The organism is Halomonas sp. YLGW01, from assembly GCF_014840935.1.
In the GTDB taxonomy this organism is placed as follows: Bacteria; Pseudomonadota; Gammaproteobacteria; order Pseudomonadales; family Halomonadaceae; genus Onishia.
Window position 1 is genome coordinate 2,944,140 of record NZ_CP062005.1, and the last position, 454,625, is coordinate 3,398,764.

Consider the following 454,625-nt stretch of genomic DNA (forward strand, 5'->3'; position numbering starts at 1 on the left):
AGTCGCATGGCCGAGCTCGCCTGCTCGTGAGGGAAGCCGCTCATCTCGACGAAGGCGCGATTGGCGATCAGCACCCGCTGCTGCTCGTCGAGCACGATGGCCGCATCAGGGGTCGCCGCGAGCACTTCCCTGGCCAGCTCCAGCTCTTCCTCCGCCTGCTCCATGTCGGTGACATCGGTGGCGATACCACCGATCAGGTAGGGCACGCCGTCATCGTCGATGATCGGGAACTTGCTGAACAGGAAGCGCCGCTTTCCCGAGAGGGTGTCGAGCGCCAGCTTGTACCTGACCGGCTTACCGGTGCGTAGCACCTCACGGTCCATCGCCAGCGCCTTCTCCATGACGTCCTGATCGAGCACGTCCCACATGGGGCGCCCATCCAGCTGCTCCGCTGTCGTGTTCAGGACCTCGGCATAACGCCGATTGACCAAACGGTAGCTGTGATCCAGATCCTTGAGAAAGATCAGGTCCGGCGAGTGGTCGATGATGCCGGCCAGGTACTTGTCCCGCTCGTGAATGCGATGCAGCACCTGCTCGAAGGCCCGCCCGACCCGGGTGAACTCCTCGAACTGGCTGCCCTGAAAGGGCCTGGGCATGCCGCCATCCGGCGCCTGCTCCGCATAGCGGGTCAGGTTCCCCAGTGCACTGGCGGTGATGCGATTGATCACCAGCATCAACAGTGCGGCGACCATCGCCACCATCAGGGTGGCAAACCCCAGGTTGGCGATATAGGTATCGCGCAGGGCAAAGTGGCTGTCGCTGGGCAGCGCCGTATAGACCCGATAGGGCGCGCTGTCTCCCACCTTGAGGACATGCGAGCGCAGCACCCCCTGGGGCCCGACGCGCACCGGCGCCTCCGAGGCCTTCAACGCCTCGAGGCCTTCCCAGGGATGGGCGCCGCTTTGCAGCGAATCGAGGACGCTACCTTCGTGGCTCAGCGCGATCGCCCGCGCCCCGAACAGTGACTGCAACTCGTTCAGGATCCAGAAGTTGTCGTTGAGCAGCACGAAGGTGTGCAGCCGGCCGACCACTTCGCCGAGACCGGGCTCGACCACCGGCAGCGTCAGGCGCAGCAGGCTGTAGCGCTTGCCCCGCACCTCGGTATCGACCGTGACCCAGTCGCCCAGCCGCGACCGCGAGCCGCTGAGGGCTTCGAGGGGCAGCTCCAGGTTCAGCAGGCTGACATTGGGCGCCACATGAAACCGGCCATCGTGTTCGATCACCATGGCATCGATGTACTGGGAATAGCTGTCCCGCATCACCCCCTGCATGGCGTCATCGAGCCGGGCGCCGTCCCCGCGGCTAAGGGCCCGTTGCACGGGCAGGGACTGGCTGATTTCCTCGCTGTACTGACGAATATTGCGAAAGTGGCTGTCGACGATGCTGTCGAGCATGCGCTGGTCGCGCTCATGGGCCAGCTCGATTTCCTGCTGCAGCGCCTTTTCCGCCCCCAGGTAGGCGGTGGTGAGCAGGGTCAGCGACACCCCCGCCAGCATCACCAGCACCAGCAACAGAAGGAGCCGCGAGAAGCGCCAGGTCGTCATTCGGTGTCTCCTGGAGCGGCATCGCCACCGGGGTCGCTAAGCCGGAACGCTCGATGCTGGAGGCGTGCCAAGGCATCGGGCGAGACCCGATCATCGACCAGCACGATCTGGCCGGCGAAGATCTGCGGCACACGATTGGCTTTCTGCATCAGATCCAGCTTGATCGCCTCGGCCATGGCGATGCCGTTGTCGTCGTTCATGCGCATGACGGTCAGGTCGAGCTCTCCCTGTCGATACGCCGCCAGTTCGGCCTTGCCGCCGCCCCAGCCATTGATGAGCACATCCAGGCGCCCCGCCTCGCGCAGCGCGCGCAGGGCCCCTAGGGCGATATCGGTGGAACTGGCGAAGATCATCTCGAGATCGGGGTGATCCGCGAGGGTGTGGCGCGTGGCCCGGTAGGCCTTGAGGGCATCGCCATCGGTGAAGAAGGCGCCGACCTGCTCGATCCCCGGATACTGGGCGGCGGCCGCTTCGAAGGTACCGCCACGCATCTCGCTGACGTAGCCCCGCGCGAAGTAGAGCATCAGATACTTGCCATGATAGTCGATCATTTCGAACATGCGTTCGGCGAGCAGTCGAGTCCCCTGGACGTGATCGAAGCCGACATACAGGAAGGGCGGCGCGTTCTGCCAGTGCTTGAGCGGGGTGGTGATGTTCTGCAGGATCAGGCGCGTTCGATGCTGCGCCAGGATACGCTCGATCATCCGGCCATGAGGCGCCACGTCCAGGGTGAAGGCCAGGTAGTCCGGCGCCCAGGCCAGGGCCTCGGCGAGCTGCTGCCCCTGCAGGCCGACCTCCACGCCGGGACGCGAGAAGAACGTCTTGAGCTCGAAGGGAATCTCGAGCTGTTCCAGGCGACGCGCCAGGGCCAGGCCGCTGCGCCGCCAGTAGCCCGAGGCCTGATGCCCGGGGTAGACCGTGGCGATGCGCACCGCTCGCTCGGGCGGATTCGGGATCGGCACCGGCGCGGCCTGCACCCGCTCGGCGAGCTGCGCCATCAGCTCACGCTGCCCGGGGTGATGGCGCAGGTAGTCATCGACCTGCAGGTAGTAGGAGGAGGCCTCGCCATGAGCGGGGCCATCGTGGGACGCTTCATGAGCCTCGACCATGAAAGGCTGCAGCCCCGTCAGCACCAGCAGGGCCGGCACTCTCCCCCGCCAGCGGCGCTTCCTCGCCATGTCATGCCTCCTTGAGCCCTGACGCCCATCTGTCTCGCCGCCGACAACTCGACTACTAATATGAACAATTAGCATAAAAACCCACAAGATAGCGTCAAGATGCCGGGCAATTGCGTAAAGAAGCATATTACACGATGACCGACGGCGACGGCAGAGGGCAGCACTCCCCACCCATCGCCCCGGAAGCGGAAAAGAGCCGAAATGGCGGCACATGAGCGGCCTTACTCGACGACTCCCGCCCGGACGGCTCCGCTATCATGGCCGCCCCGAGGGGCCGACACCGCATGCCGCGCCCCGGCGCCTCCTTCGAGGCACACCGTTTCATCCATCACGCAGGGAACTATCGTGAGCCAACTTGCCCGAGCCGGCCTCCTGGGGGCCACACTGGTCGCCACCACCGTCACCGCCATCACCGCCCAGGCCGACGTACTGGGCCTGACCGCCCGCGTCAACGCCTCACAGCAGAGCTGGGAGGACAACCACCAGGGCAGTTCCAGCGGTTTCCAGGGCGACCTGGCCCTGCGTCTGGAGCATCCGGTGCCGCTGATTCCCAACATCGCCGTGGGCGCCGAGCGCAAGAACCAGGACTTCCCGGGAGACGGCGAGAGCGTCAATGCCGAGCTCTACTACGAGCTCGTCGACTTGCTCGACGTTCAGTTCGATGCCGGCCTCGGCGCCGAGCGCTGGACACTCGATAACGACGGCATCGACGAGTCCGATAACGTCTACGCCATCGGTCGCGCCAGCATCGGCCTGCCGATCAGCTCGCTGGGCATCGAGGCGGAACTCAAGCGGGGCCTGGATAACGACAGCGTCGAGCACGACCGTCGCCGCGCCGGCCTGACATACGATCTGGTCGACCTGATCGCGGTATCCGCGACCGTGGCCATCGGCTACCAGAGCGAAGAAATGGAGCTCAATGGCACCGACTGGGAAAGCGACGGCGCCTACCTGGGGCTCGAAATCGACCTCTGAGCCCGCCCCGAGCCGCCGTGCTCGAGCCAGGCATGACGAGGGCCCGCGCGGCAGCGCCGCGCGGGCCCTTTGCGCCTTGATGCCCAGTGCCAGCCGCATGGTCTCGGAGCGTGACTGCGGAGGCGTTGACGGCGTCGACGCCGCAGGCTGTTAGGCTGAGGACATGACACCCTTCCTGGCGGCGTGGCCTGGCGGCCTCGCGCCTGTGGTCAAGGAGCTGCGCCCCATGCCTTGCAAGACGCCCCGCCAGATGTGCCGCACCCGACGTCGACGCGCACTCGTCCCGTCTCTCGCCACCCCATCTCGCGCCGTCCTGTCCCTCGCCGCCTTGTCCATCGTGGCCTCAATCGTGCTCGCGGGCTGTGGCGAGCCCTCGGCCCCACCGCCCGCGGAGACCGGCACCCTCAAGGTGGCCACCCGCAACGGTGCCACCACCTACTATTACGACCGCCACGAGACCCCCGCCGGCCCCGAGCATGACCTGGTCCGCCGCTTCGCCGATGCGCAGAACTGGACGGTCGAGTGGTCGCTCTTCGATTCCACCGCCGAGGTCATCAAAGCGCTCGAGGCCGGCGAGGTACACCTGGCCGCGGCCGGGCTGACCCACCTGACCGCTCGGGATCAACGTTTCACTCAAGGGCCCGCGCATACCGAGATCGTCGAGCAACTGGTCTGCCACCGGGAGCTACGCCCCCTGCCCCGCCGGATCGAGGACCTGACCGAGGTGGAGATCCGGGTCACCGCGGCCTCCAGCTACTCGCAGCAGCTCACTTCGCTGGTCAACGAGCACACCGGCATTCGCTTCGAAGAGGACCCGCGAAGCACCGAGGTGCTGCTGGAGGCGGTGGCCAACCGGAGCCTGGACTGCACCGTGGCCGATTCCAACATCGTCAAGGTGGTGCGGCGCCATTTCCCTCACCTGGAGATCGCCATGAACCTGACCGCCGGCAGCCGCCTGGGCTGGTATCTGCCGGAGGGTCAGGAGGCGCTGGCCACCAAGGCCCGGGAGTGGATGGCAAGCGAGGCGGGGCAGGCCTCCATCGAGGCGATGGAGGCGCGCTATTATTCCTATATCGGGGAGTTCGACTTCGTCGACCTGCGCGCCCTAAACCGACGCATCGACAACCGCCTGCCCAACTTCCTCGACTATTTCCTCGAGGCCGAACGGGACACCGGCATGCCGGCCGACCTCTTGGCTGCCCTGTCCTATCAGGAGTCCCACTGGGACCCCGGCGCCGTCTCGCCCACCGGGGTACGCGGCATCATGATGCTGACCCGCAACACCGCCGCGTCGCTTGGCGTGAGCAACCGCCTCGACCCGGCGCAGGCCATCGACGGCGGCGCCCGCTATCTGGCCGACCGCCATGCCCGGTTGCCCGAAGAGATTCCCGAACCGGACCGCACCTACCTGGCGCTGGCCAGCTACAACATCGGCCGCGGCCACCTGCTGGACGCCCGCCAACTGGCTCGCCGGCTAGGCAAGGACCCGGACTCCTGGGAGGACATGAAGGAAGTGCTGCCGCTCAAGGCCGACAAACGCTATTACCCGCAGACACGCTACGGTTATGCCCGAGGCTATGAGCCGGTGCATTATGTGCGCCACATCCGCAACTACATGGACGTGATCTCCCCCACCATCGCGCCGCTCGAGGGCACCGAAGCCGCCGACCCACCGCCCGCCCGGAACGACTAGCTCAGAACGCCTAGCCCAGACAGAATGACTTACGAAGTTACGGCAGCAGGTGTGCCACCACGCTTCGCTCGTCGAGCAGCTCCTGCTCGGTGGCCTTGAGACGCTTGAGGGAGGCCTCGTTGATCTCGAGCCCCTGCACGATCTCATGGCGCCCCGCCGTGCAGCGACAGGGGAAGGAGTAGTAGATACCCTCGGCGATGCCATAACTGCCATCGGAAAGCACCGACATGCTCGCCCAGTCCTCGGGCGGTGTTCCCAGCACCCAATCATGCATATGGGAGACGATCGCCCGCGCCGCCGACCCGGCACTGGACTTGCCCCGGGCCTTGATCACCGCGCCGCCGCGCTGCTGCACCGCGGGCTCGAAGGTGGCCCGGCGCCAGTCCGCCGTCACCAGCTCGGTTGCCGCCCGGTCACCCACTTGAGCATGGTCGAGATCGGCATACAGGGTCGCGGAGTGGTTGCCCCAGATGGTCAGGCGGCGAATCCTCGCCACCCCCTCGCCGGTCTGGCGCGCCAGCTGCGCCAGCGCACGGTTGTGATCGAGCCGCGTCATCGCCGAGAACTGGTGGGCCGCCAGGTGTGGCGCATTGCGTTGGGCGATCAGGGCATTGGTGTTGGCCGGGTTGCCGACCACCAGCACCCGCACGTCGCGGTCGGCGACCGCGTCGAGGGCCTGTCCCTGAGCAACGAAGATCGCCGCGTTGTCTTCCAGCAGATCCCCACGCTCCATGCCGGGGCCTCGGGGCTTGGCGCCGACCAGCAGCGCGTAGTGAACGCTGTCGAAGGCCGCCTCGGCGCTGTCATGGAGGGTGACGCCGGCGAGCAGCGGAAAGGCCGCGTCCTCGAGCTCCATGGCCACGCCCTCGAGCACCGGCAGGGCATCGGGGATATCGAGCAACTGCAGGATGACGGGCTGATCGCCCCCCAGCATGTCCCCGGCGGCAATGGAAAACACCAGGCTGTAACCGACCTGTCCCGCCGCCCCCGTGACCGCCACACGAACCGGAGCCTTCATGAAGCACCTCCTGATCTCTCTGATCTGATGAATCTGGCCTGCAAGCCCTGCTCTGCTTTCCCTGACCAGACCTTGGGCACATTCGGCGACCGGCGCCTTTCTCCTGCCCTGTCCGCAACATAGCAGACCTGCCGGGAGCCGCCCGCGGCACGACGCGCCCCAGGCGCCGAAACCCGTGATCCATTCAACGCTCGGCGCCACTCGTCACGATAGAGGCCTCGCCGAACGCCTGGGAAGCGGAGCACAAGAGAGAGCACTCACTTACCGCCGAGCGCTTGCCATTCGGCACCCTTTTCCATCGGCACACGCTATCCCCCTGTATCGCCCACCAAAACCCTGTATGCTGATGGCGCAACATCGTCCTAGAAAGCGGAGTAAGCATCACGATCGATCATTCTTACCAAGCCAGCACGGAGGTTCGCATGAAGGTATATCGACCTGAATGGCAGTGCACGTTTAGCGTAAACGAAGGCGCGGAAGATACAGCCAGCCTGAAGGAGCGCATCGCCTGGAGCATCAGGGCGCTTGCCGACCGGTTGGATGGCGGTGGAAGAACGATCCAGATTGACTACGACGTGACCCCTCGGGTCAGCCAGGAAGAGGTTGATGTCTGCCTCGGCAAGGGCTTCGAAGTGACGCAGAGCCTGCTCACCCAGCTGGCGCATCAGGCCGCCTGCGAAGATGTTATGCGTGACGCCAAGGCGGAGCTCTTCGAAGAAAACACCCCCCACTGAGGGAAAGAGGTGGCGAGAGCAAACGCTGCCCCTTGGCTCCGTCGCCAAGGCAAGAACGCAGTAAGAGAGCAGAGATTGCAACGCTTCAAGATATATCGCCACGACACCCCATCCGGCCTCGCTGGATGGGGTGTTTTCATTTCGTGGCCAGGTCGCGTGCCAGCGCATATGGTTACGTCAGTGAAAGGCCGTGTACCAGATGGGTATCGAGAGTGCTTCTGCGAGGTGAGACCATGTCGTCCCCCGGGCCGCGCCGGCTGAGCCGGCTGTTGAACAGCACCCAGACGCTACTGATCCTTGCCGGCCTGGCGCTGGTGCTGGCGCTGCCCGGCTATCTGCTGGCCGGCAGCGGCGGCATCCTGGTCAGCCTGGCGATGGCGGCGTTGACCGCCTACCTGAGCCGCTGGATGCCGGCACGACTGATCCTCGCCAATGCCGGGGCCGGGCTCTTGCATCGCCATCAGGCGCCCAGGCTCTATCGGGTGCTGGACGAGCTCTATCGGCGCGCCGGCCTGCAGATGGCCCCGCAGCTCTACTATGCCCACTCGCCGGCTCTCAACGCCTTCGCCGTGGGCGACCGCCACGATGGGGCCATCGCCGTCACCGATGGACTGCTGAACGCCCTCAGCCTGCGCCAATTGGCCGGAGTGCTGGCCCATGAAGTCACTCACCTGCAGCACGGCGACACCCGTGTGATGTCGATGGCCGCCGCCATGACCCGGCTCACCGTGTGGCTGGCCACCATCGCACAACTCACCCTGCTGCTGATGCTGCCGCTGATTCTGTCCGGCGAGGTCAGGCTGCCCTGGCTCCTGCTGCTGGGCGTCGCCATCTCTCCCTCTGCCAGCACCCTGCTGCAGCTGGCCCTGTCACGTAACAGGGAATATCAGGCGGACCTCGAGGCCGTCACCATCACCGGCGATCCCGAGGCGCTGGCCTCGGCCCTGACGGTGATCGAGCGTCAACAGGGCGCCTGGCTCAGCAGCCTGTTTGGCCGCCAACCGCCGACCTGGATGGGCTGGCTGAGCAGCCATCCGTCGCCCGAGGAACGCATCCGCCGCGTGATGGCCGCCGAATGCCCGCGACGAGTCCCGAGCGTGCCACATCAAGCGACCGAGCACTCGCTGCTGCTGGAACGGCCACACCCGCGGCGCAAGCACCACTGGCTACTGCCCCGTCGTCGCGGCCGGTGAGCGGTCTCCCATGGGCTGGCGAATACGACCGTCGACCCGCAGAGACCGCTCGCCATCTTCCAGGCGATAGATCACCGTCGAACGCTCATCCACGCGGCCATAGGGCGTACCGTTCAGGGTCAGTCGCCCGTCCGCGAGCTCGACATGGTCACCGTTGACCTCGATCACCGCGTTGCGCCCCGACACCGCCGCCTCCACCACGCTGCCCGCGCCCGACCGCAGGCTCGACACCACCGCGCTGCTGCCCTGGGACTGCACACTGGTAGCCGCGGGAACCGACTCGCTGCCCCCGGCCAGCAACAGTTGCAGCACCATCAGTGCCGCCATGCTCCTGGGATTCATCGCACCCCTCCTCGCTCGATCCTTCTCGCCCGTGCCCGCTATCGCGCCCCGACCGGAATCATCAGGTGCTGATAGTCGGTGCCCTTCCACATCAGGTAAGGCCCGCCGTTATCGGGGTCGGTGGGGAAACTCTCGAGCAGCGCCGGCGGCCCGATCAGCATCAGGTGCGGTCCCTCCTTGATCCACTCATTGTCCTCGCTGGGCCCCTCGGCATAGGGGTCGATGTTGCTGGCCCCTTCGTCTCCCGCCAGCATGTAGGCGATGCCCAGCGTCTCGGCGTTGTAGGGTTCCTTGGCCTGCCAGGCCTTGGCCCAGTCAAGCCAGGTCTCGTCCAGGCACATCGGCGCGTTGCCCGTCAGCATCGGTGGCGTCGGCATGCAGGTGAAGCCGTTGCTGCCCTCCTTGAGGACCTTGCCTTCCCAATCCACCACCGTGGCGCCCTCGACCATGCCCGGCCAGGTCGCGCTCAAGGCGTCCTCCAACGGGGCCGACTCCGCCTGGACCGGGCCCGCGGCGGCCAACGCCAGAAGCAGCAGGCCCCCGCCCGGCATCCACTGGCCGCCATCGCGCTCCCGCTTGTTCCACTGGCTGACGACGCACCGCTCCTTGGCAAGGCGTCCGATTCTCGATGCTCTCATCGCGCTGCCCTCTCTGATTGTGCTCACATCCGGCATGGCTTGCCGGGAGAGACGACTCACGAGGGCCAAGCCAACGCCACCTGACATGCCGTGGCGAGCCGTGCCCTACCCTTCCAGTCAAGCCGAGCACGTGATCGGGCTCCACCGCCAGACACCGATACAGGACCGGAGGCTGAGCAAAATCAGTCACGGGTAGGACGTCCAGCCAGCCAGATGGTCAACCCGCGCCTCGGCGCCATCACCATAGGCGACAGATCCCGCTCCTCCAGAAGGTTCGGTGAAGGTGCGGTAAATGCGCGCATGCAGGGCCCTGGCAGTTGATTCAGCGCAACCCGAGACGCAACATTCCCGCCTCAAGGCCTCTTCTCGACATCACAGAGAGACAACGCACAAGGAGCCCAATGACGTGCTTAGCATCCTGGTCTATTTCCTGATCTATGCCGGCGTTTCCATGGCGGTCTATCAGCTGTATGACATCTACCATCATCAGAACTTCGGCGACGAGGAACGGCGCAGCCGCGCCGGGAAAGACGCGATCGAGGACCTGGCACACCAGGCGAGGGCCTATGAGGCCACCGGCGACGCGACGGATTTCCTGCGGGGCGTGAAGGCCTTCTTCGGCGATGCCTTCGATCCTCGGGTGGCCCTGGCGGCCTTCTCCCGGAGCAGCGACTCCCTAAGCGATAACTCCCGAACCGACACTGCCAAGGATCAGGCCCTGCCCAACGTCGAGCCGCTGCTGCGCCGTAAGCACCGCATTCACTGCAACGCCGGGATCCGCATCCGTCACCCGTTGGGGGTGACCACCGCCCCGCCCACCAGGGATATTCGAGGCGCCCTGCTGTCGCTCATCATCATCAACTGCCTGCTGGCCCTCTTCCTGGGCGGCCTGAGCGTCTACTCCATCGGCTACGACGTTCCCGCCGTCTGGATGCAGGATGAATCGATCCTGATGCTCGCGATCTACGGCCTGATCCTGATCACGCACCTGATCGCGAAACTCGATCTCTACCTGCACGACCTCCACCAGATCGGCCGCCTGACCCCGCACCTGCCCGCCGCATCGCTGGCCCCCGCGGCGGGGGCCAGCGAACAGCCAGCATGAGGCCGCGCCCGGCCGAGGAGCCCCCGATGCATGCCATCAATCCCGAGAAGCTTCATCACAGCAAGTGGACCGCCGTGGCGCCCAAGCACAAGGAGAAGCATTTCCTGGCGATCAAGCTTGTGCGCGACGAGGAAGAGAAGGTCGTGCAGGTGGTGCTGGAGGCCGTGCTCACCCGCCGACAGTTCACCCTGCCCTGGCAGGCACTCAGGGATGACACCAGCTGGCGGATGGGCTGGCAGTAGCCCTGCCGTACAACGCCCCCATACCGGGCTTCTCAGCGACGGCGTGAGCCGCCGAGGATGCCCCCCAGCAGCCCGCGCAGGATCTGCCGCCCCAGCTGACTGCCCACCGAGCGCGCCGCCGACTTGACCATGGCCTCGGCCATGCCCTGGCGACGGCCGCTTCCCCACAACAGCTCGCCGAGCCGTCCCTTGCTGGCGGGGGCGTCCGCTGCCCGGGTCGAGGCCTCGGTCGGGGTCGGCGCCTCGTCTGGAGGGGCCGCGGCCAGCTTCTCGGCGGCCCGCCGGGCGAGTATCTCGTGGGCCGACTCCCGGTTGATGGGGGTATCGTAACGCTCACCGATCGGGCTCCTGGCCCGCACCCTGGCGCGTTCCTCATCGCTGAGCGTCCCCATGCGACAGCGCGGTGGGCAGACGAGGGTGCGTTCCACCGGCATGGGCACGCCCCTGTCCTGCAGCGTGGAGACCAGCGCCTCCCCTACGCCCAGCGTCGAGATCGCCTGTTCCACATCGAGTCTCGGGTTGATCGCGAAGGTCTCCGCCGCAGCCTTCACCGCCTTCTGGTCGCGGGGGGTAAAGGCCCGTAGCGCATGCTGCACCCGGTTGGCAAGCTGGCCCAGTATTTCGCCGGGCACGTCATCGGGGAACTGCGAGCAGAAGTACACGCCCACACCCTTGGAGCGGATCAGTCGCACCACCTGCTCCACCCGCTGACGTAGCGCCGGCGGCGCATCGTCGAACAGCAGATGAGCCTCGTCGAAGAAGAACACCAGCCGCGGCGTATCGGCGTCGCCCACCTCGGGCAGGGTCTCGAATAGCTCGGACAACAGCCACAGCAGAAAGCCCGAATAGAGCCGCGGGGCGAGGATCAACCGGTCGGCGGCCAGGATATTGATGATGCCCCGACCGGTCATGTCGGTACGCATGAAATCAGCAAGCTCCAGCGCCGGCTCGCCGAATAGCTGCGCCCCGCCCTCGCGCTCGAAGCGCAGCAGGGCGCGCTGGATGGCGGCGATCGACGCCGTGCTCACCAGCCCGTAGCGTGCCGAGATCTCCGTGCGGTTCTCGGCCACGAACCCCAGCACCGCACGCAGGTCATCCAGATCGAGCAGCAACAGCCCCTCATCATCGGCCAGGGTGAAGGCGATCTCCAGCACCCCGGCCTGGGTGTCGTTGAGCTCCAGCACATGCACCAGCAGACTCGGCCCCATCTCGCTCACCGTGGTGCGCACCGGGTGACCCAGCTTGCCGAAGAGATCCCAGAACACCACCGGGTTGGCCTCATTGTCATAGCCCTCGAGGCCGATCTCGGCGGCCCGCTCACGGAGCCGGTCACTCGCCACGCCGGCCTCGGCGAGCCCCGCCACATCGCCCTTCACATCGGCCATGACGACCGGCACGCCCATGCGCGAGAAGCCCTCGGCCAGCACCAGCAACGAGACGGTCTTGCCGGTGCCGGTCGCGCCGGCAATCATGCCGTGCCGGTTGCCGTATCGCCCCAGCAGGCGCACGGGACGCTCTCCCTTGCCGATCAGAATGTCATTCACCCGCACGCTCCTCTCTTCTCTTTCCATCACCCCAGCACCTCAGCGCTCCATCGCCTCGGCGATGCACGACCGGCCGATTCTCTCCCTGCCGTGCGCCTGCCCCTGCCGCCAGGGTCCCTTCACAGCGTAGTGGAAGCCGCCCGTTCCTCACCGCAAAAAAAACGGCCCCGCCAGGGCGGGGCCGTGCATCGACGACAGGATCGCGCAAGAGGCGCCTCCGGCGCGTCGACGGTACGCGTGACCGTCCGCCCGCGCTGGGCAGGAATCGTTCAGGCCGCCGGGGCGGTGACCGTCTCGGGCCGGGCGGCCTCCTTTCCTTCCGTGCGGGAGATGATCGAGGTGCCGACCAGGTCGCCGGTGACGTTGAGCGCGGTACAGCCCATGCCGACCAGCGCGTCGATGGAGGCCAGCAGCGCCACCGTCTCGATCGGCAGCCCCACCTGAGCGAAGACCGTCGCGATCATCACGATGCCAGCGCCGGGCCCCCCGGCTGTGCCGATCGAGATCAGGGTGCCGATCAGCACGATCTCGATCATGCTGGCCAGGTCCAGCGGCGCCCCGATCACGTTGGCCGCGAAGACCGCGGAGATGGCGATGCGGATCGCCGCGCCATCCATGTTGATGGTCGCCCCCAGCGGCAGGCTGAAGCCGTACAGGCTGCGCGAGAGCCCCAGGCGGCGCGCCGCATTCAGCGTCAGCGGCAGCGTGCCCGAGCTGCTCTGGGTCGCGAAGGCCGTCGCCATCGGGGTCCGCGCCTCGCGGAAGAAGGCCCCCAACCGCACGCCGAACAGTTTCATCAGCAGCGCATAGACGATCACCTGGGCGGCCAGCGCGATATAGAGCACCGCGACCATGTCCCCCAGCGACAGCAGGGTCGCCATTCCCTGCTCGCCCACCGTCTTGGCGACGATCGCGAACACGCCGATCGGCACATAGTGCAGCACACCGGCCATGACCTTGAGCGTCACCTCGTTAAGCGCCTCGATCACGCCGTATAACCGCTCGCCGAGCTCGCCATGGCTGTCGGAGCCCCTGAGCTTCAGCAGCGCGATCCCGAACACCACCGCCGTGAAGATGATCCCCAGCAGGTTACCCTCGACGAACGCCGCGACGATATTGTCCGGCACGATATTCAGGAGCACGCTGGCGATGCCCGGGTTGTCGGGCACACTGATCTCGGCGTTGTTATCCAGCGTCATGCCGCTGCCCGGCGCGAAGACGGTCGCCACCGCGAGGCCGACCACGATCGCCAGCGCCGAGGTCAGCGCATAGTAGCCCAGCAGCTTGCCCCCCATGCGCCCGGTGCGGCCCAGCGGTGCCTGATTGATGCCGACCATCAGGGTAAATAGCACGATCGGCACGATCAGGAACTTCAGCAGCCGCAGCAGTAGCTCACCAATGGGGGCCAGCCAGTTCGCGGCCTGCTGTCCGCCCAGCAGGCCCACGACCACGCCCAGCACCAGCGCGATGCTGACGCGCAGAATCAGCGGCGCTTCCAGGTAGCGGCGCAGTAGCGATTTCATGGTGTTGCTCCCTTCATGATGTTTCTCCCTTGATGGTGTTCTTCTTCATGGCGCGACGTGCATGATGCGCATGGCCGCCGGGCGGCCATGCCACCCGATCACGGGTGGTGATTGACAGAGATGGTCGCGGTGGTCGGCTCCCCTGCCCAGACGACGGAGAGCTACGAAAGCGCGACGGGAAGCCAGGCCCCCCACACGACAGCGCCCACGAGAGAGTCCTCATGGGCGCTGGGTAGTGACAACACGATCGTGACGCCGGCGTGCTCATCGCCGCCGACGACAACGGGATCGTCAGCCCTGGGGTTCGAGCTTGTCCTGCGTCTTCAGCTCGAAGTCGCTGGCGTCGTGGCGCTCGAGCAGCTGCATCTCGGGCTCACCGAAGGTGCGGTTGACCATCCGCCCGCGAGTGACCGCCGGGCGCGCGTCGATCTGCTTCGCCCAGCGCAGCACATGGGTGTACTCCTGCACCTGCAGGAAGTCGGCGGCGTCATACAGCCGGCCCAGCACCAGCTGGCCGTACCAGGCCCAGTTGGCGATATCGGCGATGGTGTAGGTATCTCCCGCCAGATACTCGGACTCCGCCAGACGACGGTCCAGCACGTCGAGCTGGCGCTTGGTTTCCATGGCGTAGCGGTCGATCGGGTACTCGAGCTTCTCCGGCGCATAGGCATAGAAGTGACCGAAGCCGCCGCCCAGGAAGGGCGCGCTGCCCATCTGCCAGAACAGCCAGTTCAGGGTCTCGGTGCGACCAGCCAGGCTGCCCGGCAGGAATTCGCCGAAGCGCTCGGCGAGATACAAAAGAATGGCGCCGGACTCGAAGACCCGGGTCGCGGGGGTGGTGCTGTGATCCAGCAGCGCCGGGATCTTGGAGTTCGGGTTCGCCTCCACGAAGCCGCTGCCGAACTGATCGCCCTCGCCGATACGGATCAGCCAGGCATCGTACTCGGCATCCTTGTAGCCAAGCTCAAGCAGCTCCTCGAACATCACCGTGACCTTCACGCCGTTGGGTGTGCCCATCGAATAGAGCTGGAAGGGGTGCTTGCCGACCGGCAGCGCCTTGTCATGGGTCGGCCCGGCAATCGGGCGGTTGACGCTGGCGAACTTGCCGCCGCTGGCCTTTTCCCAGGTCCAGACCTTCGGGGGGACGTACGCGTTGCCTTGGCTCATCACGCTCTCCTGATCGCGGGTGACAGATTATGCTGCCACCCTATGTGGGGGCACTTAGCCTGCTATCAAGCTGTGACACAGGATCGCGTGCAAAAGTTGCATGTCGGGGGTTACCTCAGCTCTCGCCAACGCCCTCGCCCATGCCCTCGCCAATGCGCACCAGCCGTGTCAGCCGCACGTCCACGGTGAGGGCGAGCGAGGTCAGCGCCGCCCCCGCGACCTCACATCCCGCCATGGCGTAGAGGGGCCCCAGGGGCGCCCTGCCCCCGCCGGGGCACGGCGGTCTCAAGCTCAAAGCGCAGCGGAAGCCGGTCAGGCCGCTAGCCCCTTCGATAAGCGCGCCAGCGTTGCCTTGACTGACGCTCATTCCCTCGCGTCTTGGTCAGTGCGTCGAAACCTGGCGAGCCAGTCCGACAGGATCCTTCTCTTGAAGATCCAGCCCATGGTGGTTTCCGAATGCCCCTGCGCCAGGAGATCCCCATTCGACTCGACCCACAGCAGGATCCACTCGCGTTGCTCGGATAGCGTGTTCTCCCCTCCGCCCGACGCGACGCGCTCCCTGACCCATTCGGCGCCGTTGCAGATCATCGGCAGGCTCACGGGCAGTAAAGGCCCAGAGATCTCTCCGCGCGGTCGCACCGCATCACCGATGACATCGAGCTCCACGTCACCGGTTGCGAGGTCGTGCCGCAACACGGCAATACGAGGATTCACGACATCCCGTGCAAAAATGGCGAACGCAGACCTGTCCAGCCGCGGCTCAGGATGGGCGGCGATATAGGCGGCTATGGATTCGGACTGGCCTCCCTCGAAGCTCTGCTGTTCCCAGGTACCGAAGAAGCCATAGTCTCCCGAAAGATCGGGGCAGCCATTCTCGGCGCCAGACGCGGGGCTCAGGGTCATCACCAGCATCGATACCGCCACACAGGGTCGTATCATGGGAGGTTCTCATGTCGAGCAGCGGGGCGCCGCGATCGCAGGGGCCAGCAGCCACAGGCCCCGACGCACCTTGCCAACCGGCGCCAGTCACTCGGCCGGCCTTGTTCACCGAGGACGTTGCTGAAGCTTAGTCAGGTCGGCATGAACCTGCCCATGGCCTGGCGAGCCATGACCTGGAGACCATTGCGTGTGAGGCTTCCTGCCACGTGCGGGTCTCACCAGTTGGAGGAAGGCCTCGCCGTTCAAGCGGGAGCGGTCTTCCCGCTCATCGCTTCTAGCCACCCCGCCCCATCGCATGCAAGGCGCGTCAGCCGCACGTCCACGGTAACGGTCAGCGATTCCAGCGCCGCCGCCTTCTCCCGGCCCTCGGCGCTGGCGCGGTACAAGTGTGGAGTCATGGCCAGGAGGTCGGCGATGGGCTCGGCGCCCTCAAGCTCCAGCGAGTAGCGAAGGGTGTCGGTGCTCAGGGGCTTGAACCCCTCGGGCGCTTGGGGCTCCGCCGTGCGCTCGGGCTTGAGGCTGGGATAGATGATCTCGCGCAGTTCCCGCAGATGATCCTGCCCCGCCTCGACCATCAGCAGCACGCCGCCGGGCTTCAGCACCCTGGCGAACTCGGGGTAGACGGGAAAACCGAACATACACAGCACTAAGTCCAGCGTGCTCGGCTGCACGGGCAGGTTGGCGTTGCTGCCCACCACCCAGCTGGCCGGCTGCCCTGCCTGCTTGCCCTGCCTGGCGGCGGCGAGCACCGCCCACTTGGAGATATCCACACCCAGTAGCGAAAGCGCTTGCTCCTCGCCTGCCGTCTCACCCCAGGCCTTGGCCAGCTCGCGCAGGTAGTAGCCTTCCCCGCAGCCGGCATCCAGGCAGCTGAGTGTGGTGTCGGCACGCGCATCGCCTGGCACATCTCTTGCCACGTGACTCAGCGCGGCCTGGCTCACGGCCTCGGCGATCGGCCGGTAGTGGCCAGCATTCAGGAAGCGCTGGCGCGCCGCCACCATCTCCTTGCTGTCGCCCGGATCCTGGGAGCGCTTGTTCTGCACCGGCAGCAGGTGCACATAGCCCTGGCGTGCGATGTCGAAGCTGTGGCCGGCGCCGCAGCGCCAGGTGTTGCCGCTCCTGTGCAGCACGTCGCCGTCCAGCGGGCAGGCCAGTGCCTGAAAGGGGGTGTTGCTCATGTGTCGTCGCCTGATGATGAATGCCGTGTCCAAACAAGCCGCCGCGCGAGCGGCGTCTCGTTGGCCAGTGGCGAATGATGGCACATGAGCGTCATTCGATAGCAGAGAAACATAAAAAAGCCTGTGTCGTGATTCACCGGATGGCCGGCGATCGTCAACGAATGGCAGCGGGTCTCGGTAGCGTCCGAGAGGGTGCAGTCCACGATACTGGCGTCGACAACGGCGCCATCCATGAACAATGACGGATCCAGCCCCGCCAGATGATCGACCCCATGATCCTGGTCATGGGCCACGGCAAGGGTAGGCGCTAGTGTCAGGGCGAGCGTGCCCGCCAGCAGCAGCAAGGGCCCCTGATAGTAACCTCGTCGGCACTGGAATGGCGCACGCCACTGGAAGTCTACGCCGAGGTGCCCAAGAAGTTCGTCGCCGGCCCGAGTACCCTTCAATAGCGTTGCGCTTGGAACTTGAGACCGCCGTCCCAGTACCACGGCGAATATATGAGCACCTGCCCTCGGGCACCGGCCTGCTCGCCGGACTCGAACAGGATCGTCTCGAACCCCGCTGCCAGCAGAGTGGCCGCATCACTCAGCTCTATCATGCCTAGCCCGACACGAATACCTCTCTCGGTTACACTAGCGCGACCGCCTAGAGGGTGAGGTTTTCTCACCTCTTTTTCACCCAGCCCCTTCCCGACCTGCGATGCATTCCATGTCCATTTCCGAACGCCCTTCGAAGCTGAGCCTGCCTCAGGTCAACCCCGGTGTGTCGACGGTGCTGGAGTACCTGCTGCTCAAGTTTCCGGCCATCGGTGAGGCGACATGGCGCGAGCGCATGGCCACCGGCAAGGTGCATCGCGATGACGGCTCATGGATTACGCCACAGTCGCCCTTCAAGCCACATCTACGCGTGTTCTATTACCGCGAAGTGGCAAGCGAGCCGAGCATTCCCTTCGCAGAGCAGACTGTCTATCGAGATGAGCACATTCTGGTGGCCTACAAACCGCACTTTCTGCCCGTCACGCCCGGCGGGCGCTACGTGAACGAGTGTCTGCAGCAGCGCCTGCGCAAAAGCACGGGCATCGAGGAGCTGCAGGCGGTGCATCGCCTGGATAGAGTCACGGCGGGACTGGTGCTGTGCTCCCTCAACCCCGAGACCCGCGCGCTGTATCATCAGCTGTTCAAGTCGCGACATATCCACAAGACCTATCAGGCCATCGCCGAGATAGACGGCGATAAGTCATTAGTGGGTCAGCAGTGGGACGTAAAGAATCGCATCGAGCCAAGCGAACAGCGCTTTCGCATGCGGGTCAGCGAGGGCGACGCCAACAGCCATTCGGTGATTCGCTGCGTGCAGCAAACCGACACGCAGGCGCTGTTCAAATTACACCCCGTCAGCGGGCGCCGCCACCAGCTGCGCGTGCACATGCAGTCACTCGGCTGGCAGATCCTGAATGACCGCTACTACCCGGTGCTGCAGCCGCTCTCGCCAGACGACTATTCCCGGCCCCTGCAACTGCTCTCCAAGGGCTTCGAATTCATCGACCCGATGACGGGCGAACCGAGGCGCTTCGAATATGGTGGCGACCTGGAGCTTCACTAGCGCAGCGCCCTCACTCCCTTTTCCTTTGCTCTCCGCAGCGCGTCTCGAGCCGGACCACCATGTTCATCTCGGCTATTGCATGCTGGCCGTCACCAATGGGAGCTGGCGACCCGCTTGCCGCCGGTGGCCCGCAGCCAGCCGAGGTTTCGCAAGCGACTCTCCAACATCTATGTCGACGGTGAAGTGCATTAATTGGGATCTGTCCCGATTAATTTCCTGCCACCATGTCTTTCGGTGTAGCCGCTGCGCTGGAAGCGCAGCGACATGGTCAGGTCGCCGGAGAAGCTTGTCGTTTTTTAGCATTACGGCTAAGGAATAAGAGTCTGCCCCTCATTGCAGATACCAAAAACTTGGCTATTAAAACAACCTCCTTACCAATTATTATTCTCCACCAAATTATTCCTAGCCTCTTCAACCTGAACCAAAAGATCCTCGAAAGCTTTAGCTAGCCCACTATGATCTGCATCCACTTTATCATAAGCCAATGTCTTCAAGTTCCTATTTCTTCTCAAAGACTTCTTCAAGTCCTCAGAAATTTCTGAAGAAGTAAGAAAGTAGTGGGGACTAATGGCTCCCGAAGTAGCGCTAAAAGCCTGATTCTCTAAGAGCAGATTAACATCTGGATCACCATAGCCACAGCCAATAAAAAGAAAACTATGAGTCATCAGAGAAGCATCAAAGGCTGTGTAGAACAAGCTATTCCTAACTCTAGCCTCAGAATAATCCTTTTGCGTGAATATAAGGGTCGCTGGTGACGAAAGGTTGCCATGAACCTTGACGATATATCTTGCATCTCCTCGTAAGAACTCACAAACATCAGGATCGTAATAGTTCTTCACAAACTGTGACGTCTCATTTATTTCCCTGGATTTGTTTTCATATATCTCATCGAAATTCAAAGAAAAGACTATGCGAGTATCCAACCTTGCTATAAGATCATGGAGCCTTCCTGGCTTATATCTAGGATCAATAAACTTTGACCTAAGATAAGGAGTCCATTCATCATCAAACCTATCTTTTAGCCACTCACAAGCATGCAGCAAGTCCCCAGCATCAATAGCTTTGTAAATATGATCAACATCACCTCTGTAAGGGAGGTCTTTTACTGCATTGCGAAGAAATGTCGACCATACAGGCGGCTTGGTTGCTCCGTCTGCAGAAACGGCATGTCGTGAAACACCAGAACCAATTACAAATATGGCCCTTCTTCTTGCAATATCTTTAATTAAGTTTGGCGGCCACTCCTCTAAAAGCATGGTATCAAGAAACCCTTTCCAGTATGCTTGAAGAAACCTCAGAAAATATCTCTTTAGCCTCTCTCACTTTTGCAAAATGAGCACCGACAACTCCATCTCTGCCGGTCAGAGAAAATATTGGCTTCCTCCTAGATTGCGACATTGGGGCAAGACTATGCAAGTTTGGAATCTTGCCAATTTCAAATGGCTCTGGTGGCCTTAACCCCCCTGTAAAATGCTCTTCAATCTGCTGATCAATTTGTCTTATTATCTCATCATAAGACTTAACAGGCCTTCTTTCTCCACTTGAGTCTCTTTTAGCTATATACTGTTGGGAAACATACCCTACAAAACCAGCACCTTTAATGGTTCTCGCCCTAGAAACAGAGACGCTACTCGATTTCAGCTGTGGACTATTGACAGCGTATTCCCAATCGTTTCTCCAACTAGACATCCATCGACTAATGTTCTCAAATGCTTTGAGGGAAAATATATCAATCGACATTGGGCTTATAAAAAAGTCTGAAGACAAAATCACAGCTCTATTAATAGCGCCTAAAGAAGGACTAACATCGAAAAAAACAAAATCATAATCTGACAACTTCTTTAAAGCGTTATCAAAAACCAGCGTACTTGACAAACCACGAGGAGTATTTAGGCTAGCCCATTCTTTAGCAAGAAAATCCTCAGCCATCGATAGAGCAGGACTTCCACATATTACATCCACGCCAAACGCTGCGGACCTTGTTATAGGCATTCTCTGCGCATGCCCTTCTCCCTCCATAAGGTCGAAAAACAAACCATCAATATTTTTATTTTGGTCCTCCAAAGCACCTTCTAAAAATTCATCGCTAAATATATACTGAGAAGCATTGCATTGCGGATCACAGTCAATGATGCATACTTTTTTCCCCATCTCCTGAGAAAAATATGCAGCAACGTTACATAAAAGCGTTGTTTTTCCAACACCACCTTTATTATTAAAAAACACCAACGATTTCATTTATCACCAGAATAAAAAATTAAAAAATATTGCCATCAATATCAAAAAAAACAAAGCAAATCAAGCACCCTATCACCATGATAGTTAAAGCAACTACTGAAAACCTCAAGAAATCTTTAAAAACCACTACAAAAAAACCCGCCTGCCGGCGGGTTTTTGAATGCAGCTAAATGCTGAACCTCACTCCCATTCGATGGTCGCAGGCGGCTTGCTGCTCACGTCGTAGGTGACGCGGGAGACGCCTTCCAGCTCGTTGATGATGCGGTTGGAGACCTTCTCCAGAAGCTCGTAGGGCAGGTGGGCCCAGCGGGCAGTCATGAAGTCGATGGTCTCCACGGCGCGCAGTGCGATCACCCACTCGTAGCGGCGACCGTCGCCGACCACGCCGACGGACTTGACCGGCAGGAAGACGGCGAAGGCCTGGCTGGTCTTGTGGTACCAGCCGGCGTTGTGCAGCTCTTCGATGAAGATGGCATCCGCCTCGCGCAGGATGTCGGCGTACTCCTTCTTCACTTCGCCGAGGATGCGCACCCCGAGGCCCGGCCCCGGGAAGGGGTGACGGTAGACCATGTCGTAGGGCAGGCCGAGCTCGACGCCGAGCTTGCGCACTTCGTCCTTGAACAGCTCGCGCAGCGGCTCCACGAGCTTGAGCTTCATGGTCTCGGGCAGGCCACCGACGTTGTGGTGCGACTTGATGACGTGCGCCTTGCCGGTCTTGCTAGCGGCGGACTCGATCACATCCGGGTAGATGGTGCCCTGGGCCAGGAAGTCGACGCCCTCGATCTTGGCGGCCTCGGCATCGAAGACATCGATGAAGGTGTTGCCGATGATCTTGCGCTTGGCTTCCGGGTCGTTGACGCCTTCGAGCTTGCCGAGGAACAGGTCTTCGGCATCGACGCGGATCACCTTGACGCCCATGTGCTGGCCGAAGGTTTCCATCACCTGATCGCCTTCCGCCTTGCGCAGCAGGCCGTTGTCGACGAACACGCAGGTCAGCTGGTCGCCGATAGCCTTGTGCAGCAGGGCCGCGACCACGGAGGAATCGACGCCACCGGACAGGCCAAGCAGCACGTGACGGTCGCCGACCTGCTCACGCACGCGCTCGACCTGGTCTTCGATGATCTGGGCCGGGGTCCACAGCCGCTCGGACTGGCAGATATCCAGCACGAAGTGCTCGAGGATGCGCTGGCCCTGCAGGGTGTGGGTCACCTCGGGGTGGAACTGCACGCCGAAGAAGCGCTTCTCTTCCCAGCTCATGGCGGCGATCGGGCAGCTCGGGGTGGAGGCGGTCACGGTGAAGGTGTCCGGCACCTCGGCGACCTTGTCACCGTGGCTCATCCACACGTCGAGCAGCGGCTTGCCGCTATCGTGGTCGATGTGATCCGAGATGTTCTTGAACAGCGCGGTCTCGGCGTCCAGGCGAATCTGGGCGTAGCCGAACTCGCGCTTGTTGGAGCCGGCCACCTTGCCGCCGAGCTGCTCGGCCATGGTCTGCATGCCGTAGCAAATGCCGAGCACCGGCAGGCCCATCTCGAACACGCACTGGGGCGCGCGGGGCGAGTCGAGCTCGGTGACGGACTCCGGCCCGCCGGCAAGGATGATGCCGTTGGGGTTGTACTCGCGAATCTCGTCTTCGCTGATGTCGAAGGCGCGTACCTCGGAGTACACGCCGATCTCGCGCACGCGGCGGGCGATCAGCTGGGTGTACTGGGAGCCGAAGTCGAGGATCAGGATCTTGTGGGCGTGAATATCGGTCATGAAGAAAACATCTCTGTGAGGCCGCAAGCCAGTCCAAAAGCAAGCGGCGGGGATGAGCCCCGCCGCCGTCTAGCGCATGCTGTGATCAGCTGGCCCGATAGTTCGGGGCTTCCTTGGTGATCTGCACGTCGTGGACGTGCGACTCGTTGAAGCCAGCGCCAGTGATCTGCACGAATTCCGGCTTGGTGCGCATCTCGAGCACGGTGCGGCAGCCGGTGTAGCCCATGGAGGCGCGCAGGCCGCCCATCAGCTGGTGAACGATGGCGCTCATCATGCCCTTGTAGGGCACGCGGCCTTCGATGCCTTCCGGCACCAGCTTCTCGACGCCCTCGGACTTGTCCTGGAAGTAGCGGTCAGACGAGCCCTGAGTCTGGGACATGGCGCCCATGGAACCCATGCCGCGATAGGCCTTGTAGGTCCGACCCTGGTAGAGCTCGACCTCGCCCGGCGCTTCCTCGGTGCCGGCCAGGAGGCCACCGATCATCACGCAGCTGGCGCCGGCGGCGATGGCCTTGGCCAGGTCGCCGGAGTAGCGCACGCCGCCATCGGCGATCAGCGGGATGTCGTAGGGCTTGAGCGCCTCGGCGACGTTGGCGACCGCGCTGATCTGCGGCACGCCGACACCGGCGACGATGCGGGTGGTGCAGATCGAGCCGGGGCCGATGCCGACCTTGACCGCGTCCGCGCCGGCCTCGGCCAGCGCCTTGGCCGCCTCGGCGGTGGCGATGTTGCCGCCGATCACCTGCACCTCGGGGAAGTGCTCCTTGACCCAGGCGACGCGATCGATCACGCCCTTGGAGTGGCCGTGGGCGGTATCGACGACGATGGCATCCACGCCGGCCTCGGCCAGGGCGGCGATGCGGTCCGGAGTCTCCGGGCCGGTGCCGACGGCGGCGCCGACCAGCAGGCGGCCATCGGCGTCCTTGGCGGCGTTCGGGTAGGTGCGTGCCTTCTCGATGTCACGCACGGTGACCAGGCCGCGCAGGTGGAACTCATCATCGACGACCAGAATCTTCTCGATGCGGTTTTCCTGCAGCTTGGTCTTGATCTGCTCGAGCGGGGTGCCGACCGGCACGGTGACCAGCTTCTCGCGAGGCGTCATGATCGCCTCGACGCTGTCGCTGTGATCCGGCTGGAAGCGCATGTCGCGACCGGTGACGATGCCGACCAGTGTCTCACCCTCGACCACCGGGAAGCCGGAGTAGCCGTACTCGTCGGCCATCGCCAGCAGGTCGGTGAGCTTGGCCTTGGGGCCGACGGTCACCGGGTCCTTGACGATCACGCTCTCGTGCTTCTTGACCTTGCGCACTTCCGCGGCCTGGCCGGCGATGGTCATGCTCTTGTGGATGATGCCGATGCCGCCTTCCTGAGCCATGGCGATCGCCAGACGGGCCTCGGTCACGGTATCCATGGCGGACGAGCAGAGCGGGATGTTCAGTTCGAGGTTGCGGGTCAGGCGGGACTTGAGGCTGACGTCCTTGGGGAGGACATCCGAGTAGCCGGGAACGAGTAATACGTCATCGAACGTAAGAGCTTCTTGCGCCATACGTAACATATCGGCAACACCCAATGTTGAGGCAGATGGAGGATGTGGTGAGGGGAAGTTAATCGACCATTATAACGCCGAGCCCGACCTCCCTTCAATGCAACCGGTGGATGAAAACCAGTCACTCGGGTTGGTAGCAGGTGTCCCGCGCGGCCGCGCTCATCGACAGTCAAGCGCCGGTCACGGGCGCTCGAACTCGCGGCGCCAGCGCGCCAGGAAGGCATCACGACGTTGTGATGCCAAGGGCAGTCACGCGACAATGACGGGCAGGACTCGTCACCGCAACGGGCCTCGTGGATCACCGCGAGGCCCGATTGACAGGAGGTCATAGCCACTTGAACGACACCCTCACCACCCGCCTGACGGCCCTCGGCCGCTTCCTGCCGACCCTCGCGCTGGGACTGGCCGGCGGCGCCCTCGCCTTCTGGCTCCAGCTGCCGCTGCCCTGGCTGCTGGGAGCGATGATCGCCACCACTTTGGCAAGCCTAGGCGGGGTGCGGCTGCGCTCGCCGGGGCGCGGCCGCAAGGGGGTACTGGTGGTAATCGGGGTGATGCTCGGCTCGGCCTTCCACCCGGGCCTCAAGATCGATGTCGTCGCCTGGGGGGCAAGCATCGCCATCATGCTGCTGGCCACGGCGGTAATGATGGCCTTCTCGGTGTGGTTCTCGCGGCGAGTGGCCGGCCACTCGCTTGAGACCGCGCTCTATGCTGGGGTGCCCGGCGGGGTGTCGACGGTGACCGTGATGGCGCTGAAGTCCGGCGCCGACCTGCGAGTGGTCGGCATGACGCATGCCGTGCGCATCCTGATCCTACTGCTGGCCATCCCGCTGGCGCTGCCGCTGCTGGGCCATGTCGACCTGCCCCCCAGCAGCACCGACCTTAGCCACTGGCTGTGGCTGCCAGCCCCCGTGGATGCCGCATGGCTGGCCGCCGCGGGACTCGCGGGCGCCTGGCTAGGCAAGCGGCTGCGACTGCCCAATGCGCTGCTGTTCGGCCCGGCGCTGGCCTCCACGGCCCTGCACCTGACGGGACTGACCGAGGCCGCGCTGCCACCGAGCCTGATCGCCTTGGCTCAGGTCATCATCGGCGTCTCGGTGGGGGTACGCTTCAGCGGCACCTCGCTTGCCCGGGTCGGTCACCTGCTGGTGATGGGCACGCTGCAGGCGCTGGCCCTGCTGCTGATCGCCGGGCTGGCGGCCTGGGTCGCCTTTCGACTGACCGACACCTCGATGGCCGCGGCACTGCTGGCCTACATGCCGGGCGGCGCCCCCGAGCTGAGCCTGGTGGCGCTGTCGCTGGGCATCGATCCGGCCTTCGTCACCGCCCATCATCTGCTGCGCATCACCCTGCTGATCCTGTGCCTGCCGCTGCTGCTGCGCGTTGGGCGCCGGCTCGGCGCCTGAGACAGCGAGCCCCAAGCCAGCCAAGCCCCAGTCCAGCGAAGCCCCAAGCCAGCCGCCTCCAAGGCCAACGGAGTCCAGGCCCAGCGGCATGTTAGGCTGGGCGGCGTCTCGATCAAGGATGCCGCCGTCATGTCTCAGGCCGATGCCCCGACCTTCTCCGTCAGCGAACTCAACCGCCGCGCCCGACTGACCCTCGAGCGCGACTTCGGCGACTGCTGGGTCGAGGGCGAGCTCTCCAATGTGGCGCGACCGGCCTCGGGGCACCTCTACTTCACCCTGAAAGACGAGCGCGCCCAGCTGAAGTGCGCGCTGTTTCGTAACCGCGGGCGCTTCGTGGCGACCCCGCTCAACGATGGCGACCGGGTGCGGCTGCGTGGCAAGGTGTCGATCTTCGAGCCCCGCGGCGACTATCAGATGATCGTGGAAGCGGTGCAGCCGGCGGGCCAGGGCGAGCTGCTGGCGGCCTTCGAGCGTCTGAAGCACCGGCTCGGCGCCGAGGGCGTGTTCGCCAACGCCCGTCCGCTGCCCTGCCCGCCCCGCCACCTGCTGGTGCTGACCTCGCCCTCCGGCGCGGCGATCCGCGACGTGCTGGCGGTGCTTGCCGCGCGCTGGCCGTTGTCCCGCGTCAGCGTGCTGCCGGTGCCGGTGCAGGGCCAGGAGGCCGCGCCGGCCATGATCCGGGCCCTGGCGCTGGCCAACCGGGATATCCGCTTCGCCCCGGACCGGGACGCCATCCTGGTGACCCGCGGCGGCGGCAGCCTCGAAGACCTGTGGGCCTTCAACGACGAGCACCTGGCCCGGGCGATCTTCCACTCCCGGCTGCCGGTGCTCTCGGCGGTGGGCCACGAGACCGATGTGACCCTTGCCGACTTCGCCGCCGATGGCCGGGCACCGACGCCCTCGGCGGCGGCGGAGCGGCTGGTCCCGGACCAGGCGGCCCTGCGCCAGCGACTCGACAGCGCCCTTTCCCGCCTCGCCCGCGCCCAGCGCGGTCGGCTGAACGCCGAGGCCCAGCGCCTGGATCACCTGCGTGCCCGGCTGCGTCATCCCGGCGAGCGGCTCGCGCAACAGCGCCAGCATCTTGGTCAGCTCAGGGGGCGCCTCCATCGCGCCATGCAGGCGAGGCTTGCCGAGGCTCGCACCCGGGAGCGCCACGCCGGCGCCCGACTCAACGCCTTCGACCCGCGCCAGCAGCTTGACGGCGCCCGAGCCCGGCTCGCGCAGGCCGACCAGCGACTCAAGGCTACCCTGCCCCGCCGGCTCGCGGAACAGCGTCAACGGCTGTCGTCACTGGCCCGAGAGCTGCAGGCGGTCAGCCCGCTTGCGGTGCTGGGGCGCGGCTATGCCATTCTCGCGGATGAGGAAGGCCGGGTGATCCGGCGCAGTCAGGATACACAGCCGGGTCAGCAGCTGACCGCGCGACTCGGTGAAGGCAGGCTCAAGGTGGAGGTGAAGCGGCGCTTCAAGGCGGCGCCCCCGGCGACCGGACGCGAGGGCGACTAGCCGGTTGGCCTGCCCGCCGACTCAGTCGTCCTTCTTGGCCACGGCCTTGAAGCTGCTCGGCTCGAGGTCGTGACGCCCCAGCAGCTTGTAGAAGTCGGTGCGGTTGCGCCCGGCGATGCGGGCGGCCTGGGTGACGTTGCCCTCGGTGATCTTCAGCACCTTGATCAGATACCCCCGCTCGAAGCTCGCCCGGGCGTCGTTGAACGACGGCAGGGCGTTCTCCTCCGCCGCCAGCGCCTGAGCGACCAGGGCCTCGGGGATGATCGGTGCACTGGTCAGGGCCACGCACTGCTCGACCACGTTGACCAGCTGGCGCACGTTGCCGGGCCAGGCGCTTGCGGCCAGCAGGTTCAAGGCCTCGGTGGAGAACCCCTTGACGAAGGGCTTGTGGCGCGCCGCCGCCTTGGCGACCAGATGCTTGGCCAGAAGCGGCACGTCCTCGGCGCGCTCCTTGAGGGGCGGCAGGCGCAGGTTGACCACGTTGAGGCGATAGTAGAGATCTTCTCGAAAGTCGCCCTCGCGCATGGCCCGATCCAGGTCGCGATGGGTAGCCGAGATGATGCGCACGTCGATGGGGATCGAGGCGGTCGAGCCCAGCGGGCGGACCTGGCGCTCCTGCAGCACCCGCAGCAGCTTGACCTGCAGCGAGAGCGGCATGTCGCCGATCTCGTCGAGGAAAAGGCTGCCGCCGTCGGCGGCCTGGAACAGGCCCTCGTGCTGGCTGAAGGCGCCGGTGAAGGCGCCCTTGGCGTGGCCGAACAGCTCGCTCTCCAGCAACTGCTCGGGCAGGGCGCCGCAGTTGATGGCCACGAAGGGCTTGTCGGCGCGGGGGCTGGCATCGTGCAGGGCGCGAGCCAGCAGCTCCTTGCCCGAGCCCGAGGGGCCGCTGACCAGCACGCTGACATCGGCGCCGGCGACCATCCGCGCCTGATCGAGGATCCGCTCCATCTGCGGGCTGCGGGTAATGATCGCCGAGCGCCAGGCATCGTCGCCGTCGGTCACCGTCGGCGCCTGGGCCAGCGCCTCGTCGATCGCGGTGAACAGCTCCTCCCGGTCGATGGGCTTGGTCAGGAAGCTGAACACCCCCTGACGGGTGGCGCTCACCGCATCGGGGATCGAGCCATGGGCGGTGAGAATGATCACCGGCAGCCCCGGGGCCTGGCGCTGGATCTCCTGGAACAGCGCCAGGCCGTCCATCTCGTCCATGCGCAGGTCCGAGAGCACCAGGTCGGGGCGCTCGATGGCCAGGCGATCCAGTGCCATGCGGCCGCTGTCGGCGGTGGTGACGCGAAAGCCGCGGCTCTCCAGGCGCATGCCCAGCAGCCGCAACAGGCTGGCGTCGTCGTCGACCAGCAGGATATGCACGCCCGGCTTGCTCCCCTTCCGGGCACCGGTCAGTTGCACGGCGTCTTTCACGGTGATTTCCCCACTTGTCGTTCGGACGGGTCAGGCCCCGGCGCGGCGCGCTCAGGGCACCTGCTGTCGCAGGTTGATGCTTTGCTCGATGTCGCTCAGGGCCTCGAGCTTGTCGGTCAACTCCTCGAGCTTTTCGGCCTGGGCGGCGTTCTCGTCGGCCAGCGCCTGACGCGCCCGGCTCTGCTCCGCCAGCCGTCCGGCCTGGGCCCGGCGCCCCTCGAGCTCGTTGAGCCAGTAGCGCAGCAGGGGCTGCAGCTCGGCAGGGGCCTTGGCCAGGTCGGCCTTGTAGAGCTCCGAGGCCTGGTGCCATTCGCTCTCGGCACCCCAGGAGAGCACCACGGCGCGGGCCAGCCGGTCGCGGGTGTCGGTGGTCGCGAGGCGGGCCAGCTGGCGGTCGCGCCAGGCGCGGTCGCCGCGCTGGGAGGCGAGCCCCAGAGCCAGCCAGGCCTCGGTCTGGCAAGCGCTCACGGTGAGACTAGGCCCCTCGCCCTGGCAGTCGGCGGGCAGCTCGCTGAGCGTCGGCGGCGGTGAGGACGACTGAGCCGGCAGCCACTGGCAGCCCGCCAGCAGCGAGGCCGCCACCAGCCCCGTCAGGGTGCGGTACAACATGAGTCATGAGTTCCTTGCGTCTGCGCCCACCGCCCGGCGCTGCGGTGACGGCGTCGTTATCGTATTCGTGTCCTGTTGATTCAGGCCATGCCAGGGCAGGGTCAGGCGGAAGCACACCGCCAGGCGCGCATCGTCGACCAGCTCCAGGTGGCCCTGCTGGGCCTTGGCACAGTCGGCAGCCACCGACAGGCCGATCCCGGAGCCCTTGAGCGGCCCCTTGCGTCGGGCGCGCCCCTGATAGAAGGGATCGAAGAGCCGTTCCCGGTCCTCGGCGCCGATCGCCTCGCCGCTGTTGGCGACCTCCAGGCGCAATACATCGCCCCGCTGCTGGGCACGCAGCTCCAGCCGGCCACCATCCTCGCCGTAGGCGATGGCATTGGACAACAGGTTGTCGAGAATGCGCCCGGTGGCGGTGCGATCGGCCTGCCAATCGAGGGGCCGGTCGCGCCATCTAAGCTGCATGCCCTTGGCATCGAGGGCCAGCCGATGCTTGGCCAGCAGCTCCTTGATCAGCGTCGTCACATCGAAACGACTGACGCTGACTTCGGCATGATGCTGGAGCAGGTTGTAGTCGAGCAGCTGTTCGATGAGGCGCTGAAGCTCCTCGCCGCTGGCCTCGATCAGCTCGAGAATCTCATGCTGACGGGGCGTCAGCTCGCCGGCCACGCCGTCGGACAGCAGAGCCGTGCCCTCGCGCACGCTTGCCAGCGGCGTCTTCAGTTCGTGGGACATGTGGCGCAGGAACTGGCGTTTCTGCGCCTCCAGCTCATCGAGCCGCGCCGACAGCCAGTCGAGCCGCTCATCGAGCTGCACCAGCTCGGCCGGTCCCTGCAGGGTCTGAGCCGGGGCCGGCGCGCCGCTGCTGCCCAGGCTGAGGATACGCCGCTCGAGCTGGCGAATCGGGCGGATGATCAGCCAGGTGAACAACAGCATCAGCAAAAGGCTCGCCGAGACCAGCGCCGTGGTCTGCACCCAGAGGCGGGTCTGCACGCCGCCGGCCTGATCGCGGATGCGCTCGATGCGCTCGTCGATGTGCCGGTTGGTGGCCTGGCGAACGGCCTCGGTGCGCTCGGCAAAGGGCACGAAGTCATCGAGCCGCGCCTGGATCTGAGGCACGGGAGCCTCGAGCAGGGTCTTGAGGCCCTCGATGCGCTCGGCCAGCGCCCGGGCGTCGGGGTTGTCGGGTAACAGCAGGCGCTGCTGGGCCAGCAGCGCCTGGAATTCGCTGGCCCGCTGGGTGTAGATCTCGCGCAGGCCGGGTTCCTCGAGCACCGCATACTGGCGGGCGCTGCGCTCCATCTCCACGGCCAGCGACGACAGCGCCCGCGCCCGGCGGGTCTCCTCGACCGCCTGACGCGCACTGACATCGGCCAGGCGGGTGAGCTCGGACAGCGCCTGGCCGGCCTGGTACATCAGGACGCCCAGCGGCAGCATCACGACCAGGAAGGCCAGCAGCACGAGCTGCAGCAGGGAGCGGGGACGCCAGCGGCGCGAGACCTGAGTGGTCATGACAAGGGTTCTTTGCAGAAGAAATTGGGACGTTGTCATTGGCTTACCACTGCAGGATACCAGAGATGCCTGCGACGGCCGCGACCTTTCGTGGCCCGAGCCATAGCGAAGGACCGCGAGGGAGAAGCCCCTGGGCGGTGCCACACGATAGGCAAAAAAAGAGGGCCGGCAGAGCCGGCCCAATACGCAGGGAACTTAAGGGTGAAACAATGTCGGGGGCAGTCGCGTCTGGCCGCACTGATCGACATTCTTTCCGGGCCGAAGCCCCGAAGTCACACGACGGTGTCGTCACTCGCCAGAAGCTGGCCATCGTGCCGGGGACGCATCCCCACTTCGTTCAGGTGGCGGCGCCGCTTGCGCGTCGCTGCCGGATTCAGCCCCCGAGGGGGCGAGGCATCCTTGCCGGGAGCATCCTTGCCCGTAGCGGTACCCTTCCTTGCCTGTCGGCGGTACCCGTCTCATCGCTACATCAGTCACACATCGCGTGGAGCAGACGCGGACCGACCCGATCGGGTGACATGCACAGGGTAGTAGATGCGCCCTGCCGGATCGGCCAGGAAGCGGTTCGAGCCGTGAAGAACCGCCTCCCTTGCTTGCTCGCCAAACATATAGCGAGACGCGTGCCAATAAATACCAAAATTCTTGTTTTTCAGTAGCTTAAAAAACACTCTGCCATGCCAACCGAGCCTGTTCGTGTCACAACCGGGACAACGGCGAACAGATAACGCGGATTTCGTCTCCACTAAGAGACACTCTGACGGGGATAACCAAAAATTCCTTAAATATCATGATCTTGCAATGTATCGATTTGGCGACAGAAGAACCGCCCAGTGTCGCCAACGGCGACACAGGCGACCGGGGCGGCGCCACAGGGGCGCACCGGCCGGGCGATGACCCAGCCGGCCGGCCTTAGCTCAGGGTCTTGAGCAGGATCTTCGACTTGCGGGCGTGATTGTAGGCGTCCCGCTTGAGCGGTGGCAGGGCGTCGATCTCGGCGAGCCCGAAGCCATGCTCGATGAACCAGTGGGCGGTGTGGGTGGTGAGCGCGAACATGGCGACGAGTCCCCGGCGCCGGGCCCGGCGCTCCACCTCGGCCAGCAGCCGCTCGCCGCGATGGCCGCCCCGGTAGTCGCCATGCACCGCCACGCAGGCCAGCTCCCCCATGCGGGCGTCCGGGAACTCGTGCAGGGCGGCGCAGCCGATGATCATGCCGTCGCGCTCGGTGACCAGATAGTCCTCGATCTCGTGCTCGAGGCGCTCCCGGGAACGCGGCACCAGCATGCCGCGCCGCTCCAGGGGCTCGAGCAGCTCGAGCAGGCCGCCGACGTCGCCGAGCTCGGCGTCGCGCAGCTGTTCGTAGCGATGCTCGGTGATCATGGTGCCGACCCCGTCGCGGGTGAACAGCTCACCGAGCAGGGCGTCGTCGTCATGCCAAGACAGCAGGTGGGTACGGGCCACGCCGTGGCGCGCCGCGGCGCAGGCCGCCGCCAGGTGGCGGGAAAGTTCGCTACCCGGGCTCGCCGCCTGCAGCAGCGGCTCGGCCTCGGCCGGCGTCAGCTGGCGCTGCAGGGCGCCGCTCGCATCATGCAGGCCCTCGGCCTCGCCGAGCAGCACCAGCTTGTCGGCCCCGAGCGCCACCGCGGCCTGCTGGGCGACCTCGGCGGCGTCCAGATCGAACACCTCACCGGTACTCGAGAACCCGAGCGGCGGCAGCACCACCAGAGAGCCCTGGTCGAGCAGGGCATCGATCGCCTCGGCGCGCACCCGGCGCACCTCGCCGCTGCGCGCGAAGTCCAGCCCGTTGCGCACCCCCAGCGGCTTGGCCATCACCAGGTTGCCGGAGACCGCCGTCAGCTCGATGCCGTGCAGTGGCGTATTGGGCAGCCCCAGCGACAAGCGCGCCTCGAACCACAGCCGCTGCTCGGCGGCGACACGCTCGACCCGGGCCATGATGGCGTCATCCGCCACCCAGCGACCCGCCTCGCGGCGCGGCGTGATGCCCTCCTCGGCCAGCGCCGCGTTGACCTGGGGACGTATGCCGAACACCAGCACCAGCCGCACCCCCAGGGTATGCAGCAGTGCCAGGTCCTGAATCAGCGACTCGCGGTGCCCCGCCGCCATCGCCTCGCCCTCGATCAGCACCACGAAGGTTCGCCCGCGGTGGGCGTTGATGTAGGGCGATGACTGACGAAACCACTCGACGAAGGGAAAACGCGTGTTCAAGGGCCGCACTCCGGCAGCTGGAGGGTGAAAAGGGCCGTGGCCCACCTGGATTGACTATATCAGAGGGCGAAAAAAGGCGGCACCGCCTGCGCGGTGCCGCCTCTTCGGGATGCGCCTCGGCCACCTTCGGCCGCGAGGCGGATCAGTCAGCCCGGACTAGCCGCCGAACATGCCCTTGAACATGAAGAAGAACATGATCGCCAGGAAGGCGCCGGCCGGCAGGGTGATCAGCCAGGACATGACGATGGTGCCGATCACGCGCAGGTTGAGCGCCGCCATGCCGCGGGCCAGACCCACGCCGAGCACGGCGCCGACCAGGGTATGGGTGGTGGAGATCGGCAGACCGGTGCCCGAGGCCAGCACCACGGTGGTGGCGGCGGCCAGGGTCGCAGCGAAGCCACGGCTCGGCGTCAGCTCGGTGATGCCGGTGCCGACGGTGGCGATGACCTTGTGACCATAGGTGACCAGGCCGACCACGATGCCGCCGCCGCCCAGCACCAGCACCCACCAGGGCACCAGGGAGGCACCGTCGATGTCGCCGTGGCTGTAGACCACGCTGATCACCGCGGCCAGCGGGCCGACGGCGTTGGCGACGTCGTTGGAGCCGTGGGCGAAGGCCATGGCGCAGGCGGTGAACAGCATCAGCACCGCGAACACCCGCTCGACGCCGCCGAAGCCGAAGGCGTCATCGGCGCTGCGATTGCGGCTGACGCGACGCTCCAGGAAGCCCCCCAGCGCCATCACGGCCACGCCGATCAGCACCGCGTAGAACAGGCTGGTGCCGAAGCCAAGGTCGAGGCCGACATGCTTGAGGCCCTTGGTCAGGGTCACCATGGCGACGATGAAGCCGACCAGGAACACATACATCGGCACGTAGCGCTTGGCGGCGGCGAAGGGGTCGCGATTCTCGAAGATCAAATGCTGCACAGACTTGAACAGCATGAAGGCGATGGAGCCCGACATCAGCGGTGAGACCACCCAGCTGGCGGCGATCTGGCCGACCTTGGCCCAGCCGACGGCCTCGAGGCCGAGACCGGCCATCGCGAAGCCGACGATGGCGCCGACGATGGAATGGGTGGTCGACACCGGCCAGCCGCGCATCGAGGCGATCAGCAACCAGGTGCCGGCGGCCAGCAGGGAGGCCAGCATGCCGTAGACCAGCAGCTGCGGGTCACTCTCGAGCAGCGCCGGATCGATGATGCCCTTGCGGATGGTCTCGGTGACCTGCCCCCCGGCCAGCCAGGCGCCCAGAAACTCGAAGATCACGGCGATGAAGATCGCCTGCTTGATGGTGATGGCTCGGGAGCCCACCGAGGTGCCCATGGCGTTGGCCACGTCGTTGGCACCGACGCCCCAGGCCATGAAGAAGCCGAAGAGACAGGCCAGAATGATGAAGATGTCGCCGTATTGCGCAATGATCGACATAAGAGATACATCCTTATGGATGGCTTGAGGTCCGCCGAGACACGCCTCGATGCGCCTATCCCTGGCGAGTGCGTCACGGCGCACTCACCGTGGGCGTGGGGCGGAGGGTTCGAGGAAACGACTCAGCGGGCGGTCAGCACCTGCAGACGACTGCCCACACGCTCGGCACGATCGGACAGCTCGCCGACCCAGTCGATGATCTTGTAGAGGAAGATCACGTCGACCGGCGGCAACTCGCTCTCGAGCTGGAACAGCTGGCGACGGATGGCCACCTGCTGATCATCGGCCTGGTGTTCGAGGGCGTGGAGCTCACGGATCAGGTTCTGCATGACATCGGCGACGTTGCTGCCGAACCCTGATTCGAGCAGGTCCTTGAGTTCCTCGAGCGCCTTGCGGGCCTGCGCCACGGCGGCCACCGAGGTGCGCAGGTAGTCGCGCATCATCGGCGCCAGCGTCTCGGGCACTCGCATCTGGCGGCCGAGCATGATGCCGGTGATGTCCCGGGCCTTGTTGGCGATCTTGTCCTGCACGCTGATCAGGTCCAGCAGGTCGGAGCGGGAGACCGGCAGGAACATGGTATTGGGCAGGTTCAGGCGCAGCTCGGTCTTGAGCTCATCGGCTTCATGCTCGAGGCGCGTAATGGCCTCCCGATGGCGCTCTGCTGACTCCCAGTCACCACCCAGGGTGGCCTCGAAGAAGGGCAGCAGCTCGTCAGCACACTCGCTGACCTTGACGATATGCGCCAGCAGCGGCTGAAAGGGCGAGCGACCGAAGATCGCCGAAAACGGATTGGATGTCACCATGATAGGTAAGCGATTCGCGTTGGAAATGGCGCCGACATTATAGTGGTGGTACCGCCCGACGTCATAAAGAATTCACCGATTCGCCATAAAGGAAGCATCGGCCATGAGCCAGGAAATCGAACTCAAGCTCGCGCTGCCACCGGAGGGCCCCGAGCGGCTGCGCCGCCATCCCCGCCTGATGGCGCTCCCGGCCGAAGACCGCACGCTTGCCAACACCTACTATGACACCCCGGACGGCGCCCTGGAGGCCGCCCGGGTAGCGCTGCGTATCCGCGATACCGGCAATGGCCGGGTACAGACCCTGAAGACCACCGGCAGCGGCCAGGGGGGGCTCTCGGTGCGCGGCGAGTGGGAGTGGCCGATCGACGCCGATCGGCTGGATCTGGACGGCCTCCGGCCGCTGCCGCCCATGCAGGCGCTCGGCGACGAGGTGCTCGCCGCCCTGGTCCCGCGCTTCGCCACCGACTTCGCCCGCCGCACCTGGCTCGTCGACGGCGAGCAGGGCCGCATCGAGGTGGCGCTGGATGATGGCGAGGTGCGCGCCGGCGGACGCCGGGCGACGATCCGCGAACTGGAGCTGGAGCTCAAGGACGGCGACCCCACGGCCCTCTGGGCACTGGCCGAGGAGCTCGCCACCACGGTGCCGCTGCGCCCCGCCTCGGCCAGCAAGGCCGCCCGTGGCGCGTCACTGGGTGAGGGTCACTGGCCACTCCCCGCGGCCGGCAATGATCCGGCTGCGCTGTACGAGCGCGCCATCCTCTCGCTGGACGCCCTGGCCGACAGCCAGGACGGCCGTTTCAAGGACGAAGCCCGTCAGTCGCTGGACCGACTGATCGCCCTGGGCGATGATCGCCTGACGAGGCCGGCCCGGACCCTGCGCGAGGCACTGGACCGCCCGGCACCGGATGGCGAGACCTGGCTCGATGTGGCCTTCGGCCAGGCGGCCCTGGCGCTGGCCCACGCCCTCTACGCCTGAGCCTGATACGCCTGAGCCTGATACGTATGAGCCTAATGCGCACAGGCCTCATACGTTCAGGTTCATACGTTCAGGTATAAGCCGCGCCCGGACACGGGAGGCCCGTTTGACACCCCAGGATCGGGAGGTCCCTTGTTACCTACTCTGAAACCGGCCGGCGAAGGCCTGCGAACCTGGATCTTCCAGGTCATCTTCGAATCGGACACCCGCCTGGCCAAGGGCTTCGACATCGTCCTGATCGGCCTGATACTCGCCAGCGTCACGGTGGTGCTGCTCGACAGCGTGCCGGCCTATGATGCCGCCTATGGCGGGGTCTTCAACATACTGGAGTGGAGCTTCACCGGGCTCTTCACCCTGGAACTCGCGGTGCGCCTCTACTGCCTGGAGCGACCGGCCCGCTACCTGAGAAGCTTCTACGGCATCATCGACCTTGTCTCGATCCTTCCCACCTGGCTGGTGCTGGTGGTGCCCGGCGCCCAGTCGTTGGTGGTGATCCGTTTGCTGAGGGTGCTGCGCATCTTCCGGGTGCTCAGGCTGATGCAATTCGTCGGCGAAGGCCGGCTGCTGGTCGAGGCTCTGAGGCGCAGCGGCCACCAGATCCTCCTGTTCCTGTTCACGGTGTTCATGCTGGTGACTATCTTCGGCTCGCTGATCTACATGATCGAGCCGCCGGAGGCCGGCTTCACCAGCATTCCCGTATCCATCTACTGGGGCATCGTCACCCTGACCACGGTCGGCTATGGCGATATCACCCCCACCACCCCGCTGGGTCAGTTCATCTCGATGACGGTGATGCTGATGGGCTACTCGATCATCGCCATTCCCACCGGGGTCTTCTCCGCCGAGGTGATCCGCTCGATCCGGGCCGACCGCTACTCCGACGAGGCCTGCCCGGGCTGTGGCCACGACCGCCACGAAGAGAAGGCACAATACTGTCTGAAGTGCGGCACCTGGCTCGACGAGAACACGGAAGACCCGCGCGAGGCTGAGCGTCGGGAAGAGGCAGAGCGGGCGGCAGCCGAAGAACAAGCGTCCGCGGCCCCGAACGGAGAAGAACAGAACGGAGAGGAACAGGAAAAAGGGAAGGAAAAGAAAAACAAAGATGCTGACGACGACCGGGACGACGCCTGAGCCTCTAGGGCCCGGGCACCGCCCCGGCGGGATGGCTCAGACCTGGAACGGTGCCACGTCGCCGCGGCCCTCGCGCAGGATCACTGGCGGCAGGTCGCGCAGATCGATGACGCTGGTCGGCTCCAGGTGGCAGGCGCCGCCGTCGATGACCAGGTCCAGATGGGCCCCGAAGCGCTCGCGAATCTCCTCGGCATCGGTCATCGGCAGCTCTTCGCCGACCGGGATCAGGGTCACGCTCATCATCGGCTCGCCCAGCGCCTCGAGCAGCGCATGGGTGATGCGATGGTCCGGCACCCGCACGCCGATCGAGCGGCGCTTGGGATGCAGCAGCAGGCGCGGCACCTCGGTGGTGGCATCCAGAATGAAGGTATAGGCCCCCGGCGTGTGAGTCTTGAGCAGCCGGAACACCGCATTGTTCACCTTGGCGAAGGTGCCGATCTCGGACAGGTCCGAACACACCAGGGTGAAGTTGTGCTTGTCATCCAGCGAGCGCAGCCACTTGATCTTCTCGATGGCCTTCTTGTCGCCCAGGTGGCAGCCCAGGGCATAGCCGGAATCGGTGGGATAGGCCACCACGCCGCCCTTGCGGATGATCTCGGTGGCCTGATCGATCAGGCGCTTCTGGGGATTCTCGGGGTGCAGCTGGAAGAACTGAGTCATGCTCGCTCCTGCGTTGCGTGATCCATCATACGAATAACCGCCATACGAATAACCGCGGGTCAGGCCGCCTCATCGAGGAGCGCGGCCAGGCGGGGATGCTGCCAGACGGGCCTGAGTGCGGTGCGCGGCACCGGGCTCATGCTGCCCGGCGCCACCGGCCCGCCGGGGAAGTGGAAGTCGCTGCCCAGCGAGCCATACAGGTCCCGCTCGTCGAGCTGGCGGGCCAGGTCGCGGGTCACGTCGGCGTTCTGGAAGCCGCTGACCAGCTCGGCGGCCTCGCCCCCGGCGGCGGTGAAGGCGTCCAGCAGCAGGCCCCGCTTGCGCCGGGTCAGGCCATAGCGCAGCGGATGCGCCAGCACCGCCACGCCACCGGCATCAGTGATCCACTCGACCACCTCGGACAGATACGGCCAGCCGGCCTTGACGTCGCCCCGCTTGCCGCTGCCCAGGTATTTCTTGAAGGCGGTGCCCATGTCCTTGACCAGGCCATCGGCGACCATCGCCCGGGCGAAGTCCGGGCGCCCCAGCGGGCGCTCGCTGCCGGCCTGAGCCCGGGCCTTGGTCAGGGCATCGGTGAGCCCGAGCTTCTCGAGGCGCCGGGCGATCTCCTCGCCGCGAGTTTCCCGCGCCCGTGCCTGGGCCTCGAGGCCGGCCACCAGAGAGCCCTGCGCCCCCTGGGGCAGCAGACCCACCACATGGATGTTCATGCCCTGCCATTGGGACGACAGCTCCAGGGCCGGCAGCAGCGTCATGCCCAGCGTCTCGGCGGCCTCCCGCGCCTCGGCCACTCCGTCCAGGGTGTCATGGTCGGTGAGCGCCACCCGGGTCAGGCCGCGCTCGCGGCACAGCGCCATCAGCGCGGCGGGCGAGAGCGCGCCATCCGAGGCGGTGGAGTGCATGTGCAGATCGATGCCCTGGGCATCGGCGAAGGCGGTCTCCCCCAGAGAAGCGAGAGGCGCGGGTGACGCGGGCGTAGCGGAGGAAATATGAGTCTCGTTCATCGGCATGACGCCGGCAGGCGACTTTGTCAGAATAGGACCACCATGGTGCGCGCCGCGCCGGTTGCGGTCAATTTCAGGTGCGACGGCGCCTTCCTGCCTCACTCATCGAAGGAAACTGCGATGCTCTACGCCATCATCAGTGAAGATGTGAAGAACAGCCTCGAATGGCGCATGGCCGCCCGCCCCGACCACCTGGCCCGCCTCGAGAAGCTGCGCGACGAAGGCCGCCTGGTGCTGGCCGGCCCGCACCCCGCCGTGGACGCCGAAACCCCGGGCGACGCCGGCTTCAGCGGTAGCCTGGTAGTCGCCGAATTCGAGGACCTGGCCGCCGCCCAGGCCTGGGCCGATGCCGACCCCTACGTGATCGCCGGCGTCTACGCCAAGGTGACCGTCAAGCCGTTCAAGAAGGTGCTGCCCTGAGCTGCACATAAGCTGCGCCTGCGACGCGCCGGATTTGAGTCTAAGCACCGCCTGACCCTGCCCGCCGCCGGCTTTTCCCCGTCAGGTTTTCCACAGCCCGGTTTTGCACAGTGGCTGTGGAAAAGCTTGTTGAAAGCCCGCGGACGCCTTGCCATGAGCCAGCCAAGCCGCCACCTCGGCCATACTGGTCAATTTCTGATCAACCCCACCGTCCTCCGGAGCTCCTGACTTGCGTGCCGCCGACGACCGCCCCGTGCCCCTGCCGCCCCTGACCGCCCTCGAGACGGCGCACCTCGATTGGCCAAAGGACGACACCGACAGCGAGGCGCCCCACTCCAGCGCCTTCGATGATGTCTACTTCTCCCGCCAGGACGGCCGCGCCGAGACCGAGCACGTCTTCATCGATGCCAATCACCTGCCCGAGCGCTTCCAGGCCTGGCAGGGGCCGCGGCCCTTCGTGATCGGCGAGACCGGCTTCGGCACCGGCCTCAACATGCTGTGCGCCTGGGCCGCCTTCGAGCGCCATGCGTCGGCCCCGGCGCGGCTGCACCTGGTCTCCACCGAGCGCTTCCCGATGCGGCGCGAGGATCTCGCCCGGGCGCTGGCCGCCTGGCCGGAGTTTCAGGACAAGGCCGCCTGTCTCGTCGCCCAGTGGCCGGCGCCGGTGGCCGGGGTGCATCGACTGCACCTGGGCGCGCGGGTGATCCTGGACCTGCACTTCGGCGACAGCGCCGAGCGATTCGGCCAGCTCGATGGCCGGGTCGATGCCTGGTTCCTGGATGGCTTCGCGCCGTCCAAGAACCCCGAGATGTGGCAGCCCGCACTCTTCACCGCCATGGCCCGCGCCAGCCGCCCCGGTGCCACCTTCGCCACCTTCACCTGCGCAGGCGTGGTCAAGCGCGGCCTCAAGGCGGCGGGCTTCGCCTGGCGCAAGGTGCCCGGGCACGGGCGCAAGCGCGAGATGCTCGCCGGCGAGATGGAAACGCCGCCCGTCCATGACCCGCGCCCCACCACGCCCTGGTTCGCCCCGCCCGCGGCAGGGCCCGCTCGCCATGTCGCGGTGATCGGCGCAGGGCTCGCCGGCACCACGGTGGCGGCGGCGCTGGCGCGGCGCGGCGTGGCGGTGACCCTGATCGAGCGCGAGGCTCCCGGCGCCGGCGGCTCGGGCAACCGCCAGGGCGCGCTCTACGTGAAGCTCGCCGCCGAGACCAACCCGCAGAGCCGCGTGTATCTCGGCGGGCTCCTGTACAGCCGGCGCTGGCTGTCGATGCTGGACCCCGAGCGCACCCTGTGGGATGACTGCGGCGTGCTGCAGCTGGCGACCACCGAGCGGGAAGCCAAACGCCAGGCACGATTCCTGGCCAACCATGCGCTGCCGAAGGAAGTGGTAACGGGCGTGGATGCCGCGGCGGCCTCCGCGCGTGCAGGCGTGGCCATCGAATCACCGGGGCTCGACTATTCAGGCGCCGGCTGGGTGCGGCCGGACCTCTTGTGCGCACGCCTCGCCGCGACGCCGGGCATCACCCTGCGCCACGGCGAGGTCACCGATCTCGCCTCAAATGAAGACGGCTGGACGCTGACGCTTGCAGGCGGCGAGCCCCTCGCCGCCGATCAGGTGGTGGTAGCCACGGCGGCGCTGGCCAACCGCTTCAGCCAGACCGAGGCACTGCCGCTGCAGCCAATTCGAGGCCAGGTCAGCGCCGTCAGGCTCCCTCAGGGCGTTGACCTGCCGGCGCTGTCCCGGGTGGTCTGCGCCGGCGGCTATGTGCCCCCGGCGGCGGACGGGGTGCTGAGCTTCGGTGCCACCTTCGTGCCTCATGACACCGACACGGCGCTGCGCGACGCCGAACATGCGGCGAACCTCGCCGAACTGGAGGCGAGCCTGCCGAGTCTGGTCGAGGCCCTGCGCGAGGCCGGGGTCGATCTGGATCCCGCCCACCTCGAAGGCCGGGTGGCGATTCGCGCGGCGAGTCCCGACAAGACGCCCTACGCAGGCCCGGTGCCGGACGCCGCCCAATGGCGCGAGGCCTACGCGACGCTTGCCAAGGATGCCCGGCGCATCCCTTCGACGCCTGGCGCCCATCACGACGGCCTGTGGATCAGTGCCGCTCATGGCTCCCGCGGGCTCGCCAGCGCGCCGCTCTGCGCCGAGGTGATCGCCTCACGGATCTGCGACGAGCCGCTGCCGGTGGAACGGGCACTGGCCGATCACCTGCATCCGGGGCGTCGACTGATCAGCGAGCTGATCAAGGGCCAGAGGGCCTGACTCACCCCCTCACGGGTCTGAGGCGGGCTTGTGGATTAAGTGGGCTCGCGGCTTATGCGGGCTCGCGGCGCTCGATCTCCGCGGTCACCCAGCGGATGATCTCGCCGATCAGGGCGCTGTGGGCATAGCGGGTGCGCAGAATATAGCCATGGCTCTCGCGGCGGATCGGCGGCGCCAGGGGGATCAGGCTGCCGTCCTTGAGCGCCTCCTCGACCAGCAGGTCCCAGCCCAGGGCGATACCCTTGCCGGCCTGAGCCGCATTGATCAGCAGCGGATAGTTGTTGTAGCGGAACACGGCCCCCTGCTCCTCGAAGGGTACGCCCGCCAGGGCACACCATTCCCGCCAGTCGATCCAGCGCGAGTTGCGCTCGTCCATGTGCAAAAGCGAAAGCTCCATCCAGCGGGCCGGGGCGTCCCCCGCCTCGAGCCCATGCTCGGCGGCGAAGGCGGGGCTACAGACCGGAAACACCTCCTCGGGCGTGAAGAGATCGCCCGGTTCGCTCTCGCGGTCGCAGTGGATGGCAATATCGGCGCGATGGTCCTGATCGTCCCGGTCCACCGCCAGCACCTCGATATCCACCTGGGGGAAGGCCGCCTCGAGCCGGGAGAGCCTCGGCAGCAGCCAGAGATGGGCGAAACCGAAGTTGGCGGCGATCAGCACCCGAGGCCGGGTCGAGCGCGCCCGGGCCCTGAGCGCCCGGGTGGCGCTGTCGATGCGATTAAGCGCAGGCGCGATCTCATCGTAGAAGCGCAACGCCTCCCGGGTGGGTTCAAGGCCCCCGCCGCTGCGTTCGAAGAGCACCAGCCCCACCTGGCCCTCGAGGCCGCGGATGCGCTGGGAGATCGCCGGCTGGGTGGCCCCCAGCGCCTTGGCCGCGGCGGTCAGCGAGCCGAGGCGCAGAGTGGTTTCAAACGCGCTAAGCGCCTTGAGGCTAGGCAGTACGTCGTCGGTGTCGGCCATAAGGCAACTCTATGGGATGCATAAGATGGGCGCGCCTTCCTGGCGCCTGGCCGATGCGTAGAATGCCGGCCCACACGTTTCGTCAGGGCCAAGATGATGTCAGACCCCATGTTTCACGTCCAAGAATCCCCCGCCAAGGTCTTCGCCACAGATGCCTCTGGTACCCGCACCGAGCTGCCGGCCCTGTGGCTTCGCGAGCGCTGCCAGGAGCCGGAGAGCCTCGACGGCCCCACCCAGCAGCGCCTGTTCAACCCGCACCAGCTCGACGCGGACCTGGCCCTGGTGGCGGCCGAACACCTCGGTGGCCATTGGGCCCGGCTGACCTTCAGCGACGGCCACACCGGGCGCTATGACCTGCGCCACTTCGCCGATGACTTCGACCATGACGATGGCCTGCCCGCCCCGCGTCCCTGGACCAGCGACATCGATTTCGCCTGCATCACCCGGGACTGGGAGACGCTCTCGGATCACGACGCCTTCCGCGAAGCTCTCGAGACCTACCTGCGCCACGGGGTGATCATCCTCAGGAACGTGCCCACCGACGGCGCGCGCCTGGTCGAGGTAGGCGAGACCTTCGGCCACGTGCGCTCGACCAACTTCGGCAAGTACTTCGAGGTCTGCTCGCGCCCCGAGTCCAACGACCTGGCCTATCGCAGCGTGCCCCTGGCGCCGCACACCGACAACCCCTATCGCGACCCGGTGCCCGGCATCCAGCTGCTGCACTGCCTGACCAATGAGACCACCGGCGGCCTGTCGACGCTGGTCGACAGCCTGGCCGCCGCCGAGCAGCTGCGCGCCGAGGACCCGGAGGGCTATCGCCTGCTGGCCACCGTACCGGTGCGCTTCCGCTTCATCGACGACGGAGTCGAGCTGATCGAACGTCGGCCGATGATCCACCTCGACGCCATGGGCCAGATGGACGGCGTGCACTACAGCCCGCGTCTGGACTATCTGCCGCTGATGGACGAGGAAAGCACCAAGGCGTTTCATCGCGCCCGCCGCCGCCTCGGTGAGCTGTTCTCCCACCCGGACTACGAAATCCAGTTCGCCCTGGGCGATGGTGAGCTGATGATGTTCGACAACAACCGGGTGCTGCATGGCCGCACCTCCTACGACCAGAACGAGGGCTTCCGCCACCTGCAGGGCTGCTACATCGACCGTGACGGCCCCACCGGCCATTACCGGGCGATCGTCAAGCAAGAGCGCGCCTATCAAGCCACCGCCACCACCGAGAGCGTGACTGCCGCATGAATACCGTATCGTTCACCCAGATGAAGGATGGCACCAAGGACGAGTACATGATGCTCGGCGAACTCGAGGAGCGCTTCGTCGAGGCGCTTCCCGAGCGCATCCTCGAGGCCCTCAAGGCGCTGGAGAACACCCTCTCCGGCTACCAGGTCTCGCGGCTCGAGCATGTGCTGCAGTCCGCCACCCGCGCCGAGGATGACGGCGAGGACGAGGAGATGATCGTGGCGGCGCTGATCCACGACCTCGGCGACGACCTGGCGCCCCACAATCACTCCCAGTACGCCGCGTCCATCATCCGCCCCTATGTGCGGGCCGAGGTGACCTGGATCATCGAGCACCATGGGCTGTTCCAGAACTACTACTACATCCACCACTTCGGCGGCGATCCGCTGGCACGGGACCGCTACCAGGATCACCCCTGGTATCAGCGCTGCGTCGACTTCTGCGAGCGCTGGGATCAGGCCTCCTTCGACCCGGACTACCCGACCCGGTCGCTCGAGCACTTCGCGCCCATGGTGCGGCGCATCTTCAGCCGCCCGGCCTTCGACCCGGCCTACGTCGGCGACGAGAGCGCCCGTCACCACCTCTGAGGCACCGACCGGGCGCCCTGGCGCCTGACGGCGGGTCCTAAACGACGCGGCCCCTGCTTGTGCAGGGGCCGCGTTCGCATGTGTGGCGTCATCCGACAGGTCGGCGCGCCGCCGTGTTTCAGGAGTCGCCCGGGTTCAGGCCGACAGCCGCCGCAGCAGGAACACCAGCGGCACGCTCAAAAGATAGATCAGCCCCATCCAGGTGAAGATGTCGTTGAAGGCCAGCACCTGGGCCTGCTGGGAGACCCGCTGCACCAGCATGCCGACGGCGGCGTGATAGGCATCCGGCACCGAGCCTGCGAGCATCGCCTGGTACTTGGCGATCTCCGCCACCACCACCTCGCGGCCGGTATCGATGGCCGGGACCAGCTGATTCCAGTGAAAGTCCTCGCGGATGTCGCGCACCGTGTCGAGCAGCGCCAGCCCCATGGCGCCACCGAGGTTGCGCATCACGTTGAAGAGCCCGCTGGCGTTGCCCACCTCGTCCGGCGGCAGGGTGCCCAGCGCGATCCGCGAGGCCGGGATGATGCACATGATCAGCCCCATGCCGCGCACGATCTGCGGCACGCAGAACTGCCAGAACCCGGACTCCACGGTGAGGTTGGCGTTCATCATGGTGCCCACCCCGACCAGCGCAAGGCCCAGGAACAGCAAGATCCGCAGGTCGAGGCGATTGGAGACCTGCCCCACCACCGGCGCACACAGGAACATCGTAAGCCCGGTGACGAACATCACCTGGCCGATCTGCAGGCTCGAATAGCCGCGCACATAGCCGAAGAACAGCGGCATGATGTAGACCAGCCCGTAGAGCGCGATGCCGATGATGAAGCCCATCCCGGCGCCGATCGCGAAGTTGCGGTTGGCGAAGGCGCGCAGATCGACGATCGGATGATCGCTTCGCAGGGTGCGGGTGAAGAACCACACCCCGGCCACCAGGCAGGCCAGGCTGAAGAGGATGATGCGGTCGCTTTCAAACCAGTCATCGCCGGGCCCCTCCTCGAGCACGAACTCCAGCGAGCCGAGGAACACCGCGATCAGCACCAGGCCGATCAGGTCGAGATGGCGCGCCAGCGCATGGTTGGGCTTGTCGATATCGAGGAAGGTCCAGGCGGCCCAGCATACCAGCACGCCGGGGATCAAGTTGGCCAGGAACAGCCAGTGCCAGCTCAGCGCCTCGGTGACATAGCCGCCCACCGTGGGGCCGATCGAGGGCGCCATGGTCACCACCATACCGATCACCGCCTGCACGCTGCCCATCACCCGCCGGGGAAAGATCGAGAAGCTCACCGCCTGAGTAATCGGGATCATCGCCCCACCCATGAAGCCCTGGATGGCGCGCAGCACGATGAGCTGCTCGATCGAGGTGGCAAGTGCGCAGCCCAGGCTCGCCAGGGTGAAACCGGCACAGGACAGGGTGAAGGCCACCCGGGTCGAGAGGATGCGCATCAGCATGCCCGACAGCGGGATCATCACGATCTCGGCGATCAGGTAGGACGTCTGCACCCAGGAGATCTCGTCCTCGCTGGCCGACAGCCCCGACTGGATCTCGTTGAGCGAGCTGGCGACGATCTGGATGTCCAGGATCGCCATGAACATGCCGAACACCGCGGCGATGAAGCCGACCCGCTGCCGCCAGGGCGGCATGTCGCTGACCGGTGCTGCAGAGGCTGAGACGGCCGGGGCGCCGGACCGCTCGCTCACGAATCGGCCTGAGCGTCGGAGGAGGCGCCTGACGTCTCGACCCGCGCCTGAGCCACGCCGTCAGCGGGACCACCGGCCTCAGGGGAGCCTTGGTCGGGGGCCAGCTCGCGCGTGTCCACTTCAGGCACCGCCGACAGCCCGGCGCGCAACTGACTCAACGCCTCGATAGGGCCGGTGACGCGGATCTTGACCGGCACCCGCTGCACGATCTTGTTGAAGTTGCCGGTGGCGTTGTCCTGAGGCAGCAGACTGAACTCGGTGCCGGTGGCCGGCGACAGGCTGTCGACCACGCCATCAAAGGTGATGTCCGGGTAGGCATCCAGATGCACCTCGACCGGCTGGCCGACGCGAATCCGCGCAAGCTGGGTCTCCTTGAAGTTGGCCGCCACATAGGCCGACTCGATGGGCACCAGCTGCAAGAGCGTCAGCGACGGCTGGGCCAGGGTGCCGGCCTCGACGCTGAGGTTGCCGACGACGCCGTTGCGGGGGGCGACGATGCGGGTCTTGTCGAGCTGATGGCGGGCATAGTCGAGATCGGCGCTGGCGGCCTCCAGGGTGGCCTCGGCGCGGGTCACGTCGCTCTCGGCCACCGCCAGCTGGCGCTCGGCCGAGACCACCGCGGCACGGCTCTTGGCCAGGTTGGCCTCGGCGACCCGCAGCGCGGCCTGGTCGTCCTCGCGCTGCTGGCGCGAGCCATAGTTGTTGACGGCAAGCGAGGAGGAGCGCTCGAGGTGCTGGCGGGCCTGATCGACCTCCGCCTGAGCCGCCTGCTGCTGAGCCCTGGCCTGATCGATGGCCGCCTCCTGCAGGTCCACCTGGCGACGGGACTGGGCGATCGAGGCTGCCGCCACCGCCTGCTGGGCCTCGGCCTGGGTAACCCGGTCGCGATAGCTCTCGGCATCCAGGCGCACCAGCAGGTCGCCCCGCTTGACCGCCTGGTTGTCGTCCACCGCCACCTCGGCGACCCGCGCCGACAGCTCGGCGCGCACGGCCACGCTGTCGGTACGCACATAGGCGTTGTCGGTCTCCTCGATGAAGCGCCCGGTCTGCCACCAGCCCAGGCCCCACCAGACAAACGCCGCCAGGGCGATGAGCCCCGCCAGCGCGACCAGCATCCTGCCGCTCGATTTCCCGCGGGACCGGGAGGCACGGTGCGCGGACGAACCCTCGCTTTGGTTCGCGACCGCCCCCTCGCGCTGGCGCTCGTCCGGGGTCCCGCCCCGCTTGGCATCCGATGTCATGGCCACTCCTCAACGCATGTCGTCCCGATGGGCTTCTCTGGAAAGTGAGCCCCCCGGGAGTGAAGCCCCGTAGTGTAATGAATGCTACACTACATGACTACCATGAACCGATCGTCGCCCTTGGCGCGCCCTATCTTATGCTTGAGGAGCCACTCGCATGGCCCCGACAGGAGTGTGAATGCCCCGCTCGACCCCAACCGATGCCCGCGACTTCCCTGACAAGACCGATGCCTCCCTTACCCCACGCGGCATGGCACGTCGCGAACGGCTGCTGGACGCCGCTCGCGACGTCTTCCTCGAGCAGGGCTATGCCGGCGCCAGCGTCAACGAGGTAGTGGCTCGCGCCGGCGGCTCACTGGCGACGCTGTACAAGCAGTTCGGCAACAAGGAGGGGCTGTTCACGGCGGCCATGGAGCGCCATATCGGCACCGCCTGGGCGGTACTGGAAGAGGGGCGCCGGGACCGTCAGGCCCCCGAACAGGTGCTTTATGAGCTCGGCCGCCGCATGCTGGCGCTGGTGTTCGATCCGGGCGTGATCCGCCTGGTGCGCGGCCTGGCCTTCGAGGCCGAACGGGCGCCCGAGCTGGGCGAGCTGTTCCTCACCCGCGGCCCCGATCAGACCCGCCAGGCGCTCGCCACCTACCTGGGCGATCAGGTCGACAGCGGCCGCCTCGATCTCGACGATCCGCGTGAAGCGGCCGGCATGTTCATGGGCATGCTGCTCGGTGAATGGCACATCGATGCCCTGCTCGGCCGTGACCTGCGCCTGGACGAGGCGCAGCGCGACGCCCGAGCCAGGCGCTGCGTGGCGATCTTCCTATCGGGCGTCACCCAGCCGTCGGCCTGAGGCTTTCTCTGGGGCCGTATCCAGGACTCATCCAGGTGCTGCCAAGGCATGCAGCGCCTGATGATCGAGGCAGCGATAGCTGAACGACAACGGCCCCGCCAAGCGGGGCCGTTGTCGTGTGCAGGGTCTCAGTGCGCTTGAGAAGCCTCTTTTAAAGCCCTCTTGATCGCCCCTTGTGATCGACCCTTGTGATCGACCCTTGTGATCAATCCTCTTCGTCGTCGGCGATATCCCGCCCGAAGGCGCGCCACTGAGCAAGCGTCATCACCTCGGTGAGCTCGGTCTGCAGATCATGGGCGATCAGCAGCTCGCCACGCTCGAGCTGACCCTTGAGCTGTGCGGTCCAGCCGCGCATGCCCTCGCCGGTATCGGTGGTGTCATAGCCCTGACGGGTGACGAAGGCCTCGAGCAGGGCATCCAGGGTCTCGCCGGGCAGCATGCGATAGGGCACTTCCACGAAACGGCTCATTGCGCCTCCTCTCCATTGTCAGCGTCACTTTCAGCGCCGAGGGATTCGCCGCGCTCCCAGGCCGTCAGACGCGACAGGAACTCGGCCTCGTCGATCACCGGCACGCCGAGATCATTGGCCTTGGCGAGCTTGCTGCCGGCGGCCTCGCCAGCCACCAGGCAGGCGGTCTTCTTCGAGACGCTGCCGGCGACCTTGGCGCCGAGTGCCGTGAGGCGGGCCTTGCCCTCGTCGCGGGTCAGGTGTTCGAGGGTACCGGTCAGCACCCAGGTCTCGCCGGTCAGCGGCTGCGGGCGTTCGCTCACCGTTTCTTCCTGCCAGGTGAGGCCCCGTGCGATCAGCGCCTCTATCGTCTCGCGGTTGTGGGGCTGGCGGAAGAAGGTGTGCAGGTGGGCGGCGACGATCGGCCCCACGTCGTCCACGGCCTCCAGGTCGGCCAGCTCGGCAACCATCAGCGCCTCGAGGGTGCCGAAGTGGCGCGCCAGGTTGTTGGCAGTGGCCTCGCCCACCTCGCGAATGCCCAGTGCATAGATGAAGCGCGCAAGGGTGGTCTCCTTGGCCTTCTCAAGCGCCGCGACCAGGTTGGCCGCCGACTTCTCGCCCATGCGCGGCAGACCGGCCAGGTCCTCGGCGGCCAGGGTGAAGAGATCCGCCGGCGTCTTCACCCAGTCACGCTCGACCAAGGCATCGATCAACTTCACACCCAGGCCCTCGATATCCAGGGCGCGGCGGCTGGCGAAGTGCTTCAGGGCCTCCTTGCGCTGGGCCGGGCAGTAGAGCCCGCCGGAACAGCGTGCCACGGCCTCGCCCTCCAGCCGCTCGATCTGCGACTCACAGACCGGGCAGCGGCTGGGGAAGACGATCTCGCGGGCATCCGCGGGCCTTTCTTCCTCGATCACCCTCACCACCTGGGGAATGACGTCGCCGGCGCGGCGGATGCTGACCCGGTCGCCGATCATGACGCCCAGCCGCGCGATCTCGTCCCGGTTGTGCAGGGTGGCATTGGAGACGACGACGCCGGCCACCGAGACCGGCGCCAGCCGCGCCACCGGGGTGATGGCGCCGGTGCGCCCGACCTGGAACTCGACGTCCTCGAGGGTGGTGACCTGTTCCTGAGCCGGAAACTTGAAGGCGATCGCCCAGCGCGGCGCCCGGGCCACGAACCCCAGCTCCCGCTGCAGGCGCAGGTCATCGACCTTGATCACCGCGCCGTCGATGTCATAGCCCAACCTATCGCGTTTCTCGCCGAGGCGGCGGCAGTAGTCGACCAGCCCCGGCGCGCCTTCGACGATCTCCAGCTCCCGGCTGATCTGGAAGCCCCAGTCACGTACGCGCTGCATCTGCGCGCTGTGAGTGGTCGGCGCGTCCTCGAGGCCCTCGATGCGCGCCACCTGATAGGCGCTGAACTCCAGCGGCCGGGTGGCGGTGATACGCGGGTCGAGCTGGCGCAGGCTGCCGGCGGCGGCGTTGCGGGGGTTGGCGAAGACCTTGGTGTCCTCTTCCCGAGCTTTGGCGTTCAAGGCCTCGAAGTTGTCATGGGCGATGATCACCTCGCCGCGCACCTCGAGCAGCGAGGGGATATCCTCGCCACGCAACCTGAGCGGAACCGAGCGCAGGGTACGCAGATTGGTGGTGATGTCCTCGCCGGTGCGGCCATCGCCCCGGGTCGCCCCGCTGACCAGTTCGCCATGCTCGTAGACCAGCGACACAGCGGCACCGTCGAGCTTGGGTTCGCAGCAGAAACGCACGGCGCCTCCATCGCGCTCGAGGCGCTCGCCTGCGCGGCGCACGAAGGCCGCCAGCTCCTCCTCGTCGAAGGCGTTACCCAGCGACAGCATGGGCACCGCATGAGCCAGTTCGGCGAAGCCTTGGGCGGGGGCGGCGCCGACCCGCTGGGTCGGCGAGTCCGGCGTCACCAGGTCGGGGTGCTCGGCCTCGATCTCCTGCAGGCGACGCAGCTTGAGATCGTAGTCCGCATCGGTCAGGCGCGGCTCGTCGAGCACATAGTAGCGGTAGTTGGCGTCATCGAGGGCGGCGCGCAGCTGGGCCACCTCATCGAGGGTCTTGGTGTCTGGCTGGCTCATGAAGGGGCGGCATCCCACCTGAAGGAAAACGGGCATTATAGCGGATTGAGGGCGGGGCCCACACGACACAAGGGCTCCCGAGGGAGCCCATGTGAGCGGGTCGTGCTGTCAGATCGTGAGCGTCAGTTGACCTGGGTGCGGTGCAGCCGGTGGCGACGCTCGAACTCCTGCACCCGTTCGCGGGCAAAGCCCACGGTCTGGGCGGTCATCACGCTCTGGTTCTCGTCCTTCAGCTCGCCACCCAGGTGGCGCACCACCACCATCGCGGTCTCGACCATGGCCTCGAAGGCCGCGGAGCTGTCGTGCGCCCCCGGCAGCGGCATCAGCAGGCTGATGCCCGGGGTGGCGAAGTCCTCTCCCGCGGCAAGCGGGAAGGTGCCCGGCTTGACGATATTGACCATCGAGAACTGCAACGCGCTTTCCGGGTCCTCGGTCTCGAAGCGGTGGAAAATCTGCATGTCGCGGCAGTAGCGCAGGCCGCAGGCCAGCATCAGCTCCAGCAGCGCCGCGCCGGAGAAGCCGTCCTCGTCCCGGGACATCACGCTGATGACGATGATCTCCTCGGCGTGGGACAGCGTCTCGCGGGGGTGCTCGACCCGGACACCATTACGCAGGGCGCGCTGAATCGTGGGGTGCGGTGCCGCCCCGTCGCCCCACGGGTCGCCCATCTCGTCGGCCTGCCGCTCGTGGCCGGGCGCTTCACTCAAGTCCCACGCCTCCCTCTGGGACTCATTCAAGCGGGGCTCATTCGGGCCAGGCTCTGGCCCGCGCGTTGTGGCCTCGGCCGACGCGCGCGGTGCAAACAGCGGGTCGTCGCTGTCGCCTTGGGCGCCCTGGGCGGCGACATCCGCCGCACGGCGAGCCTCGGCCTCCCGCTCCGCCTGCGCCTGCTGGCGTCGGCTGGCCTCGCGAGCCTGGCGTTCGGCCTTCTGGCGCTCCCGCTCCAGCTTGTCCTTTTTGCGCTGTTCCTTGCGACTGGCCATCTTCTGCTGGATCGAGGAGCCGAAGCGATGCATGGAATCGCCGACCCTGGCCGAGCGCGTGCGCAGCGAATCGGACATCTCGTCGAAGTCGACGAGCCGATAGCGCTCATCATCCTGATAACCTTCATGATCCGCCGGATCGGCGGCGAGGCCGGAGAAGACCTCGTCCTCCCGATCGCCTCGTGCCTCGGCGTCCTCACGGGTGTTGTCCTGGTGCACGGGAGCGGCCTGCCGGGCCGCTGTCGGCGCTTCACCGGCAGCATCGGCAACGGCACGCAGCGCGTCATCATGAGGCTTGTCATGACGCGGCTCGGCCGACGGCGCCGAGACGTCGGCCCCAGACGCGGAGGGTTCCCGGGCCTGGCGGGGCGCCGCCTCTTGCTGGCGTGAGGCCACAGGCTCGCCATCACGCGGGTGTTCCTGGCGCCAGCTCGAGAGCACCCGGGACGGGCCAGGGTGTTCCTGACGCTCGAGCTTGGGCTTGGGTCGCGGCTCGCCGTAGGCGGCGGGCCTGACGACTCGCGCGCCGCCGTTCGGCAGCTCGCTGCGCACTTCGGCATCCCGAGCTTCCTGCTCAGGGTCGGTATCTGTACCCGACATGGCGTCGGGCGACGAGGCATCGACCCGATCCAGTCGAGGGACGCGACGCTGACGCTGCAGGCGACGCACACCATCGATCACGATGATGGTCACCAGCGCCAACCCCAGAATGATCAGCCACTCTCTAAGTTCCATGAGTCGTCTTGCCTGTCTGCTAGGGGCACCATGCCGGATCGAATAATAGCCATCAGCATAGCGCGATTATCAAAAAAAGGGCCATGTCTTTTTTGATTGTCAAGTGGTATTCCTTGCCGGACAGGACGCCGAATGGCCCGCGTAAACACCCTACGTGTACGCTCAACGACATCGTTCTTATCCCCCGACTTGTTACCCGCTTTCGTGAGCGGGTGCAAGCGTCGCCATTCGCCGACCCCATCGCCCCCGCCCCGGTCTCAAGCCTCGGCGAGCACGGCCGCTTCCTCGACGCCCACCGAGACCAGGCGCGAGACCCCGGGCTCCTGCATGGTCACCCCCATCAGGCGTTCGCCGGCTTCCATGGCGATCTTGTTGTGGGTGATATAGATGAACTGCACGGTCTCGGACATTTCCTTCACCAGCTTGGCATAGCGCCCCACGTTGGCATCATCCAGCGGCGCATCGACCTCATCCAGCATGCAGAAAGGCGCCGGATTGAGCTGGAAGATGGCGAACACCAGCGACAGCGCCGTCAGGGCCTTTTCGCCCCCCGAGAGCAGATGAATGGTGCTGTTCTTCTTGCCCGGCGGCCTGGCCATGATGGCCACCCCGGTCTCGAGCAAATCCTCGCCCGTGAGCGTCAACCATGCGGTTCCCCCACCGAAGACTTTGGGGAAAAGGGTCTGCAGACCGGCATCGACCTGATCGAAGGTCTCCTTGAAGCGCGTGCGGGTCTCCTGATCGATCTTGCGGATCGCCCGGTCGAGTGTCTCCAGGGCCTCGGTCAGCTCGGCATGCTGGGCCTCGAGGTAGTCGCGCCGTTCGGCCTGCTGGTCGTATTCCTCGATGGCGGCGAGGTTGATGGCACCGAGCCGTCGGATCTTGTCACCGAGGCCGTCGAGACGCTCGCGCCAGGCGGATTCGGTGGCGTTGGGGTCGAGGTGCTCGGCCAGGGCGTCGGCGTCGTGGTTGAGCTCGGCGAGCTGCTCGTCCTGGGCGTCGGCCTTCAGCGCCAGGGCCTGGACCTGCATGCGCGCTTCCTGCAACCGCTCACGGATCCCTTCCAGGTTGCGCTCGTGCTGCTGGCGAGCCAGTTCGTCCTCGCGCAGCTGCTCGGTGAATTCGGCGGTCTTGTCACGACAGGCGGTCAGGGCCCGCTCGTCGCGATCGCGCTGGTGCAGCAGCTCCTCGAGGCGCTCGCGATTCTCCTCATCGGGCTCGCGCAGCATCTCGAGGCTCTCCTCGAGCTCGGCGCACTTCTCCTCGAGCCGGGCGCGGGACTCCTCGGCCCGCCCCTGCTGCTGGCCGAGGCCGGCGCGCTCGGTGGTCAGCCGCTGATGATCCAGCGCCAGCTGCTGAGCCCGCTGGGCCAGCGGCCGCTGCCGGGTGCGCAATGAAGCGAGTCGCTCCTGCGCCTCGCGGCGGGCGCGCTCGAGGCGCTCGCGCTCGGTGCTGTCGTCTTCCAGCCGCGCCATCGCCGCCTGCCACTGCTCGCGGGCTTCCTCCAGCGCCAGGGCGCGCTCCTCGCGCTGCTCCTCGAGACGCTCGAGCTCCTCGTCGATCTCCCGAGCCCGCGCCTCCAGGTGCTCGAGGCGGGTGGCGAGGTTGGCCTCGGCGAGGGTCCATTGCTGGTGACGCCCCTGCTGTTCGGTCTCGTCGCGCCGACACTGCTCGAGGGTCGTCTCGATCTCCTGATCGCGAGCCTCGAGGGTCGCCAGCTGCTCGTCCAGCGTCGCCAGGGCAGCGCCGACCGCCTCCAGTTCCGCGACCACCTCGTCCCGGCGTCGGCGGCTGGCCAGCAGGCTGTCGCTGCCCTGAGCCTCGCCGCGCCGGCGCACGAAGCCTGGGCCAAGCCACAGCCCGGCCGGTGTGACCAGACTCTCGCCCGGCTTGAGGCTCGCGACCCGCGCCCAGGCCTCTTCCTCGTCGGCGGCACAGTGGATACCGGCGAGCAGCAGCGCCGCGGCTCCGGCCCCTTCTACCTTGGCGGCCAGGCCATCGGTGGCCAGGCGCTCTGCGGCGCCCGAGGCCTCGAGGCCCCCATCCAGCAGCGCCAGGTCGCCGAACGCGGCAGTATCCGCGCCGGCGCCCAGGGCCTGACGGGCGCTCGCCAGATCGACCAGCCGGGTGTTGAGCCAGGGCGCGAGGATCCAGCCCACCACCTCTTCCCACTCGGCCGCGACCGACAGCCGTTCCCCGAGGCGCGGGGCATCACCGAGCCCATGCTCGGCCAGGTGCGCCTCCAGGGCCTCGTCGTGATCGGCAAGCGCCGCCTCGATCAGTGCATCCAGGGAGGCGAGCTCGCCCTGCAGGCCGTTGCGCCGCTGGCGTTCGGCCTCACGGCTCGCCTCGGCGTCGCGGCGCTCGTCGCGGGTCTGCTGGCGGCGCTCCAGGGCCTGCTGGCGGCGATCCTCCAAGGCCTCGCGCTCCAGCTCGGCCTCGGCCAGGCGCTCGGCAAACTCGGCGCGCTGCTCGCGCAGCTCAGCCGCATCCGGCAGCTCCGCGTGCTGCTGGCGGCGACGCTGCACCTCGGCGGCCAGCGTCTCCACGCCCTGCTCGAGGTTGCGCACCCGATCCTGGGCGCGCTCGGCTTCATGGCTCGCCTGCTGGTGACGCTCGTTGAAGGCGTCCCAGCGCTCGGCGTGTTCGGTGTTGGCGGCCTCGGCCTCCTCGAGGGCCTCCTCGAGCTGCTCAAGCTCCTCGGCGACCTCTTCCTGCTCGGGGCCCAGGGTCTCGAGGCGCTCATCCAGTGCGGCGAGGCGCTCGCCGTCGCTCTCGTTCAGGCGGTCGAGCTCGGCGAGCTCGGCGCGGGCGCTTTCCAGGTCGCGGGCCAGCTGCTGCTCGCGGCTGCGGGCATGCTCGAGGCTCTGTTCGAGGCGAGCGATGGCGGTAGTGGTCTCGTAGAAGCGGGCCTGGTGGCCCTCGAGCTCCTCGGCGAGGCGATCATGCTCACTTCTCGCCTGCTCGAGGCGAGTCTCGCACTGGCGGGCACCCAGCACCTCGCGCTCGACGCCGGTCTCGAGCTCGCGGACGCGGGCCTCCTGCTCGGTCTGCTCGGCGCGCAGGGCGCGGCCGCGCAGCAGCGCCAGCTCGCCCTTGAGCCGGTACTCCTCCTGCTTGAGGGTCTGGTAGCGCTTGGCGGCATCGGCCTGGCGCTTCAGCCGCTCGAGCTGCTTGTCGAGCTCCTCGCGAATATCGTCGAGGCGCTCCAGGTTCTCCTGGGTGCGCCGCATGCGATTCTCGGTCTCGCGGCGGCGCTCCTTGTACTTGGAGATGCCGGCGGCCTCCTCGAGGGTCGAGCGCAGCTCCTCGGGGCGCGCCTCGACCAGCCGCGAGATCATGCCCTGGCCGATGATGGCGTAGGAGCGCGGCCCCAGGCCGGTGCCCATAAACAGATCGGCGATGTCGCGGCGCCGGCACTTCTGGCCGTTGAAGAAGTAGCTGGACTGGCTGTCGCGGGTGACCACGCGCTTGACGGCGATCTCTGCGTACTGGGCATAGACCCCGCCCATGCTGCCGTCGCGGTTGTCGAATAGCAGCTCGATGGAAGCCTGACCCACCGGCTTGCGGCCGGTGGAGCCGTTGAAGATGACGTCGGTCATCGACTCGCCGCGCAGGGTCTTGGCCGAGGACTCCCCCATCACCCAGCGCACGGCATCGATGACGTTGGACTTGCCGCAGCCATTGGGCCCGACGATGGCGGTCATATTGCTGTCGAAGGGCACGGTGACCGGGTCGACGAAGGACTTGAAGCCGACCAGCTTGATGGACTTGAGCTGCATGGTTATTCGTCGATCTCGTTGCGGATTTCGATCACCCGGTCGATGATCACCTCGACCGGCTCGCTCTCGGCGGCGACCGGCACGGCCGGGTGCTCGCCGACCAGGTCGCCGGGGCGGGGCTCGGCCTGTCCGCTCGGTGAGACCCGCACCACCAGGCGGGCCTCCTCTACCTGGGAGAGCCTGGCCATGGGGCTCATGGCATCGCCGTCATCGAGGCGCACCGTCAGCGGCAGCTCGCCGACGGTGGCGCGCACGATAGCCAGCGGCGGGCGCTCGCCGGCGACATCCCGCGCCACCACGAAGACGCTGGCCTCGCGACCGACCCGCTCGGCGAAGCGCTCGTCCAGGCGCACCCGCACACTGATGCCCGGCTCGTCGACGGCGGGGTCGCGCTCGGCCTCCCGCCCCAGCCGCGCCTGGGCCACGGCGATGCCCTGACGCAGGGACTCGGCAGCGGCAGGATTGTTGAAGCCCGCCACGGCGCGGCGCCAGTAGTCGATGGCGGTCTCATAGCGGCCATGGTCGAAGGCCTCGATGCCCAGCATGCCGAGAATGGTCGGTTCACGCGGGTCCTTGCCGAGGGTCTCGTCGACCAGCGCCTGCACCTCGCCGGTCAGGGTGCGGTTGGCAGCAAAGAACTGGATCTGCGCCAGCTGGGCGAGCAACGCCGGCTCTCGGCCCTCCAGGGCGATCAGTCGCTCCAGGGCGTCGATGGCCTCGGCGGCCTGGCCATTATCGCGATAAAGCGGGAAGAGCGAGGCCCAGAGGTTGGGGTTATCGGGCTGGCGGAAAGCCTCATCTTCGAGGCGCTCGATCATCATCGCCGGCGAGCCCTGCGGGTCCTGTCGCACCTCCTGCTGCAGGGCATAGAGGGCCAGATCACCGGAAGCGCCCTGCTGGCCGTACCAGACGAAGGCCGCCACGGCGACCGCCACCATGGTAATCGGCACCATCAGCCGTCCTGCACCGGCCGCCTTGAGCGGGCGCTTGGCAAGGGTTTCGGTGTCCTCGAGCAGGCTGCGCTCGAGTTCCAGCCGATCCTCGGCGAAGCGGGTCTCATCGATCTCGCCGCGTGCCCGGGCCGCCTCCAGGGAGGCCAGGCGACGACGATAGATGGCCAGGTTCTGCTCGACGCTGCGATCGGCCTCTTCATAGCCGCGCTGGGCCTTGGCAAGGGCACTGGCACGGCGCAGGGGCAGGACCAGTAGCCACAGCGCCGGCAGCAGCAGCACGGCCAGGGCGAGCCAGAGTAGGGGCATTCAGTGATCTCCTGATGGATCAGGGGGTCGATGGATCAGGGCGTCCAGGCGCGCACGTTCCTCGGCCGAGAGCTCGCGGGCCGACGCGCGGCGACGGCGCCTCACGATCAGCGCCACCAGCACGCCACCGAGCAGCACCAGGGCGGCGGGCAGGCCCCACAGCAGCAGGGTGCGATTCTCGAGGCGCGGATTGTAGAGCACATAGTCGCCGAAGCGAGCGACCATGAAGTCCTGGATCTCGCGATCGCTGCGGCCCTCGCGCAGCAGGATGGCAACCCGCTCGCGCATGTCCTTGGCCACCGGCGAATCGGAGTCGCCGATCGCCTGGTTCTCGCATTTGGGGCAGCGCAGGGCGTCGGTCAGGGAGCGGAAGCGCTCTTCGGTCACCGGGGAATCGAAGTCGCGCACCTCGACCGCCGCCCGCGCGGGGCTCAGCGCCATGTAAAGCGAAAGCGTCAGCACTGCCAGCAGGGCCACGGCGAGGCCGCGCCCCGGGAGAGCAATACCCGCACGAGACGACGACTGGAGCGTCATTGCCATTTGCGCACCTCCGGCAAAATGATCTCGGTGACGTCTTCGGGGGTGATATAGCCGGTGTGGTGATAGCGGATCACCCCGTCGGCATCGACCAGGAAGGTCTCCGGTGCGCCATAGACCCCGAGCTCGAAGCCCAGCGTGCCTTCGGGGTCGAAGAGGTTGACCTCGAAGGGGTTGCCGAACTCCGCGAGGAAGGCGCGCCCCTTCTCGCGGGTATCCTTGTAGTCGACGCCGACCAGCCGCACGCCGCGCTCCGCGAGATCAAGAAGCTGCGGCATCTCCTGCTTGCAGGTCGGGCACCACTCGCCCCAGACGTTGACCAGGGTCACCTCACCGGTGAGTAGCGAGGCATCGTAGTGCGCCTCGGGATCCTCGAGGCTTGAAAGGGTGAAGGCCGGGAAGTCCCGGGCCAGCAGCGCCGAGTCCCGGGAGGCGGGATCCAGCGCCAGGCCGCGATACAGAAGCCCGGCCAGGGCGATGAAGAGCAGCAGCGGAATCAGCAGCAGCAGGCGTCGGGTCATGCGGCGGCCTCCTGTGCGTTCGCTTCCTGTGCCGCCCTGGCCTGCACCCGACGGCGATAGCGGCGGTCGATCACCGCCACCAGGCCGCCGCCGGCCATCAGCAGGGCACCGAGCCACAGCCAGCGCACGAAGGGCTTGTACTGGATGCGCAGCGCCCAGGAACCGTCGTCCAGTTCCTCGCCCATCGCCACGTAGAGGTCGCGCAGGAGCCCCGGCCGCAGGGCGACCTGAGTCATCGGCATGCCGCGGGCGATATAGAGCCGCTTCTCCGGGTGCATGGTGAAGCCGCGCGCCTCGCCGCCGCGGCTGACGGCGATGGTCGCCGTATCGGCGACGTAGTTGGGGCCGCGCTGCTGGCCGAGTTCGGCCAGGGTGAAGGTGTAGCCTGCCACCGAGACGTCCTCCCCCACGGCGAGGCGCACGTTACGCTCCACCGCGTAGTTCGAGACCACGGTGACGCCGACGATGGTCACGGCGAGCCCCAGGTGGCCAAGCACCATGCCCCAGTAAGCCGGCGACAGGCGCCTCAAGGCGGCGAGCGGCGTGCCCCGTCGGCCCAGCTTGTCGGCGAGGTCACGCACCAGGGGCAGCACCACCCACAGCGCCGCCACCAGCCCGAGCGACACCTTGAGGTTCCACTCGCCGCCGTAGACCAGCGGGGCGGCGAGGCCGATCGTGAGCGCCGTGGTAGCGGCGAGCGCCAGACGCCGGGCCAGCTCGCGGCCCGGCATGGCCTTCCAGCGCGCAAGCGGACCCAGGCCCATGAACACGCAGAGGATCGCGGTCAGCGGTACGAAGAGCGCATTGAAGTACGGCGGGCCGACGCTGATCTTGCCAAGGCCCAGTGCATCCAGCACCAGCGGGTAGAGGGTGCCGAGCAGCACGGTGACGGTCATGATCACCAGCAGGATGTTGTTGACCAACAGCAGCGCATCCCGCGACAGCCAGCCGAAGCTCACCGCATGGCTGACGCGCGGCGCCCGCAGGGCAAACACCGCAAGTGACGCCCCCACGGTGATGCCCAGCAGCACCAGGATGAAGAGCCCCCGGGAGGGGTCGTTGGCGAAGGCATGCACCGAGGTCAGCACCCCCGAGCGCACCAGGAAGGTGCCGAGCAGCGACAGCGAGAAGGTGGTTATGGCCAGGAGCACCGTCCAGCTCTTGAAGGAGCCACGCTTCTCGGTGACGGCCAGCGAATGGATCAGTGCGGTGCCGGCGAGCCAGGGCAGCAGGGAGGCGTTCTCGACCGGATCCCAGAACCACCAGCCGCCCCAGCCCAGCTCGTAGTAGGCCCACCAGCTGCCGAGTGCGATGCCGACGGTCAGGAAGGCCCAGGCGATATTGGTCCAGGGTCGCGCCCAGCGGGTCCAGGCGGCATCCAGCCGGCCGCCCAGCAGGGCGGCGATGGCGAAGGCGAAGACCACCGAGAAGCCCACGTAGCCCATGTAGAGCATCGGCGGGTGGATGATCAGGCCGATGTCCTGCAGCAGCGGGTTGAGGTCGGCGCCATCCTGAGGCGGCATCGGCAGCAATCGCGTGAAGGGATTGGAGGTGACCAGCACGAAGGTCAGAAAGCCCACGCTCACGAGCCCCATCACCCCCAGCACCCGCGCCAGCATGTCCCTTGGCAGCTCACGGGAGAAGCAGCTGGCGGCGAAGCCCCAACCGGCCAGCATCAGGCTCCACAGCAACACCGAGCCCTCGTGGTTGCCCCAGACGGCGCTCGCCTTGTAGTACCAGGGCAGCAGCGAGTTGGAGTTATTGGCCACGTTGGCGACGCTGAAGTCGTCCAGCAGGTAACTGGCGGTCAGGCAGGCATAGGCGATGAGCAGGAAGCACAGCTGGCCTGCGGCCATCGGCCGGGCATAGGCCATCCACAGCGGGCGGCGGGTCGCCGCCCCGGCCAGCGGCACCAGCGCCTGTACCCCGGCCATCAGCAGCGCCAACACCAGCGCGAAGTGGCCGAGTTCGGGGATCATCTCAATCAGCATGGCAACTCCGGGTCAGTAGGCCTCGCCCTGGGCCGCCGCGGGGGCATCCTCGCCGACGGCGGAATAGTCGGCGGGCGAGTAGCCGGCGGCTTCCAGGGCCTCGGCGACCTCGCTTGGCATGTAGTTCTCGTCGTGCTTTGCGAGCACCTCGCTTGCCATCAGGTGACCCTCGCCATCGAGCCGGCCGACCACTACCACGCCCTGCCCCTCGCGAAACAGGTCGGGCAGGATGCCGCTGTAGCGCACCTCGAGGTCCTCGACGTAATCGGTAATCACGAAGACGACATCCAGGCTCTCGGCATCCCGGGCCACGCTGCCCTCCTTGACCATGCCCCCGGCCCGCAGGGTGCGATCCAGCGGCGCCTCGCCGGCGGCGACCTGCACCGGGCTGAAGAACAGGTTGATGTTGCTGCGCAGGGCATAGAGGGTCAGGCCGATCGCCACCGCGGCCAGCGACACCAGCCCCAGGATGATGAAGAGTTTCTGCTTGCGCTTAGGATGCATGGCGGTCGGTCCTCCCGGTGGCGGTATCGCGGCGCACGCGGCGCCTGAGGTCACGCAGCAGCCGGCGGCGCTCGGCGCGGGCATGCATGACGCTGCCCGCCATCGCCAGGGCCGTGACCGCCCAGGCGGCCCAGACATAGGCGCCATGGCCGCCCATGGCGAAGAAGGCATCGAGGGAGTCGAAGGCCATCAGGGGTCTCCCGCGGCGAGTTCACGCACCCAGTGCTTGCCCGCCTCGCGACGCAGGATCTCGTTGCGGGTGCGCATCAGGGTCATGGCGATGAAGAAGGCATAGAAGCCCAGCACCATCAGCAGCAACGGCCACCACATCTCGACCGGCATCGCCGGGCGCGAGGTGAGCGAGAAGGAGGCCGGCTGGTGCAGGGTGTACCACCAGTCGACGGAGTACTTGATCACCGGAATGTTGATCACCCCGACCATGGCAAGCACCGAAGCGGCCCGGGCGCCGCTGTCATGGCTGGCGAAGGCGCCCCGCAGGGCGATCACGCCCAGGTACAGGAACAAGAGGATCAGCATCGAGGTCAGGCGGGCATCCCAGATCCACCAGGTGCCCCAGGTGGGCATGCCCCACACCGACCCGGTGAAGAGCACCACGGCGGTCATCGCCGCGCCGAGTGGCGCCATCACCGCGGCCGCCATGTCGGCGACCTTGATCTTCCAGACCATGAACACCAGCGCCGCCGCCGCCATCGAGACGAAGATCGACTGCGCGAGGAAGGCCGCGGGCACATGGACGTAGATGATGCGGAAGCTGTCGCCCTGCTGATAGTCGGCCGGTGCGAACCCAAGCCCCCAGACGCTGCCCACCAGGAGCAGCCCTGCCGCCAGCGCCCAGCACCAGGGCAACAGCCGGGCGCTGAGGCCGTAGCACCACCTGGGGGAGCCAAACTTGTGAATGAACGCCCACATACGCCGAGATTCCTTAACCGTTGATACTGATCCGCAGCGAGGCGGCGATGGCGAAGGGCGCCAGCATCAGCGCCGCACAGCACAGCGCGCCGAGGATCGCCAGGTGCGGGCCCACCGGATCGCCGAGGAGCGCCGCCTGCACGGCGCCGGTACCGAAGATCAGCACCGGAATGTTCAGCGGCAGCACCAGCAGCGAAAGCAGCACCCCGCCCCGAGACAACCCCACCGTCAGGGCGGCACCGATCGCACCGATCAGGCTAAGGCTGACACTGCCCAACGCCAGCGACAACGACAATACCAGATAGCTCTCGGCCGGCAGCGCCAGCAGGAGCCCCAGCAGCGGCGCCATCAGCGACAGCGGCAACCCGGTCATCAGCCAGTGCACGCCCACCTTGCCGAGCACCAGCACCGACAGCGGCTGAGGCGCGAGCAGCAGCTGCTCGAGGCTGCCATCCTCGAAATCGGCCCGGAACAGCGCATCCAGCGACAGCAGCGTCGCCAGCAGCGCCGCCACCCACAGGAGCCCCGGGGCAATGGTCGCCAGCAGCGCCGACTCCGGCGAGATGCCCAGCGGAAACAGGGTGATCGCCAGGGCGAAGAAGGCCAGCGGATTCAGGATATCGCTGCGTCGCCGCGCGGCGAGCATCATGTCGCGCCTGAGGGTCGCTACCACTGCGACGCCCAGGCCGCCGCGGGGTTCCCCGGCCGAAGGCGCCTGGCCGTCACTCGATGACATGGGCGCCTCCTTCCCCGAGTCGGACGCGCCTCACTCGCCCGCGAGCCGCCAGCTCGTGGTGGGTCGTCAGCACCACGCTGCCGCCGTCGGCGACATGGGCGTGCAGGCGCTGCTCCAGGGCCGCCACCCCCGCCTTGTCGATGGCGGTGAAGGGCTCGTCGAGGATCCACAGCGGCCGCGGCGTGAGTTCCAGACGCGCCAACGCCACCCGGCGCTGCTGCCCCGCCGAGAGTTGCGCCACCGGCAGGTCCTCGAAGCCGATAAGGCCCACCGAGCGAAGCGCCGCGAGGCGCGCCGCCTCGCTACCCGTCTCGCCTCCCAGCGCCTGATACCAGGCGAGGTTCTCGAGCGCCGTCAGCGCGCCCTTGATCCCCGGCGCATGGCCCAGGTAGAGCAATTGCGACAGGAAGGCCTCCCGAACCCGGGACAGCGGCGCCCCGTTCCAGCAGAGCTCGCCCTCGAAGTCGCCAAGCTGTCCCGAGAGAATCTTCAGAAGCGTGGTCTTGCCGCTGCCGTTGGGCCCCTCGACGCGCACCAGCTCGCCCGGCCCGATGGCCAGCGCGAGGTCACGAAACAGCAGGCGGCCGTCGCGTTCACAGCTAAGGTTTCGCGCGTCCAGGCGAAGGCTCACGAGGGGGGCTCCCGGGGTCAATAATCCGCTCGGCACTGTACAGGGTACGGCCATCTCTCGCCAGCGCAAGGCCTTGCGTCGGCGGGTCGCACCGGCCCTGCCAGGCAAGGGATCGCGCCGCGTTGACGGGGATTCCCTTGCCAGCCTCGCAGCCCTTGCTATGATGCAGGAGCACCGCCAAGGATACTGTAAATATCAACAGTTATTGAGTTCAGCACTCGCCTCGACGCCGCGCCAAGGGAGAAGGATCATGCCGCACACCGCTCCGCATTATCTGCACCGCCTGCCCAATCTGCCCCTCGGCGATGCCTGGGAGGAGATCACGGCCAGCGACATGGTCGAGGTGGCGCTGCTCGGCAAGGTCGCCGCCGGCCTGCCCATCGAGGCCTGCCCCGACCAGGCCAGCGTGCTGATCCCGTCCCGCATGGTGCGTCGCAATACCTATGCGCTCAAGGTCTGTGGCGACTCGATGATCGACTGCAATATCTTCGACGGCGATGTGATCATCATCGAGCGCCAGGAAAGCGCCGAGAACGGCGAGACCGCGGTGGTACTGATCAACGACCAGGAGGTCACCCTGAAGAAGCTCTACATCGAGAAGTCCGGCGTCCGCCTGCAGCCCGCCAATGAGACCATGGCGCCGATCTATCTCAAGAACGACGACATCCAGGTGCTGGGCCTGGTGATGGGCGTGGTGCGCCAGCCGGTCCAGGCGGCCTGATGCGCTACCCGATTCCCGACCTGCCCCCGGGCGAGTGGCGTGAAACCGAGTTCGAGGTGGAGAAAAGCCGCTTTCTGACCTGGACCTGTCATGTGCCTGACACGGCGCGCTTCGAGGACCTGCTAGCCAAAGCCCGCGCCCGCCACCCCAACGCCAGCCACCATTGCAGCGCCTTCATCGCCGGCCCGCCCGGCGAGCAGCAGGCCATCGGCTTCTCGGACGACGGCGAGCCAGGCGGCACCGCCGGGCGCCCCATGTTCCAGGTGCTCGAGGGGGCCGGCATGGGCCAGGTCGGCTGCGTGGTGATCCGCTACTTCGGCGGCACCAAGCTGGGCACCGGCGGGCTGGCCCGTGCCTATGCCAAGGCCGTGGCGCAGGCGCTCGAGTCGCTGCCGACCCGGGATTTCACGCCGCGTACCCCGCTGCGCCTGAAGGTCGGCTTCGCCGGCGAGGCCGAGGCCCGAGCCTGGCTCGCCGGGGAGGATATCCCCGTCGAGCAGGCCGACTACGGCGCCGACGGCGTGATCCTGACCGTGGGCTGGCCCTCGGGCCGCGAGGCGGATCTCGGCGCCCTGGACAGCCGCCTCAAGGGCCGGCTCGAGCACCTGACGGACTGACGCCCCTCATGCGACGACCATCGCCGTGATCATGCGCCCCCGCCGCTGTCAGGGGGAGGATAGCCACAAAAAAAACGGCGCCCCGAGGGGCGCCGTTCTTGTTCACACCGATGGCGTGGGCATGGCGGGCTCAGCCCAGGTACTTGATCATCACGCCGGCGGCCACCGCCGAGCCGATCACCCCGGCCACGTTCGGGCCCATGGCATGCATGAGCAGGAAGTTGTGGGGGTTGTACTCCAGGCCCATCTTGTTCGACACCCGCGCCGCCATCGGTACCGCCGAGACGCCGGCCGAGCCGATCAACGGGTTGATCTCCATCTTGCTGACGCCATTGAGCAGCTTGGCCATCAGCACGCCACAGGCGGTGCCGATCGCGAAGGCGACGATGCCGAGGCTCAGGATGCCCAGGGTCTCGACCGCCAGGAAGCGATCGGCCACCAGCTTCGAACCCACCGACAGGCCGAGGAAGATGGTCACGATGTTGATCAGGGCGTTCTGGGCCGTGTCCGAGAGGCGCTCGACCACACCGCACTCGCGCATCAGGTTGCCGAAGCAGAACATGCCCAGCAGGGGGGCGGCGTCCGGCAGGAACAGCACCACCAGGATCAGCAGCACCAGCGGGAAGCAGATCTTCTCGAGCTTCGACACCGGCCGCAGCTGGGTCATCACGATCTGGCGTTCCTTCTCGCTGGTCAGCGCCCGCATGATCGGCGGCTGGATCAGCGGCACCAGCGCCATGTAGGAATACGACGCCACGGCGATGGCCCCCAGCAACTCTGGGGCCAGCAGGCTCGACACATAGATCGAGGTGGGGCCGTCGGCGCCGCCGATGATGCCGATGGCGGCGGCCTGCTTGAGGGAGAAGTCCATCCAGCCCAGCGAGGTCAGCCCCACCGCCCCGATCAGGGTGGCGAAGATGCCGAACTGGGCTGCGGCGCCCAGGAACAGGGTGCGCGGATTGGCCAGCAGGGGGCCGAAGTCGGTCATCGCGCCCACGCCCATGAAGATCACCAGCGGCGCGATGCCCGAGGCGATGGCCACGCTGTAGAAGTTATACAGCATACCGTTGGTGAAGCCGGCGTCACCGGCCACGTCCTCGGCGGCGCGGATCAGGTTCGGCGCCAGGTCGCCATGCACCGCCTCGGCGATGGCATGGCGGGTGGCCTCGACCGTGGCCGCGGGTTCCTGGCTCAGGCCCAGCGCCTCCACCATGCGCCCAAGCACCTCGGGGCTGGCCAGGTGCGCCGCCTGTTCGGCGGCGGACAGGGCGAGCCCGGCCTCGGGGATATTGGCCAGGATCCCGCCGAAGCCGATCGGCACCAGCAACAGCGGCTCGAACTTCTTGTGAATCGCCAGGTAGAGCAGCAGCAGGCCGATGACGATCATCACCGCCTGCCCGAGGCTCAGGTTATAGAGGCCCGAGCCGTACCAGAGTGTCAGTAGCTTATCCATGAATCGGCGCCCTTACAGGACGACCAGCGCATCACCCACGGATACGCTGTCGCCTTCTTTGACATTGACCGCGGAGACGGTACCGGCGCTGGCCGCGCGGACCTCGGTCTCCATCTTCATGGCCTCGAGAATGATCACCACGTCGCCCTCGGCGACCTGATCGCCCGGCTTGACGTTGACCTTGAAGATGTTGCCGGCCAGCGGCGCACTGACGGTCTCGCCGCTGGAGGGGGCCGGCGCAGACGCCGGTGCCGCGACCTGGCCGCCCTCGCCCTTGACCTGCACCTGCTCGATCTCGCCACCCTCGGCGACCTCGACCACGTACTGCTTGCCGTTGACGGTGATGGTATAGGTCTCGGGCCCCGCCGCGGCGCCCGCCTTGGCCGGCACGCCGGCCTCGGGCACCGGCTCGAAGGCCTCCGGGTTGTCGCGGTTCTTGAGGAACTTGAGCCCGATCTGCGGGAAAAGCGCATAGGTCAGCACGTCGTCGATGCGCCGTTCGCCCTCTTCCAGGCGAATGCCCTCTTCCTTGGCCTTGGCCTCGAGCTCCTGGGTCAGGCGCTCGACCTCCGGCTCCAACCGGTCGGCCGGCCGGCAGGTGATCGGTTCGCCGCCCTCCAGCACCCGCGCCTGCAGCTCCGCGTTATAGGCCGAGGGCGCGGCGCCATACTCGCCCTTGAGCAGCGCCTGGACCTCCTTGGAGATCGACTTGTAGCGCTCGCCCATCATCACGTTCATCACCGCCTGGGTGCCGACGATCTGCGAGGTCGGGGTCACCAGCGGTATGAAGCCCAGGTCCTCGCGGACCTTGGGGATCTCGCTGAGTACGTCGTCGAGCTTGTCACCGGCGCCCTGCTCCTTGAGCTGGCTTTCCATGTTGGTCAACATGCCACCGGGTACCTGGGCGACCAGGATGCGCGAGTCGATGCCCTTCAGCGAGCCCTCGAAGGCGGCGTACTTCTTGCGCACCTCGCGGAAGTAGGCGGCGATGTCCTCGAGCAACTCGAGATCCAGGCCGGTGTCCCGGTCGGTGTCCTTGAGCATCGCCACCACGGATTCGGTGGGGCTGTGCCCGTAGGTCATCGACATCGAGGAGATGGCGGTATCGACGTTGTCGATACCGGCCTCGATGGCCTTCAGAGCCGTGGCCGTGGATAGGCCGGTGGTGGCATGGCACTGCATGTGGATGGGAATCGACAGCTCCTGCTTGAGCTTCGAGACCAGTTCATAGGCGGTATAGGGCGCCAGCAGGCCGGCCATGTCCTTGATCGCCAGGGAGTCGGCCCCCATGTCGGCGATCTGCTTGGCGAGTTCGACCCAGCCATCGATGGTGTGCACCGGGCTGACGGTGTAGGAGATGGTGCCCTGGGCGTGACCTTCGTTGGCGCGCACCGCCTGGATCGCCCGCTCGAGGTTGCGCGGGTCGTTCATGGCATCGAAGACACGGAAGACATCGACGCCATTGGTGCGGGCGCGCTCGACGAACTTGTCGACCACATCATCGGCATAGTGGCGATAGCCCAGCAGGTTCTGGGCGCGCAGCAGCATCTGCTGCGGGGTGTTGGGCATCGCCTCCTTGAGGGCACGGATGCGCGCCCAGGGGTCTTCGCCCAGGTAGCGGATGCAGGCATCGAAGGTGGCCCCACCCCAGGATTCCAGCGACCAGAAACCGACCCGGTCCAGCTTCTCGGCGATCGGCAGCATGTCGTCCAGGCGCATGCGGGTGGCGAACAGGGACTGGTGCGCGTCGCGCAGCACCACGTCGGTGATGCCCAATGGGCGTCGAGTCTCACTCATAACCGTGTTGTCCTTATCTTTATGATGATTCTGTCTGTCGGGCGACGAGATCGCCCGCGAGCGGCGTGACGTGACGACCGCCCGCCTAGCGGCGGTGGCGCTGGCGATAGCGGTGCACGGCCGTGCTGATCACCACCATCAGATCCTCATCCTGACCGGCGGGCGCCGGGGCGCGCGACGCGGCCTCCGGCTGGGCCGGCGCCGGCGTGAAGCGGGCGGCCAGCTTCGACATGCCGGTGGTGGCGAAGACCAGCACCGTCAGGAAGACAAAGACGAAGCCCATCCCGAACGCCATCAGCATCAGGCCTTCCTGCATCAGCGAGTCTTGCATAATGAATTCCCCTTGCTTGGTCGCGCCCAACCACGGCTGTCCTGGGCATGCGGTTCGACTGGTACACTAACCTGCCTGAACCTCCCGATAATGCAATGACACCATGGTTGAGCAGAACGTAGTTAATTTACTACATCAAGGCCGCATCGGACTAGCGCCCATGGAGGGCGTGATCGATGCCCATACCCGCGCCCTGCTCACCGAGCAGCCCGGCTTCGACTGGACGGTGACGGAGTTCGTGCGCGTGGTCGACGTGCGCCTGCCGCCGCGGGTCTTCTACAAGCACTGCCCGGAGCTGGCTCCACCAGAGGGTCAGGCGCGGGTCATGACCCCCCACGGCATCCCGGTGCACCTGCAGCTCTTGGGCTCGGACCCGGCGGCCCTGGCCGCCAATGCGCGCCAGGCGGTGAGCCTCGGGGCGATGAGCCTGGATCTGAACTTCGGCTGCCCGGCCAAGACGGTCAATCGCCACGACGGCGGCGCCTCGCTGCTGCGTGACCCGCGCCGCCTGGAGCAGGCCGTGGCCGCGGTACACGAGGCGGTGGACGGCGCGATCCCGGTCACCGCCAAGGTGCGCCTGGGCTTCTCGGACCGGTTGCGAGCCTTGGACTGCGCACTGGCCGCCGAGCGAGGCGGCGCCGCCTCGCTGGTGGTGCATGCTCGCACCCGTGACGAGGGCTATCGCCCGCCGGCCCACTGGGAGTGGATCGGGCGCATCCGCCATGCCCTGCGCATCCCGGTGATCGCCAACGGCGATATCTGGACGCTGGAGGACTACTGGAAGGCGCGCACCCTGTCCGGCTGCCCGGATGTCATGCTGGGACGCGGCGCCCTCGCCGACCCCTTCCTTGCCCCGCGCATCCGCCACTGGCAGCGCACCAACGAGCGGCTGCCCGCCACAGATTGGCCGGTACGTGCCGAGATCCTCACCACCTATGCTGCATTGCAGCGTAGCACACTTCCCGAGCGGGTCGTGGTCTCGTTGCTCAAGCAGTGGCTGAACCAGATGCGCGCCCGGGACCCGGAAGCCGCCCGCCGCTTTCAGGTGCTGCGCCGCGAGACCCGCCTGAATCCCTTCCTGGCCGGCCTGGCCGCAGAGGACGCGTCAACGACCGCCTCCTCGCCAGACCGGCGACCGGCGGCGGCCATGGAGACCTGATCGCCGACCAGGCGCGCATCAGGCCCGCACCAACCGTCAGACTCGCGCATCAGCCCTCGAAGGCTGCGAGGAAGCGGCGATAGGCGTCCTGCGCCTCACTCAGCGCCACCGGCGCCAGGCGCACCGTCTGCCCCGGCTGGCACTGGGCGAGTCGCGCGCAGGCCAGCGGCGTCAGAGTGCCGAGCCTGGGGTAGCCACCGACGGTCTGGCGATCATTGAGCAGGGCGATGGGCTGGCCATCCGGCGGCACCTGCACGGCCCCCAGAGCGATGCCCTCGGAGATCATGCTGCCGAGCCGGCACTCGAGCCGGGGACCGGTGAGCCTGACCCCCATCCGATCCGCCCGGGCATCGACCCGCCAATCGGCGTGAAAGGCCTGAAACAGACTAGGCCCGGTGAAATCGGCGATCTGCGCCCCGGGAATCAGGCCGAGCACCGCCGGTGCCGAGTAGTCCAGGCGCTCCTGCGCCGGCACCGCCCGCTCCGCGGACGAGGACGCGGCCGCTACGGCATCCCCCTCCACCATCAGACATTCGCCCTCGGCCAGCGGCGTGCCCGCCCCGGTGTGCCCGCCGAGCCCCTCGCGTGTCACGCAGGCGAGGCTGCCCAGCGTAGGCTCGCCCCTAAAGCCACCGGGTGCGGCCAGATAGGCGCGCACGCCGGCCACGGGAGCACCGAAGGCTAGCCGCTGCCCCTTGCGCAGGGTGAACGCCTGCCAGGGCTCGAGGGGCTCGCCGTCACGGGCGGCGCTCAGGTCGGCGCCGCAGAGCGCCAGGCGCAAGTCTCGTTCGGCGACCAGGGTCAGCCCGCCAAGCGTGATCTCGAGCACGCCGGCGCCAACGGCATTACCCAGCAGGTGATTGGCCCAGGCGAAGGCATGCAGGTCGGCGGGACCGCCCTGGGTCACCCCCAGGCGGCGAACTCCGAAGCGCCCGGCGTCCTGCAGGGTGGCCAGGGGACCGGCCTTCTCCACGCGCAGGGCGCTGACGGGGGTCATCGACGATGTCTCGCTCATGAGCGTGCCTCCTGGCCTTCAGTCACCGGACGGGTATCGCCGCCCAGGCGCTCGAACTCCACCCGGTCGACGGGCCTGAAACGCACCCGATCGCCGACCTGCAGGTAGCTCTGCTCGTCTCGGTGACGATCGAAGAGGGTGATCGGCGTGCGGCCGATCAGGTTCCAGCCACCGGGGGACTGGCGCGGGTAGGCGGAGGTCTGGCGTCCGGCCACCGCCACGCTGCCGGCCGGCACCCGCTGGCGCGGCGTGTCGAGCCTGGGCATCTCGAGGCGAGGATCCAGGCTGCCCATGAAGGCGAACCCAGGCGCGAAGCCCAGCGCGAAGACCCTGTAGTCGTGCCCGGCGTGCAGCTCGATCAGAGCCTCCCGGTCGAGGCCGGTGGCGGCCATCAGGCGCGCAAGCTCCGGCCCGACGCTGTCGTCGTACCAGACCGGCACCTCCTTGATGGCGCCGGCTGCCGCCTCATCGTCCGGGCGCAGGTCGGCAAGGATGCTCGCCAGTCGCGCACGCGCCTCCCTCGCCGAGAGACGCAGGGGGTCGTAGTGCACCAGCAGGGTGGTGTAGGACGGCACCAGATCGACCAGCGCCTCGCCGAAGGCGTCTTCGCAGCGACGGCATAGCGCCATCAACCAAGGCATGTTGGCCTCGTCGATGGTGTCGAAGAGGCGCACCAGCCAGGCCTCGACGCCGGCATTCTCGAGACGCGGCAGGCTCATGAGGCGGCCTCGAGGTCATCGAGCGCCTGGCGTATCGCCTTCACGGCAGCGACCGACTCCGGGTTGTCGCCGTGGACGCAGAGGGTATCGGCCTCCAGCACCAACTCGCTGCCGTCGATGGCGGTGAGCGGCGTGCCACGGGCGATACGCCTGGCCTGATCGACGATCACCGCAGCGTCGTGATGGACCGCCCCGGGCACGCGACGACTGACCAGCCGCCCCTCGGCATCGTAGGCCCGATCGGCGAAGGCCTCGAGCCACAGGGTGACCTCGTGTTCGGCGGCCAGGGCGCGGGCCATGGCGGGATCGCGGGTCGCCATCACCATCAGCGGCAGCTCGGCATCGAAGGCCTTGAGGGCGCGCATCACGGCGGCGAGCTTGTCCGGGTCATTCATCATGTCGTGATAGAGCGCGCCATGGGGCTTCACGTAGCCCAGTCGCGCGCCCTCGGCGCGACACAGGGCGGCCAGGGCGCCGATCTGGTAGAGCACCAGGTTCTCGATCTCATCGCTTGAGCAGGCCAGGGAGCGGCGCCCGAAGCCGACCAGATCGGGATAGGCCGGGTGTGCCCCAACCGTGACATCATGGGCGGCCGCCAGGCGGACCGTGGCGCGGATGGTATCCGGGTCCGAGGCATGAAAGCCGCAGGCCACGTTGGCCAGATCGACCACCGGCATGACCTCGTGATCGAGCCCCATCTGCCAGGGGCCAAAGCTTTCTCCCATATCGGCGTTGAGCAGCAGGCGAGTCATCGGAATCCTCTCTTGTTAACTTGTTGTGGAAATAATTTATAGACACTTTATCGGCAAATTGCCAGCAAACGAACAAAAAGACCCTAGGACGCGTCCCAGGTGGTCGGTCGAGGGCAGGTAGCGAGGGCGGGGAGATCGCCAGCAGAAGGGTAGACGAGGGGCGCGCCAGCCGACACCGGGCCAGCAGGCAAAAAAATGGCACCGATCGCGAGTGCGACGGCGCCATAAACGACCAAAACCGGAATCACCAGCAAAGGGGCTGGCACTCCGGAATCGCTAGCACTGAAACGGGGGCAGGACGCGCGAACGGCGGGATGGGATCGCGACGCCAGAAACACGAAACCCGCCCTCGTGAGGACGGGTTAAAATATGGCGCGCCCGGGAGGATTCGAACCTCCGACCCTCTGATTCGTAGTCAGATACTCTATCCAGCTGAGCTACGGGCGCGTATCGGGTAGTGCTCGTGTTGGCCAGGCAAGAATATGCTATGCCTTTGCCAAGAACCGGCGGAAACATAATTCTCGCTGGTCAGGAAGATGGCGCGCCCTGGAGGATTCGAACCTCCGACCCTCTGATTCGTAGTCAGATACTCTATCCAGCTGAGCTAAGGGCGCGTGCTTACATCTTCGTTGTGCTGATGACATCACGATGACTCGCAATGTGAATGGCGGAGAGAGAGGGATTCGAACCCTCGATGAGGCTATAAACCCCATACTCCCTTAGCAGGGGAGCGCCTTCAGCCACTCGGCCACCTCTCCCTCATCAACACGGCGCGTATGTTACCGTTTCTGAAGGTGTTTGTCCAACCCTTCTGGCAACTTTTTTCGCACCTCTCGTGATCCGAATGCACAAAGCCCGCGAGGGCGGCCTCCAAATCACGATTGCTGGGCCTTGGGCATGTCGATGACTCGACTCCTGCAACCCAGCGGCAATAGCCTACCACACTCTGTCGGCGATCGCTTCCCATGCAAGCACCCTCTTTCATGCCCGCATGAGCCCTGCCCCGAAGTGCTACAGCGACGTTTCCTGCTCGCCGTCTTCCTCGGTCTTCTCGCGCTGGATGCGCTGGTAGATCTCCTCGCGATGCACCGCGACGTCCTTGGGAGCATTCACGCCAATGCGCACCTGATTCCCTTTCACGCCCAGCACAGTCACGGTGATTTCATCACCAATCATCAAGGTTTCGCCGACTCGGCGGGTCAGGATGAGCATGACCGATCTCCTTCTCAGACTTCTTGCAACGGGATACGCACGCTTGAAGCCATGCGAAGCCAGATTATGCGCGACACGCGGCCTCAAGCCAAACGCCCCTTCCTGTGCGATGCCGCTCCGTCCCGGAACGAGTCGCCGCCGAGGCGGCGACTTCCTCTACAGGGTAGCGAAAAGGATCGGCGACACCACCCGGAGATCACTCCTGCTCGATGTCGTCCTTGTCCAGGCCGAAGGCCTTGTGCAGGGCGCGCACCGCCAGCTCCATGTGCTTCTCGTCGATGACCACCGAGATCTTGATCTCGGAGGTGGAAACCATGCGGATGTTGATGTTCTCCTCGGCCAGCACGCGGAACATCTTGGAGGCGATGCCCGCATGGGAGCGCATGCCGACGCCGACCAGAGAAACCTTGGCGATGTTGTCGTCGCCGCGCAGCTCACCGCCGCCCAGATCCGGAATCACCTGATCCTTGAGGATCTTCATGGTCTGCTTGTAGTCGCCCTTGCCGACCGTGAAGGTGAAGTCGGTGTAGTCGCCGGCCGGCGCCACGTTCTGCACGATCATGTCGATCTCGATATTGGCATCGGCGATCGGCCCGAGGATCCGCGAGGCCACGCCCGGCACGTCCGGGGTATTCAGCAGGGTCAGCTTGGCTTCGTTGGCGGTGAAAGCGATACCGGAAATCAGCGGTTCTTCCATGGAATCCTCTTCGTCATCTGTGTCAGCAATGATCAGGGTGCCGTTGCCGCCGTCCTCGAAGCTCGAGAGCACACGCAGCGGCACGTTGTACTTGCCGGCAAATTCGACGGCGCGAATCTGCAGGACCTTGGAGCCCAGGCTCGCAAGCTCAAGCATCTCCTCGACGGTGATGGTCTCGAGCCGGCGCGCCTTGGAGCAGACCCGCGGGTCGGTGGTGTAGACACCATCCACGTCGGTGTAGATCTGGCACTCGTCGGCCTTCAGCGCCGCGGCCAGGGCCACGCCGGTAGTGTCGGAACCGCCTCGGCCGAGGGTGGTGATGTTGCCTTCCTCGTCGACGCCCTGGAAACCGGCCACCACGATCACCTTGCCGTCATCCAGGTCGGACTGGATATCGTCGGTCTCGATGCGCTGGATGCGCGCCTTGGTATGGGCGCTATCGGTCTGGATGCCGACCTGACCACCGGTATAGGAGGTCGCCGGCACGCCCAGCTTCTGCAGGGCCATGGCCAGCAGCGAGATGGTGACCTGCTCGCCGGTAGAGACCAGCATGTCCAGTTCGCGCGGCGTCGGCTCGTCGTTGATCTGACTGGCCAGGTCGACCAGACGGTTGGTCTCGCCACTCATCGCCGAGACCACCACCACGATCTGATGACCGTTGTCGCGGAAGCGTTTGACCTTCTCGGCCACAGCCTTGATGCGCTCGACCGAGCCCACCGAGGTGCCACCGAATTTCTGTACGTATAGCGCCATATGCGATTGCCTTGAAGTGAAAGGATGAAGGGAAAGAACGCGATTGTCGGGCGAGAAACAAGAAGGGGGTCGGGGCAACACTGCCCACGACCCCCTTGATAGTAGCTTAGCCCAGCTGCTCCTCTACCCAGACCGGCACACTGGCCAGAGCCTCGGGGAGGGCCGCGGGATCACTACCCCCGGCCTGCGCCATGTCGGCGCGACCGCCGCCCTTGCCGCCCACCTGGGCGGCGACGTGCTTGACCAGGTCGCCCGCCTTGAGGCGCCCGGTCAGATCATTGGTGACACCGGCGATCAGGCTGACCTTGCCGCTGTCGGCATCGGCCACGCCGAGCACGACCACGCCGGAGCCCAACTTCTGCTTAAGCTGATCCATCACGGTACGCAGCTCCTTGCCGGACACGCCCTCTAGCTGCTTGGCGAGCAGGCGGACACCGGCGATGTCCTGCGCCTCGCTCAGCATGTCATTGCCGGCGCTGGCGGCGAGCTTGGCCTTGAGTCGCTCGAGCTCCTTCTCGAGGCCACGATTGCGCTCGAGCAGCGACTCGACGCGGCTTTCGACCTGGTCGGGCTTGGCCTTGAGGCGCTCGCCGACCCGGGCCAGCTGCGCTTCCTGGCCCTGGAAGTAGGCCAGTGCCGCCTCGCCGGTGATGGCCTCGATCCGGCGCACGCCGGAGGCGATGCCGGTCTCGGCGACGATGTGGAAGCAGCCGATGTCGCCGCTGCGCGCTACGTGGGTGCCACCGCACAGCTCCACCGAGAAGCCATCGGCGCCGATGGTCAGCACCCGCACGTCGTCGGCGTACTTGGCCTCGAACAGGGCAGCGGCGCCCTTGGCCTTGGCCTCGTCGAGGGTCATGTTCTCGATCTGCGTGGGCGCATTGGCCAGCACCTGGGCGTTGACGATGGCTTCGACCTCGGCAAGCTCCTCGGGCGTCACCGCCTCGAGGTGGCTGAAGTCGAAGCGCAGCCGCTCGGCGCTGACCAGCGAGCCCTTCTGCTGGACGTGCTCGCCGAGCACCATCCGCAGCGCCTTGTGCAGCAGGTGAGTCGCCGAGTGGTTGCGCACCGTGGCGGCGCGCAGGCTGGCATCGACGGTCGGCGCCACATCGGCACCTACCTCGAGACTGCCCTCGACCATCACGCCCTGGTGCAGGTGATGACCGGCCTGCTTCTGGGTGTCGGTGACCTGGAAGCGGCTGCCATCTACCACGAGGTAGCCGGTATCGCCGACCTGGCCACCGGACTCGGCATAGAAGGGCGTGCGGTCGAGCACCACCACGCCCTTCTGGCCTTCCTTCAGGACCGACAGCTCGTTGCCCTCTGCATCGACCAACGCGGTGATCCTGGCCTCGTCCTCGAGGCGCTCGTAGCCGGTGAAGGCGGTCTCGCCTTCGAGCTCCAGGGTGACGCCGTAATCGGCGCCGAACTGGCTGGCCGCCCGGGCCCGCTCACGCTGCGCCTCCAGCGCCGCCTGGAAGCCGGCCTCGTCCAGCGACACGCCACGCTCACGGCAGACATCGGCGGTCAGGTCATAGGGAAAGCCATAGGTGTCATAGAGCTTGAACACCGTCTCGCCGGGCAGTACGTCACCCTCGAGCACGTCCAGCGCTTCCGTCAGCAGGCCCATGCCGTGATCCAGGGTACGCGCGAACTGCGCCTCTTCCTTGGCCAGCACGGTCTCGATCTGGGCACGGGCACGGCGCAGCTCCGGGTAGGCCTCGCCCATCTCGGCGTCCAGCGCCGCCACCAGGGTATGGAAGAAGCTGCCCTCGGCGCCGAGCTTGTGACCGTGGCGCACCGCACGACGGATGATCCGGCGCAGCACGTAACCGCGGCCCTCGTTGGAGGGCAGCACGCCGTCGACGATCAGGAAGGCGCAGGAGCGGATATGGTCGGCGATCACCCTAAGCGACGGGGTGCTGGTATCTTCGTGCCCGGTGGCCTCGGCGGCGGCCTTGAGCAGGCGCTGGAATAGATCGATCTCGTAGTTAGAGTGCACGCCCTGCAGCACGGCGGCGATGCGCTCGAGGCCCATGCCGGTATCGATGGACGGCTTGGGCAGCGGGTTCATGGTGCCCTGGGCATCGCGATCGCACTGCATGAACACCAGGTTCCAGATCTCGATGTAGCGATCGCCGTCCTCTTCCGGGCTGCCGGGAGGGCCACCCCAGACCTCGGGGCCGTGATCGAAGAAGATCTCCGAGGACGGCCCGCAGGGGCCGGTATCGCCCATCTGCCAGAAGTTGTCCTCGTCGAGCTTGGAGAAGCGCTCGGGATCGATGCCGATCTCGTCCTTCCAGATGCGCTCGGCCTCGTCATCGCTTACGTGGACGGTGACCCACAGCTTGTCCTTGGGCAGCCCCAGGCGCTCGGTCAGGAAGGTCCAGGCGAACTGGATGGCCTCGCGCTTGAAGTAGTCGCCGAAGCTGAAGTTGCCGAGCATCTCGAAGAAGGTGTGGTGCCGCGCGGTGTAGCCGACGTTGTCCAGGTCGTTGTGCTTGCCACCGGCACGCACGCAGCGCTGGGCCGAGGTGGCGCGCACGTAGGGACGCGGGTCGCGGCCCAGGAAGACGTCCTTGAAGGGCACCATGCCGGCGTTGGTGAACAGCAGGGTCGGGTCGTTGTCCGGCACCAGCGAGCTGGACGGCACGATGGAATGCCCCTGCTCCTCGAAGAAGGTCAGAAAGGCCTGTCTGATCTCTGCGCTTTTCATATCAAGTCCGTGGCGATAAGCGTGGTGACGCTGCGGGCGAGCGGCCGCCTAAGCGGACCGACACGGCGCGCCGGTGTCGTCGCAAACCTTGGAGTATAACGAGTCGGCGGGAAACTTTCAGGGGGGGAACAGGGGCTAGTCGTACTCGGGGACGTCCCAGGCATGCGCCTGGGCGTGGCGTAGCTGGTCGAAATCGAAGCCGCGGCCGGCGAGAAACCGCTCGCGCTTGGCACGCTCTCGGGAGCCTTCACCGGGACCGCTGAAGCGCCGGGCGAGGGTCTCGGCGGCGAGCGCGAACCAGTCGACCTCGGCGTCGTTGAGGGCCTCATCGACCGTCTCGCGCCCCACGCCGCGCTGATCGAGCTCGGCGCGCACCTTGCGAGGCCCCTGGCCGCGCTGGATGCGCGAGCGCACGAAGTGCTCGGCGAAGCGCGCATCCGACTGCAGACCCTGCTCGACCAGGGCGTCGAGACAGGCCGCCACCTCGGCCGGGGTGTGACCCTTGGCCGTTAGGCGACTCTCGAGTTCGTGGCGCGAGTACTCGCGCCGCGCCAGCAGGCGAATGGCATCGCCCCGGGGCGAGGACGGCTCGCCGCCCTCCCCCCGCGCGGCATGACCGGGCTTAAATGCCATGGATCAGGCCTTGTCGTCGAGCTCGTCGCTTGCCACCGCTTCGCCTTCGGCCTTGTCATCCTTGGGTTCGGCCTGAGTCAGCAGCTGGGCGCGGATCTGGCTCTCGATCTCTTCCATGATCGCCGGATTATCCTCGAGGTACTGGGCGGCATTGGCCTTGCCCTGACCGATCTTGCTGCCCTTGTAGCTGTACCAGGCGCCGGCCTTGTCGACCAGGTTGCACTGCACACCGAGATCGACCACCTCGCCGGCATGATAGATGCCCTTGCCATAGAGGATCTGGAACTCGGCCTGACGGAACGGCGGCGCCACCTTGTTCTTGACCACCTTGACGCGGGTCTCGTTGCCGGTCACCTCGTCGCCCTGCTTCACCGAACCGGTGCGGCGGATGTCCAGGCGCACGCTGGAGTAGAACTTCAGGGCGTTGCCGCCGGTGGTAGTCTCGGGGCTGCCGAACATCACGCCGATCTTCATGCGGATCTGGTTGATGAACACCACCATGCAGTTGGCGTTCTTGATGTTGCCGGTGATCTTGCGCAGCGCCTGGGACATCAGGCGCGCCTGCAGGCCCACGTGGGAGTCGCCCATCTCGCCCTCGATCTCGGCCCGCGGCGTCAACGCCGCAACCGAGTCGACGATGATCACGTCGACGCCGCCGGAGCGCACCAGCATGTCGCAGATCTCCAACGCCTGCTCGCCGTTATCCGGCTGGGAGACCAGCAGGTCATCGAGATTGACGCCCAGCTTCTCGGCGTAGCTCGGGTCGAGCGCGTGCTCGGCGTCGACGAAGGCGCAGGTCTTGCCCTGCTTCTGCGCCTGGGCGATCACCGACAGGGTCAGGGTGGTCTTGCCCGAGGACTCCGGCCCGTAGATCTCGACGACCCGGCCCAGCGGCAAGCCGCCGATGCCGAGCGCGATATCCAGGCCCAGCGAGCCGGTGGAGACCGATGGCATCACCACGCGCGGCGCGTCGCCCAGGCGCATCACGGTGCCCTTGCCGAACTGGCGATCGATCTGGGTGAGCGCCGCGTTCAATGCCTTGGAGCGATTGTCGTCCTGTGCCATGGATGGCCTCCTGGAGTCATCAAAGGGAAAACGATGGGATCTTAATACTGGATCTGGATACTGTATGACTGCACAGTATTATGGAGAAAAAAAACCGCCGCGCCTACCGCTCAGGAGACTTTTCCTGTGAAGCGTCGCTACTCTCGAGCCGCTCGATCAGCCCGGCCAGCGCCGCCCGCACCGCCTGCTCGCGCACCGCATGGCGATCGCCGTGAAAGTGCCGGCATACGGCCTCCTGAGCGGCGCCATCACCCCAGGCCAACCACACCATGCCCACCGGCTTGGCCTCGCTGCCGCCGCCGGGGCCGGCCACGCCGCTGATGGCAACGGCCAGGCTCGCACCGCTGTCGCGGCAGGCCCCGGCCACCATCGCCTCGACTACCGCGCGGCTGACCGCACCGTGCTCATCGAGGGTCGCCTCGGGGACGCCCAGCAGGCGGGTCTTGGCGGCGTTCGAGTAGGTCACGTAGCCGGCCTCGAAGTAGGCGGAGCTGCCACTGATCTCGGTGATGGCATGGGCGACCCCGCCCCCGGTGCAGGACTCGGCGGCGGTCACGGCCGCCCCGCGGGCAAGGCAGGCCTCACCGAGACGAGTGGCGAGCGCGGGCGTGTCGCAGGCCTCGAGGGCCGTGGTGATCTCCATCATCTTGCCTCCCTGGCGGCGGGCGGAGCCATGCTCCTGGAATGCCGGGACAGCGCCTGACGAGGCGCACCTGAGCGGGTAGAATATCGCCTTTTGCCGGCCCCTGACGAGTCACCCGTCGCGGCGCCACCATGTCCTCGCTACGACGTGCCGAATGACGCTCCAAGTAGCGCCCCAGTCGCGCCCCGCAACGCCAGCCAGAACCATCAAGGAAGCCCATGACCCAGGCCAGCGCCCAGCACACCCCGATGATGAGCCAGTTCCTGAAGATCAAGCGCGAGCACCCCGAGGTGCTGCTTTTTTATCGCATGGGGGACTTCTATGAGCTGTTCTTCGACGACGCCAAGCGCGCCGCCGCGCTGCTCGACATCACCCTGACCCAGCGCGGCCAATCGGCGGGCAAGCCGATCCCCATGGCCGGCGTGCCCTACCACAGCGCCGAGGGCTACCTGGCGCGCCTGGTCAAGGCCGGCGAATCGGTGGCGATCTGCGAGCAGATCGGCGACCCGGCCACCAGCAAGGGCCCGGTGGAGCGCAAGGTGGTGCGCATCGTCACCCCCGGCACCCTGTATGACGAGGCGCTGCTCGATGCCAACCGCGATAACCTGGTGCTGGCCGCGCACCCGCGAGGGGAGACCTGGGGCATGGCTTGGCTGGAGCTCTCCAGCGGGCGCTTCAGCGTGCTGGAGGTCGAGGGCGAGGCCGAACTGCTCGCCGAGGTGCAGCGCCTCGACCCGGCCGAGCTGTTGATCGCCGACGGCCAGGAGCTTCCCCCGTCGCTTGCTGAGCGCCGCGGCCTGCGTCGCCAGAGCGACTGGCTGTTCGACCTCGAGTCGGCGACGCGCACCCTGTGCGACCAGTTCGCCGTGCAGGACCTGCGCGGCTTCGGCTGCGCCCATCTCGAGGCCGCCATGACCGCCGCCGGCGTGCTGATCGACTATGCCCGGGATACCCAGCGCTCTCACCTGCCTCACGTCACCGCCATCGGCGTCGAGAACCGGGACGACGCCGTGGTCATCGATGCCGCCAGTCGGCGCAACCTGGAGATCGACACCAACCTTGGCGGCAGCGGCGACAACACCCTGGCCAGCGTGCTGGACACCACCGCTACCGCCATGGGCTCGCGACTCATGAAGCGCTGGCTGAACCGCCCGCTGCACGACCGCCCGCGGGTACTGGCCCGCCAGGCCGCGGTGGCACTGCTCGCCGACGACGAGGCCTTCCTGCCCCTGCGCGAGGATCTGAAGGCGATCGGCGATGTCGAGCGCATCCTGGCTCGCGTGGCGCTGCGCAGCGCCCGTCCCCGCGACCTTGCTCGCCTGCGCGACGCCCTCAATGCCCTACCCGGCCTCGAGGCGAGTCTGGCAGGCTTCGACGAGGGCACCGCCCTCGATGAACTCAAACGCCATATCCGCCCTTATCCCGCGCTTGCCGAGACCCTGACCCGGGCACTGGTCGAGAACCCGCCGGTGGTGATCCGCGATGGCGGCGTGATCGCCGAGGGCTTCGATGAGGAACTCGATGAGCAGCGGGGTCTGGCCGAGAACGCCGGCGACTACCTGATCCAGCTGGAGACCCGCGAGCGCGAGCGCACCGGCCTTGCCGGCCTCAAGGTCGGCTACAACCGGGTGCATGGCTACTACATCGAGATCCCCCGTGCCCAGGCCCGCGAGGCGCCGGCGGACTACATCCGCCGCCAGACCCTGAAGAACGCCGAGCGCTTCATCATCCCCGAGCTCAAGGAGTTCGAGGACAAGGCGCTGTCCGCCAAGTCCCGGGCACTGGGTCGCGAGAAGCTCCTCTATGAGTCGCTGCTCGACACCCTGGGCGCCGAGCTCGATGCCCTGCAGCAGTCCGGCCGGGCGCTGGCCAGCCTCGACGTGCTGGCGAGCTTCGCCGAGCGCGCCCTGGCCCTGGACTTCGTGCGCCCGACCCTCGCCGAGGCGCCGGGCATCAACATCCAGGGCGGACGCCACCCGGTCGTCGAGCACGTCAGCGAGGCACCCTTCGTGCCCAACGACCTGGCGCTCGACGATACCCGGCGCATGCTGGTGATCACCGGCCCCAACATGGGCGGCAAGTCGACCTACATGCGTCAGGCGGCACTGATCACCCTGCTGGCCCACACCGGCAGCTTCGTGCCCGCCGACAGCGCCGAGATCGGTCCGGTGGATCGCATCTTCACCCGTATTGGCTCCTCGGATGACCTGGCCGGCGGCCGCTCGACCTTCATGGTCGAGATGACCGAGACCGCCAACATCCTGCATAACGCCAGTGACAAAAGCCTGGTGCTGATGGACGAGATCGGCCGCGGCACCTCGACATTCGACGGCCTGTCGCTGGCCTGGGCCAGCGCCGAACACCTGACCCGCTCGCGGGCCTTCACGCTGTTCGCCACCCACTACTTCGAGATGACCGCCCTGCCCGATCAGGCGCCGGGGGTGGCCAACGTGCACCTGACCGCGGCCGAGCACAAGGACGGCATCGTCTTCATGCACCGAGTGGAAGACGGTCCGGCAAGCCAGAGTTATGGCCTTCAGGTCGCTCAGCTGGCCGGTGTGCCACAGCATGTGATCGCCCGTGCCCGCGAGAAGCTCGCCGTGCTCGAGCAGCAGGAAATCGACCAGGGCCAGCGCCAGACACCCCTGGCCGCCCCCGCGGCGGACGCCGGCGAAGCCCCGGCCGCAGCGGCGCCCGCGCCGCGTCAGGATGACCTGTTTGCCAGCACACCGCACCCGCTACTCGACGAACTGGCCGGCCTGGACATCGACGGCCTCAGCCCCCGCCAGGCCCTGGAGCTGCTCTACACTTGGCGAGAGAAAGTGTAGAGCCTTACAAGCGAAGGCCCAGGCGCCCAGGCTGGCGAGGCAGCAGACGATCAACCGTCAGCGGTGCAACTCGCCGCGACGATCGGCAGGAAAATGGCCAGAACGTGGCACAACGGGCATGAATTCATGCCGAAACGTTCTGCCTGACGGCCACCGCGATGACTTGCTGGCCTCGCAAGCCACGACTAGAATATTCGGCCATTAGAATGGCGGCTTCTAATAATCAAGCCGCTTATAACTAGACTAGGCAAACGACTCACTCAGGGACTCGGCGGGTCGCCGAGCACCTGACCGCTAACGATCGAGGAAGCCCCATGACATTCGTCGTCACCGAGAACTGCATCAAGTGCAAGTACACCGACTGCGTGGAGGTCTGCCCGGTAGACTGCTTCTACGAAGGCCCCAACTTCCTGGTCATCCACCCCGACGAGTGCATCGACTGCGCCCTGTGTGAGCCGGAATGCCCCGCCGAGGCCATCTTCTCCGAGGACGAACTGCCCGACGGCCAGCAACAGTTCATCGAGCTCAACGCCGAGCTCGCCGATGTCTGGCCAAACATCGCCGAGAAGAAGGACCCGCTGCCAGACGCCGAGGAGTGGGATGGCAAGAGCGGCAAGGCAGAGCTGCTCGAGCGCTGAACCACGTTCGAGCGTGCTAAGGCGCAGGACGCAGCAAGGATACGAAAAGGGCCGGCGAAAAATCGCCGGCCCTTTTCGATGCCCCAATGCCATGTCCGATCACTCACGCTGACAACCAGACATAAAAAAGGCGACCCGAAGGTCGCCCGCTCCTAGCCAGTCCTTGAGCATGTCCCTATGCCCGACTCCTTGGGTGACATCCCTGCCCGGAAACGACGTCCTGTCGTACCTGGCGCACCCGACTACCATCCCGTTGCATCCTGCCGGGAAAGCGTCCTGCTTTCCCACATCCCAGGCACAGTGTGGCAGTTGTAGCGGACTTCTCAAGTCGCCCTCTCCCGGACATAGGCGACTGACGTCGGGGCGGAAGAAAATAAAAACCCTTTATTTTCATAACCATAATGGCAGCCCTCATGCCTGCCCGGATGATTTATTGATCAAGATCAAGGATTTCTGGGCCAAGATGTCAGTGATCTCTTACACACAATGAGGACATGTGGCGCAGGCACGGCTCCGCCCAGGGCACCAGACACGAAAAAGGCGCCCGCAGGCGCCTTTCATTTTTGCTCTCATGCCCTTCTGGGCCGCTGGCAAACTCAGCCCTGGCCCTTGATGGCCGCAAGCCCCGGGTAGCGCACCGCCTCGCCCAGCTGCTGCTCGATCACCAGCAGGCGGTTGTACTTGGCGACCCGGTCGGAGCGGCACAGCGAGCCGGTCTTGATCTGGCCAGCCGAGGTAGCCACCGCCAGGTCGGCGATGGTGGTGTCCTCAGTCTCGCCGGAACGGTGCGAGATCACCGCGGTGAAGCCGGCATCCTGCGCCATCTTGATCGCATCCAGGGTCTCGGACAGCGAGCCGATCTGGTTGAACTTGATCAGGATGGAGTTGCCGATCTGCTCGTCGATGCCGCGCTTGAGAATCTTGGTGTTGGTGACGAACAGGTCGTCGCCGACCAGCTGCACCTTGTCGCCCAGCTTGTCGGTGAGCGCCTTCCAGCCGGCCCAGTCGGATTCGTCCATGCCATCCTCGATGGAGACGATCGGGTACTGGTCGGCAAGATCCGCCAGGTAGTCGACGAAGCCCGCCGCGTCGAAGGACTTGCCTTCGCCGGACAGGTTGTACTGACCGTCCTCGAAGAACTCGCTGGACGCGCAGTCGAGCGCCAGAGTGATGTCGCTGCCCAGCGTGTAGCCGGCGTCGGAGACGGCCTGCTTGATCACCGCCAGGGCCTCGGCGTTGGAGGCGAGGTTCGGCGCGAAGCCGCCCTCGTCACCCACCGCGGTGGACAGGCCGCGCGCGGAGAGCACCTTCTTCAGGGCGTGGAAGATCTCGGCGCCCATGCGCAGACCTTCGCGGAAGGAAGGTGCACCTACCGGCTGGATCATGAACTCCTGGATGTCGACGTTGTTGTCGGCATGCTCGCCCCCGTTGATGATGTTCATCATCGGCACCGGCATCAAGAACTTGCCCGGGGCGCCGTAGAGCTCGGCGATGTGGGCGTAGAGCTCGACACCCTTGGCGCTGGCGGCGGCCTTGGCGGCGGCCAGGGAGACGGCGAGGATGGCGTTGGCGCCGAGGCTTTCCTTGTTCTCGGTGCCGTCGAGCTCGAGCATGGCGTTGTCCAGGCCGCGCTGATCCAGGGCGTCGAGACCGGTCAGCCGCTCACGGATCGGGCCGTTGACGGCCTCCACGGCCTTCAGCACGCCCTTGCCCAGATAGCGCCCCTTGTCGCCGTCGCGCAGCTCCAGCGCCTCACGTGAACCGGTAGAGGCACCGCTCGGCGCGCAGGCCACGCCCTTGGCGCCGCTGTCCAGCACCACCTCGGCCTGCACCGTGGGATTTCCGCGGGAGTCCAGCACCTCGAGGGCGCGAATATCGACAATCTTGGTCATGATTTCGTCCTTATTATCGCTAAGCGTTGATCCAGTCGGCGTGCCTGGAGGGAGTCACGGCTCCGCTCGAAAACTGTCTATCGACCACCGTCTTGTCAAAAACCGTCGTCTATCGGGAACTGCATGCAAGAACTAATGGACGGCCCGCCAGGCCGCCCCGACCACCCTCAGGTGGCTCAGGAAATCGTCAGCGCCGGGAAGCCCTTGACCAGATCGTCCAGGGACTTGAGCTGGCCAAGGAAGGGCTCCAGCTGGTCAAGCGGCAGGGCGCAGGGGCCATCGCACTTGGCGTTATCCGGGTCCGGGTGCGCCTCGAGGAAGAGCCCGGCGAGCCCTACCGCGACCCCGGCCCGGGCCAGCTCGGCGACCTGGGCGCGACGGCCGTCGGCGCTGTCGGCGCGCCCGCCAGGACGCTGCAGGGCATGGGTGACGTCGAAGAACAGCGGATAGCCGGTCGCCTTCATGTCACCGAAGCCAAGCATGTCGACTACCAGGTTGTTGTAACCGAAACTCGAACCGCGCTCGCAGAGGATCAGGCGATCGTTGCCGGCCTCCTCGCACTTGCGCACGATGTGGCGCATCTCGTGGGGCGCCAGGAACTGCGGCTTCTTGATGTTGATCACCGCCCCGGTCTCGGCCATGGCCACCACCAGGTCGGTCTGGCGCGCCAGGAAGGCCGGCAGCTGGATGATGTCGGCGACCTCGGCGACCGGCGCGGCCTGCCAGGGCTCGTGGACGTCGGTGATCACCGGCACGCCGAAACGTTCCTTGACCTCGGCGAGGATCTCGAGCCCCTTCTCCAGACCGGGACCGCGATAGGAGTGGATCGAGCTGCGGTTGGCCTTGTCGAAGCTGGCCTTGAAGACGTAGGGCATGCCGAGCCTGCCGGTCACTTCGACATAGCGCTCGGCGACCTCCAGCGCCATCTCGCGGGACTCGAGCACGTTCATACCGCCGAACAGCGTAAGCGGCAGGGCGTTGCCGGCCTTCAGGCCGGCAACCTCGATGATCTTCTGGGGTGCGCTCATCTGTTCTCCTTAGCCCTGGGGCTGCGCCTGAGCCTGTTGCCGGGCGCGCACCTGCTTCTGCTCGAGGGCCGCCTGGACGAAGCCCGAGAACAGCGGGTGGCCGTCACGAGGCGTGGAGGTGAACTCCGGGTGGAACTGGCAGGCCACGAACCAGGGATGGTCCGGCAGCTCGACCATCTCGACCAGCGACTCGTCGACGCTCTTGCCGGAGATCACCAGGCCGGCCTTCTCGAGATCGCCGATGAACTGGTTGTTGACCTCGAAGCGGTGGCGGTGACGCTCGACGATCTCGTCGCTGCCGTAGGCCTCGCGGGCCTTGGAGCCCGGCTTGAGGTGGCAGACCTGGCCGCCGAGACGCATGGTGCCGCCGAGATCGGAGGCCTCGTCGCGCAGCTCGATCTTACCCTCGGCGTTCAGCCACTCGGTGATCAGGCCGACCACCGGGTGCTTGGTGTCGTGGGTGAACTCGGTGGAGTTGGCGTCCGCCCAGCCGGCCACATGGCGAGCGAATTCGATCACCGCGACCTGCATGCCGAGGCAGATGCCCAGATAGGGAATCTTCTGCTCACGGGCGAAGCGGGCGGTGGCGATCTTGCCTTCCACACCGCGCTCACCGAAGCCGCCGGGCACCAGAATGGCGTCCTTGCCGGCCAGCCGTTCGGGGCCGTGACGCTCGATGTCCTCGGAGTCGATGTAGTCGATGTTGACCTTGATGCGGTTCTGAATGCCGGCGTGGATCAGCGCCTCGTTCAGCGACTTGTAGGCGTCCAGCAGCTCCATGTACTTGCCGACCATGGCGATGTTGACCGACTTCAGCGGGTTGAGCTTGGCGTCCAGCACCCGCACCCACTCGTCCAGCTCGGCCTCGCCGGCCTCCAGGCGCAGCTTGTCGCAGACGATCTCGTCGAGGCCATGCTCGTGCAGCATCAGCGGGATGCGATAGATGGTATCGGCATCCTGCAGCGGCACCACCGCCCGCTCTTCGACGTTGGTGAACAGCGCGATCTTGCGACGCTCGGTCTCCTCGAGCTCGACTTCGCTGCGACAGATCAGGATGTCCGGCTGGATACCGATCGAGCGCAGCTCCTTGACGCTGTGCTGGGTCGGCTTGGTCTTGGTCTCGCCGGCCGTCTGGATGTAAGGCACCAAGGTCAGGTGCATGAAGATGGCACGGTTGGCACCGAGCTCGCTTCTGATCTGACGGATCGACTCGAGGAACGGCAGCGACTCGATGTCGCCGACGGTGCCGCCGATCTCGACCAGCGCCACGTCGAAGCCTTCACCACCCTCGTAGACGCGACGCTTGATCTCGTCGGTGATGTGCGGAATCACCTGCACGGTGCCGCCCAGGTAGTCACCGCGGCGCTCCTTGCGCAGCACGTGCTCGTAGACACGGCCGGTGGTGAAGTTGTTGCTCTGGGTCATCTTGGTACGAATGAAGCGCTCGTAGTGGCCCAGGTCCAGGTCGGTCTCGGCGCCATCCTCGGTGACGAATACTTCGCCATGCTGGAAGGGGCTCATGGTGCCCGGATCGACGTTGATGTACGGATCCAGCTTGAGCATGGTGACCTTGAGGCCACGCGCCTCGAGAATCGCCGCCAGCGAAGCGGACGCGATGCCCTTGCCGAGAGAGGACACAACGCCGCCGGTCACGAAGATATATCGTGTCATGGAGAACCTGTCGAAACGTGATCAGAAGGCGCGGCAGGAAACCGCACCAGGATGGGACGACAGAATAGCAGAGTCGCCTAGGCGGCTCAATTTCGCCCCTTGCCTAGAGATGATTGCATCAGGATCGGCAGTCGCAACTGTTCCGTCGACAGGCCGTCGCGGAGGCGCTGCCCCCCTCCCTGGGCGCTACCTCTGCCATCCATGGCGGAGGAGCCTCGCTACGCCCTGCCCCCGGTGCCGCTCGCTCCAGGTTACGCCCGCGGCATCACACTTCCAGATAGTCGAGGATGCCTTCGCCAGCCTGGCGGCCCTCATAGACCGCGGTGACCACCAGGTCGGAGCCGCGCACCATGTCGCCACCGGCAAAGACCTTGGCGTTGCTGGTCTGGAACGGATAACGGCCGTGCTCCGGCGCGGTGACCCGGCCCCGCTCGTCGGTACCGATGTTATTCGGCTCGAGCCAGTCGATGTCGGTGGGCTGGAAGCCGAAGGCGATCACCACGGCATCCGCCGGCAGCACTTCCTCGGAGCCCGGCACCACCTCGGGACGCCGGCGCCCGTTCTCGTCGGGCTCGCCCATGCGAGTGCGCACCACCTTGACGCCTTCGACCTTGTCCTCGCCGACCACCGCCACCGGCTGACGGTTGAACAGGAAGTCGACGCCCTCCTCCCGGGCATTGGCCACCTCGCGCTTGGAGCCGGGCATGTTCTCCTCGTCGCGGCGGTAGGCACAGGTCACGCTGGCCGCGCCCTGACGGATCGAGGTGCGGTTGCAGTCCATGGCGGTATCGCCACCGCCCAGCACCACCACCCGCTGCCCCTCGAAGGAGACATAGTCGACGGCCTCGGTCTCGAAGCCCAGGCAGTGATTGACGTTGCCGATCAGGAAGTCCAGCGCCTTGTGCACCCCCGGCAGGTCCTCGCCCGGGAAGCCGCCCTGCATGTACTTGTAGGTACCCATGCCGAGGAAGACGGCGTCATAGTCTTCCATCAGGTCGTCGATGGTGACATCGCGGCCGATCTCGGTATTGAGGCGGAACTCCACCCCCATCTCCTCGAAGACCGCGCGACGACGCTCCATCACGCTCTTCTCGAGCTTGAACTCCGGGATGCCGAAGGTCAGCAGGCCGCCGATCTCGGGATACTTGTCGAACACCACCGGGGTGACGCCGTTGCGCACCAGGATGTCGGCGCAGCCGAGCCCCGCCGGGCCGGCGCCGACGATCGCTACCCGCTTGTCGGTCATCGTGACCTTGGACATGTCCGGTCGCCAGCCCATGGCGAAGGCGGTATCGGTGATGTACTTCTCCACCGAGCCGATGGTCACCGCCCCGAAGCCGTCGTTGAGGGTGCAGTCACCCTCGCAGAGCCGGTCCTGCGGGCATACCCGGCCGCACACCTCGGGCAGCGAGTTGGTCTGATGCGACAGCTCGGCGGCCTTGAGGATGTTGCCCTCGGCCACCAGCTTCAGCCAGTTGGGAATATAGTTGTGGACCGGACATTTCCACTCGCAATAGGGGTTGCCGCAGCCCAGGCAGCGATCCGCCTGACTGGCGGCATCGCTTGGCTGGAAGGGCTCGTAGATCTCGGCGAACTCTCGCGCACGGGTGCGCGCCGCCTTCTTCTGCGGGTCCTGGCGACCCACGTCGATGAACTGGAAATCGTTGTGCTGAAGACGCTCTGCCATGGTCGTCTCTCCTCGAAAACTGGAAGGTCAGGACGGGGTCGGAGAACCGACCCCGCCGGGACGCGGCCCTTAAGGAAGGCCATCGGGACTCGGCTTATTCTGGTCGCCGCCGGGACTCGGCGAGCAGACTGCCCAGGCTCGCGGCCTTGGGCTTCACCAGCCAGAAGTGGCGGATGAAGTGGCCGAAGTCCTCGAGAATCGCCGCACCGCGCGCCGAGCCGGTGGTGGCGACATAGTCCTCGATGACCTCCCGCAGGTGGCGCCGGTGCGCCTCCATGGCTTCGGTGTTAATCCGGTGGATCTCCACCAGCTCGTGGTTGTACTTGTCGACGAAGGTACGGTCCTCGTCGATGACGTAGGCGAAACCGCCGGTCATGCCGGCGCCGAAGTTGACACCGGTCTCGCCAAGCACCGTGACCAGGCCGCCGGTCATGTACTCGCAGCAGTGATCACCGGCGCCCTCGATGACCGCGGTGGCGCCGGAATTGCGCACCGCGAATCGCTCGCCGGCGGTGCCAGCGGCATACAGGGTGCCGCCGGTGGCGCCATACAGGCAGGTGTTGCCGATGATCGCCGTCTGGTGACTCTCGAAGCGGCTCCCGGCCGGCGGCACGATGGTGATCGAGCCCCCGTTCATGCCCTTGCCCACGTAGTCGTTGGCATCGCCCTCGAGATGCAGATTGAGGCCGCGGGCGTTCCATACCCCGAAGCTCTGACCGGCCACGCCGGTGAAGCGCGCGGTGATCGGCGCGTCCTCGAGGCCGGCCTCGCCGTAGCGCTTGGCGATGGCTCCGGAGGTCATGGCCGCCACGCTGCGATCGCAGTTAGTGATGGTGAAGTCGAACTCGCCACCGGACTTCTCGTCGATCGCTGTGCGCAGCGCCTTAAGCACCTCCTGGTTCTTGGCGCCCGGATCATGGGGCACGTTGCGGCTGACCCGGCAGAACTGCGGGGCCTCGGCCGGCACGTGGTCGTTCTCGAGCAGCGGCAACAGGTCGAGCTTGCGCTGGGCGCTGGTCTGGCCCTCGAGCACCTCAAGCAGGTCGGTGCGCCCGATCAGGTCGGTGAGCTTGCGCACCCCGAGCAGCGCCATCAGCTCACGCACTTCCTCGGCGATGAAGCGGAAGTAGTGCTTGACCATGTCCACGGTGCCGCGGAAGTGCTCGTCGCGCAGGAAGTCGTCCTGGGTGGCCACGCCGGTGGCGCAGTTGTTGAGATGGCAGATGCGCAGGTACTTGCAGCCCAGCGCGACCATCGGCGCGGTGCCGAAGCCGAAGCTCTCGGCGCCGAGAATCGCCGCCTTGACCACATCCAGCCCGGTCTTCAGGCCGCCATCGGTTTGGAGGCGGATCTTGTCGCGCAGGCCGTTGATGCGCAGTGCCTGATGGACCTCGGGCAGGCCGAGCTCCCAAGGGCTGCCGGCATGCTTGATCGAGGTCAGGGGGCTGGCCGCGGTGCCGCCGTCATAGCCGGATACGGTGATCAGGTCGGCATAGGCCTTGGCCACGCCGGTGGCGATGGTGCCGATGCCGGGCTCGGAGACCAGCTTCACCGAGACCTGGGCGTCCGGATTGACCTGCTTGAGATCGAAGATCAGCTGGGCCAGATCCTCGATGGAGTAGATGTCGTGGTGCGGCGGCGGCGAGATCAGAGTCACGCCGGGCACCGCATAGCGCAGCCGGGCGATCAGCTCGTTGACCTTGCCGCCGGGCAGCTGGCCGCCCTCGCCGGGCTTGGCGCCCTGGGCGACCTTGATCTGCAGCACCTCGGCGTTGACCAGGTAGGCCGGCGTGACGCCGAAGCGCCCCGAGGCGATCTGCTTGATCTTGGAGGAGCGGATGGTGCCGTAGCGCGCCGGGTCCTCGCCGCCCTCGCCGGAGTTGGAGCGTCCGCCGGCCTCGTTCATGGCCTGGGCCAGCGCCTCGTGAGCCTCCGGCGACAGGGCGCCGAGCGACATGCCGGCGCTGTCGAAGCGCGGAATCAGGTCCTCGATGGCCTCGACCTCCTCGAGCGGCACCGGCTCGGCGGCGGGCTTCAGGGTCAGCAGGTCGCGAATGGTGGCCACCGGACGCTCGTTGACCAGCGCCGCGAATTTCTTCCACTTTTGGTAATCGCCCTGCTGCACCGCCTCCTGCAGGGTGGTGATCACGTCGGGGTTGTAGGCGTGGTACTCCTTGCCGTGGACATACTTGACCAGGCCGCCCTGGCCGATGCCCTTGCGCGGGGTCCAGGCCCTGCGTGCCAGCAGCTCCTGCTGCAGCTGCAGCTCGCTGAAGCCGGCGCCCTCGATGCGCGAGGCCATGTGGGTGAAGCACAGGTCCATGACCTCGCTGCCAAGGCCCACCGCCTCGAACAGCTGGGCGCCACGGTAGGAGGCCAGAGTCGAGATCCCCATCTTGGAGAGAATCTTGTAGAGACCCTTCTGCAGGCCCTTGCGATAGTTCTCGCGGGCATCCGCCGGGTTGCCGGTCAGCTCGCCGGTGCGGTGCATGTCGGCCATCACCTGATAGGCGAGATACGGATAGACCGCGGTGGCACCGACGCCGAACAGCACCGCCATCTGGTGGGCGTCACGGGCATAGCCGGTCTCGACGACCAGGTTGACTCGCGGGCGCAGTGCCGCGCGCCCCAGGTGGTGATGGACGGCGCCCACGGCCAGCGCCGCCTGAATCGGCAGCTGACCCTTCTCGAGGCCGGCATCCGAGAGCACCAGGATCACCTTGCCGCTGCGGGCGGCGTCCTCGGCCTGGCGGCAGAGCGCCTGAATGGCCTGCTTGAGGCCGGTAGCCTCGGGGTCGTAGGCAAGCGACAGACGCTGGCTCGCGAAGGCCGGATCCTCCTGGCTGATCAGCGCGGTGAACTTGCGCGGCGACAACACCGGGGTGGTCAGGATCAGGCGATGGGCGTGTTCGGGCGTCGCCTCGAAGACGTTGAGCTCGGCACCGCAGATCGTCTCCAGCGACATCACGATGGCTTCGCGCAGCGGATCGATCGGCGGGTTGGTGACCTGAGCGAACTTCTGGCGGAAGTGATCGGTAAGCAGGCGCTCATGGCGTGACAGCACCGCCATGGGGGTGTCATCGCCCATGGAGCCCACCGCCTCCTGGCCGCTCTCGGCCAGCGGACGCAGCAGCTGGTCGCGCTCCTCGAAGGTGACCTGGAAGAGCTTCTGGTGCACGTTGAGCTCGTCGGCCTCCATGGGCTGGAAGCGGGCCAGCTCGGTCAGCGCCGACTCCAGGTAGCTGGCCTCGTCCTTGAGCCAGCGCCGATAGGGGTAGGCCGACTTCAGGCGGTTGTCGATGTCCTCGGTGTGCAGGATCTCCCCGGTCTGGGTATCGATGCCGAGCACCTGGCCCGGCCCGACGCGACCCTTGGCCACCACGTCCTCGGGGGCATAGTCGTAGGTACCGATCTCGGAGGCCAGAGTGATGTAGCCGTTCTTGGTGATCACCCAGCGGGCCGGACGCAGGCCGTTGCGGTCGAGCATGCAGACGGCGTGACGGCCGTCGGTCATCACCATGCCGGCGGGCCCGTCCCAGGGCTCCATGTGCATGGAGTTGTACTCATAGAAGGCGCGCAGGTCGCCGTCCATGGTCTCCACGTTCTGCCAGGCGGGCGGCACCATCATGCGGACGGCGTTGTAGATATCCATGCCCCCGGCCATCAACACCTCGAGCATGTTGTCCATGCTCGAGGAGTCGGAGCCCGAGGTGTTGACGATCTCGTCGAGTTCGGCGATCTCGGTCAGCCGCTCGTTGACGAAGTTTTCCTTGCGCGAGTTGGCCCAGCCGCGATTGGCCTCGATGGTATTGATCTCGCCGTTGTGCGCCAGCAGGCGGAACGGCTGAGCCAGCGGCCAACGCGGCGCGGTATTGGTCGAGAAGCGCTGGTGGAAGACGCAGATCGCGGTCTCGAGACGCTCATCGCCCAGATCCTGATAGAAGGTGGGCAAATCCACCGGCATCATCAGGCCCTTGTAGGACACCACCTGAGAAGACAGCGAGCAGACATAGAAGTCTGGCTCGCCGGCGAGCTTCTCCTCGGCACGGCGCCGGGCCATGAACAGGTCGACGGCCAGCTGGGCCTCGAGGCGATCGTCGCCGGCGGCGATGAAGACCTGACGGATACGCGGCAGGCAGTCCAGCGCCATGGGGCCGCACACGCTTGCGTCGATGGGAACATCGCGCCAGCCGTGCACGGTCAGGCCGCGGGCCTCGAGTTCGCCGGTCAGCACCTCGCGGGCAGCCTGCTCGCGGGTATCGTCATCGGGCAGGAAGAGGCTGCCGACGGCGAAGCGCTCACCGAGCTCGACGCCCAGTGACTCCCGGGCCACGGCCCGCATGAAGTCGGCAGGCATCTTCAGCAGCAGGCCGCAGCCGTCGCCGGTCTTGCCATCGGCGGCGATGCCGCCGCGGTGAGTCATGCAGGTCAGCGACTCGATGGCGGTCTTCAGCAGGTCATGGCTGGCCTGCCCTTCCATATGCGCAATCAGGCCGAAGCCGCAGTTGTCGCGAAATTCACCGGGCTGGTGGAGACCTTGTCTCATGGGCGCGCCTCGTCAATATCAGTGGTCTTGTGTCCAGATGGCATCCGCGATATCGTTATTGGTTTTTCTTTATTCATGATTCGCCAATAAGTGCCAATTTCTGGCGCCAAAAAAGGCTAACCAGCATAGCCACCCCCCTCTCCCGGCGCAATTCCCTGCCCGCCACGCCATAGAAAAATCGCCGAAAATCGGCATCTTAGCGAACCATTCAATAAAAAAAACCTGACAGGTCAACCACTTGGACAGGCGCGACGCGGCCGTGTCGCAAAATTAGACTTTAGTCGCAAAAGACCGCCTCAGGCCATGCCAATCCTGCATAAGGCATGCTAATCCCTTTCCCTTTGTCGACATTGCAGGCCGCCATCGGACTCACCCTATCCCGCACCTGCTGGCCTCGTCGCAACGCCCGACCACAAAAAAGGCGCCCGTAAAACACGGACGCCTGATCAGCAACGTGGCCTCAGCCCTTTTCCTTAGCGACGAGGAAAGCCCGCCAGCAGCCCCTCGAGCATCTCGGGCGGGGTCGTATCATGCAGGCAAGCCTCGCCAAGCCCACGCAGCAACACCAGGCGAAGCCGGGCGTCGATGTTCTTCTTGTCCAGGCGCATCACCGCAAGGAAATCCTCCACGCCCATGTCGGCCGGGGCCGCCGGCGGCAGGCCGGCGTGGGAAATCACCGCCGCCACCCGGGCCACCTCGGCCTCGGAAAGCCAGCCCAGTCGCTGCGAGAGCTCGGCCGCCATCAGCATGCCGGTCCCCACCGCCTCCCCGTGCAGCCAGGCACCATAGCCCTGATGCGCCTCGATGGCATGACCGAAGGTGTGCCCCAGGTTCAGGAGTGCGCGTGCGCCCTGCTCGGTCTCGTCGGCGGCCACCACCTCGGCCTTGATGGCACAGCTGCGATAGATCGCCTCGCGCAGTGTCTCTCCGTCCAGGCCTCGCAGCGCCTCCATCTGCGCCTCGAGCCAGGCAAGGAAGTCGAGATCGCGAATCAGGCCGTACTTGATCACCTCCGCGAGCCCCGCCGAAAGCTCCCGGGACGGCAGGGTGGCCAGGGTATCGGTATCGATCAGCACCGCCTTGGGCTGCCAGAAGGCACCAATCATGTTCTTGCCGCGAGGGTGATTGACCCCGGTCTTGCCGCCCACCGAGGAGTCGACCTGGGACAGCAGCGTCGTCGGCACCTGAATGAAGGCAACCCCGCGCTGATAGCAGGCCGCGGCATAGCCGGTCATGTCACCGATCACCCCGCCGCCCAGCGCGATCAGGGTGCAGCGACGGTTGAAGCCGGCGGCCAGCAGGGCATCCCAGATCCTTGATACGGACTCCAGGGTCTTGGTGTGCTCGCCGTCGGGCAGCACCACCTCGCGCACCTCAAGATCCTCGGGCAGGCCTCGTTTGAAGGCGGCGAGATAGAGCGGAGCGACCGTCTCGTTGGTGACGATCATTACCTGACGGCCGGCCAGATATGGGGCAATGGTATCGGGGCGACCTAGCAGGCCAGGACCGATATGGATCGGATAACTGCGCTCGTCGAGCGCCACGCTTAAGGTGCGAATAGCGTCGGATCGGGACATGACAAAGACTCGGTTAAGAGGGGCAGCAAGGGCGCCGTCAGGCCTTGCAGGACAGCAACGGATCGAGCTGGCGACTCACGCGACGCACGATCTCGCCAACCACCGCCTTGGGGCCACGGCGGTCGGTGCGCACCACTAGATCGGCGGTCGCCCGGTACAGCGGGTCACGACGGGTGAACAGGGTGCGCAGCACCTCCTCCCGGTCGTCACGCTGCAAGAGCGGACGGTTGCGATCCCGGGCGGTGCGCTTCAACTGCTGCTCGACCGTGGTGTAGAGATAGATCACCGTGCCGCGCTCGCGCAGCGCGCGGCGATTGGCTTCGCGCATCACCGCGCCACCTCCGGTGGCCATGACCACCCCGGCGCGCCGAGTCAGCTCGCCGATCACCTGCTGCTCACGCTCGCGAAAGCCCGCCTCACCCTCGACATCGAAGATCCAGGGAATGTCGGCGCCGCAGCGGCCCTGGATCTCGTGGTCACTGTCGAAGAACTCACGGCGCAACTCGGCCGCCAGCAGGCGGCCGATGGTGCTTTTTCCGGCCCCCATGGGGCCGATCAGAAAGAGATTGGGAAGTTCGTCCTGCATCAGCGAAGGGCCAGCCTGTCCTCGAGAATCCTGGGGGTGATGAATACCAGCAACTCTACCTTCTCGTTCTCTTCTTGGGTATAGCGGAATAGCTGGCCGAGCACCGGCAGGTCACCGAGGAAGGGCGTCTTGGATAGGCTGCGCAACTCCTCGGTGGTGAGGATACCGCCCAATACCACCGTCTCGCCGTTGTCCACCAGCACCTGGGTCTCGATCTGATTGGTGTCGATGGCCGGCGCACCGGCAATGGTCAGGTCAGAGACGGTATCGTTGTTGATGGCAAGATCCATGATCACCCGGTTATCTGGGGTGATCTGCGGCGTGACCTCCAGCGACAGCACGGCCTCCTTGAATTCCGTGTTGGTGGCCCCGCTCGAGGTCGCCTCCTGATAGGGAATCTCCTGGCCCTGCTTGATGATAGCGGTGCGCTGGTTGGCGGTGATGACCCGCGGCTGGGAGATGGTCTGGCTCTTGCTTTCGGTCTCCAGGGCGCTGAGCTCGAGATCGAGCAGCACATCGCCGGACAGATAGCCGAAGGAGAACCCCGTGGACTGCGTCCCAGATGCCCCCAAGTCGACCGACAGCCCACCATCGGCGGCAGTACCGCTAGCGGCACCGCTGACATCGATCCGACCATCGCTTTCGCTACCAGAGAGCCCCCAGTTGACGCCTAGCTCCTGGGTGACCCCGTCTCGGGCGATGACGATGCGAGCCTCGATCTGCACCTGGCGCACAGCGACATCCAGCCGCTCGACGGTGCGCAGGATCTGGCGGATCTGCTCGGCGGTATCCTGGATCAGCAGGGTGTTGGTGCGCACATCCACGCTGACCCGGCCGCGCTCGGTGAGCAGGCCGAAGCCCTCGCCGCCGCGCAGCAGCTGCGCCAGATCGGCGGCCTTGGCGTACTTGACCTCTACGTACTCGGTGGTGAGCGGCGCCAACACCTGCATCTGCTCGCGGGCCTCGATCTCCTGGCGCTCGATATTGGCCAGCTCGCTGGCCGGCGCCACCACGATGACATTGCCCTCCCGGCGACTGGCCAGGCCGTGGCTCTGAAGCACCAGCTGCAGGGCCTGATCCCAAGGCACCTCCTCCAGGTTCAGGGTCACCCGACCGCTGACACTATCACTGGCCACCAGGTTGAGCCCGCTGACCTCGGAGATGATCGCCAGCACCGCCCGCACCTCGATGTCCTGGAAGTTCAGGCTGATGCGCTCCCCCTCGAAGCTCGTCCGCTCGGTCTCGCGCACTTCCTGCTGCTCGAGTGCCACCGGCCGCGCCTCGACGACCAGCTGACGCCCCTGGAGCGTCGAGAACATGGCGTACTCGCCTTCGGTGGCGATCTCCAGGCGCACCCCGTTGGCGACCCGTTGCGGCACGATGCGCGTGATCGGTGTGCCGAAATCGGTGACGTCGAGCACCTGATCCTGCCCCTCGGGCAACACGACATCGGAAAGCTCGGCGATGATATCGGTGCCGGCCTCGCGCACCCGGGAACTCACTCCCGAGCGGTCGAAGTTCACCACCAGCCGGCCACCGCCGCCCCCGCTGCGCTGGAAATCGAAGCCCGCGATCCGTGGCTCGCCGCCTGCCTCTGGCGAGGCGGCGGTCGCCGTGGACGTGGCTCGGGTGGCGGGTGCCGCCGTGCTCGCTGGCGTGGAGCCCCCTCCGATCACCAGCTCCAGGCGATTCCCCACCTGGCGCGTGCGATAGCTCAGCGGCGAGGCGAGGTCGAACACCAGACGCGTGCGCGAACCGGCCTCCAGCGTGATGAGTCGCTCGACCCCGGCGAGGCCGATCTCGCGACGGCGCTCGGCCAGGCCATTGGCGGTCTCGACCAGATCGATGCTCAGCCGCGGCGGCTCATCGAGCCGATAACCGCGCACCTCGGGCACCTCACCCTCGAAGCGCATCTCGACCTCGACCTCCCCCTCACTGCCCTGCCGCACCTCGAGCCCGGCCAGCGTCGACGCCGCCAGGGCCGCAGTGGGGTTGGCCAAAGCCAGCACCAACAGCGTACGCATCATGATCTGCATCGTCGTATCCCTTCCCTGCCTGCGTGGCACGGCCTAAATCCTCAGCCGGCCTGTTTCGTTGTTTCGTCGTCGAGGGTCAGCTGCCGAGTGCGCTCGACCCAGCCACCCCGACCGTTGTTGACCACCTCGACCATCTGCACGGAGCGCGCGGTGATGCCGATGATGCGGCCATAGTCAGTGCCCAATCGATCGCCACTGGTGAGGCGATGCACCTCGCCACCGGGCGCTCGCACCAACGCAGAGGGCCGATTGGCAACATTCAACGTGCCGACCAGCTCGAGTTGCTCGAGGGGATAGGCCTCCAGGGGCTCGCGCGGACGATCCAGATCCGGCGCCAGGTCCGCAGAGCCTTCCGGCACCTGCTCCGGGGCCGGCAGGCTTGACCGGAAGGGACTACGCCGATCCGCCTGATCGTAGGCGATGGGGTTGTAGTCCGGCACCACGGGCAAGGGCGCCAGCTCCACTTGACCCGGCGAGGCCCTGAACTCATCCAGCTTGCGCTCCAACTCCTCAAGCTCAGGCTCGACACAGCCCCCCAACACCAGGGCACCGAGCCCCAGCAGCATCGCCACACCACGTCTATTGGTCATCGCGTGCTCCCTCCCTGACCCTGTGGTGCCGCCTTCTCCACGTCGCTGTAAGTGCGTGCCAGCATCGACAACTGAAGCTCTCCGGCATTGCCGGCCGGCGCCAGGGTGAAGTCATGCTGGGTCACGATACGCGGCAAGGCTGCCACGGCGGCCAGAAATGAGGCGATGCGGTGATAGTCTCCCCGCACCCGAATATCGAAGGGGCGCTCGGTATAATGTTCCTGGTTGATCGGTGCGCGCAGGCGGATCGCATCGATGGCCAGCTGGTTATCCAGTGCCGCCTTGCTGATGTCATCGACCAGGGAGGGAATCTCGGCCCCGTCGGGCAACAGCTTCAAGAGGCCTTCGAGACGACTCTCCAGTGCCTCCGCCTGATCGATCAATGGCGGCAGCCGCGCCGCACCGGCGGCCTTGCTTCGGTAGTCACGCAGCAAGGTCTGCTCCTGCTGGCGCGCCTCCTCGAGCGACTCGAGCTTGGGCGCGGCGAGATACCAGTTCATGCCGGCAAAGGCCAAGCCCAGCGCCAGCAGGAAACAACCGAACTGCAGGGACCAGGGCCAGCCGCCTGCTTCCTTGATATCGAGCTCTCGCCAATCGAGCTCCCGCAGACGCCGCCATTCGGCCGATAAATTCATGGCGAGGCCTCCTCTTGCTCGTCCTCTGGTGGCTCGTCGGGCAGGTGCTGCGCCACGCTGAGCGCGAAGCGACGCTGGTCCTGCTCGGTGCCCTCGACCTCGGAAAGCACAGGCACGCCGAACACCGCGGAGGCCTCCAGGGCCCGCAGCTGGTCCGATACCTGGTAATTGTCCTCGGCCCGCCCGCCCAGGCGCAGCTGCCCTGCCTGGCGCGTCAGCTGGGTATACTGAACGCCCTCCTGAAGGCGTCTCGCCAGCTCGTTGAAGACATATACGGTCTGTGGCCGTCCCTGCTGCAGCTCGGTGAAGACCTCGATCTTGGCCAGCAGGGCGTCACGCGACTCCTCATACTCGCTGATGGTCCGGATATCCCGCTCGAGCTTCGACAGGGCGGTGCGGATATGATCGTTGCGCTGTTGCTGCACGGCCAGCTGATGATCGTAGTAGAAGGTCATCGCATACCCCGCACCCAGACCCAGCACTGCCATAAGGCCCAGCGCCATATTGAAGCGCTTGCCACGCTGCTCACGCTGCTCCTGTCGCCAAGGCAGAAGATTGATCTCGATGCCCATCAGCGCCCCCTCATAGCCAGGCCACAGGCCATCAGCATGGCCGGCGCATCGTTAGCCAGGGTCTGGGCGTTGATGCGCGGGTTGACCTGCATGCGACCGAACGGGTTGGCGTTCAGAACCTCCATACCCGTCTCCTCGACAAGCCGCTCCTTGAGCCCCGGTACCACGCTGGAACCGCCTGCCAGCACCAGGCGGCTCACCTTTTCCTTGCGACCCGCGGTGTAGTAAAGCTGCAGGGAGCGTCCGATCTGCTGCACCAGGGTCTCGACGAAGGGCATCAGGATGCTGGTCGGATAGTCGCCTGGCAGGCCACCGCGCTTCTTGGCCAGGCCCGCTTCCTCGAGACTGAGCCCATAGCGGCTGGCGATCTCGTCGGTCAGGCGACGTCCGCCGAACACGGTATCGCGACTGTAGACGATGCGACCGCCCCTGAGCACATGGAAGGCATTCATGTTGGCCCCGATGTCGACCAGCGCCATGCATTCCTCCTCCTCGCCGGGAGGCATCTGCTGACGCAACTCGTCGAAGGCCCGCTCCATGGCGAAGGTCTCGACGTCGACCGCGGCGGGCGTCAGATCGGCCTGGCGCAGCGTCTCGGTGAGCTGCAGGATATCCTGATTGCGACAGGCCACCAGCAGCACATCCTGCTGATCGCCATAGCGCTCGTTCAGCCCCAGGCGCTGGAAGTCGAAGGCCACCTCGCTGAACGGAAAGGGAATATGCTTGTCGGATTCGAGCTCGATGCGCGCCTCGATCTCATCGTCGTTGAGCGAGGCCGGCAGGATCAATGTCTTGGTGATGGCGGCACCGGCCGGCACGGCGACACAGGCCTCGCGAGTGCCAGGCTGCGCCTGAGCGACCGCACGCTGCAGAGCCTCGGCGACCTCGCCAATGTCGCGAATGCGTCGCTCGACTACCGCGCCCTCGCGAAGCGGCCGCACGGCATAACTCTCCACCCGCCGCTGGCCGCGGACACGCTTGAGCTCGATAAGTTTGACGGTCGCCGAGGTGATATCCACCCCGATCACCCCCTTGCCGGAATGCCTGAGTCTTCTCAAGACCTCACCCCCAAATCGAGCCTATCGCTATCATGCCAATGCATCAGTAGACGACTCTTCCCTTTGGCTTAACTTCCCCATACGAGTCAGATTACATGATAACTCCAATCCTCACACTGTAACGGCCCCGCAGGGGCTTCAACGCTGGTGACCCGACGCTCGGGTTCCTATAATACGGCCCTTCAGGAAGTCTCTATCGGCACCATCGTCCAGCCACCGTTCATCATGAGCACTACATTTTAATGAAGCCATTCAAAACGTTAGCCATATCGGCGATCTGGATCACGCTATCCCTGAGCGCCGCCGGCGTCCTGGCGGTGGCAGGTGCCGCCCTGTATTTCGCTCCGGGCCTTCCCGACGTACGCCAGCTGCAGGACTTCGAACTGCAGACGCCGCTGCGCATCTATACCCGCGATGACAAGCTGATCGGCGAATTCGGCGAGGAACGTCGCCTGCCGGTGAGCTTTGACGAGATTCCGAAGGACATGATCGATGCCTTGCTCTCCGCCGAGGATGCCGGCTTCTTCGAGCACCCCGGCGTCGACCCCAAGGGGCTCGCCCGGGCCGCCACCGAACTCGTCGCCAGCGGCGGCGACATCCAGTCCGGCGGCAGCACCATCACCATGCAGGTGGCGCGCAACTACCTGCTGACCCTGGATCGAACCTTCACCCGCAAGATCCGCGAGATCCTGCTGGCCCTGCAGATGGAACAGGTGCTGAGCAAGGAAGAGATTCTCACCCTCTACGTCAACAAGATCTTCCTCGGCCACCGCTCCTACGGCATCGGCGCCGCCGCCGAGACCTACTATGGCAAGCCGCTGCCCGAGCTTGACCTGGCTCAGACCGCGATGATCGCCGGCCTGCCCAAGGCACCCTCGAGCTTCAATCCGCTGGCCAACCCGGAGCGCTCGCTGATCCGGCGCAACTGGATCCTCTACCGGATGCGCGAGCTGGGCCACATCGATGCCGAGCGCTACGAGGAAGCCGTGCAGGCGCCGATCACCGCCCGCCGTTTCGCGACCCAGCTCGAGGTCGACGCCGATTATGTCGCGGAGATGGCTCGTCAATTCGTCGTAGAACGCTATGACGATGCCTATACCGGCGGCTACCGGGTGACCACCACGCTCGACAGCCGGCTGCAGCCCCTCGCTCGCCAGGCACTGACGCAGGGCCTGATCGAATACGATACCCGCCACGGCTGGCGTGGCGCCGAGGAGACCGACATTCCGGCAAGCCTGGTCGAGGCCCAGGAGCGCACCCAGCGCAGCGGCCTCGAGGAGGAGCTGGCCGAGTCCGAGGTGCGCGAGACGGCGCGCCAGGCGGCCCAGCGCAGCCAGGCTCAGGTCAGCGGCATCGACGGGGACGTCAGCAACTGGCTGCGGGTGCTCGAGCGCACTCCGGCCTATGGCCCCCTGGAACCGGCCATCGTGGTCGAGAGCGAGGACCGGGAGATGCGGGTCATGAACCGCGACGGCGAGCTCATCACCCTGCCCTGGAGCGGCCTCGAGTGGGCGGACCCCTACCTGAGCCCCTATAGCCGTGGCCAGCCGCCGAACGCGGCCGGCGACATCGCCAGCCGCGGCTCGCTGGTGCGCATTCTGAAGCGTGACGACGGCAGCTGGCGGCTGTCTCAGCGCCCCGCCGCCGAGGGCTCGATCATCGTCCAGGACCCCGATAGCGGCGCCGTGCTGGCCCTGCAGGGCGGCTTCAGCTTCGCCGCCAGCAAGTTCAACCGCGCCACCCAGGCCAAGCGCCAGCCGGGCTCGACCTTCAAGCCGTTCATCTATCTGGCCGCCCTTCAGGAGGGCGACATGACCCCGGCCACGGTGATCAACGACGCGCCGGTGGTGATGAAGTCCAACGAGGGCCTGTGGCGGCCGGCCAACTCCGGGGGCGAATTCCGCGGCCCCACCCGGCTACGCGAGGCACTGGCCCAGTCACGCAACCTGGTCACCATCCGCATCCTGCGCACCATGGGGCTCGAGCGCACCATCGACTTCCTGACCGGCTTCGGCTTCGCCAAGGACCAGCTGCCCAACGGCCTGTCACTGGCGCTGGGCAGCGCCAGCCTGACCCCCATGTCAATGACCAACGCCTACTCGACGCTGGCCAATGGCGGTTTCCAGGTCTCGCCTTGGTTCATCCAGGAGGTCGCCCGGGACGGCGAGGTAATCGAACGAGCCGAACCGGCCCTGGCCTGCCGCGCCTGCGCACCGGACGCCGAACGAGTGGAGCGAGACGGCGAGACATATCCGCTGGCCCAGCGGGTCGCCGAAGAGACCTCGATCTACCTGCTGCGCAGCATGCTGCGCGACGTCATCGAGCACGGCACCGGCCGCCGCGCCCTGTCGCTCAATCGCGGCGACATCGTCGGCAAGACCGGCACCACCAACGACCGTCGCGACGCCTGGTTCGCCGGCTTCAACGACGAACTGGTGACCACGGTCTGGGTCGGCAAGGACGACTACGACACCATCGGCGAGTACGGCGGCCAGGCGGCCCTGCCGATCTGGATGGACTTCATGGGCAAGGCGCTAGACGGCCATGCCGAGGCGCAGCCCTCGCGCCCCGAGGATATCGTGACCGCGCGCATCGACCCGGCCACCGGCCAGCGGCTGCGCGACGGACAACCCGGCGGCATCGACGAGCTGTTCGTGGCCGGCCAGCTGCCGAGCCTAGCCCCGCGCAGCATCGACCGGGAGCTCGAGTCCCAGAGCGGTTCCCAGGGCACCGGCTCATTCGACGCCATCTTCTGATCTCTAGCGACCCGGGGCGTCCTGCCCCGGGCATCGAGCGCCATGATGCTGTATCCCGCTACCGACGACCCACCGGGCATCGCCGCCCCGGCCCCGTCGCGCATCGCACCGCGCGCCCTCCAGTCAATGTCGTGTTCGACGGCGCGCCGCCCGACCCGCCTGGTGGGCCAGGTTCTGCTGGCGGGCCTGCTGGGCGCCGCCACCGCGGCACAGGCCTACCCCTTCTATGCACCACCCAAGGCCAAACCGGACGCGCCGACCTTCAGTGGCGACACCGAACTGGGCTATACCCGACTGAGCGGCAACACCAACAGCCAGACGCTGATCGCCAAGACGCGCCTGACCTGGTTGACCGGCGACTGGCTGCACACCCTGCGCCTGGAAGCGCGCACCGTGAGCGAGGACGAGGAGACCGAGGACGAGCGCTACCTGGCCTCCTGGCGCGAGCGCTACGACCTGAGCGGCCCCCACTACCTGTTCGGCTTCATGCGCTGGGAGCGGGAACGAGACAGTGGCTATGAGCGCCAGCTCACCGCCATCGGCGGCTATGGGCGCCAGCTGCTCGACGGCAAGCGCCAGGCACTCTCCCTGGAAGCCGGCCCCGGCTATCGCGACGACCGTCTCGAGGACCGGCCCGGTCAGCAACTGCCGGTGGCCTACGGCGCCATGGACTATCGCTTCACGCTATCGGACACCGGTCACTTCCAGCAGCAGATCTCGGTGGAAACTACCAGCGAGAACAGCACCCTCCGCTCGCTGAGCGCCATCACCAGCAAGCTCACCTCACGCCTGGCCCTACGCCTGTCCCACGAGATCAAGCATAACTCGCAGCCGCCGGACAGTGCCGATGCCCGCACCGACACCACTACCAGCGCCTCGCTGCAGCTGAGCTGGTAGTCCGCTTCGCCCCTTTGGCGCGCTGTTGCGCATCGCCTCCTCCAAAACGCGACACGCCGGCCCAAGGGCCGGCGTGTCGTTAGCGGGACGGGGCTCGGGGATCAGCCGCCGTAGACATCTTCCACACTGGTCAGCGGGTAGTGTGCCGGGTAGGGCTTGCGCGCCACGCCGGTATCTACTGCGGCCTGAGCCACCGCCGCGGAGACGCGATCCAGCAGGCGCGAATCCATCGGCGTGGGAATGATATAGCCGCGGCCGAACTCCAGATGCTCGATGTCGTAGGCGCGGAGCACTTCCTCGGTCACCGGCTCACGAGCCAGGTCCTTGAGCGCATGAACCGCTGCCACCTTCATCTCCTCGTTGATGCCGGTGGCCCGCACGTCCAGGGCCCCGCGGAAGATGAACGGGAAGCCCAGCACGTTGTTGACCTGGTTCGGGAAGTCCGAGCGACCGGTGGCGACGATCACATCCTCGCGGGCGGCCATGGCATCGCGGGGATGAATCTCCGGGTCGGGGTTGGAGCAGGCGAAGACCACCGGATCGGCGGCCATGGTCTTGAGCTGCTCAGGCGTGAGCAGGTTGGGGCCGGACAGGCCGACGAAGGCATCGGCGCCCTCGATGGCATCGTCCAGGGTGCGCCGCTCGGTCTCGGTGGCGAACATCGCCTTGTACTGGTTGAGATCCTCGCGACCGCTGTGGATCACGCCCTTGCGGTCGAGCATGAAGATGTTCTCGGCCCGCGCGCCGCAGGCCACCAGCAGCTTCATGCAGGCGATGGCCGCTGCTCCGGCGCCCAGACAAACGATGCGGGCGCTGTCCAGCGACTTGCCAGCAATGTCGAGCGCGTTGAGCATGCCGGCGGCGGTGACGATGGCGGTGCCGTGCTGATCATCATGGAAGACCGGGATGCTGCAACGCTCGACCAGCGCCCGCTCGATCTCGAAGCACTCGGGTGCCTTGATGTCTTCGAGGTTGATGCCGCCCCAGGTGTTGGCGATACGGGCCACGGTATCGATAAAGGCCTGCGGGCTCTCGGCATCGACCTCGATATCCACCGAATTGATGCCGGCAAACTTCTTGAACAACACACCTTTGCCTTCCATCACCGGCTTGCTGGCCAGCGGCCCCAGATCACCGAGACCGAGGATCGCCGAGCCATCGGAGACCACCGCCACCAGGTTGCCCTTGCCGGTATAGAGGTAGGCGTTCTCCGGGTCCTTGGCAATTTCCCGGCAGGGCTCCGCGACGCCCGGGCTGTAGGCCAGCGCCAGGTGCTTCGCCGAGGTCGTCGGCTTGGTCAGCTCGATGGACAGCTTGCCGGGAATCGGGTGGGCGTGATAATCCAGTGCCGCTTGCTTCGGATCAGTCATTTCGTATCCAGTGAGTCACGATGAGGTGGCGCAAGAATATAGAAAAACCCCCGCCCTCACAACGCGATCCAAGTTCACCACATTGTCGACATTTCATCGCGTATTCACGCGTTTTGCCATCCATTTGCTGAAGTTTATGCCTGAGGCTTCGTCCATAATGCACAGCTTATCCTGTCCCACCTTCGACGACCGCCCACAATAAAGCCCGCCGCGGGAAATCCCGGGCGGGCTCTTGTCCGATCGGCGCCCGAACGGGCGCCAACAGGCAGCGTCGGCGCTTAGCCGCGCTTGACGGCGGCACCGAAACGCTTGTTGAAGCGCTCGACGCGGCCACCGGTGGTCGCCTGCTTCTGCTTACCGGTGTAGAACGGGTGGCACTGGGAGCAGACGTCCAGGTAGAACTCCTGGTTCGCTGTGGAGCCCACTTCGAAGGTCGCGCCGCAGCTGCAAGTGGCGGAAACCTTCTTGTAATCGGGATGGATACCTTGTTTCATCTTGAAGCCTCATTGAGCGGTATGCCGCCACCTGATCCACTGCCAGGCACCGCATACGGGTGATGATCGCCCGCGGCCAGATGGCCACGTCAACGAACCGGAATCCGCCGGCCGTCATTCCCCTTGATCACCGATGCATCGGCGGTCAAGCGATGGAGAGAGGCCGCGGAGGGCGGTGATTCTAGCAGACCCGATCTCGGAGGCCAATTGTCCGCCAGTGCTTCGCCGCCCCCCGACACACCCCGTGTGCTGGGGGTGGCCGTTCCCACCCCCCTGCGCCGCCTGTTCGACTACCTGCCGGGTGCCGAGGCGCCTCCCGGCGGCTGGCGCCCCGGCCTGCGCGTTCGGGTCGCCCTGGGGCGCCGCTCGGTGGTGGGCGTCATCATCGAATGCCGAGCCAGCAGCGAGGTGGCCCTCGAGCGCCTCAAGCCCGTCGAGGCCTGCCTGGACGACCGCCCGCTGCCCGCCGACTGGCTGTGGCTTACGCGCTTCACCGCCCGCTACTATCAGCATCCCCTCGGTGACACCCTCAGCCAGGCGCTCCCAGTCCTGCTACGCCAGGGGCGGCCGCTGGAGGCACGCACCCTGGAGCGCTGGCGGCTCAGCGAGCGCGGCCAGGCGACTCAGGCCGCGGCACTTGGCCGCGCACGGCGCCAGGCCGAGCTACTGGAACTTCTGCGCCAGCACCCGCGAGGGCTTCCCACCGCCGCCGTGACCGCCCAGCAGTTCAGCCGCCCCCAGCTCACGGCGCTGCGCGACAAGGGGCTCGTCGAATGCCTCGAGGAGCCTCGACTGGCCAGCGAGCCGACGCGCCCGGCGACGCTGCTCGCCGAGCCGGCCCTCAACCTCAACCGCGAGCAGGCCGCGGCCCTCTCGACCCTGCATGACGGCCTCGAGCGCTACCACCCCTGCCTCTTGCATGGCGTCACCGGCAGCGGCAAGACCGAGGTCTATCTGCAGCTGATCGAGGCGGTGATCCAGCGCGGTCGCCAGGCCCTGATCCTGGTGCCCGAAATCGGCCTCACCCCCCAGACCCTCGAGCGCTTTCGTCGCCGCTTCCGGGTGCCGGTGGTGGCGCTGCACTCCGGGCTCACCGACCACGAGCGCCTGGACGCCTGGCTGGCCGCCATGAGCGGACGAGCGCCGATCGTCATCGGCACCCGCTCGGCGATCTTCACCCCGCTGGCAAGCCCCGGGGTGATCATCGTCGACGAGGAGCACGACGGCTCGCTCAAGCAGCAGGAGGGGCTTCGCTACCATGCTCGTGACCTGGCCGTCGCCCGCGCCCACCATCACGGCATCCCGGTGGTGCTGGGCAGCGCGACCCCGGCTCTGGAGAGCCTGGCGCAGGCCAGGAGCGGGCGCTATGCGCACCTGCGCCTGACCCAGCGTGCCAGCCCGCATCCGCCGGCCCGACTCGAACTGATCGACCTGCGCGGGCGCCCCCGTCAGGGTGGCCTGGTGCCGGCGGCGATCGAGGCCATCCGCCAGACGCTGGCCGCCGGCCATCAGGTGCTGGTGTTCATCAATCGACGCGGCTTCGCCCCGACGCTGGCTTGCCACGCCTGCGGCTGGCTCGCCGAGTGCGATCACTGCGATGCCCGCATGACCCTGCATCGCCAGCCACCGCTGCTGGCCTGCCACCACTGCGAGCGCCAGCAGCCGCTGCCGCCGGCCTGCCCGAAGTGCAAAAGCGGCGATCTGCGCCCCCTGGGCGCCGGCACCGAGCGGACCGAGGAGAGCCTGGCGGCGCTCTTCCCCGAGGTCCCGGTACACCGCATCGATCGGGACAGCACCCGGCGCAAGGAGGCCTTCGGCGAGGTGCTCGCCGAGATCCGGCGCGGCGAGCCGAGCCTGTTGGTCGGCACCCAGATGCTCGCCAAGGGCCACCACCTGCCCCACGTCACCCTGGTGGTGGTGGTCAACGCCGACGCCGGCCTCTATGCCAGCGACTTCCGGGCGCTGGAGCACTCCGCCCAGCTGCTGACCCAGGTGGCCGGCCGCGCCGGCCGCGCCGCCCACCCGGGCCGGGTGCTGGTGCAGACCCTGCACAGCGACGACCCCCACCTGCGCCTGCTCGCCGAGCGCGACTATGACGCCCTGGCCGAGGCACTGCTCGAGGAGCGACGCGGCGCGGCCCTGCCGCCCTTCCGCTTCCTGGCCCTGGCGCGCTTCGAGGCGACTCGGGAGGCCGAGGCCATGGGGCTCGCCAAGGAGGCAGGGGAGGCGCTGCGCGACTGGCTCGCGACGCGGGGCCTGGCCGTCACCTGCCTGGGCCCCGTGCCGGCGCCCATGGAACGGCGCCAGAACCGCTATCATGTGCAGCTTCTGCTAAATGCGACGCAGCGCAGCCAGCTGCACGAGGCCAGCGCCTGGCTCGTGGCCTGGCTGGAAGCCTGTCGCGACGCGCGGCGGGTGCGCTGGTCACTAGACATCGACCCCCAGACCCTGGCCTAGCCAGACGTGGCATGATGGCGTCGCAAGAGCGCGGGCCGCGGGACAGCCAGACGGGGCGCATCGTCAGGGTTTAAAGCGCGGCCGGCATGGCCGATAATGCGCCATCATCCGCAGTTGAGCGACGCTTACACGCCGGCCGGCGGCGCGCCTCATCGTCGTCATTCACGCCTGCCCGGCCAGGCCACAGGACATCAGAGTTTTCATGAAAGACACCATTATTGCACTGCTCGAGGAGGCCCTCGATACCCTCCAGCAGCAGGGGGAACTGCCCCAGGACATCGCCCCGACCATCAAGGTGGACCCCACCAAGGACAAGGCTCACGGCGACTTCGCCACCAACCTGGCGCTGATGCTGGCCAAGCCGGCCGGTAAGAAGCCTCGCGAGCTGGCCGACGCGCTGGTGGCCGCCCTGCCGGCCTCCCCGGCGATCAGCAAGACCGAGATCGCCGGCCCCGGCTTCATCAATTTCTTCGCCGCCACCGACGCCCTGGCACAGGTGGTGTCGAGCATCCTGGAGAGCGGCGAGGCCTACGGCCGCAGCCTCGACGGCAAGGGCGAGAAGGTTCAGGTCGAGTTCGTCTCCGCCAACCCGACCGGGCCGCTGCACGTCGGCCATGGCCGCGGCGCGGCGATCGGCGACAGCCTGTGCCGCCTGCTGGAGGCCACCGGCTACGACGTCACCCGCGAGTTCTACTACAACGACGCCGGCGCCCAGATCAGCAACCTGGCGCGCTCGGTGCAGTCACGCGCCAAGGGACTGACCCCGGACGATCCGAGCTGGCCCGATGACGGCTACCGCGGCGACTACATCCGCGACGTGGCCGCCAGCTACCTGGCCGGCGACACCGTGCATGCCGATGATCGTCACGTCACCGGCGCCGCCGACCCGGACGACCTGGACGCCATCCGCGACTTCGCGGTGGCCTACCTGCGCCGCGAGCAGGATCTCGACCTCAAGGCCTTCGGCGTGGCCTTCGACGTCTACTTCCTGGAGTCTTCTCTCTACGAGGACGCCAAGGTCGAGGCCACCGTCAAGACACTGGTCGAGGGCGGCCACACCTACGAGCAGGACGGCGCCCTGTGGCTGCGCACCACCGACTTCGGTGACGACAAGGACCGGGTGATGCGCAAGCAGGATGGCGGCTACACCTACTTCCTGCCCGACGTCGCCTATCACCTCGACAAGTGGCAGCGCGGCTTCGGCCAGGTGATCAACGAACAGGGCGCCGACCACCACTCCACGGTGACCCGGGTGCGCGCCGGCCTGCAGGCGCTGGAAGCCGGCATCCCTAAGGGCTGGCCGGACTACGTGCTGCACCAGATGGTGCTGGTGACCCGTTCGGGCGTCGAGGTCAAGCTTTCCAAGCGCGCCGGCAGCTACGTGACCCTGCGCGACCTGATCGACGAGGTCGGCCGCGACGCCACCCGCTACTTCCTGGCCGCGCGGCGCGCCGACTCCCAGTTAACCTTCGACATCGACCTGGCCCGCTCGCAGTCCAACGACAACCCGGTCTACTACATCCAGTACGCCCATGCCCGGGTCTGCAGCGTGCTGCGCAAGGCCGCCGCCGACGGCCGCGACTTCCAGCACGACCTGGCGCTTGAGAACCTGGCCCTGCTCGAGGCCGACCAGGAGAAGGCACTGATGAACCGTCTGGCCCGCTATCCCGAGGTGGTGCGTATCGCCGCCGGCAACCGCGAGCCACAGCAGATCGCCCAGTACCTGCAGGACCTGGCCGCCGACTTCCACACCTGCTACAACGCCGTGAAGGTGATGGTCGACGACGACGCCCAGCGCAATGCCCGCCTGGCGCTCGGCCTGGCGACCCGCCAGGTGATTCGCAACGGCCTCGATCTGCTGGGCGTCAGCGCACCCGAGGAGATGTAAGCCATGGCCGCACGCCAAGCCGCCAAGCCCGCCAGCCGCAAGGGCGCCACCACCCGCAAGCGCACTGCATCGGCCAAGCGGACGGCGCCGCGCGTGCCCGGCTGGCTGTGGGGGCTCGGCGGCCTGGTGGCCGGTTTCTTCCTCTCCCAGTACGCGCAGGACTCGGCACCGGCGCCGCTGGCCAAGGTATTCAGCCGGCCGGCGCCCGAGCAGGCCGGGCCATCGGCTGACAACAAGGGAGACGGGGCAGGAAGCGAGGGGTCCGAGGCCAGCGAGCCGCGCATGCCGACCTTCGAGTTCTATACCCTGCTGCCGGAATCCGAGGTCATCGCCCCCGGCAGCGAGGCTCGGAACGCCGCCACCGAGGCCGCGCCCGCCCGGGATCCCATCGCCGAGCAGATCGCACGCCAACAGGCACAGCCTGCCGAGAACCGCCAGCCCACCGAGATCGCCACCCATGAGCGCTACATGCTGCAGGCGGCCTCGTTTCGCGAGGCCGCGGACGCCCGGCGGCTCGCCGGTCGGCTCGGCGACTTCGGCCTGATGGCCAGCATCAGCAAGGTTCAGGCCGGCGACGGTGCCACCTGGCACCGGGTCCAGGTCGGGCCCTACGGCGATACGCGGGAGCTCAACCGGGCGCAGGACCTGATGATCACCCAGGGCATCGAGCCGCTGACCATCCGCCTGCAGAATTGAGCCGAGGCGCGGAGCGGCACGCGTGACCTTCACCACGACGGCGGCAGGCGCCTGCCGCCGCCTCGCCAAGGTTGAATTCACGGCGCCTCGCCCACACCTTCCCTTCACGTTACCGACACAGCTTTCACGGCGTCCGTCTGACCGCTCACCGCATCCCGGACGCCCAAGTCACCGGGAGTGTCATCGCTCCCACTACGGAGTCCTCCTCCATGACCACGATCGTATCCGTGCGCCGCGGCGACCAGGTCGCCCTGGCCGGTGATGGCCAGGTCTCACTGGGCAACACCGTCATGAAAGGCAACGCCAGCAAGGTGCGTCGCCTCTACCGTGGCCAGGTGCTGGCCGGCTTCGCCGGCGGCACCGCCGACGCCTTCACCCTGTTCGAGCGCTTCGAGGCCCAGCTCGAGAAATACCAGGGCCACCTCACCAAGGCCGCCGTGGAACTGGCCAAGGAATGGCGCACCGACCGTGCCCTGCGCCGTCTCGAGGCGCTGCTGGCCGTGGCCGACAAGAATGCCTCGCTGATCATCACCGGCAACGGCGATGTGGTGGAGCCGGAACGCGGCATCATCGCCATCGGCTCGGGCGGCAACTATGCGTTGTCCTCGGCCCGCGCCCTGCTCGATAACACCGAGCTGTCGGCCCGCGACATCACCGAGAAGTCCCTGGAGATCGCCGGCGACATCTGCGTCTTCACCAACCACCACATCACGCTGGAAGAGCTCTGAGCCATGACCCAGATGACCCCCCGCGAGATCGTTCACGCCCTCGATCAGTTCATCATCGGCCAGCAGGATGCCAAACGGGCCGTGGCCGTGGCGCTGCGCAACCGCTGGCGCCGCATGCAGCTCAATGACGAGCTGCGCCAGGAAGTCACCCCCAAGAACATCCTGATGATCGGCCCGACCGGCGTGGGCAAGACCGAGATCGCCCGTCGCCTGGCCAAGCTGGCCCGGGCCCCCTTCCTCAAGGTCGAGGCCACCAAGTTCACCGAGGTGGGCTACGTGGGGCGCGACGTCGAGTCGATCATCCGTGACCTGACCGAGTCGGCGATCAAGATGGTCCGCGAGCACGCCAAGGAAGAGGTCGGCCACAAGGCCGATGATGCCGCCGAGGAGCGCATCCTCGACGCCCTGCTGCCGCGCCCCCGGGGCAGCGAGTACGACAGCGCCCGGGACGATTCCTCTACCCGTCAGGTCTTCCGCAAGAAGCTGCGCGAGGGTCAGCTCGATGACAAGGAAATCGACATCGAGATCACCCCGCAGAGCGGCGGCATGGACTTCAATACGCCGCCGGGCATGGAAGAGATGGCCAGCCAGTTGCAGAGCATGTTCTCCAGCATGGGCAAGCAGAAGACCGAGACCCAGCGCGTCGCGGTCAAGGATGCCTGGAAGCTGTTGCGCGACGAAGAAGCCGCCAAGCTGGTCAATGAGGACGACATCAAGCACCGCGCCATCGAGGCGGTGGAGCAGCACGGCATCGTCTTCCTCGACGAGATCGACAAGGTCGCCAAGGGCCAGCAGGGCAGCGGCGGCGAAGTCTCCCGCGAGGGCGTGCAGCGCGACCTGCTGCCGCTGATCGAGGGCTCGACGGTCTCCACCAAGCACGGCATGGTCAAGACCGACCATATCCTGTTCATCGCCTCGGGCGCCTTCCACCTGGCCAAGCCCTCGGACCTGATCCCGGAGCTGCAGGGCCGCCTGCCGATCCGCGTCGAGCTCAACGCCCTCTCGCCGGAGGACTTCCAGCGCATCCTCACCGAGCCTTCCGCCGCCCTGACCAAGCAGTACCAGGCGCTGATGGCCACCGAAGGGCTCGAGATCGCCTTCACCGACGACGGTATCGCACGCATCGCCGAGATCGCCTGGCGGGTCAACGAAGGCACCGAGAACATCGGCGCCCGTCGCCTGCACACCGTCATGGAGCGCCTACTCGAGGACGCCTCCTTCAAGGGCGGTGACATGGAGGGTCCGCTGACCATCGACGCCGCCTACGTCGACTCCCAGCTCGGCGAACTCGCCATGGACGAGGACCTGTCGCGCTACATCCTCTGACCCGGCACGCTGGCCGTCGCCCCGCCCCACGGCAGGCGGCGGCCAGCCCGCTTTCTGGATCCCTACAGGAGGCCGCCATGAGCGTCCCGATCCCCTCCCGCGTCCACTACCACAAGTCCGCCCGCGAGCTGGAGCTCGGCTACCCTGACGGCAGAACCTTCCGGCTGTCCATCGAGTACCTGCGCGTCTTCTCGCCCTCCGCTGAGGTGCGCGGCCACGGCCCCGATACCGCCGTGCTGCAGGTCGGCAAGAAGGATGTGGGCCTTGCCAATATCACCCCGGCCGGCCGCTACGCCCTGAAACTCACCTTCGATGATGGCCATGACAGCGGCCTCTTCAGCTGGGACTACCTGTACGCCCTGGCCACCAACGCCGAGATCAACTGGGCAGACTACCTCGAGCGACTCGAGGCCGCCGGCGAGTCCCGGGAACCCAAGGGCATCCAGTTCAAGCAGCTGTGATGTCCTCCCGCGGCGGCCCCGGTGGCTCGCCCGCCGACGGCGAAGACAAGGCCATCGCGGTGACGCTACAATGGCGCCATCGCCGGCCCCTGCCGGCCCTCCTTTACCGCGTGCCGCCCCTGCGGCACGGACCGACGCACTGACCGACAGGATGCCCATGGACAAGCGCACCACTCACTTCGGCTATCAGGAAGTCCCGGTCGACGAGAAAGCCTCCCGGGTCGCCGACGTCTTTCATTCGGTGGCGGCGCGCTATGACGTGATGAACGACCTGATGTCCTTCGGTATCCACCGGGTCTGGAAGCGCCTGACGCTGGAGCGCGCCGGCGTACGCCCTGGCCACCGCGTGCTCGACATCGCCGGCGGCACCGGCGACCTGACGCTGAAGTTTTCCCGCCAGGTCGGGCCTCGCGGCCAGGTGATCCTCGCCGACATCAACGAATCCATGCTGCGGGTCGGCCGCGACAAGCTGCTCGACCACGGCGTCGGCGGCAACGTCGAATACGTGCAGGCCAACGCCGAGTGCCTGCCCTTCCCCGACAACAGCTTCGACTGCATCACCATCGCCTTCGGCCTGCGCAACGTCACCGACAAGGATGCCGCCCTGCGCTCGATGACTCGGGTCCTCAAGCCCGGCGGCCGCCTGCTGGTGCTGGAGTTCTCCAAGCCCGACAATCCGCTGCTCTCCAGGGCCTACGACGACTATTCCTTCCACCTGCTGCCGAGGATGGGCCAGTGGGTGGCCGGCGATGCCGACAGCTACCGCTATCTGGCCGAGTCGATCCGCATGCACCCGGATCAGGAGACCCTCAAGGGCATGATGGAGGCGGCCGGCCTCGAGCGGGTCGAGTACACCAATCTCACCGGCGGCATCGTGGCCCTGCATCGAGGCATCAAGCTCTGATGATGGTGCTCGCCGGACTCGAACGCACCCTGAACGCCCTGCTCGCCAGGGACCCCGCGGCGCCGGCACGGCTGGCAGCGCTTAATGGCTCGCGCCTGCTGTTGCGCCTGGAGCGCCCCACCTACGCGCTGCTGGTGAGCTTCGATGCGCACGGCCTGATGCTCTCCCGCGGCGAGGAACTGACCGACGACGCCGACGTGATCGTCGAGGCCGACAGCGAGGCACTCGGCGAGCTGATCGGCGGCGAGTCCGCCGAGCGACTGATGTTCCGCGGGCGCCTCGCGGTACGCGGCCGCGCCCAGGTCCTCGAGCAGTCGCGGGATCTGCTGCTGGATCTCGACTTCGACTGGGAGGGTGAGCTCGCCCGCTGGCTCGGCGACCTGCCGGCCCACAGCCTGGCCGAGGGCATGCGCCGCCTGGCCCGCTGGGGCCTGCGCACGCGCCAGGAGCTGACCGCAGATATCGGCGAATACGTCTTCGAGGAGGCCCGACTGCTGCCCGGGCGACACCAGCTCGAGGTGATGCGCGACCAGCTCACGCAGCTCGAGATCTCAAGCGACCGGATCGAGGCCCGGCTCGAGCGCCTCAAGCGCCGCCTCGAGGCACGCCGCCTGCCCGCCGACAGGCTCGACAGAGCGGCCGAGGAGCCCGGCTCATGAGCCTTCGCCTGGCACGGATCGCCTGGGTCATCACCCGCTACCGCCTCGACACCCTGATCCCCAAGGAACGGCTGCCCTGGGTGCTGCGCACGCTGCTCGCCCTCTCGCCGCTGCGGCTGGTCCCGGTGCGCGGTGAACGGGCCGAGCGGCTGCGCCTGGCCCTCGAGGCGCTGGGGCCGATATTTGTCAAATTCGGTCAGATGCTTTCGACCCGCCGCGACCTGCTGCCCCCGGATATCGCCGACGAGCTCAAGCGCCTCCAGGATCAGGTGCCGCCCTTTCCCGGCGAACAGGCGGCGGCGATGGTCGAGGAAGAGCTCGAGTGCCCGCTCGCCGAGGCCTTCGCCCACTTCGACACCACGCCACTGGCCTCCGCCTCCATCGCCCAGGTGCATGCGGCCCGGCTGCCCGATGGCCAGGAAGTGGTGGTCAAGATCATCCGCCCCGGCATCGAGCGGGTGATGCGCCAGGACATGGCACTGCTCTACGGCGTCGCACGCCTTCTGGCCAGGGTGCCCGAGGCCCGCCGCCTGCGCCCGCGGGAGGTGGTCGCCGACTACGAGGCCACCCTCTTCGACGAGCTGAACCTGCACCGGGAGGCCGCCAACACCTCCCAGCTCAAACGCAACTTCAAGGACTCGCCACTGCTCTACGTGCCGGCGATCCACTGGCCACTGACCCGGCGCCGGGTGATGGTCCAGGAGCGCATCCACGGCATCCCGGTAGCCGACATGGCGGCCCTGAAGGCCCAGGGCACCGATCTCAAGAAGCTCGCCGAGCGCGGGGTGGAGATCTTTTTCACCCAGGTGTTCCGCGACAACTTCTTCCATGCCGACATGCACCCGGGCAACATCTTCGTCGCCCACGGCAAGCCCCACGACCCGCAGTACATCGCCATCGACTGCGGCATCGTCGGCAGCCTGACCCGCGAGGACCAGGACTACCTGGCGCGCAACCTGCTGGCCTTCTTCCACCAGGACTACTACGAGGTCGCGGCCCTGCACATCGAGTCCGGCTGGGTCGGCGAGGGCACCCGCGCCAACGAGTTCGCCTCGGCGATCCGCTCGGTGTGCGAGCCGATCCTCGAGAAGCCGCTCAAGGACATCTCCTTCGGCCAGGTGCTGCTGGGGCTCTTCCAGACCGCCCGGCGTTTCAACATGGAGGTCCAGCCGCAGCTGGTGCTGTTGCAGAAGACCCTGCTCAATATCGAGGGGCTGGGACGCCAGCTCTACCCGGATCTGGACCTGTGGCATACCGCCAAACCCTATCTGGAGCGCTGGATGAAGGAGCGGGCCGGCCCCCGCGGGCTCTGGGAGTCGCTGCAGCGCCAGGCCCCGGAGCTGTCCCGCCAGCTGCCCGAGCTGCCGGTACTCGCCCACCAGGCGCTCTCCCGGGTCGAGGCGGAGCACAAGCAGCGCCATCGCCAGAGCGAAGCGCTGGCCAGCCTGCGCCGCCACGTCGCCAAGACCACCCGAGGCGCCCGCCGTCTGCGCCTCGGCGCCCTGCTGGTGGGCCTGGCGGTGGCCTGGCAGCCGCTGCTTGACTGGGCAGGCGAGCAGCCCTGGCCGGTGCTGGTGGCGGCCGGACTCGGCATCCTGTTGCTCGCCTGGCAGTGACAGCGCCCCGGCCCAAGCCGGCAGAAGACTACAATGCACTGAATCATAAGCTTTTTTGTCCCATTGACTCAGGAATGTCATCGATGAGCGATATTCTCACTCAGCTCGCCGAGGTGCTCGACCAGCGCCGCCAGGCGGCTCCCGACAGCAGCTATGTGGCCTCGCTGCATCACAAGGGGCTCAACAAGATCCTCGAAAAGGTCGGCGAGGAAGCCACCGAGACCCTGCTGGCCGCCAAGGATGCGGCGAATGGCGAAGAGGCGGACCGTGCGGCAGTGGTCGCCGAAACCGCCGACCTGTGGTTTCATAGCCTGGTGATGCTGTCGCATCTCGGGATCGACCATCAGGACGTGCTCGATGAACTGGCACGTCGCTTCGGGATTTCCGGGCTGGACGAGAAGGCCGCCCGCCCGAAGGACGCATAGGCCCAAGGGCCCATTGAAGGGAGAGACTCCATGTTAGGTGGCATCAGTATCTGGCAACTCTTGATCGTGCTGGGCATCATCATCCTGGTCTTCGGCACCAAGAAGCTGCGCAACGTCGGCGGCGACCTGGGCGGCGCCGTGAAGGGCTTCAAGAAGGCCATGAACGACGGCGAGAAGGCCGAAAACGACAAGGAAGAGGATGCGGCCCAGCAGCGTGTCGCTCACGACGAGACCGGCAAGACCTACGACGTCAAAGCCGAGACCAAGACGCAGGAACCGGACGAGCGCAAGTAACCGCCCATGTTCGATATCGGTTTCCTCGAACTGCTGATCATCGGCGTGGTCGGCCTGCTGGTGCTCGGCCCCGAGCGCCTGCCCAGGGCAGCGCGCACTGCGGGACTGTGGATCGGCAAGATCAAGCGCACGGTCTCGGGCATGCAGCGGGACATCTCCGCTCAGCTCGAGGCCGAGGAGCTTCGTCAGAAGCTCGACGAGCAGCAGAAGAAGCTCGACGCCAGCCTCAATCAGGTCAAGCAGGACGTCGAGCGCTATGCCGAACCTGACCATACCGAAACGGATAGGGCCAGCGGCCAGCCAGCCGATGACCGGGCGCGCCTGGACGCCGCTCTGGCTCAGCGCCGCGACGAGGCCTCGGCGGCATCAGAGGCCCACCGCGAGGCGTCCGCGGCCAGCGACAAGGACCAAAGCCCCCGATGAGCGCCACTCCCGACCCGCAGGACTCCGTGCACAGCAGGGCGCAGGGCCAGACCGATGCTTTCCAGAGCGGTCAGCAGGGCGGCCAGAAGAGCGGCCAGAAGAGCGGCCAGAAGAGCGGCCATGATGCGCACCAGGCTCCCCTGATCGAGCACCTGATCGAGCTGCGCTCGCGCCTGATGCGCGCGGTGCTGGTGATCCTGGCGATCTTCCTCTCGCTCTACGCCTTCTCCAACGATATCTACACCTTCATCGCCCAGCCGCTGATGGCGCTGCTGCCGGAAGGCTCGCAGATGATCGCCACCGAGGTCGCGTCGCCCTTCCTGGCGCCCTTCAAGCTGACGCTGGTGGTGGCGGTGTTCATCGCCGTGCCCTTCGTGCTGCACCAGGCCTGGGCCTTCATCGCGCCCGGTCTCTACGACAACGAGAAGCGTCTCGCCGTGCCGCTGCTGGCGTCGAGCGTCATGCTCTTCTATGGCGGCGCGGCCTTCGCCTATTACGTGGTCTTCCCGCTGCTGTTCGAGTTCTTCACCCAGACCGGCCCCGCCGAGGTCGCGGTGATGACCGACATCAACCAGTACCTGAACTTCGTGCTCAAGCTGTTCTTCGCCTTCGGCATCGCCTTCGAGATCCCCATCGCCACCTTCCTGCTGATCTTCTCAGGCGCCACCACGGTGGAGAGCCTGTCGAAGAAGCGCCCCTATGTGGTGCTGGGCTGCTTCGTGATCGGCATGCTGATGACCCCGCCGGACGTGATCTCCCAGAGCCTGCTCGCCGTGCCGATGTACCTGCTCTACGAGGTCGGCATCCTGTTCGGGCGCCTGGTCAAGCGCCAGCCTCGCCCGGCGGACGACGGCGACGCCTGAGCTCGCCCCACGTCGCCCTGAACAACCCCGCTCGCGCGGGGTTTTTCATGGGTCGCGCATACACGCCTGCCCAGGGCGGTCTGCGCGAGGGTGCGACAAGCCAACGCTTCCGGCACGAATTCACACTGCATATACTCGATGTACATGACCGGGCGCCTGCTCAAACGGCTGCCCGGACTATCACCCGCTGTCATCCGGCCGTCATCCTCAGCTGCCATTATCAGCAACAGGTAATCAGGCACCGATGGCGAGCCCTGATTGGAGATACGCCTTGAGTTTCACGACCCCTCGCCAGTACCCCGGCACCCGCCTGCGTCGCATGCGCAAGGATGAATTCTCGCGCCGCCTGATGCGCGAGAACACCCTGACTCCGGCCGACCTGATCTGGCCGGTGTTCGTGCTCGAGGGCAGCAACCGCCGCGAGGCCGTGCCCTCGATGCCCGGCGTCGATCGCCTGTCGATCGACCTGCTGATCGAGGAGGCCCGCGAGGCCGAGGCCCTGGGCATTCCTGCGCTGGCGCTGTTCCCGGTGATCGACGCAGAGCTCAAGAGCGAGCTGGCCGAGGAGGCCTACAACGCCGGCGGCCTGGTACAGCGCTGCGTGCGGGAGCTCAAGGCGGCCTGCCCGGCGCTCGGCATCATCACCGACGTGGCGCTGGACCCCTACACCAGTCACGGCCAGGACGGCATCCTGGACGAGGCCGGCTACGTGCAGAATGACCGCACCGTCGAGGTCCTGCTCAAGCAGGCCCTGTCCCATGCCGAGGCCGGCGCCGACGTGGTGGCGCCCTCGGACATGATGGACGGGCGGATCGGCGAGATCCGTCAGGTGCTCGAGCAGGAGTCGCTGCACAACACCCGCATCATGGCCTACAGCGCCAAGTATGCCTCGCGCTATTACGGCCCCTTCCGCGATGCGGTGGGCTCGGCGGGTAATCTCGGCCGCGCCGACAAGAGCACCTATCAGATGGATCCGGCCAATAGCGACGAGGCCCTCCACGAGGTGGCGCTGGATCTAGCCGAGGGTGCCGACATGGTGATGATCAAGCCCGGCATGCCCTATCTGGACGTGGTCCGGCGGGTCAAGGACGAGCTACGGGTGCCGACCTACGCCTACCAGGTCAGCGGCGAGTACGCCATGCACATGGCGGCCTTCGAACAGGGCTGGCTAGAAGATGATAGGGTGATTCTTGAATCGCTGATGTGCTTCAAGCGCGCCGGCGCCGACGGCATCCTGACCTACTTCGCCAAACGCGCGGCTCGGCTGCTCGCATAATCACAGGAAGGGCGAGCGCGTCCTTCCACGGCTTCCCGGAGGCAAGATGGAAGACTCTCGCACCCCAGACGCCGGCAGCCCGCTGCCGGAGACGCCCTTCGAGGAGACCGGCCTCGCCGAGACGCCACCGCTGCGGGTCAACCGCACCCGCACCGGTATCCAGGCGAAGGTGGTGCCGGATCCCGAAGCCGATCTCAGCGATCCGCGCCTCTACTTCAATCGCGAGCTGTCGCACCTGCAGTTCAATATCCGGGTGCTCGAACAGGCTCTCGATCCCTCCCACCCGCTGCTCAACCGGGTGATGTTCCTGCTGATTTTCTCGTCCAACATGGACGAGTTCTTCGAGATTCGGGTCGCCGGGCTCAAGCACCAGCTGGCGCTGGGCAACGACGATACCGGTGCCGACGGTCGCCTGCCCCGCTCGATTCTCGACGAGATCGCCCAGCTCGCTCACGCCCAGGTAGAGCGCCAGTATCAGATCCTCAACGAGCAACTGATCCCGTCACTGGAGGACAAGGGCCTGCGGTTTCGACGCCGCGGCGACTGGAGCGAGGCTCAGGTGGAATGGGTCAGGGACTACTTCGAGGAGGAGATCGTGCCGGTGATCAGCCCCATCGGCCTGGATCCCTCCCACCCCTTCCCGCGGCTGGTCAACAAGAGCCTCAACTTCATCGTCGAGCTGGAGGGCAAGGATGCCTTCGGTCGCGAGGGGGGCCTCGCCATCCTGCCGGCTCCGCGCTCGCTGCCGCGGGTGATCGCCCTGCCGGAAGGGCTCTGCGCGGAGGGCTTCAGCGAGTACGTCTTCCTGTCCTCGATGATCCATGCCCATGCCCAGGAGGTCTTCCCGGGGATGCAGGTGCGGGGCTGCTACCAGTTCCGCCTGACCCGCAACGCCGATCTCGCCGTCGACCCGGAGGAGGTCTCCGACCTGGCCACGGCGCTGCGCGGCGAGCTGCTGGCTCGGCGCTACGGCAGCGGCGTGCGCCTGGAGGTCGCCGACAACTGTCCCGATGACCTGGCCGACTTCCTGCTCAAGCAGTTCGAGCTCGAGGAAGCCGACCTGTACCGGGTCAATGGCCCGGTCAACCTGACCCGCATGATGGCGGTGCTCGGTGACATCGACCGCCCCGAGCTTGGCTATCGGCCCTTTACGCCGGGCCTGCCCAAGCCCCTCAATAAGGCCGGCAGCCTGTTCGATGCCATTCGCGATCAGGACATCCTGCTCCACCACCCCTTCCAGTCATTCAAGCCGATCGAAGACCTGCTGGCCGAGGCCGCCCGGGACCCGGCGGTACTGGCCATCAAGCAGACCCTGTACCGCACCGGCGCCGACTCGCCGGTCGTCAGCGCCCTGGTCGAGGCGGCGCGCAACGGCAAGGAAGTCACGGTAGTGATCGAGCTACGCGCCCGCTTCGACGAGGCCGACAACCTGACCCTGGCGTCGAGGCTGCAGGAGGCCGGCGCCATCGTCATCTACGGCGTGATGGCCTACAAGACTCACGCCAAGATGATCCACATCGTGCGCCGCGAGAAGGGCGACCTGCGCTACTACGCGCACCTGGGCACCGGCAATTATCACTCAAAGACCGCCAAGCTCTATACCGACTACAGCCTGCTGACGGCCAATCCGACCCTCTGCGAGGACGTGCACAAGGTCTTCCAGCAGCTCTCCGGCATGGGCCAGGCGCGCAAGATCGAGACCCTGCTGCACGCGCCCTTCACGCTGCACCCGAAGATGGTGGAGATGATCGACCGGGAGGCCAAGTTCGCCGAAAAGGGCAAACGCAGCCACCTGATCATCAAGTGCAACTCGCTGACCGAGCCGCAGCTGATCCGTGCGCTCTACCGCGCCTCCCAGGCCGGCGTCGAATGCGACCTGATCATCCGCGGCATGTGCTGCCTGCGCCCCGGCATTCCCGGCATCTCCGACAATATCCGCGTGCGTTCGGTGATCGGCCGCTTCCTCGAGCACACCCGGGTGTTCTATTTCCACAACGGCGGCAAGCCCGAAGTGTGGGGCTCGAGCGCCGATTTCATGGCCCGCAACATGTTCCACCGGGTCGAGACCTGCTTCCCGTTCCTCGACAAGAAGATCGCCGCCCGGGTACGCAAGGATCTGGAGACCTACCTGGTCGACAACTGCCAGAGTTGGCTGCTGCAATCCGATGGCAGCTACATCAAGCAGGAAGTCGGCGACAGTGCCCCGATCAGCGTGCAGGAGACGCTGCTCTACGCCTACGCCACCAAGGCCTGACGAGGCCGAGGTCAGTCCCACATGGGCCACCACGCCTGACCTTAGACACGACGACGCCGGGCCATGGCCCGGCGTCGTCGTGTCTGGAAGGCTCCTACGAGGGCTCGCGTCACGGCGCCGGCATCAGCCAGGCCTTCCGCTCGTGCGCTCGGATGCTGCCGCCAGTGCATGCGCGAGCCGGCTCGTCATCGGCGAGGCCACGCCGCAGCGTCGGCAGATGAGCGCTGACCCGAGACAGCGCCTGCTTGAGCCGCCAGCCATAGCGCACCTCGGCCATCAAGGCGCGCTCCTTGAGCCGAGCCGCGAGGCCGGCGGTGACCAGCAAGCCGAGCAGCCCCCCCAGCGCATTGAGCCAGACACTCGAGCCGAGGGTCCGGGTCAGCAGCTGGGAGAAGCACAGCCCCAGCACCAGGAACAGCGCGGCCATGGCGATCGCCACCCGCCGCGACTGGCGACGATAGGTCTCGGGGTCATGGGCCTCGAAGCGAAAGTCCATCGGTGCATCCTGAAGGGGAGTCGGACGGGTGACGCCCATCAGGCGTCCCGCAGGCGCTCGGCGGCGGTCAGCAGCAGATGCTCGGTGGTCTCCCAACCGAGGCAGGCATCGGTCACCGAGACGCCGTAACGCAGAGCGCCGGGCTTCAACGGCTGCTTGCCCTCGTGCAGGTGACTCTCGAGCATCACCCCGACCAGCCCGGTATCGCCGGCCAGGCGCTGGCTCAGCACGTCGAGCAGCACCTCGCCCTGACGCCGATGGTCCTTGCGCGAATTGGCATGACTGCAGTCGACCATGATTCGCGGCGCCAGCTTCGCTTCCTTGAGCGCCCGGCGACAGGCCGCCACCTCGGGCGCCCGGAAGTTGGGCTCGCCCTGGCCGCCGCGCAGCACCACATGAGTGTGCGGGTTGCCCGGCGTGCGGCGCATCACCGGCCGGCCATCGGCGGCGATGGCCGGGTGATGATGAGGGTGGGCGCTGGCGTGAATGGCATCGATAGCCACCTGGACGCCGCCGTCGGTGCCGTTCTTGAAGCCGACCACGGCGCCCAGGCCGCTGGCCAGTTCGCGATGAATCTGGGATTCGGTGGTGCGGGCGCCGATCGCCGTCCAGGCCAGGAGGTCATCCAGGTAGGGCGCGACCATCGGCTGCAGGAGCTCGGTGGCAACCGGCAGCCCCATGTCGACGATCTCGCGCATCAGCGACCGGGACAGGGTCAGGCCCGTTGCCATGTCATCGGCGCCCTCGAGACCAGGATCGTAGGCCAGCCCCTTCCAGCCCACGGTGGTGCGCGGCTTCTCGACATAGACCCGCATCACCAGCAGCAGGCGGTCCTCGACCCGGCGGGCCAGCGCGGCGAGACGCTCGGCATAGTCACGGGCGGCCTTGGGGTCGTGGATCGAACAGGGGCCGACCACCACCAGCAGGCGATCGTCGCGGCCGTCGAGGATGGCGCGAATGGCCTCACGCTGCGCTTCGACGCGCTCGGCCGATGCAGGCGTCAGCGGCAACTCGCGACGCAGCTCGTCGGGGGTCGGCAGCGTGGTCTCCTCGACCGTCAGGGCCGTGGCGGAGTCACCGCGAGTGTCGGCGTTCAGGGGGGCCTCGGTGTCCCGGCTTTCTTCAGCGGGGCGGGGGGCAACAAGTTCGGGGGCGGACAGGCTGGCGTTCATGGGGTAAGGCTCCGGCTAGGCGATTGACGTCGAGTCGTGCGGCCACCGAGAGCATGCCGGCCGGAGGTGGCGACTTGTGCCGACCGGGCGTCGCTAAATCGCCAATAGCCATACGCGTTCGGGTAGCGGGGCGATAGGGTCATGGCAAAAGCGGCGTGGCGGTCGAACATCGCGTGTCTTCCTTGCGGGCTAGAGGCCCGATGTATGAGTGACAGACAATCAGATACTAAAAACCCCCGATCGGGTTGCCGACCGGGGGTTTCAAGACATCGGAGGCAACCCTGGGTGGGGCGTACCTCGTGGCACGGGTCAGTGTGACCGCGCCACCGGCACGCCGGCGCTAAACCAATAGCTCCAGAACCGGGGCCAGCCACCGGTCTCGACGCCGTCCAGGCCTCGCGTCTCACCCACGCACAGATCCTCGCCGGCGAGGGCGAGATCAGCGGTGGGGAAGGCAGAGACGAGTGAGCGCATGAGATTCCGATGTCGATCAGGCTGTCTGAAAAAAATGTGGGCAAGACGCCTGCCTTCATCCTACACACCCTGACGGGCTTGGCAAGCCCGTCGGTGGGCGGTCCGGTCTTCCCGCGCTGTTGACTGCCACCCCCGGCGGCGCGGCCCTGGGGTCAGCCGAAGTACTGGACCCAGCCGATGGTCGCCGGTAGCCCGGCCATACCGACCAGCACGGCGAGACCAAGGAACAGGGCCAGAAGGCCCGACTCGTCGTTGAAGTGGGGATCATGCTCTGCCATGGGGAAGACCTCCAGGATGGGGCGTCGGCCGATAGCCAGAGTCTAGCGCAGGTGCCGGCCCCCATCGACCGGCAGGATCACGCCGGTGACGAAGCGGTTGTCGAGCAGGTAGCGCAGGCTCTCGTAGATCACCCCCGGCCCGGGGATCATCTGCATCGCCGACTTGGCGCGAGCCTTCTCGGCGTAGGCCTCGTCATCGCCCTCGTTGAGCATGATCATCGCCGGGGCGATGCCATTGACCTGGATGCGCGGCGCATACATGGCGGCGAACGATAGCGTCAGGTTGTCGAGCCCGGCCTTGGTGGCCGCATAGGCGGCGTGCTTCTTCGAGCCCTTGGTCGCCACATAGTCGGTCATGTGCACGATGTCGGCCAGCGGCTCGTCGCCGGCCTCGAGCAGGCCCCGGGCATGCAGGTTGATCAGGTAGGGTGCCTGCATGTGCACCCGGAACAGGCGCTCGAAGTTGGCGCCGGCATCGTCGCCAAGACTGTCCGGCGCCCAGTCGCTGGCGTTGTGGACGATGGCCCGCAGCGCAGGCGTGGTCGCCTTGAGCCGGGCGATGAAGTCGAGGATACCGGCTTCGCTTCCGAAGTCCGCGGCCAGGGTGACGATGCCCTTTTCGCGCAGAGCCTCGAGCTCGGGGCGCTCGCGCCGATAGCTGATGATCACCGGATGGCCATCGTCGACCAGGCGCTCGGCACAGTGCCGCCCCAGCCGCTGAGCGCCACCGGTGATCAGGATCGGCGCGCCGCTCATGCGTCGCTCTCCGCCTGGGCGGCGGCCGACGCGGGTACCAGCGGTTCGCGGGGCGCATAGGCGAAGACATCCGAGAACACCCGTGCGGGGTCCAGGCCACGGGGGGCCAGGGCATCGACGCAGGCATAGACCATGCCCGGCGAGCCCGACAGGTAGACATCGTGGCCGGCCACCGAGGCCAGGTCGCGGGCGATCACCTCGTCGATGCGGCCCTGATGTAGCTTCACGTCGGGCGCCTCGAGATCGCTCTCGTCCTCGGCCTCGATCGGCTGCTCGGTGACCGCATGGAAGGTGACGGCCGGCTGGTTGGCCGCCCATTCCCGGGCCAGGCTCTCCAGGTAGAAGTCGCGGCGCTCGCGCACCGCCCACCACAGCGCGATGGGACGCTCGGCATGGCTCGCCAGTGCCGCCTCGACGATCGCCTTCATCTGGGCGAAGCCGGTGCCCGCGGCGATCAGGGTCAGCGGCCGGGCGCTGTTCGCGTCGAGCACACAGTCACCGCCCGGCAGGCGCAGGGTCAGATGGGCGGCGTGCTGCATGAGCTCCCGAAGACGCGCCGAATTGGAACGCTCGGGCCAATGCTGGATATGCAACTCGAGGGTGCCGTCATCGGCATGGGCATTGGCGATCGAGAACGGCACCCAGGTGTCGTCATCCAGCTCGAGCTCCAGGTACTGGCCAGGGGCATGCGCCATGGCCTCGGGGCGCCCCTCCAGGCGCACCCGGAAGACATCGGGATTGAGATCCTCCACCGCCGTCACTTGGCAGGTCAGGGTCCTTGCGGTCATAAGCGCCTCTCGTGGTCAGGAGCGTAAGTCAGGAGCATGGACGTCGTCAGGAGCGTGGGGCGGGGCCCGCCGGCAGGGTGATGCCGAGTTCGGCCCAGCGCTCGTCGACCCGGGCCTTGACGGCCGCGTCCATGACGATCGGCTCGCCCCACTCGCGATCGGTCTCGCCCGGCCACTTGTTGGTGGCGTCCAGGCCCATCTTGGAACCGAGCCCGGCGGTGGGCGAGGCAAAGTCCAGGTAGTCGATGGGCGTGTTCTCGACCATCACCGTATCACGCGCCGGGTCCATGCGGGTGGTGATGGCCCAGATCACGTCTTCCCAGTTGCGGGCATCGATGTCGTCGTCGAGCACCACCACGAACTTGGTATACATGAACTGGCGCAGGAAGCTCCACACGCCCATCATCACGCGCTTGGCATGGCCCGGGTACTGCTTCTTCATCGTCACCACCGCCATGCGGTAGGAGCAGCCCTCCGGCGGCAGGTAGAAGTCGACGATCTCGGGAAACTGCTTGCGCAGGATCGGCACGAAGACCTCGTTGAGGGCAAGGCCGAGGATGGCCGGCTCGTCGGGCGGCCTGCCGGTATAGGTCGAGTGGTAGATGGGATCGCGGCGATGGGTGATGCGCTCAACGGTGAAGACCGGGAAATGCTCGACCTCGTTGTAGTAGCCGGTGTGATCGCCGTAGGGTCCCTCGGGGGCCATGTCGTCGGGGTAGATGAAGCCCTCGAGAATGATTTCGGCACTGGCCGGCACATCGAGATCAGCATGGCCGCACTTGACCAGCTCGGTGCGCGAGCCCCGCAGCAGGCCGGCGAAGGCGTACTCGGAGAGGCTGTCCGGCACCGGGGTCACCGCACCGAGGATGGTGGCCGGGTCGGCCCCCAGCGCCACGGCGACCGGGAAGGGCTCTCCGGGATGAGCATCCTGCCATTCCTTGAAATCCAGCGCCCCACCGCGATGGGAGAGCCAGCGCATGATCAGGCGGTTCTTGCCCAGCTTCTGCTGGCGATAGATGCCGAGGTTCTGGCGCGCCTTGTGGGGCCCCTTGGTGACCACCAGCGCCCAGGTGACCAGCGGCGCGGCGTCGCCGGGCCAGCAGTGCTGGATGGGAATGCGATCGAGATCCACCGCCTCGCCTTCGAGCACCACCTCCTGAACCGGCGCCTTGCGGAGCACCTTGGGCCCCATGCTCATCACCTGCTTGAAGATGGGCAGCTTCTCCCAGGCGTCACGAAAGCCCTTGGGCGGATCGGGCTCCTTGAGGAAGGCCAGCAGCTTGCCCACCTCGCGCAGGGCGCTCACCGACTCCTGGCCCATGCCCAGCGCCACGCGCCGGGGTGTACCGAACAGGTTGCCGAGCAGCGGCATGTCATGGCCCTTGACGTTCTCGAACAGGAGCGCCGGGCCGCCGGCCTTGAGGGTGCGATCACAGATCTCGGTGATCTCGAGGTAGGGATCCACCTCGGCGGTCACCCGCTCAAGCTCACCCTGCGCCTCCAGGGCGGCGATGAACTCACGCAAGTCCTTATACTTCATGCGGTTTTTGCGCTCCCAAAACGACAAAAGGGGCAGCATAGCATGCCGCCCCTTGGACTCATTAACGGATCATGCCCGACTCACGCCGGGCTCAGCGACCAGCATCAGCGCCGCTTCATGGCCTCGAAGAACTCCAGGTTAGTCTTGGTGTCCTTCAGGCGATCGATCAGGAACTCGGTCGCGGCCACGTCATCCATCGGGTTGAGCAGCTTGCGCAGGATCCACATGCGCTGCATCTCGTCCTCGGAGGCGATCAGGTCCTCGCGGCGGGTGCCCGAGCGGCGGATGTTCATCGCCGGGTAGACGCGCTTCTCGGCCAGCTTGCGGTCGAGGTGGGCCTCCATGTTGCCGGTACCCTTGAACTCCTCGAAGATCACCTCGTCCATCTTGGAGCCGGTATCGACCAGCGCCGTGGCGAGAATGGTCAGGCTGCCGCCTTCCTCGATGTTGCGCGCCGCGCCGAAGAAGCGCTTGGGCTTCTCGAGGGCATGGGCGTCGACACCACCGGTCAGCACCTTGCCGGAGCTCGGCACTACGGTGTTGTAGGCGCGGGCCAGACGGGTGATGGAGTCGAGCAGGATCACCACGTCCTTCTTGTGCTCGACCAGACGCTTGGCCTTCTCGATCACCATCTCGGCGACCTGGACGTGGCGGGCCGGCGGCTCATCGAAGGTCGAGGCCACCACCTCGCCGCGCACGGTGCGCGACATCTCGGTCACTTCTTCCGGGCGCTCATCGATCAGCAGCACGATCAGGTGACACTCGGGATTATTGCGGGTGATCGAGGTGGCGATATTCTGCAGCATCAGCGTCTTGCCCGCCTTGGGGGGCGAGACGATCAGGCCGCGCTGGCCCTTGCCGATGGGCGCCGTCAGGTCGATGATGCGCGACGTCAGATCCTCGGTGGAACCGTTGCCGATCTCCATCACCATGCGCTCCTGGGGGAACAGCGGGGTCAGGTTCTCGAACAGGATCTTGTGCTTGGCGTTCTCCGGCCGATCGAAGTTGATCTCGCTGACCTTCAACAGGGCGAAGTAGCGCTCACCTTCCTTGGGTGGACGAATCTTGCCGGCAATCGAGTCGCCCTTGCGCAGGTTGAAACGACGGATCTGGGACGGCGAGACGTAGATGTCATCGGGACCGGCGAGATAGGAAGAGTCAGCGCTGCGCAGAAAGCCGAAGCCATCCTGGAGAATCTCCAGTACACCATCGCCGTAAATGTCCTCGCCGCTCTTGGCGTGCTTCTTCAGGATGGCGAAGATGATGTCCTGCTTGCGCGAACGAGCCAGATTATCGATGCCCATTTCCCGGGCGATATCCAGCAGTTCCGGCACGGTCTTTTGCTTGAGTTCGGTAAGATTCATCGGTTTGATCAGAAATAGCTCGTGTCAGCGTGGCAACGAAGCCGGAAAACGACAGGAGGCGGTGACGATGCGCCGCGTGGTGCGTTCAGAGCCCTGGAACATCCACTCTCGAGATATGATCAGCCGACCGCTGCTTACGGGGAAGCCATGGACGATATCGAACTAGAGGGAAGCGCTGTTCATGTAGCCGTATTCGTGTCGCCTGAATAGCTAATCATGATGGCGAAGCGTCATCGCGAGGAATCAGCGGGCTGACTGACGACTTGGAGTTTGACCGCGGCGTGAGATGCCGTTTAGCGGTCACCGTGAAGCAGTCGGGAAGTATTCGGAACAGGCGAACGTCTCGATGGTAGTCAAGCGCATCGGCAAACGCAAGCCCCTGGCGCCATTCCCCGCAGCATCGGCAATTGACAACCCAGGGTGCTAATCGCAACCTTTGATCCCAGCGGACATCAGGGGATCTATCATGAGCAACCATTCGGCCTTCGGCGAGACGCCGGACGTGGCGCCGACGCCGCAACGCCTGGCGGCCATCGATCTGGGCTCCAACAGCTTTCACCTGCTGGTCGCCAACCAGGTCGACGGTCAGTTGCAGGTCGTCGCCAAGCTCGGCGAAAAGGTCCAGCTGGGCGCCGGCCTCGATGACGAGGGCGCCCTGACCGAGGACGCCATGCAGCGGGCCCTGGATTGCCTGGCGCGCTTCGCGCCCTTCCTCGAGGAGACGCCGACCGCCCAGCTGCGGGTGGTGGGCACCAACGCGCTGCGCGCGGCCACCAACAGCCAGGTGCTGATCGAGCGCGCCGAGGCCCTGCTCGGCCACGAGATCGAGATCATCGCCGGGCGCGAGGAAGCGCGCCTGATCTACCTGGGAGCGGCCCACGCCCTGGCCGAGGTCCACGGCCGGCGCCTGATCGTCGATATCGGCGGCGGTTCCACGGAGTTCATCATCGGCGAACACTTCGAGCCCCTGGCGCTTGAGAGCCTCGAGATGGGCTGCGTGACCTTCACTCAGCGCTTCTTCGCCGACGGCGAGATCACCGAGAAACGCTTTCGCCGCGCAGAACTCGCCGCCTTATCGGAGCTTGCCAACATTCGCCGCCCCTTCGAGGAGCTCGGCTGGGCCGACCCGGTGGGCTCCAGCGGCACCATCAAGGCCGCCGCCGCGGTGCTGGCCGCCACCGGCCAGGGCCCGGAGGGCATCATCGATCGCAAGGGCCTGGCCGCTCTGCGCAAGCGACTGATCAAGATGAAGCGCCTCGACAAGGTGGTCATGGACGGGCTCAAGGAGGATCGCGCCAGCGTCTTCCCCGCCGGCATCGCCGTGCTCTCGGCGGTCTTCGAGGCCTTCGGCCTCGAGCAGATGCGCTACTCCGACGGCGCCCTGCGCGAGGGTGTGCTCTATGACATGATCGGGCGCAATACCGCCGAAGACTCGCGACTGCAGACCCTCGAGGGGCTACGCCGGCGCTACCAGATCGATCCCCGTCAGGCCGACCAGGTGGCCTCCAGCGCCCGGCAGTGCCTGGCTCAGGTCGCCCACGCCTGGCCGCTGAACGCCGGCAACGCCCAGTTCCTCGACTGGGCCGCCCAGCTCCACGAGATCGGGCTTGCCATCTCCCACAGCCAGTTTCACCGCCACGGGGCCTACCTGCTGGCGCACTCCGATCTTGCCGGCCTGTCACGCCCCGAACAGCAGGCGCTGGCCTTCCTGGTACGCGCCCATCGGCGCAAGTTTCCACTCAAGGAGCTCGATGCCCTGCCCGCCTCGGTGCGACCTACGCTTGGGCGTCTGGCCCGCCTGCTGCGGCTGGCGGTGATCCTCAACCACTCCCGCCCCGAGCACCCACCGACGGGCTTTCGCCTCTCGGCGGACGGCGACCGGCTGTCGCTGTCGCTGGGCGCCGAGCTCGCCGACCAGGCGCTGCTGATCAATGACCTGGAGCAGGAGCAGGAGTATCAACGCGCCGCGGGATTCTCGCTTGCCATCGAGCCCCAGGAAAGCCTCGCCGCCTCGGCACGCTAGCGGTTCAGTCCCGGGGTGACGCCCTGCCGGCCGAGTAGCCCTCGGCCGCGATCAGCACCCCCGCCCGTCCCGGGTCCAGCACCGCCGCCACGGCTTCGCCGTCCCACACCACCAGCAGCGCCTGGCGCCGCCAGGGCGGCAGGCCTGCTTCCTGCAAAAGCCGCTTGAGATCCCGCCGCCCCCGGCCGGCCAAGCGCAGAGTCTCGCCGCCCTGGCGGGGGCGCAGCCGATAGCCGCCCTCTTCCCGACAAGGCCCGCCGTCGAGACGCACCTTCAGTCGCCCCTGCGGCGTGTCCAGTGCCGAACGACCGTCCCACTCGACCTGCCAGCCCGCGGGCAGGCCGGGCACGGGGCACTGCAGGTAGAGCGCCTCGCGCCAGCAGCGGGCCTCGCCGCCGGGCCAGGCCACCTGCACCTGAGCATCGCGACGGGCATTTAGCTGCTCATCGAGGGTGGCCAGGCGCGCCGCCGGCGGAGTGGGCACTCCAAGGCACTGGCAGGCGTAGCGAATCAGCAGACGCCGACGCGGCGCGCTGAGTGCGCACAGCGCCGGCAGCGACAACCGGCCGGGCTCGCCGCCGCAGGCCCTCAGATCCTGTCCCGCCAGCTCATCGAGGAGCGCATCCGCCTCGCCGGCGAGCGTCGCGCTGCGCCCAAGGCTCGCCTCGACCCGGGGCCAGCGGGACTCGAGCAGCGGCAGCACCCGCCGACGCAGGAAGTTGCGATCCAGCGCCTCATCCGCGTTGCTCGGGTCCTCGACCCAGCAAAGCCCCAATGCCTCGGCGGCGCGCTCAAGACGCGCCCGGGGCAGGTCCCGCAGGGGGCGGACCAGGCAAAGGCCAGCCCACTCGCGCACCGCTGGCATCGCCGCCAGCCCCCGCACCCCGCTGCCACGCAGGGCGGCCAGCAGCCAGGTTTCGGCCTGGTCACGGCGGTGCTGGGCGAGCCACAGGGTATCGCCGGCATCCAGCCGGGCGGCGAAGGCGTCATAGCGGGCCTCGCGGGCGGCGGCCTCGAGCCCCCGGCCAGTCGTCATATCGACGCACACACGCTCGATGAAGAGGGGCACGCCGAGGCGGTCGCAGAGCCGGTGGCAGTGGCGCACGAACTCACATGACGCCTCCTGCAGGCCATGATCGACATGCAGGGCATACAGCGAACGGGGATGACGATGAACCGCGCGGGCGGCCAGGGTCAGCAGCAGGCTGGAGTCGAGCCCGCCGGAGAGGGCCACCCAAACGCGACGCCCCGGCGGGGTCTCCGCCAGGGCGTCGTCGATCATCGGCTGCAGCGAGCTTTCCTCGCGCATCACGGACTCACACCGGGGCGCCGTAGCTCATCAGACGCTCATAGCGGCGCTCGAGCAGTGCATCGGTGTCCATGCCCTGCAGACGGTCGAGGCTCTCGAGCAGCGAGGTCTTGATGCGCTCAGAGGTCGTCACAGGGTGACGGTGGGCGCCGCCCAGGGGCTCCTTGATCAGGGTATCGACGAACCCGAGCTCCTGCAGACGCTCGGCGGTGATCCCCATGGCATGGGCGGCGTCCGAGGCGCGCTCGGCGCTCTTCCACAGGATCGAGGCACAGCCCTCCGGCGAGATCACCGAGTAGGTGGAGTACTGCAGCATCTGCAGCTCGTCGCAGACGCCGATGGCCAGCGCGCCGCCGGAGCCGCCCTCGCCCACCACGGTGGAGATGATCGGCGTCTTGAGCCGTGACATCACGGCGAGGTTGTAGGCGATGGCCTCGGACTGGCCGCGCTCCTCGGCGTCGATGCCCGGGTAGGCACCGGGGGTGTCGATGAAGGTCAACACCGGCATCTTGAAGCGCTCGGCCATCTCCATCAGGCGGCACGCCTTGCGATAGCCCTCGGGGCGCGGCATGCCGAAGTTGCGGCGCACCTTCTCCTTGACGTCACGGCCCTTCTGATGGCCGATGACCATCACCGGCTTGTCGTCGAGTCGCGCCACGCCGCCGACCAGTGCCGCGTCGTCGGCGAAATGACGATCGCCGTGCAGCTCGTCGAAGTCGGTGAAGACGTGCTCGAGATAGTCGAGGGTGTAGGGGCGCTGCGGATGACGCGAGAGCTGCGACACCTGCCAGGCGGAGAGGTCCTTGAAGATCGACTCGGTGAGCTTGGTGCTCTTCTCCTGGAGCTTGGCCACCTCTTCGCTGATGTTGATCTTGCTGTCGTTGCCGACCAGCCGCAGTTCCTCGATCTTCGCCTGCAACTCGGCAATGGGCTGTTCGAAATCCAGATAATTGGGGTTCATAGGCTCAGCTTGTTAGCAATCGGGGCAGCCTGGAGGCCACGGCTGTCGCGGGAAACATGAAAAAGGAACGATTGGAAATATAGCCGCTCATTATCGCAGCTTGTCCGTCCGGCGCAAGGCGCCTCCCGAGCCGGCCTGCCCGGTCGGGATACGCCAGCCCCGAGAGGGCGCCTCACGCGCCCTCACGAGCGGCCTAGCGCCGGTACTTGAGGCGCACACCGTCCTGGCCCTGCACCTCGCGCAGGGCGATCATCAGCTCGTCGGAGGGCGACACCTTCCACTCCTCGGCGAGCTCCAGCCAGCCCGTGGCCTCGGCATTGCGGTACTTGAGACGCACCGGCAGGCCATCGGCGTCGCGATAGGGCGAGAGGCTCTCCCGCAGGCTGTCGATCAGTCGTCCGTTGGCCGCCGCGCCGTCGACGGCGAGCTCCACGGCCTGACCGAAGCGGGCGCGAGCCTCGACCATCGGCGTGACGTCCTTGCCGCGCAGACGCAGGCCGCCGGAGTAGTCGTCGCTGGAGACCTCGCCCTCGACGATCATCACCTGATCGGCCTCCAGCCGCCCACGCAGGCGCTCGTACAGCTCGCCGAACAGGGACGCCTCGATGCGCCCGGTGCGGTCATCCAGGGTCACGAAGGCCATGGTATCGCCGCGCTTGGACTTCATGGTACGCATCGCCACCACCAGGCCGGCCACCCGCTGGGGTTCCCGGGACGGGCGGAGCTCGCTGATGCGGGTCGAGACGAAGCGCGAAAGCTCCTGCTCGTACTCGTCGATCGGGTGCCCGGTGAGATAGAGCCCCAGGGTGTCCTTCTCGCCGGCCAGGCGCTCCTTGTCGCTCCAGTCACGCACGGCGCTGTAGTCGGCATAGACATCGCCCGTGTCCGGCCCGCTGAAGGCCTCGCCGAACATGTCCATCATGCCCTGATTCTGGTTGGCCAGGTTCTGGGAGGCGGCCTTGAGCGCCGCCTCCATGGAGGCGGTGAGCACCGCGCGAGCCGCACCCAGGTTGTCGAGCGCCCCGGAGCGGATCAGCGCCTCGAGGGTGCGCTTGTTCATGCGCTTGGGGTCGACCCGGCGGCAGAAGTCGAACAGGTCACTGAAGGCGCCGCCCTCGTCGCGGGCCTCGACGATGGCGCCGATCGGGCCCTCGCCGACGCCGCGGATCGCACCGAGGCCATAGACCACCCGGCCCTCGGCATCGACGGTGAACTTGTAGCCCCCGACGTTGACGTCCGGCGGGGTCACGGTCAGCCCCTGATGACGACACTCCTCGATCAGCGGCACCACCTTGTCCAGGTTGTCCATCTCGGTGGACATCACCGCGGCCATGAAGGGCCCCGGGTAATGCGCCTTGAGCCAGGCGGTCTGGTAGGAGACCAGCGCATAGGCCGCCGAGTGCGACTTGTTGAAGCCGTAACCGGCGAACTTCTCCACCAGGTCGAAGATGTTGCCGGCGAGATCCTTGTCGATGCCGTTGGCCGCACAGCCCTCCATGAAGCCCGCGCGCTGCTTGGCCATCTCCTCGGGCTTCTTCTTGCCCATGGCGCGGCGCAGCATGTCGGCCTGGCCCAGGGAATAGCCGGCCATCACCTGGGCGATCTGCATCACCTGTTCCTGGTAGAGGATGATGCCATAGGTGGGCGCCAGCACCGGCTTCAACAGCTCGTGCTGATAGTCCGGGTGCGGGTAGGAGATCTCCGCCCGGCCATGCTTGCGGTTGATGAAGTCATCGACCATGCCGGACTGCAGCGGACCCGGACGGAACAGCGCCACCAGGGCGATCATGTCCTCCAGCGAATCCGGCAGCAGGCGCTTGATCAGTTCCTTCATGCCCCGGGACTCGAGCTGGAAGACCGCGGTGGTCTCGGCCTTCTTGAGCATATCGAAGGTCGGCACGTCATCCAGCGGGATGGTGTCGATATCCAGCGGCCCCTGGCCCTCGACCGCGCGTACCTTGTCGACCATCTCCAGCGCCCAGTCGATGATGGTCAGGGTGCGCAGGCCCAGGAAGTCGAACTTGACCAGCCCGGCCTCCTCGATGTCGTTCTTGTCGAACTGCACTACCAGGCCGTTGCCCTCCTCGTCGCAGAGCAGCGGCGAGAAGTCGGTGAGCTTGGTCGGCGCGATCACCACGCCGCCGGCATGCTTGCCGGTGCCGCGGGTGATGCCCTCGAGCCGCTGAGCCATCTCCCAGATCTCGGCGGCCTCCTCGTCGGCCTCGAGGTACTCGCGCAGCGGCTCCTCCTGCTCATGCGCCTTCTCGAGGGTCATGCCGACCTCGAAGGGAATCAGCTTGGAGAGCTTGTCACCCAGCGAATAGGGCTTGCCCTGGGCGCGGGCCACGTCGCGCACCACCGCCTTGGCGGCCATGGTGCCGAAGGTGACGATCTGGGAGACGGCATCGCGGCCGTAGCGCTCGGCCACGTAGTCGATCACCCGGTCGCGCTTCTCCATGCAGAAGTCGACGTCGAAGTCGGGCATCGAGACACGCTCGGGATTGAGGAAGCGCTCGAACAGCAGGTCATACTGGATGGGGTCGAGATCGGTGATCTTCTGGGCGTACGCCACCAGCGAGCCGGCACCAGAGCCGCGTCCCGGCCCCACCGGGACGTCGTTATCCTTGGCCCACTGGATGAAGTCCATGACGATCAGGAAGTACCCGGGGAAGCCCATCTGCAGGATGATGTTGAGCTCGAAGTCGAGACGCTCGCGGTAGCGGGCGTCGATCTCGGCGTACTCCTGGCCGTCCCGGGGGTAGCGCTCGGCCGGGTAGAGGAAATCCAGGCGCTCGGTGAGGCCGTCGTGGGAGACCTGGCGGAAGAACTCGTCCTGGGTCATGCCCTCGGGGATCTCGAACTCGGGCAGGAATATCTCGCCCAGGCGCACATCCACGTTGCAGCGCGCGGCGATCATCACGCTGTTCTCGAGCGCCTCGGGGATGTCCGCGAACAGCTCGGCCATCTCCTCGGGCGTCTTCAGGTACTGCTCCTCGCTGTAGCGGCGCTCGCGGCGCGGATCGTCCAGCGCCTTGCCCTCACCGATGGCGACTCGCGTCTCGTGGGCCCAGAAGTCATCGCGGGACAGGAAACGCACATCGTTGGTGGCGACCACCGGGGTATGGGTCTCGGCGGCCAGCGCCACCGACAGGTGCAGGCACTCCTCCTCGAAGGGCCGTGAGGTGCGGTTCAGCTCGAGATAGAAGCGCCCCGGGAAGTGACGATTCCACTCCTCGAGCAGGGTACGGGCCGTCGCGCCATGCTCGCTGAGCAGATGCCGGCCGATCTCGCCGTCGCGACCGCCGGAGAGCGCGATCAGCCCCTCGCTCTGCGCAAATATCCAGGCCTTGTCGAGGATCGCCCGCCCCTGGCGCTGCCCTTCCATCCACCCCTTCGAGATCAACTCGGTGAGGTTGCGGTAGCCGTCGCTGTCCATGGCCAGCAGGGTCAGCCGGTAGGGGTGGGCCTCATCGTGAGGGTTATGGAGCCACAGGTCGGCGCCGATGATCGGCTTGAGTCCGGCCCCCTGGGCGGCCCGATAGCCCTTCACCAGGCCGAACAGGTTGGCCTCGTCGGTCATCGCCAGAGCCGGCATGCCCGCCTGCGCCGTCTGCTTGACCAGCGGCTTGAGGCGCACCAGGCCGTCGACGAGGGAATACTCGGTATGCACGCGAAGGTGAACGAAGGAAGGGGTCATGGCGTACTCGTGGCTTGGCTGGGTCAGGTGCGATGTCGAGTGCGGCGTCGACGGGCAGTGTCGGGGGCAACGGTCCGGCGGTCCGGCGAACGGCCCGGTGCGCCGAGGGCGAAGGGCCATCCCCGGCGGCTAGAGCAGGTCCAGCTGCTTCTTGACCGGGGCGAAGGAGCGTCGATGCTCCGCCAGTGGCCCCAGGCGCGAAAGCGCCGCCAGGTGTTCCTTGGTCGGATAGCCCTTGTGGCGGGCGAAGCCGTAATCGGGATGCCGGGCATCCAGGGCCAGCATCTGGGCGTCCCTGGCCACCTTGGCCAGGATCGAGGCGGCGGCGATCGCCGGATGGCGGGCATCGCCCTTGACCACGGCCTGGCCAGGCAGCGGATGCCCCGGCAGGCGGTTGCCGTCCACCAGCAGGTATTCTGCCGCCGGTGCCAGGCCATCGATGGCCCGGCGCATCGCCAGATGGGTGGCATGGTAGATGTTGAGGCGATCGACTTCCAGCGGCGAGGCCTCGGCCACGCAGAACGCAAGGGCCCGCTCGCGAATCTCGGCGTCCAGGGCTTCGCGGCGCCGAGCCGTCAGCGTCTTGGAGTCGTTCAGGCCCTCGATCGGCCGGGCGGGATCGAGGATGACCGCCGCCGCAACCACCGCGCCGATCAAGGGGCCGCGGCCGACCTCGTCGACACCGGCCAGCCGCTCGCCCTGATAGTCGATGTGCAACGGAGGCAGGGACTTGGCACTCATGGCGTCTTTCCCGAACGGGATGGCTCGTCGCCGTGGTGCAGGTTGCTGGTTACCTGGTCGCTGGCCGCCGAAACATCGGGATTGTTCGCACCGAGACTGTTTGCGCCGGGACGGGCCGCCCCCGCGGCCTCGGGCATCACGCTTGCCGGCAGCGCCTGGCCCGCGATCAGCGCCTCGACGGCCGCGGCAGCGCGCGCGCTGGCACCACGCTGCAACCCCTCATGCATGGCCGCGAAGCGCGTCTCCAGCGCCGCTCGGCCCTCTGCATCGTCGAGCATGCCGGCAAGCTCCCCGGCGATCGCCTCGGGGCTGGCGGCCTCCTGGATCAGCTCCGGCACCAGCGCCTCGCGGGCGATCAGGTTGGGCAGCGAGATCCACTCGGTCTTGACCAGGCGCTTGGCGAGCCAGTGGGTGGCCGGCGCCATCTTGTAGGCCACCAGCATCGGCCGGTGGCAGAGCATGGCCTCCAGCGCCGCGGTGCCAGAGGCCAGCAACACGGCATCCGCGGCCACCATCGCCTCCCGAGCCTGGCCATCGAGCAGGGTGACGCGCCCCTTGAGCGCCGGGTAGTCGACCAGCAGGGCCTCGAGCTCGGTGCGCCGAGCCGGGGTCGCCGCGGGAATGACGATCTGAAGCCCGGGACGCGCCTGGCACAGCCGCTCGGCGGCATCGATGAAGGTCGCGCCCAGAAAGCGGATCTCGTTGGCTCGCGAGCCTGGCAGCAGGGCCAGCACCTCGGGGACATCAACAAGACCCAAGGCCCGGCGAGTGCCGGCGCGGTCGTTGTGAAGCGGCAGCTCGTCGGCCAGCGGATGACCGACGAAGGCCACCGGCACCTCATGGCGCTGGTAGAAGGCGGCCTCGAAGGGCAGGAAGGTCAGGATGGCATCCACCGACCTGGCGATGCCCTTCACCCGACCCTGGCGCCAGGCCCACACGGAGGGACTGACGTAATGGGCGGTGGTCAGGCCCGCCTCGCGCAGCTGGCGCTCGAGGCCCAGGGTGAAGTCCGGGGCATCGATGCCGATCATGATGTCCGGCTGCCAGTCCAGGGCATCGCGCCTGAGGGCCCGACGCACCCGGATCAGCTCGGGCAGGTGCTTGACCACCTCGACCAGCCCCATCACCGACAGGGTCTCCAGCGGGTAGCGGCTATCGATGCCCTGGGCGAGCATGCGCGGACCGCCGATGCCGCGGAACTCGACCTCGCCGAGACGCGCACGCAGGGCCTGCATCAGGCCGGCGCCCAGAATGTCGCCGGACAGCTCGCCGGCGACCAGATAGACCCGCACCGGGCGTGACTCGCGAGAGGCGTCCGGCATGGCCTAGCGCAGGATGCCGCGGGTGGAGACGCGGATCGAGTCGATGAAGGTCTGGGTCTCGGGCAGCGAGAACTCGGCCTCGATCTCCGCCAGCGCCTGCTCGACGGTCAGGCCCTGGCGATAGACCTTCTTGTAGGACTCGGTGAGCGCCTTGATGGCCTCGCGGGAGAAGCCGCGCCGCTTGAGCCCCACCAGGTTGAGCCCGTGAGGCTGCGCCGGGTTGCCGTTGATCATCACGAATGCGGGGGTGTCCTTGGTGATGATGGACCCGCCGCCGGCCATGGCCTGGGTACCGAAATGGCAGAACTGGTGGATCGCCGACAGTCCGCCGATGATGGCGGCATCGCCCAGAGTGACATGGCCGGCCAGGGTGACCTGGTTGGCCAGGATGCAGTCGTTGCCAACCACGCAGTCGTGCCCGACATGCACATAGGCCATGAAGAGGTTGCGGCTGCCGATGGTGGTCTCGCCACGGTCCTGCACAGTGCCGCGATGCAGGGTCACGCCCTCGCGGATGACGTTGTCGTCGCCCATCACAAGGCGCGTCGGCTCGCCGGCGTACTTCTTGTCCTGGCAATCCTCGCCGACCGACGCGAACTGGAAGATGCGGGTGCGCGCGCCGAGCACCGTCGGGCCCTTGATCACCACATGCGGGCCGATCCGGCTGCCGGCGCCGATCTCGACGTCGGGGCCGATCACGCTGAACGGGCCTACCTCGACGTCATCGGCGAGGCGCGCCTGGGGATCAACGATAGCAGTGGGATGTATCAAGCGACCTTCCTCTCGGCACAGATGATCTCGGCCTCGCAGGCCACTTCGCCGTCGACGCTGGCGACACACTGGAACTTCCAGATGCCGCGCTTCTCGCGGATCACGTTGGCCTCGAGGCGCAGCTGGTCACCGGGCATCACCGGGCGCTTGAAGCGCACGTTATCACTGCCCACCAGGTAATAGACATAACCATCGGCCGGCAGCTTGTTAACGGTCTTGAAACCGAGAATCCCGCAGGCCTGAGCCAACGCCTCGATCACCAGCACCCCCGGCATGATCGGATGATGGGGGAAGTGTCCATTGAAGAACGGCTCATTGATGCTGACGTTCTTGTTGGCGACGATGCGGGCACCGTGCTCGAGCTCCATGACCCGGTCGACCAACAGGAAGGGGTAGCGGTGGGGGAGATACTCACGGATCTCGTTGATGTCCATTACCATCGATGCGACCTCTGAAATGACGAAATGCTCGCCCTCGGGCGAGCATGCTGTGGCGGCAGGGCCGCCTCCATGTTCGGCTTGGGCGGATTATAGCGCCCGTCCCGGGCGACTCAACGCTCGATCTGCCCCTTTTCCAGGCGGTTAACCCGCTTGACGAGGGCATCGAGCTGCTTGAAGCGTACCGCGTTCTTGCGCCACAGGGCATTGCGCATGGAACCGGTCCCGGAGGAATAGACGCCTGGCTCGTGAATCGAGTTGGTGACCAGGCTCATGCCGGTGACCTGCACCCCATCGCAGAGGGTCAGGTGACCGGAGAGGCCGACCCCGCCACCGAGCATGCAGTGACGCCCCACCTTGGTGGAGCCGGCGATGCCCACGCAGCCCGCCAAGGCGGTATGGTCGCCGACCTGCACGTTGTGAGCGATCTGCACCTGGCTGTCGATCTTGACGTCGTTGCCGATCACGGTGTCGCCGAGGGCGCCGCGGTCGATGCTGGTGCAGCTGCCGACCTCGACATCGTCACCGAGGACCACGCCGCCGAGCTGGGCGATCTTGTGCCAGCGGCTGCCATCGTGGGCGAAGCCGAAGCCATCGCCGCCGATCACGCAGTGGCTGTTGAGCACTACCCGTTCGCCCAGCACCACGCCATGACAGACGCTGACTTGGGCATGCAGCCGCGATCCGGCGCCGATCACGCTGTCGGCGCCCACCACGCTGCCGGGACCGATGACCACATCATCGCCGACCACCACGCCGTCCTCGATCACCGCCTGAGGACCGACCTCGACATTGGCGCCGAGCCGCGCACTCTCGGCGACCACCGCCGAGGCATGCACGCCCGGCCGATGCCGCGCGGCCAGCGGATCGAACAGCCGCGAGAGCTCGGCATAGCCCAGGTAGGGATTGTCCAGGACGAGACAGGTAGTGGGGCTTTCCTCGACATGGTCGGGGTGCAGCAACACCGCCGCGGCACGGGTCTCGGGCAGATACTTGAGATAGGCGCGGTTGGCGAGGAAGGTCAGTTCCTCGGGGCCGGCATCGGTAAGGGTCGCCAGGCCACTGACGGTGCGCCGGCCATCACCGATGAGGCGAGCGCCCAGGCGCTCGGCGAGCTCATCGAGGGTATAGGTAGGGTAGGAAGCGATAGTCATGGACGCGGGTCATCGCGGACGGCACGCCTGGGCGTGCCGCCGGCCTCAGTTGGACGAATTGAGCAGCTCGGTGACCTCGTCGGTCACGTCTAGGAGATCGCCATCGGCGTGGATGACGCCATTGCGATCCACCAGCACCTCGATGTCGTGGCGCTCGATGATCTGATCCACGGCGTTTTCCAGGCGCGGCTGCGCCTGCTGCATGAACTGCTGCTCGGACTGCTGGCGGGCCTGCACCACCTGGCGACGCAGCTGCTGGAAGCGACTGCCTTTTTCCTGGAGTTCCTGCACCGCCGCCTGGCGCTGCGACTCGGACATGGTCGCCCCGTCGCGCTGCAGGCGCTGCTGCAGCTGCTGGACTTCCTGGCCCAGGGCCTCGGCCTCCTGCTGCTGGCTGCCGATCCGCGACTCGAGCTCGCTCATCGACTGCTGGGCATCATCGCTTTCCAGCAGGGCCTGGCGCCAGTCCAGCACGGCGACATCCGCGGCCAGGGCAGGCGCACTGAGGGCCGTGAACAGGCCGAGGCACAGGGCTCCGGTCAACTTGCGCATCGTGTCATACTCCTCGAGATCGGTGGTCTGGCATCCGTTGGCGGGCCTAGAAGGTCTGGCCCAGCGAGAACTGGAAGAACTGGGTGTCGTCGCCGTCCTCGTCATTGAGCGGTTCGGCCACGCTGAAGGTCAGCGGCCCGACCGGCGTCAGCCAGGACAGGCCAAGGCCCACACTGTAACGCAGATCGCCCAGGTCAACACCCGCGTCGCAGCTCGAGGTGCCGGAGGAGACGGCGTAGCACTCGGTGAGGAAGGTGTTGCCGCCATCGAGGAACAGCGACGACTGCACGCTGCGCTGATCCTCGACGAAGGGCATCGGGAACAGCACTTCCGCCGAGCCGGAGACCAGCACGTTGCCGCCCAGGGTGTCGTCATCCCCGTCGCCCTGGGGCGTAGTGGGCTGACCCAGCGTGCTGGAGCTATAACCCCGCACCGAGCCCAGGCCACCGGCCAGGAAGTTCTCGTAGAACGGGTAGGGCTCGTCGTCCGGGGTATCGGCGTAGCCCAGGTTGGTACTGAACTTCAGCGACCAGGCGTCGTTGAGGGCGAAGAGCTGCTTGCCGCGATAGCGCAGCTTGTAATAGAGGGCATCGCTGCCCGGCGCCGCGGTCTCGAGCGACACTCGCTGGTAGTTGCCCGCGGTGGGCATGATGCCGCGGTTGAGCTTGTCGCGGGTCCAGCTGGTGGTCAGCTTGAGGCTCTGGGCGCTGTCGCCCCGATCGGCGACGTACTGATTGATCTCCGCGGGGGTGTCATCGTAGGTATCGACCGTCAATTCCTCGACGCCGACGCCGAAGTTCAGCCGCGAAGACTCGTTGATCGGATAACCGAAGTTGATGCTGGCGCCCATGGCGTCGGTGGAGTAGGTCGAGATATCGGAGTCGTCGTAGTCCGTCTCGCGGTAGTAAAGGTTATAGCCTCGGGAGATGCCGTCCAGGGTCCAATAGGGATCGGTGAAGCCGAAGTTGAGGCTGGTGTAGGTATCGCCCTTCTGGGCGCCGACGCTGACCCGGTTACCGGTACCCAGGAAGTTGTTCTGGGACAGCGAGGCCCCATAGATGACGCCATCGCTCTGGGAGAAACCGACGCTCGCGGAGATCGAGCCGGAGGGCTGCTCCTCGACGTTGTAGGTCACGTCCAGCTGATCGGGTTCGCCGGCTACCGGGCGGGTCTCGACATCGACCTGCTTGAAGAAACCCAGCTGCTCGAGGCTCTGACGGGACTGGCTGATCTGCTCGGTGGAGGCCGGGGCGCCCTCCATCTGGATCATCTCACGCCGCAGCACCTCATCCATGGTGGTGGTGTTGCCGACGAAGTCGATGCGACGCACATAGGCACGACGGCCCGGCTGGACCCGGAAGGTGACATCGACCCGCTCGCCATCGGCGCTGACCTCAGGCACACCCTCGACGCTGGCGAAGGCATAGCCCTCGGCGCCGAGGCGGGCGCGCAGCGCCTCGGAGGAGGCGGTGATGTCGCTGCGCGAGAAGATTTCACCCGGCGTGGCCTCGACCAGCTTGCGGGCCTCGGAGGGCGCAATCTTTATATCCCCGGCGAAATCGATCTCGCCCAGGCGGTACTGATCACCCTCCTCGACGTTGACGGTGATGAAGATGCGCGACTTGTCGGGGCTGATCGAGACCTGGGTCGAGGTGATGGCGAAATTGACATAGCCCCGGTCCAGGTACCAGGAACGCAGGCGCTCAAGATCCCCGGAGAGCTGCTGGCGGGAATATTCGTCGCTCGAGAACCAGCCGAAGAACCAGCTGGGCCGATCTTCGAGCTCGAAGACCTTGCGCAGGGTGTCATCGTCGAAGGCCTGGTTACCGACCACGTTGATCTGGCGGATCTTGGCCACCGCTCCCTCGTCGATATCGACCTTGACCCTTACCCGACTTGAGTCGATCTCCTCGACCTCGGCGGCGATGCGGGCACTGTAGCGCCCCTGACCGTGATAGAGCTGCTCGAGCTCGCGCTGCATCTCGTCGAGGGTCGAGCGCTGCAACGCCTGCCCCTCGGCCAGCCCCGCCTCCCGCAGTCCCTGGCGCAGCTCTTCTTCGGAAATCTGGGAGTTGCCGGTGATCTCGAGATCGGTGATGAAGGGGCGCTCGTCGACCTGCACGACCAGGACATCGCCCTCACGCGCCAGCCGCACGTCTTCGAACAGGCCGGTCGAGAACAGCGCCTTGGCGGCCTCGGCCAGCTCGCGCTCGTCGACCGCATCGCGGGCACTGACCGGGAAGGCATTGAAGACGGACGCCGCGGAGACCCGCTTGAGGCCTTCCACGCGGATGTCGGAAACGGTAAACGCATCGGCCAGCGCCACCGGGGCGCCAGACAGCCACAGCGCCGCAACGCCTAGAATCTTGAGTTTCATGCAGTCGGTTCGCTCGCGTTGGTCTGCCCGCTTGTCAAACGAGCACCTTATACATTTGTTCGACCCACTGACAAGGCCGCCCCCGTCCGGTGCCGCCCCGGAGTGGCGGGCTACCAGAGCCGCATCAGGTCGAAGTACATCGCCATCAGCATCATGCTGCCTACCAGCGCCAGGCCGATCCTGAAGCCCACCGCCTGTGCCTGTTCGGAGACGGGGCGCCCCCGCACCGCCTCGATGAGGTAATAGACCAGGTGGCCGCCGTCGAGCACCGGGATCGGCAGCAGGTTAAGGATGCCCAGGCTGATCGACAGGTAGGCCAGGAAACCGATGAAGCTTTCCACGCCGGTGCGGGCGGTCTCGCCGGCGATACGGGCAATCGTGATCGGGCCCGACAGGTTCGACGGCGATATAAGCCCGACCAGCATCTTGCGCATGGCATCCAGGGTCAACACCGACATCTCGGCGGTCTTGTGGATCGACTGCCCGACCGCCTCGAGGGGGCCGTAATGGATCTCGCGCTGATACTCGGCCGGCCAGTCGACGCTGGCCACACCGGCCCCGATGTAGCCGATGGTCTCGCCTTCCTCGCCGGCGCGGGTGCCCGGCGTCAGAGTCAGCGTCTGGCGGGTGCCGGCCCGCTCGATATCAAGCGAAAGGGGCATACCGGGGCTGGCCCGCACCCGTTCGACGACGGCCATCCAGCCATCGATGGGCTCTCCGGCGACGGTCAGGATGCGATCGCCCACCTGCAGGCCAGCGTCGGCCGCGGCCTCCCCCTCCAACACCTGGCCGAGCACCGCCGGCATGGCCGGTCGCCAGGGGGTGAAGCCGAGGGTCGCCAGCGGGCGGGGCGGATCCTGGCCGACCAGCCAGTCCTCGACGGGCAGGCGATACTCCCGCGCCGCCGTGGCTCCGTCCGGCCGAGCGGTCAGGCTGATCGCACCGCTCTCGCCGATCGCGGCGATCAGCTTGAGGTTGATATCGTCCCAGGAGCGTACCGGCTCTCCCTGGACGGCCACGATCTCCTGTCCCGAGGTCAGCCCGCCGCGGGCGGCTGCGGAGTCCGGCGCCACCTCGCCGACCACCGGAGCCACGGTGGTGATGCCGACCACGAACAGCAGCCAGTAGGCAACGATCGCCAGCAAGAAGTTGGCCAGCGGGCCGGCGACGACCACGGCGATGCGCGCCCACACCGACTTGCGGTTGAAGGCCAGGTGGCGCTCATCCGGATCGACCGGCCCCTCGCGCTCGTCGAGCATCTTGACGTAGCCGCCCAGCGGGATGGCGGCCACGGCAAACTCGGTCCCGTGACGATCGACTCGCGACCACAGCGGCTTGCCGAAGCCCACCGAGAAGCGCAGCACCTTGATGCCGCAACGACGGGCGACCCAGAAGTGACCAAACTCGTGAAAGGTGACCAGCAGCCCGAGGACCACGATCACCGCCAGCACATTCTGTATCACGTCCATGCAAGCTTACTCCCGGCCATAGCGTTCCAGGTGATGACGCGCCGCCCGACGACCCCGGGCATCCTCGGCGAGGATGCCCTCCAGCTCGTCGGCTGCCGACGGCGGACAGGCCGACAGCACGGCCTCGTTGAGCTCCGCGATCCCCGGGAAGGACAACCGCCCGGCGAGAAAGGCCTCCACCGCCACCTCGTTGGCGGCATTGAGCAGCGCCGGCGCACTGCCCCCGGCGGCCATCGCCTCACGGGCCAGCCGCAGGCAGGGAAAAGCCGCCTCATCCGGTGCCTGAAAGTCGAGCCTTGATACCTGAAACAGGTCCAGGGGCGCGACCCCGGCCTCGATGCGCTCCGGCCAGGACAGCCCGTAGGCGATCGGCGTACGCATGTCCGGGTTGCCGAGCTGGGCGAGCACCGAACCATCCCGATAGGCCGCCATCGAATGGATCACGCTCTGCGGATGCACCACCACCTGAATCTGCTCGGGTCCGGCATCGAACAGCCAGCAGGCCTCGATCAGCTCGAGCCCCTTGTTCATCAGGGTCGCGCTGTCCACCGAGATCTTGCGTCCCATCGACCAGTTGGGATGCGCACAGGCCTGATCCGGGGTCACCTCGGCCAGTGCGTCCCTCGACCAGCCGAGGAAGGGCCCGCCGGAGGCGGTCAGCAGCAGCTGGTTGACGCCGATGCCCTCCAGGCCACCGCGATGCTCGGGAGGTAGACACTGATAGATGGCATTATGTTCGGAATCGATCGGCAATAGCACGGCATCATGACGGGCCACGGCGTCCATGAACAGCCCGCCGCTCATCACCAAGGCTTCCTTGTTGGCCAGCAGCACCCGCTTGCCGGCGCGCACGGCCGCAAGCGTCGGCACCAGGCCGGCGGCCCCGACGATGGCTGCCATCACCACCTCGACCTCGGCGGCGCTGGCGACCTCGACCAGGGCCGCCTCGCCGGCGCGCACCTCGGTGGCCACGCCCGCTTCGGCCAGCCGCTCACGCAGCCAGGCAGCATCCGCCTCGGTGCCGATCACCGCCTGTGCCGGCCGATGCGTCCGGCACAGGGCCAGCAGGGCTTCCTTGGAGCGCTGTGCAGTCAGCGCATGCACCCGATAGCGCTCGGGATGGCGGGCGATCACGTCCAGGGTGCTGGTGCCGATGGAACCGGTCGCCCCCAGCACGGTGACCCGCTGAGGACGACCGGCTGTGACCGGCTCTGCAGAGGCGAGGCTCATAGCCACACCCGCAGCAACGCGAAGACCGGAATCGCCGCGGTCAGGCTATCGATGCGATCCAGCACACCGCCATGACCGGGCAGCAGCACGCCGGAGTCCTTGATGCCACGGGTGCGCTTCAACATGCTCTCGACCAGATCCCCCAGCACCGAGACCAGAGTCACCACCCCGGTGGCGACCAGCAGGCAGAGGGTCTCGCTAAGGCCAAGCGACAGCCAGGCGGCATAGCCAAGGGCCAGCGCCAGGGTGGCGACCACGCCGCCGACCACACCTTCCCAGCTCTTGCCCGGGCTGACGGCGGGGGCCAGCTTGCGCCGTCCGAAGGCACGCCCCGCGAAGTAGGCGCCGGTGTCGGCGAGCCACACCAGCAGCAGCACGAACAGCAGCCATTCGGCGCCGCTGGCGCGCAGGCTGTTGAAGCCCACCCAGCAGGGCAGCAGCACCAGCAGGCCCATGGCCAGGCGCCGCGCCGGCGTCGCCCACTGAGCCTGACGCGCCGGGTAGTGCGTGACCCAGTAGAGGTTAGCCAGCCAGGCGGCCGCGCCGAGCCACAAGAGTCCCTCTGCCCGATCGCCGCCGCCGAGCCACAAGAGCACCATGGCGAGTCCCAGGGCGGCCGTGCAGGCCAGGCGCGCACTGAGGCGAGACAGGGCGGCAAGATTGGTCCACTCCCAGGCGGCGAGCAGCACCACGACGCCGGTAAAGAGGGCAAAGCCCCCCCCCTCGAGCAGGAAGAGCCCGGCGAGGGCCAGCGGCAGCAGACAGACGGCGGTGAGGATTCGTTGCTTAAGCACCTTGGGCCTCGACTTGCTCGTGGGTCATGCCGAAGCGGCGCTGGCGACGCGCGAAGTCGGCGAAGGCCTCGTCGAGGGCCTCGGCACCGAAGTCGGGCCACAACAGGGGCGAGAAGTGCAGCTCGGCATAGGCCAGCTGCCAAAGCAGGAAGTTGGAGATGCGCTGCTCACCGCTGGTGCGAATGCACAGGTCCACCGCCGGGGCATCGGCCAGACACACCTCACGGCCCAGCGCCGCCTCGTCGACCTGCTCGGCGGCGAGGTCGCCGTCGGCCACTCGCGTCGCCAGGCGACGCGCCGCCTGGGCGATGTCCCAGCGGCCTCCATAGTTGGCGGCGATCACCAGGTGCATGCCGCGATTGCCCTCGGTCAGCGCCTCGGCGCGGGCGATATGCTTCTGGATGGAGGTCGAGAAACCCTCCCGCTCGCCGATGATAGACAGCCGGATATCATGCTCGTGGAGCTTCTTGACCTCCCGCTTGAGGGCGATCAGGAACAGCTCCATCAAGGCGTTGACCTCGGCCGGCGGGCGCTTCCAGTTTTCGCTGGAGAAGGCGAACAGGGTCAGCACCTCGACGCCTCGCTCGGCGGCACGGCGGATCACCGCGCGCACCGACTCGACACCCGCACGATGGCCGCGCACCCCGGACAGGCCATGGGCCTTGGCCCAGCGATTGTTGCCATCCATGATGATCGCCAGATGGCGCGGGATCGCCGAGCGATGGGATTCGGGGGACTGCGGTGATGTCATGGGGGCTCGCATAGCAGTAGAACGATAGGCGGGCGATGCGACGTCGCCCGCCAGACCTCAGACCGTCATCAGGTCCTTTTCCTTGGCTTCCAGCAGCTTGTCGATCTCGGCGATGTACTTGTCGGTCAACTTCTGGATGGCGTCCGCGCCGCCGCGCTCCTCGTCCTCGGAGATATCCTTGTCCTTGAGCAGGGCCTTGATATCACCGTTGGCATCGCGGCGCACGTTGCGCACGGCCACGCGCGCATTTTCGGCCTCGGAGCGGGCCTGCTTGATGTACCCCTTGCGGGTCTCCTCGGTGAGCATCGGCATCGGCACGCGGATCACGCTGCCGGCGGTGGCCGGGTTGAGGCCCAGGTCCGCCATCATGATGGCCTTCTCGACCTTAGGCACCATGGGCTTCTCCCAGGGCACCACCGAGAGGGTACGCGCGTCCTCGACGTTGACGCTGGCGACCTGGTTGAGCGGCATCTGGGCGCCGTAATACTCCACGCTCACCGCATCGAGGATGCTCGGATGGGCGCGGCCGGTGCGGATCTTGTTGAAGTTCCCGTGCAGCGACTCGAGGGTCTTCTTCATGCGGGCTTCAGCGTCTTTCTGGATTTCGTTGATCACGGTTTCAACCTCTGTCTATCAGCGTGCCTTCCTTGCCGCCCATCACAAGATTGAGCAGGGCACCGGGCTTGTTCATGTTGAATACGCGGACCGGCATGTCATGGTCACGTACCAGGCAGATGGCGGTCAAATCCATCACCCCGAGCTTCTGATCCAGGCATTCATCATAGGTCAGACGCTCGTATTTCTGGGCATCGGCATGCTTGACCGGGTCCCGATCGTAGACGCCATCGACCTTGGTGGCCTTGATCACCACGTCGGCGTCGATCTCGATGCCGCGCAGGCAGGCTGCGGAATCGGTGGTGAAGAAGGGGTTGCCGGTACCGGCGGAAAACAATACCACATCGCCCGAGGTCAGGTAGCGGATGCCGGTGCGGCGGTCGTAGTGCTCGACCACGCCGCTCATCGGGATCGCCGACATCACCCGCGAGCGGATGTTGGAGCGCTCCAGGGCATCGCGCATGGCCAGGGCGTTCATCACCGTGGCCAGCATGCCCATGTGATCGCCGGTCACCCGTTCCATGCCCGCCTCGTGTAGGGCGGCCCCGCGGAACAGGTTGCCGCCGCCGACCACGATCCCTACCTGAACACCGATCCCCACCAGCTGACCGATCTCCAGCGCCATGCGATCGAGCACCTGCGGGTCGATGCCGAACTCGGCATCGCCGGTCAGGGCCTCGCCGGACAGCTTGAGCAGGATACGCTTGTACTTGCTTTTGGCCGGGCGCTCGGGCTTGGCCGCGCGTTCGGAGGAGGTGATGGGATCGGACATGGGGCGTCTCCTGATGACAGCGACAGGGGGAGGAATTCTTGGCGGCATTTCTATCCGCCGGATACGCGAAGGCGTGCGCTTGCGCGCACGCCATCACGAACTCACAGCACCGGGCCTTAGCTGCGGCCGGCCTGCTCCATCACTTCCTTGGCGAAGTCGACTTCTTCTTTCTCGATGCCTTCACCAACCTCGAAGCGCGTGAAGCTGACCACTTCGCCGCCGGCTGCCTTGACGAACTCGGCCACGGTCTGGTCCGGGTTCTTGACGAAGGCCTGCTCGGTCAGGCTGTTCTCGGCCAGGTACTTCTTCAGACGACCCTGGACCATCTTCTCGGCGATGTTTTCCGGCTTGCCGGCCATGTCCGGCTGCGCCAGGATGATCGCCTTTTCGTTGTCCAGCTGCTCCTGCGGCATGTTCTCCGGCAGAGCCACGACCGGGTTGATGGCCGCCACGTGCATGGACACGTCCTTGGCTGCCTCGGCGGTGCCGCCGTTCAGCACGGTCAGCGCGGCGATACGGCCGCCGTGGACGTAACCACCGACCTTGCCACCAGCCGGTGCTTCGACCAGCGCAGCACGACGCACGCTGATGTTCTCGCCGATCTTCTGGACCAGCTGCTCGCGGGCATCTTCCAGATCACCTTCCATCAGCGCTGCGATGTCGGTGGTCTTGGTCGCGAAGGCCTGCTCGGCGACCTTGTCGGCGAAGGCGATGAAGTTGTCGTCACGAGCCACGAAATCGGTCTCGGAGTTGACTTCAAGCATCAGGCCGTAGCTGGCGTCGTCGGCCAGCTTGATCACGATGGCGCCTTCGGCAGCGGTACGGCCCGCCTTCTTGGCGGCCTTGAGGCCGGAGTTCTTGCGCAGGTTCTCGATGGCGGTTTCGATATCGCCACCGGCTTCGGTGAGCGCCTTCTTGCACTCCATCATGCCGAGCCCGGTACGCTCGCGCAGTTCTTTTACCTGAGACGCGCTGATAGCTGCCATGGTAATAACCTCTGAAATGATTCGACGTCGATAATCAAAGCGTTACCGTCACCCGGGTGGGGACGGCAAGAAGGGGGCATTGCCCCCTCCTCTGCTGCCTACCCCTATGCCCGGCGAGCGTGGCTCGCCACCCAGGCCGCCATCAGCATGGCGACTTCGGATGACACCCGGGGTAGACGAGCGGCATCACTCGGCGACTTGTTCGCCTTCGGTGACTTCAACGAACTCGTCGGGACGACCTTCCTTCGCCTTGGCGCAGGCGTTGGCGATGGCCTGGACGTAGATCTGAATGGCGCGGATGGAATCATCGTTGCCCGGGATCACGTAGTCGACGCCGTCCGGATTGGAGTTGGTATCGACCACCCCGATGACCGGAATGCCCAGCTTGTTGGCTTCGTTGATGGCGATGCGCTCATGATCGACATCGACCACGAACAGCGCGTCCGGCAGGCCGCCCATTTCCTTGATGCCGCCCACGGAACGCTCGAGCTTGTCCTGCTCGCGGGTGGCCATCAGGACTTCTTTCTTGGTCAGCTTCTCGAAGGTGCCGTCTTCGTGCATCGCCTCGAGTTCGCGCAGACGCTTGATGGACACGCGAATGGTCTTGTAGTTGGTCAGCATGCCGCCCAACCAGCGATGATTGACGAAGGGCATACCGACGCGGTTAGCCTCTTCCTTGATCACCTTGGCGGCCGCACGCTTGGTACCAACAAACAGGATCTTGTTGTTGGTTTCCGCCATCTTCTCGACCACGCTGATCGCATCGTTCAGCGCCGGCAGGGTGTGCTCGAGGTTGATGATGTGAATCTTGTTGCGGGCGCCGAAGATGAACTTGGACATCTTCGGGTTCCAGTACTTGGTCTGGTGACCGAAGTGAGCGCCTGCCTTGAGCAGGTCACGCATGTTGACTTGTGTCATGGATGACTCCTGGACTATCGGGTTGGGCCTCCACGCACCCCATGGATCCGACCCTCGGACTGGCCGACGGCACCCGGGACCATGTGTCGGTGCATGTGTGTTTTTCAGGCTGTTTAGCGCCTTGCCACAGGCCGTGCCAGTGCCGCCCTCGTGGGCGCGGGACAGAAGCTGTCGCCGGGCACGCATAGAGGAAACGATGCCACTCGGCACAACGCATTGCAGGAAAGCGCGCAGCTTTATACCATAGATCAATATCAAGATGAAGTCGCAGGCGCCCTGCCCGCCTGCCGCTCGCACGCGAGCGCCCTCCCCCTTCAGGATCCGAGATTCCATGAACGTATCCATCAAGACCGCCGACGAAATCGTCAAGATGCGCGAAGCCGGCCAGCAGGCCGCCCGCGTGCTGGAGATGATCACGCCCCACGTCCAGGCCGGTGTCAGCACCGGCGAGCTCGACCGTCTGTGTCACGACTTCATCGTCAACGAACTGGGCTCCGTGCCGGCGCCGCTGAACTACCACGGCTTCCCCAAGTCGATCTGCACCTCGATCAATCACGTGGTCTGCCACGGCATCCCCGATGACGCCAAGAAGCTCAAGAAGGGCGATGTCATGAACATCGACATCACCGTCAAGACCGCCGATGGCTACCACGGCGACACCAGCAAGATGTTCATCGTCGGCGAGAGCATCCAGGGCGAGCGGCTGGCCCGCATCACCCAGGAATGTCTCTACAAGAGCATCGCCGAGGTCAAACCCGGCGTCCGCCTGTCTCAGCTGGCCCGCGTGATCCAGCAGCACGCCGAAGCCAACGGCTACAGCGTGGTCCGTGACTTCTGCGGCCACGGCATCGGCGCGGTCTTCCACGAGGAACCCCAGGTGCTGCACTACGACGGCTATGCACCGGAGGCCGACATCGCCCTCGAGGAAGGCATGTGCTTCACCATCGAGCCGATGATCAACGTCGGCGATCACCGCACCAAGGTGCTGCGCGATAACTGGACCGCCGTGACCAAGGACAAGAGCCTGTCCGCCCAGTGGGAACACACCCTGCTGGTGACCGCGACCGGCGTCGAGGTACTGACCGCTCGTGGTGAGGAAGACCTAAGCTTCCTCGCGAGCTGACATGCTGCTGCATCACTATCGCTTCGCGCCCGACGAGCGCCTCTTCGATGTCGCGGCCTTTCGCACCGAACTCGAAGGGGAGCGCTCGCCGATCGCGCCCTTCAAGCAGGCGCTGCGCGACATCCAGGAACGCCTGGATGCGCGCTTTCGCGCCGGTGCCGATATCCGCGACCTGGTGCACGGTCGCGCCTGGTGCCTCGATCGCCTGCTCGAGATCGCCTGGTCGCGCCATGCCTGGCCGGACGACGGCGTCGCCCTGCTGGCCGTCGGCGGCTATGGCCGCGGCGAGCTGCACCCGCACTCGGACATCGATCTGCTGCTGCTGCTCGAAGACGACGACGACACTCCCTACCGGGAGCCGCTGACGGACTTCATCACCTTCCTGTGGGACATCGGGCTGGAGATCGGCCACAGCGTGCGCTCGCTCAACGACTGCGAGCGCGAGGCCAGCGCAGACGTCACGGTGATCACCAACCTGCTCGAGACCCGCACCCTGGCCGGCGGCAGCCACCTGCGCGACGCCATGCGCGGGCGGCTGGTGCCCGAGCGCCTGTGGCCGGCGGACGCCTTCTTCGAGGCCAAGTGGCAGGAGCAGATCACCCGCCACTACCGCTACAACAACTCCGAGTACCACCTCGAACCGAACATCAAGAGCTCACCCGGCGGGCTGCGCGACATTCAGATGATCGGCTGGGTCGCCAAGCGTCAGTTCGGCGAACTGCGCTACGAGGACGTGGTCGACAACGGCTTCATGAACGATGCCGAGCTGCGCATCCTGAGCCAGGGGCAGGCCTTCCTCTGGCAGGTCCGCTATGCCCTGCACATGCTGACCGGGCGTGCCGAGGACCGGCTGCTGTTCGATCACCAGCGCACCATCGCCACCCTGTTCGGCTACCGCGACATCCCCGGTCGCCTGGCCGTCGAACAGTTCATGAAGCGCTACTATCGCCACGTCACCGCCCTGGCGGGCCTCAACGACATGCTGCTGCAGCACTTCGACGAGGTGATCCTGCGTGCCGACGAGGTGCTCGAGACCCGCCCCCTCAATGACCGCTTCGAGGTCAAGGGCGGCTATATCCAGGCTCGCGACGAGGGCATCTTCCGCTATCGCCCGGCGGCCCTGCTCGAGCTGTTCCTGCTGATGGCTCAGCACCCGGAGATCGAGGGCGTTCGCGCCTCGACCATCCGCCTGATTCGCGATCATCGCCACCTGATGGATGACCTGTACCGGGACGACCTGCGCCACCAGAGCCTGTTCATGGAACTCTTGCGCTCCAACGGCAACGTGGCGCGCCAGTTAAGGCGCATGAACCGCTACGGGGTGCTCGGCAAGTACCTGCCGGAGTTCGGACAGGCCGTGGGACTGATGCAGCATGACCTGTTCCACAGCTACACGGTCGACGCCCATACCCTGGGCCTCCTGAAGTTCGTGCAGCGCTTTCGCGAACCCCGCTGCCGCGAGGAATTCCCGGTCGCGGCGGCGCTGGTGCATCAGCTGCCCAAGCTCGAGCTCCTGTGGATCGCCGGGCTCTACCACGACATCGGCAAGGGACGCGGTGGCGATCACTCCCTGCTCGGCGCCCGCGACGCCGAGGACTTCTGCGAGCGCCACGGCCTCTCGCCCCGGGACACCCGGCTGGTCAGCTGGCTGGTCGAGCATCACCTGCTGATGTCGAAGACCTCCCAGAAGCGCGACATCACCGACCCGGACGTGATCCGGGAGTTCGCCACCCAGATGCGCGATGAGGTCCACCTCGACTACCTCTACGTGCTGACCGTGGCCGACATCAACGCCACCAACCCGACCCTGTGGAACGGCTGGCGGGCCTCGCTGCTGCGCCAGCTGCACGCCGAGACCAAACGCGCCCTGCGCCGCGGCCTGGAAAATCCGCTGGACCGCGACGACTGGGTCCGCGAGACTCGCGAGGAGGCACGCAGCCTGCTGACCACCATCGGCACCGACCCGACCCGGGTCGACCGCCTGTGGGAGTCGCTGGGCGAGGACTACTTCGTGCAGTATGCCCCCAGCGAGATCGTCTGGCAGACCCAGGGCATCCTTCAGCATGACGGCTCGGACCTGCCGCTGATCCTGATCAGCGCCCCCACCGAGGACATGACCGAGGGCGGCACCAAGGTATTTATCCACACCCGCTCGGTGGACGACCTGTTCGCCGCCACCGCCGCCGCCATGGAACAGCTCGGGCTGTCGATCCACGATGCCCGCATCGCCACCTCGAGCAGCGACTGGACGCTGAACACCTTCATCGTGCTCGACGAGGACGGCCAGCCGATCCGCGATCGCGAACGGCTCGAGACCCTGCGCCGTCATCTGGTCGAGGAGCTGGACGACCCGGACGACTACCCGCAGATCGTCACTCGTCATACCCCGCGCCAGCTCAAGCACTTCAAGGTGCCGACACGGGTGGTGATCGAGCAGGATCCCGCCAACGAGCGAACCATGCTCGAGCTGACGGCGCCCGACCGCCCCGGTCTGCTGGCTCGGGTCGGGCGCATCTTCATGGAGCAGGGTATCGCCCTCTCGGCGGCCAAGATCGCCACCCTCGGTGAGAAGGTCGAGGACGTCTTCTTCATCACCGACCGCAACGGAGCGCCCCTCATCGACCCGGCCCGCCAGCAGTGCCTTCGGGAACGGCTGGTCGAGGTGCTCGACGTCTAGGCGCGACGCCCAAGCGGCGCGCCTGTGCCCGCAAGAGACCATCGCCCGGGGGTGGCAAGATTGAGGCGCCCCCCCGGCTTCCCTATAATCGCTGGCCTGACTCGACGGGCCCTCTCGACACGCGGCCCATGCCGTCACCACGACCACGACACGTGCCGCGAGGCGGCCAGGACAGCCATGAACCCCGATCTCGATGCGCTCAAGCCCTACCCCTTCGAGAAGCTCGCCGCCCTCAAGGCCGGTATCACGCCGCCCGCGGGGCTAACGCACGTCCCGCTGACCATCGGCGAGCCTCAGCACCCGCCCTTCGCCGCGGCCCTCGACACCCTGAGCGCCCACCGCGACGAGATGGCCCGCTACCCGGCCACCGCCGGCACAGCCGAACTGCGCCAGGCGATCGCCGACTGGGCGACGCAGCGCTTCGACCTCGACAGCCTCGACCCGGACAGCCAAGTGCTGCCGGTCAACGGCACTCGCGAGGCGATCTTCGCCTTCGTGCAGGCGGCGCTGGATCGCACCCGCCCGGCCAGGGTCGCCGTGCCCAACCCCTTCTACCAGATCTACGAGGGCGCCACCCTGCTCGCCGGCGGCACCCCCCTGTACCTGGACTGCCGGGCCGAGCATGGCTTCCGCCCCGACCTCGAGGCGGTACCGGCCGAGACCTGGCGCGACGTCCAGCTGGTGTTCCTGTGCTCGCCGGGCAACCCCACCGGGGCAGTGACGCCGCTTGACGACTTCAGGCGCCTGATCGAGCTCGCCGACGAGCACGACTTCATCATCGCCTCGGACGAGTGCTACTCCGAGCTCTATCTCGACGAGGCCGCGCCGCCGCCGGGACTGCTGGACGCCTGCGCCCGGCTCGGCCGCCACGACTACCGGCGCTGCCTGGTCTTCCACTCGCTGTCCAAGCGCTCCAACCTGCCGGGCCTGCGCTCGGGGTTCGTGGCCGGTGACGCCGGACTGATCACGCCCTTCAAGCGCTACCGCACCTACCACGGCTGTGCCATGTCGCTGCCACTGCAGCAGGCCTCGATCACCGCCTGGAGCGACGAGGCCCACGTGCGCACCAACCGCGACGCCTACCGCGAGAAGTTCGCCGCGGTCACCGAGATCCTCGCCCCGGTGCTGGACTTCCCCACCCCCGAGGCGAGCTTCTACCTGTGGCCTGCGGTGCCCGGCGGCGACGACGAGGCCTTCACCCGGGCGCTCTTCGCCGAGGAACACGTCAGCGTGCTGCCCGGCAGCTACATGGGCCGCGCCACCAGCGGCGACGGAGAGGCCAGCGATGACGGCGTGAACCCCGGCGCCGGGCGTATCCGCCTGGCGCTGGTCGCCGACGTCGAGGCCACCGTCGAGGCCGCCCGTCGCCTTAGGCGCTTCACCGAGCGGTGGCTGGCTAACGGCTGTACCACGAACGACTCTACCGCAAACGGCTCGGCCACGAACCACGAGAGGTCCCAGGCATGATCACCCTCTATGGCATCAAGACCTGTGACACCTGCCGCAAGGCGCGCAAGGCACTACAAGCCCAGGGCCTGCCCTTCAAGGTGCATGACCTGCGCGACGACGGCCTGTCCGCGGCACTGCTCGACCATCTGCTGGAGCGGGTCCCCGTCATGACCCTGCTCAACAAGCGCAGCACCACCTGGCGCCAGCTAAACGAGACCGTCAAGGCCGGCCTGGATGCCCATACGGCGCGCACGCTGATGCTCGAGCATCCGACCCTGATCAAGCGCCCGCTGCTCGATATCGGCGAGCGCGTCCGGGTTGGCTACCGGGACGGCGACTACGACGACCTGACCGGCTGACGCGGCCACGCTGGCGATAACGCTTTCATCTTGCCCGAGGCCCGATGGCCTCGCCCACCTTCGATCAAAAGGACATGCACCATGCTGAGCTTCGCACTCGGAATCGGTAACCAGAACACTCAAGGCGACTGGCTGGACGTCTACTACCCGGCGCCGCTGCTCGAGCCCGAGGCCAGCCTGGTCGAGGCCGCCCGCCAGGTGCTCGGCGCCCCCGCCGGCAACGTCGTGGTGAGCTTCCTGCCCGAGCACTGCGCGGACCTCGCCGAGGCACTCAAGGCCGCCGGTCACGCCGAGCAGGCCGAACTGGCGGCGAGCCTCGCCGGAAGCCAGCGTCCGCTGGTCGCCACCTTCCTCGACACCGACCAGGCACCGGAAAGCGCCCCGGAGGTCTACCTCAAGCTGCACCTGCTGTCCCATCGTCTGGTCAAGCCGCATGACCTGGACCTGACCGGCATGTTCGGCCTGCTGCGCAACGTGGCCTGGACCAACGAAGGCCCGATCGACATCGAGGAACTGCCGGCGCGTCGTCTCAAGGCACGCCTCGAGGGCCGCGCCCTGTCCGTCGACTGCGTCGACAAGTTCCCCAAGATGGCCGACTACGTGGTGCCGAGCGGCGTGCGCATCGGCGACACCGCCCGCGTCCGCCTGGGCGCTCATCTCGGCGAGGGCACTACCGTGATGCACGAGGGCTTCGTCAACTTCAATGCCGGCACCGAAGGGCCGGGCATGGTCGAAGGCCGCATCTCAGCAGGTGTGATGGTCGGCAAGGGCTCGGACCTGGGCGGCGGCTGCTCGACCATGGGCACCCTGTCCGGTGGTGGCAACATCATCATCAAGGTCGGCGAAGGCTGCCTGATCGGTGCTAACGCCGGCATCGGCATCCCGCTGGGCGATCGCTGCACCGTCGAGGCGGGTCTCTACCTCACCGCCGGCGCCAAGGTCACGGTGCTCGACGACCAGGGCCAGGTGGTCGAGACCGTCGCCGCCCGCGCGCTCGCCGGCCAGAACGACCTGCTGCTGCGTCGCAACTCGCAGAACGGCCGCATCGAGTGCCTGACCAACAAGAGTGCCGTTGCGCTCAACGAGGCCCTGCACGCCCATAACTGAGCCGTTTGATGCGCCCGCCGCCGGCGGGCGCCCTGCCCCTTCGCCTACCAGGATGACGCATGCCCGATACCGCCACGCCTTCTTCGACGCCCTCCGCGACCCTCGACCTAGCCATCGACCTGATGCGCCGCGCCTCGGTGACTCCCGAAGACGCCGGCTGCCAGGCACTGATGATCGAGCGCCTCGAACGTCTCGGCTTTCACATCGAGCGGCTGCCGTTCGGCGACGTCGAGAACTTCTGGGCGGTACGCGGCCACCGCGGCCCGGTGCTGGCCTTCGCCGGCCACACCGACGTGGTGCCGAGCGGCCCGGAGAGCCAGTGGGACCATCCGCCCTTCGCCCCCTTCATCGACGACGACGACATGCTCTGTGGCCGCGGCGCCGCCGACATGAAGGGCAGCCTGGCCGCCATGGTCACCGCCGTGGAACGCTTCGTGGCCGCCCATCCCGATCATGACGGCAAGATCGCCTTCCTGATCACCTCCGACGAGGAAGGGCCCGCCGTCGATGGCACCAAGGCGGTGGTGGAGCACCTGCGCGAGACTCATGAGCGCCTGGACTACTGCATCGTCGGTGAGCCGTCCTCCACCGAGCGGGTCGGCGACGTGATCAAGAACGGGCGCCGCGGCTCGCTGGGCGCGGTGCTGCGCGTCAAGGGCGTGCAGGGCCATGTCGCCTATCCGCACCTGGCCCGCAACCCCATCCATGAGGCCGCCCCAGCCCTGGATGCCCTGGCCCGGGAGCACTGGGACGAGGGCAATGCCTTCTTCCCGGCGACCAGCTTCCAGATCTCCAACATCCGCTCGGGCACCGGGGCCACCAACGTGATCCCGGGCGAGCTCGAGGTGGTGTTCAACTTCCGCTACTCCACCGAGCTGACTCACGAGACGCTGCGTGAGCGCGCCGAGGCGATCCTCGACGCCCACGGGCTCGACTATCAGATCGACTGGACCCTGAACGGCGAGCCCTTCCTGACGTCCGAAGGTCAGCTGGTCGAGGCCGCCGTGGCCGGCGTCGAGAAGGTCACCGGCGAGCGCCCGACGCTCTCCACCGCCGGCGGCACCTCGGACGGACGCTTCATCGCCACCCTGGGCACCCAGGTGGTCGAGCTGGGGCCGCGCAACGACACGATTCACAAGGTCAACGAGCGCGTTCGGGCCGCCGACCTGGACACCCTCAGCGACATCTACGAGGCCACCCTCACGCGGCTGTTCGCTCGCACCGACTGAGCCTGCCGCCCGCTACCGAGAGTCACGCATGCAACGCTACCCGGATATCGAGATCTACCTGGCCAAGGCCCCCATCGAGGCCCTGGACGCCTGGCTGGCCGCCACCCTGGACGCGCCACCGCTGTCTCGTGCCGGCAAGCGCCAATGGCGCACCACCGGCCACCTGGACGGCAAGAAAGTGCCGGTATTGCTGGTCGAGCAGGCCGCCGATAGCTTCTCAAGCCTGTGGTTCGACAGCGATGCCACCCCCTGGCCCCGCGATGCCGACTGCGCCCGGGCGGCTGCGACCGCTCTGGGCATCGAGGTGCGCTGTTCTCTGGGCGGCTGGCAGCCCGGTGACGACCCGGACCGCTTCTGGCGGGTGCAGCCCGATGGCCAGGAAGATGCCATCACCTGGCCAGATTCTGGTCAATAAGACTGGCCAGTAGCCGAAACGACAACGTCCCGCCTGGAAACCAGGCGGGACGTCGAGTGTGGCGGTAAAGCCGGAACAACATGCCGAGCGATGATCAGGCTAGGCGAAAGGGCGCCGAAGGAGCGGAGTTTACTTTAGTAAATGAGCACCCGACGCGCCCTTTCAACAACGCATGATCGAACGCAGGCTGTTTGCACACGTAATGACGGTCAGGTGATGACGGTCACGTCATCGGCCTGGTAGCCGCGCTCGTTCTCGATCACGTGGTAACGCACCTTCTGGCCCTCGGCCAGGGTCCGGTGTCCCTTGCCGCGGATGGCACGGAAGTGCACGAACACATCCTCTCCGCCATCGCGGGTGATGAAGCCGTACCCCTTGTTGACGTTGAACCACTTGACCTCGCCGATCTCCCGATCGTCGTCCTCGACCTCGGCCAGGGTGGCGAGCGTAGGAGTAAGCACGTGAAGCGCCAGGGTGGCGATCAGGGTGACCAGGAAGACGGCGACGGCCGTGGCCAGGTAGACGAGGGCGACGCCGCCCACTTCCAGGCTGGCGAACAGCTCGCGGGACAAATCCCCGCCGGTCAGGAAGATGAACAGGGCGATCAGCAGCGGCGCGGGGGCGGCCAACAGCACGCTGATCAGACTGCAACGAAGTAAGACCTTCTGATTCATGGACCTCGGTTTCTCTTGTGGTAATGGGTGAAGGGGTCATGACAAAACCCCACCGGCACTGATGCTGGTGGGCTGAGGCTGACAAGACAGGGTGTCGCGATGAACGGCGACACCACATGAGGATACTACCATGCAAGATCACGACTGGCTCGCCCGCCTGGAAGGCCTCGAAAGCCGGATTGCCTACCAGGAGCACTGGCTGGATACCCTGGACCAGGCGGTCGCCGCTCAGGAGACAAGGCTGGCGACACTGGAGCGCATGAGCGAGCTGATGCAGGCACGCCTGCGCCAGCAGCAGCGCGCCCTGGATGATGGATCAGGGGAACAGGCGAGCCTCGACGACGAGCGCCCGCCCCACTACTGATGTTCGTGACTGATCGCCCGACTGAGCGCTCAGCGCGGCCTGCAGGACAAGACACTCATCGCTTAAACGGGAATGGGTAACAAGGGCAGGTAGCCCGGCCAGCCGATAAGACCGCGGCGGGGCAAAAAGCAGGGCGCAAAAGATGATCGGAACGACCGACTTCTGCGCCCAAGCTGCTCAGTCTTCCAGACCGTCCAGATAGCGCTCGGCATCCAGCGCCGCCATGCAGCCGCTGCCCGCCGAGGTGATGGCCTGGCGATAGACGTGATCCATCACGTCGCCTGAGGCGAAGACGCCTGGGATGCTGGTAGCGGTGGCGTTGCCCTCGAGGCCCGACTGCACCTTGATGTAGCCCCCCGCCATCTCGAGCTGACCCTCGAAGATGCCAGTATTGGGCGTGTGGCCGATGGCGATGAACACTCCCGGCGCGGCAAGCTCCTTGGTGCTGCCATCCAGCGTGGACTTGATCCGCGCACCGGTGACGCCGCTGTTGTCGCCCAGCACCTCATCCAGGGTGTGGTTCCACTCGATCGCCATGTTGCCGTTCTCGACCTTCTCGAACAGCTTGTCCTGCAGGATCTTCTCGGCGCGCAGGCTGTCGCGGCGATGCACCAGGGTCACCTTGGAGGCGATGTTCGACAGGTACAGCGCCTCTTCCACGGCGGTGTTGCCCCCGCCGATCACCAGCACTTCCTGGTTGCGATAGAAGAAGCCGTCGCAGGTGGCGCAGGCGGACACGCCCTGGCCCATGAACTTCTGCTCGGACTCAAGCCCCAGATAGCGGGCGCTGGCGCCGGTGGAAATGATCAGCGCATCGCAGGTGTAGGTGCCGCTGTCGCCCTTCAGGGTGTAGGGCTTCTCGCGCAGCTCAACCTCGTTGATGTGGTCAAACAGCACCTCGGTATCGAAACGCTCGGCATGGGCGCGCATGCGCTCCATCAGCTCGGGGCCCTGAACGCCCTCCGCATCACCGGGCCAGTTGTCGACGTCGGTGGTGGTGGTCAGCTGGCCACCGGCCTGCATGCCGGTGATCAGCAGCGGCTTCAGGTTGGCGCGGGCCGCGTAGACGGCGGCGGTGTAACCGGCCGGGCCGGAGCCCAGGATGATCAGGCGTTCGTGGCGCACTTCGCTCATGTCGGGTCCTCACAAGATGACGGCCGTGATCCGGCCGGAAACGCTCTCTGGCCTGGGCTCGACGAACCCAGGCCAGAGCACGCTTGGTGAACGGTTTGGCTCGCACGGGAGTGTAGCATCCTGCGACCAGTAGCCAGAGCCTCTACAAAAGGCATAGCTACGAAAAACTCAGCGACAAAAACGTCAGCTACAAGAGGCGCAGATACGAAAGAGGCGGCCCGCAGGCCGCCTCCCCCCTACACCCAAACGCTTACAGCGCTTCGGCGTGCGCGCCCAGGTACTTGGCCACGCCTTCGGCGGTGTCCTTCATGCCTTCTTCGCCTTCGTCCCAGCCGGCCGGGCAGACTTCGCCGTGCTCGTTGTGATGCTTGAGTGCCTTGACCATGCGCAGCATCTCGTCGACGTTGCGGCCCAGCGGCAGGTTGTTGACGGTCTGGTGCTGAACGACGCCGTTCTCGTCGATCAGGAAGGAGGCACGCATGGCGACGCCGGCGTCCGGGTGCTCGATGCCGTAGGCCTGAGTGACCTCATGCTTGACGTCGGCGACGATCGGGAAGCCGACTTCGCCGATGCCACCGGCATCCGGAGAGGTCTTGCGCCATGCATGGTGGGTGAACTGGGAATCGATGGAGACACCGATCACCTCGACGCCCAGGTCCTTGAACGCCTGCAGACGGTTGTCGTGGGCGATGATCTCGGACGGGCAGACGAAGGTGAAATCGAGCGGCCAGAAGAACAGCACGCGCAGCTTGCCGTTGCTGTCGGACAGCTTGAAGTTGTCGACGATTTCACCGTTACCCAGGACCGCGGCGGTTTCGAAGTCGGGGGCCTGACGACCTACCAGTACGCTCATGCAATTCTCCTTGCTGGTTGGATGATCAATGATGATGAATCGGGGTCAGCCTAAGGCCGACCCCATGAAACTGCCAAGTTGATAAGGCCAATGGCCAATATAGCGTTTGTCTATGCACAGCCACCGTGCCGATAGCCAAACGGCTGCCATTTACCGCCAACTGCGGGCCTCATGCCAACCTGCGTGTACCGCAGGGACATCGGCACGTGGGCCGCCAAGGGTAATACGCCGGGACCCTGACGGATAGGTGACGCCTAGACGACATCATCGTCGCGGCCGAGGGTCACCCCTTCGATCGCCCCGCTGATGGCCGATACCTCGACCTGCACCTGAATCGGCGCACAGCAGCGCGGGCAGTCCTCCCAGGTGGCATGGCTGCCCTGACTGGCATCGACGAGTAGCTCGAAGCCCGTGTCGCAGTAAGGGCAATGCACCGCGTGTGAACTCAACATTTCTTCATGCATGCCGCTCTCCCACCGGTGAGCCCCGCGCTTATGCCCCTAGATGGGGGCGGGGGCTCGCCGTTTCAAGAAACCAAGACACCGCGACATCTGTCGCGGCGTCGTCCCGCTTGCTTGTCACCTTTGCGTCGGGTCCCATGGACTAGGCTTGAAAGCAGCCGTCACCGTAGCCATGTTCTTTCTATGGCAACCCCTATGCCAAGCCAAGCCCTATGGCATGTCCCATGGATGGTCACATGCACAAGCACGCATCATGACCTTTCGCTCGACACGAGGAGAAGACCATGAGCACCACCCCCGACTCGCTGGATACCCTCGCGGTAGGCAATCAACGCTACCACTACTATAGCCTTCCCAAGGCTGCCGCCACCCTGGGCGACATCTCGCGTCTGCCCAAGACGCTCAAGGTGTTGCTCGAGAACCAGTTGCGTTTCGCCGACGACGAGAGTGTCTCTGCCGACGACCTTCAGGCGCTGGTCGACTGGCAGCAGCAGGCCCGCTCGACCCGGGAGATCGGCTATCGCCCGGCCCGGGTACTGATGCAGGACTTCACCGGCGTGCCGGGGGTGGTCGACCTCGCCTCGATGCGCGCCGCGGTGGCCAAGCTCGGCGAAGACCCCGAGCGGATCAACCCGCTGTCGCCGGTCGACCTGGTCATCGACCACTCGGTGATGGTCGACAAGTTCGGCAACTCCAGCGCCTTCAAGGACAACGTCGCCATCGAGATGGATCGCAATCGCGAGCGCTACGAGTTCCTGCGCTGGGGTCAGCAGGCCTTCGACAACTTCCGTGTGGTGCCGCCGGGCACCGGCATCTGTCACCAGGTCAACCTGGAGTACCTGGGCAAGACGGTGTGGACCAAGGAAGAGGACGGCAAGACCTTCGCCTATCCGGACACCCTGGTGGGCACCGACTCCCATACCACCATGATCAACGGCCTGGGCGTGCTCGGCTGGGGCGTCGGCGGCATCGAGGCCGAAGCGGCGATGCTCGGCCAGCCGGTGTCGATGCTGATTCCCGAGGTGGTCGGCTTCAAGCTGACCGGCAAGCTCAAGGAAGGCATCACCGCCACCGATCTGGTACTGACGGTCACTCAGATGCTGCGCAGCCGCGGCGTGGTCGGCAAGTTCGTCGAGTTCTACGGCGACGGTCTGGACGACCTGCCGCTGGCCGACCGAGCCACCATCGCCAACATGGCCCCCGAATACGGCGCCACCTGCGGCTTCTTCCCGGTCGATGACGAGACCCTCAACTACCTGCGCCTGACCGGCCGCGAGGACGAGCAGGTCGCGCTGGTCGAGGCCTACAGCAAGGCTCAGGGCCTGTGGCGCGAGGCCGGCGACGAGCCGATCTTCACCGACACCCTTGCGCTGGACATGAGCGAGGTCGAGGCCAGCCTGGCCGGGCCCAAGCGCCCGCAGGATCGGGTCGCCCTGAAGGACATGAAATCGACCTTCGAGACACTGCTGGCCGACAGCGCCGACAAGGCCTCGGCGGAAGCGCAGGGCAAGTGGCAGTCCGAGGGCGGCCAGACCGCCGTCGGCGTCGAGGACAGCTACGAGCACCCCACCAGCCAGGACGTCGACCTCGACGGCCAGAACTTCAGGCTCAACCCGGGCGCCGTGGTGATTGCGGCCATCACGTCCTGCACCAACACCTCGAACCCCAGCGTGATGATGGCCGCCGGCCTGCTGGCACGCAACGCCCTGGCCAAGGGGCTCAAGACCCAACCCTGGGTCAAGACCTCGCTGGCCCCGGGCTCCAAGGTCGTCACCGACTACCTGGCCGCCGGCGGCGTCGATGATGACCTGGATGCGCTCGGCTTCAACCTGGTCGGCTATGGCTGCACCACCTGCATCGGCAACTCCGGCCCCCTAGCCGATCCCATCGAGCAGGCCATCAACGACGGCGACATGACCGTCGCCTCGGTGCTCTCGGGCAACCGCAACTTCGAGGGCCGCGTGCACCCGCTGGTCAAGACCAACTGGCTCGCCTCGCCGCCCCTGGTCGTGGCTTATGCCCTGGCCGGCAACGTGCGCACGGACCTGTCCAAGGAGCCGCTCGGTACCGGCAGCGACGGCCAGCCGGTCTATCTGTCCGACATCTGGCCCTCCCAGGCCGAGATCGCCAAGGCGGTCGAGCAGGTCAAGACCGAGATGTATCGCAAGGAGTACGCCGAGGTCTTCGACGGCGACGACGTCTGGCAGGCCATCGACGTGCCCCAGAGCGAGGTCTACGAGTGGTCCGATGCGTCCACCTACATCCAGCACCCGCCCTTCTTCGAGGGCATGGGCCGCACGCCCGATGCCATCGAGGACGTCAAGGACGCCCGGGTGCTGGCCATGCTCGGCGACTCGGTGACCACCGACCACATCTCGCCGGCCGGCGCCATCAAGCCCGCCAGCCCCGCCGGACGCTACCTGCAGGAGCACGGCGTCAAGCCCGCCGACTTCAACTCCTACGGCTCGCGGCGAGGCAACCACGAGGTGATGATGCGCGGCACCTTCGCCAACGTGCGCATCCAGAACGAGATGCTTGATGGCGTGGTTGGCGGCGAGACGCGTCACGTCCCCTCCGGCGAGCAGATGGCGATCTACGACGCCGCCATGCGGTATCAGCAGGAAGGTACCCCGCTGGTGGTGGTGGCCGGCAAGGAGTACGGCACCGGCTCCAGCCGTGACTGGGCCGCCAAGGGCACCCGCCTGCTCGGCGTGCGGGCCGTGCTGGCCGAGTCCTACGAGCGCATCCACCGCTCCAATTTGATCGGCATGGGCGTGGTACCGCTGCAGTTCCCCGAGGGCGAGACCCGCCAGTCGCTGGGCATGACCGGCGACGAGACGGTCTCCATCGAGGGGCTCGACGGCCTGAGCCCGGGCGGCCAGGTTCGGGTCACCATCAAGAGCGACAAGGGCGAGAAGCATATCGACGCCCTGTGCCGCATCGACACCGCCAACGAGCTCGAGTACTACCGCCACGGCGGCATCCTGCACTATGTGCTGCGCAAGATGATCGGTTCGGCCTGATCATCTCCTTCTGATCATCACGGGCTGACCGGCTCGCGCTGATCACCAGCAAACAGGCGTCGCCGCCTGATCGACGCCGTAACGAAAGGCCCGCCGGCAATGCCTGCGGGCCTTTTTCGGCTTGAGGCACCGCACAACGTCGATCGGCTGCCGATAGGTGCCAGCGCCCTAAACAGAAACGACGACGCCGCGCCCTGAGGAGGGGGCACGGCGTCGCGGTGCGATGACAGCAGGCGTCACACTCATGCAGGCGCCTGCCGCCGAAGCATTTTGGGCCTCAGAAGGCCCGGCGGCGATACTCCCGGTAGCGCGGGTACCAGAAGTTACGCTCGATGGCCGCCCACAGCACCTCGTCGTCGCACTCCAGCGCCTTGCCTTCCTGCTGGGCCATCTTGGCCACGTCGAAGGCAATCGACTTGCTGATCTCGCGGATATCCGACAGCGCCGGCAGCAGCGCGCCTTCGCCGTGCTGCACCATGGGCGCGTGCTTGGCCAGGGCATTGGAGGCCGCCATCAGCATCGCATCGGTGATGCGGCTCGCGCCGGAGGCGATGACGCCGAGGCCGATGCCCGGGAAGATGTAGGCGTTGTTGCACTGGGCGATGGGGTAGGTCTCGCCATCGAGCTCCACCGGCTTGAAGGGGCTGCCGGTGGCGACCAGCGCCTGGCCATGGGTCCAGGCGAGTACCTCATCGGGGGTCGCCTCGACCTTGGAGGTGGGGTTGGACAGCGGCATCACCAGCGGCGCCTTGCAGCCGGCATGCAGTGCCTCGATCAGCTCCTGACTGAACAGGCCGCGCTGGCCGGACACGCCGATCAGCACGGTGGGCTTCATCTGCTTGACCACACCGAGCAGGCTGGTGTCGGCAAAGTCCGCCGAATCCTGGGCGAGACGCTGCTGGAAGTCATAGAGGCCGTCCATGTCGGTGGTCAGCAGGCCATGGCGATCGATCATCAGAATCCGCGCGCGGGCCTCGGCCTCGGAGAGGCCTTCGGCGCACATCGCCACCACGACCTGCTCGGCGATGCCGCAGCCCGCGGAGCCGGCGCCGACGAAGGCCACTCGCTGCTCGGCCACTCCCTCGCCCTTGGCCTTGCAGGCCGCCAGCAGGGTGCCCACGCAGACCGCCGCGGTGCCCTGGATATCATCGTTGAAGCAGCACAGCTCGTCCCGGTAGCGCTCGAGCAGCGGCATGGCGTTGGTCTGGGCGAAGTCCTCGAACTGCAGCAGCACCTGGGGCCAGCGGCGCTTCACGGCGGCGATGAAGTCGGCCATGAAGGCGTTGTACTCGTCCTGGGAGACCCGCTTGTGGCGCCAGCCCATGTACATGGGGTCATCGAGCAGCGCCTGGTTGTTGGTGCCCACGTCCAGGGTGATCGGCAGGGTATAAGCCGGGCTGATGCCGCCGCAGGCGGTGTACAGCGACAGCTTGCCGATGGGGATGCCCATGCCGCCGATGCCCTGATCACCGAGCCCCAGGATGCGCTCGCCGTCGGTGGCCACGATCACCTTGACGTTGTCCTTGGTCGCGGAGCGCAGGATGTCGTCCATGTGCGCCCGGTCGGGGTAGGAAATGAACAGCCCGCGGTGGTTGCGATAGATGTTGGAGAACTCTTCGCAGGCCTCGCCCACCGTCGGGGTATAGATGATCGGCAGCATCTCCTCGAGGTGCTCCTCGAGCAGGCGGAAGAACAGCGTCTCGTTGTCGTCCTGGATGGCGCGCAGGTAGATATGGCGATCCAGGTCGGTCTGGCACTGGCGATACTGACGATAGGCGCGCTCGGCCTGTTCCTCGATGGACTCGACGTTCTGCGGCAGCAGGCCGATCAGGTTGAAGGCGATGCGCTCCTGGAGCGTGAAGGCGCTGCCCTTGTTGAGCAGCGGCATCTCCAGCAGCGACGGCCCGGCATAGGGCACGTAGAGGGGGCGCTTTTGCAGTTGGGTCATCGTCGTCTCATCCTTTGACTGTCGGTGGGCGAGCATCGCCGCCCGGTGGTGGGGAGCTTAGCACGGGCCGCCACAACGGCCTGCCCCGGCACGAGGCCGGGGCAGGATGACAGCGGCGGCCAGCGACTGGCATTCAGACGAAGCGGCCCAGGCCCGACGCCTCGCGCAGTCGGTCCATGAAGGGCGCGGCCTCGGCGCGGGCCCGCTCGGCGCCCTTGAGAAGCACCTGCTCGATGTGGCCCGGGTCTTCCATCAGTGCCTGATAGCGCTCACGCGGCTCGCGCAGGTGGGCATTCAGGTACTCGAAGACCCGGTCCTTGGCCACGCCCCAGCCGATGCCGTTCTCGTACTCGCGACGCAGCTCGGCGGTCTCCTCGGCCGTTGCAAAGGCCGAGTAGATCTGGAACAGGGTGCAGGTGTCCGGGTCCTTGGGCTCGCCGGGCTCCAGGGAGTTGGTCTTGATCTTGCGCACCAGCTTCTGGAGCTTCTTCTCGGACACGAACAGCGGAATGGTGTTGTTGTAGCTCTTGGACATCTTGCGCCCGTCGAGGCCATTCAACACCTCCACCTTCTCGTCGACCACCGCCTCGGGCTGGGTGAAGAACTGCCCCTTGTAGAGGTGGTTGAAGCGCCCGGCCATGTCGCGAGCCATCTCGATGTGCTGGATCTGGTCGCGGCCGACCGGCACCTTGTGGGCGTTGAACATCAGGATGTCGGCGGCCATCAGCACCGGATAGCCGAACAGCCCCATGGTGATACCCTTGTCCGGGTCCGGAGAACCGGCGGTCTCGTTGTCGGCCACCGCCGCCTTGTAGGCGTGCGCCCGGTTCATCAGGCCCTTGGCGCAGACGCAGGACAGCATCCAGGTCAGCTCGGGAATCTCGGGGATGTCCGACTGGCGATAGAAGATGGCGTTGTCGGTATCGAGCCCCAGCGCCAGCCAGGTGGCGGCGATCTCCAGCCGCGACTGCTGCACCCGCTTGGGATCCTGACACTTGATCAGGGCGTGCAGGTCGGCGAGGAAGTAGAAGGACTGGACATTGGGGTCCTGACTGGCGGCGATGGCCGGCTTGATCGCCCCGACATAGTTGCCGAGGTGTGGCGTGCCGGTGGTGGTGATACCGGTGAGAACGCGTGTCTTGTTCATGAATTCGGACGGGTCCACTGAGTAAATGGCAAGTGGCCCCAGTTTACCGCGCCGCCCCGGCCAAGGCGAACGGGGCGACCCTACCGGACCGCCCTCGCTGTTACCGTACGACGGGCATGGATCGGCGGACATGGAACACCGCGCCCGGGCCTTGCCTCAGCTCACCAGGCGCGCCGGATCGATGCTCTCCAGACCAAAGGCCGCGGCCACCGCCGGGTAGGTGACCCGGCCGGCATGAACGTTGAGCCCGGCCAGGAAGTGCGGGTCCTCTGCCAGTGCCCGCTGCCAGCCCTTGTCGGCTAGCGCCATCACGAACGGCAGGGTGGCGTTGGTCAGGGCCTGGGTCGAGGTACGGGCCACGGCGCCGGGCATGTTGGCCACGCAGTAGTGCACCACGCCGTCGACCACGTAGGTCGGCGCGGCATGGGTGGTGGCCCGGCTGGTCTCGAAGCAGCCGCCCTGGTCGATCGCCACGTCAACCAGCACGCTGCCGGGCTTCATCTCGGCGAGCTGGGCCCGGCTGATCAGCTTGGGCGCGGCGGCCCCGGGCACCAGCACGGCACCAATGATCAGGTCGGACTCGCGCACGGCCTCGTCCAGGGTGTCGGCCGTCGAATAGACCGCCTTGATGCGGCCCTGATAGCGGTGATCGAGCACCTCGAGGCGCGAAAGCGACTTGTCGAGGATGGTCACCTCGGCGCCCAGGCCCAGCGCCATGCGCGCCGCATTCTCACCGACCACGCCGCCGCCGATTACCGTGACCCTGGCCGGAGCCACCCCCGGCACGCCGGGCAGCAGGATGCCGGCACCGCCCTGCGCCTTCTCCAGGCTGTGGGCACCCGCCTGCACCGCCATGCGCCCGGCCACCGCGCTCATCGGCGCCAGCAGTGGCAGGCCGCCGCCCTGCCCGGTGATGGTCTCGTAGGCGATACAGGTCGCACCGCTATTGATCAGCCCCCGGGTCAAGGCCTCCTCGGCGGCCAGGTGCAGGTAGGTGAAGAGGATCTGATCGGACGACAGCCGCTCGACCTCTTCCGGCTGGGGCTCCTTGACCTTGATGATCAGCTCGGCGTCCTGCCACAGCGTCGCCACCTCGGCCTCGAGCCTTGCGCCGGCGGCCTCGTAGTCGGCGTCCGGGAAGCCGGCGCCTTCACCGGCGCCTGCCTGCACCACGACCTGGTGGCCGCGGGTGGTAAGCTCGCGCACCCCCGAGGGCGTCAGGGCCACCCGGTATTCGTGATTCTTGATTTCCTTCGGCACGGCGATCTTCATGGCACCTCCTGAGGGGAAACGGGCGCACCAAGGCGCATTACTTGTCTCGACCGCATCAGTACAGCACAGCGGGAAAAGAATGCCCAAGCCCCCACCCGACTTTGGAAAAACCCCAAAGAAAAGCGCCCACCTGGCAACGAAAACCGTTGCCAGGTGGGCGCTACAAGATAAATCTTTCTGGATGACTCCGACTGGCGCACTCTTGCCAGGACCAGGCGTGCGGTGACGGCTCAGTCGCGCCGATGCGCGCCGCAGGCCCAGCAGGTCTCGAAGGCTCCCTCGAGGCGCTCGCCGCAGCCCGGGCAGGTCCAGGCAGGGCGCGCTTCGCCCGGCCCCTCGAGCGCCTCACACACCAGCGCTCTCGCGCGGTCGGCATTATGGGGCGCCACCCAGACCTCGGGTTCGCACTCACCGAGGGGCAGTTCCCCCGCCCCGCCGCCGAGGCTCAGGTTTCTGAGCTCGGCCGGCACCCCCGCGCTTTCCAGCACGTTGCGGACGTGGCTGACCATCAGCGCATTGGGGTGGGCGAAGACGCGAACCCAGGCGTGCATTTACTCGCAGCTCTCAGTCACGAGAATCAGTCTCGGAAGACCCGCACCCCGAGCGCCTTGAGATAGGCGGTCTCGGGAATCGACGGATGCACAGGGTGATCGCCACCCTGATGGCCCTGATAGATCACCTGACCATGACGGTCCTGGTGACGCACCGCCCCGCGCACGCATTCGACGAGACGCTCAGGCGCCAGGTGCATCGAGCAGGAGGCGCTCATCAGCAGGCCGTCCCGGCCCAGCAGGCGCATGGCCTCACGGTTGAGACGCGAGTAGGCCCGCTCGCCGCTGGGGATATCCTTGCGCTTCTTGATGAAGGCCGGCGGATCGAGGATGACTACGTCGAACTGCTCGCCATCGGCCTTGAGCGCGGCCAGCGCCTCGAAGGCATCCCCCTCGCCAACGGCCACCTGATCGGTGAGGCCATTGAGGGCGGCGTTGGCGGCCACGTGCTCGAGGGCGTCGCTAGAGGCGTCCACGCACAGCACCTCGCTGGCGCCATGCGCCGCCGCCTGAACGCCCCAGCCCCCGACGTAGCTGAACACATCCAGCACGCGCTTGCCGGCCACCAGCTTGTTGAGCCAGGCGCGATTGTCGCGATGGTCATAGAACCAGCCGGTCTTCTGACCATCGAGCACCCGGGCTACGAAGCGCACGCCGTTTTCCTCGAGCAGCACTTCCTCGGGCAGCTCGCCCTTGACCACCTCGACCTGGCGATCGAGCTTCTCCTGGCGACGCCCGGAGGAATCGTTCTTGAAGACGATGGCCCGCGGCGACAGCACCTTGTCGAGGGCATCGATCACCTGCTCGGCCATGCGCTCCATGCCCAAGGTATTGAGCTGGACCACCAGCACATCGTCGAAGCGATCGACGACCAGCCCCGGCAGCAGATCACCCTCGCCGTGCACCAGGCGATAGAAGGGCTTGGCGAAGAGCCGCTGGCGCAGGCCCAGAGCCTGCTTGAAGCGATGCACCAGCAGCGAACGGTCGAGCCGCATCTCCGGATCCCGAGACACCACCCGGGCGCAGATCAGGGAGTGCGGATTCACATAGGCGACGCCCATGGCCCGGCCATTATGGGCCTCGATCACCGCCTGGGCGCCCGGCTCGAAGGTCTTGAGCGGGGTCGCGTCGGTATCGATCTCGTTGGAGTAAAGCCACAGATGGCCGGCCTTCAAGCGGCGGTCGGCGTTCTTCTTCAAGCGCAGGCGTTCGGTCACGGAGGTCTCCGTCAAACAGACAACAGAAAAGTGGGGACAGTCTACCCTGCCGAGCCCGGCAACGCGCGGGCCCGGCGGGCGGGTCGAATCAGGTCTGGCAGTGCGCACAATAGACGCTGGCACGCTGGCCCAGAGTGACCAGGCGCAGCTCCCTGCCGCAACGCCGACACGGCTCGCCATCGCGGCCATAGACGTTGAGCCGCTGGGCGAAGTAGCCCGGCTCCCCGGTGCCGCTGACGAAATCGCGCAGGGTCGTGCCCCCCTGAGTGATGGCCGCCGCCAGCACCTCGCGGATCGCGGCGGTGAGGCGCACGTAGCGCTCGCGGGAGATCTGCCCTGCGGCGCGGCGCGGGTCGATGCCGGCCAGGAACAACGCCTCGGCGGCATAGATGTTACCGACCCCAACCACCACTGCGTTGTCCATCAGGAAGGGCTTCACGGCAAGGCGCCGCTTGCGCGAGCATGCGAACAGTCGCTCGTCATCGAAGGCCGGCGACAGCGGCTCCGGGCCAAGCCGGGCAAGGCGCCGATCGCTTGCGACATCGCCCTCGAGCCAATCGAGGAAGCCGAAGCGGCGCGGGTCGTGATAGCGCAGGATGGCGCCATCCTCCATCACCAAATCGACATGATCGTGCTTCTTCGGCGCCTCGCCGAGGCGCGCGATGCGCAGGCTACCAGACATGCCGAGGTGCCAGAGCAGCGCCTGCGGCTTCCCGCCCTCGGGCCGCGGGCCGTCAGGTGTCGCAACACCCGCCGGCCCGTCGGCGGCCTCGTCACCTGTCGCTACCTCGATGGGCAGGATCAGATACTTGGCTCGACGCTCAAGGACCCCGATGCGCGTGCCGACCAGGGCGTTCTCGAGCCCCTCCGGGACCGGCAGGCGCAGGCGACGCTGGCGCACGATCACTTCACGGATCTCGCGACCCTCGAGGTAGGGGGCGATGCCCTGGCGCGTGGTCTCGACTTCGGGAAGCTCGGGCATGGCACGTCGGTTCCGTAAAGCGGTGGGCGTGGGGCTGAGACTGGGAGCCCAGAGACGCAAAAACCCGGCGCTAACCGGGTTCAGGCGACAGGCTTGCGCCTGCGGCAGGAGCCATCAAGACTTACTTGATCTTGGCTTCCTTGTACATCACGTGCTTGCGGATCGTCGGATCAAACTTCTTCATTTCGAGCTTGTCCGGCGTGTTCCGCTTGTTCTTGTCGGTGGTGTAGAAATGGCCGGTACCGGCGCTGGACACCATACGAATCTTATCGCGCATGACTCAGTTCTCCCTAAAAAGGCTGCTTAGACGCGTTCGCCGCGCTTGCGGATATCGGACAGCACCGCTTCGATGCCTTTCTTGTCGATGATGCGCATACCCTTGGAGGAGAGGCGCAGCTTGATGAAGCGCTTCTCAGACTCCACCCAGAAACGGTGGGAGTGCAGGTTCGGCAAGAAACGACGACGGGTCTTGCGCTGGGAGTGAGATACGTTGTTACCTGTTACCGGACGCTTGCCGGTAACCTGACATACATTGGACATGGGAGCCTCCAACCGCTTGGCGAGTTGTTCAAAACCTGTCGGGCAAACCGGGTAGGGCGAACGGCTGGCCACCGCCTCGATGCCCCCTTATTTAACCCAGGGAATTCTAAAGGGTGCATGTTATACCAGAGGCCGGCACGCGCGGCAAGCATCACCGGCACAACACCCTACCCCCGCACCCCCATGAGCGCTGGCCTGGACGTCAAGACGGGCTTCTTTGTTGGCACGACACCTACACCACAGACAGGTGCTGTCTGACTGGGCGCGACGGCGGCCACTCGGGCCCATCGCGCTCGGCCGCGCAGTTTAGCGCACCTTCATCCGGAACGGAACGGGCCCTGGAATGAAACGGGCCCTGGAGTCAAACAGGACCAAGCAGGAAACGGGCGACCGCCATGGCCATCGCGGCTACTACCAGGGCGGCTCATACCAGCACGACCCGTGCCAAGGCTACAACCAGCCACGCTCAGCGAAGGACACCACCTCGCCGTCGCCGACCACGAAGTGATCGAGCACGCGAATCTCGAACAGCTCCAGCGCGGCCTTGAGCCGCTGCGTGATGCGCCGATCGGCGTCGCTCGGCTCGGCTACCCCGGAGGGGTGATTGTGAGCCAGGATGGTCGCTCCCGCCCCCAGCGCCAGGGCACGCCGGGCCACCTCCCGCGGATACACCGAGGCGCTGTCGAGGGTGCCGCGAAACAGCGACTCGAAGTGAATCACGCGATGCTGGCTGTCGAGGAACATCACCGCGAACTCCTCATGGCCCAGGTGGCGGAGCTTCGAGGCCAGAAAGGCCCGCACCAGCGAGGGCGAGGTCAGGGCGTCGCCCCGGGTGAGCTGACTGGCCAGGTGTCGCCGCGACATCTCCAGCACCGCCTGGAGCTGCACGAAACTGGCATCGCCCAGCCCATGCTCGGCACAGAAGCGGGCGCGGTCCGCCTCGAGCAGCGGCCGCAAGCCACCGAAGCTCATCAACAGATCCCGGGCCAGATCCACCGCCGAGCGCCCCTTGACGCCCACCCGCAGGAAGATCGCCAGCAGCTCCGCATCGGAGAGAGCCGCCGGCCCCAGCGTCAGCAGTTTCTCCCGCGGGCGCTCGCCCTCGGGCCAGTCTCGAATCGCCATGAGGCGCCTCCTTGCGTTCGGTTCACAACTGCGCCGCCCTCGCCCTCCTGGCAGTGGCGGCTCGCCCCCCAGTATAGGCCGGTCTGTCGGACACGCGGCCAGGCTCGCCAACCGCCCGGCCACCCCTCACCAACGCGCAATGCGCCCGCACCTAACACGCCCGCACCAGAGCGCCCGCACCAGAGCGCCCGCGCCCCGGGCGCGCTACGCAAAAAACGCCGCGAGTGGTAAGGTAGGGACCCCGCTCACCGCTCGGATACTGAGATGGCAACACCCTCCGGCAAGCGCATTCTGCTGGGCATCAGCGCCGGCATCGCCGCCTACAAGAGCGCCCACCTGGCTCGCCTGTTGAAGAAGGCCGGGCACGAGGTGCGCGTGGTCATGACCGACGGCGCCCAGGCGTTCATCACCCCGCTGACACTGCAGGCCCTCACCGGCGAGCCGGTGCGCACCTCGCTGCTCGACCCCGAGGCCGAGGCCGGCATGGGGCACATCGAGCTGGCGCGCTGGGCCGACCTGATCCTGATCGCCCCGGCCACCGCCGACCTGATGGCACGCCTCGTCCACGGCCATGCCGATGACTTGCTGACCACCCTGTGCCTGGCCAGCGACGCCGAGAAGGCGATGGCACCGGCCATGAATCAGGCCATGTGGCGCCACCCGGCCACCGCCCGCAATGCTCGTCAGCTCGAGGCCGACGGCTGGCGGTTGCTGGGCCCGGATGCCGGCGATCAGGCCTGCGGCGATGTCGGGCCTGGCCGCATGCTCGAGCCCGAGGCCATCGTCGAGGGGCTGTTTAGGGCGCCCGGCACCGCACCTGCCAAGGCGCCCGGCACCGCGCCTTCGATGGCGCCCGAGAGCGCGCCGGCCGTGACGCCGCAGGCGTCCGTTGCCGTGGCGCCCCCGGCCCGAGGCCTGACGGTGACCATCACCGCCGGCCCCACCCGGGAGCCGCTGGACCCGGTGCGTTACCTGTCCAACCACAGCTCGGGAAAGATGGGCTATGCCCTGGCCGAGGCGGCCGCCGCCCTCGGCGCCACCGTGCACCTGATCAGCGGCCCGGTGGCCCTCGCCACGCCCGAAGGCATCAACCGCATCGATGTCACCTCGGCCACCGAGATGGCAAAGGCCGCGCATCGCCTGGCCGCGGAAAGCGACATCTTCATCGGCTGTGCGGCGGTGGCCGACTACCGCGCCGCCAGCGTCAGCGAGCACAAGATCAAGAAGACCGCGGAGGGTGACGAGCTGACCCTGCGACTCATCAAGAACCCCGACATCATTGCCGAGGTCGCCCTGCACCGCGGCAGTGCGCCCCGCCCCTTCGTGGTGGGCTTTGCCGCCGAGACCCGCGATGTCGAGGCCTATGCCCAGGACAAGCTGACCCGCAAGGGCCTCGACATGATCGTCGCCAACGACGTCTCCCAGGCCGGCCTCGGCTTCGGCGCAGACCACAATGCCGCGCTGTTGCTGTGGCCGGCGGCCGACGAGGCCAGCACGCCCCTCGAGCGACGAGTGCTGCCAGCCCAGACCAAGGCCACGCTGGCCACGGCGATCTTCGCCTGCCTGCTCGAACGGCTGGGGCAGGCCTCCGCCACGCCGCCCCTCGCCGCCACCCCGTCTTCATCACAGGACCCCCAATGACCGCGACTTCCACTACCCCGCGCCTGGCCGTCAAGATCCTCGACGAGCGCGTCCGCGATCATCTGCCTCACTACGCCACCGCCGGCAGCGCCGGCATGGACCTGCGTGCCCTGCTCGACGCCCCGCTGACCCTGGAACCGGGCGACTGCGAACTGGTACGCACCGGACTCGCCGTGCATATCGCAGACCCGGGGCTCGCCGGCATGATCCTGCCCCGCTCGGGACTCGGTCACAAGCACGGCATCGTGCTTGGCAACCTGGTCGGGCTGATCGACTCCGACTACCAGGGCGAGCTGATGATCTCGGTATGGAACCGCGGCCAGACGCGCTTCGTGCTCGAGCCCTTCGAACGCCTGGCACAGTACGTGCTTGTGCCGGTGGTACAGGCCGAGCTCGAGGTCGTCGACGACTTCGACGCCAGCCGGCGCGGCACGGGTGGCTTCGGCAGCTCCGGGCGCCACTGACAACCGCCTGACATGTTCGGGGCCAGGATGCCCCGCCTCTCATCCAGCTCCTGCGAAGGAATGACCTCATGACCCAGATTCCCGCCTCGATCTTCCGCGCCTACGACATTCGCGGCATCGTCGATGACACCCTCACCGAAGATGGCGTCGAGCAGATCGGGCGCGCCATCGGCAGCGAGGCCGCCGCTCGTGGCGAGTCCACCGTGGTGGTGGCTCGCGACGGCCGCCTCTCCGGCCCGCGCCTGGCCGCCGCCCTGATGCGCGGCCTGGCCGCCGCCGGCCGCGACGTCATCGACATCGGCATGGTGCCGACCCCGGTGCTCTACTTCGCCACCCACGTGCTCGAGGGCACTGCTTCCGGGGTGATGCTCACCGGCAGCCACAACCCGCCGGACTACAACGGCCTGAAGATCGTGCTCGGCGGCCAGACCCTGTCCGGCGACGCCATCACCGCCCTGCATACCCGCCTCGTCGACAATGAGCTGGCAAGCGGCCAGGGCAGCATACGCGAGGCCGATGTGCGCGAGCAGTACCTGGAGCGCATCCTTAGCGACATCGCCCCGGCGCGGCCGCTCAAGGCGGTAGTCGACTGCGGCAACGGCGTGGCCGGCGAACTCGGTCCCCAGCTCATCGAGCGCCTCGGCATCGAGACCATCCCGCTGTTCGCCGAGATCGACGGCACCTTCCCCAACCACCACCCGGACCCGGGCAAGCCCGAGAACCTCACCGACCTGATCCGCACCGTCAAGGAAACCGGCGCCGACATTGGCCTCGCCTTCGACGGCGACGGGGACCGCCTCGGCGTGATCACCCCCGCCGGCGAGCTGATCTACCCGGACCGTCTGATGATGGCCTTCTCCGAGGACATGCTCGAGCGCAATCCCGGCGCCCGAGTGATCTTCGACGTCAAGTGCACCGGCAACCTGGCCCAGGTGATCGAGACCGCCGGCGGCACCCCGGAGATGTGGCGCACCGGCCACTCGCTGATCAAGGCCCGCATGAAGGAGACCGGCGCACAACTGGCCGGCGAGATGAGCGGTCACATCTTCTTCCAGGAACGCTGGTACGGCTTCGACGACGGCCTCTACGGCGCCGCCCGCCTGCTCGAGATCCTGGCCAAGCAGGAGCAGAACGCCGACGCCTTCTTCGCCCGCTTCCCGCAGGATCTCGGCACCCCGGAGCTCAACATCACCGTCACCGACGAGACCAAGTTCGCCTTGGTCGAGCGCCTGGCCCGGGAGGCGGACTTCGGCGAGGACGGCATCAAGACCACGCTGGACGGTATTCGTGTCGACTATCCGGACGGCTGGGGCCTGTGCCGCGCCTCCAACACCACTCCGGTGCTGGTGCTGCGCTTCGAGGGCAAGAGCGAGGCGGCGCTTGCGCGCATCAAGACCCGCTTCGGCGAGGCCCTGACCCAGATCGACCCGAGCCTCGAGCTGCCCTTCTGACCAGGCCAGACCATGCCACGACCGGCCCCGTCGGGGCCGGTCGCAACAAGAGATATCCCCATGAGTGAACACAGCCGCGACCCCCGCCAGGTCGTCGAGGTCCTCTCCGAGGCCCTCCCCTACATCCAGCGCTTCTCCGGCAAGACCGTGGTGGTCAAGTACGGCGGCAACGCCATGACCGAGGACACCCTGATCGACTCCTTCGCCCGCGACATGGTGTTGATGAAGGAGGTCGGCATCAATCCGGTGGTGGTCCACGGCGGCGGCCCGCAGATCGGCGAGCTGCTCGACAAGCTCAAGATCGAGTCGCGCTTCGTCAACGGCATGCGCGTCACCGATGCCGAGACCATGGACGTGGTCGAGATGGTGCTGGGCGGCCTGGTCAACAAGGGCATCGTCAACCTGATCAACCAGTGCGGCGGCAAGGCCATCGGCATGACCGGCAAGGACGGCGCCCAGATCCGCGCGCGCCAGCTCCAGGTCGCGCAGAAGACCCCAGAGATGACCGCCTCGGAGATCATCGACATCGGCCATGTCGGCGAGGTCGAGCACGTCTCCACCGACCTGATCGAGATGCTCACCGCCCGCGACTTCATTCCGGTGATCGCGCCGATCGGTGTCGACGAGAACGGCCGCAGCTACAACATCAACGCCGACCTGGTGGCCGGCAAGGTGGCCGAGGCGCTGTCCGCCGAGAAGCTGATGCTGCTGACCAACGTGGCGGGCCTGATGAATGCCGAAGGCGAGGTGCTCACCGGCCTCTCGACCCAGGACGTGGACGCCCTGATCGCCGATGGCACCATCCATGGCGGCATGCTGCCGAAGATCCGCTGCGCCCTCGAGGCGGTCAAGGGCGGCGTGGCCAGCGCCCACATCATCGACGGCCGGGTGCCTCACGCCACCCTGCTGGAGATCTTCACCAAGGCCGGGGTCGGCACTCAGATCCTCGAGAGCGAGGACTGAGCGGGGAGCCTCCCGGCGGTTTGCCCCGCTCGCGGAGGCTCAGTAGGATGAGCTCAAGACTCCCAAATATTATTAGAAGAAGCTCATGACGCAGGAAACCACCAAACCCAACCGCCGCGAGCAGATCCTTCAGGCGCTGGCCCTGATGCTCGAGGAGGACAGTGGCAAGCGCATCACCATCGCCGCCCTGGCCCGCCAGGTCGGCGTCTCCGAGGCTGCGCTCTATCGCCACTTCCCGAGCAAGGCGCGCATGTTCGAGGGACTGATCGAGTTCATCGAGGAGAGCCTGTTCGAGCGCATCCGTCGCATCCTCGACGAGACCCCGCAGGCGCTGCCGCGCTGCCAGCAGATCATCACCCTGCTGCTCGGGTTCGCCGAGAAGAATCCAGGGCTGTCACGACTGCTCGGCGGCGACGCCCTGACCGGCGAGACCGCGCGTCTGCGCCTGCGCATCCACCAGCTCTTCGAGCGTCTGGAAACACAGCTCAAGCAGGTCCTGCGAGAGGCCGAACTCCACGAGCAGCGCCGCCCGCGAGGCTCCGCCGCGGCCAGCGCCAACCTCTTGATGGTGCATGTGGAAGGCCAGATCTCCCAGTACGTCAGGAGCGACTTCAAGCGCCGCCCCACCGAGTTCTGGGACGATCAGTGGGCGCTGATCGCCGACCGCCTGCTGCTAGAGGTGCCGGAGCTCGCACGCGCCTGACGCGACCGCATGGCAAGCCGTGAAACGAAGAACCCCCGATGCTCAGGCATCGGGGGTTCTTCGTGTTTGGCGTCGCCGGCCCGCATGGCCGGCGTTCACCGAGGGGCCTCGATCAGGCGACCAGGGCGTCGCCGATCTGCTGCTTGATCTTCTTCATGGCGTTCTTCTCGAGCTGGCGGATGCGCTCGGCGGAGACGCCATAGACATCGGCCAGATCATGCAGGGTCGCCTTGGGCTCGTTGAGCCAGCGCCGGGTCAGGATATCCTGGGAGCGCTCGTCGAGCTCGCCCAGGGCCGCGCGCAGGCGGCGGGTGGAGTCCTCTTCCCAGTCGCTGTTCTCGAGCTGGGTGGCCGGATCATAGCGGCCGTCGTCGAGGAAGTTCGCCGGCGCCTGATAGGACGAGGACTCGTCGTCATCGCTCGGCGAGGCATCGAAGCCCGCATCATAGGCGGACAGCCGCCCTTCCATGTCACGCACTACCTGCGGCTTGACGTCGAGATCCTGGGCGATGGCCTCGACCTCGTCGTTGTTCAGCCAGGCCAGACGCTTCTTGGCGCTGCGCAGGTTGAAGAACAGCTTGCGCTGGGCCTTGGTGGTGGCGATCTTGACGATGCGCCAGTTGCGCAGCACGAATTCGTGGATCTCGGCCTTGATCCAGTGCACCGCGAAGGACACCAGACGCACGCCCTGATGCGGGTCGAAGCGTTTGACGGCCTTCATGAGGCCCACGTTGCCTTCCTGGATCAGGTCCGCCTGGGGCAGGCCGTAGCCGGAATAGCTGCGGGCAATATGCACCACGAAGCGCAGGTGCGACATGACCAGTCGGCGCGCCGCCTCGAGATCGTTCTCGTCGTGAAGGCGGAACGCCAGCTCACGCTCTTCGTCGGCAGTCAGCACGGCGATGCCGTTGACCGCCTGAATGTAACCATTCAGGTCGTGGCCCGGGGAAAGATGGCCAGCAGGCAGAAGACTGGTGCTCATGCAGGATGTCTCCAAGTTTGCCCTCAGTATCGTGCGCACAAGAACAGGTAGATCGCTCATGCGCGGGAGCGGACGTCATGATCCAGGCAAGGGGGTTCGGCCCAGACCATTAGATGACTAACGTTTCGCAGCTTTGACGCCCACCAGACCATAAAGTTCCGGTGAATGCCAGTCGCTCGCGCCTCTCGGCATGAAATGTCCGCATCGCCACGCAGTGTAGCCTACCGGGGGCGAATGTCAGCCAGGTGACGCGTGACCGCGATCCAGGCCCCCAGCAAACCGAGTAGTGTACTCGAAACCAGCAGCGTTGCCGAGCCTGCGCCATCCAGCGCAGGCATCGTGAAACTGGCCCCGTAACTCTCGGCCAGCGCCGTGGCCGGGGCACTCAGCCACTGCCGGCCCAGCGCCAGCAGCCCCCAGGCCAACAGGCCACCGCCGAGCCCGTACCAGGCGCCGCTGTACAAGAAGGGGCGACGCACGAAGCCGTGGGTGGCCCCAAGCAGGGTCACGACCTCGATTTCCTGACGTCGGCTCTCCACCGCCAGCCGGATGGTATTGCCCACCACCAAGAGCACGCCCAACCCGAACAGCAGGCCGAGCGCCAGCGTCATGCGCCGACCAAGCTCGGCGAGGCGCTTGAGACGCTCGAGCCAGGCAAGATCCAGCCGCACCTCGTCGACGCCGCCGACCGCCTCCAGCTCGGTGGCCAGGGCGCGCATCGCCGCAGGCGATGCATCCCGCGGCGACACCACCACGCTTGCCGGCAAGGGGTTGCGATCGAGCCGCGCCAGGGCGTCCTCGAGCCCGAGCGCCTGCTGGAACTCGGCCATCCCCTCGGCGGCCGTGATCAATCGTACCGCCTCGACCGCGGGTGCCGCCCCCAGCGCCTCGGCCACCCGCATCGCCTCGCCCTCGTCGACGTCGCTTGTCAGGTAGGCCGTCAGGGTGGCGCTCTCGTCGAGCTCGGCATCCAGCAGCCGCGCGCCGTCCAGGGTCAGCCAGAGCGCGGTAGGCAACATCAGGGCGATGGCGATGGCCAGCATGGTCAAGAGGCTCGCCACGGGAGTGCGCAGCAGCCGGCCGGCGCTGTCCAGGCACATCGCCCGATGGTGGCGAGCCCAGGCACCGAGCCGGCTGCGCAGCGCGGTGCGCTGACTGCGGGCGCCGCGACGGGGTGACGGGCGAGCCGCCTGACCGCTCTCGCGCTTACTCATGAGGCCTCCTGATCGCCGACCAGGCGCCCGTCGCGCAGGCGCAATACCCGGTGACGCAGCCGGGCGATGAGCGCCAGGTCGTGGCTGGCGATCAGCACCGTGGTGCCGATGCGATGGAAGTCCTCGAACAGCGTCATGATGTCGGCGGAGAGCTGGGGATCGAGATTGCCGGTCGGCTCGTCGGCCAGCAGCAGGGCCGGCTTGTTGACCACCGCCCGGGCGATGCCGACCCGCTGCTGCTCGCCGCCGGAGAGCTCGATGGGCAGCGCCTTCTCGCGATGCAGAAGCCCCACCTTGTCCAGCGCCGCCCGGGTGCGGCGCGCCACGTCACGGGGCTCGGCCCCCTGGATCTGAAGGGGCAGCGCCACGTTGGCGAAGACGTCCCGGTCGAAGAGCAGCTGATGATCCTGGAAGACCACGCCGATCTGGCGCCGGTAGAAGGGCACCTGGCTCGAGTGCAGCGTCGCAATGTCGTGGCCGGCCACCCGCACCTTGCCGCGAGACGGGCGTTCCAGGCGCATGATCAGACGCAAGAGCGAGCTCTTGCCGGCCCCGGAGTGGCCGGTCAGGAAGACCATCTCGCCGCGCCGGACCCGGAAGTCGATATTGGCCAGGGCCTCGAAGCGCCCGCCGTAGCGCTTGCCGACGTGCTCGAAGGCGATCATGGCATCAGGCTCACTCGCCGCGGCCCTGATCGAAGAGCGCATCGACGAAGTCACGGCCGGCGAAGGGCCGCAGGTCATCGACGGTCTCACCGACGCCGATATAGCGGATCGGCGTGCCGAGCTGCTTGGCCAGGGCGAAGATGATGCCGCCCTTGGCGGTGCCGTCGAGCTTGGTCAGGGTGATGCCGGTGACCGGCACCGCCTCGTTGAAGGTGGCGGCCTGGGACAGGGCGTTCTGGCCGGTGCCGGCATCGAGCACCAGCATCACCTCATGGGGCGCGGCGGCGTCGAGCTTGCCCATCACCCGCTGCACCTTCTTGAGCTCCTCCATCAGGTGGCTCTTGTTGTGCAGGCGGCCGGCGGTGTCGGCGATCAGCACGTCGACGCCGCGCGCCTTGGCCGCGGAGAGGGCGTCATAGATCACCGAGGCGCTATCGGCGCCGGTGTGCTGGGCGATCACCGGCACCTCGTTGCGCTCGCCCCACACCTTCAGCTGCTCCACGGCGGCGGCGCGGAAGGTATCGCCGGCGGCCAGCATCACGCTGCGACCCTGGCCCTGGAAGCGCTTGGCCAGCTTGCCGATGGTGGTGGTCTTGCCGACGCCATTGACGCCGACCATCAGGATCACGAAGGGCCCCTGCCCCTTCTCCGGCAGTACCAGGTCCTTGGCCACCGGCTCGAGCAGCGCGGCGAGCTCCTCCTGCAGGGCCTCATAGAGGGCCTGAGGCTCCTTGAGTTCCTTGCGGGAGACCCGGGCGGTGAGCCGGTCGATGATCTCGGTGGTGGCCTCGATGCCCACGTCCGCCATCAGGAGCTGAGTCTCGAGATCCTCCATCAGCTCGTCGTCGATCTGCTTCTTGCCGAGGAACAGATCGGCCACGCCCTCGCTCAGGTTAGCGCGTGTCTTGCCCAGGCCTTCCTTGATGCGGGCGAACCAGCCCTTCTTCTTGCCCTTCTCCGGTTCGGCGGCTTTCTGAGGCTGTGCGGCTCTCTTGTCGTCGCGAGCGGCGGCACGCGGCGCAGGCTCGGGCTCGGGGGCAACATCTGCGGACGTTTTTGCCGGCGCCGGCATCGGCTCCGCGTCAGCCGCCGACTCGTCTCTCGGCTCGTCTTTCAGTGCAGGCGTCGGCTCGGGCGCCGGCTGTTGCGCACGCTCGACCTCGGCGTCGGCCTCGACGGCCGGGGCGGAAGCGACCGGCCGCTCGTCCACCTCGGGCTCGATGACGGTTTCCGGGGCCTGCTCGGCGACCGGCCCGTCGGTCGCGCCGTTTTGGTGCGCATTGATGGTCGCTTCAGCGGCCTCAGCAACCGGCTCGTCGGTCGCGTCGTCCGCAGCCGGGCGCTCATCGTGAGCACTGGCGGGCGCCTCGGCCACCGGGGGCTCCGAGGCGCGAGTCTCGACGGGGCGCTCGGCGGTAGCGGCGCTCGTCGATGACGCCTCATCGGCGGCGTCTTCTGTCGCGTCGGGGGTGATCGCCTGATCCGGCGCCTGGTCCTGCGGTGCCGGGTCCTGCTTCTTCTTGCGCTTGAAAAATCCGAACATGGGCGTGATCTGGTCTCGAGTGCGGAGAATCGGGCCATCGTACCATCGCCGACCATGACTGTGGACAAGGCCCCGGGTACAATTAGCCGACCATGAAACAACGTCGATCCTCTTCATCACGCCCCCGCCGCCAAGGCAAGGCCCAGGGCAGCCGCGCGAACGCCGGCCGCCGGAACGCCGGCCGCCTGAGAATCATCGGCGGCGACTATCGGCGCCGCATGCTTCCGGTGCTCGATCATCCCGGCCTGCGCCCGACGCCGGACCGGGTCCGCGAGACCCTGTTCAACTGGCTGTCCACCGCCACCCCCGGCGCCCGGGTGCTGGATCTCTACGCCGGGACCGGCGCGCTGGGCCTCGAAGCGTTGTCCCGCGGCGCTCGGGAGGCGCTGTTCATCGAGCAGAGCGCCCCGGTCGCCCGAGCGCTCGAGGCGAACATCGCCACCCTGGGGGCCAGCGGGCGCGTCATCACCGCCGCCGCCGAAGCCTTTCTCGACGGCGTGCCCGGCGGCGCCTCGGGTAACGGCAAGGCCCCCTTCGATCTGGTCTTTCTGGACCCGCCCTTCCGCCAGGGCCTGGCCGAGCAGAGCTGTCGCAGACTCGCCGACGGCGGCTTGCTGGCCCCAGGAGCCTTCGTCTACCTGGAGGTCGAGGCGACGCTTGATCCCGCGGTGCCGGAGGGCTGGCTACTGCACCGAGAAGTGCGGGCCGGCGACAGCACCGGACGGCTCTACCGTCTGCCCTAGACGACGCTTGCCGCGTCGCGCCACCCGTCGTACGCTGCGCCCTGACCACCACCCGTCTGCCAGTGAGGGCAGACCGTCATCAGGAGAACCAGGATGAGCATTGAACTCTTCAATCAGCTCGAGCAGCAGGTCAGCAATGCCGTCGACGCGATCGAAATGCTGAAGATGGAGGCCGAGGAGCTGCGTGAGGAGAACACCCGGCTCAAGCAGGAGCACGATGAGTGGGAACAGCGCCTGAACGGCCTGCTGAGCAAGTTCCAGGCCCTCGAGACCAGCAACAGCAGCGAAACCAGCGCCTGAACGGCGCTCCGCTGGATCGCCTTACTCGATGACCGACACGAAGACGCCGCCCATCGGGCGGCGTCTTCGTGTTGGCGACCACGGGCGTCATGGCGCCCCGGCCTGACACTGCAGGATGGCATCGCCTAGAGCGCGCACCCCATCAGCAGCGCATCCTCTCTCGGGCCCGATGCCTCTGAAGACGGATAGTAGCCCCGCCGCCGCCCCTCCTCGATGAAACCAAGCCCCCGATAGAGCGCCAGCGCCGGCGCATTGCTCGCACGCACCTCCAGCAGCAGCCGTTCGCTGCCCCAGGTCGTCGCCGTGGAGATCAGGGCCTCGAGCAGCGCCCGGGCCACGCCCCGGCGTCGCGCCGCAGGTGCCACGGTGATCGCCTGCAGCTCGGCCTCGAAGGGCAGGCGGGCCAGCACGGCATAACCGATCAGCGCGCCCCCCTCGTCCAGCAGGCCGACGACTTCATGATCCTCTGCGACGAGCGCCTCGGCGAGCTGACGCTCGGACCAGGGATTCGACTGACCGGCCTGCTCCACCGCCACCACGGCGCCCTGCCAGGCGGGCGTCAGCACGATCACCTCATCCGCCCTCGCCGCACTGGCCATGCTCATGGAACGGCATCCTCATCACGTCTGGCCGTCTGACCCGCCGCCACCTCCGCCTGAGTCTCTTGCCAGGCCTCGCCCCAGGCGCGCAGCGTCGGCCACAGGGCCCGCTTCGCCTCGGCGCCGGCGGCCAGTGCCTCCAGCGACGGCCCCTGCCAGGCGGGCAGCTCGAGCAGGGGGCAATAGTCGGCCTCGAGGCCCAGCACCCGGGACAGGGTGTCATCCTCACCGAACACCAGCAGCCGCTCGGGCCGCCAGCCCTGACGACGCCGTCCCTCGAGGAAGGCCCGCAGGCCGTCCCGGGCCTCCTCCAGGGGAGCGGCGACCGGCAGCTCGTCCATCATCGGCCAGCGAAAGTGCTGGAACGCCGGCATCTCGGCGGGCCGGATGCCGGCGGCACGCAGCAGGTTCGCCAGGAGGCGCCGAGGCATGGCCTCCGGCGGCGCCTCGGCGGGCAGCACCAGCAACCAGCGCCCCTCGAGGGCGGCGATCTGCAACGAGAAGCGCAGCGCTTCGCCGGGCGTCGACTCGGCCGCCTCCTCGACGGGAGCGTCCGGGGCCGCATGCCGCTTGGGGCCGGCTGGTGCCTCGTCATGCGCCGACGACGCCGGCGAAGCGTCCGGAGACGCCACGGGCGTATCGCCGGCCAGCAGCGCCCGCGCCCTGCCGGCGCCCCTGGCGGCGGGGGCCTCCTCGCCTCTGGCCCCATCCCGAGACGCCACAGACGCATCCTTGCCCTGCTGCGAAGGGGTAGACCTCGGGGCGGAGGCATCGTCGATCAACGCCTGCAGCCGCGCGGCATGGGGCTGCGGCGCCGGCGCCGCCGGCGCCTCCCAATCGCAGGCCTCGGTGGGGGCGGCATTGGGCAGGCGGTAGCGCCCGACCCAGGCGGTCAGACCCATCGCCTCGAGATACTGCAGGCGCTGCGGTTCGTTCACGAGCGGCCGCCACCCCGGCAGTTGGGGGAATCGGGACGCGCCTCGCCGCGGCTCTGCCACTCCTCGGCGGTGTAGAGGTGCAGCGCCAGGGCATGCACCGGCCCTGCCAGCTCGTCGGCCAGCAGCGCATAGATCATCTGATGACGCTTGACCGGCATCAGGCCGGCGAAGCGGTCGGACACCAGGGTGACCTTGAAATGGGTCTCGGAGTTGGCCGGCACATGGTGCATGTGGCTCTCGTTCTCGACCGTCAGATGGACCGGCTCGAGGGTCTTAAGCGTGTCTTCGATGCGCGCCTGAACGCTCATGACGGGGCCTCGCACTGATGGATGGGAAGAATGATGAAGGGTTCGATGTCCGCTGCGATAAACGCACCGTCATTGTACCCGCCTAATCGGAGCTCGGCGATGCGACCTGAGGCGAGGCCATCGTCAGCGGGATGCGGCGCAGGCTGACCGCCAGCGACAGGCCGCAGGCTAGGCAGGCGATCCACAGCGAGGCCTGGACGTCTCCGCCCCGGGACGCCAGGCAGAGCCCGACCAGCGCCACCCCCAGCGACTGGCCGATGGTGCGGGTGGTGCCCATCATGCCCGAGGCATTGGCGCTGTAATCATGACTGACGTTGAGCATCACCTCGCGATTGTTCGGCGCCTGAAAGAGCCCGAAGCCGAGCCCGCACAGGGCCATGCGCCACAGGCTGTCGGCAAGGCTCGCCTCGGCCGGCAGCAGCGCCAGACAGGCGAGCCCGACCAGCAGGACGGCGAGCCCCAGGGTCGAGAGCACGGCGGGATTGACGCGATCGGCGAGGCGCCCGGCCAGCGGCGCGGCCAGCATGATGGTCAGCGGCCAGGGCGTGAACAGCCAGGCGGTCTCCAGCGGCGAATAGCCCATCTGCTGCTGGTAGAGAAACGACAGGGCGACGAAGGCCAGGCCCTGGGCGACGAAGGTCAGCCCAGAGACCGTGAGCGCCAGCGAGAAGCGCGGCGCCGCGAACATGGTAAGGGGCAGGAGCGGATAGCGCGCTCTACGCTGGCGGCGCAGGAAGAGCCCACCGGCCACCAGACTCACCGCCAGGCAGCTTGTCACACGAGGCCAGCCGGCGCCGTGGCCGAGGCCATCCATGGCCAGAAAGGCACTGGCCAGGGTGGCCGCCGAGAGCCCCGCGCCCAAGGCATCGAAGCCGCCCGCGCGGCGCGGCTCCGCCGGCAGGGCCCGCCAGGCAAGCCCGAAGGCGAGACATCCCAGCGGCACGTTGAGGGCGAACAGCCAGGGCCAGTCGGCCACGGCCAGCACCAGGCCGCCAAGCGTCGGGCCCGAGGCATAGCCGCCGGCCACCACCAGGGCGCTGAGCCCCATGGCACTGCCCAGCAGTCGCGAGGGAAAGATCAGCCGATACAGCGAGGGGCCGATCGACAGGGTCGCCGCGGCCCCCAGCCCCTGCAAGGCCCGGCAGGCCAGCAGCATCTCGAAGGAGGTGGAGAGCCCGGCCCCCAGGGCGGCCAGGGTGAAGAGGGAAAGCCCCGCCAAATAGAGCCGGCGACGACTGACGATCTCGCTGAGCGCCGCGCACAGCAGCAGACTCGCCGCGCACACCACCTGGAAGAGGCTGATCACCCACACCGAGCGCGAGGCATCGATGCCCAGATCACGACCGATCGACGGCAGGGCGATGTTGATCATGGTGGCATCGATCACCGCCATGCTGGTGCCGGTGACCAACGCCAGCACCGCCAGGCGTCGCTCGCGGCCAGGCAGGCCGTCGTCTTCGGGGCGGGTCTCGAACAGTCGCTTCATGAGCCTTCGTCGCACGAAATGGGTGATGGGTGACGGATGAGGCACCGCTGCCACGGTACCCAACGAAAAAAACCGGCCGCGGCCGGTTTTTTCAGAGACAGGACGAGGCGCAGAGCCCCGTCGGCAGAACCGGTCGGCTAGTCCTGCTCGTGCTCGGCGATCAGCTCGTCGTCGATCTCACCGACCTCCAGCGGCGCCTCGTCATCGAGGTCGACCGCCAGGTAGCTGTGCTCCACGTGCACGAAGCGCTGGAACAGCGCCCAGTCGAGGGTCTCGGGCCACTGGCGGCGATCCTCTTCCCAGGCCTCGAGCTCGGACTCCAGGATCTCCAGATAGCGTTCGCGCACGAAGCCCTCGAGGGCCTCCGGTGAGTCCATCTCGGGAATCAGGTAGACGGTGTTCTCGCGATCGACATCCGCAAGGGTCAGGTCATCGTCGCCCACCGTGGGTTCCAGGGAGTTGATCCAGTCCACGAACAGCTGGGTCGGCTTGACGCTCAGAGCGGAGCGGTTGAGCAGTTTCATTGGACTCTCCTCGACAGGCATGCCACGACGGCTAAAACGACGACCATTATGGGTGCTGAAACCGTACGTTACCAACACTTCCCGGCGTGCTCGACGAATCCGGGCAGCCAAGGCAGGCCAACCCGTTCTCCCGATGCCTCCGGGCGCCCGGGACGGCACCGGAGCGAACCTCTTTTTTCAGGGAGAAAAAAAGGAGCGCCCAGGGAAGGGTTCACCGCGTGTTCGCGGTGGTGCCTTCCCCGGGCGTCGCGAGGCCTGTCGCTCAATCCACCTCGGGGCGCATCGCCGGGAACAGCAATACGTCGCGGATCGAGGGGCTGTCGGTGAACAGCATCACCAGCCGGTCGATGCCGATGCCCTCGCCGGCGGTCGGCGGCAGGCCGTACTCGAGCGCGCGGACATAGTCGGCATCGTAGTACATGGCCTCGAGATCCCCGGCCTCCTTCTCGGCGACCTGCGCCTTGAAGCGCTCGGCCTGGTCCTCGGCATCGTTGAGCTCCGAGAAGCCGTTGGCGATCTCGCGCCCGCCAATGAAGAACTCGAAGCGATCGGTGACGAAGGGATCCTCGTCATTGCGACGCGCCAGCGGGCTGACCTCGGCCGGGTAGGCGGTGATGAAGGTCGGCTGCTCGAGCTTCTCCTCGGCGACTTCCTCGAAGATCTCGGTATGCAGCTTGCCGAGTCCCCAGCCTTCCTTGACCTCGATGCCCAGCCGCTTGGCCAGCACCCGGGCGGCCTCGAGGCTATCGAGGTCGGCAGCCTGGATGCCATCGCCGTGCTCGAGGATGGCCTGGCGCATGGTCAGGCGGCGGAACGGCTTGTCGAGTTCGAAGGTGGTGCCCTGGTACTCGAGCGTGGTGGTGCCGAGCACATCCTGGGCGGCGCCCCGGATCATCTCCTCGGTGATGTCGAGCAGGTCGAGGTAGTCCGCATAGGCCCAGTAGAACTCGAGCATGGTGAACTCGGGGTTGTGCCGCGTCGACAGCCCCTCGTTACGGAAGTTGCGGTTGATCTCGAAGACGCGCTCGAAGCCGCCGACCACCAGGCGCTTCAGGTAAAGCTCCGGCGCGATGCGCAGGAACATGTCGATATCCAGCGCATTATGGTGCGTCTTGAAGGGCCGCGCGGTGGCGCCGCCGGGGATCGCCTGCAGCATCGGCGTCTCGACTTCCATGAAGCCACGCGTCTCGAAGAAGCGACGGATCGAGGCGATCACGCCGGCCCGCACCTCGAAGGTACGCCGCGAGTCCTGATTCATGATCAGGTCGACATAGCGCTGGCGATAGCGGGCTTCCTGGTCGGTGAGACCGTGGAACTTGTCGGGCAGCGGGCGCAGGCTCTTGGTCAGCAGCGTGGCCTCGCGCATCATCACGTACAGATCGCCCTTGCCGGACTTATGCACCGGGCCACGACCGGCGACGATGTCGCCGATATCCCAGCTCTTGATGTCCTCGAGCACCTCGGCGGGCAGGCCCTTCTTGTCGACGTAGAGCTGGATCTGGCCGGAGGAATCCTGGATGACGATGAAGGGACCACGCTTGCGCATGATGCGCCCGGCAACGGCCGCCTGACGGTCCAGCGACTCGAGCTCGGCCTTGTCCTTGTCGCCGAGTTCGGCGTCGAGCTCGGCAGCCAGGCTGTCGCGACGGAAGTCGTTGGGGAAGGCGCTCGCGCCGGTGCGCTGGGCAAGCTCGCGACGCTCGGCCAGCTTGGCACGGCGCTCGGCGATCAGGTGATTCTCATCGGGCGAAGTGGGATCTTGATGGGCCATTACGCTACCTGAAATGTGATGGGCGACGGGGGTGATGCACGGGCGGCGTGGCGCCGCCCGCGTCGATCACAGCCCCTGCTTGAGACTGGCTTCGATGAACTGATCCAGGTCCCCGTCGAGGACCTTGTCGCAGCTGCTGGACTGCACGCCGGTGCGCAGGTCCTTGATCCGCTGGTCGTCGAGCACGTAGGACCGGATCTGGCTGCCCCAGCCGATATCGGCCTTGGCTTCCTCGGCCTGCTGCTTGGCGGCGTTGCGCTCCTGCATCTCGCGCTCGTAGAGCCGGGCCTTCAGCATCTTCATGGCCTGGTCACGGTTGGCGTGCTGGCTGCGCTGGTTCTGGCAGGCCACCACGATGCCGGTCGGCTCGTGGGTGATCCGCACCGCCGAATCGGTGGTGTTGACGTGCTGACCACCGGCGCCGCTGGAGCGATAGGTGTCGGTGCGCAGGTCCGAGGGATTGATGTCGACCTCGAAGCTGTCATCGATCTCCGGGGACACGAACACCGAGGCAAAGGAGGTGTGGCGACGGCCGCCGGAGTCGAAGGGACTCTTGCGTACCAGGCGGTGCACGCCTGTCTCGGTACGCAGCCAGCCGAAGGCGTGATCGCCCTGGACGTGGATCGTCGCCGACTTGATGCCCGCCACGTCCCCCGCCGAGGCCTCGATGATCTCGACCTTGAAGCCGTGATGCTCGGCCCAACGCAGGTACATGCGCAGCAGGATGTTGCCCCAGTCCTGGGCCTCGGTGCCGCCGGAGCCGGCCTGGATATCGAGGTAGGCGTTGTTCTCGTCCATCTCGCCGGAGAACATGCGCCGGAACTCGAGCTTGGCGAGGCTCTCCTGCAAGCCGTCGAGCTCGCGGCTGACCTCGTCGACGGTATCCTGATCCTCTTCCATCTCGGCCAGCTCGAGCAGGTCGCCGTTATCGGCCAGACCCTGTTCGAGGGTCTCGATGGTCTCGACGACGGTCTCCAGCGAGGCCCGTTCCTTCCCGAGCTTCTGGGCATAGTCCGGATCGCTCCAGACGTTGGGGTCCTCGAGCTCGCGGGTCACTTCCTCTAGCCGGTCTTTCTTCTCGGCATAGTCAAAGATACCCCCTCAGGACGTCTGTCCGTTCGGACAGGTCCTTGATCAGGGTATGAATCGGGTTGGTCTCTAGCATGGTCGCTGCCTGAGTTTTCTCGCGAGTGATGGTCCCGAGGCGTCAGAATGCCCCGGGCGAAAAAGCGCTCCATTGTAGCGAACCCCACGGCACCCGGCCATCCCGCACGATCCGCGTCACGGCGGGGGTATCGAATTCATCGATGCGGCTATGCGCAATTTCGAATAGACCATCGGCGACGGGTTGGACATGGTGACGGCAGGGCCGGTTGGCCCCACCTCACAACAACAAGTCAAGGAGTGACTCATGCTCAAGCCACGCTTCGCCGTCGGCCCCCTGCTGCTCGCCACAGGCCTTGCCACCTCGCCCCTCCAGGCCGATACCCTGCGCCTCGCCATCATGGGCGAGCCGGCCTCCCTGGATCCCCACAAGATCAGCGGCACCTGGGAAAATGACGTGGTCGGCGATCTCTTCGAGGGCCTGATCACCGAGGCCGCCGACGGCGAGCGAATTCCCGGTGTGGCGACCTCCTGGGAGGTCGCCGAGGACGGCACCACCTACACCTTTGAACTGCGCGAGGACGCCAGGTGGTCCGACGGTACCCCGGTGACCGCCGAGGACTTCGTCTTCGCCTTCCGCCGCATTCTCGACCCGGCCACCGCCGCCAGCTATGCCTATCTGCTCTATCCGGTGAAGAACGCCGAGGCCGTCTACGATGGCGCCGCCAAGCCCAGCACCCTGGGGATCGAGGCCCTGGACGCGCACACCCTCGAGATCACGCTTGAGCGCTCCACCCCCTACTTCCTCGACCAGCTGGCTCACTACACCGCCTACCCGCTCCCCAAGCACGTGGTGGAAGAATACGGTGACGACTGGTCAAAGCCCGAGCACATGGTCTCCAACGGGGCCTTCGCCCTGGAGGACTGGCAGTCACAGACGCGCATCGAGGCCACCCGCAACCCGCACTTCCACGATGCCGACAACGTGGCACTGGACGAGGTGGTGTACTTCCCCATCGAGGAGCGCAACACCGCGCTGAACCGCTTCCGTGCAGGCGAGATCGACATCGCCCGGGAGTTCCCCACCCAGCAGTACGACTGGCTCAAGGAGCACCTGCCACAGGCCGTGCGGGTGGCGCCCTATCTCGGCATCTACTATTACGTGCTCAATACCCGTGACGGCCACGCCACGGCCGATCCGCGGGTACGCGAGGCACTGAGCCTTTCCGTGCGTCGCGAGGTGATCACCGACCAGATCCTCGGGACCGGCGAAGAGCCCGCCTATAGCTTCGTGCCACCGGACGTGGCCCACTACGACGGCCCCGAGCTCGACTTCGCCGAGCTCTCGCAGGAGGAGCGCCTGGCCCGCGCCCGCGAGCTGATGCAGGACGCCGGCTACGGCCCCGACAACCCGCTGGCCCTGCAGCTTCGCTACAACACCAGCGAGGACCACCGCAAGGTCGCCATCGCCCTGGCCGCGATGTGGAAGCCGCTGGGCGTCGAGGTGGAGCTCTACAACTCAGAGGTGGCGGTGCACTACGCCGACATTCGTCAGGGTGACTTCGACGTGGCCCGCGCCGGCTGGATCGGCGACTACAACGATGCCCAGAACTTCCTGAGCCTTCTGGAGAGCGACGTCGCGAACAACTACGGCGCCTACGCCAACGAGACCTTCGACACCCGGATGGACGAGGCCGCGATCACCCAGGACATGGAGGCCCGCGCCAACCTGATGGCCGAGGCGGAGGGCCTCGCCCTCGAGGACAACGCCACCCTGCCGATCTACTACTACGTCTCGCGCAACCTGGTCAGCCCCGAGCTTAACGGCTGGGAGACCAACATCGAGGATATCCACCGTTCGCGCTGGATCAGCGTCGAGGACTGACCCGACCTTCCCCACCGCTGCGACTGTCCCCGGGCCCCGTGTCCGGGGCATGAGGCCCCGTCATGCTCCGCTATACCCTGAAGCGCCTGCTGCAGGCGATTCCGACCCTATGGATCGTCATCACGCTGTCCTTCTTCCTGATACACCTGGCCCCGGGCGGCCCCTTCGACGGCGAGCGCCAGCTGCCGCCGGAGATCGAGGCCAATCTCATGGCCAACTATCACCTGGACGAGCCCGTCTGGCAGCAGTATCTGATCTACATGGGCAACCTGCTCAAGGGCGATCTGGGCCCCTCCTTCAAGTACAAGGACTTCAGCGTCACCGAGCTGGTGGCGCAGGGCTTCCCCGTTAGCTTGGAGCTCGGCCTCTGGGCCATCGGCCTGGCGCTGCTGATCGGCCTGCCGCTGGGGGTAATCGCCGCCCTCAGGCGTAACTCCACCGTCGACTATCTGGTGATGGGCACCGCGCTTGCCGGGGTGGCGATTCCCAACTTCGTGATCGCCCCGCTGCTGGCCCTGGTGTTCGGCGTCTTCCTCGGCTGGCTGCCGGTGGGCGGCTGGAACGAGGGCGCCTGGCCCAACCTGGTGCTGCCGGTGGTGGCGCTGTCGATCCAGCAGATCGCCTACATCGCCCGCATGATGCGCGCCAGCATGATCGAGATCCTCGGCAGCCACTTCATCCGCACCGCCCGCGCCAAGGGCCTCGCCGAGCACGAAGTGATCTGGCGCCATGCCATGCGCCCGGCGATGCTGCCGGTGGTCTCCTACCTGGGGCCCGCCATCGCCGGCATCATCACCGGCTCGGTGGTGATCGAGCAGATCTTCGGCATCCCCGGCATCGGTCGCTACTTCGTGCAGGCCGCCCTCAACCGCGACTACACCCTGGTGATGGGCACGGTGGTGTTCTACGGCGCCCTGATCGTGCTGCTCAATCTTCTCGTCGACCTGCTCTACTCAGCCCTGGACCCGCAGATTCGCTATGACGACTGATACCGCTGTCTCGACTCCCCATGTCGCCGGCGACAGCCTGGCCCGCGAGGCCTGGCGTCGGCTCAGGCAGAACCAGGCCGCCTCCACCAGCCTGGTGCTGCTGGCCCTGATTGCGCTCGCCTGCATCGCCGGCCCCTGGCTGACGCCCTGGGCGCTGGACGAGGTCGACTGGAATGCCTTCCTGACCCCACCAAGCCCCGAGAACGGCCACTACGCCGGCACCGACGCCAACGGCCGCGACCTGCTGACCCGCGTGCTGCATGGCGGCCAGGTGTCGCTGTCCGTGGCCCTGGTGGCCACCTTCGTCTCGCTGGTGATCGGCGTACTCTACGGCGCCATCGCCGGCTTCGTCGGCGGCCGCACCGACAACCTGATGATGCGCTTCGTCGACATCATGTACTCGCTGCCCTTCATGTTCCTGGTGATCCTGCTGATGGTGGTGTTCGGTCGCAACATCCTGCTGATCTATGCCGCCATCGGCGCCGTGGAGTGGCTCGATATGTCGCGCATCGTGCGCGGCCAGGTGCTGGCGCTGAAGCGCCGCGAGTTCGTCGAGGCCGCCCGGGCACTCGGGGTGCGCAGCCACAAGATCGTCACCCGCCACCTGATTCCCAATGCCATCGGCCCGGTGATCGTCTACGTCACCCTGACCGTACCCAAGGTGATCCTGCTCGAGAGCTTCCTGTCCTTCCTCGGACTCGGCGTACAGGAACCGCTGACCAGCTGGGGCGTGCTGATCAGCGAGGGCAAGGACATGATGGAGACCGCCCCCTGGATGCTGCTGGTGCCCTCCGCCTTCCTGGCGGTGACGCTTCTGTGCCTCAACTTCCTGGGCGATGGCCTGCGCGATGCCCTCGACCCCCGAACTCGATAAGCCCAACCCGCTAACCCCGACCCGCTGAACGCGACCGCCAAGGAGGCGCCATGTCACAGCCACTGCTCGAGATCGATCGCCTGCGGGTCGACTTCGACCTGCCCGGCGGCACCGTCGCCGCCGTCAAGGATTTAAGCTTCACGATCCATGCCGGAGAGACCCTGGCACTCGTCGGCGAATCCGGCTCCGGCAAGTCGGTGTCCTCCACCGCCGCCCTGCGCCTGCTGCCGGAACTGGCCAGGCCCACCGGGGCCATCCACTGGCACGGCGGGGAGCAACCGGAAGACCTGCTGCGGGTCAGCGCCAAGCGCATGCGCCAGCTGCGCGGCAACGAGATCTCGATGATCTTTCAGGAGCCCATGACCTCGCTTAACCCGCTGCACCGGATAGGCCGGCAGATCATCGAGGTCCTGAACAAGCACACCGCCCTGCGCGGCCAGGCAGCGCGGAAGCGCGCCCTGGCACTGCTCGATCAGGTCGGCATCCCCGAGCCGGAGCGGCGCCTTGAAAGCTATCCCCATGAACTCTCCGGTGGCCAGCGCCAGCGGGTGATGATCGCCATGGCGCTGGCCTGCGAGCCGAAGCTGTTGATTGCCGACGAGCCCACCACGGCGCTGGACGTCACCGTCCAGGCGCAGATCCTCGCCCTGCTGAAGGACCTGCAGCAGCGCTACGGCATGGCCATCCTGTTCATCACCCATGATCTGGGCATCGTGCGCCACTTCGCAGATCGGGTCTGCGTGATGCGCAAGGGCCAGCGGGTCGAGAGTGGGGCCACCCAAGCGCTCTTTGCCGACCCGCAGCATGCCTACACCCGCATGCTGATCGACGCCGAGCCCCGCGGCCACAAGGCCCCGGTGCCCGACGACACGCCGCTGCTGCTTGAGGCCCATGACCTGCGCGTGCGCTTCCCGCTGAAAAGGCGCCTGTTCCGGCCCGCGGAGTACTTCGAGGCGGTACGTGGCATCGACCTGACGTTACGGCGCGGCCAGACCCTCGGTATCGTCGGCGAGTCGGGCTCCGGCAAGTCGACCCTTGGGCGCGCCCTGCTGCGCCTGCTCGACAGCCGGGGCGACATCCGCTTCGACGACACGGCCCTCGATGGCATGGACACCGCCGCCATGCGACCGCTGCGCTCAAGGATGCAGGTGGTCTTTCAGGACCCCTTCGGCTCCCTGTCGCCGCGCATGACGGTGGGTGAGATCGTCGGCGAGGGCCTGCGGGTCCACGCCCCCTTACTGGGGCGGCGTGAACGCGATGCCAAGGTGCAGGAAGCGCTTTGCGATGTCGCCCTGGAGCCGGCCATGCGCCATCGCTACCCCCACGAATTTTCCGGGGGCCAGCGCCAGCGCATCGCCATCGCCCGCGCCCTGGTGCTCAAGCCCGAGTTCCTGCTGCTGGATGAGCCCACCTCAGCGCTGGACCGCTCGGTGCAGGCAACGGTGATCGACCTGCTGCGCGACCTGCAGGCAAAACACGACCTCACCTACCTGTTCATCAGCCACGACCTGGCGGTGGTGCGGGCGCTGGCCGACAGCGTGCTGGTGATGAAGGACGGCGAGGTGATCGAACAGGGCGACACCGAGGCGCTGTTCCAGAGGCCTCGTCACGCCTATACCCGGGAGCTGATGTGCGCGGCCTTCCTCGAGGACCAGGCCACCTGAAGTACCGCTCAAACGCAGCGACCCCGGCCTGGATAGGCCGGGGTCGCTGTCGTTAATAACAGGCAGGGAAGGGCGGAATCAGAAGCGGTAGTCCATCGACAGGGCGAAGACGTCCGCCGCGACCTCGTAGGTGCCGGACAGGTTGCCCTTGTTCTTGTTTTCGTTGGTGGGCGTCGCCTCTTGATCGATATCGCCGTCGTCGCCGAAGACGTGCATATAGCCAGCAGTCACACCGAGCTTGTCGTTGACTTGATAGGTGGCACCCAGGGTCGCCCAGGTGCGATCGGCGTCCGGCACCCGTGGGGTGCGATACTCGGCGCTCGGCACCGGGGTCTCGTCATAGCCGACGCCGGTACGCAGCAGCCAATTGTCGGTCAGCGCATAATTGGCGCCTACCGAATAGGCCCAGGAATCGTTCCAGTTCTCTTCGGTAAAGCTGTCTTTAGCGTTTTCGTCATCAAATTTAACCCGCAGCTCCTCGAAGGAGCTCCAACCAGTCCAGCTGACGTTGGCCATCAGCGCCAGCCTCGGGGTCAGCTGATGGAAGACCCCCACATTGGCATTGGCGGGTGTCGAGAGATCGGCGGTGCCACCGCCGTCTTCACGCCCTAATGTGGTGAGCACGGCCTGGCCGGTGGCACTGTCGCTGCTATAGTCGACCTCGCCATCGAGGGTCAGATCGATCTCGGAGCGGTAGCTGAGCCCCAGCCGGGTCCGGTCGGTGACCTGGAAAAGTGTGCCCAGAATGAAGCCATAACCCCAGTCATCGCCGGTGACCTTGGCCTTGCCGTCGTACTGCCCAGGAGCACTGACACCAGCTCCTAGATCGATCGCATTGGAGATGGTCGCGTCGCCGTACTCGGCGATCAGGCCCGCGGCCACCGACCAGCGCTCGGTGACGCGAAAATTGAGCGTAGGCTGGATATCGATGGTAGTGAGCTCGGTCTCGATGGCGTGATAGCGGCCGATCCAGTCCTCGTCGTACTTCGTGGAGAGGCCATAGGGCGAGAAGATCGCCAGGCCCAGGTCGATGCGCTCGCTGGCCTGGGTCTTGACCGCAAGACTCGGTACCACGGCACTCTCGCCGCCCTGGCGGGAGCCGCCCTTGTCATAGTCGGCGCCGCTCGTGCTACTGGCCTCGGCATCCTTGAGCTCGAAGTCGGCATCGATATAGGCGACCCCGACGGCGAACTGGTTGCCGTCGATGTTGCCGAGGGCGGCCGGGTTATAGGCCATGAAGCTGACATCCTCGGCACCGGCGGCGGCGTTCGACAGGGCGTTGGCCAGGGTCTTGGCGCTTTGTTCGCGCACCTGAAAACCGGAGGCCAAGGCCTGGCTGGCGACCAGGCTGGCAGAGGCGAGGGCAACGGCGATGGCGAGCTTGTTGATCTTGTAATGCATCGAATGGCGTCCTGTCCCAGGGAAGGCTGGAGTGGCTGGCGTACTCACCCGTCTCAGGCGAGCGAATGCCTCTCTTTGTGGCGCAAAGCCCTCGGGGGATCAAGACCAAACGATCGTTTTAATCTCATATTTACTAATACTTTAGCATCAGCGCCTGCCTTCTCTCTGAACTTTCATGGGCTTAGAAAAATACGCCAGAGGACGCTCGCCGAGTCGTCGTGACTCGCTTGACCCTTGTGTAACCCAAAGGTTTTACACTGGCGGTATCCATCGATCCGTTAGCGGCAGGAGAGGCAGCATGAAAGTCAGTGATCTGGCCAGAGCCGCCGGCGTGACCGCCGAGACGGTGCGCCATTACACTCGCGAGGGCCTGCTGGCCCCGACTCGGGATCCCCACAACGGCTATCAGCGCTTCGGCGAGCAGGACCGCGAACGCCTGGCCTTCATCCAGCGCGCGCGCACCCTGGGCTTCGGCATCAAGGAGATCCGCGACATCCTCGCTCACGCCGACCACGGCGACTCCCCCTGCCCACTGGTGCGCGACCTGCTGGCCAGCCGCCTGCCGGAAATTCGCACGCGCATCCGCGAACTCGAGGCCCTGGCCGCCCGCATGGAAGAGGCCCTGGATGCCTGGGCCGAGATGCCCGACGGCACCCCCGACGGCCACAGCCTGTGTCGGCTGATCGAAAGCCTGCCCGCCCCATCCACCGACGCGGCGGCCACCGCCAAGGAGGAGGCATGACCCAGCACAACGAACCAACGACCACGGCACATACGCTCGAACGCCAGATCCCCGGCATGAGCTGCCAGGGCTGCGTCTCGAAGATGCGCAAGGCCATCCAGGCCGAAGATCCTGAGGCCGAGATCAGCGGCAAGCCCGCCGAGAAGCGCCTCACCATCGAGACACGGCTCGACGGCGAGCGAGTGGACACCCTCCTCGAGGAAGCCGGCTATCCCGCCGATCAGGCGCCGCAAACCAGCGCTTATGAGCGCCATATCCCCGGCATGAACTGCCAGGGCTGCGTCTCGACCATGCGCAAGGCCATCCACGCCGAGGACCCGGACGCCGAGGTCACCGGCGTGCCTGACGAGAAGCACCTCACGATCACCACACGGCTCGGTGGAGAGCGGGTGGATGCCCTGCTCGAGGGAGCCGGCTATCCCGCTGACGAGAATCCAGACACCGCTAATCCTGCGGCCGGCGCTCCGGCGGCCGACAGCGAAGCGGAAACGCCAGCACCAGACGCGTCTGCCTCAGGCAAAGGCGCCGAGCCCGGTCGCGCCGGCAGCATGCGGCTATCGCTCTCCGGCATGACCTGCGCCAGCTGCGTGAAGAGCGTGCAACAGGCGCTGGAGCGCACCCCGGGCGTCAGCGCCGCCGAGGTCAACTTCGCCAGCCACACCGCTCAGGTGCGCGGCAGCGCCAGCGCCCAGGCCCTGGTCGAGGCCGTCGAGAGCGCGGGCTATGGCGCCTCGCCCATCGAGGATCTTCGCCAGGCCGAGGCGCGGCGCGCCGCGAACGACCAGCAGGCGTATCGACAGCGCCGGCGCGGCAGCCTGCTGGCGCTGTCGCTGGCGGTGCCGCTGATGATCGCCATGTTCTTCCATCACCCGGTCCTTGCCGGCGCGGAGCGGGGCGTCTGGGCACTAATCGGGCTTCTGACCCTCGGCGTACTGGCAGGCCCCGGGCGGCACTTCTTCTCAAGCGCCGCCAAGGCGCTGCGCCACCACGAGGCCAACATGGACACCCTGGTGGCCATGGGCACCGGCACCGCCTGGCTGTACTCGATGACGGTCGTCGCCCTCGCCCCCTGGCTACCCGAGGCGGCCCACGACCTCTACTTCGAGGCCTCGGTCATGATCGTCGGGCTGATCCTGGCCGGGAACGCCCTGGAACTCAGGGCCCGAGGCCGCACCAGCGAGGCCCTGGGGCGGCTGCTCGACTTGCAATCAAGCACCGCGCGGGTGATCCGCGACGGCGAGGAGCAGGACATCGAGATCGATGCCGTGCGCCTGGACGATCGCATCCGCGTGCGCCCCGGCGAGCGCCTGCCGGTGGATGGCGAGGTCCTGGAAGGCGAGAGTCATGTCGATGAATCCATGCTCACCGGCGAACCGCAAGCCGTGGCCAAGGCCCCGGGCGATGAGGTCAGCGCCGGGACCGTCAACGGCCGGGGCAGCCTGATCTATCGTGCCACCCGGGTCGGCGCCGATACGCGGCTTGGCCGCATCACCGATCAGGTGGCTCGCGCCCAGGGCTCGCGACCGCCGATCGGCGCCCTGGCCGATCGGGTCGCCGGGGTCTTCGTGCCCACGGTGATGATCATCGCCGTCGCCACGGCGCTGGCCTGGTTCAACCTGGGGCCCGAGCCCCGGGTGCTGCACATGCTGATCACCGCCACCGCGGTGCTGATCATCGCCTGCCCCTGCGCGCTGGGGCTCGCGACCCCGCTCTCGACCATGATCGGGGTCGGCAAGGCCGCCGAGCACGGCGTGCTGATCAGAAACGGCGAGGCCCTGCAGGTGGCGAGCCGACTGACCACCCTGGTGGTGGACAAGACCGGTACCCTCACCGAGGGCAAGCCGAGGGTCACCGAGGCCCACTTTGTTTCTGACACGGGCCTCGATGAGCAGGCCGACGAGGCGCAGACGCTTGGCCTTGTCGCGGGCCTCGAGCAGGGCTCCGAACACCCGCTGGCCGCCGCCCTGCTGGCCCACGCCGAGCACGCCGGGGCCAGCCCCCGCACGGTCAGGGACTTCACCAGCGTGACCGGCGGCGGCGTCAAGGCCACCACCGAGCAGGGGCAGGCCCTGCTGCTCGGCAACGCCCGATTGCTCGAGGGCGAAGGCATCGACCTGGCACCGGGCCAGGCGATCGTCGAGGAGCTCGAAGGCCAGGCCCGCACCGTGGTGCAGCTGGCCGTCGATGGGCGGCTCGCGGCGGTGTTCGGCATCAGCGATCCACTGCGCGAGGACAGTCATGCGGCCATTCGGCGCCTGCAGGCCGATGGACTCAGGGTGGTGATGCTGACCGGCGACAACGCCCACACCGCCGCCGCCATCGGCCGCGAGGTGGGCATCGATGAGGTGCGCGCCGGGCTGCTGCCCGAGGACAAGCATCGGGAGATCGAACGTCGGCAGGCCGCCGGCGAGGTGGTCGGGATGGTCGGCGACGGCATCAACGACGCCCCGGCGCTGGCCCAGGCGAACGTCGGCTTCGCGATCGGCCAGGGCACCGACGTGGCGATCGAGAGCGCCGGCATTACCCTGATGAGAAGCTCGCTGCACGGCGTGGCCGATGCCATCGAGATCAGCCGCGCGACCCTTGCCAACATCAAGCAGAACCTGTGGGGCGCCTTCGGCTACAACAGCCTGTGCATCCCGATCGCGGCGGGTGTGCTCTACCCGGCCACCGGCTGGCTGCTGTCGCCGATGATCGCCGCGGCGGCGATGTCGCTGTCGTCGGTCACGGTGGTCACCAACGCCAATCGCCTGCGCCGCTTCAAGCCGTCATTCGAGGCATCGCCCGCTTCAGCACCCTCACCCGACACCAAGACGCAGGAGGCTCGCTAATGACGCTACTCGTGAACCTTGGCGGCATCGCCCTGATCGGCGCCATCGTCTGGTGGTTCTGGCTCGGTTCTTGATCGAGCCCGCAAACGCTCGGCTGAGCCCGGAGACGCTCGGTTCTTGACCGAACCCGGCCCCGTTCGGCTATTGACCAAGCCCGGGGCCGCTCGGCTTGTTATCGAGCCCGCAGACGCTCGACCTATCAACGAGCCCGGAGACGCTCGGGTCAGCTCACCCCGATATAGCGCCCGGGCTTGTGGTTGAGGGCGATGATCAGGTTCATGGTCACCGCCCCCAGCACCGACAGCGCGATGCTGTCGGGCTCGAGCACCAGGAAGGACAAGCCCAGGATCAGCATGTCGACACCGAGCTGCACATAGCCCGCACGCCAGCCATAGCGCTCCTGCAGGTAGAGCGCCAGGATATTGATGCCGCCAAGGCTGGTGCGATGACGAATCAGCACCAGCAGGCCGATGCCCAGCAGGCTGCCGCCGATCACCGCCGCATAGACGGGGTTCAGCGCCGCGATGTCGACCCAGTGTGGCGTCAGGGTGGCGAAGAGCGACAGCAGCGCCGTGGCGATGAAGGTGCGCAGGGTGAAAGACCAGCCCATGCGCTTGATCGCCAGGTAGTAGAACGGCAGGTTGATGATGAAGAACATGCCGCCGAAGCCGAGCCCGGTGACGTACTGCGCGAGCAGCGCCAGGCCGGCGGTGCTGCCGGCAAGTAGCATCGCATGGGAGTAGAAGGTCACCCCGAGCGCCACCAAGAGGGTACCGAGCAGCATCGCCAGCACATCCTCATGGGGCCGGTGCGGGTCCTTCGGCACATCCTTAGGCTCGACGTCTTCGAGCTCCGGTCGTTCGCCCTGAGTACGCTCACCCAGGTCCTCCTCCCAGCTTTGCTTCTCCTGGACCGCCTCCTCTCGGCGTTGGGACTCGCGGCGCTGTTCGGTCATCGGCGGCCTCCTTGGCCAGATCACATCATCGAAGAAGAGAACCGATCCGGCTCAGGCCAGCGGCTCGGCGTGCTCGACCATCAGCTGCAGCGACTCACGGCCCTTCCAGCGGTTGCGATTGAGCTTGAAGGCACAGCGCAGGGTGGCGCCTAATCCGAAGGCCGGCACCTCGCCGGGAGTCAGCGCACGGAACCAGATCGCCCGCACCGTGGTACGGCCATGGCCGAGCTCCAGCATCAGGTGGCTGCCGTCCGCCCCCACCGGACGCAGCGCCTCGACGAGGAAGTCACCCTCGAACAGCGGGGCCTCGAACTCACGACCGAAGGGCGATAGCGCCTCCAGCTCATCAAGCGTCGCAAGCGTGAGTTGCTCAGGCTCAAGGGCCCCATCGGTGAAGACGCAGGGGTAGAGCTCACGCTCGCCAAGCTGCTCGCCCGCCGCCTGCCACAGCGCCCGGCGGAAGTCGTCGAGACGCTCCCGGGGCAGGCCGATACCGGCGGCCCCGCGGTGGCCACCGAAGCGCGGCAGCGCCTCCGGCGCCAGGTCATGGGCACGCTGCAGGGCGTCACGCAGGTGCAGCCCCTCGATGGAGCGCCCGGAGCCGGTCAGCATGCCGGCGGTCGCCGCCGGGGTCAGCACCAGCGCCGGGCGGCCGAAGGCCTGTACCAGCCTTGATGCGACGATGCCCTGCACCCCGGCATGGCCGGTCTCCAGGAACACCACCAGCGCCGGCACATCCTCGGCGAGCTGGGCGGTGGCCAGGGCCTTGGCCTCCTCGGCCATCTCGGCCTCGATGGCCTTGCGGGACTGGTTGTCCTGATCCAGCACCTCGAGATGGCGCGCCGCCGTCCCGTCATCGGCGGCCAGCATGAAGTGCAGCGCCGCGTAGGGATCATCGAGGCGCGAGCGGGCGTTGATGCGCGGGCCCATCTGGAAGGCCAGGGTCTCGGCGCCGAAGGGCACGCTGTCCGGGCCCAGGCGCGCGGCCATGGTTCGCCAGCAGGCGGCTTCCATGCGGTTGATCAGGGTCAGGCCGTGATTGACCACGGCGCGGTTGGCGGCACTGCCGCCCAGCGACACACAGTCGGCGACGGTACCCAGCGCCACGTAGGAGAGCCAGGGCGAGAGCTTGGGGGTCGAGGGCGACAGCGCGCCCCAGTCGATCAACACCTGGCGGGCCAGCGACATGGTCAGCCAGGCGACCATGCAGCCGGCGATAGTGGGGTCCGGGTAGTCGCAATCGTCCCGGGTCGGGTTGACGGTGGCGTAGGCCGAGGCCGGCGGCCCCTCCTTGGGCAGCGCATGGTGGTCGGTGACCACCACCTCGAGCCCGGCCTCCTTGAGCCTTTCGATGCGCGGCTCGTCCGAGCTGCCGCAGTCGGCGGTGATCACCAGCCGCGGCCCCGGCGAGAGGCGCAGGGTGCGCTCGACCAGCGGCAGGCTGATGCCGTAGCCGTCGTTGATGCGATGGCCGATCAGGCTGTGCAGGCGCGACTCCGGCACCCCGAACAGCTCGTTGAGGGTGCGTCTGATCACCACGTGCGAGGTAATGCCGTCGACATCGTAGTCGGTGAGGATGCCGATATGCTCGCCCTCGACCACCGCCTGGGCGATACGCTCGGCGGCGCGGCGGGCGTCCTTGAGCCGCTCGGGATGCGCGAGGTGGCGAAGGCTCGGCGACACCAGGGGCGCGATCTCGCCCTGGTAGCCGGAGAGCCGCCCGGCCAGCACCCGCGCCTGCAGCTCGGAAAGGCCCTCGGCCTGGGCGCGGGCATAGAGCGCCTCGTCGCGGGGACGCGGTTCGATGCGGGGGCGAAGCGAAGCGGCGGAGGATGTCGAGAGCGAGGCGGGTTCCACGGCGGCTCCTCAGGAGGCACGAGTCAGGGGGCTCGGCAAGAGAATGACGAAAAACGCCCGGCGGACCGGGCGTCATGACGGCTCAGTAGTGGTGAGCTCAGCAGGGCGGGCTCTCAGCGGCGCTGGTCGGCGACGAAGCGCTGCACGGCCTCGAGCTCGGCGGGCAGCACCGTGTAGCGCTCCTCACGCTCGAGCAGGTCGTCCATGTGCGGCGGCAGCGGCACGCCCGGGAAGCCCGCCTTGACCACCGCCTCGGCGAACTTGGCCGGGTGGGCGGTGGCGAGCGTCACCATCGGCGTGGCGGCGTCGGCGCGCGCCCGCTCGGCGGCCCGATAGCCGGTGGCGGTGTGCGGGTCGAGGATCTCATGGGTGCGATGATGGGCCTCGCGGATCACCTCGAGGATGGTGGCATCATCCACGCTGTGGCTCGAGAACTTCTCGCGCAGCTTGGCCAGCGGCGCCTCGGCCAGCGCCGTGGGCTCCTGCTGGAAGCGCTCGAGCAGGGCGGCCACGGCGTCGCCATCGCGATCGTAGGCATCGAACAGCAGGCGCTCGAAGTTCGACGACACCACGATGTCCATCGACGGCGCCAGGGTCGCGGCGAGCTCCTGCTTGGAGAAGTCGTTGGCGGCCAGGGTGCGGTGCAGGATGTCGTTGGCGTTGGTGGCGATGATGAACTGCTTGACCGGCAGGCCCATCTGGTAGGCCATGTAGCCGGCGAAGACGTTGCCGAAGTTCGCCGAGGGCACACAGAAGCTGACCTTGCGGTGCGGAGCCCCGAGCGCCACGGCGGAGGCCACGTAGTAGACGATCTGGGCCATGATGCGCGCCCAGTTGATCGAGTTGACCGCGACCAGTCGGGTGCCGTTCAGGAAGTCCTGGTTGGCGAAACTCGCCTTGACCATCGCCTGGGCGTCGTCGAAGTTGCCCTCGATGGCGACATTGAAGACGTTGTCGGCCAGCACCGTGGTCATCTGGCGACGCTGCACCTCGGAGACCCGGTTATGCGGGTGGAGGATGAAGATATCCAGGTTGTCGCAGTGGCGGCAGCCCTCGATGGCCGCCGAGCCGGTGTCGCCGGAGGTGGCGCCCATGATCACCGCGCGCTCACCGCGCTTCTTGAGGAAGTGATCGAGCAGCCGGCCCAGCAGCTGCAGGGCGACGTCCTTGAAGGCGAGCGTCGGGCCGTGGAACAGCTCGAGTAGGAAGTGGTTGGCGTCGAGCTGATTCAGCGGCACCACGGCGTCGTGGCTGAAGGTGGCGTAGGCGTCCTTGACCAGGCCACGGAAGGTGTCGTCGTCGATCTCGCCGTTGACGAACGGCTTCATCACCCGGAAGGCGATCTCGGCATAGGAACAGCCGGCCATGTCGGCCAACTCTTCCTTGGAGAGCTGAGGAATGGTCTCCGGCACATAGAGGCCGCCGTCGCTGGCCATGCCGGTCAGCACGACCTCCTCGAAGGACAGCGCGGGCGCCTGCCCGCGGGTACTGATATAACGCATCGTTCGATCCTGTGTGCGCGCCCCGACCACTCTGGATGAGGGGCGAGGCGCGTGGTCCAGCGCAGGGTCGGGCCCGCCGCTTGTGGTTAACCGGCCGGGCCCGCCGCTTGTCGTTATTAGGCGTTCTCGTCGAGGCTCTCGACGCGGATGCGGGTCACCGAGCCGGCGATGTCGGCCAGGGACTCGAGCTGACGGATGACCTCGTTCATGTGCTTCTCGCGGGTGCGGTGCGTCAGCAGGATGATCGGCACCAGCTCACCCTCGATGGCTTCCTTCTGGATGATCGCCTCGATGGAGATGCCCTGCTCGGAGAGGATAGTCGCCACCCGCGCCAGCACGCCGGGGCGGTCGACCGCCAGCAGGCGCAGGTAGTAGGCGGTGGTGATCTCTTCCATCGGCAGGATCGGCAGATCGTTGTCGCTCTCGCCGATGCCGCTGAAGGCCAGGTAGGGCACCCGATAGCGGTGTTCGGTGCTGATGTCCCGCGCCACGTCGAGCAGGTCGGCGACCACCGCCGAGGCGGTCGGTTCGGCCCCGGCGCCCGCGCCGTAGTAGAGGGTCGGCCCCACGGCGTCGCCCATCACCTCGATGGCGTTCTTGACCCCATGAACATTGGCCAGCAGACGCTCCTTGGGCACCAGCGCCGGGTGCACCCGCAGCTCGAAGCCGGCCTCGGTGCGCTTGGAGATCCCCAGGTGCTTGATCACGTAGCCGAGGTTGTCGGCCTGCTCGACGTCGTCGAAGGTGATCCGCGAGATGCCCTCGGTGTAGGCTTTCTCGAACTGCAGCGGCACGCCGTAGGCGATGGAGGCCAGGATAGTCAGCTTGTGGGCGGCGTCGATGCCCTCGACGTCGAAGGTCGGGTCGGCCTCGGCATACCCGAGCGCCTGCGCCTCCGCCAGCACGTCCTCGAAGGCGCGGCCCTCGTCACGCATGTGGGTGAGGATATAGTTGCCGGTGCCGTTGATGATGCCGGCCAGCCACTCGATGCGGTTGGCGCCGAGGCCCTCGCGCAGCGACTTGATCACCGGGATGCCGCCGGCCACCGCCGCCTCGAAGGCGACGATGACGCCCTTCTCGTGGGCGGCCTGGAAGATCTCGTTGCCGTGCACCGCGATCAGCGCCTTGTTGGCGGTGACTACGTGCTTGCCGTGCTCGATGGCGGTCAGCACCAGCTCGCGAGCCACGTCATAGCCGCCGATCAGCTCGACCAGCACGTCGACGTCGGGATTGCGGGCCACCTCGAACACATCGCTGGTGGTCTTGACGCCGGTGGTATCGCAGTCGGGATTCTCGCGCCGCATCGCCACCTGCTCGATGACGATCGGGCGACCGGCCCGACGCGCGATCTCATCGGCGTTGCGCATCAGCACATTGAAGGTACCGCCACCCACGGTGCCCAGACCACAGATTCCCACTCTGACCGATTTCAACGTTTTGCTCCCCTTGCAGGTACTCGATTGTTGGCCTTGTCGACGCCCGTGGCGTCAGGACGGCCGCGACTGCGACCGCCTCATCGCTCAGTCATTCAGCCGTTCAGGCCCAGCATTTCCGCCAGCCGCTCGGCCGGCACATAACCCGGCACCAGGCGCCCGTCGGGCAGCACGATGGCCGGTGTGCCCTGCACGCCGAGCTCCATGCCCAGATGATACTGTGACTCGACCGGATTGTCGCAGTCGGGGGCGACATCCAGCGACTCGCCGCGCTTGCTGGCGGTCATCGCCTCGGCCGGGTTCGGGGCGCACCAGACCTGGCTCAGGAGACGGGCGCCCTCGGAGCCGGCGCCGGCCCGCGGAAAGGCCAGGTAATGCACGGCGATGCCCAGGTCGTTGAGGGCGGGCACTTCCTCGTGCAGGCGCTGACAATACGGGCAGGTGGTGTCGGTGAAGACGTGCACCGTGGCACGGGGCTCGTCATCGCCACGGAAGATCACCTGCTCGCTCTCGGGCACCGCGGCAATGCGCGCGGCGCGCTGGGCATTGCGGGACTGCTCGCTCAGGTTCACCAGCCCATCGGCGCGGTTGGCGTAGATGTCCCCGACGACGAAGTGCTCGCCGCCGGCATCGCTGTAGAAGGTCTCACCGTTGGCCAGGTGCACTTCCCAGAGCCCCTCGACAGGCGTCTCCAGCACCTGCTCGACCGGCATGGCCTCGCCATTGACGGTGAGGCTCTCGGTCAAGGCCTGGGGCGGCGCCGCCATGGCCTGGACGGTGAACAAGCCGGCCAGCAGGCCCGTGGCGGTAAACAGCAGTCGATTCATGGTCAACCTCGAGGATGGTGGTCGGCATGCAGCGTTTCCAGGCGTGCCTGGGCCACATGGGTATAAATCTGGGTCGTCGACAGGTCACTGTGACCCAGCAACAGCTGTACGACACGCAAGTTGGCCCCATGATTCAATAAATGCGTGGCGAAGGCGTGTCGCAGGGTGTGGGGCGACAACGGCTTGTCGATCTCCGCGGCCCTCGCATGCACCTTGATACGATGCCAGAAGGTCTGACGGGTCATGAAGCCATCGCCGCGCCCGGGGAACAAGGGCGGGCGGGTGATATCTCGCATCAGGGCCCCGCGCCCGGCCCGCAGGTAGCGCTCCAGCCAGGCGATCGCCTCCTCGCCCAGCGGCACCAGTCGCTCCTTGTCGCCCTTGCCCAGCACCCGCACCACGCCCTGACGCGGGTTGACCGCATCGGTGCTCAGCCCCACCAGCTCCGAGACTCGCAGCCCCCCGGCATAGAGCACCTCGAGCATGGCGCGATCGCGAAGCCCGAGGGCCGTCTCGGTATCCGGCGCTTCGAGCAGGCGTTCGACCTCCTCCTCGTCGAGGGTGCGGGGCAGGCTAGGCCGCACCGGCGGCAGGCGCACCTCGGTGAGCGGGTCGGCCTCGATCAGGCCCTCGACCAGCGCCCAGCGGTAGAAGCGGCGCAGGCTCGACAGCAGCCGGGCGTTGGAGCGCAGCTGATAGCCGGCGGCGCGGCGCGCGTCGAGCCAGTCAGGCAGCGCCCGAGGATCGGGGCCAAGCAACGACTGGCCGTGCTCTGCCAGCTGCGCGGCAAAGGCAGCGAGGTCATGGCGATAGGCCGCCAGGGTATTGTCGCTGGCGCCCTGCTCGAGCCACAGGGCATCGAGAAAGCGCTCCAGCAGGATCTCGGCGTGATCGCTCATGCGGTGCTCTCATGATGGCCGAATGATGGCCGACGGCGGGGTGGTCACTCTCCCTCCCAGACACGACAAAACCCCGCCCCGCGCAAGCGGTGACGGGGTTTTGTCGTGAAGCATCTCCGGACTTAGGAGAGCTTTTCCTTGATGCGTGCGGACTTGCCGCTGCGCTCGCGGAGGTAGTACAGCTTGGCCTGGCGCACGTCGCCGCGACGCTTGACCGCGATGGAATCGACCAGCGGGCTGTAGGTCTGGAAGGTACGCTCGACGCCGACACCGTGGGAAATCTTGCGCACGGTGAAGGCGGAGTTCAGGCCGCGGTTACGCTTGCCGATGACGACGCCTTCGAATGCCTGCAGACGCTCGCGGCTACCTTCCTTGACCTTGACCTGGACGACGATGGTGTCGCCCGGGGCGAAGGCCGGGATTTCCTTGGCCATCTGCTCGGATTCGATCGCCTGGATCACGGAATTCTTGCTGCTCATTGCTAGCTCCTCGATAACTTTTATCGCCTTCGGCCGGGGCCGTCGGCGGTGATCCCGACGCGAATCCTGAGGATGGCGCGGGAATCGCTCTGTGTATGACGCAGGGGCACGACACGCATGCCAAAAGCCTTTTCAGGAAGGCGCCTGCACCTCCGCCTTGCTGGCGTGTTCCTCGATGAATTCATCGAGCAGTGCCTGCTGATCAGCCGCCAACGTCCTGCCCTCGAGCAGGTCGGGACGCCTGAGCCAGGTGCGGCCCAATGACTGCTTCAGCCGCCAGCGGCGAATCGCCGCGTGGTTGCCGCTAAGCAGCACATCCGGCACCCGTCGCCCGTCGATCTCGTCGGGGCGGGTGTAGTGCGGGCAATCCAGCAGGCCATCGTTGAAGGAATCCTCCTCCGCCGACGCCTGATGACCCAGCACACCGGGCACCAGTCGGGCCAGCGCATCGACCATCACCATGGCGGGCAGTTCGCCGCCACTCAGCACGTAGTCGCCGATCGAGACTTCCTCATCGATATCGGCTTCCACCACGCGCTCGTCGATGCCTTCATAGCGTCCAGCCACCACCACCAGGGGGCCGCTGTCGGCCAGCGCCTGCACGCCCGCCTGATCCAGAGGTCGCCCCTGTGGCGACAGGTAGATCACCCGGGCCGGCCGGCCGGCACTGCTCTCGGCCGTTGCCCGCGCCTCATGGATGGCATGGCGCAGGGTATCGACCTTCATCAACATGCCTGGTCCGCCCCCGTAGGGACGATCATCCACCGTGCGGTGGTTGTCGGTGGCGTAGTCCCGGGGATTCCAGAACTCGAGCTCCAGCAACCCCTGTCTGACCGCCCGTCCCGTCACCCCATACTGGGTGATGGCATCAAACATCTCCGGGAACAGCGATACGACCCCAATCCACACGGCGTTTCTTCCAGGCCTAGCTCCCCTAAGTCACCGGGGAGGGCGTCACCAGGACGTCTTAAAATTCGGGATCCCAGTCCACCGTCATGCAACCGGCGTCCAGGTCCACCTCGAGCACCACTTCGTCGGGCAAAAAGGGCAGCAGCCGCTCCTTGCCGTCGGCGTCCTTGACGACCATCACGTCGTTGGCGCCGGTCTCGAACAGGTAGGCCACACGCCCCAGGCTCTCGCCATCGTGTGTGGTGACCCGGAGACCCTCCAGTTGGTGCCAGTAATACTCGCCCGCCTCGAGCGCCGGCAGCGACTGCTTGGGCAGCAGGATCTCAGCGCCCGCCAGTTGCTCGGCCTGCTCGCGCGACGTCACCCCGTCCAGCAGGGCCACCAGGCCCTTGCCGTGCTGACGCCCCTGAGCCAGCTTCCGGTCGACGAGCTTGCCGTCGAGCCGCAACTGCCACTCGGGGTAGTCGAGGATGCCGTGCATCGGGCTGGTGTACGAATACACCTTCAGCCAGCCCTTCACACCGTAGGGACTGGTCAGCTTGCCCAGCACCACGTGCTGGTCGCTGCCGGTGCCTGTCGTTGCGTCTTGGGTCATGGCCATTACCACCTAGATGCCTCTGCGACCGCAATTCAGGCTCAGGCCTGCTTGCGGGCTTCCTTGACCAGCTCGGCGACGCGCGCAGAGACCTGGGCACCCTTTTCCTGCCACTGGGCGATACGGTCCAGATCGATGCGCAGGCGCTCTTCCTGGCCGCGGGCGACCGGGTTGAAGAAGCCGACGCGCTCGATGAAGCGGCCGTCACGGGATTTGCGAGAATCGCTTACGGTCAGGTGGTAGAAGGGACGCTTCTTGGCGCCACCACGTGCCAGACGAATGGTAACCATTGCGTTATCTGTCCTTCGGTTGGAGTTGCTGAAAATTGGTCTTCGGCCGCGCGCTGTCGCGCGGTCCTGCCACGAAGACGCGACATTCTACGGAAATCGAGGCGTCTTGGGAACCTTTTGTGTGCCGAGCGGCGCTCACCGCCGCGGCAGGCCGCCCGGGCCGCCCATGCCACCGGGGCCACCCATGCCTCCCATACCGCCGGGGCCACCCGGACCACCGCCGCCCATCATGCCGGACATGCCGCGCATCATCTTCTGCATGCCGCCCTTCTTGCCGACCTTCTTCATCATCTTCTGCATCTGCTTGTGCTGCTTGAGCAGGCGATTGAGGTCGGGGACCTGCAGGCCGGCACCGGCGGCGATGCGACGCTTGCGCGAGCCGTTGATGATCTCGGGCTTGCGGCGCTCCTTGGGCGTCATCGAGTTGATCAGCGACTCGAGCTTGCCGAACTCCTTCTCGGGTCCCGGGCCCTTGGCCATCTCAGCCATCTGCCCCATGCCCGGCAGCTTGCCCATCAGGCCGCCCATGCCGCCCATCTTCTTGAGCTGCTGGAGCTGGTCGCGAAAGTCCTCGAGATCGAAACCGTCGCCCTTCTTGACCTTCTTGGCGAGTTTTTCGGCCTTGCCCTTGTCGACGGTGCGCTCGGCTTCCTCGATCAGCGACAGCACGTCGCCCATGCCGAGGATGCGCGAGGCCACACGATCCGGGTGGAAGGGCTCCAGGGCATCGACCTTCTCGCCCATGCCCATGAACTTGATCGGCTTGCCGGTGATGTGGCGCACCGACAGGGCGGCACCGCCGCGGGCGTCGCCATCGGCCTTGGTCAGGATCACGCCGGTCAGCGGCAGGGCCTCATGGAAGGCCTTGGCGGTGTTGGCGGCATCCTGGCCGGTCATGGCATCGACGACGAACAGGGTCTCCTGGGGCGCACAGACGCGGTGCAACGCCTGGATCTCGTCCATCATGTCGGCATCGACATGCAGTCGACCGGCGGTGTCGACGATCACCACGTCGTGGAACTGGATCTTGGCGTGCTTGAGGGCCGCCTCGGCAATCGCCACCGGCTGCTGGGAGGAATCGGAGGGGAAGAAATCGACCTCGACCTCACCGGCCAGCGTCTCGAGCTGATCGATGGCCGCCGGGCGATAGACGTCGGCGGAGACCACCAGCACCTTCTTCTTCTCGCGCTCGCGCAGATAGCGGGCGAGCTTCGCCACCGAGGTGGTCTTGCCCGCGCCCTGCAGGCCGGCCATCAGGATCACCGAGGGCGAACCCTTGAGCACCAGGCCCTCGGTGCCGTCGCCCATGATCGCCTCGAGTTCCTGCTGGACGATCTTGACGAACTGCTGGCCCGGCGAGAGGCTCTTGGAGACCTCCTGGCCTACGGCGCGCTCGCGCACCCGCTCGATGAACGCCTTGACCACCGGCAGGGCCACGTCGGCCTCCAGCAGGGCACGGCGCACCTCGCGCAGGGTGTCCTTGATATTGTCGTCGGTCAGCTTGGCCTGACCGCTGATGGACTTCAGCGTCTTCGACAGACGCTCTGTCAAACTCTCGAACATGGGGCCCTCCGGCAGGGATGCCTGGCTTTGGGCGGCGATTATACGCCTTCCCGGCGTCAGTCTCCATGCGCCCGCCGGCATGGCTTCGCCCCCTCGCCGGCGCCCGGCTGGGCGCGACCGGGGGGATTCGGTATAGTAAGCCCTCCTTGGATTTTCCACCCGCGAGACGCCGCCGTCGACGGCGATGGACAGCAACCGATGCAGGCGCTTCCCTTTGCCCTCCTGGCCATAGCCTTTTATCTGGGCGCTGCCTCCTGGCAGGCGCTGGCACTTTTGCGCCGCGTGCCCCAGCGCCAGGGCCTGGTGCGCGGCCTCGGCACCCTGGGGCTGGCCTTCCACGGCTGGGTGATTGCCGCGGTGATTCACGAGACCGGCGGCCTCTGGCTCGGCCTGTCGCCGAGCCTGGTGATGGTCAGCGCCCTGATCACGGCACTGCTGATGCTGGTCAGCCTGGCCAAGCCGGTGCTCAATGCCGCCGTGGGGGTGCTGCCCATCGCGGCGCTGACCCTCGTGACCGCCGTAGCCTGGCCCGGCGGCGAGCACTCGGGCCACCTGACGCCGGGCATCGCCCTGCATGCCATCAGCTCGGCACTGGCCTTCGCGCTGCTGGCCATCGCCGCGGTGCAGGCCATGCTGCTGGCCTGGCAGAACCAGGCCCTGCGCCATCACCATACCCGCGGCGTGGTCCAGGCCCTGCCGCCGCTGACCACCATGGAGCGGGTGCTGTTCGAGCTGATCTGGGCCGGCATGATCCTGCTGACCCTGGCCATCGCCAGCGGCTTCCTGTTTCTCGACAACCTCTTTGCCCAGCACCTGGTCCACAAGACGGTGCTGTCGCTGGCCGCCTGGGTGATCTTCGCCGCCCTGCTGACCGGCCATCACTGGCTGGGCTGGCGCGGCCTCAGGGCGGTACGCTGGACCCTGGGCGGCGGCGCCCTGCTGCTGCTGGCCTACTTCGGCAGCAAGTTCGCCGTCGAAGTGATCTTCGCCTGAACCGGCCACCCGGGGCCTTGCCTTGACAGCCCCGGGGGGAATCCCTACAAACAAGCCTGACCTGTCATCGAGGACCTTCTCATCTTGAGTGACGATTTCCCGCTGGGACTGCTGTTCGGTCTGCTAGTCCTGCTCGTCGGCCTGTCCGCGTTCTTCTCGAGCTCCGAGACCGGCATGATGTCCATCAACCGCTACCGCGTCAGCCATCAGGCCAACAGCGGCGACCGCCCCGCCAAGCGCGTGCTGCGCCTGCTGGCGCGGCCCGACCGCCTGATCGGCGTGATCCTGATCGGCAACAACCTGGTCAACAACCTGGCGGCGGCTCTGGCCACGGTGCTGGCCATCCATTACTTCGGCGAGGTCACCGGTCCGGCCATCGCCCCGCTGATCCTGACCATCGTGATCCTGATCTTCGCCGAGGTCGGCCCCAAGACCTATGCGGCGATCAAGCCCGAGCGCATCGCCTACCCGGCGTCCCTGGCGCTCGAGCCGCTGCTCAAGGTGCTTTACCCGCTGGTCTGGCTGGTGAACGCCATCTCCAACGGCCTGCTGCGCCTGCTCGGCGTCAAGAACCTCGACGGCTCCGGCGATCACCTGACCCGGGACGAGCTGCGCACCGTGGTGCACGAGGCGGGCACCATGATCCCGCGTCGCCACCAGTCGATGCTGCTGTCGATCCTCGATCTCGAGAACGTCACCGTGAACGACATCATGGTGCCCCGCCACGAGGTGGTGGGCATCGACCTGGAAGACGATCTGGAGAGCATCCTGGCGCAGATCCGCACCAGTCAGCACACCCGGGTACCGGTCTTCAAGGGCGACATCAACAACATCATCGGCATGCTTCACCTGCGCAATGCCGCACGCTTCCTGTCCAAGGACGAGGTCACCAAGGCGGCCATCGTGCAGGAGGCTCGGGAGCCCTATTTCATTCCCGAATCGACGCCACTGCACACCCAGCTGCTCAACTTCCAGCAGCAGAAGCGCCGTACCGGCATCGTGGTCGACGAGTACGGCGACGTGGAGGGGCTGGTCACGCTTGAGGACATTCTCGAGGAGATCGTCGGCGAGTTCACCACCGACATGGCGGGCATGCACCAGGAGATGCACCTGCAGGACGATGGCAGCTACGTGATCGAGGGCACCGCCAACATCCGCGAACTGAACAAGTCGCTGGGCTGGCAACTGCCCACCGACGGCCCCAAGACCCTCAACGGCCTGATCCTCGAGCACCTCGAGTCCTTCCCCGAGGGCCCCACCTGCCTGCAGGTCGGCAACGTGCGCATGGAGATTCTCGAGGTCAGGGACAAGGTGATCACCTCGGCACGCTGCTGGCAGCACGTGCGCCGCACCGCCCGCCAGGAATGACGCCGACGCCCCGACCGGTCCAGGCCTGAGGCCTTGAGCCCTCAGGCCTGATCACCCGAGCGGAGACCACGAACCGACCTTCTGAGAAAAGAGCCGCGCTGGCAGCCAGCGCGGCTCTTTTTTTATAGGCTTTCTCGTAGCGCGCTTTTCGTCGCTCTTTTTTCTTCGTGCAAGGCGAATGGCCAGCGGAAACGTCAGGGTCAAGGCCTCACTCGGCGGCGCCGCGCGAGGCAGCTTGAGTGCCTGGCGTGATCCAGGCGTCGGCTTCCGCCTTCAGGGCCGTCACCCGGTCCGCCAGGCTGTCCCGACTGGCCTCGGCGGCCGGCACCGGCTCCCCGAATACCAACGCCACCCGCGCCTGGAAGCGCCGCGGCAGCCGACTCAGGGCGGGACCGTTGTGGTTAGAGGTCCAGGACCCCCAGAGCCCGGCGAGCCCGGCCGGCACCACCGGCACCGGGTTGCGGGCGAGGATCAGGTCGAGACCGCGACGAAAGGCCTGCACCTCGCCATCCCGGGTCAGCCGCCCCTCGGGGAAGAGCATCACCACCTCGCCATGACGCAACGCCTGGCTGACCTGATCGAGGGTACGTCGCAGGCCGCCGGGGTCACTGCGCTCGGAATCCACCGGGATGGCCCCTACCAGGCGGAACAGCCAGTTCAACCAGGGCGACTCGTAGATCGGCCGATCCATCAGGAAGCGCAACGGCCGTGGGCAGGCCCCACCGATTACCAGCGCGTCCATGAAGCTGACGTGATTGCAGACCACCAGCGCGGGTCCGCGGGCCGGCACATGGTGGCGACCGCGCAGGCGCAGCCGGTAGATCAGCGCGACCAGCGCGAACACCAGCAGGCGCAGCACCGGCCGCGGATGACGCACGATCATCGCCACCCCCGCCGCCAGAGCGATGCCGCCGAGGCTCGCCACGAAGCTCTGCAGATCGAGCCCCAGCCCCGATAGCATCAGCCAGCCATAACCGGCCGCCACCACCATCAGCAGCGCATTCACGATGTTGTTGGAGGCAATGATCTGGCCTCGCCGGGCCTCGTGGCTGCCGAGCTGCAGCAGGGTATAGAGCGGCACGATGTAGATGCCGCCACCGACGCCGACCAGCGCGAACCCCGCCAGCATGCGCCAGGCCGCCGGCGCCTCTAGCAGCCTCGCCAGCGGCTGCCCACCGGCCGTCGCGCTGTCCATGCCGGCCAGTAGCAGACTGGCCGCACCGATGATGAGCGCCCCCAGCGGTACCAGGCCAAACTCCAGGCGGCCTGCCGAGAGCTTGGCACAGGCCAGTGCCCCCGCCCCGACGCCACCGGCGAAGGCCGCCAACAGCAGGCTCAGCATGGCCGCCTCGCCCCCCGCCACCTGGTGCGCCCAGGCCGGCAGCTGGGTCAGGAAGCAGGCGCCCAGGAACCAGAAGACGCTGATGGCTTGGATCGCCGGCCACAGCACAGGCTCACGACGCGCGCCGCGCAGCACCTCGATCAGGCTCGTCAGGGGGCGAAAGCGCGGCCGGCCGCCCTCGCCCGCAGGATCAGCGGCGGCCGGCGTCCGGGACGTCGGCGGCAGCGCCAGACTGGCGCCAGCGCCCAGCAGGGCGATCCCCACCAGAGCGGCCATGAGTGACGGGCGCGACCAGGGCGCCGGCAATGCGGCCAGCACCCCCGCGAGCAGGGCACCGGCGAGGATCGCGGCGAAGGTACCGACATGAATCCAGGCATTGCCGCGACCGAGCTCATAAGACGGCAGGTGGTGCGGCAGGATGGCGAACTTGACCGCCCCAAACAGGGCCGACTGGGTGCCCGCCAGCACCAACAGCACGAACAGCGCCGCCAGGCTCTGGTACCAGATGGCCACGGCCGCCAGCGCCATCAGGATGCATTCGGCGAGCTTCAGCAAGCGCACCAGGCGCCGCTTGTCGAGGCGGTCGGCGAGCTCACCGCCCCAGGCGGAAAGCAGTAGAAAGGGCAGGATGAAGAGCCCCGCCGCCAGGTTGATGGCCAGTCCCAGATCCCAGCCGTGGCGTGGCACGGCGACGAAGGTCAGCATCAGCAGCAGGGTGTTGCGCAGGAGGTTGTCGTTGCAGGCGCCCAGCGCCTGCACCCAGAACAGGGGCGCGAAGCGACGCTGGGTCAGCAGGCCGCGATTCACATGCCGCCCGGCTGGTGCCGGAGCCCGTTGAGCAGGGTCGTGAGTAGCTGGTCGAGCAGCTCCCCGACCTCCAGCGGCTGGCCCTGCCAGTAGCCCAGGCGCTCGTTGAGGCCCAGCTGTACCAGGCCATGGACGCTGCCCCAGAGGGTGCGGGCCAGGCGGCGGGCCTCCAGATCATCGATCGCCGGCTGGAACTCCTTGAGGGTGGCCTCGACCCTCACGAACAGCGCCTCGATCATGTCGTTCTGACGCTGATCGAGCTCGCCCTCCTGAGCCAGCGGGTAATCGAACAGCAGCTGCCAGCGGTAGGGGGAGGTCTTGGCGAACTGCCAGTAGGCCTTGGCCAGGCCGGTCAGCCGCGCCTCGGGGCCACCGCTCTCGAGTCCCTCGATGGCACCGCGCAGATGGGCCAGGGTCTCGATATTGGCGTGCTGCAGGAGGTTGTTGAAGCTGCCATAGAGCTTCAGCAGGGTGCTGGGCGCACAACCGACCTCCCTCGCCAACGCGCGCAGCGACAGCGTATGGACGGGGTGCTCCTGGAGCCAGGCATCGCATGCGGCCATGACCTGAGCATGCAACGCTTCGGGCGCGTGCTGTCTGGGACGTGCCATTGCATCCTCGCAGGTACGCTGAACGGCTAGAGGGCGGAAGCGACAGAATCGCAGGTATCGAACAGCGTTTTATATCAGCATACCGCCCCCGCGCACAAACACAACTTCGTCAACGGGGCCACCGCCGGCGCTATGCAGTCCCGGGGCTCTTGGGTACCCTGACACCTCGCGCCAGTCGCCTGGCATCCATCAGCACCACCTGCTAAGACGACACGGGAGAGCCCATGGCCGGCCGCCTGCACATCGCGCCGCTTGACCTGCCCCGGCTACTGCCCGACCTCGCGATCGACGAACCGCTGCTGACCGGTGCCAACCTGGCTCCCCGCCAGGGGCTGTCGATGATCCGCCTCGATGCCGGCCGCCCGCACCTGAGCCGCGCCTTCTGGGGACTGACCCCGCCGTGGCTTAAGGTGCTCGACCACGCTCCCCACTGCGCCCGGGCGGAGAGTCTCGACGAGCGCAAGATGTTCGCCGAAGCCTTCGCCGCCCGCCGCTGCCTGATTCCGGTCAGCGGCGTCTATGTCTGGCGCACCTTGCCCCGCGGCAAGCAGCCCTACCTGGTGACCCGCGTCGATCGCGGCCCCCTGCTGCTGGCTGGCCTCTGGGCCCGCTTCCACACCACCCTGAGCGCCTTCCACGATTCCATGGCGCTGATCACCGTGGCCGCACCGCCGCTGCTGGCACCGCTCAGCGACCGCCTGCCGGCGGTGATCGAGGCCGGCCAGGCAACGGCCTGGCTCGACCCGGCGACGCCGCTCGACGAGGCTCGCGCCATGCTCAATCCGGCTCCCAGGGAACTGTTGGGCGCTTTTCCGGTATCAAGACGAGTGAATCACCCGCTGAATCAGGAATGGGCCTGTGGTCACCCGACCGGCCCCATGCTGCGCTGGCAGCCTGCACAGGAGTCATGATGACCGCCATAACCCGCCTTGCATCCCTGCGCCGCCATCGCGACCGCCTGGCCCTCGGCAGCGCCCTGCTGCTGGCCCTCATTGCCCCGACGCTGGCCAGCGCCTCGGCAACCGCCGAGGTCTCCGCCCAAGGATCCTCGCAAGCGTCGCCCGCCCTGGAGACTCAGGCCCTCAAGACCAGCCCCCATGACCGGCGCGACTACCGGCTGCTGACCCTGGACAACGGCCTGACCGTACTGCTGGTTAGCGACCACGAGGCCGACAAGGCCGCCGCCTCGATGAACATCGATGTCGGAAGTGCCAGCGACCCCGAGGACCTGGCGGGCCTTGCCCACTTCCTCGAACACATGCTGTTTCTCGGCACCGAGGCCTACCCGGCCGCCGACGCCTATCAGTCCTACATCAATCGTCACGGCGGCAGCCACAACGCCTTCACGGCAAGCCAGGACACCAACTACTTCTTCGACATCGAGCCCGAGGCCCTGCCCGGCGCCCTGGATCGGTTCAGCCAGTTCTTCATCGCGCCCCGCTTCAATGCCGACAAGCTGGAGAGCGAGCGCAACGTGGTGCATTCTGAGTATCAGGCGCGGCTGCGCGATGACGGACGCCGCGAGAATGATGCACTCGACCAGGTGCTCAACCCCGACAACCCGACCACCGGTTTCTCGGTGGGCAGCCGCGCCACCCTGACGTTGCCCGAGAACGCCAATACACCGCTGCGCGAGCGGGTCATCGATTTCTTCGAGACCCACTATGGCGCCAACGTGATGCACCTGGTCCTCGTCGCCCCCCAGCCGCTGGATGAGCTTGAGGACCTGGTGCGCGAGCGCTTTGCGGCGATTCCGGATCGCGGCCTGAGCCGCCCCGAAGTCGACGCCCCCCTGGTGCGCGCCGACAGCCTGCCGCTGTCCCTCGAGGTCGCCTCGCTGCGCGACGAGCGCCAGCTGCGTTTCTACTTCCCGGTGCACGACCCCGAGCCCTTCTACGCCACCAAGCCCGCTTCCTATATTGCCAACCTGCTCGGCCATGAGGGCGAGGGCAGTCTGCTGGCGAGGCTGCGCGAGGCCGGGCTGGCCGATGGCCTGTCGGCCGGTGTCGGCCACGGCGATGGAAAGCAGGCGCTGTTCACCGTCAGTATCAGCCTGACGCCCGAGGGCGCCCGACAGATCCCGCGGATCCAGGCGAGCCTGTTCTCGTCCATCGACCGCATCCGCCGTGAGGGGCTCGCCCCCTGGCGCTATCAGGAGCAGGCCCGCCTCGCCGAGCAGGAGTTCCGCTTCCAGCAACACGGCGCCCCGCAGCACGACGCCACCCGCCTGGCCATGAACCTGGCGCACTATCCGAGCCACGACGCCCAGTACGCACCCTACCGCATGGATGGCTTCGACGCGCCGCGCATCGAGGCCTATCTGGCGGCACTGACGCCGGATAATCTATTGCGGGTCTATCGCGCCCCCGACGTGACAGGCGAGACCACGTCTCCCTGGTTCGACGCCCCCTACCGCGTCACGCAGCCCCCCGAGTGGGCGAGCGCCTCGCCACTCGAAGACCTGGCCCTGCCCGAGCCCAACCCCTATATCGCCGAGGATCTCCACCTCGGTGAGGAAGAGGATGCCGTCCCCGGGCGCCTACTGAACACGCCCGGCGCCGAGCTCTGGCACCAGGCCCATGCCGGCTTCGACACCCCCAAGGTGGAATGGCGATTCAGCCTCCAGCACCCGGCGGCAGCGGCCAATGCCCGGGATGCCGCCTTGACCCGGCTGCTTGCCGGCTGGCTCAACGACAGCCTCAACGAGGCCCTCTACCCCGCCCGGCTGGCCGGCCACCAGTTCAACGCCTATGCCCACGCCCGCGGCATGACCCTGGCCTTCTCCGGCTGGCGCGACCGCCAGCCGCGACTGATCGAGCGGGTGCTCACCCAACTGACCGAGGGCGATATCCGCGCCGACAGCGTCGCGCGGGTCCGTCACCAGCTCGAGCGCGAATGGCGCAACGCCCCCGAGGCGGCTCTCTATCAGCAGGCCAATCGCGCGCTCGGCGAGGCGCTGCTGCGCCCTCAGTGGCCGGCGGCGACCCTGCTCGAGGCCATCGACACCCTGGACGCCGAGGCCCTGCGCGACTATCGCGAGGCCTTCCTCGGCGCGCTGCGCGTCGAGGCCCTGGCGGTGGGCGACCTGTCGGCCGACACCGCCCGCGCCACCGGCGAATCGGTCATCGCCACCCTGGCCCCGACCCTCGAGGCCACGGCGATACCCGACCTCGAGCCGCTGGACATCTCAGACGCCCTGCCCAACCTGCACCCCCACAGCACCCGCCAGGATTCGCTGGTGCTGCGCTACCTTCAGGGCCAGACCCGCACGCTGGACGAGCAGGCACGCCTGGCGGTGCTCGGCCAGCTGATCGCCACGCCCTTCTACACCCGGCTGCGCACCGAGCAGCAGCTCGGCTACATCGTCAGCGCCAGCTACATGCCGCTGCTCGAGGCGCCGGGCCTCGCCCTGCTGGTTCAGTCACCGGAGGCCGACAGTCAGGTGATCGGAAGCCGCATCTCGGCCTTCCTCGACGAGTTCGACCAGACCCTCGCCGAGCTGGACGAGGCCGCCCTGGCCCCATACCGGCAGGCCGTCCATGACCGCCTGCTGGAGCGCGACACCTCGCTTGGGCAGCTCGCCAATCGCCATTGGCAGGCCTTGGCCCGCGACGACACCGGCTTCGATCATCGCGAGCGCCTGGCCACGCGGGTCGCGACTCTCACTCCGCAGGGGCTGAAAGAGGCCTGGGGCGAGCTGCGAGAGGCGCCGACCGCCGACATCACCTTCGACCCCGGCGACAGCCCCAGCGATCTGCAGGCCCTCACCGCCGAGCTGATCCCGCTGCCCGAGGGCGACTGAGCCGCGCCTCGCGCCGCACCTCCCGACACGACGACGCCCGGCCCCTGTCTCAGGGCGCCGGGCGTCGTCGTTGTGATCCGCCGTTGTGATTCGTCGCGTAAGGGCGAGGCGTCAGGCGCCGAAGGCCTGCGCCGGCATGATCGCCTCGACGTGCATCACCAGTTCCTCCAGCACCTGGCGCTCGTGATCCTCGAGACTGACCTGGTTCAGGCGCTCGATCTCCCGGGCGAAGCCCTGCAGGGTCAGGCCGCCGAGGCTGGCATCGTTCATGCGTGACCAGCGATAGGCATCCCACTGGCCCTGCTCCTCGCCCTCGAGGGTGTCGGGGTAGCTGCGCGCCCGGAAGCGGAACAGCATCTCCTCGAGGCGCGGGTCCTGGAAGGCGAAGCTGGCGCCGACCAGGTCCCAGGGATCCGCCTCCCGCACCCGCTGCATCTGCTGGCGGTCGGCCGGCGAGAAGAAGCCGCCGGAGTAGAGCATCAGGTCCGGGTCCTGCGGACCTTCGGGGGGCGGCTCGGCGAAGACCCCCGCGGCGCTGCGCGCAGCCTCGGGGGCGGCCGAAAGCCGCTTCCAGTGCTCGCGACAGGTGGGCAGGTCGAGCCCCAGGCGCTCGACGATGGCGCCGTACTCGCCGCGACGCTCGCCGCTTATATCCTTCAGGTAACTCACCGGCATCAGTACCGGGCTCTTGTTGAGGTGGATCACCTTAAGCGGAATGCGGGTCTCGCCCTCGGCAAGCTCATCGGCGCCGACGAACACCCGAGCCCGGATCTCCTCCACCGACAGCTCGAACAGCGGCGTCGGGTCCACCGCCAGGTCATAGACGATCACCCCGTTGGGATTACTGGGATGCTCGGCCAGCGGCATCACCAGCGCGCTGCAGGCGCGGCTCGCCGGGTAGCGGCGGGAGATATGCAAGAGCGGCTTGCGCGAGGCGATATCCAGCCGCTTGGCCACCTCGCGCTTGCTGCGCAGGGCCAGCAGGTAGTCGAAGAGCCCCGAGTTACAGGACTTGAGCAGTCGCGCCAGGGCGATGGTGGCGCGCACGTCGGCCAGGGCATCGTGGGCGCCGGCATGCTCGATGCCATTGGCGGCGGTCAGGTGCTCGAGCTTGAAGCTCGGGGCACCGTCCTCGCGCCTGGGCCACTCGATGCCCTCGGGGCGCAGGGCATGGAAGGCCCGCACCACGTCGATCAGGTCCCAGCGCGAATTGCCGTTCTGCCACTCCCGGGCATAGGGATCGAGGAAGTTGCGGTAGAAGAGGTGGCGGCTGACCTCATCATCGAAGCGCAGGCTGTTGTAGCCCAGGACACAGGTGCCGGGCTCGCTCATGGCGTCGTTGATGATGCCGGCGAACTCGGCCTCGGGTACGCCCCGACGCTGCGCCTTCTGCGGCGTGATCCCGGTGATCAGGCAGGCCTGGGGATGCGGCAGGTAATCGTCGGCGGGCTTGCAGTAGACCTCGAGGGGCGCGCCGATCTCGTTGAAGTCGGCATCGGTGCGGATCGCGGCAAACTGCGAGGGCCGATCCCGGCGCGGGTCGGCCCCGAAGGTCTCGTAGTCGTGCCACAGAAAGGTCCGCGGAGCGGCGGGGGGCGGCGCCATGACAGGCTCTCCAGCAGTCCAAATAACGCCCAGCCTAGCACAGTCCCCGGAGCGGCTCAGCCGCTCCGGGGCGGGCCTTGCTCATTGCCGCCTTCATGACCGGCTCAGCTGCGCGGCAGGGTCACGTTGAGCTCGAGCACCGAACAGTCCTCGTCGCGATCGAGGCTGATGTTGATGGCATCCTGCTCGACCTTCACGTAGCGGCGAATCACCTCCAGCAGCTCGCGCTCCAGCATCGGCATGTAGTCCGGCTGGTCCCGCTGGCCACGCTGGTGGGCGACGATGATCTGCAGCCGCTCCTTGGCGACCGAGGCGGTCTTCTTGCGCTCGCCTTTCAGGAAATCCAGCAGTTTCACCGACGACCTCCCCCGAACACGCGGCTCAGCAACCCTTTCTTCTGGTACTCATGGAAACGCAGCGGCACGCTCTCGCCGAGCAGCCGCGACACGGTATCGGTGTAGGCCTGGCCGGCGTCGCTCTTCTGGTCGTGGGTGACCGGAATGCCCTGATTGGAGGCCCGCAGCACCGCCTCGGACTCGGGGATCAGGCCGATCAGGTCGATGGCCAGGATCTCGCAGATGTCGTCGAGATTGAGCATGTCACCGTCGTCGACCCGGGTCGGGTTGTAGCGGGTGATCAGCAGGTGCTCCTTGATCGGGTCGCGGTTCTGCTCGGCGCGACGGGTCTTGGAGGACAGCAGGCCGAGGATGCGGTCGGAGTCACGCACCGAGGACACCTCGGGGTTGGTCACCACCACCGCCTCGTCGGCGAAGTACATGGCCAGCTGGGCGCCGCGCTCGATGCCCGCCGGCGAGTCGCAGATGATGAAGTCGAAGTCTTCGGTCAGGGCATCGAGGATCTTCTCGACGCCTTCGCTGGTCAAGGCGTCTTTATCGCGAGTCTGGGAGGCCGGCAGGATGTGCAGGTTCTCGACCCGCTTGTCACGTATCATCGCCTGGTTGAGCCCAGCATCCCCCTGGATGACGTTGACCAGGTCATAGACCACGCGGCGCTCGCAGCCCATGATCAGATCGAGGTTGCGCAGGCCGACGTCGAAGTCGATCACCACGGTCTTGTTGCCGCGCAGCGCCAGGCCCGTGGCGATGGCCGCCGCACTGGTCGTCTTGCCGACCCCACCCTTGCCGGAGGTCACTACAATGATCTTGGCCAAGATAAGCTTCCTGTTGCTAAAGAGATAACCGATCGCCGCCCTGCTCAGGACAAGGCGGCGATCGCCAGCTGGTCCTCGCTCAGGCTGACCTGGACGGTACTGCCCAGCAGCCGCGGATCGATGTCGTCCAGACGTTTGTAGTTGCCGGCCACCGACAACAACTCGGCGTGAAGCTCGCGACAGAAGATGGCAGCCTCGCGTCCACCATGAATGCCCGCCAGGGCCCGGCCCCGCAGGGCACCATAGACATGAATATTGCCGGCCGCCAGCACCTCGGCGCCGGCATTGACCGCCCCGATCACCACCAGGTCGCCGTCCGCGGCGCTGACCTGCTGCCCCGAGCGAACGGTACCGCGGTAGATGCGCCCCGTCGGGGTCACCTCCGCCTGGCCCGCCCCCTGGGACGCGGCGTCTTCGGGCGCGGCAGTCTCCGGGGCGAGCGCCGCACGGGGCTCGCCCTGCGCCGTCACGCTCTCGAGGGCACGGGGACGCAGCTCCTGAGGCGGGAACCAGCCAAGCCCCAGCGCCCAGGCGGACTGCTTGACCGGATCGGTCCCGCCGCGTACCGCCACCGGCAACAGCTTGTGCGCCCGGCAGACCGCACAGATTCGCTCCAGCGACAGGTGGGGCTCATCGAGCTTCTCGACGCTGAGCACCACGGGCGTATGCTGAAAGAAGGCCGGCGACTGGCTGAGCTTGCCGGCCAGCTGGTCACGGATGCGCTCGGGATCGGCGCTGGTCAACTCCATGACCGTCATGGGCAACATGCCACCCTTGAAGGTAAATGCCATGCTGGCCCTGTCCATCTTGAGACTCATTGCCGGACTCCGCAGCGGGTGATGAGAGTTAAAGCTAAGCGAGGGATTGCGACCCTGCAACTGATCATAAGACCAAGCGGCCAGGCTGTCAGTGATTGTCTTGTCCTGCGGGCCTAATGACCCGCTGTCAGCCGGCTCCAGGGCGGCCACGAAGGCAAAACGCCCCGGTGTCCTTGATGCCGGCGGGGCTTTTCCGGTGCTGCGTCGCATGCTTAGATGATTGCTCATGGCCATGGCGCGGTGCAGGCGCCACCCCGCCGATACAGGAATGCAACGTCACCATGTCAGGAAAGACTCCCTCAGGATGGATCCGTCGCCTGCTGTCCCCGCGCTGGCAGCACCCCGATGCCGAGAAACGCCGCGAGGCTGCCCAGCGCCTGGACGCCACGCGCCCCGAGGACCATCGCCGGCTCGAGACGCTGGCCCGGGACCCGGATGCCAGGGTCCGCCAGTCCGCCCTGTCCCGGCTCGCCGATCCCCAGGCGTTGCTGGCGATGCTCGAAGACGAGGCCTCGCCGGAACTGACGACGCGCCTGACCGCCTTGCTGGTGGGACACGACGGCGACCTGAGCCTGGCGCATCGTCTGGCGCTGGTGGAACGCCTCTCGCACCCGCGCCTGCTGAATGATATCGCCATGCAGGGAGACAACCAGCAGCTCAGGCTGACCGCGCTGGCGCGGATCACCGACGAAACCGCGCTGCTTGACCAGGCCTGCGAGAACGGCATCGCCGCCGTGCGCCGCGCCGCCGCCGATCGCATCGACAGCGAAAGCGGCTTGCGTGAACTGGCCCGCCGCGCTCGGCGAGACAAGCAGATTCAGCGGCTGGCCCGGGAGGCCCTGAACCGGCGCCGGGCCGATGCCGCCCAGGCCCAAGCGGCCCACGAGAAACGCGAGCGGCTGCTCAGCGCCCTGGAAGCCCATGTCACCCATGCCTGGGAGCCCCTGTATGCCGGCCGCTATCGGCACCTGACACGGGAGTGGGAGAGCCTCAAGGACCTGCCCAGCGCCGAACATGAGCGTCGCTACCAGGACGCGGCCCTGGCCTGTCGCAAGGTCATCAGCGACCACGAGGCCCACCAGCAGGCCGCCGAAAGCGCGCATCAACAGCGCGAGAACGATGACGAAACGCGCCTTGGCCTGATCGAGTCGCTGGAGGAAGGCCTCGCCGGCCTGCGCCAGCATACGCGCCTCACCGGCCAGGACATGGCCAGCCTGCGCGCCCAGAAGCGCCTGCTCGATCAGCGCTGGGCGGCGCTTTCCGATCGTCACCCGCCCAGGGAGACCCTGCGCGCCCGCCACGACCAGGCCTTGGCCGACTACCATCGCCTGGATGTCGCCTGGTCGCGGCTCGAGCAGCACGCTGCAACCCTCGAACGGGCGCTCACCGACCATGACCGCGACCGCCTGGTCGCCCTGCTCGAGACCATCGCCTGGCCGAGCGAGCTGCCGCCCACCGACGCCATCGCCCAGGCGCGCGCCCAGCTCGACCCGCACCCGCCGCTCCACGGCCACGAGGCATCGACGGCCGGTCGCGACACACTCGAGCGTGACCTCGCGACCCTCGAGGAGCAGCTCAAGCGCGGCGCCTTCAAGGCCGCCAGCCGCCTGCACCAGCAACTGCGCCAGCAGCTCGCGACCCGTCCCGAGCAGGAACGCCGAGGCATCGAGAGCCGACTCAAGCGCCTTGGCGCACAGCTCGCCGAGCTGCGCGACTGGCGCGGCTTCGTCGCGGCCCCCAAGCGAGAGCAGCTGTGTGAGGCCATCGAGGCCCTGACCGAGGATGGCACCCTGGCCGCCGAGGCATTGGATCGCCGCCACCGGCGGCTGGTCCAGGAATGGAAGGCCCTCGGCGATGCCGCCGCCACCCACGAGCTGTCGAGGCGTTTCCGCCAGGCCTCCGATCGTCTGCACGAGCGCCTGGCGCCCTGGCGGGAGCAGCAGCAGACCCTGCGTATCCAGAACCTCGAGACGCGCCGCGCCCTGTGTGACCAGCTCGAGACTCTGCTGACGCGCCCCGATCCCGAGGCCGATCCGGACGCCCTGCGCGAGATTCGCGACAAGGCCCGCGAACAGTGGCGGCGCTGTTCTCCGGTCCCTCGGCCTCAGGCCCAGACGATCGGCCGGCGCTTTGCCACCCTCAGCCACGACCTTCAGAACCTGATCGATCGCCGCGCCCGAGAGATCGCCGCGGCCAAGCGCGCACTGATCCAGGAAGCCCGCACCCTGAGCGAATCGGCCCAGCCGGCCAGCCGGACGGCCCGGGACGCCAAGGGCCTGCAGCGGCGCTGGCGAGCCCTTGGCCGGGCGCCCAAGGGCGAGGAGCAGGCCCTGTGGCGGGAGTTTCGTGACCTGTGCGACGAGATCTTCGCCCGTCGCGAGGCGGAGCACGACGATCAGGCTGCCCGGGCCAAGGCGCGCCTGGACGCCATGCAGGCCGTCATCGATCGCCTCGATGCCTGGCAGCCGTCCTCCAGCCGCGATCAAGCTGTGCTCGACGAGGCCAGCGCCGAGATCGAGGCGCTCAAGCCCCTGCCCTCGGGGCGCCGCACCGAGGGCATGCGCAAGCGCTGGGCCGGAATCGTGCGGGCGCGCCGCGAACGGCTGGCCCGCCTGGCCGTCCATGAAGAGATCCGAGCCTGGCAATCCCTGCAACCGCTGCTCTCGGCGCACCTGGACGCCGACCGCAAGGCCCTGGACGGCCTGGCGCCCCGCGAGGTTGTCGCCGACGAGGTACTGGCCGGCGAAACACTGGCCGGCGACATGCTGAAGGCCCACCAGGCCCGCAACGACGCCCGCCGCCATCCTCCTGCCCCACAGACGGTCACGGATACCCTGACACGCCTGCGGGTGCATTTGGCGCTGCTGGCCGGCAGCGGTCTCGCCCATCAGGACGAGCCACTGCGCCTGGCGATTCAGGTCGAGCGCCTCAACGAGAGCCTCGGCCAGGAGGCCTCCCGGGCCGAGGAACTGCACGGCGTGCTGTGCGCCCTGCTGGCCACCGGCCCGGTGCCCGCCCAGCACTGGGCGCGCGAGGCACTCGAGCTCGATGCCCTGCTGCACCAGATGCTGCCTCTGCCGCCGCCCTGACCGGGACGCTGCCCATGGCTAGGTGGGCGGCCAAGCACGGCATGACATCTCATCTCGACAGCAACCAAAAGCCCCGAGGCCAAGGCCTCGGGGCTTTTTTGGGGCGTGCTTCGTATTGTGTCTTTCGGCGCTGGCGAGCCTCAGCCCATGAACTGGCCGCCGTTGATGTCCAGGTTGGCGCCGGTGATGAAGCCGGATTCCTTGTCGGCCAGGAAGACCACCGCCCGGGCGATCTCCTCAGGGGTACCGTAACGCTTGACCGGAATCCCCTCGCGAATCGCCTCGCGTACCTTCTCGGGAATCTGCATGATCATGTCGGTCGCGATGTAGCCCGGCGACAGGGTGTTGACGGTGATGCCCTTGGTCGCGGTTTCCTGCGCCAGCGACATGGTCAGGCCATGCATGCCGGCCTTGGCGGCCGCATAGTTGACCTGGCCGAACTGGCCCTTGCGGCCGTTGATCGAGGAGATGTTCACGATCCGGCCATAGCCGTGCTCGAGCATGTCCTCGATGACACCGCGACAGGTATTGAAGACGCTGTTGAGGTTGGTATCGATGACCTCGTGCCACTGATCGGGGGTCATCTTCTTCATGGTGCCGTCCCGGGTGATACCGGCACAGTTCACCAGCACGCTGACGGGGCCATGCTGGTCGCGAATCTCGGTGACGCCTCTGACGCAGTCGTCATAGTCGGTCAGGTCGACACCGGACAGCGCGATGTTGTCGAAGCCATCGGCCTGTTGGGTGGCGAGCCACTGCTTGGCCTTCTCAGGATTGTGATACCCCGCAACGACCTGATAGCCCTCCTTGGCCAGGGCGCGGCAGATCGCCGTTCCGATGCCACCGGTACCACCGGTAACCCACGCGACGGGTGCTGCATTAGCCATTGTGTATCTCCCTGATAGCTGACTGGATGCCACGACGCGTGGCCCGAACAGTATGGACCATTCCCGCGCCGGCACCTGCGAGCATCGCAACCCAGGGTGACAGTTTCAATTCATCCCGAGCGATTATTGTCACCCTCGATTCAACTCTTGACCCTGAGCAAAAACCCTGTATTATGTGCCTCACGTTGATGCGGGGTGGAGCAGTCTGGTAGCTCGTCGGGCTCATAACCCGAAGGTCATCGGTTCAAATCCGGTCCCCGCTACCAAACATAGAAAAAGCCGATACTCTTTGGGTGTCGGCTTTTTTGCATCTGGCCACAGCGATGTATTCAGCCCGAAGGCCATCGGTTCGCTCTGGCTTCAACGTCGGCGGTCCCCGCTACCAAACATAGAAAAAACCGATACTCTTTGAGTGTCGGCTTTTTTGTATCTGGCCACAGCGATGCATTCAGCCCGAAGGCCACCGGTTCGCTCTGGCTTCAACATCGGCGGTCCCCGCTACCAAACACAGAAAAAGCCGATACTCTTTGAGTGTCGGCTTTTTTGCGCCTGGCCACAGTAATGCATTCAGCCCAAAGGCCATCGGTTCGCTCTGGTTCCTGGATTCATAGAATAACCGCAGCACTTTGGCCCACGAGGTAGAGGCGGGAGGGGCAGCGCCGGTACCCTTCTCGGCTCACCGTCCAAAGTGAAGAAGAGCATGGGATACCGACAGCTGACCCAGACCCAACGATACCAGATCTATGCCCGTTATGACCTGGGCGTTAGCCGACGACAAATCGCCAAAGAGCTTGGCATCCACAACAGTACGATCAGCCGTGAGCTGCGCCGCAACGTCACCGCCAGCGGCTATGATCCTGAGCAGGCCCAGTCCCTCAGTGATCATCGGCGTCGCACCGCCTGGAAGTGGACGAAGCGCTTGCCCTGCATGATCGCCGCAGTCGTTGACCGGCTGCGGGAGGAGTGGAGCCCAGAGCAGACTCAGCGGTTTCATGGCGCCCTTGGCTGGCGTAGGCGTCAGTCACCAGTGGATCTACGCCTTGATCTGGGATGATAAGGCCCGTGGTGGCGATCTTTGGCAGCACCTCCGCCAGCCCAAGCGGCGCAGTAAGCACCGTGCTCAGGCGAAGAGCGCAGGGCTCGGTAAGATTCCCAACCGCGTAGGCATCGAGCATCGCCCCGCTGAAGTCGATGACAGGCGCTTTATCGGGCACTGGGAGGGTGACACCGTGGTCCAGGGGCACAAGCAATCGGGCCTGGTGACACTGGTCGAGCGACGTAGCGGCTATCTGCTGGCGGCACGACTGCCCAAGCTCTCAGCGGATCTGACGCAGAGGGCCATGATCCGCCTGCTGAAGCCTCGCCGAGGTGCTGTCCAGACCATCACCCTGGACAACGGCTCGGAATTCGCGGATCACGAGACCGTGGCCAAGGCGGTAACGGCAGCGACTTACTTCTGCGATCCCTACTGTTCCGGGCAGCGTGGGACCAATGAGAACACCAATGGCCTGATACGACAGTACTTCCCCAAGGGAACGGATTTCCGACAGGTCACAGATGCCAAGCTGCGCAAGGTGGTCGAGAAGCTGAATGACCGACCCCGAAAGCGTCTCGGCTATCGCACACCGGCACAGGTGTTTCTGGGGGAATATTCAGGAGCCCTAGATACCGCAGGTGCTGCGCTTGTTGCTTGAATTCAGGGTTTCAACGTCAGCGGTCACTGCTACTTAACCCAGAAAAAGCCGATACGCAGGCGAGTATCGGCTTTTTGCGTCTGGGCCGCTGCCACAGCCAGCTGCCGACACCTTGAATCCGCACCCGATCACCCGCATGTAACGGTAAATTTCCCAACTCTCAAGGTAGCCTGCATGCCGATCGTCGACCCGCGCAGTGGCGCGCCCCTGACTTCCGAAGCCGACACCGGTGACGCGGCCGGCGCCGATGCCGCCACCTACATCGTCGATCTCGACATGAGCAACTTCCAGCAAGTGGTGCTGGAAGGCTCGATGAACACGCCGGTGGTGCTGGACTGCTGGGCCTCCTGGTGCGAGCCCTGCAAGAACCTGATGCCGGTGCTGGAGAAGCTGGCCCGCGAATACAACGGGGCCTTCGTGCTGGCCAAGCTCAATATCGAGGAGCATCAGCAGATCGCCGCGCAGCTGGGCATCCGCTCGGTGCCGGACGTCAAGCTGATCATGCAGGGCCAGCTCTACGACGAGTTCCAGGGCGCGCTGCCGGAAGGCCAGATCCGCGAGTGGCTTGGCAAGCACATCGCCGCCCCGGCCGCCCCGGAGGCCTCGCCCGAGGAGCAGGCCGAGGCAGCGCTGGCGGCCGGCGACCCGGCCACCGCCCGAGCAATCTACCAGCAGCTGGTACAGGACAATCCCCAGCACCATGACTACCAGGTCGACCTGGCCGGTGCCGTGCTGGCCGAGGGCCAGGCCGAGGACGCCCGGGCGATCCTCGACAACCTGCCCCCGGAACACCGCGATGCGCCCCGGGCTCGCGGCGTACGGGCACGACTCGAGTTCGGCGAGGAAGCCCCGGACGCCGAGGCGCTGGCAGCCCTTGGCGATCGTGACGATAGCGAGGCGCAGTTCCTGCGCGCCCTGCGCCGTGTCGCCGACGGCGACTATGAGGCCGGCCTCGACGCCCTGCTGACGCTGATGAAGCGCGACCGCGCCTACGGCGACGATGCCGCCAAGAAGACCCTGGTGCGGGTCTTCGACGCCCTCGGCGCCGACCACCCGCTGACGGTCACCTACCGCCGCAAGCTGTTCGCGCAGCTCTACTGAGCCAGCACCCGGTCGAGGCGTGAGAGCGCCTCGTCCAGCTGGGAGCGGGTGGTGCCGAAGTTGAGGCGCACGAAGCCCGGCCAGCCGAAGTCGGCACCGTCGGATAGCGCTACCCGCGCCTCTTCCAACAGTACCCGTTGCGGCGATTCCCCGAGCCCTGAGCGGCGCAGGTCGAGCCAGGCGAGATAGGTGGATTGCGGCGCGCTCATGGTCACCCCCGGCCAGCCGGCCACCGCCTCGGCCAGGCGTACCCGATGCCCGCGCAGGGTCGCGAGCAGGGCCTGGCGCCAGGGTTCACCCTGGGTGTAGGCGGCCTCGGCGGCCACCAGGCCCAACACATTGGCATCCGGCATCAGCCCCTTCGCCGCTGCGGCAAACCGCCGACGCAGCGACGCATCGGGAATCACCGCGCAGGCCGCGGTCAGGCCGGCCAGGTTGAAGGTCTTGGAGGGCGCCCAGAGGGTGATGATGCGCCTGGCCAGCGCCGGGAACTGGGCCGCCAGTGGCCGGTGGCGGGCACCTTCATCCAGCAGCAGGTCACAGTGCAGCTCATCGGAGACCACCAGCAGGTCGTGACGCTCGACCAGCGCCGCCAGGCCATTAAGCTCTTCGCTGCTCCAGGCCCGCCCGGTAGGATTGTGCGGTTGGCACCACAGCAGCAGCCGGGTCTCGGGGGTGATGGCGGCCTCCAGCGCGTCCAGATCGAGGCGCCAGGGCTCCCCCGGTACCTCGGGTTCGGCGAGCGGCGCGGTCTGGGCCCGCCGCCCGGTGCGCTCGGCGACGCTGAGGAACGGCGGGTAGATCGGCGTCACCGTGAGGATGCCGTCGCCCGGTGCGGTGAAGGCCAGGCTAGCCAGATGCAGCGCCGGCACCACGCCCGGCAACCAGTGCTGCCACTCCGGCGCGATCGCCCAGTCGTAATGCTCGCCGCTCCAGGCGCACAGCGCCTCGCGCAGGCTGTCCGGCACCTCGCCATAGCCGAAGACCCCGTGGGCGATCCGCGCCTCCAGGGCCTCGATCACCGCCGGCGGCGAACGGAAGTCCATGTCGGCGACCCACAGCGGCAGGACGTCATCGTCGTGGCGATGCCATTTCTGCGAGGGCCAGTCGGCGGCCTGACCATGTCGTGACGGATGGCGGCGCTCGACGGGCGTGGCAAAATCGAATTTCATAGACAGTCCTTTCCAAGGGGGCAGACGAATGCACGAGACCATGCCGCAACGCGGCTTCTATGCCAAGGTGCGCCGCGGCCTGCCCGCCATCATCGGCCGCTGGCTGGCGCTCGGCCAGGGCGATGCCGATCGCCTGGCGCTGATCCTGGCCGAAACCGCCCGGGTCGCCAAGCTCGGAGAACCGGAGGCCACCCCCAATGGCGCCACCCTGGAGGCCTGGAGTCGGGCCGCCGACGAGGAGATTCCGCTCTGGGCCGGTCGCACGGTGGTCTTCCTGCTCGCCCAGATGCCCGCCCGGCCCGTGCCCGGCGACGAAGACGAGGCCAGTGCCTGGGCCTACTGCTGGCTGCGCAACCGCGACGATGCCGACCACGCAAGCGCCGCGGCGGCGCTGCCCGAACATCTGCGCGAACCGTTGTCCGCGGCCCTCGAGGCCGCCTGGCAGGATCGCCAGGGGCTGCGCCTGGTCTGAGCGGCCGGCTCGTGAGCGGCAGGGCCATGAACGATAGGCCGTGAGCGCCCGGCCCGAGAGCCGGGCTAGCGGCGTCGCCCCGCCCGCTTGGGGCGAAACCCCGCCGGCTTGGTCGACAGCCAGTCGACGAAGGCGCGGATCTCCGGGTGCGCGAGCAGCGCCTCGCGACTGCGGTAATGCTCGGCCAGCTCCCGCTCGCCGAGCACGCCGTGCAGGTGCTTGTGGCAAGCGTGGCACACCCAGAGGATCGCCGTGAGGCGCTCGGCCCGGTCGAAGCGGCGCCGATAGCGCGCCTTGCCGTGCAGGGCGCGAGGAATCAGATGGTGACGCGTCAGCGGTGCCGCCCGGCCGCACAGGGCACAGGCCTCGGGGCGGGGCGGCGGGGAGAGATCATGATCGGTCATGGGCGCCTCGACGACAGCACTGCAATACGAACTTGACGCACACTCTTTAGGATAAGGAAAGCCACATGGATGTTCCGCTCGGCTGGCAACTGGCCAAGCTGCTGACCTCGGTCGGCGTGGTACTGGGGCTCTCGGTGGTCGCCGAACGCCTGAGTCCGCGCATGGCGGGGCTGCTCTCGGGCTACCCCCTGGGCACCGCCATCGCCCTGTTCTTCATGGGCCTGGAGATCTCGCCGGACTTCGCCGCCGAGAGCGCCGTGCATACCCTGGCCGGCTTCTCCGCCACCCTGGCGCTGGGCGGCGGCTACCTGCTCTGCGCCCGGCGCGACGGCCTGCGCGGCGTCCTGGCAGGCTCGGCTGGGGGCCTGATCGCCTGGCTGGCGGCCAGCCTGCTGCTGACCCAGGTGGAGTTCACGCGACTGACCGGCACCCTCACCACCCTGGTCGCGATCCTGATTTTCCTGCGCCTCTACCGCCGCGTGCCCGACATCACCGCTCGGCCCAGGGGCGGCTTCTCCTGGCCGGCGCTGGTGCTGCGTGCCGCCCTCGCCGCCGGCATCGTCTTTCTGATCACCGGCCTCGCCCATGTGGTACCGACGGCCTGGGCCGGCGTCATGGCCGCCTTCCCGGTGACCATGTACCCCTTCCTGGTGATCCTCCACCTGACCCATGGCGCGGCACCGGTGGCCACCGTGATCAAGCACTATCCGGCCGGGCTCGGCTCGCTGCTCTGCTACGCGCTGTGCGTCTCGCTCACCTACGAGCGCTTCGGGCTGCTGATCGGCACCCTGGCCGGCTTCGTCGTCGCCACCGCCTGGTTGCTGGCCTGGACCCGGGGCCAGGCCTGGTGGCGAGCCCGCCGCCGCGCCATGCCTTGACCCGCTTCGCCGCCGGGGCAATGCTGAGCCTCTGCCCGCTCTTCCTTCTGCCACCGGAGCCTGCGATGTTCGTCACTACCCTCGAGCCCGCCTTTCACGACACCGACGCCCTGGGGCACATCAACAACACCCGCCTGCCGGCCTGGTTCGAGCAGGCGCGCACCGAGCTGTTCCGGCTGTTCACGCCGGATCTCGACCCGCGCAAGTGGCGACTGATCCTGGCCCGCCTGGACGTGGAGTTCCTCGCCGAGTTGCACTATGGCGAGCCCGTCGAGATGCGTACCTTCCTGACCCGGCTTGGCCGAAGCTCCTTCACGGTGACGCAGGAAGCCTGGCAACACGGCAAGCGGTGCGCCCGCGGCAATACCGTGATGGTGCACTACGATCACGATGAGAAGCGCGCCCAGCCGATCGAGGGCGATCTGCGCGCGGCCCTCGAGGAGCACCTGCACGCCCCCGCCGAGGCCGAGGCATGACGCCGGCGATCCGCACCCTGGAGGCAGCGGGAATCGCCTTCCGCCTCGCCGAGTACGCCCATGACCCACGGAGCGAAGCCTTCGGCGAGGAGGCCGCGACGGCGCTTGCCCTGCCGCCGGAGACGGTCTTCAAGACGCTGCTGGCCCGCCTCGACGACGGCCGTCTGGCGGTGGCCCTGGTGCCGGTGACCGCGCGGCTCGATCTCAAGGCGCTGGCTCGGGCGACCGGGGCACGCAAGGCGACCCTGGCCGACCCTTCGCTTGCCGAACGCACCACCGGCTATGTGGTCGGCGGCATCAGTCCGCTGGGCCAGAAGAAGCACCTGCCGACCTTTCTCGACGCAAGCGCCAGGGCGCTCTCGATGCTGCATGTCAGCGGCGGCCGCCGGGGACTGGAGATCGGGCTCGCGCCCGACGACCTGATCGCCCTGACCGGGGCCCGGCTGGCGGGGCTATCACGTACCTGATCACGTACCTGATCACGTGCCTGAGCCCCCCTGAGCACAAGCTCGAGCTGGCGCCGGCGCGCCCTGCGCTATCCTCAAGGGAGTGATCGCCCCCGTGAGCCGAACGCCGTGTGCCGCGGTCATACCAGCATCCCTTCCCCGACTAGGAGGCGCCATGGCCATTCGCTACACCCTCTGGCTCGACCCGGATGACGTGGCTCGCCACCGCGCCGTCGAGGCCGATCTCGAGCATTACTTCGTCGAGCGCTTCGCCGACTACCCCCATATCCGCTTGTTCGGACATGACCCTTACGATTATGATGCGCCGTTCAATCGCCTCTACGATGCCCTCCTGGCGCGGGCCAACGACTACTGCGAACGCCACTGGCGCTATGTGCCCACCCCGGTGCAGCTCAACACCGCCTTCTTCCGCGCCGTGGGGCGCTCGAACAAATTTCTGCGAGACCCCCAAGATGGTGATCCACACCGATCAGATCCCGGATGAACGCCAGCTGGCGATCATCACCGAACAGCTCGGCCGGCCGCCCCGCGGCACCCTGGCCGTGGCCGCCACCGACGGCGAAGGCACCCCCTTGGTGCTGCGCATGGCGCCGATCGTCGAGGGCAAGCCCTTTCCGACGCTCTACTGGCTGAGCAGCGAACGGCTCAAGGTAGAGCTCTCCCGCCTCGAGGCCCGCGGCGTGATCAAGGAGCTCGAGGCCCGCCTGCAGCAGGAGCCTGACTTCCTGGCCGCCTACCACCACAGCCACGAGGACTACGTGGCCCGTCGCTGGCGCTATATGGACGAGGCGCAGCGCACCGAGGTCGAGCGCCTGGGCTATAAGAAGGTGCTCACCGAGCGCGGTATCGGCGGCATCAGCAACTGGGATCAGGTGCGCTGCCTGCACACCCAGTATGCTCACCACCTGTGCGGCGACAACGTGATCGGCCAATGGGTGGACGCCGAGTTCGGTGTCATCGACTGCCTGCCCTGAGCGGCTCGCTGGTACAGGATACGCAGGATGCAAGAGGGGCGCCCAACGGGCGCCCCTCTTGCGTTCTGCGCCGACACCCCGCTGCGGGGCTGCACGGCCCTAGCGGGTCGCGCTAGGATGACCTTCTGATCAAGGAGCATCGCATGCCGAACATCTGTGTTTATCTGGGCTCCCGGGAAGGGAGCGACCCCTGCTTTCGCGAGGCCACCGTGGCACTGGGCCACGCGATCGGCCGGCGCGGTCATCGCCTGGTCTATGGCGGCGCCCGCGTGGGGCTGATGGGCGCCCTGGCCGACGCCGTGCTCGAGGCCGGCGGTGAGGCGATCGGCGTGATGCCGGACCACCTGGTGGAGCGCGAACAGGCCCACCATGGGCTGACAGAGCTGATCCGCGTCGCCGACATGCACGAGCGCAAGGCCACCATGGCGGACAGGGCCGATGCCTTCGTCGCCCTGCCCGGCGGCATCGGCACCCTCGAGGAGCTGTTCGAATCCTGGACCTGGCAATACCTGGGCCTTCACGACAAGCCGATCGCCGTACTCGATATCCAGGGGTTCTTCAGCCCGCTGCTGACCTTCCTCGACAGCCTGGTCAGCCAGGGCTTCCTCGACGCCCATACCCGCGACGACCTGAGCGCGGCGCCGACCGCGCCCGCGCTGCTGGATAGCCTGGAACGGCAGCTGAGCCCCGCCTGAGCTAGGAATACGAGCCACGAACACAAGCCACGAACACGAGCCCGGAACGACCACCGCCCGGCACTTGGCCGGGCGGTGGTGTGTCTAGGCACAGGGAAAGCAGTCCCCGAACGAGCGGGGTCAAGGAAGTGGACTAGTCACCGGCCTCCTCGGCACGGGACAGCGCCAGGGTGCGCTCGTAGGTGAGCTGCAAAAGCCGCGCGTCCTCGCCGGCGCGGTGACGCTGGATGCCGCGCTCGGTGATCAACGCCTCCTTGGCGCTGCTCCATAGCTCCAGCTGTCGCTCGTCGAGCAGCCGGCGCAGGGCCTCGAGGCGAAAGCGCGGCAACATGCCGGCATGGTGGAAGAGCAGCGACATCCAGGTGTTGTCATAGCCCCAGCTGTCGCTGTAGGCGATGCCGATCTCGGCCAGTTCGTCATTGAGCCAGCGCGCCACCTCGATCACTGGGTGCCCCTCGCGCTGAAGACGTGCACGGGAGATCCCATGCAGCAGTTCGGCCTTGGGGTCCCAGTGGGTCCATTCCGCCAGCGGCTGGATCAGGAAGGCGCAGGTCGAGCCATCGGGGCGCGCCAGTCCGATCTCGATCGGATAGCTACCGCGCCCAAAGCCGGACGCTTCGATATCCAACAGGGTAGGCAGCGTCACGACATGGACATCCTTTGAAAATCTGACGAAGAATCGGCGGCTCAGGCAAGCCGCCACTGGCCCTAGCCTATCGGGTCAGGGCGCCAGGGTCGACTCAGTGGCAGAGCGTCGCCGCGGGCGCGGCCTCCTCGGCGACGCACTGGTCGGCCAATGCTTGCCAGTGGGCGGCGCGCAGCGGATCCACGGCGAGGCCGAACATGCCGCTGCGATAGGCTTCCGCCAATCGTTCGGCAGCCAGGGGATGGCCGGCTTCGCCGGCCCGGGCATACCAGGTCACGGCCTTGTCGTCGCGACGCGGGTACTGGGCACAGCCATGCTCGAAGATACGGCCGGCCTGGTACTGGGCGCGCACGTCACCCTGGCGAGCGGCCTCCATCACATAGCGGGCGCCCTTGGCCTTGTCCTGGGGGCTGATCGCACGGTGAAACAGCATGTGGCCATAGACCGACAGCGCCGTGGTGTGTCCCGCTTCGGCGCAACGCTGATAGAGGTGCATCGTTAACTGCTGGGTGCGTCGCGAACGCGGCAACCAGCGGTTATGAAAGAGCTGTTCCGCCAGTCGATATTCGAGACGGGTAACCAAAGAAGATGCCTGATGCATGGCAAACAACCTAGCGTCCTGTGTAACGAGGAAATGCGCTCGTCGGTATCCGACGACCGTCATCGTGTCACCGTACTATAACTAGAGGCCATCCGGGCGGCGCCGGGGCAACGGGGTGGCAAGCATACGCCCCCCATGCAGGGGACTCAACCCCCGTATTTGCCGCCGGCAGGGGCCACCGCTACCATGCCGATTCACCCTGCGTTCTTCCCTGATTGGAGCGAGACATGCAAACGCGACTGCTTGGCGATACCGGGCTCGATGTCAGCCGACTGTGCCTTGGCACCATGACCTTCGGCGAACAGAACAGCGAAGCCGAAGCGCACGAGCAACTCGACCGCGCCACGGCGTTCGGCGTCAACTTCATCGATACGGCCGAGATGTATCCCGTGCCGCCCAGGGCCGAGACTCAGGGCCTGACCGAGTCCTATGTCGGCAGCTGGCTGAAGGCCCGCGGCACCCGCGACGACGTCATCCTCGCCACCAAGGTGGCCGGCCCCGGGCTCGACCATATCCGCGGCGGCCCGCGGCTGAGCCGTGAGCACATCCACCAGGCCATCGACACGAGTCTCGCGCGGCTGAAGACCGACTACGTGGATCTCTATCAGCTGCACTGGCCCGACCGGAATGCCAACTTCTTCGGCAAGCTCGGCTACGAGGTCAAGGAAGACGAAGACGCCACCTCCCTGGAAGAAAGCCTGTCGGCGCTCAAGGAACTGGTCGATGCCGGCAAGGTGCGCGCCGTTGGCCTCTCCAACGAGACCCCCTGGGGCGTGATGCACGCGCTCTCCCTGGCCGACCGCCTCGGCCTGCCGCGGGTCGCCAGCGTGCAGAACCCCTACAACCTGCTCAATCGTAGCTACGAAGTCGGCCTCGCCGAGATCAGCCATCGCGAGCGGGTCGGCCTGCTGGCCTATTCACCGCTGGCCTTCGGCGTGCTCTCGGGCAAGTATCTGGACGGCGCCCGGCCACCCAAGGGCCGCCTGACCCTCTTCGAGCGCTTCAAGCGCTACACCTCGCCGCTGGCCGACCAGGCGACCCGCGCCTATGTGGAGCTCGCCCGCGAACACGGCCTGGACCCGGCCCAGATGGCTCTGGCCTACGTCAACTCACGGCCCTTCCTGACCAGCAACATCATCGGCGCCACCACCATGGAGCAGCTCGAGAGCAACCTGGCGAGCGAATCGCTCAAGCTGAGCGACGAGGTGCTCGAGGGCATCGAGGCCGTGCACCGCCGGCTGCCCAACCCCAGCCCCTGACGCCCAGGCGGCCATCTACCTATCCCCGGCACCCTGCCGGGGATGTCGCCGCCTTCGTCCTTCCTCTCCCTCTGGCCCTTTCGCCCTCTCCAATACCGACTATCGCAGCCATAGCGCGGCGGCTATCCCTGTGCCACGGGGTGGCTTGATATACTCGTCACTCCATGACGGGCCCCGCCGCCCATGCCGACTGTCCACAGGAGCGCCCATGCTGAGCGTGATTTCCCCCGCCAAGACGCTGGATTTCGAGACCCCGCCGAGCACCGACACCTACAGCCAGCCCGACTACCTCGAGCGCAGCTGTGAACTGATCGATGTCCTGCGGGACTACTCGCCCCAGCAGCTCAGCGAGCTGATGGGCATCAGCGACAAGCTGGCCGGCCTCAATGCCGCCCGCTTCGCCGAGTGGGAGGCGCCCTTTAAGCCGAGTAGCGCCAAGCCCGCGGCGCAGGCCTTCCAGGGCGACGTCTATGTGGGGCTGGAGGCCGCAAGCTTCAGCGAGGAGGACAATGCCTTCGCCCAGGAGCATCTGCGCATCCTCTCCGGTCTCTATGGCCTGCTGCGCCCGCTGGACCTGATCCTGCCCTACCGCCTGGAAATGGGCACCAAGCTTCCCAACCCGGCGGGCAAGGATCTCTATGCCTACTGGCGAGATACGCTGACCCGGGACCTAGATCGTGCCATCGAGGCAAGCGGCAGCCCGGTGCTGGTCAACCTGGCCTCCAACGAGTACTTCAAGGCCATCGATACCAGGAAGCTCAGGGCACAGGTGATCACGCCGGTGTTCAAGGACGAGAAGAACGGCCAGTTCAAGATCATCAGCTTCTATGCCAAGAAGGCTCGAGGCCTGATGAGCGCCTGGATGATCCGCGAGCGCCTCGATGACCCCGAGAGCCTCAAGGACTTCGACGTAGCCGGCTATCGCTACAATGCGGCCATGTCCCAAGGCAACACCCTGGTCTTCACCCGGGCGGAAGGGACATCCTGAGGCTCACGCCTTTGACCTTGGAGCCTTGCGTCTTTCGCGCTCAGAAACGCAGGGCCCGCGCCGCGCGAGGCCTGAGAAAGTCCCGGTGCGCCGCCTTGAAGCGCTCGTCATCGCAGCGCTCGAGCCACTCGTAGGCCGCCATGTCGGCGCTGATCACGACCCCGCCGGCGGCCATCAGCCGCTCCCTGGCGAGCCGCGCCTCCTCGTGGCGCCGGCTGACCGTGGCCTCGGCGAGCCAGTACACCCGGTAGTCCGCCGCGAGGAGTCCCAGCGCCGTCTGCAGCACGCAGATATGCGCCTCGCTGCCGCAGATCACCACCTGCTTGCGCCCTAGCTCGGCCAGCGCCCTGGCGAAGGGCGGCTCCTGATGGGCATCGAAGTGCACCTTCTCCCAGCGCCGTGCCTGTGGCGCAGCCGCCAGCAGCCGTGAATCGACCGCCCCGAGCCCCGCGGGGTATTGCTCGGTCAGCCATACCGGCACCTCCAGCGTCCGCGCCAGGCCGGCCAGCCAGGCCGCCTCCTCGATGGCCTGTTCGCCGCCGTCGATCACCGGCAGCAGGCCGGCCTGCAGGTCGACGATCAACAACAGACTGGTCGCGTGGTCGAGTCGCATCCGGGAGCACTCCAAAGGTCAGGTTATGGATTCAGCATAGGCGCCGAAGCGGGTATTCTGGCAGGGAATCGAATCACCCCTCAGGAGTCTTCTCCCCCATGCGCAACATCTTCGTACTCATTCTGGCCACCTTCATGAGCCTGGGCCTGGCCGTCGATCACGCCGAGGCCAAGCGCCTCGGCGGCGGCAAGAGCTTCGGCTCCTATTCCCGTTCGGCGGACTCGACCGCTGCCGCCCCCAGTCGCGGCGCCACCGCAGGCAGCACCGGCGCCCGACAGCCCTCGCGGGGCCTGTCGCGTTTCGCCGGCCCCTTAGCCGGCCTGCTGGCCGGTGGCCTGCTGGCCTCGCTGTTCTTTGGCGGCGCCTTCGACGAACTGCGCCTGATGGATATGCTGCTGGTGGCCGGCGTGGCCTTCCTGCTGTTCCGCCTCTTCGCACGCCGCCGCCAGCCGGCTCCCGCCGGTGCCGAGCCGATGGCACGCCGTGAGCAGGACACCGCTCAGCCCTTTACCGCTCAAGGCCCCCTGGGAGGTGGACTCGGTGCTGCCAGCGCCACGCCGAGCTGGTTCGACAAGGAGCGCTTCCTGGGCGGTGCCAAGGAGCACTTCATGACCCTGCAGCGCGCCTGGGACAACAACGACTTCGCCGGCATCCAGGAATTCGTCACGCCGGAGTTCTACAACCTGCTGCGTGAGGAGCGTACCAACCAGCCGGCCAATAACCGTACCGAGATCGTCCGGCTGTTCGCGGAGCTCGGTGATGTGCGCGAGGTCGGCCAGCAGGCCGAGGCCACGGTCATCTTCCATGGCATCATGGATGAAAACGGCGAGCACAACGAGTTCAACGAGACCTGGCACCTGATTCGCGAGATGCGTGACAACGCCCCCTGGTACCTGCAGGGCATCGAGCAGAATCCGGGAGCCTGACGCCAGGCGTTATCCCGCCAGACTGCCGCATCAAAAAGGCCGGGCGATCGCCCGGCCTTTTTTGGTTGACCCACCGCCCAGGTGCGCCTCGGGTAGTCACAGCGGCGTGGAACTCAGTACTCCGACTGCGCCTCCTCGGCCGCTTCTTCGACGTTCTCACCGGCTTCCTCGATCGCCTCGCCCGTGTCTTCCATGGCATTATCGATCTTCTCACCGGCCTCTTCCGCAGGGCCCTCCTGCTCACAACCACTGATCACGACGGACATCATGACCACCAGCAGCATGATGCCGAACTTATCCTTCAGCTTATCCGTAAGCTTCGCTTTCATGATGTTTCTCTCCTGAATCATGGTTGCCGTGCCTGACGACTAGGGTCAGTCTCCTCACCATAGCCGTCCTGACTCAAGGACTCTACCCATACAGCGCCTTGCCTCGAGGCCCTATGGATAACGGATAACGCCCCGCAGTGGAGACGGATACCAAAAACCCCGGCCGCGTCAGCGGCCGGGGCTCAAGAGAATCGTCTGAGCAAGGTCAGGAAAGATCAGGCCAGCGCACCACGGCGATGCCTCGGCGCCCCGCTGGAGGAGAGGTCTGGAGGAGCGGTCTGGAGGAGCGTTGTCGACCGCCCAGACATGAAAAAACCCCGGCCTCTAGGAGACCGGGGTTTTCTCTGAATAAGTGCCTGACGATGACCTACTCTCGCATGGAGAAGCTCCACACTACCATCGGCGCTAAGCGGTTTCACTTCCGAGTTCGGCATGGGATCGGGTGGTTCACGCTCGCTATGGTCGTCAGGCGAAACGGGTTGATGAGTCGCCGTGGCGGCTCATCGCAATATGAAGTCATGCTGACGAGATGCGTCTCGTGTATCCGTCAATTGTGCGCGTCATGCGCAGACCCCTTGGGGTTATATGGTCAAGCCTCACGGGCCATTAGTACACGTTAGCTCAACGCCTTGCAGCGCTTCCACACCGTGCCTATCAACCAGCTCGTCTCGCTGGGCCCTTCAGGAGGCTTACGCCTCGGGGAAGTCTCATCTTGAAGGGGGCTTCCCGCTTAGATGCTTTCAGCGGTTATCCCGTCCGCACTTAGCTACCCGGCAATGCCACTGGCGTGACAACCGGAACACCAGAGGTGCGTCCACTCCGGTCCTCTCGTACTAGGAGCAGCACTTCTCAAACTTCCAACGCCCACGGCAGATAGGGACCGAACTGTCTCACGACGTTCTAAACCCAGCTCGCGTACCACTTTAAATGGCGAACAGCCATACCCTTGGGACCGACTTCAGCCCCAGGATGTGATGAGCCGACATCGAGGTGCCAAACACCGCCGTCGATGTGAACTCTTGGGCGGTATCAGCCTGTTATCCCCGGAGTACCTTTTATCCGTTGAGCGATGGCCCTTCCATACAGAACCACCGGATCACTAGAACCTACTTTCGTACCTGCTCGACGTGTCTGTCTCGCAGTTAAGCACCCTTATGCTCTTGCACTCACTGCACGATTTCCAACCGTGCTGAGGGTACCTTCGTGCTCCTCCGTTACTCTTTGGGAGGAGACCGCCCCAGTCAAACTACCCACCACACACTGTCCTCGATCCGGATAACGGACCGGAGTTAGAACGCCAATGATGCCAGGCTGGTATTTCAAGGTTGGCTCCACTGCAGCTAGCGCCACAGTTTCCAAGCCTCCCAGCTATCCTACACAAGCAACATCAGCGTCCAGTGTGAAGCTATAGTAAAGGTTCACGGGGTCTTTCCGTCTAGCCGCGGGTACACAGCATCTTCACTGCGATTTCAATTTCACTGAGTCTCGGGTGGAGACAGCGTGGCCATCATTACGCCATTCGTGCAGGTCGGAACTTACCCGACAAGGAATTTCGCTACCTTAGGACCGTTATAGTTACGGCCGCCGTTTACCGGGGCTTCGATCAGGAGCTTCGCCGAAGCTAACACCATCAATTAACCTTCCGGCACCGGGCAGGCGTCACACCCTATACGTCCGCTTACGCGTTGGCAGAGTGCTGTGTTTTTAATAAACAGTTGCAGCCACCTGGTATCTTCGACCGCTTCACGCTTAGGGAGCGAGTCCCATCACGTTAATGCGGCGTGCCTTCTCCCGAAGTTACGGCACCATTTTGCCTAGTTCCTTCACCCGAGTTCTCTCAAGCGCCTTGGTATTCTCTACCTGACCACCTGTGTCGGTTTGGGGTACGGTTCCACAGTATCTGAAGCTTAGAGGCTTTTCCTGGAAGCGTGGCATCGATGACTTCCAGACCGTAGTCTGTTCGTCTCGTCTCTCGGCCTTAGGGTACCGGATTTACCTGATCCCCCAGCCTACTGACTTTCACCAGGACAACCAACGCCTGGCTCACCTAGCCTTCTTCGTCCCCCCATCGCAATACTGTGAAGTACGGGAATATTGACCCGTTTCCCATCGACTACGCCTTTCGGCCTCGCCTTAGGGGCCGACTCACTCTGCTCCGATTAGCGTCGAACAGAAACCCTTGGTCTTCCGGCGGGGGAGTTTTTCACTCCCCTTGTCGTTACTCATGTCAGCATTCGCACTCGTGATACCTCCAGCATGCTTCTCAACACACCTTCATTGGCTTACACGACGCTCCTCTACCGCTCGTCATTCGACGAACCCGTAGCTTCGGTACCTGGTTTAGCCCCGTTACATCTTCCGCGCAGGCCGACTCGACTAGTGAGCTATTACGCTTTCTTTAAAGGATGGCTGCTTCTAAGCCAACCTCCTAGCTGTCTGAGCCTTCCCACATCGTTTCCCACTTAACCAGGATTTGGGGACCTTAGCTGACGGTCTGGGTTGTTTCCCTTTTCACAACGGACGTTAGCACCCGCTGTGTGTCTCCCACGCTGCACTCACCGGTATTCGGAGTTTGCCTCGGGTTGGTAAGTCGGGATGACCCCCTAGCCGAAACAGTGCTCTACCCCCGGCGGTGATACGTGAGGCGCTACCTAAATAGCTTTCGAGGAGAACCAGCTATCTCCGGGCTTGATTAGCCTTTCACTCCGATCCACAGGTCATCTCAGCATTTTTCAACATACTTGAGTTCGGTCCTCCAATTGATGTTACTCAATCTTCAACCTGCCCATGGATAGATCGCCCGGTTTCGGGTCTATTTCCAGCGACTGGTCGCCCAGTTAAGACTCGGTTTCCCTACGCCTCCCCTATACGGTTAAGCTCGCCACTGAAAATAAGTCGCTGACCCATTATACAAAAGGTACGCGGTCACAGAACAAGTCTGCTCCCACTGCTTGTACGCATACGGTTTCAGGATCTATTTCACTCCCCTCTCCGGGGTTCTTTTCGCCTTTCCCTCACGGTACTGGTTCACTATCGGTCAGTCAGGAGTATTTAGCCTTGGAGGATGGTCCCCCCGTCTTCAGTCAAGGTTTCTCGTGCCCCGACCTACTCGATTTCACACCAATCAGATTTCGACTACGGGGCTATCACCCTGTATCGCGTGGTTTCCCAACCACTTCGTCTATCAGTCATGGTGCTTAAGGGCTGGTCCCCGTTCGCTCGCCGCTACTAGGGGAATCTCGGTTGATTTCTTTTCCTCAGGGTACTTAGATGTTTCAGTTCCCCTGGTTCGCCTCCCAACACCTATGTATTCAGTGTGGGATACCCAAGTTACCTTGGGTGGGTTTCCCCATTCAGAAATGTCCGGGTCGCAGGTTGTTTGCCACCTCGCCGAACCTTATCGCAGGCTTCCACGTCTTTCATCGCCTCTGACTGCCTAGGCATCCACCGTATGCGCTTCATCGCTTGACCATATAACCCGAAAGGGTCTGGTCCGCGATGACGTCACGACAATTGCCGGATACGCTTGAGACGTATCTCGTGTCTCTTCCTCTCGGAAGAAACGTTTGTCAGCATGATTCATATTGTTAAAGAGCGACTGTCGAACCGACAGTCACAAACCCGACATCATCATTTGTGATGATAGGCTTGTGACTGTGGACTCACAGGTGACTGTGTTGGGATGGTGGAGCCTAGCGGGATCGAACCGCTGACCTCCTGCGTGCAAGGCAGGCGCTCTCCCAGCTGAGCTAAGGCCCCTCTGACAAGTAAACATTGGTGGGTCTGGGCAGACTCGAACTGCCGACCTCACCCTTATCAGGGGTGCGCTCTAACCAACTGAGCTACAGACCCGGCTTACTAACCACTGGGTCCGCGACCCAAACAGTCTTATGCTCTGGCCGATCAGATAATTCATTGTGGACACTTGCCGAGAAGAGGCGAGTCGTCGATTAAGGAGGTGATCCAGCCGCAGGTTCCCCTACGGCTACCTTGTTACGACTTCACCCCAGTCATGAACCACACCGTGGTGATCGCTCCCCCGAAGGTTAAGCTAACCACTTCTGGTGCAGTCCACTCCCATGGTGTGACGGGCGGTGTGTACAAGGCCCGGGAACGTATTCACCGTGACATTCTGATTCACGATTACTAGCGATTCCGACTTCACGGAGTCGAGTTGCAGACTCCGATCCGGACTGAGGCAGGCTTTATGGGATTAGCTCCACGTCGCCGTCTTGCGACCCTTTGTACCTGCCATTGTAGCACGTGTGTAGCCCTACTCGTAAGGGCCATGATGACTTGACGTCATCCCCACCTTCCTCCGGTTTGTCACCGGCAGTCTCCTTAGAGTTCCCGACATTACTCGCTGGCAAATAAGGATAGGGGTTGCGCTCGTTACGGGACTTAACCCAACATTTCACAACACGAGCTGACGACAGCCATGCAGCACCTGTCTGTGCGTTCCCGAAGGCACCAATCCATCTCTGGAAAGTTCGCACGATGTCAAGAGTAGGTAAGGTTCTTCGCGTTGCATCGAATTAAACCACATGCTCCACCGCTTGTGCGGGCCCCCGTCAATTCATTTGAGTTTTAACCTTGCGGCCGTACTCCCCAGGCGGTCGACTTATTGCGTTAACTGCGCCACTAAGAACTCGAGGCTCCCAACGGCTAGTCGACATCGTTTACGGCGTGGACTACCAGGGTATCTAATCCTGTTTGCTACCCACGCTTTCGCACCTCAGTGTCAGTGTCAGTCCAGAAGGCCGCCTTCGCCACTGGTATTCCTCCCGATCTCTACGCATTTCACCGCTACACCGGGAATTCTACCTTCCTCTCCTGCACTCTAGCCTGACAGTTCCGGATGCAGTTCCCAGGTTGAGCCCGGGGCTTTCACAACCGGCTTATCAAGCCACCTACGCGCGCTTTACGCCCAGTAATTCCGATTAACGCTTGCACCCTCCGTATTACCGCGGCTGCTGGCACGGAGTTAGCCGGTGCTTCTTCTGCGAGTGATGTCCTTCCTGACAGGTATTAACCGTCAGGCCTTCTTCCTCGCTGAAAGTGCTTTACAACCCGAAGGCCTTCTTCACACACGCGGCATGGCTGGATCAGGCTTTCGCCCATTGTCCAATATTCCCCACTGCTGCCTCCCGTAGGAGTCTGGGCCGTGTCTCAGTCCCAGTGTGGCTGATCATCCTCTCAGACCAGCTACGGATCGCGGTCTTGGTGAGCCATTACCTCACCAACTAACTAATCCGACATAGGCTCATCCGATAGCGCAAGGTCCGAAGATCCCCTGCTTTCCCCCTTGGGGCGTATGCGGTATTAGCTTGAGTTTCCCCAAGTTATCCCCCACTACCGGGCAGATTCCTATGCATTACTCACCCGTCCGCCGCTCGACGCCTCCTAGCAAGCTAGGATCGTTTCCGCTCGACTTGCATGTGTTAGGCCTGCCGCCAGCGTTCAATCTGAGCCATGATCAAACTCTTCAGTTTAAAATCATACGGTCTTACCTTTCCGAAGAAAGAAGCAGACCAAACTTGGCTCAAGGTTCAAACGTCTCAAAAAGTCAGCCGAATTGGCTTCCTTTGACGAGTCGCTTGCCTTGAAGTATCGGTGACTGATCACCCCTTCATCGACAAGCGCCCACATGAATTATCTGATCGATTGTTAAAGAGCAGCTCCGGGCTCTTAAGAGTGGAGCATCCCGCATCTGCCTGGCCGTTCGGCCGGCGCCCTGCGAGGAAGGCGTATTCTACTGAATCGGCAGTGAATGTCAACCCTTGCTGTTGTCGCTCACTCTAGATGACCGAGTGAACCAGCGGCGAGTTGAGCGCCGATCGAGTGGAGGAGCATTCTACCGTTTCCGGTGTTTTTGTCAATCCCGATATCGCCGAGCGATTCGAAAAACCTAAACAAAAACAAGTGCTTCCAACACTCTTCACCGCATCCGACGTGTGCTCGTCGGCGGCAGCGGATGCGTACTTTACGGATTATCGCGGATACACGCAAGGGCTTTTCGGCCCCCGTTGCATAAAAAGATGACGAGGGCGTGATGCACCCTCTATGAGAAGCCAACTGGCCCCTCGGGACCGACCTTGAAGACCTGCCCCGGGTGAGAAACTTAAAGGTGAATAGATGAAAGGGGGATATAAAGAAGCGAGCCTCAGGGCTGTGGACGACTGGCCCGATCCAGCAGCGAGAGAATCGAGCGATAGGGAATGCCGCCGTGCTGGCTGAGCCCGATCTCGCAGGTCCGCGAGTTGGAATAGCCGACCCGGCACCCTGCGACCTGTTCCGCCAGGCCTTCGAGGGCCGAGGCATTGAGCTCCGGGGTGGTAAACCCCTTGTCGCCGGCAAAGCCGCAGCAGGTGATCTCGGCGGGCACCACCACCTCACGCGCACAGGCCCGGGCCAGGGCCACGAACTTGTCGGCGAGCCCCATGCGCGTGCTCGAACAGGTCACGTGCACCGCCACCGACTCGTCGAGCGGCGTCAGCTCGAGGCGCGGCAGCAGATGATCATGGGCGAAGGCCACCGGCTCCTGCAGCGAGAGCCGCGCATCCAGGGTCTCCTGCATGCGCAGGGTGCAGGGGCTGGTATCGCAGAGTACCGGGTAGCGACCGTTCTGGCTCGCCGCCAGCAGCTCGCGATTGAGCTCCCGCGCCTTGTGGTCGGCCTCTGCATACTGCCCCTTGGACTGGAAGGCCATGCCGCAGCACAGGTGCCCGGAGATCGCCGGGATGATCACCTCGAAGCCGGCCTTGTCGAGCAGCGCCAGGGTCAGCTCCATGTCCGAGCGCGCCTCGGGATCATGATGGCCGGCGCCGAACACCCGGGTCGCGCAGGACGGCAGGTAGACCACCTTGTCGCTGCCACCCTGCCGACGGCTTTCTTCACTCCGACTCTTGCTGCTTCTACTACTAGTCCCAGCACCGTCTTTAGCACTGTCTGGGGCAAACTCCTTCAGCACCCGCACCGGCGCCGCCTTGGGCGTGGTCGGCGACCACTGGGGCAGCTTGCCGCCGCTCGCCTGGTGCAGCGCCCGCCCGACCTTCTCGGTACCGCGATCGCCGAGCACCGCATGACCGAGAGTCGCCAGGTTGAGGGCGCCGCGCGCCAGTCGCGTCGTGCCGGAGAAATGCCGCCCCAGGCGATGCGCCATGGCCGCCTGACCGGTGTTGCGCTCATGGCGCAGGTCTCGCACCAGATCGCCGGTATTGATGCCCACCGGACACTGGGTGGCGCAGAGGCCATCGGCGGCACAGGTCTCGAGGCCCTGATAGGCATAGTCCTGCCATAGCCGGGACAGCCGCTCGCGATCTTCCGCGCTTGCGGTCCCCGGCTTTCCACCCCCCAGGGCTTCGAGACGCGCCAGTTCGCGGCGCACCACGATGCGCTGACGTGGCGTCAGGGTCAGGTCCTTTGATGGGCACACCGATTCACAGAAGCCGCACTCGATGCACTTGTCGATCAGCGGGTCGGCCGCGGGCAGCGGTTTCAGGTTCTCGAGGTGCAGGGTCTTGTTGCGGCTCAGAATCACGTCGGGATTGAGCAGGTGCTCCGGGTCGAACAGCGCCTTGAGTTGCCACATCAGCGCATAGGCGTCGGCGCCCCACTCGAGCTCCACATAGGGGGCCATGTTGCGCCCTGTGCCATGCTCGGCCTTCAGCGAGCCGCCGTAATCGACGCCGACCAGCCGGGCCACGTCGTCCATCAGCGTCTGGTAGCGCTCGACCTCGCCGTCGCGTTCGAAGCCCTGGGGAAAGACGAAGTGCAGGTTGCCCTCCAGGGCATGCCCGAACAGGATGACGTCCCGATAGCCGTGACGATGGAAGGTCTCGGTCAGCGCCAGCACCCCCTCGTCGAGACGCTCGATGGGAAAGGCCACGTCCTCGATGACCACTGTGGTGCCGGTCTCGCGCACGGCGCCCACCGCCGGGAAGAGCCCCTTGCGGATCTTCCAGTAGAGCGCGTACTGGTCGGCGTCTCGGGTAAAGGACAACGGCTCAAGCGTGCGAATGCCCTCCAGCGCCTCATGCACCTCGCTCTCGCGCGCCTCGATCATGGCCGGGTCGTCGCCGCGCACGTCGATCAAGAGCGCCGCCGCCCCCTCGGGCAGGGACTTCAGTACCTCGGGCATGCCCGGCTGATCCTGCACCGAGCGCAGAGCGGCCCGGTCCATCAGTTCCACCGCCGACACCGGCGCCTGCTTCAGGGCGATGGTCGCCCGGCAGGTGGTGGCCATGTCGGGAAAGAACGCCAGCGCCGCGGCCTTCACCGGCTCGTCGGGTACGGTGGCGTAGGTGATGCTGCTGATGAAGCCGAGCGTGCCCTCGGAGCCGATCATCAGGTGGGTGAGGATATCGAGGCCATCCTCGAAGTCGATCAGGCTATTGAGGGCGTAGCCGGTGGTGTTCTTGAGTCGGTACTTGTGGCGGATGCGCTGGGCGAGCGCGGTGTTGCCGCGCGTCTCGGCGCCCAGGCGCTCGAGCTCGCCAAGCAGCTCAGCGTGCTGGCGGCGAAAGGCGCTGACGCTCTGCGGATCGGCGGTATCGAGCACGGTGCCGTCGGCCAGCACCAGACGCATCTCGCGCAGGGTGCGATAGCTGTTGTGAGCCGTGCCGCAGCACATGCCCGAGGCATTGTTGGCGGCGATCCCCCCGATCATGCAGCTATTGATCGAGGCCGGATCGGGGCCGATCTTGCGCCCATAAGGCGCCAGCAGCTGGTTGGCCCGGGCGCCGATCACCCCCGGCTGCAGGCGGATCGCTCGCCCCTCGTCGAGGATCGCATGACCACGCCAGCCACGACCGAGCTGGATCAGCACCGCATCGGTGATCGCCTGCCCCGACAGCGAGGTGCCGGCGGCGCGGAAGGTCACCGCCAGCCGTCGCGCCCGGCACTCGGCGAGCACCGTGACCAGTTCGGCCTCGGTCTCGACCCGCACCACCAGCCGCGGGATCAGCCGATAGAAGCTGGCGTCGCTGCCATAGGCCAGGGTGCGCAGCGGATCACTGATCAGGCGCTCGGCAGGCAGCGTCCCGGCCAGGGCGTCGCGCAGTTCACTGTAGAGCGCTTTCATTTACTCACCGCCTTGGCCAACGGCCGACACCAGCGAGTCCGGCCCCAGCTCCGCGATACTGTGCGCCCCGGTCAGCGTCATCGCCACCCGCATCTCCTTCTCGAACAGCTCGAGCAGATGGGCCACGCCCGCCTCCCCGGCCGTGGCCAGGGCATACACAAAGGCACGCCCCAGCAATACGGTATCGGCGCCCATGGCGATCATCCGCACCACATCGAGGCCGTTGCGCACCCCGGAATCGGCCAGGATGGCAATGTCGCCCTTGACCGCATCCGCGATGGCCGGCAAGGCACGCGCGGTAGAGGGCACGCCATCGAGCTGACGGCCACCGTGGTTCGACACCACGATGCCGTCGGCCCCGAAGCGCACCGCCTCGCGAGCATCCTCGGGGTCGAGAATCCCCTTGATGATCATCGGTCCGTCCCACAACTCGCGAATCCACTCCAGGTCCTTCCAGGAGATGGACGGATCGAAGTTGTCGCCGAGCCAGGCGATATAGTCCTCGAGCTCGGTCGGATGGCCGCGATAGTCCGACACGTTGCCAAGATCATGGGGACGGCCATGGATGCCCACATCCCAGGCCCAGGAAGGATGCATCATGGCCTGAGCCATTCGCCGGATAGACCCATACTTGCCGCTCATGCCAGAGTGAGCGTCGCGATAACGCGCCCCCGGCACCGGCATGTCGACCGTGAAGACCAGTGTCTTGACGCCGGCGGCCTTGGCACGCTCCAGGACATGCTTCATGAAGCCCCGATCCTTCAACACATAGAGCTGAAACCAGATGGGACGATCGACGGCCGAGGCCACCTCGTCGATGGGACACACCGAGACCGTCGACAGCGTGAAGGGGATGCCCTTGCTGGCGGCGGCTCGCGCCGCCTGAACCTCACCGCGCCGCGCATACATGCCGGCCAACCCCACGGGCGCCAGGGCAATCGGCATGGCCATGGATTCGCCAAACAGCTCGGTTTCCAGTGACAGGCTGGACATATCCTTGAGCACACGCTGGCGCAAGGCGATTCCGGCCAGATCCTCGACATTATGTCGCAGCGTATGCTCGGCATAAGACCCGCCGTCCGCGTAGTGAAACAGAAAGGGCGGTATACGGCGCTTGGCGGCTTGGCGGTAGTCCGTGGAAGCGGAAATGATCATGGCGAGCCCTGTGCAATGGATGCGCTGGTTATTGTCATGGACAGTTATTGCATGGGTAGCAATAGGCGCGGAAGGCTGTCGGCCTAGGCAACCTTGCTGGTCAATTGGTAAAACCAATTTACAGATAGCATGCAGCGAACTCTAGAAGCGCCCACTGTTCGGTGTCAAACCTCACGCACACCGCATCGCTTATACTTTGGTATTGGCGCCCGAGAACTCTCCATAACTTATTGAAAACCGGCATTTACTCGGCAATGCGCAAACTTGTCAGCAGCGGTGACGATGACCTACTATTGGTCTTACCAATTTAACCTATCAATGATGATGGTGTGCCCATGGCCTATCAGACCGTCCGCCAACCGCGCATCGCCGATGTGATCACCGAACGCCTCGAGGCCATGATCATAGAAGGCAGCCTGAACCCCGGCCAGCGCCTGCCACCCGAGCGCGAACTGGCCGAGCGGTTCGGCGTCTCGCGGCCCTCGCTGCGCGAGGCGATCCAGAAACTCGCCGCCCGCGGCCTGCTGACCAGTCGCCAGGGCGGCGGCACCTTCGTCACCGAGGAGCTCAACAACCGCTACAAGGACCCGCTGCTGGAGATGCTGTCTCGCCACGGCGAGTTTCACCTCGACCTGCTGGAGTTCCGCGACGCCATGGAGGGCCTGTCGGCCTACTACGCGGCGCTGCGCTCGACTCCCGCCGACAAGGAGCTGCTGGTGCGCCGCTTCGAGGAGCTCAAGACGAGCTTCGAGAGCCACGACCCGGTAAGCGAGGCCAAGGCCGACGCCGCCTTCCACCTGGCGATCGCCGAATCGGCGCACAACGTCCTGATCCTGCACACCATTCGCGGCGTCTTCGACATGCTGGAGAAGAGCATCGTCGACAACCTCGCGCACCTGTTCGAGAAGCCCGATTCGCGCCCCCTGCTGATGGAGCAGCACCGTGCCCTGCTGGATGCCATCCTCGAGGGCCGCGCCGAGGACGCCAGGCTGCGGGCCCACGAGCACCTGGTGTTCGTCGAGGAGGGCCTGCTCGAACTCGAACGCGCCGAGACCCGCGCCCAGCGTGCCCTGCGCAGGGCTCAGGCCATCCCCGAACGCGCACCATGAGCCGACGCCGACCGCCCGCCAGCGCCACCTCGAGCGTCGTCCCGTCCACCCGTCTGTCGCGCCCCTGGCGCCTGACCCTGCTGGTGGCGATCACCGCAGGTCTGGTGCTGGTGACCTGGCAGGCCGCCGGGCTGGCCCGCGAGCAGGCCCTTTCAAGCCTCATCGACGAGGCCGAGAACGAGCTGCGCCTCTCCGCGGAGGGCCTGCGTGGTCACCTCTCCCGCCACGACTACCTGGCCGAGATGCTGGCCTCCCGCGAGGTGGTGCACCGTTTCCTCGCTAGCCCCGCACAGCTCGAGGCGATGCCGGTCAATCGCCTGCTCGATAGCGTGCGCGAGACCGCCGAGGTCTCGGACATCTACCTGCTCGACCGCCAGGGCGACACCCTGGCCGCCAGCAACTGGCAGCGCCCCGACACCTTCATCGGCCAGAACTATCGCTTCCGCGCCTACTACCGCGACGCCGTGGCCGGGCGCCCGGGCCGCTTCCATGGTCTTGGGGTGCAGTCGGGCGCCCGCGGCTACTATTTCTCTGCACCGATCTGGCTGGCCAACCACGAGGCTCAGACGGCGGACGGCGTGATGGTGGTCAAGGTACAGCTGGACAACGTGGAGGCGGCCTGGGCGGCGCAGAGCGCCGAGCTGATGGTCACCGACCATGACGGCATCATCTTCATGGCCAGCCGGGAGGAATTGCGCCTGCATGCCCTGCACCCGCTCGGCGAGGCACAGCGGCAGGCGCTGCGCGAGTCGAGGCGCTACGCCGACGCACCGCTGCCCCCGGCGAGCCTCGAGACCCTCGAGCGGCGCCCGGACCAGGGCCAGGTGGTGAGCTTCCGCCAGGGGCCGCTGGCCGGCACCCCCTACCTGCGGCTGCGCCGCGAGATGCCCCAGTTCGCCTGGCAGATGCACATCCTGAAGCCGCTGACCCCGGTGCAGACGGCCCAGTGGCAAGCCGCGCTGCTGGCCGGTGGCCTCTACGGCATGGTCGCCATGGCCGGCGGCTACGGCTGGCAGCGCCGGCGACTGCGCCGCGAACGCGAGCAGTTCGCCGAACGCGAGCGGCGCACCCTGGCCCGGGCTCGGGACGAGCTGGAGCGCAACGTCGAGCGCCGCACTAGTGACCTGGTCGACGCCAACCGCCGGCTCTCCGACGAGATCGAGGAGCGCCGCCGCGCCGAACAGAGCCTGCGCCAGACCCGCGACGAGCTGGTGCAGGCCGCCAAGCTGGCCGTGCTCGGCCAGCTGGCCGCCGGCATCAATCACGAGCTCAATCAGCCGCTGGCGGCGATCCGCGCCTATGCCGAGAACGCCCGCCGCTTTCTGGCTCAGGCACGCCCCGAGACCGCCGACACCAACCTCGCCCAGATCGTCGAACTGACCGAACGCATGGCCGAGATCAGCGCCCAGCTCAAGCAGTTCTCGCGACCCAGCGGCGACACCCTGACCGCGGTCTCGGTGACGGCCTGCTTTGACTATGCGCTGCGCCTCTACCAGGCGCGGCTCAACGAGGCCGGCGTCGAGGTGGTCTACGACTGGCCCGCGGCGGAGACCTGGGTGCGCGCCGACCTGGTGCGCCTCGAGCAGGTGCTGGTCAACCTGATCGGCAATGCCCTGCAGGCCATGCACGACACGCCCGCCCCGCGCCTGACGCTGGCCATCGAACCGATCGGTGACAGCGTGCGCCTGAACGTCGCCGACAATGGCCCAGGGATCCAGGAGGCCCACCTCGCCCGGGTCTTCGAGCCCTTCTTCACCACCAAGTCGCCGGGCAACGGCCTCGGCCTGGGCTTGTCGATCTCCTCACGGATCATCGACGACCTGGGCGGACGCCTGACGGTCGGCAACCAGCCTAAGGGCGGCGCCATCTTCACCGTCACCCTGCCCGCCGATGCGGCCCCCCGGCGCGACGCTTTCCCTCTCCAGGAGCCTTCTTCCCATGCATGACACGGCGACCCCGGTGCTGATCATCGACGACGAGACGCACCTGCGCATCACCGCCGGCCAGACCCTCGAACTCGCCGGCTATACGCCAAAGGCCTACGACGGCGCGGAAGCGGCCCTCGCCGCCCTGGCGCCGGACTTCCCCGGCGTGGTGGTCAGCGACATCCGCATGCCCGGCATGGACGGCATGGCGCTGCTGCGCGAGATTCGCCAACGCGACCCGGACCTACCGGTGATCCTGGTCACCGGCCACGGCGACATCTCCACCGCGGTGGAGGCCATGCGCGAGGGCGCCTGGGACTTCCTCGAGAAGCCCTTCGCCGGTGAGCGGCTGGTAGAGGTGGTGCGGCGCGGCGTCGAGAAACGCCGCCTGAGCCTCGAGAACCGCCACCTCAAGGCCGAGCTCGAGGCCCAGCAGTCGGCCCCGGGGCCGCGTCTGGTGGGCCGCACCCCGGCCATCCAGAGGCTGGCCTCGATGGTCCAGCGCATCAGCCAGGTCGAGACCGACGTACTGCTGTTCGGCGAGACCGGGGCCGGCAAGGACCTGGTGGCCCGTGCCATCCATGAACGCAGCAGCCGCGGTGGCCAACCCTTCGTCGCCATCAACTGCGGGGCGATTCCCGAAAGCATCATCGAGTCGGAGCTGTTCGGTCACGAGAAGGGCGCCTTCACCGGCGCCCAGGAGCGCCGTATCGGCAAGTTCGAGCACGCCAACGGCGGCACGGTGTTCCTCGACGAGATCGAGTCGATGCCGCTGGCGCTGCAGGTCAAGCTGCTGCGGGTGCTGCAGGAGCGCATGGTCGAGCGCCTGGGCGCCAACGAGGCGGTGACGCTCGACCTGCGCGTGATCGCCGCCACCAAGGTCGACCTCAAGGCCGCCGCCGAGGCTGGCCGCTTCCGCGAGGATCTCTACTACCGGCTCAACGTGGTGACCCTGCCGATCCCGCCGCTGCGCGAGCGCCGCGAGGATATTCCGCTACTCTTCCAGCACTTCGCCGCCGTGGCCGCCAGCCGCAGCGGCATGGAGGCGCCGCCCCTGGATGCGGGCGGCGTCGCGGTGCTGCTGGCCCACGACTGGCCGGGCAATGCCCGGGAGCTCAGGAACCTCGCCGAGCGCTACGTGCTGCTTGGCGTGACCTGCGACTACCGGCTCGATGGGCTACTCGAGGGTGTCGGCACCGACGGCGCCGAGCTGCCCCTGCCCCAGCAGGTGGAGCTGTTCGAGAAGCAGCTGATCAATCAGGCGTTGGCCCGCCACCGGGGACGCATCCATGAGGTCTGCGCGCACCTCGGCCTGCCCCGCAAGACCCTCTATGACAAGCTCAAGAAACATGACCTGACGCCCGGCGACTACCGTCAGGCGGCCTACGACTAGCCCCACAGCGCCTCCCACAGCGCCTCAGCGCCAGAACAGGGTGCCGTGGTGAAGGATTCCCAGCAGCACCGGCCAGGGCGGCAGCCAGGGCGAGAGCCCGGCCGCCAGCAGTACCATCAGCACCGAGTTGCCGGGCTCGCGGAGGTCGCAGAGCTTGAGGGCGGTGCCGAAGGAGCGCTTGAGGCGCACGCCCATCAGGTCGACGCTGTAGAGCTCGTCGAGCAGCAGATGGATCACGCTGCCCAGCCACAGCGCCAGCCCCTGCAGCCAGGCGATCTCGGCGTCCTGGGCGAACAACCGGTAGCTCAACGCACTGGTGACCAGCGCGCACAGGCCGCTGGCCAGCAGCGAGTGCCAGATGCCGCGGTGTACGGTGAAACGCTTGAAGACCGCTCCGGCCAGGTAGCGCACCCCCAGGTAGAGGCCGCCGCAGGCCACCACCAGCTCGCCCGTGGTGAGACGGGCCTGCAGCATCAGGGCACCGGCAATCACGGCAAGCACCGCGAAGAGGTTGAAGATCAGGCGAATCGCCTTGGAGTGGTCGGAATCGATGTCCGGCAGGATGCCGCCGAAGGCCACCAGGGCGGCCAGCGGCAGCGCATCGGTCGCGCTCCACCAGCCGGCCTGCCAGCCGCTGATGGCGGCCAGGGCGCCGCCGGCGGCGGCCACGCCGATGTGGGTTGCGAAATTGGCCATGCCGGGCGACTCGACTACTGGATGGAAAACCAGATTATCGCCCGTCCAGACATGAAAAAACAACGACTTGGATTAGCCTTCCGGCCAGGAACGACGCTTAGCCCGACGCCTGGCTCAGGTACTCGTCCTTCAGCTTGACGTAGTTGCCGGCGCTGTAGGTGAAGAAGGCCCGCTCGCTGTCCTTCAGCGGGCGCAGGGCCTTGGCCGGGCTGCCGCCGTAGACGTGACCGCTTTCCAGCCGCTTGCCGGGGGTGACCAGGGCACCGGCGGCGATGATCACCTCGTCCTCGACCACGGCGCCGTCCATGACGATGGCGCCCATGCCCACCAGCACCCGGTCGCCCAGGGTGCAGCCATGCAGGATCGCCTTGTGACCGATGGTCACGTCCTCGCCGATGGTCAGCGGATAGCCACCCGGGTTGAAGTCGCTTGCGTGGGTGATGTGCAGCACGCTGCCGTCCTGCACGCTGGTGCGGGCACCGATGCGGATGCGGTGCATGTCGCCGCGCACCACCGCCATCGGCCAGACCGAGCAATCATCGCCCAGCTCGACATCACCAAGCACCACACAGGCCGGATCGACGTACACTCGCTCGCCGAGCCGCGGGGTGTGGCCCCGATGGGTTCGCAGTCCGTCTTGCATGCGCCTCTCCCTCTCTCTGTGCCTGTCTCTGTACCGGTATATGTACTTGTATATGTACCTGACCGGCGGACCCGCCTGCCAGTGCGTCTTCATAGGCCGCACCAGAGGCGCGGCCGGTTCGCCGAAGGCTAGATCAGCCCGGAGGCCAGCACCACCACCACCAGCGGGATCGAGACATAGCGCACCAGGCCCTGCCAGATGCGAAAGCCATTGGGGCCGGCATCCAGCGCCCGCAGGGCGGTGTCCCGGGGCATCACCCAGGCGGCGAAGATGGCGATCAGCAGGCCCCCCACCGGCAGGAAGAAGTCGGTGGGCACGGTGGTGACCAGCTCGAAGAAGTTCATCTCGCCGATCCAGTCGACGTCCGCCATGGTCGAGAAGGACAGCACCGACAAGAGGCCCACGGCCCACACCGCCACGCCGACGACGGCGGCGGCCTGGCCACGCTTGAGCCCCAGGCCCTGCAGCCCGGCCACGATGGGCTCGGCGAGGTTGATCGAGGAGGTCCAGGTTGCCATCAGCAGCAGCAGGAAGAAGACCGCCAGCCAGATCGAGCCGCCGGGCAGTTCGGCGAAGGCGATCGGCAGAGTCACGAACATCAGTCCCGGCCCCTCGCCCGGGTCCATGCCCTGGGAGAACACCACCGAGAAGATGGCGACCCCGGCCAGCAGCGCCACCAGTACGTCGAGCACCGCCACGGCCCCGGCGGCCCGCGGCAGGCTCTGGTGATCGGGCATGTAGGCGCCGTAGGCCATCAGCGCGCAGGCGCCCACCGCCAGGGTGAAGAAGGCGTGCCCCATGGCGTTGAGCACCACCTCAACGGTAATGGCGGCGGGGTTGGGGGTGAACAACCAGGCCAGCGCCGGGCCGAAACCATCGGTGGTGGCGGCATAGCCCGCCAGCACGATCAGCAGCAGGTAGAGCATCGGCATCAGCAGGTTGTTGAGCTTCTCCAGGCCGCTGGAGACCCCGCCGGCCACCACCGCCATGGTCAGCAGCATGAACAGTGTATGGTTGAAGGTCATGCGCAGCGGGTCGGCGAGGAAGGCATCGAAGGCGCCCCCCACCTCGGGAGGCGTGGCGCCGACGAAGTCGCCGCGCAGTGACGTGACCAGATACTCGATCGACCAGCCGGAGACCACCGAATAGAAGGACAGGATCAGAAACACCGTCAGGGTCCCGAACAGCCCCAGCCAACGCCAGTGCGGCGTGCGACCGGCGGCCATCGCCAGATGCGCAAGCGACTGGGTGGGGCTGCGCCGGCCGGCACGGCCGATCAGTATCTCGGCCATCATCACCGGCAGTCCCAGCAGCAGCACGAAGGCCACGTACAGCAGCAGGAAGGCGGCACCGCCGTTCTCGCCGGTCATGTAGGGAAAGCGCCAGATATTGCCCAGGCCCACCGCGGCGCCGGTCACGGCGAGGATGAAGGCGCGCCGGGTCGTCCAGCGTTCCAGTGTCTCGTTCATCGGATCAGTTCCTTAAGCTGCGCGCATCGCAAGGGACGAAGAAGGCGCAAGCCTAGCAGGCCCGCCACGGCGGGCCAATCGGGCCTGCCAACGCCGCCCTCTGTCGGGCCGGCCGGTCGGCGCATTGAAACCTCGCGCTCCCGCCTCCATCTAACGGATCATCATGATCATGACGCCTAGGCGTCCCCCCGGATTTCACCCGGGCGTCCGCGACGCCCTTGTTCACGAGGCTGCCCCATGTCCACCACTTCGCCGGCTCGCAACCCGCTGCTCGCCCCCCAGGCGCTGCCCCCTTTCGCCGAGATCCAGCCCGAGCAGGTGGTGCCGGCCATCGAGCAACTGCTCGACGAGAATCGCGCCGCCATCGAGGCCCTGGTCGCGAAGGCCGAGCAGGACACCCCGACCTGGGAGAGCCTGGCCGAGCCGCTGGAGGCGCTCAACGACCGCCTCTCCCAGGCCTGGTCGCCGATCTCGCACCTCAACGGCACCATGAACACGCCGGCCCTGCGCGAAGCCTATCAGGCCTGCCTCGGCAAGCTTTCCGAGTACAGCACCTGGCTTGGCCAGCACTCAGGCCTGTTCCGCGCCTATCAGGCGCTCCGGCAGTCACCCGATTTCGCGCGCCTCGACGAGGCACAACAGCGCAGCATCGACAACACCCTGCGCGACTTCCGCCTGGCCGGGGTCGACCTGCCCGAGGCACAGAAGCGCCGCTACGGCGAGATTCAGGCCCGGCTCTCGGCGCTCGCCAACACCTTCTCCAACCAGCTGCTGGACGCCACCCAGGCCTGGCACAAGGATATCGCCGACGCCAAGCGACTGGCCGGCCTGCCACAGAGCGCGCTGGATACGCTCAAGGCCAACGCCGAGGCCAAGGGCATCGAGGGCTACCGCATCACCCTGGACTTTCCGAGCTTCTTCCCGGTGATGACCTATGCCGAGGACCGTGCCCTGCGCGAGGAGGTCTACACCGCCTTCGTCACCCGCGCCTCCGACCAGGGCCCCAACGCCGGCGAATTCGACAACGCCCCGGTGATGGAGGAGACCCTCGCCCTGCGCCGCGAGCTGGCCGAGCTCTTGGGCTTTGCGACCTATGCCGACTACTCCCTGGCCACCAAGATGGCCGATGGCCCCGCGCAGGTGATCGGTTTCCTCGAGGACCTGGCCGCTCGCGCCGTGCCCCAGGCCCGCGAGGAGTATGCCGAGCTCGAGACCTTCGCCCGTGACTCGCTCGCCATGACCGAGCTTCAGCCCTGGGACGTGGGCTATGCCAGCGAAAAGCTGCGTGAGGCCCGCTACGCCATCTCCGAGGAGCAGCTGCGCCCCTACTTCCCGGCCCCGCAGGTGGTGAACGGCCTGTTCAAGGTGGTCGAGCGGCTCTACGACGTCACCTTCGAGGAAGACGCTGAGGCCCCGCGCTACCACCCGGACGTGCGCTACTTCCGCATCCTCGAGGACGGTGCCCCGATCGCCGGCTTCTATCTGGATCTCTACGCCCGTGAAGGCAAGCGTGGCGGCGCCTGGATGGACGAGTGCCGGGTGCGGCGCCTGGCCGATGGCGGTGTGCAGCTGCCGGTGGCCTACCTGACCTGCAACTTCACCCGCCCGGTGGGCGAGAAGCCCGCGCTGCTGACCCACGACGAGGTCACCACCCTGTTCCACGAGTTCGGCCACGGCCTGCACCACATGCTGACCCGCCAGACCGTCGCCGACATCTCCGGCATCAACGGCGTGGCCTGGGATGCGGTGGAGCTGCCCAGCCAGTTCATGGAGAACTTCTGCTGGGAGCGCGAGGGACTCGACCTGATCGCCGGCCACGTCGACACCGGCGAGCCGCTGCCCGAGGCGCTCTTCGACAAGCTCCTCGCGGCCAAGAACTTCCAGTCGGCGATGGGCATGGTGCGTCAGATCGAGTTCTCGCTGTTCGACTTTCGCCTCCACCACGAGCTCAAGGCACCCAGTGCCGGCGAGATCCAGGCGCTGCTCGACGACGTGCGCGACGCCGTCGCAGTGGTGCCCCGGGTGCCCTTCAACCGCTTCCAGAACGGCTTCGGCCACATCTTCGCCGGCGGCTATGCGGCGGGCTACTACAGTTACAAGTGGGCCGAGGTGCTGTCCGCGGATGCCTGGAGCGCCTTCGAGGAAGCCGGCATCTTCGACCCGGCCACCGGCCGACGCTTTCGCACCGAGATCCTCGAGCGGGGCGGCTCCCGGGATGCCGCGGCCCTGTTCCTGGCCTTCCGCGGCCGCGAGCCAAGCATCGAGCCGCTGCTGCGCCACAGCGGTATCCGCGCGGCCTGACGGCTGCGCCCCACCTTCACCGAACAGGAGATCTCATGCCCGTCACCAAACGCTTCATCGCCGGCGTCATCTGCCCCCGCTGCGCGACCATGGACCGGGTGCGCAGCTGGGAGCAGCACGGCATTCGCTACCGGGACTGCGTGAGCTGCGACTTCTTCGAGCAGCTGCCCATCGAGGACGATTCGCTCCCCGAGCTGGAAACACGGGTCAATCAGGTCCGCGAGGAACAGCAGCGCCAGGACGTGCAGACGGTCAAGATCCTCGACCCTAAGGGCTAGACCCATGATCGGGCCTCTCCAGGGGTGGCGCCCGCCGCGCCGGGTGCTGGAAGTGCTGGGGCTCGCCGCGGCCGCCGCCCTGCTGGTGGCCCGCCTCGACCTCGCCACCCTGGCGGCCGGCCTGGGGTTCTTCCTGTGGGGCATGACCTACCTGGAAGACGCCATCAAGCGGCTCTCCGGCGGCACCCTGAACCGCTGGCTGGCGGCGGCCACCGCCAGCACCCCCCGAGCCATCGCGGTGGGCACCCTGTCCACCGCCCTGGTGCAATCGAGCTCCCTGATCACCCTGCTGGCGATGTCCTTCGTCGGCGCCGGCCTGATCGCCCTGCCCGGCGCCATCGCCCTGCTGTTCGGCGCCAACCTGGGCACCACCACCGGCGCCTGGCTGATCGCCGCCTTCGGCCTCAAGCTGAGCCTGTCCCACTACGCCATGCCGCTGCTGGCACTCGGTCTGCTCGGCAGCCGACTGCTCAAGGGCAGCCGGGCCGGGCTTGCCGGACTCTCGCTCGGCGTGGGCCTGCTGTTCCTCGGCATCGACTTCATGAAGCTCGGCTTCGAGTCCATCCAGAACGGCCTGTCGCTGGATGGCCTGGTCGGTGAACGCGTCTGGCACTGGCCGCTGTTCGTGCTGTTCGGGGTCGCCGCCACGGTGGTCATGCAGTCGAGCCACGCCACCCTGCTGATCATCCTCGCCGCCCTCGGCTCCGGCCAGTTGCCCTACCTGCCGGCGCTGGCCATCGCCATCGGCGCCAACATCGGCACCACGGTGACGGCACTGCTCGGCGCCATCGGGGCCGGGGCCGCCGGGCGGCGGCTGGCCGGGGCCCACCTGATCTTCAACCTGGCCACCGCCTGCGTGGCCCTGGCGCTGCTGCTGCCGCTGGCCGAGCTGGTCGACCGGCTGGCCGAGCTGATCGGCCTGGCGGCGACCGCCTGGCCGATGAAGCTGGCGCTCTTCCACACTTTGTTCAATGGCCTCGGCATCCTGCTGATGCTGCCGGTCATTCCGCGCCTGGCGCGCCTGCTGGAGCGGCTCGTCCCCGAGCCCTCCCGCCGGCCGCCGGCCCAGGCTCGCTACCTGGAAGACACCGCCCTGGCCCACGCCGACACCGCCCTGGCGGCGCTGGAGCAGGAGAGCCGACGCCTCGAGCGTCGAGCCTACCATGTGCTCTGCGAGGCCATTCTGGTGCCCAGCGCCGAGGTCCTCGGCCATCCACCCACCCGCGAGGTGGTGCATGCGCCCATCGCGCCCGATGACTGGCCGGCGGTCAATGTCCGCTATCACGAGCGCCTCAAGCCGCTGCTGGCGGAGCTGCTCGACTTCTATGCACGCCTCGACGTGCCCCTCACCGAAGGCCAGCAGGCCCGGCTCGAGGCCCTCTATGGGCGCAGCGTGCGCATGGTCGAGGCGGTACGTTTCGGCGAGGTGCTGCAGCGTAGCCTGCTGCGCCACGCCGCCGTCGGAAGTCCGCTGCGCGAGGCCCACGACGCCCTGCGCCAGGCGGTGGCCGAGGGGCTCAACCGGCTGGCCAACAACCCCGAGGCCCAGAGCATCGAGGCGCCCCTGGAAGCGGTTCGCCAGTTCTGGCAGCACGAGCTCGCCGACCGCCTGCGCCGGCACCGGCTGGATGCCTGGCTCGCCTCCTCGCTGCTCAACGACCTGCACCAGGCCAGCCGGCTGCTGGCCGCGCTGGCGCCGCCCGCCGCCGATTCGCGATCGGAAGCGCCCTAGCCCGGCCCGTCATCTCGACACCGCGCCAACTGTGCGGAAACCCACACACCCCGAGACGACCTCCATGCGGACTCCCGGACACGCGGCGCAGAAGGGCTATCGACCTTGGTCGAAAGAAAATTTCGCAAACTACTGATAAAGAAGAGACTGTTCGTGTAACGGCATGCCGGTTGCCCTGTATAGGGCGCCAATACGCTCGCTTCCAAGGCAACAACAAAAGAGGACGTCGCATGTCAGTTCAACCGCACACCCCTAAGCCCCTCGTCGCTCGCCGCCTGGCCCTCGTCTCCGGCGTGATGCTCGGCGGCCTGATGATGGCCAGCGCCGCCCAGGCCGATCGCAGCGAATGGCCGGAGAGCTTCACCGTGGGCACCGCCAGCCAGGGCGGCACCTACTTCGTCTATGGCTCCGGCTGGGCCAACCTGGTCGCCGACGAACTGGGCCTGTCCGGCGGCGGCGAGATCACCGGCGGTCCGACCCAGAACCTGGCGCTGGTGCACAGCGGTGACATCGCCTTCGGCCTGACCACCATGGGCCCGGCCGCGGATGCGGTGAACGGCAAGAGCCCGCTGGCGCCGGGCTTCAAGATGGACAACGTCTGCGCCATGTTCCCGATGTATGAGACCCCGTTCTCGATCGCCGCCCTGTCGAGCTCGGGCATCACCGCGATCGACGAGATCCCGGATGGCGCCACCATCGGCTTCGGCCCGGCCGGCTCCACCTCCGATACCTACTTCCCGCTGATCCTCGAGGAGCTGGGCGTGAACTTCGAGCGTCGCAACGGCGGCTGGAACGACCTGGGCAGCCAGCTGCAGGACGGCCTGGTCGACGTCATCGCCTTCGCCGCCGGCATTCCGATCCCGGCCGTCAGCCAGCTCGAGGTGCAGACCGACGTCAACATCATCGAGTTCACCGAGGACGAGCAGGCCAAGGCCGCCGCGGCCTTCCCGGTGTCGGAGTTCACCATTCCGGCCAGCACCTACCAGACGCTGACCGAGGACGCCAACGCCGTCTCCATGTGGAACTTCGCCATCGCCGGCTGCGACCTGCCGGAAGACCTGGTCTACGAGGCCACCAAGGTCACCATGGAGAACAACGACAAGATGATGTCGGTGCACCGCAGCGCCGCAACCTCCATCCCGGAGAATGTCGGCAAGAACCAGGTGCTGCCCTTCCATCCGGGCGCCGCGCGCTGGTTCGAGGAGAACGGCTACGAGATCGACCCGGCGTTGATCAAGTGAGCCGCTGATACCTAGCCACCTCCCGGCCCCGGCACGCTGCCAGGGCCGGGCTTGCCTCTTCCACTCCACCTCCCACTGCAGGGTAACCCCCCCATGAGCACGTCATCTCCCCAGGGACCGGTGCCCCAGGACGCCGCCCCCGAGGCCATCGCCCAGGGCGTCGACGAGGATGTCATCGAATCCAACCGGCGCCTCTTCACCGGCTGGCAATGGTGGCTTTTCGGCGTCGCCGCCGTCCTCTATTCCAGCTTCCACCTGGTCTCCCTGAACATCTATCCGCTGGAGACCTGGTCGTTTCGCATCGTGCATATCTGCGGCGCCCTGGTGCTGGGCTACGGCCTCTACTCGGGCGCCCGCTTCGCCGACGATGCCACCCCGGCCAGCGGCCGCGGACTCAGGCTCGCCGGCTACGCCCTGCTGCTGCCGGCCGGCTATGCCCTGCTCCAGGTCGTGCTGATGTGGCAGACCATGGCCGGTGGCGCCATGCGCATCGAGCCTACCATCGAGACCTGGCAGTACGGCCTGCCGCTGCTCGTCGCCACCGGCGGCGCCATCCTGCTGTCCTGGGCCACCCGCCAGGCCCGCGCCCGGCTGGCCGCTCCGGACCTGGTGCTGATGGTCTGCGCGCTGGCCAGCGCCGGCTACCTGCTGGTGATGTACAACTCGCCGCTGCGCATGTCCACCGGCACCCCCTTCGCCCCCATGGGCATCTCCTATGCGGCCATCGCCGGCGCCGCCCTGATTCTCGAGCTGACCCGCCGGGTCGCCGGCCTGGCCCTGGTGATCATCGCCGCGGTCTTCCTGACCTATGTGTTCGCCGGGCCCCACCTGCCGGGCTTCCTCGGCTATCCGGGGCTCTCGGTGGGTCGCTTCTTCAGCCAGGTCTATACCGACGCCGGCATCCTGGGGCCGACCACTGCGGTGTCCTCGACCTACATCATCCTGTTCATCATCTTCGCCGCCTTCTTGCAGGCCTCGAAGGTCGGCGACTACTTCGTCAATTTCGCCTTCGCCTGCGCCGGCCGCGCCCGGGGCGGCCCCGCCAAGGTGGCGATCTTCGCCTCCGGCCTGATGGGCATGATCAACGGCACCAGCGCCGGCAACGTGGTCTCCACCGGCTCGCTGACCATCCCGCTGATGAAGAAGGTCGGCTATCCTGCACGCAGCGCCGGCGCCATCGAGGCCGCGGCCTCCACCGGCGGGCAGATCATGCCCCCGATCATGGGTGCCGGCGCCTTCATCATGGCCGAGATCACCGGGATCCCGTATACCGAGATCGCCATCGCCGCCATCATCCCCTCGATCCTCTACTTCGCCTCGGTCTACTTCATGGTCGACTTCGAGGCCGCCCAGAAGGGCATGCGCGGCATGCGCAAGGACGAGATCCCGCTGTTCTCGAAGCTGATCAAGCAGGTCTACCTGTTCGCGCCGATCATCATCCTGATCGCCGCGCTGTTCATGGGCTACTCGGTGATCCGCGCCGGCACCCTCGCCACCGCCTCGGCGGCCGTGGTGAGCTGGATCTCGCCCAACAAGATGGGTATCCGCGCCATCCTCAAGGCCATGGAGCTGGCCAGCACCATGGCCATCCAGATCATCGCGGTCTGCGCCTGTGCCGGCATCATCGTCGGGGTGATCTCGCTGACCGGCGTCGGCGCGCGCTTCTCCTCGCTGCTGCTCGGTCTGGCAGGCGTCAGCCAGCTGCTGGCACTGTTCTTCGCCATGTGCATCTCGATCCTGCTGGGCATGGGCATGCCGACCACGGCGGCCTATGCGGTAGCGGCGTCGGTGGTGGCGCCGGGCCTGATCGAGATCGGCATCCAGCCGCTGATCGCCCACTTCTTCGTGTTCTACTTCGCGGTGGTCTCGGCGATCACGCCGCCGGTGGCCCTGGCCTCCTACGCGGCCTCGGGGATCTCCGGCGCCAATGCCATGCAGACCTCGGTGACCTCGTTCAAGATCGGTCTGGCCGCCTACATCGTGCCCTTCATGTTCTTCTACAGCCCGGGCATCCTGATGGAAGGCTCCTGGATGCAGATCCTCAGGGTCGGCGTCACCGCGACGCTCGGCATCGTGCTGCTGGCGGCCTCGGTACAGGCCTGGTTCTTCGGCCACATCAATGGCCTGATCCGCCTGGCGCTGCTGGCAGGCGCGGTATGCATGATCTATGGCGGCCTCGTCAGCGACCTGGCCGGCATCGCCATCGGCGCCGCCATCTTCCTATTGCAGCGCCGCCACGGCGATGGCGGCAAGGGTGCCGCGGCCGGCGCCTGATGCCGCCCCGCTCCCCCAGCGGGGGAGCGGGCCTTGCTCATTCTCTTATGGATGCATGAAACAACGGGGCCCCGCCATTGGCGGGGCCCCGTTGCGTTTTAGCGCCAGAGCCGGCCGGCTCATGGCGTCAGATCAGGCGGCTAACTCAAGCGACTGATTCAGGCACCCAGGTTGTCCAGCACCTTCAGCGAGGCCCGGGACTGGTTGAGGGTATAGAAATGCAGGCCCGGCGCGCCGCCGTCGAGCAGCCGCTCGCAGAGGCGAGTGATCACCTCCTCGCCGAAGGCCTGGATGCTCTCGCTGTCGTCGCCGTAGGCCTCGAGCTGCTTGCGGATCCAACGCGGGATGTCCGCCCCGCAGGCATCCGAGAAGCGCGCCAGCTTGGTGTAGTTGGTGATCGGCATGATGCCGGGAATGATCGGCGTCTCGACCCCCAGCTTGCGAGCGCGCTCGACGAAGTGGAAGTAGGCGTCCGGGTTGAAGAAGTACTGGGTGATGGCGAGGTTGGCACCGGCCTTGACCTTGCGCGCGAAGTTCTCGAGATCGCGCTCGAAGCTCGGCGCCTGCGGGTGGCTCTCCGGGTAGGCGGCCACCGCGATCTCGAAGTGATCGCCGGTCTCCTCGCGGATGAACTCGACCAGCTCGTTGGCATAGCGCAGCTCGCCGATGCCGCCCATGCCCGAGGGCAGATCGCCGCGCAGGGCCACCAGGCTGTTGATGTCATCCTCGCGATACTGGGCCAGCAGCTCGCGCAGCTCGCCCTTGTCGCTACCGATACAGGACAGGTGCGGCGCGGTGTTGATGCCGGACTCGCGCACCGCCTTGACGGTCTGGGTGGTACGGGCCTGGGTCGAGCCGCCAGCGCCGTAGGTCACCGAGAAGAAGCGCGGCTTCCGCGCGGCCAGGGCATCGCGCACGCCGAGCAGCTTTTCCTTCCCCGCCTCGGTGTTGGGGGGAAAGAACTCGAAACTGATGCCTAGCGGATGCTCTTGTGCGCTCATGGATTCAACCCTCGTCGGTCGCCTGACCGGCGACTCTGTCTGTCATGTTGTGCATGGCTCGGGGCCGGGCCCGACCTTTCTGTTGACGGATTGTGACCTCCCCCCCGCGCCCCGGCTAATGAAAGTTTCGCGCCCCCTGTATCGATTTCATTCATATAAAAATCGGGCCGAGCATAACCATTAGGCCTAAGAGGCGCACCTGGCGGGATTCCGACGGACCCAACTGCTGGACGATTCAGGCCCCATCGCACCGGCCCGGCCGCTGACAGGCGGGGAGCGGCCAGGCATGATGAGGCTTTCATATCAGGAGATACCGATGGGGGAGCTCGACCTGGGCGCCAACCTGCTGGCACCGCTGTGGATGCTGCTGGCCTTCGTCGGCCTGGGCGCGCTCTGCGCCCGCCGGCTGTCGCTGGATCCGCGCCCCATCGCCACCCTGCTGATCTACGTGATCGCCCCGGTGACGGTCTTTCGCGGCCTGGTGCTCGGCGGCCCCACGCCGGCCTACCTGCTGCTGACGCTCGGGGTCTTCGTCACCGCCAGCCTGATGTGCCTGATCGTCGGCCTGCTCGCCCGCCCCTTCTTCCCCGCCGAGGAGGCCTCGCTGCTGGCCTTCTCCGCCGGCACCGCCAACACCGGCTACTTCGGCCTGCCGGTGGCCATGGTGCTGCTGTCGCCGGAGGGGGTGACTCTGTACCTGTTCTGCCTGCTCGGCATGAATCTCTTCGAATTCACCCTGGGTTTCTATATCAGCGCCCGCGGGCGCTTCTCGGTACGCGACAGCCTTCACAAGATCCTGCGCCTGCCGCTGATCTACGCCTTTATCGCCGCCCTGGCGATCAGCGGCCTGACGCTTCCGCTGCCGGCGGCGCTGATGGAGGGACTCGAGGTCTTTCCGCCCACCTACACCCTGCTCGGGATGATGATCATCGGCATGACCCTGGGGCGCTTAAGCCTCAAGGAGGTGGACCCCGGCTTCATCGCCGCCGCGCTGGCGGTGCGCTTCGGGCTCTGGCCGTTGGTCAGCCTCGGCGGCGTGCTCCTGCTGCGGACCACCCTCGGCATCGGCGAGGAACTGGCGCTGGCGCTGCTGCTGATCGGGGTGGTGCCCCTGGCCGCCAACCTGGTGGTGGTGGCCATGGAGGTGGGCAGCCGGGCCGACAAGGCGGCACTCGCCGTGCTGGTGAGCACCCTGCTCGCCCCACTGGTGATGCCGCTCTATCTGGCGGGCCTGCGGGAGCTACTGGCGCTGGGCTGAGGTCCGGCGATCCCGCATGCCCATGTGCCGGCCTGAGGCGAAAAGGAACAGTCGGCCTCCCTCAAGCGCGCCTTACCTGGCGCTTGTGGGCATACATGGCCCCATCGGCTCGCCGGATCAGATCATCCACGTCGATCGGCCCCTCCCGCCAGGGCTCGTAGCGGGCGATCCCCACGCTGGCCGTGATCCGGGAATCCGGGCAGCCTTCGAGACGACAGGCGTCCAGGCGCTGCTGGAACGCCACCTTCCAGGCCTCGGCCTCGGCCTGCTTGGTCTGCGGCAGCACCACCAGGAATTCATCCCCACCCAGGCGACAGGCGACATCCTGCGGGCCGACGCTCTCGGCCAGAGCCGTCGCCACGCTGCAGATCAGCTGATCCCCCATGGCGTGCCCGTAGGTGTCGTTGATGACCTTGAGCCGGTCGACATCCACCAACAGGACCGAGACGGGCTGCCAGGCCTGCAGGGCATTGGCCAGGGCGCCTTTCAGCACACCGATCCCCCGCTGACGGTTGGCGAGCCCGGTCATGACATCGAAATTGGCCAGCTGGCGCAGCTCCTTCTGCTGCTCGGCGAGCCGCTCGAAGGCCATCTTCGCCTCGGAATGTCTCAGGCTCAGCTCCGACATCAGCCAGGCCGAGCGCTGACCGTTGACGGTATGCACCCAGCACAGCAGCAGCGAGAGCAGTAGACCGATGAACGGCAACACCCCGCCGAAGGCCAGCAGCTCCTGCCACCCGAAGGGGCTCCAGACGGCCAGGGCGGCGCCATAGGCGACCAAGGAGATCAGGTTGAAGAACAGCACACCCGGCCAGCGCCAGTGGAGTAGCGGCAGGAGGCAGAAGGCGATCGCCAGGCCAAGGTGACTCATGATCAGTACATTGCCATCCTCGATCAGGACGGCCGACGACAGGAAGAAGCCCTCGGCCGCCAGCAGGCCGATCAGCAGCGCCGCCCGGCTACGCGCCGGGCGGCCTTGCTGCCACCATAGGCAGATGCCCAGCACGGCGACCAGAAGCAGCCGTGCGCCCGGCAGCCATGGCCAGTGCTGTGGCACGAGCATCACATCGGCCGGCAGGAAGCACGCCAGGCCGATCATGCTCCCTGTCAGCGCAACCCCACGATGGCGAGCCTGTAATCGGGTCAGCTCATGAGAAATATCGGGTACCGCTTGCTCCATGCCCATCTCCTTGATGCAGGCCTCCCGCCTGCCTCTGTTCCCTGCCTCGATGCGACGCTTGCCGGCCGGCGAGGCGCCTGATCAGTAGCGATAACTGTCCGGTTTGTAGGGGCCCTCGGCGGATAGCCCCAGATAGTCGGCCTGAGCCTGGGTCAGGCGCGTCATCACCCCGCCGAAGCCCTCGACCATGTAGCGGGCGACCTCCTCGTCCAGGTGGCGAGGCAGCACCGACAGGGTCAGTGCCGCGGCGCGTGACTGCTCAGGCAGGTCGGCGAAGCGGCCCTCGAAGAGGTGGATCTGCGCCAGCACCTGGTTGGCGAAGGAGCCATCCATGATCCGCGAGGGATGACCGGTGGCGTTGCCCAGGTTGACCAACCGCCCCTCGGCGAGCAGCAGCAGGTAATCGTCGCTCTCAGGGTCGTAGTCGCCCGGGTCGCTGTCGCGGTAGACCTTGTGGACCTGCGGTTTGATCTCCTCCCAATGCCACTGGCGGCGCATGTAGGCGGTATCGATCTCGCTGTCGAAATGGCCGATGTTGCACACCACCGCGCCTTTCTTGAGCGCCTTGAGCATCGGCGCGTCGCAGGCGTCGATATTGCCGGTGGCGGTGACCACCAGGTCGATCTTGCCAAGCATTGCCGCATCGAGGCTGGCCACGCCGCCGTTATGCCCCTCGAGGTAGGGGGACACCACCTCGAAGCCGTCCATGCAGGCCTGCATGGCGCAGATCGGGTCGATCTCGCTGACCTTGACGATCATGCCCTCCTGGCGCAGCGAGGCCGCCGACCCCTTGCCGACATCGCCATAGCCCACCACCAGCGCCTGCTTGCCGGCCAGCAGGTGATCGAGGCCCCGCTTGATGGCATCGCTCAGGCTGTGGCGACAACCGTACTTGTTGTCGTTCTTCGACTTGGTGACGGCATCGTTGACGTTGATCGCCGGCACCTTGAGCCAGCCATCGCGCAGCATCTCGTGCAGGCGATGCACCCCGGTGGTGGTCTCCTCCGAGATGCCGTGAACGGCCTCGAGCAGTTCCGGGCGCTTCTCGTGGAGCAGGGCCGTCAGGTCGCCGCCGTCGTCGAGCACCAGGTTCGGTGTCCAGCCCTCGGGGCCCTCGACGGTCTGCTCGATGCACCACCAGAACTCCTCCTCGGTCTCGCCCTTCCAGGCGAACACCGGGATGCCCGCCGCGGCCACCGCCGCCGCGGCATGATCCTGGGTCGAGAAGATGTTGCAGGACGACCAGCGCACGCTGGCGCCCAATGCGACCAGGGTCTCGATCAGCACCGCGGTCTGGATGGTCATGTGGATACAACCGCTGATCCGCGCACCGGCCAGGGGACGAGACGCCCGGTACTTCTCGCGGATCCTCATCAGCGCCGGCATCTCGGTCTCGGCGATGCGGATCTCGCGGCGGCCCCAGTCGGCCAGGGAGGGATCGGCGACCTTGTGGTCACCGATCGGCACAGCGGGCATGGCGGGTCGGTTCATGCAACACCTCGGTCAGGGTGGCGAAACGATACTGTCCCTAATATAGGTGGCCTACCCGACTCTCACCATGTCGACCGATAACCCTGATGCCCGCGACGGGGCCGGATACGCAAGGACCCGCCGAAGCGGGTCCCTGTCGTCACGCGCCTCGACGCCGCCTCACAGGCCGGCGGAGCGCTTGAGTGCCTCGACCTTGTCGGTCTTCTCCCAGGGGAAAGCCGTGAAGGTCTCGGTCTGCACCTCGCCGTTGACGTCGGTCCAGTCATAGCTGGTCTCGAACGGCTCGCGACCGAAGTGGCCATAGGCCGCGGTCAGCTGATACATCGGGTGCAGCAGGTCGAGCATGCGGGTGATCGCATTGGGACGCAGGTCGAAGTGCTCGCGCACCAGCTCGATGATCTTGGCATCGCTGATCTTGCCGGTGTCGAAGGTATTCACAGACACCGAGGTCGGCTCGGCCACGCCGATGGCGTAGGAGACCTGGATCTCGCACTTGTCGGCGAGCCCGGCGGCGACGATGTTCTTGGCCACGTAGCGGCCGGCATAGGCGGCGCTGCGGTCGACCTTGGACGGGTCCTTGCCGGAGAAGGCGCCGCCGCCGTGGCGGGCCATGCCGCCGTAGGTATCGACGATGATCTTGCGCCCGGTCAGGCCACAGTCGCCCACCGGCCCGCCGATCACGAACTTGCCGGTCGGGTTGATGTGGTACTGGGTGGTCTCGGTCAGCCACTCGGCGGGCAGCACCTGCTCGATGATCTCGCGCTTGACCATCTGACGCAGCTCATCCTGGTCGATCTCGGGATCGTGCTGGGTCGAGAGCACCACCGCGTCCACCGCTACCGGCTTGCCGTCGTCGCCGTAGCGGAAGGTGACCTGACTCTTGGCGTCCGGGCGCAGCCAGGGCAGCATGCCGCTCTTGCGCAGCTCCGCCTGGCGCTCGACCAGCCGGTGCGAATAGTGGATCGGCGCCGGCATGAAGGAATCGGTCTCGTTGGTGGCATAGCCGAACATCAGGCCCTGGTCGCCGGCGCCCTGATCTTCGGGCTTCACGCGGTCGACACCCTGGGCGATATCGACGCTCTGCTTGCCGATCAGGTTGAGCACGCCGCAGGTCTCGCCGTCGAAGCCGACATCGGAGGAGGTGTAGCCGATATCCATGATGACCTGGCGCACCAGCTCCTCGAGGTCGACCCAGGCCGAGGTGGAAATCTCGCCGGCGACGATGGCCACGCCGGTCTTCACCAGGGTCTCGCAGGCCACGCGCGCCTGCTTGTCACGGGCGATGATGGCGTCCAGCACCGCGTCGGAAATCTGGTCGGCGATCTTGTCCGGATGCCCTTCGGACACGGACTCGGAAGTAAACAGGGAGTATTCGCTCATGGCGTCCTCGACCCTCTATCAATAACGGCCTATCAAAAACGGCGTGGGGGGCACAGCACGGCGGCTGAGGCTGCATCGCCGACTGCCTTTCTCGGTGGCAGGCGTGACGCGCGACGGGCCCAGGGGCCTCGGGGGCGGGATTCTACACCAGAGGAGTCATCGGTTCCTAGAAGCCCCGCGGGGCGCGGCAATTGATGGTTGCGCGCTTCTCGGCGACAATACGCCCCCTGAATCCAGCGTGCCGCATGCCGCGGTGCCGTTCCGCCATCTTGCTCGAGCCGCCCGCCCTGCCCGCGGAGCCGCCCGGGCATTGCTTATTGCCGCAGGCGAGGAGCTTGTCAATGCCGTCCCGTTTCGAACTGGCCAATGCCATTCGCGCGCTGTCCATGGACGCCGTGCAGAAGGCCAAGTCTGGCCACCCCGGTGCCCCCATGGGCATGGCCGATATCGCCGAAGTCCTCTGGAACGACTTCCTGAGCCATAACCCGGCCAACCCGCACTGGGCCAATCGCGACCGTTTCGTGATGTCCAACGGCCACGGCTCCATGCTGGTCTACTCGCTGCTGCACCTGTCCGGGTATGAGCTTTCCCTCGAGGACCTGCAGCACTTCCGTCAGCTGCACTCCAAGACCCCGGGCCACCCCGAGTTCGGCTACACGCCGGGCGTGGAGACCACCACCGGCCCGCTGGGTCAGGGCTTCGCCAATGCCGTGGGCATGGCCATCGCCGAGCGCACCCTGGCGGCCCAGTTCAACCGCGACGGCCACGAACTCGTCGATCATCACACCTACTGCTTCGTCGGCGACGGCTGCCTGATGGAAGGCGTCTCCCACGAGGTCGCCTCACTGGCCGGCACCCAGGGCCTGGGCAAGCTGATCACCTTCTACGACGACAACGGCATCTCCATCGATGGCGAGGTCGAGGGCTGGTTCACCGACGACACCGCCAAGCGCTTCGAGAGCTACGGCTGGCACGTGGTGCCCAACGTCGACGGCCACAAGCCCGAGGAGATCAAGGCCGCCGTCGAGCTCGCCAAGAGCCACGACGACAAGCCCAGCCTGATCATCTGCAAGACCATCATCGGCTTCGGCTCCCCCAACAAGCAGGGCAAGGAAGAGTGTCACGGCGCGGCGCTGGGTGAGGACGAGGTGGCCGCGGCCCGCGTCCAGCTCGACTGGCCCCACGCGCCCTTCCACATCCCCGAGCCGATCTACCAGGGCTGGGACGCCACCCAGGCGGGCGAGGCGCGCGAGGCCGAATGGAATGCGCGGTTCGCACGCTATGCCGAGGCCTTCCCGGCCGAGGCTCGCGAGTTCACCCGCCGCATGAAGGGTGAGCTGCCCCGCGAGCTGACCAGCGAGGCGCTGATCGAGCAGGCCCAGAAGCAGGGCGAGAGCATCGCCTCACGCAAGGCCTCTCTCGGCGCCCTCAATGCCCTGGGCCCGCAGCTTCCCGAGCTGCTCGGCGGCAGCGCCGACCTGGCGCCGTCCAACCTGACCTTCTGGGAGGGTGCCCAGGCGATCAGCCCGGCCGAGCCCGGCGGCAACTACCTGCACTACGGCGTGCGCGAGTTCGGCATGGCCGCGATCATGAACGGCATCGCCCTGCACGGTGGCTTCGTGCCCTACGGCGCGACCTTCCTGATCTTCTCGGAATACATGCGCAATGCCGTGCGCATGGCGGCCCTGATGGGGCAGCGCGCCATTCAGGTGTTCACCCATGACTCCATCGGCCTGGGCGAAGATGGCCCGACTCACCAGCCGATCGAGCAGCTGACCACCCTGCGCTCGACGCCGAACCTGTCGACCTGGCGCCCGGCCGATGCCGTCGAGACCGCCGCCGCCTGGCATGCCGGCCTCAAGCGTCACTCAGGCCCCACCGCTCTGGTGCTGTCCCGCCAGGGCCTGCCGCACCAGGCCCGCGACAAGCACCAGCTGGCCAACATCCAGCGTGGCGGCTACGTGCTCAAGGACTGTGAAGGCACCCCGGAACTGATCCTGATCGCCACCGGCTCCGAGGTCGGCCTGGCCATGGACGCCGCCGCCACGCTTGGCGAGCAGGGCCGTGCCGTGCGCGTGGTGTCGATGCCGTCCACCGATGTCTTCGACGCCCAGGACGCCGCCTACCGCCAAGCGGTGCTGCCGCTGGAAGTCGGCGCGCGCATCGCCATCGAGGCCGGCCACCGCGACTTCTGGTTCAAGTACGTGGGCCTCGAGGGCCGCATCATCGGCATGGACAGCTTCGGCGAGTCCGCCCCGGCCGGCGATCTGTTCAAGGAATTCGGCTTCACCGTCGAGAACCTGGTGAGCGAAGCCGAGCAGCTGCTGGACGACGCCGCCGAGTAAGGCACGCGCGACGCCGCGACAGCGGCGTCGAGTGCAGCGTCGGCTGCAACGCAGAAGGGCACGGCGAACGCCGTGCCCTTTTTTGTGTCCGCCGGTCCTCTTCCTACTGGTGCACTGTCCTCCGATGTTGCGTCTGCCAGCGTGGTGCCTGCCGAAACCGCCCGTCAGGCAATGGTGACCTGCGGGTCCAGATAGACATCCTGAATGGCGTTGAGCAGCTGAACGCCCTCGGCCATCGGCTTCTGGAAGGCCTTGCGTCCGGAGATCAGCCCCATGCCGCCGCCGCGCTTGTTGATCACCGCGGTGCGCACCGCCTGGGCCAGGTCGCTCTCGCCACCGGAGGCGCCGCCGGAGTTGATCAGCCCGGCACGGCCCAGGTAGCAGCTCGCCACCTGATAGCGGGCCAGGTCGATGGGGTGCTCGCTGGTCAGCTCGCCATAGACCCTGTGGTGAGTGTGGCCGAAGCCGATCGCCCGATAGCCATCATTGGTCTCGGCGAGCTTCTGCTTGACGATGTCGGCCTTGAGGGTCGCCGCGAGGTGGATCGCCTGACCGGTCAGGTCGGCGGCGACGTGGTAGTCGGTGCCCTCCTGCTTGAAGGCCGGGTTGCGCAGGTAGGCCCACAGCACCGTGACCATGCCAAGCTCATGGGCTCGCTCGAAGGCCTCGCTGATTTCCTCGATCTGACGGCGGCACTCCGGTGAGCCGAAATAGATGGTCGCCCCCACCGCCACGCAGCCCATGGCGTGGGCCTGATCGACGCTGGCGAACAGGGTCTGGTCGTGCATGGTCGGGTAGGTCAGGGTCTCGTTGTGGTTGAGCTTCAACAGCAGCGGAATCTTGTGGGCGTAGCGCCTTGCGACCGAGGCCAGCCCGCCCAGCGTCGAGGCCACGGCGTTGCAGCCGCCCTCGAGGGCCAGCTCGACGATGTTGGCCGGGTCGAAGTAGAGCGGGTTGGGCGCGAAGGAGGCGCCGGCCGAATGCTCGATGCCCTGATCGACGGGCAAGATGCTCAGATAGCCGGTACCGCCCAGCCGGCCGTGGTTGTAAAGGGCCTGCATGTTGCGCAGCACCTGGGGGCTCCTGTCGTTGTCGATCATCACCCGGTCGACGAAGTCCGGTCCCGGCAGGTGCAGCTGCTCGCGGGGAATCGCGCTGCAGCGGTGCTCCAGCAGGTAACTCGCTTCATCGCCCAGGATCTTGGCGGTCTCACTCATGGTCATGCGCTCCTTGCAGGGGTGGCGAAGGGAAATGCCGTGCGGGTGCCCTTTCAGCGTAGCCAGCGCCGGCTCGACCACAAGCGGGCGCGTCACGCTCATCCCCGGCGCACGTCAGGCCCGATGCACAGGCGACACGCCATGGCCCGGTCGGTCGGCCAGGAGCTTTTCCCTCGCTCTCAAGGCATCATGGCGCCTGAGAGAGGGGGCTATTCAGAAAGGGACTATTCAGCAAGGGACTATTCAGGAGAAAGGACGTGATCGCAGTATTGCGCGGGTTTCTATGGCTGACGGCCTTCTGGCTCGCCGGCAGGACGCTGGTCGTGCTGCTCGACCTGCCGATCTCGGCGGGGGTGGTGGGCATGCTGTTGATGACCGCCATGCTGATGCTGCGCGGCGGGCGGCTCAGTGACATCGCCGCCGCCAGCCAGCCGCTGATCGGCCTGCTGGCGATGCTGATCATGCCGGGCGTGGTGGGCGTGTTCTTCGTCGCCGATGAATTCGCCGGCCAGTGGCTGGCGGTGGCGGTGGCTTTGGTGGGAGGCACCCTGGCCAGCGTGCTGACCACCCTCTTGCTGATGCGCCGCTGCATCCCCGCTGAGCCCACCGCGAACACGCCGGACGAGACCCCATCATGAGCGCGTCTCTCATCGAGCTGCGCGAGGCGCTGCTGGCCACCCCGCTTGCGTCCATCGCCCTGACGCTCGCCGCCTACCTCGCCGCTCTGTGGGCCGTCGAGCGCCTGGGGCGCCCCAGCTGGTGCCCGGCGGTACTGCTGGCCGCCCTGCTGGTCGCCGCCAGCCTGTGGGCACTGTCCATCGACGTCGCCGACTACCGTCGCGGCGCCGACTGGCTGATGCTTCTGCTGGGCCCGGCCACGGTGGCGCTCGGCGTGCCGCTCTACCAGCAGCTTCACCACATCCGCGCGCTGTGGAAGCCGCTGGCGCTGAGCCTGCCCCCGGCGGCGGCCTTGGCCTCCTGCTATTCGGTGGCGCTGGCCTGGGCGCTGGGCGCCAGCCCCGAGGTCATGGCCTCGCTGGCGCCCAAGTCGGTGACCGCGCCGATTGCGCTCGGCATCATCGAGGAGCTGGGCGGCTCTGTGCCGCTGCTGATGGGCGGGCTTTTGATCACCGGCGTGATGGCGACCCTGGCGGTCAGCCTGCTGGCCCCGCCGCTGGGCATTCGCGACCATCGCATCCTCGGCTTCGCGCTGGGGGTCAATGGCCACGCCATCGGCACCGTGCGCGCCTTCGAGATGAGCCCCACCGCCGGCGCCTTCGCCTCGCTGGGCATGAGCCTGACCGGCATCCTCACGGCCCTGTGCCTGCCGCTGGCCTGGCGCCTGCTGGGGTTCTAGGGGCTCGCCTGCCCGGCGCTTCCGGGCCGCCCTGCAGGGCGCGCCCTTTTGCGCTAGAATCGCCCTTTTCTTGCCATCGAGCGCGCCCCGCCGCCCCGCGGGCGCCTGCTGAGGGAAATCGACATCGTGGAGCCCGAGCGTCCCATGGCCTATCGGATCGCCATCAACGGTTACGGCCGCATCGGCCAATGCGTGCTGCGGGCGCTGACCGAGCGCCAAGCCCATGACAATCGGGTGCCGGGCGACGCCTCGCCCGTCATCGAGGTGGTGGCCATCAACGAGCTCTCCGATCTCGACACCATCACCTACCTGACCCGCTACGACACCACCCACGGGCGATTCCCCGGCCGCGTCGAGGGCCGCGACGGCCACCTCTATATCGATGATCGGCCGATCCGGGTGCTCAGCGAGCCGGACCCGGACCGCCTGCCCTGGCGCGAGCTCGACATCGACCTGGTGGTCGAGTGCTCGGGCAGCTTCAAGGACCGGACCACCGCCGAGCGCCACCTCGACGCCGGGGCCAGGCGCCTTTTGTTTTCCCAGCCCGCCGAGAGCGACGTCGATGCCACCATCGTCACCGGGATCAACGATGCCGACCTGACGCCTGACTGCCGCATCGTCTCCGCTGCCTCCTGCACCACCAACTGCCTGGTGCCGGTGCTGACCATGCTCGACGAGGCGCTGGGGGTCGAGCACGGCGTGACCACCACCATTCACTCGGCGATGAACGATCAGCCGGTGATCGACGCCTACCACCAGACCGACCTGCGCCTGACCCGCTCGGCGATGCAGTCGATCGTGCCCGTCGACACCGGACTGGCCCGCGGCATCAACCGCCTGATGCCGCACCTCGCGGATCGCTTCGAGTGCCTGCACGTGCGGGTGCCGACCATCAACGTCTCGGCCATGGATCTGGCCATCTGCGTGCGCCAGGACACCTGCGCCGAGGCCGTCAATGCGCTGCTCAAGCAGGCCTGCCACGAGCGGCTCTCGGGCCTCGTGGGCTACACCGAGGAGCCCATGGCCTCGGTCGACTTCAACCACGACCCGCGCTCCGGTATCGTGGACGCCACTCAGACTCGCGTCGCCGGCGGCCGGCTGATCAAGATGCTGTGCTGGTTCGACAACGAATGGGGCTTCGCCAACCGCATGCTCGACGTCACCGAACGACTGGCAAGGCTAGGCGCCGTCCCGACAGTCGACGAGCGATGACCCGGCAAGGCAATGCCTGAAGGCCCCGGCATGAGCGTCGCCCTCGTCTTCCCCACCTGGCTTGCAACCCAGAGGACTCTGCCCCGATGAATGTTCGCAAGATGACCGACCTGGACCTCGCCGGTCAGCGCGTGCTGATCCGCGAAGATCTCAACGTGCCGATCAAGAACGGCCATGTCACCAGCGATGCGCGGCTGCGCGCCTGCCTGCCGACCATCCTTGCCGCTCGCGATGCCGGCGCCAAGGTGCTGCTGATGAGCCACCTGGGCCGTCCCACCGAGGGCGAACCGGCCGAGGAGTTCTCCCTGGCACCGGTCGCCGAGCGTCTCGGCGAGCTGCTCGAGCGCCCGGTACGCGTGGTCAAGGACTACCTGGGCGCCAACGTCGACGTGGCCGATGGCGAGGTCGTGCTGCTCGAGAACGTGCGCTTCAATACAGGCGAGAAGAAGGACGACGAGACGCTTTCCAAGCAGTACGCCGCCCTCTGCGACGTCTATGTGATGGACGCCTTCGGCACCGCCCACCGGGCTCAGGCCTCGACCCACGGCGTGGCACGCTTCGCCCCGACCGCCTGTGCCGGCCCGCTGCTCGCCCGCGAGCTCGAGGCCCTGGAAAAGGCGCTGGCCACCCCGGCACGCCCGATGGTGGCGATCGTCGGCGGCTCCAAGGTCTCCACCAAGCTCGACGTGCTGACCGCGCTCTCCGAGAAGTGCGACCAGCTGATCGTCGGCGGCGGCATCGCCAACACCTTCATCGCCGCGGCGGGCTACAACGTCGGCAAGTCGCTGCATGAAGCCGACCTGGTCGATCAGGCCAAGGCGCTGATGGCCAAGGTCGAGATCCCGCTGCCCACCGACGTGGTGGTGGCCACCGAGTTCTCGGAATCCGCCGAAGCGGTGACCAAGCCGGTCGATCAGGTCGAAGACGACGAGATGATCCTCGATATCGGCCCCGACACCGCGGCCCGCCTGGGCGGCCTGCTCAAGGACGCCGGCACCATCCTGTGGAACGGCCCGGTGGGCGTGTTCGAGATCGACCAGTTCGGCCGCGGCACCGAAGCGCTGTCGAAGGCCATCGCCGAGAGCAACGGCTTCTCGATCGCCGGCGGCGGCGACACCCTGGCGGCCATCGACAAGTACGGCATCGCAGAAAAGGTGTCCTACATCTCCACCGGCGGCGGCGCCTTCCTCGAGTACGTGGAAGGCAAGACCCTGCCGGCGGTCACGGCCCTGCGCGCCGCCTTCGAGGCCGCGAAGTAACCAAGCCCCCACATCCCTTGATCCTCACGGCGTGGCCCTGCCGCGCCGTCCTCATGTACAACAGGTGAGTTCATGGCACTTATCAGCATGCGCCAAATGCTGGATCACGCCGCCGAGTACGGCTACGGCGTCCCGGCCTTCAACGTCAACAACCTCGAGCAGATGCGCGCCATCCTCGAAGCGGCTGACAAGACCGATTCCCCGGTCATCGTTCAGGCCTCCGCCGGGGCCCGCAAGTACGCCGGCGCGCCCTTCCTGCGCCACCTGATCCTCGCCGCGATCGAGGAATTCCCGCATATCCCGATCGCCATGCACCAGGACCACGGCACCAGCCCGTCTGTCTGCCAGCGCTCCATCCAGCTCGGCTTCTCCTCGGTGATGATGGACGGCTCCCTGGGCGAGGACGGCAAGACCCCGGCCAGCTACGACTACAACGTCGACGTCACCCGCCGCACCGTCGAGATGGCGCATGCCTGCGGCGTCTCCGTCGAAGGCGAGCTCGGCTGCCTGGGCAGCCTCGAGACCGGCATGGCCGGCGAGGAAGACGGCATCGGCGCCGAGGGCAAGCTCGACATGGAGCAGCTGCTCACCGACCCGGAAGAGGCCGCCGATTTCGTCAAGGCCACCGGCGTGGATGCCCTGGCCATCGCCATCGGTACCAGCCACGGCGCCTACAAGTTCACCCAGCCGCCCACCGGCGACACCCTCTCGATCCAGCGCATCAAGGAGATCCACGCCCGCATCCCCGACACCCATCTGGTGATGCACGGCTCCTCCTCGGTACCGCAGGAGTGGCTCGAGGTGATCAACGAATACGGCGGCGCCATCCCCGAGACCTACGGCGTGCCGGTCTCCGAGATCGTCGAAGGCATCAAGCACGGCGTGCGCAAGGTCAACATCGACACCGACCTGCGCCTGGCCTCTACCGGTGCCGTGCGTCGCTTCCTGGCCAACAACCCGGCCGAGTTCGACCCGCGCAAGTTCATGAAGGAAACCGTCAGCGCCATGCGCGATGTCTGCATCGACCGCTACGAAGCCTTCGGCACCGCCGGCAACGCCTCGAAGATCAAGCCGCTCAGCCTGGAAGAGATGTTCAAGCGCTACGAGCGCGGCGAGCTCGATCCCAAGGTCAAGTAAGCCCTCCCGCCCACCGGCCTCGCGCCGGTGGGCACCCGCTCAGGACCCGCCATGCACAATCTGTGGATACCCGTCGTCGCCATCCTGGCCGTTGCGGCGATGATCTTCGGCGGCCAGGCCTATTCCGAAGCCGAGCGCGATGCCCATATCGCCGCGCTCATCGGCGACCGCCTCGATAGCCAGACCCCGGCCGAGATCTCCCACCTGGCGAGGGTCAACAAGGGCTATGGGGTGTGCGGCGACTATGCGCTCTCAGGCGCCGACACCGGTCGCTTCTACTACAACAGCGCCACCGAGCGCCTGGCGCTGGGCACCGCTGCCCCCCTGTATCGCGACAACTGCGCCAACGTCTCACACTGACCCCTTCAATGTCCTGACGGGCACCTTCACCGAGGCGCGATAAGCAGCGCGTCAGTGTCGCAGCCGCCCTACCACGTCAAGCGCGCCACCCTCCGGCGCCAGCACCAGCATCTCGCCGGAGCGCGGATAGACGCCGGTGAGCGCCGTGATGTTGACCTGATGGGTGACCAGCACCAGTGTGCCTTCGCCGTTCCAGGCCGCGATCAGCGCGCGCAGCTCACGGGTCTGCCCCTCGGCCGCACCGCGGTTACGAAAGAAGGAATCCAGCGCCGGGGTAGGGATCACCTCGCCAAGCGCCAGCAGCTCGGCGGTGTCGAGGCAGCGACACCAGCGGCTGGAGCGCACCGCAGTCACCTCGATGCCCCGTTCGCGAAACCGCTCGCCGATGGCGCGCGCCTGGGCACGGCCTTCCTCGGAAAGGTTGCGCTGGGTGGTGCAGTCATCGAGCGTGAAGCCCGCCGGGTCGCCGGTGCCAGGCGCCAGTGCATGGCGCATCAGGGCAATGTGACCACCTTGGGAAAGCGCGGCCCAGGTGGCGTGGTGGTCATCCAATGGCTGCGCCCCCGCCGGATGGGGTGCCAGCAAGGAGGCGGCGACCAGCAGAAGCGCCAGCATCGGCACTATCAACCGCGATGACGTCAAACGGCATCGGAACATGGGGACCTCGGAGTGGGCATCGGGAAGGAGCGCAAGTCTTGCGCTCAGCCTAGTCCATCGCGCCTCGTCCACCTCCTGCCTAGCACCGCGCGGCAGTGCCATTCGTCATCGCCGACGTCGTTCGGCTCGTTTGCCCACTTCCCCTGCGGATCCGCTTCGAATTAAAGAACACTGTTCCAAAATTGACTACACTATCGATATGCTCCGACGCGCCTACTTCAAGCTCCGGTGACGCGCGCCGATAACGGTAACATTGGTATGATGTCCCCCTGTCTTGCCCCAGAGGATCGGCGATGACAATTCCGCGATGCCTGCTGTTCGACTGCGATGGCACCCTGGTCGACAGCGAACCCCTGCTGGCCGCCGAGATGGCGACGAGCCTCTCGGCACTCGGTCTCCCCTTTGCCCCCCATGATTATATGGGCGAGTTTCGCGGCGCCCGCTTCATGAACATCGTCGCCGAACTCCAGCGCCGCCACGGGACAATCGACCCCGAGGCGCTCAAGCAGGGCGAGGCCGACATGCGCTCGCGCCTGGCCGAGCGGCTGGCCAGCGAGCTGACGCCGCTGCCCGGCGTGCGCGAGGCACTGGAGGCGCTATCCGGCTATCCCCGGGCGGTGGTCTCCAACGGTCCGGAGACCAAGATCCGCACCGGCCTCACCACCACCGGCCTGAGCGATTACTTCGGCGACCGGCTGTTCAGCGGCTATACCGTCCAGTGCTGGAAGCCGGACCCCTGCCTCTACCTGCATGCCGCCAGTCTGATGGGCTACGAGGCCCACGAATGCATCGCCATCGACGATGCCATCGTCGGCGTCAAGGCGGCGCTGGCCGCCGGCATGCGCGTGATTCATCTGAACCGTTTCCCGGACGTGGAGACTACCCCGGAAGGCGCGATCCAGATCAGCAACATGCATCAGCTGCCCACGGTGGTCGGCCACCTGGCGCATGAGGCGGTGGCCAGCCTCTGAGCCAGGCTCGCCTGCCGCCCTTGCTTATCCACAGCCCTCGCCAGACGGGCGGCTGTGGATAAGAAGCGGTGAGGCCGTCGCCCCATGAGTCGCGGGCGGTGCTGCGCTATCATGGCGGCATCCATTCTTCACCGTCAGGAGCGCGACATGGCTTCCCTGCAGGATCAACTGCGCGGCCTCGTCTATTCCACCGAGCATGGCGAGACCTGCCCCGACTGCCGCCAGCCGATCAACGACTGCGAGTGCCAGGCACTGGCCGAACGCGAGCGGCTGGCCGGCCTCGACGGCATCGTGCGCATCCGTCGCGAGACCAGCGGGCGCAAGGGCAAGGGCGTGACCACCATCGACGGCGTGCCTCTCCCCGAGGCCGAGCTGAAGGCGCTGGCCAAGACGCTCAAGAAGCGCTGCGGCACCGGGGGCGCGGTCAAGGACGGGGTGATCGAGATCCAGGGCGATCATCGCACGACGCTCAAGGACGCGCTGGAGGCCCAGGGCTACAAGGTGAAGCTGGCCGGCGGCTAGGCTCGTGTCAGACAAGCCTAGCCAGGCGACGCCTCGAGGACCGCGACCAGCGCGGCCAGGGTGGCGCCGATCGGCCGTTCGAGCTTGAGCGCGAACAGCGCATCCGCCCGGGTGCGACCCAGGTTGAGACAGGCGATCGGCTTGCCGCGCTGTGCGGCCACTCGGGCAAAACGATAGCCGGAATAGACCATCAGCGACGAACCCACCACCAGCAGGGCGTCAGCCTCGTCCACGGCGGCCAGTGCGGCCTTAACCCGGGACACCGGCACACTGTCACCGAAGAACACAACGTCCGGCTTGAGCACGCCGCTGCCGCAGCGGCCGCAGGGCGGCACCCGGAAGTCTGCGAAGTCGACCTCCAGGTCGGCATCGCCATCCGGTCCCGCCACGGCGTCGAGCTCCCGCCAGTGAGGGTTCTCGGCCTCGAGCTCGGCATGCAGGTCATGGCGCATGCGCCGCGCCTGGCAGCTCATGCAGCGCACCATCTCGGCACGGCCGTGCAGGTCGATGACCCGCCGGTTGCCGGCGCGCTGGTGCAGGCCATCGACGTTCTGGGTGATCAGGGTGTGCACATGGCCCAGCGCCTCGAATCGGGCCAGGGCATGGTGTGCCGCCCCCGGGCGCGCCTCGCTGAGCGCACGAAAGCCGACCAGAGCCCGTGCCCAGTAGCGTTGGCGGGCGGCGTGACTCTGCATGAAACGCTGGTGCTGCATGGGCGGCGGCCGCTTCCAGTCGCCGGCGGCGTCGCGGTAGTCGGGAATGCCGCTCTCGGTGCTGACCCCAGCACCGGTCAGCACGACGAGCCGCGGGTGGGCGCGCACGAAGGCGGCCAGGGCCGCGACATCCACCTCAGCGGCGACGGCAGCATGAGGGGCATCTGAGCACGTAGGGGATGACGGGGGCATGGCCTCTCTCTACTGTGGATGGGGCGCTAATGTTGATGGGGCGCTTCTGTCAGCATTAGGCGTTTGGGGCGTGGTCTCGGCTTCCCCGGCCCTCTAGAATGAATCCCCTCGCATCCTTTCGGGCAAGGAGGCCTCGATGGCCTGGCTGGAATACCTGCTACCGCTGATCTTCCTGTTCCCGCTGGCGGCCATGGCGGTGATCGTGGTCGCGCTGCGCAACCTGCACGACGCGCGCGTGAGCTCGCCCTTCGATGCCCACCCGCTGCGGGAGCCCGGCCAAGTGCTGCGCGACCGACTCGACCGCGCCTTCGCCGGCCTGTTCCTCGACGGCGCCCTGGGCCCCATCGCCGTGCTCGCCCCGCTGGTCTACGGCATGGGGCGAATGCTCTTCGCCGAGCGTCAGAACTGGCTCGAATGGTCGCTCTACGGGGGGCTCAGCACGGCGCTGGTGCTGATCTGTTGCCTGCGCCTGACCCGGGATTTTCAGCGCATTCGCCGTCTCAAGCTGGGGCTCGCCTGCGAGCTGGCGGTGGGTCAGGAGCTGCAACGCCTGGTCCGCCCCGAGACGCACCCCTACTTCATTTTCCACGATATCCCCGCCGATACCTACACCATCGATCATGTGGCGGTCACGCCCCATGGGGTCTTCGTGATCGAGACCCGGGCCCGCACCCAACCGCTGGATGCGCGCGGCGTGCCTCAGACCCAGGTGGCGGTCGAGGCCAAGCGGCTGCGCTTCCCCGGCTGGAGCGAGCGCCAGCCGCTGCGCAAGACCCGCCAGGCAGTGGCCTGGCTGCGCCACTGGCTTGGCCGGGAGTGCGGTGCCGAGGTGCCGGTGGCCGGTATCCTCGCCCTCCCGGGCTGGGACATCGACAGCAGCGACGCCCCTGCGGATATCCAGGTGGTCGACGGCGACCGGCTGGCCGCGCTGCTCACCGAAACGGAACTCGCCCCGTTGTCCGATGCGCTTCACGATCGCATCAACCAGGCGCTGATGCGGCGGGGGACCCATCTGCTGCCGGCACACCTCGACGGCCCCTCGCTCTAGGAGGGCCTTCTCGCTCGTCGATCGTGCGTCGATTGACCTGTCTTTCTTCAGAAGACCTCTCTATCGAAGGTCCGTCTTCCTCGCGGCGCTCCTTCCATGGACGATCCAGACCGCCACTGGCCACTAACTGGCCGCTAGGAGGAACCGCCCACCAGCTGCACCCGGGGCGCACAGCGCCCACGCCCCAGCGCCACCAGGCTGTCAGCGGCGGGGAAGGCCCCCAGCCGCTCGGCGGCGATGCCGATGCGCACCTCGGTGAGCACCCGGTTGCCGCGACCGCCGCACTCAAGGCGCAGCGCGCGCCCCGTGCCCTCGCCGAAGGCGGCCTCAAAGGCCGCGATCAGCGCATTCCGCGTGACCTCGCCGCCACGGTGGTGGTTGACGAAGGCCCCGAAGGCGCTGGCGTTCACCGTCTCACGCAGGGCCACGGCGGCCGCGAAGTAGTCGTCGACCGGCAGGGCCAGACAGGCGGCATGCTTGGCGTACTGATAGCGACCCAGGCAGCTCACCCGCCCCGGCATGGCGTGATCCAGCGAACGATCCAGTGCCTGAGGCAGATTCAGCGGGGGGTGAGCGCGGCAGAAGCTGCCGCTGGGACGCGGCGTCTCGATGAAGCAGCCCTGACGCCACCACCGCTCGCGCCCGATGCCGCGCGCCTCGAGGCGTGCCGGCAGCGAGGGCCATAGCCCGTGCAGCACGAAGCCCTCCGCCGCGCCTGGCGCCAGCGACGGCTCCCGACACTCGCGGGGCGGCCGGCGACGCGTGTGGCAGAAGCCAGGGTGCCAGGTCAGCGCCAGGGTGTAGTGATCGAACCCCGAGCCCTCCAGGGCGGCAAGGGGGGCCAGCTCGGACGACGCGGTCGGCGGCGCCTCGGATCGGGCGGCGGCCGGCCCGCTCGGCGCCAGCACGAGCAGCAACGCCAGCCCCATCAGCACCGCCAAAACGGGCCAGCGGCGACGGCAGCCGGAGGAAGATCGCGACATGCTGTCTCCTTTCATCAAGGGGTTAGCGAACGGGGGATCGATAGTGCTGCGATAGTGCTTGCCAGACCGCGAGCCCCGGATAATAATCCGCGCCTTTCGCAGGAGTTGACGAACATTCCCTAATGAAGATTATCACGTTCGACGTCTTTCGCACCCTGGGCATTCCCGGCGTTCGCTACATCAAGCCCGAGCGCATGTATGATCATCTCGACGAGATCCAGGCGGCCGACTGGCTGTTGTTCCCGGCCTACTGGCAGCTGCACACCCTGGTCTACGGCCTCAAGGCGCGCATCTTCCCGAGTCTCGCCAGCTACCACCTGGGCCACACCAAGGTCGAGCAGACCCGCGCCTTCATGGCGCTGTGCCCCGAGCATGTACCGCCCACCGAGATCCTCGATTCCTCCCGGGCCTCGCAGGAGCGGGTCGAGGCACGCTTCGGCTATCCCTTCATCGCCAAGCGCATCAAGAGCTCAATGGGCGAAGGCGTCAGCCTGATCGATTCCCGCGAGGCCCTGCACGCCCACCTCGAGGAAGAGCCGGTGCTGTATGCCCAGGCACGACTGCCGATCGATCGCGACCTGCGCATCGTGGTGGTCGGCGGCGAGGTGCTCACCGCCTACTGGCGTGTCACGCCCCTCGGCGGCTATCGCGCCAATGTCAGCCAGGGCGGACGCGTCGCCCACGACGACATCCCCGAGGCGGCCATCGCCCTGGCCCTGCGCCTGGCCCGGGAACTCGATATCGATCACGCCGGCTTCGATATCGCCATGGTCGACGGTCACCCCTACGTGTTCGAGTTCAACCGCCTGTTCGGCAATCAGGGCATCGCCGACAGCAGCAAGCGTATCGGCCTCGCCATCCAGCGGGTGATGGGACTCGGCGACGACCGGGACCCGGACGGCGATCCCGACGGCGACCCGAACCGTGACCCGGACGGCGAGCCGCCGCTCCAGCTCACCGCCTGACCTGCCTCGACACGAGGCGACCGACGACGGGCGCCCGGGCGTCAGTCGCCCTTCAGGCGTCCGCCCATCTCCTGGGCCAGGTCCACCGCATAGTGATCGGTCATGCCGCCGATGAAGTCGAGCATGCGCCGGTAGCTGTCGTAGAGGCTCCAGGACGCCCGCGGCGTGTTCTCGCCGATCAACGCCAACACCCGCTGATGCTTGAAGGTCGAATGCCCGGTGGTATGCAGCTCATGAGCCGCACCGATGAAGGCTTCTAGCAGGATGCCGAGGGTGGTGTAGGCGCCGATCTCCAGCTTGGCCTTGCGTTCGTTCTGGAAGATCCGCTCCCGGGCCAGCTGTTTGGCGGCGGTCACGCCCCAGCCGAGATCCGGGTGGCAGAGCTCCAGCAGGTCGTCGCTGAGGGTGCCGGCGAGCAGCTCGTGCTCGTGCTGGACGAAGACCGCGCCGACATCGTTGACCGCCCGTTCCATGGCGGCGCCGCGCAGGGCGGCGATGCGGCGGCGCTGGGACACGCCCTGCTCGCCCATGGCGTGATAGTCGGCCGGCTCGCCGCCGGCGATCTGGATCAGGATCTCGGCGACCTCGTCGAAGCGCAGGATGCCCATCTCCAGGCCGTCCTCGAGATCCAAGAGCGCGTAGCAGATGTCGTCGGCGGCCTCGACCAGCCAGGCCAGCGGATGGCGACACCAGGCCCAGTCGTCGCGCTGCTTGAGGCCCAGCCGGCGCGCCACCTCGGCGAGCTGCTCGCGCTCCGACTGATAGCAGCCAAACTTGCCGGCCGAACCGCCGTGCTCCACCGTCCAGGGATACTTGAGCAGGGTGCCCAGCGTCGCCCCGGTCAGGCGCATGCCGCCGTTGAACTGGTTGTATTCGATCTGGGTGACGATGCGAAAACCCTGGGCGTTGCCCTCGTAGGTCAGCAGATCGCGGCGCTGAAGCGGCGACAGCTCCTCGAGATAGCCCAGGCCATCGGCCTCGGCGCGCTTGAACCAGTCGCGTATCGCATACTCGCCGGCATGACCGAAGGGCGGGTTGCCGATGTCATGACCGAGGCACGCCGCCTGCACGATCACGCCGAGATCCGCCGGGGTGATCCAGTCGGGCAGCCGCTCGCGCAGCCCCTCACCGACGATCATGCCGAGGCTCCGGCCCACGCAGCCGACCTCCATCGAATGGGTCAGGCGGGTGTGGATATGATCGTTGTCGGTGAGCGGATGGACCTGGGTCTTGCGGCCCAGGCGCCGGAAGGAGCCGGCGAAGACGATCCGGTCATGATCCTTGTGGAAGGGGCTGCGGCCCAGCTCCTCACGGGGCGCGCGGGGCTTGTCGTTGAGCCGGTGAGGATCCAGCAGGCGTTCCCAGTGCATCAGCGTCATGGCGCCTCCAAAGGTCAGGCTCTCCATTCTGGCACCCCCCTTCGCCCCCCGCCAGAGGCCACCCGCCCCGCGATCGGGGCATTCAGGACGCGATCAGCGCGTTCAGCGCCTCGAGATAGCTCTCCAGCACCCGGTTGGGGGGCGCGCCCTTGCGAGTGATGGCGCAATAGCGGGTGACGTAGCCCCGGGTCTGCGGGGCCAGCGCCCGCATCCGGCCATCCCGCACCCAGCGCTCGGCATAGTGCGTCGGCAGGTAGCCGATATAACGGTCGGAGAGGATCAGGAAGGCGATGCCCTCCCGGTCGGTGGCCGAGGCGGCGGCCCTGAGCGGTTCATGCTGCGCCTTGATCTCCGGGCGCTGGGCATAGGCCGGCAGCACGGCATCGCAGTGCGCCAGCGCCGCGTCCGATACCGTCTCGGCCTCGAACAGCGGATGGCCGGAGGCGCAGTAGAGCCGCGAGGTCTCCTCGTAGAGCGGCAGGTAGTCGAGCCCGGGCAGGGTCTTGAGCGCGGGCACCACCCCGGTATGCAGGCTGCCGTCCAGCACGGCGAGCTCGATATCGTGGGGCGGGATCATACGGATGTTGATGCGCACCTCGGGGCCGCGCTCCTTGAGGGCGCTGAGCGCATCGGTGATATACATCTCGGGCATGGTCACCAGGTTGTCGGTGATGCCGATGTTCAGCTCGCCCTTGAGCCAGGCATGCAGGCCGTTGACCCGGGTCCGAAAGCCTTCCGTCGCCGCCAGCAGCTGCAGGGTGGCCGCATAGACCTCGGCCCCCTCGTCGGTCAGGGCGAAGCCGCTGCGCCCCCGCTGGCACAGCCGGAGCCCCAGGCGCGTCTCCAGGTCGCTCATCGCCATGCTGATGGCAGCCCGGCTGATGTTCAGCTCCACCTCGGCGGCGGAGAAGCCGCCGCACTCCACGACCCGGCGATAGATGCGCAGCAGCCGCAGATCGGTGTCGCCAAGCGAGCCTGTCAGGGCCTCCTTGCGACGTGCCATGGTGCTCCCCTTGCGTGGTGTGAAGTAAAAGGTGTGAGGCGTGGTCCGGCGCAGCGCCGGACGCCCCTGAAAGCCGCACCGGGCGCCCCTGAAAGTTAACTCTACGCTTACATGAGATTCAACATCTCTAGATTTAACTTATCTGCGCTCGACGCCAGGCTAGCGTTAAAGGCAACCGACACCACCACAAGAGGGGGAATTGCCATGTCAGACCGTCCTTCCGGGCCCACCGCGGGACTGACCGCCGAGCAGCTGGATGCCTACTGGATGCCCTACACCGGCAACCGTCAGTTCAAGCGTGATCCTCGGATCATCGTCGGCGCCGAGGGCAGCTACTACACGGCGGCCGACGGGCGTCGCATCTTCGACGGCCTCTCCGGTCTGTGGACCTGCGGCGCCGGGCACTGTCGCCCCGAGATCGCCGAGGCGGTGTCCCGCCAGCTGCATGAGCTCGACTACGCCCCGGCCTTCCAGTACGGCCACCCCAAGGCCTTCGAGCTGGCCCACCGCATCCGCGGCCTGACCCCCACGGGCCTCGACCACGTCTTCTTCACCGGCTCCGGCTCCGAGAGTGCCGACACCTCGCTGAAGATCGCCCGCGCCTACTGGCGCAAGAAGGGCAAGGCAACCAAGACCAAGCTGATCGGACGCAGCAAGGGCTATCACGGCGTCAACTTCGGCGGCTTCAGCGTCGGCGGCATCGGGGCCAACCGCACCCTATATGGACAGGGCGTCGATGCCGATCATCTGCCGCATACCCTGCTCAAGGAAAACGCCTTCACCCGCGGCATGCCCGAACGGGGCGCCGAGCGCGCCGAGGATCTGCTGGAGCTGATCGCGCTGCACGATGCCTCCAACATCGCCGCGGTGATCGTCGAGCCCATGGCCGGGTCCGCTGGGGTGATCCCGCCGCCCCAGGGCTACCTGAAGCGGCTACGCGAGATCTGCGATGCCAACGACATCCTGCTGATCTTCGACGAGGTGATCACCGGCTTCGGGCGCATGGGGTCGATGACCGGCTCCCAGGAATTCGGCGTGGTGCCGGACATCATGAACGTCGCCAAGCAGCTGACCAATGGCGCGGTGCCCATGGGCGCGGTCATCGTGCAGGGCGAGATCTACCAGACCTTCATGGAACAGGGTGGCCTCGACTACATGATGGAGCTGCCCCACGGCTACACCTACTCGGGACATCCGGTGGCCTGCGCCGCGGCCCTGGCGGCTCTGGACGTGCTCGAGAACGAGCGCCTGGTCGACCGGGTGCGGGAGATGGCGCCGGTGTTCGAGGAGGCCCTGCATTCTCTCAAGGGCACTCGCTACATCAGCGATATTCGCAACTACGGCCTCGCCGGCGCCCTGCAGATCGAGCCCTACCCCGGCGAGCCGGCCCGCCGGCCCTTCGAGATCGCCATGAAGTGCTGGGAGAAGGGCTTCTACGTCCGCTACGGCGGCGACACCATCCAGCTAGGCCTGCCCTTCATCGTCGAGCGCGAGGAGATCGACCGGCTGATCAACGCCCTGGGCGATGCCATCGGCGAGCTGGACTGACGCCGTGCCCCCTAACGCCCCTGCCCGGCAAGCGCAGCGGGCGCATTCGGGAGCAAGACGCCGCGAGGGCGCGGTGAACCCTTCCCTGGGCGCTACTTTTGCCATCCATGGCAAAGGACCCTCGCTCTGTCTTGCTTCCGATGGCCGTCATCGGGGGCTCACTGCATCGACACCCAATATCCACCTCTGGAGAGAAACCCCATGACCACGCTTGGCCATCTGATCAACGGCACCCGCGTCGACCGCGACGGACGCACCCAGGACATCTTCAATCCCTCCACCGGCGAGGTCGCCGGCCAGGTCAGCCTGGCCAGCAAGTCCACCGTCGAGGAGGCCATCGCCGCCGCCGAGGCGGCCCACCCGGCCTGGCGCGACACCCCGCCCGCCAAACGGGCGCGAGTCATGTACCGCTTCAAGGCACTGCTGGAGCAGCATGCCGACGAGATCTGCCGGTTGATCGGCCAGGAGCACGGCAAGATCGTCCACGACGCCCAGGGGGAGCTCGCCCGCGGCATCGAGAACGTCGAATACGCCTGCGGGGCGCCGGAACTGCTCAAGGGCGAATACAGCAAGAACACCGGCCCCGGCATCGACTCCTGGAGCGAGTTCCAGCCGCTGGGTGTGGTCGCCGGCATCACGCCCTTCAACTTCCCGGCCATGGTGCCGCTATGGATGTATCCCATGGCCATCGCCACCGGCAATACCTTCGTGCTCAAGCCCTCGGAACGCGATCCCAGCTCGGCACTCTTCATCGCCGAGCTGGCCCTGGAGGCGGGCCTGCCCACCGGCGTGCTGAACGTGGTCAACGGCGACAAGGAAGCCGTCGACACCCTGCTCGACGACGACCGGGTCAAGGCCGTGAGCTTCGTCGGCTCCACGCCGATCGCCGAGTATATCTACAGCCGCGCCAGCGCCAACGGCAAGCGCTGCCAGGCGCTGGGCGGCGCCAAGAACCATGCCATCGTGATGCCCGATGCCGACATGGACAACGTGGTCAGCTCGCTGACCGGGGCCGCCTTCGGCTCGTCGGGCGAGCGCTGCATGGCGTTGTCCGTGGCTGTGGCCGTGGGCGACGCGGCCGCCGACGCCCTGATCGCCAAGATGCAGGAGGCGATGAAGACCCTGAAGGTCGGCCCCTTCCATGCCGCCGAGAACGACTTCGGCCCGGTGATCACCCGCGCCCATCAGGAGAAGGTCTGTGGCTATATCGACGGGGCCGAGCGCGAGGGCGCGGAGCTGGTGGTCGACGGACGCGGGGTGACGGTACCGGGCCATGAGAACGGCTTCTATGTCGGCGGCACCCTGATCGACCGGGTGACTCCCGAGATGACCTGCTACCTCGAAGAGATCTTCGGGCCGGTGCTGCTGGTGGTGCGGGTCGACTCCATGGACGCCGCCATGCGCCTGATCGACGATCACGAGTACGGCAATGGCACCTGCCTCTATACCCGTGACGGCGAGGCGGCCCGCTACTTCAGCGACCGCATCCAGGTCGGCATGGTGGGCATCAACGTACCGCTGCCGGTGCCGGTGTCCTACCACAGCTTCGGCGGCTGGAAGCGTTCACTGTTCGGCGACCTCGCCGCCTACGGTCCGGACGCCGTGCGCTTCTACACCAAGCGCAAGACCGTCACCCAGCGCTGGCCATCGGCCGGCATCCGCGAGGGTGCCCAGTTCTCCTTTCCGTCATGAATCCAGAACCGTAAGTCGTGAGCCGTGAGCCGCGACCGGCCATGAGCCCTTAACGACAACGCCGACCCCGGGTAACCGGGGTCGGCGTTGTGGCATCGGGCCGGCGACAGCCCTCCGTCGCCCGGCCGCACCGACAGCGACGTCCTCAATCGTCGGTCAATGCCGGCAGTAGGGCCTTCAGCTTGCCGGGGGGTATGACAAGCAGGTGTTGCGCCTCCAGCCGAGCCCTTCTCAGTCGTCGGCCAGCGCCGGCAGCAGCACCTTCAATTTTCGGGTCAGAGTGTTGCGACCCCAACCCAGCAATTCCGCGGCCTCACCCTTGCGCCCGCCGGTGTGCTTGAGCGCCGTCTCGATGAGGATGCGCTCGAAGTCCGGCACGGCCTCCTCGAGCAGATGCGTCTGGCCGCCGGCCAGCGCCCGGTCGGCCCAGTCGCGGAAGGCGCTGCGCCAATCGCCGGCGGCCGTCTCGGTGCCCTCGGTGGAGCGCAGCTCCGGCGGCAGGTCGTCGATCAGCACCTCGCGCCCGGAGGCCATCACGGTCAGCCAGCGGCAGGTGTTCTCGAGCTGGCGCACGTTGCCGGGCCAGGGCAGACGGGTGAGGTGCGCCTCGGCCTCCGGGGTCAGCACCTTGGTCTCGGTGGCCAGCTCCTTGGCCGCCTCGGCCAGGAAGTGCTGGGTGAGGCGCGGGATGTCCTCCCGGCGCTCGGCCAGGGTCGGCAGGTGCACGCGGATCACGTTGAGGCGATGGAACAGGTCCTCGCGGAAGCGACCGTCGCTGACCAGGGTCTCGAGGTTCTGGTGGGTGGCGGCGATGATGCGCACGTCGGCCTTGACCGATACATGGCCCCCGACCCGATAGAACTCGCCGTCGGCCAGCACCCGCAAGAGGCGGGTCTGGGTATCCGGCGGCATGTCGCCGATCTCGTCGAGGAACAGGGTGCCCCCGTCGGCCTGCTCGAAGCGTCCGCGACGCTGGGCGGCGGCGCCGGTGAAGGCGCCCTTCTCGTGGCCGAACAGCTCGGACTCCATCAGGTCCTTGGGTATCGCGGCCATGTTCAGGGCGATGAAGGGCTGTCCGGCCCGGGGGCTGTGCTGATGAAGGGCCTGGGCGACCCGCTCCTTGCCGGTACCGGATTCGCCGTTGATCAGCACGGTGATATGCGAGTGGGAGAGCCGGCCGATGGCGCGAAACACCTCCTGCATGGCCGGCGCCTCGCCGATGATCTCGGCGCTCAGCCCGACCGGTGCCTCGGCCGGGCGCTGACGCTCCCGGGCATGGGCCACGGCGCGACGCACCAGGGCCAGGGCCTCGTCGACGTCGAAGGGCTTCGGCAGGTATTCGAAGGCGCCGCCCTGGTAGGAGGCCACGGCGCTGTCGAGATCCGAATGAGCGGTCATCACGATCACCGGCATGTTCGGATGGCGCTCGCGGACCCTGGCCATCAGCTCGAGGCCATCGAGCCCCGGCATGCGGATGTCGGTGACCAGCACGTCGGGGGGCGAGGCCTCCAGACTGGCCAGCGCCGCATCGGCGCGTTCGAAGCTTTCGACCGCCAGGTCCGGCTGCGCCAGGGAGCGCTCCAGTACCCAACGGATGGCACGGTCGTCGTCGACGATAACGATACGCGCGGGGTCGGTCATGATGCCTCCAGCAGGGTCGGGGCGTGAGCAGTGATAAGAACGGTAGAAACCCTCATGGCCGGTCCTCCGAACGGGAAGACGAGGCATCCAGCGGCACCAGCAACCGGAATTCGGTGGCGCCCGGCTCGCTGTCGCACTCGATCAGCCCCTGATGCTTGTGCAGGATGGACTGGGCGATGGACAGCCCCAGGCCACTGCCCTCGGCGCGGCCGGAGACCATCGGGAAGAACAGGGTCTCGCGCAGCGACTCGGGGACTCCCGGGCCGTTGTCGATGATCGCCACCTCGCAGACCAGCCGATGGCGCTCGGAGCCGAGGGTGAACTGGCGCCGGGCGCGGGTGCGCAGGGTCAGGCGCGGGGCCTCGGTGCCGGCCTCGCCCATGGCCTCGACGGCGTTGCGGGCGATGTTGAGCACCGCCTGGATCATCCGCGCCTCGTCCCCCACAAGCTCCGGCAGGCTGGGGTCGTAGTCGCGCACCAGCTGCACGTCCGGGTGTTCGGCGACGATCAGGGAGCGCACCCGCTCGAGCACCTTGTGAATGTTGAACAGCGCATCATGAACCGGCTGGTTGGGACCGAGCATGCGATCGACCAGATCGCGCAGGCGGTCCGCCTCCTCGACGATGATGCGGGTGAACTCCGCAAGCGACGGGTCCGGCAGATCGCGCTCCAGCAGCTGGGCGGCCCCTCGGATGCCCCCCAGGGGATTCTTGATCTCGTGCGCCAGTCCGCGGGTCAGGGTCTTGATGGTCTGCTGGCGGGCAATCAGCGCCTCCTCCCGGGAGATGCGCATCAGGCGGTCGCGGGGCTCGATCTCGAGCAGCAGCTCCTGCTGCGACAGCGGCGTGACCGTGAAGTCGGCGGTGACCACCTCACCGCTGCCGGTGGTCAGCACCGCCTCCCGCTGGGTGAAGGGATGCAGCTCATCGCGGGCCTTGCACAGCACCTCGGCGATGGCGCCGTCGATGCCCTCCAGCGGTTCGAGACAGGTGCCGTGAACCCGCTTGAGGCTGACGGCCAGCAGCGCCTCGGCGGCGGGATTCATCCAGCGCACCCGAAGACCACCATCCAGCAGCAGGACGGCGGCACTCAGGTGCTCCAGCAGACGTTGATACATGGTGCCCTTCACTCGGTCAGCATTTCCTATTGCTCTGCAAGAAGCGCGCCAGCCTTGCCGAGGCGGTCACGCCGGCCCTGGCAGACCATGGCGACCGCACATGTGCACCATATTAGTGCAGAACGAGTCCTGGTGTCGCCTCACTGCACGCCTCACGACGCCGCGAGGGTCGGCGCCTGTCATCGAACCGGCGGCATCGAATCGGCGCGAGCACGAGCCCCGGGGTCTCAGCCATCCGTCTCGTGAACGAGGACCATCACGATCACCCAGCGCCACGCCCATCGGGCAGGAGGCACCGGGTGACCGGGGGGAGCTGACTGGAGTCCGAGGGGCGTTACTGGGGATTGCGAGGCAGGTTGACGCTGGCGCGCTGCACGAAGAGGGTGACCGGCTCACTACGATGGCGCACGCGGCCATCGGCATCCAGCAGCTCTGCGACCAACTGGTGCTCGCCTCGGTCCAGATTGGTGAGCATGAAGGCGTCGGAGTGCAGGGCCGACTGACTGAGCCGACCATCGAGGAGCAGGCGCACCCGATGATCCTCCCGCAGGGCCGGCTCGATGGCGACCTCGACCTGGACATTGCCGGCATAGCCCGTCGGCAGGGTCTGCTCGTCGCCGGGAGACGCAATGCGGAAGGTGGAATAGGGCAGGAAGGGTGGCGACGGCGTAGCCGCCTTGGCGGTGTCGCGACCGGTGAACGTTGAGGAGGCGCGCGGCGCAGGCACCACGGTCAGCGGCGCCAGCTCGACCGCCTCCCCCTGCTGCGGGCGGTCGGAGTAGCTGACGTTGCCCTGCTCATCGACGTGGCGATACACCGTGGCGGCCTGCACCGACGGCATTAACACGGCCATCAACAGGACTCCCGCCGTCCTTCTAGCTCCTCGCATCGCTTGCTCTCCCTGGCTGCTGGCTATGCCGCCCACCGGCGGTGTCCGCTGCTGACTACCTCGAGTGTAACCAAAAAGGGGACCGCGTGAGCGGTCCCCTTGAGCCGATTGGCCAACGCTTGCCGACAGGGCCGGCAGGCGTCGATCAGCAGCTGTCGTTAGCAGCTGTAGTACATGTCGAACTCGATCGGATGCGTGGTCATGCGCAGACGCTCGACGTCCTCTTCCTTGAGTTCGATGTAGGCATCGATCATGTCATCGGTGAAGACGCCACCCTCGGTCAGGAAGCCGCGATCGGCGTCCAGCGCCGCCAGCGCCTGGTCCAGGCTCTCGGCGACGGTCGGGATGGCCTTGCCCTCTTCCGGCGGCAGGTCATAGAGGTTCTTGTCCATGGCATCGCCCGGATGGATCTTGTTCTTGATGCCATCGATACCGGCCATCAGCATCGCCGCGAAGCACAGGTACGGGTTGGCGGTCGGGTCCGGGAAGCGGGCCTCGACACGCTTGCCCTTCGGGCTGGCGGTGTAGGGGATACGGATGGAGGCGGAGCGGTTGCGAGCCGAATAGGCCAGCATCACCGGCGCCTCGAAGCCCGGCACCAGACGCTTGTAGGAGTTGGTGGAGGCGTTGGTGAAGGCGTTCAGCGCACGGGCGTGCTTGATGATGCCGCCGATGTAGTAGAGCGCCATTTCGGACAGGCCCGCGTACTCGTCGCCGGCGAACTGGTTGACGCCGTCCTTCCAGAAGGACTGGTGGACGTGCATGCCGGAGCCGTTGTCACCGACCAGCGGCTTGGGCATGAAGGTGGCCGTCTTGCCATAGGCGTGCGCCACGTTGTGGATCACGTACTTCATGGACTGCACTTCGTCGGCCTTCTTGACCAGGGTGTTGAACTTGACCCCGATCTCGTTCTGGCCGGCGTTGGAGACCTCGTGGTGATGCACCTCGACGCTCTGGCCGATGGCTTCCAGGGTGTTGCACATGGCGCCGCGCATGTCGTGGAAGCTGTCCACCGGCGGAACCGGGAAGTAGCCGCCCTTGACCCGCGGACGGTGGCCCAGGTTGCCGCCTTCGACGGCACTGTCGGTGGCCCAGGCACCTTCCTCGGAAGTGATCTTGTACATCGCGCCCTGGATGTCGGACTTCCAGTGCACCTCGTCGAAGATGAAGAACTCAGGCTCCGGGCCGAAGAAGGCGGTGTCGCCAAGGCCAGTGGACTGCAGGTAGGCCTCGGCGCGCTTGGCGATGGAGCGCGGATCACGCTCGTAGCCCTGCATGGTGGCCGGCTCGATGATGTCGCAGCGCAGTACCAGGGTAGCGTCTTCGGTGAACGGGTCCAGGTAGGCGCTGCCGTCTTCCGGACGCAGGATCATGTCGGACTCGTTGATGCCCTTCCAGCCAGAGATGGAGGAACCGTCGAACATCTGACCGTTGTCGAAGAACTCCTCATCCACGGAGCTGGCCGGAATGGTGACATGCTGCTCCTTGCCGATGGTATCGGTGAAGCGCAGGTCAACCCACTTGATGTCGTGTTCTTCGATCAGTGCGAGGGTCTTATCAGACATGGTGTCCTCCAGAGGATGAGCGATGGCTCTTGTGATTGGCGTGTGTGTCCGGCGAGGTCCTTCGAGCTGCGTTTCGCCTCGGCGGCGAAATGAAACGCCTCGTTTGTACCATGCCAGAGGCGAGAGGCCCATGGCCGCCGATACAGGACATGAATCGCGTCATGTCACTGCGTCATGTCACTTGGGGAGAATAATGCAGGGGACGTGCCAAAATGGCGCACCACGCCACAGAAAAATCAACAACCAATTGATAAAAAAGAGTTTTTCAAGTGCATCGCAAAGAGGCAGCGGTTAAAGCCCGGCGATTTCGGCGCCTGGCAGGGATCGTTCACTCCGGCTTGTGCACCAAAATAGAACAGAGCAAACCATTAATGCACCATGATAGATCGCCGCCGGCACCGCCCCCTGTGTTTAGCCTGCCCACCAGTTTGGATGAGTCCTCGCCGGGCCCTGCGGGCCGCCATATCAGGAAAAGAGGTTATTGATACCCAGGGAAACCAAAAGCTACACTTTATTACACAACAATGGCCCCGGCATGATCTGACTGCCTGGAGGTGGCGGCACTCCTCTCTGCACTGCGCCCTCCCCGAGGTCGGCCGCCCTCGTTCACTCAGGAGCGTCGCTGCAGATGAATGCCTACAGCATCATTGTCGATTCCACGCTCCTGGGCGCCCACCTGCCACGCTGCCTGGCGACCCTCAGCGAGGCAGCGAGACGACACCCGTCGCGGGTCGACATCCTGGTCATCGGCCCCACCGATGAGGCTCGCCTGACGGCTCTCAGCCGGCGCTTCGGGGGACGCTTCACGGCCTGCGACCAGGACACCATCGGCGCTCGCGGCAACGCCGCCGCCCGTACCAACTCGGCCACCATCCTGGTCTTTCTCTCGCCCCACGGGCGACTACGCAGCGACTGGCTCGACCGGGTCAACCAGCTGCTCGATCACCAGGCGTGGGACGCAGTGATCTTCCAGCCGCATAGCCCTGCCCTGCTGACGAACCTGCGGCGGCTGTGGCATGTCTCCCGACCACCCGGTACCCTGTGCGTCGCCCGCCAGTGGTTCGAGCGCATCGGGGGCTTCGACCCCGCCCTCGACAGCACCGCCCACGAAGACCTGGTGGAGCGTCTGCGTGCCTGTCACGCGCGCATCGTGGAAGTACCGCTATAATCCCGCGGACACCCTCAAACCAGCAGCAACGACAAGCAACGAGAGAGTATCCCCGGATCCCCCTCGCGCCCTGCCAGACTCACCGCCAGGCCCCTCACACTGGGGCGACGACAGCATCTGCACAGCATCTGCGTCGTGCGGCCAGCGCCGAACGGGCCCGCCATGCCGGATGTCATGTGCATGTCGGGCCGGCAGGCCCGGGCATCCAGGGCTGGAGATCAAGGACTTGGGGCTATCGGCCGCGTGAATTCGCGCATAGCGCTGGTAGCCGCACCGGCCCGGATACTATAATGTCGCCCAATTTTCGCAGCAGGATCCCTTCGTGATCGAGAATCTTCGCAACATCGCCATCATCGCCCACGTTGACCACGGCAAGACGACCCTGGTCGACAAGCTCCTCAGCCAGTCAGGCACCCTCGACCGCAAGGCCGAAGGTCAGGAGCGGATCATGGACTCCAACGACCAGGAAAAGGAACGCGGTATCACCATCCTGGCCAAGAACACCGCGATCCGCTGGCACGATGCCAAGGACGAGAAGGACTACCACATCAACATCGTGGACACGCCGGGACACGCCGACTTCGGCGGCGAGGTCGAGCGCGTGATGTCGATGGTCGATTCCGTGCTGCTGATGGTCGATGCCGTCGATGGCCCGATGCCCCAGACCCGCTTCGTGACCCAGAAGGCCTTCGATCAGGGCCTCAAGCCGATCGTCGTGGTCAACAAGATCGACCGCCCGGGCGCGCGCCCGGACTGGGTCATCGACCAGATCTTCGATCTGTTCGACAACCTCGGCGCCAGCGACGAGCAGCTCGACTTCCCGATCATCTACTGCTCGGCCCTCAACGGCATCGCCGGTGAAGAGCCGGAAGAGCTCGCCGACGACATGACGCCGATGTTCCGCGCCATCGTCGATATCGTCGAGCCGCCCAAGGTCGAGCTCGACGGTCCGCTGCAGATGCAGGTCTCGGCGCTGGACTACAACAGCTACGTCGGCGTCATCGGCCTTGGCCGCATCAAGCGCGGTGCCATCAGCCCGGGCCAGCAGGTCAGCGTCATCACCAAGGAAGGCAGCACCCGCAAGGGCAAGATCGGCCAGGTGATGACCCACATGGGTCTGGAGCGCGTGCAGACCGAGCAGGCCACCGCCGGCGACATCGTCTGCATCACCGGCATCGATGCCCTGGCGATCTCCGACACCATCTGTGACCCGGCCGCCGTCGAGGCGCTGCCGGCGCTGTCCGTCGACGAGCCGACCGTGTCCATGACCTTCCAGGTCAACGACTCGCCGATGGCCGGCCGCGACGGCAAGTACGTCACCAGCCGCAACATCAAGGATCGCCTCGACCAGGAGCTGATCCACAACGTGGCGCTGCGTGTCGAGCAGGGCGAGACGCCCGAGAAGTTCAAGGTCTCCGGCCGCGGCGAACTGCACCTCTCGGTGCTGATCGAGAGCATGCGTCGCGAAGGCTTCGAGCTGGCCGTGGGCCGCCCCGAGGTCATCATCCGTGAGGTCGACGGCGTCAAGCAGGAGCCGTACGAAGAGGTCATCATCGACTGTGAGGAGGAGCATCAGGGCTCCATCATGGAAGAGCTCGGCTACCGCAAGGGCGAGCTGACCAACATGAACCCGGACGGCAAGGGCCGCGTGCGCCTGGACTTCATCATCCCGGCGCGGGGCCTGATCGGCTTCCGTGGTCAGTTCCTGACCCTGACCTCCGGCACCGGCATCCTCACCAGCCGCTTCGACCACTACGGCGAGCTCAAGCCCGACGCTTCCATCGAGCGGCGCAACGGCGTGCTGGTCTCCATGGTGCCCGGCAAGGCTCTGGCCTATGCCCTCTTCGCCCTGCAGGATCGCGGCAAGCTGATCGTCGAGCACGGCACCGAGGTCTACGAGGGCATGCTGATCGGCATCAACAACCGCGCCGATGACATGGTGGTCAACCCGACCAAGGCCAAGAAGCTCGACAACATGCGCGCCTCGGGTAACGACGAGAACCTGGTGCTGACGCCGCCGGTTCGCTTCACCCTCGAGCAGGCCATCGAGTTTCTCGACAGCGACGAGCTGGTCGAGATCACGCCGAACCATATCCGCCTGCGCAAGAAGCACCTCAAGGAAAACGAGCGCAAGCGCGCCAAGAAGGGCTGATTCATGCCCTCGGCGCTCCTCACGGAGCGCCGTCTTCCTTGACGCTCATGGCGCCCTGTCGCCCGAGCCGAAAGCCCACCCTTCGCGGTGGGCTTTTTTATGGCTATGTCCCCATTATGTGTTGAAAAGCTACCTTGATAGGTGAAGGCCCTCCGAGGTAGCTCCCATGGACACGCACACCTTTCGGCACTGGTTGAGTCAGCTGCCACGTCTCAATGCCCGACAGAAACGCCTGCTCCGACATCGACTTCATCAGCCGCCTCGACAGGATGCCCTCCACGATACCTTTCCGGCGCTACAGGCCTGTCCGCACTGTGCGGCGTCTGCCGCGCAGCTGGCCCCATGGGGCTGGAGTCGTGGCCTGCGCCGCTATCGGTGCCGGGCATGTCGTCGTACCTGCAACACGCTGACGGCTACCCCACTGGCTCGTCTCCGCCGGGTGGAATGCTGGCAGGATTACGCCCAGGCCTTGATCGAGGGACTCACAGTACGCGCGGCGGCGCAGCGTTGTGGTATCAGCAAGAATACCGCCTTCCGGTGGCGACACCGGTTTCTGACACGAATCGCCCAACACAGCGACACCCGCGAAACCGGCATCGTGGAAGCCGATGAGACCTTCTTTCTGGAATCCTTCAAGGGCCAACGCCACTTGCCACGACCACCGCGCAAGCGCGGTGGCGTTGGCGCAACACGCGGTACGGGGCCCGACCAGATTCCGGTGATGGTGGTGCGTGACCGGGAAGGGCACACGGCCGATTTCCTCCTGAGCAAGCTCGATGCCCGCCACGTCCATGAGGCGCTCGCGCCGCTGGTTGATCAGGAGTCTGTCCTTTGTACGGACGGGGCCAGTGTGTACTCAGCTTTCGCCAGCCGGTGTGGCATCACTCACCAGATAGTACATGCCAAGCCCGGGCAGCGTGTCCGTGCAGGCGCCTTTCACATCCAGAACGTCAATGCTTACCACAGCCGCTTGAAAGGCTGGATGCACCGTTTCCATGGCGTCGCCACCCGATATCTCGTCCACTATCTCGGATGGCGGCGCATGCTGGAGCGGTATTCAGCGACGATACGGCCCGTTCACTGCCTTCAAGAAGCCGTGGGTCGTCCCGTGCAACACGCAACGGGGACATAGCCTTTTTTATGTCCCGTGGAAACCGCTAATCTACGGACGTCGCAAAAGTGGCTAACCTCAAAGCAAGATCCAGCTCTGGATATCACTGCCTCAAGGAGACACGAGATGCACAAGCACGTGGAATGGGATGACCCGGGTAAGTACAGCGTGAAGACCTTCTTCGCAAGCGACCCCGACGACTATCCCGCCGCCTACCCCGGGCGCATCATCTGCGGTCACTACCGCGGCATCACGGTGCGGGTGCGGGTCGAGGCCTATGTCGGCGACGACACCAGCATCGGCGAGGTGGTGGCGCTGATCGACCCCCAGACCGGCGAACGCCTGCCGGTGCATGACAAGCTCGCCCTGGGCGACATGGTGCGCCTGCCCGATGCCATGCGGGCCATCGAGTCCCACCTGCCCGACGATGAGGATGCCGACTGACCGCATGGGCCCACGCCCGCGTCTCGCGGACCACTCACTCCTGGAGGTTCTCCATGCAAGCACCCGCGCTGTACTCCCTGCTGTTGACCCTGGCCGCCGCCCCGGCGCTGGCCGGTCAGGCCGTCGACTACGAGATCGATGGCGAGCCCTATCAGGGCTATCACGCCGTCGCCCAGGGCAACCCCAAGGGCAGCGTGCTGATCATTCACGACTGGGATGGGCTGACCGACTACGAGATTCGCCGCGCCGACATGCTGGCCGCGCAGGGCTACGACGCCTTCGCCGCCGATCTGTACGGTACCGGCAACCGCCCGGTGGAGACCGACGCCAAGAAGGCCGAGACCGCCAAGCTCTACGCGGATCGCCAGGCGATGCGCGAGCGCACCCTGGCGGCACTCGCCCAGGCGCAGCGACTGGGCGCCAGCGATACCGTCGTGATGGGCTACTGCTTCGGCGGCGCCGTGGTGCTGGAGCTCGCGCGCGCCGGCACCGCCGAGCACATCAAGGGCTACGCCACCTTCCATGGCGGCCTCGCCACGCCCGAGGGGCAGGCCTACCCCGCCGACATGCCGCCATTGCTCGTCGCCCACGGCGGTGCCGATGCCGCAATCGGCATGGACCAGGTCGCCGCCCTGTCCCAGGAGCTGGAGGCGGCCGGCGCCCCCTACGAGATCCAGGTCTACTCGGGTGCCCCCCACGCCTTCACGGTGCTCGGCAGCGAACGCTACGATGCCCGCGCCGACCGACAGTCCTGGGATGCCTTCACCGACCTGCTCGAGGAGGTGTTCTAACGTCCCTTCTCACGGCGCTCACCATGTCCCTTTGACAGAAAAAATCATTACCTATCAGCAAATAAGCACTCACTCCTTTCTGTAGTATCGTCGGTTTGCAGCATCAAGCACCGCTGCATAACCACAACACAGAAAGGAGTCTTACGTGTCGCATCAAGCCACCGCCACCGGCAGCAATGCCTGGCAACGCATCCCCCTCTGGCAGAAGATCCTCGCCGGCCTGGCGCTCGGCGTACTGGCCGGCGCCCTGATGGGCGAGCAGGCCAGCGTCTTCAAGCCGCTCGGCGATATCTTCATCAACGCCATCAAGATGCTGATCGTGCCGCTGGTGTTCTCCACCCTGGTGGTGGGCATTACCGCCATGCGCGACCCCCAGAAGATGGGCCGCATCGGCGCCCGCACCATCGCCCTCTACTTGCTGACTACGGCCTTCGCCATCGCCATCGGCCTGCTGGCCTCACTGATCTTTCAGCCCGGCGTCGGCTTGGAGATGAGCTTCGAGTCCGGGGTCGAGGCCAAGGAAGCGCCGAGCCTGGTCGAGATCCTGGTGGGACTCGTGCCCCAGAACCCCATCGACGCCCTGGCCAGCGGCAACATCCTGCAGATCATCGTCTTCGCCATCGGCCTCGGCATCTCGCTGACCCTGATCGGCGAGAAGGGCGAGCCCGCGGTACGCGTCTTCGAGAGCTTCGCCGAGGCGATGGTCAAGCTGACCAACATCGTCATGGCCTTTGCGCCCTTCGGCGTCTTCGGTCTGATCGCCCATGTGGCCGGCAACTACGGCCTGGACGTGCTGCTGCCGCTGGCCAAGGTGATCGGCGTGGCCTACCTGGCGAGCGTGGTGCATGTGCTGGTGGTCTACTCGGGCCTGCTGGCCCTGCTCGGCCGCCTCAACCCGCTGCGCTACCTGCAGGGCATCCTCGACGCCCTGGTGGTGGCCTTCTCCTCGGCCTCGTCCTCCGGCACCCTGCCGGTCTCGCTGCGCTGCGCCCAGAAGAACCTCGGCGTCTCCGAGGGCGTGGCCGGCTTCGTGCTGCCGGTGGGCGCCACCATCAACATGGACGGCACCGCCATCTACCAGGGCGTGGTCGCGGTGTTCATCGCCCAGCTGCTGGGCGTCGACCTGAGCATGGCCGACTACGGCATGATCATCGTCACCGGCACCCTGGCGTCCATCGGTACCGCCGGCGTGCCCGGCGCGGGCCTGGTGATGCTGTCCATCGTCATGGCCCAGATCGGCCTGCCGCTGGAGGCCATCGCCGTGATCGCCGGCATCGACCGCATCCTCGACATGGCCCGCACCAGCGTCAATGTGGCCGGCGACCTGATGGTCACCACCCTGGTCGGCAAGAGCGAAGGCGAGCTCGACGAAGCCGTCTACAACGCCCCCGGCAAGAGCTGATCGACGGCACCGGGCGGGGCTCAGGTCTCGCCCGGGGCCCCTCCCCGCCCGTGCTAGGCTGAGCGGGTCGCCATGTCCCTCGGGAGGTCACCATGCTCAGCGCCTTCTCCGGTTCCCGCCGCGAGATCGGCGAGGCCCACGGCCACACCCACGCCGCCCTGATCACTGCGAGCCTCGAGGTCTACGACCGGCTGTTCTACGACTTCGTCGGCCTTCGCTGGGCCGAGGCCCGCCGGGTCGCCGAGCGCTTCCTGCCGATGATCGAGCGCGGCTTCCCGGCGGTGCTCGACGAGATGGCCGGCATCGCCCGGGGAGCCGGGCTCGACCTCGAGGATATCCTGACCCTCAACTGTCGCAGCGAGATCTCGCTGACTCAGGCCAGCGGCGGCTGCACGGCGTTTTCCGTGAACCGCGACGGCACCCAGTGGCTGGCCCAGAACTGGGACTGGCGCCACGACCAGCTGCACAACGTGGTGGCGATGGAACTGCACCCCGAGGGCGTCCCCAGGCTGGTAAGCGTCGGCGAGGCCGGCATGGTGGCCAAGATCGGCCTGAACGCTCATGGAGTGGGCGTGTGCCTCAACGCCATTCGCTCGCGAACCCTGGGCGAGGGGCTGCCGATCCACGTGGCGCTGCGCAAGATTCTCGAGGCCGAGTCGTTCGATGCGGCGATCCGGGTGGTCACCCATGACCGGGTCTGCTCGCCGGCCCACTTCCTGATCGCCTCAGGCGACGGCCGCGCCGCCGGCTTCGAGGTGCACCCCGGCCTGCCCGGCGTGCTGGAGCCCCGCGGCGGTGCCGTCACCCACACCAATCACCTCTATGCCGAGGCCGCCACCTGCCAGGTGGAGGACTTCCCCCGCCCGGACTCCGGCACCCGGCTCACGCGCATCGACCGGCTGCTGCGCGAGCGCCTGCCGCCGGGGGCCGCGATCGACGCCGACACCCTGTTCGCGATGCTCGCCGACCACGACAACGCCCCGCTGTCGATCTGCCGGCACCTCAATCCCGACCAGCCGGCCGAGGAACGCATGGAGACGCTGTTTTCGGTGGTAATGAACCTGGGCGAGCGACGCCTCACCCTGCGCCACGGCAAGCCCTGTGAGCGCGAGGATACCCTCGAGGTGCGACTCGACGGTGCCTGAGCCCGGATGATGGAAGGAGCCGGGCGGAAGGGGCCGGGGAAAGAATCCCAGCGACAGAGCCCGGCCGCCCTTCTCCCGGCATTTCTTCAGGCGTCGGGGGCTCAGCCCGCCAGCGCCTCCTCCACCAGCCGTCTCGCCTCGTCGCTCATCGGCAGCCCCAGAGCCAGTTCGTGGGCCCCGGGCGACATCTTCTTCCACGTCTTCTGCACGATGCGGATCAGGTGATCGTGATCGACCTGCCGGGAGAAGTCGGTGAAGTAGTTCTCCAGGAACACCAGGCAGGCGCAGTCCTCCACCGCCTGGGTGCCCGCGTCGCGCCCGAGCCCCTGCTTGCGGATCATCGCCGCCACCCGCTCGGCGTCTTCCGCCGCGTAACCGGCCTCGCGCATCAGGCCCGCCGTCGTCTCGCCGGCGCGCTTGCCCTGATCGCGGCGCCAGGTGAGGTAACCCACCCGGCCCTCCGGGTAGTCGCCGCGCGGCACCTGCCAGCGCTGCAGGTGCTGGCCCCGCACCGCCAGCCGCACCAGTTCATCCGGCGCCTCCTCGAGCGCGTCCAGCCAGGCGCTCATGCGACCGGCATGCCACAGCTCCAGCGGCAGGTGCTCACCCGCTGCCTCCACCCGGCGCGGGTCCTCGGCATGCAGGGCATCCAGCGCGGCCAGCGCTCGTGCATAGGGTGACGAATCCGTCATGGGGTCTCCTTGTTGTTGTGAAAGGGCATGTTGTTGAGAAAGAACCTAGCGTGGTGAATCGCAAGTGGTCATCGAAGCATATCAAAGCGGTCATCTGTCCATGGAAGCATGTCGGGGCGCTGCTGACAGCCTTCGTAATCGAGGCAAGCTTGCTCCCTCGCCGCCGGCACGCTAGGTTATTGCACGCTCATTCAATAAAAGGACGCTCATGAATATCGCCATTCGCCTCCCCCTCGCCACCGCCCTGGCCCTCGGGCTCACCGCCCCGCTCACGGCCCAGGCCGATGCCCTCGAGCAGCAGCTCGCCGACCTTCAGGACTTCCAGATCATCGCCCACCGTGGGGCCAGCGGCCATGCGCCGGAGCACACTTGGCCGGCCTACGAGCAGGCCCGCGAGATGGGTGCCGACTACCTCGAGCTGGACCTGCACATGAGTGCCGACGGCGAGCTGATGGTGATCCACGACACCACCCTGGATCGCACCACCGACGGCGAGGGCAAGGTGAAGGATTTCACCCTCGACGAACTCAAAGCGCTGGATGCCGGCGCTTGGTTCAACGCGGCTCACCCCGAGCGGGCCCAAGACGCCTACGCCGGCGCCGAGCTGCTGACCCTCGACGAGGTGATCGACCGCTACGGCAGTGACGTGCGCTATTACATCGAGACCAAGTCGCCGGAGCGCTACCCCGAGCTGCAGCGCGCCCTGGTCGAGACCCTGGAGGCCGAAGGGCTGGTCGCGTCCGGCTCGGTGGTCATCCAGTCGTTCAGCCGCGACAGCCTGCAGCAGGTCCACGCGCTCAACGCCGATATCCCGCTGGTGCAGCTGGTGTGGTACTCCCCCGCCGAGGACGGCGAGGGCCTGACCGAATGGACCGGCGTGACCCCGGCGCCCGCCGAGATCACCGACGCCGACTTTCAGGCCATCGCCGAGTACGCCGTGGGCGTCGGCCCCAACGTCGTCTATGACGGCGAAGACGTGATCGACGAAAGCTTCGTGAAGCAGGCCCACGCCAACGGCCTGCTGGTGCACCCCTACACCATCAACGACCCCGAGCAGATGCAGCGCCTGCTCGACTGGGGTGTGGACGGCATGTTTACCAACTTCCCGGACCGGTTGAGGGCGCTGGTGGAATAAGGGCTATATCGCTGGAGAATAGCACCGTAGAGGGCCAGTTTGCGTGACCCTCTCCGGTGTAACGTTTCCTTCAACAGAGCAAGCGCATTAGCGACAGAGTCTGCCGAAAGGGCTTACTAAGCTTTTCATCTCTCTGAATCAACATTAAACCATGGCTTCCAGGTACCAATGAGCCGATCTTCAGTAAAGAAACGTTCGGCAATAGCATTTTCAGAAAAGTTCGTAGTGTATGAAAACCCAACGTTATCAAAAATTATGTCCAAGGGTTCTTCGGCCTCTCGAAACACATGCTCTATGCCATAACGCAACTGACAAGAGGTAGTCACTGCTCTTTGTTTTTCATTTGTCACGGGTATTTGATGAAGCCTTCCTTTACATTTTCTTTTTATATGCAAAGAAAATCGGCTTTTGATATTGGTTGACTTACCAACATATAGACATGGATATTCTATTTCCGGTGGCCACCACTCCATAAACTTAACATCAACAGGCTTTTCGCCGGGACCTTTGAGAACGATGTGCCTGTTTGCCTGCAATAGCACATCCCGTTTACCTAGCCACCAAAAGGCGTAAACACCAGGTTCTTCGGGCAATGCAATTCTTTGGCCTTTAAATATATCTCTAACGAGTCGCATTGATGTTTTTCTGTGCAAAACCTGCTTCCTATATAAACTTAACACCGCCAGCATGCGCGGATTTTATTGGAGGCGAAGCCGCAACGAAAAAGACGTCGCCGTGCCTGGCCTTGTTAGGGCTAATGAGGCAACTGAGGTGCCGGCGGTACAGCACCGCCCCTCTTTCCCTGTTGGAATGCCCGCGCACCCATAAGGAAAAATGCAATTAGCTAAACAGGATTAAGAGAACTTCGCCACCGTTGCGCATCCCTTGATGCCAACGCCTCGATGGTTGCTTGGCACGGCTCGACGTCGAGCGAGCGGTTAACGGCAACGCTGAGGAGAGAAATGAGAGAATAACGTGGGCGGACACAACGCGGGAACACTCGAGGCATGCCCCGCATCATGGTCAACGGCGCAGCCGCTGGAAGAGGGAGACGATGCCGGCCTCACACCGGCGAGCCCTTGCCGTCGACGGTCTCGCCCTTCAGGTACTGCTCGGTGGTCAGCAGGAACAGGCGACGGAAAAGCTCGTGGATCGCTTCCTCGCGCCTGAGCGCCAGCAGCTCCTCGTCCTCGCTCTCGGCCAGCATATGGCGCGGATACTCCCAGGCCAGGCGCACCGCGCCGGAACTGGCATCACGAATCTGCAGGCTGGGGTTGGCGCCCCGCAGGCGGGTATCGATCTGGTAAGGCATGAGGGTGTCCTCGATAGCTGCAATTAATGATAACGATTGTCATTTGCAATCTAGGCGACCCGGCACGCTCTGTCAAAGACGCCTCGACCGGGAACGGAGGCCGCGCCCCTCGACCAAATCCTGCAACCGGCCCGATCGTGAGCGGCAGTTCTTCATTCTTGCCTAGACTGGAGGTATCGCGGGATGCCGCCAGGGAGCGTGGCCATGGGGACCAACATCGATCGGGAGCGGTTCACGGCATCCGACATGAAACGCTTCACCGCTCGCCTCCACGAGAGCCTCGCGGTGCTGCGCGAGCTGCTCGACCAGCCGAGCTTCGGGCGTGGCGCGCCAAGCCTCGGCGCCGAGCTCGAGACCTATATCGCCGATGACAACGGTCGCGTGCTGCCCCTCAACCAGCGGCTGATCGACGAGATGCAGGACCCTCAGGTGCAGCTCGAGCTGAACCGCTTCAATATCGAGTACAACCTGACGCCGCTGCCCCTGGCGGGCGCCCCCTTCGCCGCCCTGGAGCGCCAGCTCGTGGCGGCCCTGGCGCGGCTGCAGGGCGCCGCCACGCCTCACGGCGGGCATATCGTGCCGATCGGCATCCTGCCGACCCTGACCCGGGCCGATCTCGGCGCCCATGCGATGTCCGACAGCCGTCGCTTCCGGGCCATGGAGCGCCAGCTCAAGGCGCTGCGCGGCGAGGCCTTCAGCATCGAGATCCACGGCCAGGACCGACTGGCGCTGAAAAGCTCCCATGTCGCCCTGGAGGGCGCCAACACCTCCTTCCAGCTGCACCTGCGGGTGGAACCCGAGCGCTTCGCCGACACCTTCAACACCATACAGCTCATCACCCCGCTGGTGCTGGCACTGGCTGCCAATTCGCCGCTGTTCCTTAAGCAACGGCTGTGGGACGAGACCCGCATCGCCCTGTTCAAGCAGTCGGTGGACGACCGCCAGCGCGGAAGCGATGCCTGGCGACGCCCGTCGCGGGTGGCCTTCGGCCAGGGCTGGGTGCGCCGCGGGGCCTGGGAGCTGTTCGCCGAGACGGTCGCCCTGCACCCGCCGCTGCTGCCAGTGCTCGGCGACACCGCCCCCGGCGCCTGGCGGCCGGGCGACCCCGCCCCGGCGCTGGGCGAACTCCGGCTGCACATGGGCACCGTCTGGCCCTGGAACCGCGCCGTCTATGACCCCGCCGACGGCGGCCATTTGCGTATCGAGATGCGCGCCCTGCCGGCCGGCCCGACCCCGCGCGACATGGCCGCCAACAGCGCCCTGCTGCTCGGCCTGGCCCTCGGCTTGCGCGATGATATCGAGGCCCGACTCAGCGCCCTGCCCTTCCACTACGCGGAGTACAACTTCTACCGCGCTGCCCAGCAGGGCCTTTCGGCGCGGCTGCTGTGGCCTCATCGCCAGCATCACCGGCTCGAGGAGATGCCCCTCGCCACCCTGCTGGAGGACCTGCTGCCCCACGCCCGCGCCGGCCTGATGGCCGGCGGCGTCAGCCCCGCGGATGCCGATGCCTTCCTCGCGGTGAGCGAGGCGCGCTTGGCGGCACGTACCAGCGGCGCCACCTGGCAGCGCGGCATGCTGGCGGCCTTCGAGGCGCGCGGCCTGTCCCGAAGCAAGGCCTGCCGGCACATGCTCGGGCGCTACCGCCATGAGGCCGCGACCCAGCGCCCGGTGGCCGACTGGTCGACGGAGGCCTGAGCCATGCCGCTCGCCCCGTCCTTCGCCCTGCCCGTGCTCACCGCACCAACGCTCGCCGCGGCAGGCGCCTCGACCATCACCCACAGCGACGCGACGACCTGGCTGCGCCACGCCCTCGGCGGGCCCACCTGGCTGCACCTGCCGGGGGAGGACGCGAGCCGCTGCCGGGTGATCACCACCCTGCTCCACGGCAACGAGCCCTCCGGCGTGCTGGCCCTGCACCGCTGGCTGGGCGAGGCGCCGCGCCCCAGGGTCAGCCTGGCGATCCTGGTGGCCAATGTCGCCGCCGCCCTCGCCCCGCCGATCTTCACCCATCGCATCGCCCCCGGCGGACGGGATCTCAACCGCTGCTTTCGCCCACCCTTTGGTGATGCCAGCGGCGAGCTGGCTCGGCGCATCGCCATGGACATCGCCGCCTGGGCACCGGAATGCGTGATCGACCTGCACAACACCTCCGGCAGCGGCCCGGCCTTCGCCGTCGCCCTGGCCCGCGACCCCGCCATCGAGCGCCTGGCGAGCCACTTCTGCGACCGACTGATCGTCTCGGACTTCCGGCTTGGCAGCCTGATGGAGCTGCCACTGACCGCCCCGACCCTCGCCGACTGCCCGATCTTCACCCTCGAATGCGGTGGCGCCCGGGACCCGGCCGCCCTCGAGGTGGCGGCCGACGTCTATCGTCGGCTCGGTGACTGGCCGGACCTCGCGGCCCTCACCCCCGCCCCCGGCCTCGAGGTGCTGATCCATCCGCTGCGGGTCGAACTGCGCCCCGGTGCTAGCCTCGCCTATGCCCGCGGCCCGGAGCCCGGCGCCGATATCACCCTCTGGGCCCGCATCGACACCTGCAACCGCGGTATCACCGACCCGACCACCTGCCTCGGCTGGCTCGGTGAGGGGGGCCTTCGCTACCTGCAGGCCGTCGACGCCCGAGGCAGCGACCGTCTGGGGGAGCTGCTCTGCGCGCGAAACGGCAGGCTCTACCCCCGCCGCCCACTGCGCCTGTTCATGGCCACCACCAACGCCGAGATCGCCCGCAGCGACTGCCTGTTCTACGCCGTGCCGGAGTGAGCGCCAAATGTTGGTAACCGATAATGCTAGGACTTACTGGGTGCTTAAGGATGGTTGAGCCCCGCGCCTGCGGGGATCGGGAGCTGGCCCACATGCGGGCCTGGGCCGAGGCCGGTTGAGCCCCGCGCCTGCGGGGATCGGACCTTGGCTTTGCCGTCCTCGTCGGTCGCTGGCGGTTGAGCCCCGCGCCTGCGGGGATCGGATCATGCCCAGGGGATTCAGTGCCCCGGTGATCGGTTGAGCCCCGCGCCTGCGGGGATCGGGGCGGGTGTCATGTGGCAATCTCCTCTGGACGCGGTTGAGCCCCGCGCCTGCGGGGATCGGGATAGCGGAGTGCGCTCGCAACTCGGGCCGATCGGTTGAGCCCCGCGCCTGCGGGGATCGGCTCGGCGCCGAACTAGCCGCCGGGGCCACCACCGGTTGAGCCCCGCGCCTGCGGGGATCGGCTCGGCGCCGAACTAGCCGCCGGGGCCACCACCGGTTGAGCCCCGCGCCTGCGGGGATCGGGGCCCTGGCGTCGTCGCGCCAGAAGCCTTTCACGGTTGAGCCCCGCGCCTGCGGGGATCGGTCCATGACAGCCACCGTGAGTCGTGCAATGACCGGTTGAGCCCCGCGCCTGCGGGGATCGGTCCGAAATGCGGATTCGAGTTCGATGACTAAGCGGTTGAGCCCCGCGCCTGCGGGGATCGGTCTTGCAGTCGTCAGCGTAGACGCCCCAGCGGCGGTTGAGCCCCGCGCCTGCGGGGATCGGTCTTGCAGTCGTCAGCGTAGACGCCCCAGCGGCGGTTGAGCCCCGCGCCTGCGGGGATCGGCGGCGGTCATCGTTGCGGATCCAGTCGACGAACGGTTGAGCCCCGCGCCTGCGGGGATCGGGATATCGTCGAGCAGTCGGGCAAGAAGGCTCACGGTTGAGCCCCGCGCCTGCGGGGATCGGGACTGGGCCGAGGGCACGGTATCCAGCGAAACCGGTTGAGCCCCGCGCCTGCGGGGATCGGGAGCCCCCCGAGGGCATCGAGGAGATCACCATCGGTTGAGCCCCGCGCCTGCGGGGATCGGGTCGGCGATGTTGTTGCGACGCAGCTTGCCGGCGGTTGAGCCCCGCGCCTGCGGGGATCGGCTTCGCTGACTGCACAGAGTTTACTCGCAGTGCGGTTGAGCCCCGCGCCTGCGGGGATCGGGACCTGCCTACGGTCGCCGATGTGCGTCAGACCGGTTGAGCCCCGCGCCTGCGGGGATCGGGCATCCTTGACCGGCCGGAAGTAGGGGGCAAACGGTTGAGCCCCTCGCCTGCGGGGATCGGTTTGGTCGCTCTGGACGCAGCCCTGGAGGCGTCGGTTGAGCCCCGCGCCTGCGGGGATCGGTGCGGACGGAAGGTGCGCAGCAGGATATTGCGCGGTTGAGCCCCGCGCCTGCGGGGATCGGTCGCGGCGGTGGTCTCGCTCATTCGTAGATCTCGGTTGAGCCCCGCGCCTGCGGGGATCGGTTTATGTCAACTGGCGGCGGCGAGCTTAAGGACGGTTGAGCCCCGCGCCTGCGGGGATCGGATCAGACATGGCCATTTGCAGCGGGTCGCCAACGGTTGAGCCCCGCGCCTGCGGGGATCGGTGCGCCAGCGAATGCGCTATCACCGACCTCTACTGGTTGAGCCCCGCGCCTGCGGGGATCGGGACCCCATGATTTCGACCGGTGCGGTCGGGTTCGGTTGAGCCCCGCGCCTGCGGGGATCGGCCGTTGCGCGTTGCGTGGTGGGATCAGTGGCGCGGTTGAGCCCCGCGCCTGCGGGGATCGGAAAATTTTTTCTTCTTTGGTGAGTTTTCTAGACGGTTGAGCCCCGCGCCTGCGGGGATCGGAATCGAACGCAGGAAGCCGAAACGATGAAAAACGGTTGAGCCCCGCGCCTGCGGGGATCGGTGCCAGCGCTGGTAGACGATGCCGTTCTGGTCCGGTTGAGCCCCGCGCCTGCGGGGATCGGGATGGGTCCAAATTTGGGCCGATTCTAATCATCGGTTGAGCCCCGCGCCTGCGGGGATCGGCAGCTAGTCCGCGCCCTGGTGCCAGCCTCCGGCGGTTGAGCCCCGCGCCTGCGGGGATCGGATCGATTATCTCTTGCAACGCCATGCCTGATGCGGTTGAGCCCCGCGCCTGCGGGGATCGGCTGCCACCGACCCGCGAGGCTGCCCTCGCCTCCGGTTGAGCCCCGCGCCTGCGGGGATCGGACGCCACGGCGGCCCGTGGCGTCTAGTCACTGCGGTTGAGCCCCGCGCCTGCGGGGATCGGGTCGATGTTGCGGATGTAGTCGCGCAAGGCGCCGGTTGAGCCCCGCGCCTGCGGGGATCGGCGGATGTCCTCGTCGGTGGCGCCGTTGGCCACCGGTTGAGCCCCGCGCCTGCGGGGATCGGGCTTTTTCGGTCCTCGGCATTGGCCTGGCCTCCGGTTGAGCCCCGCGCCTGCGGGGATCGGCAGGCGATCGGCGTTAAAACGCAGGCGCTGGGCGGTTGAGCCCCGCGCCTGCGGGGATCGGTCGATGCGTAGGGTGTCGAAGCGGTGGCAGCGCGGTTGAGCCCCGCGCCTGCGGGGATCGGGCCGACGTAACCCATCATTTCATCACTGACGCCGGTTGAGCCCCGCGCCTGCGGGGATCGGGTGGCCTCTTGAGCGGACGCGCTGGCCTCGTTCGGTTGAGCCCCGCGCCTGCGGGGATCGGGGCACGATCGTGTAGGTGGTGGTCGGCTTCTCCGGTTGAGCCCCGCGCCTGCGGGGATCGGCGCGCCACCCCCGGCGCCGCCGGCTGGGATGTCGGTTGAGCCCCGCGCCTGCGGGGATCGGTGACGATGCGGCTCTGGTGTTTCGTGATCGGGCGGTTGAGCCCCGCGCCTGCGGGGATCGGCCGCGCGATGAGGCTCTGGCCTACTCGAAGATCGGTTGAGCCCCGCGCCTGCGGGGATCGGGAATCCGAGATGGGGGCCGTGCCTGCGCTCGACGGTTGAGCCCCGCGCCTGCGGGGATCGGACCACGAAACTCCATCACCGGGTCGACCACTCCGGTTGAGCCCCGCGCCTGCGGGGATCGGACATCGGCCATCTCAGCGATGCGTGATTCCAGCGGTTGAGCCCCGCGCCTGCGGGGATCGGTAGGGCAGCTTGTTGAGGATCGTCTCGTCTACCGGTTGAGCCCCGCGCCTGCGGGGATCGGCGGCTGGGACTGATACGCGGCATGGGGTGTACCGGTTGAGCCCCGCGCCTGCGGGGATCGGTAGAACTTGCGGTACACGCGATAGGTGCCGCCCGGTTGAGCCCCGCGCCTGCGGGGATCGGGCGGTGGTCACCAGCCAGCCATTGTCGGTCGCCGGTTGAGCCCCGCGCCTGCGGGGATCGGGAGCACGCTGGCGATGGCCGACCCGATGGCCGCGGTTGAGCCCCGCGCCTGCGGGGATCGGCTACTCGCTGTCGCTCGCGGGCCTCAGTCGTGCGGTTGAGCCCCGCGCCTGCGGGGATCGGATGTTTGAGACGTGGCTTTCGGTGTGTCCTAACGGTTGAGCCCCGCGCCTGCGGGGATCGGACGTTGTAGTAGCTGGGCAGGCTGAGCAGCATCGGTTGAGCCCCGCGCCTGCGGGGATCGGAGGGTGCGGCGAGTGCCTGCCCCCGAACCGCTCGGTTGAGCCCCGCGCCTGCGGGGATCGGGCGTGGATTATCAACGTCTCAGCATTGGAGATCGGTTGAGCCCCGCGCCTGCGGGGATCGGCACTACGCCTCTGCCAGCCGTGACGGCGCGCCCGGTTGAGCCCCGCGCCTGCGGGGATCGGTGTCATGTTGGTTGGTGAATGGTTTCATGTTGCGGTTGAGCCCCGCGCCTGCGGGGATCGGAAGCACTACGCCGACCAGCTGGCCCTGCACGACGGTTGAGCCCCGCGCCTGCGGGGATCGGGATGTCGTTCAATGCGGCGGCGATACGTTTGCCGGTTGAGCCCCGCGCCTGCGGGGATCGGCGCAACTCCCGGCGGGCCGCCAGGTCCACGATCGGTTGAGCCCCGCGCCTGCGGGGATCGGCTGGACCTGATCCTGAAGGCCCGCCAGCTCGGCGGTTGAGCCCCGCGCCTGCGGGGATCGGGCCAAGGCCTTCGAGACCCTGGCCCGCTCCTCCGGTTGAGCCCCGCGCCTGCGGGGATCGGCGGGTGGCGGGCCTCAAGGCCCTGCGTCAGGCCGGTTGAGCCCCGCGCCTGCGGGGATCGGGCCAGGCCGATGTGGATAATGTCGATAACGTCGGTTGAGCCCCGCGCCTGCGGGGATCGGGTCGTGCTTCCATAGCCGCTAGAGGTATCGGCCGGTTGAGCCCCGCGCCTGCGGGGATCGGTAGCGTTCGTCTCCGATGGCGGCGGGCTGATCCGGTTGAGCCCCGCGCCTGCGGGGATCGGGGTTGCCATCGAGTACAGCGCCGACAACTCGACGGTTGAGCCCCGCGCCTGCGGGGATCGGAGGCTCGGGATCTGGCGCTTGTCACGGATGATCGGTTGAGCCCCGCGCCTGCGGGGATCGGGCACCTCAAGGTATCGGACGGTGCCGTCGAGGCGGTTGAGCCCCGCGCCTGCGGGGATCGGACCAGACAGGACGTCTCCGGGGCATCGAAGCCCGGTTGAGCCCCGCGCCTGCGGGGATCGGGTCTATGGATAGGCTGTAGGTGAGACCGTGGGCGGTTGAGCCCCGCGCCTGCGGGGATCGGTTGAAGCACTGCGTCCTGATCGGCACTGGCGCCGGTTGAGCCCCGCGCCTGCGGGGATCGGCGAGCGTTGGTCATCGAGGTCTTTTCCCCGGCCGGTTGAGCCCCGCGCCTGCGGGGATCGGAGCTCGTCCTCATGCTCGAAGATTTCAGCGACCGGTTGAGCCCCGCGCCTGCGGGGATCGGACGCTGCGCGAGGCGCAGATCAACTACGACAACGGTTGAGCCCCGCGCCTGCGGGGATCGGGCCGGCGAGGACATCCTGATCACCCGCTCGCACGGTTGAGCCCCGCGCCTGCGGGGATCGGGTCGGTCGCGGATCAAGCAGCAGAACGAGACGCGGTTGAGCCCCGCGCCTGCGGGGATCGGGGCATCAAGACCACGCTCACCACCGATCAGGACGGTTGAGCCCCGCGCCTGCGGGGATCGGTACGGCAGTTTGTTGAGGATGGTCTCATCCACCGGTTGAGCCCCGCGCCTGCGGGGATCGGCTAACCAGACAAGCGTTCTCACATCCTGCCAGCGGTTGAGCCCCGCGCCTGCGGGGATCGGGCGCCAGTACATCGGCGGCATGGACGTTCTAACGGTTGAGCCCCGCGCCTGCGGGGATCGGGCATAGGCCTGCAGCTGGGCCTCGGCGCTCTCCGGTTGAGCCCCGCGCCTGCGGGGATCGGGGAAAGCAGCCGGGCAACATGAAGACCGCGACCGGTTGAGCCCCGCGCCTGCGGGGATCGGCGCTGCGCCTCGACCTCGGCGCTGATAATCGCCGGTTGAGCCCCGCGCCTGCGGGGATCGGAGCACCAGCGGCACCGTCGAGGGCGAAGACGGCGGTTGAGCCCCGCGCCTGCGGGGATCGGGTCGCCATGTATGAGGAGGATGTGCTGACCAACGGTTGAGCCCCGCGCCTGCGGGGATCGGCGCGAGGCGCTGGTCGCGACCTATGTCGAACGCGGTTGAGCCCCGCGCCTGCGGGGATCGGCTGAAAGACTATGCCGGCGTGACCGTCGAGAGCGGTTGAGCCCCGCGCCTGCGGGGATCGGGGCTGCCGTCCGAACCAGTCGGCATAATTGGTCGGTTGAGCCCCGCGCCTGCGGGGATCGGGCCGCCCGCTTCACCCTGGCGGATACGCTCTACGGTTGAGCCCCGCGCCTGCGGGGATCGGTTGAAGGCTGACGATCGGTGGGCCTCAGGCACCGGTTGAGCCCCGCGCCTGCGGGGATCGGACATACCCGCTGGAGAAGACGCCCTGGATCGCCGGTTGAGCCCCGCGCCTGCGGGGATCGGGCGTCTCGCTCGCGCTCCGGCAGCAAGCTGATCGGTTGAGCCCCGCGCCTGCGGGGATCGGGCAAGGCCGGGGTATTCGCAATCCGGGTCGTGCGGTTGAGCCCCGCGCCTGCGGGGATCGGGTAGACCTCCGGCATGTCGTGTTCAGCCAGCTCGGTTGAGCCCCGCGCCTGCGGGGATCGGGCTGTAGGGATCGTCGGCACAGGCGATGATCTCGGTTGAGCCCCGCGCCTGCGGGGATCGGGGAGGTTGAGTGCATTATCCCGCCCTGCGATCGGGTTGAGCCCCGCGCCTGCGGGGATCGGCGACGCCTGTCCTCTCGCTGCGCTGGTGCTGCCGGTTGAGCCCCGCGCCTGCGGGGATCGGGAGTGGAAGGCGACCGGGCGCGACCCGCGAAACGGTTGAGCCCCGCGCCTGCGGGGATCGGGGCGAGACCATCTGCCTGATCGCTCGCCGTAACGGTTGAGCCCCGCGCCTGCGGGGATCGGAAAGAGCTTGGCGTGCGCGCGCAGTGGCTCATCGGTTGAGCCCCGCGCCTGCGGGGATCGGGCCACCTCGGTGTCGATCTCGAGCGGGCGGCCCGGTTGAGCCCCGCGCCTGCGGGGATCGGACCAGCCTGGTGATCGAGAAGAACGGCGACACCGGTTGAGCCCCGCGCCTGCGGGGATCGGCAGCGCGAGTACCCCTCGACCCCCGAGGAGGCCGGTTGAGCCCCGCGCCTGCGGGGATCGGATGGAGCTGCTCCCCGATGGAACCATGGAGGACGGTTGAGCCCCGCGCCTGCGGGGATCGGTGGCGGGCACGCTCGGGGTCGATGCCTTCGTACGGTTGAGCCCCGCGCCTGCGGGGATCGGACTAATCGTAGACGATTGTTTAAAAAGAACAAAATCGCTGGCGGAAAGTCCACCAGCGATTTTGCTCATTATTCGATCAATGCAATTTGTTAAAGATCCGATAAAATCAATTAGTTGGCTTCTTGGGGTAAAAAGCGCACCAAGCGCAGCCCGTCATGATCGATAGGCTCACGCCGGTTGGTACCGTAGGTCTGAAATTCAAAGCCTGATTCGTGGTTACTGGCCCAGGCCATGGCGACGTTACCGTCTTCGGCCAACGCATCGACCTGCTCCCAGATCATTTCGCGAATGCGTTGGCTGACATCGCCGACGTAGACACCAGCACGAATTTCCAGCAGCCAGATAGCGAGCCTACCGCGCAAACGCGGCGGCACGGCCTCGGTCACTACAACTAACATGGCCATCTCATTTGCTCCGGTGCCCCTGGTCGCCCACGGAGGCGGGCTCGGGAATGGCAGGCAGCATGGCCTCCGGGGCTGGCGGCGGTGGCTCGATATCGCCTGCTGCCAATACGTCTTCGATCATGGGGATCAGCCGCTGCAACACGCGGCTTTGCTTAAAGGCGTCGCGACACGCAATGCGCACCTCGCGCTCGGGGGTCGCAGGATGACGCGCAGCAATGCGAAAGGCGGCGGGCACTACGGTCTCGAATTTGACGATATCGGCAATGTCATAGACGAAGCTCTGGGGCTTTCCGGTATGCAAAAAACCGATGGCAGGGGCATAGCCTGCGGCCAGAATCGCGGCCTCGGTGATGCCATACAGGCAGGCCGTGGCCGCAGATAGGCATTGATTGGCCACATCTGACGATTCCCATTGCGTCGGGTCATAACGCCGACCCTTCCACTTCACGCCATACTGTTTGGCCAGCATTTGATAGGTCTTGCGCACCCGAGCGCCTTCCATGCCGCGCAACTGTTCGATACTACGCCGTGACGGTGGTGGTTCGCCGAACCTCAGCTCGAACATCTTGCGGACGACTTTCAAACGCAGGGAGTCATCCAGCGCCAGCTTCGCCTGATAAAGCAGCTTATCGGAACGCGCGCCACCGGGCTGACCCGCGCTATAGAGGCGTACGCCCGCATCACCCACCCAGATCAGCAGGGTGCCCACTGTAGCCGCCAGCTTGACAGCAGCGTGAGAGACCCGGGTGCCCGGCTCCAGCAGCAAACAAGCCACTGAGCCGACGGGAATATGCATGCGTTCGCCATTCACCTCATCGATGACGACGAAGGCGCCATCGCGTACGTCGATCTGCCCCATGCCGACGAAGATCATCGACATGCGGTCCTTCTCGGGGATCGGCTTGAGCGGGATAAACCCCATCGCGGCCTCCTTGCCGGTGATGTATCAGGGGTGACGAATCAGGGGCGGCGCACCAACAGCAGGCCGCAGCCGAAGGCCTTGGCACGCCCCACTCCCTGCGCCAGGGTCTCGATCAGCCGCCCTGGGTCGGTGACCTCCAGCAGCCCCTCGTAGTCGACGCTGGAGAACTGGATAGCATCGCGCCGCCCGGGCTTGTTCAGGGCGTGCTGCCGATAGGCCCCCACCTCTGGGGCCACCGGCAGACGAAAGCCACTGCCCTCGGCGCGGGTCTCGAGCCAGTCGCGTGCGGCGGCATCCATCGCATGCACGCATTCGGTGCTCGTTCGCTGCCCGGGTGGGAAGGGCTTCTTCGCCGCCATCAGTACGTCGCTGCGCGGCGAGTGCTTGGCGCCTGCCACGCGCCTGGCCACGGTGGGGTTGGCCCGTAGCCGAAAGGCCAGCTGATCGCCGACGGCTAGCGTCGGGGCGAAGGGCTTGCATTGCACCTCCAGCAGCCCCTGAGAGGCGGCCGGCTCGCGATCGGAGAGCAGATAGAATAGCGGCAGTCCCTTGGGAGCCTTGTTCTGGCTAGCGTCCCCTTCTTCCATCTCCTGGCGGAACAGGAAGGGGCGCGCGCCGTCATGGCCCGGAAACAGCTGCCACAGCAGCTGGTGGGCCGCATAAGCGCCGCCCCCCATGATCTCGAACAGGCTTTCGCGGGACAGCCCGTTGAGGTCGACCCTCACACGTGAGAGATACATCAGCGCGCCTCCTTGGCGTTGGCATCGCGGGCGAAGCGCCGATACTCGACGCGCGGCCCGAACTGCCAGCGGCGACGGTTCAGCGGTTGATCCCAGACATCGTTGGATTCCACGCCGTGGGCCTCGCCGTCGAGGCGTTCGGCGCCGCCTTCCCAGGCATACATCACCTCATCGGTCAGGCCCAGCGCCAGGCGCTCGGCCCGCTCAGAGTGGCCGACCAAGGGCGGGAAGCTCGAGTCCAGGGCGTCTCGCAGGCACGCGGCTTCGACCCGTCGAGGCGCCAGCGGCGCCGCCAGCGGGCAGGCCTTGCGCCCGAGAAACAGCGCGAAGCGGGGGCGCTCGAGCGCTGCCTGCAGCTCCTCGAGCAAGTGCGTGGTACCGTCAGCGCTCCATACCGCGACGGTCCAAAGGCCGTCGCAGCGATAGTCGCGGCTGGAGAGAATCGTATTGATGGCCTTGCGCGGCGCGTTGAGTTCGTCACTCCGGGTGCGATAGGTCACCTTGGCCTGGGTCGAGGGCACTTGAGCGGTGTGATAATCCCGCAACAGGGTCCCGGGCGAGCGCTGCTTGACGGCGATGCACACGCTGTCGCCAAACGCCTGCTGGCCGGCATCATCATCGCGTCGGATGCCCAGCGCCGCGCCCAGCAGCCCGAGGATCGCGCCGCGCCCGGGGTGGGTGGCGGTGGGGCGCATCTCGCCCACCGCAGCCTCGCCCCAGCTGGCGAGCGGCGCATAGAGCCGAAAGAGCAGATATTCCGTCATGTCGCCCCCCTTAACGGCCGGCCTTGAGCCATTCGACCAGCTCACCCAGGGTGCCCTTGCTCACCTCGCCCGCGAGCGACGGCGTCTCATAGCCGGGCAGCGCGGCGACGACGAAGCGCCGCTCGGCGCCGGCGCCGTAGGCGCCATCGAACGCGCTGGCCTGAGCCTCGAGGCGCGCGACGGCCTCATCCGCCTGATCCTGGCCGGCAACCGGGCGCAGGAAGGCCGCCGAGAGCGAGCGTGGCTGCTGGTCGCCCTGCTCGGCGAGCACATAGCTCGCGTAGGCGCGGGAGCCGAAGCTGTTCTGCTTGCCCTTGGGCGAGGTGCGCGTGGCTGCGTCGGCCAGTGCGGCGATGGCGCGCTCGGCCAGCTCGCTGTCGCCGTCGAGGTTCTCGACCAGCTGGCGGCGATCGATGCAGATATAGGTGTAGAAGAGGCCCGCGGCGAAGCCGGCCTCGCCGATGTGGGCAGCGCCGCGATCCTCGTCGCCATTATTGAGATCGTCGACGGCGGTGAAGTAGTCGTCTTCCACTTCCGCGGTGTGCACGGTGATGGCATGCGCCACCTGGCAGGCCGCCTCGACGTTGTACTCCGGCACCGCCGCCAGCATGCGGCCGAACAGGGCGATGTCGGCGGCGGCCGGCGTGTGGCGCAGCAGCTTCAGGTCGTTTTCCTCCGGCACGCGGTTCTCGGCGACCAGCGTCTCGACCAGGGCGTCCAACGCCGCCAGCTCTTCCGGACCGACGTGCACCAGCTGCTCGATCTCGAACTCGTGGGCCTCGCCCTTGCCCGCCTTGCGCAGCTTGCCGAACACGCCGGCGATCTTTTCGGCACACTGCGCGGCGAGCTTGTCGGCCATGCCGCGCTCGACCAGGCGATCGTAGGCCTGCTTGCCCAAGCGCTTGGTGCGCTGGCCGCGATACTCGCTCAGCGCCTCGGTGAACAGCGACGAGGTGCGCCAGGTACGCTTGAGGCTCTGCGACGACACCCGCAGACGCTTGGCGCCGCCCATGATGGCGGTCTTGGGCCGCCCCAGGTCATCGCGATTGAGGTTGGCCGGCGGGTAGGACGTCAGCAGGTGCAGCTGGATAAAGTGGCTCATGGTTAAAACCCCTGTGTCATGAGTGATGTCGGTGGTCATTTCGCGTCGCGCTGATAGGTGGCCAGCGTAGTGAAATAGTCGTGGGCCCAGCGAAAGGCCAGACGGTCGTCGGTGCGCCGCGAACGCGGCAGATCGCTCGCTTGTTCCCGGTGCCATAGCAGGATGTCGTCGGCGAGATTGACCGCGCTGATGCCTTCTTTGCCAACCAGCGCCAGGCCACGCCGCAGCCGGCGGGTCAATTCGTCGCTGGTGTGGCTTTGCTGCAGCTGCTGGAAGCGCAGCTCGCTGACCAGCGGCTTGCCGGTTTCGGCCTTTTGCTCACCGAACCGGTGGCCGAGGGTCGCGGCGGATTTCTCGGAGCCTAGCTCGGCCAGCACCGTGGCGACACTCGCCCAGGCCTGCATGTCGCGGCGCCGATAGGCGGGCATATCGGCAGGTTCGGCGGCATCCACATCCAGCATCTGCCAGAGCTTGCGGAAACCTTCGGTGAGCACGGCGGCTTCCGGTGTTGCGCAACGACGCAGCACCGCCCTGACGCCACGCGGCCATGGCGGCGGCAGCCGGCGCTCCCGAGCCTCGGCGTCGCTCAGCGTCAGCCGCTGCCACCATAGGCGCACCACCCGACGTTCGTCATCACTCAGCAAGCGTGCGCGCTTCGCCTCCTTGGCGAGCGCCGGGGTGTCCTCGTCGAAACGGCTGTCTGCCACTGCCTCATTCATGGGCCTTCTCCTTGTCGTCTACCGGATGCTGCAAGGGGCGCAGGTCAAAACCACCCCTATCGGCGAAATGTGCCACGCTATTGCGGCCCTTGCCGCCGCCCAGGAACCAGAACAGCAGGAACTGTCGCGCACGCACCAGGCGCTTCATGTCCATGTCCTCCATGGGGCCGGACAGCGCGTGGGCGTCGAACAGCCGTAACGCCTGACGGCGCAGGGCGAGGTACCAGTCCCGCGCCGCCTCCGCGGGCACTAGAGCCTCAACGCCACCATCACGCAGTACCTCGCCGAGGCGGCGCAGGACGCGGAAGAAATCGGCCTGGGTTGCCTCATAGAACTGCTTGTCGAGATAGCCAAGATCGCCCTTGGCATCCTGGGGGCGCTTGAACCAGGCCATCTTGACCTGGTCACGCAACTTGCCGGCCGCTTCCTGGGCCAGCCCTACGAAGTTCTTCACCCATTCTCGCAGCCGCTCCTGCTGCTCGGCGGGCACGGCCACCAGCGGCATCTCGAGGCTGTACCAGCCTCTCGCCTTCATATTGTCCATGTCATAGCCGAAGGCCCACAGCCGGACGGGCAACAGCAACCGCTCGACGGCCATGCCCGACTGCAGGTCCTCCCGGTTGATGCGCACCTTGTCGGACAGGTAATCGACGACCACCGCCGCCGGCAGAGCCCCGCTGTCGCTGGCATCGTCGAGCACGAAGCCTGCCCAGTGTCGATAGCCGAGGCCGTCATCCTGTGGCTTGCGGGAATACGGCAGCTCCTGGGGCTTCTTGGGGTTGCAGCGATAGGGCGTCAGCGGGTGCCGCCAGGCACCGTCATAGTTGGCCCCATAGTTCTTGGCACGAATCTCGCTTATCCGATGCTCGGCCTGACGACCACAGAGCTGACAGCGACAGGGGCTGTCCTCCACCAGCAGGCGAAAGCGCCGCGGCATGGCCCAATAGGCATGCAACGGGTGCACATCGCCGGGCAGCACTTCCGTGCCTGGCTTGTCACTGACCCGTGTCGGGCCCATCCAGGGGAAGATGGCGGCGTCGTCTGCCTTGGGGGCGGTATGCGCCTGCCCGTCGGCGGTGATACGCGCCGGCGGCAGGACGTTGAGCCACAGCTTGTGCCACAGGCTGGCCTCGGGATCGTCCGGCAGGATCAGGGTAGTCAGTGGTCCGCCGCCGCGCAGCCCGACGCGGACCCCGGCGCCACCCGCCGGCGCGCTGATCTGCATGGTGAACAGTGCAATGGCCGTGCAGTCCCGACAGATCTCGTCGGCGATCCCCCGCTTGATGAAGTGATCGATGTTCTTCTTTCGAGTGCTTTCTCCGGGTGCCTCGATCAACAACGCGGCTACCGTCGAGGGAGCCGTTTGCTCCAGCGGGTCCAGGTCCTGCATGAAGCGCGGCCCATCGCCATCCAGTGCGAAGGCGCCGGCAAAGGGAGCGAAGGCATCCTTCAGCTCGTCTTCGGTGGGGAGTGCCTCGAACCGTTCGGTCCAGTCCATGCCATCTTCCGGGGACAGGGCCGTTTGCAGCAGACCGATCAGCCATTGATAGGCCGCGCCCTGGAAATCAGCACGCGGGAAGGCCAGATCGATGACCTCGGGGTCAGCGATGGCTGCCGGCGGACGGTAGAGAATGCTGTCGTCGCGGTGGCGAAACGGCAGCCAGGGGGCGCTTAACAGATTCAAGGCGAGCTCCTTTCGAACATCGGTTGGGTGGGAAAAGCAACAGTCCGGCGTTTAGTCATCGGCGCTGTCCTCGCGGCCAAAGCAAATTCCATAACGGGTGTCGTAATGGCAGGCAGCATCGTTTTCCACCAGCCAGGGCTGAACGAACCGCAGGGATTTTTCGCGTTCCTGGAGCGCTTCCCAGGCGGGCTGATAGTCGGCCGGCAGGGCCGCCAGATTCTTCGCCTGCGACTCCCGCAGCCGCAGCTGGCTGAGCATCGCGGCATGGCGAACGCCGTCATGCCATAGCCGCAATCGGCCCGGTCCGGCAGGCGCCAGCAACACGACATTGACGTTCGGCTCATCCATCAGCCGGGTGCCGATCTCCACTTCCTCGCTCCATTGATTGCCGCTGAGATAACCGTCGTCCAGCGGCAGGGCGTGATAGGTGGCGAGGCCAGCATCCTTACGTTGCTTGCTGCTGTGCTCGAGGCGGCTCTGCTCCAGTTCCGCCGGCACTTGTTCGATATCGGCGCCATAGACACCCTCGATCAGCGCCCGGGCCTGCTCCGGCAAGCGGATACCACCCAGCTGGCGCAGTACGCGCTGGGTCAACCAGCATAAGGACGTATCGCGATAGACCGCATGGGTACCGGGCAGGAAACGCTGCAGCCAGTCCGCATCGGGGGCCTCGGTCCATTCGGGAGCCAGTACCAGTAGCCGAGGGGCTTCACGCTGCCCACGCTGGTGGCGCTGCAGGCGTCCGGCGCGCTGGATCAGCAGGTCGATGGGAGCCAGGTCGCTGACCATGAGGTCGACATCGCAGTCGAGCGACTCCTGGAAGACCTGAGTGCTGATCAGCACCTGCCCCTGACGTGCCTCGGGCGTGGAGTCCTTGCCCAGGCGCTCGAGCACCCTGGCTTCCCGCTGCTGTCGGTCGGCCATGGTGAAGCGGCTATGAAAGAGCAGGCAGCGCTCGGGCGCCGGATGGCACCCGCGTACCGCCTCGAAGGCGCGAATCGCATCGTCGACGGTGTTGCGTACCCAGGCCACGCATTGGCCCTTCGCCACCGCGTCGAGAACCACGGCGGTGGCGTCTTCCTCGGTGCTCAGCCACTCGGTCTGCACTTCGCGACTGACTTCGGCCCGGGCGGCCACCGGGACTTCCTGGTAGCCTTCCCGGAATAGCTGGGTCAGCAGCGGAAAGTCATCCTCGAGCATCGGCGCCGACTCGACTGACAGGCCGGCGCTCCAGGCGTCGGCCAGGGACTGGCGCATCTGCCGCGGCAACGTGGCAGTCAGCAGAATGGCGCTGCCCCCCTGGCGAGCGTGATAGGTCAGCAGGCGCTGCAGCAGCTGCTGCATGTAGATGTCGTAGGCGTGCACCTCGTCGACGATCAACACCTTGCGGGCCAGCCCGTAGAGCCGCAGCGACTGATGACGAAAGGCCAGCACGCTCATCAGCACCTGATCGACGGTGCCCACGCCCACATCGGCCAGCAGCGCTTTCTTGCGCGAATCGGCGAGCCAGTGATTGCATTGGTAGGAGGCGCTGTACTCATCGGGTTGGTAGTTGCGGTCCACTGGCTGCTCGTGGCCCAGCGCCCTAGCGAAGTCCTCGTTCAGCTCGCGCGCGCCATGCGCCAGCACGAAGGAGGGGGCAGAGGCCGGCGTGTAGAAGCGTCGATGCAGCGCACCGAGACGCGCATACATGGCGTTAGAGGTCGCCATGGTGGGCAGCGCGAAATAAAGGCCTTCTGCATGACCATCCGCCAGCAATCGCTGAGCCAGGATACAGGCGGCTTCCGTCTTGCCGGCGCCGGTGATGTCCTCAAGGATGAACAGCTGCGATCCCGAGGGCAGCTCCGCCTGCTCGGCCTGGTGCTGCAACGGCGTCGGTTCGACCGGCTGACCATCGAACCAGCTCGCCATTCCAGCGTACGCAACTGGCACCGGCGGTTGGCCGAACCCGAAAGCCGTCAGCGCTTCCCCGGCTCGCCGCTTGGCAAGCGCCCAGTATTCGGCCAAGGGCATCGGCCGGTCATGGTAGGGAAAGTGCCCTTGATGGGAGCCGATCCAGTCGCAGAGCACCGCCCAGCCCGCTAGCTGCCAGCTCAGCGGTTTGAGGGCCTCATGCCAGGCGGGAGACAAGAGCTGCACCTGTGACCATGGCACCTCGCTGAGCCGGCACCACTCGGCGATGAAGGCCGAGGCTGCCTGGACGTCATCACCACTCGCATCGCTGCCGAAAAAATCACGCATGTTAAGGCCGTTGCCCGCCACCGGCTTGCCGTGGTGGCCGAACATCGGCGTCAACAGGGTGCTGAACGTCCTGGAAAGCTGGTCACGCTCGCGTCGCCCGGGCGGGCTTCCTGGCCAGTTCAGCACCCCGTCCTTCAGCCATTCCATCCAACACTCTTGCCACAGCAGAGCACCCAGCCGGTCGTGACGCTGGCTGTACGCGAAGCGGGGCAAAGCAGGCACCATTTCGTTTTCTTGCGACTGGGCAAGCCCCTGGAAAGCCCGCGAAAACTTGCCGAGATCGTGAAGTCCCAGCAGGAAGACGAAAAAACGTCGCAGCGCCTCGGGCGCTATATCCAACTGCGCCGCCATGCGCTGAGTCAGCGCCCGTTCAGGCGACAGCAATTGCCAGCCGACGGCGGCTACATCGAGGCTGTGATATGGCAGCAGATGGTAAGGAGCACCGTCGCCTGCTGGCTTGGCCTTGCCCCAATAGCGGTAGTAACTCACCCACGAACTCCCTTTCGTATTGAGATTACCCCACTCATATAAGCATCCGATCTTCTTCCCTGCCACCACTCGCATTACTGAGCAGACACTCACTCTGACTGAGGTGGCGCGCATCATACTTTTTCGGAGGCCCATGGCGCCCCAAGCCCTTAACGCCTTCTGTTTTAGCGCCACGCCCTCTCAAGACGTTCTGCCATACGAAGCAGATTCTGGGTCTATCGTTCACTTACCCGCCGTCTCTCTGGCCTCGAGAGACTTTGTTATGTTATAACCTCCGCCCTATCTCAAGCCCGATCCCCTCGTCCAAGACCCCACTCAAGAGATCGCACCATGGCACACCGCCACCACCATCGGCCGGAAGGCCCCTGTCATTTCTCGCTGATGTCGCTGTCCTGGGCACGGCGCCTGCTGCTGGCCGCCGCCCCGCTCGCGGCGCTGTGGCTGGCGGTGTCCTGGGCCGCGGGGTGGTGGTCCTGATGGCGCGCCTGGCCCTGCATGATCTAAGCCTCGCCCAGGGCGGCCGCACCGTGCTCGAGCACGTCGAGGGCGAGTTCCCGGACGGCGCCATCACGGCGCTGATCGGCCCCAATGGCGCCGGCAAGAGCACCCTGATCCAGGGCATCATGGGCCTGCTCAAGCCCAGCCGGGGGCGCATCGACTGCGCCGTGCCCAAGGAGCGCCGCGCCTGGCTTCCCCAGCAGCTGGCACTGGATCTGTCCTTCCCGATGAGTGTGGAAGAGCTGGTGATGACCGGAACCTGGCCAAGCCACGGGGCGCTCAAGGGCTACTGCGGCCCCCATTACCGCAAGGCCCGTGAGGTGATGGCGCGGCTGGGCATCTCGCACCTGGCGCACCGCCCGCTGGGCGAGCTGTCCGGTGGTCAGCGCCAGCGCGCCCTGTTCGGCCGCACCCTGATGCAGGAGGCGGAACTGCTGCTGCTCGACGAGCCCTTCGCCAACGTCGATATCGACACCATCGAGGTGCTGACCGGGGTGCTGCGCGAGATGGCCCGCCAGGGCACCACCATCCTGGTGGTGCTCCACGACCTGGACCAGCTGACCCGGCTCGCCGACGAGGTGCTGCTGCTGGCCGACGGCCATGCCCGCTGGAGCACACCCAAGGCCGTCATCGACCACCGCCAGAGCGGCCTACGCGCTGCCATGCCGCTCATGCCGACTTATTCCACGGAAGCGTCCCATGCTCGAACTGCTGAATAGCCTCGTCCTCGCGCCCTTCGACTACGGCTTCATGCAGCGGGCGCTGGTCGCCGGCCTGGCGCTGTCACTGGCCGCGCCGGCGCTGGGGGTCTTCTTGATGCTGCGCGGCATGAGCCTGATCGGCGATGCCATGGCCCATGCCATCCTGCCCGGGGTGGCGCTCGGTTTTCTGCTGGCGGGCTTCTCGCTGCCGGCGATGAGCCTCGGCGGCATCCTCTCGGGCCTGCTGGTCGCCGGGCTCGCCGGCAGCGTCTCGCACATGAGCGGCCACCGGGAGGACTCGGCGATGGCCAGCTTCTTCCTGATCTCGCTGGCCGGCGGGGTGATGCTGGTGTCGCTGGGCGGCAGCAGCGTAGACCTGACTCATGTGCTGTTCGGCTCGATCCTCGCCGTGGACTCCACCGCCCTGGTGCTGATCGCCGCCATCAGCAGCCTGATCGTGGTGGTGCTGGCCGTCGTCTTCCGGGCCCTAGTGGTCGAGTGCCTTGACCCGCTGTTCCTGCGCGGCCAAGGCATGGCCGGCGGCCTGGTGCATGGCGTTTTCCTCGGCCTGGTGGTGCTCAACCTGACCGCCGGCTTCCAGACGTTGGGCACCCTGATGGCGGTAGGCCTGATGATGCTGCCGGCCACCACCGCGCGCTTCTGGTCGAAGCGCCTCGAGGGCCTGATCGGCCTGGGCATTCTGCTGGCCGTGTTCGCCACCAGTGGCGGGCTGCTGCTCTCCTATCACCTCGAGCTGCCCTCGGGACCGAGCATTATCCTGCTCGCCGGAGCCTGCTATGTGCTCTCGGCACTGCTTGGCCGCCATAACAGCCTGCTGGCGAAGCTGCGCCGCCGCGACGCCCCGCTGGAGCCGCGGGAGGCCGACTAGCTCGACAGCCTTCGATCGCCAACCGACCCGCCAACTCTCTACCGGATACCCGACATGCGCCACGCCTTCCGACTGACCCTCGCCACCGCCGGCCTCGCCGCCGCCGTCACCAGCGCCCCGCTCCAGGCCAACGAGCCCATCGAGGTGGTCGCCAGCTTCAGCGTGCTCGCCGACATGGTCGAGCGGGTCGGCGGCGAACACGTCACGGTCACGTCCCTGGTCGGCCCCGACAGCGACCCGCACATGTTCTCGCCGAGCCCCACCGAGGCCCGCGCGGTCTCCCGGGCCGACCTGGTGGTCTTCAACGGCCTGAACTACGAGGGCTGGATGGAGCGCCTGATCGAGGCCAGCGACTACGACGGCGCCCGGATCGTGGCCAGCGAAGGCATCGCCGCGCTGGGCCATGAACCCCATCAGGGCCATGCAGGTCACGACGGTCACGACGACCATGAAGGTCACGACCATGGCCCTCAGGACCCCCACGCCTGGCAGGACCTGACCAACGCCGCCACCTATGTCGCCAACATCCGCGACGGCCTGATCGCCGCCGACCCGGCGCATGAAGAGGCCTACCGCACCAACGCCCGCGCCTATGGTGAGGCCATCACCGCCCTGGACGAGGAGATCCATGCCCTGCTGGCCGAGGTGCCCGCCGACAGCAGCGTGATCACCGGCCACGTCGCCTTCGAGTACTTCGCCAACGCCTACGGCATCCGCTTCCTGGCGCCCACCGGGCTCTCCACCGAGGCCGAGCCCTCGGCGGCCGACATGGCCCGGCTGATCGACGTCATTCGCGAGCAGGGCGTCAGCGCGCTGTTCCACGAGAGCATGACCAGCACCGCGACTCTCGAGCAGCTCGCCGAGGAGACCGGCCTGCCGATCGCCGGCACCCTCTATTCCGGCTCCCTGGCCGCCGAGGGCGAGGCCTCGAGCTATCTCGGCATGATGCGCCACAACGCCCGGGTGCTGCATGAGGCCCTGGCGCAGCCGGGACACCACGAGGCGCACGACCATGGACACGAGCACGATCACCACGACCACTGAGCGTTGAATCTCGGTCGTCTCGGGCGCTCCCTGCGGGGGGCGCCTTTTTTGTGGGATGCTGTCAGAGCCAGCATCACCGCTCGCCCGGAGACGACATGCTCGAGATGCGCGATATCCGCAAGGCCTATGCCACCCCGCAGGGCCCCCTGTCGGTGCTCGACGGCGTCGACCTCACCCTCGCCGCCGGGGCGAGCCTGGCGCTGATGGGCGAGTCCGGCAGCGGCAAGTCGACCCTGCTGCACCTGGCCGCCGGCCTCGACACCCCCGATGGCGGCGAGATCACCCTCGATGGCCAGCGCCTCTCCACCGCCCGCGAGGCCGAGCGCGCCGCCCTGCGCCGCAACCGCCTGGGACTCGTGTTCCAGCAGTTCCATCTGGTGCCGAGCCTGACCGTCGCCGACAACCTGACCCTGCAGGCGCGGCTGGCAAACCGCGAGGCCCCGGCCTGGAGCCAGGAACTGCTCACGCGGCTGGGGCTTGCCGAGATGGCCGACCGCTACCCCGAACAGCTCTCCGGTGGCCAGCAACAGCGCCTCGCCATCGGCCGCGCCCTGGCCGGACGACCGGCGCTGCTGCTCGCAGATGAACCCACCGGCAACCTGGATGAGACCAGCGCCGAGACGGTACTGACGCTACTGCTGGAGCTTATCCGCGACAGCGACTGCGCGCTGCTGATGGTCACCCACAGCGCGCGGGTGGCGAGCCGCCTGGAGAGGCGGTTGAGCCTTTCCCATGGCCGGCTGCTGGTCGAGGAGGCCCGCTGATGGACGGGCTTGGCTCCCCTCGCCTGGCGATGGCGCGCACTGCGCTGGTCACGCTACTCTCCCACTACCGCCGCCACCCGGGCCAGCTGGCCATGCTGCTGGTCGGCCTGTGGGTGGCCAGCGCCCTGTGGAGTGGCGTGCAGGCGATCAATGCCTCGGCCCGGGACAGCTACGACCGGGCCGAGGCCCTGCTCTCCCCGACCCTCGAGCGCCTGGAACGCCGCGACGGCGCTCCCCTCGACTATGCCGACTTCGCCACTCTGCGCCGGGCCGGCCTGCCGGTCTCGCCGCTGCTCGAGGGCACGCTGACACTCGCCGGCGGAACGCGCCTCGACATGCTGGGCATCGACCCGCTGAGCCTGCCGGCGAATGGGCTGGGCGCAGCGTCTGGCGCGACACCCGGTACGGCATCCGGTACGGCACCCGGTACGGCCGACGGCGGCGTCCTCGGGCTGCTCACGCCTCCCGGCCAGGCCCGTCTCGCCCCCGAGACCCTGGCCGCCCTCGAGGCCGCCCCCGGAGACCGGCTCCTCCCCGAAAGCGGCGCGCGGCTGCCGCCGCTGGTCATCGACGCCCAGCTGCCCCCCGGCACCCTGGTGCTGGAGATCACCAGCGCAGCCGACCTGCTCGAACGCGGCCACCGAATCGATACCCTGCTGCTGGCTCCGGGGGCCACATCGCCACTACCCGAGGCCTATCGGCGGGTGCCCGCGGCCCGGACGTTGTCGCCCGGCCAGCTCAGCGAGAGCTTTCATCTCAACCTGACGGCCCTTGGGCTGCTGGCGCTGGTGGTGGGGCTTCTGATCGTGCATGCCGCCCTGGGTCTCGCCCTGGAGCAGCGTCTGGGGCTGTTGCGTACCCTGCGCGCCCTGGGTGTGCCGGGGCGTACCCTGGTCGTCCTGCTGGCGGCCGAGCTGATACTGCTGGGGCTGGCCGGCACCCTGCCCGGCATTCTCGCCGGACTGTGGCTGGCCAGCGTCCTCCTGCCGGACGTGGCGGCGAGCCTCGAGGCGCTCTTCTCGGCCCCAGTCGGGGCCACCCTGTCGCTGCCCTGGCATTTCTGGGCCGGCAGCCTCGCCATCACCCTGGGCGGCCTGGCGACCGCGGGCCTGGGGATGCTGTGGCGCACCGCTCGGCTGGATATTCTCACCCTCGGTCACGCCCGCCCTTCCCGCGCGAACCTTCGCCGCCGGCACAGGCGCCAGGCGGGGCTCGCCGCCCTGGCCTGGCTTTCGGCCCTGGCGCTGTGGGCCTGGCCGACGCCTCCCGGCACACCGCGCTTGATCACCGCTTTCGCCATGGTGGCGCTGGCGCTCGCCGGCAGCGCGCTGAGCCTGCCGGTGCTGCTGGGCGCGGCCCTCGAAGGCCTCAAACGGGCGCTGAACGCCACGTCTCCCAGAGCCACCCTGATCCACTGGGCGCTGGCCGACTTGCAACTGCAGCTGCCCCGATTGCAGCTCGCGATGATGGCGCTGCTGCTGGCGCTTTCCACCAACCTCGGCGTCGCCGGCATGGTCGGCGGCTTTCGCCTGACTTTCCTCGACTGGCTCGACCAGCGCCTGGTCGCCGATCTCTACCTGCGCCCGCCGCCGGCGACCCATGACGCCTGGCGCGACTGGCTCGAGGCGCGCCCTGACATCGCCACGCTGCTCGAGCGTCGCGAGGCCGAGACACGCCTGATCCGCACCGATGGCGAGCGTCCGGTGGCCCTGCAGGGCATCACGCCCGACCCGGCGCTGATGGAAAGCTGGCCGCTGCTGGCGACCCTGAACGACGACCGAGCGGCGGCCTGGCAGTCACTGCGCGAAGGCGAGGCGCTGATCAACGAGCAGCTGGCGATCGCCACCGGTCTGGCCCCGGGCGACCTGTTGACCCTCACAAGCCCCGGCGAGCCGTTCACCACTCGGGTGGTGGGCATCTACCCCGACTATGGCAACTCCCGGGGCGAGGTGACCCTGACGGTCGAGCGCCTGATCACCCGCTTCGCGGCCCCGCCAGGCTCGCTGGGTCTGGTGCTCGAGCCGGGGCTCGCGACGGCCGACGAGGCCGCCCTGCGCCAGGCACTGACCAGTCCTCTGCCGGCGGCGGGCGAGGCACCAACACCATCGCTGATCGACCAGCGCACCCTGCATCGTCAGGCCCGCCAGGTCTTCGAGCGCACCTTCGCCGTGACCCGGGCGCTGACCGGCCTGACGCTCGGCGTCGCCGCGCTCGCGCTCTTCACCGGCCTGCTCGCCCAGGCCCGGGAGCGCCGCGCCCGGCTGGCGCCGCTGTGGGCGCTGGGCCTGACCCGCACCACCCTGCTCGGTGTGACCCTCGCGCAGCTCGGCGGCCTGGCGCTGGCCACGGCGCTGCTGGCCCTGCCGCTGGGGCTGGCGCTGAACTGGGCCTTAATAGCCGAGATCAATGTCGCCGCCTTCGGCTGGCGACTGCCGCTGCATGTCTTCCCCGCGGCCTGGGCACAAGCCCTGGGGCTCGCCGTGCTAGTGGCCCTGCTGGCCGCGGCGCTGCCCGCCTGGCGGCTGTGGCGTGCGCCACCGCGTCAGTTGCTCGAGGAGTTCGCCGCCTCATGAGCCGCTATCCGCCGATCTGCCACCGTGGTGCGAAACGCGTCGTACGCCTGAGCCTCGTCGCGCTGCTGGGGCTAGCCCTGGGGATCGGGCTGCTGACCTCATCGTTCCTGCGTTCGCCCCCAGGCCAGGACACCGGCTTCGCGGGCCTGGGTCGCGACGCCGAGGGCTTCGCCGCGGCAAGGCCCGGCCGGGGGCTACGCTTCCCCGAGGATCATGGCGCCCATCCCGCCTTTCGCACCGAATGGTGGTACCTCACCGCCAACCTGCGTGACGAGCACGGCCAGGCGCTTGGCGTGCAGTGGACGCTGTTTCGCCAGGCACTGGCGCCGCCTGCTGTTAGAGAAGAAACCCGCGAGGAGGCCAGCACGACGATCGCGACCAACCCCTGGGCCTCGAGCCAGCTGTGGATGGCTCACGCCGCCGTCTCCCGGGGCCCGCGCCATGTGGTCGCCGAGCGCCTGGCCAGCGGCGCGCCCGAGGGCCTCGCCGGCCCAGCGGGGGTGCGCGCTGAGCCCTTCTCGGCCTGGATCGACGACTGGCAGCTGACCGGCACGGCCCCCGCCGACGCCGATGCCCTGAGCCAGCTGAGCGTTACCGCCAAGCTGAATGACAGCACCGGCTATCGGCTGACGCTGAGCGCCGAGGGCCCGCTGGTCGCCCACGGCGAGGCCGGTTTCAGCCAGAAGGCCGTCGATGGCCAGGGCTCCTACTATTACAGCCAGCCCTTCTACCGGGTCGACGGCCAGGTGACCCTCAACGGCGCCACCCACCGCGTCAGCGGCCGCGCCTGGCTCGACCGGGAATGGAGCAGCCAGCTACTGGGGGAGGCCCAGCTGGGCTGGGACTGGCTCTCGCTGCACCTCGCCGATGGCGCCAAGCTGATGGCCTTTCGCCTGCGCGGCGGCGAGCCAGAGGGAGAGGGAGAGGGAGAGGGAGCGCACGATTACCTGTCCGGCAGCTTCATCACCCCGGACGGCACCGTCACGCCGCTCGGCCCAGACGCGCTTTCACTGACCCCGCTCAGCGAGAGCGCGGTAGCCGACCGGCGGCTGCCCACCCGCTGGCGTCTCGAGGTGCCAGGCCAGGGGCTCGACCTGACGATCGCGGCACATCATCCAGAGCGCTGGATGGCCACCCGGGTGCCCTACTGGGAGGGAGCGGTGACGGTGACGACTCCCGACGGCCAGCCCGCCGGAGAGGGCTACCTGGAGATGACCGGTTACTAGGTGGCGCCGACCTTCGCGGACAAGACCTATACACCCAGCAAGAAGTCGTGGCGCCTTGCGCTCCAGACCACCGTGCCGACATACCGATAAATCGCGGATTGAAGGGGAGGAAAAGGGCTGGACAGGTGCAAGAAAGATTCTACATTAATTGTACAAACCTGTACTGGAGACCTCCGCCATGATTGCCGCCGACGCTTCCACCCACGACTACCCCGCCCCCGAGACACAGTTCACCATCACCAGTCTCTCCCACGCCCTCGCCGAGGGCATGTCCCCGATCGTCGAGGTCATCTCCATGGACGGCATCTACTCGGTGCGCTTCCACCACGCCAACGGCATGTCGAGCCTGGTCGATGCTGCAGGCAACGTCTGCACCTTCAAGGGCACCGGCGAGATCCGCGACCTGATGAGCGCACTGGGCCTCACCCATGGCGTGCTGACCTGGGCCGATCAGTGCGGTGACGAGATGATCGGCGTTCCCAGCAAGGCCATCACCGCCGAGGAAATGCTGACCTACGGCACCCGTATCGCCTTTCGCTGATACCTTCTCGGCGGCTGGACCGCTCGCCACTCATAGGCCGACCGAACAGGCCAAACAAGCCAGATACGAAACAGCCAGACACGAAAAAGGCCGCCCGTAGGCGGCCTTTTTCATGCCATATCGCACTTGCGTCAGGCGTCGACTCAGAGGCCGAAGGCCTTCTGCAGGGCGGGCCAGGCCGGCTCGCCGTCGATGGTGGTCACGCCCTCGGCAAAGGCCTCGACGCGCTCCGGGTGCTGTTTGATCCACTCGATCGCGACTTCCTCCGAATCACGCTCGTTATAGCTGTACTCGTAGATCATGGCGCTCTGGTCATCGGCGCTGAAGGTCACCTGATCGAGCAGGCGCGTCGCATTGGGATGCGACTCGGAGTATGTCTTGCTGAGCAGGGTGCGGACGTCACTGCTGCCGCCATTCGGCCCCCACATGTCCTGGGGATCATCGAGATAGACCACGTCGTATTCGATGTTCATCCAGTGCGGCGTCCAACCCGCGAAGACGATCCACTCGTTGTTGTTGATGGCGTTGTTGACGGCACTCAGCATGCCCGGCGTGGAGGTCTCCACCGGCGTCCAGTCACCCAGGCCATAGGTGTCGTTGTCGATGCCACCGTTGAGGGTCTCGCTCATGCCCGAGCCCACCTCGATGGAGTAGATCTCGCGGCCAAGCTTCTCGGCGAACTCGTCCTTGTCCAGATCTTCGAGGGACGTCAGACCGGCCTCGGCCACGTAGCGCGGCACGGCCAGGCCGAGGCGCGCGCCATCGACGTTGTTGCCCAGGTCGACCAGGGTGTCCTTCTCGATCGAGGCCTCGTACATCGGCCCCTGAGCAGGGAGCCAGGCCGCCATGAAGGCGTCGACCTCACCCAGGTTCAGGGCCTCATAGGCGATGGTGGCACCGACTTCCTGCTGGCTGGTCTCGTAGCCCAGGGCGGTGAGCAGCTCGGCGGTGAGCTGAGTCTTGACGGTGACGCCCGGCCAGGACGGTGTCGCGAAGCGGATCTCGGCGCTCTCGGCGGCGGAGGCGACGGCCGGCAGCAGCGCCAGCGGAGCGGCCACGAGGCCGCCGGCGAGGATGCGAGTCATGGGACGGTTAGCATTGTTCAAGGGGATGATCCTTGGCAGGTCATGCCATGAATGGGTTCGCCAATACGCTACGCACCTCTACCGTTAAAAGAATAAACGCCCCGGACCAGCCGGAGCGTTGGAGGGGCGGAGGGCCGCGCACGACGCGGCCCCCATGCCGATCGGTCACCGCCTCAATCGCCGATGCTGGCCAGGCGCGCGGCCTCGACGATCTCGATCCAGTAGCCGTCGACGTCCTTGACGAAGACCACGTCCTTCATCTTGCCCTGATCGGAGCGCTTGATGAACTCGACCTCGTTGGCATCGAACCAGGCCTCCGCGGCGTCCAGGTCCGGCACCGAGAAGCAGATGTGGCCGAAGCCCTGGGGCTCGGCGTTGCCGTCGTGGTAGGCGAAGTCTTCCTGGTCCTCGGTGCCCCAGTTGTGGGTCAGCTCGAGCAGGCCCTTCTGGCTGAAGGTCCAGACGGTGCGCTCGCCGGTATTCTCGGGCACCCGGTCGCCGTCCTCGAGCCGCGCCAGGAAGTACAGCGAGAAACCCAGCTCCTCGAAGTCCAGCTTGCGCAGCACGCGCATGCCGAACACCCGGGTATAGAAGGCCAGCGACTTCGCCGGATCCTTGACCCGCAGCATGGTGTGGTTGAGGCGAAAGCCCTGGGATTCGGCGGTCGGTGCCTGGACGCCGGGATGCTGTTCTCCGGTAAAGCTCATGAGACCTCCATTGCGGTCGTATACGGTGTGCTATGGTCAGATAGATGCGCCTGAGGCCGGTGCTTTTCAAGGCCTCGGCCTCTTGCCACGCATCCGCCCCAGGCTCGGGACCCTCGCCATGATGCCCATCGCCTCGCTCTTCAGACACGCCCGGCACGCGCCGTCCCGGCTCCGCCAGGCACGGCCGCGGCGACGGGCGGCCCTGTCGCTCGTATTGGCGACCGTGACGCTGCTCGCCGGCTGCGCCGGCCCCAGGCTCGCCACCGATGATCATGCCGCCGGGCTTTCCATCGAGCGGCTGCTGGTGCTCGACCAGGCGCGAGAGGCCCTCGGCACCCCCTATCGCTGGGGCGGCGCCTCGTCCGGCGGACTCGACTGCTCGGGGCTGGTACTGGTCAGCTACCGCGCCGCGGGGCTCAGGGTGCCGCGCACCGCCGATGCCCAGTATCGGGCCCTGCCTCCCATCGAGGCCGCGCGCCCCGGGGATCTTCTGTTCTTCGGCCGCGGCAGCCGCGCCAGCCATGTGGGCATCTATGCCGGCGACGGCCGCATGATCCATGCGCCGGGGCGCGGGCGGGCGGTCACTACCACCGCCCTCGAGCTGGACTACTGGCAGGAGCGCTTCCTGGGCGCCGCCGCGCCGGCGCCCTGAGGCGACGCCCGCGTCTGGCTATCTGTTAGCACATAAGCTTATGGGAAATCGGCTTATCCAGGTGCCTTGTTTCCGGGCCGCCTCGTCCTGATATAGAGGAAGGAGACATCATCAGATGTTCATCTGCTAACAAGGAGGACAGCATGGCCCTGCAACTTGGCGATATCGCCCCGGACTTCACCCAGGACAGCACCGATGGCCCGATCCACTTCCACGAGTGGGCCGGCGACAACTGGGTGATCCTGTTCTCGCACCCGAAGGACTTCACGCCGGTCTGCACCACCGAGCTTGGCGAGGTCTCGCGCCTCAAGCCCGAGTTCGACAAGCGTAACGTCAAGGCGATCGGCCTATCGGTGGATCCCCTCGAGGATCACAAGGCCTGGGTCGGCGACATCCAGGAGACTCAGGGGCAGGCGCTGAACTTCCCGCTGCTGGCCGATGCCGACCGCAAGGTCAGCGACCTGTACGGCATGATCCACCCCAACGCCAACGACACCCTGACGGTGCGCAGTGTCTTCATCATCGACCCCAACAAGAAGCTGCGCCTGACCCTAACCTACCCGGCCAGCACCGGGCGCAACTTCGACGAGATCCTGCGGGTGATCGACAGCCTGCAGCTGACCGACGGCTACAAGGTGGCCACGCCGGTCAACTGGCGCGACGGCGATGACTGCATCATCGTGCCCGCGATCAGCAACGAGGAGGCCAAGACCCTCTTCCCGCAGGGCTGGGATGAGCAGAAGCCCTACCTGCGCGTCACCAAGCAGCCCAACAAGGGCTGAGGCGTGCCCCGGGCCCGCCCGGGCCTCTGCGCCGACCATCAGGCCAAGGCCGTCGCCCTCCCGGGGCGGCGGCCTTTGTCGTCCATAAGGTTATAAGTAAATCGTTTTACCAGAACTTTCCGACCCAAGGACTCAGCCGATATGATCGGCGGCCATCCCACGCCTTGCGGAGACTGCTCATGTTTCGCCTCACCCGCCAACTGCGCGCCCTGGCCCTTGCCCTGCTGGCCCTGCCCGGCCTGGCCCAGGCTCAGGCCCCTTCCCAAGATCAGGATGACATCACTACCCTGCAGGTCGGTTACATGCCGATCCTGCCGGTCGCGCAGCTGTTCGTCATGGAAGGCGAAGGCTGGACCGAAGAGACGGGCCTCGAGCTGGAGCTGACCCGTTTCTCCAGCGGCCCGGCCATGGTTCAGGCGCTGGCATCCGGCGAGCTGGATGTCATGTACTTCGGCATCGGTCCCGCCATGGTGGCCCGCGCCAACGGCGTGCCGATCAAGGTGCTCGCCGCCAGTATCAAGGAGCAGATCGGCCTGGTGGCCCGCGGCGACTTCGCCGGCGCGTTCGAGAACGCCACCGCCCAGGAGGCCATCGCCCGCTTCACCGAGACCCAGGGCCGCAAGCCCAAGATCGCCACCTTCCCCAAGGGCTCGGTGCCGGACACCGTGCTGCGTTACTACCTGACTCAGCAACTGGGCATCTCGCTGGATAGCGTGGACATCGTCGCCATGGGCGCCGACCGGGTCCAGCAGGCGCTGCTGGCCGGCGCCGTGGATGCCGCCTCGATCCTCGAGCCGATCCTGACCACGGTGCAGGAACGCGACGCCAGCGCCCGCGTCGTCGCCCGCGGCGGCGACATGCTGCCCAACCAGCCCGGCGCCGTGCTGGCCGCCCGGGAGAGCGTGCTCGCGGATGCCCCCGAGGCCATGCAGCGGCTGATGACGCTGCACATCCGCGCCACCGAGATGCTCCTCGACGATCCCGAGCGCGCCGCACCCCACGTTCGCGAGTTCGTCGGCAAGCGCCTGGTGCCGCTGTCAACCGTCGAGGCCGCCCTGCGCTCGCCGTCGTCCAACTACCTGAGCGATCCGCACGCGATCCTCGAGGCGACCCGGGTGATGCGCGACTTCCAACTCGATAACGGCACCCTGCGCCAGTCGGTGGATATCGAGGCGCTGTTCGACACCGGCCTGTATGACGCGGCCAGCGCCGCACTGGCCAAGGGCAACGACGCCGAGACCGACGCGCCGTGAGTGGCCTGTCGCGCCCCCGCCGTCTGCTGATCAGCGCCCTGGGGCTCTCAGGCTTCATCGCCCTGTGGGAGGCGAGCCTGCGCGCCGGCCTGCTGCCGGGCAACCTGGTGCCGCTGCCGTCGGGCATTCCCGGCGTCTTCTGGGCGGAGATCGCCGACGGCATCTGGTTCGAGGTGGTGCGCTCCAGCCTGTCGCACTACGGCGTCGGTGTGGCGATCGGCTCGCTGCTGGGCATCGCGGTCGGCGTCGGGGCCGCCCTGGCACCGACCTTCAATGCCCTGCACGCCTGGCTCGCCCGGCTGCTGCGCCCGATCCCGCCACTGGCCTGGATTCCGTTCGCCATCATCTGGTTCGGCGTCAATCCCACCGCGGCCGCCTTCATCATCAGCATCGGCGTGTTCTGGATCAATTACTTCACCAGCTACAGCGCGGTTCGCGCCGTGGACCCGGGCTATGACGAGGTCGCCATCGCCTTCGGCCAGACGCGCTTCGTGGATCGCCTGGCCAAGGTCAGCCTGCCGGCCGCGGCGCCGGGCATCCTCGGCGGCCTGCGGGCCGGCCTCGGCCAGGGCTGGATGACGGTGGTCGCCGCCGAGCTGTTCGGCATTCCCGGCATCGGCCAGCGCATGATGGAGGCCTCGGGCCTCCTGGCCACCGACATCGTGGTGGTCTACATGCTGACCATCGCCGGGCTCTATGCGCTGTTTGATGCGCTCTTCATGGTCCTGCAACGGAGGATGCTGCGGTGGCAACCCTGAGCGACTCTCCCTCGACGAACACCGACCCCTCTGCCGTGCTCAGCGCGCGAGGCGTCAGCCTCGGCTTCGATGGCACCACCATCCTCGATGGTGTCGATCTCGACGTCGCACCCCGGGAGTTCGTCGCCGTGGTCGGCGCCTCCGGGGTCGGCAAGTCGACCCTGCTGCGCGCCCTGGCCGGGCTGATCGCGCCCCGCCGGGGCCGGGTCGAGATTCCCGCAGGCAACAGCGCCGATACCCGCGCCTGGTCGATGGTCTTCCAGGCCCCCAGGCTCTTCCCCTGGCGCCGGGTGCGCGCCAACGTCGAGCTGGGCCTCGAGGGCCTGGCACTGTCGAAGGCTCAGCGCCGTGAACGCGCCCTCGAACCTCTCTCCCTGGTCGGGCTCGACGGCTACGCCGAGCGTTGGCCGCATACCCTCTCCGGCGGCCAGCAGCAACGGGTGGGCATCGCCCGCGCCCTGGCGGTGCGGCCCCGAGTGCTGTTCATGGACGAGCCCTTCTCGGCGCTGGATGCCATCACCCGCCGCCGCCTGCAGACCGAGCTCGGCGACCTGCGCCGCCGCAGCGAGGCGGCGATCGTCTTCGTCACCCACGACATCGAGGAGGCCGTGCTGCTGGCCGACCGGGTGCTGGTGCTGGGCGGTGGCCAGGGTGATGGACAGAATGATGGCCCCGCCGGCGTGGCAGACCTGATCGACATCGCGCTGCCCCTTGAGGAAAGGCGCGAGCACCCCGGCTTCGCCGAGTCCGTACAGGCCATCGAGCGCCTGATCGGTTCCCGGCAAGCCCCGGCGGCGGCATCCGCCTGACCGGCCCTGTCTTACCGGCCCTGTCTTACCGGCCCCGGCGCGTCCAAGGCACCCGCCTCACGTTTTCCACAGGATCAGGAGTCTCACCATGTCGACGCTAAAAGTGCTGCTGCACGCCCCCACCCCCGGCGCCCTGACTCGGGCCCGGCGCAATGCCGTCAACCTGCTGGCCGCACGCCCCGACACCGAAGTGCTGATCGTTGCCAACGGCGGCGGCGTGGCGGCGGCACTGGAGACGCCCGATGCGGCCACCGACCCGCTGCTGCGGCTGTGCCGCAATTCGCTGGCGGCCCAGGGACTCGAGAACACGGCGGGCCTTGGCGAAGTCGAAGCGGCCGTGGTGACCCTCGCCGAGCACCAGGTCGCGGGCTGGGCCTATATCCGCTGCTGAGCAGAAAAGACAGGCATCGCGGTCTGCCTTAAGCCGGCGTTAAGCCAGCCTGACCACACTATCGGGGAAGCTCCTGGAGGCGACCCCGATGCCCTGCTCCCACGTTCAGCCCGACATCCATGTCCAGCCCGACGCACGCATCCTGCCCGATGCCCGCCGCCCCGGCGTGTCTCTCCCCTTTTTCCCCCTCGATGCCGCCGACTCGCCGGCCGCGGCGCCGCTGGCCTGGCAGCTTGCCGAGAACCGGCGCCAGCAGGCGGCGCTCGAGCGCCTGATCGGCGAGCGCTTCGCCAGCGACCATGGGGCACGCATCAGCCACTTTCTGCCGCGCCTCGCCGGGCTCTGGCAGGGCGAGTGCCCCCAGGCCGCGGTCGGCGCCCAGAGCGCCGATGTGGGTACCCTGTTCCTCGAGACCTACCTGGATCGCCCCATCGAGGCGCTCCTCGACGAGGCCTTCGGTCAGCCGGTATCCCGCGACGGCATCGTCGAGATCGGCAACCTGGCCTGTGCCCGCCCGGGGCTCTATCGTCCCCTGATCCTGCACCTGATCGAACAGCTGTACGACGAAGGCCACGCCTGGCTGGTCTTCACCGCCACCCCGGCGGTGCGCAACGGCTTTCGCCGCTTGGGGCTGTCCGCGAGCCCCCTGGCGCTGGCCGACCCGGCGTGCCTGCCACCAGCCAGTCGGGCGGCCTGGGGCCGCTACTATGATCTCGTGCCCTGGGTGATGGGCGGCTCGCTGACGCTGGCCCATGCCCAGCTCGCCTCCCAGGGCCTGTTGCCGTCCCAGGCCGAGGAGAACGCCCATGTCCGCTGAGCATGAGCGGTTCTTCCTGGCGCTGGCGGCCCATGCCGCGCACCATCCCGGGCGCATCGCCCTGGAGGACGGCCGGGGCCGACTGAGCTTTGGCGAACTGCTCGCCGAGGTGGATCGCCGCCGTGCGCGGCTGGCGGCGTCAGGAGCCCAGCGCGTCGGCCTGGCGCTGGACAACGGCCTCGACTGGGCGCTGTGGGACCTCGCCCTGCTCCGCGACGAGCGGGTCGCGGTGCCGGTACCGGGCTTCTTCTCGGCCGCCCAGCGCCAGCACCTGGTGGCAAGCGCAGGGCTGGATGCCTGGATCGGCGCGGCCGATGAGGCGGCATCACTCGGCTTCGCGTCGAGCGCCGATGGCGCCATCGCCACCCAAGCGGTCAGCAAGCCTCCCAAGATGCACCCGGGCACCGCCAAGATCACCTTCACCTCCGGCACCAGTGGCGCCCCCAAGGGCGTGTGTCTGGATAGCGCGGCCATGCTGCGGGTCGCCGAGAGCATCGCCGCGATCGTCACGCCCCTCGGCATCCGCCGTCACCTGGCCATGCTGCCCCTGGCGACCCTGCTCGAGAACATCGGCGGGCTCTATGTGCCGCTATGGCTCGGCGCCGGCTGCCACCTTCCGGACACCGCGACGCTCGGCTGGCAGGGCGCCAGCGGCTTCTGCCCGCGCACCGCGATGGCCATCATCGAGGCCGTGAAGCCCCAGAGCCTGATCCTCGTGCCGCAGCTGCTGCAGGCCCTGCTGGCGGTGGCGCCCAAGGCCCCCGAGTGCCTGTCCTTCGTCGCCGTGGGCGGCGCCCGCCTCGCCCCGGCGCTGCTCTCGCGTGCAGGAGAGGCTGGCTGGCCGGTCTTCGAGGGCTACGGGCTCTCGGAGTGCGCCTCGGTGGTGTGCCTGAACCGCCCCGGCGAATCGGCTCGTGGCGTCGGCCGCCCGCTGCCCCATGCTGAGGTGCGCCTGTCCGAGGCCGGCGAGGTCGAGATCCGCGGTGCGACCATGCTCGGCTATCTGGGCGAGCCGCCCGCCGGCGCCTGGCATGCAAGCGGTGATCTGGGCCGCCTCGAACCGGGCCCGGAGGGCGAGCGGCTCCATCTCGACGGTCGCCGCCACGAGGTCTTCATCACCGCCTACGGCCGCAACGTCGCCCCCCAGTGGGTCGAAGCGGAGCTCGTGCTGCAGCCGGTGATCGCCCAGGCCCTGGTGCACGGCGAGGCGCTGGATCACAACCGGGCGCTGATCGTGCCCCGGTATCCCGGCGCCGACGATGCCACCCTGAACGCGGCCATCTCCGCGGCCAATGCCCGGCTGCCCGACTATGCCCGGGTTCACGCCTGGCGACGCGCGGCCCCCTTTACCCCGGCCAATGACCAGCTCACCGCCAATGGCCGGCTACGCCGCGGAGCCGTGCTCGCGTCCTACCGCGACTGGCTGACGGCCGAGGCCGACTCAACGGCCATGCCGACGTCATCGTCGACCGCTTCGCCTTCTCCCTCATCGCCCTCTACCACTGGAGCCGCCTCATGAGCGCCTACCAACGCCTACTCGCCGAGACGCAGACCGAACGCGAGGCCATGCTGGCCATTCCACTCCTGCAGCGGGCCCAGCGCGGCGAGGTCAGTCACGCGGAATACCTGGCCTTCCTCGGCCAGGCCTATCACCACGTGCGTTTCACCGTGCCGTTGATGATGGCCTGCGGCGCCCGTCTGCCCGCCCACAAGGGCTGGCTGCGCGATGCCCTGGTCGAGTACATCGACGAGGAACACGGCCACGAGCAGTGGATCCTCGATGATATTCGTGTGGCCGGCGGCGATCCCGAGGCCGTGGTGGCCGCCACCCCGGCGCCGGCCACCCGGCTGATGGTCGGCCATGTGCGCGATGTGATCGCCCATGACAACCCGGTCGGTTTCTTCGGCATGGTGCTGGTGCTGGAAGGCACCAGTACTGCGCTGGCCACTCAGGCCGCCGAGGCGCTGCAGCAGCACCTTGGCCTGCCCAAGGAGGCCTTTCGCTACCTGCTCTCTCACGGCAGCCTGGATATCGGCCACATGGCCTTCTTCGAGTCGCTGATCGAGCGCCTCGACGAGGACGACCTGGCGGCGGTGATCGACACCGCCGCCATGGTCTACCGCCTGTACGGCGCCATGTTCCGCGGCGTCGAGGCGACCTGCGGCGGCGGCGATGTCACCCGGGAGCTCGCCGATGCCCTTTCCTAAGTTGTCCTGGTCCAAGTTGCCCTGGCCTAAGCTGCCCGGGTTCAGGAAGCCCACCCTCGAGGGCGGCTGGCCGGCGCAGCGCATCCTGGTCACCGGCGCCAGCGGCGGCATCGGCCGCGCCCTGGTCAAGGAACTGGCAGCCACCGGCGCTCAGATCCTCGCCAGCGGACGCAACGAGGCGGCCCTCTCCGCGCTGGTGGCCGAGCACCCCGAGCACATCCACGTGATGGCCGCCGACCTGACCGACGCCGATGCCCGGGCTCGCCTGGTCGAGGCAGCGCGGCGTGCCGACTGCAACGTGCTGATCAACGCCGCCGGCATCAACCATGTCGGCCTGTTCGAGAACGAGGCCGACGACAGCATCGCCGAGCTGATCGACGTCAACCTGACCGCCACCCTGCAGCTGATTCATCAGCTGCTGCCGCAGCTGATGGCGGCTCGTCAGGGTCAGCTGGTCAATGTGGGTTCGACCTTCGGCGCCATCGGCTATCCGTCGCAGGCCACCTACTGCGCCACCAAGTTCGCGATGCGCGGCTTTTCCCAGGCGCTGCGCCGTGAACTGGCCGACACCCGGGTGCGGGTGCTGTATGTCGCCCCGCGCGCGACCCGCACCGCCATGAACAGCCCCGAAGTGGAAGCCATGAACGAGGCGCTGGGCACCACCATGGACACCCCGGAGCGGGTGGCGAAAGCCGTCCGCAGCGCCATCGAAGGACAGCGCGAAGAGACCCAGCTGGGCTTCCCCGAAGGCCTCTTCGTGCGACTCAATGCCATCGTGCCGCGGGTGGTCGATCGCGCCCTGCATCGCCAGCTGCCGATCATTCGCCGCTTCGTCGGCAAGCCCTGAGGAAGACGCCATGAGTACCAAGACCCTCCCGCCTCGAGCGCAGGCTCGCCGTGGCCTGCAAACCGCCGCTCGCGCCACTGCCCTCGCCGCCTGGTCCGCCAGCCTGCTGGCCCTTTCAAGCCTGCCCGCCCTGGCCATGGAGCCTGACGTGGAGGAGGCCGTGCAGGCGCTCCAGCAGCGCTGGGCCGAGATCCACTATCGGCTGGCGGACGACGCTCAGGCCAAGGCATTCGAGACGCTGGAACAGGAGGCCGACGGTTATCTCGCCCACTACCCCGAGGCGGCCGAGCTGCACATCTGGGCCGGCATCGTGCGCTCCACCGAGGCCGGCGCCAAGGGCGGGCTCGGTGCCCTGTCGCTGGTCAAGGCCGCCCGCGACGATCTGGAGACCGCCCTGGACCTGGACCCGACCGCCCTCGAGGGCTCGGCCTACACGAGCCTCGGGGCGCTGTACTACCAGGTGCCGGGCTGGCCACTGGCCTTCGGTGACGACGACAAGGCCGAATGGCACCTGCGCCAGGCGCTGAAGTTCAACCCGGACGGGATCGACAGCCTGTACTTCTGGGGCGATTATCTTCATCAGCAGGGCCGAGATGCCGAGGCCCGACAGGCACTGCTCAGGGCTCTCGACGCGCCGGCCCGCCCCGGCCGCGAGCTCGCCGATCGCGGCCGTCGCGAGGAGATCCAGGCCTTGCTCGACCGGCTGCCGTAGACTGATGACACTCACCCAGGCGGGAGGCGCGGATCGCCAGACCGCTTCACGGTATCTACAGGGAACACGCATGCGAGTACTGCTGGTCGAGGACGACCCCAGCCTGGCCTCGGGCATTCGCCTGGCGCTGAAATCCGAACACTACACCGTCGATGTGCTGGGCGATGGCCGCTCGGCGCTGGCCACTCTCCACAATGGCGAGCCCTTCGACGTGGTGATCCTCGATCTGGGCCTGCCCCGGCTCGACGGCATCAGCCTGCTCAAGCAATTGCGTGAACGCGACAACCCGGTGCCTGTGCTGGTACTGACTGCCCGGGACGGCATCGAGGATCGCATCAACGGCCTGGATGCCGGGGCCGACGACTACCTGGTCAAGCCCTTCGAGGTCGCCGAACTCAAGGCGCGCCTGCGGGCGCTGCTGCGGCGCAGCCACGGCCAGCTGAGCAGTGCCCTGGAGCTCCACGGCATCCGCCTCGACACCGCCGAGCATCGGGTCAGCTACCAGGGCGAGCCGATCAACCTCTCCCGGCGAGAGTTCACCCTGCTACAGGAGTTTCTCAGTCATCCGGGGCGCGTCTTCACCCGCGACACCCTGGCCAGCCTGGTCTACGGCTGGGACGAGGACGTGGAAAGCAATGCCATCGAGGTGCATGTTCACCACCTGCGCCGCAAGCTGTTCCCGAGCCTGATCCGCACCGTGCGCGGCATCGGCTATGTGCTCGACAAGCCCGGCGACCGTCCAAGTGGCAGCGCCTCATGACCTCGATTCGCCGCCGCACCCTCGGCCTGGTACTGCTGGTATTCGCCGTCAGCATGCTGGTGATCGGCCTGACCAGCTATCGGGATGCCACCCACGAGGTCGAGGAGCTGTTCGACGCCCGCCTGGCGCAGAACGCCCGGCTGATTCAGGGGCTGATGCAGGCGCCTCTGGCCAGGGAGCAACGCGCCGGGCTGCTCGATAGCCTGGACCGTGCCCTGGCCCAGGCGGACAACGCCGACATGAGCGTCGCCGGGCACCGCTACGAGAGCAAGCTGGTGTTCCAGGTCTGGCAGCGGGACCGGCTGCTGCTGCGCTCGGCGCGGGCCCCGAGATCGCCGCTGGAAGCGAGTCGCGACGGCTACGGCAGCGCCGAGATCGGCGACTTCGCATGGCGCATCTTCGCCCTCACCGCTGCCGACGCCCCTGGATCGCCGGGGCTCAGGGTGGTGGTGGCGGAGCGGGAGGATGTACGAGGCGAGCTGGTGACCCTGATCGCCCTGCGCACCCTGCTTCCCGACCTGATCGGGCTGCCAGTGCTGGCCCTGCTGCTGTGGTGGGCGATCGGCTGGGGGCTCAGACCGCTGTCACGCATGGCGCAGCAGATCCGGGAACGGGACCCGCACAACCTCAAGCCACTGATGCTCGCCCCCTTGCCCCGGGAACTCGCCCCCATCACCGGCGCGCTGAACCGGCTGCTCGAACAGATTCGCGGCCTGCGTACCCGAGAGAAGCGCTTCATCGCCGATGCCGCCCACGAGCTGCGAACGCCACTGGCCGTGCTCGGCCTGCATGCGCAGAATGCTCGCGATGCCACCGATCCCGGCGACCGCCAGGAGTCGCTGGATCAGCTGCAGGCCGGCGTCGAGCGCGCCACCCGACTGGTCTCCCAGCTGCTGATGCTCGCTCGACTCGACCCGGATCAGGACGCCGATCATCCGCGCCGACGCGTCGACCTGCTCGGCGAGACTCGCGAGGCCCTGGCCAAGCTCACGCCGCTGGCCGGCGAAGCGGGGATCGAGCTGGCGCTCGAGGCCGACGAGGCCCGGGACTGGCCACTCACCACCGAGCCCGGCTGCGTCGATACCCTGATCCAGAATCTGGTCGGCAATGCCCTGCAACATGCCCCGTCGGGCACCACCGTGCGGGTGAGCCTCGGCGCCGAGGCCGGGCGCTACCGGTTGACCGTCGACGATCAGGGGCCGGGCATTCCCGCGGCCGAACGCCGGCAGGTGATCGAGCGCTTCCATCGTGCCGGTCCCGGCGCCGGGGCGGGCCTGGGGCTGTCCATCGTCGACCGGCTGGTGGAGCGCCACGCGGGAGAGCTGACCCTGGAGGAGGCACCGGGCGGCGGCCTGAGGGTGAGAATTACCCTGCCAGAGGATGCCAGTCCGGCGCTTTGCTGACATAAGGCTGTCTTAAGATGGTTGTTATAGTCTGAGCTCGTTCATTCTGGACGCTTTCCTGACATGCCATCTGAGGGGCCGTCTCATGTCCGCATATGCCATCTCCAACAATAACCCCTGGCAACTCACCTCCCTCTTTACCCCGTCGCTGCCCACCCCCATCGGCCTGGGCCTCGCCTGCCTGGTGCTGCTGGTCGCCGTGCCTCACCAGGGCCTGTTCCTGATCGACCCGACCCTGATCGCCCTGCTGGGTGTGGGCTGCGCCGTGATCTGCCGCGAGGTGCGTCATCGGGGTCTCCTCTGCCCGTTCTGCCCGATCTTCGCCGAGGAACTGCTGCAACTGACCCTGGCGAGCCTCGGCACCCTGATGGTGCTGGCACTCCTGCTCTGACAGTGCCGCAGGCGCCTGGGCCATCCCCCTGGCGCCATCCGCCGGCAACCACACCATATAAGACGCCACATAAACGAAAGCCCCGCCGTGTGTGTCTGCACACGGCGGGGCTTTCGCGTGATGCCTCATAATGTGAGGGCGTTCTCCGCCTAGCGCGGCGACCCTTCGGCGACTCTCAGTGCCCAGGTGCCACCACCGTCGCCCTGGGCGTTGCGCTCCATCAGGGCACGGATCGGGTCCGTCGAGCCGGCGGTCAGGCTGACCGCCGGCTCGGCCGCCACCGAGGCCAGCAGGGCCGGCATGGTGGAACCGTGCGGATCGACGGCCAGCGGCGGCAGCGAGGCGATGGCTCCGGAGATATCGGTATCCGCCAGCCAGTCGCTGCGCTCCCGCAGGCCAAGGCGAGCGAAGCCGCGATCGAGCAGGTCGGCCATGTGGGCATCCCGGGAGCGGGAGGTGAAGCCGCCCATCACCACGGCGATCAGGCGCCGTCCGTCGCGCACGGCAGAGGTGGCGACATTGAAACCGGAGGCGCGGATGAAGCCGGTCTTGAGGCCATCCGCCCCGGCATACTGATCGAGCAAGCGATTGTGGCCGCGGTGGCGCTTGCCGCGAAACACGAACTCGGTTCGCGAGAACTCGCCATAGTAGCTGGGGAAGTCCCGCATCAGTGCCACGGCCAGGGTGCCCATGTCCCGGGCGGTGGTGACCTGACCCGCGTCGGGCAGGCCGGAGGCGTTGCGGAAACGGGTCTTGCCCAACCCCATGGCCCGCGCCCGGGCCGTCATCAGCTGGGCGAAGGCGGTCTCGCTCCCTCCCAGGGCCTCGGCCACCACCACGGCGACGTCGTTGGCCGAGCGCACCACCAGCGCCGGAATCACCTCCCGCACCAGGATGCTGTCACCGGGCTCGAGCCACAGCTTCGAGGCCGGCATGGCGGCGGCGTGCTCGGACACAGGCAGGGCGTCGTCGAGTCCCAGCCGCCCCTGCTCGATGGCCTCGAACAGCAGATAGAGGGTCATCATCTTGGTCAGCGAGGCCGGATAACGCTGTGCCTCGGCATGTTCGGCATAGACCACCTCGCCGCTGGCGGCATCGGCGACCAGACCCGCATAACGCGGATTGCCGGCCTGGGCCAGACTGCCCCACAGCATCAACCCCATGGCCGTCATCATAACCAGCATGAAGCGCGACATCCCATACCCCGCCCCGACCCGGGTGGCGGGCCGCCTTGTTGTTATATCCCGCATGCTTGCTTTCCCCTGAAGATCCCTGCTGTTTCCAGCGTCCCTGACTCTTCTCAGTATGCCGATCGCCGCCGACCTGTCCACTGCCTTGCTCCCGTCACGGACTAACCATAGTCAGGCCCTATGAGAACCATCACCACCGACACCTTTAAAAATGAGAATCAATCTCATATATTGACCCAAAACCTCATCGGAGAGTCCGACATGATCAAGACCGCCACCTTCGCCGTCGTCCACTTCTCCGTGGCCTTCACGGTGACCTACCTGCTGACCGGCAGCTGGGTGCTGGGCGGCGTCATCGCCCTGACCGAGCCGGCCGTGAACACCGTCGCCTACTTCTTTCATGAAAAGGCCTGGGAGGTGGTCAAGCGCCGGCGGGCCAGCGACGCCGCTCGGCCCCCCGACGCCGCCATGGCCTGAGGGGCGGCACCAGCATGACCGGCATTGTGCATCCTCGCGGCCATGCTAATGCTGCCCCATGACGAGCGCCTGTCGCCCCGCCAGGGTCCCGGTAAGACAGGCCCCGGCACGAAAAAGGCGACCGCCCGAGGGCGGTCGCCTTTTTCGTGATCACACATCGGGACCTGTCCGCCAGGACCCTCCTCACTAGAACTCTACTAGAACTCTTCCCACTCCGGCTCGGGTGCACTGCTGGCGAGGCGCCGCGGCGCCGGCGTTCCCCGGTACTCTGCGGCGGGCGGCAGGGCCCGTTCCGCTGCCTCGCGGGCGGCCTTCGCCGGGACATCGCCGAGCTGGAAGGCGGCCATCAGCTCCATCAGCTTGTGGGCGCGGCCCTTGAGGTTCTTGGAGGCCGTGGCGCTTTCCTCCACCAGGGTCGTATTCTGCTGGGTGACCTGATCCATCTGGGTCACCGCCTCGCCCGCCTGCTGCACACCGTCGCTCTGCTCGGCGGTGGCGTTGCTGATCTCTTCCATCAGGTCGGTGACCCGCTTCACGGATTCCACCACCTGCTCGGTGGTCTTGCCGGCCTGGGTGGCCAGCGCCGTGCCCTGCTCGACCCGCTCCCGGTTGGCGGTGATCAGGGTATTGATCTCCTTGGCCGCCGCCGCGGAACGGCTGGCCAGCTCGCGCACTTCCTGGGCGACCACAGCGAAGCCCCGGCCGTGCTCGCCGGCACGGGCCGCCTCCACGGAGGCATTGAGGGCCAGGATATTGGTCTGGAAGGCGATACCGTCGATCATCGAGATGATCTCGGCCACCTCGTTGGAGCTACCGTCGATGTCGCGCATGGTCTGCACCACCCTGGCGACCACATCGCCACCCTCCTCGGCGACCTGCGAGGCACTAGAGGCCTGCTGGCGAGCTTCCATGGCGTTATCGGCGTTCTGCTTGACGGTGCTGCCGAGCTCCTCCATGGCCGCGGCGGTCTCGGCGAGCGAGCTGGCCTGCTGTTCGGTGCGCGCGGACAGCTCGTTGTTGCCTTCGGCGATCTGTTCGCTGTTGCTGGCCACCGACTCGGCAGACTGACGCACCTCCAGTACCGTCTTCTGCAGCCGCTCGGCCATGGCCACCTGGGAGGCCATGATGCTGCGCCGATACTTGGGCTTGAGGGTCACCCGGCGCGTCAGGTCGCCACGTCCGACCGCCTCGGCGAAGGCCTTGACCCGATAGGGCTCGGCGCCGAACTCGCGCAACAGCAGATTGGTCAGCAGGCTGGCCACCAGCCCCCCGATCACCAGGGCGCCGAGGCACAGCACCAGCATGGTGATCTGGAAATTCTCGGCAATCTGCCGGGCGAAGCCGGTCTCGGTCTCGTTGAGGCGCTCCTGCAGGGTGATGAAGACATTGATGGTCTCGAGCCAGCGGCTGAAGGCCGGAGCGGCCTCCTCGAGCAGCACCCGCTGAGCACCAGCGGCATCGCCGGCCTGGCGGCGCTCGATCACCTCGGCGATCAGCGGCATGGTGGTGGCCTCGACCGCCTGGATGTCCTTGAGGGCCTGGCGCTCATCGGCAGTGAGGTCGTCACGCTGGGCGAAGATCGCCTGCATCGCGTCGGCGGCCTCGCGATAGTTGCCCTCGAGTCGCTCGATATCGGCGAGCACCGGCGCCAGCCGGGCATCCTCATCGATCAGCACCGCGTCGCGCACGGCGATGGCGCGATCGTGAACGCTGCCCCGGAAGTCGATGGCGTGCTGCTGCTTGACGCTGTTGACGTCGTTGATGACCTTCAGGCTGTCATCGATCAGATTGACCTGGCGAATGCCCTCCGCGGTCAGAATGACCATCAACAGGAGGACGCTGGCGAAGCCGGCGATCATGCGGGAACGAATCGTCGTCCCCCGAAGCCACGAAAAGATGGTTTTCACAGAGCAGTTCCTGTCTGGCGAGTCGAAGAAAGCGCAGGCACCGGGGACAGCTCCCTTGTCCGGACGCAGCATTATTCTGTACACAGACTAATTTAAGTATAGCTATTGTACAAACCTAACCTGCTGCTCACTCCGTCGTGCACGATGCACTCGCGGGTATGGCGTCTCAGACCATCGGCCGCGGGCAGAGAAGCTTTAAGGGCAATGCCCCGACAGGCCCCGATTCATCGATCCTCGGCCGCACCGCGACGGGCTGCCGCGCCGCAGGGCGATGCCGTATGCTTGGGCGCGCAATCGATTACCGACGAGCTCGACGGGAGACGAGAATGAACGGAAGAAGGCGCGCCACACTGGCTCTGACGCTGGGCCTCGCCGGCGGGCTGGCCACACCGGCCATGGCGCTGATGTACAACCAGCAGGACGTCGAGGCGGCCGGCCACTGGCAGTCGATGACGCTTAAGCTCGGGGAGGAACGCACCTACCGCGCCAGCAACGGCTACGACATGCCGGGTACGGCCTTCTCGGTGGACTTCGCGCCCCCCGAGTGTCGGCCGCACCTGGAGCTGCGGGTCGAGATGGGCGAGATCGCGAGCCGCGACGAGACGCTGAGCGCCGACGGCGCCCTGCGCGTCGACCGGGCCACGCCCCACGGCGGTCCGGCGACGCTTGCCAAGGAGCGCGGCGATAGCGGCGCCTATGTGAGCTTCACCACCGCCGCCCCCTATCGGCTGCTCCACGAGCTGCATGTCGGCGACACCCTGCGCGTCCAGATCGATGACGGCGTCGAGCCCTGGTACCTGACCTTCCAGCTGCCGGGGGCCGCCATCGCGCTGGACCGGGCGGCACGGCAGTGCCAGGAGGCCATCGCGCCACAAGAACCCGCCGAGCAGGCGCCCAGCGCCTACTTCTGATCGCTGGCCGTCGCGGCGCTGGCCGAGGCGGGATCGACCGCGAGAGTCACCGAATAGCGGCGATGGGCCTCGCAGTCGTCTGCCATGAAGGTGCAACCGCCGCCGTCACTGACCTCCAGGTACCAGCGACCCGCCGTCAGCCGGCGGGCCAGGCGAAAGTTCTCTCCCTCGCCGCTGCGCCAGTCCCGAGCCACCACTCGCCCCTTGGCATCGAACAAGGTGGCGTCGGGATCCAGGGTCCAGCCACTGGCCGGCGTCTCGCTTTCGAGCATCACCCGCGCCGGAGCCGCCAGGGTGAAGGCGTAGACGTCGACGCCCGGCCCCAGCCAGCCGTCCCGCGACTCACCGGGCACCAGCAGGATGGCCCGCGCCTCACGGGTCACGGGCGTGGCGCAGCCTGCGATCGTGCCCATTAGCACCAGTCCCATCAGTGCAAGCCCTGCCAGTGCTAGCCCCGCCAGCGCTCGCCCTAACGACGACGGAACCGCCGGTCTACGCCACCGCTCAGCCCGCCTGCCCATCGCGCGCTCCTCTCGAGGTGTCTCCGCTCAGTCTAGCCCCCCGCTCAAGTGCAGGGCGAGACCAGCGACTGTCGCTTCATGTCAACTCAACGACGCTTTACGCACATGCTATGCCCCGGGAATCGCCCAGACTGAGGGCATATTCAACAACGGAGCCGATGACCATGAACCGCAATGTCATCATGACCTGTGCCATCACCGGCGCCGGCGACACCGCCGACAAGAACCCCAACGTCCCGGTCACGCCCAAGCAGATCGCCGACGACTGCATCGCCGCCGCCAAGGCCGGCGCCAGCGTGGCCCATATCCACGTCCGCGACCCCGAGACCGGTGGCATCAGCCACTCCACCGAGCACTTCCGCGAGGTGATGGAGCGGGTCCGCGAGGCGGACACCGACATCGTCATGAACATCACCGCCGGCGGCGGCGGCGACTGGATTCCGGATGCCACGGACCCGACCCGCGGCGGCCCGGGCACCGACATGCAGGCCCCGGCCGAGCGTCATGCCCCGGTCGGCGAGCTGCTGCCGGAGCTGTGCACCCTGGACTGCGGCAGCCTCAACTTCGGCGACATGGTCTACATCAACACCGCCGACTGGCTGCGCGAACACGCCCGCCTGGTGCAGGCCGCCGGCGTCAAGCCGGAGCTCGAGTGCTTCGACCTGGGGCATGTCTGGTTCGCTCGCCAGCTGCAGAAGGAAGGCCTGCTCGACGGCGACCCGCTGTTCCAGCTGTGCCTGGGCATCCCCTGGGGCGCCGAGGCCGACACCGAGACCATGCTGACGATGCGCAACAAGCTGCCGGAAACCGCCAACTGGGCGGCCTTCGGCATCGGCCGTCACCAGATGCCGATGGTCGCCCAGGCGATGCTGCTCGGCGGTCACGTCCGGGTCGGCCTGGAAGACAACCTCTACTTAAGCAAGGGCGTGCCGGCCACCAATGCAAGCCTGGTCGAGAAGGCCGCCGGCATCATCGACAACCTGGGCGGGCGCGTCATGACCCCGGCCGAGACTCGCGCCCACCTCAAGCTTCGCGACCCCAAGACCGGTCAGATCGTGGGAGGTGAAGCATGAGCCAGCAACCTTCCACGAAGAAACTGGCCGTCATCGGTACCGGCGTGATCGGCAACGGCTGGATCGCCCGCGCTCTGGCCAACGGCTGGGACGTGGTCGCCTTCGATCCGGCCGAGGGCGCAGAGGCCCGCACCCGCGCCTTCATCACCAACGCCTGGCATTCCCTCGAGAAGGACGGCCTGGCCGAAGGGGCCTCCCAAGAGCGCCTGCGCTTCGCGCCGAGCCTCGAGGCCGCCGTCGAGGGCGCCGACCTGATCCAGGAGAACGTGCCGGAGCGCCTGCCGCTCAAGCAGGAAATCCTTGCCGCCATCGATGCCGCCGCGGAAGCACACGTGGTGATCGGCTCCTCCACCTCCGGCTTCAAGCCGACCGATCTGCAGAAGGACTGCAAGAAGGCACCGGGGCGCGTGATCGTCGCCCACCCCTTCAACCCGGTCTATCTGTTGCCGCTGGTGGAGCTGGTGGGTGGCGAGCACACCTCGCCGGCACTGCTGGAAGGCGCACGTGACGACTATCAACGCCTGGCCATGCGCCCGCTGATCGTGCGGCGCGAGATCGAAGGCCATATCGCCGACCGTCTGATGGAAGCGCTGTGGCGTGAAGCCCTGCACCTGGTCAACGATGGCGTCGCCACCACCGAGGAGATCGACGCCGCCGTGGTCTATGGCTGTGGCCTGCGCTGGTCGCTGATGGGCACCTTCCTGACCTTCCACCTGGCCGGAGGCGAGCAGGGCATGCGCCACATGCTCGAGCAGTTCGGCCCGGCGCTGAAGCTGCCGTGGACCAAGCTCGAGGCCCCGGAGCTCACCGACGAGCTGATCGACAAGGTCGTCGAGGGCTGCGAGTTCCAGGCCGCCGGTCGCCCGGTCGCCGAGCTGGACCGTCGTCGCGACGACTTCCTGGTCGAGCTGCTGGCCCTGACCCGCAAGTACTGGCCGGAGGCCGAGGGCCTCGAGGGCCGCATCTGATGCAGCTGCTCGAGCTCACGGTGCCTAACGAGTGGGTCGACTACAACGGCCACATGAACGACGCCGAGTATGCCCGCGCCTTCTCGATGGGGGTCGAGGCGCTGATGGCCCACATCGGGCTGGACGGCGCGGGTCGCGAGGCTCACGACCTGACCATCTACACCCTGGAGACGCACCTCTGCTATCGGGCCGAGGCGCATGAAGGCCAGGCGCTGAAGGTCGAGGTGCTGCTGCTGGACCATGATGCCAAGCGCCAGCACGTGCTGTTCACGCTGACCGACGCCGACGGCAACACCGTCGCCACCAGCGAGCAGATGCTGATGGCGATGAGCATCAGTGGCGGTCGCCCGACCCCCTGCCCGGAGGCCGTCGCCGAGCGCATCGCGGCGCTGCCACAGCCGGCCAGTGCCGAGGAGTGGCCCAAGGCTGCCGGTCGTCGTATCGGCATCCGCCGCAAGACCGCATGATCATGGCCTGCCAAGGCGCCATTGCATGACCCCGACACCCTGCCAGCCCAGCTGGTGGGGCGTTATCGTCTGTGCCTCAGCGAGTTTCAGAGATGAGTGCTCCCATGTCCCTTTCTCCCATCACCTGCCATGACTTCATCGAGGAGTTCGCTCAGGGCATGGCCAAGCTTGAAGGCCTGTCGGTCGCCGAGAGCCGTCCACACTGTGAAGCGCTCTACGCCCGACTGGCGGCACCGATCGCCGATGGCGTCGCGGTGCGCGACGACAATCTGTGCTCCGATGATGGCCATACCATTCCCTTGCGCCGCTTCACCCCGCAACCTGATGAATCGCGCAAGGATGGCCGTGTCGTCTATCTGCATGGCGGCAGCTGGCAGGTCGGCTCGCTGGATAGTCATCAGGGCGTCGCCTCGAGCCTGGCATCGCAGCTCAGGCGTGAGGTCGTCAGCGTAGATTATCGGCTGCTGCCGGAGGCGTCCTATCAACAGGCGCTGATGGATTGTGATGCTGCCGTGCGTAAACTGGCGCCGGTCGCCGTGGTGGGCGACAGCGCCGGCGGCCGTCTGGTCATGGATGTCTCACGCCGGCATCGCAAGGAATTCAAAGCCGAGGCTCTTCACGACGAGGCACCAGCGCCCTACGTACTCGGCCTCATCTATCCGCCGATGGACCCGGTGTTGAGCCTCGCCGCAGATGACTTCACCACGCTGGGCCCGACGGCGCCACTGCTCAGCCGCGAGGAAATCGTCGCCATGTGGCAGCTGGTGGCCGAGGGCGATCCCTCACGCAGCCATGCGATCACCCCGGCGCACTCACGGCAGGCACCGGCTGAGTCCATCGAGGTGCTGTCCGTCGAGCACGACCCGCTCACCTCACCGCTTGAGGCAGCCGTCGCGACCTGGCGCCGCCAGGACGCGGATGTCGGCTATCACTGCTCGCCCGGCATGGTTCACGCCGCGCTGCATGCCCATCACGAGCTGCCCGAGATGCAACAGGCCTGGCAGGCATTCTGTACCGGGCTGCGAGGGCACCTGGCATAACACTGGCCTGTTAGAATGGCGCCCGCTGACGCCCAGCGGCGCAGACGGCGCCGCCCGGGCGCCTTGATATTGGTGGCGGCCTTCGCGGCCGCCTCGGGATCGCCGGCCCGACGACCGGCCAAAGAGGATAACGCTATCGCTACTTCAACTCCCCCCTCGCCTACCCGACGGGGCAGCCATGAGGTGGAGACCTCCACCGACTACATGGTGACCGAGCTGTCCCAGGGCGGCTTCTTCCGCGGCATGCACAAAGGCATGACCATCACCGCCTCGCTGATGGTGATGGGCTTCGTGCTGTTCACCGCCGTGATGCCCGATTTTGCCAGTGGCCTGTTCGGTACCACCCGTACCTGGATCGAGACCACCTTCAGCCGCTACTACCTGATCAGCGTGGTGGTGATGCTGGCGGTCTGCGGTTATATCGTCGTCAGCCGCCATGGCAGCGTGCGCCTGGGCCCCGACGACAGCCGCCCCGATTTCAGCAACTTCGCCTGGTTCTCGATGCTGTTCTCGGCCGGCATCGGCATCGGCATCCTGTTCTTCGGCGTCGCCGAACCGATCTTCTACTTCGACAACACCGGCGCCTTCGGCTACCCCAACAACCCCCATGCCGACATGGCCGGCGCCACCGCCATGGCCCATGAGCGCGCCATCGACGCCCTGCGGGTCTCGGTCTTCCACTGGGGCCTGCACGGCTGGGCGATCTACGTGATCGTCGGCATGTCCCTGGCCTACTTCGCCTACCGCAAGGGTCTGCCGCTGGCGCTGCGCTCGGCGCTCTACCCCTTCATCGGCGAGCGCATCTTCGGCCCCATCGGCCACACGGTGGATATCCTCGGCGTGCTCGGCTGCGTGTTCGGGGTCGCCACCTCGCTCGGGCTCGGCGTCAGCCAGATGGCCGTGGGCCTGGAGCGCCTGATCGGCACCGACCCGGGGCTCAATACCCAGCTGGTGCTGATCGCCGTGATCTCGACGTTGTCGATCATCTCGGTGGTCTCCGGGGTCCAGCGGGGCATCAAGATCATCTCGGAGATGAACATCTGGGTCTCGGTGGCCGTGGTCGGCACCTTCCTGATCGGTGGGCCGACCCTGTGGCTGGTGAGCGCCTTCGGCGAGACCGTGCTGGACTATGCCCTCAACTTCATCCCCATGGGTCTGTGGTTCGCGGAAGATGAGGGCACGGCCCAGTGGCAGCAGGGCTGGACCATCTTCTACTGGGGATGGTGGCTGGCCTGGGCGCCGTTCGTCGGCATCTTCATCGCTCGCATCTCCCGCGGCCGTACCCTGCGCGAGTTCGTGCTCGGCGTGCTGCTGGTGCCAACCCTGATCATCTTCGTGTGGCTGATCATCTTCGGCGGCAACGCCCTGCACCAGGAACTGACCGCCGCGGGCGGGCCGGGCAGCGCCGGCATCGTCGAGCTGGTCAATGCCTGGAACCTGCCGGCCGCGCTGTTCGCCACCGCCGATGGCATCGCCGGTGACGGCACCTTCGGCTGGGTGCTGTCGGCGCTGATGGTGTTCCTGCTGATGAGCTGGTTCGTGACCTCCTCGGATTCCGGCACCCTGGTGCTGACCACCATCCTGTCGCTGGGCAACGAGGAACCGCCCCAGCGCTTCCGGGTCTTCTGGGGCACGGCGATCGGCCTGGTGGCCGCCGTGCTGCTGGTGGCCGGGGGCCTCAAGGCCCTGCAGACCGCCCTGATCGCCGCGGCACTGCCGATCAGCGTGGTGATTCTGGTGATGACCGCCGGCGTGCTGGTCTCGCTGTTCCGGGAATCCCGTGAGGATCGTCGGGCCGTCGAGGCGTCCTGACGCCTCTGGCCCCGATCGAGGCGACGACACGGATGTCGTCGACTCGGCCATCGCACTGCTTTCCCTCTCCTCCCTTACTTCTCCCCTCTTTTCTCTTTCCTCCCCTTTCTCTTCTTTCCCTCGCGCCCGCGTGGCCTCTCCGACCCATTACGGTACACTCCCCGGCATGTCGAGCAACGCTCCCAGGCGATCTCCTGTCCTTGTGACCGAGCCCTTGCGACCCAGCCCCTGTGCCCCAGCCCTTGTGACCGAGCCATGCGACTGACCCCAAGCGTGCCAAGCCCCGAGCGCCTCGGCTTCCTGCTGCTGCCGCGCTTCGCCATGGTGGCCTTCTTCTCGGCCATCGAGCCGCTGCGCATCGCCAACCGCATCAGCGGCCGGCCGCTGTTCCAGTGGGACGTGATCAGCCGGGACGGCGGGCCGGTGACGGCCTCCAACGGCATGGCCCTGGACGCCGGCTACAGCCTGTCCAACGCGCCCCTGACCCCGAGCCTGGCGGTCTGCTCGAGCTTCGCCCCCGATGAGGCCATCGACGAGGTTCTGCTCGACTGGTTGCGGGCGCGAGCCGCGCACGACTGTGTGCTGGGCGGCATGGATACCGGCTGCGTGGTACTGGCCGCCGCGGGCCTGCTCGATGATCAGACCGTGACCCTGCACTGGGAGTCGCTGCCCGAGTTCCGGTCGCGCTTTCCGCGGGTCGATGCCGTGGAGTCCCTCTACGAGGTGACCCCCGAGGGCTTCTCCTGCGCCGGCGGCAGCTCGTCCATCGACATGAGCCTCGACTTGATCCGTCGCCGCCACGGCGATGCCCTAGCCGAGCGGGTACGCCACCAGCTGCTCCACGATCAGGGGCGTCGCCCCGCCAGCCGCCAGCGGGACCCGCAGATGCCCGAGGACCCGCGGCTGACCCGCGCCCTCGCCCTGATGGAGGCCAACCTGGACACGCCGCTGGGCATCGGCGAGCTGGCCGATGCCCTGGAGGTGTCCTGGCGGCGGCTGGACCGGCTCTTCCTGCGCCAGCTGGGCACCTCCCCCCAGCGCGCTTATCTCGCACGGCGCCTGGGCCATGCCCACCGTCTCCTGCGGGAGACCCGTCACAGCGTGATGGAGATCGCGCTGGCCTGCGGCTTCGGCTCGGCCTCCAGCTTCACCCGCGCCTTTCGCCGCCATCACGGCCTCACCCCCAGCGCGCTCAGGCGTCGCGAGGCGGATCGGGCGTCGCAGGAGGCGCCTTCGGACCCCGAACTGTCGAATCGTGCATAGTCGGCGTCGAATCCGGACGCTCCCCCGGCCGCCCACCTTGGCATCCTAGCGCTCATCCACACGCTGCCAAGGACATCCCCATGACCGACCTGCCGATCACTCCCGATTACGATGCCTGGCCCGTCGAGGTCGCCCTCGAGGGCGTGTCCGCGACGCCCCGCGTGCTGACCGTTCACTGGCAGGACGGCCGAGTCAGCCGTTATCACAGCATCTGGCTGCGTGAGAACGCGGGCGACGACACCACCGTCAATCCGGCGACCCGGGAACGCATCCTGGACCTCTCCCGCCTGCCCGCCTGGCCGGAGATCGCCGGCGCCGAGATCGACGCCGCCGGCGCGCTGTGCGTGACCTTCGCCCCCGAGGACCGCCGCCTGCGCTTCCACCCGGGCTGGCTGCGTGCCCACGACTATGACAACGCCCCCGACCCCGAGGCGCCGCTGGTGCCGGTCACGACCTGGCAGGGCGGCCCCGACGCCGGTCCCGACACCCTCGACGCGGAAGGCCTGCTGGACACGGCGCCCGGCAGTGACGACGAAGAGGCGATCCTCGCCCCGGCGCTGGAGTCCGTGCTCGGCAAGGGCCTGGTGCGGCTGCGCAACATGCCCACCGAACCCGATTCGCTGAAGGCCATCGCCCAGCGCATCGGCCCGATCCGCGACACCAACTTCGGCGGCCTGTTCAACGTCAAGGCCAAGCCGGATCCGGACTCCAACGCCTATACCTCCATCGCCCTGCCACCCCACACCGACCTGCCGACCCGCGAGTACCACCCTGGCCTGCAGATGCTGCACTGCCTGGAGAACAGCGTGGAGGGCGGTCAAGCCGTGATGCTCGACGGCTTCGCCGTGGCCGAGGCACTGCGCGAACAGTACCCCGAGGCCTTTGCCACCCTGACCCGGGTGCGCTGGCGCTACGCCAACACCGCCAAGACCACCGACTACGTCTGGCATGAGCCGATGATCCGCCTGGACGCCCGGGGCGAGCTGCTCGAGGTGCGCATCGCCGACTTCCTGCGCGGCCCCCTGGATGCCGCCTTCGAGGATATCGAGCCCGCCTACGAGGCGCTGATGACCCTGCAACGGCTGCTGCGCGACCCGGCCTTCGCCATCCGCTTCACCTACCGGCCCGGCGACCTGGTGATCTTCGACAACCGCCGCCTGCTGCATGCCCGCGACGCCTTCGAGGGCCAAAGCGGCCATCGCTGGCTGCAGGGCTGCTACGTGGAGCGCGACGAGATCCGCTCCCGCTACCGGATGGTAAAGCGTGCCCAGCGCCGCCGGCAGCTGACCGCCGAGGCCTGAGCCCCGCGCCGCTCCGGCCACGCTCCGGCCACGCTCCGGCCGGGGCGGTCGCGTCAGCCAGACAGCAAAACGGCCGGTCCTCTGGACCGGCCGTTTCTTGATGGCGAGACCGGTGTGCCGGCCCCGCGGGGTGGTAACGCTCCGTCGACGGGCTTACTCGAAGTGGGCGCGCACCGCCTCGATCGCCGGTCGACCGTCCTTGGCCTTCACGCCCTCGAGCCAGGCCGCCACGGTCTCGGTGTGGCTCGCGATCCAGTCGGTGGCGACCTCGTCGGCGGGGACATCCTCGTAACTGTAGGCATGCACCCAGTCGTTCTGGTCCTGGGTATCGACCACATACTGGCTCATGAAGCGGTGCAGGTCGGGATCCTCGTCCTTGAGCGACGCCGGCACCACCGTCCAGACCGTGCTCTCGATATCGGCCACCCCGGCGCCATCGGCATCCTTCAGGTAGACCAGGTCATAGCTGACGTTCATCCAGTGCGGCTCCCAGCCCACGAAGGTCACCCACTCCTGGTCGCGCATCTTCTGCCCGGCCTGGGCCAGCATGGCCGCGGTGGAGCTGCCACGCAGCGACCAGTCGCCGAGCCCGGCCAGGTCCTGATCGATGGCATTCTGGATGGCGGTGTTGATGCCGGTGCCGGCCTCGATGCCCTGAATCTGGCCATCGAAGCGGTCGCGGTGTTCATCCAGATCGGCCACCGTCTCGACGCCCGCCTCATAGACATAGCGAGGGACCACCAGGCCCGAGGTCGCGCCCTGGATATTGGCGGCGACCTTTTCCACCTTGCCGTCGGCCACCAGCGGTTCGACCATGTCCGTCTGCACCGGGTACCAGCCCCCCAGATAGACCTCCAGATCGTTCTGGGCCACGCCATTGAGGATCACGCTGACCGCCAGGTTGTTCTGGCGAGTCTCATAGCCCATCGCTTCAAGCAACTGGGCCGCGACCTCGGACTTCACGGTCACCCCCGGCCACGGCGGCACCCCGAAGCGCACTTCATCAATATCCGCCTGAGCCGGCGCGGCCACCAGGCCGGATGCCAGCAGCGCAGTGGACAGAAGGGGGGAACGCAGGTGGTGACGGATCATGAAGGATTCCTCTTTGAATGGACGGAACCTCAAGTGTGAGATACCAGCCGCCCTTTGGTTTACATAATGCGACATTTAAAACACAAAAGGCGACAGGTTGTGCTCGAAGGCGCCAGCAGAAGCATGGCTCAGCCCGGTCCCCGGGCGGCGGTCTGGCTAGGTGTCTCGCTGAAACGTGCGCGATAGGCGCGAGAAAAGTGCGTCAGCTGCTGGAAACCGGTGGCCATCGCCGCCTCGGTGACGCGGCAATGGCTGCCGGCGAGCAGACGTTGCGCCCGGTCCAGACGCATGCCCAGGTAGCACTGCTTGGGCGTCTCGCCGAAGTGAGCCAGAAACAACCGCGCCAGCTGGCGCTGCGACTGCCCCACCATCCTGCAGATCTCGGGAATCGGCAGCGCCTGGGCCAGGTTGGCCTCCATCACCGCCAGGCTCTTGACCACGCTGCGCGGCAGTCCCGCATAGCGCACCTGGCGTTCATCGTCGGACGATGTGTCATGGCGATGGTGCACCAGCTGGCGCCCCACGGCGTCGGCCAGCGCCGGGCCATAATCCCGGGCGATGCGATCCAGCATCATGTCGATGCCGGCGGTACCCCCGGCGCCGGTCTGTCGCGTGGCATCGGCTTCGAAGCGCTCGCGGCTGACGCGCAGCGTCGGAAACTCTCGACGAAAGGCCGGCACGCTTTCCCAGTGCAGCGCCACCCGATGCCCCTCCAGCACCCCCGCCCGCGCCAGGATGAAGGGCGCGGTATCCAAGCCGCCCAACCACCCACCATGGGTCGCCAGGCGGCGCAGCACGGCCCGTTCCTGAGCCGTCACCACCGCCTCCGCCTCGTAGGACGACACCACCATCAGGTGGGCATCGTCAGGCACCGAGGCCAAGTCTCCATTCACCTCGATGCATACCCCGTTACTGGCTACCACGCCCTCGCCATCCATCGAGCGCAGTCGCCAGGCGAAGAGGTTGCGACCGAAACGGTTGGATACGCGCAGCGGCTCCAGCATGCAGAACAGGGTCAGCATCGAGAACTTGGGGACCAGCCAGACGTCCAGAGTCTGCTCGGCCTGCTCGGGCGACAGCAGCGGCGGCGAATCCGGACGCGGATAGGGCCAAGCCTCAGAGTAGTCATTCATATTGACTAAAAATATCAACCTTATGGCTATTTTAGTTCAATTCTATGTCTCGTCTGCCGCTAGGGTAAAGCAGGTCGCGTCATCGGTGCCGCTGGCCACGGACCTCTTGACGCCTCAGAGCACCTGCCACAGCACATCGCCCGAGGGGCCTGTCAGGAACGGGCTCTCAGCATTACCCGGAGATTCACCGCCATGATCCCAAGCGCCAAGGCAAGGCTGTCCGCCGACGGACAGCGCCTGCTCCTCGACATCGATACCCAGCCCCGCGAGTTCGCGGCCCTATGGCTGCGAGAACGGGCGCCCGATGCCGAGACGCTGGACCCCCTCACCGGCCAGCGCCTGATCGAGGCCGCCGAACTGCCGCTCGACCTGGCCCTGGAGAGCGCCGAGCTGTCCGGAGACGCCCTCGCCCTACGCTTCAGCGATGGTCATCGCGTTCACTTCCCGCTGGACGAGCTGCTCGGTGCCAATGCCGAAGACCTCGTCGCCCCGGGCCGCCTCCTGTGGGATGCCCACCAAGCCAAACCGCAACATGCCGACTTCGCCGCCGCCATCGACGACGATGCCGCCCTGCTCGAGATGCTCGAGGGGCTGCATCGCGACGGCTTCGTCGTGGTCTCCGGCGTACCCGCCGAGGAGGACGGCATGCAGTCGCTGATGGAGCGTGTCGGGCCGCTGCGCCGCACCAACTGGGGCGGCATTGCCGACGTCAAGTCGGTGGCCAACGCCTACGACCTGACCATGACCCAGCGCGGCCTGGAACCGCATACCGACAACCCGTATCGCGACCCGATTCCCGGCTATATCTGGCTGCACTGCCTGACCAATGCCGCCGACGGCGGCGACAGCACCCTGGCCGACGGCTATCGGGCAGCCCAGCTGCTCCGCGAGCGCGACCCGGCGGCCTTCGACTGCCTGACCCGGGTATCGCCTGCCTTCCGCTACCGCGACGAGACCACCTGGCTGGAGAGCGAGGGGCCGCTGATCGAACTCGACAGCCAGGGACGCATCTTCCGCGTGCGCTACAGCAACCGCACCGAGCGCGTCGAGGCACTGCCCGCCGAGGAACTGGCCCAGTACTACGCCGCACGTCAGGCCTTCTACCAGCTGATCACCTCCGACGAGCTGACCCTGAACCTCAAGCTCGACCCGGGGCAGATGCTGATCATGGATAACTACCGCCTGCTGCACGGCCGTCGCGCCTTCGAGCTGGGCGGCGGCGTGCGCCACCTGCGCCAGGGCTACGTGGATCGCGACAGTACCGCCAGCCGCCGCCGGGTGCTGCGCCAGCAGCTGGGCAACGCCGAGGAGGCCGCATGATACAGGCCCGCTTCCGTCATTTCGGTGAGGCCCGCCACGACGAATGGGCGCTGATCGATGACCGCTTTCGCGACTACGTGGCCGATGCCCCGCGGCGGGTGCTCGAGCATCTGCATCGCCTGGCCGGCGATACCCACGGCTATCCGGTGGATCGCTTTGAACACTGCCTGCAGACCGCCACCCGAGCCCTGCGCGACGGCGCCGACGAGGAGATGGTGGTCTGCGCCCTGCTGCATGACATCGGCGATGACCTGTCGCCGGCCAACCATGCCGAGATCGCGGCCGGCATCCTCGAGCCATTCATCGACCCGCTGAACACCTGGATGATTCGCCACCACGAACTCTTCCAGGGCTATCACTACCGCCATTTCTTCGGGCTGGATCGCCACGCACGCGAGCAGTTCTCGGACCATCCGGCCTATGAGCGCACGGTGCGCTTCTGCGACGACTGGGATCAGGCCAGCTTCGACCCCGACTACGACACCCTGCCGCTTGAGCACTTCGTGCCGATGGTAGAGCGCGTGCTGCGCCGGGCCCCCTTCGGCGGCCTGCCGCCGATTCAGGAGGCGAAAACCGGCACCTGACCGCTGCCAGGCAAGCGATCCCCCTGAAACCCAGATAGCTCGATCCTCCAGGGGCCGGCCAATGCCGGCCCCCAACAACGATAAGGAGACGTCCTCGCATGAAGACGCACCCCAAGACCCTGACCCTGTCCCTGATTGCCGGCCTGACCCTGGCCGGCCCCGCCCTCGCCACCGACCGCGACGATGGCCTGCGTCTAGTCGTACCGCCCTGGCCGGGGGTGACCGTGAAGAGCGAGATCCTCGCCCAGCTCATCGAGCCGCTCGGCTACAGCGCTGAAGCCCTGGAAGTCAGCTCCACGGTGGGCTACAGCACGCTGCAGAGCGGCGACAGCGATGCCTTCCTGGCCGGCTGGATGCCCGCCCAGCAGGAGAGCTACGACGCCGCCATGGCGGCCGGCGCCATCGTCGACCTGGGCAACAACGTCAACGGCGCCCGCATGGGCTTCGCGGTGCCCGGCTACGTCGCCGAGGCCGGCATCACCAACGCCGAACAGCTCGCCGACCCCGAGGTGGCCGAGCGCTTCGATCGCCGCATCTACAGCATCGAGAGCGGCTCCACGGTCACCGACATGATCGACGGTGCCATCGAGTCCGACACCCACGGCCTCAAGGACTGGGAGCTCAAGGCCTCGTCCACGCCCGGCATGCTCGCCGAGGTGAGGGCGGCCGTGGCGGAAGAGCAGTGGATTCTCTTCTACGGCTGGACCCCGCACTGGATGGTGCCGGAATACGACGTGCACATCCTCGATGATGCGGCGGATATCTTCGGTGCCGACAGCGGCCGCAGCGACGTCAAGACCATCGTTGCCACCGACTACGCCGAGGCCAACCCCAACCTGACTCGCCTGCTCGATCAGTTCGTGCTCTCCGCCGACGATCAGAGCGACTTCATCCGTGCCTACAGCCTGGAGGAGCGCGAGCTCGAGGACGTCGCCCACGACTGGCTGACCGCCCACCCCGAGCGCGTAGCCGCCTTCCTCGAGGGCGTCGAGACCCGCGATGGCAAGGATGCCCTGTCGGCGGTACAGGCCAGCCTGTAAGCGGTGACGGCCGTCGCCTGACGGCTGCTCATACCGATAACGACATCCACGGATAAACAAGCGAGATCGAAATGCGATTCTCCCAACTGACCGAGCGTATCGCCGGCGAGGGCGCCGCGGCCTGGGACATCCACTATCGCGCCCTGGCGCGCCAGGCCGCCGGCGAGGACATCACCGTGCTCTCGGTGGGCGACCCGGACTTCGCTACCCCCGCCCCGATCGTCGAGAGTGCGGTGGAAAGCCTGCGGGGCGGCGCCACCCACTATCCCGATGTCCATGGCAAGCTGGCCCTGCGCCAGGCCATCGCCGAGCGCTACCGGGCCCGGGACGTGGCGGCCACGCCGGAGCGGCTGATCGTGATGGCCGGCGCCCAGTGCGGCCTCTACGCCGCCGCCCAGTGCCTGCTCGATCCCGAGGACGAGGTGATCGTCCCCGAGCCGAGCTACGTCACCTACGAGGCGGTGCTGCGTTCCACCGGCGCGCGCATGGTGCGCACTCCGCTGCGCGGCGACGCCAATTTCCGCCTGGATGTCGCCGACCTCGAGGCGGCGATCACGCCGCGCACCCGGGCGATCATGCTCAACAGCCCCCACAACCCGACCGGCCAGCTGATCGATGCCGCCTCCTGGGCCGCCATCGCCGAGCTGTGCCGGCGCCACGACCTGTGGCTGATCTCCGACGAGGTCTACGCCGAGCTGATCTTCGAGGGCGAGCATGTCTGCGCCGCCAGCCTGCCCGGCATGGCCGAGCGGACCGTGGTGGTCGACAGCCTCTCCAAGTCCCACGCCATGACCGGCTGGCGACTGGGCTGGGTGCTCGGCCCCCAGGCCCTGATCGAGCATATGGCCAACCTGGCGCTGTGCATGCTCTATGGCTGCCCGGACTTCATCCAGGACGCGGCCCGGGATGCCCTCACCCGGGAGTTGCCCGAGCGTGACGTGATGCGCGAGACCTACCGGGCCCGCCGCGACGCCGTCTGCTCAGCCCTGGCCGACTGCCCGGCCGTCGACGTCATCCGCCCGGCCGCGGGCATGTTCCTGATGCTCGACGTGCGCGCCACCGGGCTGTCCTCCCAGGCCTTCGCCGACCGCCTGCTCGACGAGGAAGGGGTATCGGTGCTGTCGGGGGAAGCCTTCGGTCCCTCCGCCACCGGCTTCGTGCGCCTGAGCCTGACCGTCGACGAGGATCGTCTGCACGCAGCCTGCCGGCGTCTCACGCGTTGTGCCGAAGCGGCCCGAGCCGATGCCTCCGCCCTTTCCACCGCCGAGTGATTCGCCTATGCCATCATCATTCACCGCCCCTTCATCGTCCCCTCACTCCCCGGCGGTAGCCGCCCGCCACCTCGTCAAGCGCTACGGCGATCTCGAGGTCCTGCGTGACGTGTCCCTCGAGGTTCCCGAGGGCAGCGTCACCTCCATCATCGGCTCCAGCGGCTCCGGCAAGAGCACCCTGCTGCGCTGCCTCAACCTGCTCGAGCGTCCCGACCAAGGCGAGCTGGCGATTGCGGCTGAGGCCATCCGCTTCGACCGCAATCCCCAGGGCGACATCGTCGGCCTCGACAGGCGCCAGCTGCAGCGGCTGCGTGCCAAGGTCAGCATGGTCTTCCAGCAGTTCAATCTCTGGCCCCATTTCACGGTGCTTGGCAACGTCACCGAGGCACCGATGCGCGTCCAGGGCCTGTCACGGCGCCGGGCCACCGAATGCGCCGAGCACTACCTGGAGCGGGTCGGCGAAGCCGCGATAAACGCAGCCCCGTCGAGAGACCGTCCCGTCCACGCCGACGGCAGTGATGCTGGAGAGGGGCTGCCCATTCACCCCTCCCGCACCTGGCGCGGCGCCTGGCCGAACTGCCGGCGGAAGGCCCGCGAGAAGCTGGAGGCGCTGGTGAAGCCGCAGGCCAGCCCCACCGAGAGGATATCCAGGTCGGTCTCGGCCAGCAGCTGACGGGCACGCTCGAGGCGCAGTCGCAGGTACCACTGGCGGGGTGTGGCGCCCAGCTCCTGCTCGAAGAGCCGCTGCAGCTGGCGGGATGAAATACCGCAGCGCTCGGCCACCGCCGCAAGCGAAAGCGGCGTTTCCAGATGGCGCTCCATCAGCGCCACGGCGTCGACCAAGTGGCGACGGTGGGTGCCCAGGCGTCGCGCCAGGGTCATGCGCTGCTGATCGCGGCGGGTCCGCATGCGCTCATGGATCAGCTGCTCCGAGACGTCGATGGCCAGCCCCTGGCCATGCTGGCGGGTAATCACCTCCAGCGCCATGTCCATGGCCGCCGCGCCTCCCGCACAGGAAAAGCGACGCCGGCCGAGCTCGAACAGCTCATCGCTGGTGGCGATCGACGGAAAGCGCTCGCGAAACGCGGGCAGGCTCTCCCAGTGCAGGGTCACCCGCTCCCCTTTCAGCAAGCCGGCCGCGGCCAGCACGAAACAGCCGGTATCCAGCCCCCCGAGCACGCAGCCGGCCTGATCCATGCGATTCAGCCAGCGCGTGATGGCGCGGCTCTGGTGCGCCTCGGGATCGAAGCCGCTGCAGACCGCCAGTGACGGCAGATGATGGACGGCCTCGATGGACTGATCGACGAGCAGCGTCATGCCGTTGGAGGCGGTCACCGGGCTGCCGTCCTCGCTGATCAGCGTCCAGTCGAAGAGCGGCCGCCCGCTGATGCGATTGGCGATACGCAGCGGCTCCACCGCCGAGAAGAAGGCCATCATCGAGAAGCGCGGCAGCAGCAGGAAACCGATTCGCTCGGTGGTGGTGCTTGAGCGAGTGGTGTTCGAGAGAGTGGTGCTTGAGAGAGCGGAGCGCATGGAGACAGGTCTGGTTGGGAGACGGGGCGAGCGAGCAGGCCAATCATGATGACCGCCCGCCTCGGGAGGGGCAAACCGTCGAAAGGTGTGTGACGCCTCACGATGGCTATTATGAATGAAGGACTCGGCTGCACGCACAACGCCGCGCGGCCCCTCATTCGCGCGGATACCGCTTCCGGGCTTCTTGCTACGGGCTTCTTGCTTCCGGGCTTTCTCAAAAGCGTCGCTGGGCGACGACAGGGCCATGACCTCTACGCTCGACACGACATCCGGCCACCTGGTGGCCATCGGGGGTGGCGAGGACAGAACCTCCGATCTCGACATTTTGACCCGGGTGTTCGCGCTGGCACCGGCGGACAACCACGAGGTCGCGGTCATCGCCACGGCGAGCGGCATCCCCGATCAGGTCCTCCCCGACTACGAGGCGGCCTTCACCCGCCTGGGAGCGAGCCGTATCCATTCGCTGGATATCCAGGACCGCCAACAGGCGGCCGACCCCGACATGGTGCGCCTGATCGAGCAAAGCGGCGTCATCTTCTTCACCGGCGGCGACCAGCTGCGCCTGACCCATGTGATGGGCGGCTCGGCCACGCTGCAGGCCATCCGCGAACGCCTGGCGGCCGGGGCCGTGGTGGCCGGCACCAGTGCCGGCGCCGCCGCCATGCCCGGCACCATGATCTACAACGGCGCCGCCGCGGATGCCCTGCGCAAGGGGGCGGTCAACATGACCTTCGGCCTGGGGCTGGTCGAGGGACTGATCATCGACAGTCACTTCCTCGAGCGCGGCCGCTTCACCCGCCTGATGGAGGTCGGGGCGAGCAATCCCGAACACCTGGGCGTGGGTATCGGCGAGGATGCCGCCGTGATCATTCACCCCCACGGCATTCTCCAGGCCATCGGCTCGGGGCATGTCATCATCATCGACAGCCGCGACCTCGCCAGCTCCAACATCGCCGAACTGTCGATGGGGGAGCCGGTGGCCGTCGAGCACATGATCCTGCATGCCATGGTCAGCGGCCACGGCTTCGATATCGAGGCGCGGCGCTATCTCGTCGCCGACGATCTCAACGCCCTGCTGGTGCGAGATGAGCCGAGATGAAGATTCTCGAGCACCGGGCGCTGCGGGGCCCCAACTACTACAGCCGCTACCCGACCATCTTCATGCGCCTGGACATCGGTGAGCTCGAGCAGCGCCCCAGCGATACCGTCCCCGGCATCGTCGAGCGCCTCAGCGAACTGCTGCCGAGCCTGCAGGAGCATCGTTGCTCGCTTGGCCGCCCCGGTGGCTTTCTCGAGCGCCTGGCACGCGGCACCTGGGCCGGTCATGTGGTCGAGCATGTGGCGATCGAGCTGCAGAACCTGATCGGTTTCTCGGTGGGCTACGGCAAGACCATCGACAGCTACGAGGCCGGCGTCTACAACGTCGTCTATCGCTATCGGGACGAGGCCTCCGGCCTCGCCGCCGGGGTCGAGGCGGTCGAGCTGGTTCGCCGCCTGTTCCACGGCCTCGAGACCGACGTGCCGGCGATCATCGCCCGCCTCAAGGCGGTGCGCGACGCGCACATGCTGGGCCCCTCCACCGCCGCGATCATCGCCGCCGCCGAGCGTCGCGGCATTCCCTTCCTGCGCCTTAGCGACGACAGCAGCTTCCTTCAGCTGGGCCATGGCCACCGCCAGCGGCGGATTCAGGCGACGGTGACCTGCCAGACGGACCTGATCGGCTACAGCATCGCCGACGACAAGCAGTGGACCAAGCAGCTGCTCGGCGATGCCGGGATTCCGGTGCCCCGGGGCGAGGTCTGCTCCTGCGCCGATGACGCCCTCGAGGTCGCACGACGCTTGGCCTACCCCCTCGCGGTGAAGCCGCTGATCGGCAACCATGGTCGCGGGGTGAGCACCAACGTCGAGGACGACCAGGCCCTGCGCGACGCCTTCGACATCGCCGCTCGCCGCCATCCCTCGGTGATCGTCGAGCAATACATCAAGGGCGAGGATCACCGCCTGCTGGTCATCGACGGCCAGCTGATGGCCGCCGCCCGGCGCCATCCGGCCCATGTGATCGGCGATGGCCTCGCCACGCTTGAGGCGCTGATCGCCCGGGAGAACGCCGACCCGCGCCGCGGCGTCGGCCACGAGAACCTGCTCACCCAGATCAACATGGACGAGCAGTCGCAGCGGATGATCGGCCAGCAGTGCCTGACCCTCGAGAGCGTGATTGCCAAGGACGAGATCGTCTACCTGAAGCCCACGGCGAACCTGAGCACCGGGGGCACGGCCACCGACGTGACCGATGATGTCCACCCGGAGGTGCGCTACACGGCGGAGCGCATCGCACGACTCATCGGGCTCGACATCATCGGCATCGACCTGCTGGCCGAGACCCTGAGTCGCCCCCTCGAGGCACAATCCGCCGCCGTGGTCGAGGTCAACGCCGGGCCCGGTTTCCGCATGCACCTGTCGCCTACCCACGGCCAGGGCCGGGATGTCGGCCAGCCGGTCATCGACATGCTGTTTCCGGACAGCGACAGCGATGCCCGCATCCCCATCGTCGCGATCACCGGCACCAACGGCAAGACGACCACGGTGCGCCTGCTCTCGCATCTTCTGCGTCAGGCGGGCCGCAAGGTGGGCATGGCCTGCACCGGCACCATCGAGATCGACAGCCATATCATCATGCGCGGCGACTACAGCGGCCCCCAGGCCGCGTCGATCGTGCTGCGCGAACCGACGGTCGAGTGCGCCGTGCTCGAGGTGGCCCGCGGCGGCATCATGCGCCGCGGGCTCGGGTTCGATGCCTGCGACGTGGGCGTGCTGCTCAACATCGCAAGTGACCACCTCGGCGAGCATGACCTTCAGACCCTCGACGAGCTGGCGCGCTGCAAGACGGTGGTGATCGACGCCGTGCGCCCCGGGGGAACCGCCGTGCTCAATGCCGATGACCCTCGGGTGCTGGCCGCTCAGGAGTGGGCCCGGGGCGACAGCATCCTCTTCACCCTGAACCCGGACTCACGCGCCATCCGTCAGCATGTCCATGAGCAGGGGGTGGCCTTCACCGTCCACCACGACGGCCTGGTAATGCGTCAGGGCCGCGTCGAGGCCGAGATCATCCCCGTCGCCGAGGTGCCGATCACCTTCGAGGGCCACGCCCGCTTCAACGTCGCCAATGCCCTGGCGGCCAGCGCCGCCGCCTACGCCCTGGGGCTGTCGCTGGCCGACATCCGTCTGGGCCTTAATACCTTTCACCCGACGCCCGGACAGAACCCCGGACGCACCAACCTAATCGAGGTCGACGGCCTGAAGGTGCTGATCGACTACGGGCACAACGTGCCGGCCCTCGACGCCCTGGCCGAACTGGTCAGCGCGCTGCCGGCCGAGCGACGCATCGGCGTGGCCAGTGCCCCGGGCAATCGCCGCGATGAGGATCTCGTCGCCCTGGGCGAACGGCTGGCCGGGATGCTCGACGTCATCGTCATCTGCGAGACCGACCCCCGCGGCCGCCCCCACGGCGAAGCCGCCGGTCTGCTGCGGGACGGTGCCGCCTCGCGGTCGGGGGCCTGTCGAACCGAGTACATCATGGACGAGCAGCAGGCCGTCGACCGGGCCTTCGCGGAGGCCAGCGACGGTGATCTGCTGGTGCTGCTGATCGATGATGTCACGGGGACCCTCGAGCGCCTCAAGGAACGTCTCAAGGAGCCTCCCAAAGAGCCCCCCAAGGAAAGTATCAAGGCACGCGGCACCGCGCCGAGCGGCTCGCCCGCCGAGCCACAGGACGCAAGCGACCTCGCCTCGCGAGGTGACCGCCCATGCTGACCGGCCATCCCCCGGAGTCAGAGCTGCTGACCCTGCTGCGCGTGGGCCGCATCCAGGCCCCCGAGCGCCTCGAGGCCACCAACATCCTGATCGCCGGCGGCCGTATCGCGGCGCTCGGGCGCGACCTGGACGTGCCGACGGGCTGGCCGGTGCGGGTGGTGGAGGCCCCGGACCTGATCGCCGTGCCCGCCTTCATCGACCAGCACGTGCACGTGACCGGCGGTGGCGGCGAGGGGGGCGGCGGATCACGCTGCCCGGAGATCACCGCCCAGGAGATCGCGGCCATGGGTATCGGCACCGTGGTGGGGGTGCTGGGCACCGACGGCATCAGCCGCTCGCCGGCGGACCTGCTGGCCAAGGTGCGCGACCTGCGCGCCGAGGGGATCGCCGCCTACATGTACACCGGATCCTATCGCGTGCCGCCGCCGACTCTCACCGGCGACCTGCAACGCGACCTGGCCTGGATCCCCGAGGTCATCGGCCTGGGGGAGATCGCGATCTCGGATCACCGCTCGAGCCAGCCCCGCCAGGACGAGCTCGAGCGGCTGGTCAGCGAGGTCCGGGTCGGCGCCATGCTGGCCGGCAAGCGCGGCATCTGCCACTTCCATGTCGGCGACGGCCCGCGGGGGCTTGAGCCACTGCGCCGGCTGCTCACCGACACGGAGATTCCCGCCGAGCAGGTGATTCCCACCCATGTGAACCGCCACCGCGCCCTCCTCGAGGAGGCCGCCGACTATGCGCTGACCTTCAATGCCTGCGTGGATGTGACCGCCTTCGACGACGCCGACGAGGACGACCTGAGCGGCTTCGGTGCGGTGGCGTGGTTGCTTGCGCGCGGCGTGCCGGTCGAGCGCATCACCCTGAGCTCCGACTGCAATGGCAGCCTGCCCGAGTTCGATGCCCAGGGTGGCTACCTCGGCATGCGGGTGGCGCGCAACGCCACCCTGATCGCCGACTGGCAACGCCTGGTGCACGAGCAGGTACTGACACTCGATCAGGCCCTGGGCCTGATCTCGGGGAATGTGGCTCGGGTGCTGGGGCTGCACGAGCACAAGGGCCGCCTGGCCGTGGGCTTCGATGCCGACGTGACCCTGCTCGACAGCGCCCTCACGCCGCAGCAGACCTACGTGACGGGGCGCTGTGTCTATTCCCAAGATTCACCGCGCTAGAAGGTTCAACACGCTAGGTAGTTGGCTTCGCAGGCCACGCCCTTCAGCTCAGCAGCCGCTCGAGGCCGAGCCAGGCCAGGCGCAGCGACAGCAGGGTGAGCACCCCTTTGAAGATCCCGTCGAAGTGCGCCTCGCTGAGCCGCTTGAGCAGGCGAAGGCCCAGCCAGGTGCCGGCGAGCCCCGCGCCGATCATCGCCGCCATCAGCCAGAGCCAGTCGTGGAAGACGAAGCCGGCCACCCCGAACACGAAGGCCTTGGTGAGATGCTGAAGGCTCATGCAGGCGGAGAAGGTCGCCACCCGCGCCATGCGCTCGGGCTGGGCATGCTTGATGAAGGCGCCGACCAGCGGACCGCTGGCGCCGATCAGGCTCGAGAGCAGGGTGGTCACGGCGCCGGCCAGCAGGGTGCCGGTGCGCCCCAGCACCCGGGCCGGCGGCGACGGCCCCCAGCAGGAGAACAGCACGAAGCCGGCGATGGCGAGCTCCAGCACGCCCGCCGGCAGCCGCACCAGCAGCCAGGCGGCGAGCAGGGCACCGAGCACCACCCCCGGCAGGAAGGATACGATCACGCGTCGATCGATATGCCGCCAGGTGAGGCTCGCCCGGCCGGCATTGGAGCCCAGCTGCACCATGCCATGTACCGGGATCAGGGCCGCGGCCGGCATCACCTGGGCCATGGCGATGATCAGCAGGGTGCCGCCGCCGATGCCGGCACTCGCCGAGAGCATCGAGGTCAGTATCGACAGGGCCACCAGGCCCAGGTTGAGCCAGGCGGGCAGAGGAGAGAGCAGATCGAGCAGGGGCATGGGCGCCGTCCGGTGGCCAAGGGCGCTTCACTATAGCAAGACACGACGCCGGCTCGAGCACTGCGCCCGCAGCTGAAAACGGAGGATGTCGCCGCGCCGCCCTGCTTCCGCCATCCTGCTCGCCGTATCGGCCGAGCTGGCACAGCGCCAGAACAACTACAACGGCGTCAGATGAGGGATCTGAAGGGATTCATCCGGGCCTCTTGGCAATTGGCCGGGACCACCTATGCCCAAGCAGGCTCCAGATGAACACCCTTCCGAGAGAGATCGCTGTCAGGCGTCAGAGAAATCGAGGGCATGTTGAAGCACGGGCCAAGCCGGTTCTCCCTCGCGGGTGGTCACTCCATCGACAAACTCCTGAATGCGCTCGGGGTGCTGGCGAATCCACGCCTGCGCTACGTCTTCAGGATCCCGCCCCTCATGGCTGTACCCTCGAATCATGGCACTCTGATCATCGGCCGTGAAGGCCAACTGCTCGAGTAGCTGCCTGGCATTGGGATGCGACTCGGCAAAGGCTGGGTTGAGCAGGGTACGGATTTCGGTGTGCCCACCGTTGGCGCCCCACATACCCTGAGGGTCATCCAAGTAAACCATGTCATATTCGACGTTCATCCAGTGCGGCGTCCAGGCATGAAAGACGACCCACTCCTGCTCCTCGATGGCATGCTCAACGGCGCTTAGCATGCCGGGTGTGGACGTCTCGCTCAGGGACCAGTCACCGAGGCCGTAGGTATCGTTATCCAGTTCCCGATGCAGTATATCGCTCGCACCTGAGCCCACTTCAATGGAATAGATCCTGCTATCGAAACGGGCGGCATCAGCGTCCAGATCCTCAGTCGAGGTGACGCCGGCTTCAGCCACATAACGCGGAACGGCAAGGCCGATACGCCCCCCTTCAACGTTACTCCCAATATCCAGCAGCGTGCCTCGTTCAACATGCTTGTCGTAAATGCTTTGTTGGTTTGGCAGCCAGCCCGCCAAAAAGACATCTACGTCACCGAGTCGCAGGGCCTCGTAAGTAATGGCCACGGAGACTTCCTGTTGGCTCGTTTGATACCCCAGGTTATCCAGCAGAGTCGATACGACAGCTGTCTTGACGGTTACACCAGGCCAAGGTGGCACGGAGAACCTGACATCGGCACTCTCCGATGCCATCGATGACGGCGTCATCAAGAATGATGAAATGGCCAATGTAGAAGCGGCCATGCAAGAAGGCAGAAAAACACGCGATTCTTTCACACAAACTCCTCAGTGGTAATAATTCGAGTAAAACGTTTGCCTCGCGGATTGCTATGATGGTTTACGCGAAACGTCGGTGATGTCATGTAGCGAACAGCGCCACTTCTTCTTCACTCCCATTCACTCCCAGAGCCCCTCAGCGGCTCTTGGAAAGACGCAACGAGCCAGTCACGAAATTTTTTCGCCTCTCGCGAGAGCGAGTGACCGGGACGTGTCAGCAGGAAGAGCCCCTCCTCCACTGTTAAACGCAACTGAAAAGGGGCAACCAGGCGACCGCTATCAAGGAGACCCTGAAATTGCGGTAAACGCCCCAGCGTCACGCCACGCCCATTTTCGGCGATGGTCGCCGCCACCATCTCGCTGTCCAACTGAAGGGTATTGAGCTCCTTCAGCTTCCCGGCAGCATGGCTCTCAAGCCAGTCAGGCCACCCTCGTTCATAGCCGAATACATGCAACAGCGGATACTGGTGCAATAGCCCAATCGCATCGTCGTCGAACGACTCTCCACATAACTCCGGTGCCACCATCGGTGTCACCACATCATGGGACAGGCGCTCGCTGTTATAGCCGGCCCAGCTGCCGAGACCATGGCGTATCTCGAGTTCGGCAGTCATCGATTCATTATCTGCCGGCCATACACCCGTGATGATGCGTAACGGTATCTCCGGGTGAGCGCATTGAAACTCATGCAGCCGCGGTGCCAGCCACAGACTCGCCAGCGATGCCGGAAAGCGAACCGTCAACGGCGGCCGCTGGCTGTGGAAGAGATCGCCGACGCCGAGTTCCAGCATATCCAGCGCGCCTGTCACGCTGGGGAGCAAGGCCGCACCTGCATCGGTCAACAAGATCCCGCCATGGACACGCTGAAAGAGCGCATCCCCGAGCCAGTCCTCCAGCAACCTGACGTGCTGACTGATCGCCGAAGGGGTCAGCGCCAGCTCGTCGGCAGCGGCCGTGAAACTCAGCAACCTGGCCGACGCTTCGAAGGTACGAAGCCAGGTGAGAGAGGGTAGTGACCGGTGCAATTTTGTATCCCTCTTTTCAAGATTAAAAAGACTTAATAGCGACCGTACTTCTTCATGTTTCCTGCCCAGAAAGACAGCTGATGATGGCTGAATCACCTCGACAGCTGACACCAGGACGGTCACCAGTATAGAAGAGTAAAGCGAGGAAAAGTCATGCCATATACCACGATAAATTTTCCCCTCCAGGGGGAAAATTTATCGTTTGTTGAGGACCGCCCCCCTCCCTAGGATTTCTGCATTCGACGGCTCTGGCCCAGCCACATGTGTGAGCCGTAGTTCCTGTCAACGAATCATGGAGCCCCGATGCATGAATGAGCAGATCCTGGAAGCAGCCACGCCAACTGCCCAATGTCACCACACCGTGACCGCTCTAGAACGGCGTGATCGCGACCTGGTCGTGCATTGGGCGGATGGCCACGCGAGTCGCTTCAATGTCCTGTGGCTACGTGACAACTGCAGCAGCGGCGGCGACAAGCTCTCCGCAATCCGCAGCTTCAGCCTCGACAGGGTGGACCCGGAACTGAGCATCGCCGATGCCAAGGTCACAGCCGAGGGCGACATCGAGCTCACCTGGTCCCCCGAGCCCCACCGCTCGACATTCTCGTCCACCTGGCTTCGGTCACACTGCTACGAGCCATCGAGCCGCCAGGCGCGCAAGCGTCGCCCCGAGCTGTGGAACCGCACGGAGCGGCAACACGACTGGCCCAGGGTGGACTTCGATACCGTCCGCGCCAGTCAAGCGGGACACCTCGCCCTGCTGGAATCCGTGGCCGACTATGGCTTCGTCCTGGTGGACAGCGTCCCGGCCACTGCCGAGGGCACCGAAGAGCTCGCCAGCTATATCGCCTATATCCGCGAGACCGACTTCGGGCGCATCTTCGACATCGTCTCGGAGCCTAACGTCTGGGACCTTTCACAGTCCGAACAGGCACTGCACCCGCATACGGATGACCCCTACCGCTATTCGCCCCCGGGGATCAGCATGCTGCACTGCCTGCAGGCGAGTGAATCCGACGGAGGCATCTCCCAGATCGTGGACGGCTTCGCGGTCTGTGAGGCGCTGCGTCACCAAGATCCTGCCGCTTTCGAGCTACTCGCCACCACCCCGATGCCGTTCGTGCGCTACCGGGAGGACCCGGTTCCCCAGGGCGCCGATGTCCACCTGCGCGCCCTGGCGCCGATCATCAAGCTGGATCGTGACGGGGAGGTCTGTGGTTTCCGCTTTCACGAGCGCTCCATCGCGCCGCTCGACATCGCCCCCACGGCCATGGATGACGTCTACCGTGCCCTGATCAAGCTCGCCACCCTCGTCTACAGCGAGGAGTTCATGGTCAGCCGCCAGCTCGCCCCGGGGCAGGCGATCGTCTTCGACAATCAGCGCGTGCTGCATGGCCGCACGGGCTTCGAGGGCCTGACCCAGCGCCGTCATATGCGCATCTGCACGACGGACCGTGACCAGTTCCATAGCCGGCTGCGGCTCCTGCTTTCCCGGGAAGGCCGCGAGGGCGCCCACTTCGAGCTGCCCAATGGTGCGGTCTGAACCGTCTCACCAACCTCTCGGGAGGCCCTCTATGATGCGCGAACACCCCGTGGCCATCGTCACGGGCGGCGCGGGCGGTATCGGCCTGGAAATTGCTCGTGGCCTGCTGGCCCATGGACATACCGTCTACCTCACGTCTCGCGATGCGGAAGCCGCCAAATGTGCCTCCGCTACGCTCGTCGCCGAAATGCCGGCGGGCACTCCGCTACCCTATGCCCTCGATGTGACGGACCACGAGGGCCTCGCCGACCTGATCGAGCTGCTGACGCAGCGTCACGGGCGATTGGATGTGCTGGTCAACAATGCCGGGATCTATCTCGAGGCCCCCCATCGACAACCGGCCCGACCCACGCTGGCCCTGGAGCAGCCGGTGGCGATGGTGCGTGAGAGCCTGGACACCAATCTGCTCGGCGCCTATCGCCTGACCCAGCTCGTCGTGCCCCTGATGCAACGCCAGCAATTCGGCCGGGTGGTCAATGTATCGAGCGGGTCCGGGCAGCTGGCCGACATGGGCGGTGGCGACGTCGGCTACCGACTGTCCAAGGCCGCTCTCAACGCCATGACGCGCGTCTTTGCCGCGGAGCTCGCCGACAGCGGCATCCTGGTCAATGCCATGTGTCCCGGTTGGGTCCAATCCGATGTCGGCGGCCCGGCGGCGCCCCTGACGCCCGCCGAGGGCGCGGATACCGCTATCTGGCTAGCCACTCTGCCCGAAGACGGCCCGACCGGTGGCTTCTTTCGCCATCGCGCCCCCATCGCCTGGTAACCAAAAGGAGTACTGCTACATGTCCTACCAAGAATCGCTACCCGGAAAGTACGGCGCAGATACCACCCTGCCCCTGCAACGGCTGCATATCGCCGGCCGCTACGTGGATGCCTCTAGCCAGGAGGTCTTCGACACGGTCAATCCGGCCACCAACGAGGTGATCTGTCAGGTACAGCAGGCTGGCGAGGCCGATGTAAACCACGCCGTCGCAGCGGCGCAGGAAGCCTTCAAGACCTGGTCGCGCACCCCCGCCGTGGAACGGGGCAACATCCTGCGCCGAGCGGCCCAGCTCCTGCGCGAACGCAACGACGAGCTGGCGGAGCTCGAGACGCTGGACACGGGCAAGCCGATTCAGGAGACCCGTGAGGTCGATATCATCACCGGCGCCGAGGTGCTGGAATACTATGCCGGCCTGGCCCAGTCCCTGCACGGCGATCATATCGACCTGCCGCCCGAGGCCTTCGCCATGATGCGCCGTGAACCCCTCGGGGTCTGCGCCGGCATCGGGGCATGGAACTATCCGATCCAGATCGCCATGTGGAAGGCTGGGCCGGCGCTGGCTTGTGGCAACACCATGGTGTTCAAGCCAGCGGAGCTCACTCCGCTGACGACCCTCAAGCTGGCGGAAATCTTCGCCGAGGCGGGACTGCCGGCCGGCGTTTTCAATGTGGTGCAAGGCGATGGCCGCACCGGGCAACTGCTGAGCCGCCACCCCGGGGTAGCCAAGGTCACGCTCACCGGCGAGGCCGAGACCGGCAAGCTGGTCATGGCCGATGCCGCCACCAGCAGTCTCAAGCACGTGACCTTCGAGCTGGGCGGAAAATCGCCGCTGATCATCTTCGATGACGCCGACATGGAGAGCGCCGTCAACGCCGCCCTGTTCGCCAACTTTTTTTCTGCCGGCGAGGTCTGTTCCAACGGCACCCGCGTCTTCGTCCAGCGGGGCATCTACGACGCCTTCGTCGCCCAGTTGCGCCCGCGGGTCGAGCAGATGCGCATCGGCGACCCCTTCGACCCGGAGACTCAGGTCGGCGCTCTGATCAGCCGCAGTCACCTGGACAAGGTGATGAGCTATATCGAAGACGCCAACGCCGGTGAGGCGGTACACGTGGTCGGCGGCGAGCGGCTGACGGACGGTCCGCTCGGGCGTGGTAATTTCGTGATGCCGGCGATCTACGCCGACTGTCGCGACGACATGCGCTTCGTGCGCGAGGAAATCTTCGGGCCGGTGATGGCGGTGTTGCCCTTCGACGACGAGGCAGAAGTGCTCGAACGCGCCAATGACACCCGCTATGGGCTGTCAGGAGCCGTCTTCACCCAGGACTTCGCGCGGGCACATCGCGTGGCCCACGAGATCCAGGCCGGCTCGGTGTGGATCAACGACTACAACGCCCTGCCGCCCGAGATCCCCTTCGGTGGGTACAAGCACTCCGGCCTCGGTCGCGAGAATGGCTTGCAAGCCATCGAAACCTACACCCAGATCAAGACGATCTACGCCAACCTCGGCAAAGTGCCCCGTGTCTACTGACCTTGCCCAGGCCGGCAGCCACGCTGTCGGCCATCTTTCTTCAACGGATGATGGCTCATGCCCAAACGCCAGATATACGATTTCATCATCGTGGGCGCCGGGACGGCGGGTTGCGTCCTCGCCAATCGGCTTTCAGAAGATCCGGACTGCCGTGTTCTTCTATGTGAAGCCGGGCCACGGGATAGCTCATGGACCCTCAGGATGCCGGCCGGGCTTCGCTCGGTATTCAAGCCCACCAATCGCTTCAACTGGTGGTTCCAGACGACACCTCAGGCTCATCTGAACGGGCGCCGCATCCAGCAGCCCCGGGGCAAGACCCTGGGCGGCTCCTCGTCGATCAATGGCATGACCTTCCTGCGCGGCCATCCCCGCGACTACGACGAGTGGGCCGAGCTCGGCTGTTCAGGCTGGTCCTATGCGGATTGTCTGCCTTACTTCAAGCGACTCGAGCGCTGCGACCATGGCGATGCGAGCTACCGTGGCCGCTCAGGCCCGGTGGGAGTCCAGCGTCAGGAACGGCTAGGTGAACTCAATCGAGCCTTCCTGGCGGCTGGTGCCGAGGCGGGCTTTGCCAAGACCGAAGACCCCAATGGTGCCAACCAGGAAGGCTTCTGCCGCTTCGACATGAGTGTGCGCGATGGCCTGCGCTCCAGCGCCGCGCGTAGCTATCTTCACCCGGTGGCCGACAGGCCGAACCTGGAGGTACTGACGCAGGGGCGGGTGCAGCGCATCATTACCGAGAATGGCCGAGCTACCGGCATCGAGAGCGAGTGCCAAGGCAGGCGAGTGAAATACCACGCCGAGCGCGAAGTCATCCTCAGCGCCGGGGCCTTTGGTAGCCCTCACTTGCTCATGCTCTCCGGTATCGGCCCCGCCGACCACCTGCGCGAGCATGCCATCGACGTAGTGCAGGACCTCCCCGGCGTCGGCGAGAACCTGCAGGACCATCTCGAGGCCCACGTGCAGGTGGAGACCGACCGCCCCGTCTCGCTCAACGCCGAGCTCCGACCACACCGAATGCTCTGGACCGGTGTGCAGTGGTTTGCCTTCAAGCGCGGGGTCGCCGCCGTCAACCAGTGCCATGTCGGCGCCTTCCTCAGCAGCGACTCGGCCGACGACCGGCCTAATATCCAGTTTCACTTCTTCCCGGTCTTCTTCGGCAACGACTGGCTGCCCAGTACCAGCGTCCATGGCTACCGATTGGGCGCCGGCCCCATGCGACCGACGAGTCGAGGCACGGTACGGCTAAACTCCGCCGACCCGTCCGAGGCCCCACTGATCGACCCTAACTACTTGGCGACACAGGAAGACCGGCAACAGATGCGGGAAGGCCTCGCGCTCGCCCGGGAAACGCTCGCGCAACCCGCATTCGCGGCCTACCACGAGCGAGAAACCTCTCCGGGCCCGGAGATTAGAGACGATGCGGCCCTGGATGCCTTCATTCGCGATCACAGCGCCAGCGCCTATCACCCCTGCGGCACCTGCAAGATGGGGCTGGCCAGTGATCCCCTGAGCGTGGTGACACCGGACCTGCGAGTGAAAGGCGTGAAAGGGCTCAGGGTCATCGATGCCTCCATCATGCCCCGTATCGTGGGCAGCAACATCAACGCCCCCACCTTCATGATCGCGGAGCGGGGAGCCGACCTGATTCGCCATGGCTAAGGGCCGCGCCCAGCCTCAATCACTACCGGCTCATTGGCACTAGGCGAGATGGTGTGAGGCTTGAGCCCCCGCGCTGCCCGCTTCAGGCCAACCTGCGATGGACCCAAAAAAACGCCCCCTGGGCCAATGGCGCCAGGGGGCGATGGTCAACGACCGAGCCGCGAGAACCATCCCCGCGGCCATGGCCTAGGCTTCGCGCTTGCGCGGCTGATCGATCAGCCCCTGCTCGCGAGCCATCGCGTAGGCGGCCTGCGGGCCGGTCCACAGCGAGGGCAGCAGCACCAGCGACACCGGGATGGCGGTGATCACGATGAACTGCTGCAGGGCGCTGATCTGGCCGGCGCCCATGTACAGAAGGATCGCCGCCATCAGCGCCATGGCGATGCCCCAGAAGGCGCGGATCAGCGGGTTCGGCGCGTCATGGCCGGCCCCGACGACGGAGATCGCATAGCTCATCGAGTCGCCGGTGGTGGCGACGAAGATGGTGGTCAGCAGCAGGATCGCCACCGCCATCAGCGAGCCGCCCGGCAGCGCCTGGGCCACGGTCAGGGTCGCCACGTCGAACTGGAAGCTGTTGAGGGCTTCGGTCAGGTCGATCACGCCGGTCAGCTGGTAGAAGATGCCCGAACCGCCCAGCAGGGTGAACCACACGGTGGTGGCAACCGGTGCCATCACGGCCACGGCGAGGATCATCTGACGGATGGTGCGGCCCCGCGAGATGCGGGCGACGAAGATCGCCATCAGCGGGCCATAGCCGATGAACCAGGCGAAGAAGAACACCGTCCACCACTTCATCCACCAGGCCGGGGCCGTCTCGGCGGTCATGGTGGCCATGGAGAAGAAGGAGGTCAGATAGGTGCCGAAGCCCTGGGTGAAGGCATCGGTCAGGAACAGGGTCGGACCGAAGACGAAGATCACCGCGGCGATCGCCAGCGCCAGGAAGACGTTGAAGCGGCTGAGCACCTGGATGCCGCGATGGATGCCGGTCATCGCCGAGGTGACGTAGATCGCACCGAGCACGGCCAGCACGGCAAGCTGACTGCCGTAGCCCTCGGGCAGGCCGAACAGCTCATGCAGGCCGAAGCTGACCTGGGTGGCCAGGAAGCCGATCGGCCCCACAGTGCCGGCGACCACGGCGATCACGCACAGGGCATCGACCAGGCCGCCCAGCGGGCCGCTCATCAGGCGCTCGCCGAGTACCGGCGTGAGCAGGGTGCGCGGCTGCATCGGCTGGCCCTTCACGTAGTGGGCATGGGCCATGACCACCGCGGTCAGGGTGCCGAGCACCGCCCAGGCGAGGAAACCCCAGTGCATGAAGGACTGCGCCAGGGCGCCGGCGACCGCCTCGGCGGTGCCCGCCTCGGTGTCGAAGGCCGGCGGCGTGACCACGAAGTGATAGACCGGCTCGCCGGCGGCGAAGAAGACGCCACCGCCAGCAAGCAGGGTGCACATGATCATCGACAGCCACTTGAAGGTGCTGAGCTCCGGCGTCTGGAGGTTGCCCACCTTGGCGTTACCGGCCGGCGACATGGCCACACCGATGCCGATGAAGAAGGTCAGCAGCAGCAGGAGCTGGAAGTAAGAGCCCAGGGTGCGGGCGGTCCAGGCGAAGCCGGCGCTGATGCCGTTGGCGACCATGTCGATGTCATACAGCGACAGGGCGATGAAGGCGACGATGAAGCCGACACTCAGGACGAGCACCACCGGGTCGCCCAGGCGAGGGCCGGCCTCGCGGGTCTCGGAGTGACTAGAACGGGCTGGTTGGGTCATGGAAAACCTTTGGTTGGGATGTCATCGCATCGCCCGGAAAACCGCAGGCAGGCGTTCGATGAGCGAGCATGGCAACGCCGATGGCGTCAGGGAGCGATCACTGATGGAGAAATCGGGGATGACGAAATCCGGGATCAGTGGTGAGCGTTCGCGAGCGAGAGGGGCCTTTCGTTCACGGAGCCTCCTGACGTGGCGAGAGAGCGGATGGAGTGGCCTGCAAGGCCAGCGGGAATCGGCAAGCCGATTGGAAAACCGCGCAGTATAACGGCGGATCTGCCAGCCTTCAAACTTTCTTGAACGCCCGCTCAATATCGAAGCCTCGTCGGATCGGCTAGACTGCGCGGTCTTTTCTCGCGTTTCACGCCTCGTTCTTGTCACTGCTTTTTGTCACCGATGGAGCCCTGGCTACATGACCGCCGACCTCGACCACGATGCCCTCCAGGCCCTGCTCGACCGCCTCAGTAAGGAGGCGCCCCGCTGCTTCAACGAGGGCAGGGTCGCCGACTACATTCCCGCCCTGGGGGAGGTCGACCCGGACCGCTTCGGCATCGCCGTCTGCCATGTCGACGGCCGGGTGCAGGTCGCCGGCGACGCCCACACGCGCTTCTCGATCCAGTCGATCGTCAAGGTGCATGCGCTGGTGCTGGCCATGCAGCGCCTGGCGCCCGAGGAGATCTGGTCCCGGGTCGGCCGTGAGCCCTCGGGCCAGGCCTTCAACTCGATGGTGCAGCTCGAGGTAGAGCAGGGCGTGCCGCGCAATCCCTTCATCAACGCCGGCGCGCTGGTGGTCACCGACCTGCTGGTGTCGCGCATCGTGGCCACCCAGTACACCCTGCGCGAGCACCTGCGGCGGCTATCCGGCAGCGACGACGTCGGCTTCGACGAGCGGGTGGCGCGCTCGGAGATGGATCACAAGGCCCGCAACGCGGCGCTGGCCTACCTGATGCAGGCCTACGGCAACCTGCACGCCGAGGTCGAGACGGTGCTCGACACCTACTTCCATGGCTGCTCGGTGGCGATGAACTGCGTGGAGATGGCGCGCAGCGTGGCCTTCCTGGCCAATGGTGGCGTAAACCCGCTGGACGGCAGCCGGGTGGTCTCGCCGGTGCAGACCCGCCAGCTCAACGCCCTGCTGCTGACCTGCGGCCTCTATGACGCCGCCGGCGACTTCGCCTGGCGGGTCGGCCTGCCCGGCAAGAGCGGCGTCGGTGGCGGCATCATCGCCATCCTGCCCGGGCGCATGAGCATCTGCGTGTGGTCGCCGCGCCTGGACGGCTACGGCAACTCGATCGCCGGCCGCCATGCCCTCGAGGGCCTGGTCGAAGGCATCGGCTTCTCGCCGCTAGGCTGACGGGCCGCCGACCAGCCGCGCCTTGAGTCGCTCGACGGCGCGCTCTGCCCGAGCCGACAGCGGCCACTCGGCGCGGTGCAGGAGCCACAGGGTATCGACCACCACCGGCTCGCCCTCGACGACCCGGATCGCCTCGGGGTGCGGGTAGGCCTCCCGGGCGAAGCGCGGCAGCACGCTGAAGCCGAGCCCCTGAGCCACCGGCTCGAGAATCAGGCCGATCTGGTTGGTGAAGCCGCGACAGGGTAGCCGCCGCACCCCGGGGTTGCCGGGGAAGCGGCGGCTCAGCAGCCGGGTGGCCATGTCATGGCCGTCGGGATGATCGATGAAGCCGAGCCGCTCAAGGTCTGCCCAGCTCTCGATCTCGACGCCCGCCGGCACCACCAGCTCCAGCGCCTCCCGGGCGAACAGCGAGACCGCGAGGCGCGGGTCCTCCGGGCGCTGGGTGGCGAGCCCCAGCTCCGCACGATTATCGAGCACCGCCGCGATGACCTCGGCGGTGGGGGCGAAGCGATGGCGGATGGCCAGCCCCGGGGCCTCGTGCTGAAGCGCCAGCAGGTGGGGATAGATGGCAAGGCCGATACTGCCCGGGGTGATCAGGGAAAGCTCGCCCTGGCTAGCGTCATCGCCGGCCAGGCGCTGCTTGAGGCGCTGATCGGCGGCCTGCATCTCCCGCTGGTAGTCGAGCAGCGCATGGCCCGCCGGGGTCAGTTCGAGCCCCCGGGGCTGGCGCAGCAGCAGCGGCCCGAGCCGGGCCTCCAGGTGCTTGATGTGCTGGCTGACCGCGGCCTGAGTCAGGTCCAGGCGCTCGGCGGCGCGGGTGAAGTTGCCCAGTTCCACCAGGGTCTCGAAGGTGCGCAGCCACTGAGGCTGAAGCATAAGCATCTCTTATCACGATCATAACGGCATGGTGGTTTTGATTATGGCGACCGACGCCTAGTATGCAAGGCGTTCACTTCCTTTCGCCTTACGGCAGGAGACAGCATCATGAGTCAGGTCTATCCCCGCACCTTCTCCCACATCGGCATCTCGGTGCCCGACGTCGAGGCCGCCCTCAAGTTCTACACCGAGGTCCTCGGCTGGTACGTGATCATGGAGCCGACCACCATCGTCGAGGACGACTCGGCCATCGGCGTGATGTGCTCCGACGTCTTCGGCCCGGGCTGGGGCTCCTTCCGCATCGCCCACATGTCCACCGGCGACCGGGTCGGCGTCGAGCTGTTCGAGTTCAAGGATCAGGAAACCCCGGAGAACAACTTCGAATACTGGAAGACCGGCGTCTTCCACTTCTGCGTCCAGGACCCGGACGTCGAGGGGCTGGCCGAGCGCATCGTCGCCGCCGGCGGCAAGCAGCGCATGCCGGTACGCGAATACTTCCCCGGCGAGAAGCCATTCCGCATGGTCTACATGGAAGATCCGTTCGGCAACATCCTCGAGATCTACAGCCACAGCTACGAGCTGACCTATGCCGCCGGGGCCTACGCCTCCTGATCGAGGCGCCGGCACCAGGCCGGGTCAGCCCCCGGCCATCAACGCAAAAGGCCCGCTCCGAGGAGCGGGCCTTTCTTGTTCCTGATCCAGGGCCTGAGCGTTACGTTTTCGCTCAGGCGCGGATCAGCTCACCTTGTGCCATTCGAAGGCCTGGAACGGCTGGTCGACCGGCGTCTCGGCCAAGTGGTTGGTGTAGTTGCTCATCACCTTCTGGGCGAGGCCCAGCACCACTTCCAGCACCTGACGCTGGGTGTAGCCGGCGGCCAGGAAGTCGTTGACCGCGGAGGCATCGACGTTGCCGCGGTTGCGCACCATGGCCAGGGTGAAGGTGCGCAGGGCCTCGAGCTTGTCGCTGGGCAGCGGCGTCTCGTTGCGCAGCGCCTCGGTGATGGCGTCATCGACCTTCATCGACTTGGCGATGGCGGTATGGGCCGGCACGCAGTAGTGGCACTCATGCTCGACGTTGATGGTCTGCCAGACCACGGTCTGCTCGTCGGCATCGAAGCTCGAGTCCAGGAACAGCTGGTGCAGCTGCTGATAGCCCTCGAGCAGGCCCGGCGCCTCGGCCATCACCGCATGCAGGTTGGGGATCATGCCGAAGGCATTGACGGAATTCTCGAGCAGCGGCTGGCTTTCCGCGGGGGCCGTGGTCTTGTCGTGCAGGGTATAGGAGCTCATGTAGTACCTCGTTGCCTTGAGTCACGAATCGATGGAGCAGAGAAGCGCCGAACGTATTTTTGAGCGATCGCTCAAATCAGGACATGACACTTCCTGCCGTTGATGTGTCTTCAGGCTAACTGGATTTGAGTGATCACTCAAGATAAAATTTGAGCGTTCACTCAAGATTCATCCGGTCGCCGCCGCGGCCGCCAGGACGCGCCCATGCCACGCCAGACCCGCCACGACCGTCAGCACTCCCTGGATCAGGCCCTCGCCCTGTTCTGGCGCAAGGGCTATCACGCCGCCTCGCTGAAGGATCTCGAGGGCGCCCTCGACATGCGCCCGGGCAGTATCTATGCGAGCTTCGGCAGCAAGGAGCGGCTGTTCGGCGAGGTGCTCGACCGCTACGGCCGCCAGGGACTGGTGGAGCTCGAGCGCACCCTGGCCGCCAACCCCTCGCCACTGGGCGGCCTGGCCGACTACCTGCGGCTGCTGGGTGGCCTGCGGGACACCCCCAGACCCTGCCATGCCTGCCTGCTGATGAAGACGCTGCTGGAGCTCGGCGCGGAGGGCGTCAACGCCCGCCTCGCCCGGGAGCTGCTGGACGGCATGGAGGCGCGCTTCACCGCCGCCTTCGAAGCCGCCCGGGAGGCCGGCGAACTCGCCGATGACGCCCCCGCGCGCCAGCCGGCCCGGCTGGCCCGCCGCTACCAGACCATGATCATGGGGCTACGCGCCCAGGCCGAGCGCGCGACCGACGCAGCCGAGCTCCACGCCCTGGCCGACGATCTCGCCGACGACCTGCTCACCCTGAGCGCTCGCCGCCACTGACCCTTCTTAGCCAGGCGCCCCACTGGGGATAGCACCCAGCGGACGAGGGCGATCCCGGATAAGCATCGGCCTGACATCAGGGCCTTGTGCCACGCAGCGCGGTGGCACGGGGCGGCTCGCCGAAGCGCCGCCGATAGGCTCGCGAGAAGTGGGCCAGGTGCGAAAAACCGGCGGCATAGGCGGCTTCGGTCACGCTGGAGTGGCTGTCGGCGAGGATGCGCTGGGCGTGGTCCAGGCGCATCCCGAGGTAGCACTGCTTGGGGGTCTCGCCGAAGTGGGCGGCGAACTGCCGGGTCAACTGCCGCTGCGACTGCCCCGCCAGCCGGCAGATCTCCGGAACCCCCAGCGCCTGGGCCAGGTTGGCCTCCATCACCGCCAGGGCGCGCACCACGCTGCGAGGCAGCGACGGATCCCCGCGGCGCTCGCGCCCCGTGGCGATGCCCTCGCCTCGCTGGTAGCCGATCTGTCGCCCCACGGCATCGGCCAGGGAGGGCCCATAGCGCCTCTCGACCCATGACAGCATCAGGTCGATGCCGGCCGCGCCCCCTGAGCCGGTGAGGCGGCCTTCCTCCCATTCGTAGAGCGCCGAGCTCACCGTGAGCTCGGGAAACTCCTGATGAAAGGCCGGCACGCTCTCCCAGTGCATGGCCACCCGATAGCCTTGCAGGACCCCGGCACGGGCCAGGATGAAGGGCGCCGTATCGAGCCCGCCCAGCCAGGCCCCATGGGCCGCAAGCCATCTCAGCACCGCCCGGTCCTCGGCCTCGACGGTGGCCTCCGGCTCGTAGGAGGACACCACCATCAAGCGGCTCTCCGAGGCCAGGTGATCCCGCCGCGCGTCCTGGCACAGGCTATCGAGCCGCCCGTCCACATCGATGCGCACGCCATTGCTGGCCACCACCGCCTGCCCGTCTGAGGACAGCAGCCGCCAGGCGAACAGGTCACGGCCGAACCGATTGGCGACCCGAAGGGGCTCGAGCAGACAGAACAGCGTCAGCATCGAGAACTTGGGCAACAGCCAGACGTTGAGGGTCAGCTCAGCATCGTCAGGCGCCAGCAACGGCGGCGAATCGGGCCTTACGTAGGGCCAGGAAGTATCGGTCATGAGGCCATTTGTATCATGAATAAGGCGAAAAAGATCAAATAACCGCCGTTCTCCGGCGTTAGGGTAGCGACGTCGCCCTCAATCAACGGGGCCATCGCCCCCTCAGCGGAGAACCCAGTGTCATGAGCATCAGCGGCCATCTCAGCCGGTCAGCCGACGGGCAGCAGCTTCACCTTCACTACGCCGGGAACGACCTCGAACTGGATGCCCTGTGGCTGCGAGAGCGCGCCCCGGATGCCGACACCCTCGACCCGCAGACCGGTCAACGCCTGATCGAGGCCGCCGAGCTGCCACTGGACCTGGGGGTCCTGGAGGCCAGCGTCGATGGCGACCGGCTCGAGATCCGCTTCAGCGACGGCCACCAGAGCCGCTTTTCCCTGGCGGCCCTGTGCGAGGAGATGGCGCCGGCAGACGAACTGGCCGGCCGCCAGCTGTGGGATTCAAGCCTCGGCGAGATTCCCCACAGTAGCTTTGCCGAAGCCCTGAACGACGACGATGCCCTGCTCGACCTGCTGGAAAACCTGCATCGTTTCGGCTTCGTGCGGGTCGATGGGGTACCCGACGAGGCAGACGGCATGCAGACCCTGATGCCGCGTATCGGCCCGCAGCGGCGCACCAACTGGGGCGGCGTCGCCGACGTCAAGTCGGTGGCCAATGCCTATGACCTGACCATGACCCAGCGCGGGCTCGAGCCCCACACCGACAACCCCTATCGTGATCCGATCCCCGGTTTCGTCTGGCTGCACTGCCTGGCCAATGCCGCCGACGGCGGGGACAACATCGTGGTCGATGGCTTCCGCGCGGCCCAGCGCCTGCGCGAGGAGGACCCCGAGGCCTTCGCCTGCCTGACCCGCGTGACCCCGGGCTTCCGTTACCACGACGCCACCGCTCGGCTCGAGAGCGAGGGCCCGCTGATCGAGCTCGACGGCCAGGGTCACCTCATGCGGGTGCGCTACTCGAACCGCACCGAGCGCATCACGGCCCGGCCAAGCGCGGAGCTGCGCCGCTATTACGCCGCTCGCCAGGCGTTCTACCGCCTGATCACCTCCGAGGCTCTGACCCTGAACATCAAGCTCGAGCCCGGCCAGATGCTGATCATGGACAACTACCGCTTGCTCCATGGGCGCAAGTCCTTCCACCTGGAGAACGGCGTCCGCCACATGCGCCAGGGCTACGTCGACCAGGACAGCACCGCGAGCCGTCGCCTGGTGTTGCGCGACCAGCGGTCCACTTCACAAGGAGCCACCGCATGAGCCAAGCCTCTCAGCCTTCCGCCCCGATGACCCAGGCCCGCTTTCGCAGCTTCGACGAGGCCCGTCGTGAGGAATGGGCCCTGATCGACGCACGTTTTCGCGACTACCAGGCCGATGCCAGCCGGCGGGTGCTCGCCCATCTGGATCGCCTGCGCGGTGATCACCATGGCTATCCGGTGGACCGCTACGAACATAGCCTGCAGACCGCCACCCGTGCCCTGCGGGCCGGCGCCGACGAGGAAATGGTGGTCTGCGCCCTGCTGCACGACATCGGCGATGACCTGGCCCCGGCGAACCACGCCGAGATCGCCGCCGCGATCCTCGAGCCGTTCATCGACCCGCTGAACGCCTGGATGATTCGCCACCACGAGCTTTTCCAGGGCTACCACTATCGCCACTTCTTCGGCCTCGACCGCCACGCCCGCGACGCCTATCGCGACCACCCGGCGTTCGAGCGCACCGTGCGGTTCTGCGACGACTGGGATCAGACCAGCTTCGATCCCGACTATGACACCCTGCCGCTAGAGACCTTCGTGCCGATGGTCGAACGCGTCCTGGCTCGGACCCCCTTCGATGGCCTGCCCGAGCTGGTGGATGAGCGGGCTGATGAGCAAGAGGATGAGCCGGTCGATCCCCAGACGCGCACATCGACTGCGGCGACGCCCGCCTCGTCATGACCAGGCCCGAGAGGGCCTCGAATGACGGATGACATCGCGACCGCCACCGGGCGGTCAACCTGCCACCCAGGAGACACAACGATATGAACACCATCCGATTGACCACCATGAGCCTGACCCTGCTGGCAGGGCTTGGCTTGGCCAGCCACACCCTGGCCGCCGCCGGCGACCGTGACGACACCCTGCGGATGGTCGTGCCACCCTGGCCCGGGGTCACCGTCAAGAGCGAGATCCTCGCCCAGCTCATCGAACCGCTGGGGTATACCGGCAACAAGCAGGAGCTCAGCTCGACGGTCGGCTACCAGACCCTCGCCACCAACGAAAGCGATGTCTTCCTAGCCGGCTGGATGCCCTCCCAGAAGAACATCTACGACGCTGCCATGGCCAAGGACGCCATCGTCGATCTGGGCAACAACATCAGCGGCGCGCGCATGGGCTTCGCCGTGCCGGGTTACGTTTATGAAGCCGGCATCACCAGCGCCGAACAGCTGGCGGACCCGGACGTCGCCGAGCGCTTCGGCCATACCGTCTACAGCATCGAGAGTGGCTCCAATGTGACCGACATGCTGGAGGGCGCCATCGAGGCCGACACCTACGGCCTCGGCGACTGGGAAGGCATGTCTTCCTCAACGCCCGGCATGCTCAGTGAAGTCGCGGCCGCGCAGCGGGACGAGCGCTGGATCGTCTTCTATGGCTGGACGCCGCACTGGATGGTGCCGGAATACGACAGCCGCATCCTCGACGATCCGGAAGGCGTCTACGGCGCCAACAACGGCCGCAACGACGTCAAGACCATCGTCTCCAAGGCCTACAGCGAGGCCAACCCGAACATGCGTCGCCTGCTCGACCAGTTTGCCTTCACGGCCGACACCCAGAGCGATTTCATTCGCGAATACAGCCTGAAGGAGCATGAACTGGAAGCCGTCGCCCACGACTGGCTGGTCGCCAACCCCGAGAAGGTGGCCGAGTTCCTCGATGGCGTGACGACCCGCGACGGAAAGCCCGCCCTGGCCGCGGTGAAGGCCAGCCTGTGAGCCCTCGCCGCTGACGAGCAGATCGCTGTCCCGAGCTGACCGCCCCCTAGCAAGAACCGGTCAGGCGCAGGCCCGGAGGAGGCTCGAACCACACGCCTCGCTGGCCCTGAGGAAAGCAGGGCAAACACCCGGCCCCAGACGGCAAAAGGCCCGCGACGCCAAGCGTCGCGGGCCTTTTTGGCTGAATCGCCCTGGCGGGCATCAGTAGCGCTTGAGCAGCACCTCCAGTTCGAAGGCCTTACTGGACAGCTCGCCGAAGCTCACCGCCGGCGTCTCGGGAACGGCGGCGCTCGGCCAGGCGGTCATCATGTCTTCATAGGCCTCGACCACCTCCGGGTAGGCCGGACCTTCCACGGCACTCAGGGTCGGCTCCTGGAGCGAGAGCATCTCGCGGCCGACCAGCATGAAGCCGCGGCCATCCTGGTACTCGGGGCCGTTGACGAACTGTTCGCCATCGATGGCCTCGATGTACTCGGCCAGGGCAGTGTTGGTCAACGCCAGCACCACCCGGCTCTGGAAGGTCGCATCCAGCTTGAGGTCAGGCTCGATCGCGTCCTGCGCTGCGTGGATCGCCGCGCGGGCCGCCGCGTACTCGTCTTCCAGGTCCGACCAGGCGCCGCCCTTCTCGGCTTCCTCGGCGACCGCCAGCAGAGCCGGCTTGAGGCCCTCGACGCCACGGGCATCCAGGCCCGCTTCCAGCGAGGTGTAGTACTCGGCGACGGGATGGAAGAAGTGAGCCAGCGCGTTTTCCTTGGCGCCCTCGCGGTAGAGCTCTGCCGCCACGCGCAGGTGGCCCTCCATCAGGCCCAGGGTGGAGACATAGACGCCGGGGTTGGTAGAGGAGTAGTGGCTGCCACCTTCACCACCTTCACCACCTTCACCACCTTCACCACCTTCACCGCCTTCACCGCCTTCGCCGCCGGCCTCGGCGTTCAGGTAGGAGAAGACCGAGAAGGCGTCATTGCCGCCATGGCCTTCGCCGCCTTCGCCGGCCTCGCCACCGTGATGACCTTCGCCGCCTTCACCGGCCTCGCCGCCGTGATGGCCTTCGCCGCCTTCACCGGCCTCGCCACCGTGATGGCCTTCGCCGCCTTCGCCGGCCTCGCCACCGTGATGGCCTTCGCCGCCTTCACCGGCCTCGCCACCGTGATGGCCTTCGCCGCCTTCACCGGCCTCGCCACCGTGATGGCCTTCGCCACCTTCGCCGGCCTCGCCACCGTGATGGCCTTCGCCGCCCTCACCGGCCTCGCCGCCGTGATGACCTTCGCCACCTTCACCGGCTTCGGTCACCAGCTGTGCCTCGCCGCTGGCGGAGGCGCTGACCGCCTCTTCGTCGCTGCTCGCCCAAGAGGCACCGCTGGCGCCCAGAAAGACACTGGCACCGATACCGACCCAAATCTTCGTCCGCGTGCTGGACATGATGATCTCCATGCTGTTGCGCTATCGTCTTGTAGGGGGGGCTGGGCAGCCGATCTCGCGACAGGAATGAACACGTGCGCGGACCCAGCCGGCCCTGTTAGGATGCCGACTATCGTATCGAAATACAAACGATTAACATTTGGTCCTGTATTTTCATCCCCGCTATCATCCCCACTACCCACCAGGAGTCCCGCCGTGATCCTCTGTATCGCCGACATCATCTCCCCTGAGCTGCTCGCGCGAGCACGGACCACCCTGGCCGAGGTGCCGTTCAAGGACGGGCGCGAGACCGCGGGCTGGCATGCGCGCACGGTCAAGCACAACCAGCAGGCCGATGGCCGCGACCCCGAGGTCTCCAAGCTGCGCGAGGAACTCACCCGGGCCCTCACCGGCCACCCGCTGTTCCAGATGGCGGTGCGCCCGGCCCGCATGAAGCCGCTGATGTTCAGCCGCTACGACGTGGGCATGGCCTACGGCAATCATGTCGATGACGCCGTGATGGGAAGCCCCGGCGGCGCCCTGCGCACCGATATCTCCTACACCCTGTTCCTGGGCGACCCGGCGAGCTATGACGGCGGCGAGCTGTTGATCGAGTCCACCGCCGGCGAGCAGACCTTCAAGCTGCCGGCGGGCTCGCTGGTGCTCTACCCCTCCTCGACCCTACACCGGGTCGAGGAGGTGACCCGCGGGGAGCGCCTGGCCGCGGTGGGCTGGGCGCAGAGCCAGGTCCGCGACCCGCGCCAGCGGGAGGTGCTGTTCGACCTGGACACCACCCGTCGCCAGCTCTTCGACGCGAGCGGCAACACCGACGCCTTCAAGACCCTCTCCAAGAGCTACGCGAACCTGATGCGGATGTGGGTAGAGGTATGAGGGTGAGGTAACGAGGCCGACGCCTGGCCTCGGCCTCGTTGTGAGGGCCTGTGCCCCGATGCCCCTGCCGGCTTAAGGAAGACACGAAAAAGGCAGGCACGAAAAAGGCCTGCGATGACTCGCAGGCCTTGCGATGTTCCTGGCGCACAAGGAAGGGTTCGCCCCTGCCTGCTCAGGCCCTCTTATCAGGCCCTCTTATCAGGCCCTCTTATCAGGCCCTGTCAGGGCCTATCAGGCGGTGACCGTCGGGCGGGAGGCTCAGTGTGCTCCCTCGAACATCCGGTGGCGAGCATTGCTGATATGCGCGCGCATGGCGGCCTCGGCGCGTTCGCCATCCTTGTCGGCGATGGCCTCGACAATGGCCAGGTGCTCATCCTGAACCAGTCTCAATCGCTCCTGTGACGCCATCAGCGAGAGCCCCCGGGTCAGGTTCATGCCCTCCTTGATGCTCTCGTTGAGCGATTTCAACACAGTAATATAGTAGTGATTGCTGGCGGCCTCGGTGATCGCCAGGTGCAAGCGATAGTCTTCGTCGGTCGCCAGCGCCTGACGCGCGTTCGCCTCATCGATGGCGTCATAGCAACGACGAATATTGTCCAGCTGCTCGGGCGTTCGCCTCAAGGCAGCCAGATGCGCCGCCTGCGACTCCACGTTGGTACGAAATTCGAAGCAGCGCTGGATGTCGGCGATGCTCGAAATGGGCGCGAACTTCAAGACGGCGCTGTCGGGCTGACGGATCACAAAGCTGCCAGAGCCCCGACGCGAGACCACCAGCTCATCCTCCTTGAGCCGGACCAGCGCCTCGCGCAGCACGGGACGCGAGACTTCGTATTGCTGACACAGCTGGGCCTCGGTCGGTAGTTTCTTGTTGACCGGGTACTGACCGTCGATGATTGCCGACAGGATTTTTTCATAGACCGCCGAAGCCAGTGAAAACTTTGCGTCACTTCCCATGGTGCATTGCTCCGGTGAGAGGCCGCCCTGCTGCAGCAGGACAGGGCGGAGGGATCCATTCAATCGTAAGTATCCAGCGTGTCATCCGCCGAGGGCTGTTCACCCTCAGGCCCCGCTACCCGCCTCGAAAGTGCCTCCCTGAGCGGGACGCTTCCGGATGGCATTGGCGATGATCATTGTCCAGACCAGGATGGCGAGGCCAGCCAGCACCATGGCGATGGGACGATCGACGAAGGCCAGCAGATCTCCATCGGATTTCAGTATCGAGCGCATGAAATTGCTCTCGATGATCGGGCCGAGGATGAAGGCCAGGATCAAGGGGCCGAGCGGAAAGTCGTTCGCCATCAGGTAGTATCCCAGCAACCCGAGACCCAGCATCACCCAGACATCGAACATGGTGTTGTTGGCGGAGAAGGCCCCTACGATACAAAAGATCAGGATCAAGGGGTAGAGAACCCCGGTCGGTACCGCCAGCAGCCTGCCGGCGCCCTTGATGGCCAGCAGGCCCAGGGGCAGCAACAGGAGATTGGCCAGCACAAAGACCATGAAGATGGCGTTGACCAGGGCGCCCTGTTCGGTAAAGACATCGGGGCCCGGCGTGATTCCCTTGGTCGTCAGGACCCCGATGATAATAGCGGTGACGGTATCACCGGGTATCCCGAAGACCAGTGCAGGAATATAGGCGCCGGACAGGGCCGAGTTGTTGGCGGCACTGGCGGAGACCAGGCCCTCGGGGTGCCCGGTACCGAACTTCTCGGGCTCGCGAGAGAACTTGCGACTGATGGCATAGCTGACCCAGGAGGCGATATCCGCCCCGGCCCCCGGCAAGGCGCCGATCAGGGTGCCCAGCAGGCCGCCGCGGGCCACACCTCCCTTGTAGCGCCAGGTGGTCGCGCCCACGCCCGCCATCACGTTCCGGCGGGGCACTTCGACCTTCGGCGTCCCATGGCCCGACGACGGAATGCTGCGCAGGAGCTCGGTGATGGCAAACAGGCCGATCAGCACCGGCAACAGCGACACCCCGGCCAGCAGCTCGTAGCTACCCCCGGTGAAGCGCATCTGCCCGGAGACACTGTCCATGCCCACCATGGCAATGGCCAGGCCAATCAGCATCGAGATGGCCCCTTTCAGCGGGTCCCCCCCCGACACCAGGATCGCGCATGACAGCCCCAGCAAGGCCAGCCAGAAGTACTCGTCGCTGGTGAATTGCAGGGCAAATTCGGCGATACGCGGTGCGAACAGGGCCAGCACCGCCACGCCGATGATCCCCCCCAGCATCGAGCAGGTCACGTTGATGCCAAGGGCGAGGCCGAGCTTCCCCTGCTTGCCCATCAGGAAGGCTTCGTCGGCATAGACGGCAGACGCCGGGGTTCCCGGCATCCGCAGCAGGGCGCCGGGAATATCGCCCGCCACGATCGCCATGGCGGTGGCCGAGACGATGGCTGCGATGGCCGGCAGCGGGTCCATGAAGAAGGTGACCGGCACCAGCAGGGCCGTCGCCATGGTGGCAGTCAGCCCCGGAATGGCCCCCATGAAGAGGCCAAACAGGGAGGCCGCGACGATCACGAACAACACGTGCCAGTCGAATACCATCGAGGCGGCTTGCAGGAGTTCCGTCATGAGTAGAGCACCTGTTCGAGGAGTCCGGGTTCGAGGGGCACATGCAGCAGTTGAGCGAACAGCCCCCAGATGGCCGCCGTGGCCAGCGCCGCGATCAGGGCCGACCGCACCCCGCCACGGCGGTAGTAGACTTGAAACAGCAACCAGAGAATCCCGAAGGCCACCAGCGGAAAGCCCAGCACCGGTACCAGCAGGATGTAGGCCACCGCACTCGCCACCACGGCGGTGAGCCCCTTAAGGAAGGGGCGCAATGCCACCTTGCCCGTCCAGCGACACCACGGCTGTCGCTGCCGTATGCCCTTGATGACCAGCAGACTGCCCATCAGCAGCAACAGACCGCCCACCACCTTGGGAAAGGTGCCGGCGCCGTAGACCTGGCGCGGCAAGGGGCTCAGATCCGCCGCCGCCACGATGAGGGCAGCCCCCAGGGCTGCCGCCATCGCACCCGACACCGCATCACTGGTGCGCATGATGAAGATCTCCCGGGCGTTGCAACGCCCCAGTCAAGGCGCCGCTGGCGCGGCGCGTCACCGGACGCTTCACTGAGCCAGGCCCAGCTTGTCGATGATGGATTCGTTGTTGGCGTCCTGCTCGGCCATGAATGCCTCGAACCCCGCCGGGCCTTCCCACACGGCACCGAAACCACGGCCCTCCATGAACGCCTGGAAGTCCTCGGAGTTCCACACCGCCTCGGTGGCGCTCAACAGCCGACTGGAGACTTCTTCGGGCAGTCCTTCGGGACCGACCAGGCCGCGCCAGGAACCATGGGACCAGTCATCACCGGTCACTTCCTTGGCGGCGGGAATATCCGGGAAGGCCTCCTCGCGCTCGCTGGCCAGCACCGCCAGGGTGCGCACCCGATCCGATTCGCGCATGGACTCGGTTTCTGGCAGCGACGAGAACACGATGTCCACCCCGCCGGCCGCCAGTTCCTGAAGGCCAGGCGCCGCCCCTTCGGTGGGCACCAGGTTGACCGTGTTGGGATCGATTCCCTGCTGATCCAAGAAGCCGGCGAAGGAAAGGTGGTAGGCCGCGCCAGGCGCCGACCCCGAAACCGTGTATTCGTTCGGAGAATCGGCGATATCGCCAAGGGCGTCATCCAGCGTCTGCCAGGGCGAGTCCGCATTGACGGTAAAGGCGGCGTAGTCGAGATTGAGCAAGGCGATCGGCGTGAAGTCCTCATAGGACAGGTCTGCGGTGCCGATATGCTGGTAGGTGGCGATCTCCGCGGTGCCGAGTCCCAGGGTATAGCCGTCCGGACGCGCCATCTTCATCGCCATATGCCCCACCACCCCGGAGCCCCCGGTGCGGTTGACCACGTTCACGGGCTGGCCCAGCTCTTCCTGAAGCCCCGAGGCGAACTGTCTGCCGACAGCATCCGTGCCGCCCCCAGCTGACCACGGCACGATCAGCGTGATGGGCTTGGAGGGGTAATCGTCGCCGAGAGCCACTGTCGAGGTGACTGCCAGCAGGGAGGCACAGAAAAGGCGTGGAAGCGTTCGCATGGATTATCTCTCTTGTCGTCGAGCTTCGGGAAGACACCACATGAAAGGATGGAAGGAGTGCTCTCGTGTGGCGTAAACAACGCCTGCAAGATTGCCCACGCCGATAAAAAAGACAAGTTTTTACATATTATACTTTGTGTTTACCCGCGCCTCACCTCGTCGGAAAGGCGCATGTATAGGCGAAGCTGCAGATGATGGAGGAGGCCTTTATATTATTGTTTTTAAAGGATAATTAATCAGATCAACAAATCATATCCTGGCAAACTAAGACTATCGTCTAAGACCTTGAGTGTCTTATCCCACTTACCCCATCCTGTTATTTGTCATTATTTGTTTGAACTGGACGAACCGCTGGGCTAGGGTAATTCGGGTGAGTGTTCCGGACTGCTCATTGGTCGCTGCAGTCCGCCATACACCCTCTGCTAGACCTCACCCGACCTGTTAAAGCCTGATTATCCGCAGGAGCACTTCATGTTCGCCGATCTCAACGACAAGACCGTTCTCATCACCGGCTCCACCAAGGGCATCGGTCGTGCCGCCGCGGTGGCTTTCGCCCGCCAGGGTGCCATCGTCGGCATCAACAGCAGCAAGAAGGACGAAGCCGCCCAGGAGCTGATCGCCCAGCTGGAATCCGAAGGGGCGCGCTTTGCCTACTATGAGCGTGACCTGACCAAAAGCGGTGAGTGCGAGGCACTGATCAACGCCTTCGTTGACGAATTCAGCAGCCTCGACGTGCTGGTCAACAATGCCGGCGGGCTCGGCGTGCGCAAGGGCCTCGAGTCCCTCGAGGACGAAGACTTCGAGCGGGTGATGGACCTGAACCTGCGCTCCGTGATCATGACGACTCGCTTCGCCATGCCTCACCTGAAGACCTCCGCCGCCAAGCGCGGCGAGACCGCCTGTGTCATCAGCACCGGCTCCATCGCCGGGCGTGAAGGCGGCGGTCTTGGCGCCTCTCTATATGGCGGTTCCAAGGCCATGCTGCACAACCTGCACCGCAACTGGGTCAAGGAATTCACGCAGGACGGCATTCGTTTCAATATCGTCGCGCCCGGCACCATCGATACCGCCTTCCACGCCGACAAGAGCGACGAGGTGAAGGCCAAGATCGCCTCCACGATCGCCATGGGGCGCCTGGGAACCTCCGAGGAGGTAGCGCCCTCCTTCCTGTTCCTGGCCTCCCACGCCGCCAGCGGCTACATCACCGGCCAGGTGATCGACGTCAATGGCGGGCAGATGTGCCCCTGATGCCCGGCCGGCAGGCGAGAGCCTGAAGCCTCCGCACCGACCCTCATTCCCCAACGACAGCAACGCGGCCGGATCCTCCTCTGGCCGCGGCAGGCCCCTCTTGCCTTCAAACACCTTGTCGCCACCACTTCTCGAGGAGATTTCCATGACACTGAAAGGCCACCATCTCATCGGCTACCAGACCCTAGCCGGCCCGACCGGTATCGAGGCCGTCAATCCTGCCTCCGGCGAGGCGCTCGCCCCCGCGTACGCGATGGCCGGTCAGGCGGAAGTCGACCAGGCCTGCCAGCTGGCCGAGGACGCCTTCCTGACCTATCGCCAGTTGCCGCTTGCCGATCGCGCCGCCTTCCTCGAGGCCATGGCGGACAGCATCGATGCCCTCGGCGAGACCCTGACCGAGCGCGCCATGCTGGAGACCGGCCTGCCCAGGGCGCGTCTCGAGGGCGAGCGTGGCCGCACCTGCGGTCAGCTCCGGCTCTTCGCCGGGGTCCTGCGAAGCGGCGACTACCTGGATATCCGCACCGAGCCCGCGCTGCCCGATCGCCAGCCCATGCCGCGGCCCGCGCTGGCCCAGCAGCAGATTCCGCTGGGACCGGTGGCCGTCTTCGGCGCCAGCAACTTTCCGCTGGCCTTCTCGGTGGCCGGCGGTGATACGGCGGCCGCCCTGGCCGCCGGCTGTCCGGTGATCGTCAAGGCTCACTCGGCCCACCCCGGCACCTCGGAGCTGGTCGGACGCGCCGTTCAGGAGGCCGCCCAGGCCTCGGGGATGCCGGAAGGCGTGTTCTCGCTGCTCTACGGCAGCGGCAACGAGCTCGGGCAGGCGCTGGTCAAGGACGCGCGCATCCAGGCGGTCGGTTTCACCGGCTCGCGCAATGGCGGCACCGCCCTGCTGCGCACCGCCCAGCAGCGGCCTCAGCCGATTCCGGTCTTCGCCGAGATGAGCAGCATCAACCCGGTTCTGCTGCTTCCCCAGCATCTCGAGGCCAACGCCGAAGGCCTGGCCGAGGCGTTCGCCGGCTCCCTGGTGATGGGCGCCGGGCAGTTCTGCACCAATCCGGGCCTCGTCCTGGCACTGAGCGGAGCGGCGCTGGAACGCTTCGTCGATCGGGCGGGCCAGGCCATCAGCGAGGCCGAGGCTCAGCTGATGCTGACACCGGGCATCCACGCCGCCTACGAAGAGGGCGTCGCGCGCCTTCAGGGCAGGGACGGGGTAACGCGCGTCGCCATGGGCAAGGAGGCGCCAGACCTCGCCTGCCCCTGCCGGCCGCACCTCTATCGCACCAGCGCCGAGACCTTTATCGCCGACCCGGTGCTGCATGACGAAGTGTTTGGCGCCTGCGGCCTGATCGTCGAATGCAGCTCCGTCGAGCAGATGCAGACCGTGCTGACCGCCCTGGAAGGCCAGCTGACCGCCACCGTGCACCTCGAGGAGGCCGATCACGAACTGGCAAGCCGCCTGCTGCCGTTGCTCGAGCGTCGCGCCGGTCGCATTCTGTTTAACGGCTGGCCCACCGGCGTCGAGGTCTGCCATAGCATGGTTCACGGCGGCCCCTGGCCCTCCACCTCCGACAGCCGCACTACCTCCGTGGGCAGCGCCGCGATCCAGCGCTTCCTGCGGCCGGTCTGCTATCAGAACCTGCCACAGGAGATTGCCCCGGATAGCCTGAAGGAGAGCAACCCCCTCGGGCTGCCACGCCAGGTGGACGGCAAGCGCTAATCGCGGGTCCTGACGGCAGCAACTGAAAGACCAAGAAGAAGGCCCTCGCCAATGGCGAGGGCCTTCTTGTGGTGCGTCCCCCATCCACCATGCCCCGCCTTGACTCCCCCCCCAGGACTCGCCTTGTCCTGCCGTTCGTCGCTGGGAAGTCACCGATGGATCAGGCAAGCAGCGACGCCGCCCGCACCAGCAGACGCTTCAAGCCCCGCACCGGGGCTCATGCCGCAGCGACAAAAAAACGCCTGACGACGTGGCCGCTGGCCAGTCATCAGGCGAAAAAGGCGCTGACGATGTGAGTGAGCGTCTCGGGTCAGCCCGAGTTCTCGCCCCCCTTGAGTTGCACCGGCTTACGGATCGCCAGGAAGTAGACGAAGATCCCGGTCAGCACGATGAAGAACAGGCTGTCGGGCTGGGTCACGAAGACCGTGAGGTCACCGTTGGACAGCGTCAGGGCGCGACGCAGGTACTCCTCCAGCCCCGGGCCGAGAATGAACCCGAGCAGCAGGGTCACGACCGGATAGCCGTGCTTCCTCAGGTAGAAGGCCAGTATCCCCATGACCAGAGTCATCATCATCTGGAAGGTCGAGTAGGTCGCCACGTAACTGCCCACGACCGCCAGCATCGCGATCGAGCCAAACAGCACGTCGCGGCGAATCCTGACGATGCGGATGAAGTAGGGACCGAGCAGGTACATGGTCAGCGGCACCAGGATCAGCGCGCTGAAGATCAGCGCCGCCAGCATGGGCGCGATCAGGCCGGCCTGGGATTCCATCAGCTGGGGCCCCGGCTGGATGCCGTTGATCACCAGCACGCCCAGCACGATGGCGGTGATCGGATCGCCGGGAATACCGAAGGTCAGCATGGGCACCAGGGCGCCGCCGCAGACCGCGTTATTGGCACTTTCCGCCGCCGCGATCCCCTGGGGATTGCCCTTGCCGAAGCTATCCGGCTCGCGCGAGGTCCGCACCGCTTCCACGTAGGCCAGGAAGCCGCCCATGGAGCCCCCGGCGCCGGGCAGGGTGCCGACCAGATAACCGATGGTGGACGACTTCAGGTAGCAGGCCGCCCCGATGCGACGGATCGCCGAACGCGATGGGATGAAGTCGCGGCGACGGATCTTCGCCACCCCCTTCAGCTGTTCGCGGATGCGCTTGGCCTTGTCGTTCTCGGCCAGCTGGGTCAACAGCTCACTGATGGCGAAGGTGCCGATGATCACCGGCATCAGGTCGATCCCCGCTGCCAGGTCACCCATGCCGAAGCTGAACCTGGCCACCGGCACCATGGCGTCGAGCCCCACCGTGGCCAGCATCAGGCCGAGACAGGCGGCGATGGCCGCGCGGCGGACGTTGCCCCGCTGGGCGATGACGATCACGATCAGCGCGAACAGGATCAGCGCAGCCTTACCGGTGGTCTGCACCAGCAGCGACAGATCGGCGATCAAGGGCGCCAGCAGTACCAGCAGCACCGCGCCGAACACCCCGCCGATCATCGAGGCGAAAGAGGCGTGGCCCAACGCCAGGGGCCCCTCGCCCCGCTGCTGCATCGGGTAGCCCTCCACCGCCGTCATCATCGACGAGGGGGCACCGGGAATATTGATGGTGGTGGCGGTGATGCTGCCACCGCACATGCCGGCCATGTAGATGCTGGCACAGGCCATCAGCGCCGTGGTCACATCCAGGCTGTAGGTCAGCGGCAACAACAGCGCCAGCGCCAGGGTGGCGGTCAGGCCGGGAATGGCCGAGAAGATGGTGCCGATCAGAAAGCCGGCCACCACATAGAACAGTATCGTGGGATTGAGCAGCAGGCCGAAGCTCGCCACCACCTGTGTCAGGAAGTCCATGGGTCACCCCCGGAGTGTCGCCCGGCAAAGATCACCGAGTGGGTTGCATCAGTCGTCATGGCTCACCCCCACAGCGTCGGTAGACGGACATTGAAGATCTGGTTGAACAGCACGAAGCCCACCGCGGTGATGGCCAGCGCGATCGCGGCCTTGCTCAGCCATTTGTCGAGCCCCGAAAACAGCAGCATCACTCCCAGAACATAGACCAGGGTGGACAGCACATAGCCCAGCCACTGGAACACCAGCACGTAGCCCAGGGTCGCCAGCATCAGGGTCAGCTCCGGCGAGAGACGACGGCCAGAGGCGGAGCCCTCCTGCCTATCGGCGTCGACGGATGCCTCGGCCTGGTTCTGAGCCTCGGCACCGCGCACCGAGGACCACCACTGCAGGCCGCACAGCACCGTGGCCAGCACACCGATCAGCAGCGGAAAGAAGGACGGGGTCAACTTGCCCGCCTCGAGGGGTGGCCCCATCGCCAGGCCGCCAACCAAGTAGCCCAGCGCCAGCAGCGCCAGTACGCCATGGAACCGGGCCGCGCCAGAACCAGAGCCAAAGCCAAGCGCACGCGCCAGCAGGGAAGAAGATGAACGAGACATGCGAAACCTCTCTCGGCCCCCCGAATACCGGAGACCGACAACACAGTGATCTGGGAGGAGTGGATCGTCGCAGGGCATCAGTGGTGTCGGGCAGAAGCGTCTTCGCGCGTCGGACGCCCTGCCCGATTGATCCCTTGCCATCGGCGAGCGACCCCGCCGATGGCCCTGAAGCGCACCAGGCCTACAGGTTCAGCTCATCCATCGCGGCAAAGGTCCGCTCCTGATAGCCGTCGATCCACGCGTTGACTTCCTCGCTGCCGAGCCAGCCAGGCGTGACACCGATATTGGTGACCCACTGCTGGAACTCGTCGCTCTGGTAGGCCTCGTGGTAGGTCGACTCCAGGGCCTCGATGGCGTCTTCCGGGGTATTGGCCGGCGCCGCCAGCACGATGAAGCTGCCGGTCTCGAGTTCCACCCCGAAATCCGAGATCGGCGGGACATCGGGATAGGCGAGATTCTGCGTGCCGGAGAGCTCGACCACGCCGAAGGCATCACCGGAGGACAGGATCCCCGAGAAGTCACCCAGGCTCGAGATGGCGGCGTCGATCTCGCCGGACAGCAGTGCCTCGGCCTCGGCGGTGGACGACCCCGGGTAGGAAATGACGTTGAAGGTCACCCCGGTCGCCGCCTCCAACCGGCGCACGGCCAGGTACGGGCCCGACCCCTGGGGCGCCACGCCGATCCGCACCGACCCCGGATCGGCCTTGGCCGCCTCGATCAGCTCCTCGTAGGACGAATAGCCGGACTGCTTGGACACCACGATGGCGTCGGCCTCCTGGGTGACACGAGCGAACGGCTCGAGCTTGTCCAGCGAGTAGCCCGGCACCATGTTGCCCCGCGGCAGGGTGACGACGCTGTCGTAGGTCAGCACGCCGATGGTGTGACCATCGGGACGCGCCTTGGCCAGCTGCATCAGTCCGGTGGCGGTCACCGCGCCGCCGATGTTCTCGACATAGATCGAGGTGGGCAGCTCCTGCTCCGCCAGATTGCTGATCTTGCGCGAGATGGCATCGGCACCGCCGCCGGCGGGCCAGGGCACGATCATGCGAACGTCACGCTGGGGGAAGTCGGCCTGGGCAACGGGCACGGCGACCACCGCGGCCAGAACCGCACCGGCCAGGGTCGCGCCAGCCGCTGCCTTGACGAAGCGCTGACGTGAGGAGGCGTTGAGAGGGGTGAGAGCAAACATGGCGGCTCCTTACTTTATTGATTGTGATTGTGTGGTGGTATCGAGGCGACGCTCTTTCAGCCGCGAGCCTCCTGGCGACGCAGGTAGGCCTGGTATTCTTCCTGGGCCTCCTCGTTGGGCGGATACAGACCGATGACCGCCGCACCAGCGTTGACCTTTTCCAGCACATAGGCCTCGAAGGCCTCCATGCCGGCCGCCTCCTCGGCCACCTCATCCGCCAATGCCAGCGGCACCACGATGACGCCATCGCCGTCCCCCACCAGGACATCCCCCGGGTAGACTGGCACGCCGCCGCATCCGATGGGCTGCTGGATATCCACCGCATGATGCTTGGTCAGGTTGGTCGGTGCGCTGGGCTTGGTGCAGAACACCGGCATCGACATGGTCTCGGCGTGCTCGGAGTCACGCACGCCCGCGTCGGAGACAAAGCCCGCGCACTCGCGAACTTGAAGCCGCGTCAGCAAGATGCTGCCCGCACTGGCGGCGCTGGCATCCTGTCGGCAGTCCGAGACCAGGACGCGGCCCGGCGGCACGCTCTCCACCGCGAGACGCTGAGGGTGTTCGGGGTCGCGAAAGGCCGCGACCACGTCCAGATCTTCTCGGGCCGGGATATAGCGAAGGGTGTACGCCTGCCCCACCATCTTGACCTGGCTGCTGTTCATGCGACCGACATTCTGGATATAGGTGTTCTTCAGGCCGCGCTTGTGAAGCAGGGTATGCAGTGATGCAGTCGAGGCCCGCTTCAGGCGTCCGCGGGTAAGCTCGGACAATTCATCGTGTGGATAGTTGTTGATTACGCTCATGACTCCGCCCAGTAACTGTCTGAATGACGAGCTCACTATAGGAAGCGCCTTGTGCGGATTCAAACAACTTTTTACAAATATTGGACTAATGTCGAAAGGCTCATCTCGAGACGACTGAAACGAACATTCTGACAAACTTACATTAATTGATATTTATCAATACTTTGACTAAAAATCACGCAAATAATACTGCCGCCAGATCAGCCTCTTAGACATAGGTATAACAAGTAAATATTTGTCTTTCTGCTGTACTATCGGCCAACGCGAGTGTTCGGCCAGACAAGTGCAATACCTCGGTGCTCCATCCGCGAGAAGCCGGAAAGGCTGGCCGACCTGCCGCACGCGCATCCTTTTCCCGAGCCCAAGGAGTCCTCATGCCACTGCCCAGTCGTTCCCCCGAGATCCTCGCCTTCGGCGAGGCCATGGCCCTGTTCGTGGCCGACACTGCCGGCCAGCTGGAAACGGTCGAGGACTTCCAGCGGCGCATCGCCGGCGCCGATAACAACGTGGCCATCGGCCTGGCTCGTCTGGGGTTTCACGTCGGCTGGCTGAGCCGCGTCGGCGATGATGCCTTCGGGCGCTATATCCGGCATACCCTGGAAGCCGAAGGACTGGACTGTCGCCACCTGACAAGCGACCCTGACCACCCGACCGGCCTGATGTTCAAGGAGCGCGCCGCGGACGGGGCCGACCCTCGCGTGGAGTACTTCCGCCGTGGCAGTGCCGCCAGCCAGCTTGCCCCGGATGATGCCGAGGGGGTGGACTTCAGTGCCTTGCGCCACCTGCATGCCACCGGGATTCCCCCGGCGCTGTCCCCCAGCAGTCGCGAACTGTCCTGGCACCTCCTCGACCGAGCCCGCGACGCCGGCGCCAGCATCTCGTTCGATCCCAATCTGCGCCCGTCGCTGTGGTCGAGCGACACCGAGATGCGCGACACCCTCAACGCGATGGCCAGCCGAGCCGACTGGGTGCTGCCGGGCCTCGCGGAGGGTCGGCGCCTGACCGGAAAGGACAGCCCCCATGATATCGCCGACTTCTATCTCGAGCGCGGTGCCACCGCGGTGATCATCAAGTTGGGGCCCGAGGGAAGCTACTACCGAGGGCATCTCGGCGGCCAGGAGGCGAGCTTCACCATCCCCGGCATCCCCGTGACGACCGTGGTAGACACGGTCGGTGCGGGAGATGGCTTCGCGGTAGGCGTGGTCAGCGCCCTGCTCGACGGACGTTCTCCCCAGGAGGCGCTGCAGCGCGGCAACCTGATTGGCGCCCTGGCGGTCCAGGTCGTTGGCGATATGGAGGGTCTCCCCACACGCAAGCGTCTCACCCAACACGAAGCCAGCCTTTCCTCGCCGGCATGATGGAGACTCCATGACTCAGCCCATGACTCAGCGCATCCTGGCCTATGGCCGCCTCAACGACGACCAGCTCGCAAAGCTGCGTCGCGACTTCCATGTCGACTACTTCGCGCATCTCGACTCGCCCGACGAGCCGGCCTTTCGCGCCGCCCTGCGCGAGGCCCATGGCCTAGTCGGCGCCAGCCTGAAGATCACCCCGGCGCTGCTCGACGAGGCCCCTCAGCTGAGAGCCATCGCCAGCATCTCGGTGGGCTACGACAACTATCCGGTCGACGAACTGACCCGGCGCGGCATTCTGCTGTGCAATACCCCGGACGTTCTCACCGAGACCACCGCCGATACGGGCTTCCTGCTGATCCTGGCCGCGGCCAGACGCGCGGTGGAGCTCGCCGAGTTCATCAGGCAAGGCGACTGGCGCTCGAGCATCGGCGAGGCGCATTTCGGCAGCGACGTTCACGGCAAGACGCTGGGGATGATCGGTTTCGGCCGCATCGGGGCTGCTGTCGCTCGCCGTGGCGCCCTGGGTTTCGGTATGCGAGTCCTGTACTCCAACGCCTCGCCCAAGCCCGCCCTCGAGAACGAGCTGGGCGCGACGCGCTGCGAACTCGATGAACTGCTCAGCCAGGCCGACGTCATCTGTGTCACGGTTCCACTCACCCCTGCGACCGAGAAGCTGATCGGCCGCCGCGAGTTCGGTCTGATGAAGCCGTCGGCGGTTTTCGTCAATATCGCCCGCGGCAAGGTGGTCAACGAGACCGCCATGATCCAGGCGCTAAAGAGCCGCCAGATCCAGGCGGCCGGCCTCGATGTCTTCGAGCAGGAACCGCTGCCGTCGGAATCTCCGTTGCCTTTCATGACCAACGTGGTCGCCCTCCCCCATATCGGCTCGGCGACTCATGAGACGCGCACGGCCATGGCTCAGCGGGCCCTGGACAATATTCGCCTGGCCCTCGAGGGTGAGCGTCCCATCGACCTGGTCAATGACGAAGCCTGGAGCCCCGCATGACCGACCCGCTGTCCGCTCGTCGAGACCGACTGACGAACTTTGAACTGCACGGCCGAATCGCCATGATCACCGGCTGCAACAAGGGCCTGGGCCAGGGGTTGGCCGTGGCGCTGGCCGGTGCCGCGGTATTCCTGTGCTCGGACGCCGCCAGCTACGTTAATGGTCACGCCCTGGCGGTCGATGGTGGAAGGCTGGCTCGCTAGGCCCAGCACTCCCGGTGATGCCGATAAAATGGGGAGTGGCCGGAGCTGCCGGCACAAAGGCGTCTGGACGGGGCGCGGCCTGTGGGGGGACAAACACGAAAAGGGCCTACGGCATTGCCGTAGGCCCTTGAAATTCTTGGCGCGCCCAGAAGGATTCGAACCTTCGACCCCTGCCTTCGGAGGGCAGTACTCTATCCAGCTGAGCTATGGGCGCGCGACTGTCTGAGACAGTGCCCGATCGGGCGGCCACAATCCTACCCGCCTGCCGGACGGCTGTCCAGCCTGACGGCGTTGACCATCCGCCGTCGCGGTTTTTGCCGCCAGAGCCGTTGTCGGTATACTGAAATTCAGGCGCCGATGCGGGCGTTGAGCCGAGTCCCGATGACGAGACCGTGAGTGAGGTGGTGAGAGTGAAAGTCAGCAATCTGATCCTGGGCAGCCTGACCGCCCTGAGCCTGGCATTGGCCAGCGCCGCGTCCGCCCAAAGCGACATGTCCCACGACGCCATCGCCGAGCGGCTCGCGCCGGTGGGCGAGCTATGCAGGGCCGGCGAAGACTGCGGCACCGCGGCCATGGCCTCCTCCAGCGGTGGCGCCAGCCAGAGCAGCGGCGCCTCCGGCGAGGAGATCTACGGTCAGGTCTGCATGGCCTGCCACGACACCGGTGCCGCCGGCGCGCCCATGAAGGGCGACGCCGAGGCCTGGGCCCCGCGCCTGGAGAAGGGCCTCGAGACGCTCTACAGCCATGCCATCAACGGCTTCAACGCCATGCCGGCCAAGGGTGGCAACCCGGCCCTGTCAGACGATGAGGTCAAGCGCTCCGTGCAACACCTGGTCGAGCCCGTCTTCGACGGAGAACTACCGGCCATCGGGGGCAGCGAGACAGCCAGTGCCGGTGGCGAGGGCGGCGAGACGAGTGGCGAGGCCGCCATGGCCACCGCCAGCGATATCGATGGCGGTGCCATCTACGGCCAGGTGTGCATGGCCTGCCACGACACCGGTGCCGCCGGCGCGCCGATGAAGGGCGACGCCGAGGCCTGGACGACACGCCTGGAGAAGGGCACCGAGACGCTCTACGACCATGCCATCAACGGCTTCAACGCCATGCCGGCCAAGGGCGGCAACCCGGCGCTGTCCGACGACGAGGTCAAGGCCGCCGTCGATCACCTGATCGCCACCGCCCAGTAGAACCTTCCCCAGGCGGCGACCGCGCCGGCCTGACCACGGCGAAGATAGGACGCACGAGACCACCGCAGCACCCACGAAAGAAGGGGCGCCCAAGGCGCCCCTTCTTCGTGTTGCCTGAGTGGCAGGGCCGGTCGCCTGCCTCCCTCGGCACTCGCGCCCCACCAGCGCCCTCAGCCCATCGCGAGGCCTCGACCCCAAGAGCCCTACAGCCCAGCAAGGAGCCCTCAGCCCAAAAGCGAGCGCAGGCCGGCGATGGCGTCCTTGCCCCGGGCCTGCTTCTTCTCCGGGTCTTCCTTGTCGGCGCGGCCCTCCCAGTCGAGATCGTCCGGCGGCAACTCGTCGAGGAAGCGGCTCGGGGTGCAGTCGAGCAGTTCGCCATAGGCCTTGCGCTGGCGCGCCAGGGTCAGCGTCAGGGTGCGCCGGGCGCGAGTGATGCCCACGTAGGCGAGCCGGCGCTCCTCCTCGACGGTGCCGGCCTCGACGGCGTTGCGGTGGGGCAACAGATCCTCCTCCAGGCCCATCAGGTAGACATGGGGGAACTCCAGGCCCTTGGAGGCGTGCATGGTCAGAAGCTGCACCCGGTCGGAATCGTCCTCCTCGGCCTGCTGCTCGAGGATGTCGCGCAGCACCAGTCGCGAGATGGCGGCCTCGACGCCGTCGGTCTCGGTGGCCAGGCTGTCGTCGTCTGCGCCGTCGTCCGCGGCCTGCTCCATCGACTTCTCGAGCTGGTCGATCAGGGTCCAGACGTTGGCCATGCGCCGCTCGGCGACGGTGGGCGCGCTGGCGTTCTGGTGCAGCCAGGCCTCGTAGTCCATCTCACGCAGCATCTCGCGGATCGCGGCGATGGCATCGCCTGAGTCCATGCGTCGGCGCACGCCGTCGATGAAGTGGGTGAAGCGGCCCAGCCGCTCGACGGCCCGGGCCGGCAGTACCTGCTCGAGGCCCATCTCGTGACAGGCGGCGAACAGCGAGAGGCTGCGCCCGGTGGCCTGATCATTGGCATAGTTGGCGAGCTTCTCGAGCGTCCCGGGACCGATCTCCCGGCGCGGCACGTTGACGATGCGCAGGAAGGCGTTGTCGTCGGCCGGGTTGATCAGCAGGCGCAGGTAGGCCATGGCGTCCTTGATCTCGTTGCGGGAGAAGAAGGAGGTGCCGCCGGAGAGCTTGTAGGGAATCTGGTAGTGCTGCAGCTTGAGCTCCAGCAGCCGCGCCTGGAAGTTGCCGCGATAGAGCACCGCGAAGTCGCGCCACTCGGCACGCTCCTTGATGCGGCGGGTGAGGATCTCGCTGGCCACCCGATCCGCCTCGGCCTCCTCGTGGCGGCTGACCACCACCCGGATCGCATCCCCAGGGCCGAGCTCCGACCACAGCGCCTTCTCGTAGACGTGGGGATTGTTGGCGATCAGGGTATTGGCGGCGCGCAGAATGGTGCCGGTGGAGCGGTAATTCTGCTCGAGCTTGATGACGTTGAGGCGCGGGAAGTCCTCGCCGAGGGTCACCAGGTTCTCGGGGCGGGCGCCTCGCCAGGCGTAGATCGACTGGTCGTCGTCGCCGACCACGGTGAAGGTGGCGCGCTCGGCCATCAAGAGCTTGACCAGCAGGTACTGGGAGACGTTGGTGTCCTGGTACTCGTCCACCAGCATGTAGTGGATCTTGCGCCGCCAGCGCGCCAGCGCCTCCGGGTCATCGCGCAGCAGCACCACCGGCAGCAGGATCAGGTCGTCGAAATCCACCGCGTTGTAGGCCTTGAGATGGCGGTTGTAGGCCTCGTAGACCCGGGCGGCGAACTGCTCGTCGTCATCGGCGGCATGGGACAGGGCGTCGCCCGGCAGCACCAGGTCGTTCTTCCAGGTCGAGATCTGGCCCTGCACCCGGTTGATCTGATCGGCGTCGATCTGGGCGTCCTTCTGCATCAGGTCGCGCAGCAGCGCCTTGGCATCCTCCGGGTCGAACAGCGAGAAGCCCGGCTTGTAGCCCAGGGTCTTGAGCTCGGAGCGGATGATATTGAGGCCCAGGGTGTGGAAGGTCGAGACGGTCAGGCCATGACCCTCGCGACCCTTGAGCAGCTGCCCGACCCGCTCCTTCATCTCCCGGGCGGCCTTGTTGGTGAAGGTCACCGCGGCGATCTTGCGCGCGCTCATGCCGCATTCCTGGACCAGGTAGGCGATCTTTGAGGTGATCACGCTGGTCTTGCCCGAGCCGGCACCGGCCAGCACCAGGCAGGGGCCGTCGATGAAGCGCACCGCCTCCTGCTGGCGCGGGTTCAACTTGGCGAGGCGTTGGCGGATCGACATGGCTTACTCCTGATCGGCAGGCGGCGCGGCGGTAGGCTCGACTTCTGCTCCTGGAAGGCCGGCCCCCGGAAGGCCGGCCCCGACAAAGTCCAGCTGGCGCCAGGCCTCGAAGACCAGTACCGCCCCGGCGTTGGACAGGTTGAGACTGCGGCTCTCGGCCAGCATGGGGATGCGCAGGCGCTGCTCGGGGGGCAGAGCATCGAGCATCGCCTGGGGCAGGCCGCGAGTCTCGGGACCCAGCACCAGGGCATCGCCTTCCCGGTAGGCGGGCTCGTGGTAGCCGGTGCGCCCGCGAGTCGAGACGGCGAACACCCGGGCCGGGCGGGCATCGGCCAGGTAGGCCTCCCAGCTCGCATGCACCCGGACCCGAGCCCACTCATGGTAGTCGAGCCCGGCGCGGCGCAGGCGCTTGTCGTCGAGCACGAAGCCGAGCGGTTCGATCAGATGCAACCGAAAGCCGGTGTTGGCGCACAGCCGGATCAGGTTGCCGGTGTTGGGCGGGATCTCGGGTTCGAAGAGCACCACATCGAGCATGCGAATATCCTGATCAAGGAGAGGCCACAACGCAGTCGGGCCCCAGCTGGGGCCCGACGCGGCAGACGGGGCGAGACCGTCTTAGAAGTTCAGCCGCACGCCGATGTTGGCGCCACTGTCCAGGGTGGTGGTGCCGTCGCTGCCGTCGAACTCGCCGCGCAGGCGGCGGTAGCCGACATAGCCATCGACGCTCGGGGTGAAGGAGTAGCGCGCCCGCAGGCCGTACTCGGTGCTGCGATCCAGGTCCTGGGTCGCCGTCACGCCCGGCGTATAGAAGGCATAGCCGCCCACCGAGAGCAGCGGGATACGCGGCAGGAAGGCGTAGCCGTAGCCGCCCAGCCCCAAGCCGCCGCCGTCGCCGATGGCGGTATCGAACTGGGTCCAGCGGGCGCCGAGGCCCATGTCGTAGGCCCGGTTGCGCTGGGTGCCGAGCAGCTGCACATGGCCGACCTCGACGTCGAACTCGTCGTCGCTTTCCAGGAAACCACCGCCCAGGGCGATGCCCGGTGCCACCTGCCCCGCCGCCTCGAACTGCACGGCGTCGTCGTTGAGGTTCAGGTCCAGGTTGCCCGCCTGGCAGGTCAGGCTGGCGGCGAGGAGGGCGGCGCCGCCGAGGGCGCTGATGTTGAACTTCATGAAGCTTTCCTTGTGATGTGTATCGTGAGAGTCATCAAACACCCGCGCCATCGGCGGACACGCCATAGCGGGCGCGATAGTCGCGGATGGCCTGGGCATGGCCCTGCATGGCCTTTGAGGCGTAGGCTTCCAGGTAGGCCAGTACCATGTCCAGGGTGACGATGCTGACTACCGGCATGCCGTAGCGCGCCTCGACGTCCTGGATGGCGCTGCGCCGCTCGGCGCCGTCCTCGACGCTGCCGCACTCCTGGCGATCCAGGGCGATCACCACCCCGGCGGCCTGGGCGCCCGCGTCGTCGATCAGCGTCATCACTTCGCGGATCGCGGTGCCGGCGGTGATCACGTCATCGATGATCAGCACCCGGCCCTCGAGCGCGGCGCCGACGATATTGCCGCCCTCGCCATGGGTCTTGGCTTCCTTGCGGTTGAAGGAAAACGGCAGATCACGCTGATGGTGATCGGCGAGCGCCACGGCGGTGCTGGCCGCCAGCGGGATGCCCTTGTAGGCGGGACCGAACAGCACGTCGATCTCAAGGCCGCTGTCGGAGATGGCCTGAGCGTAGAAGCGTCCCAGCCGGGCCAGCGCCGAGCCGCTCTTGAAGAGGCCAGCATTGAAGAAGTAGGGACTGACGCGGCCGGACTTGAGGGTGAACTCACCGAACTTGAGCACCCCCTGTTCGATGGCGAACTCGATGAACTCGCGCTGATAGTCCTGCATGCTAACCGTCCCGCTCGCTGCCATCCTCGAATCTCCTGACTGCCCTGACCCCACGGCCATTTACCCAAACGTCGAAACGTCGGGTATCATACACGCGCGACGGAAAAGGGACCACGTAATGAAAATCGCCACCATCAACGTCAACGGCATCCGCGAAGCGGTCGAGCGAGGCTTTCTCGACTGGCTGGCCGGTCAGGATGCCGATGTCGTCTGCGTCCAGAACCTCAAGGCCAAGAGCTTCGAGCTGGACGACAGCATCCTGTACCCGGAAGGTTACGAAGGCTACTTCCTCGACGCCGAGGAAGACGGTTTCTCCGGCGTGGGACTTTATTGCCGCAAGATTCCCAAGGCCATCATGTACGGGCTGGGCTTCCCCCAGTGCGACAACGAGGGCCGCTTCCTGCAGGCCGACTACGACCGTTTCAGCATCGCCAGTTTCCTGATGCCGGACGGCAGCGACCCGACCGCCAAGCAGGACTTCATGAGCCAGTATCAGGATTATCTCGGCAAGATGGCGCGCAAGCGCCGCGAGTACATCATCTGCGGCACCTGGCACGTGGCTCACAAGACCATCGACCTGGCCAACTGGGCCGACAACCAGACCACCCCGGGCTTCAAGCCCGAGGAGCGGGCCTGGATGGATCAGGTGTTCGGGCCGATCGGTTTCATCGACACCTTCCGCGAGGTCAACCGCGACGCCGGCGAATACACCTGGTGGCCGGCGCTGGACCAGCATCAGCCGCGCTCCCGCCAGGAAGGCTGGCGTCTCGACTACCAGCTGGTCGGGCCGAACTTCCGCCGCCACGTGGTGGACGCCTGGATCGACCGTGACGCGACCTTCTCGGAGTATGCGCCGCTGATCGTCGAATACGACCTGGAGATCTGAGCGCCCCCTGTTCCCTTAGTGCGCCCTTAGTACGCCCTTCGCACGCCCGTCGCCCGCGCCTGTCACCCCGGGCGCTCACGACCTCCCCCTGACGCCGGCCCCGAGCCGGCGTCTTGCGTTCTGGGGCATGCCTTGGTCAAGAAAAGCGCTACTGGCGAATGCCCAGTGCCTCGCGCTGATGGTCGAACAGCGAGGTCCCCGCGCCCTCGGCCAGATCGAGCATGGCGTTGAGCTCGGCCCGGGAGAAGGCACCCGCCTCGGCGGTGCCCTGGACCTCGATCAGCCCGCCCTGCTCGGTCATCACCACGTTCATGTCGGTGTCGGCGCGGCTGTCCTCCGGGTAGTCGAGATCGACCACCGGCTGACCCTTGAAGAGCCCCACCGAGACCGAACTGACCAGCTGCTTGAAGGGGTCCTTCTTCAACTTCTTCTCGCGCTGCAGGTAGCGGATGGCGTCGACCAGTGCCACGCAGCCGCCGGTGATCGAGGCGGTGCGGGTGCCGCCATCGGCCTGGATCACGTCGCAGTCGACGGTGATGGTGAACTCGCCGAGCTGCTTGAGATCGACCGCGGCGCGCAGCGAGCGGCCGATCAGGCGCTGGATCTCCAGGGTGCGGCCGCCCTGCTTGCCGCGGCTCGCCTCGCGACCGCTGCGGGAATGAGTGGCCCGCGGCAGCATGCCGTACTCGGCGGTCACCCAGCCCTGGTTCTTGCCGCGCAGCCAGCGCGGCACACCGGCCTCGACGCTTGCGTTGCACAGCACCTTGGTGTCGCCGAACTCCACCAGCACCGAGCCTTCGGCGTGGCGGGTGTAGTCGCGGGTCAGGCGGATATCGCGGGGCTGATCGGGCTGGCGGCCGCTGGGGCGCAGGGGTGCGGTGGACATGGCATCTCTCGTTGCGTGAATCTGAACAGAGGCCGGCGAGGGCCGGCGCGTGGCGCCATTCTACACGCTCCCCCGGGGGAATCGGTTACACTGTGAGCGCATCTTTCCCCTCAGGAATACCGCCAGGAGCCGACATGGTGCACAGCATGACCGCCTTCGCCCGGGCCAGCCGGGAAGCCGACTGGGGCAGCCTCGAGCTCGAGTTGCGCTCGGTCAACCAGCGCTATCTCGACCTGCATTTCCGCCTGCCCGAGACCCTGCGCGGCCTGGAGCCCGGCTACCGCGACGCCCTGCGCCAGCGGCTGAACCGTGGCAAGGTGGAGTGCACCCTGCGCTTCGTGCCGGCCAGCGGCGAGGCCCTGAGCGTCAATGCCAAGCGCCTGACCGGCCTGGCCAATGCCCTCACCGAGGTGCGCCGCACGCTCCCCGAGGCCGCCATGCCCGATGCCCTGGCGCTGCTCGACCATCCTGGCGTGCTTAAGGCCGACGGCCCGGATATCGACGTCGTGACCGAGAGCGCCCAGGCACTCTTCACCGAGGCGCTTGAGGCCCTCGTCGAGGCCCGCGCCCGGGAGGGTGCCGAGCTCGCCGCGCTGATCAGAAGCCGGCTCGCCGCCGTGCGCGAGCAGGTCGGTGAGGTGCAGGCCCTGCTGCCCGAGATCCTCAAGCGCCAGCGAGCCCAGCTGCTCGAACGCCTGGAGACGGTACGCGCCGAGCTCGATCCCCAGCGCCTGGAGGCCGAACTGACCCTGATGGCCCAGAAGGCCGATGTCGACGAGGAGCTCGATCGCCTGACGACCCACGTTGGCGAAGTCGAGCGCCAGCTTACACTGACGGGCCCGGTGGGCCGGCGCCTGGACTTCCTGATGCAGGAGCTCAACCGGGAGGCCAACACCCTGTCGTCGAAATCGGTGGTCGCCGAGACCACTCGCAGCGCCGTGGAGCTCAAGGTGCTGATCGAGCAGATGCGCGAACAGATCCAGAACATCGAATAGGCCTGCCGCCTGTCGGCCGATCAGACAGCCTCTCGCGACGTCGTCCCTCGAGCACAACCAACAACGCCGGGCCCATGGCCCGGCGTTACTCGTTTAAGAGGGGACGTTCAGAAAAGCTCGCTCAGGAAGACTCGTTCTTGGGAGCTCGTGCAGGAAGGCATGACGGCCTGGCCGTTTAGCCCTGCCCCGCACGGCGCCTCATCCCTACAAGACTCACGAGCGACGTTCCCGCCAGCAGCGCGACGCCGCCGGCGAAGGCCATACCGGCGGGTGCCAGGCCGAAGGCACGGACCGCCAGCCCGATGCCCACCACCGGAATCGACAGGGCAATATAGGCCACGATGAAGAAGGTCGCGGCGACCCCGCCGCGCTGGTCGGCGGGACTCGCCTGCACGACGGCCCCCAGGCCCGCGCGAAAGGCCATGCCCTGACCGATGCCCGCGACGAGCGCCCCGAGCAGGAAGAACGGAAGCGAGGCAAGCCCGATACCGACGCCCACCAGCGAGGCGCCCAGGATCACCCCGGCACACCCCAGCGGCAGCCGCCAGGGCGCCGGGAAGCGCTCCTGCAGGAGCTGGCCGAGGGTCGAGGCGAAGAACACCGAGCCGGCGGCAAGCCCCGCCAGCGCCAGGTTGTCATGGCCGAGCACGCCGATCATGAAGGCCGGAGCCGTGGCGGTGAAGAAGCCCAGCAGGGCGAAGCCCGCGAAACCGGCGATTGCCGCGGGCAGGAAGATGGCGCGAACCGCTTCCGGCACCTGCAGTCGCTGCAGGGTGAGCCGCGGTCGCACCGGACGGGTCACGGTCTCCGGCGCCTTGAGGATTGCCAACGCCGCCAGGGCGGCCAGCGCCAGATGCATCCCATAGGCCAGGCGCAGCGGCCAGGGCAGGTACTCGACCAGGAGGCCGGCGATGATCGGCCCCAGCCCCAGGCCGCCCATATTGACCGCGGTGGCGAGGAAGGCCGCCCGCCGCGACCAGGCCGCCGGCGCCAGCTCCATCACGGCCACCGTGGCGGTGGCCGTGAAGATGCCGGCGGACACTCCCGAGACGAAGCGGCCGACCAGCAGGCTTGAAAGGCCGTCGCTGGACAGGAAGATCACATCGCTGAGCGCCGCCGCCAGAAGCCCCGCCCCCAGCATCGGGCGCCGCCCGAGCTGATCCGACCAGCGCCCGGTCGCCACCAGGGCCCCCATCACCCCCAGCGCATAGACGGCGAAGATCACCGTTATGGTCAGCTGCGAAAAATCGAAGCGCGCCTGATAGACCGGGTACATGGGGGTGGGCAGGGTCGTGCCCAGCATGGTGATCAGAAACGCAAGCGCCACCCCCAGGAAGGGCAGTGCCGATTCCTTGGTGCGGCGATCGCCGGCAGTGGTCATGGTCTCTCCTTGCGCGAATGTGGAGCGGGGCATCAGACCCGCGCCGAATCAGGCCACCACCTGGGTCGCCCGCTCCCGGGCCAGGGCAAACAGGAAGATCATAAGGCCGCCCAGCGCCATGACCATGCCCACCAGACCGGTGGCCGACCAGCCGAGGCCGACCGTCACCGCCAGGCCGCCGAGCCAGGCACCGAGGCCATTGGCGATGTTGAAGGCGGCGTGATTGAGGGTCGCGGCCATGGTCTGGGCATCACCGGCCACATCCATCAGCCGGGTCTGCAGCGGCGGCACCAAGGCACCACAGGTGCCCACTAGGCCGACGAACAGCATCCCGCTCCAGATCTGATCGGCGGCAAGGAAGAAACCCAGCTGACAGAATGCCGCCCAGACCAGGGCCCCGCCGATGGCCAGGCGCTGGTTGGCGTCGGCGAGCCGGCCACCGACCAGATTGCCGATCACCGAGCCGACCCCGAAGGTCGCCAGCACCAGCGGCCCCAGGGCCTCGGGCATGCCGGCCTGATGGGTCAGGGTCGGCATGGCATAACTGAACACGCTGAACATGCCGGCAAAGCCGACGCAGGCCACGGCCAGGGTATAGAGCACCCGCGGCTTGGTGATCGCCGAGAGCTCCGAGCGCAGGGAAGCGCCGTCATTGGGCGGCTGCACCGGCACCCACAACCGCACCAGCAGCGCGGTGGCGAGCCCCAGCGCCCCTACCAGCACGAAGGCCGCCTTCCACCCCAGCAGGCCGCCGACCCAGGTGGCCAGCGGCGCCCCGGCGAGGATCGCCAGGGTCAGACCCACCAGCACCCGGCCAACGGCGCGGCCGCGCTCGTGGGGCTCGGCGACGTTGGCGGCCACCAGCGCCGCCACCCCCAGATAGACCCCGTGGGGCAGGCCGGCAAAGAAGCGCAGGGCGACGAAACCATAGAAGGAAGGCGCCAGCAGGGTTAGCAGGTTACTGGCGGCGAACAGCACCATCAGGCCGATCAGCAATCGCCGCCGAGGAATCTTTGCGCCGATCGCCGAGATCAGCGGCGCACCGACCACCACCCCCAGGGCATAGGCGCTGATCGCCAGGCCCACGTCCTGAACCGCGATGCCGTAGTCGTCGGCGATGCGCTGCATCAAGCCCATGATCACGAATTCGGTGGTGCCGATGGCGAACCCGCCCAGCGCCAGGGCCTTCTCGGCCAGGCGGGGGTTCGAAGATGGACGGGTCGAGTCCGTTGGCATGTCACGCTCCCTGAGACAATGGTGACGCAACCGTCAGGCGGCGCGAAATTAGCAGGCTATTATCCCAGAGGCCGGCACGGTATGCGATAATCCCTCCTCCCCTTTATTGAGCGGCGGATTTCGGGCGCCCCCGGTCCGTCATCGGCGCGTCAAAGGTTTCCTCATGTCCCACGGCACCCTCTACATCGTTTCCGCCCCCTCCGGGGCCGGCAAGACCAGTCTGGTCAAGGCGCTGCTCGAGCACCTCGACGGCATCGGCGTCTCGGTCTCCCATACCACCCGCGAAAAGCGTCCGGGCGAGGTGGACGGGGTCAACTACCACTTCGTCGACCGCGACCACTTCGAGGAGATGATCGAGCGCGGCGAGTTCTTCGAGCACGCCCGGGTCTTCGACAACTACTACGGCACCTCGCGTCCCGCGGTGGAGGCCCGCCTGGCGGCCGGCGAGGACGTGATCCTGGAGATCGACTGGCAGGGCGCCCGCCAGGTGCGCGCCCAGATGCCCGAGGCCGAGTCGGTGTTCATCCTGCCGCCGTCCAGAGTCGCCCTGCGCGAGCGACTGGCCGGCCGCGGCACCGATGACACCGCGGTCATCGAGCGGCGCATGCGCGATGCCATCAGCGAGATGTCGCACTATGACGAATACGCCCACGTGATCATCAACGATGACTTCGCCACCGCTCTGGCCGAGCTCGAGGCCCTGGTGCGCGGCCAGCGTACTCGGCTCGCCCGGGTACGCGAACGCCAGGGCCCGCTGCTGGCGTCGCTCTTGTCACAGGACGAAGGGCTACAGTAGACTGCTCGGTCCCCAAGCGTGCCCGTCGACGGCCCCTCGACGGGGCTGGCGAACGCATCATCTTTCCCATCCCTCGAACTCAGGTACCTGATCATGGCGCGAGTCACCGTCGAAGATTGTCTGGAACACGTCGAAAACCGCTTCAAGCTGGTGATGATCTCCACCCAGCGTGCGCGTCAGCTGGCCCGCGGCTCCCGCGACGCCCTGCTGCCCTGGGAAAACGACAAGCCCACGGTCATGGCGCTGCGCGAGATCGCCGCCCAGAAGATCGACGAGAACGTGCTCAACGAGCCGATCGAGGCGCCGGTGCGTCCCCGCCGCGAGCCCGAAATGGGCGAGGAATGACGCAACCGCGCTGAATTCTGGTATCGTCAATCTTTCCTTTGCGTTCCGGGTATAGGCGTGCTGCATGTTCACCATCGATGACCTGGCCGACCGCCTCGGCGGCTATCTTCCCTCGGAGGAAATCCGCCAGGTCAAGCGCGCCTTCTACTATGCCGAGCAGGCCCATGACGGCCAGCGTCGCCGCTCCGGCGAGCCCTATGTGACCCACCCGCTGGCGGTCGCCAATATCCTCGCCAACATGCACATGGACCATCAGGCCCTGATGGCCGCCATGCTGCATGACGTCATCGAGGATACCGGCGTCTCGAAGAAGGCCCTCGCCCAGCAGTTCGGCGAGCCGGTGGCGGAACTGGTCGATGGCGTCTCGAAGCTGACCCAGATCGCCTTCGAGGACAAGGCCGTCGCCCAGGCCGAGAACTTCCAGAAGATGGTGCTGGCGATGTCCCGGGATATCCGGGTGATCATCGTCAAGCTCGCCGACCGCCTGCACAACATGCGCACCCTGGGCGCGCTGCGCCCGGAAAAGAAGCGCCGCATCGCCCGCGAGACCCTCGAGATCTACGCCCGCATCGCCGGACGCTTGGGCATCAACACCATCCGCGTCGAGCTCGAGGACCTGTCCTTCCAGGCCCTGCACCCGATGCGCGCCGAACGCATCAAGCGCGCCGTGGGCAAGGCCCGCGGCAACCGCCGCACCACCATCCGTCAGGTCCAGTCGAGCCTGCAGAAATGCCTCGACGACGACGGCCTGCCGGGCACGGTGGTCGGGCGCCAGAAGCACCTCCTGTCGATCTATCGCAAGATGCGCGACCAGCGCAAGCCGTTCGCCGAGATCATGGACGTGTTCGGCTTTCGCATCATCACCGACGACGTCGATAGCTGCTATCGCATCCTCGGCGCGGTGCACAACCTCTACAAGCCGGTGCCGGGACGCTTCAAGGACTATATCGCCATCCCCAAGGCCAACGGCTACCAGAGCCTGCACACCACCCTGTTCGGCTCCGGCGGCATGCCCATCGAGGTGCAGATCCGTACCCGCGAGATGGAGGCCATGGCCAACAACGGCATCGCCGCCCACTGGCTCTACAAGGCCGGCCAGACCGAGCGGCCGATCGCCGCCGGCAGCCACGCCCGGGCTCGGGAATGGGTACGCGGCCTGCTCGAGATGCAGCGCCAGGCGGGCAATTCACTGGAGTTCATCGAGCACGTCAAGAACGACCTGTTCCCCGACGACATCTACGTGTTCACGCCCAAGGGCGACATCATGGAGCTGCCCCAGGGCGCCACGGTGATCGATTTCGCCTACAGCGTGCACACCGATATCGGCAACAGCTGCATCGCCTGTCGCATCGATCGTCAGCTGGCGCCTCTGTCGAGCCGCCTGGAAAGCGGCCAGACCCTCGAGATCATCACCGCCCCGGGCGCCCGGCCCAACACCGCCTGGCTCTCGTTCGTGATGACCGCCAAGGCGCGTTCGGCGATCCGCCATGCGCTCAAGCACCAGCAGCACACCGAATCCGTGCAGCTGGGGCATCGCCTGCTCAACAAGGCGCTGGCCGATTACGAGCTGAGCCTCGAGGAACTGCCCAAGGGCGCCCTGCCGGCCCTGCTCAAGGAGCTGTCGCTCAAGCGCAGCGACGAGCTGCTGGAATCGATCGGCCTGGGCAATCGCCTGGCGCATGCCATCGCCCGGCGACTGGCCGACCACCTGCCCGAGGACCAGGCGATCGTCGATGACGTTCAGCCCGGCAAGGCCGAGCGCGCGATCGTGATCAGCGGCGCCGACAACATGGTGATCCAGTTCGCCCGCTGCTGCCACCCGCTGCCCGGCGACCCGGTCATCGGCCATCTCTCGGTGGGCAAGGGGATCGTGGTGCACCGCACCGAGTGCCGCAACCTGGTGGAGCTGAAGAACGACCCGGACAAGCTGTTCACCCTGTCCTGGTCCGAGCACATCCAGGACGACTTCCCGGTGGCACTGCGCCTCCACATGGAGAGCCGCCGCGGCCTGGTCGCCGAGCTGGCCAGCCTGGTCACCGATGCCGACGCCAACATCGAGCGCATCGGCATCGAGGAGCGCGACGCCCGGCTGTCGATCGTCAACCTGACCCTGTCGGTGCACGATCGCGTCCACCTGGCACGCATCATGAAGCGAATTCGCAACCTGCCCCACGTCGCCAAGATCACCCGCGTTCGCAACTGAGGCCTTTTCCTTCCTCTGCCCGAGACCCTCGGGCAGAGGGTTCCGTCGTGTATTTCCCGCTACAATCACAACAGGAGCATTGCCATGAGCAACAAAGCCGTCATCAACACCGAGAAAGCCCCCGCCGCCATCGGCCCCTATTCCCAGGCCATCAAGGCCGGGAACACCGTCTACATCTCCGGCCAGATCCCGCTGGACCCGGCCACCATGGAGCTGGTCTCGGACGACTTCGAGGCTCAGGCTCGCCAGGTCTTCAAGAACCTGTCCGCGGTCTGCGAAGAAGCCGCCGGCTCGCTGCAGGACATCGTCAAGATCAACCTCTACCTGGTCGATCTCGACAACTTCGCGATCGTGAACCGGGTGATGGAAGAGTTCTTCGAAACTCCCTACCCGGCCCGCGCCGCCGTCGGTATCAAGGCGCTGCCCAAGGGCAGCCAGTTCGAAGCCGAGGCGGTGATGGTCATCGGCGACTGACCCCATGGCCAACGGCCGTCGCCTGTTCCTCGCGCTGTGGCCCGACCCGGCCGTGCGCGAGGCCCTGGCGCGCACGGCCGGCCAGGCGCACCTTGCCTGTCACGGGCGGCCCGTTGCCCCCGAACACCTGCACCTGACCCTGGCCTTCCTGGGTCGGGTGCACGACGCGCGCCTGGCCTCCCTGGTGGCGCTCACCGAGGCCTTCCCCTGCCCGGCAGAGGCCTTCAGCCTCGACCGCTTCGGCTACTTTCCCCGCGGCGGCGTCCTCTGGCTCGGCAGCCAGGCCCCGACACCCAGGCTCACCACCCTGCATCACCGCCTCTGGCAGGCCTTAGCCTGCGAGGGACTCTCCCCTCCCGAGCGCACCTTCCTACCCCACGTCACCCTGCTGCGCCATGCCGTGCCCCCCGCTCCGGGCGCCCTGCCCGGTATCGCCCTCAACTGGCACTATACTCAGCTGAGACTCATCGAATCGGTGATCACGGAGGAGGGGCCACGCTACGAAGGCCTGGCGACGTCGGCCTCCGCTTAGCGAGATTCCGGAGGCAGCCATGCAACCAGTCACGCATAGGGTAACTCGGCGGTGGCGAAGCGCGCTGGTCGCCGGCCTGATCGGTTGGGGGATGAGTGGGGGAGGTGCCTGGGCACTGGAACCCGGCCTGGAAGCCGGCATCAGCAATGAGGAGCATCCGACGCTGGCGCTTGGCCTGCATCACGGCTTCATGGCGCCACCCTGGCTGCCGCGGGCCTTCCAGCCCTGGTCGCTACAGCTGGCCGGTCGCTTGCTGCTGCTGCCCGGGCGTAATCGCGAGGCGTCGAATGCGGCGCTGATCCTGGCACCGGCCCTGCGCTACACCTTCGCCGGCGGCACCTTCGTCGAGGGCGGCATCGGCGCCGCGCTGTTCCTCGACGCCCACCTGCGCGACCGCGAGCTGGGCACCGCCGGTCAGTTCGAGGATCGGCTGGCGATGGGCTGGCCACTGGCCGACGGCACCCTGCAGCTGGCCCTGGCGCACTACTCCAATGCCAGCCTCAAGCCGCCCAATGACGGCCTCGAGGTCCTCTCGCTGGGCTATCGCTGGCGGCTGTAACTACGAACCGGCCCGCCGGCAGGCTCAGCGCGTCGTCACGGGCAGGAAACCGCCGGCCTCCAGCACCTGAGCATAGCCCTCGCGATAGCTCGGATAGTGGAAGACATAACCGGAGGCGAGCAGGCGGGCGTTGCTGCAGCGCTTGCTGGCCCGACGGCGCAGCGGCGACTGGATGACCTGAGTGGACTCGACCTTGAGCTTGGCGGCGAGCCAGGTCATCACCTCGTGCAGCGGCGCCGGCTCGCAGTCGGTGGCCAGATACAGCGGCTCCACCGGCGCCTCATCCAGCACGCGCTGAATCAGGTGTGCGAGCACCCCGGCACAGTCGTCCCGATGGATACGGTTGGAGTACATGGGAGGGTTGGCGGCGGCGATACGCCCCTCGCCGGCCTGACGGATCAGCCGATCACGACCCGGGCCGTAGATGCCCGAGAAGCGCACCACGGTGCCCGGCAAGGCATCATCGATCAGCGCCTGCTCGGCCTCCTGCATCAGTTGGCCGGAGAAGCCGCTGGGCTCGATGGGACTGTCCTCGTCGACCTCCTCGCCCTCGCGCTGCGCGTAGACGCTGGTGGAGGACACGAAGAAGACATGGCGCGGCGGGGTCGACCGACCGGCAAACTCATCAAGCACCGCCTTGAGGCCGGCCGGATAGGCGGCGCGGTAGGCGTCTTCCTCGAAGCGGTCGGCGCTCAGCACATAGACCAGAATATCGGCATCGGGCAGTTCACTCGCCGCGCCTTCGCCATGAATGTCTAGGGACAGCGGCTCGATACCGCTGCCCTCGAGTTGCTGGGCCTGGCGGCGAACGCCCACTACCCGCTGGCCCGCCTCGATCAGACGCTTGCCCAGGGTCGTGCCGATGTCACCACAGCCGATAATCAGTGTCGTCTTCTTCACCTTTTCCCTGCCCCTTGATAAAAAGTAGCTATCAGAACCATCCTGTTCATTTACTGCGAGAGCGCCGCCAGGCATCACCATGACTCTAACAGAACTCCGCTACATCGTAACCTTGGCCCAGGAGCGTCATTTCGGTCGCGCCGCCGAGCGCTGCTTCGTCTCTCAGCCGACCCTGTCGGTGGCGGTCAAGAAGCTCGAGGAGGAGCTCGGGGTAGCCTTGTTCGAGCGCTCCAAGTCCACGGTACAGGTCACGCCCCTAGGCGAGCAGATCGTCGAGCAGGCCCAGCGGGTGCTCGAGCAGTCGAGCGTGATCCGCGAGCTGGCCAATGCCGGCAAGGACCAGCTGGCGAGCCCCCTGCGCATCGGCGCCATCTACACCATCGGCCCCTACCTGTTCCCCTACCTGATCCCGGAACTGACCCGCACCGCACCACAGATGTCGCTCTACATCGAGGAAGGCTTCACCGCCGACCTGCGGCGCAAGCTGAGAAGCGGCGAACTCGATGCGATCATCGTCGCGCTGCCCTTCACCGAGACCGACGTGCTGACCAAGCCAGTCTACGATGAGGAATTCGAGGTGCTGCTGCCCGCCGATCACCCCTGGACCGCCCGGGAGGCCATCGCCAAGGAGGACCTGCTCAAGGAGCGGCTGCTGCTGCTAGGCGAGGGCCACTGCTTCCGGGATCAGATCCTCGAGGCCTGCCCGGCGATCAGCGCCAAGCTCAACAGCCCCAACAATACCCTGACCGCCGAAGGGGGGTCGCTTGAGACCATCCGCCACATGGTGGCCTCCAAGCTCGGCATCACGGTGCTGCCCCATTCGGCGATCGGCACCGGCCACTACGAGGCCGGCGTGCTCACGGCCCGGCCCTTCGCCAGCGACGTGCCTTCGCGCACCGTGGCGATCGCCTGGCGCGCCAGCTTCCCACGGCCCAAGGCCATCGACACCCTCACCGAGGCCATCCGGCGCTGCCGGACCCGCCAGCTCGAGGCCACATGAGCGACCTGACTCAGGACGTCAGTGCCCTCAAGGGGGTCGGCGAGGCCCTCGCCGGCAAGCTTGGCCGGCTCGGGGTGGCGAGCATCGCCGACCTGCTCTTTCATCTGCCGCTGCGCTACCAGGACCGCACTCGGGTGACCCCCATCGGCACCCTACGCGCCGGCCACGAGGCGGTGGTGCAGGGCGAGGTGGCGGCCTGCGACGTGATCAAGGGCCGCCGGCGCAGCCTGCTGGTACGCCTCACCGATGGCTCCGGCATCCTGAGCCTGCGCTTCTTCCACTTCTCGCCGACCCAGCAGCAGCAGTTCCAGCCCGGCACCCGGGTGCACGCCTTCGGGGAGGCCCGCGCCGGTGCCACCGGGCTCGAGATCTATCACCCGGAATATCGCCTGCTCAAGGCCGGTGAGGCGGTGGTCGACGAGCACCTGACGCCGCTCTACCCCGCCACCGAGGGCCTCAACCAGGCGCGGCTGCGCGGCCTGATCGATCAGGCCATGCGACTGCTAGACGAGGCCCCGGCGGCCCTGCCGGACTGGATTCCCGCCGGCCTTCGCGAGCGCTTCCGACTGCCCGAGCTGCACGCCGCGCTGAATTATCTGCACCACCCGCCTCCGGAGGCCGACCTGGAGCAGTTGAAGGCGGGCACCCACGCGACTCAGCGCCGCCTGGCGCTCGAGGAGCTGCTGGCTCATCAGCTCAGCCTGCGCCTGGTGCGCCAGCGCATTCAGGCCGATGGCGCCCCGCCGCTGCCCTCCGGCCGCGGCCTGCAGGCGCGCTTCGTCTCGAAGCTGCCGTTTTCGCTGACCGGCGCCCAGCGTCGGGTGCTCGACGAGATCGGCCTGGACCTCGAACGCCCGCAGCCGATGCTGCGCCTGGTGCAGGGCGACGTGGGCTCGGGCAAGACGGTAGTGGCGGCGATGGCGGCGCTCACCGCCATCGCCGGCGGCTGTCAGGTGGCCATGATGGCGCCCACCGAGCTGCTCGCCGAACAGCACTACCGCACCTTTCGCGACTGGCTCGAACCGCTCGGCATCGAGGTGGCCTGGCTCGCCGGCAAGCTCAAGGGCAAGGCGCGGCTCGATACCAAGGCGGCGCTGGCCGACGGCCGCGTGCAGCTGGTGGTAGGCACCCACGCGCTCTTCCAGGCCGACGTGCACTTCCAGTGCCTGGGGCTCGCCATCATCGACGAGCAGCACCGCTTCGGCGTCCACCAGCGCCTGGCGCTGCGCGAGAAGGGCGAGGCCGCCGGCCTGACGCCCCACCAGCTGGTGATGACCGCCACCCCGATCCCCCGCACCCTGGCGATGAGCGCCTATGCGGACCTGGACGTCTCGGTGATCGACGAGCTGCCGCCGGGACGCACTCCCGTGCAGACCGTGGCGGTGCCCGACGAGCGCCGTCCCGAGGTGGTCGCGCGCATCGAGCGGGCCTGCGCCGAGGGCCGCCAGGCCTACTGGGTCTGCACCCTGATCGAGGAATCCGAGGCCCTGCAGTGCCAGGCCGCCGAGGCCACCCACGAGAGCCTCACCGAGGCGCTGCCGGGACTCGCCATCGGGCTGGTGCACGGGCGCATGAAGGCCGGTGAGAAGGCCGAGGTGATGGCGGCCTTCAAGGCCGGCGAACTGGATCTGCTGATCGCCACCACCGTGATCGAGGTCGGTGTCGACGTGCCCAACGCCAGCCTGATGATCATCGAGAACCCGGAGCGGCTGGGCCTCTCGCAGCTCCATCAGCTGCGCGGCCGGGTCGGGCGTGGCGCCACCGAGAGCTTCTGCGTGCTGCTCTACCACCCGCCGCTGTCGGCGCACTCCCGGGAGCGCCTGGGGGTCATGCGCGAGACCTCGGACGGCTTTCGCATCGCCGAGAAGGACCTGGAGCTGCGCGGCCCCGGCGAGGTATTGGGCACCCGCCAGACGGGGCTCGCGGCGATGAAGATCGCCGACCTGGAGCGCGACCGGGACCTGCTAGAGCGGGTCGGCCCGCTGGCCCGGGCACTGCTCGCGGAATCACCGGCATCCAGCGCCCCCTTGATCCGGCGCTGGCTCGGCGAGGAAGCCGGCCGCTACGGCCAGGTCTGATACGGACAGAGCTGATCGAAGAAGACCGATAAGGGGGAGGACCGCTTGAAAAGCCCCCCGTTAAAGCGAGGGCCGATGGAGAGAAAGAAGGGAAAGAAAGAAGCGAGCCGTCACAGCCGACCGAGCAGCCGCTGCAGCCTGGTCAGATCACCGCTGTCGCCGACCAGGCGCAGCGAGCCGGCCATCAGCCCCTCGCGGAAGGCACGTTGAGTGGGCTTGCGCAGTATCCTGACGGCCGTGGCCGCATCCTCGAAGCGTAGCTCGAGATCGAGATCCACCGGCAGGCCGGGCCCGGTGGTGATGCTGGCGGGGCTCATCCGGTAATGGCGGGCGATGGCGAGATCCTCGGTGCCGATCCCCCAGTCCAGGTGGCCAAGCTCGGCCAGGGCCTCGCGGAAGGGCGCCTTGCGACGCCGGGCGCGCTTGAGCATCACGCTCAATAGCCAGAGCATCAGTCGAAGCGTCATGGGCATCTCTCGGGAAGGGACATCGCCCCACCGGTCGCGGCGCGACCGGTGGGGCGCATCACGTCGGCGCGGGGCCGCGCCTACTTGGTGACAGCGTCTTTCAGGGCCTTGCCGGGCTTGAAGGCCACGGTCTTGCTGGCGGGGATGGTCAGCGCCTGACCGGTCTGGGGGTTCTTGCCGGTGCGGGCGGCGCGCTCGCGAACGGTAAAGGAGCCGAAGCCGATCAGGGACACGTCCTGGCCCTTGGCGACACTGCCGGTGATCTCGTCGAGAATGACGTTGAGTACCTGGCTGGCCTTGTCCTTGGACAGGTCGGCACGCTCGGCGATGGCCGAGGCGAGTTCTGGTTTGCGCATGTAGCCCTCCTGGTGGTGCGGTTCAAGGCGGCATCCGCCGCCCCACGTTGTGATGAGGCCGGTTTCTGGTGGAATCGGAGATGGACGAGACCCAGCCGGTGATTGGCCAAGATGCCGAGGGGATCGAGATCACCGCGACACCATCAACCACCCTAGATTAGCAACGCCGGGGCGGCTCGTGCCAGTTCGACTTTCCGACGCACGCAGGCACCTGTCAACGCAAATCCCACCAGGCGTCCCTCGTCATCCTCCGCCAGGGCGCTCCAGTCACGCTCCTCGCCCTCGATGCGCCAGCGGGCCGGCGCCTGGCGCGGCGGCAGCGCCACCACCGGCAACAGCGGGGTCTTGACCAGCACCGGCCAAGGGCCGTAAGCCACCGGCGTCGGGGTGCCTGTAAGGGTGGCCGCCAGAGCCTTGGCACCGGCCTGCAGGGGCTGCACGTACATGGCATTGACGCCATCGACACAGGCCACGTCCCCCAGCGCATGGATGCCCGGCGCCGAGGTGGCCAGGTAACGATCGGTGTGGATGCCCTCGGGCCCCACAGCCAGGCCCGCGGCCTCGGCGAGTGCCGTGCGTGGCGAAAGGCCGGTGGCCACCAGCACCAGGTCCGCCTCGAGCCCCCGGCCATCGTCGAGGGCCAGCGCCACCCCATCGCCGTCCTCGCCCAGCGCCGCCAGGGTGCGACCACTCTCCAGGGCGATGCCGGCCTCCCGGAAGGCCGCTCCCAACGCCGCACCCAGGGGCTCGGGCAGCAGCCGCGCCAGCGGCGTCGGCTCCGGGGCGATCAGGGTCACGCCATGACCGCCGGCGACCAGGTCATTGGCATACTCGCAGCCCACCAGGCCGCTGCCGATGATCGCCACCCGCGCCGGGCGGCCGAGCCCCTCGAGGGCCGAGTGAAAGGTGCGATAGTCGTCGAGGTCGTTGATGGTGAAGACCCGGCCGGCCAGCGTCGAGGGGATCGCGAAGGGCATCGCCGGTGCCGCCCCGGTGGCCAGCACCAGCTCGCCATAGGGCAGCGTCTCGGCACCGATCGCCAGGGTACGCGCCTCGGGGTCGAGGCCGGTGACCCGGGTATGGGTGCGCACCACGGCACCGAGGCCCTCGGCCAGCGCCAGCGCCGAGCGGCTGGCCAGCCGCTCCGGCGGCAGGCCCTTGGCGAAGCCGGTGGAGAGCAGCGGCTTGGAATAGTCGTCGCCGCTGTCGGCGGTGATCAGGGTAATCGATCGCGCGGCATCTCGGGCGCGTACCTGCCGGGCCAGCTGGATGCCGGCCATGCCGGTGCCGAGGATGGTCAAGGGTGCGGTCATGGGGAGTCCGACGGCCAATAACATGAAGGCCTCATGGTACACTATGCGCCCCGAACTTGGCCTGGAGGCGCCCGGTGCGCGATCACCCGACATCTCCCCGACGCATCGCCCACTGGCGGCGCTGGCATCCCGCCTCCGCGACCCGGCCGGCGATGAGCCCCGCCTGGTGGGGCTGGGTCGCCAGCCGCGACTCCCTGACCGCGCGGCTGATCGCCGCCGCGGATGGCCGGCCCTTCCGGGTGCACCTGATCGACCAGCGCATCGGCCGTCCCGGACGCGACGAGGCGCAGGCACTGGGCCTCGCGCCGCGCCGGCATGCCTGGCTGCGAGAGGTGGCGCTGTGCGTCGAGGAGCGGCCCTGGGTGCTGGCCCGCTCGGTGGCACCCCTCGAGAGCCTCCACGGCCAGCGCCTGGACCGGCTCGGCGAGCGCTCCCTGGGCCACTGGCTGTTCCGCCAGCCGGACCTCGAACGCGGCCCCATCGAGATCAGCCGCGACGCGGCGGCCTTCCACCCGGGACGCGGCCCCTGGGGGCGCCGCTCGGTGCTGCGCTACGGGCGCTTCGCGGTGCTGGTGCAGGAGTTCTTCCTCGATACCATGGCCGCCGATCAGGGCCTGCCGCCCCGCTAGCCGGGCCGGCAGGCGAGGACCGCCCCATGACCGAACCTGGAGAGCCCACTTGGAGACCAAGATGGATCACGCCGAGCGCCCCCGCGGCCTGGCCCGCCTGCCCGACTTCCTGGCGCTGATGCGCCTCGATCGCCCGATAGGCACCTGGCTATTGATGTGGCCGACCCTGTGGGCCCTGTGGCTCGCCGCCGAGGGTCCGCCCGAACGCGGGCTGCTGCTGATCTTCGTTGCCGGGGTCTACCTGATGCGCGCCGCGGGCTGCGTGGTCAACGACTACGCCGACCGTCACCTGGATGGCCACGTCAAGCGCACCAAGGCGCGCCCGCTGGCCACCGGGCGCATCACCGAACGCGAAGCCAAGACGCTGTTCGCGACCCTGGTCGTGGCCGCCTTCGTGCTGGTGTGCTTCACCAACGGCCTGACGGTGCTGCTGTCGGTGGCCGCCGTGGCCCTGGCTGCCGTCTACCCCTTCATGAAGCGCTACACCCACCTGCCCCAGGTGGTGCTAGGGGCCGCCTTCTCGATGGCCATCCCGATGGCCTTCTCGGCGGTGACCGGCGCAGTGCCCCTCGAGGCCTGGCTGCTGTTCGCGGCCAACCTGGCCTGGACGGTGGCCTACGACACCGAATATGCCATGGTCGACCGGGACGACGATCTGAAGATCGGCATCAAGTCCACGGCGGTGCTGTTCGGCCGCGCCGACCGGGTCATGATCGGGCTGCTGCAGCTCTTAACTCTGGCGCTGCTGGGCCTGGTCGGGGCCCGCCTGGGCCTCGGTGGCTTCTTCTGGCTGGGACTGGGTGCCATGGCGGCGATCTTCGTCTACCAGCACAGCCTGATCAGAGGCCGCGACCGGATGCCCTGCTTCCAGGCCTTCCTCAACAATCACTGGGCGGGGCTGGTCCTCTTCGCGGGCCTGGCGCTGTCGCTATGGCCATCGCCCTGAGCCGACTCTATCGCTTCTGACGCTGGATAACCGGCGCGTGCCCGCCATGACGGGACGTGGCGGCACGCCCTGGGTCAGCGACCTTGGTATGAGCCCCCTGTCATGGCAATGTCATGTTAGCGTGGTGCAATCGTCATCATCTTGTCATTGTCCTTGCGAGGCCAGCCAGATGAGCACCAAGACCGTCCTGATCGTCGATGACGAAGCCGCCATTCGCGAGATGATCGCCATTGCCCTGGAGATGGCCGACTACCGGGTCCTCGAGGCCGACAATGCCCAGACCGCCCATGCCATGGTGGTCGACCATCAGCCCGACCTGCTGGTCCTCGACTGGATGATGCCCGGCACCAGCGGCATCGAGCTGGCCAGGCGCCTGAAGCGCGACGAGGCCACCGCCGAACTGCCAATCATCCTGCTCACCGCCAAGGGCGAGGAGGACAACAAGATCCAGGGCCTCGAGGCCGGGGCGGATGACTACATCACCAAGCCCTTCTCGCCCCGGGAGCTGGTGGCCAGGCTCAAGGCGGTGCTGCGCCGCGCCACCCCCAGGGGCGTCGAGCAGGTCGTCGAGATCGAAGGGCTGATGCTCGACCCCGCCAGCCACCGGGTCAGCACCCATGGCGCCCCGCTGGAGATCGGTCCCACCGAGTATCGCCTGCTGCAGTTCTTCATGACCCACCCGGAGCGCGCCTACACCCGCAGCCAGCTGCTGGATCAAGTGTGGGGCGGCAACGTCTATGTCGAGGAGCGCACCGTGGACGTGCATATCCGGCGCCTGCGCAAGGCGCTGGGCGAGGCCCATCAGCACCTGATCCAGACCGTGCGCGGCACGGGCTATCGCTTCTCCGCCAAGGGCTGACCCCACGATGGACCTCTGGTTTCTGGAACTCCGACGCCTGGCCTGGCTGTGCATCGTCCTGACCCTGTCGGGCCTGGTCTTCGGCGCCCCCGGCGTCGGCCTGGCGCTAGGACTCGGGATCTATCTGACCCTCCACCTGCGCCAGCTGCACGCCCTGCACCGCTGGCTGACCCGAATGCCCCAGAGCGAGCCGCCATCGGCAAGCGGCATCTGGGGCGCGATCTTCGATCGCCTGCACACCCACCAGAAGGCCCAGGCCAAGACTCAACAGCGCCTGCGCAACACCCTGCAGCGCATCCAGGATTCCTCGGAGGCCATGAGCGACAGCGTGGTAATGCTCGATCGCCGCGGCGACCTGGAGTGGTGGAACAGCTCGGCCGAGGCGATGCTGGGGCTGAGGCCCCCTCAGGACCGGGGCCAGCACATCACCAACCTGATCCGCGACCCGCGCTTCGTGGACTACTTCGATCGGCGGGCCTACCGGGAGCCGCTGACGCTGACCTCACCCATCGACGATCGCCGCGTCCTGCAGTTCCAGCTGACCCTCTATGGCGATGACGAACGCCTGCTGATGGCTCGCGATATCACTCGCCTGCACCGCCTGGAACAGATGCGCCGCGACTTCGTGGCCAACGTCTCCCACGAGCTGCGCACCCCGCTGACGGTGCTGAGCGGCTACCTGGAGACCTATGCCGATCATGCCGAGCTGATGCCGCCGCGCCTGGCCAGGAGCCTTGGCCAGATGCAGGACCAGACCGCCCGGATGCAGAACCTAGTCGATGATCTCCTGATGCTGTCACGGCTGGAGATCGATCAGCCCAACCCGCACCGGGAGCGGGTTTCCCTGCCCCCGCTGCTGGACACGATTCGCCGGGACGCGCTGGCGCTGTCAGACGGGCGCCATCGGGTCAGCATCGCCGTCGAGTCGGATCGCGCCCTGCTGGGGGATCCCAAGGAGCTACGCAGCGCCATCTCCAACCTGACCTTCAACGCCGTGCGCTACAGCGGCGAGGGCTGCCAGATCGTGCTGCGCTGGCGCGACCACCCGGCCGGCGCGGCCCTGGAGGTCGAGGACGACGGCGAGGGCATCGATCCCGTGCATATTCCGCGTCTCACCGAGCGGTTCTACCGGGTCGACAAGGGCCGCAGCACCGAAACCGGCGGCACCGGCCTGGGCCTCGCCATCGTCAAGCACGTGCTGCTGCGCCACGATGCCCGTCTGGAGATTGCCTCCTACCCCGGCCAAGGGGCCCTGTTCCGCTGCGTCTTCCCCACCCAGCGCCTGACCGAGGATCAGGCCGCACTGGCCTGACGCGCGCCCGAGGCCCTGGCACCTTCCGCCCTGGAAGGTGTCTCGTGGCAGAGCGTTCGTTGAGACGCACTTTCCAATAGGCACCTCCTGAAACGTACTGGCTTGAAACGAAAAGGCCCCCGCCACTGGTGGCGGGGGCCTGCCTGTTGGCATCGACGTGCCCGAAACGGGCTCAGCGGCGTGGCGCCAGCGCCTCGCCGGCGGGGCCCTGATCGCGATAGTGGCGCTCCCACATCAGCACCGAGCCGGCCACCGCGCCGGGCAGCAGGAAGAGATTCGCCAGCGGGATCCAGGTCAGCAGGGTGACCCAGCCACCGAAGGTCAGGGTCGGCCACCAGCGGCGGCGCAGTCGGCGACGCATCTCGGCGAAGCTGACGGCGTTGTTGTCCATCGGGTAGTCCAGATAGGTAATGGCCATCACCCAGGCCGAGAAGGCGAGCCACAGCGGCGGCGCCAGCAGGTTGACCACCGGCACCCAGCCCAGCACGAACAGGAGCGCCATGCGCGGCAGAATATAACCGAGCTTGACCAGTTCCCTGCCCAAGGCGTCGAGGCCGGCGCGCATAAGACCACGCTCGTCCTGGGGGGCACGACCGGTCTGCTGCGCTTCGACCTTGGCTGCCAGAAAGCCATAGAAGGGGGCGGCGATCAGGTGCGTGACCAGGGTGAAGCTGAAGAACACCATCAGCACCAGGGTCACCACGAACAGCGGCCAGATCAGCCACTCGAGCCAGCCGAGCCAGCCCGGTACCAGCGCCATCCAGCCGTCCAGCCAGCCGCCGAAATGACCGAGCACATAGTGAAGCCCGGCGGCATAGACCACCAGATTGACCAGCATCGGCAGGAACACATAGCGTCTCAGGCCCGGGCTAAACACCAGCCGGGTCCCGCGGGTCAGCGCCGTCAAGGCGTTGAGCATCGTCTCGTCTCTCCCTTTCTTTCACATCTGCATCTTGCCGCCCCATGCGGAAACGACGGCGCCGCCGCAGAGGGCGGCGGCGCCGTCGGGACGGGTCCAGTGAGGCTCAGCGCTTGCGCGTGAGGGCATCCTCATCGAGCTTGTCCGGATCGACGTGGCGGATATCCAGGCCCTTGACCAGGTAGATCACGTACTCGGCCAGGTTGTTGGCATGATCGCCGATCCGCTCCAGGGCCCTAAGCACCCACATCACGCTGAGCACCGAGGTGATGGAGCGGGGATCTTCCATCATGAAGGTCATCAGCGAGCGCATGGCGGTGGCGTACTCGCTGTCGACACCCTCGTCCTCGTGGACGACCTTGAGGGCCAGGGCGGTGTCGAAGCGGGCGAAGCTGGTCAGCGAGTCGCGCATCATGTTACGCACCCGCTCGCTCAGGTGGCGCACCTCGACGAAGCCCTTGTTGCCGTGATTGGCCTCGAGCAGCGCCAGGGCGTTGCGGGCGATCTTGGTGGCCTCGTCGCCGATGCGCTCGAGATCGGACACAGCACGGGTCACCGCCAGCACCAGGCGCAGGTCCGAGGCCGCCGGCTGACGCCGCGCCAGCACCCGGGTGCACTCCTCATCGATCTTGACCTGCATGTCGTTGACGGCCTCATCCTGCCGGGAGACCTGCTCGGCCAGCGCCGAGTCGCCCTCGAGCAGGGCCGTGACGGCATCTTGCACCTGCTTCTCGACCAGGCCGCCCATGGCCATCAGGTGGTTCTTCAGGTCCTCGAGCTCATGATTGAACTGGCGGGAAATATGCTGGCTGTGGCTATCGCTGGTGATATCCATGGGAACACTCCTTGAGGACGCACGGCCTGACCTGCGCCCGGTTCGTATGCTTGGGTCCGCGCGAGCCGCGGTGCGTGACGCCCGGTCAGCGACCGACAGACCGGGGCGTGACAGCGTGCCCTGAGATGATGACGCAGTCAGATTGCAGTCAGATGACGCCCGGCCCCCGGGTGGTGACACCTGGAGCCGACGGTTAAGATGGCGCCATCGGCCCCTCTGCGTGGACCACCGCTTGCCTTCATGTTACTACACCTTCAACAACAACAAGCTCACCGGAAACGCCGCCATGACCGATCTCGATGATGCGCCCACCCCCCAGGGCCAGCTGACTCTCAAGCTGCTGGCCACGCGCCAGGACACCAACCTCTACGGCGATATCCCCGGCGGCTGGCTGGTCGGGCACATGGATCAGGCCGCGGAGCTCGCCGCGGGCCGCATCGCCCACGGTCGCACCGCCACCGTCGCGATCGAGGCGATGGACTTCCTGTGCCCGGTGCGCGTGGGGTCGGTGGTCAATGTCTTCACCGCCGTGCGTGAGATCGGCCGCAGCTCGATCAAGATCGACGTCGAGGTCTGGATCCGGCCCCCCCACGAGCGCAGCCCCGATGAACTCCACAAGGTCACCGAGGCCCGCTTCGTGATGGTGGCGATGGACGACAACGGCCGCATCCGCGCCGTGCCCGAGGCCCGCTGATCAACCGCTGACCATCTCCCGATTCTTCAGGTAGGCGAACTCGCCGATGTCGTTGAAGGGCCGCACCAGCGCCTGGAAGGCGCGGTAGGACTCGAGGATCCGGCGGGAATCCTCATCGGCCTCAGTCTGCTTCGCGAGCACCGCCCGGGACGAGTCGTAAAGCGCCTGCATCACGTCATCGGGGAACTGGCGCAGCTGGACGCCATGCTCCTCGACCAGGGTCTTCAGGGCCTCGGCATTGCGCAGGGTGAACTCGTCGATCATGGCCTGGTTGGCGGAGCGTGCCGCTTCCTGCACCACCACCTTGAGATCGTCCGGCAGCGCCCGCCAGGCATCCAGGTTGATGGTGCCCTCGAGGATCGCGCTGGGCTCGTTCCAGGCCGAGGTGTAGTAGTAGTCGGCGACCTGATGCAGGCCGAAGGCCAGGTCGTTGTAGGGCCCCACCCAGTCCGCGGCGTCCAGTACTCCGGTCTGCATCGAGGTGAAGATCTCGCCACCCGGCAGGTTCAGGGTGGTCACGCCGATGCCGTTCATGGCCTCGCCGGCGAGCCCCGGCAGGCGCAGCTTGAGCCCCTGCATGTCCGCAAGCGAGTTCACCTCGCGCTTGAACCAGCCGCCCATCTGTGTGCCGGTGTTGCCGACCGCGAAGGGCTTCAGGTTGTGCTTCTCGTAGAGCGCGTCCCACAGCGCCTGCCCCTCACCCTGATACAGCCAGGCATTGGTCTCCTGGGTGGTCATGCCGAAGGGCACGGCGGTGAACATCTGCGCTGCCGGCACCTTGCCGCGCCAGTAGTAGGAGGCCGAGTGCCCCATCTGGGCGGTGCCCGACGAGACCGCATCGAAGACCTCCAGGGCCGGCACCAGCTCGCCGGCGCCATAGACCTCGACGCGCAGGCGCCCGCCAGACAGCTCGTTGATGCGCCTGGCGAGGTCGTTGGCGCCGGTGCCTAGCGCCGGGAAGTTCTTCGGCCAGGAGGTGACCATCTTCCAGGTGATGGGCTCATCGGCGCGGGCGGTGGATACGAAGGGCGCCGCGGCGAGGCCGGCGGCGCCGGCGCCCAGGGCGGTGAGGAAGTGACGGCGATGCAGGGGACGTGACATGAAGGGGCGGGCTCCGGTTGGCGGATTATCGGTATGGTGTGGCTTGTGTCCGCCCTAAAGTATGCTTGAGGCCCGTTTTGCCGGGCAAGTCCGCCTCGTGCCGTTTCGCCCCGGCGGCGGCGCCCAGGAGGGCCCGCCTAGAGCGGAGTCAGCTTGGCGAAGCCCAGTACCAGCCACTTGTCACCCTCGCCCTCGAAGCTGACCTGAACCCGGGCGCGCTCGCCCGAGCCCTCGGCGTTGAGGATCACCCCCTCGCCGAACACCGGATGGCTGACCCGCTGCCCAAGCGCAAGCGACGGCAGGTCGTCGCCGCCGTCCACCGACGATTGGCGTGGGCCGTGACCGGCGGTGACCGGCCGCGAGATCTGGCCGCGCAGCCGCACCTCTTCGAGATACTCCGCCGGGATCTCGCGCAGGAAGCGCGAGGGCCGCTGGAAGGTCTCCTTGCCATGCAGGCGACGCAGCTCGGCGTGAGTCAGGTAGAGCTTGGTCATCGCCCGCGTCAGGCCCACGTAGCAAAGCCGGCGCTCCTCCTCGAGGCGACCGGGTTCCTCCATCGACATCTTGTGCGGAAACAGACCCTCCTCGACGCCGGCGATGAACACCACCGGGAACTCGAGGCCCTTGGCCGAATGCAGGGTCATCAGCTGCACGCAGTCCTCGAAGTCGTCGGCCTCGTGATCGCCGGCATTGAGCGCCGCCTCGGCCAGGAAGGGTTCCATGGCGGCGGCGCCCTCGCCGATCGCCTGGTCGTTCAGGGCATCGCCCTGGGTGAAGGCTCGGGCGGCGTTGACCAGCTCGTCGAGGTTCTCGACCCGGGCCTGGCCCTTCTCGCCTTTCTCACTGCGGTGATGCTCCACGAGCCCGGATTGCTGAGTGACGTGGGTGATGATCTCGTGCAGCGCCATGCCGGCGGTGTCGTTGTCGAAGCGCTCGATCAGCTCCGCGAAGGCCCGTACCGCATTGCCGGCACGGCCCTTGAGGGTGGCATCGGCGAGGCAGTCGTGCAGGGCCTGCCACAGCGAGACGTCGGTGACTCGCGCCCGCTCACGCAGGATCTCCACGGTGCGAGTGCCGATGCCCCGAGCCGGCACGTTGATCACCCGCTCGAGCGACGCGTCGTCCTCCCGGTTCAAGAGCAGGCGCAGGTAGGCCAGGGCATTCTTGATCTCCAGGCGCTCGTAGAAGCGCTGACCGCCGTAGATGCGATACGGCATGCCCTGGCGGATCAGGGTCTCCTCGAGCACCCGGGACTGGGCGTTGGAGCGATAGAGGATGGCGATCTCGCGCCGCGCGGTGCCCTGCTTCACCTGAGAGGCAATGGTGTCGACGATGTAGCGCGCCTCGTCCAGGTCGTTGAAGCCCGCGTACAGCGAGATCGGCTCGCCGCGCTCGCCGTCGGTCCACAGCTCCTTGCCCATGCGCCCGGTGTTCTGGCTGATCAGGGCGTTGGCGGCCTCGAGGATGGCGCTGGTCGAACGGTAGTTCTGCTCCAGGCGCACCGTCCTGGTGGCCGTGAACTCGTCCTCGAAGCGGCGGATGTTCTCGACCCGGGCGCCGCGCCAGCCATAGATCGACTGATCGTCGTCGCCGACCACCGTGATCCCGGCCTGCTCGCCGGTGAGCAGCTTCAGCCAGGCGTACTGCAGGGTGTTGGTGTCCTGGAACTCGTCGACCAGCACATGGGCGAAGCGCTCCCGATAGTGGGCCAGCAGCGCCGGATTGTCGCGCAGGAGCTCGAGGCTTCTCAGCAGCAGCTCGCCGAAGTCGACCAGGCCACCGCGCTCGCAGGTCAGCTGATAGCGCTCGTAGAGCTCGACCATCTGGCCCAGGTAGGCATCGCCCTGAGTCTTTACCTGGTGGGGGCGCAGGCCCTCCTCCTTGCAGCCGGAGATGAAGTACTGCACCTGACGCGGCGGGAAGCGCTCGTCGTCGATGTGGTGGTCCTTGAGCAGGCGCTTGACCAGGCGCAGCTGGTCGTCGCTGTCGAGGATCTGGAAGTGCTGGGGCAGGCGGGCATCCTGCCAGTGGGTACGCAGCAGGCGATGGGCGATGGAGTGGAAGGTGCCCACCCAGACATTGCGCAGCGACTGGCCGAGCAGCGCCTCGAGGCGGGTGCGCATCTCCCGGGCCGCCTTGTTGGTGAAGGTCACGGCGAGGATGGCATAGGGTGACAGACCCTCGGTGCGCATCAGCCAGGCGATGCGATGCACCAGCACCCGGGTCTTGCCGGAGCCGGCGCCCGCCAGCACCAGCATATTGCCCTGGGGGGCGCTGACGGCCTCACGCTGGGCCGCGTTGAGGTGATCGAGAATCGCCGTGACGTCATCCATAGCGGGGCACTTCGGGGTCGAAAAATGGACGCCTAGCGTAGCATATCCGGCCCTCGGGGCGGGCCGTCTGCCGGCTTCCGCGGGTGGGCCTCCGCCTGGCCGGCAGGCGGCGCCTCACAGGCTAGAGCGATGGGTCGTCTTCGCCTTCGGACTCGGCGTCTTCCTCGGGGTAACGCAGCGGGTTGAGGCTCTTCTTGACCGCCTTGAGCTGCTCGGCGAGCTTGGGGCCGCGGGTCTTGGCGACACCGACCGCCAGCACGTCGATCAGCACCAGATGGGCGATCCGCGAGCTCATCGGCGTATAGATCTCGGTGTCTTCATGCACGTCGATGTAGAGCGGCAGGCTGACCTCGTCGGCGAGGGGCGAGTGGCTGGGACAGAGGCCGATCACCGTGGCGCCGACCTCGCGGGCTCGCCGCACGCTATCCACCAGCGCCCGGGTACGCCCGGTCTGGGAGATCGCCACCACCACATCGCCCTTCTTGAGGGTCGCCGCGGACATGTTCTGCATGTGCGGGTCGGTGTAGGCGGCGGTGGAGATCTGCAGGCGGAAGAACTTGTGCTGGGCATCGGCGGCCACCGCACCGGAGGCACCGAAGCCGTAGAACTCGACCCGGTTGGCCATGGCCAGCGCATTGATCGCCTGGTTCAGCGCCTCGTTGTCCAGCCGGTCGCGTACCGACAGCAGGGTGCCGACGGTGGAATCGAAGATGCTGTGGGAAAACTCGGCAACGGTATCGCTGTCGTTCATCGAGAACTGGGCGAACTGACTGCCCGAGGCCAGCATCTGTGCCAGCTTGAGCTTGAAATCCTGGAAGCCGTTGCAGCCCAGCGCCCGGCAGAAGCGCACCACCGTGGGCTCGCTGACCTTGGCCTCGGTGGCCAGATCGACGATGCGCATGTGGATGACTTCATCCGGATTGCGCAGCACGAAGCGCGCCACCTTCTGTTCGGAGCGGCGAAAGTGCTCCATGCGATTTCTCAATTCATCGAACAGGGCACGGCTCACGGGCAGGCTCCTTGGCAGGGGATGTGGATAAGGGGCGGCGCAAACCGGGGTGTGGATAATTAGAGCATGCTGGCCCGCACACCGGGTCATGGCTGGTCACAGTATGCCCCAGCCGGGGGGGACGATGTCACGTTCCCGCTCCGCGTTGCTTGAGCGTTGAACGTCATCATCCTGTCAAGTGGGTTATAGTAAACAAGGAGGTGCCGGTCGTTAGGCAGCACTCAAGGGCGGCCGGCGCAGTCATCGCCCGTCAGGAGAGTCGATCATGCGCAATGTCGAACAGGTGTCCTCCGTCAAAAGCGAACTCCTCGATATTTTCATGAGCATGGAAGTGGTCGAGCATCAGCAGCGCCGCAAGTCCGCTGCACTACGCAACCTGCGTGCCCGTCGCGGCATCGAGTTGCACAACGAATTCAAGCGGCTGGAGCAGGATCTCGCCGACCTGGATGCCGACCTCGACGATGATCTGATTCAGTAGACTCACTCCGCCACGTTCCCCCAAACGCCGCGAGCCCCGGCAGGACCGGGGCTCGCAGGGCAATGCCAGGATCTGGCAGGGCTTGGTAAAGTCTGGCAGGACCGGCATCCGATGCCGGTCCAGGGTGGCGTCACCCTCAGAAGTCACTCTCAAAGACTGGTGACAAACACCGCCAGCACGCCGATCGGCGCGACATAGCGCGTGATCAGGTTCCACAGGCTGAAGTCGTAGATATCCATCCCCAGCTCCTTGCGCACGCCTTCCTTGTCCAAGCCCCAGGCCACGAACAGGATGACGCCCAGGCCGGTCAGCGGCAGCAGGAACTTGCTGGTCAGCTTGTCGAGCAGGTCGAAGATGTTCAGGCCGAAGAACAGCACCTCGCTCCAGACGTTGAACGACAGCAGCGCGGCGATGCCCAGCGCCCAGGTCGCGATACCCGCCACCAGGGTCGCGCCGACCCGCGACAGCGGCGTGCGCTCCTCGACAAACTCCACCACCGGCTCCAGCAGCGAGATCGCCGACGTCAGGGCGGCGAAGGTCAGCAGCAGGAAGAACATCAGCCCCAGCAGCATCCCGCCGGTCATGTTGCCGAAGGCGAGCGGCAGGGTGACGAAGATCAGCCCCGGCCCGGAGTTCAGGTCCAGGTTGTTGGCGAAGACGATCGGGAAGATCGCCAGGCCAGCGCCCAGGGCGATGACGGTGTCCATGATCACCACGGTGCGGGCGGTCTTGAGCAGGTTGACCTCCTCACCCAGATACGAGCCATAGGCCATCATGATGCCCATGCCCAGCGACAGGGTGAAGAAGGCATGGCCCAGCGCCGCCAGCACCACTTCCCCGGAGAGCTTGCTCCAGTCGGGGTTGAACAGATAGCTGACTGCCTGGCCGAAGTAACCGGTGGTCATGCCATAGCCCACCAGCACCACCAGCAGCACGCCGAGCGCCGGCATCAGGGTGCGTACCGCGCCCTCGAGCCCCTTGGTCACGCCACGGGCGACGATGCCGATGACCAGCAGCATGAAGACGGAGTGCCACAGCAGCAATTGCCCCGGGCTCGCCAGCATGCCGGTGAAGAGTCCACCGACGGCGTCGGCGTCCTGGCCGGTGAAGGCACCGGTGACCGAGCTCAGGGTATAGGACAGCGACCAGCCGCCGATCACGCTATAGAAGGACAGGATCAGGAAGGCGCCCAGCACACCGCTGATCCCCACCATCACCCAGCCCTTGCTGCGTCCCGCGTTCTTGGCCAGCTCAGCCATCGAGTTGATCGGGTTCTCCTGGCCACGCCGCCCGATCAGCCATTCGGCGACCAGAATGGGTAGCCCGATCAGGGCGATGCACAGCAGGTACACCAGCACGAAGGCGGCGCCGCCGCTTTCGCCCACCATGTAGGGAAATTTCCAGATATTGCCAAGGCCGACCGCGGACCCGGTGGCCGCGAGGATAAAGGTCAGCTTGGATGACCAATGTGCGTGGGATAGTTTGGACATGATTCACCTTGAGGTTGCGTGTCATCATCGATCGGTCGGATGCGATGACGGCTTGTGCTTGTTATTGCCACGTCCGCGGCATCATGGATCACACGATGCCAATCAAGGGCATGACAGGATCCGGGCAGGATCGCCGCCGCTAGCCGCCGCGCCTCGTTCCCTGGTCGGGGCACGAGACGCGGCTCACATGCCGTGATATTGCGAAGATCCGTGCGGGTTTCACACAAAACCCCACAATATCGAATGGTGAACGGCATGCGGGCCATAAAACTATCCGATCATGATCGTGATAGCCAGAACGGATTGCCCCTTAAGGAGACCCTTAAGGGAGGACAGGGCCTCGCCGGAAGGCACTAGAAGAGACGCGTCTGACGCTCGCCGGGAAAGGCCGCCAGAGAAGGGAGAGCCAGCCGGTCGGCGAGGCGCGCGTGGCAGGCCCTCGCCAGGGCGGGCGCCTGGCGATTATCGGGCGTATGCACAAAGAGAAAAGGGGTTTTCCCCTGTTTTATCCACAGGCAGAGCCGCTCGACCCAGGGCGTAAAGCGGGCCTGATTGATGGCGTCATCGAAGTGGCCGATGAAGCGCACCACCGGTCGCTGTGCCGTGGAGATCACGTGTAACGGGCGTTTGGGCTTTTCGCCCTGAGCCTTGGCCAACCGCGAGTCCTCTCTTGGCGGCGTAGCAAACAGGGCGCGCACGTCAAGCATCACCCGATCTATCCCGTGAGTTATCAACAATCGGTTCAAGGCCGCTTCGGCGCTCCCCTTGTGGAAAAACTCGGGGTGGCGGACCTCGACACTGGCCGGAATCCCGGCAGGCCAGCGCGCCAGCAATGCCTCGAGTCTCGGCAGCTCGTCCACGCCGAAATCCCGGGGCAGCTGAATCATCACCGGCCCGAGGCGATCATGCAGTGGCGTCAGAGCGGCGAGGAAGTCCTCGACCTCGGCCTCGACGCCAGCCAGGCGCCGCTCATGGGTCAGCCCACCTGGCAGCTTGAAGCAGAAGCGGAAGCCCGGCGGGGCCTGGCGCGCCCAAGCGGCCACGGTATCGGGACGCGGGGTGCCGCTATAGAAGGTGGTGTTGCCCTCCACCGTGGAGAACACCCGAGCATAATCCGGCAGGCGTTCGCCCTGGCCGCCATGCGGCGGATAGAGGCCACCTCGCCAGTCCTCGTTGGCCCACATGGCGAGCCCCAGGTGAAGGTCTTCCGCGCGGGCGGTGGGTGGGAGGCAGGAATCGGTCACCGGTCCAGATCTCTCGTCGATGCCAAGCTGAATGAAGGGAGCGGATTATCCCTGTCTCCCCAGCCAGTGACCAGTGCAGAACAGCGCGGACGCTCAGGCGCTCCCGGCACAGGCCAGGACATGCGACACGAAGTGACGCACCTTGGCGAGTTCCCCCAAGGGTTCGGGATAGACCAGGTAATAGGCGTCGGGCCCCTGTAGCACATGAGGCCACGCACAGCCTAGCCGCCCTGCGGCGAGTTCATCCTCGACGAGAAAACGCGGCATCAGCGCCAGGCCACCCCCTGCGATCACGGTTCGCAGCAACATCTGGAAGGTCTCGAAGCGCGTGCCGTGATAGCTGCGATGGGTGGTGATGCCCTGCTCGGCAAACCAGCGGTGCCAGGCGTCAGGGCGGGTGGAGAGATGCAACAGGCGAGCCTCGATCAGGTCCGTGGCCGAGGCCAGCCGCAGCCGATCGAGATAGTCAGGTGCCCCGACGGCGACCACCTCCTCGTCAAACAGCTTGTGACACTCCAGATTGGGCCAGCGGCCATGGCCGTGAAAGAAGGCCACATCGATGTCTTCCTGCTCGAGATCGAAGGCCTGCACCCGGTCGGTGACATTCAGGCTGATGCTCGGATACGCCTCGAAGAAGGCCGGCAGGTGAGCGGTCAGCCAGGCGGTGCCGAAGGTCGGCAGGGTCGCCACCCGCAACACCTCGCTATGCCCGCTGTAGGTCATGATGGTGTTCGCCGACATCTCGATCTGCGCCAGTATCTTGCGTACCTCGGTGAGGTACAGAGAGCCCTCGGGCGTCAGCACCAGCGTGCGCCGCACGCGGCGGAACAACTTGTGCTGAAGATAGTGTTCCAGCTGCGCGACCTGCTTGCTGATCGCACTCTGAGTCAGGCTCAGTTCCTCGGCCGCCCGGGTGAAGCTCATGTGGCGGGCCGCCGCCTCGAAGCATTGCATGGTGGTGGTCGAGGGCAGATGGCGGGCCGTCATGGCGATGCGGTTCCTGAACAAAAGGCTCATTCTAGCCAATCATGGGACCTGGTGCCTGATGTCTAGTGCCTGATATCTGGTGCTGGCAAGTCATTCATTACAGGCATGACAGGCTCCCTGCTCCGCCCAAGCGATCCCATGAAAACCGCCTGACATCGCCCCTGATGACGCTCACGGTGCCGCCATGGCATGACTCGATGGAATGAATAGCGCGCTTTTTTTCGTTTGCCGTTTCGCCGGGTGACTGCTTTGATCAGGTCATTCCTTGATCACGCTCAGCCGCCAGCGACGCGAGCGATTTTCCACGTCCGTGCGCTCCTGACGCAGAGCCAGGAGCGATGCGGCTGGCCCCAAGACACTCAGGAGGCATGCCCCATGAATACGCCAGCTCTCGTTTCATCCGATGAGATTCGCGATCGCTTCTCGACGGCCATGTCGGCCATGTACCAGGCCGAGGTGCCCCAGTACGAGACCCTGCTCGAGCTGGTGGCGCAGGTGAATCGCGAGACTCTCGAGCGCAACACGGTGCTCGCTGAGCGACTTGCGGCCCATGACGGGCTTGATCGCCTCGGCGTCGAGCGCCACGGCGCCATTCGGGTCGGCACCCCGGCGGAGCTTGCCATGCTGCGCCGGCTGTTCGCGGTGATGGGCATGCACCCGGTCGGATACTACGATCTCTCCCAGGCCGGAGTGCCGGTGCATTCCACCGCCTTTCGCCCCGTCGATGAAGCGGCGCTTTCCCGCAACCCCTTCCGGGTCTTCACCTCGCTGCTGCGCCTGGAACTGATCGAGAGCCCGGCACTTCGTGAGCGTGCCGCGGCGATACTCGCCGAGCGCGACATCTTCACCGCCAACGCTCGGGAGCTGATCGCGCTCAGCGAATCCCAGGGCGGTCTCAGCGACGCCCAGGCGGACCGCTTCGTCACCGAGGCGCTGGAGACCTTCCGCTGGCACCGAGACGCCACCGTGGATCTCCCCACCTACGAGGCGCTGCACGCCGAGCACCGGCTGATCGCCGACGTGGTCTGCTTCCGCGGCCCGCACATAAATCACCTGACCCCGCGCACCCTGGACATCGACGAGGTCCAGAAACGCATGTCGGCGGCCGGCATGACCCCCAAGGAGGTCATCGAGGGGCCGCCCCGTCGCGACTGCCCAATCCTGCTGCGCCAGACCAGCTTCAAGGCGCTGGAGGAGCCGACACGCTTTCAGGGCGAGCGCCAGGGCACCCACACGGCCCGCTTCGGCGAGATCGAGCAGCGGGGTGTGGCACTGACCGGCAAGGGGCGAGCACTCTATGATCGCCTGCTCGATGCCTCACGGGACAATACTCAGGGACTCTCCCACGAGGCGCACCAGCAAGCACTGGCCAAGGCCTTCGCCGATTTCCCCGATGACGAGGCCGAGCTGCGCCGCCGGGGCCTGGCTTTCTTCGAGTACCGGCTCACCGACGCCGGACGTGCGGCCGATGCCGGCATGGAGACGGACCTGGAGGCGCTGATCGAACAGGGGCTGGTCGAGGCGCGGCCGATCACCTATGAGGACTTCCTGCCGGTCAGCGCGGCGGGCATCTTTCAGTCTAACCTCGGTGGGACACAGAACGACGCCTATGCCGGCCATGCCAACCGCGAGGCCTTCGAGTCGGCGCTGGGGGCCGCCGTTACCGATGAACTCGCGCTCTACGCCGAGCGCGAGGCCGCCTCGAAGGCCAGGGTCTTCAAGACCCTGGCCCGCACCAACACAGACTGAGGAAGGGAGAGGGAAAGAGGAAGGTGGGATGGCACAGGAGGTTCACCCCACCGGGTGTGGGATGAGAATAAAGTTTCATCCTTACCTGTTGGGTACCGGGATATAGAATCACCTGTGGACGTAACCACGAAGTCAACAGAAGGTAATTTCCATGACGCATCGAATCATCAGAGAATAAACAGCTACACATCTAGAGTTAGGGCGGAAGGATGCCAGGCAATTTCAGTAATGCATCAAGTGGCATGGGCTTGGAAAAATAGAATCCTTGCAGCAGGTCACAGTTGCGACGCTCCAAGTCTTGTTGCTGTGCAACCGTCTCGATGCCTTCAGCGACCACGACTAGATCCAGGTGGTGCGCCATAGTAATGACGCCTTGCACGATGGCGGCATTGCGTGGACTTTCCAAGACGTCCTGAATAAAAGTGCGATCCAGTTTAACCTTGTGAATCGGCAAGTCGCGAAGATAACTGAGACTAGAAAAACCGGTCCCGAAATCATCGAGTGCGATGGTGATTCCAATTGCACGCAGCTCTTCGATCACGCCTATGGCCTGTGAGCCCCCGTCCATCAGGATGCTTTCAGTGATCTCCAGCTCGAGTAGCTCTGCAGGTAAGCCAGTCTCTTCCAGGGTGGTAACGACCTCTCTTAAGAAGCCGTCGCGATGGAACTGCAGCGATGAGATATTGACTGCGATCGGATAGGTTCGCTCCCCCCTGTGCAATCGATCCGCCAGTTGTTGGCAGGCTTGTCGAAGCACCCAGTGCC

399 protein-coding genes, 7 tRNA genes, 3 rRNA genes, 1 pseudogene and 1 CRISPR repeat array (2 of these 411 cut by a window edge) are annotated in these 454,625 nt (G+C 66.8%); of the genes and pseudogenes, 186 read left to right on the forward strand and 224 right to left on the reverse strand.

Translation table 11 applies throughout. The features are described from left to right. Both IEJ03_RS13505 and IEJ03_RS13510 read right to left on the reverse strand, forming a co-directional pair. A protein-coding gene (locus IEJ03_RS13505; RefSeq protein WP_192035337.1) for a PAS domain-containing protein crosses the window boundary here: on the reverse strand, nt 1-1,544 show its 5' portion. 232 nt of this gene lie to the left of the window's left edge; only the first 1,544 of its 1,776 coding nucleotides appear in the window; its start codon is at nt 1,542-1,544; its stop codon lies off the left edge, out of view. Continuing rightward, a complete protein-coding gene (locus IEJ03_RS13510; RefSeq protein ID WP_192035338.1) occupies nt 1,541-2,722 on the reverse strand; it encodes a substrate-binding domain-containing protein in 1,182 nt (393 codons plus the stop codon). The genes IEJ03_RS13505 and IEJ03_RS13510 overlap by 4 nt, the downstream gene beginning before the upstream one ends. 345 nt (nt 2,723-3,067) lie before the next feature. On the opposite strand from IEJ03_RS13510, the gene IEJ03_RS13515 reads away from it, so the two are divergent. Together IEJ03_RS13515 and mltF are read left to right on the forward strand one after the other, a co-directional pair. Further along, nucleotides 3,068-3,697, forward strand: a complete 630-nt coding sequence (locus IEJ03_RS13515) for a hypothetical protein (RefSeq protein ID WP_192035339.1) — start codon at nt 3,068-3,070, stop codon at nt 3,695-3,697. A gap of 226 nt (nt 3,698-3,923) precedes the next feature. Next, nucleotides 3,924-5,390, forward strand: coding sequence for a membrane-bound lytic murein transglycosylase MltF (gene mltF, locus IEJ03_RS13520; RefSeq protein WP_242457981.1), 1,467 nt, complete (start codon nt 3,924-3,926; stop codon nt 5,388-5,390). A 37-nt stretch (nt 5,391-5,427) separates the two neighbouring features. Here mltF and IEJ03_RS13525 read toward each other — a convergent pair whose 3' ends face one another. Beyond that, nucleotides 5,428-6,408, reverse strand: coding sequence for a malate dehydrogenase (locus tag IEJ03_RS13525; protein ID WP_192035340.1), 981 nt, complete (start codon nt 6,406-6,408; stop codon nt 5,428-5,430). A gap of 422 nt (nt 6,409-6,830) precedes the next feature. Here IEJ03_RS13525 and IEJ03_RS13530 point away from each other — a divergent pair, with 422 nt between their 5' ends. Both IEJ03_RS13530 and IEJ03_RS13535 read left to right on the forward strand, forming a co-directional pair. Further along, entirely contained in the window at nt 6,831-7,142 is a 312-nt protein-coding gene (locus tag IEJ03_RS13530) for a hypothetical protein (RefSeq protein WP_192035341.1), read from the forward strand. Nucleotides 7,143-7,375: 233 nt separating this feature from the next. Further along, nucleotides 7,376-8,335: a zinc metalloprotease HtpX gene (locus IEJ03_RS13535; RefSeq protein ID WP_192035342.1), complete on the forward strand. Its 960-nt coding sequence runs from the start codon at nt 7,376-7,378 to the stop codon at nt 8,333-8,335. Here IEJ03_RS13535 and IEJ03_RS13540 read toward each other — a convergent pair. Both IEJ03_RS13540 and IEJ03_RS13545 read right to left on the reverse strand, forming a co-directional pair. Next, a complete protein-coding gene (locus IEJ03_RS13540) occupies nt 8,309-8,677 on the reverse strand; it encodes a hypothetical protein (RefSeq protein WP_192035343.1) in 369 nt (122 codons plus the stop codon). The genes IEJ03_RS13535 and IEJ03_RS13540 overlap by 27 nt on opposite strands. Before the next feature lie 38 nt (nt 8,678-8,715). Continuing rightward, the gene (locus IEJ03_RS13545) at nt 8,716-9,315 is read right to left on the reverse strand and encodes a hypothetical protein (RefSeq protein WP_192035344.1); all 600 of its coding nucleotides are present in this window, start codon (nt 9,313-9,315) and stop codon (nt 8,716-8,718) included. A 406-nt stretch (nt 9,316-9,721) separates the two neighbouring features. On the opposite strand from IEJ03_RS13545, the gene IEJ03_RS13550 reads away from it, so the two are divergent. Further along, entirely contained in the window at nt 9,722-10,420 is a 699-nt protein-coding gene (locus IEJ03_RS13550) for a hypothetical protein (protein WP_192035345.1), read from the forward strand. A gap of 26 nt (nt 10,421-10,446) precedes the next feature. Next, the gene (locus IEJ03_RS13555; RefSeq protein WP_192035346.1) at nt 10,447-10,662 is read left to right on the forward strand and encodes a TIGR02450 family Trp-rich protein; all 216 of its coding nucleotides are present in this window, start codon (nt 10,447-10,449) and stop codon (nt 10,660-10,662) included. 32 nt (nt 10,663-10,694) lie between these two features. On the opposite strand, the gene IEJ03_RS13560 is transcribed toward IEJ03_RS13555, so the two are convergent. The 7 genes from IEJ03_RS13560 to IEJ03_RS13590 form a co-directional block, all read right to left on the reverse strand. Further along, nucleotides 10,695-12,206, reverse strand: coding sequence for a helicase HerA-like domain-containing protein (locus IEJ03_RS13560; RefSeq protein WP_192035347.1), 1,512 nt, complete (start codon nt 12,204-12,206; stop codon nt 10,695-10,697). A 269-nt stretch (nt 12,207-12,475) separates the two neighbouring features. Then, complete coding sequence (locus IEJ03_RS13565; protein WP_192035348.1) at nt 12,476-13,729, reverse strand: dicarboxylate/amino acid:cation symporter; 1,254 nt, start codon at nt 13,727-13,729, stop codon at nt 12,476-12,478. Nucleotides 13,730-14,020: 291 nt separating this feature from the next. Beyond that, nucleotides 14,021-14,896, reverse strand: coding sequence for a glutathione-dependent disulfide-bond oxidoreductase (gene yghU / locus IEJ03_RS13570; protein ID WP_192035349.1), 876 nt, complete (start codon nt 14,894-14,896; stop codon nt 14,021-14,023). A gap of 363 nt (nt 14,897-15,259) precedes the next feature. Then, complete coding sequence (locus IEJ03_RS13575; RefSeq protein ID WP_207116425.1) at nt 15,260-15,835, reverse strand: hypothetical protein; 576 nt, start codon at nt 15,833-15,835, stop codon at nt 15,260-15,262. Between the two features lie 242 nt (nt 15,836-16,077). After that, nucleotides 16,078-17,013 (reverse strand): putative RNA methyltransferase, encoded by a 936-nt coding sequence (locus IEJ03_RS13580; protein ID WP_192035351.1) that lies wholly within the window; start codon nt 17,011-17,013, stop codon nt 16,078-16,080. Beyond that, on the reverse strand, nt 17,010-17,357 hold the full coding sequence (locus IEJ03_RS13585; protein WP_192035352.1) for a hypothetical protein: 348 nt from the start codon (nt 17,355-17,357) through the stop codon (nt 17,010-17,012). The genes IEJ03_RS13580 and IEJ03_RS13585 overlap by 4 nt, the downstream gene beginning before the upstream one ends. A gap of 98 nt (nt 17,358-17,455) precedes the next feature. Beyond that, the gene (locus IEJ03_RS13590) at nt 17,456-17,611 is read right to left on the reverse strand and encodes a hypothetical protein (RefSeq protein WP_192035353.1); all 156 of its coding nucleotides are present in this window, start codon (nt 17,609-17,611) and stop codon (nt 17,456-17,458) included. A gap of 110 nt (nt 17,612-17,721) precedes the next feature. Between IEJ03_RS13590 and IEJ03_RS13595 the strand changes: the two genes are divergently transcribed. After that, nucleotides 17,722-18,612, forward strand: a complete 891-nt coding sequence (locus tag IEJ03_RS13595) for a pseudouridine synthase (RefSeq protein WP_192035354.1) — start codon at nt 17,722-17,724, stop codon at nt 18,610-18,612. Between the two features lie 371 nt (nt 18,613-18,983). Here the strand turns inward: IEJ03_RS13595 and IEJ03_RS13600 are convergent, their stop codons facing one another. The 4 genes from IEJ03_RS13600 to guaB all read right to left on the reverse strand — a co-directional run bounded on the left by IEJ03_RS13600 (nt 18,984) and on the right by guaB (nt 24,163). Further along, a complete protein-coding gene (locus tag IEJ03_RS13600) occupies nt 18,984-19,868 on the reverse strand; it encodes an SIR2 family protein (protein WP_192035355.1) in 885 nt (294 codons plus the stop codon). A 4-nt stretch (nt 19,869-19,872) separates the two neighbouring features. Further along, nucleotides 19,873-20,850, reverse strand: a complete 978-nt coding sequence (locus tag IEJ03_RS13605; protein ID WP_192035356.1) for an AAA family ATPase — start codon at nt 20,848-20,850, stop codon at nt 19,873-19,875. Nucleotides 20,851-21,030: 180 nt separating this feature from the next. Further along, complete coding sequence (guaA, locus tag IEJ03_RS13610) at nt 21,031-22,608, reverse strand: glutamine-hydrolyzing GMP synthase (protein WP_192035357.1); 1,578 nt, start codon at nt 22,606-22,608, stop codon at nt 21,031-21,033. A gap of 85 nt (nt 22,609-22,693) precedes the next feature. Then, nucleotides 22,694-24,163, reverse strand: coding sequence for an IMP dehydrogenase (guaB, locus tag IEJ03_RS13615; protein ID WP_192035358.1), 1,470 nt, complete (start codon nt 24,161-24,163; stop codon nt 22,694-22,696). A gap of 326 nt (nt 24,164-24,489) precedes the next feature. Between guaB and IEJ03_RS13620 the strand changes: the two genes are divergently transcribed. Beyond that, on the forward strand, nt 24,490-25,557 hold the full coding sequence (locus IEJ03_RS13620; protein WP_192035359.1) for an AbrB family transcriptional regulator: 1,068 nt from the start codon (nt 24,490-24,492) through the stop codon (nt 25,555-25,557). Nucleotides 25,558-25,686: 129 nt separating this feature from the next. After that, nucleotides 25,687-27,060, forward strand: a complete 1,374-nt coding sequence (xseA, locus tag IEJ03_RS13625) for an exodeoxyribonuclease VII large subunit (RefSeq protein ID WP_192035360.1) — start codon at nt 25,687-25,689, stop codon at nt 27,058-27,060. 21 nt (nt 27,061-27,081) lie between these two features. Here xseA and glrR read toward each other — a convergent pair whose 3' ends face one another. The 6 genes from glrR to IEJ03_RS13655 all read right to left on the reverse strand — a co-directional run bounded on the left by glrR (nt 27,082) and on the right by IEJ03_RS13655 (nt 35,045). Beyond that, nucleotides 27,082-28,476 carry a two-component system response regulator GlrR gene (glrR, locus tag IEJ03_RS13630; protein WP_277950328.1) on the reverse strand — a complete coding sequence of 465 codons (1,395 nt, stop codon included), beginning with the start codon at nt 28,474-28,476 and terminating at the stop codon, nt 27,082-27,084. A 51-nt stretch (nt 28,477-28,527) separates the two neighbouring features. Then, nucleotides 28,528-29,085 (reverse strand): hypothetical protein, encoded by a 558-nt coding sequence (locus IEJ03_RS13635; protein WP_192035361.1) that lies wholly within the window; start codon nt 29,083-29,085, stop codon nt 28,528-28,530. 3 nt (nt 29,086-29,088) lie between these two features. Then, complete coding sequence (locus IEJ03_RS13640; protein WP_192035362.1) at nt 29,089-30,594, reverse strand: HAMP domain-containing sensor histidine kinase; 1,506 nt, start codon at nt 30,592-30,594, stop codon at nt 29,089-29,091. Nucleotides 30,595-31,503: 909 nt separating this feature from the next. Continuing rightward, on the reverse strand, nt 31,504-32,817 hold the full coding sequence (argA, locus tag IEJ03_RS13645; protein WP_192035363.1) for an amino-acid N-acetyltransferase: 1,314 nt from the start codon (nt 32,815-32,817) through the stop codon (nt 31,504-31,506). A 156-nt stretch (nt 32,818-32,973) separates the two neighbouring features. After that, complete coding sequence (locus IEJ03_RS13650; RefSeq protein WP_192035364.1) at nt 32,974-34,242, reverse strand: inorganic phosphate transporter; 1,269 nt, start codon at nt 34,240-34,242, stop codon at nt 32,974-32,976. A 122-nt stretch (nt 34,243-34,364) separates the two neighbouring features. Then, entirely contained in the window at nt 34,365-35,045 is a 681-nt protein-coding gene (locus IEJ03_RS13655; RefSeq protein ID WP_192035365.1) for a TIGR00153 family protein, read from the reverse strand. A gap of 103 nt (nt 35,046-35,148) precedes the next feature. Between IEJ03_RS13655 and IEJ03_RS13660 the strand changes: the two genes are divergently transcribed. Continuing rightward, a complete protein-coding gene (locus tag IEJ03_RS13660; protein WP_192035366.1) occupies nt 35,149-36,021 on the forward strand; it encodes a CYTH domain-containing protein in 873 nt (290 codons plus the stop codon). Between the two features lie 132 nt (nt 36,022-36,153). After that, nucleotides 36,154-37,152 (forward strand): ion transporter, encoded by a 999-nt coding sequence (locus IEJ03_RS13665; RefSeq protein WP_192035367.1) that lies wholly within the window; start codon nt 36,154-36,156, stop codon nt 37,150-37,152. A gap of 36 nt (nt 37,153-37,188) precedes the next feature. Here IEJ03_RS13665 and IEJ03_RS13670 read toward each other — a convergent pair whose 3' ends face one another. Further along, on the reverse strand, nt 37,189-37,812 hold the full coding sequence (locus IEJ03_RS13670; RefSeq protein ID WP_192035368.1) for an L-threonylcarbamoyladenylate synthase: 624 nt from the start codon (nt 37,810-37,812) through the stop codon (nt 37,189-37,191). Nucleotides 37,813-37,871: 59 nt separating this feature from the next. After that, nucleotides 37,872-38,711 (reverse strand): PHP domain-containing protein, encoded by an 840-nt coding sequence (locus IEJ03_RS13675; protein WP_242458120.1) that lies wholly within the window; start codon nt 38,709-38,711, stop codon nt 37,872-37,874. A 222-nt stretch (nt 38,712-38,933) separates the two neighbouring features. Between IEJ03_RS13675 and IEJ03_RS13680 the strand changes: the two genes are divergently transcribed. After that, complete coding sequence (locus IEJ03_RS13680) at nt 38,934-39,233, forward strand: YciI family protein (protein WP_192035370.1); 300 nt, start codon at nt 38,934-38,936, stop codon at nt 39,231-39,233. Between the two features lie 268 nt (nt 39,234-39,501). Then, complete coding sequence (gene mnmC, locus IEJ03_RS13685; RefSeq protein ID WP_242458121.1) at nt 39,502-41,499, forward strand: bifunctional tRNA (5-methylaminomethyl-2-thiouridine)(34)-methyltransferase MnmD/FAD-dependent 5-carboxymethylaminomethyl-2-thiouridine(34) oxidoreductase MnmC; 1,998 nt, start codon at nt 39,502-39,504, stop codon at nt 41,497-41,499. A 52-nt stretch (nt 41,500-41,551) separates the two neighbouring features. Here the strand turns inward: mnmC and IEJ03_RS13690 are convergent, their stop codons facing one another. Next, nucleotides 41,552-42,460: a LysR family transcriptional regulator gene (locus tag IEJ03_RS13690; protein ID WP_192035371.1), complete on the reverse strand. Its 909-nt coding sequence runs from the start codon at nt 42,458-42,460 to the stop codon at nt 41,552-41,554. 108 nt (nt 42,461-42,568) lie between these two features. On the opposite strand from IEJ03_RS13690, the gene IEJ03_RS13695 reads away from it, so the two are divergent. Then, complete coding sequence (locus IEJ03_RS13695) at nt 42,569-43,711, forward strand: TauD/TfdA family dioxygenase (protein WP_192035372.1); 1,143 nt, start codon at nt 42,569-42,571, stop codon at nt 43,709-43,711. After that, nucleotides 43,708-44,298: an HD domain-containing protein gene (locus tag IEJ03_RS13700; RefSeq protein ID WP_192035373.1), complete on the forward strand. Its 591-nt coding sequence runs from the start codon at nt 43,708-43,710 to the stop codon at nt 44,296-44,298. Before IEJ03_RS13695 ends, IEJ03_RS13700 begins: the two co-directional genes overlap by 4 nt. Nucleotides 44,299-44,433: 135 nt before the next feature. Here the strand turns inward: IEJ03_RS13700 and IEJ03_RS13705 are convergent, their stop codons facing one another. Next, nucleotides 44,434-45,999 (reverse strand): DHA2 family efflux MFS transporter permease subunit, encoded by a 1,566-nt coding sequence (locus tag IEJ03_RS13705; protein WP_242457982.1) that lies wholly within the window; start codon nt 45,997-45,999, stop codon nt 44,434-44,436. Continuing rightward, nucleotides 45,996-47,240, reverse strand: coding sequence for an HlyD family secretion protein (locus IEJ03_RS13710; protein WP_192035374.1), 1,245 nt, complete (start codon nt 47,238-47,240; stop codon nt 45,996-45,998). Before IEJ03_RS13710 ends, IEJ03_RS13705 begins: the two co-directional genes overlap by 4 nt. A 178-nt stretch (nt 47,241-47,418) precedes the next feature. Between IEJ03_RS13710 and IEJ03_RS13715 the strand changes: the two genes are divergently transcribed. Beyond that, a complete protein-coding gene (locus IEJ03_RS13715) occupies nt 47,419-48,087 on the forward strand; it encodes a TetR/AcrR family transcriptional regulator (RefSeq protein WP_192035375.1) in 669 nt (222 codons plus the stop codon). Nucleotides 48,088-48,292: 205 nt separating this feature from the next. Here IEJ03_RS13715 and IEJ03_RS13720 read toward each other — a convergent pair whose 3' ends face one another. From IEJ03_RS13720 to ccmA, 13 genes are all read right to left on the reverse strand, one after another. Further along, nucleotides 48,293-48,556: a YheU family protein gene (locus IEJ03_RS13720; protein ID WP_192035376.1), complete on the reverse strand. Its 264-nt coding sequence runs from the start codon at nt 48,554-48,556 to the stop codon at nt 48,293-48,295. Beyond that, nucleotides 48,553-50,637, reverse strand: a complete 2,085-nt coding sequence (gene ligA / locus IEJ03_RS13725; RefSeq protein WP_192035377.1) for an NAD-dependent DNA ligase LigA — start codon at nt 50,635-50,637, stop codon at nt 48,553-48,555. The genes IEJ03_RS13720 and ligA overlap by 4 nt, the downstream gene beginning before the upstream one ends. Before the next feature lie 122 nt (nt 50,638-50,759). Beyond that, complete coding sequence (zipA, locus tag IEJ03_RS13730; RefSeq protein ID WP_192035378.1) at nt 50,760-52,355, reverse strand: cell division protein ZipA; 1,596 nt, start codon at nt 52,353-52,355, stop codon at nt 50,760-50,762. A gap of 257 nt (nt 52,356-52,612) precedes the next feature. Next, a complete protein-coding gene (smc, locus tag IEJ03_RS13735; protein WP_192035379.1) occupies nt 52,613-56,137 on the reverse strand; it encodes a chromosome segregation protein SMC in 3,525 nt (1,174 codons plus the stop codon). A gap of 2 nt (nt 56,138-56,139) precedes the next feature. Next, a complete protein-coding gene (ccmI, locus tag IEJ03_RS13740; RefSeq protein ID WP_192035380.1) occupies nt 56,140-57,396 on the reverse strand; it encodes a c-type cytochrome biogenesis protein CcmI in 1,257 nt (418 codons plus the stop codon). After that, the gene (locus IEJ03_RS13745; RefSeq protein WP_242458122.1) at nt 57,397-57,837 is read right to left on the reverse strand and encodes a cytochrome c-type biogenesis protein; all 441 of its coding nucleotides are present in this window, start codon (nt 57,835-57,837) and stop codon (nt 57,397-57,399) included. 89 nt (nt 57,838-57,926) lie between these two features. Next, nucleotides 57,927-58,454: a DsbE family thiol:disulfide interchange protein gene (locus IEJ03_RS13750; RefSeq protein WP_192035381.1), complete on the reverse strand. Its 528-nt coding sequence runs from the start codon at nt 58,452-58,454 to the stop codon at nt 57,927-57,929. After that, a complete protein-coding gene (locus tag IEJ03_RS13755) occupies nt 58,451-60,445 on the reverse strand; it encodes a heme lyase CcmF/NrfE family subunit (protein ID WP_277950329.1) in 1,995 nt (664 codons plus the stop codon). The genes IEJ03_RS13750 and IEJ03_RS13755 overlap by 4 nt, the downstream gene beginning before the upstream one ends. Nucleotides 60,446-60,457: 12 nt before the next feature. Then, the gene (gene ccmE / locus IEJ03_RS13760) at nt 60,458-60,949 is read right to left on the reverse strand and encodes a cytochrome c maturation protein CcmE (RefSeq protein ID WP_192035382.1); all 492 of its coding nucleotides are present in this window, start codon (nt 60,947-60,949) and stop codon (nt 60,458-60,460) included. Then, nucleotides 60,939-61,139, reverse strand: coding sequence for a heme exporter protein CcmD (ccmD, locus tag IEJ03_RS13765; RefSeq protein ID WP_192035383.1), 201 nt, complete (start codon nt 61,137-61,139; stop codon nt 60,939-60,941). Before ccmD ends, ccmE begins: the two co-directional genes overlap by 11 nt. Beyond that, the gene (locus IEJ03_RS13770) at nt 61,139-61,879 is read right to left on the reverse strand and encodes a heme ABC transporter permease (RefSeq protein ID WP_192035384.1); all 741 of its coding nucleotides are present in this window, start codon (nt 61,877-61,879) and stop codon (nt 61,139-61,141) included. The genes ccmD and IEJ03_RS13770 overlap by 1 nt, the downstream gene beginning before the upstream one ends. A gap of 13 nt (nt 61,880-61,892) precedes the next feature. Further along, a complete protein-coding gene (gene ccmB / locus IEJ03_RS13775) occupies nt 61,893-62,615 on the reverse strand; it encodes a heme exporter protein CcmB (protein WP_192035385.1) in 723 nt (240 codons plus the stop codon). After that, complete coding sequence (ccmA, locus tag IEJ03_RS13780; protein WP_192035386.1) at nt 62,602-63,246, reverse strand: cytochrome c biogenesis heme-transporting ATPase CcmA; 645 nt, start codon at nt 63,244-63,246, stop codon at nt 62,602-62,604. Before ccmA ends, ccmB begins: the two co-directional genes overlap by 14 nt. A 250-nt stretch (nt 63,247-63,496) precedes the next feature. Here ccmA and IEJ03_RS13785 point away from each other — a divergent pair, with 250 nt between their 5' ends. Together IEJ03_RS13785 and IEJ03_RS13790 are read left to right on the forward strand one after the other, a co-directional pair. Further along, entirely contained in the window at nt 63,497-63,967 is a 471-nt protein-coding gene (locus IEJ03_RS13785) for a LexA family transcriptional regulator (protein ID WP_192035387.1), read from the forward strand. Next, on the forward strand, nt 63,967-64,584 hold the full coding sequence (locus IEJ03_RS13790) for a YigZ family protein (protein WP_192035388.1): 618 nt from the start codon (nt 63,967-63,969) through the stop codon (nt 64,582-64,584). The genes IEJ03_RS13785 and IEJ03_RS13790 overlap by 1 nt, the downstream gene beginning before the upstream one ends. Nucleotides 64,585-64,714: 130 nt before the next feature. On the opposite strand, the gene IEJ03_RS13795 is transcribed toward IEJ03_RS13790, so the two are convergent. The 3 genes from IEJ03_RS13795 to IEJ03_RS13805 all read right to left on the reverse strand — a co-directional run bounded on the left by IEJ03_RS13795 (nt 64,715) and on the right by IEJ03_RS13805 (nt 68,165). Continuing rightward, the gene (locus tag IEJ03_RS13795; RefSeq protein WP_192035389.1) at nt 64,715-66,037 is read right to left on the reverse strand and encodes a sodium ion-translocating decarboxylase subunit beta; all 1,323 of its coding nucleotides are present in this window, start codon (nt 66,035-66,037) and stop codon (nt 64,715-64,717) included. Nucleotides 66,038-66,049: 12 nt separating this feature from the next. After that, on the reverse strand, nt 66,050-67,834 hold the full coding sequence (gene oadA / locus IEJ03_RS13800; protein ID WP_192035390.1) for a sodium-extruding oxaloacetate decarboxylase subunit alpha: 1,785 nt from the start codon (nt 67,832-67,834) through the stop codon (nt 66,050-66,052). 85 nt (nt 67,835-67,919) lie between these two features. Then, entirely contained in the window at nt 67,920-68,165 is a 246-nt protein-coding gene (locus IEJ03_RS13805; protein ID WP_192035391.1) for an OadG family protein, read from the reverse strand. Between the two features lie 160 nt (nt 68,166-68,325). On the opposite strand from IEJ03_RS13805, the gene IEJ03_RS13810 reads away from it, so the two are divergent. After that, nucleotides 68,326-69,324 carry a tRNA-dihydrouridine synthase family protein gene (locus IEJ03_RS13810; RefSeq protein ID WP_192035392.1) on the forward strand — a complete coding sequence of 333 codons (999 nt, stop codon included), beginning with the start codon at nt 68,326-68,328 and terminating at the stop codon, nt 69,322-69,324. A gap of 49 nt (nt 69,325-69,373) precedes the next feature. On the opposite strand, the gene IEJ03_RS13815 is transcribed toward IEJ03_RS13810, so the two are convergent. The 12 genes from IEJ03_RS13815 to IEJ03_RS13870 form a co-directional block, all read right to left on the reverse strand. Continuing rightward, nucleotides 69,374-70,339 carry a biotin-dependent carboxyltransferase family protein gene (locus IEJ03_RS13815; protein ID WP_242457983.1) on the reverse strand — a complete coding sequence of 322 codons (966 nt, stop codon included), beginning with the start codon at nt 70,337-70,339 and terminating at the stop codon, nt 69,374-69,376. Further along, nucleotides 70,336-71,058 carry a 5-oxoprolinase subunit PxpB gene (gene pxpB / locus IEJ03_RS13820; protein ID WP_192035393.1) on the reverse strand — a complete coding sequence of 241 codons (723 nt, stop codon included), beginning with the start codon at nt 71,056-71,058 and terminating at the stop codon, nt 70,336-70,338. Before pxpB ends, IEJ03_RS13815 begins: the two co-directional genes overlap by 4 nt. After that, complete coding sequence (locus IEJ03_RS13825) at nt 71,055-71,810, reverse strand: 5-oxoprolinase subunit PxpA (protein ID WP_192035394.1); 756 nt, start codon at nt 71,808-71,810, stop codon at nt 71,055-71,057. The genes pxpB and IEJ03_RS13825 overlap by 4 nt, the downstream gene beginning before the upstream one ends. 370 nt (nt 71,811-72,180) lie before the next feature. Next, a tRNA-Arg gene (locus IEJ03_RS13830) sits at nt 72,181-72,257 on the reverse strand. Nucleotides 72,258-72,347: 90 nt separating this feature from the next. Beyond that, nucleotides 72,348-72,424 (reverse strand) — tRNA-Arg (locus tag IEJ03_RS13835). A 51-nt stretch (nt 72,425-72,475) separates the two neighbouring features. Further along, nucleotides 72,476-72,568, reverse strand: a tRNA-Ser gene (locus tag IEJ03_RS13840). Nucleotides 72,569-72,821: 253 nt separating this feature from the next. After that, a complete protein-coding gene (gene csrA, locus IEJ03_RS13845; protein WP_192035395.1) occupies nt 72,822-73,022 on the reverse strand; it encodes a carbon storage regulator CsrA in 201 nt (66 codons plus the stop codon). Between the two features lie 196 nt (nt 73,023-73,218). Further along, on the reverse strand, nt 73,219-74,472 hold the full coding sequence (locus tag IEJ03_RS13850; protein ID WP_192035396.1) for an aspartate kinase: 1,254 nt from the start codon (nt 74,470-74,472) through the stop codon (nt 73,219-73,221). Between the two features lie 106 nt (nt 74,473-74,578). Beyond that, entirely contained in the window at nt 74,579-77,188 is a 2,610-nt protein-coding gene (gene alaS / locus IEJ03_RS13855) for an alanine--tRNA ligase (protein ID WP_192035397.1), read from the reverse strand. A gap of 135 nt (nt 77,189-77,323) precedes the next feature. Next, nucleotides 77,324-77,821, reverse strand: coding sequence for a regulatory protein RecX (locus tag IEJ03_RS13860; RefSeq protein ID WP_192035398.1), 498 nt, complete (start codon nt 77,819-77,821; stop codon nt 77,324-77,326). Nucleotides 77,822-77,824: 3 nt separating this feature from the next. Further along, the gene (recA, locus tag IEJ03_RS13865) at nt 77,825-78,886 is read right to left on the reverse strand and encodes a recombinase RecA (protein WP_192035399.1); all 1,062 of its coding nucleotides are present in this window, start codon (nt 78,884-78,886) and stop codon (nt 77,825-77,827) included. A 103-nt stretch (nt 78,887-78,989) separates the two neighbouring features. Next, complete coding sequence (locus IEJ03_RS13870; RefSeq protein WP_192037337.1) at nt 78,990-79,529, reverse strand: CinA family protein; 540 nt, start codon at nt 79,527-79,529, stop codon at nt 78,990-78,992. A 218-nt stretch (nt 79,530-79,747) separates the two neighbouring features. Between IEJ03_RS13870 and mutS the strand changes: the two genes are divergently transcribed. Together mutS and fdxA are read left to right on the forward strand one after the other, a co-directional pair. Beyond that, nucleotides 79,748-82,357: a DNA mismatch repair protein MutS gene (mutS, locus tag IEJ03_RS13875; RefSeq protein WP_192035400.1), complete on the forward strand. Its 2,610-nt coding sequence runs from the start codon at nt 79,748-79,750 to the stop codon at nt 82,355-82,357. A gap of 314 nt (nt 82,358-82,671) precedes the next feature. Beyond that, nucleotides 82,672-82,995 (forward strand): ferredoxin FdxA, encoded by a 324-nt coding sequence (fdxA, locus tag IEJ03_RS13880; protein WP_192035401.1) that lies wholly within the window; start codon nt 82,672-82,674, stop codon nt 82,993-82,995. 596 nt (nt 82,996-83,591) lie between these two features. Here fdxA and eno read toward each other — a convergent pair. The 12 genes from eno to pilM form a co-directional block, all read right to left on the reverse strand. After that, nucleotides 83,592-84,887 (reverse strand): phosphopyruvate hydratase, encoded by a 1,296-nt coding sequence (gene eno / locus IEJ03_RS13885; protein ID WP_192035402.1) that lies wholly within the window; start codon nt 84,885-84,887, stop codon nt 83,592-83,594. Nucleotides 84,888-85,063: 176 nt separating this feature from the next. Continuing rightward, complete coding sequence (gene kdsA / locus IEJ03_RS13890; RefSeq protein WP_192035403.1) at nt 85,064-85,915, reverse strand: 3-deoxy-8-phosphooctulonate synthase; 852 nt, start codon at nt 85,913-85,915, stop codon at nt 85,064-85,066. 9 nt (nt 85,916-85,924) lie between these two features. After that, entirely contained in the window at nt 85,925-87,586 is a 1,662-nt protein-coding gene (locus IEJ03_RS13895; protein WP_192035404.1) for a CTP synthase, read from the reverse strand. A 265-nt stretch (nt 87,587-87,851) separates the two neighbouring features. Continuing rightward, a complete protein-coding gene (locus IEJ03_RS13900) occupies nt 87,852-89,273 on the reverse strand; it encodes an FAD-dependent oxidoreductase (protein ID WP_192035405.1) in 1,422 nt (473 codons plus the stop codon). Nucleotides 89,274-89,367: 94 nt separating this feature from the next. Beyond that, entirely contained in the window at nt 89,368-93,819 is a 4,452-nt protein-coding gene (gene gltB / locus IEJ03_RS13905; RefSeq protein ID WP_192035406.1) for a glutamate synthase large subunit, read from the reverse strand. Nucleotides 93,820-94,292: 473 nt separating this feature from the next. Next, the gene (aroB, locus tag IEJ03_RS13910; protein WP_192035407.1) at nt 94,293-95,396 is read right to left on the reverse strand and encodes a 3-dehydroquinate synthase; all 1,104 of its coding nucleotides are present in this window, start codon (nt 95,394-95,396) and stop codon (nt 94,293-94,295) included. A 37-nt stretch (nt 95,397-95,433) separates the two neighbouring features. Beyond that, nucleotides 95,434-95,982, reverse strand: a complete 549-nt coding sequence (gene aroK, locus IEJ03_RS13915; protein ID WP_192035408.1) for a shikimate kinase AroK — start codon at nt 95,980-95,982, stop codon at nt 95,434-95,436. Continuing rightward, entirely contained in the window at nt 95,982-98,018 is a 2,037-nt protein-coding gene (gene pilQ, locus IEJ03_RS13920; RefSeq protein WP_192035409.1) for a type IV pilus secretin PilQ, read from the reverse strand. The genes aroK and pilQ overlap by 1 nt, the downstream gene beginning before the upstream one ends. Before the next feature lie 41 nt (nt 98,019-98,059). Beyond that, nucleotides 98,060-98,608 (reverse strand): pilus assembly protein PilP, encoded by a 549-nt coding sequence (locus IEJ03_RS13925; RefSeq protein ID WP_242457984.1) that lies wholly within the window; start codon nt 98,606-98,608, stop codon nt 98,060-98,062. After that, complete coding sequence (locus IEJ03_RS13930) at nt 98,605-99,243, reverse strand: type 4a pilus biogenesis protein PilO (protein WP_192035410.1); 639 nt, start codon at nt 99,241-99,243, stop codon at nt 98,605-98,607. Before IEJ03_RS13930 ends, IEJ03_RS13925 begins: the two co-directional genes overlap by 4 nt. Next, nucleotides 99,240-99,815 (reverse strand): PilN domain-containing protein, encoded by a 576-nt coding sequence (locus IEJ03_RS13935; protein ID WP_192035411.1) that lies wholly within the window; start codon nt 99,813-99,815, stop codon nt 99,240-99,242. The genes IEJ03_RS13930 and IEJ03_RS13935 overlap by 4 nt, the downstream gene beginning before the upstream one ends. Further along, on the reverse strand, nt 99,815-100,873 hold the full coding sequence (pilM, locus tag IEJ03_RS13940) for a type IV pilus assembly protein PilM (protein WP_202884378.1): 1,059 nt from the start codon (nt 100,871-100,873) through the stop codon (nt 99,815-99,817). Before pilM ends, IEJ03_RS13935 begins: the two co-directional genes overlap by 1 nt. Before the next feature lie 242 nt (nt 100,874-101,115). Here pilM and IEJ03_RS13945 point away from each other — a divergent pair, with 242 nt between their 5' ends. After that, complete coding sequence (locus IEJ03_RS13945) at nt 101,116-103,629, forward strand: penicillin-binding protein 1A (RefSeq protein WP_192035412.1); 2,514 nt, start codon at nt 101,116-101,118, stop codon at nt 103,627-103,629. 42 nt (nt 103,630-103,671) lie between these two features. Further along, entirely contained in the window at nt 103,672-104,526 is an 855-nt protein-coding gene (locus IEJ03_RS13950) for a DUF481 domain-containing protein (RefSeq protein ID WP_242457985.1), read from the forward strand. Between the two features lie 101 nt (nt 104,527-104,627). On the opposite strand, the gene IEJ03_RS13955 is transcribed toward IEJ03_RS13950, so the two are convergent. Next, a complete protein-coding gene (locus tag IEJ03_RS13955; RefSeq protein ID WP_192035413.1) occupies nt 104,628-105,896 on the reverse strand; it encodes a malic enzyme-like NAD(P)-binding protein in 1,269 nt (422 codons plus the stop codon). 278 nt (nt 105,897-106,174) lie between these two features. Continuing rightward, a complete protein-coding gene (gene rpmE, locus IEJ03_RS13960) occupies nt 106,175-106,390 on the reverse strand; it encodes a 50S ribosomal protein L31 (RefSeq protein ID WP_192035414.1) in 216 nt (71 codons plus the stop codon). 207 nt (nt 106,391-106,597) lie between these two features. On the opposite strand from rpmE, the gene IEJ03_RS13965 reads away from it, so the two are divergent. The 15 genes from IEJ03_RS13965 to ppk1 all read left to right on the forward strand — a co-directional run bounded on the left by IEJ03_RS13965 (nt 106,598) and on the right by ppk1 (nt 122,660). Then, the gene (locus IEJ03_RS13965) at nt 106,598-108,847 is read left to right on the forward strand and encodes a primosomal protein N' (protein WP_242457986.1); all 2,250 of its coding nucleotides are present in this window, start codon (nt 106,598-106,600) and stop codon (nt 108,845-108,847) included. Nucleotides 108,848-109,049: 202 nt separating this feature from the next. Further along, nucleotides 109,050-110,735: an arginine--tRNA ligase gene (gene argS / locus IEJ03_RS13970; protein ID WP_192035415.1), complete on the forward strand. Its 1,686-nt coding sequence runs from the start codon at nt 109,050-109,052 to the stop codon at nt 110,733-110,735. 3 nt (nt 110,736-110,738) lie between these two features. Then, entirely contained in the window at nt 110,739-111,431 is a 693-nt protein-coding gene (locus IEJ03_RS13975) for an SPOR domain-containing protein (protein ID WP_192035416.1), read from the forward strand. Between the two features lie 209 nt (nt 111,432-111,640). Then, on the forward strand, nt 111,641-112,159 hold the full coding sequence (gene hslV, locus IEJ03_RS13980) for an ATP-dependent protease subunit HslV (RefSeq protein WP_192035417.1): 519 nt from the start codon (nt 111,641-111,643) through the stop codon (nt 112,157-112,159). A gap of 3 nt (nt 112,160-112,162) precedes the next feature. Then, entirely contained in the window at nt 112,163-113,485 is a 1,323-nt protein-coding gene (gene hslU, locus IEJ03_RS13985) for an ATP-dependent protease ATPase subunit HslU (RefSeq protein ID WP_192035418.1), read from the forward strand. Between the two features lie 77 nt (nt 113,486-113,562). After that, on the forward strand, nt 113,563-113,946 hold the full coding sequence (locus IEJ03_RS13990) for a DUF971 domain-containing protein (RefSeq protein ID WP_192035419.1): 384 nt from the start codon (nt 113,563-113,565) through the stop codon (nt 113,944-113,946). Nucleotides 113,947-114,103: 157 nt separating this feature from the next. Then, the gene (ubiE, locus tag IEJ03_RS13995) at nt 114,104-114,850 is read left to right on the forward strand and encodes a bifunctional demethylmenaquinone methyltransferase/2-methoxy-6-polyprenyl-1,4-benzoquinol methylase UbiE (protein WP_192035420.1); all 747 of its coding nucleotides are present in this window, start codon (nt 114,104-114,106) and stop codon (nt 114,848-114,850) included. Then, the gene (locus IEJ03_RS14000) at nt 114,850-115,509 is read left to right on the forward strand and encodes an SCP2 sterol-binding domain-containing protein (RefSeq protein WP_192035421.1); all 660 of its coding nucleotides are present in this window, start codon (nt 114,850-114,852) and stop codon (nt 115,507-115,509) included. The genes ubiE and IEJ03_RS14000 overlap by 1 nt, the downstream gene beginning before the upstream one ends. Next, nucleotides 115,506-117,125, forward strand: coding sequence for a ubiquinone biosynthesis regulatory protein kinase UbiB (gene ubiB, locus IEJ03_RS14005; RefSeq protein WP_192035422.1), 1,620 nt, complete (start codon nt 115,506-115,508; stop codon nt 117,123-117,125). The genes IEJ03_RS14000 and ubiB overlap by 4 nt, the downstream gene beginning before the upstream one ends. A gap of 83 nt (nt 117,126-117,208) precedes the next feature. Then, on the forward strand, nt 117,209-117,550 hold the full coding sequence (locus tag IEJ03_RS14010; RefSeq protein WP_192035423.1) for a phosphoribosyl-ATP diphosphatase: 342 nt from the start codon (nt 117,209-117,211) through the stop codon (nt 117,548-117,550). A gap of 30 nt (nt 117,551-117,580) precedes the next feature. Next, the gene (gene tatA / locus IEJ03_RS14015) at nt 117,581-117,844 is read left to right on the forward strand and encodes a Sec-independent protein translocase subunit TatA (protein WP_192035424.1); all 264 of its coding nucleotides are present in this window, start codon (nt 117,581-117,583) and stop codon (nt 117,842-117,844) included. 6 nt (nt 117,845-117,850) lie between these two features. Beyond that, complete coding sequence (tatB, locus tag IEJ03_RS14020; protein WP_192035425.1) at nt 117,851-118,267, forward strand: Sec-independent protein translocase protein TatB; 417 nt, start codon at nt 117,851-117,853, stop codon at nt 118,265-118,267. After that, nucleotides 118,264-119,130: a twin-arginine translocase subunit TatC gene (gene tatC / locus IEJ03_RS14025; protein WP_242457987.1), complete on the forward strand. Its 867-nt coding sequence runs from the start codon at nt 118,264-118,266 to the stop codon at nt 119,128-119,130. Before tatB ends, tatC begins: the two co-directional genes overlap by 4 nt. Nucleotides 119,131-119,401: 271 nt before the next feature. After that, nucleotides 119,402-120,406, forward strand: coding sequence for a porphobilinogen synthase (gene hemB, locus IEJ03_RS14030; protein WP_192035426.1), 1,005 nt, complete (start codon nt 119,402-119,404; stop codon nt 120,404-120,406). Nucleotides 120,407-120,452: 46 nt separating this feature from the next. Next, nucleotides 120,453-122,660, forward strand: a complete 2,208-nt coding sequence (gene ppk1, locus IEJ03_RS14035) for a polyphosphate kinase 1 (protein WP_192035427.1) — start codon at nt 120,453-120,455, stop codon at nt 122,658-122,660. 109 nt (nt 122,661-122,769) lie between these two features. Here the strand turns inward: ppk1 and IEJ03_RS14040 are convergent, their stop codons facing one another. The 8 genes from IEJ03_RS14040 to rho all read right to left on the reverse strand — a co-directional run bounded on the left by IEJ03_RS14040 (nt 122,770) and on the right by rho (nt 129,528). Next, nucleotides 122,770-123,156, reverse strand: a complete 387-nt coding sequence (locus tag IEJ03_RS14040; protein WP_192035428.1) for a DUF3087 family protein — start codon at nt 123,154-123,156, stop codon at nt 122,770-122,772. Nucleotides 123,157-123,194: 38 nt separating this feature from the next. Then, nucleotides 123,195-124,328: a 3-deoxy-7-phosphoheptulonate synthase gene (locus tag IEJ03_RS14045; RefSeq protein WP_192035429.1), complete on the reverse strand. Its 1,134-nt coding sequence runs from the start codon at nt 124,326-124,328 to the stop codon at nt 123,195-123,197. A gap of 309 nt (nt 124,329-124,637) precedes the next feature. Then, complete coding sequence (locus IEJ03_RS14050; protein ID WP_192035430.1) at nt 124,638-124,802, reverse strand: hypothetical protein; 165 nt, start codon at nt 124,800-124,802, stop codon at nt 124,638-124,640. Nucleotides 124,803-124,954: 152 nt separating this feature from the next. Beyond that, entirely contained in the window at nt 124,955-125,080 is a 126-nt protein-coding gene (locus tag IEJ03_RS15975; protein ID WP_277950330.1) for a hypothetical protein, read from the reverse strand. Between the two features lie 42 nt (nt 125,081-125,122). Next, entirely contained in the window at nt 125,123-125,836 is a 714-nt protein-coding gene (gene folM / locus IEJ03_RS14055) for a dihydromonapterin reductase (RefSeq protein WP_192035431.1), read from the reverse strand. Further along, the gene (locus IEJ03_RS14060) at nt 125,833-126,624 is read right to left on the reverse strand and encodes an NAD(P)H-flavin reductase (RefSeq protein WP_192035432.1); all 792 of its coding nucleotides are present in this window, start codon (nt 126,622-126,624) and stop codon (nt 125,833-125,835) included. The genes folM and IEJ03_RS14060 overlap by 4 nt, the downstream gene beginning before the upstream one ends. 46 nt (nt 126,625-126,670) lie before the next feature. Further along, nucleotides 126,671-128,164, reverse strand: a complete 1,494-nt coding sequence (gene ubiD, locus IEJ03_RS14065; protein ID WP_192035433.1) for a 4-hydroxy-3-polyprenylbenzoate decarboxylase — start codon at nt 128,162-128,164, stop codon at nt 126,671-126,673. A gap of 104 nt (nt 128,165-128,268) precedes the next feature. Beyond that, nucleotides 128,269-129,528: a transcription termination factor Rho gene (gene rho, locus IEJ03_RS14070; RefSeq protein WP_192035434.1), complete on the reverse strand. Its 1,260-nt coding sequence runs from the start codon at nt 129,526-129,528 to the stop codon at nt 128,269-128,271. 466 nt (nt 129,529-129,994) lie between these two features. On the opposite strand from rho, the gene ppx reads away from it, so the two are divergent. Beyond that, entirely contained in the window at nt 129,995-131,551 is a 1,557-nt protein-coding gene (ppx, locus tag IEJ03_RS14075) for an exopolyphosphatase (protein WP_192035435.1), read from the forward strand. A gap of 4 nt (nt 131,552-131,555) precedes the next feature. Here ppx and tilS read toward each other — a convergent pair whose 3' ends face one another. The 18 genes from tilS to rpsB all read right to left on the reverse strand — a co-directional run bounded on the left by tilS (nt 131,556) and on the right by rpsB (nt 152,407). After that, the gene (tilS, locus tag IEJ03_RS14080) at nt 131,556-132,860 is read right to left on the reverse strand and encodes a tRNA lysidine(34) synthetase TilS (RefSeq protein WP_192035436.1); all 1,305 of its coding nucleotides are present in this window, start codon (nt 132,858-132,860) and stop codon (nt 131,556-131,558) included. A 7-nt stretch (nt 132,861-132,867) separates the two neighbouring features. After that, entirely contained in the window at nt 132,868-133,821 is a 954-nt protein-coding gene (gene accA / locus IEJ03_RS14085; protein WP_192035437.1) for an acetyl-CoA carboxylase carboxyl transferase subunit alpha, read from the reverse strand. A 193-nt stretch (nt 133,822-134,014) separates the two neighbouring features. Beyond that, on the reverse strand, nt 134,015-137,518 hold the full coding sequence (gene dnaE, locus IEJ03_RS14090; protein ID WP_192035438.1) for a DNA polymerase III subunit alpha: 3,504 nt from the start codon (nt 137,516-137,518) through the stop codon (nt 134,015-134,017). Nucleotides 137,519-137,647: 129 nt separating this feature from the next. Next, the gene (gene rnhB, locus IEJ03_RS14095) at nt 137,648-138,259 is read right to left on the reverse strand and encodes a ribonuclease HII (RefSeq protein ID WP_192035439.1); all 612 of its coding nucleotides are present in this window, start codon (nt 138,257-138,259) and stop codon (nt 137,648-137,650) included. After that, nucleotides 138,256-139,581 carry a lipid-A-disaccharide synthase gene (gene lpxB / locus IEJ03_RS14100; protein WP_192035440.1) on the reverse strand — a complete coding sequence of 442 codons (1,326 nt, stop codon included), beginning with the start codon at nt 139,579-139,581 and terminating at the stop codon, nt 138,256-138,258. The genes rnhB and lpxB overlap by 4 nt, the downstream gene beginning before the upstream one ends. 3 nt (nt 139,582-139,584) lie before the next feature. After that, on the reverse strand, nt 139,585-140,352 hold the full coding sequence (gene lpxA, locus IEJ03_RS14105) for an acyl-ACP--UDP-N-acetylglucosamine O-acyltransferase (protein WP_192035441.1): 768 nt from the start codon (nt 140,350-140,352) through the stop codon (nt 139,585-139,587). Then, complete coding sequence (gene fabZ, locus IEJ03_RS14110) at nt 140,349-140,792, reverse strand: 3-hydroxyacyl-ACP dehydratase FabZ (RefSeq protein WP_192035442.1); 444 nt, start codon at nt 140,790-140,792, stop codon at nt 140,349-140,351. Before fabZ ends, lpxA begins: the two co-directional genes overlap by 4 nt. A gap of 110 nt (nt 140,793-140,902) precedes the next feature. After that, nucleotides 140,903-141,943 carry a UDP-3-O-(3-hydroxymyristoyl)glucosamine N-acyltransferase gene (gene lpxD, locus IEJ03_RS14115; protein ID WP_192035443.1) on the reverse strand — a complete coding sequence of 347 codons (1,041 nt, stop codon included), beginning with the start codon at nt 141,941-141,943 and terminating at the stop codon, nt 140,903-140,905. 45 nt (nt 141,944-141,988) lie between these two features. Next, on the reverse strand, nt 141,989-142,495 hold the full coding sequence (locus IEJ03_RS14120) for an OmpH family outer membrane protein (RefSeq protein WP_192035444.1): 507 nt from the start codon (nt 142,493-142,495) through the stop codon (nt 141,989-141,991). Nucleotides 142,496-142,541: 46 nt separating this feature from the next. Next, a complete protein-coding gene (gene bamA / locus IEJ03_RS14125) occupies nt 142,542-144,872 on the reverse strand; it encodes an outer membrane protein assembly factor BamA (protein ID WP_192035445.1) in 2,331 nt (776 codons plus the stop codon). 110 nt (nt 144,873-144,982) lie between these two features. Continuing rightward, nucleotides 144,983-146,341, reverse strand: a complete 1,359-nt coding sequence (gene rseP / locus IEJ03_RS14130; protein WP_192035446.1) for a sigma E protease regulator RseP — start codon at nt 146,339-146,341, stop codon at nt 144,983-144,985. Between the two features lie 6 nt (nt 146,342-146,347). Beyond that, entirely contained in the window at nt 146,348-147,571 is a 1,224-nt protein-coding gene (gene ispC / locus IEJ03_RS14135; RefSeq protein WP_192035447.1) for a 1-deoxy-D-xylulose-5-phosphate reductoisomerase, read from the reverse strand. After that, nucleotides 147,568-148,365, reverse strand: a complete 798-nt coding sequence (locus tag IEJ03_RS14140; RefSeq protein WP_192035448.1) for a phosphatidate cytidylyltransferase — start codon at nt 148,363-148,365, stop codon at nt 147,568-147,570. The genes ispC and IEJ03_RS14140 overlap by 4 nt, the downstream gene beginning before the upstream one ends. Further along, nucleotides 148,358-149,116 carry a polyprenyl diphosphate synthase gene (gene uppS, locus IEJ03_RS14145; protein WP_192035449.1) on the reverse strand — a complete coding sequence of 253 codons (759 nt, stop codon included), beginning with the start codon at nt 149,114-149,116 and terminating at the stop codon, nt 148,358-148,360. The genes IEJ03_RS14140 and uppS overlap by 8 nt, the downstream gene beginning before the upstream one ends. 57 nt (nt 149,117-149,173) lie before the next feature. Further along, complete coding sequence (gene frr / locus IEJ03_RS14150; RefSeq protein ID WP_192035450.1) at nt 149,174-149,731, reverse strand: ribosome recycling factor; 558 nt, start codon at nt 149,729-149,731, stop codon at nt 149,174-149,176. 4 nt (nt 149,732-149,735) lie between these two features. Beyond that, the gene (gene pyrH, locus IEJ03_RS14155) at nt 149,736-150,503 is read right to left on the reverse strand and encodes a UMP kinase (protein ID WP_192035451.1); all 768 of its coding nucleotides are present in this window, start codon (nt 150,501-150,503) and stop codon (nt 149,736-149,738) included. 116 nt (nt 150,504-150,619) lie between these two features. Further along, nucleotides 150,620-151,489: a translation elongation factor Ts gene (tsf, locus tag IEJ03_RS14160; RefSeq protein ID WP_192035452.1), complete on the reverse strand. Its 870-nt coding sequence runs from the start codon at nt 151,487-151,489 to the stop codon at nt 150,620-150,622. Between the two features lie 186 nt (nt 151,490-151,675). Beyond that, nucleotides 151,676-152,407 carry a 30S ribosomal protein S2 gene (gene rpsB, locus IEJ03_RS14165; protein WP_192035453.1) on the reverse strand — a complete coding sequence of 244 codons (732 nt, stop codon included), beginning with the start codon at nt 152,405-152,407 and terminating at the stop codon, nt 151,676-151,678. Nucleotides 152,408-152,738: 331 nt separating this feature from the next. Here rpsB and map point away from each other — a divergent pair, with 331 nt between their 5' ends. The 7 genes from map to IEJ03_RS14200 all read left to right on the forward strand — a co-directional run bounded on the left by map (nt 152,739) and on the right by IEJ03_RS14200 (nt 160,766). Next, a complete protein-coding gene (map, locus tag IEJ03_RS14170) occupies nt 152,739-153,530 on the forward strand; it encodes a type I methionyl aminopeptidase (protein WP_192035454.1) in 792 nt (263 codons plus the stop codon). Between the two features lies 1 nt (nt 153,531). Next, on the forward strand, nt 153,532-156,207 hold the full coding sequence (locus tag IEJ03_RS14175) for a [protein-PII] uridylyltransferase (RefSeq protein WP_192035455.1): 2,676 nt from the start codon (nt 153,532-153,534) through the stop codon (nt 156,205-156,207). 177 nt (nt 156,208-156,384) lie between these two features. Continuing rightward, the gene (dapC, locus tag IEJ03_RS14180; RefSeq protein WP_192035456.1) at nt 156,385-157,674 is read left to right on the forward strand and encodes a succinyldiaminopimelate transaminase; all 1,290 of its coding nucleotides are present in this window, start codon (nt 156,385-156,387) and stop codon (nt 157,672-157,674) included. Continuing rightward, nucleotides 157,671-158,015 (forward strand): Spx/MgsR family RNA polymerase-binding regulatory protein, encoded by a 345-nt coding sequence (locus IEJ03_RS14185; protein WP_192035457.1) that lies wholly within the window; start codon nt 157,671-157,673, stop codon nt 158,013-158,015. The genes dapC and IEJ03_RS14185 overlap by 4 nt, the downstream gene beginning before the upstream one ends. 81 nt (nt 158,016-158,096) lie before the next feature. Continuing rightward, a complete protein-coding gene (gene dapD / locus IEJ03_RS14190; RefSeq protein ID WP_192035458.1) occupies nt 158,097-159,122 on the forward strand; it encodes a 2,3,4,5-tetrahydropyridine-2,6-dicarboxylate N-succinyltransferase in 1,026 nt (341 codons plus the stop codon). Nucleotides 159,123-159,181: 59 nt separating this feature from the next. Next, a complete protein-coding gene (gene dapE / locus IEJ03_RS14195) occupies nt 159,182-160,351 on the forward strand; it encodes a succinyl-diaminopimelate desuccinylase (protein WP_192035459.1) in 1,170 nt (389 codons plus the stop codon). Nucleotides 160,352-160,379: 28 nt separating this feature from the next. Beyond that, nucleotides 160,380-160,766, forward strand: a complete 387-nt coding sequence (locus tag IEJ03_RS14200; protein ID WP_192035460.1) for a hypothetical protein — start codon at nt 160,380-160,382, stop codon at nt 160,764-160,766. 209 nt (nt 160,767-160,975) lie between these two features. On the opposite strand, the gene IEJ03_RS15980 is transcribed toward IEJ03_RS14200, so the two are convergent. Then, a complete protein-coding gene (locus IEJ03_RS15980; RefSeq protein ID WP_192035461.1) occupies nt 160,976-161,440 on the reverse strand; it encodes a cold shock domain-containing protein in 465 nt (154 codons plus the stop codon). Between the two features lie 130 nt (nt 161,441-161,570). Between IEJ03_RS15980 and IEJ03_RS14210 the strand changes: the two genes are divergently transcribed. After that, complete coding sequence (locus IEJ03_RS14210; RefSeq protein WP_192035462.1) at nt 161,571-161,804, forward strand: SlyX family protein; 234 nt, start codon at nt 161,571-161,573, stop codon at nt 161,802-161,804. Between the two features lie 177 nt (nt 161,805-161,981). Here IEJ03_RS14210 and trxB read toward each other — a convergent pair whose 3' ends face one another. From trxB to IEJ03_RS14225, 3 genes are all read right to left on the reverse strand, one after another. Then, entirely contained in the window at nt 161,982-162,938 is a 957-nt protein-coding gene (gene trxB, locus IEJ03_RS14215; protein WP_192035463.1) for a thioredoxin-disulfide reductase, read from the reverse strand. Nucleotides 162,939-163,188: 250 nt separating this feature from the next. Then, nucleotides 163,189-163,791: a peroxiredoxin gene (locus tag IEJ03_RS14220; protein ID WP_192035464.1), complete on the reverse strand. Its 603-nt coding sequence runs from the start codon at nt 163,789-163,791 to the stop codon at nt 163,189-163,191. A gap of 254 nt (nt 163,792-164,045) precedes the next feature. Then, nucleotides 164,046-164,255, reverse strand: coding sequence for a CPXCG motif-containing cysteine-rich protein (locus IEJ03_RS14225; RefSeq protein WP_192035465.1), 210 nt, complete (start codon nt 164,253-164,255; stop codon nt 164,046-164,048). Between the two features lie 281 nt (nt 164,256-164,536). On the opposite strand from IEJ03_RS14225, the gene acnA reads away from it, so the two are divergent. Beyond that, nucleotides 164,537-167,275: an aconitate hydratase AcnA gene (acnA, locus tag IEJ03_RS14230; protein WP_192035466.1), complete on the forward strand. Its 2,739-nt coding sequence runs from the start codon at nt 164,537-164,539 to the stop codon at nt 167,273-167,275. A 277-nt stretch (nt 167,276-167,552) separates the two neighbouring features. On the opposite strand, the gene IEJ03_RS14235 is transcribed toward acnA, so the two are convergent. From IEJ03_RS14235 to radC, 9 genes are all read right to left on the reverse strand, one after another. After that, nucleotides 167,553-169,223 (reverse strand): NAD-dependent malic enzyme, encoded by a 1,671-nt coding sequence (locus IEJ03_RS14235; RefSeq protein ID WP_192035467.1) that lies wholly within the window; start codon nt 169,221-169,223, stop codon nt 167,553-167,555. A 133-nt stretch (nt 169,224-169,356) separates the two neighbouring features. Next, nucleotides 169,357-170,370, reverse strand: coding sequence for a tryptophan--tRNA ligase (gene trpS, locus IEJ03_RS14240; RefSeq protein WP_192035468.1), 1,014 nt, complete (start codon nt 170,368-170,370; stop codon nt 169,357-169,359). Between the two features lie 156 nt (nt 170,371-170,526). Next, nucleotides 170,527-171,642: an alanine dehydrogenase gene (gene ald, locus IEJ03_RS14245; protein WP_192035469.1), complete on the reverse strand. Its 1,116-nt coding sequence runs from the start codon at nt 171,640-171,642 to the stop codon at nt 170,527-170,529. Nucleotides 171,643-171,872: 230 nt separating this feature from the next. Then, complete coding sequence (locus tag IEJ03_RS14250; protein WP_192035470.1) at nt 171,873-172,193, reverse strand: DUF2007 domain-containing protein; 321 nt, start codon at nt 172,191-172,193, stop codon at nt 171,873-171,875. A gap of 26 nt (nt 172,194-172,219) precedes the next feature. Next, nucleotides 172,220-173,410, reverse strand: coding sequence for a class I SAM-dependent rRNA methyltransferase (locus IEJ03_RS14255; protein ID WP_192035471.1), 1,191 nt, complete (start codon nt 173,408-173,410; stop codon nt 172,220-172,222). Between the two features lie 88 nt (nt 173,411-173,498). Then, the gene (gene mutM / locus IEJ03_RS14260; protein ID WP_192035472.1) at nt 173,499-174,392 is read right to left on the reverse strand and encodes a bifunctional DNA-formamidopyrimidine glycosylase/DNA-(apurinic or apyrimidinic site) lyase; all 894 of its coding nucleotides are present in this window, start codon (nt 174,390-174,392) and stop codon (nt 173,499-173,501) included. A gap of 121 nt (nt 174,393-174,513) precedes the next feature. Further along, nucleotides 174,514-174,669, reverse strand: coding sequence for a 50S ribosomal protein L33 (gene rpmG / locus IEJ03_RS14265; RefSeq protein WP_092522892.1), 156 nt, complete (start codon nt 174,667-174,669; stop codon nt 174,514-174,516). A 26-nt stretch (nt 174,670-174,695) separates the two neighbouring features. Then, the gene (rpmB, locus tag IEJ03_RS14270) at nt 174,696-174,932 is read right to left on the reverse strand and encodes a 50S ribosomal protein L28 (protein WP_092522890.1); all 237 of its coding nucleotides are present in this window, start codon (nt 174,930-174,932) and stop codon (nt 174,696-174,698) included. 450 nt (nt 174,933-175,382) lie between these two features. Beyond that, nucleotides 175,383-176,057, reverse strand: a complete 675-nt coding sequence (gene radC / locus IEJ03_RS14275) for a DNA repair protein RadC (RefSeq protein WP_192035473.1) — start codon at nt 176,055-176,057, stop codon at nt 175,383-175,385. 264 nt (nt 176,058-176,321) lie between these two features. On the opposite strand from radC, the gene coaBC reads away from it, so the two are divergent. From coaBC to slmA, 5 genes are all read left to right on the forward strand, one after another. Continuing rightward, entirely contained in the window at nt 176,322-177,698 is a 1,377-nt protein-coding gene (coaBC, locus tag IEJ03_RS14280; RefSeq protein ID WP_192035474.1) for a bifunctional phosphopantothenoylcysteine decarboxylase/phosphopantothenate--cysteine ligase CoaBC, read from the forward strand. Then, nucleotides 177,695-178,162 carry a dUTP diphosphatase gene (gene dut, locus IEJ03_RS14285; protein ID WP_192035475.1) on the forward strand — a complete coding sequence of 156 codons (468 nt, stop codon included), beginning with the start codon at nt 177,695-177,697 and terminating at the stop codon, nt 178,160-178,162. Before coaBC ends, dut begins: the two co-directional genes overlap by 4 nt. A 68-nt stretch (nt 178,163-178,230) precedes the next feature. Beyond that, nucleotides 178,231-179,613 carry a phosphomannomutase/phosphoglucomutase gene (locus tag IEJ03_RS14290; protein ID WP_192035476.1) on the forward strand — a complete coding sequence of 461 codons (1,383 nt, stop codon included), beginning with the start codon at nt 178,231-178,233 and terminating at the stop codon, nt 179,611-179,613. A 60-nt stretch (nt 179,614-179,673) separates the two neighbouring features. Further along, complete coding sequence (gene argB, locus IEJ03_RS14295) at nt 179,674-180,576, forward strand: acetylglutamate kinase (RefSeq protein ID WP_192035477.1); 903 nt, start codon at nt 179,674-179,676, stop codon at nt 180,574-180,576. Between the two features lie 85 nt (nt 180,577-180,661). Next, nucleotides 180,662-181,279 (forward strand): nucleoid occlusion factor SlmA, encoded by a 618-nt coding sequence (gene slmA / locus IEJ03_RS14300; protein ID WP_192035478.1) that lies wholly within the window; start codon nt 180,662-180,664, stop codon nt 181,277-181,279. A 112-nt stretch (nt 181,280-181,391) separates the two neighbouring features. Here the strand turns inward: slmA and rpoH are convergent, their stop codons facing one another. The 4 genes from rpoH to ftsY all read right to left on the reverse strand — a co-directional run bounded on the left by rpoH (nt 181,392) and on the right by ftsY (nt 185,683). Further along, on the reverse strand, nt 181,392-182,261 hold the full coding sequence (gene rpoH / locus IEJ03_RS14305; RefSeq protein WP_192035479.1) for an RNA polymerase sigma factor RpoH: 870 nt from the start codon (nt 182,259-182,261) through the stop codon (nt 181,392-181,394). Nucleotides 182,262-182,482: 221 nt separating this feature from the next. After that, nucleotides 182,483-183,475, reverse strand: coding sequence for a permease-like cell division protein FtsX (gene ftsX / locus IEJ03_RS14310; protein WP_192035480.1), 993 nt, complete (start codon nt 183,473-183,475; stop codon nt 182,483-182,485). Continuing rightward, a complete protein-coding gene (gene ftsE, locus IEJ03_RS14315; RefSeq protein WP_192035481.1) occupies nt 183,472-184,140 on the reverse strand; it encodes a cell division ATP-binding protein FtsE in 669 nt (222 codons plus the stop codon). Before ftsE ends, ftsX begins: the two co-directional genes overlap by 4 nt. Nucleotides 184,141-184,150: 10 nt before the next feature. Continuing rightward, the gene (gene ftsY, locus IEJ03_RS14320; protein WP_192035482.1) at nt 184,151-185,683 is read right to left on the reverse strand and encodes a signal recognition particle-docking protein FtsY; all 1,533 of its coding nucleotides are present in this window, start codon (nt 185,681-185,683) and stop codon (nt 184,151-184,153) included. A gap of 92 nt (nt 185,684-185,775) precedes the next feature. Between ftsY and rsmD the strand changes: the two genes are divergently transcribed. Together rsmD and IEJ03_RS14330 are read left to right on the forward strand one after the other, a co-directional pair. Then, the gene (gene rsmD / locus IEJ03_RS14325) at nt 185,776-186,426 is read left to right on the forward strand and encodes a 16S rRNA (guanine(966)-N(2))-methyltransferase RsmD (RefSeq protein ID WP_192035483.1); all 651 of its coding nucleotides are present in this window, start codon (nt 185,776-185,778) and stop codon (nt 186,424-186,426) included. Nucleotides 186,427-186,519: 93 nt separating this feature from the next. Then, nucleotides 186,520-186,726, forward strand: coding sequence for a cell division protein ZapB (locus IEJ03_RS14330; RefSeq protein ID WP_192035484.1), 207 nt, complete (start codon nt 186,520-186,522; stop codon nt 186,724-186,726). 125 nt (nt 186,727-186,851) lie between these two features. Here the strand turns inward: IEJ03_RS14330 and rimI are convergent, their stop codons facing one another. From rimI to prfB, 7 genes are all read right to left on the reverse strand, one after another. Continuing rightward, nucleotides 186,852-187,331, reverse strand: coding sequence for a ribosomal protein S18-alanine N-acetyltransferase (rimI, locus tag IEJ03_RS14335; RefSeq protein WP_347400983.1), 480 nt, complete (start codon nt 187,329-187,331; stop codon nt 186,852-186,854). After that, nucleotides 187,328-188,263, reverse strand: coding sequence for a hypothetical protein (locus IEJ03_RS14340; RefSeq protein ID WP_192035485.1), 936 nt, complete (start codon nt 188,261-188,263; stop codon nt 187,328-187,330). The genes rimI and IEJ03_RS14340 overlap by 4 nt, the downstream gene beginning before the upstream one ends. After that, nucleotides 188,260-188,571, reverse strand: coding sequence for a BolA/IbaG family iron-sulfur metabolism protein (locus tag IEJ03_RS14345; RefSeq protein ID WP_192035486.1), 312 nt, complete (start codon nt 188,569-188,571; stop codon nt 188,260-188,262). Before IEJ03_RS14345 ends, IEJ03_RS14340 begins: the two co-directional genes overlap by 4 nt. Before the next feature lie 82 nt (nt 188,572-188,653). Then, the gene (locus tag IEJ03_RS14350; RefSeq protein ID WP_192035487.1) at nt 188,654-190,057 is read right to left on the reverse strand and encodes an MFS transporter; all 1,404 of its coding nucleotides are present in this window, start codon (nt 190,055-190,057) and stop codon (nt 188,654-188,656) included. A 137-nt stretch (nt 190,058-190,194) separates the two neighbouring features. After that, complete coding sequence (locus tag IEJ03_RS14355) at nt 190,195-190,581, reverse strand: hypothetical protein (RefSeq protein ID WP_192035488.1); 387 nt, start codon at nt 190,579-190,581, stop codon at nt 190,195-190,197. 262 nt (nt 190,582-190,843) lie between these two features. After that, a complete protein-coding gene (gene lysS, locus IEJ03_RS14360) occupies nt 190,844-192,352 on the reverse strand; it encodes a lysine--tRNA ligase (protein WP_192035489.1) in 1,509 nt (502 codons plus the stop codon). 66 nt (nt 192,353-192,418) lie between these two features. Further along, nucleotides 192,419-193,517, reverse strand: a protein-coding gene (gene prfB / locus IEJ03_RS14365; protein WP_192035490.1) for a peptide chain release factor 2 whose coding sequence is annotated in 2 segments (ribosomal slippage) — nt 192,419-193,441 and nt 193,443-193,517 — 1,098 coding nt in all. Because the reading frame shifts where the segments join, the coding sequence is not laid out codon by codon here. Nucleotides 193,518-193,763: 246 nt separating this feature from the next. Here prfB and IEJ03_RS14370 point away from each other — a divergent pair. The 4 genes from IEJ03_RS14370 (at nt 193,764) to IEJ03_RS14385 (ending at nt 198,868) form a co-directional block, all read left to right on the forward strand. Further along, complete coding sequence (locus IEJ03_RS14370; protein ID WP_192035491.1) at nt 193,764-195,341, forward strand: peptide ABC transporter substrate-binding protein; 1,578 nt, start codon at nt 193,764-193,766, stop codon at nt 195,339-195,341. A 62-nt stretch (nt 195,342-195,403) separates the two neighbouring features. Beyond that, nucleotides 195,404-196,330, forward strand: a complete 927-nt coding sequence (gene oppB, locus IEJ03_RS14375; RefSeq protein ID WP_192035492.1) for an oligopeptide ABC transporter permease OppB — start codon at nt 195,404-195,406, stop codon at nt 196,328-196,330. Then, nucleotides 196,320-197,204 carry an ABC transporter permease subunit gene (locus tag IEJ03_RS14380; RefSeq protein WP_192035493.1) on the forward strand — a complete coding sequence of 295 codons (885 nt, stop codon included), beginning with the start codon at nt 196,320-196,322 and terminating at the stop codon, nt 197,202-197,204. The genes oppB and IEJ03_RS14380 overlap by 11 nt, the downstream gene beginning before the upstream one ends. 50 nt (nt 197,205-197,254) lie before the next feature. Next, a complete protein-coding gene (locus IEJ03_RS14385) occupies nt 197,255-198,868 on the forward strand; it encodes an ABC transporter ATP-binding protein (RefSeq protein ID WP_192035494.1) in 1,614 nt (537 codons plus the stop codon). 78 nt (nt 198,869-198,946) lie between these two features. Here the strand turns inward: IEJ03_RS14385 and IEJ03_RS14390 are convergent, their stop codons facing one another. Then, nucleotides 198,947-200,269, reverse strand: a complete 1,323-nt coding sequence (locus IEJ03_RS14390) for an outer membrane protein transport protein (RefSeq protein WP_192035495.1) — start codon at nt 200,267-200,269, stop codon at nt 198,947-198,949. 298 nt (nt 200,270-200,567) lie between these two features. Here IEJ03_RS14390 and IEJ03_RS14395 point away from each other — a divergent pair, with 298 nt between their 5' ends. Further along, entirely contained in the window at nt 200,568-201,011 is a 444-nt protein-coding gene (locus IEJ03_RS14395) for a MerR family DNA-binding protein (RefSeq protein WP_192035496.1), read from the forward strand. Nucleotides 201,012-201,274: 263 nt separating this feature from the next. Beyond that, nucleotides 201,275-203,842 (forward strand): heavy metal translocating P-type ATPase, encoded by a 2,568-nt coding sequence (locus IEJ03_RS14400; protein WP_202884420.1) that lies wholly within the window; start codon nt 201,275-201,277, stop codon nt 203,840-203,842. A 223-nt stretch (nt 203,843-204,065) separates the two neighbouring features. On the opposite strand, the gene IEJ03_RS14405 is transcribed toward IEJ03_RS14400, so the two are convergent. The 11 genes from IEJ03_RS14405 to ffh form a co-directional block, all read right to left on the reverse strand. Continuing rightward, nucleotides 204,066-204,626, reverse strand: a complete 561-nt coding sequence (locus IEJ03_RS14405) for a YitT family protein (protein WP_242458124.1) — start codon at nt 204,624-204,626, stop codon at nt 204,066-204,068. A 222-nt stretch (nt 204,627-204,848) separates the two neighbouring features. Continuing rightward, nucleotides 204,849-206,654 (reverse strand): single-stranded-DNA-specific exonuclease RecJ, encoded by a 1,806-nt coding sequence (recJ, locus tag IEJ03_RS14410; protein WP_192035498.1) that lies wholly within the window; start codon nt 206,652-206,654, stop codon nt 204,849-204,851. Between the two features lie 113 nt (nt 206,655-206,767). Next, the gene (gene thrC / locus IEJ03_RS14415; protein WP_192035499.1) at nt 206,768-208,156 is read right to left on the reverse strand and encodes a threonine synthase; all 1,389 of its coding nucleotides are present in this window, start codon (nt 208,154-208,156) and stop codon (nt 206,768-206,770) included. 116 nt (nt 208,157-208,272) lie between these two features. Continuing rightward, the gene (locus IEJ03_RS14420) at nt 208,273-209,589 is read right to left on the reverse strand and encodes a homoserine dehydrogenase (RefSeq protein ID WP_192035500.1); all 1,317 of its coding nucleotides are present in this window, start codon (nt 209,587-209,589) and stop codon (nt 208,273-208,275) included. Nucleotides 209,590-209,684: 95 nt separating this feature from the next. Then, nucleotides 209,685-210,416, reverse strand: a complete 732-nt coding sequence (locus IEJ03_RS14425; protein WP_192035501.1) for a DsbC family protein — start codon at nt 210,414-210,416, stop codon at nt 209,685-209,687. A 2-nt stretch (nt 210,417-210,418) separates the two neighbouring features. Then, nucleotides 210,419-211,315 carry a site-specific tyrosine recombinase XerD gene (xerD, locus tag IEJ03_RS14430; protein WP_192035502.1) on the reverse strand — a complete coding sequence of 299 codons (897 nt, stop codon included), beginning with the start codon at nt 211,313-211,315 and terminating at the stop codon, nt 210,419-210,421. Between the two features lie 122 nt (nt 211,316-211,437). Continuing rightward, entirely contained in the window at nt 211,438-211,794 is a 357-nt protein-coding gene (rplS, locus tag IEJ03_RS14435; protein WP_192035503.1) for a 50S ribosomal protein L19, read from the reverse strand. Between the two features lie 132 nt (nt 211,795-211,926). Beyond that, nucleotides 211,927-212,703, reverse strand: a complete 777-nt coding sequence (gene trmD / locus IEJ03_RS14440) for a tRNA (guanosine(37)-N1)-methyltransferase TrmD (protein WP_192035504.1) — start codon at nt 212,701-212,703, stop codon at nt 211,927-211,929. Nucleotides 212,704-212,761: 58 nt separating this feature from the next. Beyond that, nucleotides 212,762-213,298, reverse strand: a complete 537-nt coding sequence (gene rimM / locus IEJ03_RS14445) for a ribosome maturation factor RimM (protein WP_192035505.1) — start codon at nt 213,296-213,298, stop codon at nt 212,762-212,764. Between the two features lie 41 nt (nt 213,299-213,339). Then, nucleotides 213,340-213,588, reverse strand: coding sequence for a 30S ribosomal protein S16 (rpsP, locus tag IEJ03_RS14450; protein WP_192035506.1), 249 nt, complete (start codon nt 213,586-213,588; stop codon nt 213,340-213,342). A gap of 135 nt (nt 213,589-213,723) precedes the next feature. Continuing rightward, the gene (gene ffh / locus IEJ03_RS14455; protein WP_192035507.1) at nt 213,724-215,151 is read right to left on the reverse strand and encodes a signal recognition particle protein; all 1,428 of its coding nucleotides are present in this window, start codon (nt 215,149-215,151) and stop codon (nt 213,724-213,726) included. A gap of 198 nt (nt 215,152-215,349) precedes the next feature. On the opposite strand from ffh, the gene ccsA reads away from it, so the two are divergent. Both ccsA and IEJ03_RS14465 read left to right on the forward strand, forming a co-directional pair. Then, a complete protein-coding gene (gene ccsA, locus IEJ03_RS14460) occupies nt 215,350-216,144 on the forward strand; it encodes a cytochrome c biogenesis protein CcsA (protein ID WP_192035508.1) in 795 nt (264 codons plus the stop codon). Between the two features lie 84 nt (nt 216,145-216,228). Continuing rightward, nucleotides 216,229-217,512, forward strand: a complete 1,284-nt coding sequence (locus tag IEJ03_RS14465; protein ID WP_192035509.1) for an HlyC/CorC family transporter — start codon at nt 216,229-216,231, stop codon at nt 217,510-217,512. A 208-nt stretch (nt 217,513-217,720) separates the two neighbouring features. Here IEJ03_RS14465 and IEJ03_RS14470 read toward each other — a convergent pair whose 3' ends face one another. Next, a complete protein-coding gene (locus IEJ03_RS14470) occupies nt 217,721-219,661 on the reverse strand; it encodes an MFS transporter (protein ID WP_242457988.1) in 1,941 nt (646 codons plus the stop codon). Further along, a complete protein-coding gene (locus IEJ03_RS14475; RefSeq protein ID WP_192035510.1) occupies nt 219,658-220,272 on the reverse strand; it encodes a TetR-like C-terminal domain-containing protein in 615 nt (204 codons plus the stop codon). The genes IEJ03_RS14470 and IEJ03_RS14475 overlap by 4 nt, the downstream gene beginning before the upstream one ends. 224 nt (nt 220,273-220,496) lie before the next feature. Here IEJ03_RS14475 and IEJ03_RS14480 point away from each other — a divergent pair, with 224 nt between their 5' ends. Beyond that, nucleotides 220,497-221,183 (forward strand): SOS response-associated peptidase, encoded by a 687-nt coding sequence (locus tag IEJ03_RS14480; RefSeq protein WP_192035511.1) that lies wholly within the window; start codon nt 220,497-220,499, stop codon nt 221,181-221,183. Then, complete coding sequence (locus IEJ03_RS14485) at nt 221,183-224,074, forward strand: insulinase family protein (RefSeq protein WP_192035512.1); 2,892 nt, start codon at nt 221,183-221,185, stop codon at nt 224,072-224,074. Before IEJ03_RS14480 ends, IEJ03_RS14485 begins: the two co-directional genes overlap by 1 nt. 111 nt (nt 224,075-224,185) lie before the next feature. Here the strand turns inward: IEJ03_RS14485 and sbcB are convergent, their stop codons facing one another. From sbcB to minC, 4 genes are all read right to left on the reverse strand, one after another. After that, nucleotides 224,186-225,679 carry an exodeoxyribonuclease I gene (gene sbcB, locus IEJ03_RS14490; protein ID WP_192035513.1) on the reverse strand — a complete coding sequence of 498 codons (1,494 nt, stop codon included), beginning with the start codon at nt 225,677-225,679 and terminating at the stop codon, nt 224,186-224,188. Nucleotides 225,680-225,783: 104 nt separating this feature from the next. Continuing rightward, on the reverse strand, nt 225,784-226,035 hold the full coding sequence (gene minE, locus IEJ03_RS14495) for a cell division topological specificity factor MinE (protein WP_192035514.1): 252 nt from the start codon (nt 226,033-226,035) through the stop codon (nt 225,784-225,786). Then, the gene (gene minD / locus IEJ03_RS14500; protein ID WP_192035515.1) at nt 226,032-226,850 is read right to left on the reverse strand and encodes a septum site-determining protein MinD; all 819 of its coding nucleotides are present in this window, start codon (nt 226,848-226,850) and stop codon (nt 226,032-226,034) included. The genes minE and minD overlap by 4 nt, the downstream gene beginning before the upstream one ends. 44 nt (nt 226,851-226,894) lie before the next feature. Then, nucleotides 226,895-227,668, reverse strand: coding sequence for a septum site-determining protein MinC (gene minC, locus IEJ03_RS14505; RefSeq protein WP_192035516.1), 774 nt, complete (start codon nt 227,666-227,668; stop codon nt 226,895-226,897). A 281-nt stretch (nt 227,669-227,949) separates the two neighbouring features. On the opposite strand from minC, the gene IEJ03_RS14510 reads away from it, so the two are divergent. Next, nucleotides 227,950-230,757 carry a DUF349 domain-containing protein gene (locus IEJ03_RS14510; protein WP_192035517.1) on the forward strand — a complete coding sequence of 936 codons (2,808 nt, stop codon included), beginning with the start codon at nt 227,950-227,952 and terminating at the stop codon, nt 230,755-230,757. 140 nt (nt 230,758-230,897) lie between these two features. Here the strand turns inward: IEJ03_RS14510 and phbB are convergent, their stop codons facing one another. After that, on the reverse strand, nt 230,898-231,644 hold the full coding sequence (phbB, locus tag IEJ03_RS14515; RefSeq protein WP_192035518.1) for an acetoacetyl-CoA reductase: 747 nt from the start codon (nt 231,642-231,644) through the stop codon (nt 230,898-230,900). A 189-nt stretch (nt 231,645-231,833) separates the two neighbouring features. Between phbB and IEJ03_RS14520 the strand changes: the two genes are divergently transcribed. The 4 genes from IEJ03_RS14520 (at nt 231,834) to IEJ03_RS14530 (ending at nt 234,439) form a co-directional block, all read left to right on the forward strand. After that, nucleotides 231,834-231,910, forward strand: a tRNA-Met gene (locus IEJ03_RS14520). 434 nt (nt 231,911-232,344) lie between these two features. Continuing rightward, on the forward strand, nt 232,345-232,698 hold the full coding sequence (locus IEJ03_RS15835) for a helix-turn-helix domain-containing protein (RefSeq protein ID WP_202884379.1): 354 nt from the start codon (nt 232,345-232,347) through the stop codon (nt 232,696-232,698). Next, a complete protein-coding gene (locus IEJ03_RS14525) occupies nt 232,685-233,338 on the forward strand; it encodes an IS30 family transposase (RefSeq protein ID WP_202884380.1) in 654 nt (217 codons plus the stop codon). Before IEJ03_RS15835 ends, IEJ03_RS14525 begins: the two co-directional genes overlap by 14 nt. A gap of 174 nt (nt 233,339-233,512) precedes the next feature. After that, nucleotides 233,513-234,439, forward strand: coding sequence for a tetratricopeptide repeat protein (locus tag IEJ03_RS14530; protein ID WP_192035519.1), 927 nt, complete (start codon nt 233,513-233,515; stop codon nt 234,437-234,439). Here IEJ03_RS14530 and IEJ03_RS14535 read toward each other — a convergent pair. Next, nucleotides 234,433-235,611 (reverse strand): PatB family C-S lyase, encoded by a 1,179-nt coding sequence (locus tag IEJ03_RS14535; RefSeq protein WP_192035520.1) that lies wholly within the window; start codon nt 235,609-235,611, stop codon nt 234,433-234,435. The two genes, IEJ03_RS14530 and IEJ03_RS14535, sit on opposite strands and share 7 nt — an antisense overlap. 40 nt (nt 235,612-235,651) lie before the next feature. Between IEJ03_RS14535 and IEJ03_RS14540 the strand changes: the two genes are divergently transcribed. Next, the gene (locus IEJ03_RS14540) at nt 235,652-236,083 is read left to right on the forward strand and encodes a hypothetical protein (protein ID WP_192037346.1); all 432 of its coding nucleotides are present in this window, start codon (nt 235,652-235,654) and stop codon (nt 236,081-236,083) included. 65 nt (nt 236,084-236,148) lie between these two features. Here IEJ03_RS14540 and IEJ03_RS14545 read toward each other — a convergent pair whose 3' ends face one another. After that, the gene (locus tag IEJ03_RS14545) at nt 236,149-236,487 is read right to left on the reverse strand and encodes a hypothetical protein (RefSeq protein WP_192035521.1); all 339 of its coding nucleotides are present in this window, start codon (nt 236,485-236,487) and stop codon (nt 236,149-236,151) included. A 65-nt stretch (nt 236,488-236,552) separates the two neighbouring features. Here IEJ03_RS14545 and IEJ03_RS14550 point away from each other — a divergent pair, with 65 nt between their 5' ends. From IEJ03_RS14550 to IEJ03_RS14575, 6 genes are all read left to right on the forward strand, one after another. Then, the gene (locus IEJ03_RS14550; protein WP_192035522.1) at nt 236,553-237,365 is read left to right on the forward strand and encodes a hypothetical protein; all 813 of its coding nucleotides are present in this window, start codon (nt 236,553-236,555) and stop codon (nt 237,363-237,365) included. 65 nt (nt 237,366-237,430) lie between these two features. Further along, nucleotides 237,431-237,841 (forward strand): thioesterase family protein, encoded by a 411-nt coding sequence (locus tag IEJ03_RS14555; RefSeq protein WP_192035523.1) that lies wholly within the window; start codon nt 237,431-237,433, stop codon nt 237,839-237,841. Beyond that, nucleotides 237,838-238,308, forward strand: coding sequence for a Cys-tRNA(Pro) deacylase (ybaK, locus tag IEJ03_RS14560; RefSeq protein ID WP_192035524.1), 471 nt, complete (start codon nt 237,838-237,840; stop codon nt 238,306-238,308). The genes IEJ03_RS14555 and ybaK overlap by 4 nt, the downstream gene beginning before the upstream one ends. Nucleotides 238,309-238,462: 154 nt before the next feature. Continuing rightward, nucleotides 238,463-238,792 carry a hypothetical protein gene (locus IEJ03_RS14565; protein ID WP_192035525.1) on the forward strand — a complete coding sequence of 110 codons (330 nt, stop codon included), beginning with the start codon at nt 238,463-238,465 and terminating at the stop codon, nt 238,790-238,792. Beyond that, the gene (locus IEJ03_RS14570) at nt 238,761-239,282 is read left to right on the forward strand and encodes a DUF501 domain-containing protein (protein ID WP_192035526.1); all 522 of its coding nucleotides are present in this window, start codon (nt 238,761-238,763) and stop codon (nt 239,280-239,282) included. The genes IEJ03_RS14565 and IEJ03_RS14570 overlap by 32 nt, the downstream gene beginning before the upstream one ends. Before the next feature lie 143 nt (nt 239,283-239,425). Then, nucleotides 239,426-239,977: a TIGR00730 family Rossman fold protein gene (locus IEJ03_RS14575; RefSeq protein WP_192035527.1), complete on the forward strand. Its 552-nt coding sequence runs from the start codon at nt 239,426-239,428 to the stop codon at nt 239,975-239,977. 133 nt (nt 239,978-240,110) lie between these two features. Here IEJ03_RS14575 and IEJ03_RS14580 read toward each other — a convergent pair whose 3' ends face one another. Together IEJ03_RS14580 and IEJ03_RS14585 are read right to left on the reverse strand one after the other, a co-directional pair. After that, a complete protein-coding gene (locus IEJ03_RS14580; protein WP_192035528.1) occupies nt 240,111-240,623 on the reverse strand; it encodes a hypothetical protein in 513 nt (170 codons plus the stop codon). A 94-nt stretch (nt 240,624-240,717) separates the two neighbouring features. Continuing rightward, nucleotides 240,718-241,224 (reverse strand): tetratricopeptide repeat protein, encoded by a 507-nt coding sequence (locus IEJ03_RS14585; protein ID WP_192035529.1) that lies wholly within the window; start codon nt 241,222-241,224, stop codon nt 240,718-240,720. 227 nt (nt 241,225-241,451) lie between these two features. Here IEJ03_RS14585 and IEJ03_RS14590 point away from each other — a divergent pair, with 227 nt between their 5' ends. Further along, complete coding sequence (locus IEJ03_RS14590) at nt 241,452-242,483, forward strand: NADP(H)-dependent aldo-keto reductase (RefSeq protein ID WP_192035530.1); 1,032 nt, start codon at nt 241,452-241,454, stop codon at nt 242,481-242,483. A gap of 208 nt (nt 242,484-242,691) precedes the next feature. After that, nucleotides 242,692-243,471, forward strand: coding sequence for a peroxide stress protein YaaA (yaaA, locus tag IEJ03_RS14595; protein WP_192035531.1), 780 nt, complete (start codon nt 242,692-242,694; stop codon nt 243,469-243,471). A 40-nt stretch (nt 243,472-243,511) separates the two neighbouring features. On the opposite strand, the gene IEJ03_RS14600 is transcribed toward yaaA, so the two are convergent. After that, nucleotides 243,512-244,084, reverse strand: coding sequence for an isochorismatase family protein (locus tag IEJ03_RS14600; RefSeq protein ID WP_192035532.1), 573 nt, complete (start codon nt 244,082-244,084; stop codon nt 243,512-243,514). A 98-nt stretch (nt 244,085-244,182) separates the two neighbouring features. Here IEJ03_RS14600 and IEJ03_RS14605 point away from each other — a divergent pair, with 98 nt between their 5' ends. After that, nucleotides 244,183-245,010 (forward strand): Tim44-like domain-containing protein, encoded by an 828-nt coding sequence (locus tag IEJ03_RS14605; RefSeq protein WP_192035533.1) that lies wholly within the window; start codon nt 244,183-244,185, stop codon nt 245,008-245,010. A 113-nt stretch (nt 245,011-245,123) separates the two neighbouring features. Here the strand turns inward: IEJ03_RS14605 and IEJ03_RS14610 are convergent, their stop codons facing one another. The 8 genes from IEJ03_RS14610 to lldD form a co-directional block, all read right to left on the reverse strand. After that, nucleotides 245,124-245,339: a hypothetical protein gene (locus IEJ03_RS14610; protein ID WP_192035534.1), complete on the reverse strand. Its 216-nt coding sequence runs from the start codon at nt 245,337-245,339 to the stop codon at nt 245,124-245,126. Nucleotides 245,340-245,693: 354 nt separating this feature from the next. Then, nucleotides 245,694-245,809 (reverse strand): 5S ribosomal RNA (rrf, locus tag IEJ03_RS14615). A 115-nt stretch (nt 245,810-245,924) separates the two neighbouring features. Further along, nucleotides 245,925-248,810, reverse strand: a 23S ribosomal RNA gene (locus IEJ03_RS14620). Nucleotides 248,811-249,022: 212 nt separating this feature from the next. Beyond that, a tRNA-Ala gene (locus IEJ03_RS14625) sits at nt 249,023-249,098 on the reverse strand. Nucleotides 249,099-249,114: 16 nt separating this feature from the next. Then, a tRNA-Ile gene (locus tag IEJ03_RS14630) sits at nt 249,115-249,191 on the reverse strand. 99 nt (nt 249,192-249,290) lie between these two features. After that, nucleotides 249,291-250,831 (reverse strand): 16S ribosomal RNA (locus IEJ03_RS14635). The 16S, 23S and 5S rRNA genes sit together here with 2 tRNA genes alongside, the layout of an rRNA operon. Nucleotides 250,832-251,502: 671 nt before the next feature. Further along, entirely contained in the window at nt 251,503-254,421 is a 2,919-nt protein-coding gene (locus tag IEJ03_RS14640) for an FAD-binding and (Fe-S)-binding domain-containing protein (protein WP_192035535.1), read from the reverse strand. Then, nucleotides 254,422-255,576, reverse strand: a complete 1,155-nt coding sequence (lldD, locus tag IEJ03_RS14645) for an FMN-dependent L-lactate dehydrogenase LldD (protein ID WP_192035536.1) — start codon at nt 255,574-255,576, stop codon at nt 254,422-254,424. Nucleotides 255,577-255,911: 335 nt separating this feature from the next. On the opposite strand from lldD, the gene IEJ03_RS14650 reads away from it, so the two are divergent. Genes IEJ03_RS14650 through IEJ03_RS14660 form a run of 3 tightly spaced genes read left to right on the forward strand, consistent with a single transcriptional unit; the run spans nt 255,912 to nt 260,003 of the window. Beyond that, nucleotides 255,912-256,685, forward strand: coding sequence for a GntR family transcriptional regulator (locus IEJ03_RS14650; RefSeq protein WP_192035537.1), 774 nt, complete (start codon nt 255,912-255,914; stop codon nt 256,683-256,685). After that, a complete protein-coding gene (locus IEJ03_RS14655) occupies nt 256,682-258,631 on the forward strand; it encodes an ATP-binding protein (protein ID WP_192035538.1) in 1,950 nt (649 codons plus the stop codon). Before IEJ03_RS14650 ends, IEJ03_RS14655 begins: the two co-directional genes overlap by 4 nt. After that, on the forward strand, nt 258,624-260,003 hold the full coding sequence (locus IEJ03_RS14660; protein WP_192035539.1) for a sigma-54 dependent transcriptional regulator: 1,380 nt from the start codon (nt 258,624-258,626) through the stop codon (nt 260,001-260,003). The genes IEJ03_RS14655 and IEJ03_RS14660 overlap by 8 nt, the downstream gene beginning before the upstream one ends. 24 nt (nt 260,004-260,027) lie before the next feature. Here IEJ03_RS14660 and IEJ03_RS14665 read toward each other — a convergent pair whose 3' ends face one another. The 3 genes from IEJ03_RS14665 to IEJ03_RS14675 all read right to left on the reverse strand — a co-directional run bounded on the left by IEJ03_RS14665 (nt 260,028) and on the right by IEJ03_RS14675 (nt 262,811). Beyond that, nucleotides 260,028-260,699 carry a metal-dependent hydrolase gene (locus tag IEJ03_RS14665; protein WP_192035540.1) on the reverse strand — a complete coding sequence of 224 codons (672 nt, stop codon included), beginning with the start codon at nt 260,697-260,699 and terminating at the stop codon, nt 260,028-260,030. A gap of 97 nt (nt 260,700-260,796) precedes the next feature. After that, nucleotides 260,797-261,342 (reverse strand): gamma carbonic anhydrase family protein, encoded by a 546-nt coding sequence (locus IEJ03_RS14670; RefSeq protein ID WP_192035541.1) that lies wholly within the window; start codon nt 261,340-261,342, stop codon nt 260,797-260,799. A 128-nt stretch (nt 261,343-261,470) separates the two neighbouring features. Next, complete coding sequence (locus IEJ03_RS14675; protein WP_192035542.1) at nt 261,471-262,811, reverse strand: sodium-dependent transporter; 1,341 nt, start codon at nt 262,809-262,811, stop codon at nt 261,471-261,473. A gap of 237 nt (nt 262,812-263,048) precedes the next feature. On the opposite strand from IEJ03_RS14675, the gene prlC reads away from it, so the two are divergent. The 5 genes from prlC (at nt 263,049) to IEJ03_RS14700 (ending at nt 270,637) form a co-directional block, all read left to right on the forward strand. After that, nucleotides 263,049-265,112 (forward strand): oligopeptidase A, encoded by a 2,064-nt coding sequence (gene prlC, locus IEJ03_RS14680; protein ID WP_192035543.1) that lies wholly within the window; start codon nt 263,049-263,051, stop codon nt 265,110-265,112. Nucleotides 265,113-265,147: 35 nt separating this feature from the next. Next, nucleotides 265,148-265,390, forward strand: coding sequence for a YheV family putative metal-binding protein (locus IEJ03_RS14685; RefSeq protein WP_192035544.1), 243 nt, complete (start codon nt 265,148-265,150; stop codon nt 265,388-265,390). A 4-nt stretch (nt 265,391-265,394) separates the two neighbouring features. Then, nucleotides 265,395-267,122: a Na/Pi symporter gene (locus IEJ03_RS14690; protein ID WP_192035545.1), complete on the forward strand. Its 1,728-nt coding sequence runs from the start codon at nt 265,395-265,397 to the stop codon at nt 267,120-267,122. 230 nt (nt 267,123-267,352) lie between these two features. Next, nucleotides 267,353-268,363, forward strand: coding sequence for a TAXI family TRAP transporter solute-binding subunit (locus IEJ03_RS14695; RefSeq protein ID WP_192035546.1), 1,011 nt, complete (start codon nt 267,353-267,355; stop codon nt 268,361-268,363). A gap of 93 nt (nt 268,364-268,456) precedes the next feature. Beyond that, on the forward strand, nt 268,457-270,637 hold the full coding sequence (locus tag IEJ03_RS14700) for a TRAP transporter permease (RefSeq protein ID WP_192035547.1): 2,181 nt from the start codon (nt 268,457-268,459) through the stop codon (nt 270,635-270,637). Between the two features lie 158 nt (nt 270,638-270,795). Here the strand turns inward: IEJ03_RS14700 and metF are convergent, their stop codons facing one another. Beyond that, the gene (metF, locus tag IEJ03_RS14705; protein WP_192035548.1) at nt 270,796-271,638 is read right to left on the reverse strand and encodes a methylenetetrahydrofolate reductase [NAD(P)H]; all 843 of its coding nucleotides are present in this window, start codon (nt 271,636-271,638) and stop codon (nt 270,796-270,798) included. Nucleotides 271,639-271,924: 286 nt separating this feature from the next. Between metF and IEJ03_RS14710 the strand changes: the two genes are divergently transcribed. Then, entirely contained in the window at nt 271,925-272,896 is a 972-nt protein-coding gene (locus IEJ03_RS14710) for an AEC family transporter (protein WP_242457989.1), read from the forward strand. A gap of 61 nt (nt 272,897-272,957) precedes the next feature. On the opposite strand, the gene IEJ03_RS14715 is transcribed toward IEJ03_RS14710, so the two are convergent. From IEJ03_RS14715 to metK, 3 genes are all read right to left on the reverse strand, one after another. After that, on the reverse strand, nt 272,958-274,076 hold the full coding sequence (locus IEJ03_RS14715; RefSeq protein WP_192035549.1) for a diguanylate cyclase: 1,119 nt from the start codon (nt 274,074-274,076) through the stop codon (nt 272,958-272,960). A gap of 81 nt (nt 274,077-274,157) precedes the next feature. Beyond that, complete coding sequence (ahcY, locus tag IEJ03_RS14720) at nt 274,158-275,552, reverse strand: adenosylhomocysteinase (RefSeq protein WP_207116431.1); 1,395 nt, start codon at nt 275,550-275,552, stop codon at nt 274,158-274,160. Nucleotides 275,553-275,726: 174 nt separating this feature from the next. Next, nucleotides 275,727-276,947, reverse strand: a complete 1,221-nt coding sequence (metK, locus tag IEJ03_RS14725) for a methionine adenosyltransferase (RefSeq protein ID WP_192035551.1) — start codon at nt 276,945-276,947, stop codon at nt 275,727-275,729. Nucleotides 276,948-277,288: 341 nt separating this feature from the next. On the opposite strand from metK, the gene tkt reads away from it, so the two are divergent. Next, complete coding sequence (tkt, locus tag IEJ03_RS14730; RefSeq protein WP_192035552.1) at nt 277,289-279,292, forward strand: transketolase; 2,004 nt, start codon at nt 277,289-277,291, stop codon at nt 279,290-279,292. A 164-nt stretch (nt 279,293-279,456) separates the two neighbouring features. Here tkt and IEJ03_RS14735 read toward each other — a convergent pair whose 3' ends face one another. Then, nucleotides 279,457-280,509, reverse strand: coding sequence for a class I fructose-bisphosphate aldolase (locus tag IEJ03_RS14735; RefSeq protein WP_192035553.1), 1,053 nt, complete (start codon nt 280,507-280,509; stop codon nt 279,457-279,459). A 260-nt stretch (nt 280,510-280,769) separates the two neighbouring features. Between IEJ03_RS14735 and IEJ03_RS14740 the strand changes: the two genes are divergently transcribed. The 6 genes from IEJ03_RS14740 to IEJ03_RS14765 all read left to right on the forward strand — a co-directional run bounded on the left by IEJ03_RS14740 (nt 280,770) and on the right by IEJ03_RS14765 (nt 285,834). After that, nucleotides 280,770-281,147 carry a CidA/LrgA family protein gene (locus IEJ03_RS14740; protein WP_192037348.1) on the forward strand — a complete coding sequence of 126 codons (378 nt, stop codon included), beginning with the start codon at nt 280,770-280,772 and terminating at the stop codon, nt 281,145-281,147. Then, a complete protein-coding gene (locus IEJ03_RS14745) occupies nt 281,144-281,866 on the forward strand; it encodes an LrgB family protein (protein ID WP_192035554.1) in 723 nt (240 codons plus the stop codon). The genes IEJ03_RS14740 and IEJ03_RS14745 overlap by 4 nt, the downstream gene beginning before the upstream one ends. A 144-nt stretch (nt 281,867-282,010) precedes the next feature. After that, nucleotides 282,011-283,078 (forward strand): glyceraldehyde 3-phosphate dehydrogenase NAD-binding domain-containing protein, encoded by a 1,068-nt coding sequence (locus IEJ03_RS14750; protein WP_192035555.1) that lies wholly within the window; start codon nt 282,011-282,013, stop codon nt 283,076-283,078. Nucleotides 283,079-283,164: 86 nt separating this feature from the next. Next, complete coding sequence (locus IEJ03_RS14755) at nt 283,165-284,337, forward strand: phosphoglycerate kinase (RefSeq protein ID WP_192035556.1); 1,173 nt, start codon at nt 283,165-283,167, stop codon at nt 284,335-284,337. Nucleotides 284,338-284,409: 72 nt separating this feature from the next. After that, nucleotides 284,410-285,474 (forward strand): class II fructose-bisphosphate aldolase, encoded by a 1,065-nt coding sequence (gene fba, locus IEJ03_RS14760; RefSeq protein ID WP_192035557.1) that lies wholly within the window; start codon nt 284,410-284,412, stop codon nt 285,472-285,474. Nucleotides 285,475-285,525: 51 nt separating this feature from the next. Beyond that, entirely contained in the window at nt 285,526-285,834 is a 309-nt protein-coding gene (locus tag IEJ03_RS14765) for a hypothetical protein (RefSeq protein WP_192035558.1), read from the forward strand. A 51-nt stretch (nt 285,835-285,885) separates the two neighbouring features. Here IEJ03_RS14765 and IEJ03_RS14770 read toward each other — a convergent pair whose 3' ends face one another. Next, nucleotides 285,886-286,449 (reverse strand): histidine phosphatase family protein, encoded by a 564-nt coding sequence (locus IEJ03_RS14770; RefSeq protein ID WP_192035559.1) that lies wholly within the window; start codon nt 286,447-286,449, stop codon nt 285,886-285,888. Nucleotides 286,450-286,784: 335 nt separating this feature from the next. On the opposite strand from IEJ03_RS14770, the gene IEJ03_RS14775 reads away from it, so the two are divergent. Together IEJ03_RS14775 and IEJ03_RS14780 are read left to right on the forward strand one after the other, a co-directional pair. Beyond that, a complete protein-coding gene (locus IEJ03_RS14775; RefSeq protein WP_192035560.1) occupies nt 286,785-287,462 on the forward strand; it encodes an HAD-IA family hydrolase in 678 nt (225 codons plus the stop codon). Between the two features lie 147 nt (nt 287,463-287,609). After that, complete coding sequence (locus IEJ03_RS14780) at nt 287,610-287,984, forward strand: translation initiation factor Sui1 (RefSeq protein ID WP_192035561.1); 375 nt, start codon at nt 287,610-287,612, stop codon at nt 287,982-287,984. Between the two features lie 17 nt (nt 287,985-288,001). On the opposite strand, the gene IEJ03_RS14785 is transcribed toward IEJ03_RS14780, so the two are convergent. Then, nucleotides 288,002-288,889, reverse strand: coding sequence for an NAD-dependent protein deacetylase (locus IEJ03_RS14785; protein WP_192035562.1), 888 nt, complete (start codon nt 288,887-288,889; stop codon nt 288,002-288,004). Between the two features lie 136 nt (nt 288,890-289,025). Here IEJ03_RS14785 and IEJ03_RS14790 point away from each other — a divergent pair, with 136 nt between their 5' ends. Continuing rightward, nucleotides 289,026-289,937, forward strand: a complete 912-nt coding sequence (locus IEJ03_RS14790; protein WP_192035563.1) for a nuclease-related domain-containing protein — start codon at nt 289,026-289,028, stop codon at nt 289,935-289,937. Between the two features lie 134 nt (nt 289,938-290,071). Here the strand turns inward: IEJ03_RS14790 and IEJ03_RS14795 are convergent, their stop codons facing one another. Beyond that, nucleotides 290,072-290,920: a ribonuclease I gene (locus tag IEJ03_RS14795; RefSeq protein ID WP_242457990.1), complete on the reverse strand. Its 849-nt coding sequence runs from the start codon at nt 290,918-290,920 to the stop codon at nt 290,072-290,074. A gap of 122 nt (nt 290,921-291,042) precedes the next feature. On the opposite strand from IEJ03_RS14795, the gene IEJ03_RS14800 reads away from it, so the two are divergent. Further along, complete coding sequence (locus IEJ03_RS14800) at nt 291,043-291,885, forward strand: hypothetical protein (protein WP_192035564.1); 843 nt, start codon at nt 291,043-291,045, stop codon at nt 291,883-291,885. 41 nt (nt 291,886-291,926) lie between these two features. On the opposite strand, the gene IEJ03_RS14805 is transcribed toward IEJ03_RS14800, so the two are convergent. Then, nucleotides 291,927-293,264, reverse strand: coding sequence for a deoxyguanosinetriphosphate triphosphohydrolase (locus IEJ03_RS14805; protein ID WP_192035565.1), 1,338 nt, complete (start codon nt 293,262-293,264; stop codon nt 291,927-291,929). Nucleotides 293,265-293,346: 82 nt separating this feature from the next. Then, nucleotides 293,347-294,267, reverse strand: coding sequence for a LysR family transcriptional regulator (locus tag IEJ03_RS14810; RefSeq protein ID WP_192035566.1), 921 nt, complete (start codon nt 294,265-294,267; stop codon nt 293,347-293,349). Nucleotides 294,268-294,471: 204 nt separating this feature from the next. Here IEJ03_RS14810 and IEJ03_RS14815 point away from each other — a divergent pair, with 204 nt between their 5' ends. Together IEJ03_RS14815 and IEJ03_RS14820 are read left to right on the forward strand one after the other, a co-directional pair. After that, entirely contained in the window at nt 294,472-295,815 is a 1,344-nt protein-coding gene (locus tag IEJ03_RS14815) for an aspartate aminotransferase family protein (RefSeq protein WP_192035567.1), read from the forward strand. 201 nt (nt 295,816-296,016) lie between these two features. Further along, on the forward strand, nt 296,017-297,507 hold the full coding sequence (locus IEJ03_RS14820) for a CoA-acylating methylmalonate-semialdehyde dehydrogenase (RefSeq protein ID WP_192035568.1): 1,491 nt from the start codon (nt 296,017-296,019) through the stop codon (nt 297,505-297,507). A 231-nt stretch (nt 297,508-297,738) separates the two neighbouring features. Here IEJ03_RS14820 and glnG read toward each other — a convergent pair whose 3' ends face one another. From glnG to glnA, 4 genes are all read right to left on the reverse strand, one after another. Then, entirely contained in the window at nt 297,739-299,148 is a 1,410-nt protein-coding gene (gene glnG / locus IEJ03_RS14825; protein WP_192035569.1) for a nitrogen regulation protein NR(I), read from the reverse strand. A gap of 52 nt (nt 299,149-299,200) precedes the next feature. Then, complete coding sequence (gene glnL, locus IEJ03_RS14830; protein WP_192035570.1) at nt 299,201-300,265, reverse strand: nitrogen regulation protein NR(II); 1,065 nt, start codon at nt 300,263-300,265, stop codon at nt 299,201-299,203. 334 nt (nt 300,266-300,599) lie between these two features. Further along, nucleotides 300,600-301,118 carry a DUF4124 domain-containing protein gene (locus IEJ03_RS14835; RefSeq protein ID WP_242457991.1) on the reverse strand — a complete coding sequence of 173 codons (519 nt, stop codon included), beginning with the start codon at nt 301,116-301,118 and terminating at the stop codon, nt 300,600-300,602. 194 nt (nt 301,119-301,312) lie between these two features. Then, on the reverse strand, nt 301,313-302,719 hold the full coding sequence (gene glnA, locus IEJ03_RS14840) for a glutamate--ammonia ligase (protein ID WP_242457992.1): 1,407 nt from the start codon (nt 302,717-302,719) through the stop codon (nt 301,313-301,315). 628 nt (nt 302,720-303,347) lie between these two features. Between glnA and IEJ03_RS14845 the strand changes: the two genes are divergently transcribed. The 7 genes from IEJ03_RS14845 (at nt 303,348) to IEJ03_RS14875 (ending at nt 310,932) form a co-directional block, all read left to right on the forward strand. Then, nucleotides 303,348-303,887 (forward strand): hypothetical protein, encoded by a 540-nt coding sequence (locus IEJ03_RS14845; protein WP_192035572.1) that lies wholly within the window; start codon nt 303,348-303,350, stop codon nt 303,885-303,887. A 322-nt stretch (nt 303,888-304,209) separates the two neighbouring features. Further along, nucleotides 304,210-306,039: a translational GTPase TypA gene (gene typA / locus IEJ03_RS14850; RefSeq protein ID WP_192035573.1), complete on the forward strand. Its 1,830-nt coding sequence runs from the start codon at nt 304,210-304,212 to the stop codon at nt 306,037-306,039. 166 nt (nt 306,040-306,205) lie between these two features. Continuing rightward, on the forward strand, nt 306,206-307,171 hold the full coding sequence (locus IEJ03_RS14855) for an IS1595 family transposase (protein ID WP_192035574.1): 966 nt from the start codon (nt 306,206-306,208) through the stop codon (nt 307,169-307,171). 105 nt (nt 307,172-307,276) lie between these two features. Beyond that, on the forward strand, nt 307,277-307,594 hold the full coding sequence (locus IEJ03_RS14860) for a hypothetical protein (protein ID WP_192035575.1): 318 nt from the start codon (nt 307,277-307,279) through the stop codon (nt 307,592-307,594). Between the two features lie 53 nt (nt 307,595-307,647). Then, nucleotides 307,648-308,385, forward strand: a complete 738-nt coding sequence (locus IEJ03_RS14865) for a dienelactone hydrolase family protein (protein WP_192035576.1) — start codon at nt 307,648-307,650, stop codon at nt 308,383-308,385. A 145-nt stretch (nt 308,386-308,530) separates the two neighbouring features. After that, entirely contained in the window at nt 308,531-309,787 is a 1,257-nt protein-coding gene (locus tag IEJ03_RS14870; RefSeq protein ID WP_192035577.1) for a dicarboxylate/amino acid:cation symporter, read from the forward strand. Between the two features lie 92 nt (nt 309,788-309,879). Then, nucleotides 309,880-310,932 (forward strand): C45 family peptidase, encoded by a 1,053-nt coding sequence (locus tag IEJ03_RS14875; protein WP_192035578.1) that lies wholly within the window; start codon nt 309,880-309,882, stop codon nt 310,930-310,932. A gap of 101 nt (nt 310,933-311,033) precedes the next feature. Here IEJ03_RS14875 and IEJ03_RS14880 read toward each other — a convergent pair whose 3' ends face one another. Beyond that, entirely contained in the window at nt 311,034-311,624 is a 591-nt protein-coding gene (locus tag IEJ03_RS14880; RefSeq protein ID WP_192035579.1) for a DUF4202 domain-containing protein, read from the reverse strand. Between the two features lie 208 nt (nt 311,625-311,832). Here IEJ03_RS14880 and IEJ03_RS14885 point away from each other — a divergent pair, with 208 nt between their 5' ends. Next, entirely contained in the window at nt 311,833-312,759 is a 927-nt protein-coding gene (locus IEJ03_RS14885; protein WP_192035580.1) for a glycerophosphodiester phosphodiesterase, read from the forward strand. A gap of 125 nt (nt 312,760-312,884) precedes the next feature. On the opposite strand, the gene IEJ03_RS14890 is transcribed toward IEJ03_RS14885, so the two are convergent. Together IEJ03_RS14890 and IEJ03_RS14895 are read right to left on the reverse strand one after the other, a co-directional pair. Next, nucleotides 312,885-313,448, reverse strand: coding sequence for a hypothetical protein (locus IEJ03_RS14890; protein ID WP_192035581.1), 564 nt, complete (start codon nt 313,446-313,448; stop codon nt 312,885-312,887). 374 nt (nt 313,449-313,822) lie between these two features. Next, nucleotides 313,823-314,071, reverse strand: coding sequence for a hypothetical protein (locus IEJ03_RS14895; protein ID WP_192035582.1), 249 nt, complete (start codon nt 314,069-314,071; stop codon nt 313,823-313,825). 204 nt (nt 314,072-314,275) lie between these two features. Between IEJ03_RS14895 and IEJ03_RS14900 the strand changes: the two genes are divergently transcribed. Together IEJ03_RS14900 and IEJ03_RS14905 are read left to right on the forward strand one after the other, a co-directional pair. Beyond that, complete coding sequence (locus IEJ03_RS14900; RefSeq protein ID WP_192035583.1) at nt 314,276-315,766, forward strand: glutamate--cysteine ligase; 1,491 nt, start codon at nt 314,276-314,278, stop codon at nt 315,764-315,766. Nucleotides 315,767-315,769: 3 nt separating this feature from the next. Next, complete coding sequence (locus IEJ03_RS14905) at nt 315,770-316,831, forward strand: succinylglutamate desuccinylase/aspartoacylase family protein (protein WP_192035584.1); 1,062 nt, start codon at nt 315,770-315,772, stop codon at nt 316,829-316,831. A 51-nt stretch (nt 316,832-316,882) separates the two neighbouring features. After that, nucleotides 316,883-323,682: direct repeats of the CRISPR family, unit length 29 nt; unit sequence CGGTTGAGCCCCGCGCCTGCGGGGATCGG. 110 nt (nt 323,683-323,792) lie between these two features. Here the strand turns inward: IEJ03_RS14905 and cas2e are convergent. The 8 genes from cas2e to cas3 are packed head-to-tail and all read right to left on the reverse strand — an operon-like array spanning nt 323,793 to nt 332,747. After that, nucleotides 323,793-324,086: a type I-E CRISPR-associated endoribonuclease Cas2e gene (gene cas2e, locus IEJ03_RS14910; RefSeq protein WP_192035585.1), complete on the reverse strand. Its 294-nt coding sequence runs from the start codon at nt 324,084-324,086 to the stop codon at nt 323,793-323,795. Nucleotide 324,087: 1 nt separating this feature from the next. Next, the gene (gene cas1e / locus IEJ03_RS14915) at nt 324,088-325,008 is read right to left on the reverse strand and encodes a type I-E CRISPR-associated endonuclease Cas1e (protein ID WP_192035586.1); all 921 of its coding nucleotides are present in this window, start codon (nt 325,006-325,008) and stop codon (nt 324,088-324,090) included. Nucleotides 325,009-325,046: 38 nt separating this feature from the next. After that, on the reverse strand, nt 325,047-325,748 hold the full coding sequence (cas6e, locus tag IEJ03_RS14920) for a type I-E CRISPR-associated protein Cas6/Cse3/CasE (protein WP_192035587.1): 702 nt from the start codon (nt 325,746-325,748) through the stop codon (nt 325,047-325,049). Beyond that, entirely contained in the window at nt 325,748-326,512 is a 765-nt protein-coding gene (cas5e, locus tag IEJ03_RS14925; RefSeq protein WP_192035588.1) for a type I-E CRISPR-associated protein Cas5/CasD, read from the reverse strand. Before cas5e ends, cas6e begins: the two co-directional genes overlap by 1 nt. 10 nt (nt 326,513-326,522) lie before the next feature. After that, the gene (cas7e, locus tag IEJ03_RS14930; protein ID WP_192035589.1) at nt 326,523-327,614 is read right to left on the reverse strand and encodes a type I-E CRISPR-associated protein Cas7/Cse4/CasC; all 1,092 of its coding nucleotides are present in this window, start codon (nt 327,612-327,614) and stop codon (nt 326,523-326,525) included. Between the two features lie 35 nt (nt 327,615-327,649). Continuing rightward, nucleotides 327,650-328,333, reverse strand: a complete 684-nt coding sequence (casB, locus tag IEJ03_RS14935; RefSeq protein ID WP_192035590.1) for a type I-E CRISPR-associated protein Cse2/CasB — start codon at nt 328,331-328,333, stop codon at nt 327,650-327,652. Continuing rightward, nucleotides 328,326-330,017: a type I-E CRISPR-associated protein Cse1/CasA gene (gene casA, locus IEJ03_RS14940; protein WP_192035591.1), complete on the reverse strand. Its 1,692-nt coding sequence runs from the start codon at nt 330,015-330,017 to the stop codon at nt 328,326-328,328. Before casA ends, casB begins: the two co-directional genes overlap by 8 nt. Nucleotides 330,018-330,068: 51 nt before the next feature. After that, nucleotides 330,069-332,747: a CRISPR-associated helicase Cas3' gene (gene cas3, locus IEJ03_RS14945; RefSeq protein WP_242457993.1), complete on the reverse strand. Its 2,679-nt coding sequence runs from the start codon at nt 332,745-332,747 to the stop codon at nt 330,069-330,071. A 330-nt stretch (nt 332,748-333,077) separates the two neighbouring features. On the opposite strand from cas3, the gene IEJ03_RS14950 reads away from it, so the two are divergent. The 8 genes from IEJ03_RS14950 to IEJ03_RS14985 all read left to right on the forward strand — a co-directional run bounded on the left by IEJ03_RS14950 (nt 333,078) and on the right by IEJ03_RS14985 (nt 340,983). After that, nucleotides 333,078-333,224 (forward strand): hypothetical protein, encoded by a 147-nt coding sequence (locus IEJ03_RS14950; protein ID WP_192035593.1) that lies wholly within the window; start codon nt 333,078-333,080, stop codon nt 333,222-333,224. Continuing rightward, entirely contained in the window at nt 333,224-333,964 is a 741-nt protein-coding gene (locus IEJ03_RS14955) for an ABC transporter ATP-binding protein (RefSeq protein WP_192035594.1), read from the forward strand. The genes IEJ03_RS14950 and IEJ03_RS14955 overlap by 1 nt, the downstream gene beginning before the upstream one ends. Then, complete coding sequence (locus IEJ03_RS14960; protein WP_192035595.1) at nt 333,945-334,835, forward strand: metal ABC transporter permease; 891 nt, start codon at nt 333,945-333,947, stop codon at nt 334,833-334,835. Before IEJ03_RS14955 ends, IEJ03_RS14960 begins: the two co-directional genes overlap by 20 nt. Nucleotides 334,836-334,889: 54 nt before the next feature. Next, the gene (locus IEJ03_RS14965) at nt 334,890-335,879 is read left to right on the forward strand and encodes a zinc ABC transporter substrate-binding protein (protein WP_192035596.1); all 990 of its coding nucleotides are present in this window, start codon (nt 334,890-334,892) and stop codon (nt 335,877-335,879) included. 95 nt (nt 335,880-335,974) lie between these two features. Then, nucleotides 335,975-336,643 carry an ABC transporter ATP-binding protein gene (locus tag IEJ03_RS14970; protein ID WP_192035597.1) on the forward strand — a complete coding sequence of 223 codons (669 nt, stop codon included), beginning with the start codon at nt 335,975-335,977 and terminating at the stop codon, nt 336,641-336,643. Further along, nucleotides 336,643-339,216, forward strand: coding sequence for an ABC transporter permease (locus tag IEJ03_RS14975; protein WP_242457994.1), 2,574 nt, complete (start codon nt 336,643-336,645; stop codon nt 339,214-339,216). Before IEJ03_RS14970 ends, IEJ03_RS14975 begins: the two co-directional genes overlap by 1 nt. Next, nucleotides 339,213-340,442, forward strand: a complete 1,230-nt coding sequence (locus IEJ03_RS14980) for a lipocalin-like domain-containing protein (RefSeq protein WP_192035598.1) — start codon at nt 339,213-339,215, stop codon at nt 340,440-340,442. The genes IEJ03_RS14975 and IEJ03_RS14980 overlap by 4 nt, the downstream gene beginning before the upstream one ends. A 178-nt stretch (nt 340,443-340,620) precedes the next feature. Next, nucleotides 340,621-340,983 (forward strand): DUF6482 family protein, encoded by a 363-nt coding sequence (locus IEJ03_RS14985; protein WP_192035599.1) that lies wholly within the window; start codon nt 340,621-340,623, stop codon nt 340,981-340,983. Between the two features lie 143 nt (nt 340,984-341,126). Here IEJ03_RS14985 and IEJ03_RS14990 read toward each other — a convergent pair whose 3' ends face one another. Then, the gene (locus tag IEJ03_RS14990; protein WP_242457995.1) at nt 341,127-342,089 is read right to left on the reverse strand and encodes an ABC transporter substrate-binding protein; all 963 of its coding nucleotides are present in this window, start codon (nt 342,087-342,089) and stop codon (nt 341,127-341,129) included. 152 nt (nt 342,090-342,241) lie between these two features. After that, complete coding sequence (gene gloA, locus IEJ03_RS14995; protein WP_192035600.1) at nt 342,242-342,775, reverse strand: lactoylglutathione lyase; 534 nt, start codon at nt 342,773-342,775, stop codon at nt 342,242-342,244. A 118-nt stretch (nt 342,776-342,893) separates the two neighbouring features. Here gloA and IEJ03_RS15000 point away from each other — a divergent pair, with 118 nt between their 5' ends. From IEJ03_RS15000 to IEJ03_RS15065, 14 genes are all read left to right on the forward strand, one after another. After that, the gene (locus IEJ03_RS15000; RefSeq protein WP_242457996.1) at nt 342,894-343,427 is read left to right on the forward strand and encodes a C40 family peptidase; all 534 of its coding nucleotides are present in this window, start codon (nt 342,894-342,896) and stop codon (nt 343,425-343,427) included. A gap of 143 nt (nt 343,428-343,570) precedes the next feature. Continuing rightward, nucleotides 343,571-344,209, forward strand: coding sequence for a peroxiredoxin (locus tag IEJ03_RS15005; protein ID WP_192035601.1), 639 nt, complete (start codon nt 343,571-343,573; stop codon nt 344,207-344,209). 179 nt (nt 344,210-344,388) lie between these two features. After that, the gene (locus IEJ03_RS15010) at nt 344,389-345,462 is read left to right on the forward strand and encodes an ABC transporter substrate-binding protein (protein WP_192035602.1); all 1,074 of its coding nucleotides are present in this window, start codon (nt 344,389-344,391) and stop codon (nt 345,460-345,462) included. Beyond that, entirely contained in the window at nt 345,459-346,220 is a 762-nt protein-coding gene (locus IEJ03_RS15015; protein WP_242457997.1) for an ABC transporter permease, read from the forward strand. Before IEJ03_RS15010 ends, IEJ03_RS15015 begins: the two co-directional genes overlap by 4 nt. Next, complete coding sequence (locus tag IEJ03_RS15020; RefSeq protein ID WP_242457998.1) at nt 346,208-347,029, forward strand: ABC transporter ATP-binding protein; 822 nt, start codon at nt 346,208-346,210, stop codon at nt 347,027-347,029. Before IEJ03_RS15015 ends, IEJ03_RS15020 begins: the two co-directional genes overlap by 13 nt. Before the next feature lie 88 nt (nt 347,030-347,117). Further along, complete coding sequence (locus IEJ03_RS15025) at nt 347,118-347,420, forward strand: hypothetical protein (protein ID WP_192035603.1); 303 nt, start codon at nt 347,118-347,120, stop codon at nt 347,418-347,420. 88 nt (nt 347,421-347,508) lie between these two features. Continuing rightward, on the forward strand, nt 347,509-348,237 hold the full coding sequence (locus IEJ03_RS15030; protein ID WP_192035604.1) for a thermostable hemolysin: 729 nt from the start codon (nt 347,509-347,511) through the stop codon (nt 348,235-348,237). Continuing rightward, entirely contained in the window at nt 348,227-349,756 is a 1,530-nt protein-coding gene (locus IEJ03_RS15035; RefSeq protein WP_192035605.1) for an AMP-binding protein, read from the forward strand. Before IEJ03_RS15030 ends, IEJ03_RS15035 begins: the two co-directional genes overlap by 11 nt. Continuing rightward, nucleotides 349,753-350,445 carry an iron-containing redox enzyme family protein gene (locus tag IEJ03_RS15040; protein WP_192035606.1) on the forward strand — a complete coding sequence of 231 codons (693 nt, stop codon included), beginning with the start codon at nt 349,753-349,755 and terminating at the stop codon, nt 350,443-350,445. The genes IEJ03_RS15035 and IEJ03_RS15040 overlap by 4 nt, the downstream gene beginning before the upstream one ends. Next, nucleotides 350,432-351,292: an SDR family oxidoreductase gene (locus tag IEJ03_RS15045; protein ID WP_192035607.1), complete on the forward strand. Its 861-nt coding sequence runs from the start codon at nt 350,432-350,434 to the stop codon at nt 351,290-351,292. Before IEJ03_RS15040 ends, IEJ03_RS15045 begins: the two co-directional genes overlap by 14 nt. Before the next feature lie 10 nt (nt 351,293-351,302). Beyond that, nucleotides 351,303-352,004, forward strand: a complete 702-nt coding sequence (locus IEJ03_RS15050; RefSeq protein WP_202884381.1) for a hypothetical protein — start codon at nt 351,303-351,305, stop codon at nt 352,002-352,004. 70 nt (nt 352,005-352,074) lie between these two features. Then, complete coding sequence (locus IEJ03_RS15055) at nt 352,075-352,764, forward strand: response regulator transcription factor (RefSeq protein ID WP_192035608.1); 690 nt, start codon at nt 352,075-352,077, stop codon at nt 352,762-352,764. Beyond that, nucleotides 352,761-354,167, forward strand: coding sequence for an ATP-binding protein (locus IEJ03_RS15060; RefSeq protein ID WP_192035609.1), 1,407 nt, complete (start codon nt 352,761-352,763; stop codon nt 354,165-354,167). The genes IEJ03_RS15055 and IEJ03_RS15060 overlap by 4 nt, the downstream gene beginning before the upstream one ends. Nucleotides 354,168-354,252: 85 nt before the next feature. Beyond that, the gene (locus IEJ03_RS15065) at nt 354,253-354,558 is read left to right on the forward strand and encodes a hypothetical protein (protein ID WP_192035610.1); all 306 of its coding nucleotides are present in this window, start codon (nt 354,253-354,255) and stop codon (nt 354,556-354,558) included. A 149-nt stretch (nt 354,559-354,707) separates the two neighbouring features. Here the strand turns inward: IEJ03_RS15065 and IEJ03_RS15070 are convergent, their stop codons facing one another. Next, nucleotides 354,708-355,742, reverse strand: a complete 1,035-nt coding sequence (locus IEJ03_RS15070; protein WP_347400984.1) for a D-alanyl-D-alanine carboxypeptidase family protein — start codon at nt 355,740-355,742, stop codon at nt 354,708-354,710. 267 nt (nt 355,743-356,009) lie between these two features. On the opposite strand from IEJ03_RS15070, the gene IEJ03_RS15075 reads away from it, so the two are divergent. After that, complete coding sequence (locus IEJ03_RS15075) at nt 356,010-356,225, forward strand: DUF2061 domain-containing protein (protein WP_192035611.1); 216 nt, start codon at nt 356,010-356,012, stop codon at nt 356,223-356,225. Nucleotides 356,226-356,422: 197 nt separating this feature from the next. Here the strand turns inward: IEJ03_RS15075 and IEJ03_RS15080 are convergent, their stop codons facing one another. Further along, nucleotides 356,423-358,204 carry a methyl-accepting chemotaxis protein gene (locus IEJ03_RS15080; RefSeq protein WP_192035612.1) on the reverse strand — a complete coding sequence of 594 codons (1,782 nt, stop codon included), beginning with the start codon at nt 358,202-358,204 and terminating at the stop codon, nt 356,423-356,425. A 254-nt stretch (nt 358,205-358,458) separates the two neighbouring features. On the opposite strand from IEJ03_RS15080, the gene IEJ03_RS15085 reads away from it, so the two are divergent. Next, nucleotides 358,459-359,043: a hypothetical protein gene (locus IEJ03_RS15085; protein WP_192035613.1), complete on the forward strand. Its 585-nt coding sequence runs from the start codon at nt 358,459-358,461 to the stop codon at nt 359,041-359,043. Here IEJ03_RS15085 and IEJ03_RS15090 read toward each other — a convergent pair. Then, nucleotides 359,034-359,456, reverse strand: coding sequence for a hypothetical protein (locus tag IEJ03_RS15090; protein WP_192035614.1), 423 nt, complete (start codon nt 359,454-359,456; stop codon nt 359,034-359,036). The genes IEJ03_RS15085 and IEJ03_RS15090 overlap by 10 nt on opposite strands. A gap of 272 nt (nt 359,457-359,728) precedes the next feature. Here IEJ03_RS15090 and IEJ03_RS15095 point away from each other — a divergent pair, with 272 nt between their 5' ends. From IEJ03_RS15095 to IEJ03_RS15125, 7 genes are all read left to right on the forward strand, one after another. Then, complete coding sequence (locus tag IEJ03_RS15095) at nt 359,729-360,637, forward strand: 3-keto-5-aminohexanoate cleavage protein (RefSeq protein WP_192035615.1); 909 nt, start codon at nt 359,729-359,731, stop codon at nt 360,635-360,637. Then, nucleotides 360,634-361,605: an L-carnitine dehydrogenase gene (locus IEJ03_RS15100; protein WP_192035616.1), complete on the forward strand. Its 972-nt coding sequence runs from the start codon at nt 360,634-360,636 to the stop codon at nt 361,603-361,605. Before IEJ03_RS15095 ends, IEJ03_RS15100 begins: the two co-directional genes overlap by 4 nt. Further along, a complete protein-coding gene (locus IEJ03_RS15105; RefSeq protein ID WP_192035617.1) occupies nt 361,605-362,072 on the forward strand; it encodes a thioesterase family protein in 468 nt (155 codons plus the stop codon). Before IEJ03_RS15100 ends, IEJ03_RS15105 begins: the two co-directional genes overlap by 1 nt. A gap of 104 nt (nt 362,073-362,176) precedes the next feature. Further along, the gene (locus IEJ03_RS15110) at nt 362,177-363,112 is read left to right on the forward strand and encodes an alpha/beta hydrolase fold domain-containing protein (protein ID WP_192035618.1); all 936 of its coding nucleotides are present in this window, start codon (nt 362,177-362,179) and stop codon (nt 363,110-363,112) included. A gap of 204 nt (nt 363,113-363,316) precedes the next feature. Beyond that, complete coding sequence (locus IEJ03_RS15115; protein WP_192037358.1) at nt 363,317-364,924, forward strand: BCCT family transporter; 1,608 nt, start codon at nt 363,317-363,319, stop codon at nt 364,922-364,924. A 255-nt stretch (nt 364,925-365,179) separates the two neighbouring features. After that, entirely contained in the window at nt 365,180-366,187 is a 1,008-nt protein-coding gene (locus IEJ03_RS15120) for a GlxA family transcriptional regulator (protein ID WP_192035619.1), read from the forward strand. Nucleotides 366,188-366,267: 80 nt separating this feature from the next. Continuing rightward, nucleotides 366,268-367,488 (forward strand): TauD/TfdA family dioxygenase, encoded by a 1,221-nt coding sequence (locus IEJ03_RS15125; RefSeq protein WP_192035620.1) that lies wholly within the window; start codon nt 366,268-366,270, stop codon nt 367,486-367,488. A gap of 153 nt (nt 367,489-367,641) precedes the next feature. On the opposite strand, the gene IEJ03_RS15130 is transcribed toward IEJ03_RS15125, so the two are convergent. Both IEJ03_RS15130 and IEJ03_RS15135 read right to left on the reverse strand, forming a co-directional pair. After that, entirely contained in the window at nt 367,642-368,580 is a 939-nt protein-coding gene (locus IEJ03_RS15130; protein WP_192035621.1) for an ABC transporter substrate-binding protein, read from the reverse strand. Nucleotides 368,581-368,708: 128 nt separating this feature from the next. Then, nucleotides 368,709-369,713 carry a helix-turn-helix domain-containing protein gene (locus IEJ03_RS15135; RefSeq protein WP_192035622.1) on the reverse strand — a complete coding sequence of 335 codons (1,005 nt, stop codon included), beginning with the start codon at nt 369,711-369,713 and terminating at the stop codon, nt 368,709-368,711. A 192-nt stretch (nt 369,714-369,905) separates the two neighbouring features. Here IEJ03_RS15135 and IEJ03_RS15140 point away from each other — a divergent pair, with 192 nt between their 5' ends. From IEJ03_RS15140 to IEJ03_RS15160, 5 genes and pseudogenes are all read left to right on the forward strand, one after another. Next, nucleotides 369,906-371,033 (forward strand): TauD/TfdA family dioxygenase, encoded by a 1,128-nt coding sequence (locus IEJ03_RS15140; RefSeq protein WP_192035623.1) that lies wholly within the window; start codon nt 369,906-369,908, stop codon nt 371,031-371,033. After that, nucleotides 371,030-371,617, forward strand: coding sequence for an HD domain-containing protein (locus IEJ03_RS15145; RefSeq protein WP_192035624.1), 588 nt, complete (start codon nt 371,030-371,032; stop codon nt 371,615-371,617). The genes IEJ03_RS15140 and IEJ03_RS15145 overlap by 4 nt, the downstream gene beginning before the upstream one ends. A 98-nt stretch (nt 371,618-371,715) precedes the next feature. Further along, on the forward strand, nt 371,716-372,657 hold the full coding sequence (locus tag IEJ03_RS15150; protein WP_192035625.1) for an ABC transporter substrate-binding protein: 942 nt from the start codon (nt 371,716-371,718) through the stop codon (nt 372,655-372,657). A gap of 71 nt (nt 372,658-372,728) precedes the next feature. Beyond that, nucleotides 372,729-373,928, forward strand: coding sequence for a pyridoxal phosphate-dependent aminotransferase (locus IEJ03_RS15155; protein ID WP_192035626.1), 1,200 nt, complete (start codon nt 372,729-372,731; stop codon nt 373,926-373,928). Between the two features lie 7 nt (nt 373,929-373,935). Next, nucleotides 373,936-374,400: pseudogene (locus IEJ03_RS15160) on the forward strand (ATP-binding cassette domain-containing protein); the annotation flags it as partial. Between the two features lie 68 nt (nt 374,401-374,468). Here the strand turns inward: IEJ03_RS15160 and IEJ03_RS15165 are convergent. Then, nucleotides 374,469-375,365 carry a GlxA family transcriptional regulator gene (locus tag IEJ03_RS15165; RefSeq protein ID WP_242458126.1) on the reverse strand — a complete coding sequence of 299 codons (897 nt, stop codon included), beginning with the start codon at nt 375,363-375,365 and terminating at the stop codon, nt 374,469-374,471. Between the two features lie 340 nt (nt 375,366-375,705). Between IEJ03_RS15165 and IEJ03_RS15170 the strand changes: the two genes are divergently transcribed. From IEJ03_RS15170 to iadA, 3 genes are read left to right on the forward strand one after another with little or no spacing between them, the layout of a single operon-like run. Further along, a complete protein-coding gene (locus tag IEJ03_RS15170) occupies nt 375,706-376,560 on the forward strand; it encodes a cyanophycinase (protein WP_192035628.1) in 855 nt (284 codons plus the stop codon). After that, complete coding sequence (gene cphA / locus IEJ03_RS15175) at nt 376,557-379,271, forward strand: cyanophycin synthetase (RefSeq protein ID WP_192035629.1); 2,715 nt, start codon at nt 376,557-376,559, stop codon at nt 379,269-379,271. Before IEJ03_RS15170 ends, cphA begins: the two co-directional genes overlap by 4 nt. Beyond that, on the forward strand, nt 379,265-380,440 hold the full coding sequence (gene iadA, locus IEJ03_RS15180; protein ID WP_192035630.1) for a beta-aspartyl-peptidase: 1,176 nt from the start codon (nt 379,265-379,267) through the stop codon (nt 380,438-380,440). Before cphA ends, iadA begins: the two co-directional genes overlap by 7 nt. A 43-nt stretch (nt 380,441-380,483) precedes the next feature. Here the strand turns inward: iadA and IEJ03_RS15185 are convergent, their stop codons facing one another. From IEJ03_RS15185 to IEJ03_RS15195, 3 genes are all read right to left on the reverse strand, one after another. Beyond that, on the reverse strand, nt 380,484-381,245 hold the full coding sequence (locus IEJ03_RS15185; RefSeq protein ID WP_192035631.1) for a sulfite exporter TauE/SafE family protein: 762 nt from the start codon (nt 381,243-381,245) through the stop codon (nt 380,484-380,486). 273 nt (nt 381,246-381,518) lie between these two features. After that, nucleotides 381,519-382,484: an ABC transporter substrate-binding protein gene (locus tag IEJ03_RS15190; RefSeq protein ID WP_192035632.1), complete on the reverse strand. Its 966-nt coding sequence runs from the start codon at nt 382,482-382,484 to the stop codon at nt 381,519-381,521. A gap of 110 nt (nt 382,485-382,594) precedes the next feature. Next, entirely contained in the window at nt 382,595-383,620 is a 1,026-nt protein-coding gene (locus tag IEJ03_RS15195) for a LysR family transcriptional regulator (protein WP_192035633.1), read from the reverse strand. Between the two features lie 196 nt (nt 383,621-383,816). On the opposite strand from IEJ03_RS15195, the gene IEJ03_RS15200 reads away from it, so the two are divergent. Genes IEJ03_RS15200 through IEJ03_RS15215 form a run of 4 tightly spaced genes read left to right on the forward strand, consistent with a single transcriptional unit; the run spans nt 383,817 to nt 389,005 of the window. Further along, entirely contained in the window at nt 383,817-385,049 is a 1,233-nt protein-coding gene (locus IEJ03_RS15200; protein WP_192035634.1) for a TauD/TfdA family dioxygenase, read from the forward strand. Between the two features lie 31 nt (nt 385,050-385,080). Continuing rightward, nucleotides 385,081-385,815 (forward strand): SDR family NAD(P)-dependent oxidoreductase, encoded by a 735-nt coding sequence (locus tag IEJ03_RS15205; RefSeq protein ID WP_202884382.1) that lies wholly within the window; start codon nt 385,081-385,083, stop codon nt 385,813-385,815. A 19-nt stretch (nt 385,816-385,834) separates the two neighbouring features. After that, nucleotides 385,835-387,343 carry a betaine-aldehyde dehydrogenase gene (betB, locus tag IEJ03_RS15210; protein ID WP_192035635.1) on the forward strand — a complete coding sequence of 503 codons (1,509 nt, stop codon included), beginning with the start codon at nt 385,835-385,837 and terminating at the stop codon, nt 387,341-387,343. Between the two features lie 57 nt (nt 387,344-387,400). Then, entirely contained in the window at nt 387,401-389,005 is a 1,605-nt protein-coding gene (locus IEJ03_RS15215) for a choline dehydrogenase (RefSeq protein ID WP_192035636.1), read from the forward strand. A gap of 186 nt (nt 389,006-389,191) precedes the next feature. On the opposite strand, the gene IEJ03_RS15220 is transcribed toward IEJ03_RS15215, so the two are convergent. Next, nucleotides 389,192-390,775, reverse strand: a complete 1,584-nt coding sequence (locus IEJ03_RS15220) for a BCCT family transporter (protein ID WP_192035637.1) — start codon at nt 390,773-390,775, stop codon at nt 389,192-389,194. Nucleotides 390,776-391,184: 409 nt separating this feature from the next. Between IEJ03_RS15220 and glsB the strand changes: the two genes are divergently transcribed. Further along, entirely contained in the window at nt 391,185-392,126 is a 942-nt protein-coding gene (gene glsB / locus IEJ03_RS15225) for a glutaminase B (RefSeq protein ID WP_192035638.1), read from the forward strand. Here glsB and IEJ03_RS15230 read toward each other — a convergent pair. After that, on the reverse strand, nt 392,118-393,002 hold the full coding sequence (locus IEJ03_RS15230; RefSeq protein WP_192035639.1) for a LysR family transcriptional regulator: 885 nt from the start codon (nt 393,000-393,002) through the stop codon (nt 392,118-392,120). The two genes, glsB and IEJ03_RS15230, sit on opposite strands and share 9 nt — an antisense overlap. 108 nt (nt 393,003-393,110) lie before the next feature. Between IEJ03_RS15230 and IEJ03_RS15235 the strand changes: the two genes are divergently transcribed. Next, nucleotides 393,111-393,614: a lactoylglutathione lyase family protein gene (locus tag IEJ03_RS15235; RefSeq protein WP_192035640.1), complete on the forward strand. Its 504-nt coding sequence runs from the start codon at nt 393,111-393,113 to the stop codon at nt 393,612-393,614. 123 nt (nt 393,615-393,737) lie between these two features. Here the strand turns inward: IEJ03_RS15235 and IEJ03_RS15240 are convergent, their stop codons facing one another. Next, entirely contained in the window at nt 393,738-394,292 is a 555-nt protein-coding gene (locus tag IEJ03_RS15240; RefSeq protein WP_192035641.1) for a carboxymuconolactone decarboxylase family protein, read from the reverse strand. 204 nt (nt 394,293-394,496) lie between these two features. Between IEJ03_RS15240 and IEJ03_RS15245 the strand changes: the two genes are divergently transcribed. Beyond that, a complete protein-coding gene (locus IEJ03_RS15245; RefSeq protein WP_192035642.1) occupies nt 394,497-395,105 on the forward strand; it encodes a TetR/AcrR family transcriptional regulator in 609 nt (202 codons plus the stop codon). A gap of 76 nt (nt 395,106-395,181) precedes the next feature. Here IEJ03_RS15245 and IEJ03_RS15250 read toward each other — a convergent pair whose 3' ends face one another. After that, the gene (locus tag IEJ03_RS15250; RefSeq protein WP_192035643.1) at nt 395,182-396,210 is read right to left on the reverse strand and encodes a helix-turn-helix domain-containing protein; all 1,029 of its coding nucleotides are present in this window, start codon (nt 396,208-396,210) and stop codon (nt 395,182-395,184) included. Nucleotides 396,211-396,332: 122 nt separating this feature from the next. Here IEJ03_RS15250 and IEJ03_RS15255 point away from each other — a divergent pair, with 122 nt between their 5' ends. The 3 genes from IEJ03_RS15255 (at nt 396,333) to IEJ03_RS15265 (ending at nt 399,174) form a co-directional block, all read left to right on the forward strand. Continuing rightward, nucleotides 396,333-397,463 (forward strand): TauD/TfdA family dioxygenase, encoded by a 1,131-nt coding sequence (locus tag IEJ03_RS15255; protein WP_192035644.1) that lies wholly within the window; start codon nt 396,333-396,335, stop codon nt 397,461-397,463. A gap of 26 nt (nt 397,464-397,489) precedes the next feature. Then, nucleotides 397,490-398,140 (forward strand): HD domain-containing protein, encoded by a 651-nt coding sequence (locus IEJ03_RS15260; protein ID WP_192037360.1) that lies wholly within the window; start codon nt 397,490-397,492, stop codon nt 398,138-398,140. A gap of 83 nt (nt 398,141-398,223) precedes the next feature. Then, complete coding sequence (locus IEJ03_RS15265) at nt 398,224-399,174, forward strand: ABC transporter substrate-binding protein (protein WP_192035645.1); 951 nt, start codon at nt 398,224-398,226, stop codon at nt 399,172-399,174. Nucleotides 399,175-399,375: 201 nt separating this feature from the next. Here the strand turns inward: IEJ03_RS15265 and IEJ03_RS15270 are convergent, their stop codons facing one another. Then, nucleotides 399,376-400,593, reverse strand: coding sequence for a hypothetical protein (locus IEJ03_RS15270; RefSeq protein WP_192037371.1), 1,218 nt, complete (start codon nt 400,591-400,593; stop codon nt 399,376-399,378). A 195-nt stretch (nt 400,594-400,788) separates the two neighbouring features. Between IEJ03_RS15270 and IEJ03_RS15275 the strand changes: the two genes are divergently transcribed. Further along, entirely contained in the window at nt 400,789-401,463 is a 675-nt protein-coding gene (locus IEJ03_RS15275) for a Fe2+-dependent dioxygenase (RefSeq protein WP_192035646.1), read from the forward strand. 258 nt (nt 401,464-401,721) lie between these two features. Here the strand turns inward: IEJ03_RS15275 and IEJ03_RS15280 are convergent, their stop codons facing one another. The 4 genes from IEJ03_RS15280 to IEJ03_RS15295 all read right to left on the reverse strand — a co-directional run bounded on the left by IEJ03_RS15280 (nt 401,722) and on the right by IEJ03_RS15295 (nt 405,542). Then, nucleotides 401,722-402,417 (reverse strand): FadR/GntR family transcriptional regulator, encoded by a 696-nt coding sequence (locus tag IEJ03_RS15280; RefSeq protein WP_192035647.1) that lies wholly within the window; start codon nt 402,415-402,417, stop codon nt 401,722-401,724. Nucleotides 402,418-402,522: 105 nt separating this feature from the next. Continuing rightward, nucleotides 402,523-404,037, reverse strand: a complete 1,515-nt coding sequence (locus IEJ03_RS15285; RefSeq protein ID WP_242457999.1) for a tripartite tricarboxylate transporter permease — start codon at nt 404,035-404,037, stop codon at nt 402,523-402,525. Beyond that, nucleotides 404,034-404,507 carry a tripartite tricarboxylate transporter TctB family protein gene (locus IEJ03_RS15290; protein WP_192035648.1) on the reverse strand — a complete coding sequence of 158 codons (474 nt, stop codon included), beginning with the start codon at nt 404,505-404,507 and terminating at the stop codon, nt 404,034-404,036. Before IEJ03_RS15290 ends, IEJ03_RS15285 begins: the two co-directional genes overlap by 4 nt. Before the next feature lie 69 nt (nt 404,508-404,576). Continuing rightward, complete coding sequence (locus IEJ03_RS15295; RefSeq protein WP_192035649.1) at nt 404,577-405,542, reverse strand: tripartite tricarboxylate transporter substrate binding protein; 966 nt, start codon at nt 405,540-405,542, stop codon at nt 404,577-404,579. A 471-nt stretch (nt 405,543-406,013) separates the two neighbouring features. On the opposite strand from IEJ03_RS15295, the gene IEJ03_RS15300 reads away from it, so the two are divergent. The 3 genes from IEJ03_RS15300 to IEJ03_RS15310 all read left to right on the forward strand — a co-directional run bounded on the left by IEJ03_RS15300 (nt 406,014) and on the right by IEJ03_RS15310 (nt 408,803). Further along, nucleotides 406,014-406,790 (forward strand): SDR family NAD(P)-dependent oxidoreductase, encoded by a 777-nt coding sequence (locus IEJ03_RS15300; RefSeq protein ID WP_192035650.1) that lies wholly within the window; start codon nt 406,014-406,016, stop codon nt 406,788-406,790. Between the two features lie 145 nt (nt 406,791-406,935). Then, entirely contained in the window at nt 406,936-408,507 is a 1,572-nt protein-coding gene (locus IEJ03_RS15305; RefSeq protein ID WP_192035651.1) for an aldehyde dehydrogenase (NADP(+)), read from the forward strand. Between the two features lie 155 nt (nt 408,508-408,662). Beyond that, nucleotides 408,663-408,803, forward strand: coding sequence for a hypothetical protein (locus tag IEJ03_RS15310; protein ID WP_192035652.1), 141 nt, complete (start codon nt 408,663-408,665; stop codon nt 408,801-408,803). Nucleotides 408,804-408,817: 14 nt separating this feature from the next. Here the strand turns inward: IEJ03_RS15310 and IEJ03_RS15315 are convergent, their stop codons facing one another. The 4 genes from IEJ03_RS15315 to IEJ03_RS15330 all read right to left on the reverse strand — a co-directional run bounded on the left by IEJ03_RS15315 (nt 408,818) and on the right by IEJ03_RS15330 (nt 412,935). Then, on the reverse strand, nt 408,818-410,347 hold the full coding sequence (locus IEJ03_RS15315; RefSeq protein ID WP_192035653.1) for a tripartite tricarboxylate transporter permease: 1,530 nt from the start codon (nt 410,345-410,347) through the stop codon (nt 408,818-408,820). Between the two features lie 62 nt (nt 410,348-410,409). Further along, entirely contained in the window at nt 410,410-410,943 is a 534-nt protein-coding gene (locus IEJ03_RS15320; RefSeq protein WP_192035654.1) for a tripartite tricarboxylate transporter TctB family protein, read from the reverse strand. Between the two features lie 181 nt (nt 410,944-411,124). After that, nucleotides 411,125-412,132, reverse strand: a complete 1,008-nt coding sequence (locus IEJ03_RS15325) for a tripartite tricarboxylate transporter substrate binding protein (protein ID WP_192035655.1) — start codon at nt 412,130-412,132, stop codon at nt 411,125-411,127. 56 nt (nt 412,133-412,188) lie between these two features. After that, on the reverse strand, nt 412,189-412,935 hold the full coding sequence (locus IEJ03_RS15330; protein WP_192035656.1) for a ribonuclease activity regulator RraA: 747 nt from the start codon (nt 412,933-412,935) through the stop codon (nt 412,189-412,191). A 374-nt stretch (nt 412,936-413,309) separates the two neighbouring features. Between IEJ03_RS15330 and IEJ03_RS15335 the strand changes: the two genes are divergently transcribed. Genes IEJ03_RS15335 through IEJ03_RS16000 form a run of 3 tightly spaced genes read left to right on the forward strand, consistent with a single transcriptional unit; the run spans nt 413,310 to nt 415,499 of the window. After that, nucleotides 413,310-414,293, forward strand: a complete 984-nt coding sequence (locus IEJ03_RS15335; RefSeq protein WP_192035657.1) for a sugar kinase — start codon at nt 413,310-413,312, stop codon at nt 414,291-414,293. A 22-nt stretch (nt 414,294-414,315) separates the two neighbouring features. Further along, entirely contained in the window at nt 414,316-415,296 is a 981-nt protein-coding gene (locus IEJ03_RS15340) for a D-glycerate dehydrogenase (protein WP_192037362.1), read from the forward strand. After that, a complete protein-coding gene (locus IEJ03_RS16000) occupies nt 415,293-415,499 on the forward strand; it encodes an SDR family oxidoreductase (protein WP_347400985.1) in 207 nt (68 codons plus the stop codon). The genes IEJ03_RS15340 and IEJ03_RS16000 overlap by 4 nt, the downstream gene beginning before the upstream one ends. A gap of 137 nt (nt 415,500-415,636) precedes the next feature. On the opposite strand, the gene IEJ03_RS15350 is transcribed toward IEJ03_RS16000, so the two are convergent. After that, nucleotides 415,637-415,713: transfer RNA gene (locus tag IEJ03_RS15350), tRNA-Arg, on the reverse strand. Nucleotides 415,714-415,909: 196 nt separating this feature from the next. On the opposite strand from IEJ03_RS15350, the gene IEJ03_RS15355 reads away from it, so the two are divergent. Next, on the forward strand, nt 415,910-416,686 hold the full coding sequence (locus tag IEJ03_RS15355) for a c-type cytochrome (protein ID WP_242458000.1): 777 nt from the start codon (nt 415,910-415,912) through the stop codon (nt 416,684-416,686). Nucleotides 416,687-416,910: 224 nt separating this feature from the next. Here the strand turns inward: IEJ03_RS15355 and rep are convergent, their stop codons facing one another. The 4 genes from rep to pyrE all read right to left on the reverse strand — a co-directional run bounded on the left by rep (nt 416,911) and on the right by pyrE (nt 420,868). After that, entirely contained in the window at nt 416,911-418,980 is a 2,070-nt protein-coding gene (gene rep, locus IEJ03_RS15360; RefSeq protein WP_192035658.1) for a DNA helicase Rep, read from the reverse strand. A 3-nt stretch (nt 418,981-418,983) separates the two neighbouring features. Beyond that, nucleotides 418,984-419,514: a tRNA (uridine(34)/cytosine(34)/5-carboxymethylaminomethyluridine(34)-2'-O)-methyltransferase TrmL gene (gene trmL / locus IEJ03_RS15365; protein WP_192035659.1), complete on the reverse strand. Its 531-nt coding sequence runs from the start codon at nt 419,512-419,514 to the stop codon at nt 418,984-418,986. A gap of 81 nt (nt 419,515-419,595) precedes the next feature. After that, nucleotides 419,596-420,150: a YfaZ family outer membrane protein gene (locus IEJ03_RS15370; protein ID WP_192035660.1), complete on the reverse strand. Its 555-nt coding sequence runs from the start codon at nt 420,148-420,150 to the stop codon at nt 419,596-419,598. Nucleotides 420,151-420,184: 34 nt separating this feature from the next. After that, entirely contained in the window at nt 420,185-420,868 is a 684-nt protein-coding gene (pyrE, locus tag IEJ03_RS15375; RefSeq protein ID WP_192035661.1) for an orotate phosphoribosyltransferase, read from the reverse strand. 118 nt (nt 420,869-420,986) lie between these two features. On the opposite strand from pyrE, the gene IEJ03_RS15380 reads away from it, so the two are divergent. Then, nucleotides 420,987-421,754 carry an exodeoxyribonuclease III gene (locus tag IEJ03_RS15380; RefSeq protein WP_192035662.1) on the forward strand — a complete coding sequence of 256 codons (768 nt, stop codon included), beginning with the start codon at nt 420,987-420,989 and terminating at the stop codon, nt 421,752-421,754. 148 nt (nt 421,755-421,902) lie between these two features. Here the strand turns inward: IEJ03_RS15380 and rph are convergent, their stop codons facing one another. After that, nucleotides 421,903-422,640, reverse strand: a complete 738-nt coding sequence (rph, locus tag IEJ03_RS15385; protein ID WP_277950332.1) for a ribonuclease PH — start codon at nt 422,638-422,640, stop codon at nt 421,903-421,905. Nucleotides 422,641-422,774: 134 nt separating this feature from the next. Between rph and IEJ03_RS15390 the strand changes: the two genes are divergently transcribed. Beyond that, nucleotides 422,775-423,635 (forward strand): YicC/YloC family endoribonuclease, encoded by an 861-nt coding sequence (locus tag IEJ03_RS15390; RefSeq protein WP_192035663.1) that lies wholly within the window; start codon nt 422,775-422,777, stop codon nt 423,633-423,635. A 175-nt stretch (nt 423,636-423,810) separates the two neighbouring features. Here IEJ03_RS15390 and IEJ03_RS15395 read toward each other — a convergent pair whose 3' ends face one another. Further along, nucleotides 423,811-425,016, reverse strand: a complete 1,206-nt coding sequence (locus IEJ03_RS15395; protein ID WP_192035664.1) for an MFS transporter — start codon at nt 425,014-425,016, stop codon at nt 423,811-423,813. A 48-nt stretch (nt 425,017-425,064) separates the two neighbouring features. Continuing rightward, nucleotides 425,065-426,252 (reverse strand): MFS transporter, encoded by a 1,188-nt coding sequence (locus tag IEJ03_RS15400; protein WP_192035665.1) that lies wholly within the window; start codon nt 426,250-426,252, stop codon nt 425,065-425,067. 163 nt (nt 426,253-426,415) lie between these two features. On the opposite strand from IEJ03_RS15400, the gene gmk reads away from it, so the two are divergent. From gmk to IEJ03_RS15430, 6 genes are all read left to right on the forward strand, one after another. Continuing rightward, the gene (gene gmk / locus IEJ03_RS15405) at nt 426,416-427,048 is read left to right on the forward strand and encodes a guanylate kinase (protein WP_192035666.1); all 633 of its coding nucleotides are present in this window, start codon (nt 426,416-426,418) and stop codon (nt 427,046-427,048) included. Between the two features lie 93 nt (nt 427,049-427,141). After that, the gene (gene rpoZ, locus IEJ03_RS15410) at nt 427,142-427,393 is read left to right on the forward strand and encodes a DNA-directed RNA polymerase subunit omega (protein WP_192035667.1); all 252 of its coding nucleotides are present in this window, start codon (nt 427,142-427,144) and stop codon (nt 427,391-427,393) included. A gap of 64 nt (nt 427,394-427,457) precedes the next feature. Next, entirely contained in the window at nt 427,458-429,596 is a 2,139-nt protein-coding gene (locus tag IEJ03_RS15415) for a RelA/SpoT family protein (protein ID WP_192035668.1), read from the forward strand. An 84-nt stretch (nt 429,597-429,680) separates the two neighbouring features. Further along, a complete protein-coding gene (locus IEJ03_RS15420; RefSeq protein WP_192035669.1) occupies nt 429,681-430,070 on the forward strand; it encodes a RidA family protein in 390 nt (129 codons plus the stop codon). A gap of 4 nt (nt 430,071-430,074) precedes the next feature. Then, on the forward strand, nt 430,075-430,602 hold the full coding sequence (thpR, locus tag IEJ03_RS15425) for an RNA 2',3'-cyclic phosphodiesterase (protein WP_192035670.1): 528 nt from the start codon (nt 430,075-430,077) through the stop codon (nt 430,600-430,602). A 19-nt stretch (nt 430,603-430,621) separates the two neighbouring features. Continuing rightward, nucleotides 430,622-431,161, forward strand: coding sequence for an acyloxyacyl hydrolase (locus IEJ03_RS15430; RefSeq protein ID WP_192035671.1), 540 nt, complete (start codon nt 430,622-430,624; stop codon nt 431,159-431,161). A gap of 24 nt (nt 431,162-431,185) precedes the next feature. Here IEJ03_RS15430 and IEJ03_RS15435 read toward each other — a convergent pair whose 3' ends face one another. Beyond that, on the reverse strand, nt 431,186-432,061 hold the full coding sequence (locus tag IEJ03_RS15435; protein WP_192035672.1) for an SDR family oxidoreductase: 876 nt from the start codon (nt 432,059-432,061) through the stop codon (nt 431,186-431,188). 79 nt (nt 432,062-432,140) lie between these two features. On the opposite strand from IEJ03_RS15435, the gene IEJ03_RS15440 reads away from it, so the two are divergent. Together IEJ03_RS15440 and recG are read left to right on the forward strand one after the other, a co-directional pair. Next, nucleotides 432,141-433,061, forward strand: a complete 921-nt coding sequence (locus tag IEJ03_RS15440; RefSeq protein WP_192035673.1) for a hydrogen peroxide-inducible genes activator — start codon at nt 432,141-432,143, stop codon at nt 433,059-433,061. Continuing rightward, nucleotides 433,058-435,139 carry an ATP-dependent DNA helicase RecG gene (gene recG, locus IEJ03_RS15445; RefSeq protein ID WP_192035674.1) on the forward strand — a complete coding sequence of 694 codons (2,082 nt, stop codon included), beginning with the start codon at nt 433,058-433,060 and terminating at the stop codon, nt 435,137-435,139. Before IEJ03_RS15440 ends, recG begins: the two co-directional genes overlap by 4 nt. A 110-nt stretch (nt 435,140-435,249) precedes the next feature. Here recG and IEJ03_RS15450 read toward each other — a convergent pair whose 3' ends face one another. The 3 genes from IEJ03_RS15450 to IEJ03_RS15460 form a co-directional block, all read right to left on the reverse strand. Continuing rightward, the gene (locus IEJ03_RS15450; protein WP_192035675.1) at nt 435,250-435,606 is read right to left on the reverse strand and encodes a hypothetical protein; all 357 of its coding nucleotides are present in this window, start codon (nt 435,604-435,606) and stop codon (nt 435,250-435,252) included. An 80-nt stretch (nt 435,607-435,686) separates the two neighbouring features. After that, complete coding sequence (locus tag IEJ03_RS15455; protein WP_192035676.1) at nt 435,687-435,962, reverse strand: HU family DNA-binding protein; 276 nt, start codon at nt 435,960-435,962, stop codon at nt 435,687-435,689. Nucleotides 435,963-436,114: 152 nt separating this feature from the next. Then, a complete protein-coding gene (locus tag IEJ03_RS15460) occupies nt 436,115-437,275 on the reverse strand; it encodes an FAD-dependent oxidoreductase (RefSeq protein WP_192035677.1) in 1,161 nt (386 codons plus the stop codon). Between the two features lie 152 nt (nt 437,276-437,427). On the opposite strand from IEJ03_RS15460, the gene IEJ03_RS15465 reads away from it, so the two are divergent. The 4 genes from IEJ03_RS15465 to phoR all read left to right on the forward strand — a co-directional run bounded on the left by IEJ03_RS15465 (nt 437,428) and on the right by phoR (nt 441,021). Beyond that, nucleotides 437,428-437,904, forward strand: coding sequence for a chorismate lyase (locus IEJ03_RS15465; RefSeq protein ID WP_192037365.1), 477 nt, complete (start codon nt 437,428-437,430; stop codon nt 437,902-437,904). A 61-nt stretch (nt 437,905-437,965) separates the two neighbouring features. Beyond that, nucleotides 437,966-438,850, forward strand: a complete 885-nt coding sequence (gene ubiA / locus IEJ03_RS15470; RefSeq protein ID WP_192037366.1) for a 4-hydroxybenzoate octaprenyltransferase — start codon at nt 437,966-437,968, stop codon at nt 438,848-438,850. Nucleotides 438,851-439,019: 169 nt separating this feature from the next. Next, complete coding sequence (phoB, locus tag IEJ03_RS15475; RefSeq protein ID WP_192035678.1) at nt 439,020-439,709, forward strand: phosphate regulon transcriptional regulator PhoB; 690 nt, start codon at nt 439,020-439,022, stop codon at nt 439,707-439,709. A gap of 7 nt (nt 439,710-439,716) precedes the next feature. Then, nucleotides 439,717-441,021, forward strand: coding sequence for a phosphate regulon sensor histidine kinase PhoR (phoR, locus tag IEJ03_RS15480; RefSeq protein ID WP_192035679.1), 1,305 nt, complete (start codon nt 439,717-439,719; stop codon nt 441,019-441,021). Nucleotides 441,022-441,193: 172 nt separating this feature from the next. Here phoR and cysZ read toward each other — a convergent pair whose 3' ends face one another. Both cysZ and phoU read right to left on the reverse strand, forming a co-directional pair. Further along, nucleotides 441,194-441,940 carry a sulfate transporter CysZ gene (gene cysZ, locus IEJ03_RS15485; protein WP_192035680.1) on the reverse strand — a complete coding sequence of 249 codons (747 nt, stop codon included), beginning with the start codon at nt 441,938-441,940 and terminating at the stop codon, nt 441,194-441,196. A 106-nt stretch (nt 441,941-442,046) separates the two neighbouring features. Next, on the reverse strand, nt 442,047-442,775 hold the full coding sequence (gene phoU, locus IEJ03_RS15490; protein WP_192035681.1) for a phosphate signaling complex protein PhoU: 729 nt from the start codon (nt 442,773-442,775) through the stop codon (nt 442,047-442,049). 286 nt (nt 442,776-443,061) lie between these two features. On the opposite strand from phoU, the gene IEJ03_RS15495 reads away from it, so the two are divergent. Then, complete coding sequence (locus IEJ03_RS15495; RefSeq protein ID WP_192035682.1) at nt 443,062-443,469, forward strand: acyl-CoA thioesterase; 408 nt, start codon at nt 443,062-443,064, stop codon at nt 443,467-443,469. On the opposite strand, the gene IEJ03_RS15500 is transcribed toward IEJ03_RS15495, so the two are convergent. The 3 genes from IEJ03_RS15500 to hexR form a co-directional block, all read right to left on the reverse strand. Continuing rightward, nucleotides 443,470-444,558: a TRAP transporter substrate-binding protein gene (locus IEJ03_RS15500; protein ID WP_192037367.1), complete on the reverse strand. Its 1,089-nt coding sequence runs from the start codon at nt 444,556-444,558 to the stop codon at nt 443,470-443,472. A 149-nt stretch (nt 444,559-444,707) separates the two neighbouring features. Continuing rightward, a complete protein-coding gene (gene uvrD, locus IEJ03_RS15505) occupies nt 444,708-446,903 on the reverse strand; it encodes a DNA helicase II (RefSeq protein ID WP_192035683.1) in 2,196 nt (731 codons plus the stop codon). Nucleotides 446,904-447,024: 121 nt separating this feature from the next. Continuing rightward, the gene (gene hexR, locus IEJ03_RS15510) at nt 447,025-447,912 is read right to left on the reverse strand and encodes a transcriptional regulator HexR (RefSeq protein WP_192035684.1); all 888 of its coding nucleotides are present in this window, start codon (nt 447,910-447,912) and stop codon (nt 447,025-447,027) included. 265 nt (nt 447,913-448,177) lie between these two features. On the opposite strand from hexR, the gene IEJ03_RS15515 reads away from it, so the two are divergent. After that, nucleotides 448,178-448,390 (forward strand): hypothetical protein, encoded by a 213-nt coding sequence (locus IEJ03_RS15515; RefSeq protein ID WP_192035685.1) that lies wholly within the window; start codon nt 448,178-448,180, stop codon nt 448,388-448,390. A gap of 149 nt (nt 448,391-448,539) precedes the next feature. Here IEJ03_RS15515 and IEJ03_RS15520 read toward each other — a convergent pair whose 3' ends face one another. From IEJ03_RS15520 to IEJ03_RS15530, 3 genes are all read right to left on the reverse strand, one after another. Continuing rightward, the gene (locus tag IEJ03_RS15520; protein ID WP_192035686.1) at nt 448,540-449,880 is read right to left on the reverse strand and encodes a sodium-dependent transporter; all 1,341 of its coding nucleotides are present in this window, start codon (nt 449,878-449,880) and stop codon (nt 448,540-448,542) included. 353 nt (nt 449,881-450,233) lie between these two features. Then, on the reverse strand, nt 450,234-451,064 hold the full coding sequence (locus IEJ03_RS15525) for a DUF72 domain-containing protein (protein ID WP_192037368.1): 831 nt from the start codon (nt 451,062-451,064) through the stop codon (nt 450,234-450,236). A 153-nt stretch (nt 451,065-451,217) separates the two neighbouring features. Beyond that, a complete protein-coding gene (locus tag IEJ03_RS15530; RefSeq protein WP_192035687.1) occupies nt 451,218-452,111 on the reverse strand; it encodes a LysR substrate-binding domain-containing protein in 894 nt (297 codons plus the stop codon). A 375-nt stretch (nt 452,112-452,486) separates the two neighbouring features. Between IEJ03_RS15530 and IEJ03_RS15535 the strand changes: the two genes are divergently transcribed. Then, nucleotides 452,487-453,860, forward strand: a complete 1,374-nt coding sequence (locus IEJ03_RS15535; RefSeq protein ID WP_192035688.1) for a VOC family protein — start codon at nt 452,487-452,489, stop codon at nt 453,858-453,860. Between the two features lie 196 nt (nt 453,861-454,056). Here the strand turns inward: IEJ03_RS15535 and IEJ03_RS15540 are convergent, their stop codons facing one another. Next, nucleotides 454,057-454,625 carry the 3' portion of an EAL domain-containing protein gene (locus IEJ03_RS15540; protein ID WP_192035689.1) on the reverse strand. It continues 1,999 nt past the right edge of the window, so the window shows 569 of its 2,568 coding nt (coding positions 2,000-2,568); its start codon lies off the right edge, out of view; it ends in the stop codon at nt 454,057-454,059.

What these genes read in the sequence shown, in the direction of transcription:
- IEJ03_RS13510 (WP_192035338.1), bottom strand. Translation starts at nt 2,722, where the DNA reads ATGGCGAGGAAGCGCCGCTGGCGGGGGAGAGTGCCGGCCCTGCTGGTG.
- mltF (WP_242457981.1), top strand. Translation starts at nt 3,924, where the DNA reads ATGCCTTGCAAGACGCCCCGCCAGATGTGCCGCACCCGACGTCGACGC.
- IEJ03_RS13525 (WP_192035340.1), bottom strand. Translation starts at nt 6,408, where the DNA reads ATGAAGGCTCCGGTTCGTGTGGCGGTCACGGGGGCGGCGGGACAGGTC.
- IEJ03_RS13530 (WP_192035341.1), top strand. Translation starts at nt 6,831, where the DNA reads ATGAAGGTATATCGACCTGAATGGCAGTGCACGTTTAGCGTAAACGAA.
- IEJ03_RS13535 (WP_192035342.1), top strand. Translation starts at nt 7,376, where the DNA reads ATGTCGTCCCCCGGGCCGCGCCGGCTGAGCCGGCTGTTGAACAGCACC.
- IEJ03_RS13540 (WP_192035343.1), bottom strand. Translation starts at nt 8,677, where the DNA reads ATGAATCCCAGGAGCATGGCGGCACTGATGGTGCTGCAACTGTTGCTG.
- IEJ03_RS13545 (WP_192035344.1), bottom strand. Translation starts at nt 9,315, where the DNA reads ATGAGAGCATCGAGAATCGGACGCCTTGCCAAGGAGCGGTGCGTCGTC.
- IEJ03_RS13555 (WP_192035346.1), top strand. Translation starts at nt 10,447, where the DNA reads ATGCATGCCATCAATCCCGAGAAGCTTCATCACAGCAAGTGGACCGCC.
- IEJ03_RS13565 (WP_192035348.1), bottom strand. Translation starts at nt 13,729, where the DNA reads ATGAAATCGCTACTGCGCCGCTACCTGGAAGCGCCGCTGATTCTGCGC.
- yghU (WP_192035349.1), bottom strand. Translation starts at nt 14,896, where the DNA reads ATGAGCCAAGGCAACGCGTACGTCCCCCCGAAGGTCTGGACCTGGGAA.
- IEJ03_RS13575 (WP_207116425.1), bottom strand. Translation starts at nt 15,835, where the DNA reads ATGATACGACCCTGTGTGGCGGTATCGATGCTGGTGATGACCCTGAGC.
- IEJ03_RS13580 (WP_192035351.1), bottom strand. Translation starts at nt 17,013, where the DNA reads ATGAGCAACACCCCCTTTCAGGCACTGGCCTGCCCGCTGGACGGCGAC.
- IEJ03_RS13590 (WP_192035353.1), bottom strand. Translation starts at nt 17,611, where the DNA reads ATGATAGAGCTGAGTGATGCGGCCACTCTGCTGGCAGCGGGGTTCGAG.
- IEJ03_RS13595 (WP_192035354.1), top strand. Translation starts at nt 17,722, where the DNA reads ATGTCCATTTCCGAACGCCCTTCGAAGCTGAGCCTGCCTCAGGTCAAC.
- IEJ03_RS13600 (WP_192035355.1), bottom strand. Translation starts at nt 19,868, where the DNA reads ATGCTTTTAGAGGAGTGGCCGCCAAACTTAATTAAAGATATTGCAAGA.
- IEJ03_RS13605 (WP_192035356.1), bottom strand. Translation starts at nt 20,850, where the DNA reads ATGAAATCGTTGGTGTTTTTTAATAATAAAGGTGGTGTTGGAAAAACA.
- guaA (WP_192035357.1), bottom strand. Translation starts at nt 22,608, where the DNA reads ATGACCGATATTCACGCCCACAAGATCCTGATCCTCGACTTCGGCTCC.
- guaB (WP_192035358.1), bottom strand. Translation starts at nt 24,163, where the DNA reads ATGTTACGTATGGCGCAAGAAGCTCTTACGTTCGATGACGTATTACTC.
- xseA (WP_192035360.1), top strand. Translation starts at nt 25,687, where the DNA reads ATGTCTCAGGCCGATGCCCCGACCTTCTCCGTCAGCGAACTCAACCGC.
- IEJ03_RS13635 (WP_192035361.1), bottom strand. Translation starts at nt 29,085, where the DNA reads ATGTTGTACCGCACCCTGACGGGGCTGGTGGCGGCCTCGCTGCTGGCG.
- IEJ03_RS13640 (WP_192035362.1), bottom strand. Translation starts at nt 30,594, where the DNA reads ATGACCACTCAGGTCTCGCGCCGCTGGCGTCCCCGCTCCCTGCTGCAG.
- IEJ03_RS13650 (WP_192035364.1), bottom strand. Translation starts at nt 34,242, where the DNA reads ATGTCGATCATTGCGCAATACGGCGACATCTTCATCATTCTGGCCTGT.
- IEJ03_RS13655 (WP_192035365.1), bottom strand. Translation starts at nt 35,045, where the DNA reads ATGGTGACATCCAATCCGTTTTCGGCGATCTTCGGTCGCTCGCCCTTT.
- IEJ03_RS13660 (WP_192035366.1), top strand. Translation starts at nt 35,149, where the DNA reads ATGAGCCAGGAAATCGAACTCAAGCTCGCGCTGCCACCGGAGGGCCCC.
- IEJ03_RS13670 (WP_192035368.1), bottom strand. Translation starts at nt 37,812, where the DNA reads ATGACTCAGTTCTTCCAGCTGCACCCCGAGAATCCCCAGAAGCGCCTG.
- IEJ03_RS13675 (WP_242458120.1), bottom strand. Translation starts at nt 38,711, where the DNA reads ATGCACTCCACCGCCTCGGATGGCGCGCTCTCGCCCGCCGCGCTGATG.
- IEJ03_RS13680 (WP_192035370.1), top strand. Translation starts at nt 38,934, where the DNA reads ATGCTCTACGCCATCATCAGTGAAGATGTGAAGAACAGCCTCGAATGG.
- IEJ03_RS13690 (WP_192035371.1), bottom strand. Translation starts at nt 42,460, where the DNA reads ATGGCCGACACCGACGACGTACTGCCTAGCCTCAAGGCGCTTAGCGCG.
- IEJ03_RS13695 (WP_192035372.1), top strand. Translation starts at nt 42,569, where the DNA reads ATGTTTCACGTCCAAGAATCCCCCGCCAAGGTCTTCGCCACAGATGCC.
- IEJ03_RS13700 (WP_192035373.1), top strand. Translation starts at nt 43,708, where the DNA reads ATGAATACCGTATCGTTCACCCAGATGAAGGATGGCACCAAGGACGAG.
- IEJ03_RS13710 (WP_192035374.1), bottom strand. Translation starts at nt 47,240, where the DNA reads ATGACATCGGATGCCAAGCGGGGCGGGACCCCGGACGAGCGCCAGCGC.
- IEJ03_RS13715 (WP_192035375.1), top strand. Translation starts at nt 47,419, where the DNA reads ATGCCCCGCTCGACCCCAACCGATGCCCGCGACTTCCCTGACAAGACC.
- IEJ03_RS13720 (WP_192035376.1), bottom strand. Translation starts at nt 48,556, where the DNA reads ATGAGCCGTTTCGTGGAAGTGCCCTATCGCATGCTGCCCGGCGAGACC.
- ligA (WP_192035377.1), bottom strand. Translation starts at nt 50,637, where the DNA reads ATGAGCCAGCCAGACACCAAGACCCTCGATGAGGTGGCCCAGCTGCGC.
- zipA (WP_192035378.1), bottom strand. Translation starts at nt 52,355, where the DNA reads ATGGAACTTAGAGAGTGGCTGATCATTCTGGGGTTGGCGCTGGTGACC.
- smc (WP_192035379.1), bottom strand. Translation starts at nt 56,137, where the DNA reads ATGCAGCTCAAGTCCATCAAGCTGGTCGGCTTCAAGTCCTTCGTCGAC.
- ccmI (WP_192035380.1), bottom strand. Translation starts at nt 57,396, where the DNA reads ATGCCCCTACTCTGGCTCGCCCTGGCCGTGCTGCTGCTGCCGGCGCTG.
- IEJ03_RS13745 (WP_242458122.1), bottom strand. Translation starts at nt 57,837, where the DNA reads ATGGCGCTGAGCCCCGCGCGGGCGGCGGTCGAGGTGCGCGACTTCGAT.
- IEJ03_RS13750 (WP_192035381.1), bottom strand. Translation starts at nt 58,454, where the DNA reads ATGACCCGACGCCTGCTGCTGCTGATTCCGCTGCTGCTCTTCATCGCC.
- IEJ03_RS13755 (WP_277950329.1), bottom strand. Translation starts at nt 60,445, where the DNA reads ATGCTGATTGAGATGATCCCCGAACTCGGCCACTTCGCGCTGGTGTTG.
- ccmE (WP_192035382.1), bottom strand. Translation starts at nt 60,949, where the DNA reads ATGCATCCTAAGCGCAAGCAGAAACTCTTCATCATCCTGGGGCTGGTG.
- ccmD (WP_192035383.1), bottom strand. Translation starts at nt 61,139, where the DNA reads ATGGCCTTCGACTCCCTCGATGCCTTCTTCGCCATGGGCGGCCATGGC.
- IEJ03_RS13770 (WP_192035384.1), bottom strand. Translation starts at nt 61,879, where the DNA reads ATGTGGGCGTTCATTCACAAGTTTGGCTCCCCCAGGTGGTGCTACGGC.
- ccmB (WP_192035385.1), bottom strand. Translation starts at nt 62,615, where the DNA reads ATGTCATCGAGTGACGGCCAGGCGCCTTCGGCCGGGGAACCCCGCGGC.
- IEJ03_RS13785 (WP_192035387.1), top strand. Translation starts at nt 63,497, where the DNA reads ATGCCGCACACCGCTCCGCATTATCTGCACCGCCTGCCCAATCTGCCC.
- IEJ03_RS13790 (WP_192035388.1), top strand. Translation starts at nt 63,967, where the DNA reads ATGCGCTACCCGATTCCCGACCTGCCCCCGGGCGAGTGGCGTGAAACC.
- IEJ03_RS13795 (WP_192035389.1), bottom strand. Translation starts at nt 66,037, where the DNA reads ATGGATAAGCTACTGACACTCTGGTACGGCTCGGGCCTCTATAACCTG.
- oadA (WP_192035390.1), bottom strand. Translation starts at nt 67,834, where the DNA reads ATGAGTGAGACTCGACGCCCATTGGGCATCACCGACGTGGTGCTGCGC.
- IEJ03_RS13805 (WP_192035391.1), bottom strand. Translation starts at nt 68,165, where the DNA reads ATGCAAGACTCGCTGATGCAGGAAGGCCTGATGCTGATGGCGTTCGGG.
- IEJ03_RS13810 (WP_192035392.1), top strand. Translation starts at nt 68,326, where the DNA reads ATGGAGGGCGTGATCGATGCCCATACCCGCGCCCTGCTCACCGAGCAG.
- IEJ03_RS13815 (WP_242457983.1), bottom strand. Translation starts at nt 70,339, where the DNA reads ATGAGCGAGACATCGTCGATGACCCCCGTCAGCGCCCTGCGCGTGGAG.
- pxpB (WP_192035393.1), bottom strand. Translation starts at nt 71,058, where the DNA reads ATGAGCCTGCCGCGTCTCGAGAATGCCGGCGTCGAGGCCTGGCTGGTG.
- IEJ03_RS13825 (WP_192035394.1), bottom strand. Translation starts at nt 71,810, where the DNA reads ATGACTCGCCTGCTGCTCAACGCCGATATGGGAGAAAGCTTTGGCCCC.
- csrA (WP_192035395.1), bottom strand. Translation starts at nt 73,022, where the DNA reads ATGCTCATCCTGACCCGCCGAGTCGGCGAAACCTTGATGATTGGTGAT.
- IEJ03_RS13850 (WP_192035396.1), bottom strand. Translation starts at nt 74,472, where the DNA reads ATGGCGCTATACGTACAGAAATTCGGTGGCACCTCGGTGGGCTCGGTC.
- alaS (WP_192035397.1), bottom strand. Translation starts at nt 77,188, where the DNA reads ATGAAAAGCGCAGAGATCAGACAGGCCTTTCTGACCTTCTTCGAGGAG.
- IEJ03_RS13860 (WP_192035398.1), bottom strand. Translation starts at nt 77,821, where the DNA reads ATGGCATTTAAGCCCGGTCATGCCGCGCGGGGGGAGGGCGGCGAGCCG.
- recA (WP_192035399.1), bottom strand. Translation starts at nt 78,886, where the DNA reads ATGGCACAGGACGACAATCGCTCCAAGGCATTGAACGCGGCGCTCACC.
- IEJ03_RS13870 (WP_192037337.1), bottom strand. Translation starts at nt 79,529, where the DNA reads ATGGAGATCACCACGGCCCTCGAGGCCTGCGACACGCCCGCGCTCGCC.
- mutS (WP_192035400.1), top strand. Translation starts at nt 79,748, where the DNA reads ATGACCCAGGCCAGCGCCCAGCACACCCCGATGATGAGCCAGTTCCTG.
- fdxA (WP_192035401.1), top strand. Translation starts at nt 82,672, where the DNA reads ATGACATTCGTCGTCACCGAGAACTGCATCAAGTGCAAGTACACCGAC.
- eno (WP_192035402.1), bottom strand. Translation starts at nt 84,887, where the DNA reads ATGACCAAGATTGTCGATATTCGCGCCCTCGAGGTGCTGGACTCCCGC.
- kdsA (WP_192035403.1), bottom strand. Translation starts at nt 85,915, where the DNA reads ATGAGCGCACCCCAGAAGATCATCGAGGTTGCCGGCCTGAAGGCCGGC.
- IEJ03_RS13895 (WP_192035404.1), bottom strand. Translation starts at nt 87,586, where the DNA reads ATGACACGATATATCTTCGTGACCGGCGGCGTTGTGTCCTCTCTCGGC.
- IEJ03_RS13900 (WP_192035405.1), bottom strand. Translation starts at nt 89,273, where the DNA reads ATGGCAGAGCGTCTTCAGCACAACGATTTCCAGTTCATCGACGTGGGT.
- gltB (WP_192035406.1), bottom strand. Translation starts at nt 93,819, where the DNA reads ATGAGACAAGGTCTCCACCAGCCCGGTGAATTTCGCGACAACTGCGGC.
- aroB (WP_192035407.1), bottom strand. Translation starts at nt 95,396, where the DNA reads ATGTCCCGATCCGACGCTATTCGCACCTTAAGCGTGGCGCTCGACGAG.
- aroK (WP_192035408.1), bottom strand. Translation starts at nt 95,982, where the DNA reads ATGCAGGACGAACTTCCCAATCTCTTTCTGATCGGCCCCATGGGGGCC.
- pilQ (WP_192035409.1), bottom strand. Translation starts at nt 98,018, where the DNA reads ATGCAGATCATGATGCGTACGCTGTTGGTGCTGGCTTTGGCCAACCCC.
- IEJ03_RS13925 (WP_242457984.1), bottom strand. Translation starts at nt 98,608, where the DNA reads ATGACCAATAGACGTGGTGTGGCGATGCTGCTGGGGCTCGGTGCCCTG.
- IEJ03_RS13930 (WP_192035410.1), bottom strand. Translation starts at nt 99,243, where the DNA reads ATGAATTTATCGGCCGAATGGCGGCGTCTGCGGGAGCTCGATTGGCGA.
- IEJ03_RS13935 (WP_192035411.1), bottom strand. Translation starts at nt 99,815, where the DNA reads ATGGGCATCGAGATCAATCTTCTGCCTTGGCGACAGGAGCAGCGTGAG.
- IEJ03_RS13945 (WP_192035412.1), top strand. Translation starts at nt 101,116, where the DNA reads ATGAAGCCATTCAAAACGTTAGCCATATCGGCGATCTGGATCACGCTA.
- IEJ03_RS13950 (WP_242457985.1), top strand. Translation starts at nt 103,672, where the DNA reads ATGATGCTGTATCCCGCTACCGACGACCCACCGGGCATCGCCGCCCCG.
- IEJ03_RS13955 (WP_192035413.1), bottom strand. Translation starts at nt 105,896, where the DNA reads ATGACTGATCCGAAGCAAGCGGCACTGGATTATCACGCCCACCCGATT.
- rpmE (WP_192035414.1), bottom strand. Translation starts at nt 106,390, where the DNA reads ATGAAACAAGGTATCCATCCCGATTACAAGAAGGTTTCCGCCACTTGC.
- argS (WP_192035415.1), top strand. Translation starts at nt 109,050, where the DNA reads ATGAAAGACACCATTATTGCACTGCTCGAGGAGGCCCTCGATACCCTC.
- IEJ03_RS13975 (WP_192035416.1), top strand. Translation starts at nt 110,739, where the DNA reads ATGGCCGCACGCCAAGCCGCCAAGCCCGCCAGCCGCAAGGGCGCCACC.
- hslV (WP_192035417.1), top strand. Translation starts at nt 111,641, where the DNA reads ATGACCACGATCGTATCCGTGCGCCGCGGCGACCAGGTCGCCCTGGCC.
- hslU (WP_192035418.1), top strand. Translation starts at nt 112,163, where the DNA reads ATGACCCAGATGACCCCCCGCGAGATCGTTCACGCCCTCGATCAGTTC.
- IEJ03_RS13990 (WP_192035419.1), top strand. Translation starts at nt 113,563, where the DNA reads ATGAGCGTCCCGATCCCCTCCCGCGTCCACTACCACAAGTCCGCCCGC.
- ubiE (WP_192035420.1), top strand. Translation starts at nt 114,104, where the DNA reads ATGGACAAGCGCACCACTCACTTCGGCTATCAGGAAGTCCCGGTCGAC.
- IEJ03_RS14000 (WP_192035421.1), top strand. Translation starts at nt 114,850, where the DNA reads ATGATGGTGCTCGCCGGACTCGAACGCACCCTGAACGCCCTGCTCGCC.
- ubiB (WP_192035422.1), top strand. Translation starts at nt 115,506, where the DNA reads ATGAGCCTTCGCCTGGCACGGATCGCCTGGGTCATCACCCGCTACCGC.
- IEJ03_RS14010 (WP_192035423.1), top strand. Translation starts at nt 117,209, where the DNA reads ATGAGCGATATTCTCACTCAGCTCGCCGAGGTGCTCGACCAGCGCCGC.
- tatA (WP_192035424.1), top strand. Translation starts at nt 117,581, where the DNA reads ATGTTAGGTGGCATCAGTATCTGGCAACTCTTGATCGTGCTGGGCATC.
- tatB (WP_192035425.1), top strand. Translation starts at nt 117,851, where the DNA reads ATGTTCGATATCGGTTTCCTCGAACTGCTGATCATCGGCGTGGTCGGC.
- tatC (WP_242457987.1), top strand. Translation starts at nt 118,264, where the DNA reads ATGAGCGCCACTCCCGACCCGCAGGACTCCGTGCACAGCAGGGCGCAG.
- ppk1 (WP_192035427.1), top strand. Translation starts at nt 120,453, where the DNA reads ATGGAAGACTCTCGCACCCCAGACGCCGGCAGCCCGCTGCCGGAGACG.
- IEJ03_RS14040 (WP_192035428.1), bottom strand. Translation starts at nt 123,156, where the DNA reads ATGGACTTTCGCTTCGAGGCCCATGACCCCGAGACCTATCGTCGCCAG.
- IEJ03_RS14045 (WP_192035429.1), bottom strand. Translation starts at nt 124,328, where the DNA reads ATGAACGCCAGCCTGTCCGCCCCCGAACTTGTTGCCCCCCGCCCCGCT.
- IEJ03_RS14050 (WP_192035430.1), bottom strand. Translation starts at nt 124,802, where the DNA reads ATGCGCTCACTCGTCTCTGCCTTCCCCACCGCTGATCTCGCCCTCGCC.
- IEJ03_RS15975 (WP_277950330.1), bottom strand. Translation starts at nt 125,080, where the DNA reads ATGGCAGAGCATGATCCCCACTTCAACGACGAGTCGGGCCTTCTGGCC.
- folM (WP_192035431.1), bottom strand. Translation starts at nt 125,836, where the DNA reads ATGAGCGGCGCGCCGATCCTGATCACCGGTGGCGCTCAGCGGCTGGGG.
- IEJ03_RS14060 (WP_192035432.1), bottom strand. Translation starts at nt 126,624, where the DNA reads ATGACCGCAAGGACCCTGACCTGCCAAGTGACGGCGGTGGAGGATCTC.
- ubiD (WP_192035433.1), bottom strand. Translation starts at nt 128,164, where the DNA reads ATGAAGTATAAGGACTTGCGTGAGTTCATCGCCGCCCTGGAGGCGCAG.
- rho (WP_192035434.1), bottom strand. Translation starts at nt 129,528, where the DNA reads ATGAATCTTACCGAACTCAAGCAAAAGACCGTGCCGGAACTGCTGGAT.
- ppx (WP_192035435.1), top strand. Translation starts at nt 129,995, where the DNA reads ATGAGCAACCATTCGGCCTTCGGCGAGACGCCGGACGTGGCGCCGACG.
- tilS (WP_192035436.1), bottom strand. Translation starts at nt 132,860, where the DNA reads ATGCGCGAGGAAAGCTCGCTGCAGCCGATGATCGACGACGCCCTGGCG.
- accA (WP_192035437.1), bottom strand. Translation starts at nt 133,821, where the DNA reads ATGAACCCCAATTATCTGGATTTCGAACAGCCCATTGCCGAGTTGCAG.
- dnaE (WP_192035438.1), bottom strand. Translation starts at nt 137,518, where the DNA reads ATGACCCCTTCCTTCGTTCACCTTCGCGTGCATACCGAGTATTCCCTC.
- rnhB (WP_192035439.1), bottom strand. Translation starts at nt 138,259, where the DNA reads ATGAGTGCCAAGTCCCTGCCTCCGTTGCACATCGACTATCAGGGCGAG.
- lpxB (WP_192035440.1), bottom strand. Translation starts at nt 139,581, where the DNA reads ATGCCGGACGCCTCTCGCGAGTCACGCCCGGTGCGGGTCTATCTGGTC.
- fabZ (WP_192035442.1), bottom strand. Translation starts at nt 140,792, where the DNA reads ATGGTAATGGACATCAACGAGATCCGTGAGTATCTCCCCCACCGCTAC.
- lpxD (WP_192035443.1), bottom strand. Translation starts at nt 141,943, where the DNA reads ATGACTATCGCTTCCTACCCTACCTATACCCTCGATGAGCTCGCCGAG.
- IEJ03_RS14120 (WP_192035444.1), bottom strand. Translation starts at nt 142,495, where the DNA reads ATGCGCAAGTTGACCGGAGCCCTGTGCCTCGGCCTGTTCACGGCCCTC.
- bamA (WP_192035445.1), bottom strand. Translation starts at nt 144,872, where the DNA reads ATGAAACTCAAGATTCTAGGCGTTGCGGCGCTGTGGCTGTCTGGCGCC.
- rseP (WP_192035446.1), bottom strand. Translation starts at nt 146,341, where the DNA reads ATGGACGTGATACAGAATGTGCTGGCGGTGATCGTGGTCCTCGGGCTG.
- ispC (WP_192035447.1), bottom strand. Translation starts at nt 147,571, where the DNA reads ATGAGCCTCGCCTCTGCAGAGCCGGTCACAGCCGGTCGTCCTCAGCGG.
- uppS (WP_192035449.1), bottom strand. Translation starts at nt 149,116, where the DNA reads ATGACATCACCGCAGTCCCCCGAATCCCATCGCTCGGCGATCCCGCGC.
- pyrH (WP_192035451.1), bottom strand. Translation starts at nt 150,503, where the DNA reads ATGTCCGATCCCATCACCTCCTCCGAACGCGCGGCCAAGCCCGAGCGC.
- tsf (WP_192035452.1), bottom strand. Translation starts at nt 151,489, where the DNA reads ATGGCAGCTATCAGCGCGTCTCAGGTAAAAGAACTGCGCGAGCGTACC.
- rpsB (WP_192035453.1), bottom strand. Translation starts at nt 152,407, where the DNA reads ATGACACAAGTCAACATGCGTGACCTGCTCAAGGCAGGCGCTCACTTC.
- map (WP_192035454.1), top strand. Translation starts at nt 152,739, where the DNA reads ATGAACGTATCCATCAAGACCGCCGACGAAATCGTCAAGATGCGCGAA.
- IEJ03_RS14175 (WP_192035455.1), top strand. Translation starts at nt 153,532, where the DNA reads ATGCTGCTGCATCACTATCGCTTCGCGCCCGACGAGCGCCTCTTCGAT.
- dapC (WP_192035456.1), top strand. Translation starts at nt 156,385, where the DNA reads ATGAACCCCGATCTCGATGCGCTCAAGCCCTACCCCTTCGAGAAGCTC.
- IEJ03_RS14185 (WP_192035457.1), top strand. Translation starts at nt 157,671, where the DNA reads ATGATCACCCTCTATGGCATCAAGACCTGTGACACCTGCCGCAAGGCG.
- dapD (WP_192035458.1), top strand. Translation starts at nt 158,097, where the DNA reads ATGCTGAGCTTCGCACTCGGAATCGGTAACCAGAACACTCAAGGCGAC.
- dapE (WP_192035459.1), top strand. Translation starts at nt 159,182, where the DNA reads ATGCCCGATACCGCCACGCCTTCTTCGACGCCCTCCGCGACCCTCGAC.
- IEJ03_RS14200 (WP_192035460.1), top strand. Translation starts at nt 160,380, where the DNA reads ATGCAACGCTACCCGGATATCGAGATCTACCTGGCCAAGGCCCCCATC.
- IEJ03_RS15980 (WP_192035461.1), bottom strand. Translation starts at nt 161,440, where the DNA reads ATGAATCAGAAGGTCTTACTTCGTTGCAGTCTGATCAGCGTGCTGTTG.
- IEJ03_RS14210 (WP_192035462.1), top strand. Translation starts at nt 161,571, where the DNA reads ATGCAAGATCACGACTGGCTCGCCCGCCTGGAAGGCCTCGAAAGCCGG.
- trxB (WP_192035463.1), bottom strand. Translation starts at nt 162,938, where the DNA reads ATGAGCGAAGTGCGCCACGAACGCCTGATCATCCTGGGCTCCGGCCCG.
- IEJ03_RS14220 (WP_192035464.1), bottom strand. Translation starts at nt 163,791, where the DNA reads ATGAGCGTACTGGTAGGTCGTCAGGCCCCCGACTTCGAAACCGCCGCG.
- IEJ03_RS14225 (WP_192035465.1), bottom strand. Translation starts at nt 164,255, where the DNA reads ATGCATGAAGAAATGTTGAGTTCACACGCGGTGCATTGCCCTTACTGC.
- acnA (WP_192035466.1), top strand. Translation starts at nt 164,537, where the DNA reads ATGAGCACCACCCCCGACTCGCTGGATACCCTCGCGGTAGGCAATCAA.
- IEJ03_RS14235 (WP_192035467.1), bottom strand. Translation starts at nt 169,223, where the DNA reads ATGACCCAACTGCAAAAGCGCCCCCTCTACGTGCCCTATGCCGGGCCG.
- trpS (WP_192035468.1), bottom strand. Translation starts at nt 170,370, where the DNA reads ATGAACAAGACACGCGTTCTCACCGGTATCACCACCACCGGCACGCCA.
- ald (WP_192035469.1), bottom strand. Translation starts at nt 171,642, where the DNA reads ATGAAGATCGCCGTGCCGAAGGAAATCAAGAATCACGAATACCGGGTG.
- IEJ03_RS14250 (WP_192035470.1), bottom strand. Translation starts at nt 172,193, where the DNA reads ATGCACGCCTGGGTTCGCGTCTTCGCCCACCCCAATGCGCTGATGGTC.
- mutM (WP_192035472.1), bottom strand. Translation starts at nt 174,392, where the DNA reads ATGCCCGAGCTTCCCGAAGTCGAGACCACGCGCCAGGGCATCGCCCCC.
- rpmG (WP_092522892.1), bottom strand. Translation starts at nt 174,669, where the DNA reads ATGCGCGATAAGATTCGTATGGTGTCCAGCGCCGGTACCGGCCATTTC.
- rpmB (WP_092522890.1), bottom strand. Translation starts at nt 174,932, where the DNA reads ATGTCCAATGTATGTCAGGTTACCGGCAAGCGTCCGGTAACAGGTAAC.
- radC (WP_192035473.1), bottom strand. Translation starts at nt 176,057, where the DNA reads ATGGCGATTCGAGACTGGCCCGAGGGCGAGCGCCCGCGGGAGAAACTG.
- coaBC (WP_192035474.1), top strand. Translation starts at nt 176,322, where the DNA reads ATGGCAACACCCTCCGGCAAGCGCATTCTGCTGGGCATCAGCGCCGGC.
- dut (WP_192035475.1), top strand. Translation starts at nt 177,695, where the DNA reads ATGACCGCGACTTCCACTACCCCGCGCCTGGCCGTCAAGATCCTCGAC.
- IEJ03_RS14290 (WP_192035476.1), top strand. Translation starts at nt 178,231, where the DNA reads ATGACCCAGATTCCCGCCTCGATCTTCCGCGCCTACGACATTCGCGGC.
- argB (WP_192035477.1), top strand. Translation starts at nt 179,674, where the DNA reads ATGAGTGAACACAGCCGCGACCCCCGCCAGGTCGTCGAGGTCCTCTCC.
- slmA (WP_192035478.1), top strand. Translation starts at nt 180,662, where the DNA reads ATGACGCAGGAAACCACCAAACCCAACCGCCGCGAGCAGATCCTTCAG.
- rpoH (WP_192035479.1), bottom strand. Translation starts at nt 182,261, where the DNA reads ATGAGCACCAGTCTTCTGCCTGCTGGCCATCTTTCCCCGGGCCACGAC.
- ftsX (WP_192035480.1), bottom strand. Translation starts at nt 183,475, where the DNA reads ATGAGTAAGCGCGAGAGCGGTCAGGCGGCTCGCCCGTCACCCCGTCGC.
- ftsE (WP_192035481.1), bottom strand. Translation starts at nt 184,140, where the DNA reads ATGATCGCCTTCGAGCACGTCGGCAAGCGCTACGGCGGGCGCTTCGAG.
- ftsY (WP_192035482.1), bottom strand. Translation starts at nt 185,683, where the DNA reads ATGTTCGGATTTTTCAAGCGCAAGAAGAAGCAGGACCCGGCACCGCAG.
- rsmD (WP_192035483.1), top strand. Translation starts at nt 185,776, where the DNA reads ATGAAACAACGTCGATCCTCTTCATCACGCCCCCGCCGCCAAGGCAAG.
- IEJ03_RS14330 (WP_192035484.1), top strand. Translation starts at nt 186,520, where the DNA reads ATGAGCATTGAACTCTTCAATCAGCTCGAGCAGCAGGTCAGCAATGCC.
- rimI (WP_347400983.1), bottom strand. Translation starts at nt 187,331, where the DNA reads ATGAGCATGGCCAGTGCGGCGAGGGCGGATGAGGTGATCGTGCTGACG.
- IEJ03_RS14345 (WP_192035486.1), bottom strand. Translation starts at nt 188,571, where the DNA reads ATGAGCGTTCAGGCGCGCATCGAAGACACGCTTAAGACCCTCGAGCCG.
- IEJ03_RS14350 (WP_192035487.1), bottom strand. Translation starts at nt 190,057, where the DNA reads ATGAAGCGACTGTTCGAGACCCGCCCCGAAGACGACGGCCTGCCTGGC.
- IEJ03_RS14355 (WP_192035488.1), bottom strand. Translation starts at nt 190,581, where the DNA reads ATGAAACTGCTCAACCGCTCCGCTCTGAGCGTCAAGCCGACCCAGCTG.
- lysS (WP_192035489.1), bottom strand. Translation starts at nt 192,352, where the DNA reads ATGGCCCATCAAGATCCCACTTCGCCCGATGAGAATCACCTGATCGCC.
- IEJ03_RS14370 (WP_192035491.1), top strand. Translation starts at nt 193,764, where the DNA reads ATGCTCAAGCCACGCTTCGCCGTCGGCCCCCTGCTGCTCGCCACAGGC.
- oppB (WP_192035492.1), top strand. Translation starts at nt 195,404, where the DNA reads ATGCTCCGCTATACCCTGAAGCGCCTGCTGCAGGCGATTCCGACCCTA.
- IEJ03_RS14380 (WP_192035493.1), top strand. Translation starts at nt 196,320, where the DNA reads ATGACGACTGATACCGCTGTCTCGACTCCCCATGTCGCCGGCGACAGC.
- IEJ03_RS14385 (WP_192035494.1), top strand. Translation starts at nt 197,255, where the DNA reads ATGTCACAGCCACTGCTCGAGATCGATCGCCTGCGGGTCGACTTCGAC.
- IEJ03_RS14390 (WP_192035495.1), bottom strand. Translation starts at nt 200,269, where the DNA reads ATGCATTACAAGATCAACAAGCTCGCCATCGCCGTTGCCCTCGCCTCT.
- IEJ03_RS14395 (WP_192035496.1), top strand. Translation starts at nt 200,568, where the DNA reads ATGAAAGTCAGTGATCTGGCCAGAGCCGCCGGCGTGACCGCCGAGACG.
- IEJ03_RS14400 (WP_202884420.1), top strand. Translation starts at nt 201,275, where the DNA reads ATGAACTGCCAGGGCTGCGTCTCGACCATGCGCAAGGCCATCCACGCC.
- IEJ03_RS14405 (WP_242458124.1), bottom strand. Translation starts at nt 204,626, where the DNA reads ATGCTGCTCGGTACCCTCTTGGTGGCGCTCGGGGTGACCTTCTACTCC.
- thrC (WP_192035499.1), bottom strand. Translation starts at nt 208,156, where the DNA reads ATGCGTTATATCAGTACCCGCGGGCAGGCGCCCGCGCTGTCCTTCGAG.
- IEJ03_RS14425 (WP_192035501.1), bottom strand. Translation starts at nt 210,416, where the DNA reads ATGAATCGACTGCTGTTTACCGCCACGGGCCTGCTGGCCGGCTTGTTC.
- xerD (WP_192035502.1), bottom strand. Translation starts at nt 211,315, where the DNA reads ATGAGCGATCACGCCGAGATCCTGCTGGAGCGCTTTCTCGATGCCCTG.
- rplS (WP_192035503.1), bottom strand. Translation starts at nt 211,794, where the DNA reads ATGAGCAGCAAGAATTCCGTGATCCAGGCGATCGAATCCGAGCAGATG.
- rimM (WP_192035505.1), bottom strand. Translation starts at nt 213,298, where the DNA reads ATGACCCAAGACGCAACGACAGGCACCGGCAGCGACCAGCACGTGGTG.
- rpsP (WP_192035506.1), bottom strand. Translation starts at nt 213,588, where the DNA reads ATGGTTACCATTCGTCTGGCACGTGGTGGCGCCAAGAAGCGTCCCTTC.
- ffh (WP_192035507.1), bottom strand. Translation starts at nt 215,151, where the DNA reads ATGTTCGAGAGTTTGACAGAGCGTCTGTCGAAGACGCTGAAGTCCATC.
- ccsA (WP_192035508.1), top strand. Translation starts at nt 215,350, where the DNA reads ATGCAGGCGCTTCCCTTTGCCCTCCTGGCCATAGCCTTTTATCTGGGC.
- IEJ03_RS14475 (WP_192035510.1), bottom strand. Translation starts at nt 220,272, where the DNA reads ATGGCACGTCCCAGACAGCACGCGCCCGAAGCGTTGCATGCTCAGGTC.
- IEJ03_RS14480 (WP_192035511.1), top strand. Translation starts at nt 220,497, where the DNA reads ATGGCCGGCCGCCTGCACATCGCGCCGCTTGACCTGCCCCGGCTACTG.
- IEJ03_RS14485 (WP_192035512.1), top strand. Translation starts at nt 221,183, where the DNA reads ATGACCGCCATAACCCGCCTTGCATCCCTGCGCCGCCATCGCGACCGC.
- sbcB (WP_192035513.1), bottom strand. Translation starts at nt 225,679, where the DNA reads ATGGCGCCGCCCCCCGCCGCTCCGCGGACCTTTCTGTGGCACGACTAC.
- minC (WP_192035516.1), bottom strand. Translation starts at nt 227,668, where the DNA reads ATGAGTCTCAAGATGGACAGGGCCAGCATGGCATTTACCTTCAAGGGT.
- IEJ03_RS14510 (WP_192035517.1), top strand. Translation starts at nt 227,950, where the DNA reads ATGTCAGGAAAGACTCCCTCAGGATGGATCCGTCGCCTGCTGTCCCCG.
- phbB (WP_192035518.1), bottom strand. Translation starts at nt 231,644, where the DNA reads ATGGCTAATGCAGCACCCGTCGCGTGGGTTACCGGTGGTACCGGTGGC.
- IEJ03_RS15835 (WP_202884379.1), top strand. Translation starts at nt 232,345, where the DNA reads ATGGGATACCGACAGCTGACCCAGACCCAACGATACCAGATCTATGCC.
- IEJ03_RS14530 (WP_192035519.1), top strand. Translation starts at nt 233,513, where the DNA reads ATGCCGATCGTCGACCCGCGCAGTGGCGCGCCCCTGACTTCCGAAGCC.
- IEJ03_RS14535 (WP_192035520.1), bottom strand. Translation starts at nt 235,611, where the DNA reads ATGAAATTCGATTTTGCCACGCCCGTCGAGCGCCGCCATCCGTCACGA.
- IEJ03_RS14540 (WP_192037346.1), top strand. Translation starts at nt 235,652, where the DNA reads ATGCCGCAACGCGGCTTCTATGCCAAGGTGCGCCGCGGCCTGCCCGCC.
- IEJ03_RS14545 (WP_192035521.1), bottom strand. Translation starts at nt 236,487, where the DNA reads ATGACCGATCATGATCTCTCCCCGCCGCCCCGCCCCGAGGCCTGTGCC.
- IEJ03_RS14550 (WP_192035522.1), top strand. Translation starts at nt 236,553, where the DNA reads ATGGATGTTCCGCTCGGCTGGCAACTGGCCAAGCTGCTGACCTCGGTC.
- IEJ03_RS14555 (WP_192035523.1), top strand. Translation starts at nt 237,431, where the DNA reads ATGTTCGTCACTACCCTCGAGCCCGCCTTTCACGACACCGACGCCCTG.
- ybaK (WP_192035524.1), top strand. Translation starts at nt 237,838, where the DNA reads ATGACGCCGGCGATCCGCACCCTGGAGGCAGCGGGAATCGCCTTCCGC.
- IEJ03_RS14565 (WP_192035525.1), top strand. Translation starts at nt 238,463, where the DNA reads ATGGCCATTCGCTACACCCTCTGGCTCGACCCGGATGACGTGGCTCGC.
- IEJ03_RS14570 (WP_192035526.1), top strand. Translation starts at nt 238,761, where the DNA reads ATGGTGATCCACACCGATCAGATCCCGGATGAACGCCAGCTGGCGATC.
- IEJ03_RS14575 (WP_192035527.1), top strand. Translation starts at nt 239,426, where the DNA reads ATGCCGAACATCTGTGTTTATCTGGGCTCCCGGGAAGGGAGCGACCCC.
- IEJ03_RS14585 (WP_192035529.1), bottom strand. Translation starts at nt 241,224, where the DNA reads ATGCATCAGGCATCTTCTTTGGTTACCCGTCTCGAATATCGACTGGCG.
- IEJ03_RS14590 (WP_192035530.1), top strand. Translation starts at nt 241,452, where the DNA reads ATGCAAACGCGACTGCTTGGCGATACCGGGCTCGATGTCAGCCGACTG.
- yaaA (WP_192035531.1), top strand. Translation starts at nt 242,692, where the DNA reads ATGCTGAGCGTGATTTCCCCCGCCAAGACGCTGGATTTCGAGACCCCG.
- IEJ03_RS14600 (WP_192035532.1), bottom strand. Translation starts at nt 244,084, where the DNA reads ATGCGACTCGACCACGCGACCAGTCTGTTGTTGATCGTCGACCTGCAG.
- IEJ03_RS14605 (WP_192035533.1), top strand. Translation starts at nt 244,183, where the DNA reads ATGCGCAACATCTTCGTACTCATTCTGGCCACCTTCATGAGCCTGGGC.
- IEJ03_RS14610 (WP_192035534.1), bottom strand. Translation starts at nt 245,339, where the DNA reads ATGAAAGCGAAGCTTACGGATAAGCTGAAGGATAAGTTCGGCATCATG.
- IEJ03_RS14640 (WP_192035535.1), bottom strand. Translation starts at nt 254,421, where the DNA reads ATGAAAGCGCTCTACAGTGAACTGCGCGACGCCCTGGCCGGGACGCTG.
- lldD (WP_192035536.1), bottom strand. Translation starts at nt 255,576, where the DNA reads ATGATCATTTCCGCTTCCACGGACTACCGCCAAGCCGCCAAGCGCCGT.
- IEJ03_RS14650 (WP_192035537.1), top strand. Translation starts at nt 255,912, where the DNA reads ATGGCCTATCAGACCGTCCGCCAACCGCGCATCGCCGATGTGATCACC.
- IEJ03_RS14655 (WP_192035538.1), top strand. Translation starts at nt 256,682, where the DNA reads ATGAGCCGACGCCGACCGCCCGCCAGCGCCACCTCGAGCGTCGTCCCG.
- IEJ03_RS14660 (WP_192035539.1), top strand. Translation starts at nt 258,624, where the DNA reads ATGCATGACACGGCGACCCCGGTGCTGATCATCGACGACGAGACGCAC.
- IEJ03_RS14665 (WP_192035540.1), bottom strand. Translation starts at nt 260,699, where the DNA reads ATGGCCAATTTCGCAACCCACATCGGCGTGGCCGCCGCCGGCGGCGCC.
- IEJ03_RS14670 (WP_192035541.1), bottom strand. Translation starts at nt 261,342, where the DNA reads ATGCAAGACGGACTGCGAACCCATCGGGGCCACACCCCGCGGCTCGGC.
- IEJ03_RS14675 (WP_192035542.1), bottom strand. Translation starts at nt 262,811, where the DNA reads ATGAACGAGACACTGGAACGCTGGACGACCCGGCGCGCCTTCATCCTC.
- prlC (WP_192035543.1), top strand. Translation starts at nt 263,049, where the DNA reads ATGTCCACCACTTCGCCGGCTCGCAACCCGCTGCTCGCCCCCCAGGCG.
- IEJ03_RS14685 (WP_192035544.1), top strand. Translation starts at nt 265,148, where the DNA reads ATGCCCGTCACCAAACGCTTCATCGCCGGCGTCATCTGCCCCCGCTGC.
- IEJ03_RS14690 (WP_192035545.1), top strand. Translation starts at nt 265,395, where the DNA reads ATGATCGGGCCTCTCCAGGGGTGGCGCCCGCCGCGCCGGGTGCTGGAA.
- IEJ03_RS14695 (WP_192035546.1), top strand. Translation starts at nt 267,353, where the DNA reads ATGTCAGTTCAACCGCACACCCCTAAGCCCCTCGTCGCTCGCCGCCTG.
- IEJ03_RS14700 (WP_192035547.1), top strand. Translation starts at nt 268,457, where the DNA reads ATGAGCACGTCATCTCCCCAGGGACCGGTGCCCCAGGACGCCGCCCCC.
- metF (WP_192035548.1), bottom strand. Translation starts at nt 271,638, where the DNA reads ATGAGCGCACAAGAGCATCCGCTAGGCATCAGTTTCGAGTTCTTTCCC.
- IEJ03_RS14710 (WP_242457989.1), top strand. Translation starts at nt 271,925, where the DNA reads ATGATGAGGCTTTCATATCAGGAGATACCGATGGGGGAGCTCGACCTG.
- IEJ03_RS14715 (WP_192035549.1), bottom strand. Translation starts at nt 274,076, where the DNA reads ATGGAGCAAGCGGTACCCGATATTTCTCATGAGCTGACCCGATTACAG.
- ahcY (WP_207116431.1), bottom strand. Translation starts at nt 275,552, where the DNA reads ATGCCCGCTGTGCCGATCGGTGACCACAAGGTCGCCGATCCCTCCCTG.
- metK (WP_192035551.1), bottom strand. Translation starts at nt 276,947, where the DNA reads ATGAGCGAATACTCCCTGTTTACTTCCGAGTCCGTGTCCGAAGGGCAT.
- tkt (WP_192035552.1), top strand. Translation starts at nt 277,289, where the DNA reads ATGCCGTCCCGTTTCGAACTGGCCAATGCCATTCGCGCGCTGTCCATG.
- IEJ03_RS14735 (WP_192035553.1), bottom strand. Translation starts at nt 280,509, where the DNA reads ATGAGTGAGACCGCCAAGATCCTGGGCGATGAAGCGAGTTACCTGCTG.
- IEJ03_RS14745 (WP_192035554.1), top strand. Translation starts at nt 281,144, where the DNA reads ATGAGCGCGTCTCTCATCGAGCTGCGCGAGGCGCTGCTGGCCACCCCG.
- IEJ03_RS14750 (WP_192035555.1), top strand. Translation starts at nt 282,011, where the DNA reads ATGGCCTATCGGATCGCCATCAACGGTTACGGCCGCATCGGCCAATGC.
- IEJ03_RS14755 (WP_192035556.1), top strand. Translation starts at nt 283,165, where the DNA reads ATGAATGTTCGCAAGATGACCGACCTGGACCTCGCCGGTCAGCGCGTG.
- fba (WP_192035557.1), top strand. Translation starts at nt 284,410, where the DNA reads ATGGCACTTATCAGCATGCGCCAAATGCTGGATCACGCCGCCGAGTAC.
- IEJ03_RS14765 (WP_192035558.1), top strand. Translation starts at nt 285,526, where the DNA reads ATGCACAATCTGTGGATACCCGTCGTCGCCATCCTGGCCGTTGCGGCG.
- IEJ03_RS14770 (WP_192035559.1), bottom strand. Translation starts at nt 286,449, where the DNA reads ATGCTGGCGCTTCTGCTGGTCGCCGCCTCCTTGCTGGCACCCCATCCG.
- IEJ03_RS14775 (WP_192035560.1), top strand. Translation starts at nt 286,785, where the DNA reads ATGACAATTCCGCGATGCCTGCTGTTCGACTGCGATGGCACCCTGGTC.
- IEJ03_RS14780 (WP_192035561.1), top strand. Translation starts at nt 287,610, where the DNA reads ATGGCTTCCCTGCAGGATCAACTGCGCGGCCTCGTCTATTCCACCGAG.
- IEJ03_RS14785 (WP_192035562.1), bottom strand. Translation starts at nt 288,889, where the DNA reads ATGCCCCCGTCATCCCCTACGTGCTCAGATGCCCCTCATGCTGCCGTC.
- IEJ03_RS14790 (WP_192035563.1), top strand. Translation starts at nt 289,026, where the DNA reads ATGGCCTGGCTGGAATACCTGCTACCGCTGATCTTCCTGTTCCCGCTG.
- IEJ03_RS14795 (WP_242457990.1), bottom strand. Translation starts at nt 290,920, where the DNA reads ATGTCGCGATCTTCCTCCGGCTGCCGTCGCCGCTGGCCCGTTTTGGCG.
- IEJ03_RS14800 (WP_192035564.1), top strand. Translation starts at nt 291,043, where the DNA reads ATGAAGATTATCACGTTCGACGTCTTTCGCACCCTGGGCATTCCCGGC.
- IEJ03_RS14805 (WP_192035565.1), bottom strand. Translation starts at nt 293,264, where the DNA reads ATGACGCTGATGCACTGGGAACGCCTGCTGGATCCTCACCGGCTCAAC.
- IEJ03_RS14810 (WP_192035566.1), bottom strand. Translation starts at nt 294,267, where the DNA reads ATGGCACGTCGCAAGGAGGCCCTGACAGGCTCGCTTGGCGACACCGAT.
- IEJ03_RS14815 (WP_192035567.1), top strand. Translation starts at nt 294,472, where the DNA reads ATGTCAGACCGTCCTTCCGGGCCCACCGCGGGACTGACCGCCGAGCAG.
- IEJ03_RS14820 (WP_192035568.1), top strand. Translation starts at nt 296,017, where the DNA reads ATGACCACGCTTGGCCATCTGATCAACGGCACCCGCGTCGACCGCGAC.
- glnG (WP_192035569.1), bottom strand. Translation starts at nt 299,148, where the DNA reads ATGACCGACCCCGCGCGTATCGTTATCGTCGACGACGACCGTGCCATC.
- glnL (WP_192035570.1), bottom strand. Translation starts at nt 300,265, where the DNA reads ATGTATCAACGTCTGCTGGAGCACCTGAGTGCCGCCGTCCTGCTGCTG.
- IEJ03_RS14835 (WP_242457991.1), bottom strand. Translation starts at nt 301,118, where the DNA reads ATGGCCGTGTTAATGCCGTCGGTGCAGGCCGCCACGGTGTATCGCCAC.
- glnA (WP_242457992.1), bottom strand. Translation starts at nt 302,719, where the DNA reads ATGTCTGATAAGACCCTCGCACTGATCGAAGAACACGACATCAAGTGG.
- IEJ03_RS14845 (WP_192035572.1), top strand. Translation starts at nt 303,348, where the DNA reads ATGAATGCCTACAGCATCATTGTCGATTCCACGCTCCTGGGCGCCCAC.
- IEJ03_RS14855 (WP_192035574.1), top strand. Translation starts at nt 306,206, where the DNA reads ATGGACACGCACACCTTTCGGCACTGGTTGAGTCAGCTGCCACGTCTC.
- IEJ03_RS14860 (WP_192035575.1), top strand. Translation starts at nt 307,277, where the DNA reads ATGCACAAGCACGTGGAATGGGATGACCCGGGTAAGTACAGCGTGAAG.
- IEJ03_RS14865 (WP_192035576.1), top strand. Translation starts at nt 307,648, where the DNA reads ATGCAAGCACCCGCGCTGTACTCCCTGCTGTTGACCCTGGCCGCCGCC.
- IEJ03_RS14875 (WP_192035578.1), top strand. Translation starts at nt 309,880, where the DNA reads ATGCTCAGCGCCTTCTCCGGTTCCCGCCGCGAGATCGGCGAGGCCCAC.
- IEJ03_RS14880 (WP_192035579.1), bottom strand. Translation starts at nt 311,624, where the DNA reads ATGACGGATTCGTCACCCTATGCACGAGCGCTGGCCGCGCTGGATGCC.
- IEJ03_RS14885 (WP_192035580.1), top strand. Translation starts at nt 311,833, where the DNA reads ATGAATATCGCCATTCGCCTCCCCCTCGCCACCGCCCTGGCCCTCGGG.
- IEJ03_RS14890 (WP_192035581.1), bottom strand. Translation starts at nt 313,448, where the DNA reads ATGCTGGCGGTGTTAAGTTTATATAGGAAGCAGGTTTTGCACAGAAAA.
- IEJ03_RS14895 (WP_192035582.1), bottom strand. Translation starts at nt 314,071, where the DNA reads ATGCCTTACCAGATCGATACCCGCCTGCGGGGCGCCAACCCCAGCCTG.
- IEJ03_RS14900 (WP_192035583.1), top strand. Translation starts at nt 314,276, where the DNA reads ATGGGGACCAACATCGATCGGGAGCGGTTCACGGCATCCGACATGAAA.
- IEJ03_RS14905 (WP_192035584.1), top strand. Translation starts at nt 315,770, where the DNA reads ATGCCGCTCGCCCCGTCCTTCGCCCTGCCCGTGCTCACCGCACCAACG.
- cas2e (WP_192035585.1), bottom strand. Translation starts at nt 324,086, where the DNA reads ATGGCCATGTTAGTTGTAGTGACCGAGGCCGTGCCGCCGCGTTTGCGC.
- cas1e (WP_192035586.1), bottom strand. Translation starts at nt 325,008, where the DNA reads ATGGGGTTTATCCCGCTCAAGCCGATCCCCGAGAAGGACCGCATGTCG.
- cas6e (WP_192035587.1), bottom strand. Translation starts at nt 325,748, where the DNA reads ATGTATCTCTCACGTGTGAGGGTCGACCTCAACGGGCTGTCCCGCGAA.
- cas5e (WP_192035588.1), bottom strand. Translation starts at nt 326,512, where the DNA reads ATGACGGAATATCTGCTCTTTCGGCTCTATGCGCCGCTCGCCAGCTGG.
- cas7e (WP_192035589.1), bottom strand. Translation starts at nt 327,614, where the DNA reads ATGAGCCACTTTATCCAGCTGCACCTGCTGACGTCCTACCCGCCGGCC.
- casB (WP_192035590.1), bottom strand. Translation starts at nt 328,333, where the DNA reads ATGAATGAGGCAGTGGCAGACAGCCGTTTCGACGAGGACACCCCGGCG.
- IEJ03_RS14950 (WP_192035593.1), top strand. Translation starts at nt 333,078, where the DNA reads ATGGCACACCGCCACCACCATCGGCCGGAAGGCCCCTGTCATTTCTCG.
- IEJ03_RS14955 (WP_192035594.1), top strand. Translation starts at nt 333,224, where the DNA reads ATGGCGCGCCTGGCCCTGCATGATCTAAGCCTCGCCCAGGGCGGCCGC.
- IEJ03_RS14960 (WP_192035595.1), top strand. Translation starts at nt 333,945, where the DNA reads ATGCTCGAACTGCTGAATAGCCTCGTCCTCGCGCCCTTCGACTACGGC.
- IEJ03_RS14965 (WP_192035596.1), top strand. Translation starts at nt 334,890, where the DNA reads ATGCGCCACGCCTTCCGACTGACCCTCGCCACCGCCGGCCTCGCCGCC.
- IEJ03_RS14970 (WP_192035597.1), top strand. Translation starts at nt 335,975, where the DNA reads ATGCTCGAGATGCGCGATATCCGCAAGGCCTATGCCACCCCGCAGGGC.
- IEJ03_RS14975 (WP_242457994.1), top strand. Translation starts at nt 336,643, where the DNA reads ATGGACGGGCTTGGCTCCCCTCGCCTGGCGATGGCGCGCACTGCGCTG.
- IEJ03_RS14980 (WP_192035598.1), top strand. Translation starts at nt 339,213, where the DNA reads ATGAGCCGCTATCCGCCGATCTGCCACCGTGGTGCGAAACGCGTCGTA.
- IEJ03_RS14985 (WP_192035599.1), top strand. Translation starts at nt 340,621, where the DNA reads ATGATTGCCGCCGACGCTTCCACCCACGACTACCCCGCCCCCGAGACA.
- gloA (WP_192035600.1), bottom strand. Translation starts at nt 342,775, where the DNA reads ATGAGCTTTACCGGAGAACAGCATCCCGGCGTCCAGGCACCGACCGCC.
- IEJ03_RS15000 (WP_242457996.1), top strand. Translation starts at nt 342,894, where the DNA reads ATGATGCCCATCGCCTCGCTCTTCAGACACGCCCGGCACGCGCCGTCC.
- IEJ03_RS15005 (WP_192035601.1), top strand. Translation starts at nt 343,571, where the DNA reads ATGGCCCTGCAACTTGGCGATATCGCCCCGGACTTCACCCAGGACAGC.
- IEJ03_RS15010 (WP_192035602.1), top strand. Translation starts at nt 344,389, where the DNA reads ATGTTTCGCCTCACCCGCCAACTGCGCGCCCTGGCCCTTGCCCTGCTG.
- IEJ03_RS15025 (WP_192035603.1), top strand. Translation starts at nt 347,118, where the DNA reads ATGTCGACGCTAAAAGTGCTGCTGCACGCCCCCACCCCCGGCGCCCTG.
- IEJ03_RS15030 (WP_192035604.1), top strand. Translation starts at nt 347,509, where the DNA reads ATGCCCTGCTCCCACGTTCAGCCCGACATCCATGTCCAGCCCGACGCA.
- IEJ03_RS15035 (WP_192035605.1), top strand. Translation starts at nt 348,227, where the DNA reads ATGTCCGCTGAGCATGAGCGGTTCTTCCTGGCGCTGGCGGCCCATGCC.
- IEJ03_RS15040 (WP_192035606.1), top strand. Translation starts at nt 349,753, where the DNA reads ATGAGCGCCTACCAACGCCTACTCGCCGAGACGCAGACCGAACGCGAG.
- IEJ03_RS15045 (WP_192035607.1), top strand. Translation starts at nt 350,432, where the DNA reads ATGCCCTTTCCTAAGTTGTCCTGGTCCAAGTTGCCCTGGCCTAAGCTG.
- IEJ03_RS15050 (WP_202884381.1), top strand. Translation starts at nt 351,303, where the DNA reads ATGAGTACCAAGACCCTCCCGCCTCGAGCGCAGGCTCGCCGTGGCCTG.
- IEJ03_RS15055 (WP_192035608.1), top strand. Translation starts at nt 352,075, where the DNA reads ATGCGAGTACTGCTGGTCGAGGACGACCCCAGCCTGGCCTCGGGCATT.
- IEJ03_RS15060 (WP_192035609.1), top strand. Translation starts at nt 352,761, where the DNA reads ATGACCTCGATTCGCCGCCGCACCCTCGGCCTGGTACTGCTGGTATTC.
- IEJ03_RS15065 (WP_192035610.1), top strand. Translation starts at nt 354,253, where the DNA reads ATGTCCGCATATGCCATCTCCAACAATAACCCCTGGCAACTCACCTCC.
- IEJ03_RS15070 (WP_347400984.1), bottom strand. Translation starts at nt 355,742, where the DNA reads ATGCTGGTTATGATGACGGCCATGGGGTTGATGCTGTGGGGCAGTCTG.
- IEJ03_RS15075 (WP_192035611.1), top strand. Translation starts at nt 356,010, where the DNA reads ATGATCAAGACCGCCACCTTCGCCGTCGTCCACTTCTCCGTGGCCTTC.
- IEJ03_RS15080 (WP_192035612.1), bottom strand. Translation starts at nt 358,204, where the DNA reads ATGCTGCGTCCGGACAAGGGAGCTGTCCCCGGTGCCTGCGCTTTCTTC.
- IEJ03_RS15085 (WP_192035613.1), top strand. Translation starts at nt 358,459, where the DNA reads ATGAACGGAAGAAGGCGCGCCACACTGGCTCTGACGCTGGGCCTCGCC.
- IEJ03_RS15090 (WP_192035614.1), bottom strand. Translation starts at nt 359,456, where the DNA reads ATGGGCACGATCGCAGGCTGCGCCACGCCCGTGACCCGTGAGGCGCGG.
- IEJ03_RS15095 (WP_192035615.1), top strand. Translation starts at nt 359,729, where the DNA reads ATGAACCGCAATGTCATCATGACCTGTGCCATCACCGGCGCCGGCGAC.
- IEJ03_RS15100 (WP_192035616.1), top strand. Translation starts at nt 360,634, where the DNA reads ATGAGCCAGCAACCTTCCACGAAGAAACTGGCCGTCATCGGTACCGGC.
- IEJ03_RS15105 (WP_192035617.1), top strand. Translation starts at nt 361,605, where the DNA reads ATGCAGCTGCTCGAGCTCACGGTGCCTAACGAGTGGGTCGACTACAAC.
- IEJ03_RS15110 (WP_192035618.1), top strand. Translation starts at nt 362,177, where the DNA reads ATGTCCCTTTCTCCCATCACCTGCCATGACTTCATCGAGGAGTTCGCT.
- IEJ03_RS15115 (WP_192037358.1), top strand. Translation starts at nt 363,317, where the DNA reads ATGGTGACCGAGCTGTCCCAGGGCGGCTTCTTCCGCGGCATGCACAAA.
- IEJ03_RS15120 (WP_192035619.1), top strand. Translation starts at nt 365,180, where the DNA reads ATGCGACTGACCCCAAGCGTGCCAAGCCCCGAGCGCCTCGGCTTCCTG.
- IEJ03_RS15125 (WP_192035620.1), top strand. Translation starts at nt 366,268, where the DNA reads ATGACCGACCTGCCGATCACTCCCGATTACGATGCCTGGCCCGTCGAG.
- IEJ03_RS15130 (WP_192035621.1), bottom strand. Translation starts at nt 368,580, where the DNA reads ATGATCCGTCACCACCTGCGTTCCCCCCTTCTGTCCACTGCGCTGCTG.
- IEJ03_RS15135 (WP_192035622.1), bottom strand. Translation starts at nt 369,713, where the DNA reads ATGAATGACTACTCTGAGGCTTGGCCCTATCCGCGTCCGGATTCGCCG.
- IEJ03_RS15140 (WP_192035623.1), top strand. Translation starts at nt 369,906, where the DNA reads ATGATCCCAAGCGCCAAGGCAAGGCTGTCCGCCGACGGACAGCGCCTG.
- IEJ03_RS15145 (WP_192035624.1), top strand. Translation starts at nt 371,030, where the DNA reads ATGATACAGGCCCGCTTCCGTCATTTCGGTGAGGCCCGCCACGACGAA.
- IEJ03_RS15150 (WP_192035625.1), top strand. Translation starts at nt 371,716, where the DNA reads ATGAAGACGCACCCCAAGACCCTGACCCTGTCCCTGATTGCCGGCCTG.
- IEJ03_RS15155 (WP_192035626.1), top strand. Translation starts at nt 372,729, where the DNA reads ATGCGATTCTCCCAACTGACCGAGCGTATCGCCGGCGAGGGCGCCGCG.
- IEJ03_RS15165 (WP_242458126.1), bottom strand. Translation starts at nt 375,365, where the DNA reads ATGATGGCCTTCTTCTCGGCGGTGGAGCCGCTGCGTATCGCCAATCGC.
- IEJ03_RS15170 (WP_192035628.1), top strand. Translation starts at nt 375,706, where the DNA reads ATGACCTCTACGCTCGACACGACATCCGGCCACCTGGTGGCCATCGGG.
- cphA (WP_192035629.1), top strand. Translation starts at nt 376,557, where the DNA reads ATGAAGATTCTCGAGCACCGGGCGCTGCGGGGCCCCAACTACTACAGC.
- iadA (WP_192035630.1), top strand. Translation starts at nt 379,265, where the DNA reads ATGCTGACCGGCCATCCCCCGGAGTCAGAGCTGCTGACCCTGCTGCGC.
- IEJ03_RS15185 (WP_192035631.1), bottom strand. Translation starts at nt 381,245, where the DNA reads ATGCCCCTGCTCGATCTGCTCTCTCCTCTGCCCGCCTGGCTCAACCTG.
- IEJ03_RS15200 (WP_192035634.1), top strand. Translation starts at nt 383,817, where the DNA reads ATGAATGAGCAGATCCTGGAAGCAGCCACGCCAACTGCCCAATGTCAC.
- IEJ03_RS15205 (WP_202884382.1), top strand. Translation starts at nt 385,081, where the DNA reads ATGATGCGCGAACACCCCGTGGCCATCGTCACGGGCGGCGCGGGCGGT.
- betB (WP_192035635.1), top strand. Translation starts at nt 385,835, where the DNA reads ATGTCCTACCAAGAATCGCTACCCGGAAAGTACGGCGCAGATACCACC.
- IEJ03_RS15215 (WP_192035636.1), top strand. Translation starts at nt 387,401, where the DNA reads ATGCCCAAACGCCAGATATACGATTTCATCATCGTGGGCGCCGGGACG.
- IEJ03_RS15220 (WP_192035637.1), bottom strand. Translation starts at nt 390,775, where the DNA reads ATGACCCAACCAGCCCGTTCTAGTCACTCCGAGACCCGCGAGGCCGGC.
- glsB (WP_192035638.1), top strand. Translation starts at nt 391,185, where the DNA reads ATGACCGCCGACCTCGACCACGATGCCCTCCAGGCCCTGCTCGACCGC.
- IEJ03_RS15230 (WP_192035639.1), bottom strand. Translation starts at nt 393,002, where the DNA reads ATGCTTCAGCCTCAGTGGCTGCGCACCTTCGAGACCCTGGTGGAACTG.
- IEJ03_RS15235 (WP_192035640.1), top strand. Translation starts at nt 393,111, where the DNA reads ATGAGTCAGGTCTATCCCCGCACCTTCTCCCACATCGGCATCTCGGTG.
- IEJ03_RS15240 (WP_192035641.1), bottom strand. Translation starts at nt 394,292, where the DNA reads ATGAGCTCCTATACCCTGCACGACAAGACCACGGCCCCCGCGGAAAGC.
- IEJ03_RS15245 (WP_192035642.1), top strand. Translation starts at nt 394,497, where the DNA reads ATGCCACGCCAGACCCGCCACGACCGTCAGCACTCCCTGGATCAGGCC.
- IEJ03_RS15250 (WP_192035643.1), bottom strand. Translation starts at nt 396,210, where the DNA reads ATGACCGATACTTCCTGGCCCTACGTAAGGCCCGATTCGCCGCCGTTG.
- IEJ03_RS15255 (WP_192035644.1), top strand. Translation starts at nt 396,333, where the DNA reads ATGAGCATCAGCGGCCATCTCAGCCGGTCAGCCGACGGGCAGCAGCTT.
- IEJ03_RS15260 (WP_192037360.1), top strand. Translation starts at nt 397,490, where the DNA reads ATGACCCAGGCCCGCTTTCGCAGCTTCGACGAGGCCCGTCGTGAGGAA.
- IEJ03_RS15265 (WP_192035645.1), top strand. Translation starts at nt 398,224, where the DNA reads ATGAACACCATCCGATTGACCACCATGAGCCTGACCCTGCTGGCAGGG.
- IEJ03_RS15270 (WP_192037371.1), bottom strand. Translation starts at nt 400,593, where the DNA reads ATGTCCAGCACGCGGACGAAGATTTGGGTCGGTATCGGTGCCAGTGTC.
- IEJ03_RS15280 (WP_192035647.1), bottom strand. Translation starts at nt 402,417, where the DNA reads ATGGGAAGTGACGCAAAGTTTTCACTGGCTTCGGCGGTCTATGAAAAA.
- IEJ03_RS15285 (WP_242457999.1), bottom strand. Translation starts at nt 404,037, where the DNA reads ATGACGGAACTCCTGCAAGCCGCCTCGATGGTATTCGACTGGCACGTG.
- IEJ03_RS15290 (WP_192035648.1), bottom strand. Translation starts at nt 404,507, where the DNA reads ATGCGCACCAGTGATGCGGTGTCGGGTGCGATGGCGGCAGCCCTGGGG.
- IEJ03_RS15295 (WP_192035649.1), bottom strand. Translation starts at nt 405,542, where the DNA reads ATGCGAACGCTTCCACGCCTTTTCTGTGCCTCCCTGCTGGCAGTCACC.
- IEJ03_RS15300 (WP_192035650.1), top strand. Translation starts at nt 406,014, where the DNA reads ATGTTCGCCGATCTCAACGACAAGACCGTTCTCATCACCGGCTCCACC.
- IEJ03_RS15305 (WP_192035651.1), top strand. Translation starts at nt 406,936, where the DNA reads ATGACACTGAAAGGCCACCATCTCATCGGCTACCAGACCCTAGCCGGC.
- IEJ03_RS15310 (WP_192035652.1), top strand. Translation starts at nt 408,663, where the DNA reads ATGGATCAGGCAAGCAGCGACGCCGCCCGCACCAGCAGACGCTTCAAG.
- IEJ03_RS15315 (WP_192035653.1), bottom strand. Translation starts at nt 410,347, where the DNA reads ATGGACTTCCTGACACAGGTGGTGGCGAGCTTCGGCCTGCTGCTCAAT.
- IEJ03_RS15320 (WP_192035654.1), bottom strand. Translation starts at nt 410,943, where the DNA reads ATGTCTCGTTCATCTTCTTCCCTGCTGGCGCGTGCGCTTGGCTTTGGC.
- IEJ03_RS15325 (WP_192035655.1), bottom strand. Translation starts at nt 412,132, where the DNA reads ATGTTTGCTCTCACCCCTCTCAACGCCTCCTCACGTCAGCGCTTCGTC.
- IEJ03_RS15330 (WP_192035656.1), bottom strand. Translation starts at nt 412,935, where the DNA reads ATGAGCGTAATCAACAACTATCCACACGATGAATTGTCCGAGCTTACC.
- IEJ03_RS15335 (WP_192035657.1), top strand. Translation starts at nt 413,310, where the DNA reads ATGCCACTGCCCAGTCGTTCCCCCGAGATCCTCGCCTTCGGCGAGGCC.
- IEJ03_RS15340 (WP_192037362.1), top strand. Translation starts at nt 414,316, where the DNA reads ATGACTCAGCGCATCCTGGCCTATGGCCGCCTCAACGACGACCAGCTC.
- IEJ03_RS16000 (WP_347400985.1), top strand. Translation starts at nt 415,293, where the DNA reads ATGACCGACCCGCTGTCCGCTCGTCGAGACCGACTGACGAACTTTGAA.
- rep (WP_192035658.1), bottom strand. Translation starts at nt 418,980, where the DNA reads ATGTCGATCCGCCAACGCCTCGCCAAGTTGAACCCGCGCCAGCAGGAG.
- trmL (WP_192035659.1), bottom strand. Translation starts at nt 419,514, where the DNA reads ATGCTCGATGTGGTGCTCTTCGAACCCGAGATCCCGCCCAACACCGGC.
- IEJ03_RS15370 (WP_192035660.1), bottom strand. Translation starts at nt 420,150, where the DNA reads ATGAAGTTCAACATCAGCGCCCTCGGCGGCGCCGCCCTCCTCGCCGCC.
- pyrE (WP_192035661.1), bottom strand. Translation starts at nt 420,868, where the DNA reads ATGCAGGACTATCAGCGCGAGTTCATCGAGTTCGCCATCGAACAGGGG.
- IEJ03_RS15380 (WP_192035662.1), top strand. Translation starts at nt 420,987, where the DNA reads ATGAAAATCGCCACCATCAACGTCAACGGCATCCGCGAAGCGGTCGAG.
- rph (WP_277950332.1), bottom strand. Translation starts at nt 422,640, where the DNA reads ATGTCCACCGCACCCCTGCGCCCCAGCGGCCGCCAGCCCGATCAGCCC.
- IEJ03_RS15390 (WP_192035663.1), top strand. Translation starts at nt 422,775, where the DNA reads ATGGTGCACAGCATGACCGCCTTCGCCCGGGCCAGCCGGGAAGCCGAC.
- IEJ03_RS15395 (WP_192035664.1), bottom strand. Translation starts at nt 425,016, where the DNA reads ATGACCACTGCCGGCGATCGCCGCACCAAGGAATCGGCACTGCCCTTC.
- IEJ03_RS15400 (WP_192035665.1), bottom strand. Translation starts at nt 426,252, where the DNA reads ATGCCAACGGACTCGACCCGTCCATCTTCGAACCCCCGCCTGGCCGAG.
- gmk (WP_192035666.1), top strand. Translation starts at nt 426,416, where the DNA reads ATGTCCCACGGCACCCTCTACATCGTTTCCGCCCCCTCCGGGGCCGGC.
- rpoZ (WP_192035667.1), top strand. Translation starts at nt 427,142, where the DNA reads ATGGCGCGAGTCACCGTCGAAGATTGTCTGGAACACGTCGAAAACCGC.
- IEJ03_RS15415 (WP_192035668.1), top strand. Translation starts at nt 427,458, where the DNA reads ATGTTCACCATCGATGACCTGGCCGACCGCCTCGGCGGCTATCTTCCC.
- IEJ03_RS15420 (WP_192035669.1), top strand. Translation starts at nt 429,681, where the DNA reads ATGAGCAACAAAGCCGTCATCAACACCGAGAAAGCCCCCGCCGCCATC.
- thpR (WP_192035670.1), top strand. Translation starts at nt 430,075, where the DNA reads ATGGCCAACGGCCGTCGCCTGTTCCTCGCGCTGTGGCCCGACCCGGCC.
- IEJ03_RS15430 (WP_192035671.1), top strand. Translation starts at nt 430,622, where the DNA reads ATGCAACCAGTCACGCATAGGGTAACTCGGCGGTGGCGAAGCGCGCTG.
- IEJ03_RS15440 (WP_192035673.1), top strand. Translation starts at nt 432,141, where the DNA reads ATGACTCTAACAGAACTCCGCTACATCGTAACCTTGGCCCAGGAGCGT.
- recG (WP_192035674.1), top strand. Translation starts at nt 433,058, where the DNA reads ATGAGCGACCTGACTCAGGACGTCAGTGCCCTCAAGGGGGTCGGCGAG.
- IEJ03_RS15450 (WP_192035675.1), bottom strand. Translation starts at nt 435,606, where the DNA reads ATGACGCTTCGACTGATGCTCTGGCTATTGAGCGTGATGCTCAAGCGC.
- IEJ03_RS15455 (WP_192035676.1), bottom strand. Translation starts at nt 435,962, where the DNA reads ATGCGCAAACCAGAACTCGCCTCGGCCATCGCCGAGCGTGCCGACCTG.
- IEJ03_RS15460 (WP_192035677.1), bottom strand. Translation starts at nt 437,275, where the DNA reads ATGACCGCACCCTTGACCATCCTCGGCACCGGCATGGCCGGCATCCAG.
- IEJ03_RS15465 (WP_192037365.1), top strand. Translation starts at nt 437,428, where the DNA reads ATGAGCCCCGCCTGGTGGGGCTGGGTCGCCAGCCGCGACTCCCTGACC.
- ubiA (WP_192037366.1), top strand. Translation starts at nt 437,966, where the DNA reads ATGGATCACGCCGAGCGCCCCCGCGGCCTGGCCCGCCTGCCCGACTTC.
- phoB (WP_192035678.1), top strand. Translation starts at nt 439,020, where the DNA reads ATGAGCACCAAGACCGTCCTGATCGTCGATGACGAAGCCGCCATTCGC.
- phoR (WP_192035679.1), top strand. Translation starts at nt 439,717, where the DNA reads ATGGACCTCTGGTTTCTGGAACTCCGACGCCTGGCCTGGCTGTGCATC.
- cysZ (WP_192035680.1), bottom strand. Translation starts at nt 441,940, where the DNA reads ATGCTCAACGCCTTGACGGCGCTGACCCGCGGGACCCGGCTGGTGTTT.
- phoU (WP_192035681.1), bottom strand. Translation starts at nt 442,775, where the DNA reads ATGGATATCACCAGCGATAGCCACAGCCAGCATATTTCCCGCCAGTTC.
- IEJ03_RS15495 (WP_192035682.1), top strand. Translation starts at nt 443,062, where the DNA reads ATGACCGATCTCGATGATGCGCCCACCCCCCAGGGCCAGCTGACTCTC.
- uvrD (WP_192035683.1), bottom strand. Translation starts at nt 446,903, where the DNA reads ATGGATGACGTCACGGCGATTCTCGATCACCTCAACGCGGCCCAGCGT.
- IEJ03_RS15515 (WP_192035685.1), top strand. Translation starts at nt 448,178, where the DNA reads ATGCGCAATGTCGAACAGGTGTCCTCCGTCAAAAGCGAACTCCTCGAT.
- IEJ03_RS15520 (WP_192035686.1), bottom strand. Translation starts at nt 449,880, where the DNA reads ATGTCCAAACTATCCCACGCACATTGGTCATCCAAGCTGACCTTTATC.
- IEJ03_RS15525 (WP_192037368.1), bottom strand. Translation starts at nt 451,064, where the DNA reads ATGTGGGCCAACGAGGACTGGCGAGGTGGCCTCTATCCGCCGCATGGC.
- IEJ03_RS15530 (WP_192035687.1), bottom strand. Translation starts at nt 452,111, where the DNA reads ATGACGGCCCGCCATCTGCCCTCGACCACCACCATGCAATGCTTCGAG.
- IEJ03_RS15535 (WP_192035688.1), top strand. Translation starts at nt 452,487, where the DNA reads ATGAATACGCCAGCTCTCGTTTCATCCGATGAGATTCGCGATCGCTTC.